Source organism: Brevibacterium marinum (assembly GCF_011927955.1).
In the GTDB taxonomy this organism is placed as follows: domain Bacteria; phylum Actinomycetota; class Actinomycetes; order Actinomycetales; family Brevibacteriaceae; genus Brevibacterium; species Brevibacterium marinum.
In genome coordinates this window covers 3,281,123-3,742,495 of sequence record NZ_JAATJN010000001.1, presented here as the reverse complement: position 1 = coordinate 3,742,495, position 461,373 = coordinate 3,281,123, and the positions used below count along the sequence as shown (strand labels likewise).

Genomic DNA, 461,373 nt, shown 5'->3' with positions numbered 1-461,373 from the left:
ACTCGATCATGTACATCTTCGCCGTCGCCATGGAGGACCAGGGGTGGCACCACGAGCACTCCTACTCTCCCGAGCGTGCCGGACGCCGGGAGACCGTGGAGCTGTGGCACAAGATCGAGACCACAGAGGACAAGGAGTGGACTCGCCGCTACCACTCGAGTGATCCCAACGAGAAGGCCTTCGGCGGACGCGTGGAGATCGAATTCGACGACGGTTCGACCCTGGTCGACGAGATCGCCGTGGCCGATGCGCATCCCTTCGGTGCCCGCCCCTTCGCACGTGCGAACTACATCGAGAAGTTCAAGACCCTGTCCGAGGGCATCCTCACCGGTGCCGAGCAGACTCGCTTCATCGATCTGGCCGAGAACCTCGAGAACCTCGACGCGGAGGGTGTGGCCGAACTCAGCTTCACCGTCGAGGGACTCGAGCACACCGGTTCGAAGGGAATCTTCTGATGTTGGGTGCAACCGCGACGCCGGCCGAACGCCGCGCGAAGTTCCGCGAAATCCTCGCCGGTGACCGGATCGCCGCGTTCCCCGGTGCGATCAACCCGATCAACGCCCAGATCATCGAGCAGACCGGGTTCGAGGGCGTCTACATCTCCGGTGGTGCGTTCTCCGCGGCCATGGGTCTGCCCGACATCGGGTTGACCACACTCACCGAGGTGGCCGACCACGGACGCAACATCGCCCGGGTGACGAACCTGCCGACCTTCATCGACGCCGACACAGGCTGGGGCGAGGCCATGAACGTGGCCCGCACCGTCCAGGAATTCGAGGACGCCGGAATCTCGGGGATGCACCTCGAAGACCAGGTCAATCCGAAGCGCTGCGGCCACCTCGAGGGCAAGGAGGTCGTCTCCGCCGCCGAGATGAGCAAGCGCATCAAAGCTGCTGTCAAGGGCCGCCGTGACGAGAACTTCGTGATCAGCGCCCGCACCGATTCCCGTGCGGGCGAGGGCCTGGACGCGGCGATCGACCGCGCCAAGGCCTACGTCGACGCCGGAGCGGACCTGATCTTCCCCGAAGCCATGCGGGACCTGAGCGAATTCGAGAAATTCGCCAGCAGCGTGGATGTGCCGATTCTGGCGAACATGACAGAATTCGGTAAGAGCGAACTGTTCACGACCGAGCAGTTGGCGAACGTCGGAGTCAAAGTCGTGATCTATCCGGTCACTACTCTGCGTCTCGCCATGGGTGCGATCAAATCGGGCCTGCAGACCATTCGCGACCAGGGCACCCAGGTGGACCTGCTCGAGGGAATGCAGACCCGTGCGGACCTGTACGACACGATCGACTACGCTGCGTACAACGATTTTGACGCTGCCGTATTCAACTTTTCACAGGAGGGTCACCAGTGACCGAAGAAATCAAGAAGGGCCTCGCCGGCGTCGTCGTCGACACCACGGCCGTTTCGAAGGTAGTCCAGGAAACGAACTCGCTCACCTACCGCGGTTACCCCGTGCAGGAGCTTGCTGCCAAGTGCAGCTCCGAGGAAGTCTCCTACCTGATCTGGAACGGCGAACTGCCGACCGCGGCTCAGCTCGAGGAGTTCACGGCCCGCGAGCGCGCTCAGCGCACTATCGACGACAAGCTCGTCCAGCTCATCCTCGACCTGCCCACGGATTGCCACCCGATGCATGTCGTGCAGACCGCGGTGGCCTACCTCGGCGCCGTCGATCCCGATGCGGACGTCGAAGGCGAGGAAGCCAACATCGCGAAGGCCGAGCGTCTCTACGCCCAGCTGCCGACGATCGTGGCCATCGACCACCGCCGCCGCAACGGCCTCGACCCGATCGCACCGACGAAGGACCTCGGCTACGCCGCGAACTTCTTCAAGATGGTCTTCGACGAGGTTCCCGCCGAGGAGGTCGTGCGCTGCTTCGACATCTCGATGATCCTCTACGCGGAGCACTCGTTCAACGCCTCGACGTTCACCTCCCGCGTGATCACCTCGACGACCTCCGACCTCTACTCGGCAGTCGCCGGTGGCATCGGCGCCCTCAAGGGCCCTCTGCACGGCGGGGCCAATGAAGCGGTCATGGCGATGCTCGAAGAGGTCGGGACCGCCGACAAGGTTTCGGCCTGGATCGACGATGCCCTGGCCAACAAGGCCAAGATCATGGGCTTCGGACACCGTGTCTACAAGAACGGCGACTCGCGTGTGCCGACCATGCGCAAGGCCTTCGAAGACATGGTCGCGGCCAAGGGTGCGACCGATCTCCTCGACCTCTACAACGCCTTCGAGGAAGACTTCGTCGCCCGCAAGGGGATCTACCCGAACCTCGACTACCCCTCGGGTCCGGCGTACCACCTCATGGGCTTCGACACCGACCAGTTCACGCCGATCTTCGTCATGGCCCGCATCACCGGCTGGACCGCTCACATCATGGAGCAGCAGGCCGACAACGCACTGATCCGTCCGCTCAGCGCCTATGACGGCCACGACCAGCGCGAAGTCCCCGACGACCGGGGTTGAAGTGCCGCCGCTGAAAGGCTATGGACATGACCGTTGACGGAGCCTACCGTCCGGTCGATCTCGAGGGTTTCGACTTCACCGTCACCGGTGGAGTCGGAACCCTCGTCATTGATCGGCCCGAGAAGCGCAACGCCATATCCCGTCCGATGTGGCGGTCGCTGCCGGAGATCATCGCCGGAGTCGACGCCGATGACTCGATCGGCGCACTCGTGATCACCGGTGCGGCCGGACACTTCTCCGCCGGCTCCGATATCGCAGACCTGAACGTGCCCCTTGGCGACTTCTGGGAGCTCAACTCCACCGCCGAGGCGGCCGTGGCCGATGCGCGCACCACCACCATCGCGGCCATCACCGGCAACTGTGTCGGTGGCGGCACCGAGATCGCCGCCGCCTGCGACATCCGCATCGGTGCCCCCGGTTCGATCTTCGGGGTCACGGCCGCAAAGCTCGGCCTCGTCTATCCCCCGGGGCCGACCCGCAGGCTGTCGACCGTCCTCGGCGACGCGTGGGCCAGATATCTGCTGGTCACAGCTTCGATCGTGAAGTTCGACCAGATGCGTGAGCTCGGCTTCTTCCACGAGGTGACCGAGACGCCTCTGGCCGCGGCACAGGCGCTGGGGGAGAGGGTCGTCGGACTCTCGCGGCTGTCCCAGATCGGGTCGAAGGCGGTCCTCGCCGGAGAGCTGGGGGAGAACCGCGGCGGTGGCGACGGTGCCGTCCTCACCCCGCCGCAGTGGCTCGACGAGGCCTACCAGGACGAAATCGCGCGCGGTCAGGAGGCGTTCTTCGCCAAACGTCCGCCCGAGTTCGGCTTCACAGGAACGGACTGGGCAGGCGAGTGAAATCTGTGGTTAGACTGTTCGAATGCGCTTAGCAGTCCTCGACGTCGGGTCCAACAGCGTCCACCTCCTCGTGGTCGACGCCCATGTCGGTGCCCCGCCCCTGCCCGCCACCTCGCACAAGGAAGTCCTGCGCCTGGCCGAGTACCTCGGCGATGACGGCCTCATCTCAGCGGCCGGGCAGGAGCGACTGCGCACCTTCATCGCCGAGGCGGTCGAGGTCGCCGAGGATCAGGGATCGGAGCAGATCCTCGCCTTCGCCACCTCGGCGCTCAGGGACGCACCGAACGGCGTCGAAGTCATCGAATCGATCAACTCCCAGCTGGGCGTGACCCTCAACGTGATGACGGGCAAGGACGAGGCCCGAGTGACGTTCCTCGCGGTCAGGCGCTGGTTCGGGTGGTCCGCCGGAAAGATCCTGCTGTTCGACATCGGCGGCGGCTCCCTCGAGATCGCGGCCGGGCAGGACGAGTACCCGCAGGCTGCCGTGTCCCTGCCGCTGGGCGCCGGGCGCACCTATTCCGATTTCATTCCCGACCCCCTCCCCAGCGCCGAGGACATCCACCGACTGCAGAAATACGCGCGATCGCAGATCGGTCGCATCGCCGGCAAGATCAACCGCGTCGGCACCGCCGACCAGGTGGTGGGCTCGTCGAAGACGTTCAGGTCCCTGGCCCGGATCGCAGGAGCGGCACCGAGCGGAGACGGGATCTACGCTCCACGCAAACTCTTCCGCCGTGACCTCGCCGGAATCATCGAGACTCTGGCCTCCCGGACCCCTGAAGAGCGAGCGGCGCTTCCCGGGGTCTCCGAAGCACGGGCCAATCAGGTCCTCGCCGGGGCCATCGTCGCTGACGCCGCGTTTGCGATCTTCGACGTCAATGTCATGAACATCTCACCATGGGCACTGCGCGAAGGCATCATCATGCGCAAACTCGACCTGCTCGATTCCGCAGAGACCTCCTCGGCGATGCGCGTGGAACTCGTCTGAGCCCTTTCGCTTCTGGCCGATATGTTTCACTTCTGCGCACTGGCTGTTAGATTCTTCATATCTGCCGCGCACGGAGCTCGGATATCGACGCCGAGCGCGATAATGGTGGGAACGCACACGCTCTGAGAAGGAAATGAACTGTCAATGCGAAATGGCGAGTTGTCCCCATCGTTCCGCGATGAAGCCCTGCACACCCTCGAGAACACCACCCCAGACGACCCGCTCGACGTGTTCGTCGTCGGCGGCGGCGTCACCGGAGCCGGCTCCGCGTTCGACGCGGCCACCCGCGGGCTGAAGGTCGGGGTCGTCGATGCCAAGGACTGGGCCTCGGGCACCTCGTCCCGCTCCTCGAAGCTCATGCACGGAGGCCTGCGCTACCTCGAGATGCTCGACTTCAAGCTGGTCGCCGAAGCGCTCAAGGAACGCGACCTCCTCCTCCAGCACACGGCTCCCCACCTGGTCGAGCCCGTCGCCTTCGTCTTCCCCTTCGAACACCGCCTCATCGACCGCGCATTCATCGGCTCCGGCGTTCTGCTCTACGACACGATGGCCACCCGCCCAGGGCGCAAACGCGCCGTGCCGATGCACCGCCACCTGGGCAAGAAGGCCCTGAGCGCCCATTTCCCCGGCCTGGCCGACGACGCCGCGGTCGGCGCCCTCGAATACTACGACGCGAAGGTCGATGACGCCCGCTTCGTCATGACCCTCATCCGCTCGGCCGCAGGCTACGGAGCCGCCGCGGCCAACCACGTGTCCGTCATCGGCTACCTCCACGACGGCGACCGTGTCTCCGGCGTCCGTGCCCGCGACGAGATGACCGGTCGCGAGTTCGACATCCACGCCCGGCACACGATCCTCGCCGGGGGAGTCTGGACAGAGGAGCAGCAGGACCTGGCCAAAGCCGACGCCGGACTCAAAGTGCTCGCCTCCAAGGGCGTGCACATCACCGTCGACCAGGACAAGATCAAGGCCGACCCGAACACCGGCATCATCTCGAAGACCGAGAAGTCCGTGCTCTTCGTCATCCCCTGGGAGGGCTACTGGGTGATCGGCACCACGGACACCCCATGGGACCAGGACGTCGACGCTCCGGTGGCCAACTCCGACGACATCGACTATCTGCTCAAACATGCGAACGCGATCCTGACGGACAAACTCACCCGCGACGACGTCATCGGCGTCTACTCCGGACTCCGCCCCCTGCTCCAGCCGGTGGTCAAGGAGGGGCAGGCCTCGACGAAGGTCTCCCGCGAACACACGGTGATGGAGGTCGAGCCCGCCCTCGCCGCGATCGCCGGCGGCAAATTCACCACCTACAGGGTGATGGCCGAGGACGCCGTCGACTTCGTGCTCGGCGACGATGCGAAGGACCGTCGGTCGCTGACGGAATCGGTGCCGCTGCTCGGCGCCCAGGGCGTCGGCGCGGTGCGTCGAGGACAGTCGGGCATCGCGGAGAAGTACGGCTGGGACACAGACCGCGTCGAGCGACTCATCCGTCGCTACGGCACTCTCGTCGAGGACATCTTCGACCTCGTCGACGAGGACCCGGAGCTCGGTCGCCCGCTGCCGGGAGCGCAGCGCTACCTGCGCGCCGAAGCACACTACGCGGCGACCTCGGAAGGTGCCGTCCACCTCGGCGATGTACTGGAGCGCCGGATGCGGCTCAACTACGAGGTCAGGGACCGTGGCAAGGCCGCCGCCGAGGCGGTTGCCGGCATCATCGCCCCGATCCTCGGATGGGACGAGGAGCGGGAAGCCTGTGAAATCGCGGACTTCAAGGCCCACGTCGATGCGCAGATCGCTGCGGAATCCACCCACGACGATGTCACCGCCGCAGCAATCGTCGAAGAGAGCACGAAACCGTAATACCCGCACATGGAACGGAAAAACAAACAATAGGAGTTTGTGAGATATGGGTACCATCTTCCTCTACGAGATCGGCGGCACGGCGATGCTCACGCTGCTCGGCGTCGGCGTCGTCGCCAATGTGGTCCTGGGCAAAACGAAGGGCAACGGGGGAGGCTGGCTCCTCATCTCGTTCGGCTGGGGCCTGGCCGTCTTCGCCGGTGTCTTCGTCGCCTTCAAGACCGGCGCGCACATCAACCCGGCAGTGACCTTCGGCATCCTCGCCAGCGGGGCCGGCGAATACGCCGACGGCATCCCGGTGACCTTCGCCAACACTGTCGCCTACCTCTCGGCCGAGATGATCGGCGCCGTGATCGGTGCCTTCCTCGCCTGGGCCGTGTACAAGAAGCACTACGACGAGGAGAAGGACGCCGGCAGCATCCTCGGCACCTTCTCCACCGGTCCCGAGATCCGCAGCTACGGGTGGAACTTCCTCACCGAGGTCATCGCCACCTTCGTCCTCGTCTTCGTCATCCTGCTCTTCGGAGGCACTCCGGACAAACTCGGCCCGCTGGCCGTCGCCCTGCTCGTCGTCGCCATCGGCGCATCGCTGGGCGGACCCACCGGCTACGCGATCAACCCCGCCCGTGACCTCGGGCCCCGCATCGTCCACGCTCTGCTGCCGATCCCGAACAAGGGCGGTTCCGACTGGGCGTATTCGTGGGTGCCGATCGCCGGACCTCTCGTGGGCGCCGTCATCGCCGGCCTGGCCTCCCGGGCCTTCGTCTGAGCCGACCGGGCCTTCGCCTGAACCACCAGTACCATCGAGACACAGCATCACCTCGACACAGGAGTCAAGAATGAGTCAGGAAAAGTACATCCTCGCCATCGACCAGGGCACCACCTCGTCGCGGGCCATCGTCTTCGACCACGACGGGCAGATCGTGTCCTCGGGCCAGCTCGAGCACGAGCAGATCTTCCCCCGCGCCGGTTGGGTCGAACACGACCCGATGGAGATCATCAGGAACACCAACGAGGCGATCGGTCAGGCACTGGCCCGGGCTGACATCAACCGGCATCAGCTCGAGGGCGTGGGCATCACGAACCAGCGTGAGACCACGGTCATCTGGAACAAGAACACGGGCAAGCCCGTCTACAACGCGATCGTCTGGCAGGACACCAGAACGCAGAGGATCTGCGACGAGCTGGCAGGGGACGAGGGCGCAGACAAGTACAAGGACCGGGTCGGTCTGCCGCTGGCCACCTACTTCGCAGGGCCGAAGGCGAAATGGGTCTTCGACAACGTCGACGGAGTCAGGGAATCGGCAGAGGCCGGTGAGCTGCTCTTCGGCACCATGGACACCTGGGTCATCTGGAACCTCACGGGTGGCGTCAACGGCGGCATCCACGTCACCGACGTGACGAACGCCTCCCGCACGATGCTCATGAACATAGGGAGCCTCGACTGGAACGCCGACATCGCCGACGACATGGGCATCCCCGTCTCGATGCTGCCGGAGATCAAGTCCTGTTCGGAGGTCTACGGCTACGGAGCCAAGAACGGCCTCATCATCGATACCCCGATCTGCGGCATCCTCGGTGACCAGCAGGCGGCGACCTTCGGCCAGGCATGCTTCGAGAGGGGCCAGGCCAAGAACACCTACGGCACCGGCAACTTCATGCTCATCAACACCGGAACCGAGCCTGTGGCCAGCAAGAACGGTCTGCTGACGACGGTGGCATACAAGATCGGCGACGCCGAGGCGGTCTACGCCCTCGAAGGCTCCATCGCCGTGACGGGTTCGCTCGTGCAGTGGCTGCGTGACAATCTCGGCATCATCTCCGAGGCGCCGGAGGTCGAGACGCTGGCGAAGCAGGTCGATGACAACGGCGGCTGCTATATCGTTCCGGCGTTCTCGGGACTCTTCGCCCCGCATTGGGCATCCGATGCACGCGGAGTGATCGTGGGCCTGACACGCTACGTCAACAAGAACCACATCGCCCGCGCGTCCCTCGAGTCGGTGGCGTTCCAGTCCCGTGAGGTCCTCGACGCAATGGACCTCGACTCAGGCGTCGAACTCACCGAGCTCAAGGTCGACGGCGGCATGGTCGCCAACGAAACGCTCATGCAGTTCCAGGCCGACCTCCTCGGCGTGCCCGTCATCCGTCCCGAGGTCGTCGAGACCACGGCACTGGGCGCGGCCTACGCGGCGGGCATCGCGGTGAAGTTCTGGAACGGCGAGGAGGACGTGAAGGCCAACTGGCATGAGGGCGAGCGTTGGAACCCGTCGATGGAGCAGGCCGAGGTCGACCGTGTCTACCGACTCTGGAACAAGGCCGTCGACAAGTCGAAAGGCTGGGTCGACGAGGACGTCGAAGATCTCTACGGCTGATCACGGGCGAGCACCTTCGGCCAGTCCCGCCGAGGTGGGCCTCAGCCGAGGTCTATCGTGAACAAGCGCTCTGGCACCGCCGGGGTCACCCCATCGAAGACGTGGGTGATCTCCGTGCGGTGCCAGCCGTGTTTGGCATAGAAGCGCATCGCGCGCTCATTGCCCTCGGCGACCATGAGATAGGCGCGAGTGAATCCCAGCTCGCGCAGCTCGTCCTCGAGGGCGTGGAGGAGAACCGCCCCGGCACCGGTGCCGAAGACATCGGGGTGGAGGTTGATCGACGCGAGCTGCCCCAGGCCCGAGGTGTCGGGCAGCCGGTCGAGCACCTCGGCGACATCCCGTGGCGGGCACACCCCACCGAAGCCGATGATGCGAGGGTCGGCGGTCGCCTCGTCGGTGCCGGCGGTCGCCTCGTGGGTGTCGGCGGTCGCCTCGTGGGGGCCGGCTCGCACCGCCACAAGCGACGACATCGGGCTCTGCTCGTCGCCGAGGTTCGTCGACCAGGCGGCTGACTGCCGTTCGAGGTCGAGGGAATCGAGGACATCGTCGGTCATGATGCCTCGGTAGGCGGCCCGCCATGCGGCGATGTGGACCTCGGCGATCCGGGCGGCATCGCAGACGCGGGCCGGACGGACGCGAAATTCAGTCATCGATCCAGTCTAGTCTTCGCCGGTCTTATGGTTTCTGAGGGAACGTGTAATCTCGGAGGACTAAACTGGGTGAGATGAGCAGGGCGAAACGGTCGAAGTCAACGCGCAAGGTGTACACCGCCAAGAATTCCGCGCGGTCCAATTCGCGACGCCACCGCGAATACTTCGACAGCCACGAGGTCTACGACCACGAGACCCAGCACAGTTCGGAGCACCCCATCCGGATCGGGCTCTCCAGTTCCTCGGTTTCCCCGATGACCGTCGCCGAGACCTTCTCTCAGGCGGCCAAGCACGGCTACGACGGGGTCGAGATCATGGTCACCCACAACGCCGAGACACGCGACGTCGACCTGATCAACCGACTCTCCGCGCAGACCGGTCTCGACGTCATGTCCCTGCATGCGCCCACCCTGCTGTTCATGCCCCGCGTGCTGCACAAGGACCACTGGGAGAAGCTGCGGATCACCGCGAACCTCGCGAAGGACGTCGGAGCCAAAACCGTGGTCCTGCACCCGCCCTTCCGGTGGCAGGGGGAGTACGCCCTGGGCTTCGTCGACGGCGTGCGTCAGGTCTCTCAGGAGACGGGAGTCGTCCTCGCGGTGGAGAACATGTACCCCTGGCGCGCCGGGGTCCGCGAGATCCTCGTCTACTATCCCGACTGGAATCCACTCGACGAGGACTACGACGCACTCACCTTCGACTTCTCCCATGCGTCGACGGCCGGGATGAATGCAGTCGAAACCGTAGCGGAGATCTTCGACAAACTCCGCCACGTCCACCTCACAGACGGCTCGGGATCGCTCAAAGACGAGCACCTCGTTCCGGGCACAGGCACCATGCCCGTGGCCGAGACCCTCCAGCACCTGGCCAAACACGATTGGGCAGGAGACGTCGTGGTCGAGGTCAACACACGCTTCGTGGCGAAGAAGTCCACCAGGGAGCAGATGCTCGCCGACTCCCTCGCGTTCGCAAGGAACCACCTCGGCCTCGAATCCTCGAACCCGCGGCCCAGCGCATCCAGCCACATTCGCACGAGCGACCGATCCGCGGACGGCTGAGCGCACCGAACCCGCGAGCACCCACAGACAACGATCCAGACAGACGGCAACCACCACAGAAAGGCAGGTCTGATTTGACCTCCATCGCCTCCATCGGCACGGGAAACATGGGCACGGCGCTGATCAAGGGGATCCTGGGCGCCGACGAGAAGCTCGACGTTCGAGCGACGACGAACTCGGCCGCCTCGGCGAAACGACTCGCCGCCGAACTCCCGAACGCCACAGTCACCTCGGTGGAGGACGACGCCGAAGCCAACCGGACGGCCGCCGAGGGCGCCGACTTCGTCCTCCTCGGCGTCAAACCGTGGATGATGGCCGAGACCGTGCGGGACCTGGCCCCGAGCCTGAGCCCGCACACCGTACTCGTGTCGATGGCCGCGGGGGTTGCCATGGCCGACCTGATGGCGCTGGCACCGGCCAACCCGATCGTGCGCATCATGCCCAACACCCCCAGCGCGATCGGACACGGCGTCATCGCCCTGGCCCCGTCCGCCGAGGTGGGCGAGACCACCGTGGACACGCTGCGGAATCTGCTGTCCGGGGCCGGGCTCGTCGTCGAGCTCGAAGAAGACCAGATTCCCGCTATGACGGGCATCTCCGGTTCCGGTGTCGCCTACTTCTTCCTCCTGGCGGAGTCGATGATCGCCGCCGGGGTGAAGATGGGACTGAGCGAGGAGACCGCCAAGCAGATGGTCGTGGCCACCGCGGACGGGGCCGGACGGCTGCTGACCGAGAAACCAGACCCGAGCGCTCAGCGTCAGGCCGTCAGCAGCAAGGGCGGGACGACGCTGGCCGGGCTGGAGACCTTCATCGATGCCGGAATCTTCGACATCGCCGAGGCGGCTGCTCAGGCTGCAGGCGACCGCTCCCTCGAAATGGAGAAGGAGAACTCGGAGGCCATCAACGGCTGAGATATCGGACTGCTCGTCGGGCCGGCCTGTTCGTCGGACTGGCCTGTTCGTCGGGGCGGCCTGTTCGTCGGGGTGGGGGAGAACCCCGGCCCGTTCGACTGGTCAGGCTCTGGCCTCCTCGACTGGTCAGGGGAGGACCCCGGCCGACCTGGCGATGGACACAGCCTCATGCCGGGTGCCGGCGGAGAGCTTGACCATGGCCGTATTGAGATAGGACTTCACGGTCGACTCGCGCAGGCCCAGCCCCTCGGCGATCCGCGCGTTCGACCAGCCGAGAGCCACATGCGAGAGGATGTCGGTCTCCCTGGGGGAGAGGCTCACGGTGGGCGTCGGACTCGGAAACAGATCCGGGTTGTGCCCGGAGAGGATGTCCGCCAGGCGATTCTCCACGACACCCAGGCGGTGGCGCATCTCGTTCTCATCGACGCCTGAACGGATGGCGCGAAGCTCCGCATAGGTCCGGCGCAGCGCCTCACGACTCGAGGACTCGAGATCCGAGTACGGACGCTCCGGCTCGACCTGCTCCGGCGTCGATCGGCTGTGGTCCAGCCGGCCCAGGTCCACCGACAGCTGCCGGACGCGTTTGACCAGGTCACTCGTCTGCGGGGCCGCGGCATTGAAGTTGTCGCGGTGGCCGCAGTAGATCATGCCGGTGACCTCACCGCCGCGCAGGGTCGGCACGGCGACGAGCACCTGGATCCCTTCGCCGAGGATCTCCTCATCGTAGTGATGGGTGATGTAGGGGTCGACTCCATAGTTCTTGGTCAGCTGTGGGGTGCCCTCCATGAGTGCGCGCCCGCCGAGTCCACGTCCGGTGGTGACGATGAGCGAGGAGAGGCGTCCCCTGCCTCCTCCGGCGACCGCCTCGACGGAGACCTCACCCTCCTTGACCATGCCGCCGAAGATGACGTCCCCGGTTCCGCTGCGATGCAGGGAGTCGACGGCCTCGACGAAGAGTCGGCGCGTCTCGGCCTTCAGCGCCCGAGATTCCTTGGCTTTGACATTCATGTGAACAAGCTACCAACTTTCGGTGGTATTCCCCAGCGCGAGCTGACAGTTAGTTTGATGGGGTGTGATGCAGACCACCGACGCTCGACGCACATCCGAATGGAGAAGCAATGACCGACCCTGTCAGCACTCAGGTGGATTTCCTCGCGGAAGAGGACAATCCCGAGTTCAAAGCACTCAAACGAAAACGATTCTCGGTGGTGATACCGCTGTCGATCGCGTTCATGGCGTGGTATTTCCTCTACGTCGTCCTGAGCACCTACGCTCACGACTTCATGTCGACGAAGGTCGTCGGGGAGATCAACATCGGGCTCATCCTCGGACTTCTGCAGTTCGTGACGACCTTCGCGATCACGATGTTCTATGTCTCGTTCGCGAACAACAAGCTCGACCCGCCGGCCTCGGCGATCCGTGAACGCCTTCAGCAGCAGTCGGAAGGAACCACCCCATGAGCACCGTCGCCATCGGAGACCTGTTCGCTTCGGGACTCGACGCCGTCTCCCAAGGCGTGACCAAGGTCGAGAACAACCCTGTCCTCAACATCACCATCTTCGCCGCCTTCGTCGCCGTGACGATGTTCATCGTCCTGCGCGCCAGCAGGAACAATAAGTCGGCCTCCGACTACTACGCAGGCGGGCGTTCCTTCACCGGCTCGCAGAACGGATTCGCGATCTCGGGTGACTACCTGTCCGCGGCTTCGTTCCTGGGCATCTGCGGTGCCATCGCCGTCAACGGCTACGACGGTTTCCTGTACTCGATCGGCTTCCTCGTCGCCTGGCTCGTCGCCCTGCTCATCGTCGCAGAGCTGATGCGCAACACCGGCAAGTTCACGATGGCCGACGTGCTGTCATTCCGTCTCAAGCAGCGTCCGGTGCGGATGGCGGCGGCACTGTCGACGTTGACGGTCTGCTTCTTCTACCTCCTGGCTCAGATGGCAGGAGCCGGCGGCCTCGTGTCGCTGCTCATGGGCATCGACGGCCAGGTCGGCCAGTCCCTGGTCATCGCCGTCGTCGGTGCGCTCATGATCATCTACGTCCTTGTCGGAGGCATGAAGGGCACGACCTGGGTGCAGATCGTCAAGGCGGTCCTGCTCATCCTCGGTGCCTTCGCCATGACCATCTGGGTCCTCGCCCTCAACGGGTTCAACCTCTCTGCCCTGCTGTCCTCTGCGGTCGAGAGCGCGGGTGCAGGTGTCGGCGAGGCCATTCTCGAACCGGGTCAGAAATACGGTGAGAATCCGCTCGACTTCATCTCTCTGGCGCTGGCTCTGGTGCTCGGCACCGCCGGCCTGCCGCACGTTCTGATGCGCTTCTACACGGTGCCTTCGGCGAAAGAAGCTCGTCGCTCGGTTGTCTGGGCGATCTGGCTCATCGGCGGGTTCTACCTGTTCACCCTCGTCCTCGGATACGGTGCGGCAGCACTCGTCGGCCCGGACGCGATCGAGAACGCTCCCGGCGGGGTGAACTCGGCAGCACCGCTGCTGGCGCTTCACCTCGGCGGGCCCATCCTCATGGGATTCATCTCCGCAGTCGCATTCGCCACGATCCTCGCGGTTGTCGCGGGCCTGGCGATCACTGCGGCCGCCTCCTTCGCCCACGACATCTACGCCAATGTCATCAAGAAGGGCAAGGTCGAGGACTCCGAGGCTGAGGTCAAGATCGCCCGCCGCACGGTCATCGTGATCGGCGTCGTCGCCATCGTCGGCGGCATCGGCGTGCAGGGCCAGAACATCGCGTTCCTCGTCGCCCTCGCCTTCGCCGTCGCGGCCAGTGCGAACCTGCCGACGATCGTCTACTCGCTGTTCTGGAAGCGCTTCACCACTCGCGGTGCGGTGTTCTCGATCTACGGCGGTCTGGGATCGGCGATCGTGCTGATCGCGTTCTCCCCGGTCGTCTCCGGTTCTGAGACCGCGATGATCTCGGGGGCCGACTTCGCGATCTTCCCACTGTCGAATCCCGGAATCATCTCGATCCCGCTCGGCTTCCTCCTCGGGTGGATCGCGTCGGTCACCGACAAGACCGTCGAGAATCCCGAGCTGGCGGCGGAGATGGACGTCCGGGCCCACACCGGATTCGGTGCCGAGGAAGCCGTCGAGCACTGATCGTCCGACGTGATGCATAGGTGCCGCACATCATGAACAGGCAGTGCGGCGCGGTGCATCCGGTATACGCCCGAGGGGGTGGCTTCGGCCGCCCCCTCGGTCGTGTCCTGGGACTTTCCGGGAGTCTGTCGGGGCTTTCGGCGCGCGTACTTCGGCATCCTCGTTGGGCGGGTGACCCGGGCGTAGGTACTTTCCGTCGGGCGGGTGACCCGGGCGCGTGTCTCGGGAAGGTGGCACCGGGCGTCGGAGCCCATTGTCGGGCGCGTGCGTCGCGTGTGTTTCGGCACTTTCGTCGCGCGTGTCTCGGGTGTTGACGCCGACTCCGGTGGGAAAGTGATATCGGGGCCGACCACCTTGCACAGATCTTCGCGCTGAGAAGATACACTGGAAACGAGTCGTCAGTGGCGGCCCACAGCAGAGGACGGTGATCCGCACTGGAGGGCCGGGTTCAGACGGCAAGCGCGGGCGTAGCTTAATGGTAGAGCCTCGGCTTCCCAAGCCGATGACGCGGGTTCGATTCCCGTCGCCCGCTCTCACCAGCGGTGGTACACGTTGCCGCTTGTTCATGCTGGCGGGTGAGTGCCCGACAACTGGGTGAGCACTCGAGTGGCTGAGCGTCCGTTTTTCCTCGCAGGCCGCAACTCCAACCGCGTTCTTTCCGCGCCTTTACTGCGCCTTTACTGCCGAAAGTCGGCTCCGCTTGCCAGAGGTGCAAGGGTGCGTCGCTAGTGCTCCACCTAGGCACTTATGCCCAGCGGTTGTGGATACGGTCACCAAGAATCGGCACTGTGAAGACGAGGCTGAAGCGAGTGCTCGAGCAAGCGAGTGCGCGTGGAGCTGTCCTTGCACCTCTTCGTCCCTTCTCTGGCAATGCAAAGTCCGTCGCGGCCACCGCCGAATTCGTCAGCAACTCGAGTTCGCTTCGTTGTGGACGATGCCGTGACTCGAGTGCATGAATCCTGTGGGCGAAGAGCATGTCTCCACAGGGCCGCGTGAGCCTATTGAACGGTGCCGCAGCCGCTCTCGAATATTGGTCCATGTACAATATCGTGCGAAATCGGGAATTGGCTGCCAACAACATCTTCAGTCGCACTATCAGCAGTGCCATCGGCTGTTGCCTGCTCAAGCTCACGTATGGGATGTATACGATCGTTGCCAGATGCCAAAACCCTCGTCACACCAAAATCATGGATCTCATCACCGACGAGTCGTGGATCAGGAAGGTCGACGAACAGACGGACACTACGGGACGGAGGAGCTTCGCCCTGCTGGACACAATCGAGAAAGTCAGAGTGGCGTCGTATCCGCTGTACCGGTCCGACGATACAGTGTGCGGAGTCTCGGCGGCCTACATCCATGATCTGCCGTTGTACCGGCCACCACGCGGACTGATCCATGTGGCGAATCCCTCCCGTCGCTGGAAGAGCAATGACGTGTCCCGGACGACCAGATCGATACCGGCAGAAGATTCTGTGCACATCGGCAAAATGGTGCTCACCTCACCCGCGAGAACTGCCCTTGACCTCATCGGACAGTTGGGGGAGCCGGAGGCGTTCGCGGCGCTGGAGCAGGTCCTGCGCAGAGCTGTATTCGGCTCGGATGCCAATGCAGACAATGCGGCACGATTCGGATATCCGAACAACCTCGGACGGCTCGCACGAGCGAATATCGATGAGAGCTTTGTCCCGGTCCTCGAAAGGCTTTCGAAAGGGCACCGCAGGGCAGAGCGACTTCTTGCCTTCATCAGTCCACTGTCGGAGAGCTATGCCGAAAGCCGTTGCGCCTACAACCTCGCACTCCTCAAGATCACGGGTTTTGACCAGCAGGTCGATGTGTTCGATGAGAACCGGCGCATCGCACGAGTCGATTTCATGCACAGGGACTCAAAGACGATCATTCTTGTGGACGGTCTGACGAAGTACGTCGATAACGGTTTCACCCTGATGCGGAAGGAATCCGGGCAATACAACCGCCTCGTCGCAATGGGGTACCGGATCGTCCGGCTCAGTTTCGCTGAGTCCGTCGATCTGGAAGCTTTCGCGACCAAACTTTACGGCCAGGCACCTTGGTTGCGTACTGCAACGCGGCGCTGAACCGAGGCATCGCGGCGGCATTGCGAAGCCACCGCTTGGTGTGCGTGCCCACGTACCGCACAAGTGCTGCACCAGTGCACGATTAGCAAGCTGATGCTGATTTGCCGCCGCACCCAGCGCACCGCCGCACCCAGCGCGCCCCCCGCGCCGCACCCAGCGCACCGCCGCAGCCAGCGCGCCCCCGCGCCGCACCGCACCACCGCACCGTACCCCGCGCCGCCACCCACCGCACCGTACCCCGCGCCGCCACCCAGCGCACCACCGCTCACCGCACCACCGCGCCGCGGCGTCCCGCGTCGCAGCTGCGCTGCAGCGGCTAGGGGCGGCCGGCGAAGCGCCCGAGCAGCTCAACGTGGCCGGCGACGATGAGGAGGTCCTGCTTGCCCACACGCGTCGTGGGCTCGGCGTAGGTGAAGTCGCGGCCGGGACTCTTGATGCCCACGATCGTGACACCGTACTTGTCGCGCACTCCCGACTCGCCGAGCGTGAAGCCCTGGATCTCGCGTGGAGGCCGCATCTTCACGACCGCGAAGTGACCCTCGTCGAATTCGATGTACTCCATCATCCGCGAACTCACCAGGTGCGCCACCCGCCTGCCGGCATCCGATTCGGGGTAGAGGACGTGGTGGGCGCCGATGCGATGCAGGATCTTGCCGTGCGAGGGGGAGATGGCCTTCGCCCACACCTGCCCCACGCCCAGATCGACGAGATTGGCCGTCGTCAGCACGCTGTCCTCGATCGAGGTCCCGATGCCGACGACCGCGGTGGAGAAGTCACCGGCGCCCACCTGCCGCAGCGCATCGATGTTCGTGGCATCGGCTTCGACGACGTGTGTGAGCTTCCCGCTCCAGTCCTTGACCAGTTCGGCACTGTGCTCGATCGCCATCACCTCGCGGCCCAATCGGGCCAGGGTGGCTGCCGTCGAAGAACCGAAGCGTCCGAGGCCGATGACCAGGATTGAGGAGTGTTCGTTAGCCAACGACCGGCCTTTCTTCGGGATAGCGGTACAGGCGAGCGGAGTCCTGCATGGACAGGGCTGCCGCCAGTGTAATCGTACCGAGGCGGCCGATGAGCATGATCACGGACAGGCAGTACAGGCCCGCTTCGCTCACAGTGGCGGAGACCCCAGAGCTCAAGCCCACGGTGCCGAATGCGGAGATCACCTCGAACAGCACCTTGTCGAGGGGGTCTGCGCTGATCTGGAGCATTGCCAGGGTCCCGACGAAGACGATGATCGCGCCGGTCAGCAGCACCGAGATCGAGAGTTTGATCGTCGAGGAGGTCAGTCGACGGCCGAAGATGTGTACGTCCTGCAGCCCGCGGGCCTCGGCGATAGCGGCCAGGATCAGCACGGCGACGGTCGTGACCTTGATGCCGCCGGCCGTCGACGAGGACCCTCCGCCGATGAACATCATGAGATCCATGAGCAGGTGCGAGGACTGGCTCATATCGGCGATGTCCATGGTCGCGAAACCGCCCGAACGCGGCATCACCGCCATGAACAGGACTTCGACGAACGTGTGGCCTGCGCCCTTGTCGCCCAGAGTCGCCGGATTGGCGGATTCGAAGATGAGCAGGAACAGGAGTCCGACGGCCAGGACCGCGGTCGTCGTCGTCAGCGTCAGTTTCGTGTGCAGATCCCACCGTTTGGGGTGGTTCCACTGCAACGCGATCATGAGCACGACCGGGAACCCCAGCGCCCCGACGAAGACGCCGAGCATGAGCAGTGAGAGGATCCACGGATCGGAGGCGAAATACGCGCCGCCGCCCGGGTGGATCGTGAACCCCGCGTTGTTGAACGACGAGATCGAGTAGAACACCGAGTACCAGAGGGCATCGCCGAGGTTCTCGCCGCGGATGAGGAACCGCGGGAACAGCAGCACGGCGAGGATCGCCTCGGCGGTGACGATGGTGATGACCACGGTTTTGAGCAGAGTGCCGACCTGACCCAGATTGAGCGCCGAGGTGGCCTGCTGGGCGATGAGGCGCTGCCGCACTCCCAACCGTCGGGAGACCGCCATGCCCAGCACCGAGGCGAGGGTGAGGATGCCGAGTCCGCCGACCTGGATGCCGGCGGTGATGACCGAGATCCCGAAATCCGACCAGTAGCTCTCCGTCACCACGGGTGTCAGGCCGGTGACGCAGACAGAGGACACGGCCACGAAGACCGCATTCGCGATGTGCTCGGCCTGCGGCACGGAGCCGGGGTCGCGCATGCTGGCCGGCAGCATCAAAAGGATCGCGAAGAGTGCCACGACAGCGACGAAGGAGCCGATCGCGAGGCGTGCCGGTGAGGCGACGGCGAGGTCGTCGACGAAATCGCGGATCCACCGGCCCGGTCGCAGGAACCGGTCGAGGCGCTGCGTGGAATTCTTGGACACAAGCTCTATGGTAGATCCCGCCGGGCCGGAATCTCCGTAGGTGAGCTGTGCCATATAGCATGGTCTGCATGGCCGATAGCGATGTGTATGTCGTCTGGGACGATGCGGTGACCGGGTACAACTTCGGTCCCAGCCATCCCATGCATCCCCTCAGACTCGATCTGACCGCGAAGCTGGCCATGGACTTCGGCCTCTTCGACGCCGACAACGTCCATGTCCAGGGTGTCGGCGAGGTCGAAGAGGACACGCTGGCCCACCTCCACGACACCGACTTCATCGCGGCGGTGAAGAGGACCGGAGACGGTGTCGGCCTCAGCGACGCGGAAGCGAAGAAGTACGGCATCGGCACCGAGGACGTCCCCGGGTTCGAGAACATGCATTCCGCCTCGGCGATGCTGTTCCAAGGCTCGGTCGACTCGGCCCGGGCCATCATCTCCGGCGGCTACTCCCACGCCGTGAATTTCACCGGCGGGATGCACCACGCGATGCCTGACCATGCGAGCGGCTTCTGCGTCTACAACGACATCGCAGGAGCCATCACCGAGTTCTTGGGGGCCGGCTACGAACGCATCGCCTACATCGACCTCGACGCCCACCACGGCGACGGAGTGGAGAAGTTCTTCTGGGACGATCCTCGGGTGCTCACGGTCTCGATGCACGAATCCGGGAAGTTCCTGTTTCCGGGCTCCGGCTACCCCGCGGACATCGGGGGACTGCGCGCGGCCGCCTCGGCGTCGAACATCGCGCTGCCGCCGCGAACCCTCGACGCGGACTGGCTGCGGGCCTTCGACGCCACGATCCCCGCGCTCGTCGACGGATTCGAACCGCAGATCATCGTCTCCCAGCACGGCTGCGACGGCCACCGCAGCGACCCTCTGACGCACATGAGGCTGAGCGTGGACGCGATGCGGGTGGCCACCGAATGGGTTCGCGACCTCGCGGCCGAACACACGGGTGGCAAGTGGCTGGCCGTCGGGGGAGGCGGCTACTCCATCATCGACGTGGTGCCGCGCGCATGGACCAATGTGCTGGCGATCTCCGCGGGACTCGACATCGATCCCGGTGCCCGCATCCCCGGCCGCTGGGCCGACTATGCGCAGACGAAGACGGGCCGCGAAGCGCCGCTGTCGATGACCGACGGCTTCGACGGTGCCTTCACCCGGTGGGCGAACGGCTTCGACCCCGAATCCGAACTCGACCGGGCCGTGATGGGCACGCGCAAGAACCTGTTCCCGTTCTTCGGTCTCGACCCGTACTTCGACTGATGCCCGCGTCCTCGGCTAGGGTGCCGGAGTGCGATCCGTCGATCAGGAGAGAGCCTCTGTGCATCTCGACACAGTTTTGGGAAAGCAGAGGCCCAAGCGATAGAATTGCACGGTTAGTTCAATGGGTGGGCACCCGATGTTCACCTCCACCGACGATCACAAGGGGTACCCGCGTGGGCTCAGTCATCAAGAAGCGTCGCAAGCGTATGTCGAAGAAGAAGCACCGTAAGCAGCTTCGCAAGACACGTCACCAGCGTCGCAACAAGTAGTAAGACCAGGTACGGTCCTACGCCCCCGCTCGAATCCGATTTCGGCGGGGTTTGTTGTCACCCGATGAGGAGTGTGCAGTGGTCGCATTGACCTTCCTGACACGCGTCGACTGCCATCTGTGCGAAACAGCCAGGGAGGCCGTCGCCGAGGCTGTGGCCGGCAGGGACGTGAAAGTGACGGAGATCGACATCGACACCGATGACGATCTGTCCGGACAGTACGGCTGGGACGTCCCGGTCGTCCTGCTCGACGGGCGTCAGCACAGTTTCCATCGGGTGGATGCGGACCGGCTGTCGAGGGCCATCGAGGCTCTGGGCGCATGAGATCGATTGAAGGAGTGACGCGTTTTCGTGGGCGAGATTCTGTCCGCCAACAGTCTTGAGGGTGTCGTTCGCAAGGACGTGCCCGAACGCGTCATCGCCCGACTCCCGATCTACCTGCAGACGGTCGAGACGATCGCCGCGACGGGCCAGTCGACCATCTCCTCGGAGGCGTTGGCTGCCCGCAGCGGCGTGTCGTCGTCGGTTCTGCGCAAGGACCTGTCCCAGTTGGGGCGTTCGGGTCGGCGCGGAGTCGGCTACACCTGTGAGGACCTGGCCTCGAGTCTGCGCAGCTTCCTCGGTCTCGACCGGGCGCGCACCGTGGCCATCATCGGAGCCGGACGGCTCGGCTCGGCCCTGGCCGACTACGCGGGCTTCCGGCGCCGTGGTCTCTCACTCACCGCGATCTTCGACACCGATGAGTCCAAGATCGGAACCGTGATCGGCACCCTGCCGGTCTCGCACCTCAGTGAGCTGCCCACCTGGCCCGAGGACATCGACCTCGTCGTCATGGCAGTACCCGCATCCGCGGCACCAGCGGCGGCGCACATCGCCGCCGATGCAGGCGTGCGCGGAATCCTGAACTTCGCACCCACCGTGCTCGACGCCCCGGACTCGGTCCGCGTGCACCAAGTCGATCTGGCCAGTGAGCTGCAAGTACTCGCATACTATTCGGCGCTTGATTCGGCACCGGTCAATCCAGGTTTTGAGGAGCACAGGAATTGACTCTCTTGGTTCTCGGCATTTCCCATCAGTCGGCCCCGATCGACATGTTGGACGCTCTCGCATTCGGAGCCGGTGAGGTCGGCGCGCTGCGCGCCGACGCCCTGGCCGGTGACAACGTCGAAGGAATCGCCGTCCTCTCGACGTGCAACCGCCTCGAGCTCATCGCCGATGTCACCGCATTCCACGGTGGGCTCGCCGACCTCGGCAACGCCCTCGTGTCCTCGATCGACAAAGAGTGGCAGGACATCGCGGGCCACTTCTACGCACACTACGACACCCAGGCTCTGGAGCACCTGCTCAAGGTCGCCTGCGGTCTCGACTCGATGGCGATCGGCGAAGCCCAGATCCTGGGACAGCTGCGTGCGACGTTCACCGACTCGCTGCAGGCGGAGGCGCTGACCTCCGACCTCTCCCACGCCCTGCAGCAGAGCCTGCGTGTGGGCAAGAGGGCCCACTCCGAGACCGGTCTCGACGAGGTCGCCCGTTCGCTCTTCTCCGCCGCACTCGAAGCCTCACAGGCCCACGTCGGTTCGCTGCGGGCCGCGAACGCGCTGGTCATCGGTGCCGGCGCCATGTCAGGCCTAGTCGTTTCGGGTCTGCACAAGGAAGGCGTGGCCCAGACCACTGTGCTCAATCGGACCGTGGACAAGGCCGAGCGCCTCGTCGCCGAGGTGGGCGGACGCGCCCGGGAACTGAGCTCGAGGATCCTGGCCGAGGAGATCGCCGACGCGGACCTCATCATCTCCTGCACCGGAGCCAGGGGCGTCGTCGTCACCCGCGAGGACATCCAGGCCGGACTGTCCCAGAACCCCAAGGGCGCAGCGAACAAGGCCTTCGTCGACCTCGCCCTGCCTCACGACATCGATCCCACCGTCCGCGAGTTCGAACACGTCGCGCTCTTCGGCCTCGGCGAGATCCGGACCATGCTCACCAACTCCGCGAAGGATCGAGATGCCGCGGTCGTCGAGACCGTCGAAGCGGTGCGTGCGATCATTCAGGAGGAGTTGGGCAAGCTCGCCTCCGGCGCCAAGGAACGATCCGTGGCACCCACGGTCACGGCCCTGCGCAGCCACGCGAAGGACGTGCTCGCCGCGGAGACACAGCGCCTGGAGAAGAAGATCGGCGCCGAGATCGACGACAAGGCCTTCGGCGAGATCCGCAAGTCGCTGCACCGCGTCGCCGAGAAGCTCATCCACACACCGACGGTCAAGGTCAAGGAACTGGCCGTGACCGATTCCGAGATCGACTACGCGCAGGCGCTCATGCAGCTCTTCGACCTGCCGACGAACAAAGTCGCCCACGCCATCACGCAGCCCGAGACCAAGGTAGCCACGGCCTCGAGCGCTAGCCACGTCGAAGCCGACGGCGTGCGTCCCGTCGCCGACCACACCCTCGACATCGTCGAGCCCGAGCACTTCTCCGGCCGCACGATCCGCCTGGGCACCCGCCGGTCGAAGCTCGCGCGCTCCCAGTCCACCGCGATCGCCCATCAGCTGGCCGCACTGACCGGCTGGCGCGTCGAGATAGTCGAGGTCGTGACCGAAGGCGACGTCAACATGTCGCCCTTGACCGGATTCGGCGGCACGGGAGTCTTCGTCTCCGCCGTCCGTCAGGCACTCCACCAGGGCAAGATCGACATCGCCGTGCACTCGCTCAAGGATCTGCCCACCACTCCCGAGGCGGGCATCCAGATGGCGGCCATCCCGCCGCGTGTCGACCCTGCCGATGTCCTCATCGGTCGTGACGGTCTCAGCTTCGCGCAGCTGCCCGCAGGCAGCGTCGTCGGCACCGGATCACCACGGCGTGCCGTGCAGCTGCGTTCCGCCCGCCCCGACATCGAGGTTCGCGGGGTGCGCGGAAACGTCGACACCCGCATCGCCCACGTCCGCGACGGACGCCTCGACGCCGTGGTGCTCGCGTCTGCCGGTGTGCGACGCATCGGCCGCTTGGCCGAAGCCACCGACCTGCTCGACTTCACCACGATGCTTCCCGCCCCCGGGCAGGGAGCCCTGGCCGTCGAGACCCGCGGTGCGGACAGCCCTTACGCCGTCGACGACGAGGTGATGGCCGCCGACGCCGAGGTGCGCGAGAAGCTCAAACGCCTCCACGACGAGACCACCGACCTGTCCGTGACCTGCGAAAGGGCGATCCTCTCCCGCGCGGAGGCCGGATGTTCGGCACCCATCGGCGCCCTGGCGAAGATCGAGGGCTCGGACTTCGTCGTCGACGCGGTCATGGCCGATGACGACGGCAACCTCGCCCGGACTCGCAAGAGCACACCGATGCCCCTCACCCCCGACGTGGATCTGGACTCGGGCGCTGCGAGCCAGCTCTCGATCACCGCGAAGGAGCTCGCCCGCGTGGCCGATGAGCTCGGCACCGCGGCGGCAGAGGACCTGCTGGACCAGCTCGGCATCGATCCCGCGCAGTCCGGCGACCATCTCACCCCTGTCAAAGTCCAGGAGCAGGTATGACAACCGGTCAGGTCCAGCCCCGTCGCCTTCTGCCCGTCTCACCTCGCGTCGTGTTCATCGGCAGCGGTCCGGGTGAGTCGGGTCTGATGACGATCCGCGGTGCGGACATCCTCGCAAGCGCCGAGATCGTCGTCTACGACACCGATGTGCACTCCGAGATCGTCACGGCCTACGTTCCTCAGGCCACCGAGATCATCGAGGCCGCGCAGCTCGGCGCCACCGCCTCCACACGGGGACGCAAACTCGCCGAACTGGCCCGACCCGACAAGACCGTCGTGCGTCTGAGCTCCGACGACGGAATCATCTTCACTCCGACGACAGCGGAGGCAGCCGTGTGCCGCAAGGCCGAGGTCGAGGTCGAGATCGTGCCCGGAGTCGGGCTCTCCGCAGCGACCTCCGCATACACTGGCACTGCACTGACGACGAACCGCGTCCGCTCGGTCCGCTTCATCGAGGCCGGACCGCAGACCCATGTCGACGTCTCCCGCCACCGCAACACGACCCACGTGCTCACGGGCACTACGGCCGATCACGAGCAGGCGATCCGCTCCCTGCTCGACGACGGCTGGGCCGAGGACACGAAGGTGCTGCTGGGCTGGGGCATCTCCACCACCGATCAGACGAGTGTGGAGACCAGCCTGGGACAGGCGCTGACGATGGCACAGGGCGGAGGAGATCGAATGGTGGTCATCATGGGACAGGGCGTGGAGTCCCGGGGCGCACTCAGCTGGTTCGAGACCAAACCGCTCTTCGGGTGGCAGGTCCTCATCCCCAGAACGAAGGAACAGGGCACCTCCACCGCCGAGGCGCTCGGTGAGCTGGGTGCCGTCGGCACGGTCGTGCCGACGATCGCCGTTCAGCCCCCGCGCACGCCGACCCAGATGGAGAAGGCCATCCGCGGACTCGTCGACGGTTCCTACGAATGGGTCGGCTTCACCTCTGTCAACGCCGTCCGTGCCGTGCGCATGTGGTTCGAGGACTTCGGCCTCGACTCCCGTTCCCTCTCCGGCGTCAAGGTCGCGGCCGTCGGCGGGCGCACCGCCGCCTCACTCATCGACTGGGGAATCACCCCCGACCTCGTTCCAGACGGCGAGCATTCGGCCCGCGGTCTGGCCGCGGCCTGGCCGGACTACGTCGACGACATCGACCCCATGAACACGGTGCTGCTGCCGCGCGCAGACATCGCCACGGAGGTGCTCGTGGCAGGTCTGCTCGAGAAGGGCTGGGATCCGGACGACGTCACCGCCTACCGGACCGTGCGCGCCTCACCGCCGCCGGCCCCCATCCGCGAGGCGATCAAGGCCGGCGACTTCGACGCGTTCCTCTTCACCTCCTCATCCACCGTGCGCAACCTCGTCGGCATCGCCGGCAAACCCTCACCCACCTCGGTGATCTGCTGCATCGGGCCGGCCACGGCGAACACTGCGGCCGAACACGGCCTGCGTGTCGACGTCCTCGCCGAAGAAGCCAATCTCACCTCCCTCATCGACGGACTGGTCGAATTCGCGCTGTCCGCACGCGAGGACGACCTGGCGGCGGGGATCACCCCGACGCGTCCCAGCCAGAAGCGCCGCAGAAAGAAGGCCTGACATGACATTGGTCCCCGGAACCGTACGGCCCCGCCGCCTGCGGACGACACCGGCCCTGCGCCGACTCGTCTCCGAGGTGCGTGTGCACCCGGCCGATCTCATCCTGCCCATGTTCGTTAAGGAGACGCTGAACGAGCCCGCGCCGCTGGACAGCATGCCCGGCGTCGTCCAGCACACCCTCGACTCGCTGCTCGACGCGGCCCGCGAAGCCGTCGAGGCCGGAGTCGGCGGACTCATGCTGTTCGGCATCCCCGAGCACAAGGACGACGACGGATCCCAGGCCGATGACCCCGAGGGAATCCTCAATCGCGCGCTGACGCTGCTGCGGGACGACCTCGGCGACTCGACGGTCATCATGGCCGACCTCTGCCTCGATGAATTCACCTCCCACGGACACTGCGGAGTCCTCGACGCGCACGGCGGCGTCGACAACGACGCGACGTTGGACCGGTACGCCTCGATGGCCCTCGCCCAGGCGCAAGCCGGTGCACAGGTTCTGGGACTGTCGGGCATGATGGACGGCCAGGTCGCGGCCTGCCGGGAGGCGCTCGACCTCGAAGGCTTCACCGACGTCGTCGTCATGGCCTACTCCGCGAAGTACGCCTCTGCGTTCTTCGGTCCCTTCCGTGAGGCCGTGGACTCGGAGCTTCAGGGCGACCGCAAAACCTACCAGCAGGATCCCGCGAACGGCCGTGAGGCCATGCGCGAACTCGAGCTCGACCTGGCCGAAGGCGCCGATGTCGTCATGGTCAAGCCCGGCACGCCCTACCTCGACGTGCTCGCCGAGGTCGCCTGTGAGTCGCCGGTGCCCGTGTGGGCTTACCAGGTGTCGGGGGAGTACGCGATGGTCGAATTCGCGGCCGCCGCCGGAGCCATCGACCGTGAACGGGCGATCGAAGAATCACTCATCGGCTTCAAACGAGCCGGTGCCGACGCGATCCTCACCTACTGGGCCACGGAGGTAGCACAGGGACTCAAGGGTGGGGCATCGGGAGCACGCTCATGAGCGAACCGCGTTGGCTGAGCACCCTCGACCAGAAAGCCTGGAGGAGCTACCTCACAGGCTCTCAGCTTTTGACCGTGCAGCTGGACAAGGAGCTGCGCGAGAACCACGGCATCGGCATGCCCGAATACGAGATCCTCGTGCGCCTGAGCGAGCACGAGAACCGGACAATGCGCATGGCGCTGCTGGCCACGGATACGACGATGTCGCGTTCGCGTCTGACCCACAGCGTGGCTCGGATGGAGAAGAGGGGACTGCTCGAACGCTTCTCGATCCCCGAGGACGGGCGCGGCGTCAACTGCCAGATGACTGAGGCCGGCTGGGAGCTCCTCGTCGCGGTCGCACCCTCGCATGTGGTCGGCGTCCGCGAGCACCTGGTGGACCTGCTCGACCCGGAGGAGATGGAGACTCTGGGCCGCGTCTTCGGCAAGGTCACCGCGCATATGCGCGAGATCGGCAAGGGGCCCGTCGACAGGATTCCCTCCGAAGGCGAGCCACCGGTTCCCGGCGGCTGAGTCCACGAGAACCACCAGCTGACATCATCTGATCCGACCATCGATCCGACGACTTCTTCAGGAGGACCCATGAAATACGAGACCGCGAACTCGGCGGCGCTGTTCGAGCGCGCCGAACACGTCATCCCCGGTGGTGTGAACTCGCCGGTGCGGGCCTTCAAAGCCGTCGGCGGCACCCCCCGCTTCATCACCTCGGCAACCGGAGCCTGGCTGCGCGACGCCGATGGCAACGACTACATCGACCTCATCGGCTCGTGGGGGCCCATGATCATGGGCCACTCCCGTCCCGAGGTGCTCGACGCCGTGCAGCAGGCCGCGGTCAAGGGCTTCTCCTTCGGCACCCCCTCGACCGGTGAGGTCGAGCTCGCCGAGGAGATCGTCGCCCGCGTCGATCCCGTCGATGAGGTCAGGCTCGTGTCCTCGGGCACCGAGGCGACCATGAGCGCGATCCGCCTGGCCCGTGGATACACCGGGCGGGCGAAGATCGTGAAGTTCGCCGGCTGCTACCACGGTCACGTCGACTCTCTCCTGGCCCAGGCCGGATCCGGTCTGGCCACCTTCTCCCTGCCGGACACCCCGGGCGTGACCGGAGCCCAGGCTTCGGACACCATCGTCGTCGACTACAACGATGCGGCCGGGCTGGAAGCCGTCTTCGCCGAACACGGCGAGGAGATCGCCTGCGTCATCACCGAGGCCAGCCCCGGAAACATGGGCGTGGTGCCACCGCGCGACGGCTTCACCAACACCATCCGGCGCTTGACGAAGGCCCACGGTGCGTTGATGATCAGCGACGAGGTGATGACCGGTTTTCGCGTCTCCGCCGCAGGCTGGTACGGATATGAGGCCGACACGCTCGGCTACCCGGAAGGACCCGCGGACCTGTTCACCTTCGGCAAGGTCATGGGCGGCGGCTTCCCCGCCGCGGCCTTCGGGGGCCGCGCCGAGGTGATGGAGCATCTGGCGCCGACCGGCCCCGTCTACCAGGCCGGAACCCTGTCCGGGAACCCCGTCGCCACGGCCGCGGGCCTGACCACGCTGAAGCTGACGACCGAACTCGACGTGTATTCCCACATCTCACGCGCCGCCGACGTCCTCCGGCCCGCGGTCGCCGCGAGCCTGGACGCCGAAGGCGTGGAGCACACGATCCAGTCGGCGAACTCGATGTTCTCCGTCTTCTTCACCGACCGCGAGGTCGTCGACTACGAGGACGCACGCAGCCAGAACGTCGAACAGTACTCGGCCTTCTTCAATGCGATGCTCGACCAGGGGATCCACATGCCGCCGAGTGCCTTCGAAGCCTGGTTCCTCTCCTACGCACACACCGACGAGATCCTCGAGCGGATCATCGCGGCCCTGCCCGCCGCTGCGAAGGCCGCCGCCCGGGTGCCGAACCCGAACGGCTCGGCGCAGGCTCGATCATGACCACGATCCACCTGGTCCGGCACGGAGAGGTCGACAATCCCGAGGGCATCCTCTACGGTCGACTGCCGAACTTCGGCCTCACCGACCGAGGCCACGAGATGGCCCGCCGGGTCGGCGAACACTTCGCAGCCGCCTCGGCGCACCCTGCCGAACTCGTGTGCTCCCCGCTGCTGCGAGCACAGCAGACGATCGCACCGCTGCGTGAACAGCTCGATCTGCCCGTGTTCACCGACGATCGTGTGATCGAAGCGGCGAACTCCTTCGAGGGACAGAAGCTCAACGGTCGGAAACTGGCCGAGCCGCGCAATCTGCTGCGTCTGTACAACCCGCTGACACCGTCCTGGGGTGAGCCGTACAAGCAGATCGCCCTGCGCATGCAGGCGGCCATGGCCAGCCTGCGCGCGAAGCTGGCCAAGCACGGGCCCGACGCCGAAGGCGTCATCGTCTCCCACCAGCTGCCGATCTGGATGACACGCCTGGCCGGCGAGCAGCGCTCGCTCGTCCACGACCCCCGGAGACGGGAATGCGACCTGGCATCTATCACGAGTTTCACATTCGAATCATCCACACTGGTGACCGTGAATTACGAGAGTATCTGTGCCGACCTGCAGCCCGGCCAAGCGGTGGCGGGAGCATGACCTCGCGCCACAATCCCTTTGACCGAAACGACCACCGCAAACCGAATGACCACCGCAAACCGAACGACGGCCGCAAGCGGCTGGACCCTCGGGGTCCGAAGAGCCGCCGCACCGTCCTGACCGGACTCATCGCCGGTGCCGCTGTTGTGCTCAGCGCGTGCAGCGAGAACGACGAACTGGCCGATCAGGCCGGATCCGACCAGGGGTATGTGTCCGGTTCCGGTGTCGTGTCGCAGGTGCCGAAGGACGACCGCGGCCAGCCGCTGGACCTGAAGTTCGAGACCCTCGACGGGAAATCGATGTCCCTGTCCGGCATCAGACCGACCCCCGTCGTCATCAACCTCTGGTACGCGGCCTGCCCGCCGTGTCGGAAGGAGGCCCCGGCGCTGAAGTCTCTGGCCGAGGAGTTCGACGATGAGGTCCAGTTCCTCGGCGTCAACGTCCGTGACCAGGAAGCCGCCGCCGACGCCTTCATCTCGAACTACCAGGTTCCCTATGCGAACATGCTCGACACCGACGGCGACATGGTGGCACTGCTCTCCGGTGTCCTCCCGCCGCAGGCGACTCCGTCGACGGTCGTCCTCGATGCGAAGGGTCGTGCCGCGGCCCGCGTCGTCGGAGAGGTCGACGAATCGACGCTCAAGGGACTCATCGAGGACGTGCAGGCGGAGTGAGTGGGATCGGGGCGGAGTTCGCCCAAACGGTTCTCAGCGGGCCGCTGATCCTGGCCGCCGGTGCGGCCGCACTGGCCGGACTCGTCTCCTTCGTCTCACCCTGCGTGCTGCCGTTGGTCCCCGGTTACGTCGGTTATGTCACGGGGCTGAGCGGGTCCTCCCTCAAAGACAAGGAAACCTGGCGTGTCGTCGTCGGGATCGCGTTGTTCGTACTCGGGTTCACCGTCGTCTTCGTCGTCCTGGGAACCGGCTTCTCGGCCCTGGGCGCGCTGTTCTCACAGTGGCAGGGCGTGCTCATCAGGATCCTCGGCATCGTCGTCGTCATCGCCGGCTTCGTCTTCATGGGTGGTTTCGGCCTTCTCCAGAGCGAGCACCGGATCCAGGCGCGGCCCAAAGCCGGGCTCTGGGGTGCGCCGGTGCTCGGCGCCACCTTCGCCCTCGGCTGGGCACCCTGCGTGGGCCCGACGCTGTCGGCGGTTCTGTCGATGTCGGTGAGCTTCGGCGGTGACGGCACGATCTGGCGCGGCGCACTGCTGGCGTTCGTCTACTGCCTGGGACTGGGCATTCCCTTCATCATCCTGGCGGTGGCGATCCACAAGGGCGCCGGACGTCTGACCTGGGTGCGCAGGCACCAGACGACGATCGTGCGCGTCGGCGGCATCATGCTCATCGTATTGGGCGTCTTCATGGCCTCGGGTCTGTGGAACGCGTGGATGACCTCCCTGCAGGGTCTGATCTATGATTTCGAAGTGGTGATCTAGTGGCGAAGAAGACCGCCGACAGGACGGGTGGCAAGGCCGCCGCGAACGGATCTGCTGTGACTCAGCCCCAGTTGGGATTCATCGGCATGTGCCGATGGGCCTGGCGCCAGCTGACCACCATGCGAGTGGCCCTGATCCTCCTCCTCATCCTCGCCCTCGCAGCGATCCCGGGCTCACTGCTGCCCCAGCGCATCCAGGACCCGGGGCGGGTCAACACATTCCTCGAGCAGAATGGCGGCTGGGGCCGGTTCCTCGACACCATCCAGATGTTCGACGTCTACTCCTCGATCTGGTTCTCCGCCATCTACCTGCTCCTGATGGTCTCGCTCATCGGCTGTGTGATCCCACGGTCGGCCCAGCACTGGAAGGCGATGCGCTCGGCCCCGCCCAAGGCGCCGAGGCGGTTGGGGCGGATGCCCGGATACGAAACGTTCACCTCGGCGGGCGATCCGAGCGAATCCCGGGAGACCGCGGACCGGGAGTTCCTCGACACCGCCGAAGCCCGATTGAAGAAGCTCGGCTACCGCACGTCGCGACACGACGATCATGTCGCGGCCGAACGCGGCTACCTGCGCGAGACGGGCAATCTGCTCTTCCACATCGCTCTGCTGGTCGCGACGCTGACCATGGCGATCGGATCGCTGTTCGGATACGAGGGACAGAGGATCCTCGTCGAGGACGACACCTTCACGAACTCCCTGGTCGCCTACGACTCCTTCGAACCCGGGTCCTACTACGACGCGGACAACCTGCCGGACTTCCGACTCAAACTCGACGACTTCGACGCCAGCTTCGACGATCAGGCGCCGGGCAGTCAGTTCGGCCAGCCCCGGACCTTCGACGCGAAGGTCACGACCACCGCCGACGGGCAGAGCGAGAAGCACACCCTGCGGGTCAACGAGCCCGTGCGTGTGGGCGGGACAGGTGTCTATCTGACCGGCAACGGCTATGCCCCGGAGGTCACGGTCAAGGACGCCAAGGGACAGGTCGTGCAGTCGGGACCGCAGGTGTTCATCCCCGACGGCGGCGACCCCGGCTACACGTCCGAGGGGGTCATCAAGGTCCCCGACTCCGCCGGCACCCAGATGGGCTTCGTCGGCGTCTTCCTGCCGACAGCGACGCAGAACGAGAACGGCGAACTGGTCTCGAGCTTCGCGGACCTGCGCAATCCCTACCTCGTGATGAGCGGATACACGGGCGACCTGGGGCTCGACACGGGAAGCCCGCAGTCCGTGTACACGCTCGACGCGGACAACATGACGGAGATGACCGACGCCTCGGGCAATCCTCTGCTCATCCAGCTCGCCCAGGGAGAGACTCAGCAGCTGCCCGACGGCGGTTCTGTGACCTTCGATGGGGTCAAACGCTACATCGCCGTCGACATCTCTCAAGATCCGACACAGGGCCTCATGCTCGCCAGCGCGATCGCCGTGCTGCTGGGACTCGGCCTGTCTCTGTTCATTCCCCGCCGACGCATGTGGGTCCGTATCAGGGACGGACACGCCGAGGTTGCGGCTCTGGCCCGCGGTGAGGACCCGATGGTCGAACGGGCGGCGAAGGACGTGGCGAAGGACCTCGCGGACGACCCCGACGACGATGCGGACGACGACCCTGACGGCCGGGCCCCCGGTCGACGGGGCGCAGGCGGTCGCACGGCAGGGGGAGACGGATGATTCGCATTAGGTACTACGCGGAGTAGAATTGTCGCGGGCTCGCCGACGACACGGCTGCCCCGACACGCAGTCACAGCCACAACGCAATGGAAGAGCACCGTTGGTGCGGAGGATGTATGGACGTCAACACTGACCTCGCAATGTGGTCGAACCAGCTCATCATCTCGGCGATGATCGTCTACGCCGTTGCCATGATCTTCTATGCCTTCGACCTGTTCGGCGGGCGAGAACTCAAGCAGGCAGAGGCGGGGGCGAACCGCACCGCCAAGGCCTCGACGGTGCGGCGGACGAACAGAAAGACGACCACGGCGCTCCTCGACCCGCCCGAGACGGAGACCTCGGCCGAGGTCACGACCGGATCGGGCAAGGACAGGCCTCGGCGCGGGGCGCGCATCGGCACATCTCTGCTCGTCCTCGCAGCCGTCCTGCACGTGGCGGCTGTGCTGACTCGAGCGCTGTCAGTGATGCGTGTGCCGTGGGGCAACATGATGGAGTACGTCCTCACCGCCACCGCGATCACCGTCATCGTCTTCCTCACCGTGAACGTCAAGAAGGACATCCGCTATCTGGGAACGATCGTGGCCGGAGGAGTCCTCCTGTGCCTGGGACTGGCCATCACCGTGTTCTACACGCCTGCCGCGCAGCTCATCCCGGCACTCGATTCGTACTGGATCGCCATCCACGTGCCCATCGCGATCCTGTCGACCTCGCTGCTCTACATCTCCGCGCTCCTCGCGGTCTTCCAGATCCTCAAGAGCGTGCACGAGAGCAAGGATCCGAAGTGGCTGAGGTTCATGCGCCGCATGCCCTCGAGCGTCGACCTGGAACGGTTCTCCTACACGATCGCCGCGGTCGGATTCATCACCTGGACATTCACCCTCATCGCAGGCGCCATCTGGGCCGAGGTGGCCTGGAGCCGCTACTGGGGCTGGGACTCGAAGGAGATCTGGACATTCGTCGTCTGGGTCATCTACGCCGCATACCTGCACGCCCGCGCCACACGCGGGTGGGGGCCGACGAAGGTCGCCGTGCTCAACCTCATCGGCATCGCCACAGTGATCTTCAACTTCACCGTCGTGAACATGTACTTCAACGGACTGCATTCGTACTCGGGCTTGGACTGATCGGCACGCCGACCCGGCCTCGGGCCGACGCTGGGCCGGTTCGGTGTCGTGGGCCGGCTCGGTGTGGGCAGGGAGTCAGTTCGAGTGGCCGCGGCCGTCGCCCTTGGAGCCACCGGAATCATGCTCGTCGGTGTCGGAGGATCGTGAGTCCGTGTCGGCTGAGTCGCCGTCGGCCTCGTCGGTGTCGGGTGTCGTCTCCTCGGGCTCCTCCGCCTCGGGCGCGTGCTTGCCGAGTTTGACGTCGCGATCGATCTTCCGCAGGTAGTCGTCGTCATCGTCGGGAGCGCTGGGGCCGCGCCGGCGGGGAGCCACAGTCGGCTTGTCCTCGTTGCCGCGGCCGAAGGCATACCACAGGACGAAGCCGATCACGGGGATGAACAGGATGATGATCGCCCACACGGGTTTGGGCAGGACTCGGATCAGACCCCGATCGCGCAAGAGGCAATCGAAGAGTCCGTACAGTGTGACCGCTGCCGCGAGGACGATCGCGGCAATGAGAAATCGAGCCATGCTCCCAGGATAGTCCACCAACCTGAACACCTGCCCATACGGCCGGTGGTGAATCGCTGCCGGCGACGGTCTAAAATGGGTGCAATGCGCAACTTCTGGATCTATACGTTGGCCCGACTCGGCATCATCGTCGCCGTCGGGCTGGTTCTGCAGCCGTTCCTCGGGCTCAATCTCGTCATGGCCGTGGTGGCGATCTTCGGCGGTGCCCTCATCAGCTATCTCGTCCTGGGCGGGATGCGCGCCAAGGTCGCAGAGGACATCGAGAAGCGTGTGGCCAAACGCGCCAAGACGCCCAAACGCAAGGGTGCCGATGAGGACGTCGAAGACCGCATCGTCGACGACGAAGACTGAGAACTGTCCTAGAGCGCCAGTCCCAGGCCCGTCAGGGAGGCGAAGGCCAGGGCGGTCAGCCCCGTTGACTTGATCGGCGGAATGAGACCGCGCCCCGTCGTCCCGCGCAGCACAGTCTGCAGTGGGTTGAGAGCGGGCACGAGGGCGAGGATCGCCAGCGCCACCGCAGGATGTCCGTCGAGGATCGCCAGCGCCAGCAGTGCGAAGGGCACGAGCACGAGAGCCGCATAGGCGATGCGTGACCGATGGTCGCCCAGCTTCACGGCCAGAGTGATCTTGCCGGCTTCGATGTCGGTCGGGATGTCGCGCAGATTGTTGACCATGAGCACCGCCGAGGCGAGCGAGCCGATGGCGATGGCGCCGGCCCAGCCGCTGATGCTGAGTCCTCCGACCTGCATCCACATCGTGCCCAGAGTTGCGACGAGGCCGAAGAAGACGAAGACGAACACCTCGCCCAGACCCATGTACCCGTAGGGCTTCTTCCCGCCCGTGTAGAACCAGGCCGCGGCCACCGCTGCGGCACCGGCGATGAGGAACCACCACGCCTGGGAGATGAGGACGAGGGCGATTCCGACGACTCCGGCGATGCCGAAGAACATGAACGCCGCACGTCTGACCGTACTCGGCTCGGCTGCGCCGGTCGCCGTCAGGCGGACGGGGCCCACACGCTCATCGTCGGTGCCGCGGATGCCGTCCGAGTAGTCGTTGGCGAAGTTCGACCCGATCTGCAGGCTGAGTGAGACGATGAGCGCCAGCACACCTCGGAGGAAGATCTGACCCAGCGAATGGTCATGACCGTTCTGCGTGTAGTCACCGATGATGAACGAGGTGAACCCGCCGACCGAACCGATTGCGGCACCGGTGCCGATGAGAACCGGTGCCAAGGCCAGTGGCAGCGTTCGTAACCGGGCTCCGGAGATCCACTGCGCGGCAGTTGCCATTGGGTGGGATACCTTTCCTCACGTAGATTCGAACCGTCTCATATTACCGATTGTTCACGTCATAGGGTATTCGTGCGTTCGCGTCGGTCAGGTCGCCGCAGCCATCAGTTCGGCGGCGAGAGCGGCAGCGGCCGATCGGTCGGGTTTGCCGATCGAGCGGCTCGGAATCTCCGTGACGGGAAACACCAGGCGCGGAAGCAGCTGCCCGTGCATGCCGGTCACGAGTGCATTCAGCGTCCCCGCCAACTGTCGAGGCGAGGCCAAGTCCTTCGCGAGCGTGCTGGAGGCCCGTCCGTCGATTCGGACGAGGGCCACCAACAGTCTGCCCCATTCCTCGTCGGGAACCCAGGTCACGAGCACCTCGGCGATTCCATGGCGCTGCCAGGTCGGCAGCAGTCCGGTCTCGAGCGCATGCGGCGAGACGTTCGTGCCGCCGGAGACGATGATGTCGTCGCTGCGGCCGAGCACCGTGAGCACACCGTCGTCGAGGCGCCCGAGGTCGCTCGTGTGCATGGTCGCCGAACCATCGTGGTCAAGGGTCAGGTTCGGGCTGTCGATGGGCATGATGTGGCCCGTCTCGGCGATCTCGACGTAGGAGTCGGCGACGACCGGTCCGCGCAGATCGATCGTCGAGGACTCGGAGATGGTGATCTCGACACCGTCGAAGGGGACCCCGTCGTAGACGCATCCACCTGCGGTCTCGCTCATCCCGTAGGTGCGCACGACCTGCAGGCCGTGGGCGACGGCACCCTCGAGCAGCGCGGGGGAGACCGCGGACCCGCCGAGGAGGATCGCATCGAAGCCGGCCGCCGCGTGTGCGGCCCGTTCGTGGGCGAGGATCCGGTGCAGTTGGGTGGGCACCAGCGAGGTGTATCTCGGTCTCCGGCCGGAGCGGGCGAACAGTGCGTCGACCTCGTCGGCGAAGCCTCCGGCGGTGAAAGCCGGCGAGGCGGTCCTGATCGGCTCCCGTCCCGCGAGGCGGGCACGCAGCTCCACTTGAAACCCTGCGATGTGGTTGACCGGCAGCGTCAGATGCCACTCGCCGGGGCCCGCGAGGAGGCGTTCGGTCGCCCTCGCCGAGGTGGTCAGGGCCTCGGCGGACAGAGCCACACCCTTGGCCGCGCCGGTCGACCCCGAGGTGAAGAGGACCAGCGCCGGGGCCCGGCCGGCACCCGTCCACAGGCTCGGCGACACCTCGGCGATGGATCCTTCACGGGTCTGCGGCAGGATCAGGATCGACTCGCCGGCGAGGGCGCGGTCGATCGCACGGGGCAATTGATGTGCGTGCATCGGGCCGCGGCGCTCAGTAGTACCAGGGGTAGGGGGACCAGTCGGGTTCGCGTTTCTCGAGGAAGGAGTCGCGGCCTTCGACGGCTTCGTCGGTCATATATCCCAGGCGAGTGGCCTCACCTGCGAAGATCTGCTGACCCATGAGGCCGTCGTCGACGAGGTTAAACGCGAACTTCAGCATCCGCTGGGCGTTGGGAGACTTGCCGAGGATCTCCTCGACCATGGTCATGGCGGCAGTCTCGAGGTCCTCATGGTCGACGACCTCGTTGACGGCACCTATGTCGGCCATGTCCTGGGCCGAGTAGGTGCGGCCGAGGAAGAAGATCTCACGGGCCTTCTTCTGCCCGACCATCTTCGCCAGGTAGGCGGAGCCGTAGCCGGCGTCGTAGGATCCGACATCGGCATCGGTCTGCTTGAACTTCGCATGCTGGCGAGAGGCGATTGTGATGTCGCAGACGACGTGGAGGCTGTGTCCGCCGCCGGCCGCCCATCCGGGTACGACGGCGATGACGACCTTGGGCATGGTCCGGATGAGGCGCTGGACCTCGAGGATGTGGAGGCGACCCGCACGGGCAGGATCCACCGACTCCCGGGTCTGACCGGAGGCGTACTGATAGCCCGAACGGCCCCGGATGCGTTGGTCGCCTCCGGAGCAGAAGGCCCAACCGCCGTCCTTGGAGCTCGGTCCGTTGCCCGTGAGGAGGACGGCTCCGACGTCCGAGGTCTGGCGGGCGTGATCGAGGGCGCGATAGAGTTCGTCGACGGTGTGGGGGCGGAAGGCATTGCGGATATCGGGACGATCGAAGGCGATGCGCACGCAGCCCAGGTCGGCGCCGTCGGGGTTGACCGCGCGGTGGTAGGTGATGTCGGTGAAGTCGAATCCGGAGACTTCGCGCCACTGGGAAGGATCAAAGATGTCAGAAACCGTCATGGCCCCAACTCTATCCTCTGTTGTGTCAGCGATATGGTGGCTCTATGGCTGATGCAGAGCAGGTTCCCGAGTCCATCGCCGATCTCCTGCCGAGCTTTCACGTCCTCAGACTGCCCATGGTCACGCGATTCCGGGGGATCACCGAGCGCGAGATCATGGTCTTCGAAGGGCCGCACGGGTGGGCGGAGTTCTCGCCGTTCACCGAATACGGTGTTCCCGAATCCTCCCGCTGGCTGCGTGCCGCCCTCGAATTCGCGGGCGTGCTGCCCGGTTCGGCACGGCCGTCCGGGTCGGCACAGCCGCCGGAAACGCAGCCGCTGGAAACGCAGGCGCCGGGAACTCAGCCGCCGGGGCCCTCGGGTGCCGCACGCGCCGACACTGACGCTCCTGAGCAGTCCATCGCCGTCAATGCGACCCTGCCCTCCTGCGCAACCTCGGATGTCGAGGGGATCCTCGCCCGCTACGGTCGGGTCGGAACCGTCAAGGCGAAGGTGGCCGAGCACGGGATCGACTCCCTGCCCGATGATCTGGAGCGGCTGCAGGAATTCCGGCGGCTGTTTCCCGACACGAGACTGCGTCTGGACGCGAACGCCGGGTACTCGCCGACCGACGCCCTGACCGCGTGCGCCGAGTTCGCGTCCTTCGACCTGCAGTACTTCGAGCAACCGGTCGCCGGCGTCGAGGACCTGGCTCACCTGCGGGAACAGCTTTCGGACCGGGGGCTGCCCGTGGTGCTGGCCGCGGACGAATCGATCCGGAAGGCCGAGGACCCTCTGCGAGTCGCAGAGCTGGGAGCCGCCGAGGTCGTCATCGTCAAGGTCCAACCGCTGGGCGGCATCGCTGCCGCACGATCGGTCCTCGAAGCCTGCGGCCTGCCCGCTGTCGTGTCCTCCGCACTGGAATCCTCCGTCGGATTGGCCGCCGGGGCCGAGCTGGCAGCGAGTCTGCCGCGCACCCGGCACAGTCGGGAGATCCTCGGGGAGCATCCGGCATGCGGACTGGGGACGGTGCGACTGTTCGCCGAAGACGTCGTGAGTCCGGATCTGAGCCTGAAACCCGTCGACGGTGAGATCCCGGTGAGGCGAGTCGTCCCGGACCCACGGAGTCTGGAGAGGCTGGCGGTGGATTCGGGACGTCTCGACTGGTGGTCGACGCGACTGCAGGCGTGCTGGTCCGCCCTGCGCCCGACGCTGAACTCACGTTGCTGAGGCTGCTCAGCCGGCGGTCTTGACCGCCTCGACGAACGCCTCGGCGGTCTGCGGCACTGTCGTCTCGTCATCGGTGTCGGCGACGTTGGCGGCGGTGACGATGTTGTTGCCGATTCGGCCGGTGACAGTGTCGGCGTTGAGGACCGTCTGACCACCGGCGCTGATCTCGGCGCGGACGCCGACGGTCTCGTCGGCACTGGGAACCTCGGCATCGAAGGTTTCGTAGGACATCTTCATCTCGATGCCCTGAGATCTGACCGTGACGTCGTTGCACACCTCGGTGACGGTGCTGGAGCTCTTCAGCTGTGAACCGGCGTCGGCGACGTCGGAGAAGCTCGTGAGCGCCACACTCAGAGTCTTGTCGGACGAGATCCCGCCGACGGTGTTTCCCTTGCTCTGCTGGGCGACGTTGAGGGCGGCCATCGAGAGGTCCTTGCATTCAGCGGGTTCGAACTCGGAGGTTTGGAGCACTTTGACCGCGTCGCTGCCCGAAGCCGCGGACATGTCGAAGGTTGTGTACGACTGTCCGTCGACCTCCGTTGACTCGATGACCTCAGTGAGCTGATCCTCGTCGAGCACAGTGGCCTCGGGCGCCTCGTCCGAAGCGGGCTGGGCCGTGGAATCCTCCTCTGCCCCGTCATCCTGGGAATCATTTCCCGTACAGCCCGTCAGGCTCAGTCCGGCAATGAGAGCGATGGCTGGGAATGCGCGTTTCATGGATGACCTCTCGACGTCAGCGTTCAATCGGTGGGAGGGGTGACGGACACCCGTCATCACCATAATCTGTGTCGGTCCCACCATAAGCCGTATCGGCGGCTTCGAGTGTGTTTTCGGCCGCACCGGCCGGCTCTTCGCGGGCCTGCGTCCGACCGGACGGCGCTGTGGCAACGTGAGCGGTCTCAACGTGCGGGGCCGAGTCCTCCGGCGTCGAGGCGATGCGCACAGTCGTGACCTCGGCCTGGCCCACCGTCGTGAAGTGCTGGGTGCGCTTGCCGGGGATGATCGGGTCGTGCATGGCCGCCGCGAGTCTCCCGGTGAACGTCAGGCGGCCCTTCTTATCGGCCCGCTGGGTATAGTCGTTGTCGCCGGTCGGTGCACTGACGCAGACGTCGTATCGGCGCCCGGGTTCGTACAGGCCGGGAGTGCGCACCCGGAAGCTGCCGGTGCCGGTGAGCGAGAATCCGGCGGCGCTGACGGAGCCGAAGCGGACGATCTGAGCTCTGCGCCGCGAGATCTCGACCCGCCACCCGTGGATGTCGAAGAGGGCATGGCCGGTCAGGTACGAGAACTCACCGCCATCGGCCACGCGAGGCCCGCCTCGGCGGTCAACGGCGCTGCCGCCTCGGCGTTCGAGGCTGCGGTGCCCGGAGCTGGCGTAGTCGCGTTGCCGTCGCAGAGTCTTCAGCCAGGCTCCCAACTCCCGCTCCCAGCTCGTCCAATTGTGCAGACCAGTGGTTCGGGGAAACCAGGAATGGCGGATGCCCAGCGCATTCAGGCGCGCGGAGAACCGCTCTCCCTGCTGATTGACCATCGTCTCGAGCACGTCACGGTCCTTCGACTCTTCGAGGCTGCCGGAGCCGGCGCTGAGCCACAGGTCCAGCCCGTACAGATTCTCCGCGAGACCATAGGGCGAATTGGCGATCCATTCGCTGCGGTCGGCGACGGTATCACCGAACAGGGTCATCGATTTCGCGCCTTCGCGCATGGCGATGATGTCGAAGGCCGCGACGGCGGCCAGCGGGTCGAGCGGGGAGGAGAAGGCGGCCGCGCTGGTGTAGCGGTCGGGATGCCAGGCGGCGTACTTCATCGCCCCGTACCCGCCCATGGACAGCCCCGCGAGCAGCTGGTTCTCGGGGGCGAAGTCGACGGAGAAGGTCTTGCGCAGGAACTCCGGGATCTCGACGGTGTGGAAGGTCGGCCAGTCGTGGACCTCGCTGCCGACAGCCACCCGGGAGTACGTTCCGGCCCCGCCGTCGGGCATGACCACAAGATACGGGGAGTCGAGGGTGAGCTCCTCGGCCGAACCGAAGTCCGTCCATGATCGGAAATCGTCCCCTCCGCCGTGATAGAGGTGGATGACCGGGCTGACCTCGGCCGGGATGCCCGGCAGCAGCACACGCACGCCGACGGTGCAACCGAGCGCGGGGGAGTAGACGAAGAACTCCCGCAGCCGGTTCGAGAGCTTGCGCTTGTCCCGGATGTGCCACTTCCTCGCGTCCTTGCCGCGAGGTTCGGGTCCGAGGAAGGAACTGTTCTGATCACGTGTGGGGAAGCGTCCTCTGTGGGAGCGGGCGGCGGTCAGAGAACGGAGAGCACGCGCCCCAACCGCAGCGAGAATCGATCGGCGCATGAGTCAACCGTAGGGAGTCGAGATGAACCGCAGGTGGGTTAGTGGTTGAATATCAGGTGATGTTGAATTCGAGCGCAGTGGCGCACCAGATTGCCCGTGAACTGGCGTTGGTCTCAGTCACCGAGGTCGTCATCGCCCCCGGGTCCCGATCCGCACCGTTGATTTATGCGCTGGCTCCCCTCGCCGAGGCGGGAGTCATCCGCACCCACGTGCGCATCGATGAGCGTGATGCCGGGTTCCTGGCGTTGGGGCTTGCCCGAGGGCTGCGCACCCGACAGGCGGGCCCAGTCGGCGCCGTTGCTGTGGTGACGACGTCCGGCTCGGCCGTGGCGAACCTGCATCCGGCGGTGCTCGAAGCCTCCTACGGTCGGCTGCCTCTCATTGCGATCACCGCGGATCGTCCCGCTCGCCTGCGGGGCACCGGGGCGAATCAGACGATCGATGACCAATCACGGGTGCTCAGCGATGTGCGTGGCCGCGTCGACGTGCCCGCCGGCAGTCCGGATGCAGACCGTCTGCTCGCCGAGGCGGCCGCTCAGGCGGTGGGTGAGGGCAAGGGTGAGCCCGGCCCAGTCCAGTTCAACGTGCAGTTCGATGTCCCGCTCGTGCCGACGGCGGAGGAGCTGGCCGAGTGGAAGACCGAGGTGCAGACGCTGGGCAAGATCATGATGACGGGCACGAAGCCGCCGGTCGTACCCGCGGATGGGCCCGCATCGGCGGACGAATCGGCGTCCGGGACGAGCGCGGCTGTCCGCATTCTTCCAGGCACCGTCATCGTCGCCGGCGATGCCGGGGGGCATGCGGCCGAGTCGCTGAGGTCGCTGGTCGAGGCGAAGGCGATCCCGGTGCTGGCCGAACCTTCGAGCCCGCTCACGTCCGCTCTGCGCGACTCGGGCGCTATCGTTGCCGCCCATGCCGAAGTGCTGGCCGGCCGAGATGACCTGCGTCGGGCGATCCGCACGGTGATCGTGCACGGAAAGCCCACACTGACCAGACCGGTCGCGGCGCTGCTCGCCGACCCCGAGGTGCTGGTTCAGCGGGTGCCCGATGACGTCGACGCGGTGTCGCTGTCCGTCGAAGGCGCCGAGGACGGTGCGGTGTGGTGCCGGGAGTGGGTGAGCGCCGGAGACGCGATCGTCGCCGAATCCCGGCGGAGTCGCGAGGCCTCGGCACAGGGGCAGAAGGCGCAGCCGCAGCAATCATCGGCGCGAGCGATCACCGAGTTCCTGGCCGGCTCGGCGATCGAGCTCTTCGCTGCGAGTTCGAACACGATCCGCTACCTCAGCGAGGGCACCGACGTTCGGGCCCGCATCCATGCTTCTCGGGGCCTGGCCGGCATCGACGGTCTGGTCTCGACCGCCACCGGGCTCTCGCTCGCCCTCGGGGAACAGGTCGTACTGGTCATCGGCGATGTCGCGATGCTCCATGACGCCGGCGGTCTGCTGACTCCGAGCGCCGAAGAGGAGGGGGATGTGCTCATCGTCGTGCTCAACGATGACGGCGGTGCGATCTTCTCCGGCCTCGAGCACTCACAGGACCACGTGGCCCCGTACCTGAAGCGGTACTTCACCGTTCCCCACGGCCGAGACTTCGAAGACCTGGCCGCCGCCTACGGCTGGGGATACGCACTGGTGAGCGAGCTCGACGAGTTCATCGCAGAGTTCGGCAACACCCAGGTCGGGTTCGACAGCGCTGCCAGTGGTGCAGGCGCAGGTCGGAGCATGAGACGGCTGGGCCGTCGGATCATCGAAGTCGATCTCACCTGACCGGAGAGCCGGCCGGGTTCGGCGCCGCAGGAATGGACCTACTCCAACCCCAGCGCGCGGCGCATCGGCGCGAATTTGGCCTCGGTCTCGGCAACCTCGGCGAGGGGATCCGAATCGGGCATGATGCCGGCACCGGCGAACAGGCGGATCCGGTTGCGGTCCTCGAGCTGTCCGCAGCGCAGGGCGATGCCGAACTGGCCGTTGCCGCGGTCGTCCATCCAGCCGACCGGACCCGAGTACCGTCCGCGATCGAGCGGCTCGAGCTCGTCGACGTGTGCGACCGCGCTGGCCTGCGGATATCCGCCGACGGCAGCGGTGGGATGGACGGCGGCCGCGACGTCGAGGGCGTTGAGGCACGAGGCCTCCGGCAGGTGGGCCGAAGCATCCGAGGCCGAGTGGATGACATTGGCCAGGGGCAGCAGGTGCGGACGTTCGTCGACGGAGACGTCATCGGCGACGAGTCCGAGACTGCGCTGCAGCGAGGCGATCGCGAAGGCGTGTTCGGTGCTGTCCTTGTGCGCGCTCAGCAGCTTCCTGGCCTCCGGCATCTCCGCGGCCGGGTCCTTCTCCACCCGATACGTGCCCGCGAGCACGCGTGAGATGACCCGATCGTTCTCGACGCCGATGAGCAGCTCGGGGGTCGAGCCGATGAGTCCGGCGACATCGAAGGTCCAGCAGCTGGGATAGCTGCGATTGAGCGCACCCAGCACGGACCGTACGTCGATGTCATCGTCCGTGGTCACAACCTCGTCGCGGGCCAGGACGACCTTCCTCAGCGTGGAATCCTCGGTGAAGGCGTCCACCTCGGCGGAGCCACCGACCGGCGTGAGCATGCGCGCGACGTTCGCGACGAGATCCGCCCACTCCCCGCTGTCGAGATCACCGGGCGAGGACCGTGCGGAGGTGACCCTGCGCAGCGGTTCGGCCTTGAGGGCCGGCGGGGTGGGGGAGGTGCCCTCGGCGATGATCGAGGTCATCCAGACGCGACCGTCGCGCCGTCCGAGGACGAACTCGGGGACGTGGATGAGGGAGTCGACCTCCGACTCTCCCGAGTAGGCGACGGTGGCGAAGCACATCAGTCCCGAGCCGAGCATGTCGACCTCGTCCTCGATGTCTGCGGCCGCCGTGATGGCCTTCCAGGCCTCGGAGAGTTCGGTGAAGCGTTCGGGTCCGCGAGCCCGGATGCGCAGGGTGCGGCCGAACCCGATGAGTCCCGAGGTGTCCCGGACCCAGCAGGAGAACGCCGAGGTGGGCAGGAGCTCCAGCGTCTGTTCGACGGTCGTGGGCAGTCCGGATTCGAAGGGGAACCCGGGGCCGGGGTCGACGTCGTCGACGAAGCGCGAGCGCACGTGCAGGCGAGGGAGCGCGGCTGAGATGTCGGAGGTGGTGAAGGTGGTAGTCATTTCAGCCCCACTCTAGTCGAGAGATCGGGGGAGCCCACTTCGACTGTGGCCAGTTCGACACGACGACGGGCACGGAAAGGCTCCGATCGATTCGCCCCGGGGTTCAGGTGTTGAGACAATGGTGGCATGAACCGTGCTCAGCTGGACAAGCAGCCCGATGACGTTGCGTCGATGTTCGATGACGTCGCCTCTCGCTACGACCTCACCAACGATGTGCTCACCTTCGGCCTGGCGCGGACATGGCGTCGGACGGTCGCATATTCGGTGGCTGCCGGACCGGGAGAGCGCGTCCTCGATCTCGCGGCCGGAACGGGCACCTCGTCGATGACGTTCACCCATCACGGTGCCGAGGTGGTCGCCGGTGACATTTCGCAGGGCATGCTCGCCGAGGGTCGTCGCCGTCACCCCGGGATCGACTTCATCTACGCCGACGCGATGGACCTGCCGTTCTCCGATGCCGGCTTCGACGTCGTCACCGTCTCCTTCGGCATCCGCAACGTCAATGACGTGGATGTCGCGCTGGCGGAGATGCTGCGTGTGCTCAAGCCCGGCGGGCGCCTCATCATCTGTGAGTTCTCGACGCCGACGTTCGCGCCCTTCAGCCTCGCCTACAAGGAATACCTGATGCGGGCCCTGCCGGCCGTGGCGACGGCCGTGTCCTCGAACCCGGACGCTTACGTCTACCTGGCCGAATCGATCCGCGCATGGCCCGACCAGGACGAATTCGCCCACCAGATCCTCGACGCCGGATTCGACCAGGTCAAGCATCGCAACCTCACCGGCGGAATCGTCGCCGTCCACCACGCCCTCAAGCCGGGCGCCGGACGCTGACCATGAACAGCTTCGAGGCCGAGGTCATCGTCGTCGGCGCCGGCCCCGCAGGATCGGCGATCGCCGCCTATCTGGCTCAGGCCGGCCACGAGGTCATCATCGTCGAGAAGTCGGGATTCCCGCGGGACAAGATCTGCGGCGACGCCCTGACGCCTCGCGCGGTCAAAGAGCTCGGCTTCTTGGGGATGGAGACCCCGGAGTCCGAGGGGTGGCACCCGAACCGGGGCCTGCGCCTCATCGGCGGCGGGCATCGCCTGGAGATCGACTGGCCGGACATCGACGGCACCCCGAACTTCGGGCTGACGAAGCCGCGGATGACGATGGACGAGGCCTTCGCCCGCCACGCCCAGCGCAGCGGTGCCCGGCTGTTCGAGCAGGTCAAAGTCATGTCTCCGGACATCGGGGACGACGGCTGGATCCGTGGCGTCCACGCCTCCGGCACCGACCATCGCGGCCGCAGGGTCGGACCCGACGCTCACTTCACCGCCCCGATCGTCATCGCCGCCGACGGGGTCTCCTCGCGTTTGGCCGTGGCCATGGGCCTGGAGAAGCGCGATGACCGTCCCATGGGTGTGGCCGTGCGTGCCTACCATTCCTCGCCGAGGCATGCCGACGACTACATCGAGAGCTGGGTCGAGATGCGCTCGGGCACTGCGGCGGGCGAGTCCGAGGCGCTGCCCGGCTACGGCTGGCTCTTCCCCCTCGGCGACGGCACCATCAACATCGGAGCCGGCCTGCTGGACTCCTCGCCCGAATTCGGCTCCATCGACTTCCGCGCGATGATGGGGAAGTGGATCGCCGATATGGGACACGAATGGGGCATCGACGAGACCACCTCCCTAGGGCCGATCAAGTCCGCGGCCCTGCCGATGGCCTTCAACCGCACCCCGCACTTCCACAAGGGACTCCTCCTCGTCGGCGATTCGGGCGGGATGGTCAACCCGTTCAACGGGGAGGGCATCGACTACGCCCTCGAATCGGCTCGACTGGCCGCCGAGGTGATCTCGACCTACTCCCGTTTCCCACAGCACGTGATGCGACGGAAGCTGCAGGAGTATCCCAGTCTCCTCGGGGACTCCCTGGGCGGCTATTTCTCCCTGGGGCGCGTTTTTTTCCGCCATTATCGGCCACCCCTCCCTCATGCACTTCGGAATCAAGTACGGTATGGGTGTTGATGTTGTGATGGAGTTCGTCGTGAAATTGTTGGCGAACCTCTACCGCGACCCGAAGGTTTCCGAGGCCGATCTCATCGACCGGGTGATCTCAGCTCTCACCCGAATCGTTCCGGCCACCAGCAATGCCTGAGTGCACCAGCGACTACACCACTGACTACGATGAATGACGAGGACATGAGCCACCTAGCCTCTCCGGCGACTTTTATCGGTGCCGATGCCCAGCTTGCGGCAGACATTTCGACTCAGCTGGAAGCCGTCGAGCGCAGGCTCTACGACGTGACCGAGCAGACACGGAAACTGCCCGACACCGCCTCCAAACATCTTCTCGCCGCGGGTGGGAAACGCGCCCGTCCGAACCTCCTCCTGCTCACCGCACGCCTCGGCGAACCCGAGCGCGAGGACATCATCGACGCGGCCGTGGCCGTGGAGCTCATCCATCTGGCCTCGCTCTATCACGACGACGTGATGGACGATGCTCCGGTACGCCGAGGTGCTCCGGCCGCGCACGAGGTGTGGGGCAATTCCGTGGCCATCCTCACGGGCGATCTCCTGTTCTCGAAGGCCTCAGGGGTGACGGCGAAGCTCGGTCCCGATGCTGTGACGGTTCAGGCAGAGACCTTCGAACGCCTCGTCCTCGGACAGCTCGACGAATTCGCCGGCCCGCCCCAGGACGCGGACGCGATCGAACACTACATCCAGGTGCTCGCGGACAAGACCGGATCCCTCATCGCCACCTCGGCGCAGTTCGGGGTGATGTTCTCGGGCGCAGACCGGTCGCTGGCCGAGCCCGTGCGCGTCTTCGGCGAACGCGTCGGCATCGCCTTCCAGCTCGCCGACGACATCATCGACCTGACGACCACCTCATCGGTGTCGGGCAAGACTCCCGGCACCGACCTGCGGGAGCGGGTCCCGACCCTCCCGGTGCTCTACGTCCGTGCCGCCGCGGCCGACGGGGACGCAACCGCCGCCGAGGTGGTCGAGCTCCTCGACGCCGACCTGAGCTCGGACGAAGCGCTCGAGTCCGCTCGTGCCGCTCTGGCCGCTCACCCGGTGACGGCCCGCGCCCGCGCCGAGGCGGTTCGCTGGGCCGATGAGGCGAAGGCAGCGCTCGCCCCACTGCCCGAGGGATTGGTCAAGGAATCACTGTTCACGTTCGCCGATTCCGTGGTCTCGCGCAGCGCCTGAGATGAAGGGCGGGAATCGTGTCGGGTGTCGCAGAGACAGAGCCGGGTGCGGCTCGTACTGAAGACCAGCCGAGCGTTCGGCGACGGCTGACCCCGGTCGATTGGATCGGTTTGGGCGTGCTCCTGCTGTTCCTCCTGGTAGGGCTGAGCTGGTCGAAGTGGATGCCGTATTGGGACAAGGCGTGGACGATGAGCCAGACCTCTGTCTGGGACGGCGGTCCGCTCTTCGACGATGCTGGGGAGACGATCTCCTTGGCCGGAGCCTGGGACTTCACTCTCGTGTACTTCACGGCTGTGTGGAAGGCGCTCCTGGTGGCTCTGGTGGTGGCTGCGGCCGTCGATGCCTTGGTGCCTCGGGACTGGCTGCTGCGCGTGATGAATCGTCGCGCCCACACCGGCCAGGCGCTCGTCGGGGCGGCGATGTCTCTGCCGTCGATGATGTGCACGTGTTGCGCGGCTCCGGTCACGGTGGGCCTGCGCAGCTCGGGCGTCAGACGCAGCGCCGCCTTGGCCTACTGGGTGGGCAACCCCCTCCTCAACCCGGCTGTGCTCGTCTTCCTCGCACTTGTCCTGCCCTGGCAATACGCGGTGACGCGCCTGGTGTTCGGAGCCCTGGTCGCCATCGGGGCCAGCGCTCTCATCGGTCGCTGGGTCAAGGGGAAGGCCGAGGCGGTTCCGGAGCCGAGTCCCGAGCCGCCGAGGCCATCGTCCCTTCCCTTGCGCTATCTGCGGTCGCTGTCCCGTTTCGCGCTGATCCTCGTGCCCGAGCATCTCGTGCTCGTCTTCGTCATCGGACTCATCAGTCCCTGGCTGATCGGCGTCTACGGGCTCGAAGCCCAGGTGGGTGCGATCGCGGTCCTCATCGTCGCGGTTGTGGGCACCCTCTTGGTGATCCCCACCGGGGGCGAGATCCCCGTCATCGTCGCCCTGCTCGCCGTCGGCGTGGGTACGGGAATCACAGGAGCTCTGCTCCTCGCACTTCCGGCTCTGAGCCTTCCGTCCATGGTCATGGTCGGAAAGTCACTCGGGTGGCGCATCACCACCGCCATGGGTGCCGCAGTCGCACTGAGCGGGGTGCTCTCCGCGGCGGTGCTGCGGCTCGTGGTCTGAGGCTCCCGTTCAGGAGGTCAGCCGGCGCAAGGTGAGATAGGAACCGACGGCGAGGACCGCGCAGAACCCGAGTGCCCAGAGCGTGAGCCCCAGACTCTGAGTGTCGACGAACCACATCCAGACCTCCGGCCAGAGGCCGTTGAGGCTGATGAGTGCGGCCCCACCGAGTAGGAGGAGCGCAATCGCGATCAGCACCGTGGTGAGGATGAGAGGTCCGAAGCGCTGCTTGACGATGGCGAACCAGAACCCGAGGATGAACGCGAGCATGGTCAGAGCGAAGTAGGTCAGGCCTGCGGCGAAGGCCCCTTCGACCCATATCCAGGGAAGATAGGCGAAGTATCCGTTGATGCCGTAGCCGTCGGTGGCCTGTTCGAACAGCCCGAGGAGGACGAAGACCGTCGAGATCCCCACGGCGCTGATCGCCGCGGCGGCCAGCGATCCCAGGTAGAACTCGCGGCGCGTGAGACTCATCGCCTGAGAGAAGTAGTACGTCAGATTCATCGCCTGCGCGCCGACCACCGCGAAGTACCACAGAGGTGCCTGTGATCCTCCGCTGAACATCGGTCCCTCGACCCCGGAGGCGGAGATGATCCAATGGATCAGGAGCGTGACCAGCCAGGCACCGCCGAGGACGAGGACCGGTACCCAGACGAAGGTCTGGGTGTTCATGAACTGGAGCCTGACGACCCCGAGGGTTCGACTCCTCGACCGGTCGGTGGGCCGGGTGCTGAAGGTTTCGGCTGCTGCGGTCATGATTGCGGGCTCCTGACTGCGGTGTCGTTGAGTGACGTGCCCTCCTGCGTAGCGCGCACGATGAGCTGCTGAAGGGAGACCGGGGTGAGGTCGAGGTTCGCTGCGGCGACGAATTCACGGTCGGCATCTGTCAGCTGACCGAGGATCGTCGTCGAAGTGACGCGGCCGAGGGATTCGCTGTGGATGACCTCCCGGTCGGCGACGAAGCGTTCGATGGCATCGGCATCGCCGACGACGTTGACTGCACGTGTCCGCGCCGTCTCGGTGGATTCGTCCATGATGATCCGACCTCGGTCGATGACGATGACATTCTCGATGAGGTCGGCCACCTCGTCGATGAGATGACTCGAGAGAATGATCGTTCGCGGGTGTTCGGCGTAGTCGGCGATGAGATGGTCGTAGAGCATCTGCCGGGCGACGGCGTCGAAGCCGAGATACGGCTCATCGAAGAACGTGATCTCCGCTCGGGACGCGAGACCGATGATGACTCCGATGGCCGACTGCTGTCCGCGTGAGAGCTTCTTGATGGGGGTCTTCAGCGGCAGGTGGAAGTCACTGATGAGTTCACCGGCGAAGTCCTGGTCCCATCGTGGGAAGAACAGCGGAGCAGTGGACAGGGCGTGCTTGGCAGTCGCATCGTCAGGATACTTCTGGCTCTCCCTGACGAAGCACATTCGATTGAGCACGCGGGCATTCTCATATGGCTGCTCGCCGAATACTTCGACGATTCCGTCGGTGGCGAAGTTCTGCGCTGTGAGGATCGACATCAGTGTGGTCTTTCCCGCGCCGTTGCGACCGAGGAGTCCGTAGATCGAACCCTCTTCGATCGACAGATTGACGTTGTCGAGAGCGGCGGTGTGCTTGTACGTCTTCGTGAGGTCGCGCACGTCGATGACGGAGGTCATCCTTCATCCCTTCGTAGTGGTCGGGTCGAGGCCGTGGGAGCTGCCGAACTCCTTGGAGCGTTCGGCGATGAGTGTGATGACATCATCGCGTTCGAGTCCGAGCCTGTTCGCTTCGGTGAGGAGTGGTGCGATGAAGTTGTCGGAGAAGGCGGTCCTGTATTCGTTGATGAGCAATGTTCGGGCTCCTTCCTTCACGAACATTCCGATGCCGCGTCGTTTCTCGAGGACGCCCTTGGCCACGAGCTGGTTCACTCCCTTGGCCGCAGTTGCAGGGTTGATCGAGTAGAAGCTGGAGAGTTCGTTGGTCGATGGTGCTCGAGACATCTCCGGCAGAGTTCCATTGATGATCGAATCTTCGACCTGCTCGGCGATCTGAGCGAACAGTGGTTTGGCTTCGTCGATCACATCGGCTCCATGCATGTTGGTTAATTACTTAACTAATTAACCATGGAGCCGATAGAGCTGTCAATGGTTTACGGGGTCGCGAATCGGACAATGATTCAGGGTCGCGAATCGGACGGTGATGAAAAAGCGAAATGCCGTGTGAGCGTCGACCCCGACTACAGTCTGCGCCTGCTCCGGCGGACGATGTCGGTGCAGAGCAGGACCACGGCGACCCAGATGACGAAGAAGCCGATCCACCGCGTGGTCGACATCGACTCACCGAGGATGAACACACCGGTGATGAATTGCATCGTCGGCGTGATGTACTGCAGCATGCCCACCCAGGACAGCGGAATCCTCCGCGCGGCGGCACTGAAGAGGATCAACGGTATCGCCGTGGCCGGTCCCGTGACGAGGATGATGATGACGTGGCCGACGCCGAAGCCTGTGAACGTGGACAGCCCTTGGGAGGCGAGGACAAGGAGATAGATGGCGCTGGGGATCGCCAGCACGGCGGACTCGACGGTCATTCCCTCCAATGCGCCGACTCGACCGCCCACCTTGTTCTTGACCAGTCCGTAGAGGCCGAAGGACAGTGCGACCGTGAACGCGAGGTAGGGCATCCGCCCGATGCCGAGGCCGACGATGATGACGGCGGTGAGACCGAACCCGGCGGCGAGCCACTGCAGGGGCCGCAGCTTCTCGCCGAGGAAGACGACGCCCAGACCGATGGAGATGAGGGGGTTGAGATAGTAACCCAGCGACACCTCGACGAGGCGACCGGTCTCGACCCCGTAGACGAATCCCGTCCAGTTGACGGCGATGAGCACGGAGGCCAAGGCGAGCAGCCAGAACGTGCGACCCGACCGGACGATCTTCCAGGTGCGCTTGAATCCGCCGGTGAAGGCCAGGAGGATGGCGCAGAAGAGCAGTGACCAGATGACGCGGTGGGACACGAGCTCGAGCGCACCGGTCGGCGCCGCGGCCGCGAACAGGAGTGGGATGAGCCCCCACAGCAGGTAGGCGGCCAGACCATTGGCCAACCCGGTTCGGCGAAGAGCATTCGAATCTGGAGACGGATCTGGGTTCACATGGCGAGTCTAATGATACGGGGGAGAAGCGCCGACCGATTCTGTCAGATGGGACGAGAATGCGAGTTTCGTCACGTGTTTGTTAGGAGTACCTTCGTTGCCGATACAATCGGAACTGACTGACTAGAGAGGTGTGAGAATGACGCGTCCCTTCCGAGTGGCTATCGTGGGTGCCGGCCCTGCCGGGATCTATGCGGCCGATCTGCTGACCAAGGCCGAGCGTGATTTCGAGATCAGTATTGATCTCTTCGAGCGTCTGCCGACTCCGTTCGGACTTGTCCGCTATGGGGTGGCTCCGGACCATCCGCGGATCAAGGGTATCGTCAATGCGTTGATCAAGGTCCTCGATCGGGGTGACATCCGTCTGTTTTCGAATGTGGAGTACGGTGTTGACATCGCCTTGGAGGAGTTGACCGATCGGTATGATGCGGTGGTCTTCTCGACCGGTTGCTTCGTCGATGCTTCGTTGAGTCTTCCTGGTGTGGATCTGCCTGGTTCGTATGGGGCTGCGGAGTTCGTCAATTGGTATGACTCGCATCCGGATGTGGCCCAGACGTGGCCTTTGGAGGCGGAGAAGGTTGCTGTCATCGGCAATGGCAATGTGGCCCTCGATGTGGCGCGGGTGTTGTCGAAGCAGCCCGATGATCTCCATACGACGGAGATTCCCGATCATGTCTATGAGGGGTTGAAGTCATCGCGGGTGACCGATGTGCATGTGTTCGGCAGGCGCGGGCCGGCTCAGGCGAAGTTCACTCCCTTGGAGCTGCGCGAGTTGGGGCATGTCAAGGATGTCGACCTCATCGTCTATCCGGAGGATTTTGAGTTCGATGACGGGTCGTTGGAGGCGATCGAAGCCAGCAATCAGACTAAGCAGGTTGCGAAGACGCTGACTGACTTCACGATGCGTGAACCTGTCGGGGCTAAGCGTCGTCTGCATCTGCACTTCCTTCATGCGCCGGTGGCCGTTCTCGGGGAGGATCGTGTGATGGGTCTGCGCACGGAAAGGATGGAGCTGGACGGTTCGGGTGGGGTCCTCGGTACCGGCACGTTCCACGACTGGGAGTTCGAGGCTGTGTACCGGGCGGTGGGGTATGCGGGTACCGCGTTGCCGCAGTTGCCCTTCGACGCGGGTAAGGGTGTGATTCCGAATCATGAGGGTCGTGTCGTCGATTCCGACGATCAGGTGTCCTCTGCCGAGGCGGATGTGGTTCAGGGCGTGTATGCGACTGGGTGGATCAAGCGTGGTCCGGTGGGGTTGATCGGGCATACGAAGGGCGATGCTTTGGAGACGATCGGGCATATTCTTGATGATCGTGCCGCGGGTGTGTTGACTGAGCCTGTGTATCCGGATGAGGGCTCGATCGTCGATCTCCTTGAGTCCAAGGGCGTTGACTACGCGGATTGGGAGGGTTATCACCGGGTCGAGGTGGCGGAGAAGGTTCTTGGTGAGGCGCAGGGTCGTGAGCGTGTGAAGATCGCCACTCGTGAGGGCATGTTGGCCGAGGCCCGCAACCACCTGCAGCCGGAGCCGGTCGCGTCGCCCGCATCGGGGCACTGACCCAGAGGTCACCGAGCACAGCTGGAAACGACGATCAGCGAGCGCGTCACCGCATCGGTGGCGCGCTCGTGGTTTGATGGGAGTGGTGCGAAATGACGACGGGACCCCTGAGGCCAAGGAGGAACGGTGAGCGCGGATTCGGCGATGAGGCAAGTGGTCACAGACGCCTATGCGCAGCGTCGGGACGTGTGGGAGGCAGCCGCCGTGCGGATCAAGGCTTGGCTCAAACAGCAGCAGAAGGGCCTGCTCAAGGACAAGGACATCTCCCGCCTGGACGTCGATGGGCACCGGATCAAAGACCCAGCCCGGACTCTGGCGAAGCTGGTCGAGAAGGCAGCCGAGGATCCGGGGCTGGAGATCACGACGCCTCGCGAGGTGGAGAATCACATCCGCGACATCGTCGGAGTGAAGGTGCTGTGCAAGTCCCCGCGTGATCAGACGATGATGTTCGACGCTCTGCGGGACCCGCAGCAGCTGGGTTCCTTCGTTCTCATCGATCAGAAGAACTACGTCGACCCGCCCAAGCCCAGCGGATACCGGGCCTGTCACGTGACCTTGCGGATCCCTGCCGACCAGGGAGAATCGGTCTTCGCCGAGATCCAGGTCAAGACCAGGCTCCAGGACGCTTGGGGCGAGCTGACCCACGAGGACATGTACAAGCCCGGCGCCGCCATGAAGCCCAGCGAGCTGCACGGAGAGTTCGCCCGGGCTATGGCGAACATGCTCGCCACGGTCGATGATATGGCCGACACGCTCGCCGTCGAGCTCTCCGCACTGACGAATCCCGATCTCGACACCGAATTGCCGAGCGAGGTCGAGGACACCATCGAGGTCAAGGTTCGGGCCACGGGACCCAAGTACGCTCTTGCGGTCGACGGTGACGGCCGTCAGGGGCTCATCCCCGCCTTCGCGGTCCGCAAGCTCTCCGATTCCAAAGGCACGATCAAGGTCAGCGACTTCGTCAGCGTCGATGACCGCCTCCGAGTCACGGTCGAAGAGGATTCGAAGGGTCTCTACTACATCCCGGTGACCCTGGGGCCAACGCCGTCCCCGCGCTGACCCGAGACTCGCGCAGCACATTCGGTCATCTTCGCGCTGTGGCCTCGGGTGGATTCGGCACGGGCCCGCTCGGCCCGGTCGGCACGTGCGAAGGCCTCCGCCCGTGCTTTCGGGCCGTCGACGAGTGCCATCGCCAGGGCCTCGACCTCGGTGACCTTCTCCTCGGCGAAGGACAGCCATGAGGCGACGTCGACCGGCAGGTTCGCCTCCGCGGCCACGGTGTGGGGGACGTGGAGCAGCGAGGTCGAGGTGGAGACGCTGAGCGGCTCACGGCCGAGATCGTACAAGACTGTGAGGCTGGAGCGCAGATCGTCGGCCCAGACATTGCGTCCGTCGATGACACCCGCAACGAGACGGACCGAGGCGGGGATCTCGGCCGCGATGCGGTCCGCGTAGCCCGGGTCGATCGCGCGAGTCGCGGCCGAGACGTCGACGCCGAGTGCGTCGATGCCCGAGTTCGCCAGTGCGGGCAGTCCGGCTCGCAGACTCCCGTAGGGGGCGGTGACGAAGATCTGCGGGTGGATGCCCGATCCGGTCAGGGTGGCGTAAGCGCGGGAGGCCGCCTCGGCGAGCTGGTGATCGGTGTGGTCCGCGAAGTCGGTGGCGAGTGCCGGCTCATCCAGCTGGACCCAGTCGACTCCGGCGGCGGCGAGGACGCCGATGACGTCGCGATAGGCGGCGGTGAGTTCCTCAAGACGGTCGAACGCCGAGGTGGTGCCCCCGGGCGCTGTCTTCGCCAGTGCCAGCAGCGTCACGGGTCCGACGAGGACGGGCCGGATCCTGTGACCGGCTGCCCGGGCCTCCGACACGAGAGAGAGCAGGTGCTGCGGGTGGGCTCTGAACCTCGTGGAGTCGTCGAGTTCGGGAGCCAGATAGTGGTAGTTCGTGTCGAACCACTTGGTCAACTCCAGCGGTGACCGCTGCGCCGTGCCCCGAGCCAGGGCGAAGTATTCGTCGAGGTCGAAGTCGGTCCCGCTCGTCTCCGAATCGACGAGCCCGACGGTCAGTGCGGTGTCGAAGACATGATCGTAGTGGCTGTAGGAGGCGGGAATCGCGTAGTCCTCGTTCAGGCCCAGCTCCCGCAGCCGGTGATAGGTGCTCAGCCGCAGGGTATGCACGGACTGGGAGAAGACCTCGGAGTCGATGCGGCCGGCCCAATAGCTCTCGAGCGCCGTCTTCAGTTCGCGCGCGGGCCCGGTACGGGGATAGCCGGTGATGGTGGCTTTGGGAAATGTGCAGGTCATAACCGTGTGTCCGTTCGCTGAGCTCTCTGTCCGGGGGAGTATGTGATGGACATGCCGCCATCCTGACGGCGAACGCAGCCACGTGCGCGGCAGATCGTCGATCTGCGTCGCGCACCGTCATCTTCCGGTCAAAGGACGACCGGGGCGGTCAGAAGTGGTCTTGCTGCGTCATCAGGGTCGCCGAGCCGCCGTTATGAGGTATGCGGGGTCGGAGGGCGCAGGGGAGGGGAACGTCGGTGAATGCAGAGGACCTGCCTGCACAGCGTCCGCAGACACGGTGCAGGCAGGTCCGAGAACACTTCTTGCAGGTAGAGTGTCCGGCTCAGCGGTAGTTGATGAACTGCAGGTCGACTTCGAGATCCTTGCCCTTGAGCAGGGAGATGACCTCCTGCAGGTCATCGCGCTTCTTCGAGCTCACACGCAGCTCATCGCCCTGGATCTGAGCCTTGACGCCCTTGGGTCCCTCGTCGCGGATGGTCTTCGAGATCTTCTTCGCGTTCTCCTTGTCGATGCCTTCCTTCAGGCTCGCATCGATGCGGTACTCCTTGCCCGAGGGGTAGGGCTCGCCGTCCTCGAGGGACTTCAGGGAGATGCCGCGCTTGACGAGTTTCGACTGGAACACATCGAGGATCGCCTTGACGCGGTCCTCACTGACGGCTCTGATCTGAATGGACTCTCCGGACCAGGCGATCGAGGCGTCGGTGCCGCGGAAGTCATAGCGGGAATGGATCTCCTTGGCCGCTTGATTCAGCGCATTGTCGGCTTCTTGCCGGTCGACCTTGCTGACGACGTCGAATGAGGATTCGCTGGCCATGAATGCTCCTTTGTGATGAGTGGCTGGTCGAGTGTCTGGTCATCGAGTCTAGTCGAGACCCGCATCTGTGACCTGCGTCAATCGAGTTGGTGAAACCGGGTGCGTGCTTGTAGTATTTTCACGTGCTCATCGAGCACACGCTGCGGCAGATTGCCCGAGCGGCCAAAGGGAGCTGACTGTAAATCAGCCGGCATTGCCTTCGAAGGTTCGAATCCTTCATCTGCCACGCAGAATGCGGGAGCCCTGTGATCGTCACCTGGTCACAGGGCTTCTTCGCATTCATCTCATTGCGCGTTCCCCGCCACTTCTATAACGTGTGAAAAAGTGCGCAGGACAGTGCAATGGAGGCACCGCGATGAATGAGGATGAAGCCCCACGCCGGATGAACTCGCTCGAGGATCGCAATGCGATCGTCGAATCCGCGCTCGACGCCGCCATCAGACGTGGCGATTTCGACGATCTCCCCGGCCTCGGAAAGCCCCTGACTGGTCTCCACAACTCCGAGGACCCCGACTGGTGGATCAAGCAGAAGATGGACCGCGAGGAGCTCAACGGCGTCGCACCTGCGGCCTTCCAGCTGCGCAAGGAGAACGCCGTCCTCGAAGACACCCTCGATGCCTTCACAACAGAGACTCAGGTCCGTGAGTATCTCGCCGGTTTCAACGACCGCGTCCGCGCCGCGATCATGGATCTGCGGGAGGGACCGCCCGTATTCACCCCGCCCCGCAAGGTCGAGGACGAGGTCATCGCCTGGCGTCGGCGCCGAGCGGCCACACGCGAGCAGACGACGAACCCGACCCCGACCCCCAACGATGGTCAGAGGGAGAGCCGGGAACAGCCTCGGCGGTGGTGGCAGAGGAAGCGGCGTCAGAGCTCCTGACTCAGCCGTTCGATGGCCAGGTGTGCCAACAGAGCCGCCTGCTCGCCGAGGACGGAATCGTCGAAGACGACGAAGGGGGAGTGATTGTCGCCCTGCCGTTCTTCTGGGACATCGGTGCGTCTGGCGCCGAGCATCATGTAGGTGCCCGGCACCTCCTGCAGCACGAAGGAGAAGTCCTCGCTGGGCATGATCGGGTACGGCGCGACCTCCACCCGATCCTCACCGAGCAGGCCGCGGACCTGATCGATCGCCCATGCGGTCTCGGCCTCATCGTTGACGGTCACGGGGTATTGGACCTCGAAGTCCACCTCGGCGGTGCATCCGTGGGCCTCCGCGATGCCCCGGGCCAGCTGCTTCGATCGGGCCCGGACGATGTCCAGTGACTCCTGGGACAGGGTGCGGACCGTGGCCCCCAAGCTCGCCGAGGCGGGGATGACGTTGACCGCCTCGCCCGCCTTCAGCTGTGTCACGGACAGGGCGATCGGGTCGAAGGTGCGGATGCGCCGGCTGACCATGTTCTGCAGGGCGGTGACGAGTTCGGCCAGGGCAGGGACCGGGTCGACGGCCGACTGCGGCTGGGACCCGTGGCCCCCACGTCCGTGGAGGGTGATGTTCAGGACGTTGGACCCGGCCTGCAGCGTCCCGGGCTTGGTCGTGACGACGCCCCTGGGACCCATGTGGACGTGAGCGCCGAATGCGGCGACCGCCCGTGTACCCGTGGCGTCGAGAACGCCCTCGCCGATCATGACCGACGCGCCGTTATACCCCTCCTCACCGGGTTGGAACATGAACACCACATCACCGGTCAGCTCGTCGCGGTGGGCGTGCAGCAGCTTCGCGGCACCGACGAGTCCTGCGGTGTGGAGGTCGTGGCCGCAGGCGTGCATGTTTCCGTTCGTCGCTCTGAACGGCTCGTCGGTCAGCTCCTCGATGGGCAGAGCATCCATGTCCCCGCGCAGGAGCACCGCGGGAGGCTCTGTGGGCCTGTCGGGGTGCCTGCCACGCAGGACCGCCACCACTGAAGTGGTTTCGACTCCCGTGCTCATTTCCAGGTCGAGGCCCTCGAGCGCGGTGAGGACCTCGGCCTGTGTGCGTGGAAGGTCCAAGCCGACCTCCGGGTGGGCGTGCAGGCGGCGACGGAGATCCTGAAGCTGGGGGAGGAGGGCGCTCGCCTGGGCGAGAAGTTCCGGCATATGACCACGTCTCCTGACGGGGGTTTGATGGGAGTGAGGCGGGTGCCTCAGAGCAGGCTGACAAGGACGCTGGCGATGACCACGGAGCCGGCGGATACCGAGGTGAAGCCGCCGACGAGCATCGGTGGGAGCATGACGTTGAGAAGAGCTTCCTTCTCATCGTCGTCGCGTGCGATGGAGCGGGCCACCTCATTGGTCAGCAGGTAGTCGGCGGGGAACCCGTACATCGCGGTCAGTGCCACCGACATTCCCAGCGGGGCCTTCCACTTGAGAAGCTTCGTGGCGATGTAGCCGCCGCCGATGATGCCGATGCCGCCGACGATGAGGATCGTCACGGTCGGCACGAAGGCGTTGATGACGTCCTGGACCGAGGCCGCGACGAGTGGGGCCATGACGATCGCGATCACGCCCGACATGGCGACGCCGAATGAGTTCGACCGTTCCATCGCCTTGTCGGGTGAGAGTCCGAGCCAGGTGGCGAGGATGCCGAGGATGAGGGCGACGATCGAGGAGGGGATGTGGGTCGGAATCTCGATGAGCGTTGCCAGAGATCCGCCGACGAGGATGAGGAAGAGCATGAACAGCTGGTTGTCGACGAGGAACTGAGGCAGGGTCACGAGCTTCTTCTTCGCAGCTGCCTCCTCCTCCTCCTCTTGGTGGGCTTGGGCGAGTTCGTGGAGTTCGCCGCTGTCGCGCAGCTTGGTGGCGTAGCGGCGCAGAAAGAAGTTCGTCATCGGCATCGATGGCAGCGATTGCAGCATGAGTACGAGTGCCGGAAGGACGATGATCGCCGAGGCCGCCCCATGGGCCGTCAGTCCTTCGGTGGTGAGGCCGGTGGCGACGATGCCGCCGGCCAGCGGACCGGACCCGGCGACGAAGGTCTCGAAGCCGAAGAGCGGAGCGACGACCGCGAGGATGAGCAGAACGGCGACGATCATGCCGGAGACGGCAATGATCACCGAGCGCCACTGCTTGAGCATCACGCGAAGCGGGATCAGTGTACCCATATGGAAGAGCAGGGGCGCCACCAGAATCGTGTAGATCTGGACGAGCATGGAATCGTCGACCACGGAGTCCGGGACGATTCCGATCTTCGCGAAGATGAAGATGCCGAGCATCGCCACGAGCAGGCTGGGCACGCGGGCCTTGGACCAGATCGAGACGAGTTCGCCGACGGCGATGAAGGCGAGGACGATCGCGGCCGCAAATATTGCTTCCATGGCGATCCTTTCAACGGTGAGATGTCATGACGGTGAGTTCGGGGTCAAGGCTTCGGAGGCGGTCAAGACTTCAGAGGCCAGGATATGAAGTAACTCACAGAACAGTACGCTATTGCCTGTTCCCGTCATCGCCCCAAGTGCTTCTCAACATTCAAGATAGTGAAACCTCTTCATGGCAGGGTCGCTTGATCGTTCCTCGGGTCGTCAGCGGTGGCGGAACGGGTTCGGATTGAGGCGAGCCCTTCGGCAGGGCATAGTCTGGGCGTATGAGTTTTCTGCAGTTCCTGCACGAGCGGGGGATCCCCGAACGCCCCGGTACGTCGAAGCGCCCCCTGGTGATCGCCCATCGCGGCTACTCTGCGGTAGCTCCGGAGAACAGTTTGGCGGCGGTGGACGCCGCTCGTGCCCTCGACGTGGACTTCATCGAGGTCGACACCTCGACGAGCGCCGACGGGGTCCCGGTCATCCTCCACGATCCCGACCTCGACCGGACCACGAACAGGAAGGGTCCCGTCGCGAACCTGACGGCGGAGGAGCTCTCCTTCGTCGATGCGGGGTCCTGGATGGGGCCGGGGTTCACCGGCGTCCGGGTTCCCACGCTGTCGGCAGTGATGCGCGATATCGAGCACCGTGGCGGTGAGCTCCTGCTCGAGCTCAAGGGGGAGTGGACCTCGGGAGCGGTGGCCCGGATCTCCGAGCTCGTCGTCGAGACCGGCACCGCCGACCGGATGGTCGTCCAGTCGTTCAACACCGAGACGCTGGCCGCGTGTCGTGACATGCTGCCGATGGTCTCGCGGTTCCTTCTGCGCATGGTCCCGCGCCCCGAGGACATCGAGCTCGCCCGGGCGCTGGGGGCGGTGGCGATCAACCCCTCGTTCAAGGGGTTCTCCATGCGTCGGTCCGTCGTCACCGAGATCCGCGACAACGACCTCGGTGTCTTCGTCTGGACGGCGAACACCATGGACGAGTGGCGCGAACTCCTCGACGCCGAAGTCGATGGCATCATCACCAATCAGCCCGGTCGCCTGCAGGGGTTCCTGGCGGGTCGTTTCGATCCGGTCAAGTGAGCTCGGGCGGCTTGTGAGTGACGTCACCGAAACGCGATTTGCCCCGGTCGCTCGAACCCGTGTAAATTCTTACCTGTTGCCCCGATAGCTCAGTCGGTAGAGCATCTCCATGGTAAGGAGAAGGTCAAGGGTTCGAATCCCTTTCGGGGCTCTCGTGCCGCTTAAAATGCGGTGCTGGGGCGGGGTAGCTCAGCTGGTTAGAGCGCACGACTCATAATCGTGAGGTCGGGGGATCGAGTCCCCCTCCCGCTACGGTTTCACTCCCTCACCAGGGCATATGGTCCGGTGGGGGAGTTTTCGTATCTTCTGCCGGCGGGCGATCACGGCTCGCTCTTCGCCGGTGAGGTGAAGTCATCCTCGGCAAAGTTCCGAAACGAGTTGGCCAAGGCCCAGTAGATCGCCGCGGAGACCGGAGCGACCAGGACGACCTGCCACCACGACTGCTCCTGTGAGGCCCAGCCGAGCAGTTTGAATCCGCAGTGGATGCACAAGACGACGACCAGGACGGTGATGGCTTCTCTGCGACTGCGCTGTCGCGGGGATCGTGCTTTCTTCATAATTTGACAAGATTACCTGTCAAACTGCTGCTGTGCGCCGGTGAACCCCACGAAATCGGAACAATTCATCTTCACGTTCCTCGCCGGACATATAATTGAGCCAATCTCAAGGTGGGGAATCAACGATGATTGACACACGGCTCAGTGACTGGCTTCTGGACTCCGACCCTGCCCTGCGCTGGCAGGTCGAGCGCGACCTCTTGGGCATCGGGGAAGACACCTGGCAGGAGACCCGGAGACGGGTCGTCGCAGAGGGCTTCGGCCATGAGCTTCTCAGCCACCAGGACGCAGACGGGCAGTGGGCCGGAGGTGCGTACTTCCCATCCGACTTCCGGGGCGAGGGTCCGCAGCCGTGGACGGCCACCACCTGGGCGCTCAACGAGCTTCGCGACTGGGGAGTTCCCGCCTCGGCGCTGGAAGGAACAGCCGAGAAGCTGGCGCCGGTGAAGTGGGAATACGAGGACATGCCCTATTGGGGAGGGGAAGTCGACGTGTGCATCAATGCGATGACTCTCTCGAACGGCCTCTGGCTCGGGGCCGACGTCGACGGGATCGTCGACTGGTTCCTCGACCACCAGCTCGACGACGGCGGCTGGAACTGCGAGTGGGTGGACGGGTCGACGGTGGCCTCCTACCATTCCACGCTCAATGCCCTGATCGGGCTCCTCGACTACCAGGTTCGCACCGGTGACTGGGAGCGGGTCGCGGCTGCTCGTGCCCGAGGAGAGGAATACCTGCTGCGTCGAGAACTCTTCCGTCGGCTGTCGACGGGGAACCCCTTCTGCTCTCGCGTATTCAGCCTCGCCCATCCTCGGCGGGCGTATTACCACGTGCTTGCCGCGGCCGGCTACTTTCGGGCGGCGGCAGCCGCAGACGAAACCTCGCCCGACTCACGCATGAACGAGGCCATCGAAGCCATCAGGTCCCAGCGTCAATCCGATGGGGCCTGGCTCCAAGGGCACAGGGTGGACGGCGACGTCTGGTTTCACGTTGATGCTCCCACCGGCGAGCCGTCGAAGTGGGTGACTTTTCAAGCCGCCCGAGTCCTGGACTGGTGGGATTCGGCATAGGTTCCGCCTTTGTCTGTGAAGTAATTCAGAAGTCGACTTCGCTCTTGTCCACACCGGGGAACTTGACCTCGTATTTGATCATCTCTTCCTTGTGGTCAACGAGTGTCATCGACCCGAAGTAGGTCTTCTTCTTCGTGTGGACCTCGCAGCTCGTCAGGCCCCACCAATCCATGACTTTCATATCGTCACGGCATTTGACCTTCTTGACCTTCATATCGAACTTGTTCGTGAACAGATCGTCGAGGTCGGCCTCAAGAGATGCCGTCGGGATCACTCCATCGCCTTCCTCGTCGACTTTGATCCCGTCGTCGCTGGCCCACGAGGTGGCCTTCGCGGCATCGGCAAACGGGTCCTCGGATGTGGTTTCGCTCGGTTCGGATGCTGCTTCGCTCGGATCGGCCGCCGGCGCGCTCGCGGACTCGCTCGGCGCAGCTTCGCCCTGCATGCCGCCCGAGTCTCCGAACTCCTCGCTCTGCGCAGCCTCATCGGTCTTCTGCGACGGCTCGTCCGGCTGCCCGCCGCCGCAGCCGGTCAAGGCCAGGGCGAGTGCGATACCGGCACCGGCAATGATCGTACGGGGTGAGATTGCGGCCTTGGGCATCGGTTTCATCGTCATGCTCCTCAGGGAAGGTCGGTGATGGGATCACGGGCGTTGTTCGTTCACAGTCGATTCTGCCATCACTGCACCGACTGCGAAGGATGGCGCTGTTCGGATCCGGAGACACATGTGTCCATCCAGGCACATCCGTCATCGCCCACACTCGACTACGATGACCGGATGATCCCCACGACGACATCGGCAGACGGCACGATCCTTCCGCTCCTCGGTCAGGGCACATGGCACCTCGGCGACGACCCCGCTCGGGCAGCCACCGAGATCGCGGCATTGCGCGAAGGCATCGAACTTGGCATGAGCCTCATCGACACCGCGGAGATGTACGGTTCCGGCCGGTCCGAGAACCTCGTCGGGGAGGCGATCGCACCTGTCCGCGACGAGGTGTACCTCGTCGACAAGGTGCTGCCCGCGAATGCCTCGGAAGCCGGGACCATCGAGGCCTGCGAACGGTCCCTGGATGCCCTCGGAACCGAGCACATCGACCTCTACCTCCTCCACTGGCCCGGCGCCCACCCCGTGGACGCGACGATCGCCGCCTTCGAGCGTCTCCGCGATCGGGGACTGATCGGCACCTGGGGTGTGAGCAACTTCGACTCGGACGAGATCGCGGCTCTGCCCGAGGTGCCGCAGGTCAACCAGGTTCTGTTCAATCCGTCCCGCCGCGGACCGGAGTTCGACCTTCTGCCCGCCCACCGCAGCAGCCGCCCGCACATCACGACGATGGCGTACTCGCCCGTCGAACAGGGACGTCTGCTGAAGGACCCCACCCTCGCCGAGGTGGCCCGTCGTCACGGCGTCACCAGCGCCCACGTCCTGCTGGCGTGGGCGATGCGGTCCGGAGACGTCATCGCCATACCGAAGGCCTCGAGCCCCGAGCATGTCCGTGCCAACGCCGCGGCAGTCGACATCGAGCTGACGAGTGATGATCTTGCAGACATCGATCGCGACTTCCCCGCGCCGACTTCGCCGACACCACTGGAAGTGATCTGAATGCCCCTGCCGACGATCGGTCTCATCTCCCACGGCACATCCTCGGCAGAAGGACGTAGGGTCATCGAGGCGCTCGCCGCCGCCGTCACCGAGGACCTGATCTCCCGCGGGCTGGCCGAGGAGGTCATGCTCGGCCATGTTGATGTCCAGCACCCCGACGTCGCCGAGGTGCTCGCGGCCCTGCCGCACGAATCCCCGGTGGTCCTCGTGCCTCTGCTGCTCTCCCCGGGGTATCACGTGCACGTCGACCTGACCGAAGCCGTGAGGCAAGCGCGAGGCGCTCACGGATCCGAGGCGCGAGGTGCTTGTTCACCCGAGGCGGGGGGAGCTGGTCGGCCCGAGGCGGGAGGGCGCGACGGGCTCGAGACGGGAGGAGCCGACGTGCTCGACGCGGGAGGGGGCGACGAGAGCCGCGATATCCGACTGACGCCGACCCTGGGGCCGGATCCACGCCTGGCCCGGATTCTGGCCGCGCGTCTGCCGGAGCTCGATGACGAGGACCAGGTGGTGCTCGCGGCCGCAGGATCGAGTGACGACAGGGCCAACGAAGCCTGCCTGGAGATGGCCGATTCCCTGTCTCGCGAGCTCTCGAGGCCCGTCATCGCAGGGTTCCACGCCGGCGGGGGCGACCGCCTGACCGACATTGTTGAGCAGAAACGGCGGACGGGAGGGCGAGTGGTGCTCGCGAGCTACCTCCTGGCCCCGGGGTTCTTCCAGGACCTGACCGAGACGCTCATCGCCGGGTCACACGACCTCCTTGCCCCACCACTTCTCCATGACGGCGCGGAAACCCCGTCCCTGCTGGTCGACATCGTTCGCGACCGGGTCGTCTCTGCGCTCTGACTCGACGCCGGTCTCCTCGACTCGGTTCGTCATCGTCTGACTTATGACGTCGTGCGTCATGAAACGACACGATTGGGAAGCTCGATTTGTTGAGCAATCTGTATCTCTTGTAGCGTGACACACCACAGGTTCACCGCAGCGTTTGGAGGCGATCGTGTCCGCACAGGTAGATGAAGTCAGGCAAAGCCCGGGGTCCAGGGGTTCTGCGAGGCCGTCACGCTCGAAGAAGTCCAACGGACAGTGGAAGGTCGACGGATCAGAACCGTTGAACAAAAACGAAGTCGACAAGGCTGAGGACAACGGCCTCAACGTGCGTACCCGAATCGAAGAGGTGTACTCGAAGCACGGTTTCGCCTCGATCGATCCGGACGATCTTCATGGTCGTTTTCGTTGGTGGGGGCTGTACACCCAGCGCAAGCCCGGCATCGACGGAGGACGCACGGCCAAGCTCGAGCCTCACGAGCTCGAGGACGAATACTTCATGATGCGCATCCGCACCGACGGCGGACGGCTCAACCTCGAGCAGCTGCGCACGATCGCCCAGATCGCCGACGACTTCGCCAATGGATCCGCGGACCTCACCGACCGTCAGAACATCCAGCTGCACTGGGTCGAGATCGAGAACGTGCCCGAGATCTGGCGCCGTCTCGAAGCCGTGGGAATGCAGACGACGGAGGCCTGCGGCGATGTGCCCCGCGGTTTCCTCGGTTCGCCCGTGGCCGGCATCGCCGCCGATGAGCTCATCGATCCCACTCCCGCGATCGAGGAGATCACCCGTCGATACATCGGCGATCCGAGCCTGTCGAACCTGCCGCGGAAGTACAAGACCGCGATCACCGGCCATCCCAGCCAGGACGTCGTCCACGAGATCAACGACTGCTCCTTGGTCGCCGTCGAACATCCCGACCACGGCGTCGGCTACGACCTGTGGGTGGGCGGGGCACTGTCCGTCGTCCCGCGTTTTGCGGAACGCCTCGGTGCTTGGGTGGCCCCCGACCAGGTCGTCGATGTCTGGCTCGGCGTTACGGAGATCTTCCGTGACTACGGCTACCGGCGTCTGCGCAACAAGGCGCGGATGAAGTTCCTCCTCGCCGACTGGGGGCCCGAGAAGCTGAGAGACGTCCTCGAAACCGAGTACCTCGGCTACCGACTCGCGGACGGCCCGGCCCCGCCGAAGCCCATGGTCGCCGGCGACCATGTGGGCGTCCACCGGCAGAAGGACGGAAAGCACTTCATCGGCACGACTCTGGTTGCCGGGCGTGCTTCCGGCAGTCTGTTCCACCAGATTGCCGACCTGGTCGAAGAGTACGGGCTCGACCGCATCCGGCTGACCCCGCACCAGAAGATCCTCGTCCTCGACGTCGACGAGTCCGATCTCGATGATGTCGTCGCTCGGCTCGACGGCCTGGGGCTGTCCAGCCGCAAGGACCTGTTCCGGCGATCGGTCATGGCATGCACGGGCATCGAATACTGCAAGCTGGCCATCGTCGAGACGAAGCAGACGGCCATCGACGCGGTCAACCGACTCGAAGAACGTCTGGCCGACATCGACCTGCCCCACCCCATCAGCCTGCATCTCAATGGCTGCCCGAACTCCTGCGCCCGCATCCAGACGGCCGACATCGGTCTCAAGGGCCAGATCGTGACCACCGACGACGGCGAACAGGTCCCCGGCTTCCAAGTCCACGTCGGCGGGGGACTGGCATCCAAGGATCGTGACGAAGCCGGTCTGGGACGCACCGTGCGCGGGCTCAAGGTCACCGTCGACGGTCTCGAGGAGTACGTCGAGAAGCTTGTCCGTCGCTTCCTCGACGGACGATCCGAGACCGAGACGTTCTCCCAATGGGCCCACCGCGTCGAGGACGAGGAGCTGGTATGACCACCACAGACTCGCACGCAGCAGAGAGCCCGCGGGCCGGCAAGCGCAGCGTCGACGAGCTCAAGGTCCTCGCCGAGGCAGGCGCGAAGGAACTCGGCGGCGATGCCGACAGCGGTGTGGCCGAGGCCAACCCAGCCGACGTCATCCGCTGGGTCTCGCGCAACTTCGACACCTCCGCCTGCGCTGTGGCCTGCTCGATGGCCGACGCCGCGCTGCCGCACTACGTGGCCCAGTACCAGCCAGGCGTGGACGTCCTCTTCCTCGACACCGGCTACCACTTCTCGGAGACCTACTCCACCCGCGACGAGGTGGCCAGGAAGGTCGACGTCACCATCGTCGACGTCCTGCCCGAACAGACCGTGGCCGAGCAGGACGCCGAATTCGGTGCCGAGCTGTTCGATCGCGACCCCGGTCTGTGCTGCGCCCGCCGCAAGGTCGCACCCCTGAAGAAATCGTTGGAAGGCTACGAACTCTGGTTCACCGGAGTCCGCCGCGAGGAAGCGCCGACGCGGGCGAACACCCCTCTGGTGACCTTCGATGACAAGAACGGACTGGTCAAGGTCAACCCCGTCGCCGCCTGGTCCTTCGACGACCTCCTCGACTACGCACGAGCCTTCGACGTGCCGGTCAATCCACTGCTGTCGCAGGGCTACCCGTCCATCGGCTGCCAGCCCTGCACCCGGCCCGTGGCCGAAGGGGAGGATCCCCGAGCCGGCCGCTGGGCGGGAACCTCGAAAACAGAATGCGGGCTGCACGTATGAGCATCGATCACGCACCCCTGTCCACCCTCGACGTCCTCGAATCCGAAGCGATCCACATCATCCGCGAGGTCGCCGCCGAATTCGAGAAGCCCGTGCTGCTGTTCTCCGGCGGCAAGGACTCCGTCACGGTTCTGCACCTCGCGGCGAAGGCCTTCTGGCCGGCGAAGATCCCCTTCGGGCTCCTCCACGTCGACACCGGCCACAACTTCCCCGAGATCCTCAAGTTCCGCGACGAGACGGCCGCCCGCTACGGCATCGACCTGAGCGTGGCCAAGGTCCAGGACTACATCGACGACGGACGCCTGCGCGAACGTGCCGACGGCACCCGCAACACCCTGCAGACGGGGCCGCTCATCGACGCGATCGCCGCAGGCGGCTACGACGCAGTGTTCGGCGGAGCCCGCCGGGATGAGGACAAGGCTCGCGCCAAGGAGCGCATCCTGTCCCTGCGCGACGAATTCGGGCAGTGGGATCCGAGCAATCAGCGCCCCGAACTGTGGAACATCTACAACGGCCGACATGTGAACGGCCAACACGTCCGCGTGTTCCCGATCTCGAACTTCACCGAACTCGACGTGTGGAGCTACATCGAACGGGAGGACATCGCACTTCCCGACCTCTACTACGCCCGCGAACGCGAAGTCTTCAACCGGGACGGAATGTGGTGGGCCACAGGCGAGTTCTCGGTCCCGCGGCCCGAGGAACCCGTGGTCAGCAAGTCCGTGCGCTACCGCACTGTCGGCGACATGAGCTGCACGGGCGCCGTGGAATCGGAGGCGGGCGACATCGCCTCCGTCCTCGCCGAGGTGGCAGTGACCACCGTGACAGAACGCGGAGCCACCCGCGCCGACGACCGGATCTCGGCAGCGGCGATGGAGGACCGAAAGAAGGACGGATACTTCTGATGACGACGACACCCGACACCACCGCCGCGACAGCCACGAAGACCCTGCTGCGCTTCGCCACCGCCGGATCCGTCGATGACGGCAAATCCACCCTCGTGGGCCGCCTGCTCCACGATTCCAAGGCGATCCTCGCCGACCAGCTCGAAGCCGTGACGCGCACCAGTGCGGAACGCGGATTCGTCGGGGGAGAGTTCGACTTCGCCCTGCTCACCGACGGCCTGCGGGCCGAACGCGAACAGGGCATCACGATCGACGTCGCCTACCGCTATTTCGCGACCGACAAGAGGTCGTTCATCCTCGCCGACTGCCCCGGACACGTCCAGTACACACGCAACATGGTCACCGGGGCCACGACCGCCGACGCAGTGGTCGTCCTCATCGACGCCCGCGCCGGAGCCACCGAGCAGACCCGCCGCCATCTCACGGTCGTCCAACGCCTGGGCATCCAGCACGTCATCCTCGCGATCAACAAGATCGATCTCCTCGACTACGACCACCTCGCCTACGCCGAGGTCGAGGCGGAGATCGAAGCGCTGAGCGGAGAGATCGGACTCGACACACCTCACCTCATACCGGTCTCCGCACTGTCCGGCGACAACGTCGCGGCCACCTCGGCGAACACCCCCTGGTACACCGGCCCGGCCCTGCTCGAACTCCTCGAGACCCTGCCCAGCAAGGAGGAGGACACGGCCGACCTTGAGCCCTTCCGCCTCGACGTGCAGTCGGTCCTGCGCCCGCAGGGCGGCCTGGCACCGGGCCTCGAACCCGACGAGTACCGGGACTACCGGGCGGTGACCGGTCAGGTGACGTCCGGGAGGATCCACCTCGGCGACGAGATCGATGTGCACCCGGCCGGGGTGAGGACCACGGTCGTGGGAATCGACACCGCGGACGGGCCCTTGGACAGCGCGGGTGCGCCGCTGTCGGTGGCGCTGCGGCTCGCCGATGACATCGACACCGCACGCGGCACCGTCCTGGCCGCGGCGGGCTCACTGCCCCAGCCGCGCAAGACGGTGTGCGCCGAGGTCTTCCCGTTCACCGCGGAGGGACTGCGCAGCCGCGATCGGGTGCTCGTCAAGGCCGGAACGATGACGGTCAAGGGGATCGTCACGATCAGATCCAAGCAGAACCTGCAGACCTCGCAGACCGAGGACGCCGAGGTGCTGGCCGGCAATGACATCGGGTTCGCCGAGTTCAAGCTGGCCTCCCCGCTTCCGCTCGCGGACTTTCGTGAGCACGGTCGATCCGGGGGCTTCCTCATCATCGATGCTCAGTCGGGGGCGACCGTGGCTGCCGGGATCCACACTCCGGAAGCAGGTCGGACATGAGTCTCTTCACGCCCCAGGCACCTGGCAGTGTGCTGCTGATCGGCGCGGGCCCCGGCGATCTGGGACTGCTCACCGTCAAGGGTCTGCGTGCACTGGAGACGGCCGATGTCATCGTCGCCGATCGCCTCGGCGCGCGCAGCATCGTCGACCAGCTCGAAGCCGAACGCGGCGAAGCCCTCGACGCCCAGATCATCGACGTCGGCAAACATCCCGGACACCATCCGGTGCCGCAGTCGCGCATCAACGAGATCCTCGTCGAACAGGCACGGCTGGGCCGTCGTGTCGTTCGGCTCAAGGGCGGAGATCCCTTCGTCTTCGGCCGCGGGGGAGAAGAGGTCGCCCACTGCGATGACGCCGGCATCGAGGTTCACGTCGTGCCGGGTGTCACCAGCGCGAACTCGGTGCCGGCGGTTGCCGGCATCCCGCTCACCCATCGAGGCTCGGCCACCGCCTATACCGTCATCACCGGCCACGATCAGCTCAGCGAACTCGGCGGCGGACGCGATCACACGGTCGTCGTGCTCATGGGCATCGGCACTCTGGCCCACTCGGCGATGATCCTGGCCCGAGGTGCTCGCGGAGGCGACTGCCCCGTCGCGATCATCGAGGACGGATTCGGCGAGGGACAGCGGGTGACGATCGGGACGCTGCACACGATCGCCTCCCAGGCCGCCCGTCGAGGAGTCCGCTCCCCGGCCATCGTCGTCGCCGGCGACGTCGTGACCCACAGCCCCTACGCCATCGCAGCCTTCGGTGAGGCCTCGGAGGCCGAGCCGCAGCTCATGAGGAATCCATGACATACATCATCGCTCAGCCCTGTGTCGACCTGAAGGACCGGGCCTGCATCGACGAATGCCCCGTCGACTGCATCTACGAGGGCAACCGCTCGCTCTACATCCACCCCGAGGAGTGCATCGACTGCGGTGCCTGCGAACCGGTGTGCCCCGTCGAGGCGATCTTCTACGAAGACGATGTCCCCGACGAATGGGAGGCCTACTACTCCGCGAACGTCGACTTCTTCGACGACATCGGGTCCCCGGGCGGAGCCGCGGCCCACGGCGTCATCGCCGGAGACCATCCCTACATCGCGGCACTGCCACCGCAGAACACCGACGACGGCTGACCCACCTGCCAACGGCTGAATTACCGACAACAGCTTCCCCGCCCACAACTGAGGAGAACCATGACGACGAACCCCTTCCGAGTGGCTATCGTGGGTGCCGGCCCTGCCGGGATCTATGCGGCCGATCTGCTGACCAAGGCCGAGCGTGATTTCGAGATCAGTATTGATCTCTTCGAGCGTCTGCCGACTCCGTTCGGACTTGTCCGCTATGGGGTGGCTCCGGACCATCCGCGGATCAAGGGTATCGTCAATGCGTTGATCAAGGTCCTCGATCGGGGTGACATCCGTCTGTTTTCGAATGTGGAGTACGGTGTTGACATCGCCTTGGAGGAGTTGACCGATCGGTATGATGCGGTGGTCTTCTCGACCGGTTGCTTCGTCGATGCTTCGTTGAGTCTTCCTGGTGTGGATCTGCCTGGTTCGTATGGGGCTGCGGAGTTCGTCAATTGGTATGACTCGCATCCGGATGTGGCCCAGACGTGGCCTTTGGAGGCGGAGAAGGTTGCTGTCATCGGCAATGGCAATGTGGCCCTCGATGTGGCGCGGGTGTTGTCGAAGCAGCCCGATGATCTCCATACGACGGAGATTCCCGATCATGTCTATGAGGGGTTGAAGTCATCGCGGGTGACCGATGTGCATGTGTTCGGCAGGCGCGGGCCGGCTCAGGCGAAGTTCACTCCCTTGGAGCTGCGCGAGTTGGGGCATGTCAAGGATGTCGACCTCATCGTCTATCCGGAGGATTTTGAGTTCGATGACGGGTCGTTGGAGGCGATCGAAGCCAGCAATCAGACTAAGCAGGTTGCGAAGACGCTGACTGACTTCACGATGCGTGAACCTGTCGGGGCTAAGCGTCGTCTGCATCTGCACTTCCTTCATGCGCCGGTGGCCGTTCTCGGGGAGGATCGTGTGATGGGTCTGCGCACGGAAAGGATGGAGCTGGACGGTTCGGGTGGGGTCCTCGGTACCGGCACGTTCCACGACTGGGAGTTCGAGGCTGTGTACCGGGCGGTGGGGTATGCGGGTACCGCGTTGCCGCAGTTGCCCTTCGACGCGGGTAAGGGTGTGATTCCGAATCATGAGGGTCGTGTCGTCGATTCCGACGATCAGGTGTCCTCTGCCGAGGCGGATGTGGTTCAGGGCGTGTATGCGACTGGGTGGATCAAGCGTGGTCCGGTGGGGTTGATCGGGCATACGAAGGGCGATGCTTTGGAGACGATCGGGCATATTCTTGATGATCGTGCCGCGGGTGTGTTGACTGAGCCTGTGTATCCGGATGAGGGCTCGATCGTCGATCTCCTTGAGTCCAAGGGCGTTGACTACGCGGATTGGGAGGGTTATCACCGGGTCGAGGTGGCGGAGAAGGTTCTTGGTGAGGCGCAGGGTCGTGAGCGTGTGAAGATCGCCACTCGTGAGGGCATGTTGGCCGAGGCCCGCAACCAGGTCCGGAGCGAATCCCATTCCGGGATCTGATACGGACCGGGTGAGCACCACGCCCCTTGAGTCTCTGTTCCTCCCGCTGCAGGTGTAGGAAGTACGGTCGGCGGGGCGTAGTGTCGGTTGGGACCCACCGGCTTCGACAGGGAGCGACTCTGTGATCGACACATCTGCTCGGGTTGCCGTCATCGGCAGCGGAATCGCCGGGGCCGGCGTTGCCTTCGGCCTGGCCTCACGTGACGTCGACGTCACCGTCTTCGATGACGCCATGGCCGGTCAGGCGACCGCCGCCAGCGCCGGGATCATCGCGCCCTGGGTCTCGACGAGCACCGGAGCCTACTACGAGACCTACGCCGCCGGCGGCAGCTTCTACCCCGATTTCCTCGCCCGACTGAGCGGACTCGGGATCCCCGAACTCGGATACCGCAGATCCGGGGCCCTCGTCGTCAACCGCGACCCCGATGCCCTGGCCGAGGCGGCCGGGCACGTCCGTGGTCGGGTTGCGGCCGCCGGGAGCGTGGCCGGCGAGGTCTACGACATCGACTCCGCGAACCTCGCTGAGCTCTTCCCGCCGATCGGTCCGGACATGACCGGGCTCTTCGTCACGGGTGGCGGCAGAGTCGACGGGCGCACCCTGCGCGATGCCGTCCTGACAGGGGCGAAGGCCTATGGTGCTTCACTCGTGAGCGACTCCGCCAGAAGCATCGCACCGGCCGGGAGCACGAGCGAGGGCACATGGACGGTGGGAACCACCTCGGCGACGGAGGACTTCGACGCCATCGTCATCGCCGGTGGGGCGCGCAGCACCGAGATCCTCGACCGGCTCGGTCACACCGTCTCGATCACGCCACAGCGTGGGCAGCTCGTGCACCTGAGCCTGCGCGGGACCAACACCTCACCATGGCCGACGGTGCATCCGCTCGACCACCACTACATCACTCCTTTCGACGGGGGCAGAGTCGTCATCGGCGCCACCCGCGAGGACGGCGTCGGATTCGACGTGCGCACCACGGCGGCGGGCCAGAAGAAGGTGCTAGACGACGCTCTGAGGATCGCCCCAGGACTCGCCGACGCGACGATCCTGGAGACGAGAGTCGGCGTCAGGCCCATGTCGACCCGTCCGGGCGGGCTGCCGTTCGCAGGAGCGGTCCCCGGCTCCCAGGGACTGTGGCTGGCCTCGGGCTTCGGTGCGGGTGGCCTGACGATGGGCCCGCTCATCGGTGACGGGCTGGCCAGAGCGATCCTCGGCGAAGACGCCTCCGACATCGCACATCTGCGTCTGTGACCTCGCAGGACGAAGGCTTGCTAGCCTGGGTGCATGAGAGCGCAGCTGCCCCGAGCCTTTCGGTGGTTCTGGGCGGGCGAAACCGTGTCGGGTTTCGGCAGCTGGATCACCCTCCTGGCCCTGCAGGTCATCGTCGTCGACTACCTGCACGCGGGAACCGTTGGCTTGGGCTGGATGAATGCCGCGAGATGGCTCCCCTATCTGCTCTTCGGGCTCGTCCTCGGTGCGCTCATCGATCGCGTCCGCCGCCGACCTGTCATGATCGCAAGCGACCTCGTCCGTGCGTTGCTGCTGAGTGCGATTCCGGTGCTGTGGATCGGCGACCTGCTCAACCTGGTCACACTGCTGCTGCTCGCAGCACTCCTGGGGACCGCGACTCTCGTCAACGACAGTGCCTCGCAGGCCTTCGTGCCCCGACTCATTCCGTCACGGAGCCTGCAGTCCGCCCATGCCCGGATCGACGGGACCAATGCCGCAGCGGAGACGGCGGGACCGGCCCTCGGTGGTGCGCTGCTGGCGGTCATAGCGGCACCGCTGGCCATGCTCGTCAACGTGGGCACGTTTCTGTTCTCAGCGGTCGTCGTCTCCGCACTGCGCGTCGAGGAGCCTGCACGCGCTCGCGTCGATGATTCCGCACGTCCGAGCCTGCGCAGAGAGATAGGAGCCGGACTGAAATGGGTGTATTCGACTCCGAGCCTCCGCGACCTCGCCGTATGGACCCATGTGTGGTTCGCCGCCCAGGCCGTTTTCGTCGCCGTCACCGCAGACTATTTCCTCAACGACATCGGCATTGACGCCTTCTGGTTCGGGATTGTCATGGCCGGCAGCGGTTTCGGCGGGATCATCGGTGCCCTGAGCTCACGTGGGGCAGGTGAGAAGCTGGGCAACGGGCGGGCGGTCATCCTTGCGCATGTGTGTTCGGCGAGCGGAGCTCTCGTCCTGCTGGCAGCACCGGCCATCGCAGGGCCGGTGCCCGTCCTCTTCCTCGGAGTCTTCCTGCACGGGTTCGGCATCGGTCTGAGCAATTCGCACGAAATGGCCTACCGACAGTCGATCACACCCGACGGTTTTCAAGCGCGAACGAACACGACGATGCGGTCGACGAACCGCGCCGTCGTCGTCATCGTGTCACCGCTGGCCGGAAGCCTCGCTGCCGCCACGAGCTCAGAACTCGCACTGACCATCGCCGCGGGGATCTTCGCACTGGCAGCGGCCGGTCTGTGGTTCTCACCGTTCCGCACGGTGCGCATCGACACCTGAATCGCAGCGCGAACCGACACCTGAATCGCGGCGCGCACCGACACTCGAGGCGGAGCGCACCGACACCCGAATCACGGCGCGCACCGACACCTCGAGCGGGGCGCACCGATACCTCGAGCGGGGCGCCCACGCGGTGAACGGCTAGCGTCGGCAGGGTCGAGGACAGCCACACCCGCGGTCAATCGATCGTGACCGCCTTCGCCAGGGCGTCGAAGGCCCGGATGGTCGGGAACAGCTTGCCCGCATCCTGGGGCAGGCCCCAGCTGGAGAGCTTGACGCCGACGAAGTTGGCCCCCGGATTCATGTAGATCATCTGACCATGGATGCCCAGTGCGAGAAAGGCATGCGAGTCCGGAAACGGGAACCAGAATTGGTTGCGATACATCCCGCCGGGCATGCGATTGTCGTCGGGACCGTCCGCGAAGGCCTGCCTCGAGTCGGTGTCGCCGGTGAGAGTGTCGCCGATCCAGGATGTCGGTGCCACCTGCTCACCGGTGAGCGAGACTCCTCGGTTCGAATAGAGGTAGCCGAATCGTGCGAGGTCGCGCAGGGTGGTGTTGATGCCGCCGTCGAACATGCCAACGCCGTACTGGTCCGCGGCGATGAGCGCATCGCGTTCGGCACCGATGCGCGACCACAGCACACGAGACATGAGGGTCTGCATGCTCTCGCCCGCGATCTTCTCGCACACCCAACCGAGGACATCGGACTCGCACGAGCGGTACTCGTAGACGCCGCCGTGCGCGGACTTCGCCTCAAGCGTGGTGAGGAACTCATACATCCCCGTCGCCCGGCCCGCGGGTTTCGTCTCCGACCAGCCGATCGCCTCCTCGATCTGCCGGACTTCGGACTCGGGGTCGAGGTAGTTCTCGGAGAACCTGATTCCCGAGCGCATATCGAGGATGTGGCGAACCGTGGCTCCGGCATAGCCCGAGGAGGCGAGCTCGGGGACGTAGTCGGTGACCAGTCGGCTCGGATCGAGGTCTCCCGCTCCGACGAGCACACCGGCGACCGTGCCGACCAGGGATTTGCTGACCGACATCAGCAGGTGCTCGGTCTCCGGCCGCATCGTGGAGAAGTACTCCTCGGTGAGCACCGTTCCGTTGTGCATGACCATCCACGCATCGGTGCTGCTGGCCTCGATGACGCTGCGGACGCTGCGGGCCCCGGAGAACTCGGTCTTCGGAACCTCGACCGAGCCGAGGTCCTGCAGGTCGACAGGAAGTTCGGCCACAGGTCCGGTCCCACGGGAGATCGGAGTCGTGGGCAGCACCTGATCGACGTGCTGGAACGACCAGCGGACATTGTCGGCATCCTGCCAGTTGTCTCGGTCGATGCTCGCCGCATCGGCGGCGACGGGCACGTTCTGGTCCGGCGACGTCTCGGTCACTCTCCACCTCTTCGAATTCGTCTCGTGCAGTCGGTCTCGTGCAGTCAGCGGACTGGTGACAGACTGGGCCAATCGGGTCAGCCCGTGTGGATTATGCCGATTTCGGCATAATGACGAGATTACCACCGCGGCGCTCAGTCTCCCTTGGCGCCGGGACCGCCCAGCGCGGGCGAAGGATCCTCGGCGGTGACGGGCACACCGGCGTACATCGCACGGATCGAATCGATGAAGTGCTTGGCCCTGATGCTCAGCGCGTTCGGACCACCGGCCTTGGTCTGCAGCGGGTTCTTCGTCACGAGCACACCCAGGTCGGCACCCTTCCACCGGTACTCCCCGGCACCGAAGATGCGCAGGAAGAAGACCTCATTGCCGTTCTGCAGAGGGTGCCAGTCCAGAGCCGCGCGCTTATAGGTCAGAGTCCCGTACTGTTCGAGGTAGTACTGACCGGTCAGCGGTGAGTGCGTGATGTACTCGACGATGTCGGCGGTCTCCTTGATCACCATCTGGCTCCACTCGTCGGCACCGGAGAGCTCCTCCCACCGTTCGTTGATCTCATCGACGTCGAGATCCAACTCGACGTCGAGGTATTCCAGCAGATGGAACAGGAACAGCGGCACGTCGGCGTAGGCGCCGGCGGTGACATTGGTGATCGCCGAGGCGCCGGAGATGCGGGGGTTGAGCTCGCCGAGGTACACATCGTCGGAGTCGAGGTCGACGAGCACGTCGACTTCGAAGAAGCCGCGGTAGCCGCGCTTGCGCAATCCCTCACCCATGCGCCGAACCAGTTCCCTGGCGCGGGTGCGCTGATCGGTCGTGAGCACGTCGGGTGTCATCTCATTGCCGCACCAACCGCCCTTGTACGGAGTCAGCTCGGCGAAGCCGGCCAGCTCGGTGAGGAACGGTCCGACGACGACTCCGCTGTTGGTGATGACGGCCTCCACCGCCACCGGGGTGTTGTTGATGCGCTTCATGATCTTCAGCTGCTCGCCGATGATGTCGTGCTTGTGCCGATCCCAGTCCGCCTCCGCGGCGATGAAGAACGTCGTCTTCCCCGAATCGCCGTACGGAGTCTGGACGACGAGGTCGGTGCCCAGGTACTCCTTCTGCGCTTCGGCGCTCAGCTGCGCGTACGTGTCGGCCGTGGCGAGCACATTGGGTACGGAGAAGGCGCCGGCCTCATTGCCGAGCTTCGTCGTCTCGATCTTCGAGTCGAGCTGATTTCGCAGCGCCGCCGAGGGCAGGATGAGATCGTAGCCGAGCTCACGGCAGATCCGCTCCGTCTCCTCGTCGAAGAAGACCATCGCGACCTTGGGTCGCTCACCGTGGGGCAGGTTGGTGGTCATATGGGCGCGGACCTCGGCGTTGAGCAGCAGCCAGTTGTTGATCGCCTCACCGCTGTCGAACTCGACGAAGGGTTTGTACCTCGGGGAGAAGACGCGCGGATGTCCGCCGTCCCACCCGTCGTAGTAGGTGATGTAGGAGAAGTTGCGCACCCACCGGTCGAGGCCGAGCAGGTTGAACGGGGTCGCCCCGAAGAAGTAGATGGGGGTGATGTTGGTGCGGAAGAAATGACGCACCTCCGAGACGTTGCGCAGGGGGCGCCGGAGCTGGACCCGTTCGGCCTCCTCGCCTGTGTAGGCGGCATCGGTGCCGACATGGACCTCCACATCGGCCGGAGCCGGTCCCGGAGCGGTCGGTGGTCCCGGGGCGGCTGCCGCTTCCCTTCCCGGTGCGGATGCCGGCGCCGAGGCAGGAGTGGGCGTGCGGGGCTCTCCGCTGGGCCGACCGGCGCCGGGAACCGCCACCGCGTCCTTGACCGCACGCGGTTCTGCGGCAGAATCCGAGGTGCTTGGGTCTGTAGGAACGTTCGTCATCGCGCTACTCCTTGTGAACAAATGTGGCGTTGCTGGCCGCAATCGCGTGAGCCGTCCGTCATCGACCGCTCCGGAGGAGACCGCCGTCCGCAAGGTTGCCAAGTGCCGAACGTCAAACGTGATGAGGGCAACATATACCAGTTTTCTGCGGCTGGGGACGATGGTGCACCAATTGGGTGAACCCCATGCGAATTCGCGGTCAAATCCGCGCTCGACGGCGGCGGACGGGTGAATTCCCGCCCGTGGCGGCGGGCCGCTAGGCTGGGGTGCGAAGTCTTTTCGAAAGAGAGCCACTATGCAGGTGAATACCGATCGGCAGGGAGCCAGCTATTCCCTGCCACGCCCCTATGAGGTGTCGCGGGAGGCGGTCGCGGAGTTCGCGCTGGCCACCAACGCGCGGGCCGACTACCACTTCGAGACCGAAGCGGCGACCGCCCTGGGATATCGCGACGTCGTCGCTCCCACCACCTTCGCCGTCATCATCGCGCAGAAGTGCGAAGCGACCTACATCGGCGATCCCGAATCCGGCATCGATTTCTCCAAGGTCGTCCACGGCTCCGAGCAGTTCAGCATCACCCGGCCCATCGTCGCCGGTGACAGTCTGTCAGCGACCACTCACATCGACGGCGTGCGGGTCGCCGGCAGCAATGCGATGATCACCACCCGCACCGAGATCACCGACGCCGCCGAACAGCCGGTCGTCACCGTGACCTCGACCATCGTCGTGAGAGGAGACGGAGAATGAGCGTCACCGACTTCTCCCAGCTGACCATCGGAGACACCGTCGTCGAAGCCGAGATCCCCCTTTCTCGGGCCTCGCTCATCGACTACGCCGGAGCCTCGGGCGACCACAACCCGATCCACTGGTCCGAGCGCTTCGCCACCGAGGTCGGCCTCGACGGCGTCATCGCCCACGGCATGCTCTCAATGGCCGTGGTCGTCGCTCCGGTCGTGGAGTGGATCGGGGACCCGGGCGCGATCGTCGACTATCGCACGCGGTTCTCCGCACCGGTGCTCGTTCCCGACGCCGAATCCGGAACACCGGCCGAACCCACCGCGACCCTGTCGATGACCGCCGTCGTCGGAGCGGTCGACGGGGCCGTGGGCACCGCCCGCATCGACGTCACGGTGAAGTCCGAAGATCAGGATGTGCTCAGCCGCACCCAGATCAGGGTCGCACGGTGACCTCGGACCTGCTGGCGGAGTACACCACGTTCCACCTCGGCGGCCCTGCGGGGAATCTGCTGAACGCCGCGACTCGGGACGAGCTCATCGAATTCTGTCGTCAGCATCCCCTGAGCCTGTCGTCGCGTCCCGAGACCGATGTTCTCTTCGTCGGGGGCGGGTCGAATCTGCTCGTCGCCGACGAGGGCTTCGACGCCGATGTGTGCGTGGTCGCGACCACGGGGGTGACGATGACCGAGACTTCCGATGTCGAGACTAGGGTCACCGCCGAGGCGGGGGAGAACTGGGACGAATTCGTCGCCTTCACCCTCGGCTGCGGTCTCTCCGGACTCGAAGCGCTGTCCGGGATTCCCGGGTCGGTGGGAGCGACCCCGATCCAGAACGTGGGCGCCTACGGCACCGAAGTCGCCGAGCTCATTTCCTCGGTCGAGGTCTTCGACCGACTTGCCGGCCAGATCCGCCACCTCAGCCCCGCCGAACTCGAATTCGGCTACCGGACCTCGACGCTCAAACGCGCACAGCAGAGGACCGGCACAGCCCAGTACCTGGTGCTGTCGGTGACCTTCGACCTCCGGCGCAGTCCGGAGTCATTGCCGGTCCGCTACGCACAACTCGCCTCGGCCCTGGACGTCGAGATCGGGGAGAGCGTGCCCGCCTCGCTGGTGCGCACCGTCGTGATCGGCCTGCGCAGGTCTAAGGGCATGGTCGTCGACCTCGACGACCACGACACCTGGTCGGCGGGATCGTTCTTCACGAATCCGATCGTCGACGACCCCGACAGCCTTCCGGCCGAGGCTCCCCGCTTCCCGGTCACCGACCCACTGAGCGGCGCGACGATCGAGGCGCGGACGAAGACCTCGGCCGCCTGGCTGATCGAACACGCCGGTTTCAGCAAGGGCTTCAGCATCGGTCGGGGTCGGGCGAGCCTGTCGACGAAACACACTCTGGCCCTGACGAACCGCGGGCAGGCTGCGACGAGCGATGTCCTCGAGCTCGCCCGCACCATCGTGGACGGGGTGCATGAACGGTTCGGCATCGTCCTCGAACCCGAGCCCACATTCATCGCCTGCTCACTCTGAGCCCGTTCCTTAGAATGGAGCCTGTGTCGGCCCGCCGTAGATTCTCAGCGCTGATCGTCCTTCTGGCGGTCGTGGCAGTCGTGACTCTGCCCTGGGCCGTCTTCTCCGCCCGAGCCGACCTCAGCTTCGGCCCGCACGAGGCCCGTTATCAGATCACGGCCGACTCGCGCCTGACCATCGACTTCGGGCCCTTGGGCAAACTGCTCGTTCCTGCCGAGGAGTATCTGCCGCTGGGGCTGGGGCTCACCGTCGACATCGGGCAGATCCCGGTCTCTGGCGAGACGGAGGACGAGACTCACACCGGAGCCTCCGAACGGCGATCCGAACGAGATGACCCCGCCGACTCCGGCGGCGGCGTCGGGGGAGGCGCGGTCGATGCCCTCGGCGGCGACGTCGCCTCCTACGCGTCGCTGTTCTCGGCCCCGCAGGCCCAGATCGATGAGGTCGTCGACGGGCTGAGCAGAGAGATCCTGAGTCGGTGGGCACTGGCCGTGAGCATCGTCAGCGGGGTGTCCGTGGCCACGGCATTCATCCTCGGCCCTTCTCGAGTGGCCGGCATCGGCAGGGCCTTCGTCGGCAAGGAACTCATCGCCATCGGCCTGGTCGCGGTCCTCGTGCTCACGAGTGTGGGGACCGCGGTTCTCACCCGTCCCAAACCCCTGGCCGCCGACCCGGCCTTCGCCGGGACCCCGCTCGAGGGAGCGCAGGTCACCGGCCGCCTCGGCGGGGTCATCGATGCGGCATTCAAGGCGGTCAAGGACTTCTCCGACGATAACGACGCCTTCTACGATCAGGTGCTGGCGAACCTGCGCGATCAGTGGAGGACCCGACCGATGACGGGCAACTGGTCGGATCAGGGCATAGTGCCGCCCGCCGGTGCCGATGAGCCGGCGCACGCCGATGTCTCGACATTCGTGTTCGGTTCGGACCTGCACTGTAACATCGGCATGGCCCGCGTCGTCGGTTCGGTGGCCCGGATGAGCGACGCCGACGCGTACATCGACGGGGGAGACGTGACGATGACGGGCACCTCGGCGGAGAACTACTGCCTCGATGTTCTCGACGATGAGCTGCCGGAGAAGCTGCCGCGGATGATCGTCAAGGGCAACCACGACTCCACCGAGACTACGAACCATGCCGGAAGCCGGGGCTGGAAGGTCCTCGACGACTCGAGTGCTCAGATGTCCGGGGTGACGTTCTTCGGCGGCCCCGATCCCAGACGAACCGTGTTCGGATCCGGGCCCCAGCTCGAAACCGACCTCACAGCCGATCAGTACGCGCACAAGCTGAGCACCGAGGCCTGCACGACCGACTTCGACATCATGCTCATCCACGACCCCCGTATCGGCGCACCGTCCCTGCGCGCCGGATGCGCGGAATACAGCCTCAGCGGGCACTGGCACCGACGAGTCGGGCCCGAGGCGCTGGGCGGCGGTGTGAGGTATGTCAGCTCGACGACGGGCGGTGCCCTGGCGAACGCGCTGACTCCGGGTCCGCTGAAGATGGATGCGCAGGTGAGCATCCTGCGGGTCGACAATCGGACGAAGCGGCCCATCGACGTCCAGGTGATCACGGTCAGCCCGGACCAGAAGGTCACCATCGGCGACTGGATGACCTTCCCTCGGCCCCTGCCGCTCATCGCCCAGCCGCCGCAGGCCGAGCCCGCGACCGGAGGCGGCTGAGAGTCGAGAAATCGAAATCGGGTCGAGCCACGGTTCCGGTTCGACTAACTGCGGTTTGAGACGGTATGCTCGTTTCTCGTGGTTGGGCACGATTCGGGGAACACGAACCGAGGGTGTCGGATCGAAGGGGTGTGGCGCAATTGGTAGCGCAACGGTCTCCAAAACCGTAGGTTGCAGGTTCGAGTCCTGTCACCCCTGCGCAGTTGATATCTGCTTGAGTCATATCGGCGAAACGCCGTCCTCGACGGGCTTGAACAATTGTGCTGTCCCAATGGAAACCGATCGAGTGAGGATGTGTGAGCGACACACCGGCAAAGAAGACTGGAGACGCCCGCAAAGGCACCAGTCGCAAGCAGCTCGGGTTCTTCGGACGAATCCTGCAGTTCTTCCGCGAAGTCGTGGCGGAGCTGAAGAAGGTCGTCACCCCGACACGTAAGCAGCTGATCAACTACACCTTGGTCGTGCTGGGCTTCATCATGTTCATGATGCTTCTCGTGGTGGTTCTCGACCTCGTGTTCGGCAAGCTTGTCGGGTTCGTCTTCGGCGGAACTCCCCTGTGGCCATTGTGGTGAATCACCCCCAGCGGTGATCACTTGGATTTCAATCACGTTGCAGACCCTTCACTCCCATATGGGAATCACTACACGCGAAGCGAGGAATTGATCGGTGTCGGATACCAGTTCACCTGAGCAGGAAACCCATGAGCCACAGGACGCCACTCCAGAGGAGTCGAACGTCGCACCAGTGGTGGAAGATGCGGAGAACGACGCCTCCGCTGTGAGCGCCGAGGCCGCCCCGGTCGACGACGCCCCTGCCGATGAGGTGCCGGCTGACGAAACGTCGATCGACGACGCGTCCGACGAAGCCGCAGCCGCGGACGAAACCGGCTCGGACGAAACTCCGGACGCCGAGGAAGTCGGTTCGGACGAAGCGACCTCTGACGAGACCGAATCGGACGAGACCGCGGCTGAGGATGAAGTCGACCCGGCCGAAGAATTCAAGTCCGAATTGCGCATGCTGGAGGGTGACTGGTACGTCATCCACTCCTATGCAGGCTACGAGAACCGCGTCAAGCAGAATCTTGAGAATCGTTCCATCAGCCTCAACCTCGAAGAGTTCATCTTCGAGTCGCAGGTGCCGATGGAAGACGTCGTCGAGGTCAAGAACGGCCAGCGCAAACAAGTTCGCCGTGTGCGGATCCCAGGCTATGTGCTCGTGCGCATGGAGCTGACGGATGAGTCATGGGGCGCGGTCCGCCACACCCCGGGTGTGACCGGGTTCGTCGGCAATGCCTACGACCCGACTCCGCTGTCCATCGACGAGGTCTTCACGATGCTGGCTCCGATCTTCGAGGAGCGTCAGGCCGAAGCCGCTGCGGCCGAAGGCGTGCAGGCCGAGCAGGCGGCGAAGTCCGCTCCCGTCACCGAGGTGGAATACGAAGTCGGCGAGTCCGTGCTCGTCAAGGAGGGTTCCTTCGAGGGGCACCCCGCAACGATTCAGGAAATCCGTCCGGAATCGCAGAAGCTCACCGTGCTGCTGTCGATCTTCGAACGCGATGTTCCCGTCGAACTCAGCTTCGACCAGGTCTCCAAGATCTGAGCGGACAAGCATCTGCAGAAAGGGCCCGGCGGACTCCGGGCCCTTTCGCGATTCACAGGGCCTGTCGGCCCGGTGATGGCGCTCACTGCCATTTGCCCGAGGGTCAGCAGGCATGGAATACTGGTGTGGTTTGATCACGGCCCTCATCGGAGGTCGTCATCGAACGATGCGCCGTATTCGTCCGGCGCGTCGAAACTTCAAGATTAAGGACCGAATATGCCTCCCAAGAAAAAGGTAGCCGGCCTCGTCAAGCTCCAGATTCAGGCAGGTGCCGCCAACCCGGCGCCTCCGATCGGTCCGGCGCTTGCCCAGCACGGCGTCAACATCATGGAATTCTGCAAGGCCTACAACGCCGCCACGGAATCCCAGCGCGGGAACGTCATTCCCGTTGAGATCACCGTGTACGAAGACCGTTCGTTCACGTTCGTCCTCAAGACCCCGCCGGCTGCCGAGCTGATCAAGAAGGCCGCAGGCGTGAAGTCAGGGTCGGCTACGCCGCACACCGACAAGGTCGCTCACCTGAGCGCCGACCAGGTTCGCGAGATTGCGAACGTGAAGATGCCCGACCTCAATGCCAACACTTTGGATCAGGCCGACCACATCGTCGCCGGCACCGCTCGCTCCATGGGTGTGACAACCGACATCGTCGGCTGAGACCAGACAATTCACTGTGGTGGGGCTGGCGCAGCCCGGACCACGACTGCAAGGAGAGAAGCAGATGAAAAAGCGTTCCAAGGCCTATGAGGCCGCGGCAGAGAAGATCGCCGCAGATGTGAAGTACGATCCGGCCGAGGCGATCGCCTTGGCCAAGGAGACCACGGTGGCGAAGTACGATGCCACCGTCGAGGTCGCCCTCCGCCTGGGTGTCGATCCCCGCAAGGCGGACCAGATGGTGCGTGGCACCGTCAACCTTCCGCATGGTACCGGTAAGACCGCTCGGGTCCTGGTGTTCGCTGCCGGCGACCGTGCAGAAGCCGCCCGCGAAGCAGGTGCTGACTACGTCGGCTCCGATGACCTGCTGGAGAAGGTGGCCGATGGCTTCACCGACTTCGATTCGGCTGTTGCGACCCCTGACATGATGGGTAAGGTCGGACGTCTGGGTAAGGTGCTGGGTCCTCGTGGCCTGATGCCGAACCCCAAGACCGGCACCGTGACCATGGACGTCGCCAAGGCCGTGAACGACATCAAGGGCGGAAAGATCGAATTCCGCGTCGACAAGCACTCGAACATGCACTTCATCATCGGAAAGGTCTCCTTCTCCGACGAAGCGTTGCACGCCAACTTCGACGCCGCCATCGACGAGCTCATCCGTCTGAAGCCGAGCTCCTCGAAGGGTCGCTACATCTCGAAGGCAACCGTGACCACGTCGAACGGTCCTGGCGTTCCGATCGACGGTTCGTCGATGCGCGTGATCTGATCCACCTGATGGATTGAATCGCATACAGCAGTTCGGGGCGGGAAGTGAGACTCTCACTTCCCGCCCTTTCTGTTGCCCTGCAGCTGCACTGTGGTCTTGCCCGGATGCGGTATCGCGGATAGATTGTGAGCACCGAAGACAACTGTGTGATTAGCGCCGATGGAGGTGGACGGCTCCGCCATGCATTCGACTCCGCTGCTTCGCGATGACTATCAGCGCCTCGTCCGTCGGGCTCACGACAATCTCGCGTCGCTCGACGATCCGGCCGGGCCGAGGAGGACCGGACCGACGGGGCCCGGCGTCCGTCCCGACGTCCTCGAATCCTGGAATCGGTCCCTCAGCCGACTGCGTGACCCGGCCGGCGTGCGGATCCGCATGGCCTATGAGGCCGATCAGCTCGCCGAGGTGAGGCGCCGACATCCGTTCCACTCCATCATGGGGCTGCTGCAGTCGCATCTGATCGAACCCGCGAAGGAGGCGGGCCTGCTCGTTGCGCTCGGTGACGAGCAGGGACGCCTGCTGTGGATCGAAGGCGAGCGAGCCGTCCGCAATCGTGCGGAGTCCATGGGCTTCGTGCCGGGAACCGACTGGTCTGAGGACGTCATGGGCACCTCGGCGCCCGGCCTCGCTCTGCGCTCCGGCAGCGCCGTGCAAGTCAGTCGGGCCGAGCACTTCTCGACCGAGGTGCACTCGTGGAGCTGCAGCGCGGTTCCAGTGACCCATCCTCTGACTGGACAGGTCCTGGGGATCATCGACGTCACCGGCGGCGACGACGCGGTCTCCTCAATCGTTCTGCCGCTGCTGAATTCGACGGCGCAGGCGGCGGGCGTCGGCCTGTCGAAGCTCTATACGCCCGAGGCAGGAGGGATCTCGCCCTTCGGCCCCGGACGAGGCGCCTATCTCGAAGTCACCGGTCAGCGCCCACAGCTCTGCGCTCCTGACGGTGCCCGGCGCACTCTCTCGGGCCGTCATGCAGAGATCCTCCTGCTGCTCCAGCGGAATCCGGGTGGGATCAGCAGCGCCGGACTCGTCGATCGCCTCTGGACTCTCGGCGGCAGCGAGGTCACGGTCCGAGCGGAGATGGCGCGTCTGCGAAGAGCCATCGACCACCTCGGCGATCTTCACGTCGATGCCCGGCCGTACCGTCTGCGTGGCGAGATCGACAGCGATGTCGAGCGCACCCATTCGGCACTGGGCCGAAGCGACGTGGAGACCGCTATGAATCTCTATCAGGGCCCGGTGCTGCCGGACTCGGATGCCCCGGGTGTCCGCGAGATCGGTGCGGAGCTCGAGGCGCTGATGCGAGAGAACCTGCTGCAGAACGGGACCTGGCAGCAGCTCTGGCGCTATGCGGGACTTCACGAGTCGCGGGAGGATTTCGAGGTGCTGATGTCGGTTCTGCGGCTGGCTCCGCCCGAGGCACCCGAACGCAATGCCGCGGTCGTGCGCCTCGAAGCCCTCGGCCACTAGAGCTGCCGCACCCGTTCGGCCACCGCCCCTCGTGTGATGCAACCCACATGCAACGTTGCTCTCTGTAGCGTGTGAAGCAATCGGAGACAGACATCCGATCGACGCACACGCATCAAAGGAGTTGCAATGACTGTTTACGCTCAGCCAGGTCAGGACGGATCCCTGCTCACGTTCAAACCTCGCTATGAGAACTTCATCGGCGGGCAGTGGGTGGCCCCGAAGAACGGCAGCTATTTCGAGAACCCCACCCCGATCACCGGCAGGACCTTCTGCGAGGTCCCGGCCAGCACCGCTGAGGACATCGAGACCGCCATCGATGCCGCCGAGGCCGCCGCGCCGGCATGGGGCAAGACTCCTGTGGCGGAGCGGGCTGTGATCCTCAACCGGATCGCCGATCGGATCGAGGAGAACCTCGAGATGCTCGCGGTCGCAGAGACCTGGGACAACGGCAAGGCCGTGCGCGAGTGCCTGGGTGCCGACCTGCCGTTGGCCGCCGATCATTTCCGCTACTTCGCCTCGGCGATCCGGGCCCAGGAGGGCGGCCTGTCGCAGATCGACGATGACACTGTGGCGTATCACTATCACGAGCCGCTCGGCGTCGTCGGCCAGATCATCCCGTGGAACTTCCCGATCCTCATGGGCGTATGGAAGATCGCCCCGGCGCTTGCGGCAGGAAACGCCATCGTCCTCAAGCCCGCCGAGCAGACCCCGACCTCGATCCTCGTCCTGGCGGAGCTCATTGCAGACCTGCTGCCAGACGGCGTGCTCAACATCGTCAACGGCTTCGGCCTCGAAGCGGGCAAACCCCTGGCTTCGAACAAGCGGATACGCAAGATCGCGTTCACCGGCGAGACGACGACCGGTCGACTCATCATGCAGTACGCCTCGCAGAACATCATCCCGGTGACGCTGGAGCTGGGCGGCAAATCGCCGAACATCTTCTTCGGCGACGTCAACGCCCATGACGACGCCTACTGGGACAAGGCCCAGGAAGGCTTCACGATGTTCGCTCTCAACCAGGGTGAGGTCTGCACCTGCCCGTCGCGGGCACTGATCCAGCAGTCGATCGCGGATCCGTTCCTCGACGCGGTCACCGAGCGGACGAAGAAGATCGTCCAGGGCAACCCACTCGACACGGACACCATGATGGGAGCCCAGGCATCGAACGACCAGTTCGAGAAGATCATGTCCTACCTCGACATCGGACGGCAGGAAGGCGCCGAGGTGCTCACAGGTGGAGGTCGGGCCGACCTCGGCGGGGATCTGTCTGGCGGATACTACGTCCAACCGACGATCTTCAAGGGCTCCAACAAGATGCGCGTCTTCCAGGAGGAGATCTTCGGTCCCGTCGTCTCGGTGGCGACATTCGACGACTACGACGACGCCATCACCACGGCCAACGACACGCTCTACGGCCTCGGCGCGGGAGTCTGGTCGCGCAACGGCAACATCGCCTACCGTGCCGGACGTGACATCCAGGCCGGGCGCGTGTGGGTCAACAACTACCACGCCTACCCGGCACACGCCGCCTTCGGCGGATACAAGGCCTCGGGCATCGGACGTGAGAACCATCTGATGATGCTCGACCACTACCAGCAGACGAAGAACCTTCTGGTCAGCTACTCCGAAGACAAGCAGGGCTTCTTCTGAGGCGAAGCCGTACGGAAGCACAATCCACGTCATCACAAAGGAGTAAATGATGTCAGGAATGAAAGCAGCAGTCGTCGAAGGATTCGGCCAGGATCTCGTGGTCGGCGACAACAAGATCCCCGAGCCCGGTCCTGGGCAGGCATTGGTCAAACTCATTGCCTCGGGAGTCTGTCACACAGACCTGCACGCGGCCCACGGAGATTGGCCGGTCAAACCCAAGGTTCCCCTCATTCCGGGCCACGAGGGTGTCGGGACCGTGGAGAAGGTCGGGCCCGACGTCACCGATGTCAAGGTCGGGCAGATGATCGGAAACGCCTGGCTGTGGGGTGCCTGCGGAACTTGCGAGCACTGCCGCCAAGGGTGGGAGACGCTCTGCGAGCAGCAGGTCAACGGCGGCTACGGCATCGACGGCTCGTTCGGTGAGTACATGCTCGTTGACACGAAGTTCGCCGCCATCATCCCAGAGGGGTCCGACCCCTACGAGATCGCGCCGGTGCTGTGTGCCGGGGTCACTGTCTACAAGGGGCTCAAGCGCACCGAGGTCAAGCCCGGCCAATGGGTCGTAATCTCCGGCATCGGCGGACTCGGCCATATCGCCGTGCAGTATGCGGTGGCGATGGGGATGCGCGTCATCGCCGTCGACGTTGCCGACGACAAGCTGGCCTTAGCCAAGAAACATGGAGCGGAGATCACTGTCAACGCCTTCGCCGACGAGCCGTCCGAGATCATCCAGGAGAAGGTCGGAGGGTCCCACGGCGTGCTCGTCACAGCAGTGCATCCAAAGGCGTTCGGACAGGCGATCTCGATGACTCGCCGAGGCGGCACTATCGTCTTCAACGGTCTGCCTCCAGGAGAGTTCCCGGCCCCGATCTTCGACATCGTCCTCAAGGGACTGACGATCCGCGGTTCGATCGTCGGAACGCGCCAGGATATGGTCGAAGCGCTCGAGTTCTATGCGGCGGGCAAGATCCACCCGACGTTCTCGAAGCGTCCGCTCGAGGACATCAACGGGATCTTCGACGAGATGATCCACGGCAAGATCGACGGTCGAGTCGTCATCGAATACTGATCCCCTCATCCGTCACAGCAACCCCAATGGCGCTGGGCAACCCGCAGAAGGGTTGCTCAGCGCCATTCGGGTTGCCAGGGGTGGCGATCCGGGTTGCCAGGGGTGGCGAAGTGTCTGCCGTCGAGAGGATCGCTGGGCCGGCGTATGGTCGAGGTCTCCGATCCGATGCCGAGCGATTGGACTTGGTGCCGTGGCCTTCGATAGACTCATACCACCCAAGACCGTCGGTCTTTCCGGAATCAGCAGAATTCGCAATCGGATGATGTTGCCCGGAAACGAAAACTCCAGCGGAGTGACCTGCGCAGGTGAGCACGAGATACTTCCATGAGTTCTTGACGAACTCATCGGCGAAGCGTTTCACGCATGCCTGCGTGGAGCGCTTTTTTGGTGTTGGGACACGATCGGCGCCTGTACGAAAGGAATACCATGGCGAGGCCAGACAAGGCAGCCGCAGTAGAGGAGATCAAACAGCAGTTTGAGAACTCCGATGCTGTGTTGCTGACCGAGTACCGCGGTCTCACCGTTGCGCAGATGCAAGACCTGCGCGTTTCACTCGGTGAGAACGTCAGCTACGCCGTGGTAAAGAATACGCTCACTGCCATTGCAGCCAAAGAAGCCGGAATCAACGATCTCGATGAGTTCCTCAACGGACCCACCGCGATCGCGTTCATCACCGGTGAACCACCTGAGGCTGCCAAGGCACTGCGTAACTTTGCCAAGGCGAATTCTCAGCTCGTATTGAAGGGCGGCTACTGGGATGGTGCCGTCCTCAGTGCTGAGAATGTCAATAAGCTCGCCGACCTCGAACCACGCGAAGTGCTGCTTGCGAAGGCAGCCGGTGCGATGAAGGCAAGCCTCCACCAGGCGGCTTACCTGTTCACCGCTCCGATGGTCAAGGCCGTGCGCACTGTCGATGCTCTCCGCGAGGAGCAGGACAACACTCCTGCCTCTTGATGCCTGAGCATCACCCCATCAACCCGGTCGCTCAACGTGACCACCAAAGGAAGGACTGGCCACAATGGCTAAGCTCACCCCAGAAGAGCTCATCGAAGGTTTCAAAGAGCTCACCCTGATCGAACTCTCGGACTTCGTCAAGCAGTTCGAAGAGGTCTTCGACGTGGAAGCCGCCGCACCGGCTGCCGCCGTTGCCGCTGCCCCTGCCGCCGGCGCAGAAGAGCCTGCTGAAGAGCAGACCGAATTCGACGTCATCCTCGAATCGGCCGGCGATAAGAAGGTTCCCGTCATCAAGGAAGTTCGTGGGCTCACCTCCCTCGGACTGAAGGAAGCCAAGGACCTCGTCGACGGAGCCCCCAAGCCCGTCGTCGAAGGCGTGTCCCAGGACGTCGCCGAAAAGGCCAAGGAAACTCTCGAGGGCGCAGGCGCAACCGTCACCCTCAAGTGATTTCACCGGCAGCACACTGACTGCCGTCGTATCGAAGAGCCCCACAGCTGATGCTGTGGGGCTCTTCGCATCCGGGCAGGCGCCCGGGCACCAGGGCGAGAGTGTTGCAGAACCGAAATGTGACAGTGCCGGAGTCTGAGTATGGGCCTCAATACCCTTGTCAAGTGACTGAGACGAATGGCGCGCGCCCGAAGGACAGGCTGCGATCGCGGTTCCTGAGTGAGTGGGAGTACGCCGCCGATGAGACCGCACGCTCGGGTCTTCTCTTCTTCATCGCTGTCGTGCCGGAGATGCCGATAGCGGACGGTCTGGGAGAGCCCTGGCCGCAGTTCACCGCCGCACTGGCCTACTCGGTCCACAGGGACCAGGGAACAGAGCAGACGATCGTCCTCTTCACCGAGGCCGACTCCGGCGCCAAGTCTCAGGCGTACCTGGTCGATGACAACGGACCGGTCACGCCGAAGCAGTCGGGTGAGCTAATGCACTCGAAGAGCGACGACTTCTGTGCGCGATCAACCCGCTGCACGGCGAAGCTCAGGAGTAGGCCCGGATCGATGCGAACTCGCCCAGCGTGCGGGTGCCGGTGTGCCACGGCTGCCAACCGGATCTGCAGGCCGACGGTCAGCTGCAGTGGATCTTCGACGGAGACAGCCCTATGTCGAAGGTTCGAGCGTCTGGGCCGAGACCCTCTTCGGCTCGATCGGCTCCGACCTCGTCACCGCTTTGAAGCGGCGGGACAGATGACCTCTTCGCGCGGGATCGCCCGGTCGCAGTCGCCGGGCATGACACGGGCGGGCAGAGCCACCTCGGCGTCGGCCTGATTCATCCGCATACCATCGATGTCGGCAAGCTGACGCTCGACGAAGGCGCGGTCGACGGGCACACCGTGGCCGGGTACGAACACTGTGGCTTCGGAAAACGACAGCAGCATGCGCAGGCCGGCCGCCCATTCGCTCAACGAGGCATCGCTGCCCGCCTGCGGGGGATCGCCCTCCTCGACGAGGTCACCGGTGAAGACGATGCCATGGTCGACCAGACGCACGACGACGTCGGCGGTCGAGTGCCCGCTCAGGACATGGAATTCGATTCGGCAGTCGCCGAGGTCGATCGTCGCACCCGACCCCGGGCCGGCGTCGATGGGAGTCGTCGCGACGATGAGAGCGGTGGGATCGGTGGGCAGCTCCTCTGCGATATCGGCGGTCTCGGGCGCATTGAGGACAGCATCGAGGGCGATCCATGCGCTCGCCTCCTGGTCCCGGGCGAACGACTCGGAGACGTAGAAGGTCTCCACACCGGCTGCGGCCAAGGTGCCGTTGCCGAAGAAGTGATCCCAATGGTCGTGTGTGGTGACGGCATCGATGGGGTGGGGACGACCGGTCGCCTCGAGATTGAGCTGTTCGGCCCTGCGGACCAGCCGGGTCGCGGTGCTGGGGCCGGGACCCGAATCGACGATGAGGCTGCGGTGGGCTCCCGTGATGATTCCGCAGTTGACTGTGGCCGGATTCTGACTGAGGACGCTGACATTGACCATGAGTGAAGTCTAGAATGTCAGCTCATGGAGATCACTCACATCCCCGCCGGGTCTCGCGCCGCCGATGACATCGATGAGATCCTCGCCGAGGTGGTCGATTTCGACATGCTCGTCAACAGAGCTTCGGGTCTCGGCGCCGATTTCGATCCACGATTCGACGAAGTGCGACTCCAGCTGCTGTCACCGAACGACTATTTCACGCATCAGACCTGGATCGGTCGTGTCGATGGGGCCATCGTGGCCAAGGGGATCGCGTACCTGACGCTTCGGGACAACCTCGACGTCGCCGACGTGTGGTGCTCGGTCCATCCCGAGAGGCGCGGATAGGGGGTGGGGGCGAAGCTGCTTGCCGCGATGGAGGCGAGTCTGGCCGGGCAGGGGCGGACCCGGCTGAGCAGTTGGTGCGAAATTCCGTCCTCGACTCGTGATGCCGATCTGCGCCGTGCCCACATCGCAGCCGAATCCGGAGCGGGGAGCCTGCCCATCGGGCAGTCGGACGTCGCCTTTCTGCACCGGCACGGGTACGTATTCAAACAGCTGGAACGATGCTCCGTGGCGCAGACCATGACTGCCGTCGGGCTGCCCGGTGTCGTCTCGACACCGGGTACACGATCGAAACCTGGAATGGCTCGACACCCGCGCATCGTCTCGAGCAGATCGCACGGCTGCATCAGAGGATGTCGACGGAGATACCCCCCGGAGCCCAGGAATTCGGCGAGGAAGAGAGCTGGGACGCTGCGCGCGTGCGCGCCCTCGACACGAAGCGGGCAGATGCCCGAGAGCTCGTGAGCACTGCCCTCGCGCTCAAGGGGGGGGGAGGAGGCCGCTGGATTCAGCGAGATCGCACACTTCGACGAACGCCCCGAGGTGGGCTGGCAAGGGTCTACCCTCGTGACACGGCAACATCGCGGGCACGGTCTCGGAGCGGCACTCAAGATCGCCAACCATGTGGCACTGGCCGAGCACACGAACGTGGAGCGGATCTATACGTGGAACGCGGTGGAGAACTCGTGGATGCTGGCCATCAACGACCGGGCGGGGTTCGCAACGTGGGCATGGGTGGGACTGTGGAAGAAGTGCCTTGCATGACTTGACCGATTGCTATAAGCTTGATATTTGCGTTGCTCTGCCTGTGGCGTGCCTTCATATAGCGGGGGGCACTCATTTCCACTCAAGTGAACCACGCCATCGCCCAGTGTCGAAACCTGACACTCCTGCGATCGACGATGTGACTTCGGGTGGGCAGTCAACCTATCAATTGGTGAAGCACTCGGAAGGACCCCATTGGCCGACGCCAACGATAATACCAGGACCGCTAACCCCCCTAAGAGAATCTCCTTCGCGAAGATTCGCGAGCCGCTCGAGGTTCCCGATCTGCTCGGTCTGCAGACGGACAGCTTCGACTGGCTCATCGGCTCAGAGACGTGGCAGGACCGCGTCGCCGAAGCCATCGAGATCGGAGACGATTCCGTCGCGACCACCTCCGGGCTGGAAGACATCTTCGAAGAGATCTCACCGATCGAGGACTTCGGTGGATCGATGTCGCTGTCGTTCCGGGAGCACCGGTTCGAAGCCGCGAAGTACTCCATCGATGAGTGCAAGGAACGCGACATGACGTACTCGGCGCCACTGTATGTGACCGCCGAATTCATGAACAACAACACCGGCGAGATCAAGAGTCAGACGGTCTTCATGGGCGATTTCCCCCTGATGACCGACAAGGGCACGTTCATCGTCAACGGCACCGAGCGCGTCGTCGTCTCGCAGCTCGTGCGTTCGCCCGGCGCCTACTTCGAATCCAGCGTCGACAAGACCACGGACAAGGACATCTTCACCGCGAAGATCATCCCCTCCCGCGGTGCCTGGCTGGAGTTCGAGGTCGACAAGCGCGACCAGGTCGGCGTGCGACTCGACCGCAAGCGCAAGCAGTCCGTGACCGTTCTGCTCAAGGCCCTCGGCTGGTCCGAGGCCAAGATCCTCGAGGAGTTCGGCGAGTTCGAGTCGATCCGCGAGACCATGGCCAAGGATACGGTCAACACCCAGGACGAGGCGCTGCTCGACATCTACAAGAAGCTGCGCCCGGCAGAGCCCGCGACCGCCGAGGCGGCACGCAACCTGCTCAACAACCTGTACTTCAACCCCAAGCGCTACGACCTGGCCAAGGTCGGGCGCTACAAGGTCAACCGCAAGCTGGGAGTCGAAGCACCGCTGTCCGACTCGGTCCTCTCGACCGATGACGTCGTGGCGACCATCCGCTACCTCGTGTCCCTGCACGCCGGGGTCGACACCGCCAAGGGTGTCCGCGACGGTGAGGACGTCGAGCTCAGCGTCAAGCTCGACGACATCGACCACTTCGGCAACCGCCGCATCCGTGCGGTCGGCGAGCTCATCGAGAACCAGGTCCGCACGGGCCTGTCCCGCATGGAGCGCGTCGTCCGTGAGCGCATGACGACCCAGGACGTCGAAGCGATCACGCCTCAGACCCTGATCAACATCCGCCCCGTGGTGGCTGCGATCAAGGAGTTCTTCGGCACCTCGCAGCTCTCGCAATTCATGGATCAGAACAACCCGCTCGCGGGACTGACACACAAGCGCCGCCTGTCCGCGCTGGGACCCGGTGGTCTCTCGCGTGACCGTGCCGCCATGGAAGTCCGCGACGTCCACCCCTCGCACTACGGACGCATGTGCCCGATCGAGACTCCTGAGGGTCCGAACATCGGCCTCATCGGCTCGCTGGCGTCGTACGCCCGCATCAACCCGTTCGGCTTCATCGAGACGCCTTACCGCAAGGTTGTCGACGGTGTCGTCACCGATGACACCCAGTACCTGACGGCCGACGACGAGCTCGAATTCAACATCGCGCAGGCCAATGCGCCGTTGACGGAAGAGCAGCGCTTCGCCGAGGTGGAAGTCCTCGCACGTCCTAAGGGCGGCGGCGGCGAGGCCGAGCTGGTCCAGTACGACACGATCGACTTCATGGACGTCTCCGCACGTCAGATGGTGTCTGTCGCCTCCGCGCTGATTCCGTTCCTCGAACACGATGACGCCAACCGCGCCCTCATGGGTGCGAACATGCAGCGTCAGGCCGTGCCGCTGGTGATGGCCGAGTCCCCGGTCGTCGGCACCGGCATGGAATACCGTGCCGCAGTCGACGCCGGCGATGTCATCGCCGCCGATCGGCCCGGTGTGGTCACCGAGGTGTCCGCCGACTTCGTCACCGTCCTCGCCGACGACGGCACGATGCAGACCTACCGTGCCTCGAAGTTCAAGCGCTCCAACCACGGAACCTCGTACAACCAGCGCATCCTCGCCGACGAGGGCGATCGCGTCGAGACGGGCACTGTCCTGGCCGACGGACCGTCCACGGAGAACGGTGAGATGGCGCTGGGCAAGAACCTCCTCGTGGCATTCATGTCCTGGGAGGGCTACAACTTCGAGGACGCGATCATCCTCTCCCAGCGTCTCGTCCAGGACGACGTCCTGTCCTCGATCCACATCGAGGAGCACGAGGTCGACGCTCGCGACACCAAACTCGGTGCCGAGGAGATCACGCGCGACATCCCGAACATCTCGCCGGATGCCCTGGCCGACCTCGACGACCGCGGCATCATCCGCATCGGCGCCGAAGTCACCGACGGCGACATCCTCGTCGGCAAGGTCACCCCGAAGGGCGAGACCGAGCTGACTCCGGAGGAGCGCCTGCTTCGCGCGATCTTCGGAGAGAAGTCCCGCGAAGTCCGCGACACCTCTCTACGCGTTCCCCACGGTGAGATCGGAACCGTCATCGGCGTCCGTGTCTTCGACCGTGAGGAGGACGACGAGCTCTCGCCGGGCGTCAACCAGATGGTCCGCGTCTACGTCGCCCAGCGCCGTAAGATCACCATCGGTGACAAGATGGCCGGTCGTCACGGCAACAAGGGCGTCATCTCGACCATCCTGCCCGTTGAGGACATGCCGTTCCTGGCCGACGGAACTCCCGTCGACATCATCCTCAACCCCCACGGTGTTCCCCGTCGTATGAACATCGGCCAGGTCTTCGAAGTCCACCTCGGGTGGATCTCGAAGCAGGGATGGAAGATCGAAGGCAACCCCGAATGGGCCGCAGAGCTGCCGGACGCGGCCCGCGAAGCCGAAGCCGGAACCAATCTGGCGACCCCTGTCTTCGACGGTGCCCACGAGCAGGAGCTGCGCGGACTGCTGGATTCGACGACTCCGAACCGCGATGGGGATCGACTCATCGATTCCTCGGGCAAGGCCCAGCTGTTCGACGGTCGCTCCGGTGAGCCGTTCCCGTACCCGATCGCCGTCGGCTACATGTACATGCTCAAGCTCCACCACCTCGTCGACGACAAGATCCACGCGCGTTCGACAGGACCGTACTCGATGATCACCCAGCAGCCGCTCGGTGGTAAGGCGCAGTTCGGCGGTCAGCGCTTCGGTGAGATGGAAGTCTGGGCCCTCGAGGCCTATGGCGCGGCATACACGCTGCAGGAGCTGCTGACGATCAAGTCGGATGACATTCCCGGCCGTGTGAAGGTCTACGAGGCCATCGTCAAGGGTGATAACCTGCCCGACCCGGGAATCCCCGAGTCGTTCAAGGTCCTCATCAAGGAGATGCAGTCCCTGTGCCTCAACGTCGAAGTTCTGTCTTCGGACGGCGATGAGGTCGAGATGCGCGACTCGGAGGACGAAGTCTACCGGGCGGCTGAAGAGCTCGGCATCGACCTGTCGTACCGCGAAGCTCAGACCGTGGAAGAAGTCTGAGGACTTCCACTTCAACCGACACAACTTCGCGATGAACCGGACGTTCATCGCCAGGAAAGAGGATTTACGTGCCTGACGTCAATTTCTTTGATGAGCTGCGTATCGGTCTTGCCACTGCGGAATCCATCCGCAGCTGGTCACACGGTGAGGTGAAAAAGCCTGAGACCATCAACTACCGCACACTCAAGCCCGAGAAGGACGGACTCTTCTGCGAGAAGATCTTCGGACCCACTCGCGATTGGGAGTGCGCCTGCGGCAAATACAAGCGTGTCCGCTTCAAGGGCATCATCTGCGAACGCTGCGGTGTCGAGGTGACCCGGGCCAAGGTGCGTCGTGAGCGTATGGGACACATCGAGCTGGCCGCATCGGTCACTCACATCTGGTACTTCAAGGGCGTCCCCTCGCGCTTGGGCTACCTGCTGGACCTGGCTCCGAAGGATCTCGAGAAGATCATCTACTTCGCGGCCTACATGATCACCTCGGTGGATGAGGATTCCCGCCACCGGGATCTGCCCAGCCTGCAGAACAAGATCGACATCGAGAAGCAGCAGATCGGCACTCGTCGTGACGCGGACATCGATCGTCGCGCCAAGAAGCTCGAAGAGGACTTGGCAGCACTCGAGGCCGACGGCGGGTCCGCTCCGGCCAAGAAGAAGCTGCGCGAGACGGCAGAGAAGGAAATGGAGAAGCTGCGCAAGAACGCCGACCGTGAGGTCGACCGTATTGAGCAGGTGTGGGACAGGTTCAAGAACCTCAAGGTCAACGACCTCGAAGGCGACGAGGGCCTGTACCGCGATATGTTCCACCGCTTCGGTCTGTACTTCACCGGTGCGATGGGTGCCGAGGCGATCCAGAAGCGTCTGCTCGACTTCGATCTCGAAGCCGAAGCCGAGAAGCTGCGTGAGCTGATCAACACGGGCAAGGGACAGCGCAAGACAAGGGCGCTGAAGCGCCTCAAGGTCGTCAACGCGTTCCTGACCACCGACAACAATCCCGAGGGCATGGTCCTCGACGTCGTCCCGGTGATCCCGCCCGAGCTGCGTCCGATGGTCCAGCTCGACGGCGGACGCTTCGCGACCTCCGACCTCAACGACCTCTACCGTCGCGTGATCAACCGCAACAATCGCCTCAAGCGTCTGTTGGACCTCGGCGCTCCCGAGATCATCGTCAACAACGAGAAGCGGATGCTGCAGGAGGCCGTCGACTCGCTGTTCGACAACGGACGTCGCGGGCGTCCCGTGACCGGACCGGGCAACCGTCCGCTCAAGTCGCTGTCCGACATGCTCAAGGGCAAGCAGGGCCGCTTCCGTCAGAACCTGCTGGGCAAGCGTGTGGACTACTCGGGCCGTTCGGTCATCGTGGTGGGCCCGCAGCTGCACCTCCACCAGGCCGGTCTGCCCAAGACCATGGCTCTGGAGCTGTTCAAACCCTTCGTGATGAAGCGCCTGGTCGATCTCAACCACGCGCAGAACATCAAGTCGGCCAAGCGGATGGTCGAACGTCAGCACCCTCAGGTGTGGGACGTGCTCGAAGAGGTCATCACCGATCACCCGGTGCTGCTCAACCGTGCGCCGACCCTGCACCGTCTGGGCATCCAGGCGTTCGAGCCGCAGCTCATCGAGGGCAAAGCCATCCAGCTGCACCCGCTCGTGTGTTCGGCGTTCAACGCTGACTTCGACGGTGACCAGATGGCTGTGCACCTGCCGTTGAGCCCGGAGGCTCAGGCAGAGGCACGCGTGCTCATGCTCTCTGCCAACAACATCCTCAAGCCCTCGGACGGCAAGCCCGTGACCATGCCCTCGCAGGATATGATCATCGGTCTCTACCACCTGACCTCCGTGCGCAAGGGACTGCCCGGCGAGGGACGCTCCTTCTCCGGCCTCGGCGAGGCCATCATGGCATTCGACCGCGGTGAGCTGGACTTGGGTTCGGAGATCACGATCCGCCTTGAGAACGTCGTCCCCGGTGATGACATCGAGGTGCCCGAAGGTTGGGAGGCCGGCGATCCGCTCGACGTGCAGACCACCCTGGGACGCGCCCAGTTCAACGACTACCTGCCCGCCGACTACTCGTTCGTGAACTCCACGATCGACAAGAAGGCGCTCAGCCGCATCGTGAACTATCTGGCCGAGGAGTACCCGAAGCTCGACGTCGCCCAGACCCTGGACAACTTCAAGGCCGGCGGCTTCCACTGGGCGACCCGTTCGGGCATCACCATCTCGATGTCCGATGTGGTCTCCCCGGAGGCCAAGACGGAGATCCTCGACAACGCCGAGGCCTTCGACACGAAGGTTCAGCAGCAGTACGAACTCGGTGCCCTCACCGACGACGAACGCCGCAACGAACTCGTCAAGCTGTGGACCGAGACCACCGAGAAGGTCGACGAGGTCATGCGGACGAACTTCCCGGAGGAGAACTCGGTGATGCGTCTGGTGGAGTCCGGCGCATCGGGCAACTGGATGCAGGTCCGTCAGCTGGCCGGTATGCGCGGCCTGGTGACGAACCCGAAGGGTGAGATCATCCCCCGACCGATCGTGTCGAACTATCGCGAGGGCCTGTCGGTGCTCGAGTACTTCATCGCCTCGCACGGTGCTCGTAAGGGGCTGGCCGATACGGCTCTGCGCACCGCGGACTCCGGCTACCTGACCCGCCGTCTCGTCGACGTGTCCCAGGACGTCATCATCCGCACCGCGGACGTCGGCTCGAACAAGGGCATCACGCTGCCGGTGGCCGAACGCGACCACGAGGGCAAGCTGGTTGCGCACGAGTTCGCAGAGACCAGCCTCTACGGCCGGCTCACGGTCTCCGATGTCTCCGACGCCGATGGCAATGTCATCGTCCCGGCGAAGACCGACATCACTGCGGACACGGTCGATACGCTCGTGGCCGCCGGGGTCGAGGAACTCAAGGTGCATTCGGTGCTCACCGCCGATTCCGACACGGAGATCTCGTCCATGCATTACGGACGTTCGATGGCGACCGGCAAGCTCGTCGACATCGGCGAGGCCATCGGCACCGTCGCTGCACAGTCGATCGGTGAGCCGGGAACCCAGCTCACGATGCGCACCTTCCACACCGGTGGTGCGGCGGCATCCTCGGGTGACATCACCCAGGGTCTGCCGCGTGTGACCGAGCTCTTCGAAGCTCGCACACCGAAGGGCTTCGCCCCCATCGCCGAGGCGAGCGGACGGGCCAAGGTGGACGACAGCCGCAAGACCCGCTTCGTCATCGTCACTCCCGATGACGGCAGCGAAGAGATCGAGCACGCCGTGTCCAAGCGTGCACGTCTCATGGTCGAGGACGGAGAGAACGTCAAGGCCGGCCAGCAGCTGGTCGTCGGCGCCGTCGATCCTAAGCAGGTGCTGCGCATCCGCGGTCGTCGTGAGGCCGAGCGCTTCCTCGTCGATCAGGTGCAGAAGGTGTACCGCTCGCAGGGTGTGGGAATCCACGACAAGCACATCGAGGTCATCGTGCGGCAGATGCTGCGCCGTGTCACCGTGATCGAGTCGGGCGGCACCAACCTGCTGCCCGGCGAGCTGGTCGACCGGGGCCGTTACCAGGCCGAGAACCGTCGAGTGGTCGCCGAAGGCGGCCAGCCGGCCTCGGCTCGTGATGAGCTCATGGGCATCACGAAGGCTTCCTTGGCCACCGAGTCGTGGCTGTCTGCCGCATCCTTCCAGGAGACGACGCGCGTTCTCACCGAGGCCGCCATGGAAGGCAAGTCGGACAGCCTGATGGGTCTCAAGGAGAACGTCATCCTCGGTAAGCTCATCCCTGCCGGCACCGGCCTGCAGACTCACCGCGACATCGTGGTGGAGCCGACCGAAGAGGCGAAGGCCGAAATGTTCACAAACAGCTATGGCGACTTCTACGCGGGCATCGGCTCCGATTCGGGGTCGGCCATTCCGCTGGAGGACTACGACTACGGCGCCTTCAGCTGAAGAGCGTCGTTCGCAGCTGATCGTCTGAGGCGTTCGCAGCTGTGAGGCTGAGTCGGGTTCGGCTGTGAGAGCGAGTCGGATTCAGCCTCGCGGTCGGAGCGGATTCGGCTGTGGGGCGGATTCGGCCCTACGGCTGGGTCACCAGGCACAGGACGAGGGGCACCCACCATCTGGTGGGTGCCCCTCTGTGTCATTCATCCGCCGCCGCACCCGCACGGTCTGGGAGCCGAAACAACGGCGGAGGCCCGACACTCCTGCGCGCTCTGGAAGCCGAGACAACGACCGAGCGCCGACACTCCTGCGCAGGCACAGTGGTTTGGGGGCTCGGCCGTTGTCTCGGTCTCCAGCGCCTGTTCAGCCTCTCCAGCGCCTGTTCAGCCGAAGAGGACCTGGGCCTCTTCCCAACGCTGCGCCGGCACCGACTTGAGGCTGTCGACGGCAGATGCCATGTCGACCGAGACGATCTCGGTGGCCTTGAGGCTGGCCATCTTGCCCCAGTCTTCGTTGCGTGCCAGATCGGCTGCGGCCATCCCCAGCCGGGTGGACAGGACCCGGTCGTAGGCTGTGGGGGAGCCCCCGCGCTGCAGGTGTCCGAGGATCGTGGCACGAGATTCGATGCCGGTGATCTCTTCGATCTTCGGGGCCAGGAAATCCGCAATCCCGCCGAGGCGGGTCCGCCCCTTGTTGTCGACGCCGCGGTCGGCGACCTGTTCGTCGAGTCCCTCGGGAATGAACCCTTCGGCCACGACGACGATAGGAGCACGGCCGCGGTCCCTGGCCGATGTCACCCATTCTTCGATCTGGTCGAAGGAGACGGGGAATTCGGGCATGAGGATCGCGTGGGCACCGCCGGCCATTCCGGCATGCAGAGCGATCCATCCGACGTTGCGTCCCATGACTTCGATGACCATGCAGCGGTGGTGGGACTCGGCGGTGGTGCGGAGGCGATCGATGGCTTCGGTGGCGATGGCCTGGGCGGAGTCGAAGCCGAACGTGTAGTCGGTGCCGCCGAGATCGTTGTCGATGGTCTTCGGGACACCGATGATGTTGAGTCCCTCTTCGGCCACGAGCCGGGACGCACCGGCAAGAGTGCCCTCACCGCCGATCGCGATGATCGCGTCGATGCCGTGGGCCGCCATGACTTCGCGCATCCGTTCCGGTCCGCCGCCTTCATACGGGTGGGTGCGGGAGGTGCCGAGGATGGTGCCGCCTCGGCCGGAGAGGCCACGGACGTCGAGCATCGACATGTCGAACATATCGTCCTCGAGCAGCCCCCGCCAGCCGTCGCGGATGCCGACGAACGACGCGTTGTGGCTGCGGATGCCCTTGCGGACGATCCCGCGGATGACCGCGTTGAGTCCCGGGCAGTCTCCGCCCGAGGTCAGTACACCGATTCTCATTCCAGTTGCCCCTGATCCTTTGCTCGGTAGCCTTTGGCCAAATGCACCTCGTGGCCGGCCATCAGGGAGACACCCTTGAGGATGAGAGTCCCGTTCGATCCGTCGCCCTTGGCGGACCCGCGGATCTCGTTGCCGGCCATGATGTTGAGAGTGTCGTCGCGGACGCGCACGCCCGGAGGGACATAGATGTCGTGACCTGCCCACATCGAGTAGGAGGTGAGCGAGATCGTCACTCCCGGTCCCATCACATCGCACAGGTCGATGTTGTCGCCGCCCATGAGCGAATAGGTCGTCACCTCGGCGGTGCCGGCGGGAACATCGAGCTCACGGCCGGACATGATCGCCACGGAATTCATCGGCGTGCCCGACCCGGGTTCGGCGATCGGGGCCAGCGGCGTGGGCCCACTGCTGCGGGCGATCGATGTGCCTGCGGTCGTTCCCCCGCCCGTTTGGCGTTGCAGAGAGCTGTAGAGCTCACGTCCCTCGGGGAGATCGACGATGAGCAGCAGGAGGTCATCGAGGAACTTCGCCGAGATCGCCTCGTCCTGACGTTCGGCCGTCTCATCCGGGTCGAGCCGCCCATTGGTGACCGCATCGGTGATGACTCCGAGAACGGCGTCCCGGTCCTTGTCAGAGGCACGTATGCGTGGCGCGGGCGGTTGCGCGGATTCTTCTTGGGCCATGACGTCCAGTGTAGCGGGGAGCACACCTCCGCAGGCTGTCTGAGCGAATCGAGCCGATGTAGCGCAGTCGGTCCTCGCGAAACGAGCCGACGTAACCGCAGGCTGTCCCTGCGAGTCGAGTCGACGTAACCGCAGGCGCGCCGCAACCCGGGCCTCATGCATGAGACACCCGGATACGAGTGTGCCCCCACCATATGGTGGGGGCACACTCGCGATTCGTCGGATCACTCAGCGGTGAAGATCGAAGCGGTCGGCTTCGACGAGCTTGCTCCATGCCTTGACGAAGTCGTTGACGAACTTCTCCTGAGCGTCATCGGAGGCGTACACCTCGGCGAGGGCACGCAGCTCGGAGTTGGCACCGAGGAGCAGATCGATCCTGCTTCCGGTCCACAGCTTCTCTCCGGCAGGGGAGAAGCACTCGTAGACGTTGGCGGATTCGGATGGCCCGATCGGCTTCCAGACGTTGCCCAGTTCGAGCAGATTGACGAAGAAGTCATTCGTCAGTTCGCCCGGGCGATCGGTGAACACACCGAGTTCGGAGTCTTCGTAATTCGCGCCGAGGACGCGGAGTCCGCCGATGAGCACCACCAGTTCCGAAGGGGTCAGCCCCAGCAGGCTCGCCCGGTCCAGGAGGAGGTACTCGGCCGACAGCGGGAGGCCCTCGGTGAGGTAGTTGCGGAACCCGTCGTGAGTCGGTTCCAGGTAGGAGAACGAGTCGACGTCCGTCTGCTCCTGGGAGGCGTCTCCGCGGCCGGTCGAGACCGGGACGCTGACGTCATGACCGGCCGCCTTCGCCGCGGTCTCGATGCCGACGCCGCCGGCGATCGCCAGGACATCGGCGAACGAAGCACCGGTGTCGGCGGCGATGCCTTCGAGGACAGCGATGACCTCGGCCAGCTTCGCGGGCTCATTGACTTCCCAGCTCTTCTGCGGTTCGAGGCGCAGACGTCCGCCGTTGACGCCGCCGCGGAAGTCGGAGACACGGTGGGTCGATGCCGCGGCCCAGGTGGTCGAGATCAGCTGGGAGACGCTGAGACCGGAATCGCGTACCGCGGCCTTGACCGCTTCGAGCCCCGCGTTGTCGAGTGGGTTGCCGGCCGGAACCGGATCCTGCCAGATGAGGTCTTCGCTGGGGACCTCGGGTCCGAGGTAGCGGGTGGCCGGGCCCATGTCACGGTGGGTCAGCTTGAACCACGCACGGGCGAAGGCTTCTTCGAATGCCTTCTGGTCGTCCTTGAAGCGGCGGGAGATCTCGCCGTAGATGGGATCGAACCGCAGGGAGAGATCGGTCGTGAGCATGCGCGGCTCACGGCGTCCGTCACCCTGCGCCATCGGAACCATGTCATCGCCGCCGCCGTCGATCGGACGCCATTGCAGGTGTCCGCCTTCGTTCTCGAACACCTCCCACTCGTAGGCGAAGAGGATGTGGAAGAACTCGTTGTCCCAGCGGGTCGGGTGGTAGGTCCAGGTGACCTCGATGCCGCTGCCGACGGTGTCATTGCCCTGTCCGGTGCCGAAATCGCTCTTCCAGCCCAGACCCTGCTCTTCGATCGGTGCGGCTTCCGGGTCCCCGCCCTTGTGGGATTCCGGTGCGGCGCCGTGGGTCTTTCCGAATGTGTGTCCGCCGGCGATGAGGGCGACGGTCTCCTCGTCATCCATTGCCATCCGGGCGAAGGTCTCGCGGATGTCGATCGCTGCGGCCAGCGGGTCCGGCTTGCCCTCCGGGCCCTCCGGGTTGACGTAGATGAGGCCCATGGTGGTCGCGGCCAGCGGCTTCTGCAGCTCCCGGTTGCCCACATAGCGTTTGTCGGTGCCCAGCCATTCGGTCTCGGAGCCCCAGTAGACGTCGTTGTCGGGTTCCCACACGTCCCTGCGTCCACCGGCGAAGCCGAAGGTCTTGAAGCCCATGGACTCCAGCCCGACGTTTCCGGCGAGGATGAACAGGTCGGCCCAGGAGATCTTCTTGCCGTACTTCTTCTTCACCGGCCACAGCAGTCGGCGCGCCTTGTCGAGGCCGACGTTGTCGGGCCATGAGTTCAGGGGAGCGAAGCGCTGCTGTCCCTCTCCGCCGCCGCCGCGACCGTCCTGGACACGGTAGGTGCCTGCGGAGTGCCAGGCCATGCGGATCATGAACGGGCCGTAATGCCCGAAGTCGGCCGACCACCAGTCGGCATTGGTCTTCTGGAGCTCTTCGATATCGGCCTTGAGGGCGTAGTAGTCGAGGGTGGCGAATTCGGCATCGTAGTCGAAGCCCTCGTCCATGGGGTCGCGTGCAGGCTGGTTCTTGGCCAGGATCTTGAGATTGAGGCGGTTGGGCCACCAATGGGAATTGGCATCCCCCTGGCTGGGATCGACCAGCGAGTCGGCGTCGGGCTCCGCTGCCGATGCCGGGGTCGTGTGGACGACGGGACAGCCGCCGGTGGTGGTTTCGGACATAGATGTTCCTTTCACAGTCGGGACCTGTGAGGGCCCCGGTCGAAGACGGAGGTGTGGTTTCGTCGAAGGACAGGTGATCAGACCGCCGAGGCGGATTCGCGGCCGTGTGAATCCGCTGCCGACCCAGCGCAGTCGGGGCACAGGCCCCAGAAGGTCACCTCGGCCTGCTCGATGATGAATCCCGCATCGTGCGACGGCGTCAGACAAGGGGCCTGTCCGACCGTGCAGTCGACATCGACGATGAGGTTGCACGAACGGCACACCATGTGGTGATGGTTGTCGCCGATGCGCCTCTCATAGCGGGCGACGGACCCGGACGGCTGAATGCACCGTACGAGGCCGACCTCGGTGAGTGTGTGCAGAGAGTCGTAGACCGCCTGATGGGACACCTCGGGGAGGTGGTCCCGGACAGCCAGGATCACGGTCTCGGTGTCTGCATGCTGGTGGTTGCAGACGGCCTGGAGGACCGCGACCCTCTGCTTGGTCACGCGCAGGGAACTGTCTCGCAGTGCTGCGGAGGCTTCCCACTCGTGCTCTTGCTTCTTCTCAGCCACAGAAACAGCATGCCGTGTTCTCTTGAATGAGTCAAGGAAGCGGAAAGTGATCGCGATGTGTCCGATGAGGTCTGAACGCGGCATGTCGAATACGGGAAGCGGGGCTGCCTCCGAACAGCGCACAGACCCCGATTTTGACCTGATGTGCAGGCCCGCGATATTCTGAGATGCGACTGATTGTGTTATCTGTGTCGTCGAACGATCATGCCGGGTGTTTTGTGAGGCCCGGGACCACTGTGAGAATTCGTCCGGCGCAGGCCGCCGACGTGTCACCCCGCACCGGAGCGTGTCTCTGCGACACACCCGAGTGCAGGGTCCGCTGCGTCGCGCGAATACTGGCATCGGGAGTCGAGCTTCACCCGGTGTCCAGTCGGATATGTCCCACGGTTCACAATCATGGCTCCTGCCATGGCCAACGTTGGGAATTAGGTCTATCGAGAAGCAAATGGAGAACGCTTAGTGCCGACAATCCAGCAGCTCGTCCGCAAGGGACGACATGTCAATCCAGCAGGATCCGACGCTCCTGCCCTGAAGGGCAGCCCGCAGCGTCGTGGAGTGTGCACCCGTGTGTACACCACTACCCCCAAGAAGCCGAACTCGGCTCTTCGCAAGGTCGCTCGTGTCAAGCTTTCGAGCCAGATCGAAGTGACTGCCTACATCCCGGGCGAAGGACACAACCTGCAGGAGCACTCGATCGTGCTCGTGCGCGGTGGTCGTGTCAAGGATCTGCCGGGTGTGCGCTACCGCATCGTTCGCGGTTCGCTCGACACCCAGGGCGTCAAAGGCCGCCAGCAGGCACGCAGCAAGTACGGTGCGAAGAGGGAGAAGAAGTAATGCCACGTAAAGGTCCTGCACCAAAACGACCGATCGTCGTTGACCCGGTCTTCAGTTCGCCGCTCGTCACGCAGCTGATCAACAAGATCCTGCTCGACGGAAAGCGTTCGACCGCAGAGCGCATCGTCTACGGTGCCCTCGAAGGCACTCGTGAGAAGAACGGCAATGAGCCGGTCGTCAACCTGAAGAAGGCTCTCGACAACATCCGCCCGTCCCTCGAGGTTCGCTCCCGCCGCGTCGGCGGCGCAACCTACCAGGTTCCGGTCGATGTCCGTCCGACTCGTTCAACGACCCTGGCGCTGCGCTGGCTCGTGGGATACTCCCGCCAGCGCCGTGAGAAGACGATGACCGAGCGTCTCATGAACGAGATTCTCGACGCGAGCAACGGCCTCGGCGCTGCTGTCAAGCGTCGTGAGGACACCCACAAGATGGCCGAGTCCAACAAGGCCTTCGCCCACTACCGCTGGTAATCGTTCCCTCCCAGGAACCCGGGTCGGCCGCCTCCGTTCGGAGTCAGTCGGCCGGGCAGCGGGGGAGTCGATCAAATCATCGATTGAGAGAGAGACACCGTGGCACTTGACGTGCTCACCGACCTGAACAAGGTCCGTAACATCGGCATCATGGCGCACATCGATGCCGGTAAGACAACCACGACCGAACGCATCCTCTACTACACCGGTGTGAACTACAAGATCGGCGAGACCCACGACGGCGCCTCGACGATGGACTGGATGGACCAGGAGCAGGAACGCGGCATCACGATCACCTCGGCTGCCACCACCTGCTACTGGCACGACAACCAGATCAACATCATCGACACTCCGGGTCACGTCGACTTCACCGTCGAGGTGGAGCGCTCACTGCGCGTCCTCGACGGCGCCGTCGCAGTCTTCGACGGCAAGGAAGGCGTTGAGCCGCAGTCCGAGACCGTCTGGCGTCAGGCCGACAAGTACGACGTGCCACGTGTGTGCTTCGTCAACAAGATGGACAAGCTCGGCGCGGACTTCTACTTCACCGTCCAGACGATCCGCGAGCGTCTGGGTGCCAAGCCTCTGGTCATCCAGTTGCCGATCGGCGCCGAATCCGATTTCGCCGGCATCGTCGACCTGCTTGAGATGAAGGCCTTCATCTGGCCTGACGAGTCCAAGAAGGGTCAGGACATGACCGAGATCGAGATCCCGGACGATCTCAAGGATCGTGCAGTGGAGTACCGGGCTCAGCTCATCGAGGATGTCGCTGAGAGCACGGAAGAGCTCATGGAGAAGTACCTCGAGGGCGACGAGCTCTCGATCGACGAGATCAAGTCGGGAATCCGTGCCCTCGTCGTCCAGTCGGCGGCCTTCCCGGTGATGTGCGGTTCCGCGTACAAGAACAAGGGCGTCCAGCCCATGCTCAACGCGGTCATCGACTACCTTCCCTCTCCGCTCGACGTGCCTCCGATGGTCGGACACAACCCGAGCAACGAAGATGAGGACCTCACCCGCCGGCCGGCCAAGGACGAACCGTTCTCGGCTCTCGCGTTCAAGGTCTCCACCCACCCGTTCTTCGGCGCGCTGACCTATGTGCGCGTGTACTCCGGGCACGTCAAGTCCGGCGAGCAGGTGCTGAACACGACCTCGGGCAAGAAAGAACGCGTCGGCAAGCTCTTCCAGATGCACTCCAACAAGGAGAATCCTGTGGAAGAGGCCTTCGCGGGTCACATCTACGCCTTCATCGGTCTCAAGGAGACGACGACCGGCGACACGCTCAGCGATTCGGCGAACCCGATCGCCCTCGAGTCGATGACCTTCCCCGAACCGGTCATCTCCGTGGCGATCGAGCCGAAGACGAAGAGCGACCAGGAGAAGCTGTCGGCAGCGATCCAGAAGTTCGTCAAGGAAGACCCGACCTACCAGGTCGAACTCGATGCGGAGACCGGTCAGACCGTCATCCGCGGCATGGGCGAGCTCCACCTCGACATCCTCGTCGACCGCATGAAGCGTGAGTTCAAGGTCGAGGCGAATGTCGGCAAGCCCCAGGTCGCCTACCGTGAGACGATTCGCCGCACCGTCGAGAAGTACGACTTCACCCACAAGAAGCAGACGGGTGGTTCGGGACAGTTCGCCAAGGTCCAGGTCACCTTCGAACCCCTCGAGGTCGAAGGCGATACGATCTACGAGTTCGAGAATGCCATCACGGGCGGACGCATTCCGCGTGAGTACATTCCGAGCGTCGACGCCGGGATCCAGGACGCCATGGAGCTTGGCGCTCTGGCCGGCTACCCGATGGTCGGCGTCAAGGCCACACTGGTCGACGGCGCTTACCACGATGTCGACTCCTCGGAGATGGCATTCAAGATCGCCGGTTCGATGGTCTTCAAGGAGGCCGTTCAGAAGGCGAAGCCGGTTCTGCTGGAACCGGTCATGGACGTCGAGGTGCGCACCCCCGAGGAATACATGGGGGACGTCATCGGCGACCTCAATTCCAGACGTGGCCAGATCCAGTCCATGGACGATGCTTCCGGTGTGAAGGTCGTCAAGGCTGTGGTCCCGTTGTCGGAGATGTTCGGTTACATCGGTGATCTGCGGTCGAAGACCCAGGGCCGTGCGGTGTACACGATGACCTTCTCCAGCTATGCGGAGGTCCCCAAGGCAGTAGCCGAGGAGATCGTCCAGAAGATGCGTGGCGGAGAGTAATCTCCGGTCCCCGGTCGCCCCGGTGATCAAGAACATGTTCACCGGAATGAAAGTTAACCAACAAAGGACTTAAGATATGAACCGCATATCTTTTGCCAACCACGAGGAGGAACCCAGTGGCAAAGGCTAATTTCGACAGGAATAAGCCGCACGTCAACATTGGTACCATTGGCCACGTTGACCACGGAAAGACCACCTTGACCGCCGCGATCACCAAGGTCCTGGCGGACAAGTACCCAGAACTCAACCAGGCTCAGGCCTTCGACCAGGTGGACAACGCACCTGAGGAGAAGGAGCGCGGCATCACTATCAACGTCTCGCACGTTGAGTATCAGACCGAGAAGCGCCACTACGCGCACGTCGATGCCCCTGGTCACGCCGACTACATCAAGAACATGATCACCGGTGCTGCTCAGATGGACGGCGCGATCCTCGTGGTCGCCGCCACTGACGGTCCGATGCCGCAGACCCGTGAGCACGTTCTGCTGGCTCGCCAGGTGGGCGTCCCCTACATCGTCGTCGCACTGAACAAGTCCGATATGGTCGATGACGAGGAGCTCCTCGAGCTCGTCGACTTCGAAGTTCGCGATCTGCTCTCGAGCCAGGACTTCGACGGAGACAACGCCCCGGTCATCCCGGTGTCCGCTCTTAAGGCGCTGGAAGGCGACGAGAAGTGGGTCAAGAGCGTTGAGGACCTCATGGAGGCCGTCGACGACAACGTTCCCGAGCCGGAGCGCGACGTCGACAAGCCCTTCCTGATGCCCGTCGAGGACGTCTTCACGATCACCGGTCGTGGAACCGTCGTCACCGGTCGTGTCGAGCGCGGTGTCCTGCTGCCCAACGACGACATCGAAATCGTCGGCATCAAGGAGAAGTCGTCCAAGACGGCCGTCACCGCAATCGAGATGTTCCGCAAGACTCTGCCTGACGCACGTGCAGGCGAGAACGTCGGTCTCCTCCTGCGTGGCACCAAGCGCGAAGATGTCGAGCGCGGACAGGTCATCGTGAAGCCGGGGTCGATCACTCCGCACACCAAGTTCGAAGGTCAGGTCTACATCCTGAGCAAGGACGAGGGCGGACGTCACAACCCGTTCTACTCGAACTACCGTCCTCAGTTCTACTTCCGGACGACGGACGTCACCGGCGTCATCCAGCTGCCCGAGGGCACCGAGATGGTCATGCCCGGAGACAACACCGACATGTCGGTCGAGCTGATCCAGCCGATCGCCATGGAGGAGGGCCTCCGCTTCGCCATCCGCGAGGGTGGACGTACGGTCGGCGCTGGTCGTGTGACGAAGATCAACGCCTGATACACCGTCGATCGCTGAGGCTCAGGCCTTGACGTCGGGGCGCATGTCCTGACCGATCGATTCGGAACCCCGGTCCCGTGAGGGCCGGGGTTCCGTGCATTCATCGGTGGGTGCCACGCTGCTCGGCGAAGGGAACGTGCGCACTGCCATGAAATGCCTCACAGAGAAGATGTCCGGAATTGCGCGGACGAAGTGGTATATGACAAGATAGTGAGGTTGCGTTCTGGGCGTTGGCCCCTGCACTGCGGTAGCGATACCGCGAACAGCCCGGAACACTATCGGATCGATGAATCTGCCTGAGAGCGGGTTCGGACCGAGCAGCCAATGAGTAGAAGCGCCGTCGGCCCCGGGTGAGAGTTGGAAGATTCTCCGCAAGGTATAGCCGACACGCCCGACCTCGGGGGTCGGTCATGGTCAGTCGGCACAGACCACAGGCGAGGAATTCGCCTGTCGGTTGATGGCCGGAAGCAACTAAAGAAAGAGACGACGCCATGGCGGGACAGAAGATCCGCATTCGGCTCAAGTCGTACGACCACGCAGTGATTGACAGTGCCGCACGCAAGATCGTGGACACCGTCACTCGCGCAGGTGCGACTGTTGTGGGCCCCGTGCCGTTGCCAACGGAGAAGAACGTGTACTGCGTCATCCGTTCGCCACACAAGTACAAGGACAGCCGTGAGCATTTCGAAATGCGCACGCACAAGCGTCTGATCGACATCGTCGATCCGACGCCGAAGGCCGTCGATTCGCTCATGCGTCTCGACCTCGCCGACGACGTCAACATCGAGATCAAGCTCTGAGGGAGGCAACTATGACGAACAATCGTTCATCAGCTCTCCCGACGACCCGCAAGGTCAAGGGCCTTCTGGGAACCAAGCTGGGCATGACCCAGGTCTGGGATGAGCAGAACAATCTCGTACCGGTGACCGTAGTGGCCGCCGGCAGCAATGTCGTGACTCAGATCCGCAACCAGGAAACCGATGGTTACCCGGCAGTGCAGATCGCGTTCGGCGAGATCGATCCGCGCAAGGTCAACAAGCCGAACGCAGGCCACTTCGAGAAGGCCGGCGTGACCCCACGTCGTCACCTCGTCGAGCTGCGCACTGCAGACGCTGACGACTACGCGCTGGGTCAGGAGCTCGGAGTCGATACGTTCGATGCCGGGATCAAGGTCGACGTGACCGCAAAGACCAAGGGTAAGGGAACCGCCGGTGTCATGAAGCTTCATGGCTTCCAGGGCGTCGGCGCCTCCCACGGACAGCACCGCAACCACCGCAAGCCGGGTGCGATCGGCGGAGCCGCGACCCCGGGTCGCGTGTTCAAGGGTACGCGCATGGCCGGCCGTATGGGTGCAGTCAAGCACACCACCCAGAACCTCACGATCCACGCCGTGGATGCCGAGAACAACTTCCTGCTCATCAAGGGTGCCGTTCCCGGCCCCAAGGGTGCAGTCGTTCTCGTTCGCTCGGCCGCGAAGGAGGCCTGAACGTAATGACTGATGTCAAGACAGTCGACGTTGTCGATGCCACTGGTGCGAAGACCGGATCCGTTGACCTGCCGGCCGAGATCTTCGGCGTGCAGACCAATGTGCCGCTGATCCACCAGGTTGTCGTCGCGCAGCTGGCAGCAGCCCGGCAGGGTACACATAAGACAAAGACCCGCTCCGAAGTTCGCGGTGGCGGTCGCAAGCCCTACCGCCAGAAGGGAACCGGCAATGCCCGTCAGGGCTCGATCCGCGCCCCTCAGTACAACGGCGGTGGAATCGTGCACGGGCCGGTTCCTCGCGATTACTCGCAGCGGACCCCCAAGAAGATGAAGACCGCGGCTCTGCGCGGTGCTCTCTCGGATCGTGCACGTCTCGATCAGGTCTTCGTCGTGAAGAACCTGGTCACAGGCGAAGCGCCGTCGACCAAGCAGGCGAAGCTGGCCCTGGCCGGCCTGTCCGATCGCAAGAACACCCTCGTGGTGCTCGACCGTGACGATGAGCTGTCCTACCGCAGCGTTCGCAACCTGCCTCACGTCCACGTGCTCACCTCGGACCAGCTCAACACATACGATGTGTTGGTCGCCGATGACATCGTGTTCACCGAGTCAGCGCTGGAGACGTTCCTGGGCGGATACCGCAAATCGGAGGACGCATCATGAGTCTGAACTTCAAGGACCCACGCGACATCATCGTCGCACCGGTCGTCTCGGAAAAGACCTACAGCCTGATGGACGAAGGAAAGTACACCTTCCTCGTCGATCAGGGGTCGAACAAGACCGAGATCAAGCAAGCCATTGAATCGATCTTCAATGTGCAGGTCGACAAGGTCAACACCCTGAATCGTCAGGGCAAGCGCCGTCGCACCCGCACAGGCTGGGGCAAGCGCAAGGATACCAAGCGTGCCATTGTCGCCCTCAAGGACGGATCGATCGACATCTTCGGTGGATCGCTCTAAGCGATCCTTCGTAAAAGAAGGACAAGACTCATGGGAATCCGTAAGCACAAGCCGACGACCCCGGGCCGTCGTGGCTCATCGGTCGCCGACTTCGTCGAAGTGACCCGGTCTACACCGGAGAAGTCACTTCTGCGCCCACTGCCCAAGCGCGGTGGCCGCAACAGCCAGGGACGCGTGACCACTCGCCATCAGGGCGGCGGCCACAAGCGTCAGTACCGTGTCATCGACTTCCGCCGCCATGACAAAGATGGCGTTCCGGCGAAGGTCGCTCACATCGAATACGACCCCAACCGCACCGCGCGGATCGCTCTTCTGCACTATGCAGATGGTGAGAAGCGCTACATCCTCGCCCCGCAGAACCTCAAGCCGGGTGCGCAGGTGGAAGCCGGAGTGGGCGCAGACATCAAGCCGGGCAACAACCTCGCCCTGCGCAACACCCCAGTCGGCACCGTGCTGCACGCAGTTGAGATGCGTCCCGGTGGCGGTGCCAAGATCGCACGCTCTGCCGGATCTTCCGTGCAGCTCGTGGCGAAGTACGGACGGTTCGCTCAGCTGCGGATGCCTTCGGGCGAAATCCGCAATGTGGACGCGCGCTGCCGTGGCACGATCGGCGCAGTCGGCAATGCCGAGCAGTCGAACATCAGCTGGGGCAAAGCAGGTCGCATGCGTTGGAAGGGCAAGCGCCCAACCGTGCGCGGTGTCGTCATGAACCCGATCGATCACCCGCATGGTGGTGGCGAGGGCCGTACCTCGGGTGGTCGTCACCCAGTCAGCCCGTGGGGTCAGCTAGAGGGCCGCACTCGTCGGCCGAACAAAGAGAGCGACAAGTACATCGTGCGCCGTCGCCGGACCGGCAAGAAGCGCTGATTGGAGTACTGACTTATGCCTCGTAGCCTCAAAAAGGGTCCTTTCGTCGACGAACACCTGTACCAGAAGGTGGCCGTTCAGAACGAGAAGAACACGAAAAACGTAATCAAGACATGGTCTCGTCGCTCGATGATCATCCCGGACTTCCTGGGACACACCATCGCGGTACATGACGGACGCAAGCATGTTCCAGTCTTCATCACTGAAGCCATGGTCGGACATAAGCTTGGCGAGTTCGCACCGACACGGACGTTCCGTGGCCACGAAAAGGACGATCGCAAGGGTCGCCGCCGCTGAGGCGGGGCACTCCTACGATCCTAAACAAGAGAGAAGGAAGCGATGGAAGCCAAGGCTAAGGCGCGTTACCTGCGCGTTACGCCTCGCAAGGCTCGGCGCGTCATCGACCTCATTCGTGGTCAGCAGGCGACCGAAGCACTTGCGGTGTTGAAGTTTGCAGAACAATCGGCATCCGATCCGATTTACAAGCTCGTTGCCTCCGGCATCGCCAATGCGCGTGTCCGGGCCGACGAGGAAGGCGTTGCGTTCGACGAGAACGAACTGGTCATCTCCGAAGCCTTCGTGGACGAGGGACCAACCATGAAGCGGTTCCGTCCGCGTGCCCAGGGTCGCGCTTTTCGCATCGAGAAGCGCACGAGCCACGTATCAGTGGTCCTGGCCAGCGGTGACGACCTGCCTCAGCGCAAGAGCCGGAAGGGGAACCGTTAATGGGCCAGAAAATCAATCCGAACGGATTCCGACTCGGAATCACCACGGATCACAAGTCGAAGTGGTTTGCTGACTCGACCAAACCGGGTCAGCGCTACAGCGACTACGTGCTCGAAGATGTGAAGATCCGACAGATGATGTCCAAGGGCCTTGAGCGCGCCGGCATCTCCAAGGTCAACATCGAGCGCACACGTGACCGTGTCCGGGTGGACATCCACACTGCCCGACCGGGCATTGTCATTGGACGTCGTGGAGCCGAAGCCGATCGCATCCGCGGTCAGCTCGAGAAGCTCACCGGCAAGCAGATTCAGCTCAATATCCTTGAGGTGAAGAATGCGGAGATCGACGCGCAGCTCGTTGCTCAGGGAGTTGCCGAGCAGCTCGCCAGCCGTGTGGCATTCCGCCGCGCGATGCGCAAGTCGATCCAGAGCGCTCAGCGTGCAGGTGCCAAGGGCATCCGCGTTCAGTGCTCGGGCCGCCTCGGCGGTGCTGAGATGAGCCGCAGCGAGTTCTACCGCGAAGGTCGTGTGCCTCTGCACACCCTGCGTGCGAACATCGACTTCGGAGTTCACGAAGCACACACCACCTTTGGCCGCATCGGTGTCAAGGTGTGGATCTACAAGGGCGATATGACCGACAAGGAGCTTGCCGCCGAGCAGGCGAAGGCTCCTGCTGCTCGCGGCCCGCGTGGCCGGGGGCGCGGTCGTGGAGGCCGCGGTCGTGGTCAGGAAGGCGCATCGCGCCGGAACGACCAGGGCCGCAGCACAGACAACAATGCCGAGGCCCCCGCGGCTGAGGCCGGATCGGAGGGCTGACACATGTTGATCCCTCGTCGGGTTAAATACCGCAAGCAGCATCACCCCAAGCGGGGCGGCGCAGCCAAGGGCGGCACCAAGGTGTCGTTCGGTGACTACGGCATCCAGGCCATCGAGCCCGCCTACATCACCAACCGGCAGATCGAGGCCGCACGTATTGCCATGACCCGCTATATCAAGCGCGGCGGCAAGGTGTGGATCAACATCTACCCTGATCAGCCGCTGACGAAGAAGCCTGCCGAGACCCGCATGGGTTCCGGTAAGGGTTCGCCGGAGTGGTGGGTCGCCAATGTCAAGCCGGGCCGGGTTCTGTTCGAGCTCGCCGGTGTGTCCGAGGAAGTTGCTCGCGAGGCCCTGCGCCTGGCGATCCACAAGCTTCCGCTCAAGGCCCGTATCGTGGCCCGCGAAGGTGGTGAGTGAGTATGGCAATCGGTTCGAAGAGCCTTTCCATGGACGCACTTGACGGTTATGACAACGAGCGTCTGCTCGAGGAGCTCAAGAAGGCCAAGGCCGAGCTGTTCAACCTGCGCTTCCAGTCGGCCACCGGCCAGCTGGAGAGCCATGGCCGTCTGAAGGCCGTGCGTCGCGACATCGCTCGTATCTACACCGTGCTCAATGAGCGGGAACTGGACATTCGTCCGAACCCTGCTGACGCTAAGGAAGAGGACAAGTGATGGCGGAGACCACCAATCCCGAGGCAACGCCTGAGGAGCGCAACACCCGCAAGACTGCGCGCGGCTACGTTGTTTCCGACAAGATGCAGAAGACGATCGTCGTCGAGGTGGAGGAGCGCAAGACGCACCGCCTCTACGGCAAGGTCCTGCGCCAGTCGGTGAAGTACAAGGTTCACGATGAGGAGGACACCGCCGGTGTCGGTGACCTCGTCCTCGTAGCCGAAACGCGTCCGATCTCGGCCGCGAAGCGTTGGCGGCTCGTCGAGATCCTCGAACGCGCCAAGTAAGCCGACGCCACCCCTCCCACCCGGTCCCGCCCACGACCTCGATGAGGTCGTGGGCGGCTACCGGGAATGGGGTGGAATGTCATTAATCCGTTCCGCAAGGCTCATGCATTCGCGTGAGAACCAGCGCGACGACAGGAGAAAATAGTGATTCAGCAAGAGTCGCGACTCAAGGTCGCCGACAACACTGGTGCCAAGCAGATCCTGGCAATCAGGATTCTGGGCGGCTCCGGTCGGCGCTATGCCTCGATCGGGGACACCATCGTGGCAACCGTCAAAGACGCAATTCCTGGTGGAAACGTGAAGAGGGGTGACGTCGTCAAGGCAGTCATCGTTCGGACCGCCAAGGAACGCCGTCGTCCCGATGGTTCGTACATCAAGTTCGACGAGAATGCAGCAGTCATCCTCAAGACAGATGGCGAACCACGCGGAACCCGTATCTTCGGTCCCGTGGGACGCGAATTGCGCGACAAGAAGTTCATGAAGATCGTCTCCCTGGCACCGGAGGTGTTGTGAGCATGGCGAACAAGCTCAAGATCAAGAAGGGCGACCTCGTCCAGGTGATTGCAGGCGCCCGTCAGTCACGGGGTGGCGATCGTGGGAAGCAGGGCAAGGTTCTTGCCGTGTACCCGGAACGCAACCGCGTCCTCGTTGAGGGCATCAACCGCGTGATCAAGCACAAGAAGGCAACGCAGACTCAGGCCGGCGGCGCCGCCGGCGGCCGTGAGACCCACGAAGCCCCAATCCACGTGTCCAACGTGGCGCTCGTTGATCCCAAGGACAACAAGCCCACCCGCGTCGGATACCGCGAGGAGACCGTTGAACGCGATGGTCGCAGCAAGACCGTTCGGGTTCGCATCTCGCGTCGCACCGGGGAGGAGATCTGATGACGGAAACAACAACGAGCCGTCCAGCGCCACGCCTCAAGCAGGTTTACCGCGATGACATCGTGGCGAAGCTGCAGGACGAGTTCAACTATGCCAACCCCATGCAGATTCCGGGACTGACCAAGGTCGTCGTGAATATGGGTGTGGGTGACGCAGCACGCGATTCGAAGCTGATCGAAGGCGCAATCAACGATCTGACTCTGATCACCGGTCAGAAGCCGGTCGTGACACGGGCGAGGAAGTCGGTCGCCCAGTTCAAGTTGCGCGAAGGTCAGCCCATCGGTGCCCACGTGACCATGCGTGGAGCCCGGATGTGGGAATTCATCGATCGTGTGATCACTCTGGCTCTTCCGCGTATCCGCGATTTCCGCGGCCTCTCGGATCGTCAGTTCGACGGGAACGGTAACTACACTTTCGGTCTCACGGAGCAGTCGATGTTCCACGAGATCGATCAGGACCGGATCGACCGTGTCCGTGGTATGGATATCACAGTCGTGACTACAGCGAACACCGACGACGAGGGACGTGCACTTCTGCGTCACCTCGGGTTCCCGTTCAAGACAAAATAATCGCTACGTTGCAGGTCCAAGCGCGCGCCGCGTGGGCGGAAACCGTAACGAGGAAGGGCTAGAGCCCAAATGACAATGACTGATCCAGTCGCAGACATGTTGACACGTCTGCGCAACGCCAACTCGGCTTATCACGAGGACGTCAGCATGCCGTTCTCGAAGCTGAAATCCAACATCGCCGAGATCCTGAAGATCGAGGGTTACATCACCGGCTGGAGCGTCGAGGACGCTCAGGTCGGAAAGACCCTCTTCATGGACCTCAAGTTCGGTCCCAACCGCGAGCGTTCGATCGCCGGCCTGCGCCGCGTGTCGAAGCCCGGGCTGCGCGTCTACGCGAAGTCGACCAACCTGCCCAAGGTCCTCGGTGGACTCGGCATCGCCATTCTGTCGACGTCGTCAGGTCTCCTGACGGACCGACAGGCCGCCAAGAAGGGTGTGGGTGGGGAAGTCCTCGCCTACGTCTGGTAAGGAAGGAGAGAAGAACATGTCACGTATTGGCAAGCGCCCGATCTCCGTCCCGACTGGCGTAGAGGTCAAGATCGACGGCCAGGATGTCGCCGTCACGGGACCCAAGGGCGATCTGTCCGCCACCATCTCCGAGCCGATCAGCGTATCGCTCGACGATGGGGTCGTGACAGTGACCCGTCCGGACGAGGAGCGCGAATCGCGTTCGCTGCACGGACTGTCCCGCACGATGATCAACAACATGATCGTCGGCGTGACCGACGGCTATTCCAAGTCGCTCGAGATCGTCGGCACCGGTTACCGCGTGCTGGCCAAGGGATCGAACCTCGAGTTCGCCCTGGGCTACAGCCACTCGATCACCGTCGAACCGCCCGAGGGAATCTCCTTCACGGTCGACGGACAGACCAAGCTGGCAGTGCACGGCATCGACAAGCAGCTGGTCGGAGAGACCGCTGCCAACATCCGGAAGCTGCGCAAGCCCGAACCCTACAAGGGCAAGGGTGTCCGCTATGCCGGAGAAAATGTCCGTCGCAAGGTCGGAAAGGCTGGTAAGTAGAGATGGCCTTTGGCAAAAAGGAAAGCTACGGCAAGGGCAGGGCTGCGGCCCGCAAACGTCGTCACGCTCGTCTGCGCAAGCATGTCAGCGGTACGACGGACCGTCCTCGCCTTTCAGTGACTCGCTCCACGCGCCACGTCTTTGTCCAGGTCATCGACGATACCGTCGGCAAGACCTTGGCATCGGCCTCCACCATGGAAGCCGATCTGCGCACGCTTGAGGCTGACAAGACCGGCAAGGCCCACAAGGTCGGCGCACTGGTTGCCCAGCGCGCCAAGGACGCCGGTATCGAAGCCGTCGTGTTCGACCGTGGCGGCAACGCCTACCACGGTCGTGTGCAGGCAATCGCCGAAGGTGCCCGTGAAGGAGGATTGGCCCTATGAGCACTGAAGAGAACCAGGAACAGCAGCCAGCTGCTGAGACCCGTAACGATAACAACAGTGATCGCTCCTCACGAGGTCGCGGCCAGGGTGGTCAAGGCGGCCAGGGTCGCGGACGCGGCGAAGGCCGTGGACGCGGCGGCCGTGGAGACCGCGAGGAGAAGAACCAGTTCATCGAGCATGTGGTGACCATCAACCGTGTGTCGAAGGTCGTCAAGGGTGGACGTCGGTTCTCCTTCACCGCCCTCGTCGTCGTCGGTGACGGAGACGGCATGGTCGGAATGGGCTACGGCAAGGCGAAGGAAGTTCCCGCAGCCATTGCCAAGGGTGTCGAGGAGGCGAAGAAGAACTTCTTCCGCGTCCCACGCATCCAGAAGACCATTCCGCACCCCATCCAGGGTGAATCGGCCGCAGGCGTCGTCATGCTTCGCCCGGCCGCTCCCGGTACCGGCGTCATCGCCGGTGGCCCCGTCCGTGCGGTCCTCGATGCTGCCGGTGTTCAGGACATCCTGTCCAAGTCGCTGGGATCATCCAACGCAATCAACATCGTTCACGCGGCGATCACGGCCCTGCAGGGCCTCGAACGCCCTGAGCAGGTCGCGGCTCGCCGCGGTCTGCCCGTCGACGAGGTCGCCCCTCACGCATTGCTGCGGGCGGCTGCTGAAAGCGGGGCGAAGGCCTGATGGCACAGCTCAAGGTAACTCAGCGCAAATCCGAAATCGGTGGCAAGCAGAGGCAGCGTGACACGTTGCGTTCGCTTGGACTGAAGCGGATCGACGATGTGGTGGTGTGCGAAGATCGTCCGGAACTCCGGGGAATGATCAATGCCGTGCGTCACCTCGTGACCGTGGAAGAGGTGGATTGATATGTCGAACGACGACTCACTCAAGGTCCACGATCTCCGTCCTGCCCCAGGAGCCAAGACCTCCAAGACCCGTGTGGGTCGCGGTGAAGCTTCGAAGGGCAAGACAGCCGGTCGCGGAACCAAGGGCACACACGCCCGTTACCAGGTTCCGCACGGCTTCGAGGGTGGACAGACTCCGATGCACATGCGTCTGCCGAAACTGCGCGGGTTCAAGAACCCCGCTAAGGTGACGTTCCAGGTTGTCAATCTCGACAAGCTGTCGGCCCTGTTCCCCGAGGGCGGCGACGTCACAGTCGCCGATCTCGTGGCCAAGGGCGCCGTGCGTCCGAAGCAGCCCGTGAAGGTTCTGGGCACCGGTGAGATCACCGTGGCTCTGAACATCACTGCAGACAAGTTCTCGGGTTCAGCACTCGAGAAGATCAAGGCTGCAGGCGGAAACGCCAGCGAAGCCTGAACAGCACCCGCACAGCGGGTCTGAGGTTTCTCACGAAGGGGGCGGTCACCCAGTGACCGCCCCCTTCGTCATACCCTGGCGCCTGCACTCTCGATCGGCGCCGAGGTGCCGGGAGGTAACGTTCCCCACGCCCCAGATGACAGCCGTCGTCAGGCACGGCCGAACCGCCGTCTCGGTTTCAGCCTGACGGTCATACCCTGGTAGTCTTTTGCAGGTATTTGTCTCATTCGCCAGGTCGTATCAGCGACCCTGACTTTTTCATCCCCCAATGAGGAGGACGCTTGATCGGCGCAATTCGGAGGGCCTTCAGAACGCCCGACCTGAGGAACAAACTCCTCTTCACCCTGGGCATTCTCGTGATCTTCCGCCTCGGTTCCTTCATTCCCTCGCCGGGAATCGACTACACCCAGGTTCAGGAATGTGTGGCCTCCCCGCAGCTGAACGAGGGCGGCTTCGCCATGCTCAACCTCTTCAGCGGTGGTGCACTGCTGCAGCTGTCGATCTTCGCATTGGGCATCATGCCCTACATCACCGCTAGCATCATCACTCAGCTTCTGCGCGTGGTCATCCCGCGCTTCGAGTCGCTTCACAAAGAGGGTGCCTCGGGACAGGCGAAGCTGACTCAGTACACGCGCTACCTGACCATCGGACTGGCCATCCTCAACTCGACGACGCTCGTAGCCACCGTCCGGTCGGGCGCTCTGTTCGGCAAAGTCGAGGGCTGCAACGACCTCATCACCAATGACACCTGGTGGGGGATCGGTGTCCTCGTGCTGACCCTGACCGCAGGCACCGGACTGATCATGTGGTTGGGCGAGCAGATCACCGAGCGCGGAGTCGGCAACGGAATGTCGCTGCTCATCTTCACCTCGGTGGCCTCGGCCTTCCCCTCATCGCTGGGGGCGATCTTCCGCGAGCAGGGCGTCGACATCTTCCTCATCGTCATGGCCATCGGGCTCGTGCTCGTTGCCCTCGTCGTGTTCGTCGAACAGTCCCAGCGGCGCATTCCGGTCCAGTATGCCAAGCGGATGGTGGGGCGTCGCATGTTCGGCGGCACCTCGACCTACATCCCGATCAAGGTCAACATGGCCGGCGTGATCCCCGTGATCTTCGCGTCCTCGGTCCTCTACCTGCCCAGCCTGGTCTCCCAGTTCGGTGACCCGGAAAGCCAGTGGGTGGAGTGGATCAACACCTACTTCACTCGCGGAGACCACCCGCTCTACATCACGGTGTACGCGTTGCTGACGATCTTCTTCGCCTACTTCTACGTCGCCATCACCTTCAACCCGGAGGAAGTCGCCGACAACATGAAGAAGTACGGCGGCTTCATCCCCGGTATCCGGGCCGGACGGCCTACAGCCGACTATCTGAGCTTCGTGCTCAGCCGCATCAACTTCCCGGGCTCGCTCTACCTGGCCTTCGTCGCACTGATTCCGCTGATCGCGCTGGTGCTCATCAACGCGAACCAGAACTTCCCGTTCGGCGGCACCTCGCTGCTGATCGTGGTGGGTGTGGGTCTCGAGACTGTCAAGCAGATCGATGCACAGATGCAGCAGCGCCACTACGAGGGCCTGCTGCGCTGACCTACCCCGACCGCGGACATCCATCGGAAGGAAACACCTCATGAGCACACGCATCATCCTCATCGGCCCACCCGGTGCCGGCAAAGGCACTCAGGCGGCACGACTGTCCGAGGCGCTGAACATCCCTGCGATTTCGACCGGCGACATCTTCCGCGCCAACGTGAAGGCGGAGACCGAACTGGGCAAGTTGGCCAAACGCTATATGGACGCCGGCGAGTACGTGCCAGACGAGGTGACCAACTCGATGGTCGCGGATCGTCTCAGCCAGGATGACGCAGCCGAGGGCTTCCTCCTCGACGGGTACCCTCGCACCAGCGCCCAGGTCGAGGAGCTCGACCGCATCCTCGCCGCCGAAGGCAAAGAGGTCGAGCAGGTCGTCGAGCTCACCGCAGATATGGATGAGGTCGTCGCCCGACTGCTGGCACGTGCACAGACCGAGGGACGCAGCGATGACAGCGAAGAGGTCATCCGACACCGTCTCGACGTGTATGCCGAACAGACGCAGCCACTGACCGACATCTACCGTGAGCGCGGTCTGCTGCGCCAGGTCGACGGGCTCGGCGAGGTCGAAGAGATCACCCAGCGCATCCTCGACTCCATCAGATGATCTTCGGTCCTCGGATCGAGCTCAAATCGGCCGAGCAGCTGGTCGTGATGCGTCGTGCCGGGGTGCTCACCGCTGAGGTGCTCAAGGCCGCCCGTACGGCTGCCGTTCCCGGTGCCACCACCGCCGAGGTGGATGCAGCGGCGGCGTCCGTCATCGCCGAGGCGGGCGCGCAGTCGAATTTCAAGGGCTACCAGGGTTTTCCCGCCGTGGTGTGCATCTCCGTGAACGAGGAGATTGTGCACGGCATTCCCGGTGACAGAGTGCTCGAGGCCGGAGACCTGGTGTCCATCGACGGCGGGGCCATCGTCGAGGGCTTCCACGGCGATTCGGCGATCACGATGATCGTCGGCGGCGAAGGGGCCGGGTCCGAAGCCGACCTCTCACTGTCCCGGGCGACCGAGAAGGCGATGTGGGTCGGCATCGCCGCATTCGCTGCAGGCACCAGAGTCAGCGACATCGGCGACGCGATCGATGACCATGTCTCCCGCGAGGTCCCGGAACTGGGCCTGGTGGAGGAATTCACCGGTCACGGAATCGGCACGGCCATGCACATGCCACCCGAGGTCCTCAACTATCGCGCCCGGTCGAACGGGCCGAAGATCAAACCCGGAATGTGTCTGGCGATCGAACCCATGCTCACCGTCGGCAGCAGCGAGACGATCACGTTGGCCGACGACTGGACCGTCGTCACCGAAGACGGATCACGCGCCAGCCACTGGGAGCACAGCATCGCCAGGCATGATGGGGGAGTCTGGGTGCTCACCGCCGAGGATGGGGGAGCGGCCGGACTGGCGCCCTTCGGAATCACCCCCGTGCCCCCGAAGTCCGGCTGAGTCGCCGATTCAGCCGAGCCGGGTCGCCCGGTCGACCTCGCCGGATCGGCCCCGGCGCGAGTGTCATCAGAGCACGGAGGCGATGCGCTCGAGAGCCTGCCTGAGCAGGGGGCGGGGGAGCGCGAAGTTCAGCCGGATGTGACCGGCCCCCACGGCACCGCACAGGCGTCCGTCGGTGATGGCGACCTGAGCACGATCGTTGAAGTGGTCGAACAGCCCGGTCTCGAGACCGTATCCGCGCAGGTCCAACCACGCCAGGTAGGTTCCCTCGGGCGGAATGAACGTCGCGTTGGGCAGATGCGTGGTGACGAAGTCCGTGAGGAGCTCGCGATTGCCCTTGAGGTACGCGGTGATGTCGGACAGCCAGTCAGCGGACTGGGCGTAGGCCGCCGTCGTGGCGAGGATGCCCGGGTTCGAAGCGGCACCCGAGGCGAAGCTGCCCTTCTTCGCCCAGACCGCTCGGTCGTCGGCACCGGAGAGAATGAGCTGTGCGCATTTGAGGCCCGGAATGTTGAATGCTTTTGATGCGGCGGTCGCCGTGGCCGTGTGCGACGCAGTCGTCTCGTTCAAGTTCGCATAGGGAACGTGGCGGGCCGGTTCGTAGACGAGTGGCGCGTGGATCTCATCGGAGAAGACGCGGGCACCGTTGCGTTCGACGACCTCGGCGAGCTTGAGCAGCTCTGCCTCGGTGTACACCTTCCCGATCGGGTTATGAGGATTGCACAGGACCAGCGTGGCACCGGGCGTGAGCGCGGCGTCCACGGCATCGAGGTCGACCGCCCAACCCGTTTCGGATCGGACCATCGGCACCTCGATGAGTTCGCGGTCGGTGACCCGGGCGACGTCGAAGAAGGGCATGTAGGCAGGGGTGGGGAGGACGATCGGCGTGCCGACCGGCGTCAGATGTTGGAGGACGCCGAGGAAGCCGGCGATCACATCGCTGGCGAGTTCGACGTGACCGGTCGGGACCTGCCAGCCGTAACGCTGTGCGTAGAACGCCGAGGTGGCCGACTTGAGTTCGGCGACGATGGCTTGGGGAGCGTAGCCGAACAGATCCCGTTCATCGATCTCACGCAGCGCTTGGCGCACTGCGGGAGCGACACCGAAGTCCATCTCCGCGATGAACGCGCCGAGGCTGCCGGGGAAACTCGACCATTTTCGGCCGCCTTTGGCGACGAGAGAGTCTTGTGTGATCGAATCCAGGTCCTGCACGTGATTGCTCCTTCGGTTGCCATTGCTCGACAGTGTTTCGATTCACGCTAGCAGGACGGGCGTCGACCTCGGGGGCCGGTTCGACATCCGAGGTCACCGCCGCGGCGTACGGCTCGCCTCGGCGAGTTGAGGGGGTAAAGTGTAATCGGAGTCAGGTGCCGGAAGCGTGTATGCGCAACCACGGAGAGGTGGATTGGTGGGGATGACCGCAGACTCCCATACGGTCTTCCGTCGGAACCAATGGGCTCTGAGCCTGGCTCAGCTGTTCTCCGGCATCGGCATCGCCACCGGATTCGCCGTCGGCGGGATCCTCGCCGAGCGCCTGACGGGGCGTACCGAACTCGCCGGTTTCGCCCAGACCGCTTCCATCCTCGGCGCCGGGCTGCTCGCGGTGCCCCTGGCGAAACTGGCCGAGCGCAGGAGCCGTCGGCTGGCGTTGGCCAGCGCCTATGCGATCGCCCTGTGCGGTGCCGGTCTCGTCGTCCTGGCGATACTGTTCGGCATCGATGCGGCCTTCTTCGTCGGAATGGGCTGCTTCGGCGCTGCCACAGCCGCCGGCCTGCAGGGTCGCTATGCCGCCACGGACGCCGCCCCCGACCATCTCAAGGCCTCTGCGATGTCCGTCGTGGTGTGGGCGACGACGATCGGCTCCGTGATCGGTCCCAACCTGTCCGAACCCGGTGCCGACCTCGGCCGAAGCCTGGGTCTCAGCCCGCTGTCCGGGCCGTTCGTCATCGCGGTCGCCGGCTTCGCCTGTGCCCTGATCAGCGTCCTTTTCCTGCGGCGGCTGACGACTGCCACGCCGGATGTCTCAGCACAGGTCCCACGCCGAGGCGGCACCTGGCCGGCCATTCGCCGGTCCCCGAGTGCGATCATGGGTCTGCTCTCCGTGATCACCGGACACATGATCATGGTCGCGACCATGGTGATGACACCCCTGCACATGGACCATCACGGGCTCGGGCTCGATCTGATCGGCATCACGATCGGCGGGCACATCCTCGGCATGTACGGGCTTTCCCCGCTCTTCGGCTTCCTCACCGACAGATACTCAGCCGGCAGGGTGATCCTGCTCGGACACGGTCTGTTCGCCGCATCATTGGTCCTCGGCCTCATCGACGGCTTCGGTGAGTCTTCGTTCCTCCGCCTCTCGGCAGCGCTGTTCGCGCTGGGCCTGGGGTGGAGCGCCTGCCTGATCGCGGGATCGACTCTCCTGACGAAGGAGATCGACCCGGAGCATCGGATGTCGGTCCAGGGTCTCTCCGATGCGGGGATGAACCTCGGGGCAGCCGCTCTGGCAGCGTTGTCGGGTCCGCTGCTGGCCCTCGGCGGGTTCTCCGCAATCACCTTGATGGGCTTCATCGTGCTCGCGATCGCGGTGCTTGCGAGCATCCGGGCACACTACGGAGGTCGACACCGGTCCTGAACGCCGGGCCGCCTCGGCGAGGGAACGGACGATTGTAAGGGAGTTCACCCGCGTATGCCAGCACCGTGTGGAAGAATCTTCGACCATAGTGTAAGGTTGATGATTGGTCTGTTCTCACCCAACTCACCCTTTTTCCGTTGTGGGCGGCTTCTGCCATCCGCAACTTTTCATGTGGTGGGAAGGATTGCAGACCATGGGGTCGTCGGTGCCAATCGACGATACACGATTACGTCGAACGCGAGGTGCTCGCGGGAATACGAGGTTAGCGAACGATATGGCCAAAAAAGAAGGGGTCATTGAGATCGAAGGCGCCGTTATCGAGGCTCTGCCGAACGCATCGTTCAGGGTTGAGCTGAGCAATGGGCACAAGGTGCTTGCGCATATCTCAGGAAAGATGCGACAGCACTACATTCGAATCCTGCCCGAGGACCGGGTCATCGTGGAGCTGTCTCCATACGATCTCTCGCGTGGACGAATCGTTTACCGCTACAAGTAAGGATCTTCGATCATTCGCGTCCGCCTCGGCACAGGGGTAAGGGCCGGAAGAAGGAATAACGATGAAGGTTAAGCCAAGCGTCAAGAAGATCTGCGAGAATTGCCAGATTACCCGCCGTCACGGCCGGGTCATCGTGATCTGCTCCAACCCGCGTCACAAACAGCGTCAGGGTTGAGCAGCTCTTCGAGCAGATGGAGGCACCCGTAAGGGGCTTCAGCAGCACCACACCCGCGCAGACCTCACCTTTCGCACCGCCTTCGAGGCGTTGCCAGGACGATACCCTCGGTCGGGGGCCGAGGACTTTGGGAGACCAAGGACAGGTCTGCATCAGCACCTCCGAAACGACAACAGGAGACAGTACCTATGGCACGACTTGCCGGAGTCGACATCCCGCGCGAAAAGCGCGTGGAGGTCGCCTTGACTTACATCTATGGTGTGGGCCGCACCCGTGCGCGCCAGACCCTGACGGAAACGGGAATCAGCCCTGATACCCGTGTGAAGGACCTGAGCGATGCCGAGCTCGTCCAGCTGCGTGACTATATCGAGGGCACATTCCAGGTTGAGGGTGATCTCCGTCGTGAGGTCACGGCCGATATTCGCCGCAAGGTTGAGATCGGAAGCTACAAAGGCCTGCGTCACCGCCGCGGTCTGCCGGTTCGCGGACAGCGGACCAAGACGAATGCGCGTACCCGCAAGGGACCGAAGCGCACCGTGGCCGGTAAGAAGAAGTAATATGCTCACCCGGTTGACCAGCTTCAACCACCTCGATCAGGAGTAAAACACATGCCTCCCAAGACACGCGCAGCAACAGTGCGCAAGCCTCGCCGCAAGCTCAAGAAGAATATCGTCGCCGGCCAGGCACACATCAAATCAACTTTCAACAACACCATCGTGTCGATCACGGACCCGACCGGTGGAGTCATCTCCTGGGCCTCCTCAGGTGAGGTCGGCTTCAAGGGTTCGCGCAAGTCGACTCCCTACGCCGCACAGATGGCCGCGGAATCCGCCGCACGTCGCGCGCAGGAGCATGGCCTGAAGAAGGTCGACGTCTTCGTCAAGGGACCGGGCTCGGGACGCGAGACCGCGATCCGCTCCCTGCAGGCCGCCGGTCTGGAACTGGGCACCATTCAGGATGTCACGCCGGTTCCATTCAACGGCTGCCGTCCCACCAAGCGCCGCCGCGGCTGATCCTTCCGTGGATCTGCAACCGATGGCGGGCCTGCGCCCGGCATCAGTCGCAGAACGGATTCCAAGATAAACCGAACCGTTCTTCATGGCTTTCAGGCCATGACGTGCAGTGCGAACGTCATATAGCGGATGTTCGCTGAAAGGAAGCCCACGTGCTCATTGCACAGCGCCCAACGCTCACGGAAGAAGTCGTCTCCGAGAATCGCTCACGGTTCGCCATCGAACCACTCGAGCCAGGATTCGGCTACACCCTCGGCAACTCGCTTCGTCGCACCTTACTGTCGTCGATTCCAGGAGCCGCCGTCACCTCCATCCGGATCGACGGAGTGCTCCACGAATTCAGCACCGTGCCAGGAGTCAAGGAGGATGTCACCGAGTTCATCCTCAACCTGAAGTCCCTGGTCGTGTCCTCGGAATTCGACGAGCCGGTCGTTGCCTACCTGCGCAAGCAGGGGCCCGGCACCGTAACCGCTGCCGATGTCTCTGCTCCTGCCGGAGTCGAGATCCATAACCCGGATCTGCACATCGCCACGTTGAATGGTGAGGGTCGTCTCGACATGGAGCTGACCATCGAACGTGGACGCGGTTACGTCTCGAGCGCTCAGAACAAGAACGCGGATGCTGAGATCGGCCGAGTCCCCGTCGACTCGATCTATTCGCCGGTCCTCAAGGTCACCTACAAGGTCGAGGCCACTCGTGTTGAGCAGCGCACCGACTTCGACCGCCTGGTGCTCGACATTGAGACCAAGCCGTCGATGACCCCTCGCGATGCGATCGCATCGGCGGGCAAGACGCTGGTCGAACTCTTCGGCCTGGCCCGGGAACTCAACGTCGAAGCCGAAGGCATCGAGATCGGACCCTCGCCGGTAGACGCAGCCCTGGCTGCCGATCTGGCGCTGGCCATCGAAGATCTGGACCTGACCGTGCGCTCCTACAACTGCCTCAAGCGCGAAGGCATCCACACGGTCGGCGAACTCGTTGCTCGCAGCGAAGCCGACCTCATGGATATCCGCAACTTTGGTTCGAAGTCGATCGACGAAGTGAAGGCCAAGCTCAACGAGCTGGGTCTGAGCCTCAAGGACAGTCCCGCCGGGTTCGAACCCGGTCTCGTTGATGAGGACCAGTCCTACGTCGAAGACGAACAGTACTGATTAAGACCAAGGAGTAAGACACTATGCCAACCCCAACCAAGGGTCCTCGTCTAGGAGGATCCCCAACACACGAGCGCATGATGCTCAACAACATGGCCGCGGCCCTGTTCGAGCACAAGAAGATCACCACGACCGTGACCAAGGCCAAGCGCCTGCGTCCGGTGGCGGAGCGCATGATCACCGCTGCGAAGAAGGGCGACCTCGCCGCCCGTCGTCGCGTGCTCAGCAAGATCGGCGACAAGTCGATCGTGCACGAGCTGTTCACCTCGATCGCCGAAACGATGGCCGAGCGTCCCGGTGGATACACCCGTATCACCAAGATCGGTCCCCGTCCCGGTGACAACGCGCCCATGGCCGTCGTCGAACTGGTCCTCGAGCCCTACTCGCCGAAGCAGGCAACTGTGATGGAAGCCGAGCAGGCCACCGAGTCCGCTGCAGCCAAGAATCAGACCGATGAGGCTGAAGCACAGGTTGCCGAGGAAGCAACCGACGAGGCTGCGACCGACGAGGCTGCGACCGACGAGGCTGCGACCGAGAATATCGCAGCCGACGAGGCTGCAAGCGAAGAGGTCGCTGAGGACTCAGCCGACGAAAGCACCGAAGAGACCAAGTAGAGTCTCTGCGCGGCGCGACTCCTGATCGGGAGTGGTGTCGTACGGCAGCAGCATCTCAGGCGGGCACCCACGGGTGTCCGCCTGAAGTGCGTCTGCGGACCGCTTACTTGAGCGCGTCCTGCCAGGTGGTGTTTCCTGCCTGAGGGCAGCGCCGACTGCCCAACCACAGCGCGGGTTTCTTCCCGACAACCGCGGGCTTCTGCCCATACCCGCGGGTTTCTTCCCAACTCCTACAGTTGGCAACTGTTCGCACCGAGAGCGCCAATGAATCTACTTAGCGGCTATTCCACCCTCTGCAATGGGTGGAATAGCCGCTAAGTGTATAAAGCAAGCGCTGCCCAGCCTGGATGGCAGAGCGTGGCTCGACCATCGCCGGCCCGATCTTGCCGGCGCCGACAACTGCTGGACCGTCGGCGCCGGCGTAGGCGAAGCCTCTATCCCACGCGTGAGAGCTCGACAGATTCGTCGAACTCGCGGTCGGTGTCCGCGTTGGGCTTGTACGTGAACTTGCTGACCACGACGGCCACGATGAGATTGACCGCAAAACCGGGAATGATCTCGTAGACCTGATCGGTCACGGGTGTGCTGATCTGCCCCCAGATGAAGGCGACAGCCGCACCGGAGATGAGACCACAGAGCGCACCCCAGTTGCTGAGCTTCTTCCAGAACAGGGTGAGCAGGACGATCGGCCCGAAGGAAGCACCGAACCCTGCCCACGCGAACGCCACGAGATCGAGGATGCTGTTCGAGGGTGAGATGGCCAGCAGAACGGCGATGATCGCGATGACGAGAATGCCGAGACGCCCGAGCAGGACATAGGTCTTGTCCTGCAGTGTGCGCTTCGAACCGGTCCGCAGCGCCACGATCTTGTACAGGTCCTCGATGAGTGCAGAGGACGTGACGACCAGCTGTGACGAGATCGTCGACATGATCGCCGCCAGCACCGCAGCCAGGACCAGGCCGGCGATGAACGGGTGGAACAGAATCTGAGAAAGATCCAGGAACACGGTTTCGGCATCGGCGGGTTCCATATCGGCGTGATCGGAGAAGTAGGAGAGGCCGACGATCGCGGTGGCGATCGCGCCGAGGGCGGAGATGCCCATCCAGCCCACGCCGATCCGACGAGCCACCTTTGCATCTGCCGGTTTCCGCAGCGCCATGAACCGCACGATGATGTGGGGCTGACCGAAGTAGCCCAGACCCCAGGCCAGGGCGGAGATCACGGCCAGATAGGTGCCTCCGGCCCAGAAGGAACCGCTGCCGAAGAGGTTGAGCAGGCTGGGATCGATCTCATTGACGTTCGAGATGACGGTTGCCGGGCCGCCGGCATTGAAGACGGCGACGATCGGCACAGCGATGAGTGCTGCGAACATCAGCAGACCCTGGGCGACGTCGGTGAGTGTGGCGCCGAGGAATCCGCCGAACAGGGTGTAGACCATGGTGATGGCCGCGACGATGAGCATCCCGGCCAGATAATTCAGTCCGAAGCTCGATTCGAAGAACTTGCCGGCGGCGACCATGCCCGATGAGACGTAGAAGGTGAAGAACACCAGGATGATGACACCGCAGACGATGCGCAGCAGACGGGTGTTGTCCTTGAGCCGCTGTTCGAAGAAGCTGGGAATCGTGATCGAGTCGCCGGCCTTCTCCGTGAATGCCCGCAGGCGGGGTGCCACGAACTTCCAGTTGACCCAGGCTCCGACCGTCAGTCCCACCGCGATCCAGGCTTCGATGAGTCCGGACATGTAGATGGCTCCGGGCAGTCCCATGAGCAGCCAGCCCGACATGTCCGATGCCCCGGCGCTCAGTGCCGCGACGCTCGGGCGCAGTCCGCGACCGGCGAGCATGTATTCGTCGAGGCTGTTCTTGGTCCTGCGGTAAGCGAACCAGCCGATGGCCAGCATTCCTGCGAAGTACAGGACGATTGCAATTGTGCGGAAAGTGGTTTCCGTCATTTCTAGTCGTCTCCTTAGGTAAGCCTGGGAGACTCTACAACATATTGCGCATCGGGTGTGAATTGCCTCTGAGAAAGCTAATGCAGAATTCAATACGCTATTGGTCTGATATCGTCCCGGCTCCGATAATGCAGAATAACATCACTTCAGCTCACGTTAGCCGCAGTCGAAGATTCGGATTCGCCCTCGATTCGGACCCAGGCGTGGGGGTTTCGAGTCGTCCCCGGCAGTCAGTGCAAGCCCCTCGCAGGCGGCAGCACGGGGCGCAGACCGCCGCTGAGACACGGAGGCCGGCGAACCGGTTGTCTCCAGTTCAGTCGCCTCTAATTGAAGACCACCGTGCGGTGACCGTCCATGAGGACTCGCCCCTCGGCGTGCCAGGCCACGGCCCGGGCGAGCACCGCGGCTTCGACATCCTGACCGCGCTGGACGAAGTCGGCGATATTGCGGTTGTGATCGACGCGGGCCACATCCTGCTCGATGATCGGGCCCTCATCGAGGTCGGGGGTGACGTAGTGGGCGGTGGCGCCGATGATCTTCACGCCGCGGGCATGCGCCTGGTGGTAGGGCTTGGCACCCTTGAAGCTGGGCAGGAACGAGTGGTGGATGTTGATGACGCGACCTTCCAGCCGGGCACACAGGTCGGGGGAGAGGATCTGCATGTACCGGGCGAGGACGATGAGCTCGACATCGAGAGACTCGACGAGGCGGCTCAGCGTCGCCTCGGCGGCCTCCTTGGTGTCCCGCGTGATCGGAATGTGGTGGAAGTCGTGGCCGTGGAATTCGGCCAGTGACCGCAGGGAGTCATGATTGCCGGCGACCCCGACGATGTCGATGGGCAGCTGACCGGAGCTCTGCTGGAACAGCAGTGTGTTGAGGCAGTGGGCGGCCTTGGATACGAGGATGAGGGTCCGCGTCCTCTTCTCCACGGGCTGGAGGCTGACGGTCATGTCGAAACGGTGGGCAGCCTCGGCGAGGGCGGTCTCCAGGGGTTCGGCGGCCGAGTCATCATCTGTGACGAATTGGACCCGCAGGAAGAACTGCAGCGAATCGGGGGAGGAGAACTGCTGGGACTCGGTGATATTGGCCCCGAGCGAGGCCAGCGCCCCAGTCACGGCGTGGACGATGCCCGTCGCATCCGGACAGGTGACTCGCAGGATCCATTCTCGACTCATGCGCTCGAGTCTAATGCTCGCCTGTGCCCAGCCCCGAACCCGGCCCACCATCCGGATGGCGGTGGGCCCGACGGTGTGATCTGGTTCGCTGTTAGCATTGATTGCGGGTGTTCGCGGAGCCGATCGCGCCGTCCCAATCATCACTTTGGATGCCACAGGAGTGTATACATGACCGACAATTCGATGCAGGCCCCGCTTGCAGACATCGATCCACAGATCGCAGAAGTCCTCGACCAGGAATTGGGCCGTCAGCGTTCGACTCTCGAGATGATCGCCTCGGAGAACTTCGTGCCGCGGGCAGTGCTGCAGGCTCAGGGATCCGTGCTGACGAACAAATACGCCGAGGGCTACCCCGGCAAGCGCTACTACGGTGGCTGCGAGTACGTCGATGTCGCCGAGAACCTCGCCCTCGACCGAGCCAAGAGCCTCTTCGGCGCCGAATACGCGAACGTGCAGTCGCATTCCGGTGCCTCCGCCAACGCCGCGGTCATGCACGCACTGGCTCGCCAGGGCGATAAGATGCTCGGTCTCTCGCTGGCCCACGGCGGTCACCTCACCCACGGCATGAAGATCAACTTCTCGGGACGCCTCTACGACGTGGCCTCCTACGAAGTCGATCCCGACACGTACCGCATCGACATGGACAAGGTGCGTGAGCGCGCCCTCGAGCACCGACCGGAGGTCATCGTCGCCGGCTGGTCCGCCTACCCGCGCCAACTCGACTTCCAGGCATTCCGCGACATCGCCGACGAGGTCGGAGCGAAGCTCTGGGTCGACATGGCTCACTTCGCCGGACTCGTCGCCGCGGGTCTGCACCCCAATCCCGTGCCCTTCGCCGATGTCGTCTCCTCCACCGTGCACAAGACCATCGGCGGCCCACGCTCGGGCTTCATCCTCGGCAAGGAGGAGTACGCGAAGAAACTCAACTCCGCAGTCTTCCCGGGACAGCAGGGCGGACCTCTCATGCACGTCATCGCGGCCAAGGCCGTGGCGTTCAAGCTCGCGGCCTCCGCCGAGTTCAAGGCCCGTCAGGAGCGGACCGTGCGCGGAGCCCAGATCCTCGCCGAGCGCCTCCTCGCCGATGACGTCGCCAACGCGGGAGCGACAGTGCTCACCGGCGGCACCGACGTCCACCTGGTCCTCGTCGACCTGCGCAACTCCGCCCTGGACGGACAGCAGGCGGAGGACCTGCTCCACGAGGTCGGCATCACAGTCAACCGCAACGCAGTTCCCTTCGACCCCCGACCGCCCATGGTGACCTCGGGCCTGCGCATCGGCACCCCGGCCTTGGCCACCCGCGGTTTCGGCGACGCCGAGTTCACCGAGGTCGCCGACGTCATCGCCGAAGCGCTCAAGCCCGGAGCCGACGTCGAGACGCTCAGCGCTCGGGTCAAGAAGCTCAGTGACGATTTCCCCCTCTACGAAGATCTGGAGCAGTACTGATGAGTGCGCAGATTCTTGACGGCAAGGCCTGCGCGAAGCAGATCAAGGATGAGCTGAAGACTGCCGTCGCGAACCTCGCCGAACGCGGGATCGTCCCCGGGCTGGGCACCGTCTTGGTCGGTGAGGATCCCGGGTCGAAATGGTATGTGGCCGGCAAGCACCGTGACTGCGCCGAGGTGGGCATCCATTCCATCCGACGTGATCTCCCGGACTCGGTCAGTCAGGACGAGCTCCTGACCGTCATCGACGAGCTCAATGCCGATGACGAGTGCACCGGATACATCGTGCAGCTGCCGCTGCCGTCCCACATCGACACGGACACGGTCCTCGAACGCATCGACCCGTCCAAGGACGCGGACGGACTGCACCCGACCAACCTCGGCCGTCTCATGCTCAACGTCAACCGGGAGATCACGACGCCGCTTCCATGCACCCCGCGCGGAGTCATCGAACTGATGCTGCGCAACGGCGTCGAACTCGGCGGCAAGCACGTGGTGGTCGTCGGGCGCGGAGTCACGGTGGGCCGGTCGATCGGCGCGCTGCTGACCCGGCGTGAGCACAACGCCACGGTGACGCTGACCCACACGGGAACGACGAACCTGCCCGAGCTGCTCGCTCAGGCCGACATCATCGTCGCCGCCGCAGGCTCCGCCCGGATCGTGACCGCCGATGCGGTCAAGCCCGGAGCGGTCGTCCTCGACGTCGGGGTCTCACGCGAAGAGGATCCGGAGACCGGGAAGTCCAAGATCGTCGGCGATGTCGATCCCGCAGTCGCCGAGGTGGCGGCCCAGGTTTCGCCCAACCCCGGCGGAGTCGGACCCATGACCCGGGCCCTGCTGCTCAAGAACGTCGTCGACGTGGCCGAACGCGCGGCAGCGGAATCGTGAACGACCCGCTCGAGAGCCTGTAGCCGGGCATCCCGGCTCTGGGCGACCGACGGCCTCCCGCACAAACTGTGCGAGAGGCCGTCGGTCTCTGTGTACCCGTGGGGTTATCCGTGTGCGCGTGGACTCATCCGTTTGCGCGTAAACTCACTCCGCGGCGAGCTTGAGCTCGAAGAACACGCGAGGATTTCCTGCCCCTGCGTAGTCTTCGATGAGCTCACCGGCGAACCCGAGCGAGGAATGGAAGGAGATCGCACCGGACGAGTCCGGCAAGGTCGTAGCCTGCACCGATGAGACGCCCAGTTGCCGCGAGTGCTCGATGAAGTGCTGGTAGAGGCGCCGGCCGATGCCGTTGTGGCGGAAGTCCATGCGCGCGGCGACCAGATGGATGTAGGCGGGACCGTCGTGGGGAATGACGCCGAGCAGGTAACCGACGATCTCCGCACGGTACCGGGCGACGAGCCCCGAGGTTACGAACTGATGGAACCAGTAGGCGTCGTGATCGCCGCTCAGGTCCCGATCTCCCCAGAAGTTCTCCTGCGCACCGAGCAGGAACTCGCGCATCTCACGGGCGTCCACTTCGTCGAGCGGGCTGATGCTCAGCTGCTCAGAATCGAAAGTCTCATCAACAGCCATTACGCCTCCTGAAATATGCTTCTTTCCATCACTGTATAACGCCCATGCCCGGATGAGTAGTGCGCTCATGCCATGATAGAACACATGATTCGGATTGCATCAGTCAACGTCAACGGAGTTCGCGCAGCATGGAGAAAGGGGATGCCCACCTGGGTGGACACTGCGAAACCCGACTTCATCACGCTGCAGGAAGTCAGGGCCGCCAACGACATCGCCCACAAAGTCCTCGAGGACACCGGGTACACCACGATCAGCCACGACGCCGAGGCGAAGGGACGTGCGGGAGTCGCAGTCATGGCCCGCACACAGCCGGTCGAGACCCGCGAAGGACTCGGATCCGATGACTACTTCGACCGGGCCGGTCGGTGGCTGGAGACGGACTACCGCCTCGGCGACGGATCGCTGCTGACCCTCGTGTCGGCCTATGTGCACTCCGGTGAGGTCGACACCCCCAAGCAGGAGGACAAGTACCGCTTCCTCGACCGGATGACCGTGCGTCTGCCCGAGCTGGCCTCGCACGCCGATCATGTGCTGATCACCGGTGACCTCAACGTCTGCCACACCGAACGTGACCTCAAGAACTGGAAGGCCAACCGCAAGAAGGCGGGATTCCTGCCCGAGGAGCGCGCCTACTTCGACGGCTTCTTCGGTGAGGTGGGCTTCGTCGACGTCCACCGTGAACTCAGCGGCGACGTCGACGGGCCCTACACCTGGTGGTCCATGCGCGGCCAGGCCTTCGACAACAACGCCGGATGGCGCATCGACTATCACATGGCGACACCGGCACTCGCCGAGGCGGCGGCCAAGGCCACGGTCGACAAAGCCGACAGCTGGGCCGAGCGCTGGTCCGACCACGCCCCGCTCGTCATCGACTACGATCTGCCTGCCCCGAAGTAGGGGCGCGGGCCGGCCCTGTCTGACTCAGAAGCCGTTTCAACAACCCTCCGGGCGCTGGGCAACCCCTCTGACGGTTGCAAGACGCCCGAAGGGTTGCTCGGAGTCGACTGGGATGAGCGTCTAAGCGTGCGAGGAGCCGAGCTCGATGAGCAGCACGCCGACGAGGATGAGACCGATGCCGAGCAGCATCTTGCGCGTCAGCTTCTCCTTGAACAGCGCGCGACCGGCCAGCGCGGTCAGAGCCACCCCGGTCGCGGCCCATATCCCGTAGGCCACACCCAAGGGGATGCCGGTGCGCAGGGTCAGGCTGAGCAGACTGAATGAGACGAAATAGCCGCCGGCGACACCCGCGTACCACCACTTGCTCCCGCCCACGGAAGCCATCCGCAGCGAGATCGTCGCCGCGACCTCGAGGGCGATGGCGACGGCAAGCAGAATCCAGCCGATGATCATGACTCACCTCCCCGCTCGGTCGGGCTTGTGCCATCCTCGGTCGGGGCTGTGCCGTGCTCGGTCGGGGTTGCGTCCTGCTCAGTCGGGTGCGCGTCTTCGTCGCGATTGCCGACCTCGACGAGGATGACGCCGGCCATGATGAACACGATTCCAGTGATCATGACCGGGGTCAGCGGTTCCGCGAAGAGGACGAGCGAGAGGACAGCAGTCAGCGCGACACCGGAGGCACCCCAGATTCCGTAGGCGATGCCCAGCGGCATGCCGACCCTGAGGGTGAGGCTCAAGAAGACGAAGGCCGTGACGTAGCCCAGCCCCACAACGATGTAGAGGGCAGGGGAGTCGAGTGCCCCTTTTAGCGCCAAGGTGCCGGTCACCTCGGCGATGACGGCACCGGAGAGAAAGAACCATTTGCGCACAGGACAATTATCGAGGACGGAAGTCAGGGCGCGAAATCCTCGCCAGTCGTGAGTACGGTCACAACGAAGCAAGGGCCGGCTCCCGAGATAGCGGCGAAATGATGGTCGAGGCCACCGGAACGGACCGACCTGTCCTGACTGCAGAGCCCCGACTTGTCCCGGCTGCAGGGTCAACGGGGGATGTGGAGCGCGGCCGATGCCGGGGTGGTCTGCGAAGACACGGCGATGAAGTGGCATCATGGTCCTATGACGACTTCTTCTCTGCCACGCACTGTTTCGGGCATTCAGGCCACTTCGGACTCCCTGCACCTGGGCAACTACATCGGAGCCCTGCAGCAGTTCGTGGCACATCAGGAGTCGCACGACGCCTTCTACTTCATCGCGAACATGCACGCGATCACCGTGGAGCAGGATCCGACGGATCTGCGCGAACGGACGCTGCGCACCGCTGCGCAGTTCATCGCAGCCGGCCTCGACCCGGAGAAGTCGACGATCTTCGTCCAGTCGCAGGTGCCTGCGCACCCGAAGCTGTCATGGGTCCTGGAGTGCACCACCTCGATGGGCGAGGCCGGCCGGATGACGCAGTTCAAGGACAAGTCGGCCAAGCAGGAGCACGTGTCCCTGGGCCTGCTCACCTACCCTGCGCTGATGGCCGCCGACATTCTCCTCTACAATCCGCAGATGGTGCCCGTCGGGGAGGACCAGCGCCAGCATCTCGAGCTGACCCGGAACCTGGCGGAGCGCTTCAACTACCGTTTCGGTGAGACCTTCGTCGTCCCCGACGCCCAGATCATGAAGACCACAGCGAAGATCTACGACCTGCAGAACCCTGGTGCGAAGATGTCGAAGTCGCTGCCGAGCCCACTGGGTCGCATCGACCTCCTCGACGATGCGAAGTCGCTCACGAAGAAGATCAAGTCCGCCGTCACCGATGACGGCAAGGAGATCGCCTTCGACCCGGAGGCGAAGCCCGGAGTCTCGAACCTGCTGACGATCTACTCCTCCCTGACAGGGCGATCGGTCGACGACATCGTCGCCGAGTACGAAGGGAAGATGTACGGCCACCTCAAGTTCGACCTCGCAGAGATCGCAGTCGGCGCGCTCGCCCCCGTGCGTGAGCGGACGAACGAGCTCCTCCAAGACCGGGCGCAGCTCCAGCGCATCCTCGACGCCGGCGCTGCCAAGGCCGATGAGATCGCCGAGGTGACTCTGCGAGACGTGTACGACAAGGTCGGCTTCATCTGAGCCACTTCCTGTCCGATCCGATCCATTCCAGCCGGATCCAACCAGATCCGACCCGACGTGCGCCGAGTGTGAAGGACGAACCGTGGCGAAGAAGAAACCCGACGACGGACCGCTGAACCTCACTCCGGATATGCTGCACACCGCGGCACGGATGGAGGACCGATTCAACGGATGGCTGCAGAACTGCGCCACGGACCACACCTACCAGCGCACCGTCATCGCCTATGACACCTATGGGGGAACCGGATGGGTGCGTGTCCTCGGGCGCCTGGTGCTGACCCCGACCGGTCAGCCGGCGGCCGATCTGCAGGCGAGCATCCGCGGGTGGAAGTCCTTCGTCAGCGTCCCCTTGCCCAACGACACCGCTTGGGTCCGGGTCAACGATGAAGAGCACATGGTCACCGCCGATCGCGGCGGCATCATCGACACGGTCATTCCCGGGGACTTCCAGCCCGGCGAGACCGAGATCGAACTGTGGACGGACGGCTCACTCGTCGACTCCGCGGCCGTACGGATCATCGGTGAGGACTCGACGTTCGGCATCATCTCCGACATCGACGACACGGTCATGGTCACCTCGCTGCCGCGGCCGTTCCTTGCCGCCTGGAACACCTTCGTCCTCAGCGAGCACGCCAGGTCGCCGGTGGCGGGCATGGCGGTCCTCTACGACCGGATCACCTATATGCGTCCCAACACTCCGATGGTCTACCTGTCGACGGGCGCATGGAACTCGGCGCTGACGATCAAACGCTTCCTCTCCCGCAACCTCTACCCGATGGGTCCGTTGCTGCTGACCGACTGGGGGCCGACGACGACTCGGGTCTTCCGCTCCGGCAAGGAGCACAAACGCAATACGCTCGAGCGCATGTCGCGGGAGTTCCCATGGATGAAATGGCTGCTCATCGGGGACGACGGGCAGAAGGACGAAGAGGTCTACGGCGAGTTCGTGGAGAACCACCCGGGCAATGTTGCCGCCGTCGCCATTCGACAGCTCACCGTCGGTGAAGCAGTGTGGGCCGGTGGCCGCTCGAAGCGCCACGGACGCGGCCAGGGAGTGCCGTGGATCTATGCCCCGGACGGTGCAGGACTCTCTTCGCGCCTGACCGAACGGGGCATCATCTCCACGATCTGAGTTCGATTCGACTCAGGCGAATCCTCTCAGCCGACGCCTCGATGAGATCTGAAGTTCTCAGACGACGCTGGCGACATCGTTCATGCGAGCGTCGAGTTCCTTCTTCGCGGCATCGAACTCCTCTGCCAGACCGTCGACGAGCTCTGCAGTCGTCGACTTGCTCGTGAGAACGCCGATTCCCTGACCTGAACCCCAGATGTCCTTCCACGCCTTCGAATCCGACTTCGGATCCGTGCCGAAGTCCATCTTCGTCGGGTCTGCGTCGGGGAGGTTGTCGGGATCGAGGCCGGATGCGGCAATGGACCCGCGCAGGTAGTTGCCCTTGACTCCGGTGAAATAGCTCGAGTACACGACGTCTTCGGCAGCGGAGTCGACGACCATCTGCCTGTAGTCATCGGTGACGTTGGCTTCGGCCGTCGACAGGAACGCCGAGCCCACGTAGGCGCAGTCCGCGCCGGCGGCCAGCGCTGCGAGGATCGAACGGCCGTGGGCGATCGCACCGGAGAGCAGCAGCGGACCGTCGAACCAGGACCGGATCTCCTGGACCAGGGCGAAGGGCGAAAGCGCTCCGGCATGTCCGCCGGCACCGGCGGCGACGGCGATGACGCCGTCGGCGCCCTTCTCCACCGCCTTGTGCGCGAACTTGTTGTTGATGACGTCGTGGAGGACGATGCCGCCGTAGGAGTGCACGGCCTCATTGACCTCTTCTCGGGCACCCAGCGAGGTGATCACGATGGGCACCTGATGGCGGACCACCTCGGCGAGGTCGGCCTCCAAGCGGTTGTTCGAGCGGTGGACGATGAGGTTGACCGCAAACGGTGCGGCTGGCCGGGCAGGGTTCGCGGCGGTGAACGCATCGTTGGACTCACGGATCTCGTCGAGCCAATCGGTGAGCATGGATGCCGGGCGCGCGTTGAGAGTGGGGAAGGACCCGATTACGCCTGCTTGGCACTGGGCCTTGACCAGTTCGGGGCCCGATGCGATGAACATGGGGGAGCCGAGCACGGGCAGTCGCAGCTGGGGGAGAAGTGTGGCGAATGAATTCATTGTGCCTCCTTTGGGTGGATGAACGATTCCACTCTAACTGAACGATTGTTAAAAGCGGTCATGGGGTGGCGACGACGATGGCGCAGACGAGTTCGACTCATCTGCGCCATCGTTCGTGCACCGGACCGCTGTGCCCGCGGCCCCGGGACGCGGATCAGGAATCCGTGAAGTTCGCGTCTCGCTTCTCGACGAATGCGGCCATGCCTTCGGACTGGTCGTTGGTGGCCAGCGTGGAGTGGAAGAGGCGGCGTTCGTAGCGCAGACCCTGTTCGAGGGTCGTTTCGAAGGCCGTGTTGACCGCTTCCTTGACCATCGCCGAGGCGATGCGGGACTTGGATGCGATCGTTGCGGCGATCTCGTTGGCCGTCGACAGCAGCTCCTCCGGCTCGACGATGCGCGCGACGAGACCGGAGCGTTCGGCCTCTTCGGCGCCCATCATGCGTCCGGTCAGACACATGTCCATGGACTTGGCCTTGCCGATCGCGCGCGTCAGGCGCTGTGATCCGCCCATGCCGGGGAGGACGCCGAGATTGATCTCGGGCTGACCGAACTTCGCCTTCGTCGAGGCGACGAGGATGTCGCCCATCATCGCCAATTCGCAGCCGCCGCCGAGGGCGAAGCCGTTGACAGCGGTGATGACGGGTTTGCGGACATCGGTGAGACGGGTCCAGCCGGCGAACCAGTCGGCCTTGAAAGCGGTGGAGAAGTCGAGGTCGGACATCTCCTTGATGTCGGCGCCCGCGGCGAATGCCTTGTCGCTTCCGGTGATGATGATCGCCTTGATGTCATCGTCGGCGTCGAATGCGGTGGCGGCATCGGTGATGTCGGTCAGCACCTGCAGGTTCAGCGCGTTGAGGGCCTTCGGGCGATTGATCGTGATGGTGGCGACGCCCTGATCGGCGTCTGTGAGGATGGTTTCGAAGTCGCTCATGAGAACACCTTCTCTTCGTGGTCGGTGGTGAGGATGTCGCGGACTGCCTCGTCGCTGACGCCGTCGAGGGTGGCCGGCGACCACTGTGGGCTGCGGTCCTTGTCGATGACCTGGGCGCGGATGCCCTCCTTGAGGTCCGGACGCCGGGTCAGTGCGACGGCGGCGCGGTAGTCCTGTTCGAGGACCTCGGCCAAGGTCATGGTGCCGGCGTTGCGGACGGCGGCCAGGGTCACCTTCACCGAGGTGGGTGCCTTGGTCCCGATCAGCTTCCCCGCGGCATTGGCATCGGGATTCGCATGCGCAGCCAGCGCTGCGACGATGTCTTCGGCTCGGTTGCCGCCGTAGCATTCGTTGATCCAGGCTTGGGCCTCTGCCAGTTCATCGGCGGGGGCCTCGGCGGCGTATTCGTCGATCACGGTCTCGATGTCGCCGCCTGCTTCGAGGTCGGCGATGAGTCCGGGGACGTCAGCGTCGGGGACGAAGTGGTCGGCCAAGCCCATGGCCAGGGCGGCGCCCGGGCCGACCGGGAGTCCGGTCAGCGCCAGGTGGGTGCCGAGCTCGCCGGGGGCATGGGCCAGCAGGTGTGTGCCTCCGACGTCGGGGAACAGGCCGATCCCGGTCTCCGGCATTCCGATCTTCGTGGACTCGGTGACGATGCGGTGCGAGCCGTGCCCCGAGATCCCGACGCCGCCGCCCATCGTGATGCCGTTCATGATCACGACGTAGGGCTTGGGGAATGCGGAGATCGCGTGATTCATCTTGTATTCCCGATTCCAGAATCGGGCGTTCTCATCGGTCCCGGCCACGATGTCGTTGTAGACGGCCTTGATGTCGCCCCCGGCGCACAGGCCGCGTTCTCCTCGACCGGTGACCAGGACGGCCGTGATCGAGTCGTCGTCGCTCCAGGACTGCAGGGCGTCATCGATGGCACCGACCATGTCCTGGCTCAATGCGTTGATCAGTTTCGGTCTGTTGAGTTCGATCCGTCCCACCCCGTTGTGACTCGAGGTGATGACGGAGGTTTCGCTCGGCGGTGCCGCAGCTTCTGTCGTCATATCAGCCCACTCCTGTGCTCTTGCGCGAAATGATCACGCGCATGATTTCGTTGGTGCCTTCCAGAATCTGGTGGACCCGCAGGTCACGGACCAGTTTCTCAATTCCATACTCTGTCAGATAGCCGTAGCCGCCGTGCAACTGGAGTGCCTTGTTGGCGACGTCGAAGCCCGAATCCGTGGCTGTCAGCTTGGCCATGGCAGACAGCAGCGAGGTGTTCGGATCGCCGGTGTCGTAGGCGCTGGCGGCTCGCCACAGGAGGGAACGGGCGGCTTCGAGTTTCGTCTGCATCTCTGCGACGTCGAAGCGCAGGGCCTGGAACGCGGAGAGTTCGGTGCCGAAGGCCTGTCGTTCGCCCATATAGGCGATGGTCTTCTCCAAGGCCGACTGTCCGCCGCCCAGAGAGCACGCACCGATGTTGAGCCGACCGCCGTCGAGCCCCGACATGGCGATCTTGAAGCCCTGCCCCGGTTCGCCGATGAGGTTCTCCTTGGGCACACGCACGTTCTCCATGATGACCTGGCGGGTCGGCTGTGCGCGCCATCCCATCTTCCCCTCGTTGGGGCCGAAGGAGAGTCCGTCCATGCCCTTTTCGAGGATGAACGCGGAGATGCCGCGCGACCCGTCCTGACCGGAACGGGCCATCACCAGATAGGTCTCGGAGGTCCCGGCACCGGAGATGAATTGCTTGACGCCGTTGAGGACGTAGGAGTCTCCGTCCTCTCTCGCCGAGGTGCGCAGAGCCGCAGCATCGGATCCGGCGTTGGGTTCGGTGAGGCAGTAGCTGCCGAGGTGCTCCATCGAGGTGAGCGGACCGAGGTACTTCTCCTTCTGCTGAGCATTTCCGTATTTGTCGATCATCCACGCGACCATGTTGTGGATCGAGATGTACGCGGCGACCGAAGGGCAGGCCGTCGACATCGCCTCGAAGATGAGGGCGGCGTCCATGCGACCCATGCCCGTACCGCCGGCTTCCTCGCTGACATAGATTCCGCCCATGCCCAGATCGGCCGACTTCTTGATCACATCAACAGGGAAATGATGGTCGGCGTCCCATTCCAATGCGTGCGGAGCGATCTCGGAATCGGCGAATTCGCGCACCATGCCGGAGACGGTCTGTTGTTCTTCGGTGAGACCGAACGGCAGGGCAGCTGCTGTGCTGCGGGACATTGTTCCTCCACGATTGGGGCTGGACGCATGACGTTCACCACGATACGGAGAAATTACTTGGACGTCCAACTAATTCTGGAGTCGGTCTCGAAGGCGGGATTCGATGGTCGGGGCCCGGAACCGAGCAGCCGCAGGCTATGCCCGGAAGAGGAAGTTCGAGTCAGGTTTTGCCTTCGAGTTCGGACCGCAGCGATTCGAGATGGGGGAGGAGTCGGGTCAGGTCGGCTCCGGCCAGCGCCGGCGAACTGAAGACATCCTCATTGAGTGCTGCCGTGGCACGTGAGGAGAGTTCGCGCCCTGACTCGGTGAGTTCGACGAGCGTGGTGCGGCGGTCGTCGGGGTGGCTGCGCCTCTTCACCAGCCCCGCTTTCTCGAGCCGATCGACAGAATTGGTCGTCGACGTGGCATGAACCTGGAGGCGGGCCGAGATCTTCGACATCGGAAGAGTTCCCGACTTGGTGAATGACAGGAGAGTGAGGACTTCGTAGCGTGAGAAGGTCAGACTGAATGGTTTGAGTGCAGCATCGACCTTGGCGAGAAAGAGCTGATGGACTCTCATCACCGAGATCACGGTCGTCATGCCATCGGCCGAGTTGTCCCAGCCGTGGGCGAGCCACTGTTTTCTGGATTCCTCGATCGGGTCGAGCCTGCTCGCTGCTGTCTTTTCCGCCGCCATTGTCGACAGTGTAGTGAAGTGAGAAGATAAGCGCATGTGCGGTCGACTCAATATGTCCCTCGATCCGGCAGATCTCGCCGATGAGCTTCGTCTTGACGTCGTGTCATACGACCACACGCCCAGATACAACGTGCCTCCGGGGTCGTTCGTGCCGATCGTCGTCGAGCGTCTGGACGATGAGGCGCAGTTGACTCGCCGCTTGGAGACCGCTTCCTGGGGCTTGGTCCCCGGTTGGGCGAAGGACGCGAAGATCGGGTTCAAAGCCTTCAATGCGCGTTCGGAGACCGTTCTCGAGAAGCCGATGTTCAGGCAGTCCATCAAGAGACGCCGCTGCGCGCTGCCGATCCCCGGCTACTACGAGTGGGAGACGACCGAAGACGCGAAGCAGCCATGGATGATGTCAGCGGCAGGAGAGGACCCCCTGTTCATGGCGGGTCTCTTCGAGTTCTGGAAGCAGCCGGACCAGTCCTGGCTCGTGTCGACGACGATCATGACGATGGAATCGACGGGGCATCTGCATGATGTCCATCATCGGATGCCGGTGTTCCTCAACCGGGGAGCCATCGATGAGTGGATCGACCCTGCGGTGCCCGGCAGTGGCATCCCTTCGCTGCTGGAATCGACTCTCGCGCAGGTCGATCCCGCAACTGTGACCCGCCACAAGGTCGGACGGAGTGTGGGCAACGTCCGCAACGACGGGCCGGAGCTCACGGCACCCGTGGCCTGACCGTTCCTGACGCGTGGGTGCTCGCCGGTGATCGCGGAACACCCACGGCGATCCTGCGACGTCAGTCGCAGGCGCACGGACCGGTCCATTTTGCACACCCCTTCAGGTGTGTGTAGTGTGTACCAGGTTGCCAACCCGCTAGGGACGGCGACGGTCGCTCTGATCAGGTCTGATCCCAGCAAAATGAAGATGAACTTCAAGTTGCGAAGGTCCGAACAACACTGTAGAGTAGATATCCGCCGGCACGGCGGGCCGCAAGGCAGAAAGTGCAGAAAATGTGAGACTGACACCTCCGGTGTACACGCGGTTTTTCGTGTGGTGATGGGTGTGTGTTTGTGGTTTGAGAATCCAATAGCGTATTTGTTTGAACAGATAGTGATGCCAGAATGATTTGTTTTCTGGTGAGACAATCACACGGTTCAACTTGGTGAGCCTGGTCCCCTGCTTTTGTGGTGGGGGTGGTTCGTGGGTTGGGTCGTGGTTTGTGGTCAGCTGGGTCACCCCGTGGCTTGGTTGGCTGTCTTGCTGGGATTAGTACTGGAACATAATTTTTTTATGGAGAGTTTGATCCTGGCTCAGGACGAACGCTGGCTGCGTGCTTAACACATGCAAGTCGAACGCTGAAGCCCTGGTGCTTGCACCGGGGTGGATGAGTGGCGAACGGGTGAGTAACACGTGAGTAACCTGCCCCTGACTTCGGGATAAGCCCGGGAAACTGGGTCTAATACCGGATATGAGCATGGCCCGCATGGGTGGTGCTGGAAAGTTTTTTCGGTTGGGGATGGGCTCGCGGCCTATCAGCTTGATGGTGGGGTAATGGCCTACCATGGCGACGACGGGTAGCCGGCCTGAGAGGGCGACCGGCCACACTGGGACTGAGACACGGCCCAGACTCCTACGGGAGGCAGCAGTGGGGAATATTGCACAATGGGGGAAACCCTGATGCAGCGACGCAGCGTGCGGGATGACGGCCTTCGGGTTGTAAACCGCTTTCAGCAGGGAAGAAGCCTGACGGTGACGGTACCTGCAGAAGAAGTACCGGCTAACTACGTGCCAGCAGCCGCGGTAATACGTAGGGTACAAGCGTTGTCCGGAATTATTGGGCGTAAAGAGCTCGTAGGTGGTTGGTCGCGTCTGCTGTGGAAACGCAACGCTTAACGTTGCGCGTGCAGTGGGTACGGGCTGACTAGAGTGCAGTAGGGGAGTCTGGAATTCCTGGTGTAGCGGTGAAATGCGCAGATATCAGGAGGAACACCGGTGGCGAAGGCGGGACTCTGGGCTGTAACTGACACTGAGGAGCGAAAGCATGGGGAGCGAACAGGATTAGATACCCTGGTAGTCCATGCCGTAAACGTTGGGCACTAGGTGTGGGGGACATTCCACGTTCTCCGCGCCGTAGCTAACGCATTAAGTGCCCCGCCTGGGGAGTACGGTCGCAAGGCTAAAACTCAAAGGAATTGACGGGGGCCCGCACAAGCGGCGGAGCATGCGGATTAATTCGATGCAACGCGAAGAACCTTACCAAGGCTTGACATACACCGGATTGGGCTGGAAACAGTCTTTCCCTTTTGGGGCTGGTGTACAGGTGGTGCATGGTTGTCGTCAGCTCGTGTCGTGAGATGTTGGGTTAAGTCCCGCAACGAGCGCAACCCTCGTTCTATGTTGCCAGCACGTGATGGTGGGAACTCATAGGAGACTGCCGGGGTCAACTCGGAGGAAGGTGGGGATGACGTCAAATCATCATGCCCTTTATGTCTTGGGCTTCACGCATGCTACAATGGCTGGTACAGAGAGATGCGAGACCGTGAGGTTTGAGCGAATCCCTTAAAGCCAGTCTCAGTTCGGATCGTAGTCTGCAATTCGACTACGTGAAGTCGGAGTCGCTAGTAATCGCAGATCAGCAACGCTGCGGTGAATACGTTCCCGGGCCTTGTACACACCGCCCGTCAAGTCACGAAAGTCGGTAACACCCGAAGCCGGTGGCCCAACCCTTGTGGAGGGGGCCGTCTAAGGTGGGACTGGCAATTGGGACTAAGTCGTAACAAGGTAGCCGTACCGGAAGGTGCGGCTGGATCACCTCCTTTCTAAGGAGCGCACATTTAGAACCCCACCGAGACAGCCGTTCGTGTTGCCTGGTGGGAGCTCATGGGTGGAACATCACTATTATCGCTCACACCTACCAGCGTCGTTGGGGTACCTGCCCTGTCGACGAGGTTTCGGGGGTGGGCTAGAGCAGATACGTTATTGGGTCCTGGAATCACAAGCCCCGCACTGTGTGTGTGGGTGTGGTTTCTTCCAACAGGACCGACCCGTCCTGGTCCGGCAGCCGATGGTTGTGTGGTCTGGGGTGGTGTTTGGTAGTGGTTTGAGAATCGTATAGTGGACGCGAGCATCCACAACCCATTCGTGGGTTGTGATGTAATGTGATTTTTCTTGTGAAATCTTAGAGTGTTTTTTCGCGCATACGCATACAACCCTCTAGAGGGGGTGTGTGAGTGTGTAAGAGCGCATGGTGGATGCCTTGGCATCAGGAGCCGATGAAGGACGTGGAAATCTGCGATAAGCCTCGGGGAGCCGATAAACGGGCTGTGATCCGAGGGTGTCCGAATGGGGAAACCCCGCCACTCGTGAGGGTGGTGACCCGCATCTGAATGTATAGGATGTGTGGAGGGAACGCGGGGAAGTGAAACATCTCAGTACCCGTAGGAAGAGAAAATAAGAATGATTCCGGTAGTAGTGGCGAGCGAAACCGGATGAGCCTAAACCTTGTCAGTGTCAAGCGTGCTGGTGTTGCTGGCTGGGTGTTGTAGGGGTGTGCGTGGTTCGGTCCAGCATGGCCGAGACGTTGAGTGTGGTGCGTGTAGTCGAATCTGGTGGGATCCAGGACCGGAGTGGGTGAGAGTCCCGTAGGCGAAACATGTGGCGCCGGCGTTGCGTGCGTGCCCGAGTAGCACGGTACTCGTGGAATGTCGTGTGAATCTGCCAGGACCACCTGGTAAGGCTAAATACTTCCTGATGACCGATAGCGGATAGTACCGTGAGGGAATGGTGAAAAGTACCCCGGGAGGGGAGTGAAAGAGTACCTGAAACCATGTGCTTACAATCCGTCAGAGCCCCCGTTGTTGGGGTGATGGCGTGCCTTTTGAAGAATGAGCCTGCGAGTTAGCGGTGCGTGGCGAGATTAACCCGTTGTGGGGTAGTCGTAGCGAAAGCGAGTCCGAACAGGGCGGTATAGTCGCGTGTCCTAGACCCGAAGCGGAGTGATCTAGCCATGGGCAGGGTGAAGCGTGTGTAAGAGCGCGTGGAGGCCCGTACCCACTTCAGTTGAAAATGGAGGGGATGACCTGTGGTTAGGGGTGAAAGGCCAATCAAACTCTGTGATAGCTGGTTCTCCCCGAAATGCATTTAGGTGCAGCGTTGCGTGGTTCTTGCCGGAGGTAGAGCTACTGGATGGCTGATGGGCCCCACCGGGTTACTGACGTCAACTAAACTCCGAATGCCGGTAAGGTTCAGCGTGGCAGTGAGACAGTGGGGGATAAGCTTCATTGTCGAGAGGGAAACAGCCCAGACCATCAACTAAGGCCCCTAAGCGTGTGCTGAGTGGGAAAGGATGTTCAGTTGCGAAGACAACCAGGAGGTTGGCTTAGAAGCAGCCATCCTTGAAAGAGTGCGTAATAGCTCACTGGTCAAGTGATTGAGCGCCGATAATGTAGCGGGGCTAAGTACACCGCCGAAGTTGTGGCAGCATCCCGAATAAGCCGTAATGGTGGGGTGTTGGGTAGGGGAGCGTCGTGCTGGCTGTGAAGTTGCCGTGTGAACGAGTGGTGGAGCCGGTACGAGTGAGAATGCAGGCATGAGTAGCGAAAGACGGGTGAGAAACCCGTCCACCGGATGACCAAGGGTTCCAGGGCTAGGCTAATCCGCCCTGGGTAAGTCGGGACCTAAGGCGAGGCCGACAGGCGTAGTCGATGGACAACCAGTTGATATTCTGGTACCGACACACAACCGACAATACCAAAACACGCGATACTAACCATGAGAGTTCCCCTCCTGGTCTTCGGACTGGGGGTGGGGGTGATTGTGGGACCTGAGTGTGGAGTCGGTAAGCGCGAGGTGTGACGCAGGAAGGTAGCCAGGCCACGCGATGGTAGTCGTGGTCTAAGGTTGTAGCACGTGGGGGTAGGCAAATCCGTCCCCGCATGTGGTGTGAGAGCTGATGGGCGCCCCACAGTGGTGGGGTGATCTGGTGATCCTATGCTGCCGAGAAAAGCATCGGCGTGAGGGTGTGTGTTGCCCGTACCCTATAACCGACACAGGTGGTCAGGTAGAGAATACTAAGGTGATCGAGAGAATCGTGGTTAAGGAACTCGGCAAAATGCCCCCGTAACTTCGGGAGAAGGGGGACCATCCCGGTGAACCACCCTGAGCGGTGGGATGTGCTGGTGGTGGTCGCAGAGGCCAGAGAGAAGCGACTGTTTATTAAAAACACAGGTCCGTGCGAAGATGTAAGTCGATGTATACGGACTGACGCCTGCCCGGTGCTGGAAGGTTAAGAGGACCCGTTAACAGGTTTCCTGTGAAGCGGAGAATTTAAGCCCCAGTAAACGGCGGTGGTAACTATAACCATCCTAAGGTAGCGAAATTCCTTGTCGGGTAAGTTCCGACCTGCACGAATGGCGTAACGACTTCTCTGCTGTCTCAACCACGAACTCGGCGAAATTGCATTACGAGTAAAGATGCTCGTTACGCGCAGCAGGACGGAAAGACCCCGAGACCTTCACTATAGTTTGGTATTGGGCTTCGGTGTGGTTTGTGTAGGATAGGTGGAAGACTATGAGGCTCCGACGCTAGTTGGGGTGGAGTCGATCGGTGAAATACCACTCTGACCATTCTGGATTCCTTAACTTCGGACCCTGATCGGGTTCAGGGACAGTGCCTGATGGGTAGTTTAACTGGGGCGGTTGCCTCCTAAAGAGTAACGGAGGCGCCCAAAGGTTCCCTCAGCCTGGTTGGCAATCAGGTGTCGAGTGTAAGTGCACAAGGGAGCTTGACTGTGAGACGGACGTGTCGAGCAGGAGCGAAAGCTGGGACTAGTGACCCGGCCATGGCTTGTGGAAGCGTGGTCGCTCAACGGATAAAAGGTACCTCGGGGATAACAGGCTGATCTTGCCCAAGAGTCCATATCGACGGCATGGTTTGGCACCTCGATGTCGGCTCGTCGCATCCTGGGGCTGTAGTCGGTCCCAAGGGTTGGGCTGTTCGCCCATTAAAGCGGTACGCGAGCTGGGTTTAGAACGTCGTGAGACAGTTCGGTCCCTATCCGCTGCGTGCGTAGGAAATTTGTGGAGGCCTGTCCTTAGTACGAGAGGACCGGGACGGACGAACCTCTGGTGTGCCAGTTGTACCGCCAGGTGCATGGCTGGTTGGCTACGTTCGGGATGGATAACCGCTGAAAGCATCTAAGCGGGAAGCCTGCTTCGAGATGAGATTTCCAGCCCTTTGTTGGGGTGAGGTGTCCCATAGATGATGGGGTTGATAGGCCGGGTATGGAAGCACTGTGAGGTGTGGAGTTGACTGGTACTAATACGCCGATCACTCACATAACCCTTTTCTTTTGTGGGGGTGGTGTGTGCGGGTAATGCTTTGAGGTTTGTACGAGAGTCATGTGTGACGGTCATGTTGCATGGTGGTGTTCGCGTTCGCTGTGCGGTTCTTGGACTGCTACTTTCATTCTTTGAGCATGTGGTTGTTCGGATGAGTGGTGGTCTGGTGGTTTTGCGGTGGTGATAGTGGTGGGGAAACGCCCGGTTAACCGTTCCGATCCCGGTAGCTAAGCCCATGCGCGCTGATGGTACTGCAACTTGGTGGTTGTGGGAGAGTAGGTTGCCGCCGCAATAAATTTGTGAAGGAGGGGCTCTGTCCGTATGGACGGGGCCCCTTCTTCTTTTTTGTGTGTGGGGTGGTGTTTCGTCTTCGGGCCACTGATATCAGTGGGTGGCGCCCAGGCCGAGGGCAGGGCCGCTCCGTTCGGGGGCAGGCCGAGGAACCGGCGGACCGTCTCGGCACCGGCGACGTCGATCCTGCACCCGTCGGCCCCGCGGTCGAGATCCTCCGCCGCGAGGACAAGCTGATGTTCGACACGAGCCTGCCCATCCGCCCCGAGAATGGTCTTGACCCCATTGGGGGAGTACCCGAGCTTCTCGGAGACTCTCCGGCTGGAATCATTGCCTTCGAAGTGGGCCGAATGGAACATCTCGGCATCGAAGTGGTCGGCAAATGCGGCCACGACGGCCGAACGCATCCGTGTTCCGTACCCTTGGCCCTGCTCATGCAATGCCAGCCAGGAGCCCGTTGTGATCGAATGTGTGCGGGTGAAGCCCAGTGCGCTCACACCCTGCACGCCGACAGCGCGACCGCCGACGCGGACAGTGAATTCGATCGTCCAGTCATCAACGTGGAAACGAGCACGAGTGCCCCATTGATACTGCGCGATGGACCGTCCTATCTCCTCCGCAGTCCCCGTATCCCAATTGACGAGGAACGCCTGGACGTTGTCACGGCGAACACCGCCGGCGGCGATCCCGGCCAGTTCCGGGTAGTCGGATTCGCGCACCGGCGACAACTCCATATCGCCTGCCCGAGTCCTCAATGCAAACGGGGGCAAGAGGCTTTCCAAATCCATGTGGCGATACTATCCGTCGCCGATGTTCCAAGAAAGAACTCGACAAAAGTCGCATTATACTAAATGTGCGTTACAACACTGTACTGTCCAGTATTCGGGCATAACCGCTCATGTTATCCGGGTCACGGTATGTTGATCCCATGAGCTTACATCCATCACTGCAACCAATCTTCGACACTGTGCTCCATCGCAATCCCGGAGAGTCGGAGTTTCACCAAGCGGTACAGGAAGTTCTCCACTCCTTGGGACCCGTCGTCGACAAGCATCCCGAATACCTGGAACTCTCCGCGTTCGAGCGGCTGTGCGAACCCGAACGCCAGATCATCTTCCGGGTGCCCTGGATCGACGATCAGGGGGTCGTCCAGATCAATCGTGCATTCCGCGTGCAGTTCAACTCCGCGCTGGGCCCCTATAAGGGCGGTCTGCGGTTCCACCCCTCGGTGAACCTGGGGATCGTCAAGTTCCTCGGATTCGAACAGATCTTCAAGAACGCGATCACCGGTCTGCCCATCGGCGGCGGCAAGGGCGGTTCGGACTTCGACCCCAAGGGCCGCAGCGATCTCGAAGTCATGCGCTTCTGCCAGTCCTTTATGACCGAACTCTCCCGCCACATCGGCGAATACCGTGATGTCCCGGCCGGTGACATCGGTGTCGGCGGCCGAGAAATCGGCTACCTGTTCGGACAGTACAAGCGGATGCAGAACGAATATGAGGCTGGGGTCCTCACCGGCAAGGGTCTGTCGTACGGCGGCTCCATGGTTCGGACCGAAGCCACCGGCTTCGGCGTGGTGTACTTCCTCAAGGACATGCTGGCCGCTGCGAAGAAGAACATCGACGGCCGCACGATCTCCATCTCGGGGTCGGGAAATGTGGCCGTCTTCGCAGCCGAGAAGGTGGAAGCCTTCGGCGGTACCGTCATCACCTTGTCCGACTCGAGTGGTTTCATCCACGACCCGGACGGAATCGACACCGAAATCGTCAAGCGCATCAAGTTCGAAGAACGCGGCCGCATCTCCGAATACGTCGACCAGCGCGGCGGGCGCGCAAGCTATCACGAGGGCGGCAACGTCTGGGACATGGAAGTCGACGTCGCCCTTCCCTGCGCGACACAGAACGAACTGGACGCCGACTCGGCACGCACCTTGGTCCGCAACGGCGTCATCGCCTTGGCCGAAGGCGCGAACATGCCCTGCACCCCTGAAGCCGTGAAGACCTTCTCCGACGCCGGCGTGCTCTTCGCCCCCGGCAAGGCAGCCAACGCCGGCGGCGTGGCCACCAGCGCCCTGGAGATGCAGCAGAACGCGAGCCGTGACACCTGGGACTTCGACTTCACCGAAGCCCGACTGGCCGAGATCATGGGCGATGTCCACGACAGCTGTGCCGCAGCATCCGCTGAGTTCGGCTCACCAGGCGATTACGTGGCCGGCGCCAACATCGCCGGATTCATCCGTGTCTCCGAGGCGATGCTCGCTCAAGGCGTCGTCTGACTCGCAGCCTCGTCGGCCCGATCGTCTGGCCTGCAGCCTCGTCGGCCCGGCCGTTTCGACTGTCCCCCGGCCCGACCGCCTCGGCAGTCGCTGAGGCCAGCACTCGTCACCTGACAGACCGTGTCGGCTGACGACATATCCAGCGGCCCTCCGATCGTGCGGCAGCTTCTTCGCAAGCCTGCGCACGAGCGGAGGGCAGCTGACATTCACCCGCGGCCGGCGGTCAGCGGCGTCCGATCGTCCCGTATGCCTTGCGCCAGCGAAGCAGCGGCGTGGACCTGCTGCTGTCGGTTCCTGCCCCCATCGCCACCACCTCACCGACGACCAGGCTGTGAGTGGCCACCTGGAGGATCTCTGTCGTCCGCAGCTCGAACCACGCGACGGCATCTGCGATCAGAGGCTGACCGGAATGAGGTGCCGGGAACGTGTCGATGCCTTTGAGTGCACCGTAGAGGGGCTGGCCGGGCGTACCCAGCCGTTCGGAGATGTCACGTTGGGACGAATTGAGCACAGAGATTGCAAAATGCTCGGTCATCTCCAGAGTCTCCATCATCCGGGATCCGCCGTAGATGCTCACGGCCATCGTCGGCGGATCGTAGGACACGTCGAGGAACGAGTCCACGGTGATCGCATGCAGGGCGTTCCTGCGCTTGGCTGAGACCACGGCCACGGCGGCAGCGATATCGTCGCTGAGTTCGCGATAGCGTTCTATGAGGGAATCCTCGTGAGTTCTGTCCATGGCACTCATTCTAGGGAACTACAATGGAGCCATGACCTATCCAGCATCAGGCGGTTCAGCAACAATCGAACGTGAGCAGTCCGAGCAGTTCGCTGAACCCGGCGACCACGAACGGTTCAGCCACTACGCCCCCAAAGACAAGATCATGGAATCCATGGTCACCGGCACTCCGCTGATTGCTCTGTGCGGAAAGGTGTGGGTGCCCACGCGAGACCCCGAGCGGTTCCCTGTGTGCCCACGATGCAAAGAGATCTACGCCTCGATGTCTGAAGGACCCAAGGAGTAAATGGCAGCGGAACGTCTCCCCGGGACCTCCGCTGCCGAACAACTGCCACCGGCCTTCCCCGAGCGTGCCGCTTGGGGAACGGCCGGAAAGTTGCGCGCGTGGCAGGCCGAGGCCCTGGAACAGTATTTTCAGGAGCAGCCGAAAGACTTCCTCGCAGTCGCGACCCCGGGCGCGGGAAAGACGACCTTCGCTCTGAGACTCGCAGCCGAACTGCTCTCACAGCGGGTCGTCAACAGGATCACCGTCGTCGCACCCACGGAGCATCTCAAGGTGCAGTGGGCCGATTCGGCCTCCCGCGTCGGAATCAAACTGGACCCCCACTTCAAGAATGCCCAGGGCAAACACGCCCCCGGCTACCACGGAGTGGCCATCACATACGCACAGGTAGCCGCCAAACCGGTTCTTCACCACAACCGCACCGCGGCCGGGCGCACCCTCGTCATCCTCGATGAGGTCCACCACGGGGGAGACGCACTGTCCTGGGGCGATGCCGTCCGCGAGGCCTTCGAACCTGCCGTGCGCCGACTCTCCCTGACGGGAACGCCCTTCCGCTCCGACACCTCACCGATCCCGTTCGTCACCTATGCACCCGACGAGAACGGCATCCGCACCTCGGTGGCGGACTACTCCTACGGGTACGGACGGGCGCTCAAGGACTCCGTCGTCCGCCCCGTCATGTTCCTCACCTATGCCGGAACCATGTCATGGCGGACCAAGTCCGGCGATGAGATGTCGCACGTCCTCGGCGAAGAGACGACGAAGGACATCAACGCTCAGGCATGGAGGACTGCTCTTGATCCCGGGGGCGACTGGATCCCTGCCGTGCTCAAGGCCGCGGACCTGCGCCTGACCGAAGTCCGGAGGACGGTCCACGACGCCGGTGGCCTCGTCATCGCCACAGACCAGGACAACGCCCGCGCCTACGCCAAGGTGCTGCGTGAGGTCACCGGAGAGGCTCCCACGGTCGTCCTCTCCGACGAGGCGGGGGCCTCGGAGAGGATCGAGAAGTTCCAGAACTCCACCGATCGGTGGATGGTCGCCGTCCGCATGGTCTCCGAAGGCGTCGACGTCCCGCGACTGTGCGTCGGGGTCTACGCCACCTCGTCGGCGACTCCGCTGTTCTTCGCCCAGGCCATCGGACGCTTCGTCCGTGCCCGCAAGCGCGGTGAGACCGCCTCGGTGTTCCTGCCCTCCGTTCCGATCCTCCTGGCCTTGGCCAATACGATGGAAGTCGAACGCGACCATGCCCTCGATCGACCTAAGAGCGAGGACGAGAACGATGTCGTCGTCTTCGACGAACAGGCCATGGAACAGGCCAACCGCAGCGAGGGAGCCTCCTCCGAGGAGTTGGGCTCATTCGAGGCACTGGGTGCCGAAGCCCTGTTCGACCGAGTCCTCTTCGACGGCGGAGAGTTCGGCACAGGCGGAGCGGTCGGCTCCGAGGACGAACTCGACTTCATCGGCATCCCCGGACTGCTCGAACCCGACCAGGTCCACGAACTGCTGCGGACCCAGCAGGCTCGCCAGGCGAAGCGGAAGACCTCCGCGGCACCGCCGGCGCCGGAGACCGAGCCGAGCGAACTCGACCACAGGGCGATGAAAGAGGAGCGCAATCAGCTCCAGAGCCTCGTCGGTGCGTGGTCGCGTCGGACCGGGACACCTCACAAGACCGTCCACGTCGAGCTGCGCAAGGCCTGCGGAGGTCCGGCCGTGGCCCAGGCGACCAGAGAGCAGATCCAGGCACGGATCACGAAGCTCCAGGGATGGTTCGTCGGCAAGAAGTGATCTCGCCCGCCGTCTGCAGCATGCGGTCGCTCACCGCATCCGGGATCAGATCACCGCCGTCCGCAGACCACAGCGGATCACCGCAGATCCGGTCATTTCGGATAGAACACCGTGGGGATCGCCGGCTCACCGTCCTGCATGCGCCGAGCCGAACGTGGCAGCTCGGCCAGGGACTCGTCGTGCCTGGCGCAGGCCCTCGTGACGCCCTCGGCGCCGATGTGCGATTCGTCGATCTCGCCGTCGACCACGAGGTCGACGGTCAGCGACCGGCCATCGCCGAGGTCGCCCGGCAGCGTCGGGATCCCCACAGCTTCTTCGACCGCGATGGCCCCGTCGATGAGACGCAGCGCCTCCTTGTTCCCACCGCGTGAGGGCTTGCCGGTGGAGTTCTTCGCCACCGAGGTCCATGCCCCCGATTCGTCGGCGCGGGCCACGAGCTTGTACACGAGACCCGCTGCCGGAGCCCCCGAACCGGTGACCACCCGGGTCCCGACGCCGTACGAGTCCACCGGGGAGGCCGCGAGTGCGGCGATCGCGAATTCGTCGAGATCGCTGGTGACCGTGATCGTCGTGTCATGAGCGCCGAGGCGGTCGAGTCCTGCTCGGACCTCACTGGCCTGTTCGATGAGGTCGCCCGAATCGATGCGCACCCCGCCCAGGTGCTCTCCGGCCAGACGGACGGCCGTCTGCAGGGCCTCTTCGACGTCGTAGGTGTCCAGGAGCAGGGTCGTGTCGGTGCCCAGAGACTTCAGCTGGGCGGCGAAGGCCTCCTGCTCCGAATCGTGGAGCAGGGTGAAGGAATGGGCCGATGTGCCGATCGTGGGCAGGCCGTAGCGAAGACCTGCGGCGAGGTTCGACGTCGAGGCGAATCCCCCGATGACCGCGGCCCTGGCCGCTGCGACAGCGGCATGCTCGTTCGTGCGGCGCCCGCCCATCTCCGCACAGGGACGATCGCCCGCGGCCTGGGCCATGCGAGACGCCGCCGAGGCGACCGCACAGTCGTAGTTCATCGCAGACAGGATGAGCGTTTCGAGGATGACGCCCTCCGCGAAGGTGGATTCGATCGTCATCAGCGGAGAACCGGGGAAGTAGATCTCGCCCTCCGCATAACCGCGGATGGTGCCGGAGAACGAATAGTTCGCCAACCAGTCGATGGTGCGCGAATCGACGATCTGCTCCCGGCTGAGGAACGCCAGCTCCTCGTCGCCGAAGCGGAAATCCCTCAGCATCTCGAGGATCCGGCCGGTGCCGGCGACGACTCCGTAGCGACGACCGGCAGGCAGACCGCGACCGAAGACCTCGAACAGGCTCCTGCGGTCAGCGGCACCCGATTCCAGGGCCGCCTGGACCATCGTCAATTCATACTGATCGGTGTAGAAAGCCGTCGATCCGGTCCGTGTGAGATCACTCATAGGCGCGATCCTACGTCACGACAGCGTCAGTGTTCTGCCGTAAGGTGGAAACGTGAGCAATCCAACGACTCCAGTTCTGGAACCGGAGGTCGACGTCCGACCGATGACAGAACAGGCGAAGCCATGGAAGACCGTCGTCTTCAACGACCCCGTCAATCTCATGAGCTATGTCAGCTACGTCTTCCAGAGCTATTTCGGATATTCGACCGAGAAGGCTCAGTCTCTGATGCTCGAAGTCCATGAGAAAGGACGTTCCGTCGTAGCCACAGGCGGGCGCGAAGCCATGGAGAGGGACACTCAAGCCATGCACGAATACGGTCTGTGGGCCGCGTGCCAACCTGGAACAGGATCCGACTGAGACATGGCAGCCATTGACGCTCGTGGGGACGATGTCGTCCTCGGACTCGAAGACAATGAACGGTCTCTCATGCTCACCGTCTTCACCGACTTGGCCGCCTTGCTGGCCGAAGAGGAGGACGAAGACGGCCGACCCGATTCGGAGAACTGGGAGGCCCGCCTCGGCCTGGTCGAGCGACCCCGCCCGCAGGATCCGGCGCTGTTGCGTCTGCTCCCAGATGTCGATCCGCTCGACGAGGAGCGCTCACAGGAGTTCCGTCGCCTGACCGAGTTCGACCTGAAGCAGGCGAAGGCGCACAATGTTCGGATCGTCCTCAACGGACTGGCCAAGGGCCCATCGATCACCTTGAACCACGACGAGGTGCTCGCCTGGATGAAGGGGCTCAACGACCTGCGTCTCGTCCTGTCCGTGCGTCTGGGCATCGACACCGAGGAAGCGCAGGAAGAGAAGTACGCACGCCGGGAGGAACTCGAGGAGTCCGAGGAGCTGACACTGACCCTGTACGACTTCCTGACCTGGATTCAGGACCGCCTCACCACGACCTTGCTCAGCGACCTGCCGGGGGACGACGAATGAAACTCACTGCCATCGGCACCGCCGGGTCCTTCCCCGGCCCCAACTCCGCTGCGAGCTGCTACCTCATCGAGACCGACGAGGAATCGCCGACGCGCCTCGTGCTCGACCTCGGGTCCGGTGCGCTGAGTCCGCTCCAGGGAGCCGTGGACACGGACTCGCTGAGCGCGATCGTGCTCAGTCACCTCCACCCCGATCACTGCATGGACATGACCGGGCTCTACGTCAAGCACTGCTACGACCCGAAGTTCTTCAACGGCAACGTCTCCGACACCGGGTCGATCCGGACCAGAACCTCCGTCCTCGCTCCTGCCGGCGCCGAGGAGAGGCTGACCCGCGCCTACTTCACCGATCCCGGAAAATCCCCGGTCGCCGCCAGCGGTCACGACACGGACCTCAGCCACGCCTTCGACTTCGCCGATCTCGACCACGGCACCCGCCACCGGATCGGAAGCCTGCAGATCGAGGCGTTCCTCGTCGACCATCCGGTCGAGGCCTACGCTCTGCGGATCACGGATGCCCAGGGAGCGGTGATCACCTACTCCGGTGACAGCGACGAATGCGACAATCTCGTCGAGGCGGCCCGCGGGGCGGACCTGTTCCTCTGCGAAGCCGCCTTCCAGGAAGATCGCGACACCGCTCGCGGCATCCACCTCACCGGCAAGCGCGCCGGACGTGTGGCCCAGGCAGCGGACTCGAAGTCCCTCGTCCTCACCCACATCCCCTCATGGACGGACTGCTCCATCGTCCGCGGAGAAGCGGCCCGCGAATACCGCGGACCCATCGAACTGGCCAAACCGGGCAACAGCTGGAGCGTGTGAGCCCCGGCCGTGCCCGGCACCGCCCGGTCCGCCGAGATCTCACACCCCGAACGGGCAGGCCGGCCCGAATGGGCTGACCATCCAGAACGGGCAGACCCGTCCGAACGGACAGGCCGGTCCGAACAGACAGAACCGAATATCACCGACAAACGAAAGAGGCCCACAGTGCGCGCAGACGGACGCAACGCCGATGAACTCCGCGAAGTGACGATCACCCGCAATTGGATCAACACCGCCGAAGGTTCCGTCCTCGTGGAATTCGGCAACACCCGAGTCCTAGTCGCGGCCTCACTGACCGCGGGCGTGCCGCGATGGCTCAAGGGGCAGGGACGCGGATGGGTCACGGCCGAATATGCGATGCTGCCGCGTGCGACCGGCTCCCGCAACACCCGCGAATCGGTCAAGGGCAAACTCGGTGGACGCACACACGAGATCTCCCGCCTCATCGGCCGCTGCCTGCGCGCCGTCATCGACCTCGACAAACTCGGCGAGAACACCCTCGTCCTCGACTGCGACGTCCTCCAGGCCGACGGCGGCACCCGAACCGCATCCATCACCGGCGCCTACGTGGCTCTGGCCGACGCCATCGACAAGGGCCGCTCGACCGGCATCATCCCCGCCGCGAACAACCCGCTCACGGACTCGATCTCGGCCATCAGCGTCGGCATCATCGACGGCGAGCCCGTCCTCGACCTGCCTTATGTCGAAGACTCGCGCGCCGAGACCGACATGAACGTCGTCATGACCGGATCCGGAAAGTTCGTCGAGGTCCAGGGCACGGCCGAAGGCGCACCGTTCGACCGTGGGGAGCTGAGCGATCTGCTCGACCTCGCGGCCAAGGGCTGCACCGACCTCACCAGCATCCAGACCAAGGTGCTGGGCGAATGACCACCTTCGTGCTGGCCACCCACAACGAGGGGAAGAGGCGCGAACTCCTGGAGATCCTCCTCCCCGCACTGGGGGAGGACACTCAGGTCATCACCGCCGCCGAGGCGGGCCTGGGAGAGACCCCGGAGACCGGCGTCACCTTCGCGGAGAACGCCCTGATCAAGGCCCGTGCGGCAGCGCAGGCCACCGGCCGCACCGCCATCGCCGATGACTCGGGCATCGCCGTCGACGTGCTCGGCGGCTCGCCCGGGATCTTCTCCGCCCGGTGGGCGGGACGGCACGGAGACGATCGGGCCAACCTCGAGCTCCTCCTCGCACAGCTGGGTGACATCTCGGCCGAGAATCGTGGGGCGCAGTTCCGCTGCGCCGCAGCCGCAGCGACCGCAGACGGCCGCGAATTCTCCGCCGAGGGAGTCATGCCCGGCCGTCTGGCGACGAGTGCGTCGGGCGAGCACGGCTTCGGCTATGACCCGATCTTCATCCCCGAGGGCGGAAACATCAGCGCCGCCGAGATGACACCCGAGGAGAAGAACGCACGATCGCATCGCAGGCTCGCCTTCGACAAGCTGGCGGCGATTCTCGCGGACCAGGCAGGGCTCTGAGCCCTCGACGAACGCGTCCTCTCCACACATCGAACACCGGCGGCTCGTCGAGTGAGAACTTCGGCTAAACTGACCATGTCGGTCAGTGTCTGAGCGTGTCCGGTCAGACAAGTCGAATGAACCGGTGTGGGTTCGTGAAATGGGGAGAGCGATGAAGACTCCGAGCATGGGAACGTGGGTGGCGGCAGCGGCCGCCTCGAGCCTGTTGCTCGCCGGGTGTTCGGCAGGAGCCTCGGACCCCGGCGATGAGGCGAAGAAGGACTCGATGACGATCGCGTTCACGGCCGAACCGGCCAACCTCGACTTCACCACCACCTCGGGGATCGCCATTCCCGAGGCACTGATGGAAAACGTCTACGAATCGCTCGTCCGCGTCGACGGCGAGGGGGAGATCCAACCCGCACTTGCCGAGGACTGGGATGTGTCCGAGGATCGCAAAACCTACACCTTCCACCTGCAGGAAGGCGTGAAGTTCTCCAACGGTGCCGACCTGACCAGCGAGGACGTGAAATTCTCCTATGAGCGGGTCCAGGACGAGTGGAAGAACGCACTGAAGTCCAAAATGGACATCGTCGACTCGATCGAGACCCCGGACGACCTCACCGTCGAGATCTCACTGAAGAAGCCCTCGAACACGTGGCTGTTCAACCTGACCAGCCTCGTCGGAGCGGTCTTCGACACCGAAGGCACCGAGGACCTGGCCAACAAGGCCATCGGCACCGGACCCTTCTCCATCGAGGAGTTCACTCGCGGACAGTCGATCGACTTCGTCGCCAGGGACGACTACTGGGGTGAGACACCGGCGGTGAAGAATGTGACATTCAAATACTTCCAGGACGCTGTCTCGGCATCGAACGCTCTCAAATCGGGAGAGATCGACGTCGTCTCCAACCTGCAGGCCCCGGAGCTGGCCGGCGAATTCCAGAGCAGCGACTACCAGATCATCTCCGGCACCACGAACGGTGAGGTCGTGCTGTCGATGAACAACGCAGAGGGCATATTCGAGGACAAGACGGCACGCGCAGCGGTCATGCACGCCATCGACCGCAAGGCCGTCCTCGACACCGCATGGGCCGGCTACGGCGAGCTCATCGGTTCGATGGTCCCGCCGACCGACCCCTACTACGAGGATCTGACGGGAGTCTGGGACTACGATCCGCAGAAGGCCAAGGACCTCGTCAGGGAAGCGGGGATCGACGGGGAGGAGTTCGCCTTCACCGTCCCGAACCTGCCCTACGCGAAGGCGATTTCGGAGATCGTGTCCGCTCAGCTCAAAGAGGTCGGACTCAAGGCGAACATCGAGACACAGGAGTTCCCCGCCGTCTGGTTGGACAAGACCTTCACGAAGCACAACTTCGATATGTCCGTGATCAACCATGCCGAACCCCGTGACATCCTCACCGTGTTCTCCAACGACTACTACATCGGCTACGACGACTCGAGCATCAAGAAGATCGCCGAGAAGGCCGACACCGGCACAGAGGAGGAGTACATCTCGGGCATGAAGGAGATCGCGAGGACGATCACCGAGGACGCCGCCGCTGACTTCCTGTTCCTGTTCCCCAACCTCGTCATCGCGAAATCCGACGTCGCCGGAGTCCCCGCCAACCGGGTCTCCGACGCCTTCAGGATCGCGGATCTGAGCTGGAACTGAAGCCCCCGCATCCATGATCAGCTACGTGGCCAACCGAGCGCTCCAGTTCGCGCTGGCACTGCTCGTCGCCTCGGTGCTGGTCTTCGCGCTCATGAGCATCCTGCCCGGCAACGCCGCGCAGGTCGCACTGGGAACGAACGCCACCCCTGAGGCGGTGGCGGCGCTCGAAGCCCGGTACGGGCTCAACCAGCCCCCGCTGATCCGCTACGTCAGCTGGGTCGGCGGCATGCTCACGGGCAACTTCGGAACCTCCTACGTCACCGGGGCCGCGATCACCCCGGTCATCGTCGGCAGCGTTCAGGTCACCGGCATCCTCGTCATCACCGCGATCGTCCTGGCCATCGTCATCGCCGTGCCCTTGGGGACATTCGCCGCCCTCGAGCAGCGCAACTGGATCGGAGTCACGATCTCCGCACTGAGCCAGATCGGCATCGCCGTGCCCAACTTCCTCGCCGCCATCATCCTCGTCATCGTCTTCTCGCTGACCCTCGGCTGGTTCCCCTCCCAAGGGTGGATGGCTCCGGTCGAGGGCCTGGGCGGGTTCCTCAGCCGCCTCGTCCTGCCCGTCGTCTCCCTGGCCCTCGTCCAGGCGGCGATCCTCACTCGCTACATGAGGTCGGCCGTCCTCGACGTCATGCGCGAAGACTACATCCGCACCGCCCGCGCCAAGGGGCTGACCCGGACGAAGGCGCTGTTCGTCCATGGTCTGCGCAACGCCGCAATCCCCGTCATCACCGTCGCCGGAGTCCAGCTCGCGACCCTGCTCGTCGGGGCCGTCATCATCGAACAGATCTTCGTCATCCCCGGCATCGGATCCGAACTCGTCCGCGCAGTGGCCAACCGCGACCTCGTCACCGTCCAGGGCATCGTCATGGTCCTCGTCCTCCTCGTGCTCATCATCAACTTCATCGTCGACGTCCTCTATCCGATCGTCGACCCACGGATCAGGAACGCATCATGAGCGCGGACCCGAGCACCACCTCGGCGGGGGAAGCCTCAGCGGATCGGCGCAGACGCACGAAGCTGAGGCTCAACGCCTCGATGGTCATCGGTGCCGTCCTCGTCGTCCTCATCCTCGTCCTCGCCCTCGTGTCCTTCGTCTGGACCCCGTACGAGCCCAGCGCCGTCGACCCGGTCGCGCGGCTGCAGTCAGCGAGCCCCGAGCACCTGTTCGGCACGGACAAGTTCGGCCGTGACACCCTGACCTGGATCATGTACGGAGCGCGGATCACCCTCCTGGTGGGCATCGTGGCCGTCGGCATCGCCGTGCTCATCGGCACACCCATCGGCATCATCGCCGCGGTCTTCGCACAGTACCCGTGGGGCGTGTGGCTGTCATCGGTGATCATGCGCGCCAACGACATCCTGCTCGCCTTCCCTGCGCTGCTGCTCGCGATCATCTTCGCCGCCGTCTACCAGCCGGGGACCGGACAGGCCATGGTGGCCGTCGGCATCGCCGCGATCCCCGGATTCGCCCGCGTCGCCCGTTCGGGCACCATGCAGGTCCTCGACTCCGAGTATGTGCGCGCCGCCAGGGCCTCGAACCGCAGCGCACCGGCGATCGCCGTCGTCCACGTCCTGCCGAACATCGCCGGCATGGTCATCGTGCAGGCCTCCGTGGCATTCGCGATCTCCGTCCTCGCCGAGGCGGGGCTGTCCTTCCTGGGACTGGGCACACAGGCTCCCGTGCCCTCCTGGGGCCGGATGCTGCAGGAGTCCCAGCAGTTCCTGTCCACCCAGCCCGAGCTCGCCCTGTGGCCGGGCCTGTTCATCGCCCTCGCCGTGCTCGGATTCAACCTCTTGGGCGACGGTCTCCGCGACCGATTCGACCCGAAGATGGAGGCCCGCGACAATGGCTGAGAACCTGCTCGAGGTCCGTGACCTCACCATCACCCCCACCGGCGCGACAGTCCCCGTTCTCAGCGATGTATCACTGAGTCTGGCCGCCGGCGAACGGGTCGGGCTCATCGGCGAATCGGGGTCGGGCAAGTCCCTGACCGCGCAGTCGGTGATGGGTCTGCTACCCGATGAGCTGCGAGCCGAGGGCAGCGTGTCGCTGCAGGGTTTCGACGGCGACATCCTCAGCGCGAAGGAGAAGTCACTGGCGCGGATGCGCTCGGACCTCGTCTCGATGGTGTTCCAGGAGCCGATGAGCGCACTCAACCCGCTCATGCGCATCGGTGAGCAGATCGCCGAGGTGCTGCGCATCCATGGCAGTGTGCCCCGCGGGGACATCCCCGGCAGGGTCCTCGAACTGCTCACAAGCGTGCACATGCCCGATCCGGGCAGTGCCCGCTACGCGTACCCGCACCAGATGTCGGGCGGCCAACGGCAGCGCGTGATGTTGGCCATCGCCCTGGCGAACTCACCGCGGCTGCTCATCTGCGACGAACCGACCACAGCGCTGGACGTGACGGTGCAGAAGCACATGCTCGATCTCATCGCTGAACGTGTCGCCGCAGTTCAGGCAGGCCTGCTGTTCATCACCCATGACCTGGCCGTCGTCGCAGGCGTCTGTGACCGCGTCGTCGTCATGTACGCGGGCCGCATCGTCGAGACCGGCAGGGTGGAAGAGATCTTCACCGACCCTCAGCACGAATACACCCGCGGTCTGTTGGCCTCCTCGGACCTCGAGGCCACCGACGCGCACGGAAAGCTCTTCACTCTCAAGACCGCGCTGGCCTACTCCGGACCGACGGAGGAGGCCGATCGCCCGACGGAGGAGACCAACCACCCGACGGAGGAGGCCTATCGTCCGGTCGAAGAATCCGTTGACGGGCGGGAACCGGCTGACGTGGTGGCGACGGAACTGTCGGGCGCCTCAGCGGAGGCAGATGCGGCAGCTTCACCGGGGGAGCTGCCGGTTGCATCGGGTGGAGGGTCGCGGGGCGACGGGCAGCCGTCACCGCTCATCGAGGTCACGGGGGTCTCGAAGCACTTCGGCTCACGCGGACTCCTGCTGCGCCGCAGGTCCCCGGTCCGCGCGCTCGACGACATCGGCTTCAGCGTCGCGTCCGGGCAGCGCCTGGGCATCGTGGGGGAGTCGGGCTCGGGGAAATCGACGCTGCTCAACATCCTCTCCGGACTCGACCGGCCCACCTCCGGTCACGTCAGGGTCGGAGACATCCGGGTGGAAGCAGCGAGCTCCGCGGCACTGCGATCCCTGCGCGAGAACCTGCAGATCGTCTTCCAGGATCCCTTCGCTTCCCTCGACCCTCGCATGCGGGTCGAAGACATCGTCTCCGAACCACTCGTCGCCCGGGGGCTGGGACCAGACGAACGACTCGCAGCCGTCGAGGAGATGCTGTTGGCCGTCGACCTCGACACGACGGCGATGCGACGCTACCCGCATCAGTTCTCCGGCGGGCAGCGGCAGCGGATCTCGATCGCCCGGGCCCTGGTCACCCGACCGCAGATCCTCGTCGCCGATGAACCGGTCTCGGCCCTCGACGTGTCCGTGCGGGCCCAGGTCCTCAATCTGCTCACCGACCTCGTCGACGACTATGCGTTGACCCTCATCTTCGTCTCCCACGACCTGGGAGTGGTCAAGCACCTGTGCTCCGACGTCATCGTCATGAAGGACGGCCGCATCGTCGAATCCGGCACGACCGAGGACATCTACGCGAATCCGCACGATGATTACACCCGCAGCCTCATCGAGGCCACCCCGAACCTGGCAGGAGCGCTCGCCTCAGCCACCTGAGTCCCGCGCCGACCTGTACGAAGAAGCAACAGCAGAAAGGACGGCAATTGAGCCAGAACACGCTCGCCGACCACACAGCGGACACGATGACCCGGGGTTACGCCTCGGGAGACTTTGATCCGCTCGCGACCCTCACGGCAGTCACGAATAGGATGGACGAATACGAGCCCGTCATCAACGCCCTCCATCACCGTGACGACGAGCGCTCACAAGCCGCGGCCGAGGCCAGCGCCGCCCGCTGGCGCGAAGGCCGGTCATTGGGCCCTCTGGACGGGGTCCCGGTCACGATCAAGGAGAACATCGCCCGCACGGGTGTGCCGATGCCCAGCGGCCACGCCTGGGCCGAAGTCCCGGTGGCGGACCACGACGCCCCGATCACCGAGCGCCTCGAGGAGGCCGGCGCGGTCATCGTGGGATCGACGACGATGCCGGACTGGGGCATGCTCTCCTCCGGGGTGTCCTCGCTGCACGGCGTCACTCGCTCGCCTCTGGATCCGAGCCTGACGACCGGCGGGTCGAGTGCGGGTGCCGGTGCCGGTGCCGCGGCCGGCTACGGACCGATCCACATCGGGTCCGACATCGGCGGATCGATCCGTCTGCCCTGCACCTGGTTGGGACTGGCCGGCCTCAAACCCAGCTTCGGCCGGGTTCCCCTCGACGCACCGTACATGGGCCGCTGCGCGGGGCCCATGGCGCGGACAATGGCCGACGTCAATGCGGCAATGGACATCATCTGTGCCCCGGATGACCGCGACTACTCACGTCTGCCCCGGATCACCGGAGACGAACCGGAGACGGTCTCGGGGTCCAGGTCGCCCGGTGACTTCGACCCGAAGGGCCTGAAGATCGGGATCCAGCTCGATGCCGGATGCGGAGAACCGGTCGATCCGCAGATCACATCCACCATCACCGGCGCGGCCGAACGCTTCGCCCGCGCCGGGGCCGAGATCGAGACCGTTGCACCCTTCATCGACGACGGGCTGCTGACCGACATGGATCTGTTCTGGCGGGTCCGTTCGTGGAGCGACCTGCGGGCACTGCCCGTGGCAGAGCAGGCCCTCATCCTGCCCTACATCCAGGCGTGGGCCCAGGACGGTGCCGACGTGACGGGTCTGAGGCTCATGGAGTGCTACCACAGCGTCCAAGAGATCCGACGCCGGACGGTCGCGGCCACTGCGGCCTTCGACCTGGTGATCTCTCCCGTCTCACCCGACGCGGCATTCCCCGCCGAACAGCCCATGCCCTACCCGAAGGTCCACGAACCGATGGGGCACATCGGCTTCACGATGCCCTACAACATGTCCGAGCAGCCGGCAGGAACAGTCCTGGCAGGCTACACGAAGGACGGCCGGACCATCGGTGCCCAGATCTCGGGGCGTCGCTTCGCCGATGAGCTCGTGATGGCTGCCGGCTCCTGGTTCGAACAGGACGCTGACATCGCTGTGCCCGTGCGTGCCTCGCTGGGTTGAGGTCCAGCGTGCCAAGTGACGCAGAAGTGGCGGGGTTCAATTGAACCCCGCCACTTGCCGTCCGCGGTCTCACGCAGAGGTGGGAGCCACCTCGGCGAGATCAGAAGTCGAAGAACTCGACCGAGAGTTTGTCCCCGTCGATCTTCACACTGCCGGAGACCGACAGTGTATTGCCGTTGGAGAAGTACGACGAGCCCTGCTTCTTGCCCTCGACGGTGAAGTCGAACTTGCCCGGCTCGTCCGTGAAGAACGAACCGGTGTTCGTATCACCCGAGCTGAAGTCCGCCTTGACCTTCGGCATGTCCTTGACCTCCCACTTGGCGGTGTCCTTCTTCGCCAGATCGGAGAGCTTCTTATCCGAGCCGCCGACGGGGATCTCGGTGGGGTCGAACTTGATGAACTTGCATTTGGGTTTGATGTCCTTGTTGTCGAAACACTTCTTGAGCTCTGCCTCGACCTGCTTCTGCACTTCCTTCTGGAATGCGCTCGTGGGGGAGAGATCGAGGTTGAGCGTCGTCGGGGCGACCTCGTCATTGCTCGGCTCATCGCCCGGAGCGAAGGCCTGAGGGAAATTCACCGCCGCCGTGTCCGAGGCTTCGCTGACCCATTTGCTCTTGGGGATCTCGAAATCGTAACTGCCCGGATACACGGCGAATGAGGTGGTGCCCGCTTTCGCCTTGTAGTCCTTGCCGTTGATGCTCAGCCCGTCAGAGGCCGGGACGTCGAGTGAGATCACGTTGAGGGCAGGACCGGTCAGCGACCACTTGTCGAAGAACAGGTCCTGTCTTCCCTCCTTCTTTGCGGACAGCTCGACGTTGTACTCGGTTCCGTCGAGCTCATAGGAGACCACGACAGTTCCCTTGTCGCCATCGATCTCCGAGGACTCCACCTTCGCATTCTCGACCTTCGCAGAGGACGCATCGGTGAACTCCTTGGACAGGAGGTCAAGATTGGTCCCCTCCGGCCGAGGCGAGGGCGCGATCTTCTCGGCGGCCGCGAAGTCACCCTTGCTCAGGGCCGCCACGTAGTCTTCGGCGACCTTGTCGGGTCCGTAGTTGTTCTTGTTCACCGTGTTGACGACGAGGAATCCTACGACGACGAGCACGATGACCAGGGCCACCGCACCCAGCGCGATGTAGAGAGGCGTCCTGCGCTTCTTCCGCTCTGGGCGTGCATCGGCGCGGGTCGCTGTTGTGGCGGGGCCGGCGAATCCGGGTGCCGGCGCCGGCTGCGGGATCGCCTGGGACTGACCGGGGCCCGATCCCGTCCGGTTCGCTTCGGGGCCGGAACCGGTCTGGTACGGCCCGCTCTGGGCAGATCCCGACTGGTACTGCGAGCCCGGCTGTTGCGGACCGCCCGGCTGTTGAGGACTGCCCGGGTACGGCGAAGCGCCCGGATATGGTCCGGGCTGCTGCCCCTGAGAACCGGGCTGCTGCTGGGGCCCGGGCTGCTGATTCTGTGACCCGGGGGACCGGCTGTCGTTGTAGTGAGGCGCCGGGGTCGAGCTGGCCTGCTGCACTTCGGGACGCGGCGGCTGGTTGGGACTGCTGGCAGGGGCCTGCGGGCCGGAGCTGCCCGTGTCCACCGAATCATCAGTGCTGTCATCCGCCGACGTCTCCGAACCGGATCCCGTTCTGTCATTCTCGGGAGGGTTACTCGGAGGTGGCGGGAAATTCGATTCGTCGTTCCCGTTGCTCATCGCTGGATGCATCCTTCGTGTCTACAAGCCTGTCCTGGCGCAATTGTACTTCCCACTGCAGAGAATCGCGTGGTCAATACCGGGAAGCGAGCCCGGCGTCAGCGAAAATGGAAGAGATGCACACTCCTTCCCACCCTCGCACGCACCGCCATCCAGTTCTGTTGGGGCTGATGGAAGCCCTGCGGATCGATCTCATCGTCGTCCCCGCGGCGTTCGTCATCGCCACCGTGTTCTGGCTCATCGCCCTGGGTTCCCAGCTGCCGTACTCGATCATCCCCGAGTGGGCGTTCTCACTCTGGGGAGTCGTCCACGGCCTGAACGTGACGACGATGGGCTTCGACTTCTCGCTGGCGCCGAGCCTGATCACGCTGGGTGTGTGGCTCTTCTTCGCCTCCGGCGCGAAACGTCTCGTCGCGGGAATGACCGAGGAGGAGGCCGGACTCACAGACAGCGACGAAGAAGGATGGTGGAAGTCCATCGCCATTGCGCTGGCGACCTTCGTCGTCGCCTATGCCGGCCCGCTCGTCACCTTGACCCTCCTGCTGGGTGAGGCGGCCATGACCCCGTACGGTCTCGTGCGGCTTCTCCTCATGCTGCTGTCCGCCTCGGCGGCGGGCTATCTCTGGGTTCGCGGTGTCGACGACATCCCCCGATTGCGTGATGTGGACCCCGAGGTCTGGGAGGCCGGCGACCACCTGGTGAAGAGGCTCCTGTGGGGATCGGCGATCCTTTCCATCCTGATCATCGCCACCGGCGTCGGACTCAGATGGAATGAGCTGGCCGAATCGCTGCAGGCCTACAGTTCACCGCTGTCGGCCGGCGTGGGCCTGCTCGTGATTCAGATTCTGTTCGCCCCCGGAATCCTGTTCGCTTCGCTGGCCTGGATCGCGGGAATCGGAGTGGATGTGGGAGCCGAAGGGCCCAGTTCGGTGTTCCATTCGATGCCGGGTCCCGTTCCGCACGTGCCCGTGCTCCAGCTCCTCGTCGGAGACTACCCGGCCTGGACGACTGCCGTGCCCGCGCTTCTCGTCCTGCTCGGAATCCTCAGTGTCATCGTCGGTCGTGCCCATGCCCGTCAGATCATGCTGGGCTCATGGGCCGGGCTCGGGGTCGCCGCGGTCAAAGTCTTCGTCGTGCTCCAGATCCTCGCGTTATTCGCTCGCGGAGCCATGGGCCCGGTCGGCCTCTCCGACTTCGGTCCTTCGGCGCTGACGGCCGCGGCGGCCGTCACCGCTTGGCTGGGGCTGGGGCTGCTCGTGGGCCTGGTGCTGACCCGACTCTCCGACATGCAGTACGGGGCGACGGAAGTGGCCGACGAGGACGGACTCGAAGACGACGAGCGGTCCTTCGGCTGGACAGCGGACGAACGAGGCGCGGGCGCGCCGGAGGATTGAGCCGGAACCGCTGCGTCGAACCTGGGGCAGCGCCTCAGCTGGTGCCCGGCAGATCCAGATCCTGGCCGGTCAGCTGCTTGAACCAGTCACCGAGGCCGGTCTGGTACTCGGTCGTGCAGGAAAGCTGCGCCTGCTGGGTGATGGCATCGCGGACGCATTCCTCATACTTGGACTGGACAGGCCAGAGGACGACTGATGACAGCGTCGAGAAGATGAGGTAGATGCTGAGCAGACCGCCCAATATGCCCAACGACATGTTGCGCTTCTGCTTCGTCCTGACCACGGCGATGATGTATCGGATCGACCACACGACAGCGGCGACGGCGAAGGCGATCGCCGCAAGTTTGAATGGCAGCGGATACGTGAACGTCAGGACAGAGGCGAGGATCAGCAGAATCAGGATCAGGCCATGGCGGGCGGGTGCAGCCTGCCTCTCCTCTTCGGGAGTCGGCGGGCTCTTCTCTTCGGTGTTGTTTGGTGACGTCACACCGATAGTTTGTCACAGTCCACTGACAAAATCCTTGACGGGACTCGGAATCCGCATTCTCGACGGCCGTGACCGCAGCAGATGAATCAAACGTTAGAATGGAACCGTGCGCATCGTTCTTCTGGCATCCGGCTCGGGTACTCTCACACAGGCAGTCATCGACGCATTCGCCGATGCAGATCGCGGAGTCGAGATCGTGGGAGTCGGCTCAGACTCACAGACGGCGGGCGTCATCGCCCGGGCGGAGGAGCGTTCGATTCCCACCTTCGTCGTGCGGCCCAAGGACTGCCCGAGCCGTGAGGACTGGAACATGCGGCTGCGCGACGCGGTCGCCGCACTGTCTCCCGACTGGGTGATCTCGGCCGGATTCATGCGGATCCTCGGACCCGCTTTCGTCGCAGCCTTCGACGATCGCATCATCAACACTCACCCTGCCCTGCTGCCGGCCTTCCCCGGAGCTCACGGGGTCCGTGACGCGCTGGCCCACGGCGTGCGCGTCACCGGAGGCACCATCCACATCGTCGATGCGGGAGTCGACACCGGCCCGATCATCGCCCAGTTCGCGATCCCCATCGGAGACGAGGACACCGAGGACACCGTGCATGAACGCATCAAGGTCCAGGAACGGATCGAACTCGTCCGCCTCCTCGACCACCTCGCCCACCATGACCTGGTCATCGACGGTCGGCATGTCAGCGGATATGCCACCTCGGCGGCGTCGAGCTGAGAACCTGCCCACTGACCAACCCACGAATCGGCAACCGAACCTTCAAGGAGCACCTGTGACAGGAACCCGCGCGATCAAGAGAGCGCTCATCAGCGTCTACGACAAAACCGGATTGGAGGATCTGGCTCGCGGACTGCAAGCTGCCGGCGTCCAGATCGTGTCCACCGGTTCGACAGCGGCGAAGATCGCCGAGGCGGGCGCTGAAGTCACCAAGGTCGAAGAGCTGACCGGGTTCCCCGAATGCCTCGAAGGTCGAGTCAAGACCCTGCACCCGCGGGTCCACGCCGGTATCCTTGCCGATTCGCGCAAGCCGGATCACATGAGTCAGCTCGACGAACTCGAGATCGCGCCGTTCGACCTCGTCATCGTCAACCTCTACCCCTTCGCCGACACCGTGGCCGGCGGGGCGAGCTTCGACGACTGTGTCGAGCAGATCGACATCGGCGGGCCCTCCATGGTGCGGGCAGCGGCGAAGAACCACCCGACGGTCTCCGTCATCACCGACCCCCACGACTACTCGGCCGTCATCGAGGCTGCTCAGGGTCAGGGCTTCGACATCGACGCCAGGCGAGGCTTCGCCGCCCGCGCCTTCGCCCACACCGCCGCATACGACACGGCCGTGGCATCCTGGTTCGCCGCAGAGCTGACCGCCGGGACCGCCGACTCCGGGGTCGACGAGGCGTCGGTGACCATGCAGCCCGCATTCGCCGGAGTGAGCGGGGAGAAGCTGACCGATCTGCGCTACGGCGAGAACCCGCACCAGGCGGCAGCGGTCTACTCCGACGGCACCCGCGGCATCGCCGGTGCGAAGCTGCTGGGCGGCAAGGCGATGTCGTACAACAACTACACCGACACCGATGCCGCGATCCGTGCGGCCTTCGACTTCGACCGTCCTGCGGTCGCGATCGTCAAACACGCCAATCCGTGCGGCATCGCCGTCGCCGACACCGCCGCCGCTGCGCACAGGGCCGCGCACGAATGCGACTCTCTGTCCGCCTACGGCGGTGTCATCGCGACGAATCGTGAGGTCGATGTCGAACTGGCCGCCTCGATCAAACCGATCTTCACCGAGTGCCTGGCCGCACCGTCGTTCTCTGCCGAGGCGCTCGAGCTTCTGTCGGGCAAGAAGAACCTGCGTCTGCTCGAACTCGGCGAAGTCGACTTCGCCGACTCAGAGATCAAACCGATCACCGGTGGCTTCCTCGTCCAGGACCGCGACGTGTTCCAGGCCGACGGCGACGTCTCCGAGAACTGGACCCTGGCCGCAGGCCCGGCAGTATCGGCCGAGACTCTCGCGGACCTGGAATTCGCGTGGAAGGCATGCCGTGCGGTGAAGTCCAACGCCATCCTCCTGGCCAAGGACGGTGCCTCCGTCGGTGTGGGAATGGGCCAGGTCAACCGTGTCGACTCCGCGAAACTGGCCGTCGAACGTGCCGGCGAGCAGAGAGCCCCTGGTTCCGTGGCCGCCTCTGACGCGTTCTTCCCCTTCGCCGACGGGCTCCAGATCCTCCTCGACGCGGGAGTCAGCGCGGTTGTGCAGCCGGGGGGTTCCATCCGGGACGAGGAGGTCGCCGCGGCGGCAGAGGAAGCTGGGATCACCATGTATCTGACGGGGAGCCGCCATTTCTTCCACTGAGAAGCGGAAGGTCTATCCACGCCATGCCAGGCGCGGGAGAGGACCGATCGCCAAGCGCTGGATCTACTGGAAACGGCGCTACTCGAACCCCGTCCCGCGCGACTGGGGGCTCTTGGGGTGTCTGCTGGGCGTCATCATCGGCGGAGCCTGCTCCATCGTCGACTTCCGACTCGGCGCCATCGTCCTGGCGGTCGTTCCGGCCGGACTGGCGATGGTGCGTGCGATGCCGCCGCCATGGGACGAGGTCTGGACGAACCGGTCGAAGACCGTCGACATCGCCACCGGACTGATTTTTGCTCTGGTTCTCGTGGCATCGGCGTTCGTCGTTCCGCAATCCCGCTGAAGTTACCGACTGGATGGTAACCGTCAGTTTGTGCATTCCCTGAGAAACGAATGGCTTCGGTTTCACCAGAGTGGAATGAGTGGCAGGGTGGATGGTGTCAGAAGGTTCGGAAGAACCTTTTCCAGCGAAAGGAGACAGCATGGGACTCGACGATCTTACAAACAAAGCCAAGGACGCCATGAATAGCGAAAAGGGTGAAGAGGTCAGCGATCAGGGTCTGGACAAGGCTGCTGACTTTGCCAACGACAAGACCGGCGGCAAGTTCGAAGACCAGATCAACCAGGGTCGCGACGGAGCCGACGACAAGCTTGGCAACGAATGATCTTTAGCCCATAGCCGCGTCCGGCATGGGAAAGCGCCGAGGTGATTTACGTTCACCTCGGCGCTTCTTCTATGCCCGTGCGCCGGTTCTTGCCCGTGCACCGGTGCGGATGGGCAGGTACGCGCGCCCGCGCAGTGGCCGGTACACGTGGAGGAGGCGATGCAGCTACACCCGGAGGAGGCGATGCAGCCATTACATGCGACAGTCGAACCTCAGCCGAGCTTCTCGATGGGGGCATAGCGGAGCAGGAGGCGCTTCGTGCCCAGAGACCCGAAGTCGACGACGGCGACGGTCTTGTCCCCGACACCATTGACCTCGGTCACGGTTCCGAGACCGAAGGACTCATGCGAGACCTTCTCACCCACCGACACGCTGATGACCTCACGGTTGGGTCGAATCCGGTTCGGGAACCCGGCCACCGGTGACGAGGAATTCGCCGACCCGGAGCGTGAGCGAGACGAGCCTCCGGAAGTCCGCCCGCCGCGCGCGTCCGCGGAACTGCCGCTATAGCCGCCGCCGAAGCCTCCGCCACCGAAGCCGGACGAGGAATATCCGCCGCTCATGCTCGATGAGAACGTGCCGGTGTTCTCCCAGTCGATGAGGTTCTCGGGGATCTCGGACAGGAATCTGCTCGGCGGGTTGTACTGCGGCTGTCCCCACATGCTGCGGGTCTCTGCCCGCGAGACGATCAGGCGCTGCCGGGCGCGAGTCAGTCCGACGTAGGCCAGGCGGCGCTCCTCGGAGAGCTCATGGGGATTCTCGAAGGAGCGGGCATGGGGGAAGCCTCCGTCCTCGAGCCCGGTGAGGAAGACAACGGGGAACTCCAAACCCTTCGCCGTGTGCAGAGTCATGAGGGTGACCTGGCCGAGCTCGGCATCGGGAATCTGGTCCGTGTCGGACGCCAGCGCCACCTGCTCGAGGAACGCCGCGATCGACGCCTGTCCGGACGCGGACGACTCCGGATTCTCCTCATCGGCAGCGCCTTCAGCAGTGCCTTCCGGAGCGCTTACGGCCGTGCCTGCTGCAGCGCCTTTGGCAGAGTTTTCACCTGCGCTGTCCGGATTCGCAATTGCATCGGGGGAGTGGGGGACAGCGTCTGCACCGACGGTGTCTTTATCATCGCCGGTCACTGCGTCGCCGACTGCTGCATCGTCGGTGCCCGCATCGTCGGTGTCTTCGTCGTCGGCGACAGCCAATGCCTGAGTGGCGACGAAATCTTCGGCAACGGCCACCAGCTCGGCGAGATTGTCGACACGCGATTCGTCCTGGGGGTCGGTGCTCTTCTGCAGTGACTCGAGATATCCGCTCTGCTCGAGGATCGCCTCGATGACCCGTGACAGCGGTGCCGCCTCGGCGGTGGCCGCCAGATCGCGCATGAGGTCGTAGAACTTGGACACGGCAGTCAGCGCCCGCGATGACAGATGGTCGATCTCATCGAGACGTCCCAGCGCTGTGTAGAAGCTGACTCCTTCACGATCGGCGAAGTCCGCGATGATGCCCTCGGTGCGATCACCGATGGACCGTTTGGGGACGTTGAGGATGCGACGCAGATTCACATCGTCGTCGGGGTTGGCCACCACACGCAGGTAGGCGAGGGCGTCCTTGATCTCCTTGCGTTCGTAGAAGCGGGTGCCCCCGACGACCTTGTACGGGATGCCCGAGCGCACGAGCGCATCCTCGATTGCACGGGACTGCGCATTGGTGCGGTAGAAGACGGCGAAGTCGCCATATGTGAATTCTTCATTGTCGATGAGCTCATCGACACGGTCGACGATGAAGCGGGCCTCCGACTGTTCGTTCTCGGCCACCCACCCGACGATGGGTTCGCCGCTGCCCTCGGACGTCCACAGCTTCTTGTCCCTGCGGTCCTGGTTGTTCGCGATCACCGAATTGGCAGCATCGAGGATGTTCTGCGTCGAGCGATAGTTCTGCTCCAGCAGAATCGTCTCCGCATCGGGGAAGTCCTTCTCGAACTCGACGATGTTGCGCACCGTCGCCCCGCGGAAGGCGTAGATCGACTGGTCAGCGTCGCCGACGACGGTCAGCTCGGCCCCCGTGGCACCGCCCGCACCATCTCCGGCCAGGGATTTGATCAGTGCATACTGCGCTGGGTTCGTATCCTGGTACTCGTCGACGAGGATATGCCGGAAGCGCCGGCGGTAGGAATCGGCCACCTCGGGGAAGGCCCCGAAGAGGTGAACGGTCTCAGCGATGAGGTCGTCGAAATCGAAGGCATTGGCCAGGCGCAGGCGCGTGGTGTAGCGCTGGAACACGTCGGCGAGAACCTCATCGGCGGGATTGTTCGGCCGTGGGGAGAAGTCATCGGGGGTCTGGAGGTCGTTCTTGAGGCTGGAGATCCGATGCAGCACCGACCGCGGTGTGTACTTCTTCGTGTCGAAGCCGAGTTCTTTGAGGATCTGGGACACGAGCCGTTGAGCATCCTGGGCGTCATAGATGGTGAAGTTCGACTTCATGCCCAGCACCTTCGCCTCGCGACGGAGGATCCTCACACACGAGGAGTGGAACGTCGAGACCCACATAGAACGCGAGGCCGGGCCGACGATGGAGCTGACACGCTCGGCCATCTCCTTGGCCGCCTTGTTCGTGAACGTGATCGCCAGGACCTCACCGGGGTGGGCGCGACCGGTGGCCAACGCATATGCGATGCGCCTGGTCAGGACAGTCGTCTTCCCAGAACCGGCACCTGCCACGATCAGCAGCGGTGAGCCCGTGTGGGCCACCGCCTCTCGCTGTCGCGGATTGAGTCCGGTGAGGAGTTCGGCCGTCCGTGAGTCGGCTCCCTGAGTGGCTTCTTCGATGTTTTCAGCTGCAGCAGTCATGTCCGGATCAACGATACCGTCAGGCACTGACGCAGGGAAAAGGAGAGCACTTGGGGTAGAGAAAGGGCTCCGCAACCGCCGGTATGAGCGGGACGGACCCGCCTCAGCAACCTTCCGGGCGCTGAGCAACCCCTCTAAAGGTTGCCCAGCGCCCGGAAGGTTGCTGAGGGTCTCAGTCAATGCTGAGAGGTGAAGATCAGTGGACGAAGACGGCCACCAGCACGTTGATGATTGCGCCGGCGAAGACCAGATGCGCCATCGTCGCCGAGGGGCTCTTGACCTTCGTGGCCACACCGCCGTCGCCGACAGCTCGAGCGGCCACACCGCCGTCGCCGGCAGCTCGAGCGGCCACACCGCCGTCGCCGACAGCTCGAGCGGCCACACCGCCGTCGCCGGCAGCTCGAGCGGCCACACCGCCGTCGCCGACAGCCCCGCCGGCGGTCGACGCGGCGAAAGCCTTCTGCTTCTTGTTGCCGAGGAAAGCGAATATGGTGACGAGAATCGCAATGACCAGTTTGATGCCCATCTTCATATGGTTGACTTCGCCGTCACCCAACTCGGCGATGGCGAGCAGGAGAAGCCCGGTGATGAGCTGGAGATAGGAGCCGTGCAGCATGCCGGGAGCGACCTTGGGAGTGCGGATGAGAGAGAAGTATCCGCCGACGATGATCGCCATTCCGATAAGATGCAGTGCCACCAGAATCTCGCGAAGAATTTCCATACGGTTCATCCTAGTGGCATGATGGTGTCTCGTGAGCGCGGGCCCACTACAGGCGCACGCTGTTCCGCCCTGGTGTAATGGCAGCACGCCGGCCTTTGGAGCCGTGTGGTATAGGTTCGAATCCTATGGGCGGAGCTGGCCCAATCCGACTTGCGAAGGATTCAACAGATGTCGCAGACCCGACCAACCGCCGTCATCGTTCTGGCCGCTGGCCAGGGAACCCGAATGAAATCGACGCTTCCGAAGGTTCTGCATCCGATCGGCGGCCGGTCCCTGCTCCACCACTCGATCACGGCGGCGGCAGGCACTACCCCCGAACACCTCGTCGTCGTTGTCCGACATGAGCGTGATCAGCTCGTCGCCCACCTCGACTCGCTGCCGATCGACTCGGCGCAGACGGTGCTCATCGCCGATCAGGACGAGGTCCCCGGCACCGGCCGTGCCACCGAATGCGCACTCACCCAGCTGCCCGAGGACCTGACCGGCACAGTGGTCGTGACCTACGGCGATGTGCCGCTGCTGACCGCTGAGACCATCAACAGTCTCGTCGAGGTCCACGAGTCCTCACACAATGCCGTCACGGTCCTGTCCGCCGAGGTGGACGATCCCGCCGGGTACGGTCGCATCGTCCGCGACGCCTCCGGTGCCCTGCTGCGCATCGTCGAGCAGAAGGATGCGAGCGACGATCAGCGCAGCATCCGGGAGATCAACTCCGGCATCTACGCCTTCGACGCCTCGGCGCTCAAGACCGGTCTGGCCGCGCTGACGACCGACAATTCTCAGGGCGAGAAGTACCTGACCGATGTGATCGGGTCCTCCCGCGAGGCCGGAGGGTCCGTTGCGGCCACCGCCACCCACGACCTGTGGCAGGTCGAGGGCGCCAACGATCGTGTGCAGCTGGCGAACCTCGGCAAGGAGCTCAACCGCCGCCTCTGCGAGAAGTGGATGCGCTCTGGGGTGAGCATCATCGATCCCGACACCACCTGGATCGACGTCGACGTCGCCCTGGGCGAGGACGTCACGATCCTCCCCGGCGTCCAGCTGCTCGGCGCCACCGACATCCACACCGGTGCCGTCGTCGGTCCCGACTCGACCCTGAAGGACACCGTCGTCGGTGCCGAGGCACAGGTCGTGCGCACCCATTCGGAACTCGCCGTCGTCGGAGCCGCGGCCACGGTCGGACCGTTCGCCTACCTGCGACCCGGGACCCACCTCGGCGAGGACGGGAAGATCGGCACCTTCGTGGAGACGAAGAACGCGGACATCGGTCAGGGTGCGAAGGTTCCGCATCTGTCCTACGTCGGCGATGCCGAGATCGGTGAAGGCTCCAACATCGGTGCCGCATCGGTCTTCGTCAACTACGACGGTGTCAGCAAGCACCGCACCGTCGTCGGAAAGCACGCACGCATGGGCTCGGACAATATGTACGTCGCCCCTGTCACGGTAGGCGACGGCGCTTACTCCGGTGCGAGCACAACGGTGCGCAAAGATGTCCCTGCGGGAGCGCTTGCCATGACCGTGGCGCCACAGCGTAACCTGGAGGGCTGGGTCGTCAGCAACCGCCCCGGCACGTCTGCAGCGCAGGCGGCCGAGGCCGCATCTGAAGGGGAACCGGCAAGTGAATGAAATTACGACGGCGAGCGAGAAGAAGCTCGTCCTGGTCAGCGGGCGCGCGAACAATGAGCTTGCTGAGCAAGTCGCTGAGAACCTGGGGACGGAACTTCTCCCCACCGACATTTACAACTTTGCCAATGGAGAGATCTACGTCCGGTTCTCCGAATCGGTCCGCGGCTGTGACGTCTTCGTCCTGCAGTCCCACAGTGCACCCATCAACGAATGGCTGATGGAACAGCTCATCATGGTCGACGCGCTCAAGCGTGCATCGGCCAAGCGGATCACGGTCATCGCACCGTTCTTCCCCTACGCCCGACAGGACAAGAAGCACCGCGGGCGCGAACCCATCTCGGCCCGCCTCATGGCCGATCTGTACAAGACCGCCGGTGCCGACCGCATCATCACCGTGGACCTGCACACCGCGCAGATCCAGGGCTACTTCGACGGGCCGGTCGATCACCTCCTCGCGATGCCGATCCTCGCCGGCTACGTCAAGGACAAGTACCCCGGTGACCTCGCCGTGGTCTCACCCGACGCGGGCCGGATCAAGGTCGCCGAGAACTGGTCCAACTCCCTGGGCGGAGTGCCGCTGGCATTCATCCACAAGACTCGCGACATCACACGTCCGAACGAGACCAAGGCCAACCGCGTCGTCGGTGAGGTCGAGGGGCGGACCTGCGTCCTGGTCGACGACATGATCGACACCGGCGGGACCATCGTCCAGGCCGCCGACGCCTGCATGGCCGCCGGCGCCACCGGCGTCATCGTCGTCTCGACGCACGCAGTCTTCTCCGGACCGGCTGTCGAGCGCCTGTCGAATTCCGTGGCACAGGAAGTCATCGTGACGAACACGCTGCCGCTGACCGAGGACAAGATGTTCGACAAGCTCACCGTGCTCTCGATCGCGCCGCTCATCGCCCGCGCCGTGCACGAAGTCTTCGAGGACGGATCGGTCACCAGCCTCTTCGAGGTCTGAGGCCGCTGCCTGAGCGTTTGCGAACCCCGAGCCGATCCTTCGGCCCGGGGTTCGTTCTGGTCCGGCTGCAGCAGGGGATGCCATCGACGCTCTACACTGGAGACAATCGAGTGAAGGGAACCGTGACGATGTCGTCCCACGATTACAACCGGTACCGGGTCAGCGTCTCCGGTGGCGAACTGTCCGTCGGTGTCTGGGAGCCCGTAGCCTACGGGCCGGGTCGCGTCCCCACGGTGTGCGTCATCCACGGCATCACCTCGAACCATCTGTTCTTCGCCGGCTTGGTGTCCGCTCTGCCGGGGGTGCGCATCATCGGCCCCGACTTGCGAGGACGGGCTGACTCGCGTCTGCTGGGACCGCCGTTCGGGATGAGGGCCCATGCCGAAGACGTCCTCACCGCCATCAACGCCTTCGCCGAGCCGGGGCCTGTGACCCTGGTCGGCCATTCCATGGGCGGATTCGTCGCCATGACCCTGGCCGGCCTCGGTGCGGGAGCGGAGCCCGGCGCCGAGGTGGCCGATCGTTTCCGTGGCCCCGTCCTCATCGACGGGGGACTCCCGCTGCCTGTGCCCGACACCGAGGGCGAGGATGACGCCGAGGCACCCGATGACCTCAACGACCGCGATCTCGACACCGACGACCTCATCGCCGCGGTGCTCGGGCCCGCGGCTGATCGACTCTCGATGTCCTTCGGCTCGGTCGAGGAATACCTCGCGTTCTTCGCCGCACACCCGGCCTTCGTCGACGGACTCGACACGGTGGCCGCGGAGAGCTTCGTCTATGACCTCGCGGCCAAGGACGACCACAGCTTCCAGCCCTCGACCTCCATCGAGGCGATGCAGGCCGATGCCGCGGACATGTACACCGGGGACGCCTATCAGAGCTCTCTCGCCCAGGTCATGGGCAGCCGGCGACGTCAGTCCGAGGTGACGTTCCTCGTCGCCGAACGCGACCTCGTCGCCTCAGAGCCCGGGCTCTACCCGCCGGACCTCGTGGACTCCTACCGTCAGCGCTGGGAGGCGATGGACGTCGTCGACGTGCCTGGGACCAACCACTTCGACATCGTGCTCTCCGAGGCCGGCATCGACGCCTGTGCCGAAGCGGTGATGGTCCGACTTGGTGTCGCAGACGACGGTGCTTTAAACTGAACGGGTTGCCTCGGCGAGGGAAACATGATGTTTCCGTTATCGACGCGGTCCTGACCCACAGCGCTGACCGGCCCGTCCGGGCGGGTGTCAGCAGTGCGGTCTCAGGCTGTTTCGCCGTGGTGCTTGAAGATTGGGACACCACGAAGGAGAGAAAATGGCTGACTTCAAACTCATCGCCGAACCTCGCAATGAATTCGGCAAGGGCGCTGCCCGCCGCACCCGCCGCGCGGGACGCATTCCCGCCGTCGTCTACGGACACGGGGGAGACCCGGTCCACATCTCGCTCGAAGGCCACGCCACCATGATGGCCCTCAAGCACGCCAACGCGCTCTTCGAGATCGAAAGCACCGACGGTGCCAAGAACGTTCTCGCGATCGCCCGCGACGTGCAGACCGACGTCGTCACCCGTGAAATCGAGCACCTCGACCTCATCATCGTCAAGCGCGGTGAGAAGATCGAGGTCGACGTGCCCGTCCACATCATCGGCGAATCCGCTCCCGGCACCATGGTGCAGCAGGAGGAGTCGACCATCCTCATCAGCGCCGACGCCACCAAGCTGCCGGAGCTCATTGAGGTCACGGTCGACGGGCGACCCGCGGGCGAGCACGTCCTGGCCGGACAGGTCGAACTGCCCTCGGGCGTCGAACTCGCCGCGGATCCGGAACTCCTCATCGTCAACGTCTCGGAAGAGGCCGAGATGGACACCGAGTCGGACGCCGAGGAGACCGAGGAGACCGAAGCCGAGTCGACCGAGGCCGCAGAAGAGGAGAAGTCCGAGGACGAGTGACCTCACCTGCGCCCTGCTGCAGGGCGCAGACTGAAGTCTGAATTCGGTGGGTCGTCGGACAGGCGACCCACCGAATTCGTTCCGGATCGGGCACGAAGAGACACGAGAGGGACGACGATGACGAACGAAGCGTGGCTGGTCTTCGGCCTGGGCAATCCGGGTCCCAAATACGAATCGACCCGCCACAACATCGGGCAGATGGTCATCGACGAACTCACACAGCGCATCGGGGTGAAGCTCACCCGCACGAAGCTGCGCTGCAATGTCGGCACCGCCCGGCTGCCGACGGGTGCGACCCCCGGCCTGCCGGGCCCTCGAGTGGTGCTCGCGACCTCTACCGGATACATGAACGAATCCGGCGGACCGGTCCGGCAGCTCGCTGACTTCTACTCTATCGACACCGCACGGATCGTCGCCGTCCACGACGATGTCGACATTCCCTTCGACACGATCAAGGCGAAGATCGGCGGCGGCGAAGGCGGGCACAACGGACTGCGGTCGATGACCTCGGTCCTGGGGACGAAGGACTACACTCGCATCCGTGCGGGTGTGGGCAGACCCCCGGGACCTCAGGACACCGCCGACTACGTCCTCAAACCCTTCTCCAAGGTCGAACGGGCGGCCCTGCCGATGTTCATCTCCGACATCGCGGATGCAGTTGAGATGCGCATCATCGAAGGACTCGAACGCGTGCAGCTGACCTACCACTCGAGGTGAGAGCGGCAGTCACTTCTTATCGGCGCGGCCCTGACGGCGGCGGTGGATGAGCCAGGCGGCGAAGACGCCGCCGGCGAAGCCGAACAGGTGCCCCTGCCAGGAGATCCCATTGGCCTGGGGCAGCATCCCGAACACCATCGAAGCACCATAGATGACGAAGACGACGAGTCCGATGGCGAAGTAGAGGATCTTGCGGAGCACATCGTCGGTGAACCAGGTCCGCACGGCCAGGTAGCCGAAGAAGCCGAACACGATGCCGGACGCACCGACGACGTGCTGACCGACCGGCAACGTCGTCAGCCAGGCACCGAGCCCCGACACCACGGCAGTGATGGCGGTGACCAGCCAGAATCGGCGAGCTCCCTCGACGGCGATGAAGAGGCCGAGGATGAGGAACGGGAATGTGTTGGCGGTGAGATGGCCGAAGCCGGAATGCAGCAAGGGCGACGTGATCAGCCCGTAGAGCGAGGCCGGATTCCACGACTGCAGACTGAACGCGTCGAGATCGGCCGGCAGGACCGCATCGACGATCTCGACGACCCACATGATCGCCAGCAGCACGATGACGGGGACGAATCGCGAGAGCCGATGCTCACGGCTGACGGTGGTGCGCAAATTGGCCACCTTCGGCGCTCCTGCGGTTGGGTGGCCGCCTGACCTGGACGAATCGGAAGTGGAAGATTCGGTGCCGAACAGGAACTGGGACTCTTCGGCGGAGAAACGAGGGGACTGGTCGGAATTCATGTCTCAATTGTCGGTGATGAAGCTTGGAGAACGCCGAAAAACCGGGCCTGTCGGGCAATCGTGACTGTTCCGTTAATCCCGTTACAGTCCCGATACCTGCGAACGGTCAGCTCACTCTGGTGCTGCCGATCCTGTGTCCGGACTCGTCGAGGGCTTCGACGATGATCTGGGACCCGGCCGGCTCGATGTCGGCCGAGGTCTCGAATCCCGTGCGATCGACGACGGCGGTCTCCTCGAGCTGCTCTTCACTGTCTCCGCTGAGGATCCGCCAGGACGCGACCTCGGTGGCACCGTTCCAGCTCATGTGCACACGGGTGACGCCCTCACCGGGTTCGGACTTCGTCGCCGTCGGAGGCGCCGAAGGGGTCGCTTCCCAGTCGAATCGGTACGCCCGGTAGTTCGAACCGCCCGTGAACGTCGCGTCGTAGAGGAGGTCGCCGTTCTTGGCGAACTCAGAATAGTAGGGCTCCGATCCCCAGCCGATGAACACATTGCCGTTGTCGAGCTCCTGCATATTGCCCTGGCTGCCCGAGGAACGATCGTCGGGGGCCGGATACTCGGTGACCACCTCGGCGGTCATCGTCTTCTCATCGAGGTCGAGTCGCAGCCCACGGGAGTCGCCGAGGCGGGGTGCGGCATGATTGTCGAAGAGCGTGAGCGTACCGTCGTCACTGCGCAGAGCATCATGCTGCCAGGCGAAGGCTGCGCCTTCGCCCATCTCGAAGTCACTGGCCGAACCGCCGAGCACCCAGTTGAGATCGGTGCTCTCGCGATCGAGCTGATAGACGGCGTGCGTGTTGCGGGCCGAGACGAGGAGAGAATCGCCGTCATCGTCCTCGGACACGGAATTGAGGTGGATGTAGTCGAACGGAACGTCCTCGGTGCCCTCACCGTCCTTGATCGTCGACTCCGTCTGATCGACGGGCACGTCCTCCAGCGTGCGCCATTCGAAGACCGGCTCACCGGAGTCGATGTCGACCTCCTGGACCACTCCCTCCCAGACCCAGCCGTCCTTCGGGCCTCCGACCGAGGTGAGGTCCGTCGGGGACTTGATGTAGGAGAGGAGGAACATCGTGCCGTCATCGGTGATCGTCGTCTCGTGCAGGTCGGCGGTCTTGTGGGCCAGATCCCCGCCCATGCCGACCCGCGCGATCTCGTTGTAGCTGTCGTCGAGCATCACGACCTCACCGGCCGTGTGCGGCGTCTCGGCCAGCCCCTCCCACCAGGTGAGGACCGGCTCGTTCTGGTACTCCTGGACGCGCAGGTCCCACACCTGGCCCGCGCCCTGGCGGATCCAGACCGGTTCCCCCGCCGAATCGAGGATGAGCCCGCCGACCCAGGATTCGTCGTCATCGGCGGTCTGCCCCTTCGGACCGAGGAACGTCTTGAGATCCTTCTCCTCCTCGGGCGGCTGCGTGGTGACGTCGATGTCGATCCTCGGCGGGTCCAGTTCCGGCCTGCTGTGGAAATCCCAGCGCTCGGCTTGGGGGACTTCTTCGCCGGCGGTGCATCCGGACAGGAGCAGCGCTGCGACCGCAGCGGAAGCGATGAGGGTGCGGTAGGACATGTACTTATCTTCACACGATCGTGCGGGGATTGCGGAGGAAGGAGGATCACAATCGCCGCCGTTTCCCGTGTCGGGTGCGTGGCCTAGAATTGCATGGTGCTCAACGGACTCGATCTCACACGCCAGAACTCGACCATCACCGACCTCGTCGAAGCGTTCAACGACTCGGCGACAACGGGTGGGACGATCGATGCGATCCGAGGTCTGTGGCCGTCGATCCTGCGACGGACGCTCGTGTCCGCCGGTCAGGACACATCCACCTCGGCGCCGCAATTGATCGTCACGGCCACCACGCGTGAGGCCGAAGACCTGGCACGGTCACTTGCGGACTGGGTTCCCGAGGACTCGATTGCGATCTTCCCCAGCTGGGAGACCCTCCCTCACGAAAAGCTCTCACCCCGGTCCGACACGGTCGGACAGCGTCTGCAGGTTCTGCACCGCCTGGCCCACCCGAGCCCCGAGCGGCACCTGACCTTCATCATCACGCCGGTCCGAGCCTTCCTCCAGCCGTTGGTCAAAGGCCTCGGCGACATCCGGCCCGTGGAATTGGGCGTCGGTGACGAGTACGAGATCGAGCAGCTGTCCCAGAGATTGACGGAGCTCGCGTACTCACGTGTGGACATGGTCTCCCACCGAGGTGAGTTCGCCGTCCGCGGCGGCATCGTCGACATCTTCCCGCCGACCGCAGAGCGAGCCCTGCGCATCGAGTTCTTCGGCGACGAGGTCGACGAGATCCGCGAGTTCTCCGTCAGCGACCAGAGATCCATCCCCACCGAGGCCGACGCCGCGCCCCTGCGCCTGACGGCCCCGCCCTGCCGCGAACTCCTCCTCACCGACTCCGTCCGGGAACGGGCCGCAGCACTGTCACAGACTCTGCCGGACGCATCCGACATGCTCGACAAGATCGCCGGGGGAGTCGCCGTCGAAGGAATGGAGTCGCTGTCGGCCGTGCTGGCCGAAGGCATGGAGCCGATCATCGCGCTGCTGCCGGAGTCCACGAAGATCATCATCACCGAACCCGAGCGTGTGCAGGCCCGAGCCGCCGATCTCGTGGTGACGACGAACGAGTTCCTCGAAGCCGCATGGGCCGGGGCTGCCGGCGGCGGCGAGGCACCGATCGATCTGTCGGCAGCCACCTTCCGGACCATGGAGGAGATGGAAGAGGGCGCTCGCCTCATCGGGCTGGCCTGGTGGGAGCTCGGCGGCTTCTCCACGGACGAGGAGCTCGTCTCTCCCGCGGACAATCTCTTCTCCGTTCCGGCCCGCGCACCTCGGGGATATGCCGGTGATGTGGAGGCGATCCTCGCCGACGTCAAGGGGCTCATCCACGACAAGTGGCGCATTCTCGTGCTCACCGAGGGCCAGGGCCCGGGGCAGCGCATGGTTGAGGTGTTCTCCGAGGCCGGAGTCCCCGCGACGTTCATCGACGACCCGAGTGACCTCGCCGAGGCGGTGGTGACGGTGACCACGGCCGCACCCTTCGGAGGCTTCGTCTTCGACGACCTCAGACTGGCCGTGCTCACCGAGGCCGATGTGCTCGGACGGGCCGCGGCCACCTCGACGCGGGACATGCGCCGTCTGCCCACCCGACGCAGACGCAACCAGGTGGATCCGCTCAACCTGACCCCCGGGGACTTCGTCGTCCACGATCAGCACGGTGTGGGCAAGTTCGTCGAAATGACGCAGCGGACCACGGGCAAGGGCCCGAACAAGCACACACGCGAATACCTCATCGTCGAATACGCCCCGGCCAAACGCGGCCAGCCCGGCGATCGCCTGTACGTGCCCAGCGACGCCCTCGACCAGGTCAGCCGCTACGTCGGCGGGGAGGCCCCGAGCCTGAACAAGATGGGCGGGGCCGATTGGCAGACGACGAAGGCCAAGGCCAGGAAGGCGGTCAAGGAGATCGCAGGCGAACTCGTCCGCCTCTACTCCGCGCGTCAGGCCACGGTCGGCCACACCTACGGCCCCGACACTCCATGGCAGCGCGAACTCGAAGACGCCTTCCACTACGTGGAGACGGCAGATCAGCTCACGACCATCGACGAGGTCAAGGGCGATATGGAGAAATCGGTCCCGATGGACCGACTCATCTGCGGCGACGTCGGCTACGGCAAGACCGAGATCGCGGTCCGCGCCGCGTTCAAGGCGATCCAGGAGGGCAAGCAGGTCGCCGTGCTCGTACCCACGACGCTGCTCGTCCAACAACACTTCGAGACCTTCGCCGAACGCTACTCCGGCTTCCCCGTCACGGTCGGTGCGCTCTCACGCTTCCAGACGAAGCAGGAATCGGACAAGGTCGCCGAGGATCTGGCCGCGGGCAAGCTCGACCTCGTCATCGGCACACACAGGCTGCTCAGCGGCGAGGTGCGCTTCAAGAGTCTGGGCCTGGTCATCATCGACGAGGAGCAGCGCTTCGGCGTCGAGCACAAGGAGACGCTCAAGGCGATGCGCACGAACGTCGACGTGCTCGCGATGTCGGCGACCCCGATCCCGCGAACCCTGGAGATGGCCGTGACCGGCATCCGCGAGATGTCGACGCTGGCCACCCCGCCCGAGGAACGGCATCCGGTGCTGACCTACGTGGGCAAACGGGAGGACAAGCAGATCAAGGCCGCTGTCCGTCGTGAGCTCATGCGCGAAGGCCAGGTCTTCTACATCCACAATCGGGTCAAGGACATCGAAGCCGTGGCAGGCCACATTGCCGAGCTCGTGCCCGAGGCCAGGATCGCGATTGCGCACGGGAAGATGAACGAGCACCGTCTGGAGCAGGTCATCGTCGACTTCTGGGAGAAGAAGTACGACGTGCTCGTGTGCACGACGATCGTCGAGACCGGCATCGACATCGCCAACGCGAACACGCTGATCATCGACCACGCCGACCGGTTCGGACTCTCCCAGCTGCACCAGCTGCGGGGCCGAGTGGGGCGGGGCCGCGAACGCGCCTACGCCTACTTCCTCTACCCGCCGGACACCACGTTGACGGAGACCGCCCATGACCGGCTGACCACCCTGGCCGCGCACACCGAGCTCGGTGCAGGCATGCAGGTGGCGATGAAGGACCTCGAGATCCGCGGTGCCGGCAACCTCCTCGGCGGCCAGCAGTCCGGGCACATCGAAGGGGTCGGGTTCGACCTCTACGTGCGCCTCGTGGGCGAGGCCGTCGCAAACTTCCGGGGCGAGGACACCGAGCCCGAAGCGGATATGCGCATCGAGCTGCCCGTCGATGCGCACCTGCCGGCAGAATACGTCGACCATGAGCGTCTCCGCCTCGAGGCCTACCGGAAGCTTGCGGCAGCGGCGAACGAGGAAGAGCTGCAGGAGGTCCTCGACGAGCTCGTCGACCGCTACGGTCCCTACCCGGAGGCGGTGGGCGTGCTCGCCGATGTCGCCAGGCTGCGGATCAGGGCCAAGGCCTCTGGCGTCAATGACATCGTCCTCCAAGGCAACTTCGTCCGCTTCGGTCCGCTCGAACTCGAGGAGTCGCAAGTGGTGCGGCTCAAGCGCCTGTATCCGAAGTCCCTGATCAAACCGGCGATCAGGTCGGTGCTCGTGCCCAAACCGATGGACGGCGACGGGTTCGGTGCGAAGGAGATGACGGATTCCGACATTCTGCGGTGGGCCCATCAGTTCCTCGACGCAATCGTCCCGGTCGTCGTCTCCGACGTTGTCGAGGCCGGAGTCTGACGACGATCGGCCTCGGACTCTCGCACACACTTCAACGAAGTCTGCGCGTATTCTGAGAGTTCACTTGCGGTACCGGTTCGTAGCGTAGAGTGCGAATACGGCTACAGACGTGCCGTGAGACGAAGGAGGGCCACCATGGGTTTTGACGACAAGTTCGACAACAAGGCTGAGGAATTCTCCGGTAAGGCCAAAGAGACCGTCGGCGATGCCACCGGCGACGACGAGCTCAAAGCAGAGGGCTCGGCGGATCAGCTCAAGGGCAAGGCCAAGCAGGTCGGCGAGCAGGTCAAGGACCTCGGCGAAGACGTCAAGGACAAGTTCAAGAAGTAATGAGGACCTCGGCCCCCATCGCGTTTGCGGTGGGGGTCGTTCCTGTTTGCGCAACCGAACACAATTGCCGGCGGCTGAGCGTACTGGCCGGAGGGGATGCCGGGTGACTGAGCGTCGGATATTCGCGTGAAAACCGACGTTCGGTCACCTGGCAATATGACGACAGCGGCACTGTCAGGTGCATATGCGCGTGGAACGGAACCCAGGTGGAAGAACAGAGAGCAGATGTTATGGGCGAGGTGCGGACAACCGGGGCGATCGAGGCGATGGCGACGCTGCGTCGTCGGTGCCCCTGGTCGAGCCGACAGGACCACGGCAGTCTTGAGAAGTACGCCCGCGAAGAGACCGAAGAGCTCATCGAAGCGCTCGGGGACTATCGCGAAGATCCGAGTCCGGACCACCGCTCGTCCGTGGTCGAGGAGCTCGGCGACGTCTTCTACCAGGTCCTGTTCCACTCCGCGCTGCTGGACGAAAGCGCCTCCGAACCCTACGGTCACACCTTGGAAAGCGTCATCGACGGGCTCGAGGCCAAACTCGTCCGTCGGCATCCTCTGGCCTTCGGGGAGGACGGCCGCGATGGACAGATGGCCTCCCTCGAGGACGTCGAGCGAGAGTACCGGCGGATCAAAGCAGAAGAGAAACAGCAGAAGGACACTCCGCAGTGAGCTTGGATCGCATCGACATCGAGGGCACATTCAACTTCCGTGACATCGGAGGGTCCCCCACCTCGGCGGGGGAATCCACCGTCGAGGTGGGGAAGGTCTACCGTTCCGACGGTCTGGCCCAGCTCACTGACAAAGCGCGCGCCGACATCCGAGCCCTCGGCATCCGCACCGTCATCGACCTGCGCGACATCGGGGAACGGTCGAAGCTGCCGGACGCCCTCGACGGACTCGACGTGAATCACATCGAACTGCCCATCTTCGACGATCGTTTCTTCCCCGCGAAGCAGCTCAGCATCGAAGAGATGAAGCGGGTCGCGGAAGAGACGGGGATGGACCTCTCCGACCGCTCGCTGAGCAGGATCTACGACCTCATGATCGACCATTTCGGCCCCCGTCTGGCCAAAGCCGTCGACATCATCGCTGACAGCTGCGAGGGCGGCGTGATCTTCCACTGCTCGGCCGGCAAGGACAGAACCGGGGTGATCGCGGCGTTCGTCCTCACCCTCCTCGGAGTCGGACGCCACGAGATCCTCGACGAATACTCGATCACCTCCCGACACCTCTCCGGCGGCTTCCTGGAGAACATCGTGAAGAACTTCGCCGATGCCGGCATCTCCGGCAACCTCGCCGAGACCGCCACCGCGGCACCACCGGAACTGATGGCGAAGGTTCTCGACTCGATCGACGCGAAATACGGCGACAACGGCGTCGAGGACTATCTGCTCGAGCATGGGATGGACCCGATGAGCCCTGCAACGTTGCGTCGACTCCTGCTGGCCCCCGCTGATCTCGACTGAGTCGGCGCGGATCCTGCTGACGGGGACCGAGCCGGCTGCTCCGGTGCATTAAGCTGTCCTGCAGGCACATGTTCCCCATGTGAAACCAATTGCGAAGGAGTAATCAGTGGCTGAGATCGTTGCCGCAAACGCCCGTGAAATCCTGGATTCCCGGGGAAATCCCACCGTCGAGGTGGAAGTGCTGTTGGCCGATGAGTCCGTCGGGCGTGCCGGTGTCCCGTCCGGGGCCTCCACCGGCGAGTTCGAAGCGGTCGAACTGCGTGACGGTGACCCCGAGCGCTACCTGGGCAAAGGCGTCACCAATGCAGTTGACGCCGTCGTCGACGAGGTCCATGAAGTCATCGTCGGTCTCGAGAGTGACGATCAGCGTCTGGTCGACCAGGCTCTGATCGAACTCGACGGAACCGAGAACAAGTCCCGTTTGGGTGCCAACGCCATCCTGGGCACCTCGCTGGCGGTGGCTCGCGCGGCCGCCGTGTCCGCGGACTTGCCGCTCTACCGCTATCTGGGTGGACCGAACGCCCACGTCATGCCCGTGCCGATGATGAATATCCTCAACGGCGGCTCACATGCCGATTCCAACGTCGACATCCAGGAATTCATGATCGCCCCGATCGGAGCCGCGAGCTTCCACGAGGGGCTGCAGTGGAGCGTCGAGGTCTACCATGCCCTCAAGGGCGTGCTCAAGGAACGCGGACTGTCCACCGGGCTCGGCGACGAGGGCGGATTTGCGCCCAACCTCGACTCCAACGCCGCCGCTCTCGACCTCATCGTTGAGGCGATCGACCTCGCCGGGCACCGTCCCGGTCGTGACATTGCCGTGGCCCTCGACGTGGCGTCCTCGGAGTTCTACTCCGATGGAGCCTACGAGTTCGAGGGTGGGAAGAAGTCGGCCGAGGACATGGCCGCCTACTACGAGGATCTGCTCGCCAGATACCCGCTGGTGTCCATCGAAGATCCGCTCGACGAGAACGACTGGGAGGGGTGGGCAACCCTGACCGCGTCCATCGGTTCGAAGGTTCAGCTCGTCGGCGACGACCTGTTCGTGACGAACCCCGAACGGCTCCAGCGCGGCATCGACAGCAGCACCGCGAACTCGCTGCTCGTCAAGGTCAACCAGATCGGCACGCTGACAGAGACCCTCGAGGCTGTGTCGTTGGCGCAGACCCACGGCTACACGACGATGATCTCGCACCGTTCGGGTGAGACCGAGGATACGACGATCGCCGATCTGGCCGTGGCTACGAACGCAGGCCAGATCAAGGCCGGGGCTCCGGCACGGTCCGAGCGTGTGGCCAAGTACAACCAGCTGCTGCGCATCGAAGAGCAGCTCGGCGATGCCGCCCGCTACGCCGGACGCGGAGCCTTCCCGCGCTTCAACGGCTGAGAAGCTGGGGCGCCGGTGGGCTGGAACGCCGGTGCGCTGGAGCGCTGAACGGCTTCATTCGCCGAGGCGGGGTCGGGTGATCTTCCACGATCGCCGGGCCCCGCCTCGGCGCGTTTCATCGTCTGTTCCTACAGCTGCGTGCAATTCTTCCCATCGCTGACGAATCCACCTCGGCGTTCAACAGCTCCTACATTCCCTCGCAATTCGTCCATCTGCAGGGGTCGTCCAAGCTGGCGCGAGTGAGGGGTTGCCCCGGGACTTGAGTGGAGAATCCCGAGACATCACCTGGTGGACATGACGACTCGTCTGATCTCGTCGAACTTGGACGCTTTGAACAGCTCCTTCCAACTGATTCGGATGACCCGCCAGTTCCGATCGCGCAGCCACTGCTCCCGACGTCGCTCCCGTTCGAGTTCGTCTCGCGGCACTCCCGACCCGAGATACAGTTTGCCGATGCCGTCGATCTCGACGACCAGCCGAGCCGCTTTGTGGAAGAAGTCGACACGGATCCGCGATCGCAACGAGGCCGCTTCGAACTCGACTTGGGGGATGAAGCCATCGATTCCGTGCTGGAAGAATCTCACTGCAGCGATCGATTCGGCCGGGGATTCTCGTCGTGCGTCGGCGAGGTCGAGAGCGAGATGAACCTTCTTGGTGTTTCGGACCTCCAGGCACTGGGACAGTGTCGTGAGAATCTTCTCTCTCGTGGTGAGGCCGCGGCGCAGGGCGCTGTCGAGCATGGAGACCGCGATGTCCGGATTGTAGGCCCGTGCCACGTCGATGAGCGTGCGCTCGAGCGTGGTCACTTCTGTTCCGAGTACTCGTTGTCGATGGTGCTTCGGGATCGTTGCGCCCCTGACGTGGATGCTCTTGAATCTGCGGTTGATTCGAGGACGGACCACTTCGACCTGGTGGGTCACCGGGTAGGCGACCGGAAGCCCGTGGATGAGAGCCGCGGAAATGTGGGAGAACACCTCGGCGGTTGGTTGGTTCGTCGGCGATTGTGCCTGCTCGTTTGGGTCAGCGTCGGCATCTGACGTCGCCTTCTTCTGTATCCTCGCCTTTTCGAACCGAACTTCGCAGCGTGCCATGACCGCGGCATCGAGTTCCACGATCTCGTCTCGGATGTCCCCGTACTGTTTGAACTCGGAGTGTGTGCCCTCCTCGATGCTTGCCCACAGCCGCCGATGCTTCTCGAGAGTGCAGACATAACGCACCGAGTAGACGCCCCGCGAGAGACGACGGAGGCAACAGCTGCGCGCAAAGCGGATGTCTTCGTGAGAGAAACCGAGCTTGATGATCGCCTGGGTCGTCAGAGTTTTGTACATATACTTAAATTGCATCAAATGCCATCAATACGCAATAAGTAACTTCGTATCTGTGGATAAGTCTGTGCATAAATTCCCGTGCTGGTGGAGGCGGTCTGGGCGTGGACACTCTGACCCTGCACCGTTAGTCGCGAATCAACCCCATGCACAGAGAGGTTTTGGTGCTCACGGTGCCCTGAGCGAAACCAGTTGTGTGAGATGCGCGTAACTCTATGAGAGGTGCGCAACTGTAGGAGGAGGGGAGGTGAGGTGGTGCGCGCGATGCGGCAGCAGTTGGCGGCGGAACCATCCCTCGGCCCGTCCCTCGGAGCCGTTCCTCGGGGTGGAGTTCCTGCGGGGAGGAGCTTCGAAGAATAGAACACGCCACGACTGTGAAATCCTCGCGCTCCGGTTGCGGACACGGCACACTTGGAGGTGTTGCGGCTACCTTCCCCATCCCCGGTCGCAGAGGAAAGAGACATGGTTCCGAGTAAGCCCAGAAACAGCGCTCCGAAATCGGCTCCGGGCAGAGCCGCTCCCCGCAGACGCCCCAAACCGGTCGTCGAGGCCCAGCCCACCGACGACACCCGGAGGCGGAAGCTGTCCTGGCGCACGGGCATCTTCCTCCTCGTCATCGCCATCGTGCTCGTCACATTCCTGCCCTCGATCAACTCCGCGCTCAAACAGGCCCAGCAGATCGCGGCGCTCAACAACGAGATCGAATCGACGAAGTCCGAGGTCGAAGGGCTGCAGGAGAAGAACGAGAACCTCAAAGACCCCGCGTACATCAAGCGCAAGGCCCGCAAGGATCAGTACTACGTCGAAGAGGGGAAGAACGCGGTCATCGTCACCAACCAGGAGGCGATCGACGGTGACGATTCGGATACGGACCGCCCGCAACGCAAACAAGCCTGGTACCTTGAGTTGCTGGAGTCGATTCAAGAGGTCGGCAATACCGTGGAGAAGGGCTGATGATCACAGAGTGCACCGAGGCGGACTTCGCAGTCCTGAAGGACCAACTCGGGCGGATTCCGCGCGGCGTCGTCGGGATTGCGGCTCGGAGCACCTCCGGTGAACCCCTGGTCGTGGCGACAGCACCACGCTTGGAGGACGGGACTCCGTTCCCCACCACGTTCTACCTCACCCACCCCGCCTTCGTCGCCGAATGCTCGCGCCTCGAAGCCTCGGGGATCATGGCCGAATGGACCGCGGAGCTCTCCGACGATGACGAGCTCGCGGCCGCTTATGCCAAGGCCCATTCCGCCTATCTGGCGACCCGCTCCGAGATCGGCGAGACAGCCGGAATCACCGAGGTGGCCGAGATCAAGGACTTCTCCGCCGGTGGCATGCCCACCCGTGTGAAATGCCTGCACGCCCTCGTCGGGCATACGCTGGCCGCCGGGCCGGGAATCAACCCGATCGGTGACCGCGCGATCTCCTTCATGACCGATGTACCTGCGATTTCCGACGGCACAGCAGCATCGGCCGAGCCGAGCGAATAGGAGAGTCACATGCGAGTTGCCGCCTTCGACTGCGGAACCAATTCCCTGCGCCTGCTCATCGCCGACGTCGACGAACAGGGGAGAATGACCGAGCTTCGTCGTGAGACCCGGATCGTCCGCCTCGGGCAGGGGGTGGACGCGACGGGTGAGTTCGCCCCCGAGGCCCTCGAACGCACGTTCGCCGTGGCCCGGGAGTTCGCCGAGGTGGCCGCCGAGTTCTCGCCGGAGAAGCTGAGGTTCATCGCGACCTCCGCCAGCCGTGATGTGAAGAATCGGGACGAATTCTTCGCCGGGATCTTCAACATCCTCGGCGTCGTGCCCGATGTCATCACCGGTGACGAAGAGGCCCACCTGTCATTCCTCGGGGCCACCGCCGGTCATGGGCTCGACAGCGGGCCGTTCATCGTCATGGACCTCGGCGGCGGTTCCACCGAGCTGGTCCTCGGCACCCGGGACGTCACCTCGGCGGTGAGCATGGACATCGGATCCGTGCGTCTGACCGAACGCCATATGTCCGCCGACGTCCCGGACCAGGGGCAGATCCAAGCGGCCATCGCCGACATCGACGGTCACCTCGACAAGGCGGCAGAGGCTGTCGACCTCGCCGCGCCCCGGACGATGATCGGAGTCGCTGGCACCGTCACCACGCTCACCGCAGGCATCCTCGATCTGGCCAGCTACCAACGTGACCGCATCCATGGCACCCATCTGCGCGTCGAGGACATCGACGGCCAGGCGGACAAGCTGTTGAGCATGACCAGGGACGCTCGTGCGGCGCTGCCGTACATGCATCCCGGTCGCGTCGATGTGATCGCGGCGGGGGGACTGCTGTTCGCCCGCATCGCCGCCCGTATGGACGCAGCAGTCAAGGCAGCGGGAGCTGAACTCGACATCATGGTCTCGGAGACGGACATCCTCGACGGCACCGCGCTCGATCTCGCGCGCCGACAGTCGTGACGTCCGAGCCCGCCCGCGCATCGACAGCAGCCGAGCGCCCACGTGTCCGAAAGCGCACCGCGAGATTCGCCGTCGTCGGCTCACTCGTGCTGGGTCTGGTCCTGGGCACGACTCAGCCGGCCTTGGCGGCGCCGGAGCCCGGCCCGGGGCAGTGGTACATCAAGAAGTACGGCATCGACGATATGTGGAAGAAGTCCACGGGCGAAGGTGCGAAGGTCGCCGTCATCGACTCCGGCGTCAACACCGAACACGAGGACCTCAAAGGCGTGGTCAGCAAGTCCAAGGACTTCAGCGGACTCGACAAGGACGGCAAGACCCCCATCGGCGGGAAGACCACGATCCATCACGGCACTGCCGTCTCGGGAGTCATCGCCGGCCAGGGCAAGGGCGCCGGGCCCACAGGAGTCGCCCCCGACGCCGACATCCTCTCCGCTTCGATGTGGCTGGGGCCCGACCGGCCGGAGGAGTCGGGTTCGACCCGTGAACAGGCCGACCAGGCGATCCGGTGGGCTGTCGACTCCGGAGCCGAGGTCATCAACATGTCGCTGGGCTGGGACGACCCTGCCTGGCCGCAGAGCTGGGATGAGTCCTTCGCCTACGCCTATGAGAAGGACGTCGTCGTCGTGGCCTGCGTCGGCAATGCCTCGCAGGGGGCGACACAGGCGTGGTCGCCGTCGACGGTTCCCGGTGTCATCGGCGTCGGCGGTCTGGGCAAGGACAACAAGGTGCTCGAAGAATCCACCGCCCCCGGCACGGCCGTGGACCTCATGGGACCCGCCGAGGACATCCCGATCCCGTACTACTCGGGCGGCTATGCCGAAGGGCAGGGGTGCTCCTTCGCCTCACCCATCGTCTCGGGAGTCGCGGCGCTGATACGCGCGGAGGACCCGGACCTCAGCGCCGACGAGGTCACCGCCCAACTGACGTCGACGGCCAAGCCCGTGCCCGGCCACAAAGGTCAGAGTGAGAAGGGCGAGCCGGATCCGATCGTCGGGTGGGGCCGGATCGATCCGAAGGCGGCGATGTCGGCCGAGGTGCCGAAGACGGTGCCCAGCGCGGCCGGCGACCTCGAGGACTGGGTGACGATGCACAGGCGCGCGAAGGCAGACCCGGCCGAGACCGGAACAGCCGCACCGGCAGAGGAGAACAACCCGAAGGCGGTCGCGCCCAAGGACGTCGTCTCATCGCAGTCGACACCTATGTTCGGGTTCTCGGTTCTGGGCGCCGGAGGCGTCATCGCGGTGATCCTGTTCGTGATCTCGACGGTGGTTTTCGTTCGTCGACGGCGGTGACCGGACCTGGTGCCGAAGCTCTGATCTGGAGCGTCGATGCAATTAGTGAAAGTTTTCACAAGGGCCTAAGATGGGGATATGGCACTCATCAGAAACTCAAAACTGCGTCCTCGAATCCTCGTCGTCGGTGGCGGCTACCTCGGTCTCGTTACCGCTCAGAATCTGTTGAAGAACCTTGGTCGTGGCGAAGCCACAGTGACCGTGGTCGATCCCAATCCGTACATGACCTACCTGCCGTTCCTCCCCGAGGTGGCGGCCGGTTCCGTCGAACCGCGTCACGCCGTCGTGCCTCTGCGTCGCAACCTCTCCGGTGCTGAGGTCATCACCGCGAAGGTCACCTCGATCAACCACGGCGACAAGTTCGTCACGGTCGAGCCCGAGAACGACGAAGCATTCGAACTCGACTACGACCACATCGTCATGGCCGCCGGTTCGGTGGCGCGTGCTCTGCCGATCCCCGGCCTCAAGGAGAACGCCATCGCCCTCAAGCGCATCGAGGAAGCCGTCGCACTGCGCGATCACCTCCTCAGCCGCTTGGCCGATGCCTCCCTGATGGAAGACGATGACGAGCGTCGCAAGGCGCTGACCTTCGTCTTCGTCGGCGGCGGATTCGCCGGCATCGAGCTCATCGCGGAACTCGAAGACGTCATCCGCTCCGCTGTGGCGCAGTACGAGACGCTGACCGAAGCCGATGTCCGCTTCGTCCTCGTCGAGGCCCTCGAGCGTGTCATGCCCGAGGTCGGCGAAGCTCAGGCTCGCTGGGTCGTCGAGCACCTGCGTGAGCGCGGCATCGACGTCTACCTCGAGACCTTCCTCGAGGACTGCACCGACAAGCACATCAAGCTCTCCAGCGGTGAAGAATTCGACGCCGACACGATCGTGTGGTCGGCCGGTGTCAAGGCCAACCCGATCCTCGTCGACTCCGACCTGCCTCTCGACGAGCGCGGCCGGGTGACCGTGCGCGCCGATCTGCGGGTCGAGGGCGACAACGGTGTGGTCGAAGGCGCATGGGCTGCCGGCGACAACGCCGCCGTGCCTGATCTCTCCGGTGGCGGTGTGGGTGGTTACTGCGTGCCCAACGCCCAGCACGCTGTGCGTCAGGCTCCCGTGCTGGCTGCCAACGTTCTCGCCGCACTGCGCGGAGAGACCGAGTTTAAGCAGTACTTCCACAAGACCATCGGAACCGTTGCCGGCCTCGGGCTGTACAAGGGCGTCTCGCAGATGGGCGACTTCGAAGCCCGTGGCACTCTGGCCTGGCTGATGCACCGCGCCTACCACGGCTACGCGATCCCCACCGTGGATCGCAAGGTCAGGGTCTTCGGCAACTGGATCCTCAACGCCGTCCTCGGACGCGACACCATGCCGCTGGCAGACCTCGATGTTCCGCGCAAGAACTTCGTCGAGGCGGCTAACTCGAAGCCGGCTCCCAAGAAGGAATCGGCCAAGGCCTGATGCCTGAGTGCAGGATTCGCATCCGGGGCCGACCGTGATGTGAACCCTGATGAGTTCTGAAGAACGCCGAGAGTGCAATTGATGCGCTCTCGGCGTTCTTCGCATTCACCGGTGAGGGTGGGGTGGCACGCTCCTGCCGATCGCGACCGGCGACATCACCCCGAAGGTGCTGATGTTGACGCTGCGTTTGCTGGTCATCGATGGGCTCGTGACCAGAGAGGCAGTCGCCGATGTTCCGCCGCGGGTGGAATACGCCCGGACCGAGCTCGGCCGGTCCCTGCAGGAGCCCGTGGCCGCCTTGCGGCGGTGGGCGGTAACTAAATGTCTCAGCCATCGAGGGCAACCGGGGCCATCAAACGCGGAGCCGGTAGGCGTGAGAGACCCTGACTGCGAAGGGAAGAGCGGTTCGCCACAAAAGGACATCAGCTGGTCAAGATCTCCGCGAGCACCTCGGTCAGTTCACGCAGCTCACCTGCGACGCGGTACATGCGCGGCGAGCCCGAGTGAACCCAATTGTTCGTGATCATCGACGCACTCGCGCCGTTGGTCGTGGCGGAGTACTCGGCCACGCTGAGTGGGGCCGTTCGGTCGGCGATCAGCCGTTCGCGCAGCTCAGTGGAGAGGCCCTGCCAATGATCGGCTGCTTCATAGCCGAGCTGATGCCAGGGACCCTCGGACTCGCGGTAGGCGACGGGACGCACGGCCAGGGCCGACTCTGTGTCGTGGCGTCGGGGTGCCTCGCGGTGCTCGGTCCCGGAGACGTCGGCGTCAGTAGGGGAGGAGAAGACGACGGCAGGTCCGGGGGTGGAGGCGGCGTCGTCCAGACCGCCGACGGGCAGAGGCGGACGTTGCGGTGTGAGCAGCACATTCGTCATGTCACCATCTTGCCCGGGCCGGCCCCGGGACGCGAACCCGCGCGTCTGCTATCGGCGCTCGTGTGCTGTGCTCAGACGTCTGTTGGCACGCCTTCACCGGAACAGGGCCGAAGAAGACTGGAACAATCACTATTCGGATTTTTCACTGTGGGGTAACGTCGCTTGTGTCGATCGCTCTCCGGCGCTCGGCAGGCTGTAGATATCAACGACGATGGGACAGCACGGTGAGCGGAAAATTCACGTTTGAAGTCGACCGGCGGTACCGACAGGCGAACAAGGAAGCACTCGTCGCGTTTCTGTACTGGGTCGTCTACCTCGTACTCACCTCTGTGGTGGCACTCGGCTTGGGGCTGAACAAGCCTGCCGAAGATATAGATTTCATCCTCGGGTTCCCAGCCTGGTTCTTCTATTCTGCCGGGGTCGTCCTCGTCATCCTCTGCATCCTTCCGTACTTCCTCGTTCGTTTCTTCTACCGCGACTATTCTCTTGATGCCGAAGAACCAGGTGCAGACAACGTGGGTGAGTCACAGGGCGGTCGAGGATGAACCTCTCGCAGCTGTTGCCGATCATCCTCTATCTGCTCTTGATCGCTGGTATCGGTGTTTGGGCGGCTCTTGATCAGAAGCGTTCGGCCACGGGCAAGAAGACCGAAAACTACTTTGTCGGCGGCCGCCGCCTCGGTCCATTTGTTCTCATCTTCACCATCCTTGCTTCGGCGGCCAGCGCCGGAACCTTCATCGGAGGCCCCGGGCTCGGTTATGACAGTGGGCTCAGTTGGGTTCTCATGGGACTGTTTCAGACCCCGACGGCTCTGCTGACGGTCGGCCTGCTCGGAAAGAAATACGCGATCCTGGCGCGGAAGCTGAACTTTTATACGTTCATCGACTTCTTCAAAGAGCGATACACCAACAAGTTCGTCGTCATTGTTGCGGCTGTCGGCATCATCATCTTCTTAACGGCTTATATGGTCGCGCAATATGCGGGTGGCGCACATATTCTCAACTCAGTGACCGGCGTTTCGTATTCCACCCTCGTCTGGGTCTTCGCCGCGATAGTGGCCCTGTACACGGCTTTCGGTGGTTTCATGGGGGCTTCGATCAATGACACCGCTCAGGGCATCATCATGTTCGTCGGCAGCATCGTGCTCTGGTTCGGGGTCTTCATGTATCTGGGCACACCGACTCCCCTGGATCACGAGTTCGCGGTTCGCTTTCCTGACCTTGTCACGTTGCCAGGTGGCATTGACGCCACACCGGCGAATTTCGTGTCCTACTCAGTCATCTTCGGTCTGCTCATCGTGGCGATGCCGCATACGGCTGTCCGCGCGATGTCGTATCGAGATTCCGTCACGGCGCACCGGACTATGATCTGGAGTCCTCTGGTCATGGCCGTATTCTCTCTGGGGTTCGCTGTCATGGGTGTCGTTGCTCGCCTCATCGACGCCAGTCTGGACAATCCAGATCTGGCGATCCCGACTCTCATCTCGACGACCATGCCCGGTCCGCTCGGGGGCGCACTGTTCGCTGCTCCGCTGGCGGCGATCATGTCGACGGTGTCCTCAATGCTGCTCATCGTCTCCGGTGCCGTCGTCCGCGACGTCTACAACAACTTCTTCAACACCAAGCTCGGAGACTCATCGCGGGCACGATTGAGCATGGTCGTCAGCCTCATCATCGGATTCATCGTCTTGCTCATTGCACTCAAACCTCCGCCGGCGTTGGAGCTCATCGTCATCTTTGCGATTTCTGGACTGGGCGCTACGTTCTTCGTCCCGTTGATCGGCGGACTGTACTGGTCGCGCGGGAATGGCTCCGGAGCTGCGGTCTCAATGGTCAGCGGACTTGTGTGGTACATCATCGGAGAGCAATGGCTTCCTGGGCTGGGCTTCGGATTCCAGCCGGTAGTCACGGCGATCCTCGTCGCAGCCGTGACCTACGTCGTCGTCAGCCTGGTCACGCCACCGCCCGCGCGAGAGACGCTGATCAAGTTCTGGGGCACCTACAGGGAGATTCAGAACCTCGAAGCCAATCACGAAGGAGAATGATGGTAGCGGGACGAGACTGCGATGTGGTGTTGACTGGCGGTCGTGTCATCGATCCAGAAACTGGATTCGATGAGATCGCCGATGTCGGCATACGTGACGGAAGCATCGTGTCCATCGGCAACGACGCCCCCAATTCCCGTGAGATCGTCGATGTCTCCGGGCTGGTCGTCGCACCTGGCTTCATCGACCTGCACAGTCATGCCCAGAATCTTCCCGGGCATCGACTCCAGGCACTCGACGGGGTGACGTCCACGCTCGAGCTTGAAGCCGGTGCGATGCCCGTTGCTGACTATTACGAGGCTGCAGCGGCTGAAGGCAGACCTCTGAACTTCGGGTATTCTGCAGGCTGGGTCCACGCCCGAATGAGCGTGCTCGATGACGTTCCCGCTGCCGATCCCCTCAACGACCCAACCGACCGACTGGGAATGAGCACGTTCGAGAAGTGTCAAGATGGGCCTCGTTGGCGTGACGCCGCCGACGACTCAGAAGTCGACCGAATCCTGACGCTGGTGCGTGAGCAGATCGAAGCAGGTGCGATCGGCGTCGGTGTGCTGGCCGGCTACGCACCCGGATTCACGCAATCAGAACTTGACGGCCTCGCTCAGCTTGCCGCCGAATTCAGGCAACCGCTCTTCGTCCATTCGCGCTCGATGGCCGATGTTGATCATGGAGGAGCGTTCGACGCGGTGAGGGAGCTGATCGATGTCGCAGAGCGTTTCGATGCTCCAATCCATCTGTGTCATATGAACTCGACCTCGGGCCAAAGGATTGGATCGGTCGTTGAGGAGATGCGAGAAGCCCAAGCCAGGGGAGTGGCGATCACCACGGAAGCCTATCCCTACGGGGCGGGATCGACGGTGATCGGCGCGTCGTTCTTAGACCCGCAACAACTGGCGGCGAACAACATGTCGCCACAATCGATCATCTACCTGGCCACCGGTGAGCGGGTGGCCTCTGCCGAGCGTCTTGATGAAATTCGTGCTGTGGATCCTGGCGGAATCTGCATCCTCGAAAGCTTCGACCTGACAGACGCCCACCAGAAGGATCTTCTGTTCGAAGCGCTGACTTACCCGGACGCTGCTATGGCATCCGATGCGATCGCGGTGACGTCCAACGGTGACGAAGAGCATCGAAAAGCGGCAGAGGAGGCTATCGCAGGAGATGTCTGGCCGTTGCCGAATGGGTTGATCGCCCACCCGCGTAGTTCTGGTTGCTTCGCCACTGTCTTCAGTTGGCTGGTCCGGGATGCTCAGGTTCTCACTCTGACCGAGGCGATTCGCCGGTGTACGCTGATCCCTGCGAATATCCTCGCCGAGGCTGCGCCGGGAATGCGTCGAAAGGGGAGGTTGCAAGTGGGAGCAGACGCCGACATCTGTGTGTTCGACCCCGAGACCATTGCTCCCGGCGGCGACTACCAGCACCTGCACCCTTCGGCTGGCGTCGAATATCTCTATGTAGCAGGTAGGTCGGTAGTCGCCGAACGACGGCTTCTGCCGGAGTCTCTGCCGGGTCGACCGGTATACGGGGGCGAAGCAGAGAAATGACCAGATCGACCACGCTGGCAAATCATCTGGCTGTGCCTGCCGGAAGTATCTGTGGTGGTCTCGTGTACGCGACTACATTGGGCTTGTCCCACGGCGAAGAATTCTGCTTCGAGCCAGCAAGAGCTTGCAACTGATGCAAGCCGAACCCCTCGGCTGCAGTCTCATCTACGCCCCTTCCACCGGCAATTTCCACGGTCCCCCGACATGGATATCAGCCTCCTCTGCTCTTAGGCCAGAACTTGTTCGATCGGGCCATCGCCGTCTAATTGCAAGTCCTGATGACCGCCGCTGTCTGTCATCAGTGCGGATCACAGTGGGTGAAAGGCATTCAAGACTGAACAGGGTAGTAACTCATCAGCCTGGTGTGACTGTCAATTACCCGACTTCTCACGGCCTGTTAGAAGTTCCAGACGTCGAGGCCGCTATCACCGATCACGGATCGTGTGATCGCTACCACTTCTTCAATATGTGGCCTCATGCGAACATTCGGTCCGCCGACCGTGATAGCAGCTGCCAGCGATGAGGCTATCTTGAGTCCGACAGCAAACGCAGATACATCAGCGACCGTTTCGCCGAGGTTGAGTCCGTAACCATTGCGTCGTACTGATTCGATCTCGGCGTCAAAGAACGCCTCTTCCAAATCTTCCGAATTCATGACACGTGACTTGAGATCGGGATCGTCGTTAGCGGCCAGCAGAATTTTGCCAGCGCTTGTGGGCCACAATGGTCGGCGAGTGTGCATCTCCGGGTTGTAGCCAATGCGCTGGTTCGACGGAACCGAGTGGACATACGTCAGCTCGTGGTCGAGGAATACAGCAAGGGTGACGGTCTCGCCTAGCTTCTGTCCAAGGGTGTTCATCACTGGTGCTGCGAGTTCGACAAGGGATGTCGCCTGAGAAGCCAACAGTGTATGAGCGCCCAGGCCGAAGACGAAGCGACCTGCTTCGCCCTCTTTCAAATACCCCTCGGCCTCGAGGCCGCGGACGAAACCGTAGACGGACGATTTGGGTGCGTCCAGATAGCCAGCGATTTCAGCAAGAGTAGCCCCGTTCGGGGAGTGCACGACGTATTCGAGGATGCCGACGATGCGGCTGACCGTCCGGTGCTTTTCAACCATGCCGCTAGCCTAGATGACGCGACGTGATGCACATCGTCGGTTCCTGCTTATTCTATGGTGTCGTCGGCTGCGAGAGCTGGGTAGTACACGTTGATCAGTTCGAGCGGTTCAGTCGAGAGGACCTCGACGTGATGGACGACATCCGTGGGAATCAAGACTGAATCGCCCCCGCCCAATTCGAGGATGTCGGCACCGAGCTCGACGGAACATCGGCCCGAGAGGATGTGCAGGAATTGAGTGCTCTTCATATGTCGGTGGGGAAGTGCTGAGCCTCCGTGTTCGATGATTCCGCGTACGACCGAAACTGCTCCGTCTGCGTCGGCCCCGGGCAACAGCCTCAGGTTTGACGTGAGCGTATGTCGCGGCGGCGTGTAGGGCTCGAGCTCCGACTCGACGTAGTGCTTGAATGGTTTGGTGTTCAACCTATTCTCCTTTGTTCGATGAGGGCCATAATGTCTTCCCGGTCGCCGTCGGCTGGAGACGCGGGATTAAGCGGTACCATCGGCGATTCCGAAAATCCGACGTTTGGTGTGGTGCGCCAATAGTGGCCTTCGGTGGGGTGGTCGACCAGTTCCACCGTTCCGCGATCTTTCAGGTATTCATCGTTGACGAGGTCTTCGATTCTAGTAACTGCTTGGGCCGGAATTCCGTGTTCGTGGCAGAGCTCGACCACTTCAGCCGTCGACCGTTGAGCCGCGAACTCGGCGATGAGAGCTTGGGTCTCTTCGACATGGGTATTGCGGTCGCGATTCGTGGCGAAGGGGACGCCAGCGTCAATGGCGGAAGGGTTGTCGATGGTAAAGAAGTCACGCCACTGCTTGTCGTTATAGGGCAGAATGCAGACCCAACCGTCGGTGGTGGGGTGCGGCCGTCGCGCTGGGTTAATCGTCCGGTGCCAGCCAGCATCGCCCAGCGGTGGGTCGAAGGAATAGTCGTTGAGCTGTTCGACCATGTTGAAGTCCGACATCACGTCGAACATAGGGACATCGACCCATTGACCAAGACCCGTAACGTGGCGTCGATGAATGGCGGCGAGACCGGAGTAAACCATGGACAGCGCGCAGACTTTGTCGGCGACGACGTAGGGAGCGTACTGGGGCCGGCCCAATGATTTCCGGTAGACATCGCTTAGCCCACTCGCCGCTTGGATGATGTCGTCATACGCCGGCCGGTCGCCTTCGGTGCTGTTCGAGGCGAATCCTTGGCCCGTGATGAGAACGCATTGCGAGTTAATCGCCGTTACTGCGTCCCAATCGAAGCCGAACTTCTGTCTCTGTCGTGGAAGGTAGTTCGTGACGATGATGTCGGCAATGCCGATGAGCTCATTGAGCGTGTTCTGGTCCGTCGCATCAGAGAAATCGAGAGTGATGTTCTTCTTCCCGTCTCCGAGGCTGAGTGCTGCTCCCGACATTCCGGGGTTTCGGGACTGACCAGAGCGTCGAATGACGTCGCCGCCGGGCGATTCTACGTGGATGACTTTTGCGCCGAGCTTCGCGAAAAGTCGTCCGGCCAACGGTCCCATGATAACGGTGGCGATCTCGACGACGATCAATCCGTCGAGTGGTCCATTCACTTGAGTATCCGGTTCTGGTTCTGACTGTGTCATAGTCTTCCCATCATTTCTGGCAGTATGAGGACGATCTGGGGAAAGGCGAAGAGCAGGACGGCGACGGCCAGAATCGCGATGACGAATGGAACGCTGCCGCGGAAGACGTCTTCGACTGGCATCTTCGACGCCTGGGCGACGACGAAAACGTTGAGCCCGAGCGGGGGAGTGATGAGTCCGATCTCAGCAAGCAGTATGACGACGATGCCGAACCAGATGGGGTCGAATCCGAGTGCAGTGACGACAGGCAATGTCACCGGCACAGTCAGCGCGATGATCGCCATTTGGTCCATGAAGAACCCGAGAATGAGGTAGCCGACGGCGATAATCGCAACGATGATGATCGGTGCCACAGGCAGCCCCGAGAGCGCGTCGACCAGCCGAGGGGTCACCTGGGATTCAGTGATGAAGTGACCGAAGACATGGGCTGCCATGATGATTGTGAGGATCATGATGGAAGAGCTGAGTGCCTCAGCAAATGACTTCGTGATGGTCGCCCAGGTGATTTTCTTCTTGCCGAGCATGAGCCCAAGAGCTCCCAGGCAACCGACTGCGGCAGCTTCGGTGGCGGTCGTGACTCCCAAAAAAACGAGGCCGACGACGAGGACGAAGAGCCCAGCAACCGGGAGGAGCCCAGTAAGGCTACGTAGTTTTTCTTGTCCGGAACTGGCTTCGCCGCGAGGTGCTGTTGATGCGTTGAAAGTGATCAGCACGGTGATCGTGATGATGAGCGCCAGCGCGACGAGGATGCCCGGGATGATTCCGGCAATGAGTGTCGGTCCTACTCCGGCTTCTGCGGTGATGGCGTAGAAGATGAGGAGCACGCTGGGAGGGATCATGGCCGCTAATGTTCCTGCTGCGGCCACGACTCCTGCGCTGAGCTTCTTGTCGTAGCCCTGCCGAATGAGTTCGCCGGTGGACGTGTGGGCAAGGGTTGCGGCCGCGGCGGTTGATGATCCTGAAACTGCGGCGAAGATCGCTCCGGCTCCGACAGCAGCGTGTGCTGTCCCGCCGCGCAGTCGGCCGACCAGAACTCGTGCCGAGTCGAACAGACTGGACAGCGCGCCGCTGTGGAGGACAAATTGTGCCATGAGAATGAAGAGTGGGATTGCAGCCAGCGAGTTGTTCCCGACGGCGCTTTGCGGAATGGTCACCAAGACGCCGATCATGTCGGACGGCCCGCCAAGGCAGAGAAGTCCGATGATTCCGCTGATGAGAATCGCGAAAGCGATCGGGACACGCAGCAGGATGAGGACTAGCAGTAGGACTGTAACGGTGAGTACTAGCATCAGGCGACACCGCCTTTGAGGAAGGTCCTGGATTCCAGGACGATGATGATCGCGGTGAACAGACTTCCGACAGGGAGGAACAAGCGCCAAATCCAGCTATAGATCGGCAACTGAGACGACAAGGGAGGGGGGATGTCTCCGTGCTTGAATGCCTCGAGCATCGTGATCAGTCCTCCGATGAACAATGCGGCGACTCCCACGAGCACTATGATGAAGCTCAGCCATCGAGCTGCCGCCCGCATCCCGGTAGGAAGTTTGTCGTACACCATGTCTGCTGCGACGTGAGCGCCAGCAGCGTATCCCCACGGCATCCCGAGGAAGACGACACCGGGGAGAAGTACTTTTTCGATGAACGAGACGTTCCAACCCAGGGGACTGCCAGCGAAGTAGCGGAGGACGACTTCTGCGAGCATGAGCACCGTGATGAGCGCCAAGGCGATCATGGCACACCACTTCGATGTGGAAACGACTGCGCCGTGGACACGGCCATAATTCTGAGTGGTCGCCTCAGGAGACGGTTCGATTGCGTTCATTCTTCGTCACCGCCTTCTCGAAATCTGTGAGGACTTCGGTGCCGGGCAGCCCGGCGGAGTCGAGACTGGTTGCCCAATCGGATTTCGCACGGCTGAGTTCACGTGCCCACTTCTGCTTGGCGTTACCGTCGATCGGCGTGAAAGTCACTCCCGCGTCTTTCATCAGCGCTTCGGCCTCTGACTTCTCCTTGTTGAGACCATCGCATAGCGATTGCTGGGCCTTCGCAGCTGCGTCTGTGACCTTCTGCTGCTCTTGCGGAGAGAGACCGTCCCAGGCTCGTTCGCTGATGACATATGGGATTCCAACAGATCCAAGGTTGAGCCCCTTAGTTGAATAGATGGCGACTTGTTCGAGGTTGTACGAGGGGACGCTGACGAATGGCATCGCTGTCCCATCGACGGTGCTTCTCGCCATCGCCTCGTATGTATCGGCAGCGGACATGCTGACTGCCGAAGCTCCAATGGTCTCCATCGTGACGTCGAATGCCCCGCCTGAAGAGCGTAGGAGCAAGCCGTTCACATCAGAGGGTTCTTCGACGTTTGCGTTACTCGTCATCACTTCGTATCCGGGAATGATCGAAACCCACAGTGGCCTCAGCCCTCGGTCCTCATATTCCTCCTGGTACAGGATTCCGTCCTCGGCTAGGAGGTCCATCATCGATTCGGAAGCAACGCAGGCATCCGTTGTCATCATCGGCAAGTCACCAACACTTGATAGCGGCAGCTTGTCTTCCAGGTACGCCGCTGACGCCGGACCAATGTCGACATTGTCAGTCGAAATGAGCGACGCAAGATCCTCTGCGTTTCCCATTTGTCCAGACGGGTAGTACTCGGTAGCGATACCGCCATCATCGAGCTCGTCAAGGAAGACGCTGACTCCGTACTTACCGAAGGGGTGCTTGGGGGAGTAGGAATCGGCCAAGCTCAATGTTGTGTGGCCGGAGCTGTCGGTGGATGCGCAACCAGCGATTGCGGATAGCGCCACTATGAGAGTGCTGACCAGGGGTAGTAATGAGCGTTTGTGCTTTGGGCGAGTACCCAGGTTTTCGAGTAGCGACATGACCTCACTGTCTTTCGCATATAGAATCCATCGTTCGTATATCCGATGGATAGCCTATGTGGGAATTGTTTGCAGAGTCAATTCGCCGACAAGACTCAGATAAGCAGCCCGGATGCCATCCTCGGTGCCTCATATACTTTTGCCCGCGAAATGGTGGATCCTCGGAAGCTATGGGGAGTGAACTGTCGATGGCGACTCGTACAGAGATCACCACGAAATACGCCAGGCAATACAAGAAGGCTTCGAAGAAGAACAAGGGCGCCGTGCTCGACGAAGTCGTGGCAGTCACGGGGTGGACCCGCGACAACGCTCGACGGCGTCTGACTCAGGCATCTAAACATCCGCCAGGGCCCGGCCGGCAGGTCGCCAAACAGCCTCGGAAGCCGCGTGCGAGGAAATACTCCTACGACGCGGTCAAGGTTCTCCAGCGCGTGTGGGCGATCTCGGGCGGCCAGTGCGGCAAATACCTTCACGCCACGATGCGCATCCTCCTTGACCTCCTCGAAGCCCACAACGAGCTCACCACCGGCCAGGACCGCTACACCACAGACCGTTGATGAGGTCGGTGCACTGCGTGAGGGATTACGCAAGTGGCAGGAGGGCACCGGTTACCGAGGACCGCGGCGGGGGAGTGAGCTGCTCGATGTGGTCGACCTCATGTTCGGAACCGGGTTGCGGATTTCCGAAGTGCTCGCTTTGCGTTGGACTGATGTTGACCTTGGCGAGCAGCCGACTGTGAGGGTCTCGGGCACGCTGGTCTATCTCAAGAAGAAGGGGATGCAGAGACAGGAGCGCACAAAGACGTCGAGCGGGTTCCGTATCCTCACCCTGCCAGTATTTGCGGTGGACGTGCTGCTTCGTCGTAGCGTCGAGGCGATCCCGACCGAGACCAACGCAGTGTTTCCGTCCGGCAAGGGTACGTGGAAGTGGCCAAATAACTATCGGCGGTCCGTGCGCGACGCTCTCAAGATGATGAATGACCATGGCGGGATCTCGTCTCATGTTTTCCGGAAATCCGTGGCCACTCTCATCGACGCTGAGGCGACTCTCGAGGCGGCTGCGGCAGTCCTCGGTCATTCGGGTACAGCGGTCACATCGAAGCACTACGTGAAGAAAGCAACCGCGGCTCCAGACATGTCGGCGATCCTCGACCAGTTCGGCGGAATCCGAAACGAAAAAGATGGGTAAGCGTGAGGAACTCGACTCCCCACTAGAATCGACTCAGCCTCTCACTTTGCATCGTTGCAGGTGAGAGGCTGTTTTAGTGGTCCCCCCAGTGGGACTCGAACCCACACTGAATCGATTTTAAGTCGACTGCCTCTGCCGATTGGGCTATAGGGGGATGAACGGGCCCGTGCGCCGACGATGCTGTCGCATCGCCAGCACTCACTGTATAGCGTAACGGCGCCTGCCGCGATCTGAGACACGACGACGGTGCGTACATGGGACGGCTAGTCTCAAGGCCATGACCGAGAATCCGCCCAGCAGACAGGCCTGGGTGATCCTCGTCGTCGGAGTGCTGTCCCAGATGGCGGCCACTGTCGCGATCACCGGCCCGGCCTTCCTGATCCCCTATATGCACACGGACCTCGGCTACACCCTCACCCAGGCGGGCACGGTCGCCACCGCTCCGAGCTTCGGTCTCATCCTCACTCTCATCGCGTGGGGCGCCTTCGCCGACAGATTCGGCGAGCGACTCGCCATGACCCTGGGCATCGGGCTGACGGCCCTTGCCTCCGGCCTGGCGGTGGCGGTGGTCGGCTCGCCCGTGTGGATGGTCATCGTCATCGCGGCCTCGGGCGCTGCCGCGGCGTCGGTGAACTCGGCCAGCGGCCGCGTGGTCATGGGGTGGTTCCCCCGGCACCGACGCGGTCTGGCCATGGGCATCAGACAGATGTCCCAACCGCTGGGCACCAGCGTCGCGGCGCTGGCCGTCCCGCCGATCGCCGCCGGCGGCGGCTTCGTCGGTTACCTGTGGTTCATCGTCATCGTCACCGGCGTCATGGCCCTCGTCTGCTTCGGCTTCGTGCGTGACCCACCCCGCGCCGAGGCGGCACCCACCCCCGTACGCACCTCCACGGCAGATGCCCAGCCGAGAACCACCTCGGCGGGGGACGCAGACCCGAGGACCACCTCGGCGAGGGAAGGAGAGCCGACACCCGCCTCGGCGGTCAATCCGTATCTCAACGATTCATTCCTGTGGCGCATCCATGCCGTGTCCGCGCTGCTGGTGGTCCCACAGTTCGCGTTCTCCACCTATGGCCTGATCTGGCTCATCGCGAATCAGCACATCGGCGCAGGCATCGCCGGCGGAATCGTCGCGGCCTCCCAGATCGTTGGGGCGATCGGGCGCATGATCGTCGGGGGACTGTCCGACCGATTCGGCTCCCGGGTCGGGCTGATGCGGGTCGTGGCCATCGGCGCCGTGGTCCTGGTCGCGGCGATCGGGCTGATCTCGCTGACTCCGATGCCTGTTGTGGCGACCGTGGTGTTCATCCTCGCGTCGACGGTGTCGGTGGCCGACAATGGGCTTGCCTTCGCCTCTGTCGCCGAAGCGGCAGGACCGAAATGGTCGGGCAAGGCCCTGGGGACGCAGAACACCGGACAGTTCGTCATGTCCGCGGCCATGGGCCCCGGATTCGGTGCGCTCGTGACCGTGTTCGGCTACCCGCTGTCCTTCGCCATCATCGCCATCGCGCCCCTGATCGGTCTGGGCGTCATTCCGAAGAAGGACCTCGATCGGATAACCTGATGTTCATCTTTCCTCAGTATTCTGCCTGGGGACCGGCGACGACAGCGATCCCGTCGGAGCAGACCGATGCCGCCGATGTGAAGGAGCGCTTGTGAATCACCTGCTCAATGAGAATCTGCGTGAGTACATCGACAAGCTGCGACTCGAAGGCTATGCGGTCGAGGACTCCCATACGACCGACCCGCACCTCATCGACCCGATGGGACGTGCGGTGGCGACGTGGCGTGAAGGGTACCCGTACCCGGAGCTCATGGATCGGGAAGAATACGAGATCGAGAAGTACCGGCTGCAGGTGGAACTGCTGAAGTTCCAGTACTGGGGGCAGGACACAGACAGCAGGCACGTCATCGTCTTCGAAGGCCGTGATGCCGCCGGCAAGGGCGGGACGATCAAACGATTCACCGAGCACCTCAATCCGCGTGCCGCACGTGTCGTGGCTCTGAACAAGCCCTCGGACAAGGAATCGGGGCAGTGGTACTTCCAGCGCTACATCAGCCACCTGCCCACCAACGGCGAGATCGTCATGTTCGACCGGTCCTGGTACAACCGGGCCAATGTCGAACGGGTGATGGGATTCTGCACCGACGAGGAATACGAGATATTCATGCAGCAGGCGCCCGTGCTGGAGAAGATGCTCATCGACTCGGGCATCCACGTCACGAAACTGTGGTTCTCCGTGACTCAGCGGGAGCAGCGGACTCGGTTCGCGATCCGGCAGATCGACCCGGTCCGACAATGGAAGCTCTCACCCATGGATCTCGAGTCCCTGGACCGCTGGGACGATTACACCGCGGCGAAGGAGGAGATGTTCCGCCGCACGGACACCGACCACGCACCGTGGATCACCATCAAGAGCAATGACAAGAGGCGCGCACGGCTCAACGCCATCCGCTGCTTCCTCAACCAGTTCGACTACGAGGACAAGGACACCTCCGTCGTCTACGCACCCGACCCGCTCATCGTCCGCCGCGGACGCGACGCCGTCGACGACTGAGCGGCTTCACACTGGTTGAGTGCCCCTCAGTCCGGCGGTTCTGAGGCGGAGTCCTCTTCCTCCTTCGTGTCGCCGCCGCGAATGTCGCGGTCGCTGTCGTCGGTCGCGGAGTCCTCTGCGTCGGCCTGAACGTCTTTCGGGTTCTTATCGATCGATACGTCGTGTTCGGCGGCGATGCGCTCGAGCCTGTCCTCGGGCGTCTCAGAATTCTGTTCTGCCTCGGTGTCGGCGCTGACTCCGACGTAGTCGTCGGCCGCTTCCTGATCAGAGGGATCCTCGAAGCTGGGCGCACCGTCCGGCAGGTTCCTGTTCTCGTCACTCATGGTTCTCTGCTCCTCTCGTTGTCCTCAGCGAGCCGGTCGCTCGATCATCGACCGGGTGCCCGAGGGCGGGACATCACGAGCCGTGTCTTCGACGCTAGTCATGCCTGTGCCTCGGAGCAAGGCCGTGACCTGCGATCGGTGCGAATCTGCAGGTGCCACGGAGGCGGCGTCCAAGCTCTGCCGTGTCCGCCGAGCGACCACGATGCCCGGGGCGTGCGACGTCTCCCGAGGATTGTTGGGGAACCGCGCAAGGCGTGCCGGGCGAGGATTGTTGGGGAACCGCGCAAGGCGTGCCGGGGAACCGCGCAAGGCGTGCCGGGCAACCGCACGCGGTAAGGCATATTCGGCCGGGTGGAAGGGGAAAGACCACCCGGCCGGAATCGTGGAGCGGACACGGGCGTCCGCTGTGGTGGGGTGGGCATGCGACCCGCGGAGTTCAGGCCTCTCGGCGTGCCTTCTTGAGTGCGCGGCGCTTCTTGTGACCGGCGAAGCTGAGCCAGAAGAGGATGATTGCGAGGAGGACGAAGAGTCCGCCTCCGGCAATGCCCGCGTCGACCCAGAACTGGGGTGGGAACAGTCGGATGAGGGAATCGTCGGCGTAGAACTCCCACGTTCCGTCGCTGAAGAAGACCTTGTGGAATCCACGGAAGAAGGTCTCCCAGCCCAGGAAGGCCAACACTGCCGCGGCGGCCATGATGACGATGCTGATGATGGAACCTAGGCGGAGTCCGATGTGGATGCCCATGCCATTGCGACGCGACATGTAGAGGCCGAAGAGGATCGCGCCGATGAGCCCGATCACCGCAATCAGGTACAGCAGGGAGATGAGGCCCTTCACATCGGCCATGTGGTTGAGCTCTTCGGAGATGAAGATGGGCTCACCGTTGGGCATGATCACATCGGCGAGATAGCGCCGGGAGTCGAGGTTCGACAGGTAGTCGATGACGTATGTGGCGTAGTGCTCGCGGTCGGCGCTGCCGAAGCCGAACTGGTCGGCGGGGAATCCGGGCCGGAAGTATTCGAACTTGACGAACAGACCCGAGGCGACGAACCGCACAGCCAGGGCAAGCAGAATGAATGGGGCCGCGAGCGTGATCCAGATGGTGCCGATGACGTCGAGGACGCTGCGGCGCCTCTCCGGCACTTCGGGGTCGTGGGGCTCGGTCGAGGTCGCCGCCTGTGTCACGGCGGCCCAGTCGGCTTCGCTCATCACCGAGGTGCGTGAGTTGGCAGGAACTTCCCGGGCCCTGGCGGTCTCGGGAGGGTTCGCCGAGTGAGCAGGGGCGACGTGCACCGGCCCGGTCGTGGGCTTGGGTTCGTCCCTGGTGATGGGGTCCTTGATCGGGTCGAACGCCTCGGTGTCGGTCGAAGGGTCGTTCGCCGCCTCCAGAGGAGGCTCCGTCTGCTTTTCGACAGGACTACTGAATCCTGAACTCATCCGCCTGCTCAGGAGGTCTTCGGTCTCGTTCTTCTCGTCACCAGCCACGCTCCCATTGTCGATGACCCGTGCGGGCCAACCGGGTCCGACACGCCACGGACCCTCGAGATCGCCGAGGCGGTCAGCCGAGCAGCGCAGCGATGACGACGAGGGTCGGCACAGCGAGCACAGTGGTGATGAAGACGGCGTCGCGCATGAGCGCCTCGGACTGCCTGTACTGCATCGAGTAGATGTAGACGTTCTGCGCCGTCGGCAGCGCGGAGGTGACGACGATGGCGAACAGCGCGATTCCCGAGTAGCCGAGCAGGGGGCCGCCGATGACCCAGGCCAGGAGGGGCTGGATGACGAGCTTGGCGACCGTGATGAACGTCAGCTGCTTCCGGGTCCCGGGCACTGGCAGCGCCCAGCCGTCCTTGAGGGAGATGCCGAAGGCCAGCAGAGCACCGGGGACCGCAGTGGCCCCGATCATGTCGATGGGTTCGAAGATGAAGCGCGGCAGTTCGAATCCCGTCGCCGAGGCGGCCACTCCGGCTGCGGCGCCGACGACGATGGGATTCCTGATGATCTGGAACAGACCCGAGTACCAGTGCTGATCGACCTTCGTCTTCCCCGCTGCGTCGAGGACGGCCATGCCGATGGGGGCGAGGATGAGCAGCTGGAACAGCAGGACGGGCGCCACGTATCCGATGTCGTGGAGCACATAGGCGGCGATCGGGATGCCGAGGTTGCCGATGTTGACGTAGCTGACGGCCCAGGCAGAGAACATCGCCTCACCGGTGTCGCGCCTGCGGATGTATTTGGTGAGGACGAACAGCAGAACGCCGACGATGAGCGCGGAACCGCCGGTGGCCAGCAGGGCCGTGTTGAAGATCAGCCCCAGATCGGTGTCCGCGACCGTGACGTAGAGCAGGGCCGGGGTGCCGGCATAGAAGACGAGCTTCGCGATGACCTGCTGACCGTGGGGTCCGAGCACCTCGGACCGACCCAGCACGAATCCGACCAGGATGACACCTGCGATGACGGCGAAGCCTTCGAAAACAGCCAGCATGGGTGACCGGTGGTCCTCGCTTTCTGAGTCTGTCGGCTCCCGCCGATTCGGGTGGCTTCGGTGGGGTCAGGCGGTTTCTGCCGAGTCGACGGCCATGTAGGCGGCGGCCGCATTGACGGCGCTGACGCTCAGGACTGCGGGCCACGAACCGATCTTCTTCGCCAGCGGGTGTGAGAGGCCGAATCCGCCGAGGTAGCCCAGAGTCAGCGCTGTGCCGACCGGCCAGCCCTTCTTCACGAACCAAGTCCGGGCGGCGTAGGCGCCGGCGGCTGCGAGTACGACTCCGCCGAGGGGGCGGATCCCCGTCTCGCGCGCGCTCAGGTATCCGCCGACGAGTCCGACGGCGACAAGCGGGGCTGTGGAAACTTCATGTGCGTCCTTCATAGGCTCCAGTTTAGCGATCCTGCGAACGGTGACCGGACGGCGGTCTCACGACGAGGAACGTCGGTCGACGGTGACCGCGGGTCAGCCGAAGGTGATCTTGAGGACCGAGGCGATACTGAGGACAGCGATGAGGCAGACCGAACTCGTGAGGAAGATGACCGCCCAGGGGGTCGGCCGGCCCCGACCGGCGCGGATGGACACAGCACCGAGTCGATAGCGTCTGACTTGGAGCGCGATCGCGGCGATCGCCAAAGCGATGCAGACGACGAAGACGACGACCGATAAGGTCTGGAACACGTTGATCCAGCGGATGAACAGCAGGCTGACGACCGTCATCGTCAGACTGGTGCGCAGCCATGACTGGGTCGTCCGCTCGGGCTGCAGGCCCGGATCGGCGTGGGGCTGCCGCCGGCCGGGACGCGGGGTGTTCACAGGACTCCGGCGAAGACCAGGACGAGGAGGCCGGCACCCAGTGCGGAGGCCAGGCTGACAATGGGGATGATGAGCGGCAGCGGCAGCGAGGTCTTGTGCCGCATGGCCGATTCGATGCGATACCACCGGAATGCCGCCCCGGAGGCGAGGATGAATCCGATGGCCATGAGGACGATCGACAGGGTGGCCCGCAGGCCGGGGGTGAAGACTTCCGAGGTGAACGCCTCGACCGCGATCCCGCCGCCGATGAATGCCAGAGCCGTGCGAATCCAGGACAGGAACGTGCGCTCATTGGCGAGGGTGAAACGGGGGTCGGGATCCTCGCCGTCGGGAAACATCCGTCGGGCGATCCTGCTGCGTGAATCGTCGTGGGCCACGTATCGAGGATAACTGCATTCGTCCTCCCACGTGTGAGGCCGACCCGCAGGCCGACCAGTCGGCCACAGGGACCGGTCCGTCACAGGGACCGGGAAGTGTGGAGGATCACCGTCGAGGTCGAATAGCATGTCAGGGTAAGACGAATTCAGCTGCAGCGCCTCTGCGTGCGCGAACTCGCCTGTGGTGCACATCGATCGCGACGGTGAGCTCGGGGTCGATGAAGCGAGCGGGCGCGGCCGACGACGAAGGTGAAGTAGCGACATGAGTGACAATGAGAACGGTCTCCAGAACTCAGGTGACGGACCCGGCGCCGGTGCAGGTTCGGGAGTGGACGAGGCCGAGGGGCCGCCCAAATGGAAGGTGGTCGGACCGGGCCTGGTCGTTGCTGCGACCGGTGTCGGCGCCGCCGACATGGTGGCAACCCTCGTCGCCGGCAGCCAATTCGGATACGGACTGCTGTGGGCGGTGATCGTCGGTGTGATCCTCAAGATCGTCCTCGTCGAAGGCGCGGGACGATTCACCCTGGCGACGGGGAAGACGATCTTCGAAGGCTGGACGTCTCTGGGGCGGTGGACGACCTGGTATTTCGGGCCGTACATCATCATCTGGGGATTCGTCTACGGTGCCACCGCGATGAGTTCCGCCGCGCTGCCGCTGGCCGCACTGTTTCCCGGACTCAACCTCACTGTGTGGGCGATCGCCATGGGCCTGGCAGGCTTCGCGATGGTGTGGTTCGGCCGGTACTCCGTCTTCGAGAAGATCACCGCGGCCCTCGTCGGAGTCATGTTCGTCACCGTCGTCGGCCTGGCCATCATCGCCGTCCCCAACGTTCCGAACATGCTCACCGGGTTCATCCCGCTGATCCCCGAAGGCGGCGTCATCTACACCTTGGCTCTGGCCGGCGGGGTCGGCGGCACCATCACCCTCGCCGCCTACGGGTACTGGCTGCGCGAGAAGGGCTGGCACACGCCCAAATGGATGCGCGTGATGCGCATCGACAACTCCATGGCCTATGTGCTGACGGGAATCTTCGTCATCGCCATGCTCATCGTCGGAGCCGAGGTCGTGCGCGCGGCCGGAGTCTCGATCTCCGCCGAAGACAAGGGGCTGCTTGAGCTCGCGGACGTCCTCAAAGCGGAATACGGCGAGGTCGTCGGCACCGGCTTCCTCGTCGGATTCTGGGCGGCGTCGTTCTCCTCGATCATCGGGGTGTGGAACGGCGTGTCACTCATGTTCGCCGACTTCTGGGGACACCTGCGCAAGAAGCCCGCCGGGCACCCCGACACACTGACCGGCGGAAAGTACTTCAAGTTCTACGTGCTGTGGCTGACCTTCCCGCCGATGCTGCTGTTCGTCCTCGGCAAGCCGATCGGTCTGATCCTCGCCTACGGTGTGCTGGGATCGCTCTTCATGCCGTTCCTGGCGATCACGCTTCTCGGGCTGCTCAACGGCAAGAAGATACCGAAGAAATGGGCCAACAAGCTGCATACCAACATTGCATTGGCCATCACCGCTCTGCTCTTCATCGCCCTCGGCATTCAGAAGCTCTACTCGAGCCTCGCGCCGTTGTGGGGCGGATGAGCGGAAATCCGAGGCGGAGGAGCGGAATACCGGTCGGATGAGGGGAAAACCGAGGCGGAGGAGCGGACAGCTGTATCCTTCTTCCCACGGATGCGGCAGACTGGGCACATGGGCCGCAACGATGCGATGAAGACGATCCTCAAGAACCATCTGCAGGCATGCCGAAACGATCTGGTATGGAAACTCTCGGGGCTGAGCGAACGAGACCTGCGGATGCCGCAGACGCCTACGGGCCTCAACCTCGCAGGCATCGTCAAGCACATGGCGACCGTGGAGATCGGGTACTTCGGCGACACTTTCGGCAGGCCCTGGCCGCACCCCGATGAGGTCATCTCAGATGAGCAGTTCGAGACCGACCCGCAAGCCGACTGGTACGCCACTGAGGAGGAGACGGCGGAGTCCGTCCTCGACTTCTACCGACGTGTGTGGATCTTCGCTGACGAGACGATCGACACTCACGCACTCGACGCGCAGGGCACGGTCCCCCATTGGCGGGCTGAGAAGGCTGCGGTGTCGCTGCAGCAGATCATGGTGCATGTCATTGTGGACCTTTCGCGACATGTCGGACAGGCCGACATCGTTCGCGAGGGCATCGACGGTCAGGTCGGTCTCAACACCCGCAATCCCAACATCCCAGAGGACCAGGACTGGGAGTCGTACCTCGCCAAACTGCGCTCACTGGCGAACAACACCTGAGCACACACCCGCACACCCCCGCAGAGCGAGTCCCCGCACACCGGGGGACGCCCGCACGTCGGCGGGCACCAGTGGACGCCCGCACGTCGGGGGACACCGGGGGACGACCACACACTGGGCGACGTCCGCCCCGGCGGGGCAGACGTTAAGCTGGGACTGCAATGGCACATGAGAACTCAGCATCGTCGGCCCCGGGCACGAACGCGCGACCCCGAAAGCACTCGCCTCGGCGGAAGAACCCACGACGCAAGAACACGGGTGCTTCGCATCGTGAGCGTCGTGCGCGGTTGGCCGCTGCGCGGAAGGACCGGCCCGTCGACGTCACCTACCCGACGAACCTGCCGGTCTCCGCGGCGAAGGACGAGATCGCCGAGGTCATCCGCGACAACCAGGTCGTCATCGTCGCCGGTGAGACCGGATCGGGAAAGACCACCCAGCTGCCCAAGATCTGCCTCGAACTGGGGCTGGGAGTCAACGGACTGATCGGACACACCCAGCCTCGGCGAATCGCTGCCAGGACCGTGGCCGAGCGCATCGCCGACGAACTCGGAGAGGACCTCGGCTCGACCATCGGCTACCAGGTGCGGTTCACCGCGCAGGTTGCGGACTCGACCCGCGTCAAGGTCATGACCGACGGCATCCTGCTCTCCGAACTCTCCCGCGACAAACTGCTGCGCGACTACGAAGTCATCATCATCGACGAGGCCCACGAACGCAGCCTCAACATCGACTTCCTGCTGGGCTACCTCAGAGAAGTGATGGGCAAGCGCCCCGAGCTCAAGGTCATCATCACCTCGGCGACGATCGATCCTCAGTCCTTCGCCGCACATTTCGACGATGCCCCGATCATCGAGGTCGCGGGCAGAACCTATCCGGTCGAGGTGCGCTACCGACCGCTCGGCGATGAGGCAGGCGATGACGATGTCGACGGGCCGGGGGAGTCCGGGAACTACGAGACCGGCGCCGAGGAGCAGACCGAGGGCATCATCGCTGCCTTCGACGAACTCAGCGGTGAGGACCCCGGCGACATCCTCGTCTTCCTCTCCGGCGAGCGCGAGATCCGCGACACCGCCGATGCCCTCGAGGCTCACCTGCGCCGACGGCCCCGACTGAGCAGCTGGGAAGTCGTCCCGCTCTTCGCCCGCCTCTCCGCCGGCGAACAGCAGAAGGTGTTCAAGCCTCATACTCGGCCGCGCATCGTGCTGGCGACGAACGTCGCCGAGACCTCGCTGACCGTGCCCGGCATCAAATACGTCATCGACGTCGGCACCGCCCGCATCTCGCGGTATTCGAACCGCACCCGCGTCCAACGACTGCCGATCGAACGCATCTCCCAAGCGAGCGCGAATCAGCGCAAGGGCCGGTCCGGACGCACCAGCGACGGCATCTGCATCCGCTTGTATTCGCAAGACGACTTCGACTCGCGGCAGGAGTTCACCGATCCGGAGATCCTGCGCACCAACCTCGCCAGCGTCATCCTGCAGATGACCGACCTCGGGTTCGCGGCGAGCGACAAGGAGATCCTCGAGTTCCCGTTCCTGACTCCACCCGAGGCCAAAGCGGTCCGCGACGGACGCACCATGCTCTCCGAGTTGGGCGCCCTGACCAGCGACAAGGCCGGTGCGATCACCCTCACTCCGATCGGTCGGCAGCTGTCCCTGCTTCCGATCGACCCGCGGCTGGCACGCATGGTCATCGCCGGCTCGCAAGCCGGATGCGGGGGAGAGGTCACCGTCATCGTGGCCGCACTGTCCATCCAGGACCCACGTGAGCGGCCCACCGAAGTGCGCGCCGCCGCCGATGAGAAGCACGCCCGCTTCACCCACCCGGGCAGCGATTTCCTGTCCTACCTCAACCTGTGGAACTATCTCGACGAGCAGCAGTCGGCGCTGACGAGTTCGAAGTTCCGCCGCCAATGCAAGGCCGAGTTCCTCAACTTCGTGCGCATCCGTGAATGGCAGGACCTCGTCGGACAGCTGCGGTCCCTGCTCGGATCCGCCGGAATCCGCATCGACAAGTCCGTGTGGCGTCCGACCGACGGTGATGTGTCGTCGGGCGGGGCATCGTCGGGCGGGGCATCGTCGGACAGTGCGTCGTCGGGCGGGACGTCGTCCTCGACGTCGAAGGGTTCCGCCGAGGCGGGGCACGGGTCCGCGTCGAACGCGAACGGATCGAAAGCGTCCGCGTCGAACGCCGCCGCTGCGAAGGCGGGGCCGAAGAGCGCCACCGGCAAGATCGGGTTCGCCGAGCTCAGCGCGCACAAGCGCAGTGCGAAGAAGAACGGCGGACACGAGACCGAGAATGGCTCCGGGCAGAGTGCCGCCAGCGCGAGACTCGACCCGCATGCCGCGGCCATCCACCGGGCACTGCTGACCGGTCTGCTGTCGATGATCGGCGCCCGTTCGGAGAAGAACAGGGACTACCAAGGAGCTCGCGGCACCCGCTTCTCGATCTTCCCCGGCTCCGGCCTGTTCAAGAAGAAGCCCGATTTCGTCATGACCGCCGAACTCGTCGAAACCTCGAGACTGTGGGCGCGCACGGTCTCGGCGATCGAACCCGAGTGGGTCGTGGAAGCCGCCGGTGACCTGGTGACCCGGCAGCATTCCGACCCCCACTGGTCGAAGAAGGCCGGTGGATCGATGGTCTACGAGAAGATCTCGCTCTACGGAGTCACACTCGTCACCGACCGTCGCGTGGGTTATGGCACCTTCGACCAGGAGGCGGCCCGTGACATGTTCATCCGCAAGGGTCTCATCGACGGCGACTGGAACGAACGCTTCGCCTTCCTCGACCACAACGCGGCGATCATGGAGGAAGCGGAGGAGCTGGCCTCTCGCACACGCAACCGCAGGGTTCTCGACCAGGACGATGCACTCTTCGAGTTCTACGATGAGCGGATTCCGGCCACCACCACCTCGGCGGCGGACTTCCGCGCTTGGTGGAAGAAGCAGAAACGACGCGACTCGCACATCCTGGACCTGAGCACATCGGTGCTGCTCAGCGACGACAGCGAGGAACTGACCGCCTCGGTGGCCGATGACTTCCCGATGGAATGGGAGCTGGCCGACGGCACCATGGCCAAGCTGCGGTACTCCTTCGACCCCGGCAGCACCGAGGACGGGGTGACCGTGGAGCTGCCCGCAGCCGCCGTGCCCCTGGTGGATTCCGATGAATTCTCCTGGCAGGTCCCCGGCCTGCGCGAGGAACTCGTCGGGGCTTACATTCGGTCGCTGCCGAAGAGCAAACGCCGCTACTTCGTGCCCGCACCGGACGTCGCCCGCGACATCCTGCCTGTGCTCACCCCCTACCGCGGCTCCCTGCCCGAGGTGCTCGCCGCGCATCTGAGCGAACGTGCCGGCGGGGGAGGCCTCAACGATCTCGTCCCCATCACCGTGACTGCCGAGGACTTCGATCGCGAGCGGATCCCACCGCATCTGCAGATCCGCTTCCGCGTCATCGACGGCACCACCACCGTTGGCATCGGCGAGGACCTGGGCAAGCTGACTGCGACGGCCAAACCGCAGGTGCGCAGGGCCCGGGCCGAACAGGTGTCGTTCACCCCGAGGACCGGACTGACCTCCTGGTCGTTCGGGACACTGAACGACCCGGACGAGGCCGAAGCCGGCGTCGTGCCGGGCCTGGCCGACCGCGGCTCGAGCGTCGACCTCATCGCCTTCGACACCGCCGCCCAGGCGCGACTGGCCACCCGCGAGGGCCTCATCACGCTGCTGAGCCTGCGCACGAACGAGGCACTGAAATACCTGCGCGACGGTCTGACGAGCGACGAGAAACTCGTGCTCGCCGGTCACCAGACGACCTCGGACGAGTTGCTCCACGCACTCATCAGAGCCGGTGTCCGCGATATCGTCGAAACCGAACTGGGACCGGCAGAGAGCGGCTGGGCGGCTCGGGCCGAGGAATTCGCACGACTCGAGACAGCCATGCACGCGTCGCTGACGGAGGTGTGCACGGGTCTGCTGCCTCACCTGATGAAGGCGCTGCGATCGGCGACGGAACTCGACAGACTCGTGTCGAAAGCCTCATCCCTGGCGATCTTGTCCAACCTCGCCGATGTGCAGGCCTGGCGCGGATCGCGGGTGACCGGGCAGTCTGTGGCGGCGATGAATGCGCAGATGGTCCGGGACCTGCCGCGGTGGGTGCAAGCCGAAGTCGCCCGCATCGACGGAATGCAGAAATCGCCGACTCGCGACAAACAGCTCATGGACCGCGTCACCGGCAGCAGCGACGCGGTGATGAAGAAGGTCGGCGGCCGTTTCCCCGAATCGGCGAAGGCCGACTGGTCGCAGGTCCTCGTCTCGGTGCCCAGCGACTGGCGGGACGTGATCATCATGCTCGAGGAGCTGCGCGTCAGCCTCTACGCGAACTCATTGGGAACGGCCCACCCCGTGTCCGAGAAGCGGATCGCCAAGGCCCTCGCTCAGTTGTGATGTGCCGAACCTACGCGGGGCCGGAGCTGAAGTAGCCCGCGAACAGCCACCAGGTGGGCAGGGCTGCGGCGGCGGCGAACGCAGCGACGGCCCACCAGATGCGCCACTTCCACGTGCGCCTGCGGGTGCCGATGAACAGGAAGACGAGATAGAAGATGAGGCAGAACGCACCCGAGAGGCTCAGCATCACCAGACCGGTGGCCTCCCACGCGGTGGTGCCGAGGTCGAAGAGGTAACTGGTGGTCTGCCCGATCGAGAGCGAGAACTTGATCGCGAGCACCAGGAACGGGATGCCGAGCACCGCCGCGAGAATCAGCGGCAGAGCTTGGAGCCAGCGTTCCTTCGGTTCCGAGCGACCGGCGTATTCAACAAATTCCTCAGTCATCGCCACCCAGCATAAATGCGGAATCCGACAGGACGCTGGACGCCTCCCGTCGCTCTGCAGGCGCCCCGAGGGCAACTGTGACCGATCGGACACCCGGTCACGCACAGAAGGGCGATAGGATATTTCGGTGACTTCTGGCCATTATTCTGACAAGGACATGCGAACCGAGGCGGCTCGCCGCCGGACGTTCGCCGTCATTTCGCACCCCGATGCCGGCAAATCGACGACCACCGAGGCGCTCGCCCTGCATGCCCGAGCCATCGGCAAGGCCGGAGCCACTCACGGGAAAGCCGGCCGCCGCGCCACCGTCTCCGACTGGATGAAGATGGAGCAGGACCGCGGAATCTCGATCTCCTCGGCGGCGCTGCAGTTCGAGTACCGGGACGCGGTCTTCAACCTCGTCGACACCCCGGGCCACGCGGACTTCTCCGAGGACACCTACCGTGTGCTCTCGGCCGTCGACTGCGCCGTCATGCTCATCGACGCGGCCAAGGGCCTCGAAGCACAGACGATGAAGCTGTTCGAAGTCTGCGCCCACCGCAACATTCCGATCATCACCGTGATCAACAAATGGGATCGCGCCGGTCTCGACGCCCTCGAGCTCATGGACGAGGTTCAGGAACGCACCGGTCTCCTGCCCACCCCGCTGACCTGGCCCGTCGGCCAGTCCGGCGACTTCAGGGGAGTCCTCGACCGGTTGACCGGTGACTACACGAAGTACGACCGCGCGAATTCCGGCGCCACCATCGCCGGGGAAGTGACCTACCCGGCGGGCCAGGCCACTGAGCTCGAAGGCGACGCCTGGACCACCGCTGTCGACGAATCCGAGCTGCTGGACATGGAGGACCAGAACCACGACCAGGAGACCTTCCTCGCCGGGAAGTCGACTCCCGTGATGTTCGCCTCGGCGGTGCTGAATTTCGGGATTCACAAACTCCTCGACATGCTCGTCGACCTCGCTCCGGCCGCCGAGGCCCGCGAGGACAAGAACGGTGAGCCCCGCGATGTGGCCGCCCCGTTCTCCGGCTTCGTGTTCAAGGTTCAGGCCGGAATGGACTCCAACCACCGCGACCGGTTGGCCTACATCCGCGTGTGTTCGGGCGTGTTCGAACGCGGGGTCGTGCTCACCCATGCTGCGACGGGCAGACCCTTCGCCACGAAGTACGCTCAGCAGGTATTCGGCCGTGACCGAGATGTCGTCGACGAAGCCTTCCCCGGAGACGTCGTGGGCCTGGTCAATGCCAGTGCACTGCGTGTCGGCGACTCACTGTACCTGGACAAGAAGGTCGAGTTCCCCGGAATCCCGACGTTCTCCCCCGAGCACTTCATGGTCATCCGGGCCAAGGATTCTTCAAAGTACAAGCAGTTCCGCCGAGGCATCGAACAGCTCGACCACGAAGGCGTCATCCAGGTGCTGCGCTCCGATCTGCGCGGTGACCAGGCTCCTGTGCTCGGAGCGGTCGGTCCGATGCAGTTCGAGGTCGCCGAAGACAGGATGAACAACGAATTCCATGCCCCCTGTTCGCTGGAGCGTCTCAACTTCTCTCTGGCCAGACGCACCACGCCCGAGTGCATTCCGACTCTGGCGCGAGAACGTTCGGTCGAAGTCCTCCATCGCTCCGACGGTGAGCTCCTCGCCCTGTTCTCGGACAGGTGGCGCCTCCAGGGTGTCCAGAAGAATCACCCGGATATGGTCCTGGAACCGCTCGTCGTCAGTTGAGGTACAACGGAGTGATCGGCATCGGGTGCCACGCGTGACCGATCACATGCCTCGCCGTTTTGACGAGGAGATTAAGATGAACTGTTGGGGTCATTTCAAGGTGGCCCCGGTCGGGGAGACCCGACGCTCGGGGTCACCCGAAATGACAAAGGAGAGATCACAGACGTGGGAACGAAATCGATTCGAGTTGCGATTGCCGGACTGGGCAACTGCGCCTCTTCCCTGATCCAAGGTGTTGAGTATTACCGGGATGCGGCCCCAGGAAGCAAAGTTCCGGGACTCATGCACGTTGAATTCGGGGACTATCACGTCGGTGATATCGAATTCGTCGCCGCCTTCGACGTGGACGGCAAGAAGGTCGGTGCCGATATCGCCGAGGCGATGACGGCCAGCGAGAACAATACGCTCAAGCTCACCGACGTCGAACCGACAGGTGTCGAGGTCCAGCGCGGGCCGACCCTGGACGGACTGGGCGAATACTATCGCGAGACCATCGTCGAATCCGACATCCAACCGGTCGACGTCGCCCAGGCGCTGCGCGACGCGAAGGCCGATGTCCTCGTCTGCTACCTGCCCGTGGGCTCGCAGGAGGCTGTGGAGTTCTACGCGCAGGCCGCCATCGATGCGAAGGTCGCCTTCGTCAACGCTCTGCCCGTGTTCATCGCCGGCACCAAGGAATGGGACGAGAAGTTCCGTGCCGCCGGTGTCCCGATCGTCGGCGACGACATCAAGAGCCAGATCGGTGCGACCATCACCCACCGCGTCATGGCCAAACTCTTCGAAGACCGCGGAGTCGTCCTCGACCGCACGTACCAGCTCAACGTCGGCGGCAACATGGACTTCAAGAACATGCTCGAGCGCAAGCGCCTCGAGTCGAAGAAGATCTCGAAGACCCAGGCCGTGACGTCGAACACCTCGGCCGAGCTCTCCGACCGCAATGTCCACATCGGGCCCAGCGACTACGTCGAATGGCTCGACGACCGCAAATGGGCCTTCGTCCGCCTCGAGGGCCGCAACTTCGGCGACGCCCCCGTGTCGCTGGAATACAAGCTCGAGGTCTGGGACTCACCGAACTCGGCCGGAGTCATCATCGACGCCGTCCGTGCGGCGAAGATCGGACTCGACCGCGGGGTCGGCGGTGCGCTGATCTCCGCGTCGTCCTATTTCATGAAATCGCCCCCGGAGCAGAGGGGCGACGACGCCGCCCATGAGGCCGTCGAAGCCTTCATCCAGGGAAACCTCGAGCGCTGAGGTTCGCTTTCATCTCAGCCCCGCGTTGAGCTCAACTGAGATCACTACTGGCAATGCCGGTCGCACACATTGTGCGGCCGGCATTGCCCTTTACAGGACCGGTTCATTCCTGTGACGAAGCCTCCGAACCCAGCCGACGGCCTCGCCGGCGGAGACCCAGGCTGAGGAGCCACGTCACCAGGCCTGACACCGCACCGACGACGGCTCCCGTGATGATGCTTGAGAAGACCGCGAAGACACGGATGACGGTGCTCGAGACTCCGGGGTCCAGATCCGAGAGCCGACCGCCGAGGCGGGGCGGCTGATCATCGAACTGTGCCGTCCAAAAGATCTGATGGCCCGCAGCCAGAAAGATTCCGTAGACGATGCCGACCACCAATAGGGTGATGAACGCATTCGGCACTCGTGCCCAGAGCACAACGACGATCCAGATCAGAATCGGACCGAAGACGAAGAGCGCATTGACGATTGTGCCTTCGGAGATGATGCCGAGGTCGTGGAGGACGACACGGGGGACGGCCAACAGGGCCAGACCGATCACTCCCCATAGTGGGAGACCGAGTGGTCGGTGATCAGCTGCTGTGCGGGGTTTCATGGTGTGGGGTCTCATGATTCGATTGTGATCGATCCAGAAGAGGCACACGACCCTCACGAATCGACACTTGCCTACGTCGGGCGGCGACAATCGGGTGCCGACGCTTCGGCCGGCGGCGCCGATCCAGGATATGAGATCCCCTCGCTGCAATCGGAATCGTCTATAAGACTGAGGCGTGGACACAGCGGTCCCTGCCGCACGCGGTCGTGTCTCGACGACTGTGATCGACGACTCGGGCCGACTCATCCGCAAGGCCCTTCCGAACCACCGAGGAGCATCGATGCCGCGCAATGCCGCTGTCACCGAGGACGACAAATCGACCAGGCCGGGCGATCTCAACTGGCTCATGCGCCTGCTGGTCATCATCGAGAAGGTCGGGAACAAACTTCCGCATCCCTTCTGGCTGTTCCTGTCACTGGCCGTCGTGGTCATGGTGCTCTCGGCGATCTTCTCCGCCGTCGGACTGCAGGCCGTCAACCCGGCCACCGACGAGACGGTGACGGTCACCAATCTCTTCAGCACCGAATCTCTGCGGGAGATCGTCGCCGGAGCCACGAACAACTTCGTCACATTTCCACCACTGGGTTTGGTCCTCATCGTCCTCATCGGTGTGGCCGTGGCCGAGCAGGCCGGTCTCATCCCCGCGATGTTGCGCGGCACGATCGCCGGTGCCTCACCGAAGTGGATCACCTTCATCGTCGCACTCGCCGGCACTGCCGCGTCGATTGCCTCCGATGCCTCATACATGATCATGATCCCCCTCGGCGGGCTCGCGTTCAAAGCTGTCGGCCGCAATCCCCTGCTGGGCTGCATCGTCGCCTACGCCGCCACCTCGGGTGGGTATTCGGCCGCGCCCATGGTCAACTCCATGGATACGATCCTCGGCGGTCTCTCCACCTCGGCGGCTCAGATCATCGACCCCGACTACGTGGTCAGCCCGGTCGCGAACTTCTACTTCAACTTCGTGTCGATGTTCGTCGTCGCGGGTGCCGTCACCCTCGTCACCGAGCTTCTGCTGACCAAGCGCGCCGATCAGATGGAACTCGACGAACCGGATGAGAACGACCCGGACAACTTCGACGTGAAGATGGCTCTCGACTCCAACGAGAAGCGCGGCATGGTCATCGCCGTGCTCTCGATCGTCGCCTGCGCAGCCCTCCTGTTCTTCCTTGCCTGGCCCGACGATTCCTTCCTCCGCGATGAGGCGGGCGGCTTCGGCCCCGATTCGGGGCTCATGTCGGGCATTGCAGCGATCATCGGCTTCGGGTTCTTCATCGTCGGCATCGTCTACGGTTATGCCACCGGCTCGATCAAGAAGACGTCCGACATTCCCGAGATGATGGGCAAGGGGCTCCTGCCGTTCGTGCCCGTCATCGTCCTGTTCTTCGCCGCCAGCCAGTTCCTGGCGCTGTTCAAGATGTCCAGCCTCGGCGAGATCCTCGCGATCAGGGGAGCGGAGTTCTTCGGCTCGCTCGACACCGGGTCCTTCGTCATCCTCATCGGCGGTTGGCTGCTCGTGGCCCTCGGCGCACTGTTCCTGACCTCGGGATCGGGGCTGTGGACGCTCATGGCGCCGGTGCTCGTGCCGATGTTCATGCTCCTGTCGATCGCCCCCGAGACCACTCAGGCCCTTTACCGCATCGGTGATTCGACGACGAACATCGTCTCGCCGATGAGCCCGTACTTCGTCGTCGTCCTCGGCTTCATCCAGCGGTACAAGAAGGACGCAGGCATCGGCACGCTGCTCTCGTTCACCATTCCGCTGTCGTTCACGATGTTCATCTTCTGGGGACTGCTGTTCTTCATCTGGTGGTCCACGGGAATCCCCTGGGGACCGGGTTCGGCCACGATGTACCACATGGGCTGAGGCCGGGAGCTGCCTCAGCGCGTCGAGCGGCGGCGCCGAATGGCGGCACCGCCAAGCGGCGGCGTCGCCGAGCGGCTGGGCTGCCGAGCGGCGGCGTCGCCGAGCGCATATCGTATCGTCGAAAGCAGAGGCCCTGTAGTCCGCTTTCGACGATACGGTCCACTCTCGATTCTTGGCTGTGCGTTTGCTGCAGGAACCGCTGGGATCATTTCTGACGTGAGTGCGGGAATAGCGGGATCCTGCGCAGCGTTACGATCGTGCAACGCTCGCTGTATCGAGCACGGGATCTTCAGTGACTGTCCAGGTCATGTGACTAAACTGAGACCACGCTCCAACTCTCGTGCGGCACCTCGTCGACGCGAGCAATCTACTCAGATCGAAAGGATCTCGACCGTGAGTAACCCCATGATGAACCGGGCTCTCAATCAGGGAGTTCAGGCCGGACGCAATGAGCCGGTCATGTCCGACCAGGAACTCAACGACCTGTTCGACAAGCCGGCCGCGCAGAACCGCAACGCCGGTCCGCAGGCCGCCGAACGTGCCATGACCTACGACGACGTCATGATGAAGACCGGTGTCCTCTTCGCCATACTCCTCGCCGGTGCAGTCGTGGGCTGGTTCGTTCCGCCCCTCGCTCTCCCCGCGGCCATCATCGGTCTGGTCCTCGGCCTCGTCAACGCCTTCAAAAAGGAGCCGAACAGGGGCCTGATCATCGGCTACGCCGCCTTCCAGGGAGTCTTCCTCGGCGGCATCTCCGCGATGTTCGAGACGACGTTCCCCGGCATCGTCATCCAGGCCGTGCTCGCCACGCTCTGCGTCTTCGGCGTGATGCTCGCCCTGTTCAAGTTCAAGGGTGTGCGCTACGGCTCGAAGATGAAGAAGTTCATGCTCATCGCCGTCGGCGGTTACGCGATCTTCTCGATCATCAACTTCGGCATCGCCATGATCACCGGCACCGGTGGCGCACGCAGCAGCGACATCACGATCATGGGCATCCCGCTGGGCGTCATCATCGGAATCGTCGGAACCGTCCTCGCGGCCATGACGCTGATCATGGACTTCCAGATGATCGAACAGGGTGTGAAGCAGCGGATCCCGGAGAAGTACTCCTGGATGTGCGCCTTCTCCCTCATGGTCACCCTCGTGTGGCTCTACATCGAAATCCTGCGCCTCCTCTCCTACTTCAGAAACTAGACGAGACTCGGGAACCAGACGAACCGGACCGGAGGCCGCAGCAACTGTCAGCCGCTCCGGAATCGGCGTCTATGATTGAGATATGGATAACGTGACGGCGGACCTCGAGACTGAGGTCCGCCGTCTGCGTATGCGCATCATCGGTCTGAACTCCCGTCAGCTCTCCGAGGTGGGCCCGAATTCCCCCGAGACCGCCGCTGGGACGGACGAGACCACCGCTGGGGCGCTGTCCCGTCGCGACACCATCGCCGAGGCGCTCGCACAGTTCTCGTCCATCGGCTCCGGAGGCCGCCCGGTCCCGGACTTGGGCGAGCAGAGCCTGGCCGACCAGGTCGTCGTCCTCATCGAAGAGGGGGTGGCTACGACAGCGGACCTGCCGGAACCACAGCGGCAGGAACGGCTGGAGCTGCTGCTCGACGCCGCAGTTCGACTGCGCCGAGGCCTTGCTTAGCAGGCGTCATCATTCTGTAAGGTTTTCGCCGCGCTCGACCACCGGCGACCGCGGATAATCGAGGGCACCATCCGCCGCCCCAAGAAGGTCACATTCCGATGATCGATCGCCGTCCACTGCTCTTCACCCTCTCCGGCATTGTCGCGACCCTCGTGTACTTCGGTGCCGCTGAGTTCATCGCCGGCGCCTTCTCCGCTGCCTCGGCGCCCCTGCTGATTCTGGGGCAGACGATCATCCCACTTGTGCCCACCGCTATGATCAAGGCCGCCATCAGCGTCTTCGGCACGAACGACAAACTCGCACTCGTCATCACCCTCGTCCTTGTCGGAGCCGTCCTCGGGGGTGTGATCGGACGAATCGGGCTGCACCGGCGAACCCTGTCGTTCGTCCTCCTCATCGGTCTCGGCATCCTGCCCGTGGTTCTGTTGCTGAGCACGGGCGGAACGATCCTCGACTCGATCCCGGCACTTGGGGGAGTGGCCTTGGGTTGCGGGGCCTACATAGGGCTGATCCGCCTCGGCGAGGGTGTCGCGCCAGCCGGTGACCTCGCTGGTCGGCCCGGTGAGGCCGCCGACCCGATCACCCCACCGCGCGGTACAGACCGGCGTACCTTCTTCGGGCTGGCCGGAGGCCTGAGCGCGGTCGGCGTCGCCGCCATCGCGGCGGGACAGTCCGCATCGATCCTCGCCCGGAACGCGGCAGGAGCGGTGACGAAACTCGTGTTGCCACCCCCGGCCACCTCGGCGCCGGAGATCCCAGCGGGAGCCGACCTGGGCATCGATGGACTCGCCACGATCATGACCCCCAACGAGGACTTCTATCGCATCGACACCGCACTTATCCCTCCTGCTGTCGACGCATCCTCCTGGTCGCTGCGAATCCACGGAATGGTCGAACAGGACGTCACCATCACGATGGCCGAGCTGCTCGACCTGCCACTGGAGGAACACCGTGTGAGCCTGGCGTGCGTGTCGAATGAAGTCGGTGGTGATCTCGTCGGCAACGCCACCTGGCTGGGCTACCCGGTGCGCGAGCTGCTCAAACGGGCCCGACCGAGCGCGGACGCGGACATGGTGCTGTCAACATCCGATGACGGCTTCACGGCCTCGACCCCGCTCGAGGTGCTCACCGACGACCGTGCCTCCCTCCTCGCCGTCGGCATGAACGGCGAACCTCTGCCCCGCGACCACGGCTTCCCCGCCCGACTTGTCGTCCCCGGCCTCTACGGCTTCGTCTCGGCAACGAAATGGGTCACCGAGTTGGAAGTCACCCGCTTCGCCGACGAAGAGGCCTATTGGACGAAACGCGGCTGGTCGACCCACGGGCCCATTCTGGTGGCCTCTCGTGTCGACGTTCCGCGCGCGGGTGTCCATGTCAGCCCGAACCAGGACGGCCAGGTCGTCACCGCGGGAATGGCCTGGGCCCAGCACGTCGGCATCGCCGAGGTGAGAGTGCGCATCGATACCGGCGAGTGGCACACAGCCCAGCTGAGCGAAGAGCTCAACACCGACACCTGGCGGCAGTGGCGCTGTGCCTTCGACGACCTCGACCCGGGCACCCACACGGTGACGGTCAGAGCAGTCGACGAGGATGGCAACGTCCAGATCTCCGAACGCCGTCCCGCGATTCCCGGCAGCGCCACCGGACTCCACGAGCGCCAATTCGTCGTCGACTGAGCGGACCGGACCGCAACGTACGAGCGCATCGGCGCAGCGATGGCATCGTGCAACCACGGCATCGGCGCAACGATGGCATCGGCGCGGTGAACCTGCAACAGCTCCCCGTGTGCACAGTGCTTTTGCAGGTTCACCGCGCCGATAGTGGCCCGCTGGCCCGCTGGCCCGCTGGCCCGCTGGCCCGCAGGCCCGCAGGCCCGCTGGCATGGTCCGGCCGAGCGGCGGTCACTGTCGAGGCCGTGCTCGGAGAAGCATGTGAGCGAACTGTCGAAACGATGTATGGTCGCTCGTAGCACGGTGTCGGATCCGGTCGTACTCCTCAACTGCTGCACGCACCCAGCTGTTGCACACAGCCAACTGCTGCACAACAGCCTCGAGTCGTCGCATACGCACCCGTCAGTCCAGTTCAGCTACACAACGAGGTGGTTCCAGTGTTCGGTCTCCCGGCGGCAACCGTCGCCATCATCTTCGGCATCCCCGCGATATGGGTGATCTACACGCTCGTCTTCGTTGTCCTCTCTCGCGGCTGGAAGGCCGAAGACGTCGCCGAGGACCAGCTCACCGCCCGGAATTCCGACGGCGGGAACACCCCCGACGGGCCGTCCGCCTCGGCGCAGGGAAACGGGGGAACGGCATGAACATCGAAACCTGGTTCCTCGTCATCTACTTCGTGGCGATGGCCGGCATCGGCGTGTGGACGCTCAAGATCGGCTCGAAGGGCAGTGAGGGATACCTGCTGGGCGGACGCAGCATCGGTCCGGCCGTGACGGCACTGCGCCTGCAGTCCTCGTCGATGTCCGGGTACATGTTCCTCGGCGCCGGCTCCCTGGCCTACACCAAGGGCTACTTCTCTCTCTGGTACGCGATGGGTGACATCGGCGGCGGTGTGCTCAACCTGTCGATCCTGGGACGGCGCATGCGCAAGCTCTCGCAGATTCTGGGCTCCCTGACCTCCATCGAATACCTCGAGCACCGCTACCCGTCCAGGTGGATCCGCGCAATCGCCGCTCCCGTGGCGGTATTCTGCATCTTCTTCTACGTAATGAGCCAGTTCATCGCCGGTGGTCGCGGCCTCGAGATGGTCACCGGCATCCCCTACGCCTGGGCACTGCTCATCGCCGTGGGCGTCATCGTCTTCTACACCTTCCTCGGCGGCTACCTGGCCGTTGCCTACACGGACTTCGTCCAGGCGATCATCATGCTCATCGGCATGGTCTGGATCCTCATCGGCACACTCCAGGCCGTGGGTGGATGGACCGCGGGCAACGAGGCGGTCGGCCAGATCAACCCCAACCTGCTGACCATGTGGGGCCCCGAGGGCATCGATTCCGTGCAGTGGGGAGTCATCATCGGTGCGGTGCTCGTGTTCTCCATCGGCTATATGGGGTGGCCGCACGTCAACGTCAGCCATATGGCCATGAAGCGGCCCTCGGTCGCACGCACGGCGAGCATGTACGCCACAGGCTTCAACCTTCTGTTCATCCCGGCGCCCTACATCGTCGGCATCATGGCGCTCATCCTCCTGCCCAACCTCGACAACCCTGAGCTCGCGGTCTTCCAGGTCGCCGACACCGTTCTGCCGAACTTCGCCGTGGGCATCGTCATGGCCGGCATCATGGCAGCTATCATGTCCACAGCCGACGCGCTGCTGCTGCAGTCGGGCACGATCGCCAGCCAGGACCTGTTCCAGCGCTTCGTCAAGAAGGACATGTCCGATCAGCAGTCGGTATGGGTCTCGCGGTTCACGGTGCTCATCCTCGCCGTCATCGGCTACATCGTCGCCGTCAACGATCCGCCGGCCGTCGCCGAGGTGGTCATCTTCTCCACGACCGTGCTCGGTGCCGCATTCGTCCCCGTCTACGTGGCCGCTGCCTGGTGGAAGAAGGCGAACGTGCCCGGTGCGATCTCATCGATGCTCCTCGGCACCGTCTCCTCGGTCGTATGGCAGCTGACGGGGCTCGTCGACGTCACCGGCGTCGATCCGATGGGCGTGGGCATCGTGTGCTCGACCCTGGCCCTCATCGTCGTGTCCCTGGCCACACAGAAGTCACACCCGGTTCCGGCACATGTCGTCGCCGCAATGAAGGAGACCGACAAGATCGGTGCCATCCCGGCACACATGCTCACCGGTCAGAACGATGCCCTGGCAGGCCAGGTGCCCAAAGATGCGTGAGCATCCGGAGTCCGGCTTCCCCGGAGCGGACGAAACGGAGGTCCCCTCTCGTCCGTTCGCGTCGGAGACGGCGCTGAGGATGGCACCGAACATCACCGACGCCGAGGCGCTCGCCGTGTTCCGGCGCAAGCTTCCCGGTGCCGACGCCGAGGTCCGGTCCGCGTTCCATCCCTTCTGGTGGACGGTGCTGGGCGCTCGGACGAGCAGCATCTTCCGGCGGAGGGCATCGCCGATGCCGGCCGAAGCGTCGCTCTCGGCAGGACAGATGTCGGGGCAGCGGATGAACGTGTTGGTCAACGCCTATTCGGGCAAGGGGTTCATCGCCGACTTCGAACCGCAGGGGGAGACCGTTCCCTTCGAGGAGTGGCTCGAAGCGGTCGAATCCTCGGACCAGGCGGGCGCCCGGCCCGAGGCCTCCGAGGTCAGCCGAACGGCTCACTCACTGGTGCGCACGAAGGTTCTCAGGACAGTGAAACTGGGCATGGGCGTGACCATCGACGAGTCGCTCGCACCCACGGGGATCCTCAAACCCAACTGGGTGGTCACCGGAGCCAACGACAGGTTCTCGGCCACCATCCTCGTCGATGGTCTCGATTCCTCCCACTACATCGTGCGAGTGGCGAAGCTCTAGGCTCGGCTGGGCCTCATCCCCAGTTCTTCGCGTCGCTGATGCAGAACGGGTGGCCGGCCGGATCGAGGAGCACCACCCAGGTCTCGCCCGGCTGGGGATCGGCCCGTTCGGCGCCCAGCTCCACGCATCTGGCGGCCGCGTCCGCGACGTCGTCGGCGGCGAGGTCCAGATGGAACTGCTTGTGTCCGTCATCGGTCCAGTCGGGGCGCTTGTAGTCCGGAATCGTGCCGATGCCCAGGGCATGGCTGGGACCGGTCAGCATGGCATAGTTCTCGTCCGAATACGCTACAGGCCAGTCCAGCACTTTGGACCAGAAGTCGCCGAGCCCGGCGGCATCCGGGGCATCGAGGGTGACCATCGCGAGCTGCGCGACCGGCACCGCCTCGCGGGAGAGGGCGTTCGTGGGGTCGGCGGCAGCTCGAGGGGCAGGGGCTTCATTCATTCGTGTGTCAGTCATGTCTGCCATTCTTGTTCCATGGACGATGTCGTCGATAGGAAGAAACCGCCATCGGGGGAGGTGCCTCCCGACCATTTCTACGGGCGTGTGCTCAAACCTGCGCAGATGCTCGAGCACGCCCGGTATTCGGTTCCGGCAGCGGTAGCCGAGGAGCTGCGCCCCTGGGTGAAGCGCTTGTGGTCGGTGACCTGGGATCTGTCCGAAGGTGAGCGCTATCAGACGGCGACCGTATCGGAACCGGGGATCAACCTCACCGTGGAGTTCGGCGACATCCATCGAGCGAATACGAGCGGGGCGGGGACGTGGCTGACGGGGCCGGTGACCACTCGTCGATTCGATGTGGGCCTCTACGGTCGGGGTGGTGTCATCGGTGTCAATTTTCGCCTCGGCGGCACTCTGGCGTTTGCGAACGAGTCACCGGCATCGATTCGGGACACGACGGTGCCGGCCGCTGACTGGTTTCCGGTCATTGAGGCCCAACTGGGCCTCGAGGAGCACCTTGTCCTCGACCAGGTTCGTGATTCCGACCTGCGCTTTGCCGCTGAGACGCTTCAGACGTGGCTGCTGTCTCGGCACCCGACGATGACCGAGGGCTATGCCCGGTTCACACGGATGCTGGATCTTCTCGACGACCCGAGCGTCATCAGCCTCGGCGAACTGTCAGCGCGCTGCGACATGAGCGAACGGTCGCTGCAGCGGATGTTCCAAAGGCATTGCGGTGTCGGGGTCAAGAGAATCCTCACTCGGGCTCGTGTCCGTGATGCGGTGGCCGCGATCGATCACGGGTGGGATCGTTCATCTGCCGAACTCGCGGTGATGTTCGGATGGTTCGACCAATCCCACTTCACGACCGATTTTCATCGCGTCACCGGATACACACCCCGCGAGTACCTCAGAGCCCGCGAATTGAGATGACACACGAACGGAAGACACACAGCGTTGCGCCCTGCCCCGCCGCCCGCAACACCCGCTAGGCGAACATACCCTGGTGCGCCACTTGTGCTCGACGCCCGCACGTACGGCTAGCGGGTGTGCGGTGGGGCGGCCGGTGACGTGGACCGGGTTCAACGTCGTTTGGCGATGCCGAATCCGGTGTACCCGAGCAGGATCGCGAAGGCGAAGCCGACATAGCAGAACACCGCCCACGGGGCATAGTCGAGGACGGAGACCCCCAGAACGCCGGCCATGTACACACCTGCCGAGGACCACGGAACGAGCGGAACGACGACGGTCCCGGAGTCCTCGAGCGTGCGTGAGAGGTTCTTGGCGTCCAGCCCCCGGTCCGCGTAGGCCTGCTTGAACAGTTCGCCCGGGACGATGATCGAGAGATAGGAATTGCCGGTCACGACGGCCATCGTGACGCATGAGACCACCGTGGAGAGGACAAGATCGCCTGTGCGCTTCACGAACTTCAGCAGCGACCGGATGATTGTCTCGAGGGCACCGGAGCTCGACATGATGCCGGCGAAGGCGAAGGCACTGAACGCGATGAGGATGACACCGGTCATCGACGCCATCCCGCCCTGGGTCACCAGCTCGACGACCTGAGGATCCAGATTGTTCAGAGTCGAGGACCCGACCTCGAGCATGTCCGGTGAGAAGCCGTCGACGGTGGACGCGAAGATCGACTCCATGCTGACCTTCTGGAAGATCGCGGCGAGAATGCCGGCGACCAGCGAGGAACCGATGATCGTCGGCAGCGTGGGCAGTTTGAGAATCGCTCCGCCGAGGACGATGAGCATCGGCAGGAGCAGGAGGACGTTGAAGGAGAACAATCCGTCCAAGGTTGTGGTGACCGCACTGATCTGATCCGAATCGGTCCCACCCGAGCGCTGATTGATGCCGACGAACAGGTAGAGCGCCAGCGCCACGATCGTGGCCGGGATCGTGGTGTAGAGCATGTGCCGGATGTGCTCCCACAGGGTGGTGCCGGCAGCGATCGGCGCGAGGTTCGTCGTGTCCGAGAGCGGTGAGAGCTTGTCGCCGAAGTACGCACCGGCGACGATGGCACCGGCCGTCGCCGCCAGCGGTGCGTCGAGACCCGTGGCGATGCCCATGAGGGCGACTCCCACTGTTCCTGCCGAACCCCAGGAGGTTCCGGTGATGACCGAGACGATCGCCGAGATGACGAAGGCGATGAGGACGATGAACTGTGCGCTGATGAGCCCGAGGCCGTAGTAGATCATCATCGGAATGGTGCCCGAGATCATCCACGTGCCGATGAGGATGCCGATGGAGATGAGCACGAGCAGCGCCGGCATCGCAGTGTCGAGTTTCTCTCGGATGCCCAGGAGCATCTCTTCCCAGGTCAGGCCCATCCGCAGGGCCACGAGGCCGGCGATGATCGCGGACAGGATCAGCAGCGGTTCGGGTGCGAGGCCGAAGACGCCGTAGCCGACTGCCAGAAGCACGAGCATTGCTCCCAGCGGGACGAGCGACCAGCCCAGGGGCGGACGCTTCCGGTCGACATCGTCAGTGACAGTCGTCGTGTCGTGCTCGTGGCTCATTCGAAGGTGCCTCGGATCTGTGGTTCGCCATCACGGATGACCTCTCGTCCTCGGGCGAAGGCTATCTGGATGGCATGCTGGTCGTCGGTGAGGAGGATGTCGGCATCGCAGCCTGCGCGAATGCGGCCCTTGTGACCGAGTCCGAGGGCGTCTGCGGTGTTTGAGGTGACAAGGGAGACGGCTTGGGACAGATCGATGTCGAGCGCCTCCGCGCATGCCCACACCTGCTCGTACAGGGTCGTCTGCGTGGCCACCTCCATGCCGATGAGCCGCCCGCGATCGTCGAACTCCGGCAGGCTTCCGTTGGCATCGGAGGACAGCGTGAGACGACTGAGATCCCCGCCGAGGTCGACATAGCGTCTGACCGATTCCGCCGTCGTCGACCCGGCCGTCATATCGACCGTGGCTCCCTTGGCCGCCAGATCCACCGCATCGGCGAGAAGCTCGGGACTTCTGGTCACGTGGGTGGCGTAGACAGACTGCGGGGCGATCGGATATTCGTCGAGTAGCCGGTGCAGCGGGGCAAGACGGGCCGAGTGAGGACCGACATGGAAGTGGGTGATGCCGGCCTTGCCGGACAGCAGCCCGCCGACATGGCTCTGGCTGACGAGATCGGCCAGAGCCTCGACGGTGGGCTGGAACGATCGGCGGTCGGAGATCGCGACCTCTCCGACGCCGATGACCTTGTCGATGAGGACGAGATCATCGACGACGCTTCCGGTCAGGGTCCGTGCCGGGACCTGGTAGCTGCCCGTATAGATGAAGGTGGAGACGCCCTCGGCCTCGAGCCCTCTCGCCTTGGCGAGGAGATCGGCATGGCTGCGGGTCACACCGTCGGTTCCCAGGCAGCCGATGACCGTGGTCACCCCGGCAGCCACGATATCGCCGACCCGGATCTCCGGGGTGCGGTTGGCATACCCGCCTTCGCCGCCTCCACCGGCGATGTGGACATGCGGGTCGATGAATCCGGGGGTGGCGGTCAGTCCTCGAGCATCGACGACGTGGGCGTCGGGAAGGTTCCGCACCGCCTCGGCGGATATGTCGCCGATATGGGCGATCTGCTGACCTTCGATGAGGATGTCCTGCTGTCCGAGCCGTTCGGGGGCGCAGATCTCGGCCCCGCGCACCAATGTCACCATGGTCTGTCTCCTCCTTGCAGCTCTTACCCCGGGATGATCCCCTTGCCGTCGACCCGGGGGATGGCGCTGAGCAGCTTCTTCGTGTACGGGTGCTGGGGATCGTTCCAGATCTGTTCGGTCGGGCCTATTTCGACGACCCCACCGGATTCCATGACCGCCACTCGGTCGGCGATCTCATGGACGACGGAGAGGTCGTGGCTGATGAAGATCATCGATGCGCCCGAGTCGATGGCCAGGTCCCTCATCATCGTGGCGATTCTAGCTTGGAGGAAGGCATCGAGCGAGGCGATCGGCTCGTCTCCGACGAGCACTTTGGGCCCGGCGGCGAGCGCGCGGGCGATGGCGATGCGCTGTCGTTGGCCGCCGGAGAACGAATGGGAGAACCTCTGGGCGGCGTCGATGGGCAGGTCGACCGCCTCGAGGAGGGTCTCCACCGTCCACCTCCGATCCGGATCGAGGGCGAGGGCATCGGTGAGCTGATCTCTGATGCGTCTGCGTGGGTTCAGGGATGCGTAGGGGTTCTGGAACACCATCTGGATCCCCAGCAGCTGTTTGGGGCGGCGGCCCAGGCCGAGTGGTTTCACCGGGTGCGAGTCGAAGGTGATGCGTCCGTCGGCGGGTTTCTCGAGTCCGCAGATGAGCTTGGCCAGCGTCGACTTCCCGCAACCTGATTCGCCGACGAGTCCGAGGACTTCTGATCGGCCCAGCTGCAGTGAGACGTCGCTGACGGCGCGGAATCGTCCGCCTCCGTCGAGCTTGTACTCGCAGGCGATGTCGTCGAGTTCGAGCAGCGGCTGCTCGGGCGTTCGGGTGTCGGCCTTCGTTGTGGTCGTCATCGGGGTGAGACCTCCGCTCCGGGCAGTGATTCGATGAGCGATCGGGTGTATTCGTGCCGGGGTGCCGTGATCAGCGGTTCCCGATCGCCGGTCTCGACAACCAGCCCGTTCTCCATCACGACGATGGTGTCGGCCACCGAGGACAGAACGCCGAAGTCGTGAGTGACCAGCAGGACGGCGAGGTTGAGATCATCGCAGAGCTCACGCAGCAGGCGCAGGATTCCCGCCTGAACGGTGACGTCGAGGGCCGTGGTCGGTTCGTCGGCGATGAGGACCTTCGGTTCGCAGATGATCGCCGAGGCGAAGGCGATGCGCTGCAGCTGCCCGCCCGAGAATTGGTGAGGGTATTTCGAGATCGCCTCCTCCGGACTGGGCACCTTCGTCTGTCCGAGGATCCTGATCGCGTGCCGGAGGGCCTCCTTCTTCGAGACCTTTCTGTGGTGCCGGAGATGGTCGGTGATCTGGTCGCCGACCGAGAGCATGGGGTGGAACGCCGAGGACGGGTCCTGGAACACCATCGACAGCTGCCTTCCGCGCAGGCGATTGTGCTTCTTCGACGGCAGCCCGACGAGTTCGGTGCCGGCGAAGTCGATGCTGCCCGACAGCGTCGACCGATCCGGTGACAGGCCCATGATGGCCATCCCGGTCTGGGTCTTGCCAGATCCCGATGCCCCGGCGACACCGGTGATCTTCCCGGCTTCGAGTTCGAAGGACACATCGCGAAGGATGTGCTTCTCCTGAGCGCCCGTCGTCACTGTCAGGTTGAGATCGCGAATGCTGATGACGCTCATTTCGTTGTCTCTCCCACTTCCTGCGCGGTGTGCGGATCGAGGGTGTCCCGCAGGCTGTCTCCGATGAAATTGAAGGCCACGACGATGGTGAGGATGCACAGGCCGGGGAAGAAGGCGATCCACCATGCGGAGAACTGGGAGACGCCTTCACTGATCATCGCTCCCCAATCGGGCGTCGGGGGAACGACGCCCAGGGCGAGGAACGACAGCCCCGCCATCGTCAGGATCGCGGTGCCCACGTCCAAGGTGGCCAGGACGACAATGGGCGAGACCACATTGGGAGCGATCTCGCGCAGCAGCGACTTGCCGGCGCTGAAGCCGAGCAGTCGACCGGCGATGACGTATTCGCTGCTGCGGGCCGTCATCACCAGCGACCTGGTGACGCGCGCATAGGATGGCCACGACACGAGGAGGATGGCGATGATCGCATTCTTCAGCCCGGGGCCGAGCGCCGCTGCGATCACCATGGCGAGGATGATCGTGGGGAAGGCGAAGACGAGATCGGCGATGCGCATGATGATCTCATCGACGAACCGGCCGAAGTAGCCGGCGATGGCGCCCAGCACGGACCCCATCACGGCTGAGCACAAAACGACGAAGACCGCTGCCGGAAGAGTCGTGCGCGCGGCCACGACGATGCGGGAGAAGACATCGCGTCCGAGGGTGTCGGTGCCGAGTGGGTTCTCCGAGCCGGGGGCGAGCAGGCGTCCGAAGTTCTGGGCGAGCGGGTCGAAGGGCGCCAGCAGCGGGGCGAAGAGCGCCACGAGCAGCCAGATGAGCAGGATGGCGGCCCCGACGAAGCCGAGCGGCGTGCGCAGCGCCTTCGGGAATCTCGGTCTCCACCGTTTGATTCCGGGGTCGAGGGGATTGCGGTCGAGAGCCTCGGCGCCGGTGGAATCGGCATTCGTCGGTGGCTGTTTGGGTGAACCGATGCTCATCGCACCCTCACTCTCGGGTCGACGAAGCCGTAGATCAGGTCGACGACGAAATTGACGATGATGTAGACGATTCCGATGACGAGGCCGACACCCATGATCACGGGCAGGTCGAGAGTCGTCGCTCCGCGGTAGGCATACTGCCCGAGGCCGTTCCAGGCGAAGACGGTCTCCGTGAGCACCGCCCCGGACAGCAGTGACCCGAAGGCCAGACCGACGACCGTGATGACCGGGACCAGAGCGCCGCGGAAGATGTACTTGAATACGACCGTCCGAGGGGCCAGCCCCTTCGCCCTGGCTGCCGTGACGTAGTCGAGTTTGATGATGTCGAGCACGCTCGAGCGGCTGAACCGTGTCAACAGTCCGATCGTGAACAGCGCAAGGACGCACGAGGGGAGGATCAGATGCCCGAGCGCATTGGTGAATGTGGCCATCTGACCGGCCAGGAGGGAATCGACCGTGTACAGGCCCGTCACGCGGGGAGGCGGTGTGAGCCAGGGGTCGAGTCGGCCGGCCCCGCCGACGACTCTGAGTTTGAAGAAGAAGACGAAGTAGCCGACCGCCGCGATCCAGAACGTCGGGGCCGAGATGCCGATCAGGCTCAGTGTGCGGATGGCGTGGTCGACGATCGTGTTCTGTTTGAGCGCGCTGAGCAGCCCCAGCAGCAGACCGATGATCACGGACAGGAGGATCGCTCCGATGCCGAGTTCGATCGACGCGGGGAATACCTGCCCGATCGACTCCAGCACCGGAACCCGCGTCTGATTGGACACTCCCAGATCACCGTGGAGCAGATTGCCCAGGTAGGTGATGTACTGGACGATCAGGGGCTGATCCAAACCGAGTCGATCACGCGTCTGGGCCACGATCTCAGGGTCCGCAGCGGCACGATCTCCCAGGATGGCGGCCACCGGGTCCGTCGGAACCAGGTTCGTCATCAGGAACGTCACGACGGTCACGCCCCAGATCAGGAGGATGCTGATTCCGATCCGGACCAGGATGAAGCGCAGGAGCGGGTGGATCTTCGGTGGGCTGAGGTTCTTCTGCTGATCGGTGGCCGAAACCGACATTCTCACTCAGCTTTCGCGAAGTCGAATGTGACGTCGGCGTTGGAGACGTAGGATTCGATGCGATTGCTGACGACCACCGTGCTCACCGGCTGGACCAAGGGCACCCAGATGCCGGTCTCCGTGGTCGCTTGGAACAGCTTGGCGTAGGCGGGTCCGCGGTCCTCGCCTTCGGTCTCGGTGGCGGCCGCGGCCAGTTCGTCGATCTCGGGGTTGTCTCCCTCTGCCCAATTGACACGCTCGGCGACGCTGCCTCCGGGGACGAAGACGTTGTAGTTCGATGGGTCGGGGTAGTCGGCACCCCAGGTGCCGATTCCCATGGGCTGCTCTGCGGCACGGAAGCCGTCGAGCTGTGTGGCGCTCGGTGCCGGTTTCAGTGAGAGCTTGATGCCTGCCTCTTTGAGCTGGGCCTGAATCGTCTGTGCCAGCTGGGCGATGTCCATGCCGTTGACCGCCTCGTCGCTGGCGTAGTGGAAGGGGACGGCCTCGCCTTCGTAGCCGGCCTCGTCCAGCAGCTTCTTCGCCTTGTCCAGGTCACGGTCCGGTGCCTGGTCCTTGGGTACGGCCCCGTTGAATTCGTTCGGCACCGGGCTGGCCATGCGCTGGCCGTTCTCACCGGCCAGATCGAGGATCTTGTCGTAGTCCAGAGCCGAGGCGACGGCCTTTCTGAAGTTGGGATCGGCCGTGGGACCACCGATCTCCTCATCGGTGTTGTTGAAGATGTAGATGCTGCGCGTCGACGGCAGGGACGAGATCTGGACCGCGTTCTTGTCGAGGGTCTCCACCTGGTCCGAGCTGAGGTCGAAGGACACATCAGCCTGACCCGATTGGATGTCAGTGACCTGAGTTTCGGCGGAGACATTGCGCAGGACGACCTTGGAGAACTTCGGCGCCGGTCCGTTGTAGTGCTCGTTGGCCGTGAGCACAACTTTGCTGTCGGCGTCGTATGTCTCGACCTTGTACGGGCCCGATCCTTGCGAGTTCTGGTTGAGGAACTGCTCGGCGCCGTCGTTCTTATCGGTGGTGCCCTCGTTCTCCTTGACGACCTTCGAGTTCACGATGCCGATCGAGGAGTTGGGGAGAATGTAGGGAAGCGCGGGATTGGGCTTCTTGCTGATCAGCTCGACGGTCTCATCGTCGACCTTCTTGACCGTGACGCCGTCGAGGAAGAAGGACGGGTTGCCTTCGATGCCCTGCAGACGTTTGAAGGAGAAGACGATGTCGTCGACCGTGACGGGATCTCCGTTGGAGAACTTCGCATCCTTCTGCTCAAGCGTCAGGGTCATCTTCTTGTCGTTGTCCGACATCTCGTATGAGCACAGGCTGTCGGTCGGCTTGGTCAGGTCGCCGTCCTCGAATTCGAGAGCCGTCTGATAGATCGCATTGTCGATCGTCGAACCGGTGAACTCGAACTGGCGGTGGGGATCGATCGTCTTGAGGTTGAAGGCGGTCTCAGCGACGATCGCGTCACCCGCCGCTCCGCCTTCGGAGTCTCCTCCGCTGCATGCGGCCAGACCGAATGTGAGAGCAAGGGCTGAACCGATCGCGAGCGCTCGGCGGGGGAGACGGACCTTCATGTGAGATTCCTTACGTTAGGTGTTGTAGCTCACACTAAGTCTCAACCAGTCCCCGTTCAATCAGGCATGCCACAATGCTGAGTGTTTTCCGCTGTGGCATTCTGCCAATGCCCCGACTTGCGGGTTCGAGCCAGGGGTGGAACACCCACTGCGCCCATGTGGCAGCCGCGCAGCGGGACCACACGTGGCGCCCGCACGGTGGGGCGACGCCTACACGGGGGGCGGCCCGTGCAGTGGGCCGCAACACCCGCTGGGCGCACGTACGCAGGTGCACCACTTGTAATGGACGCCTGCACCTTCGGCAAGCGGTTGTGTGCTGGGCGTCTACACGCTGGGTGGCTGCACGCTGGGGCGGGTGCTCGCTGGGGCAGCTGCCGACTTCTCAGGCCCGCGAGCGTGCCAGCAGGTACACGAAGTAGGGGGCGCCGATGAGGGCGACGATGAGACCCGCGGGAATCTGGGCGGGGGCGATAACCGTACGGCCCAGGGCATCGGCGCCGACAAGGCCCAGCGCGCCGAGGAGCATGGCAGTCGGGACCACTCGGGCATGCCGGCTGCCAACGAGGGCACGGGCGGCGTGCGGAGCGACGAGCCCGATGAATCCGACCACGCCGACGGCCGAGACGCTGACGGCGGCAAGCACCGCGGCGGTGATGAGCACGGCCAGACGGACGGGTTCACGTGGGACGCCGACCAGCCTCGGCGTATCGTCGTCGAGGGCCAGCAGATCGAGCTCGCGAGTCCAGACGAAGGCCAACGGAATCGCGATGAGGATGACGAGTGACACGGGTGCGACATCGACCCAGGCACGACCGTAGGTCGACCCGGAGAGCCAGGTGAACAGTGCCGGTGTGTCCCACGGATTCGCCCGGACGAGGAACAGCGTGGTCAGAGCGGTGAAGCCGAACCACATGCCGATGCCGATGAGTACGAGCCTGTCGGTGTTCATCCCACCGCGCCATGAGAGCCCGTAGACGATGGCGAAGGCCACGAGTGCACCGACGACTCCCACGCTCGAAATCAGCACAACGGTGGCGCCCGGAACCAGTGTGACGACGATGACGGCCCCCAGCCCGGCGCCGCCGGTGATGCCGAGCAGACCCGGCTCGGCCAACGGGTTGCGGGCGCCGGCCTGGACGAACGTGCCCGACAGTCCGAGAGCGGCACCGGCGGCCAGGGCACCTGCCACACGTGGGGCGCGGGAGTCGAAGGCGAAGGAGATCCCCGGTGCCGCCTGGTCCTGGATCCACAGCATCACATCGCCGAGGAGGTAGAACCGTTCTCCCGTGAGCAGGGCGAGGATCGCAACAACGACCAGCAGCACGACCGCCATACCGATGACCAGTGCGGCACGACGTGGACCGTGTGCACGTGACTTGGCCGCAGAGGTCGCCGGTGCAGGACCCGAGGAACGCGTCGAGCGGGCCAGCAGCACGAGGACGATCGCGCCGAGCACCGTCGTCGTCACTCCCGACGGCAGGGTGATCGCCTCGGTGGCTCCGACGATCGCGCGCAGCAGCGCATCGGCGAGGATGACGGTGATCGCACCGATGAGCGCCGTGGCCGGAATCATCACCGCATGCTTGCCCAGCACCGGCAGCAGGCGAGCGAGCAGTCGGGCGATGACCGGAGCGCAGAGTCCGACGAACCCGATCGGTCCGGCCAGGGTCACGGCCGTGGCCGTGAGGATGACGGCGAGCAGAATCCCGATCGCCCGGGTCGAACGGATCGGCACGCCCAGGACAGAGGCGGCGTCATCGCCGAGGCTGAGCAGGTCCAGCCGTCGTGAGAGCACGATGGCGGCGACGATGATGAGACCGATGACGGGAATGCTGCGCACTGCCGCGGTGCCGTCGAGCTGATTGAGGGTGCCAGAACCCCACGAGAACAGGCTCGTCGTCTCCTCGGCGAACAGGATGAGCAGGGTCGACGTGCCCGCCTGCAGCGCCAGGGCGGTCGCGGTCCCGGCAAGCACCAATCGAGTCGTCGACGACGCCGCCCCGCCGGCCAGCCCGAGCACCAGAGCCGCGGCGAGCAAGCCACCGATGAAGGCGACACCTCCGGAGGCCCACACGGGGATCGAGAGACCGAAGGCCGTGACCACGGTGACGGCGAAGTATGCGCCGCCCGTGACGGCCAGCGTGTCCGGTGAGGCCAGCGGGTTGCGGGCCAGGGACTGGAACAGCGCACCGGCCACTCCGAGTGCGACACCGACGAGTATTCCTGCACCCACGCGCGGAAGCCGGGATCCGATGAGGATGTCATGGGCACTGGGGCCCGCCTCGGCGGGGGAGCCCGATGCTCCGGTCAGGGCCGCAAGCAGGTCCCGGAAACCGATCCCCGAGGTGCCCTGAGTGATGTGCCAGAACGAGATCAGGGCGAGGACGAGGAGCAGCCCGAGGAGGACGCCGGTGGCCGAGAGTGCTCCGATGGCTCCGGGCCTGCGCATGGGTGCAGCGGTCGTCGAGTCCCTCGATTCGTTCGCCGAGGCGGTCGTGGTCATCGTCGTGGGTGCGGGAGCGGTCATGGACTACTGGGTCAGCGCGTCGACGTAGGCGTCGAGTGCCTGTTCGGCGGACTTGGGGCCTCCGAAGGTCCAGATGCCGGCCGGGAACGCATAGGTGCGCTCGTCCTTGACGGCCGGGATGTCGGACCAGAGGTCGTTCTTCTCCAGCAGCTCGACGTAGTCCTCGGACTCGGGGTCGTCGGTGCCGGTGTAGAGGAAGTTCGCGTCGCCGACCTTCGAAATGCCCTCGATGTCGGTCTGGCCCAGCCCGTATGCCGGATCGACCTCGCCGGTCCACACGTTGTTCAGGCCCAGTTCTTCGCCAAGCTCGCCGAAGAGCGATCCCTGGCCGAAGGGGCGCAGAGCCACGTTCGACCCGTTGACCCAGCCGTCGAAGTAGACGAAGTCCTTCGTCTCCGGATCGGCCGCCGCGATGGCCTGCTTCGACTTCGCGACCTTCTCGTCGAAGTCGTCGAGGACGCTGTTCGCGCGCTCGCTGCGGCCGGTCACCTCGGCGAGCGTGCTGAAGGTGTCTTTCATATAGGCGATCGGGTCCTCGCCATCGGCACCGGCCATTGCCATCACGGCGATGCCCTGGTCCTCGAGCTGGCCGACGATCTTGTCGTCGCGGGCGGTCGTTTCGATGATGACGAGGTTCGGGTCTGCCGCGAGGATCGACTCGACGTTGGGCTCCTGGCGGGTGCCGACATCGGCGGTGTCCTCGGGCAGCTCCTCCGCTGTGTCCCAGGTGGTGAAGCCCTTCGCGTCGGCGACGGCGGTCGGGTTGACGCACAGGGAGAGCAGGTCTTCGGTGTACTGCCATTCGAGGGAGACGACCTTCGCCGCGGGTTCATCGAGTGCGATCTCATGACCTGTGTCGTCCTTGACGGAGACCGGTTCCGCCGAGGTGGTGCTCGAGTCGTCGGCACACGATCCTGAAATCGATGTCGAGTCTCCACCGTCGGTCGAAGCCTCGGTCGATGTGGTGCCGCAGGCCGACAGTGTGAGGGCGCACGCCGCGGTGAGGGAGGCGAGGGCGAATGTCGTCGTGCGCGGACGTGTTCGGGGCAGGGGTGTCAGGGTCATGGCTTCTCTCTGATGATGGATTCGACGGTGCTGCTGACGGTGGCGGTGCTGATGGTGCTGCTGGGATGTGAGCTCAGACCGCGCTTGCGAGTCGCGCGGGTGCGCGGGCCGAGCGACGGCGGCGGGGCAGGGCCTCGATGCGCACCATTCCGGTGTCCTCGTCGAGGCGTGTGGTGATCGGGAGACCGTAGACCTCGGTGAGCACCTCGGCGGTGAAGACCTCTTCGCAGCTGCCGGCAGCCCGGATTCGTCCTTCGCTGAGCAGCACGATGTCGTCGGCGACGGCTGCCGCATGGTTGAGGTCGTGGAGGACGACGCCGATCGCGGTCCTGTGGTCGTCGGCGAGGTCGCGCATGAGGTCGAGGATCTCTGCCTGGTAGCGCAGGTCGAGGTGATTCGTGGGTTCGTCGAGCAGCAGGACTCCCGTCTCCTGGGCCAGGCAGGTGGCCAGCCACACCCTTTGGAGTTCGCCGCCGGAGAGCCGGTCGACCGAGCGATCGGCCATCCGGGCGGTCCCGGTCAGTTCGAGCGCCTTGTCGATCGCCGTCTTGTCGGCCTCGGTGAGTGAGGAGAAGCGGCGACGATGCGGATGTCGGCCATAGGCGACGATCTCGCGCACGCTCAGCCCGGAGGGATGTGGCCGAGACTGAGAGAGCAGTGTGACCGTGCGGGCGAATTCACGCGCCGACAGTGCGGTCGCGGAAGTGGTCGCTCCCGCGGACCGGGTCGTCACCTCCCCGGAACTGACCGGGTGCAGCTGCGCCAAGGACCGAAGCACAGTCGATTTTCCGCTGCCGTTGGGACCGATGAGTGCCGTCACACGGCCGGGGGCGATCGAGAGGGAAACACCATGGACGACCGGCGTGCGGTCGTAGCCCAGTGTGAGGTCAGAGGCATGCAGGCTGGTTGTGGTCACAGTGTCCTTGGAGTTCACGGTGTATAGCCTAACCTAAGTTAGGGTCGGCTGGGTGATTGGATCGGTTACGGTCCGCCGATCAGCCAGCTCTGGTCGGCTCAGCCACTGCTCTCCCGCGCGTTGTCCATGACCTGCATCACAGCCTGTGTCGGTGCCGATCCGTAGGCTGGGTCTGCATACATAGGATGGGGAAGAACCGAGGAGGAACAGATGAGATTCGTCGCCACAGGAGACTGGCAGCTGGGCATGACGGCGCACTATCTCAGCGCCGAGGCCCGCCCGCGTTTCCACCGTGCCCGCCTTGACGCGGTCAAGCGCATCGGTGAGATCGCCGCCGAACGATCCTGTGAGTTCGTCATCGTCTGCGGTGACGTATTCGAGTCCAATCAGCTCGACCGCGCCATCATCTCCCGCACCTTCGAGGCTCTCAGCGCGTTCACGGTGCCCGTCGTCCTCCTGCCGGGCAACCACGATCCCCTCGACGCCGCCTCGATCTACGACTCTCCGGCCTTCGCCTCCCGGCAGCCGGACCAAGTCCATGTGCTGCGGGACGGCGAACCGTTCGAGGTCGTTCCCGGCGTCGAGATCGTCGGCGCCCCGTGGTTCTCGAAACGTCCCCAAGGTGACCTGGTGGCCCACGCAACCCATGACCTCGCCGAGGTGGCTCCGGGATCGGTGCGCATCGTCGCCGGTCACGGTGCCGTGAGCACCCTGGACCCCGATCGGGAATCCTTGGCGACGATCGACGCCGACAGCCTCAAGACCGTGCTGCGGGGCAATCGTGCCCAGTTCATCGCCCTCGGCGACCGTCACGCCACCTTCTCCGTGGACGAACGCATCTGGTATCCCGGCGCTCCGGAGGTGACGTCTCGGCGGGAGGACGATCCCGGAAACATCCTCCTCGTCGACATCGATCCGCAGACGCATGCGAGCTCGGTGGAGAAGGTGCACATCGGCCGGTGGACATATCTCATCGTCGAAGAGGACGTGAACTCGGAGGAGGACGTCGGCCACCTCGAGCGACGGCTGGCAGACCTGCCCGACAAAGACTCGACGGCTGTCTGGCTCATCCTCAGAGGAACCCTGTCGACGGCGGCGAAGTCGAGGCTCGACGAGGTCCTCGACCATGCCACCGACCTGTTCGCGCTGGTGGCACTGTGGGAGCGGCACACGGACATCGCCGTGATCGCCGCCGACGAGGACTTCGCCGACCTCGGGCTGAGCGGATACCTGCAGGAGACCCTCGACGAACTTGCGGTCACGGCGGCAGGAGACGCCCCCTCGGCTTCAGCGGCGCAGGACGCGCTGGGGCTCCTCTACCGATTTGCGAGGAGCGGATCATGAGATTCCATTCCATCCACCTGCGAAACTATCGCGGCATCGCGGACTCCCGAGTCGAGTTCGGTGATGGAGTCACGGTCGTCGAAGGTCCCAACGAGGCCGGCAAATCCTCGATCCATGAAGCCATCACCCATCTGCGTGAGGACAAATCGAGTTCGCGTAAGGCCAGCGTCAAACAGACCCAACCGGTCGGTGTCGATGCGGGGCCGGACGTGGAACTGCATCTGAGCACCGGTGACTACGAGCTCAGATACCGCAAGCGCTGGATCAGACAGTCCTTCACCGAACTCAACATCATCGGCCCCAGACCTGAGCAGCTGAGCAGCGACGACGCCCACGACCGGTTCCTCGCTATTCTCGCCGACACCATCGATGTCGACCTCCTCGTCGCCCTCGACGTGGCGCAGGGAGAGAGCCTGGCACAGGCTCCGCTGGCTCAGATCAAAGCTCTGCACAGTGCACTCGACGAATCGGGCGTCGATGTCGCCGATCACGATGACTTCCTCGACCAGGTCGAAGCCGAGTACCTGAAATACTTCACCAAGAACGGCAACGCGACCGGAGACTACAAGGCGGCCAATGCTCAGGTCTCTGCCGCCGAAGTCGCCTTCGACGAGCTGAAAGAACGCAGCCGCGGCATGGACGAACTCGTCGACAGCCATGCTCGATCAGCGACCCGTTTGGAGGAGGTGCGCACCGACCTGACACGGGCCTTTGCGGAGCGAGACGAGACCGAACAGTCCGCGAAGGACGTCGCCGAACTCAAGGCAGTCCTCGACCAGGCGGTCGAACACTCGCAATCGTCGCAGCGCGATGAGCAGATCGCGGCCGAAGCACTGGAAAGGCGCAAGAAGCTCATCGCGGACGTCGACTCCGGTCAGGCGACTGTGACGGAGACCCGGAGGACGGTCGCCGACCTGGAATCGGCGCAGAGCGACAAGGACGCCGAGTTCGAGCGCGCACAGCAGGGACTCAAAGAGAAACAGGCGGTCCTCGACTCCGCTCGAACACGAGTGAAAGCCGCCGCGAAGGCTGTGTCCAGGGCTCGTGCTCGCACGGAGCTGTCCGATCTCTCACGCCGACTCGAAACCATCCGCGACCACGATGAGAAGAAGAGCCGTGCCCAGGCGACGATCGGATCGATCCCGATCACGTCCGCGGACGTCGACACGGTGAGCTCACTCGAGACCGAACTGCGGATCGCGGAGAACGCGAAGACCGCTGCCGCGGCGCAGATCGACGCGAGGCAGCTCGGTGCACAGGGCGTCAGCGTCGACGGAACAGAACTCGGCGAGGGCTCAGCAGGCGAATTCGCCGTCGTCAGGGATATTCGGATCACGATCGACGGCATCACCGATATCACCGTGCGACCAGGTGTCTCACCCGTTGAACTCGACAAGGCGGTGACCTCTGCGAAGCGGGCATTCGAGGCGGAGCTCGAACGCCTCGACGTCGACTCCGTGGCTCAGGCCCGGGAGAGAGCCGATGCCCGCGCGGACGCGGAAGCAGTCAGAGCGGAGGCCGAGTCGACGCTCGCAGTCCTCCTCGGGCAGGACAGGCGCGAAGACCTCGAAGCCGCGTTCGCTCGTGCTCAGCAGATTGTGGGCACCGAGGACGACGAGCAACCGGACAGCGCCAGACTCGGCGATCTCGAAGCGGCAGCCACGAAAGCCGAACAGACAGCAGACGATGCGCAGGCCGAGGTCGAAGCCGCCCGCGTCGAGCTCGAACGGACAAGAACGAGCAGAGACGATGCGCGAGTCGAAACGGTCCGTGCGCAGACCAGTCTGCAGGAAGCCGAGACTCAGCACGAACGGCTGACGAACAGTTTGGCGCACGCGCGAGAAGCCGATTCCGACGCCGATCTGGCGGAAGCGGTGGACGTGGCCGGGGCTCGGGTGTCGAAGGTGAAATCGCAGGTGGACGAGGCGCGAGTCGTCTATCAGGCCGCCGACCCGGACACCCTGGACCTGAAGCTGCAGAATGCCCGCAACCTGGTCGGCAGCAAAGAGACCCAGCGGGAAGAGGTGCGACAAGAAGTCGACCGTCTCTCGGCCCTCATCGATGACCGCGCCAGCGAAGGCATCTACGAGAAGCTTGCCGATGCCGAAGAGACGATGGAATCCGCTCGGCGGAAACAGGCTCGCCTGGAACGTCAGGCGCAGGCGATCGCATTGCTGCGCACGACCGTGTTCAAGTACAAGGAAGAGGCACAGCGACAGTATGTGGCCCCATTCAAGGAACAGATCGAAAGACTGGGTCGACTCGTCTTCGGGGCCGGACTGTCCGTGGAGGTCTCGGAAGACCTCGAGATCGTCTCACGCACACTGAACCAACGCACCGTGCCCTTCGAATCGCTCTCGGGCGGGACGAGGGAGCAGCTGGCACTCATCGGCCGACTCGCGGTGGCCACGCTCGTCGACAGTGATTCGGGGGCACCCGTGGTCCTCGACGATGCCTTCGGCTTCGCCGACGCCGAGCGGCTGAACGCGCTCAACGTCATCCTCGGCACTGTCGGCCAGAACGCCCAAGTCATCCTGCTCACCTGCCAGCCCGACCGCTTCGCCCGCCTCGGCGGAGCCAAGACGGTCAGCCTGGTGTGAGCATCGACCGACGGCTGTCCGAGCCTGCTCAATCCACGTACTTCAACCCGGCCTGCTCCAGCGGGCCGCGCATGTTGTAGACGTCGAGCCCCAGGTGGCCCTCGGCGAACTGCCGACGTTTGGCTTCCTCATTGTCCTCCCGCTTCTGAGCGGCGTCGGCAACGTCGGATACCCGGTCGCGCGGAACAACTACTACGCCGTCGTGATCGGCAACGACAACGTCTCCCGGATGGACGAGGGCATTGGCGCAGACCACTGGAACATTCACTGAGCCCAGGGTTACCTTCACAGTGCCCTTGGCGTTGATGGCGCGAGAGAAGACGGGAAAGTCGAGAGCTTCGAGGTCGGCAGTGTCGCGGCAGCCACCGTCGATGACAAGTCCGCGACCACCTCGAGCTCGAATCGAGGAAGCGAGGAGCTCACCGAAGAAGCCGTCTTCGCTCTCGGTTGTGCAGCCTGCGACGACCACATCGCCGTCCTGCACCTGCTCGGCAGCTACATGCAGCATCCAGTTGTCACCTGGTTGCAGGAGCACCGTGACCACTGGGCCGCACAGCTTGGCTGTCGGATAGATCGGCCGAATGTATGGTCGCATCAAGCCGACACGGCCGAGAGCCTCGTGGACTGTGGCGACTCCGAAGACACTCAATCGCTCGACCTGTTCCGGGTGCGGGCGATCGATCTGCGTATGCACTACACCGAGGTCGAACATTGTGATTTCCTTTGCTGTTGGCGATTCTTGACTGCTGGTGGAACCGAGTCGAGTGTTCCGACTTCGCTGAGATGAGGTCGGGTTCACACTCGGTGAGAGGAGATTCGCGAATCAAGGCGCGGGTAGACCCGTCTGGCGTTGTGCTCGAAGATGTCCTGACGTTCCTCAGCGCTCAGATCAGCATCGGTGATATAGCGGACGGTGTCGTCGAAGTTGAAGCCTGTCGTCGGATCCACGGTGCGCACGGCTCCGATCATCTCCGAAGCGAAGAGGACATTCTGCGAGGGAATCACGGAGAGCAGCTCATCGATTCCCGGCTGGTGATAGACGCAGGTGTCGAAATACAGATTTCCGAGGATGTGCTGTTCGAGGTCGGGCTTCCCCAGAGCCTGCGCGAGGCCGCGGAAACGCCCCCAATGATAGGGCGCAGCACCCCCGCCGTGTGGAACGATCAGTTTGAGCTCGGGATATCGGCCGAAGAGATCTCCCTCGATGAGCTGCATGACGGCGGTGGTGTCGGCATTGAGATAGTGGGCGCCGGTTGTGTGGAATGCCGGGTTGACCGAAGTCGACACGTGGACCATCGCCGGCAGCCCGTGCTCGATCATCTTCTCGTAGATCGGAAACCACGACTCGTCCGTCAGCGGAGGAGAGGTCCAGTGTCCGCCCGAGGGATCGGGGTTGATGTTGAGCGCCACCACGTCATGCTCATCGACACAGCGATCGATTTCGTCGACACTGGTCGCAAGGTCCGCACCGGGCGACTGCGGGAGCATGATCGCTGGAGCAAAACGGTCAGGATACAGTCGGGACACTCTGGCGCAGAGATCATTGCAGATTCGGGCCCATTTCGCGGATGTGGCGAAGTCGCCGAGATGGTGGGCCATGAACGATGCTCGGGGCGAGAAGATGGTGAGGTCGATTCCACGATCGTCCATCAGCCTCAGCTGGTTGCCTTCGAGGGACTCTCGGATCTCATCATCGCTGATCGTGGGTCCGCCGCCATCCGGTGCCGGACCGCTGTCGAGAGCAGCTATCTGGGCGTCTCGCCACGCTCTGAGAGAGGCTGGGGCGGTCGTGTAATGTCCGTGACAGTCGATGATCAATTCTGTGTACCTTCTTTGTGGGTGGCTGATTCAGCGGATACCGGGGCCCATACAGACTTGGGGACGAAGACTTGACCGTCCATGATCAGGCGAGCCGTTCTCGTCAGACCCGAACGGCAGACGCGGTTGTCGAGGATCTGGAGATCGACCGGAAATGCTCCGGTGGGGTGTTCGATCTCAAGGGTTCGGCTCTCGCCGTCTCCTGGGTCGGCCAGCGAAAAGGCAACGGTTCCTGCCATGCAGGATGCAGTGGCGACCGTCAGCGCCGCCAGAACTCCGATTGATCGGTGAACTGTGTGCGGGATGAAACTCCTCGTCGCTATCGCTCCCCCCTGGGCAGGGGGAGCGAGCAGGGTCATCTTCGGGTAGTTCTTGTCTGTCACATCGCCGAGGCCCATCATGTGTGCCGATGAGAGACGCAGATGTTCGAGCGTGTCGGCGAGAGCGGAATCAGCGGTCAGGTCTGAGAGGTCCTCCGCTCCGGTGAGGCCGAGGTCATGGGCTCGCAGCAGGACGAGGGGCTGACCGTTGTCGATCATTGTGGCGCCTATGCGGTCGCCGTTGGGGAGACTCAGGGAATCGAGACGATTGCCGGTCGGAAGCAGGCCGGGGGCGATCGAACCAGCCGTGTTGACGAACAAGATGGAGACCGGACTCGATGATCCGCTGACTCCGTCAATCGTCGTACAGCCGTCATAGCTGACGGTCCGAGGGCCGTCGGCGCTGAGCTTCGGCGTCTGAACGGTGATAGTGGCAATGAGGCCCGTGTTGGTGGTTCTCACTGTGACTTCGGTGGAATCGGAATCGGGAACGATCAGCCCTGCCTCCACCGCGAATGGGACGACCGCAGCAAGCATGTTCCCACAGTTGGCTGTTGTCTGCACCGTCGAGGCATCGGGCTGCAGCTGGGCGAATTCGAAATCGAGATCGACCTCCGGCGCCGGCGAGCAGGAGACGATGCCGGCCTTGCTCGTCAGCGAATGCCCGCCCCCGACTCCATCCACCTGCAGCGGATGAGGGCTGCCCATGACGGATAGGAGGACGCGATCGCGGATCTCAGGGTCAGACGGCAGATCGGATCCCCGGAAGAACGGTCCACGAGACGTGCCCCCGCGCATCAGGCACATCCTGATCGAAGTCTGGTCACCGCGTGGTCCGAACGACGTATGCGTGTCATCCGTGTCATCGACAACCCTCACTGTTCGCCCCCAACCGGCGACGCCGCAGCTGTGCACATTCCGTCGCCCTGCTGGACGGGTCTGACCTTGGTGTTCCGACCGAACAGCGCAAGCACGATCGCCCCAACCACCCATGTGGCTGCAATGAACACGAAGACGGAGGCATAGCCCGTTGATGTATACAGCGATGCGATGACCAAGGGCCCGACTGCATTGGACAGGCGACCGATTCCGTAGGCGATACCCGTTCCCAATGATCTGGTGCGGGTGTCGAACAGCTCAGGAGAGTAGGCGTAGGCCAGCGAGGTATAGCCCCGCTCGAACATGTTCACCAAGAACCCGAACACGACGATCATAATGGGGCTGAAGGTCAGGCCGTAGAGCAGTCCCGAGATGCCGATCGTGGTTCCGAAGATGACAAGTAGCCATTTGCGCTCGAACTTGTCGGTGACGAATGCTGCCAGAAGGGACCCCAATGGTGCTCCGATCGTGGCCAGCGCGACGTAGAGGATTGAGTCCTCGACACTGATGCCCTGCTTCGACAGCAGCGTCGGCGCCCAACTGGAGTAACCGAAGAAGCCGACAGTCTGAGTCACCCACAGGACTATGAGCACGAGCAGGGGGACAAGATAGCGTCGCTGCATGAGAGTCCGCAGTCCGGACTTCTTCTGTTCGCGGACCTCTGCCACAGGAGCAAGCGGCTGAGGGAGGTCACCCGCGAAGCCGGAGACCTTGGCCTCCATCTCTCGCAGCACGTCCTCGGCACGGGAGAAGCGGCGTTTGCTTTCGAGCCACATGGGAGATTCCGGCAGATGCCGAATCATGAATAGGATGACGACGCCGAGAGTGCCCCACAGGAAGACCAGTCGCCAGGACCAATCGCTGATCGGCACGACCGCACTGGCAATGAGATTGGTCACCGGAGTTCCGCAGATGCCGATCACTATGGCATACGCCAGGTACTTGCCGCGGACCTTGGCAGGAAAGATCTCGTTGACGTAGATGACTGCGACCACCGTCATCGCCGACAGTCCGGCGCAGGTGAGGAAGCGCAGGATCCCCAGCGAATAGATGTTCCACGCGAGCACCGTGGCTGCTGAGAAGACGGAGAACCACAGAGTTGTGTACAGGAATGCAGCTTTCCGGCCCGCCCGATCGGCCAACCAGCCTCCGGCAAGGGAGCCGATGAACATGCCGACGAATGATATCGAGGTGATGTAGGCGATGTGGTTGACGTCCAGGCCCCAGACTTGGGCTATTTTGGGGGCGGTCGTCGAAAAGGTGTTGATGTCGGCGAACTCAAAGAAGTAGGCCACCGCCACCACGACGATGATGATTTTGTGGAATCGAGTGATGGGCAGTCGATTGATTCTATTGGCAGAATTTGTGGTTTCCATGGTTTCGTCTGTTCGTTTCCGAAGGTTCAGGCCCAATAGAGGGCGGTGGGATTGTCGACCAGGACACGGCGCAGCTGTGCATCCGAATCCGTGATCTGTGCGAGATAGTTGAGAAGAACGGCGTCGTCGGGCATATGGGATTTGAGATTCGGATGCGGCCAGTCGGTGCCCCACAGCACGTGGTCGGGAAATTCGGAGATGACGCGACGAGCAAATGGAACGACGTCGTCATAGATGTCCGTGTTGCCCTTTCGCGCAAAGGGCCCCGAGTGCGAGAGCCGCTCGGGGCAGCTGACCTTGACCCACGCGGATGTCTTGTCGACGAAGGAGATGAAACGGGAGAACTCGGCACCGGTCGACGATTCTGATACATCGGGACGACCCATGTGGTCGACGACGAGGGGAACGGGCAGATCAGCGAGGAAGCTCTCCAGATCGGGTAGGTCAGCGGCTTCGAAGTAGATGACGATATGCCACCCGAATGCTCTGATCTTCTCGGAGATGAGCATGAGCTCGGCGACGGGGGAGTGATCGACCAGTCGTTTGACGAAATTGAATCGGACTCCGCGTACTCCCTGCTCGTGCATCCGGGCCAGCTCTTCGTCGGTGATGTCCGACGAGACGGAGACGACGCCTCGCGATGCAGCGGGATCGGCTGCCAACACGTCGAGCAGAGCCGCATTGTCAGTGCCGTGGCATGTCGCTTGGACCATCACTCGACGAGCGATCCCGAGATCCTCATGCAGTCGGAATAGATCCTGCTTGGACGCATCGCAGGGCGTGTATTTGCGTGTCGGAGCGTAGGGAAAGACATCGCCGGGTCCGAAGACGTGACAATGAGCATCAACACTTCCCGTGGGAAGCTCGACTGCCGGGTGTGCTCGGTCGCGTTCCCAGTTCAACCAACCTGGGGTAGGAGCAAAGGGCATCGTTGTCGCCTTTCTGGCGTCTCTATCGTCGCTGATAGAGCGACTCTACATGTTAACAATATTGTTGACAATATAAACTCGGTTCAACTTCCGCCCTCGCCACCAGATAGTCTGTTGAGGACGAGCTCACCAAGTTTTCGGAGTGGATAGGAATGGGCGTCTCACCAGAGGCATCGCAGGAAGAATCGAATCCCGAGTCGACGACTGCGGCTCGAATGACCGCCGCGGATGTGGGACATCGACTCCGAGACGCCATCGTGACCGGAAAGCTCGTGCCCAACCAGCGGTTGGTCGAAGCAGACCTTGCGAACGAATACGGAGCTTCGCGCGGCAATGTGAGAATTGCTTTGACTGAGCTCAGTTCGGAAGGACTCATCGAACGTGTGGCGCACCGCGGCGCGCGGGTGCGGGCAGTATCGCCTGCTGAGGCAGTCGAGATAACGGAGGTCAGAGGCGCGCTGGAGTCTTTGTGTGCTCGAAAGGCTGCCGAGCGTGTCTCTGAAGCGGAGATCGGTCAGCTGCGCGAAATCGGTCGACGCATGAGCCGGGCCGTCGAACTCAACGACCGTGAGGCGTACTCGTCCGGGAACAAGGAACTGCACGCACTGATCATCGAGATCAGCGGACAGCAGGTGGCCGCAGACACGATTCAGCGCCTTCGTGGCCAAGCTGTGCGTTATCAGTACAGGCTGGCGCAGAAGCCGGGTCGGCCCGCAGAATCATTGCCCCAGCATCTGGCTATCATCGAGGGCATCTGCACCCGAGATGCGAATGGGGCTGCCGATGCTATGCAGGCGCATCTGAGCAATGTTGCGGTTGAGATCAAGTCCACTGAGGACTCCGCCTGAACGGTCTGTTCCGATACGTGAACGCGGCCGCCGCGGCGGAGGGACGCGACGGCCGCGACAGGCTGACGTCATCGGCAGCCCGGACGGCAGCGACGGCAGTTCACTCGTCCGTAACCGTCCCGGACTTCGCCTCCTCCGCCGCGGCGACCGCATCGGCGCGGATCGTGCGCCGCAGGATCTTGCCTGAGCTCGTCTTCGGCAGCTCGTCGATGAAGGACACCCGGTGCGGAGCCTTGTAGGAGGCCAATCTCTCTCGGCAGAACTCGACGACCTGCGCCTCGGTGACTCCATCGGCCTCGGGTCCCGACTGCAGAGTCACGAACGCGGCGACGCTCTCACCGCGGTATTCGTCGGGGACGCCGACGACCGCCGCTTCCTGGATCGTGGGGTGGGTGTAGAGGACGTCCTCGACCTCTCGCGGCCAGACCTTGAACCCGGAGGCATTGATCATGTCCTTCTTGCGGTCGACGATGAACAGCCAACCGTCCTCGTTCATATACCCGACATCACCTGTGCGCAGCTCCCCATCCGGGATCTGCTCGGCCGTCGCCTGCTCATTGTTGATGTACTTCGAGACCACCTCGGGTCCCGAGATGGCGACCTCACCGATCTCATCGGGCCCCAGCGGCTGTCCTGAGTCGTCGAGGACGCGGATCATCGTGTCCGGCTGGGGCAGACCGCAGGAGAGGTTGCCGCTGTCGGGATCCACCGGGGCCTCCAGCTCGGGCGGTACCGTGGCCACCTGGGCGCAGGTCTCGGTCAGACCGTAGCCCTGGCCGATGTAGATGCCGGTCTTCTGTCGGAACTTGTCCACGAGCCCCTCGGGCAGGGGAGCGCCGCCGGACATGATGCGTTTGAAAGACGCGAAGTGCTCCGCTGTCGCAGAGGGGTGGGCCAGCATCGCGGTGTAGACCGTGGCAGGGCCTGCCATGTATGTCGGCTTCTCGCGCAGGAAGAGTTCGAGGAGCGAGCCCGGGTCGAACCGATAGTTGGGGATCAGCCGTGCGCCACCGCTGACGCCGGCGATGAACTGGCAGACGAACCCGGTGATGTGGAAGACCGGGGCCAGGGTGAGGAAACCGTCGCCGGGTTCGAACGTCGGCGTCCGCACGCAGTAGCGGGAGTTGCTCGACACCGAGGCGTGCGTTCCGGAGGCACCCTTGGCCTTGCCCGAGGTTCCTGAGGTGTAGACGACGATCGCCTCATCCTCGGGTGAGGGGATGAGCGGGGTGAAGCCGGTGTCCAGATGCGATTCGACGACGGCCTGGAAATCGGGGAGGTTCGGCACCTGGTCTGCGCCCGGATTCTCGCCGGGGGCTCCGGGCAGATCGTCGAACATGGAGAATATCGCCTCGGGGCCGTCGACCTGGAAACTCCTGTCGTCGCTGAGCACGACGAGCGGCAGAGCCGCGGCGTAGGGTGCCACTCGATTGAGGAATGCCGCCTTCGAGACCACGAGCCCCTTCACCTCGGCGTCGGCGAAGATGTGCTCGAGCTCCCCGCGATACATGGGATTGAGGGGGACGACGACACCTCCGACCTTCCAGATGCCGTAGGTGGCGATCATGAAGGCGGGAGTGTTCTGCTCGTAGATGGCGACCCGATCGCCGACAGCGATGCCGTGTTCGACGAGATAGGCCGCGAACGCCGTGGAGTACCGATCGAACTGCGACCAAGTCAGTTTGAACCCGTAATAGCTGATGGCCTCTTCACCGCCGTGCGTGGCCACCGTCGACGCCAGGTCCTGCAACGTCGTGGACTTCTCCAGAATGTACGGCTTGCTCGCGAGGTCTCCCCAGGTCTTCAGCCAGGGACGAGTGTCTGCCCATGTGCTCATCGCTTCACTTCCTTCATCATCGAATGGTGTGTCGAACGGCCTCGATCGACCGGTGGGTCCGGCTACCCGCGATACTTCCTGATCTCGTTCCGAGCGATGCTGCGTCTGTGCACTTCATCGGGCCCATCGGCAAGACGCAGGGTGCGCATGTGCGCCCACATGCTCGCCAGCGGGAAGTCCCCGGTGACACCGGCGCCGCCGTGGACCTGAATCGCGCGGTCGATGATCTTCAGCGCCATGGCAGGTGCGACGACCTTGATCTCGGCGATCTCGTTCTTCGCAACCTTGTTGCCGTGCTTGTCCATCATGTCCGCCGCGTGCAGTGTCAGCAGCCTGGCCTGATCGATCTCGATGCGGGCCTCGGCGATCCAGTCCTGGATGTTCGACCGATCCGAGAGCTTCTCGCCGAAGGTCACGCGGGCCTCGGCGCGGCGGACCATGAGCTCGAGGGCACGCTCGGCGGCACCGATCGCGCGCATGCAGTGGTGGATGCGGCCCGGCCCCAGCCGGGCCTGACTGATCGCGAAGCCCTCGCCCTCTCCCTTGAGGATGTCCTTGGACGGAACATGGACATCGTCGAAGGTGATCTCCGCGTGGCCCTCCCGATCGTGGTAGCCGAAGACGGGAAGATTGCGCTCCACCCTCACACCGGGGGCATCGATGTCGACGACGAGCATCGACTGCTGGCGGTGCACCTCGGCGTCGGGGGAGGTCTTGCCCATGACGATGAGGACACGGCAATTGGGGTGCATGCCGTTGGAGGCGAACCATTTGCGGCCGTTGAGGACGAACCCGTCGTCCGTGGGCTCCATGCGCATCTCCACGTTCGTGGCGTCGGAGCTGGCGACGGCGGGTTCGGTCATCGCGAACGCCGAGGCGATCGTGCCCTCGAGCAGCGGGCGCAGATACTTCTCCTGGTGCTCGTCGGTGCCGAACCGGGTGAAGACCTCCATATTGCCGGTGTCGGGGGCATTGCAGTTGATGGCCTCGGGTGCGATCTCGATGCTGCGACCGGTGATCTCGGCCAGGGGAGCGTATTCCAGGTTCGTCAGTCCCGGGCCCCATTCGGGATCCGGATGGAAGAGGTTCCACAGTCCCTGGCGCTTCGCCTCGGCCTTGAGGTCCTCGAGGATCTGCGGCTGGGTGTGCGGGCTGGACGCTGCCGCCATCTGCTCGGCGTAGACGGGCTCGGCCGGATAGACGAAGTCGTCCATGAACGTCGTCAGGCGCTCCTGATAGTCGCGGCCGCGTTCAGTCGTTTCCAGCATGTGTGGTCTCCTCGTTCGCTCGGTTCTGTTCGTTGAGTCTGGCCTGATAGCGGCTCATGCCCGCGAGCCAGCGGTCGTAGTCGCTGCCTTTCATGCGGTACATGTCGAGCACCTCGGGGTGGGGGAGGATGAGGAACTCTCCGGCCTGCACCGCGTCGAGCGCGATCGTCGCGACATCGCCGGGGGACAGGACCTGACCGGCGTCGGTCACGGCTCGTTGGGCGGTCCCGGACGTTCCCGCTGCTCGCAGCAGGTCGGTGTCGACCCCCATCGGGCAGATGACCGAGGCCCGGATGCCGTCGTCGCGGTAGGTCAGCGCCAACCATTCGGCGAAGCCGACGGAAGCGTGCTTGGTCACGCTGTAGGCCGCCGATCCGATCTGGGTGAGCAGTCCCGCCGCCGAGGCGGTGGCGACGAAATATCCGTCACCGGCCTCCTGCCAGCGTGGGATCAGGACTTGGGCGGCGCGGATGTGGGCGCGCAGGTTGACGTCGATGATGGTGTCCCAATCGGCATCGGAGTCTCCGAGATCGCCGGGTCCGATGATGCCGGCATTGGCGAAGTACATGTCCACACCGTCGATGGCCTCGTCGGCGAAGGCGATGAGATCGTCGATGTCCGCCACCGAGGACACGTCCCCGACCCACGCATGAGCGCGGGAATCCGGCGTGGCACCGGAATCGAGCCCAGCGGCGACGTTGCGCCCGTCGGCAGCGTCGGCGTTCAGCGCTGAGGCGGTGTCGGTGACCGAGGGCGACAGATCGGCGAGGACGACGGCGGCACCGCGGGAGATCAGCTCGGCGGCGAGGGCTGCGCCGATCCCACCGGCGGCTCCGGTGACGATGGCTCGTCTGCCGGCGAAATCGGCGGTGGTCATGCCGTCTCCAGCAGCGTCATCGCCTGTCGCGCCAGGTCCTCGACGCCATCTCCCGCAGTGGCGGGATCCAGGTCGAGATCACCCATCTTTCCCGTCATCAGCCGGGTGTAGACACCCTCGCGGATGCAGGCGAGTTTCCACATGGCGAAGGCCTCGTAGTAGCCGACATCATGGACCTCATGGCCGCTGACCTCCTGATAGCGGTCGATGAGCTCCTCCGGTTCAGGGAAGCCGAGGTCCGGGGTCGGCACCCAGATGCTCGTGTACTCCTCGGGCACCGTGAGCATGGCGATGAAGTAGCCGAGGTCGGTGAGCACCTCGCCGACGGCGGTCAGCTCCCAGTCGACGACGGCGTTGACCGTGCCCGTCGGGGCGAAGATCATGTTGTTGGGTTTGAAGTCGCCGTGGGCGAGACCGACGGGGCTGCCCGCCGGGTCGGGCATGGTTTCGAGCAGGGCGTCATGGACCTCGCGGATGATCGGGATCTCGCGCAGTGCGACGTCCTCGACCTGGCCGAGCCAGCGGCGCAGCTGCCGTTCGATGAGTCCGCCGGGTCTGCGCAGATCGCCGAGACCCACCTCGTCGATGTCCACGGCGTGGATGGCGGCGAGCGTGTCGACCATCCCGAACGCACACGAGCGTCTGTCACCGGGACCCGGGCCGCGCGGGATCCGTGCCCAATCTGCGGGCTCATTCATCGCGAACCCGGGGCAGTGGTCCATGAACACGAAAGGGACATCGAGAACCTCGGGGTCGTCGACGATGTCGATGATGGTGGGGACGGGTACCCTGTCCTCGGCGAGGGCTGCCATGATCCGGCCTTCGCGTGCGACGTTGTGGGCGCTTCCCCCGGAGTGGCCGAGCGGGGGACGCCGAAGCACCCAGCGCGGGAGGCCGCCGACGGTGATGGTGAAGGTGAGATTCGAGCGTCCGATGGACATCACTTCGACGTCGAAGTCCGTGACTCCGAACCGATCTTCGATCCATCGCCCGATGGTTCCGGTGTCGAATCCTGCAGGTGCTGTGGTCAACGTCGACCCTCCCGAGTGAACAATCGTTCAGTTTCATTTACAGTATTCAAACCGGGCGTGCGAGTCAAGCTGAAATCGTGATGCCCGTCACGATCGGATGTGATAGTGATGATGGGATCATCCCAAGCACTTTTCATCCACAGTGAGGAAATCATGAGAGCCATTCGCGTTGCCGCCCTGACCGGACCAGACGATGTGGAGATCGCCGAGGTGGATCGCCCGGCTCCCGGGCCCGGAGAGGTGCTCGTCGAGGTCGCCTATGCCGGTGTGACATTCCCCGAACTGCTCCAGACCCGTGGCATGTACCAGACCAAGCATGAGCTGCCCTTCGTCCTCGGCTCGGAGGCCGCAGGGACCGTCGTCGAGGTCGGGGAGGGCTCGCGGTTCTCCGTCGGTGATCGGGTCGCAGCGATCCCCGGCAAGGGCTCATTCGCCGATCAGATGGTCGTCAGCGACGAGCAGACGGTGCCCGTGCCCGACGGCGTCAGTCTCGCGCACGCCGCGGGGATGCCGATGAACGTGCTCACCGCTGACTTCGCCCTCCGCCTGAGGGCGCGGGCGCAGGCCGGCCAGTCCATCCTCGTCCACGGAGCCGCAGGGGGTCTGGGCTCGGCCGCGGTGCAGATGGCTTTGGCCATGGGCCTCGAGGTCATCGGAGTGGTCTCGACCGAAGCCAAGGCCCAGACCGTGCGCGACCTCGGCGCGGGGCATGTGGTCATGGCCGAGGGATTCAAAGATGGGGCGAAGGAGATTTTTCCGAACGGAGTCGACTACGTCTTCGATCCGGTCGGGGGCGAGCGCTTCACGGACTCGACCCGGGTCCTGGCTCCCTACGGGCGACTCCTCGTCCTCGGATTCACCGCGGGTGAGATCCCCTCGGTCAGGGTCAACCGCCTGCTGCTGAAGAACATCTCCGTCGACGGGGTCGCATGGGGCGCGGCGACTCGCGAACGTCCCGGCTACATCGCCGAGCAGTGGGACGCGGTCGCCGGATTCGTCGCCGCGGGCAAGCTCAATCCCGCGATCCACGCCACCTACCCCCTCGGTGAGGCCGCGAAGGCCATCGGCGAGCTCGACTCCCGCAGCGTGCAGGGCAAGGTCCTCCTCGAAGTCAAGGGCGAGTAGGTCGAGACCGGGGACGGACTATCTCTTCGCCTGGCGCTTGGCGATGTCGCGGCCGATGAGCTCCTTCATCACCTCGTTGGCACCGCCGAAGATGGCCTGGATCCGAGTGTCCTTGAATGCTCGGGCGATCGGATATTCGAGCATGTACCCATAGCCGCCGAAGAGCTGGAGGCAGCGGTTGACGACCTCGATCTCCAGATCCGAGCCCAGATACTTCGCCTTCGCGGCGTCGACGGCGCTGAGCTCACCGGCGTTGAGTGCGAGGGCACAGCGGTCGACGAAGGCCTCGAGGGCATCGACCCGGGTTTCGAGCTCGGCGAGTTCGAAGCGGGTGTTCTGGAAGTCGCCGATCGTCTGGCCGAAGGCGGGGCGGTCGAAGACGTACTCGCTCGTCCACGCCAGTGCCGCACGTGCACCGGCCAGGGTTCCCGAGCCGATGAGCATCCTCTCGGTGGGCAGATTGACCATGAGGTGGATGAAGCCCATGTTGAGTTCCCCGAGGACGGCGTCGGCGGGCACGCGGACATCGGAGAACGAGAGTTCGGCGGTGTCCTGGGCGTCCATGCCGAGTTTCTTGAGTTTGCGTCCGCGTTCGAACCCGGGTGTGCCGTCCTCGACGATGAACAGTGAGGTGCCCTGGGAGGGTTTCGCCTCGTGGTCGGTGCGGGCGACGACGATGACGAAGTCGGAGTGGATGCCGTTGGTGATGAAGGTCTTGGCCCCGTTGATCACCCAGTCGTCGCCGTCGCGGACCGCCTTGGTGGTGATCGCCTGCAGATCGGAGCCGGCGTTCGGCTCCGTCATCGCGATCGCACCGATCATCTCGCCCGAGGCGAGCCCGGTCAGGTACTTCTCCTTCTGGGCCCGGGTGCCCAGCGCCGTGAGGTAGCCGGGGACGATGCCGTCGGACACGCCCCATCCGCTCGTGGCTCCACCCACACCTCGGCGGGCGATCTCTTCGCTGCGGACCATCTCGAAGCGGAAGTCCTCGACCCCGCCGCCCCCGAACTCCTCGGGGATGGCCATGCCGGTGATGCCGGACTTGGCGGCCTTCTTCCACATCGACCGGTCGACGAGGTGGTCTTCCTCCCACTGGTCGACATACGGCACGACCTCGCGGTCGAGGAAGGCGGCGACGGTGCCGCGGAACGCCTCGTGGTCTTCGGTGTACAGGTTCCTCTTCACAGGTGCTGTCCTCTTCTGGTCGGTTTCCGTGGTGCGGCCCGTTCGTTGGCCGGTGCGGGTCGTGTAGCGATGATGACTCCTGTGCTCGTCGATGTGGCCGGTCGTGGCCTGGGGCTGTCGAAATCCGCTGTCCGGCGATAGCGAAATCCACCGGCGAAAGTGTGTCCCAAGTAACTGAGCGTGCGTTAAGATTTTCACGAAGCGAAGAAACAGTCAAGGCAGACCGGAAGTGTGCTTCGGTTGTGCGCCCTGCCCGTCAAGGAGGCATCGATGGAGAACGATCCGGAGGGATTCCAGATGACGGCAGCCACCGATGCCGATCGGATGGTCCAGGCGGATCGGACCGCGCGCTCGCGGGAGCTCATCCTCGACGCGACGATCGACTGTCTGCTCGCCGAAGGGTACGCGGCCACGACCACGACGAAGGTGCAGGCCATGGCCGGAGTGACGCGGGGCAGACTTCTCCACCATTTCCCGTCGAAGCGGGAACTGCTCACGGCTGCGGTGGCCCGCCTCGGCGAGCAGCGCCTCGGTCGGCAGCTGGATGATCGGACCGATGAGCACAGCCGGACCCTTGCCCGCGAGCAGCCGCCCGACGCCGAGGTGGGACCACGATCCGACTGGGCGATCACGACGCTGTGGGCTGGTCTCATGCATTCGAGCTTCTTCACGGCGCTCGAGCTGTGGGGCGCCTCCCGCACCGACGAGCTGCTGGCTCAGAAGGTCCGCATGCATGAGAAGACGGTGCTCGAGAGGGTCAGGGACAACGCACGGGAGCTCTTCGGACCGGTGATCTCCTCACATGAGCACTACGATCACATGTTCGCCATCGTGTTTTCGAGCATGCGCGGAATGGCCGTGACCTACACGTTCTCCCACCTCGACCCCAGAACCGAACCGATGGTCGCTCAGTGGCAGACGATCGCACGAACCCTCTTGGCGGACGCGGCCGCCACCTGAGGGCCTCAGGTGTTGACAATCACAGGGAAGTGACATGTATCCAGGAAAATGGGCGGCAGAGAACCCCGACAAGCCGGCGGTCATCATGGCTGACACCGATGCCGTGCTCACCTACGGCCAACTCGAGGACCGATCGCTGCGACTGGCCAACCACATGCGCGCGGCGGGGTTCGAGAAGGGCGACCATATAGCCGTCATGGCCGAGAACCGATTCGAGATCGTCGAGGCCCTCTGGGCCGCACTGCGCACCGGTGGCATCATCACCGTGGTCAACTCGCACCTGACGGCGGCGGAGTCGGCCTACATCGTCGACGACTGCGACGCGAAGGTGTTCCTCCTCTCGACGAGGTTGGACACAGCCGCCGAGGTGGCCGCTGAGTGCCCGCACGTCGCCGACAGGATTCGCATCGACGCCGCGCCCGAAGGGCGTGCGAGCGAGGTCTTCGCGGGCTGGGGCGAGTATGAGGCCGTGCTCACGGCCGCCTCGGCGCAGAAGCCGGAGATCGAACCACGCGGTGACGACATGCTCTACTCCTCGGGCACGACCGGGCGGCCAAAGGGCATCCTGCCCGGCGCCACTGACCTGCGGATCGAGGACGAAGGTGTTCCCCTCATCCGGATGTTCACCGATCTCTACGGCTTCGCCGAAGACACCGTCTACCTGTCCCCGGCACCTCTCTACCACGCGGCTCCGCTGCGGTTCGTGATGACGACTCACGCACGGGGCGGGACCGCGGTCGTCATGTCCCGCTTCGATGCCGAGGACTCCCTGGCCCAGATCGAGAAGCATCGGGCCACGCATTCCCAATGGGTGCCGACGATGTTCATCAGGATGCTCAAACTCCCTGAGGAGGTGCGAGGCGCCTATGACCTGAGCAGCCTGCGAGTGGCCATCCACGCGGCCGCACCCTGCCCGCCCGAGGTCAAGCGGGCGATGATCGACTGGTGGGGTCCGGTCATCGAGGAATACTACGGTGCGACCGAGGGCATCGGGCTGACGGTCATCAGCAGTGCGCAGGCGCTGGAGAAACCCGGCTCGGTCGGTCGCGAAGGCCCCAAGGGCATCGTCCACATCTGCGGTCCCGACGGTGAGGAGCTGCCGGCCGGTGAGGTCGGAGTCATCTACTTCGAATCCGAGCGGACCCTGTTCGAGTACTACAAGGACGAGACGAAGACCGGGAACTCGAGGCATCCCGATCATCCCGACAGCTGGGCGACGATCGGGGACATGGGCTGGCTCGACGAGGATCGGTTCCTCTACATCGCCGAACGCACCACGGGTCTCATCATTGCCGGTGGGGTCAACATCTATCCGCAGGAGATCGAGAACGAATTGGTGCTGCGCGATTCGATCGTCGATGTGGCCGTCGTCGGCAGGCCAGATGACGAGCTGGGGCAGGTGCCCGTCGCCTATGTGCAGCTGGCCGAGGGAGTCGGTCCTGACGGGGAGGCGGAGGAGATCCGCGCCTGGCTGGGAGAAAGTTTGGCCAGGTTCAAGATCCCTCGGGATATCCACTTCGTCGCGAAGCTGCCGCGGACCCCGACCGGAAAGCTGGTCAAGCGGAAGCTGCCCGACCCCGGACCGGTTGCCGCGAGGAGGTGAGCGCACCGTGAGAGGCTGAGCTCACCGCAGCAAGCTGAGCTCACTGCGGTGAGTTGGGCCGCCCGCGGCGACCACTCACTTCGCGTCGTCGACGAGTTCGTCTTCGTCGAAGACGACTTCGGCGCCTTCTTCCGGCAGACCACAGCCACGCAGTGACGCGCCCTTGGTCTCCTTCATGAATATCGTCGCGATGAAGCCGATCACGCATGCTCCCATGACGAAGTAGGCAGGCACGATCGTGTTCCCCGTCGCAGCGATGATCGCTTCATTGACCGACGGGGCAGTCCCTCCGAAGAGGGCGGTCGAGACGTTGTAGGAGATGGCGAAGCCCGCGAAGCGAACCGGTCCGGGGAACATCGCAGGGAAGGTCGCTGAGATCGTCGAGATCTGCGGAATGTAGAGGATCCCGAGAACAGCGAGCCCGATGAGGGCCCAGACGAATCCGTTGGCCATGAGCATGAACATCGGTATGGAGGCGACGAAGAGCCCGATGAGGGAGAAATACCAGACCGGTTTGCGTCCGACCTTGTCCGAGAACATGCCGCCGAACGGGATGAGGACCATCATGAATGCCTGAGCCAGGAACATCACCGTCAGCGAGGAATTGGCGCCCATGCCGACCGGGCCCTGCAGGTAGGCGGGCATATAGGACAGCAGCGTGTAGTTGACGACGTTGACCGCCACGACCATGCCGCCGAGAATGAGCAGCTGCTTCCAGTAGCCGGTGAAGAGTATCCGGAAGACTTCCTTGACGGTCTTTCCCTGATCATTCTCGTCCAGCTCCTCGTAGACAGGGGACTCGTCGAGCTTCGTCCTCATATAGAGGCCGACGACACCGAGGACACCGGCGAGGACGAAGGGCAGCCTCCACCCCCACGTCATCATCGTCTCCTCGCCGAGGCCAAGCTGGAGCAGCAGGACGATCAGCGAACCGGCGGCCATGCCGGCCAAGGTGCCGAATTCGAGGAAGCTGCCGAAGAAGCCGCGCCGATTGTCCGGTGCGTACTCCGCCATGAAGGTCGCGGCACCGCCGTACTCACCCCCGGAGGAGAATCCCTGGATGACTCGGAGCAGCACCAGGATGATCGGAGCGGCGACGCCGATCGTCGCGTAGCTCGGCAGCAGTGCGATGCAGAAGGTCGAGCCGGCCATGAGCAGGATCGTCAGTGCCAGCACTCGTTTGCGGCCGAGTCGGTCGCCCATCGGGCCCCAGACGATTCCACCGAGCGGTCGGAAGATGAAGGATACGGCGAAGGTGGCCAGTGCAAGCAGCTGTCCATGACTTCCGGGGAAGAAGTGCTGGGTGATGTAGGTGATCGACACGGCGTAGAGACCGTAGTCGAACCACTCGGTGGCATTGCCGATCGCGGAGGCGGCAACAGCCTTGCGGACGGTCTTCAGCTCTGGTTCCGGAGGGGATGCGTGGGGTGTCGAATCCGGATGCGTGTTTGGATTGCTCATTAGATCCTCCGATCGTGCGGGACCATCATCGAGGTGGCCCTCAAGAGAGAAGCAACCATCGACGCTACGAGCATCTCCTCCACGAATCAACGTGGAAATGCTGTCAACTCGGCGGCGTGTCTGGGAGCGTTTTCAGGCCCAGTAGGTGCCTGACCTGCGCAAATGGGAAAGTCAGCGAAAATCTGACGGCAAGGCGAGTTTCACAGAATGTTCACTGGAAATCGTTATGTCCTACCGGTTGACAGAAGTCCGGATGAGTGGCTGAGTTCGTCTGGAGCCGGACCAGGAGTAGGGTACGCGGTCCGGGGCTCGGTTCGTTTCCCAGACCCTCTGGTGCCGATGGGTGAAAACCACGAGGATGGGGCCATGACGGAAACGAATGCGGAGACATCAGCAACTTCTGACCGACCGACGATGCGGGCCATCAGCCAGGACGAACTCGGCGGCCCCGAGGTCCTCCATGAGATCCAGCTGCCTGTTCCGACGCCCGGCCCATCCCAGATCCTCATCCGGGTCCATGCCGCCGGTATGAACCCGACCGACTGGAAGCACCGAGGCCATCGTGCTTTCCTGCCGTCACCGCCGTTCGTCCTCGGCTGGGACGTCTCCGGCGTCGTCGAGACAGTGGGGGTCGGAGTCACCCTGTTCAAACCCGGCGATGAGGTCTTCGGCATGCTGCCCTATCCCTTCGGGGTGGGGGCACATGCCGAGTATGTGCTGGCACCGACCCGTGCCTTCGCCCCGAAGCCGGGCGGCATCGATCATGTGCAGGCCGGGGCGATTCCGCTGGCGGCGCTGACCGCCTGGCAGTCCCTCGTCGACACCGCCGAGGTGGGTCAAGGCGACCGCGTCCTCATCCATGCCGCTGCTGGGGGAGTCGGCCATCTGGCCGTGCAGATCGCGAAGGCCCGCGGTGCGTACGTGATCGGAACCGCGAGCGAACCGAAGCACGACTTCGTCCGTGGCATGGGCGCCGACGAGATGATCGACTACCGCGAGGTCGACTTCGCCGAGGCGGTCCATGACATCGACATCGTCCTCGACACGATCGGCGGTGAATACCAGTCGAGGTCGCTGCAGACCATGACGACCGGCGGAATCCTCGTCTCGACCATTCCGATCCCAGTGGAGGGAATGTCGGAGCGGGCCGCCGCGCAGGGGATGCGAATCGAGAACCTCCTCGTCGAGTCCGACCAAGCCGGGATGCTCGCCATCGCCGGCCTCGTCCGATCGGGACAGCTGCATGCCTCGATCGCCGGCACCTTCGGCTTGGACGAGGCGGCCAGGGCACATGAGGAGCTGCAGACCAATCGCACCGCAGGCAAGCTCGTCCTGACAGTGGTCTGAGGAGCGAGCATGACTGATGCGTCCCGACCACCGCAGGCTCTTCCCGGAGATCGTCACGGCCCTCGCAGCACAGACCGCTCGTCGACCGGAAGAGCATGCTCTTCTGCCTCATCGACTGGACCGACGACGAACTCGACCGACTGCACGAGATGCTGAGCGCGATGGAGATTCCCGAGTCCGCATGTACGACGGGCAGCCTTCCTCGCGACGGCCATTGGGTGAAGCCGGAATACGTCGCCGAGGTGGCCTTCACCGAATGGACGGCGGCGAACCAGCTCCGCCACCCCAGATACCTCGGACTGAGAAATGACAAGGCGGCCGAAGACGTCGTGAAGGAGGCGTGATGAGTTCTTCAGCGGAAGTCTCAGGAGTGTCGATCGACAAGGCCGACAAGGAGATGTTCGGCTCCGATGACGGCGGTCCGATCACCAAGGCGGATCTGGCGAAGTACTACGCGGACGTCGCCGAGGTGATGCTTCCCCACATCAGGGACCGTCCGATCTCGATGCAGCGATTCCCCGATGGAGTCGGGTCGGAGTGGTTCTACGAGAAGAAGTACCCCGAGCACTTCCCGGAGTTCGTCGAGTCGGTGCGGGTGGCGACGATGGACGGGGAGCAGAACCAGGTGATGATCGACAATGCCCGGACCCTGGTCTACCTCGTCGACCAAGCCTGCATCACACCACATACCTGGTTGGCGACCTCGGCCGACCTCGACCATCCGGATCAGCTCATCGTCGACCTCGACCCTTCGGTGCCGGGGATCGCCGCGGTGCGAAGGGCGACGGTGATGGTGGGTGAGCTGATGGATGAACTGGGGCTGAACGCATTCGTCAAGACGACCGGCTCCCGGGGGTACCACGTACAGGTTCCGCTGATCGTCGAACACGACTTCGACGAGGTGCGGGACTTTGCGCGAAACTGCGCCAGGGTGCTCGTCGACCGGGATCCGGAGCTGCTGACGATCGAGGCGAGGAAGAACAAGCGCGGGGACCGGGTCCTTGTCGACATCGCACGCATTGCCTATGCCCAGACGGCGGTGCCGCCCTACGCCGTGAGGTCACGCCCGGGAGCTCCGGTGGCGACGCCGATCACCTGGGACGAACTGTCATCGATCGATCCCCAGGACTACACGATGAAGTCGGTGCGCAACCGTCTGGCCCAACGTGCCGATCCGTGGAATGCCATGGCACGGCATCGCCAGGGCATCGCGAAGCCGATGGAGATTGTGGGAAAGCTCTAGGCGCTCGCCCCGAATGGGCGCAGGCGTTCCCGCATCAGTGTTCGTCGGCAGCGATGTCCTGGTTGCGTCTGCCGCTGAGCACTGATTCGTTCTGTGTCGAGGTGGGCCTGCGTCGTCGATCTGCACCGGAGTCATCGACCTTGACGAGCAGCCAGTTGGCCTCGTCGCCATTCATTTTCGTCTGAGTCAGCGCGAATGCGCCGGCCAGCTTCTGCCCGTGGAGCACCACGACGAGGTGGCCGTTGTCGAGGCCTTGGGACGCGCTCACCTCGTCTCCATCGATCTCGGTGGCGTTCTCGAATGTGCCCGTGTCCCAGACGATCACCGTGCCGGCACCGTAGCCTTCCTCGATGCGGCCCTCGAAGTCCGCGTAGTCATACGGGTGGTCCTCGGTGCGATGGGCCAACCGCTTCGTCGAGGGATCAAGTGAGGGCCCTTTCGGAACGGCCCATGAGACCAAGACTCCATCGATCTCGAGTCGGAAGTCGAAGTGCAGATTCGTGGCGTCGTGGCGGTGGATGACGAAGACCGGTGTCACGGCCCCGACTCCCTCCGCGGATGTGGACGTTTCACCCGACGGTTCGGAAGTCGTCGAGTTCCGTCGCTTGTCCCGGTACTCCTTGAGATCGTGCTCGGCCATCGTGGTCCTCTTGAAGGCGAAGGTGATATCGCATTCTCGCACGAGCGGGGTCGCAGGAACAGGGTCGTTCTCCGATCAGCCGAGCAGGGCCGCAACGGCCCATGATGGCAATGAGTGTCAGATCACGGTGACTTCGCCACCGGAACTGATCCGAATGGGTTCCTCAGGTCCTAGACTGGGCCGCTGCGAATCCTGACAGAACGATCGATGGCAACATGCGGCCCACCTCGAGCATTCGGTGCGGTGGGCTCCGGAAGGCAACACAGACATGGACGAGACCACGGACCGGTCAGGTTCGAACGGACACGACACACGATCCCCGACGGCAACCGTCGACAAGGCACCTGAGACGAGGCCGAGCGGCCGCATCGACCGTGCCGTAGCAGGCGCCAGCGTCGGAATCCTCGGGCTGTTCGTCGTCCTCGCCCTCATCCTTCCGGCCGAGATGTCGTCCTGGGTGGGCGCCGCCTTCACCGCCTGTGCGAACATCTTCGGCATGTACTGGCAGGTTCTCCTGCTGGCGACCTTCCTCATCGCCCTTGTCCTGATCTTCACCCCGTGGGCCAAGGCACGGCTGGGCAACCAGGCGCACCCGGACTTCAACCGCTTCAGCTGGATCGCCATGATCATGACGACTCTGCTGGCCGCCGGGGGAGTGTTCTGGGCCGCGGCCGAACCGATGTACCACTACGCAACGGCACCGCCGTACTTCACCAATGACGGTCACAGCGGCTTCGATGCAGTGGCCGCCGCGCTGGCCACGAGCTTCATCGACTGGGGCTTCCTCGCCTGGGCGATCCTGGGATCATTGGGGACGATCGTGATGATGCGCGCGGCAGAGAAGGGGATGCCGCTGCGTCCTCGCAGCCTCCTCTACCCGATCCTGGGTGCGCGTGCGGCCAAGGGGCCCGTCGCGGGTATCGTCGATGTCGTCTGTGTCATCGCCGTGGCCGCGGGAACGATCGGGCCGGTCGGGTTCCTCGGACTGCAGGTCTCCTACGGATTGAACTCTCTGTTCGGCATCCCCGATGTCTATCCGGTGCAGCTGCTCGTGATCGCCGTGCTCACTGCTGTCGCAGGTGTCAGCGTATTCTCCGGTGTCAGCCGCGGTATCAGATTCCTCAGCAGCGCCAACATCTGGATGGCTCTGGCCCTCATGGCCGCAGTGCTCGTGCTCGGCTCGGCCTGGTTCGTCATCAAAAGCTACTTCAGCGGTTTCGCCCTGTACATGACCGACTTCTTCAGCATGACGCTCTACCGCGGCGACACCGAATGGCTCTCGGGCTGGACGGTGTTCTTCTTCGGCTGGTTCCTCGGCTACGCACCGCTGATGGCGATCTTCATCGCCAGAATCTCAAAGGGTCGCACCGTCCGGGACCTGCTCATCAGCACCACGGTCCTGCCTCCCATCGCCACGACGTTCTGGTTCTCCGTCCTCGGCGGCACCGGAATCTTCCTCGAGCAGCAGACCGAAGGCTCCATCTCAGGACCGCTGATGGACGGGGGGCTGCCTGCCGCGGTCATGGCGATCAGCGACAACCTGCCGCTGTCGACGATCATCAGCATCGGTTTCCTGATTCTGACCATGACGTTCGTCGCGACGACCACCGATTCCATGTCGTTCGCGATGTCGCAGTCATGCATGACCAGCGGCGAACCCTCCCCAAAGCTGCGGGCCACCTGGGCGCTGCTCATCGGCATCACGGCGGCCGTGCTCATCAGCCTCGGCGATGGCGGGGTCGAGGCACTGCAGTCGGCGATCGTCATCACCGCGGTTCCGGTTGCCTTCGTCATGCTGCCCTCACTGTTCGCGGCACCGATCTACGTCCGACAGATGGCGAAGGAGCAGAACCTGGCCTGAGCTTCACCTCTGGGGATGCACCCCGTCCTCGTCGATCCACACCCAGCCCTCAGACAGCGGAGCCCACGCAGAGACTTCGCGTCCTGCCTTGGAGCTGTCGGCGAGGACGACCACGGTGCGGGCACGTTCGGAGATGACCTCCTTGGTCCGAGCCTCGTCCAAGGTCGGCTCGCCCAAGCCCTTGGCGGCATCCACGGCGTCGGCGCCCAGCAGCGCCAGGTCGACGCGGATGCGGCCCAGAGCATGGTCGCTGAAGGCGCCCGTCGTCCCATGCGACTTGGCCGAGACCCGGCCGCCGACCATGACGACCTCGGGCCCGTTGGGCTGCGCCAGAGCCATGGCGACCTCGAGGCCGCGCGTGTAGACGGTGAGGTCCTCGCGATCGCGGATGCGTTGGGCCACCCGGACCGTGGTCGACCCGGCATCGAGGAAGACCGTGCGCACGCTCCCGTCGCCGAGGTAATCCATCGCGGCCGCGGCAATCGCGTCCTTGGCCTCGGCGTTGGCCTCCATCCGCTGGCCCAAGGGAGGTTCGACGTACCCGGCGGCGGTGGCGCCCCCGATCGTGCGGATGACCTCACCGGTCGCCGACATCTCACGCAGGTCCCGACGGATCGTCGACTCCGAGGTCTCCAGCTCCACGGCGAGTCGCGAGATCGTCCACGAACCGGTCGCGAGCAGCGACTGGATGTCATCCCGACGCTTCTGTGTGCCCGTGCGAATCGCCATCGTTCGTTCCTTACTCCGGCCGGTGCGTCACAGCCCCGACGAGGCGCCAGCGCTTCGGCAGGTATCGCTCACTTCGGCAGGTATTCCGCGCGGATGCCGTCGACGAACGGCGCGTAGCCGATCGCGGCCCGGTACGCCGAGCGCATGGTGCCGGCATCGGCGATGCCCTGACCGGCGATGTCGAAGGCCGTGCCGTGATCGACCGAGGTGCGCAGGATCGGCAGCCCGACGGTCACGGAGATCGTGCCGTCGAAGTCGAAGGTCTTCGACGCGATGTGGCCCTGATCGTGGTACTGGGAGAGGACACCGTCGAAGCGGCCGGACAGTCCCTGGTGGAAGACCGAGTCCGCGGGGATCGGTCCGGTCACCTCGAGGCCGGACTCGCCCACGCGCTCGACGGCGGGGCGCAGGATCTCGATCTCCTCGTCACCGAAGGCACCGTTCTCTCCACCGTGCGGGTTGAGCGCGGCGACGGCCAACCTCGGCGAGTCCACACCGTAGAGCTGCAGGGCACGGTGGGCGCGTTCGATGGAGTCGACCTGGGTGTCGACGGTGAGTGCGTCGATGGCCTTGCGCAGTGACATGTGTCGGGTGGCGAAGAAGATCTGGAGTTTGTGCTCGGGGGTCTTCGTGTTCTCGACGACGAACATCGTGTCCTGTTTGCTCACGCCGGTGAGCTCGCCGAGCATCTCCGTGTGGCCCAGGTGCTTGGATCCGGACTTCCACACGGCTTCCTTGTTGATGGGGCCGGTGACGATGCCGGCGATCTCCTGATCCATTGCCGCCTTCGTGGCGACCTCGATCGCGGTCACGGCGGCCTGGCCGGCGCGGGCATCGACGACGCCCCATCCGGGAAGGTCGTGTCCGAGCACGCCGATGTCGAAGACGTCGATGACTCCCTGTCCGGCAGACGGCGTCGACCAGTCGGTGATCGCCCGCAGCTCGACGTCGAGTCCCAGCACGTCAACGGCACGTTTCATCACTGCCAGGTCAGCCACGGCGACACCGTGCTGGTCGTCGCGTCCGGCGAATTCGGCGAGCACTGTCGCGGTGATCTCGGGGCCGATACCCACCGGGTCGCCCACGGTCATGGCGAGTACGGGTGCGGTCATGTCAATCTCCTCAACGTTGTGTTCTCATGTGTGCTGCGCGCGTCGACAGGGTCGAGATGCGTGAAATTGTGGGCGGTCATGCGCGACCCATTCCTGCGGTGGCCATGAGGTGGTCCAGGCACAGGACTCCCGTGCCTGCGTCTCCGATGAGCCCGCCCTTCGTGACGATCGGCAATCCGGCGCCGACTCCGCCGACGATGCGCCCGCCCACGGCCAATGGCACGATCTCGGAGTGGATCTCCATGCCGATCGCGTCCAGTTCGCCGAGCACGGCTGCCGTGACGTCCCCACCGGTGGTGTAGAGGCCGGTGAGCGCCGTCGTGGACATCAGCTCGGCGGTGATCCGGGCGAGCCGACGGGGAATGAGCTCCGACTGTTCGTCGGTGAGCTCGAGCAGATCGGTGGCATCGACGACGGTGGCGAGAATGATCGCCCTCACCGCGCCGCTGCGTGCCGAGGTGGCTGCCTCCGCCGGTGCAGCTCCGTCCGCCGAGGCGGCCGTGCGAACCAGTTCGACCGTCGCCTGCACATCGGGCAGGTCGTCCGCGTCGAGGGCGGGCCGCAGCACCGTGATCGTCGGGTCCTCGTCGAGTTCGGCCAGCTGGGAGCGAGTGACCTCGGTCGCCGAGCCGGAGACTCCGAGGATGACCCCGGACCCACGTTTCGGCAACAGTGCTCGGGCCAGGGCCAGACTGCCCGGTCCGGGATCGATGGACACCCATTCCAGGTTCTCGTCCTGGTTGAGGCCGGCGAGGGTCCGGGCGACGAGGTCGATGTGCTCGTCGGTCATCGCGTCGGCGACGATGACCTCGGCGCCCGCGGCTAGAGCCCCGAGCACTTCGGAGCAGATCGCCGCGCTGCCGGCGAGGATGGTCGAGAGCTCGACGGTGTGGCACTCGAGTGCGGTGTTCTCCCGCAGGACATCGGCGACGACCGAGGTGCGCATGGGGGAGCGGACATCGTTGCGCAGCTCGGTGTCCTCCAGCAGCCTCCCGTGCAGCAGCTGCTGACCGCCCACGGTGACGCGGCCGGAGGCAGGGAAGGCGGGAATGCACAGACCCATCACACGCTCCGGTCCCGGTGCGGAGGCCAGATCCCGTCGGGCCCGCAGAGCCGCCTCGGCGGTGGGTCCGACATTGCCGCGCAGGGTCGTGTCGATGCGGCAGGCAACGAGGTCGACCGGACCGGCACCCCGGACTGCGGCATCGGTCGAGGCTGCGGCCTCGGTCGGCGACAGGTGCCGGGAGTTCGTGTTGACGACGACAGCGTCATAGTCATCGAGCGCTTTCGCGATCTGGGCGCTGTCTCGGCAGGCACCGTCATCGGCACTGCCGCCGCTCGGGGAACCGCCGCGGCTGGTGCCGGGGATCGTCATCGTCGACAGGCCCGCCTCGGCGAAGAGAGCTCCGCAGGCGTTGCCGCCGGTGAGGTCGTCGGCGACGATGAGGATGCGCGGACTCGCCTGAGGCGACCCTGCGCTACGGTTCTGCTGACTCATACGATCAGGTCGAGGACGAACAGCAGCGGAATGGAACCGGCCCACACGGCGGTCGTGATGCCCGACCAGCCCTTGATGGCGTTGATGCCATCGAGGCCGGTGAAGCGGGTGACGACCCAGAAGTACGAGTCGTTGAAGTAGGAGAAGACCATGGAGCCGGCGGTGCACGCCATGACCGCGACCACTGGGCTCAGGCCAAGGGGCGCAACGAGCGGGGCGGTGACCGAGGCCGCGGTGATCATCGCGACCGTGCCCGATCCCTGCGCCACGCGGACCAGGGAGGCGATGAGGAAGGGCACGAGGAACGCCGGCAGCCTGATCGAGGCGATGGCTTCGGCCAGGGCGTCGCCGACTCCCGATTCGGTGAGCACCATGCCGAAGGCTCCACCGGCACCGGTGATGAGCAGGATGAGACCCGCCGAGGCGGCACCGTCGGCCAACCAGTTCTGCACCTTGCTGCGCGGGGTCACGCGGGGCAGCAGGGTGTAGACGGCGAGGATGAGGCCGATCATGAGTGCAATGACGGGGTTGCCGAGGAACGCCAGCGGGGCGACCCAGGACGAGGGTTCGTAGGCATCGCCGGAGAGCTCGCCCTGAGCGTTCCTGTCGATCGCCGTCGACACGGTGTTGGCGACGATGAGCAGCAGGGGAACGATGAGGGGGAGGAAACCGAGGACGGCTCCGGGCTTCTTCGTCGAACCGGTTTCGCTGTCGGTGGCGTCGGTGTCGTCACCGGAGCCCGAGCTGGTCGCAGCGTCTGCATCGGCTGCAGCGGTCGCGGACCCTGAAGCGTCTGCAGTGGTCGCGGCATCTGTGTCTTCGCCGGTTATGGTGGCGATGTTGCCGTGCTCGCCGTCCTCGCTGCCGCCTTCGACGGCATGTGAGCTCGTCGAGGTGGCCGTGACCGAGCCGTACACATCGTGCTTGACGGCAGTGTTGAGGACGGGCTCGAGCTTCGGGCCGATCCACCGGGCGTAGATGACGACGACCGGCAGGAGCACGATCGTGAAGACGACGCCGGTGAGGATGACCGAGCCGATGTCGGCGCCGAGGATGCCTGTCGCGGCCAGCGGGCCGGGAGTCGGCGGCACCATGTGGTGGGTCAGGGTCATGCCGCACCCCAGCGCCAGTGCGATGGTGACGTAGCCGCCGCGCTTGACGCGGGCGATGGACCTAGCGAGCGGGTTCATGATGACGTAGCCGGAGTCGCAGAAGACCGGGATGGATACGAGCGAACCGACGGTGCCCATGGCCCAGGGTTCGCGACCTTCTCCGAAGGCGCGCAGGAACGCACGGGCCAGCGAGTCCGCTGCACCGGAGACCTCGAGGATCTTGCCGATTCCGACGCCCAGGCCGATGACGATGCCGATGCTGGCGAGTGTGTCGCCGAAGCCGGTGGTGATGGCGTCGACGATAGAGAGCAGGTCCTGACCGGCGACGATGCCGGTGACGACCGCTGCCGTCAGCAGAGCGATGAACGCGTCGAGTCGGGTCGCCAAGACGATGACGACGATCGTCGCGATCCCGGCGATGAGCGCCGCGATGAGTTGCAGATCCATGAGATCCTCCGCAGTGAGGTCGACTCAGTCGTGAGCCGGGGTTGACCCGCGTCGGGTTTCAGCGAAGTCGATGAACCAGACACGAAGTTGAACAGCATGAGCAAGTATTGCGTATAGATGCGCAACTATGCAATGTGCGACTTTCGTCGCGAGGTGGCCTGGCGCTCGTGAAGCGCGGTTCTGGGATTGCGAGGGAGAAGAATGCCGGAAATCGCTGCCGATTCCGACACTCTTCTCCCTCGGAATCGTCCTCAGGGGCGACTGGACTGGGGGCGATGCCCCTTGACGGCTATGATCGGCACCGTTGTCTTATACCCCTAAGGGGTATACGGTGGCGGTATGGAAGCACGGCACGAACACGAGAATCACGCAGACCGCTCGGAAGTCGACGAGCACATGAGTCATGCTCATAGCAGTCACACTGATCGCGAAGCGCAGAACGAGCACGCAGGGCATGGTGACCGCACCAGCCACGGCACGCACACCGACCACACGGGGCACAGTAACCACGCGGGGCACAGTGACCACGCGGGACACGGCAGCCACGCGGGACACGGCGACCACGTCGCTCAGTTCCGGCGACTGTTCTGGATCATGCTCGTCATCGCGATCCCCGTCATCGCCTTCAGCCCGATGTTCGGTCACCTCGTCGGCTACGACGTCCCGGAGACCGGCGTCCTCGGCTGGCTGCGTTGGCTCTCCCCGATCCTGGGCACGCTCATGTACTTCTGGGGCGGACGACCGTTCCTGACCGGTGGGCTGAGCGAGATGAAGCAGCGCAATCCGGGCATGATGCTCCTCATCGCCCTGGCCCTCACCGTCGCCTTCCTCTCCTCCTGGGGCTCCTCACTCGACATCCTCGACGCCGAACTCGACTTCTGGTGGGAGCTGGCGCTGCTCGTTGTCATCATGCTCGCCGGGCACTGGCTCGAGATGCGCTCCTTGGCACAGACCTCCTCCGCGCTCGACAGTCTCGCGGCCCTGCTGCCCGATGAGGCGGAGGCGATCGTCGACGGAGAGACCGTGATGGTCGACCCGGCCGAGCTCCACCTCGGCGATACCGTCGTCGTCCGCCCCGGTGCCGCCGTCCCCGCCGATGGTCGAGTCATCGACGGTTCGGCCAGTATGGACGAGTCCATGGTTACAGGAGAATCGACCACCGTCCGCCGTTCGATCGGCGACACCGTCGTGGCCGGCACCGTCGCCACCGATTCCGGACTGCGCATCGAGATCACCGCCACCGGCGACGACACCGCTCTGGCGGGCATCCAGAAGCTCGTCGCCGAAGCTCAGAACTCGACCTCGCGCGCCCAGCGCATCGCCGACAGGGCATCCGCGTGGCTGTTCTGGTTCGCCCTCGGTGCGGCCGTCATCACCGCACTCGTCTGGTCGCTGGTGGGCATGCCGGACTCGGCGGTCGTGCGCACCATCACTGTCCTCGTCATCGCCTGCCCCCATGCGCTCGGCCTGGCCATCCCGCTGGTCGTGTCGATCGCGACCGAACGTGCGGCGCGCACCGGCGTCCTCATCAAGGATCGGCTGGCGCTCGAGACGATGCGCACCGTGGATTCGGTGCTTTTCGACAAGACCGGCACTCTGACCATGGGTGAGCCGACCGTCACCGCCGTTTCGGCCACGACCGCAGGCGGCACCGAGGACCGGATCCTCGCACTCGCCGCGGCCGCAGAGGTCGACAGTGAGCACCCTCTGGCCCGCGCCATCGTCAAAGCCGCACAGGGCCGAGACCTCGAGGTCCCGAACGCGACGGACTTCTCCTCCTCACCTGCGGTCGGTGTCACGGCCGCGGTCAACGGCGCCGAGGTGGCCGTGGGCGGGCCGCAGCTGCTCAGCCAGCACGGAGTTGACGAGGCCCCGATCGCCGAGCAGTGGCGTGGAGAGGGAGCCATCATCCTCCACGTGCTCGCCGACGGCGACGTCATCGGGGCGCTGAAGTTGGCCGACGAGATCAGAGCCGAGTCCCGCGAGGCCGTTGATGCGCTGCACCGGCGCGGTGCGCAGGTGGTCATGATCACCGGTGACGCCGAGGCGGTGGCTCAGACCGTGGCCACGGAACTGGGCATCGACCGAGTCTTCGCCGGAGTCCACCCTGCCGACAAAGCAGCGAAGGTCGCCGAGCTCCAAGGGGAGGGCCGCAAGGTCGCCATGGTCGGCGACGGTGTCAACGATGCGCCCGCTCTGGCGGCAGCCGATGTCGGCATCGCCATCGGCGCAGGCACGGATGTGGCGATCGGCTCGGCCGGAGTGATTCTCGCCTCCGACGATCCGCGGTCGGTGCTCTCGGTCATCGAACTCTCGCGCGCCACATTCAGGAAGATGAAGCAAAACCTGTGGTGGGCCGCCGGTTACAACCTCATCTCCGTGCCGCTGGCTGCCGGTGTCCTGGCGCCCATCGGATTCGTGCTGCCGATGAGCGTGGGCGCGATTCTCATGTCGATCTCAACGATCGTCGTCGCACTCAACGCGCAGCTGCTGCGTCGCCTGGATCTGCGTCCGGACGTCTCAGCCTCTCGGCCCGAGTGAGGAGCTCTGGGCGATACCGGCGGCCAGAGGCGGTGATTACCGCGCCAGCGCCTCGTCGACGGAGCTGATGCCCGTTGCGACTGTGACCTGGGTGTTCCAGGGGTCGCTCAGGCGCACCGAACGTCCGTCATCGGCGAACTGCATGTTCCGTGCGGTGAGTCGAGCGACGAGCGCGTCGAGGTCCTCGCGACCGGGGACGGTGATCGCAACATCGCCGAGCCCGAGGCCGGCCGCACGAGGGCCTGCACCCTGGCTGTTCCAGGTGTTCATCGCTACGTGGTGGTGGTAGCCGCCCGCCGAGGCGAAGAGCACACCCGGCATCGAAGCGAAGGTCGGTTCGAAGCCGAGGGCGTCGACATAGAAGGCGCGTGCCGTGGGAACGTCGCCGACCTGCAGGTGCACGTGCCCGACCTTGCCGGGCTGCGCCGAAGTGTTCGCGACGATGTGATCGTCGAGGTGCTCGGCGAGGAAGGCGTTGGGGTCGAGGTAGATGGTATCCATGCGGACCTCGCCCTCGTCGGTGTGCAGCCACTGTGAGCGATCGCGGTCGACATAGAGTTCGATGCCGTTGCCCTCGGGGTCGGTGAAGTAGAAGGCCTCGCTGACGAGGTGATCACTCGATCCGACGAAGCGCGAGTTCGTGTTCTGTGCGGCGTGGGCGACCGTGGCCGCCAGTGAGGCCCGGTCCTCGAACAGGAAGGCGGTGTGGAAGAGGCCCGCCTGGCGCGGATCCACCGCGGGCAATCCCGGTGTCGAGACGAGTTTGACCATCGGAGTGGTACCGCGACCGAGCACGCGGTGAACCTCGCTGCCGCGGGAAGCCTCTTCGATGGGCTCCATGGCCAGAGCGTTCGAGTAGTACGTCGACATGGTCTCGAGGTCTCCGACGCGGAGCGTGACGGCATCCATGCCGGTGGCGACGTTGAGGGTGGTGTCGTTGACAGCGGCGTGCTGCTGGGAGGGAGTGGAGGTGCTGCCGGCGGAGGTCATGTCATCGTCCTTACAGTGGTGAGGTGACTGATGTAGATAATTGAACATTCAACTACCAGTGTACAGTCACATGACCACCACGACAAGAAGGTTATTCCCCCGCGTCGGAATGAGCGCGCAAGCAGCGCCGAGCAGCGGCATCGATTCAGACGGTCCGGCACCGGAGCCTTCGGGTGTGATACCACGGAGTCAACTGCTGTCCATGGAGGAGAACTCCATGACCGACTTCGAAGGAGATGAAGGCATGAACGGTGCGGAGAGCCTGCTGGAGACGCTCGGGCACAACGGAATCGAGGTCTGCTTCGCCAACCCCGGTACCTCGGAGATGCATTTCGTGGCGGCACTGGACCGGCAGCCTCACGTGCGAGGTGTCCTCGGACTCTTCGAAGGAGTCGTCACCGGAGCCGCCGACGGCTACTCGCGGATGCTCGACAAACCCGCGGCCACACTGCTGCATCTGGGCCCCGGTGCCGCCAACGGTCTGTCCAGCCTGCACAACGCTCTGCGCGCCCGAGTCTCGATGGTCAACATCATCGGTGATCACGCCGGCTACCATCGCGGGCTCGACGCGCCGCTGACCTCCGACATCGAAGGTGCGCTGCGACCATTCAGCGACTGGGTGCGCACCTCACCATCGGCGAATTCGATCGCCGAGGACGCCGCCGATGCCATCGGCTACAGCCTCTCGGGGCAGATCAGCTCCCTCATCCTTCCCGCCGACACCGCGTGGAACACGGCAGATCAGTACACACGGCCGGCAGAAGCGATCGCGCCCACCCCGCTGGCCGGCGATGCGGCCGAGATCGACGCTGCTGCCGCACGACTGAGAGATGCGGGCCCGCGCACTGCCATCCTCCTCGGCGGGCGTGCCCTGCGCTCGGCGCAGCTCGAGGCAGCCGCGCAGATCGCTGAGGCAACGGGTGCGACCTTGCTGGCCGAGACGTTCGCCGCCCGGACCGAACGCGGCGCCGGTCGGCCGACGGTGACGAAGATTCCCTATCCGGTCGAGCCATCCGTCGAACTGCTGAAGAACTTCGACGCCGTGATCTTCGTCGACGCGAAACCGCCCGTGGCCTTCTTCGCCTACCCGGACAAGCCCAGCGTCCTGACCGCCCCCGGCACCACATTCTTCACGCTCAGTCCCATCGGTGCAGACTCATTGCGGGCGCTCGAGGCTCTGCAGGATGCGGTCGGGTCGAGCCCGACAGGAAATTCCCTCGCCGAGGCGGCCGGCGGTTCACGTGACCGGTCCTCCCTGCGTGCGGAGCTGGCTACTGCTCCCGTGCCCAGCGGCGCCATCACCGCAGCAAAGCTTGCGGCTTGGCTGTCCGGTTCGATTCCGGAGAACGCCATCGTCGTCGACGAGTCCATCACCACGGGCCGCGACTTCTACGCACAGACGGCGCATTCGCAACCCCACGACTACCTCGGCGGCACAGGCGGGTCGATCGGGTGGGCGCTGCCGGTCGGTGCCGGGTCGGCGATCTCGAGCCCCGATCGGAAGGTCATCGTCTTGGAATCCGACGGATCGGGAATGTACAACCCGCAGTCTCTGTGGACTTACGCCCGCGAGCAGCTCGACATCGTCGTCCTCATCTTCGCCAACCGGAAATATCAGATTCTTCGTAATGAGATGTCCAATGTCGGCGTTCCCGACTTCGGTCCGAAGGCCGAATCTCTGCTCGACATCGGCAACCCTGCCATCGACTGGGTCTCCCTCTCCCGCGGCATGGGCGTGCCGGCGACCCGGGTGGAGACGATCGAAGACTTGGATCGTGATTTCCGTGCGGGTGTGGCTGATACCGGTCCGCGACTCATCGAGGTGCTGCTCTGATGCCGTAGAGCCCTTCATGAGTGGGTCTTGAGTCGTTCTGCTCGGGCCGATGCAGTCCGGAGACACCCGGGGCACGAAGAGCTGGCCCGGAATCGATAGGGTGGGTTTATGATGTCTGTTCCTCGGGGCGCCTCCGCTCTGATCGTGGCCTTCGCCCTTGCGCTCGGCGGCTGCAGTTCACCCGAGTCGGAGACAAGTGACATAGAGGCCGGACAGGCCGCCGAGGTGCCCAGCAGTGACTTCGACAGCACCGATGAAGTCGGTGATTTCCTCAACAACACCATCGACGACGCCCATGTCCACCGAGAATCCGAGAGCAACCCGGACTTCGCGCATGAGACGGACGCCGATCGCCTGCACGTCGAATTCCCGTCCGAGGGGATGCTGAACACCGATAAGAAGGCCACTGCCGATGCGGTCCAGGCCGCCGGCAGTGCGACGTTCGACTATGACGTGCTCATGGTCACCGGCAGCACGGACACCGGTACCTGGTCATACATCTACAGTGCCGAGACCGTGGAAGCGATGACCAAGGACGATTCCCCCGTTGAGGCGGATACGGTGTGGGAGTCGGCCGATCAGGACTTTGACTCCGTGCATCGCTGAGATGAGCAGGCGGCTCGGTTGACAGCGCTGCCTCCCTTCAGAGAACCGTGGGTCCGCGAAGCCTACCTGCAGCGGTCGATGTCGAGGTGTGCATCTGTGCCGAGGAGGCCTTCGGTCCCGTCATCTCGATTCTGCAATACGACGACTCGGCCGGGTTCGAGGAAGCCATCGACCTGGCCAACAACACAGAATTCGGGTTGGGTGGCATCGTCTTCGGCGCCGACGCTGACCGTGCCCAGGCAGTTGCCGAGCAGGTCGATTCGGTGTCGGTGGGAGTGAACTTCTTCGGCTCGAACCACAACGCGCCCTTCGGTGGCCGTCATCACTCCGGTCTCGGCGTCGAATACGGCGTCGAGGGCCTGAGCCAGTACGTCAGCTACCAGTCGATCCACCGGAAAGGCTGGTGCAAAGACCTTCGGAAGGAGGCCCTACTGTCGTCTGCTCAGCCGATGACGGCTTGTGCGATGAGATTGTCGAGGCGTCGGACGTCCAGTCCTTTGCCGATCTTGATCTTCAGATGACCTGCGCGGGTCCACAGTTCCAGCTCGGCATTGAAATCAAGCTTTCCGCTGTTCTCGCTCGACCACATGGTGATCGACGAATACGGAATCGAGTACATCTCGACCTTCTTCCCGGTCAGCCCCTGGGCATCTCGAATGATCAGCCTCTTGTTGGTGAAGACGGCCGAGTCGCGGATGGTCTTGAACGCGGTGATCGGTGTTTCACCGTTCACAAGAACGGGACCGAGGTCATCGGGAATGGGGCATTCGGCTGTGAAGGTCCATGCTGCAAGCGCCTGAAGATCTGATGTCATGACCAGATCATACTGCGAATATAGTTTAGGTTTGAATTGGAGTGTGTGCGCTCGACGACGAGTGGCGGGCACCAGTCGCATTAGGGTTGTTGTCACCGTAATGATCGACAGTCGCTTGTAGCGCCGTTGGCCGAGAACGATGGCGATGTCGTCGACTTCTGAGCGCAGCAGGTCGAGGACGCGGTCGCCCTCTTCCCAGCAGCACTGTCAGTCGGGAAAGAAGCAGATCTGCCGCAGTGGGGCGGGCATGGCTACTTCTCCACGACGACACCATCGGGATCCGCGAACACCATGGCACCGGGGCGGATCGTGGCCCCGCCGATCTCGACCGTGACGTCGAGTTCGCCCGCCCCGGTCTTGGAACTCTTGCGCGGATTGCTCGCCAGCGCTTTGATGCCGAGGCCCATTGAGGACAGCGCCACGCGGTCGCGGACCGCTCCGTTGATGACGACTCCGGCCCAGCCGTTGCTCACGGCGAGCTCGGCGATCATGTCGCCCATGAGCGCCGTCCCGATCGACCCTCCGCCGTCGATGATGAGCACGGCACCGTCACCGGGCTGGGACAGTGTCGACTTCGCCAGGGCATTGTCCTCGAAGCAGCGAACGGTGCGGGCGGGTCCGGAGAATGAGTCCTTGGCCCCGAAGTCGCCGAAGTTCAGGGCGATCGAGTTGAGTTCTGGTCCGCGTTCGTCCCAGAGATCAGCGGTCGAGACTGTCATGGTGTTTCCCTCCGTCGGATGACATTGTCAGGTGCATCGTTGTGTACTGGTCAAGGGACCCCAGACTAGGCGAACGCTCCCGCGCGGGCATAGAGTCCGGGCACTCCACCGGAGTGGATGAAGACGACGGTGTCCTCGGGGCCGAAGCGCCCCTGTCTGATCAGATCGATGAGACCGGCGGCCGCCTTGCCGGTGTAGACGGGATCGAGTAGGATTCCCTCGGTCTTCGCGAAGAGGCGCACGGCCTCGACCATCCCGGGAGTCGGCAGTGCGTACCCGGTGCCGAAGTAGTCGCCCAGACCGACGCTGCATTCACGGGGGACGGGCGGGAGCTCGAGGAGAGCCGCCACCTCGTCGACGAGGTTGACGATCTTCGGTTCCTGGTCCTTCTGCGTCCGACTGACGTTGATGCCGATCACCGGGAGCTGACTGTCGGCACCGTGGAAACCTGCGACGAGTCCTGCCTGCGTCCCTGCGGAACCGCTCGGGGCCACGATCGATGTGACGTCGAGGTCCGCCTCGGCGAATTGGGTGAGCAGCTCCTGGGCACAGTCGACATAACCCAGCGCGCCGGTGACGTTCGAACCGCCCACCGGGATGACATAGGGCTTCTTCCCCTGCGCCCTGAGGTCGTCGGCGAGCTCGTGCACCCGCGACACCAGGTCGCTGCCGTGGGGAAGGACCTCGGTCGAATCCGCGCCGAGGAGGTCGAAGAGCAGGAAATTGCCTGTGTGATCCGGGGGATTGCCACCGGCCTCCGCAGGCACCGGATTCCCATCGGCGCCGAGGTCCTCCTCGAGCACGAGATGGCATTCGAGTCCTTCGTGACGAGCCGCTGAGAGTGTGAGCCTGCAGTGATTGGACTGCACCCCGCCCACCGTGACGAGCGTATCGGCTCCCTGTGCCAGGGCTTCGGCGATGAGGAACTCGAGTTTGCGGGTCTTGTTCCCGCCCTGAGTCAGGCCCAGCTGGTCATCGCGTTTGATCCAGATCTGCGGCCCGCCCAGCTCGGCGCTCAAGGCTCCGAGATGCTCGAGCGGGGTGGGCCCCTCGGTGTAGTGGCGGCGGGGCAGTGTGTTCAGGTCGACCATATCTCCCGAGTCTACTTGCCAACTGCTGGTGCCAGGCTCAGTGAGACGGCTGCGAGCGGTCCTTGAACTGGACATGGTGAACCGCCGGGTGGTCGCCATGTGTGGCGGCTTCGTTGTCGACGTCGAAGGTCAGCAATTCACCGGTGGCCGTGTTCTTATAGACCACGGATGACGATTCCGCGGCCCCGTCTGCGGCGACGCGATCCCACTGAGTCGCATGCTCGTCACCATGCTCGGACAAGGCTTCGACGACGTCGGGTGTGGCGTACTCACCGACTGCGGCGTCGGAACCGACAGCCCACGCCCTCACGAGCTCATCCGCGTAGCCGGACGCATTCGCCGGATAGCCATCACTGTGCGCAGCGACGGCACCACTGACCTCGGCGCTGGACCCAGAATCTGTCGGAGAGTTCGTTGATGCCAGCGCGGATCCGCCAGTGATCGCGACTCCCGCGACGCCGACGACCGCAGCGACTGACAGTGCTGCTGCGCGATTGCGAATGGTGGTGTTCATAGCGTCATTGCCTCCTGCTGTGACAGTAAGTGTGAGTGACTGTCAGTGATACGTCATCGATCTCGTCGATTATCGTCGCTGCAGGTGAGCACCAACGGATAGTTGTTGAGGGAATCCACAGAGACTGTTGAGAGTCTGTGGACCTATCATTGCAGTGATGTCGCAGAATCGACATAGACGCAGAGTTTTCGTCATATAGATCGATTATGGAACGCACAAGGATGCTTTTGACTTCACGTTCGAAATGCGATCGTGATCAAGAATTTTCGTCGGACAGCCGCCTCGGCGGGGGTGTCGGCTCATTCGGGCCTGATCGATCCGGACCTGAACTCTTCGGCGTCATTCGGATCGATGTCATCATTGTCGACCTCCTCCGAATCATCGGGCTTGTCCATCCAGTCCTTCCCGTCGAGGATGCGCGCGACCATCATGGAACTGGTCTGGTCGCCGACCGAGTTGACGGTGGTGGCCGGGGGATCGATGACTGTGCCGATGATCTGGATGATCGGCAGGGCCGCGGCGGGGAAGCCGTAGAGCGTAATGATCATCAGCTCGCCGATGAACCCGCCGGCGGGGATGCCGGCCATGACCATCCCGGCCAGCAGCGCCACGGCGATGCCGATGAGGATGTTGCCGGGGGTGAAGAAGTCGCGGCCGAACACGGCGAAGAGGAACGCGATCTTGAGGATCGCGGACAGGCTCGAGCCCTCCATGTGGATCGTCGCTCCGATGGGGACGATCGTCTCCCGGATGTCGCGGGGCACGCCTATGCGCCTGCCCGCACGGAGATTGGCCGGGATCGCCGCGACCGAGGAGGACGTGCCCAGCGAGATCGCCGTCGGTTCGATGATGTTGGACCAGAACGCTCGGATCCCGCGCCTGCCGCCGGCGAGGAAGGAATAGAGCGTGAAGGCGACGACGAAGTACACGATCGCCACGGGGTAGTAGACGAGGAAGGCGCGCACATAGTCGCCGACCAGCTGTGCCCCGAGCTCACCGATCAGCGCCGCGAAGTAGGCGCCCAGGCCGATCGGAGCGTAGTACATGATGATCGACGTGAACTTCAGGAACACCTCGGTGCCGGAGGTCAGGAACGCGGCGAAGGGTTTGCCCTTCTCGCCGATGCCGCTGGTCGCGATGCCGACGATGACGGCGAAGACGATGAGGGCGAGCATGTGCTCGGCAGAGAGGATCTTCGAGAAGTCATCGACGACGAAGGTCTGGACGAGCTGATCGCCGATCGACCCGACCTCCTCGACGTCCTCCGGCTGTGTCATCTCGACCTGGACGCCCTCGGTGGCACCGGTGAACCACAGGGCGACGATCATGACCAGTGAGGAGATGATGCCGGTGATCGCGAAGACGCCGAGCATGCTGCCCATGATCTTTCCCAGGCGCTTGGCCGAGGACATGCCCGCGACCGCCGAGGAGATGGAGAAGAACACGAGCGGGACGACGAGGGTGAACATCATGTTGATGAACAGCGTTCCGAAGGGTTTGATGACCGTTGCCCGCTCGCCGAAGATCAGCCCGATGATCGCGCCGATGACGACGCCGGTGAGAATGAACAGCGGAAACCGGTAGTTGCGCAGAACGCCGCCGAACTTCGACAAGGGCCCGGGCGGATTCGGAGACTGCAGATCGGAGTCAGCGAGGGACGACATCAGTCCTGCCTTTCAGTTCGAGGGACACAGCACGATTCATTTGGAGGGGCACAGCACGGGGTCACGACAACACCGTGCACGAGCCACGAGATCGCCGTGGTGCCAGTCTCGGCACCACCGTGCGAACGCCGTGGCTACGGCGATGCTAATGCACGTGAGAGGGGGAGGTGCGCCTGTCTCAAGGACGGGCCGATCGCACGATCTGCAGGTCCCCGGCCAGGGGTTTCACCGAATGAATCCCCCTGCTACGGTGACGATACAAGCGGAATGTCCTTGTCGTTCCCCTCAAAATCGGTTTCGGAGCGACGAGGCATTCGCATTCATCCGAGGAAGGGAGAACGATGACAGTAATTTCACCGTCGACAACCACGGATCGCTACCCCACCCGCTCCGGCGAGACCACAGAAGTCCTCGACCGCCGGGGACCGATCGCATACGGCTCGGCCGACCAGGGACCGCTGGATGCGGCGACGTTGCAGCATTATGACGACAAGGGGTATATCGCCATCGACGAGCTCATCACACCTGAGGAGCTCGAACTGTTCAAGGCCGAGCTGCACCGGCTGGCCAACGATCCGAAGACCAAGGACGACGAGGCGACCATCGTCGAGGCGAAGTCGAACGAGGTCAGGTCGATCTTCGACATTCACCGCACGAACGAGATCTTCCGCAAGATCGCCAACGATCCTCGAGTCGTGGCCCGTGCCCAGCAGCTGCTGGGTTCCGAGGTCTACATCCACCAGAGCCGCATCAACTACAAGCCCGGTTTCGTCGGCAAGGAATTCTCCTGGCACTCCGACTTCGAAACCTGGCACGCCGAGGACGGCATGCCCGAACCGCGTGCCGTGAGCCTGTCGCTGTCGCTGACCGACAACTACTCGTTCAACGGGCCGCTGATGATCATGCCCGGCTCGCACCAGCGCTACATCAGCTGCGTCGGTGGAACACCCGAGGACAATTACAAGAAGTCGCTGGTCATGCAGGGGGCGGGCACGCCCGATCCGCAGACTCTGACCGACTTCGCCGATGAGTACGGCATCGATGTTCTCGAAGGCCCCGCCGGTGGTGCGGTGATGTTCGACTCGAACTGCATGCACGCCTCGAACGGCAATGTGACACCGTACTCGCGGTCGAACATCTTCATCGTCTACAACTCGGTGGAGAACGCGTGCGTCGAGCCCTTCGCCGCACCGAAGCCGCGCCCCGAGTTCGCCGGCAGCACGGATTTCACGCCTGCCGGTTCCTGACGAGGGACCGTTCCTGACGAGGGGCTGCCCTTGATGAGGGGTTGCCCTGACGAGGACGACGTCTCCTGGTACTGACCGCTGAAGCGAGAAGTCCGGCGTCCGGTGATCAGATATCACCGGACGCCGGACTTCTTCTCTGCTGCCTCATCGTGTCAGTCGTCTGAGCCGATCTCCGGAGCCATCTTCGACTCGTCGACAGCCTCATGTGAGCCATCGGGGTTGCGGTAGAGCTTCACGCCTTCATGATCGGCGGCTTCTTGGGCATCCTCCTCGACGTCTGCCTCGACGTATCCAGGAGTCGATCCGTACGAGACGTCCGGTCCGCTCGCCTTCGAAGCCACCTCGTCGAGTTTGTCGTTGATCTTCTCCGATGCCTTTCGCTGATCCTGCTTGCTCGGCCGCTCGTGTTCATCAGTCATGTCTCAACACCTCGCTCTGCTCGGCTCGTCTGTGGACTCCATGGTACTCCGGAGCCGACCGGACCGAGCTGAGATCTCCGATGCCGGAGCGGTGTCAGACGGGAATGCAACACGGGTTGTTGAAATGGGGCGTGTGCCTGGTACCGTCGGCGATCATGACCGCTTCATCCTCTGCCGAGACCTCTCTTCACCGGCCCGATTCCTCCCGACCGACGGATCGCATCGTCTCGATCGACGTCATCCGCGGCATCGCCATCGCGGGGATCCTGCTCATCAACATCACCTACTTCCTCAACAGGGCCGGCCAGGACGAGGCGGTTCACGGCGTCGATGCCGTGATTTGGCAGGTTATCGACGTCCTCGCTCTGGGGAAGTTCCACTTCGTCTTCGCCTTCCTCTTCGGCACAGGAGTCTTCATCTTCTTGTCCCGACTGACGGCGAAGGGACGCTCGACCTGGGTCTACATCCGACGCATGCTCATCCTCATCGTCGCCGGCGCGGTCAACTCCGCACTGGGAGGCATCGACGTGCTCGCCTCGTACGGCTGCCTCGCACTCGTTCTTCTCCTGCTGACGCTTGTGCCGAGGTCGGTCCTCGTCACGGTCGGCATCGCTGCGGCGATCATTCCTGACGCGTTGCACATGCTCTCGACGCTGTCATCGGTGGGCATCGAGATTCCCGGGGCACTGCTCCTGGTCTTGGAGTTCGGTCGTACGTTGGGCCATATGGTTCTCGGGTTCTGGCTGGCCGAGCGCGGGCTGTTCGCCGCGGGTACTCGCGTGCCGGTCGGTTGGATCTTCGGGATCGGCTTGGTATTGTCCCTGCCTGTCTGGATCTGGTCGTTCACTGCCGGGACCGGGACGGAAGCGGCACATGAGGTCGCTTTCCGCACGGCGATGATCCCCGGTCTCATGTACATCACCGGTCTGATTCTGCTGCTGCGCCTGCCGTTGGCGCAGAGAGGGCTGTCCTTCCTGCGTTTCTACGGGCGGATGGCCTTCAGCAACTATCTGGGCCAGACCGTCATCTGTGTGACGATCCTTCCGCTTCTCGTCGGTCCCGGCCGGCTGTCGGCCCTCGCCGCGTTGGGCTTCTGGCTCGGTGTCGTCGTCGTCCAGTGCGTGATCTCCATGCTGTGGCTGCGTTGGCTGCGCTTCGGCCCCTTGGAATGGGTGTGGCGCTGCGGAACCTATCTGGAGATCACCCCGCTTCGGGCCGACGGCGACGGTCGGAGTCTGTGAGTCGCTGCGGGACCGTATCGCTCGAGGTGGTCGCGGGTGCATGATGGACGTATGCACCGACAGCCGAGAGGAGGTGCAGCCATGTCTGAGAATCCTCAGTCCGAGGGTGGGCAGGACCAGTCCTCAACCACGCCCGCCGAGGCGAGCAGCGGTTTCGCAGGAATGTCCGAATCCGAACAGAGCCGCCACGAGCACGACGACAGGATCGTCGACGAATGGGAGGACGAGTCGTTCCCCGCCAGCGACCCGCCAGGACACTACTGATCGGCTGCCGAGCTGAGCCGCCCGCCGCTGCAGCAGACCGCGACGAACGGTCTGTCGGTGACGGTGTGGGATACGCGGTGGAGTTGGAGTCGCTCGACCGGGCACGCGAAGGCTGTGCCGACTTCGATGCGTGAGCGCACGTGACAAGACCGAGACCCCTGCCAGCGTGGGAACTCCTGCCGATGAGAATGAGGAGGCACGTCTATGACAGCGACGCCTGAGGATCCGATCGACCCGGGCCCTGATGAGGTAGCGCCACCGGGTCTGTCGTACCTGGCGACCATCGACGTCGACGTGGACGCACCGATCACGATCGGCAGCACCGTCGATGGTCTGCGCAAGGTCGTCCCCATCCGCGGCGGACGGGTCAGCGGCCCGGGGCTCAGCGGAGACGTCCTCGACGCCGGTGCCGACTTCCAGCAGTACCCCACCGATACCGTTGCCCATCTCGCCGCCGACTATGTTCTCAGGACCGATGACGGGCACCATGTCCTCGTCGAAAACCGAGCGCTGCGCACAGGCAGCAGCAGCGACCTCAGCAAGCTCATGAGCGGCGAGCATGTCGATCCGGGGAGGATCTACTTTCGGTGCGTACCCAGGTTGAGCGCCGATCGGTCGGGCCCCTACGCCTGGATGAGCGACGTTCTGTTCATCGGCAGCGGAGTGCGCAGTCCCAACGGCGTGAGGATCGACATCTTCCAGGTCCTCTGAAGCCCGTCATCTGAATCGGAGCCGACCCGCGCCCGCGAACCTCACGCCGCAGTCGTGTGTCTGACCTCCGGCCGCCGGTTCGCCTCGACGTCGACTCCGCGCATGCCCAGCAGGACCACTGCCGCCGACAGAAGCACGACACCGACGAAGACGTAGATCGCCTGCGGACTCCACCCGCCATCGAGCATCGCACCCGTGGCGGTCGGGGCGATGATCGCACCGAAGCGACCGATGCCGATTCCCCAGCCCACGCCGGTCGACCGCAGTGAAGCCGAGTAGGACTGAGGCGTGAGGACGTAGAGGCCGGCGATGCACCCATTGCTGAACATGCCCACCAGCACACCGACGACGATGACAAGAACGATCCACTGCGCCGTGAAGATGAACACGGCCATGAGGATCGCCGCGACGATGGAGAAGCACATCAGCACCGACCGGGTCGACCACCGTCCGGTGAAGAGACCGAAGACCACGGAGCCGATGGCCCCGCCCAAGGTCAGCCCGACGGTGACGATCATCGACAGGGTGTCGGTCAGCCCTGTTTCGTGCATGAGCCGCGGCGTCCACGAGTTGACGAAGTAGAAGCCGAACATGACGATGAAGAACGTTGCCCAGACGACGAAGGTGGCCCGTCGGTTGCGTGCGTTGAACAGTGACAGGAGACCCGAGTCGGCCGTCTCGTCCTGCTGGGCCGCCGAGGAGCCGGAGAGGTCGACGGGGGCGGGATGGCCCAGTCTGCGGGCGATCGTCTCGAGCTTGGGCATCGCGTTCTTCGGCTGTCGGTTATAGAGGTAGGACGGGGACTCGGGGACCAGCAGCAGCACGAGGACGAGCGATACCGCCGCCAGGCAGCCTCCGAGGACGAAGACCGAACGCCACCCATAGGTGGCGATGAGCGTGACCATCACGGACCCGCCGACGGCCGCGCCGATTCCGTACCCGGCCGTGTAGATGCTGATGACGAGACCACGTCGCTTCCGAGAGGCGTATTCTGCACAGATGACATTGGTCCCGACGAGGATGCCGCCGATCCCCAGTCCCGTGACGACGCGCCAGATGCCCAGCTGAGTCGCCGAGGTGGCGGTGGCGGAGAGGAACAGCCCGCAGGTATTGACGATGAGAGCGATCACGGTCATGTTCCGTCGCCCGATTCGATCCGCGACGGGTCCCAGGACGAGCGCGCCGATGGCCATCCCCAGCAGCGCCGCGCTCATGACGAGGCCGAGAACCGTTCCCGAGAGAGCGAACTCTTCGCTGACTTGGTTCGAGGAGAAGGAGATGGCCAGCACGTCGTAGCCGTCCAGGGCGTTGAGGAAGGTGCAGATGCCGACGATCAGCCATTGATAGCCAGACATTCGAGAGGCGTCGAGTCGTTCGCGCAGGTCCACCGCGTGCTCCGATTCTGTGATGGGGCGGCATCCGCGACGGTGCGGATACCTATGATGAGTCCAGATACCTATGACGATAGGTAAAGCGTGATGTCAGGCACATTATCAGCGCCAGGAGGCTCGGGCAATGGTTCTGCGCATTCAAGTGTCCCGAGTGACGGTGACCGAAGACTTCTTTTGCCTATGGACATAGGTAAACGGATGTGCGTAGAGTGATCTCACACACCGACCCGAGTGCTGACCCCACCGCAGCGTCGAACCCACCGCAGTGTTCACGAAAGGAACCGCCCCGTGGTCGCAAATTCTGCAACAGACGTACTCCACGACTTCTCACTTGAGATGACCGGAAAAGACGTCTCCAACCTTCAGCAGGCCGCCTCCGCCATTCCGCCGGGGACACGCGTCAACGTGACCTTCCTCGGCAATGAGAACCTGGAGATGCGCGTCGAAGCAGCCAAGGAAGTGCTCGAACTCGGGTTCGTTCCCGTCGCCCACGTCTCCGCCCGCAGACTGGCTTCGGAGGCCGATCTGAGGGAATTCCTCGACGCCTTGCAGCAGGCGGGAGCCAGCGAACACGTCTTCATCGTCGGAGGGGACCCCGCAACGCCCGAAGGGCCGTACCCCGATTCGCTCACCGTCATCCGCACGGGCATCCTTCAGGAGTACGGCGTCCGAGAGGTCGGGCTCGCCGGTTACCCCGAAGGCCACCCCGACATCAGCAGCGACACCCTCTGGGAGCACATGGCGGCCAAGAACTCGTCCTTGGCTGAGCAGGGCCTCGATCAAGTGGTGCTCACCCAATTCGGCTTCGACGCAGAGCAGGTTGCCGACTGGGTCCACGAGGTGCGCGCCCGCGGTATCGACTCCGAGATCCGCATCGGCACCCCGGGGCCGGCGGGCATCAAACGCCTCCTCGGATACGCCCGTCGATTCGGTGTGGGAACCAGTGCCGGAATCGCGAAGAAGTACGGGTTCTCGCTGACGAACCTCCTCGGCACCGCCGGTCCCGACAGATTCCTCACCGACCTGTCGGCCTACGACTCCATCATAGGAGAATCCTCGGGGGTGAAGGCGCACTTCTACACATTCGGCGGACTCACGACCACCGCCGAATGGATCCGCGACTTCAGAGTGAAGACCTGAGGAATCAGAGCCGACGAGCGCTCTCCACCTCACCATCCGACAGTCAGAGAAACGACACGAACAGAGAGGTTCCACCACCATGAGCGACAATCTCCAGCAGATCCTCGATGCCACCAACCCTGTCGAGCATCTGCGCAATTCGCAGATCGGGTCCTACATCTATCCGGTCGTACCCGCCGACTTCACCAATTGGATCAAGGAACAGAAGGCATGGCGTGAGACCGCCGTCCTCTACGACCAGTCACATCACATGGACAACGTGTTCCTCAAAGGCTCTGACGCCATCAGGCTGATATCCGACACCGCGATCAACTCGGTGGCCAACTTCGCGGTGAACAAGGCCAAGCAGTACGTGCCCACCACCTCCTCCGGCCATGTCATCGGCGACGGCATCCTCTTCCACGAGGCCGAGGATGAATACGTGTACGTGGGGCGCTCGCCCGCATCGAACTGGCTGCTCTACCACGCAGAGACCGGTGGCTACCCGAACCTCGACATCGAGGTCGACCGCCGCTCACCCTCACGGCCCTACGGCCACGCGGTCAGCCGCCGCTACTACCGCTTCCAGATCCAGGGCCCCAACGCCTGGTCGATCATCGAGAAGCTCAACGGCGGCGAACTCGAGAAGCTGCGCTTCTTCAACATGTCAACCATGACCATCGCCGGCAAGCAGGTCCGCACACTGCGCCACGGCATGGCCGGAGCCCCAGGTCTCGAAGTCTGGGGGCCCTATGAGGACCATGATCAGATCCGCGACGCCATCGTCGAGGCCGGCGCTGAGTTCGGTCTGCTGCCCGTCGGATCCCGGGCCTACCCGTCGAATACCCTGGAATCCGGTTGGATCCCCTCACCTCTGCCGGCGATCTACACCGGAGAGGCCGAGCGTGGGTACCGCGAATGGCTCGGCGCCGACAGCTACGAAGCCACGGGCACCCTGGCCGGCTCGTTCGTCTCCGACGACATCGAGGACTACTACCTGACCCCGTGGGAACTCGGCTACGGGTCGTTCGTGAAGTTCGATCACGACTTCATCGGCCGCAGCGCCCTGGAAGCCATGGACCCGGACAAGCAGCGCAGGAAGGTGACTCTGGCCTGGGATGCCGAGGACCTGGGCTCGGTGCTGACCTCACCGCTGAACGTCGATGGGCCGAATTACAAGTACTTCGACCTGCCCTTGGCGAACTACGGGTCGGCGAACTACGACTCGGTCGTCGACGCCGACGGCAATGTCGTCGGGTTCTCGATGTTCACGGGCTATTCGGCCAACGAGCGCCGAGGCCTGTCTTTGGCCACGGTCGACCCCGATGTGCCGGAGGGTGCCGAGCTCAAGGTCGTCTGGGGCGAGCCCGACGGCGGCACGTCGAAGGCTTCGGTCGAGAAGCACGAGCAGACCGAGGTCGGCGTTGTCGTCAGCCCCGTGCCGTACTCGACCGTTGCGCGTCAGACCTACCGCGGTGGGTGGCGCACCGGCCGAAACGCTTGAGAGCTGTAGTCTGAGGGGGCCCGGGCAGCAGGCCCGGGCCCCTCGCTGATTCGCATGATAGGGAACCACGATGAGTCTCCGAAGTGCTCTGCTCGCGCTGCTGCGCATCGGGCCGATGTCCGGTTACGAGCTGGCCAAGCAATTCTCCCAGTCCGTCGGCCATGTCTGGCATGCGCCGGATTCGCAGATCTATCCGGAACTGCGGAAGATGGCGACAGAAGGACTCGTCGTCGCCGAGGAGCAGACCCGTGGGACCGCCGGCAGGCGCCGTGTCTACCATGCCACCGAGGCGGGGGAGCGGGCCTTCCTCGACTGGATGAACTCTCCGCTGAAGTACCAACGCACGCGTGATGCCGCACACCTGAGGGCGGCCTATCTGGAGTCGGCGGACCAGGAGGCGATCTGCGATTTCCTTCGCGGGCACATCGAGCACTGGCAGGGCGAACTCAAGGTGTGGGAAGACGAGATCGCCACGATCGAGGCCCTCGAGTCCCCGATGCTCAACCGTCGTCTGGCGGTCACGGCCGAGGAGGACCGTGAAGTCACCATCGAGTACAAAAAGTTCGCCTATGAGGGTCTGGCCGCGCGGGCACGGAGTGAGATCGACTGGGCCCAGCGGGGTCTCAAACTCAGCAGGAGGCTTGAGCGCACAGCTGAGACAGCCTCGAGCCGGCACACCGATTAGGACACGCGAGGAATCATGGTGAAGCTGCCACCGTATTCGCCCGGCGTTGCAGCCGGCGGCGCGCACGGGTGTCGTACTGCACCAGGATGCGCAGGAACAGACCACCGGCGAGGAGCCCACCGATGAGGTCGGTGATCCAATGCCAGCCCAGGAGGAACGAGACCACCACGGAGTTCGCGGTGATCGCGACCACCACCCAGCACAGAACTCGTACGAGCTGCCTCGACGCGCCGCTGTAGTTGGCGATGAGATAGACAACCGCCCCGTAGACGAGCACCGCCTCGGAGGTGTGGCCCGAAGGGTAGCTGATCCCGCGGTCGCCGAACTCGAGCAGCCCTCCTTGGAAGAACCTCGGGTCGTGCAGAGTCGTTGCGGGCCGCGCGAGCAGGAATTTCAGGCCGCCGACTCCGATGAAGAAAGCCGCCTCGGTGGCCAAGGCGAATCCGATCGGACGCCAGGACTGGGTGCGGCGTGAGAGCACGATGGCCACGATCGCCAAAACGGGCAGACAAACCGCTTGACCTGCGATACTGTCGAGAACATTCTGGGCGAACCACACCAGATCAGGGTTGAAGAGGTAGAGCCAGCGCCGATTGAGCGTGTAGTCGAAGACCCGCATGGGGCCGGCGGCGATGATGGTCACCGCGATGAATCCGATCGCCAATGCCCAAATCGAGGTTGCCCGATACAGCCATCCCCTGCCCTCAGCCTGTGTTCGGTCACGACCGGAGGGATCACCGGTCGGAGCATCAGGCGTCCTATGCGTATCGACAGCCATCAGAGTTGATTCTAGTCGTTAAGACGTCTCGACGTGGACCCAGCTGCGTCGCGGCGCCCGCTGCGGCGTATCCTGCCGAATGATCCGAACCGTTGGCCTTGTGTCGCAGATCACGTAGAATCAAGTATGGACGTCCTCGACTTTGCTCCTGAGCGCGATCAGTTCGTTTACACCTTCGGCGGTTCGCAACCGGTCGCCACCATCCGACCGGGAACTGCCCTGCGACTGTGGTCAGAGGACGCATTCAACAATGCGATCACCTCGGCGATGGATGTGCCGAGCAGCAGACTCGACCCGAGGTTCCTCAATCCGCAGACGGGCCCGTTCTTCGTCGACGGCGCCGAACCCGGTGACACGCTCGCGATCCACATCGTCGATCTCAGCCCGGCCCGGAGCTGGGGAGCCTCGGCCACGATCCCGTTCTTCGGCGGACTGACGATGACGGACAGGACGAGCCTCCTCCACGATGCTCTGCCGGAAGCCGCGTGGATCTACGAGATCGATTCGGCAGCGCAGACTGTGGGGTTCCAGGCACGGCATGGAGATTTCGAGCTGGCGCTGCCGCTCGAACCCATGCTCGGCACCGTTGGTGTGGCCCCGGCCGGTGGAGAGGTTCATTCCTCGCTGACTCCCGAACGGTTCGGCGGAAACATGGACACGCCCGAGATGAAGGTCGGCGCCACGGCGTATTTCAGGGTCAACGTCGACGGTGCGCTGTTCTCACTCGGAGACGGGCACTACAGGCAAGGCGAAGGCGAAGCTTGTGGGACCGCCGTCGAGGGTGCCATGAACTCCACCGTGATCGTCGACCTCATCAAGGGCGGTGGCCCCGCCTGGCCCCGGCTGGAAACCGACGACCATTGGATGATCGTGGGGTCCTCGCGGCCGATGGAGGATTCGTGGAGGATCTCGCAGGTGCAGATGATCGGCTGGCTCGGCGAACTCTTCGAGCTGGAGACGATGGACGCCTATCAGCTGCTGACGCAGATTTCCCTGGTGCCGGTCGCCAACGTGGTCGACACCAACTACAGCGTCGTGACGAAGATCGCGAAATCCCTGCTTCCCGAGCGCAGTGCCTTCGGAGGTCTCCACGCGGACCTGCGCGATCGCGCCCGGTCGATGATGTAGCAGCTGGACGCTGAGAAGAAGGGGAATGCCGTGGACTTGAAGATCAGCGGGAAGACCGCGATGGTCACCGGAGGCACGCGAGGCATCGGACGCGCCATCGTCGAGGCGTTCCTTGCCGAAGGGGCCAATGCTGCCTTCTGCGCACGGAATGCGGCGGAAGTCGCCGAGGCGGAGGAGACGCTGTCCGCGAATGCGCCGGTCACCGGCACGGTCCTCGACGTTCAGGACGGTGACGCGCTGACGGCATGGGTCGAAGCCACGGTGGCGGAGTTCGGCGGCATCGACATGGTCGTCAACAGTGTCAGTGCGCTGGCGATCCCGGACACCGAGGAGAACTGGCACGAGTCATTCAACGTCGACATGATGGGGACGGTGCACCTGTCGAAGGCGACGATCCCGTACCTGGAGAGCAGCGATGTGGCCTCGCTGATCTCCATCTCCAGCGTTTCGGGTCGGGAAGCGGACTTCGCCTCCGGGCCCTACGGGACGATGAAGACCGCGATCATCGGGTACATGGCTGGACTGGCTCTCAGTCTGGCTGACAAGGGCGTCAGGGTGAATACGGTGTCGCCGGGCAACACCTATCACGAGAACGGTGTCTGGCCGGGGATCGAAACGAGTGATCCGGAACTGTTCTCGTTCGCGATGGGGCTCAACCCCACGGGAAGGATGGGAACTCCGGAGGAGACGGCCGCGAGCGTCGTCTTCCTCTCGAGTCCGCTGTCGAGTCGAACCTCGGGAGCGAACCTCCTGATCGATGGTGCACTCACCCGCGGCATCCAGTTCTGAGACCTCGGTGGAGACCTCAGCCCTCGGAATCGTCGTCCGGTTCTTCGGTCTCGCGATCCTGGTCGTCACTGCGTGTGCGTTCGTCGGCGTCTTCCCGCTTCTTCTCATGGTCGGTGGCATGTTCGACGTGGGAGGTCGGCGCCGCTTCGGCAGCCTTGTCGAGGTTCTTGGTGGCGTTGCGCATACCGTCTTCGATCGGCACGATGATCACCCTTCGCGATGGAGTGGGAAGTCATGTTGAGTCTACGCCTGGCTCGTCGCGCGCGAACAGACATGGAACGGAATACGAGCCTGATCGCAGAGATTTCAGAGGATCTCCCAACCGAGTGCGTGAGCCGACCTCCGGGCGGAATCGATGCTCATGGCTGATTTCACGCGTTGATACGACGTATCAGAATGACCTTCTCACAACCCCAGCACTCGTACAGCATTCTCCTTCATGATCAGCGGCACGGCTTCTTCCTTGATGCCCAGGGCTTCGAAGTCGTTGATCCAGCGTTCGGGGGTGATGAGTGGGAAGTCGGAGCCGAAGAGCGTCTTGGTCTTCAGCATTGACCCGATCGCCCGGGTCAGTTGTGGTGGGAAGTACTTCGGGGACCAGCCGGAGAGGTCGATGTAGACGTTGGCCTTGTGCGTGGCGATCGAGATCGAGGCATCGGCCCAGGGCACCGAGGGGTGGGCGAAGATCATCGTCAGCTCCGGCAAATCCGCGGCCACATCGTCGAGCAGCATCGGGTCTGAGTAGCGCAGCTTGATGCCGCGACCTCCGGGCAGTCCGGCGCCGATTCCCGTCTGCCCCGTGTGGAACAGTGCGACGAGCCCGTGCTGTGCGCAGGCCTCGTAGATCGGGTAGTACCTGCGTTCGCTGGGGTCGAAGTCCTGCAGGCTCGGGTGGAATTTCATGCCCCTGACCCCGTAGTTGACGGCGAGGTCCTGGATCCGGGCGACCGCCTCGGCGACGTTGTGGGGATCGACGGAGCCGAAGGGGATGAGGACGTCATTGTGCTCGGCGGCCTTCTGCGCGATCATCTCCGACGACACAGGGGGATGCCCGCCCAGCGCGGTCGTGGCGTCGACGGTGAAGATCACCGCGGCCATGTTGCGCTCCCTGTAGTAGGCGGCGAGGTCGTCGACCGTGGGTGTGCGCGGCACCGGTGCCCGGAAGTACCCCGCCGAGGCGTCGAGGAGCTCGGAATCGAGCGACGTGTGCTGGTGGTCATCGGCCTCGACATGGGTGTGCACGTCGATCGCGGTGATCGTCGAGAGGTCGATGTTGGGCTGGTAGATCATGGGTGTCCTTCTTCGATGGTGACGAGCGCAGTTCCCGGGTGCGGGCGAGGGGATGGTGTCGGGATTACGGCAGTTCGCCGTACTTGCGTTTGAGGGCGATGATTTCGAGGAGCATGTCGTCGCGCTGCTTGGCCAGCACCGCCGGGTCACGCCCGTCGAGTTCCTCGTCGACTCCGGAGATGAGCTTCTCCTTGAGATCCTCGCCGAGGTGGACCTGCTCGAGGTCGTGCATCCACACCTCCTGCGGTGGCCCCAGATGGTCGAGCACGTGCCGCATACCGCCGGCACCACCGGACAGGGACTGTTGGGCCAGCGGTCCGAGGATCGCCCACCGCAGGCCCGGCCCGGAGGAGATCGCCGTGTCGATGTCGGTCACGGACACGACTCCACGATCGACGAGCGAATACGCTTCCTGCCACATCGCGGCCTGGAGTCGGTTGGCCACATGGCCGGGCAGCTCGGCGCGCACGAGGATCGGCTTCTTCCCGATCGCCCGGTAGACCTCCAGTGCACGATCGACGACCGTCGCCGAGGTGCCCGTTGAGGGTACGACCTCGACCAGGGGGACCAGGTGGGCCGGGTTGAAGGGATGACCGACGATGATGCGTCCCGGAGCCTTCGTCGCATGTGCGTTCAATTGGCTGGGGGAGAATCCGGAGGTCGAGGAGGCGATGACCGCGGATGCAGGTGCCGCGGCGTCGATCTCTGCGAGCATCGCCTGTTTGACCTCGAGGCGTTCCGGCCCGTTCTCCTGCACGAAATCAGCATCGGCGACCGCCTCGGCGAGGCTGGGTGCGAAGGTGAGTTCGTCCGATGAAGGGGTGGTGGCCGCAGCGGCAGTCGACGAATCGCCACCCGCTGATGCGGCCGCCGCGCCCGCCTCGCCGACGAAGGTCGACACCTGCTCACGAAGTCGGGCTTCGGCGCCAGGCGCCGGATCGAAGGCCGTGACTGTGTGCCCAGCGGCGAGGAACCCGGTGGCCCAGGCGGCACCGATGACTCCGGTGCCGATGATCGCGATGGTGCTCATGCGTTCACCGTCGACTGCCGCGTCCGCGCATACTCCACATACTCATCGAGGGAACGAGGGTCCTGCAGGGCTCCGGCGCTCGCCACCGAATCGGCGGTGGCACCTTGGACGATGCGTTTGACCGGGACCTCGAGCTTCTTGCCCGTCCGCCCCAGCGGAATCCGGGTCACTGGGACCACCTCGTCGGGGGTGTGCCGGGGCGATAGCCGCTTCTTCAAAGCAGCGCGGATCCGAGTGGACAGCTCGGGTGTGAAAGTCACTCCGGGTTCGCACTGGACGAAGAGGACGAGTTCGCCCATCCCGCCGTCGGGATCCTCGAGGTGGATGACCAGGGCATCGGTCACCTCGGGGAGAGCGTCGAGGACGGTATAGAAGTCTGCGGTGCCCAGTCGGACTCCGCCGCGGTTGAGGGTGGCGTCGGAGCGGCCGGTGACGACGACCCCGCCGCCGGTGGTGAACTTCGCCCAGTCGCCGTGGCGCCAGATGCCGGGGTATTTGTCGAAGTACGCCGCCTCATACCGGGCATCACCGTTCTCGCCCCAGAAGGTCACGGGCATGGACGGTGTCGGCTGGATGATGACGAGTTCGCCCAGATCATCGAGCACCTCGTTGCCCTCCGAGTCGAAGGCGGTGGCGGCGAAGCCGAGGGAGGCTCCCGACATTTCGCCCGAATACACGGGTGACAGTGGTGAGGCTTGGAGGATGCCGGTGCATACATCGGTGCCCCCACACCCCACATTCAGCAGCACCTCGGGTCCGAACTGGTCGATCACCCATTCGTAGCCCTCGGCCGGAAGGGGTGCGCCGGCGGCGCCGAACTGGGAGATCGTCGAGAGGTCGAATTCCTCGGTGGGATTGAACCCGGCCTTGCGGGCGGACATGATCGCACCGGGTGCGACACCCATGAGTGTGGCCTCGGTGTTCGCGGCGATGCGCCAGAGTTCCTTGGGATCGGGAAAGTTGGGGTTGCCGTCGATCATGACGATCGATGATCCGACGACCAGCCCGCCGACGAGGGCGTTCCACATCATCCATGCGGTGGTGGAGAACCAGCAGAACTGGCTGCCCGGTCCCAGGTCGAAGTGGAAGCTGTGGTTCTTCAGCGTCTCGAGCAGGATGCCGCCGTGGCTGTGGACGATGGCCTTGGGCTTGCCGGTGGTGCCGGAGGAGAAGAGGATGAACAGCGGATGGTCGAAGTCGACCGGTTCGAACTCGAGGTCTTCCCCCGTCGAGGTGGCCGTGTCCGTCGCGTCCGCCGAGGTGGCCCCGAGGTCCGCATAATCCACGACGTCGACCGGGTGGTCGAGTCCAACCCCAGACGTGAACCGTTCGCGCAGCCCCTCGCCGAGGGTGAAGTCCCCGTAGTCGACGGACACGAGGTGGGTGAGACTCGGCAACGCGGCGACGACCTCGGCGAGTTCGGCACCGCGGTCGACGGTTTTGTCACCGTACATGTATCCGCCGATCGCGAGCAGCACCGTGGGTTCGACCTGGCTGAAGCGGTCGATGACGGACTGGGTGCCGAACTCAGGTGCGCAGCTGGCCCATATCGCGCCGAGACTGGCGGCGGCGAGGAACGCGACGAGCGCCTCGGGCTGGTTGGGCAGATACCCGACGACCCGGTCGCCCTTGCCGACGCCCAAGGACTTGAGTCCGGCACGAACGCGTGCGACCTCGGCACGCAGCTCGGCGAAGGTGAGTGTGAAGTCCTCTCGTGTCTGGGACACCGCGGTCACAGCCGCATCATCGGCCTGTGACTCGGCACCGAGCGAGTGCTCGGTGTAGTTCAGCGTTGCTCCGGTGAACCACTGGGCGTGAGGCATCACGCGCTCCTCGAGCACCGAGGTATACGGGCTGTGGGACTTCACCTCGAAGTACTCCCACACGGATTCCCAGAAGTCCTCGATGTCGGTGATCGACCAGGTGTAGAGATCCTCCCAGCAAGCAAACGAGCACCCGAACTTGGCATTGACCCAGGTGAGGAAGGCACCGATGCGGCTGGTCTTGATGGCGTCGGAGGGGACTTCGCGGATGACTTTTGGCATGTCGGAGTTCCTCACTTGTTGACCTTGGGGCCGGAGCCGTCGAGGAAGGACCGCATGAGGTCCTTGGCCTCGGTGCTCGACTGGGCGACGGAGGCCATGAGGGATTCCATCATGTAGCCCTCGTCGCGGCCGGATTCGACGATGCGCGGCAGGGTCTGGGTGATCGCATAGTTCGTCACCGGGGAGTTCGACGCGATCGAGGCGGCGAGCTCCTTGGCCTTGGCCAGGCCGTCGCCGACGGGCACCCGGTAGTTGACGAGGCCGATCGCCTCTGCCTCGGCGGCGTCGAACTTTCGGCCGGTGAGCATCATGTCCTGGACACGACTGAGACCGATCAGCCGGGGCACTCGCACCGAGGCGCCGCCGCCGACGAAGAGTCCGCGCTTGCCTTCGGGCAGAGCGAAATAGGCGGAGTCTTCGGCCACCCGCAGGTGGGCGGCAGTGGCGAGTTCGAGGCCACCGCCGATGACCCCGCCCTGAAGCACGGCGACGACGGGAATCTCGGATTCGGTGATCATGCCCATCGTCTTGTGCCAGCCGCGGGAATGGTGGAGGCCCGCCACGGCGTCTCGTTCGGCCATCTCGGACAGGTCGAGACCGGCGCAGAAGTGATCGCCGACGGTCGTCAGCACGATCGCCGAGACCTCGGGCGGGGTGCGGAAGAACTCGCCCAGGGCCGCCACCGTCGCGTCGTCGAGGGCATTGCGTTTGGCCGGACGGTCGAGTGTGAGGATGCCGATGTTGCCCTCGGTGGTGAAGCGCAGGGTCTCGGAGATATCGGTCGTGGACGGCTGCGAAGAGACGTCCGTGAGGTGAGAAGAGGTGGCGTTGGTCATGCGTTGTCCTTCGATGGTGCTGGTGCTGTGTTGGTCGAGTGTGCGCCGAGGCCTCCGGTGGTGCGCAGGGAGACTTTGTGGACCTTGCCTGAACCGGTGCGCGGGAGTTCGTCGACGAGGTCGAAGTACTTCGGCACCTTGTACTTGGCCAGACGAGTGAGCAGGAACTCGCGCAGCTCTTCACTCGTCGGTGGAGACGCCGCAGCGTCAGCCCCGGCCTCAGAGGCTGCAAGGATGACGAAGGCGTGCCCGACTTCGCCCCACCGGTCGTCGTTGGCTGCGACGACGGCGGCCTCGGCCACGGCGGGGTGGTCGAAGAGGGCGGATTCCACCTCGGCGGGGTAGACGTTTTCCCCACCGGAGATGAACATGTCCTTGAGCCGGTCGACGATGAAGAGGAACCCGTCGTCGTCGAGGTAGCCGATGTCACCGGTGTGGAACCAGCCGCCGGGGGAGAACGCCGCATCGGTCGCGGCCTGGTTGTTCCAGTAGCCGTTGGTGACATTGGGTCCGCGGACGACGATCTCACCCTTGACTCCGGCCGAGCACACATTGTCCGAGGCATCGCGGACCTCGACCTCGGTGAAGGGCACGGCCCGTCCCGCCGACCCTGGTTTGTCCAGGGCGTTCGCGGCAGGCAGGAAGGTGCACCCAGGGGAGGTCTCGGTGAGTCCGTAACCCTGGCAGAACATGATGTCCTTGGCCTGAAATGCTTCGATGAGGGAGACCGGAATCGGGGCGCCACCGGAGTTGACGAACCGCAGTGAGGACAGGTCGGCCGTGTTCCACCTCGGCGATTGGAGCATGTCGGCGAACATGGTCGTCACCCCGGCCATCCAGGTCAGACCTTCGTGCTCGATGGCGTCGAAGGCCCGATCCACATCCCATTTGGACTCGATGAGCATGTGGCCACCGCGCAGGTAGCTGGTCATCACCTGCTGGTCGAGGCCGATGACGTGGAACAGGGGAGCGGTGACCAGGGTGACGTCGGCGGCGGTGAGGTCCGAGTTGAGGAGGAGGTTGAAGGAGTTCCACAGCAGGTTGGCGTGTGAGAGCACCGCCCCCTTGGGCCTCCCGGTCGTTCCGGAGGTGAAGAGCAGGAACGCCGGCTCGTCACCGTCGACCTCGGCCGCAGGCACAATCGATACCGGCGCCGAGGTGGTCGTTTCCTCCCAGCGAACCGTTTCCTGGCCCGCGTCGGCCGTGAGTCCTGCCGCGGTCTCGGACATCTCGGGGGCGACGTAGAGGCGGGTCACCTCGGCGAGGGTCAGCTGGTAGTCGAGCTCGGCCGGGGCCAGGCGCCAGTTGAGCGGAATGAAGATCGCCCCCAGCCGCAGGCAGGCCAGCAGGACGACGATCGTCGCCGGGTGGTTGGGCCCGAGGTAGGCGATGCGGTCACCTCGGCGAACACCGCGAGCGCGAAGGTCAGCGGCGCAGGCCAGGGTGCGTGCGTGCATTTGGGCGTAGGAATACCGGATGCCGGCGAAGGTGATGGCGGTCTTCTCGCCGTAGTCGGTGGCCTGGCGTTCGGAGAGCCGGGCCAGGCTGGGGTGGGTGAAGGTCACTGATTGGGTCCTTCCATGGCTGCCGGTGGGGTGTCGGTCGAGGTGCCTGCCGGAGCACCGGTGGCGGGCGGAGTCTCGGCGAAGCGCTGTTCGGACAGGTTGCGTGACTTCGTCTCACCGAGTCGCCAGATGCACAGGATGCTGATGGCGGCGATGACGAGGAGGACCAGGGACAGCGGGATCGTCGACGGTGATCCGGTGGAGCTCATGATCGCGGCGAAGAGAACGGGAGAGATGCCCGCGCCGATGCCGGCGATCTGGTAGCCCAGGGAGGCACCGGTGTAGCGGTGCTCGGTGTCGAAGAGTTCCGAGTAGAGGCCGGCCAAGGGTCCGTAGATCATCGGATGGATGATGCCTTGGCCGACGACCATGCCGATGGTGATGATGACGCCGTTCTTCGTGTCGAGCATCGGGAAGAGGGCGAAGCCCCAGATGGCGATGAACACGGCTCCGGCGATGACGAGTGGGCGGCGACCGATGGTGTCGGAGAGGCGGGACCAGCCGATGATGCCGAAGATCGCGAAGAACGAGGAGAAGGACAGAGCGTTGAGGATCGTCTGCCGTTCGATGCCGATCTGGACGCCGTAGGCCACCGAGTAGGTGGTGAGCAGACCCTGGAACATGAACGCCGACAGGCCGACACCGACGGAGAACAGCAGGGTCAGCGGCTGCTTGCGCAGGGTCGCGAGGATCGGAAGCCCCTTCTTGGGTGTGCGTGACTTCGCCGCTATGAACTCTGGGGACTCGTCGACGGCGGAGCGGACGATCACGCCGATGATCAGCAGCAGGATCGAGGCGAGGAAGGGCAGTCGCCAGCCCCAGGCGATGAAGGTCTCGGGGCCCATGGCGGCCAGGGTACCGGCGATGACGAGAGCGGAGACGAGCTGGCCGGTGGGTGCGCCGGCGCTGGTGAAGCTGGCCCAGAAGCCGCGGTTCTTGGTGGCATGCTCGGCGGACATGAGCATGGCGCCTCCCCATTCGCCGCCGATGGCCACGCCCTGGATGACGCGGATGAGGATGAGGAGAACGGGAGCGATGAGACCAGCTTGGTCGTAGGTCGGCAGCAGCCCGATCGCGGTCGATGCGATGCCGATGGTGAACATGCTGACGACGAGCATGCGTTTGCGGCCGAGCTTGTCGCCGAAGTGACCGAAGATGATGCCGCCCAGTGGGCGAGCCAGGTAGCCGGTGGCGAAGGTGGCCAGGCTGGCCAGTGTGCCGATGGCCGGGGTGAGGTTCGAGAAGAAGACGTCTTTGAAGACGAGTGCCGCGCAGACGGAGTAGACGAAGAAGTCGTAATACTCGATGACGCTGCCCAGGTACGCCGAGGCGGCTGCGCGTTTGAGCATCGGTGTCGATTTCTCTGGCGATTTCGTGGAAGCCATGTGATCCTCGCTGATTGTGTGGCTCGTGTGGTCGAGTTTGCTGGTTGTTCTGTGCGATGTTCTGTGCTGGGAAGGAGCCCGATCGCCGCTGACGGGGCCGCTCTCAATACTATGCAGGAGTTTGTTGTAACGTCAACGAAATGCGATTAATTGATGTTTCGGAGTGATCCTGGGACCGTAAAGTAGGGGCATGACGGTTCACCCACAGTCACTCTTCTTTGCGCTCGCCGGCCTGCACATGCTCGATGACCCCAGGCCGCTCAGCGGTGCCTCGATCGTGTTCGTCATGGGCAAGCTCGGCGTGGGGGAGTCGGCAGCGAGGTCCGTGTTGCAGCGGATGACGGCAAAGAACTTCATCGTGCGGCACAAGGAAGGTCGGAAGACCTTCTACACTCTGTCCGATCGTGGCCGGGTGGTCCTGCGTGAGGGCCAGGAGAAGATGTTCGCCGGCTGGCAGCCGCAGGACTGGGATGGCCGGTGGACGTTTGTGCGCATCCAGGTGCCCGAGTCGAAGCGGACTCTGCGCCATCAGATGGCGTCGCGGCTGTCCTGGGCCGGCTTCGGGCAGGTCGACGGCGGGCCGTGGGTGGCTCCTGGGGAGCATGATGTCGCCACGATTCTCGGCCCGGAGCAGGCGGAGATCTCGCCGATCGTCGTCTATGGAACGCCTCAGCCGCCGACGACGGAGGCCATGCTCGTCGATGCTTTTGAGCTAAAGGATTTGGCAGAAGACTATGCGGAGTTCGGTGCGAAGTGGCGGAAGGTCAGTGCTGAGTCGTTGACGCCGGTGGATGCGCTGGTCAAGCGCGTGGAACTGCACTTCGATTGGCTGACTTTGAGCCGCACGGATCCACAGTTACCCGCAGAGCTATTGCCCGATGGGTGGCCGGGAACTGTGCAGGGCGAGCTGTTTCGAAGCATGGATGCTGGATTGCGGAAGCAGGAAAGCACCGCAATTTCAGGGTTCTTTACGGGGGAGTCGACGGAATTCTGGTGATTCCTGTGACGCCCACCTGCTGCGCCAGCCCCTCCGGCCATCACTCGATAACGGCATCGCGCATCGCAATGATGTCTGCCCGCGCCAGTGATGTCAGCAGCGCAGGATCACCCAGATCGAGCTCCTGGTCCTCCAGCGAGTAGGACACGTTCTTGAGCATCGACTTCGCACGTGCAGTCGGCTGTGTCGTGGCCCCAGCGGCAAAGGTCATCGTCTGAATCGTGCGCTGGCGAACCTCGGCGATGAACCACCGGTTGTTCTTTCCTGCGATCCAACACAGTGCGGCAATCGCCGGCGGGTGGGCGAAGCCCCGACGGAATGCTCCGGGGTTCGTCCGAGCCGTGAGATTCAGGATCCGCAGCACAGCGGTCGTCATCTCCGGGTCTCGGAAATGGGCGTCGGCGAAGCGGGCCAGGTCGGCGGCCAGTGCCTGTACTTGGGGGAGCACCTTCGGGCTGATGCCATCGGTGTTCAAGTCCTCGGCGGGCAGTGGCTCCTCATCGAGGGCGGCGAGATCGTCCTCACCGCCTGCCCGCAAACGAAGCTCTTCTCTCAGGAACTCGGCGCCTTCCGGACTGATCGTCAGCGGATCGAACCCCCGTCCAGAGTTCGGGCCGAGGCCCATGGCACCGAGCTGTTCGACAAGGTCCTGTGGAATTTCGATGTCCGGTGGCAGACCCAGAAGTTCTGCGAGTCCGGAAGCAGGCGACTCGGAAACGCTTGACCCTTGGGCCACTCGTCGGCGGTACTCGGGGAGTGCTTCATCAATCGCTTCGAGCGCCGAGGTTGTGAATTCCGGCGAGGTGCCTGAGAGTTCATTGGCGAATTGCACCAGTGCGGCAAGGACTGTGGGCATGCTGAGCATGAACTCGTCATCAGCGAGGACCTTGCGCGGGTAGAGATCGCCCATGACCATATTGACAGCGGTCGCGCCCCATCTCAGCGGTTCACCGGACCCATGGGTGAGCTGAAAGTCGAAGAGACGTTCAGCGTGCATCCCGGCATCGGACTGGATCTCTCGAGCCCAGGGCGAAGCAAGAAAATCAGCGACCAGACCGTCGAGCTCTTCTTCGGTCCACTCGTGTGGCTGTTCAAGATCACCGCCCTCAGGCAGGAGCCGCAGCATCCAGGCCAGGAGCAGTCTTACCGAGGGCCAGGTGTCGGTTTCCGTGGGCGGCATTATGTGGTCGCCGTGCTCGACGAACTCCTCGATCCGGGCGCGTGCATCCGCCAGCGTCAGTTCGATGTGCTCAGACGGTATCTCTGGATTGCCGGCGGACAGTTGCTGGATCGAGTCGATTGTGTCGTCGATCGGATAGCAGTCTTCGAGGTAGGGAACGCCCAGTCGTGTCACTGCGACGGCCATCGTGACTGGCTGCCCCGTCAGCGAGAATTCGACGAACAGCGTCTCTTCGTGGCCGAGCTCGTGGCGCAGTGAGGCGGCAGCGACAGGTGATATCGAGTCGAGACTGCGGACCCACTCGGGCAATGATGCCGATCTGGGCTTGACGGTGCGGTGGATGCGTCGTCGCAGCAGGGAATCGTCGAACATGGCGGCCCAGACGAGCAGGAGTGCGTCGGTCTCCGGAGCGGCAGAGTCCACCATCGCCGAGGTGAGAGCGAGGAACGGCTCCGAGGCCGGGTTCGACTCGACCTTGGTTGGCATCGAGAACGGGGCAGAACCATCGTCTTCGTCGACATTGGCGGTGAAGCCCATGGCACTCGCTGCCATCAGCAGGGGCACAGGACTCGGATCGGCGAGGAGCTCGGAAAGTTCGGCAAGGAACTCGGCCTCATCGCTCGGCGACTGCGGGGGCTGTGATGGCATGGTTCCACGTTAGTCCATGGGCGGTGGGGGTGCACTCGTTCTGATGGGCTGGCCGTGGATGTCGATGGGTCTGCCGCGCATGCGATTGCTACTCTGAACGGGTGGTGGCCAAGAAATTCGATCGTAGTCAGTTCTTCCGCACAACCTCAGGCTTCGACCGTGATGACCTGGAGAGGATGCTGTGGACCCTCTACTGGCGCGGCGACGCTCGGATGCGAGAACGGGTCGAAGACCTCATCGATCCGGCACAGGTGACCGTCACGGCACCTGCGCCGCCATCGCCCAAAGAAGTACGGAGGGACGTCAAGGAATTCGCTGCCCTGGCTCGTGCCGGAGCCTATCTTGCACGCGACCGTCGGGTCTCGCCCAAGGAGCGCACGCGGTGGAGGTTCACCTACAAGGACCACTTCACACAATCGTTCGCGGCTCTGACCGCCGGCTCCGGTGAGGAGATTCGCCCTGCCGTTGAGGCCGTGAGCACACTCATCACTCTCGCCTGCGAAACCGAAGGTTTCGACTACTTCCGCTCAGAGGACCCTATCGAAGCATCGAAGGTCGTGATCTCAGAGAAGGTCGACCAACTGTGGACTGGTATAGGCCGGGCCCTGGGTCCGGAAGAGCTGTGCCGACTCGCGGCTGTTCAGATCGTCCATTGGGAACGCAGATTCGGGTGGACTCGTGTCGGATTCGGTCGAACGTCAGAAAAGGAATCGACGCTCACCGAGGTGCTGCCTCATCACCTGCTGACCCCTGACATGTGGAGCAGCTTCACCGAGCACTACGTTCAGGAACTCGCCGAGGTGGGAGATAAGAATTCAGCGAGCTACGGCACGGTCTCCGCACGGACCGATGCCCTGGAGCCGCTCAACAAGTCGCTCATCGACCGTCTAAACGAGTCAGGGGAAGATGATCGCATTGATGCGCTGCTGGACAATCGGGGTCTGACCGCGAACGGCAGGAAGAGATTACGAGGCTATCAGCGGGCGCTCAACCCCAAGTGAATCTGCCGTCTGCAAAGGTCTTCGGCCGACGGGTTTGTTCGGTGAGGCGAACCGGTCTTCAGGCGTACTCGGTGTTTGAGTGGGTTGCCCAACGGGTTGTCTCCGCGAAGTTGATGATCGCCTGGACTCTTGGTGCCACCCGAGCGCTCGACGACCAGATCATCTCAACCCCGACCGGCTCGACCGCCGGCTCGATCTCCTTCACCACCAGCGGGTACCCCTCGTAGCTTGCGGTGTTCTTGAGCCTCTGCACCAGCACTCCATACCCGAGGCCACGCCCGACCAGCGTGCGCACCACCTCGTAGCTCGTCGTGGCGTGCCGGATCGTCGGCTGCAGTCCGCGATCATGGAACATGCCGAGGGTGTGCTGACTCGATGGGGGAGAGTCGAGGAGGATCATGTCGCGATCGACCAGATCCTCCAGGCGAACCGTCTCGCGTGAGACAAAGGGATCATCGGCCGCCAGAATGACATGAGCCGGCTGTGCGAAGAGCTGCGCGTGATTCGGAGCCCCCGGAATGAGCGTCTCGTAGACGAAAGCGACGTCGATCTCACCCGATTCCAGTTTCCCGGCCAGCTTGTCCTGTGTCGTCTCGACGATCTCGAGGCTCACCCGCGGATGCTGCTCACCGAATTCGGCGAGGAGCACCGGCAGGATCATCGGAGCCAGGGTCGGGTAGCAGCCGATCGTGATCGGTCCGGCCAGCTCACCATCCGTGGTCTTCAGGTCACGCTCCAGGTCGTTGGCCTCGTTGATGAGGTTCGTCGCCCGTGCTGCGATCTGTTTTCCCGCTGCGGTGAGGATCAGCCCCTGTGCCTTCTTGCGGATGCAGAGCTGCGCGCCCACCTGGTGCTCGAGCGTCGTGATCGAATCGGAGATCGCCGAGGACGAGACGTGCAACTCGGCAGCCGCGGCTGAGATCGTACCCAATCTGGCCGCGGTGACGAGATACGAGAGTTGGCGCAAGGAGAAGTTCGGGACCTGGTCAATGTGCATATTCGCGTTTCCGGACTAGTTGTCAGATTAATTCCGCTTTTCCTTTGATCGTACCCGTCGCAGACTGGACTGTGAACGCGATCACAGCATCGAGTGATCGCACAGACAGCACAGTCTCAAGGATGAGGGGAGACGACGATGACTTCTCAACTGCACGGGGACACCCACCAAGGGGCCGCCTCGGCGCCGGTGGCGGACTGGGTGACGATCCCGGAACTCTACGAAGATCCGTTCCCGATCTACGAACGCCTCCGCGCCGAAGGCGGCGTCCACTGGGTGCCCGCGGTCAACCGCTACCTCATCACCAGCTACGACGCCGTCAGCGCCACCGAACACGACCAGGAAGTGTTCTCCGCGAACGAAGAGGGCTCCCTCCAGATCCGCGCCATGGGTCACTCGATGCTCCGCCGCGACGACCCCGAGCACTACGAGCAGCGCCGGGCCTGGCAGCCCGTCCTCAAGCCCGGCTACGTCAAACGTGTGTGGACTCGCATGTACCGGGAGGTCGCCGAAGACCTGCTGACCGGGCTCATCGACAAAGGCTCCGACGTCGACCTCATCTGGGACTTCGCCGCACCCTATGCCGCAGAGACCCTCCGGCGTATGCTCGGCCTCTACAACGTCGACCAATCCGACCTGCAGCGCTGGTCGCAGACCATGATCGACGCGACCGGCAACTACGCCGACGACCCGGACGTCTGGGCCAAGGGGGAGAGGTCGTTCAATGAAGTCGACACGGCACTCGACGAGATGCTCGAATACCACCTCACCCACCGCGACGACTCACTCATCTCCGGACTGCTGTCCATGCCCGGCGAGACAATGCCGATCGAACAGATCCGCGCGAACATCAAGATGACCATCGGCGGGGGACTCAACGAACCTCGCGACGCCCTGGGCGTGGCAGCCATGGCCATGTTCAACCATCCCGAACAGCGCACCGCCGCCATGGCCAACCCCGCGCTGTGGCCCACCGTGTTCGAGGAGACCATCCGCTGGATCGCCCCCATCGGCATGTACTCCCGCCAGACCACCCAGGACACCGTGCTCGCCGGCACCCACCTGCCCGCCGGGGCGAAGCTGGGCATCTGTGTGCTCTCGGCCAACCGCGATGAGAACGTGTGGGACAACGCCGACCAGTTCAATATTCACCGCGAAGCCAAACCCCACCTCGCCTTCAGCAAAGGCGTGCACGTGTGCCTGGGCAACTGGGCCGCCCGTGCCGAAATCGCCGAGGTGGCTTTGCCACTCCTCTTCAACAGCCTTGAGGGACTGCGCATCGACGATTCCCGCGAGTCGAAGGTCGGCGGGTGGGTCTTCCGCGGCATGCTCAAACTCCCCGTCACCTGGTCGAAAGCCAGCGAGGCACCCGACTACGGGGCTGCGGCCACCGGAGGAGCCACCTCGGCGGAGGACTCCGTGGCTTCTGAAGGTATGGGACCCAAGGTTGCGGTCATCGGTGCGGGACCGTCCGGCTGCTACAGCGCCAAGGAGATCCTGCGCCAGGTGCCCGGAGCCTCCGTCGATGTCTACGACAAACTCCCCGTGCCCTATGGTCTGCTGCGCTATGGCATCGCCGCCGACCACCAGGGCACCAAATCCGTAACCACCCAGTTCGACCGCCTCTTCACCGATCCCCAGGCGAGGTTCATCGGCAACACCGAGCTGGGCACCGACGTCACCATGGACGAACTCAAATCCCACTACGACACCGTGGTCCTCGCCAGCGGACTCTCCCTCGACCGGCCACTGGACATCCCCGGCACCGACCTGCCCCAGGTCTACCGGGCAGGCACGATCACCCGACTGCTCAATGGGCATCCGGACGAAGTGGCGTCTTCCGAAGACGCCGGTGCGGGGCCCGTGCTTGGTCGCAACGTCGCCGTCGTGGGACAGGGGAACGTTGCCATCGACATCCTTCGGCTGCTCACCTGTTCGTCAGCATCTCTGGACGGCAGCGACATCGACGACAACTTGCACGGATCCCTGCAGTCCGAGATCACTCGCATCGACGTCATCGGCCGGTCCGAACCACGGGCCGCCAAGTTCGATCCCGTCATGATCCGCGAACTCGCCCGCGTACCCGGACTGTCCCACGTTCTCCACGGCGTCGACCTGTCCGCAGTCCCGGTCGGCAAGGACGCGAAACTCGACGCACTGCGTGACCTCATCGATCCCACGAACAGGGCGGAGGCCGCTGACAGGGGCACCGCCTCGGCGAAGGAACTCGAGGTGCACTGGTGGTTCACCAGCACACCCGAGGCGATCACCGGGACTGGTTCGCCGGCGGCAACCCCTTCCGGAACCGAAGCCGTCGCCGGCATAGACCTCACCCATGACGGTGAAGCCGTCCACCTCGAAGTGGACTCCGTCATCACCGCCATCGGCTTCGTCCGTGACCCGAGACAGGTTGCGAAGCAGGGCATCTGCCCCGTCTCGCCGATCCCCGCTGACGGGAAGATCAGCGACGGGCTCTTCGCCATCGGCTGGCTCAAGGGCAACGGTCGAGGCACCATTCCCGACCAGCGCACCGACGCCCGAGCCCTGGCGACCACCATCGCAGCCGAGGTGACCGCAGGGTCGATCTCGACCGGTGCACCCGGTCTCGAGCCTGATGCCAAGGCCACCGACTTCGACGGATGGCGCCGAATCGATCTCAGGGAGCGCCTCGGCGCCGGTGTCGAGCGTTGCCGGGCGAAGATCACCACACGCTCGGAGATGATGGAGGCCGCACGGGACTCGAGTCTCGACGAACAGCTCACGACCGCCTCGGCGAGTGCCGCACATGATCTGGCCCCCGGGGTGCCGGTGACGATCCTCTTCGGCACCGAATCCGGCAATGCCGAACTCGTCGCCGAGGAGCTCGGAACATACTTGGGGGAGCGTGACGACCTGAAGATCGCGGACCTCGCGTCTGCATCCACGGCCGACCTGGATCCCTCGCGGTTCTACCTGCTCGTGTGCTCGACGTATGGGGACGGTGACGTCCCGAGCTCGGCCACACGGTTCTACACACAACTGCGCGAGCAGAACACCGAACTCGACGGACTGCGCTTCGCGGTCTTCGGAATGGGCGACGCCAGCTACACCAAGACGTACTCGCGCGGGAGCGAACTGCTCACCGAAGCACTCGAGGCACGCGGGGCCACCCGGGTGGGCGAATACGGCCGCCACGACGCAGGGGGACCGGTGCCTGCGTCAGAAGCGGCGAGCGAATGGGCGGAAGGAGTGCTGACGAACCTGTCGGCCGAACTCGTCCCGGCCTGATCAACTGCACTGCTGCCCAAGCGACTGTACTGACATCGCCTCATCACGACCGGCCGAAGCACACGACAACTCGTCACATCACGACTGAACAAGGACGTTCTCATGACCGCCACACACGAAGCCACGCCACCCGCACAGAAGGCGAACCAGAGGAGGGTCGCGTTCGCCTCCCTCATCGGGACGACGATCGAATGGTACGACTACTTCACCTACTCGACCGCGGCCGCACTGGTCTTCGCCCACCTGTACTTCGCACCCGCCGGCGACGGCGTCGGACAGCTGCTGGCGTTCGCGACGATCGGAATCTCGTTCCTGTTCCGGCCGGTCGGGGCGTTCCTGTCGGGACACTTCGGGGACAAGCTCGGGCGGCGGTTCATCCTCGTCGTCACACTGGTGACGATGGGTGTCGCGACGGCACTCATCGGCCTCATCCCCACCTACGAGACCATCGGCGTGACCGCACCGATCCTCCTCATCCTGCTCCGTATCATCCAGGGACTCTCCGCCGGCGGCGAATGGGGCGGTGCCGCACTGCTGGCCGTCGAACATGCCGACGATTCCCATCGAGGCAGGGCCGGATCGTACCCGCAATTGGGTGTGCCACTGGGCATGCTGCTGTCCTCGGGTGTCATCGCGCTGATGACCGGCGTCATCTCACCCGGTGAGGCGTTCATGGAGTGGGGTTGGAGGGTGCCATTCCTGCTCTCGGTCGTGCTCATCGGAGTCGGCTACTGGGTGCGCAGATCGGTCGAGGACACCCCGGTGTTCAAGGAGATCCAGGTCGAGTCGGCCAAGCGCAAGGCCCCGATCCTCGTGCTGTTCAAGAAGCACCTGCCGCTGGTGATCGTCGCTGCCCTCATCTTCGCCGGCAACAACGCCAGCGGGTACATGACCACCGGCGGTTTCGTCACGAAGTACGCGACGACCGATGGCGTGGGCTTCTCGCAGACCGATGTGCTGCTGGCGATCACCTTCGGATCGTTCGTGTGGCTGGTCTCGACGGCCGTCTCGGGCTATTTGGCCGACCGCATCGGGCGGGTGCGCACATACGTGTGCGGCTTCGTCATCCTCATTGCCACAGCGTTCCCCCTATTCTGGCTCATCGACACCGGGTCCCTGGGGCTGATGTACCTGGCACTGGGCACCTTCTCTGTCGGACTCGGTCTGTCCTACGGTCCGCAGGCGGCCCTCTACGTCGAGCTGTTCCCCGCCTCGATCCGGTTCAGCGGTGTCGCGATCTCCTATGCGCTGGGTGCCGTGATCGGCGGCGCGTTCGCTCCCACGATTGCGCAGGCGCTGCTGCAGGCAACCGGGACCACAGCGTCGGTGTCGTTCTACCTCGTGGGGATGTCCGTGATCTCGCTGGTGGCAGTGTCGCTCGTTCGCGACCGACGCGGAATCGACCTGTCTGTGGGGAATGAGGCGGAGCAGAACGCTGGGGTCTGGCGGGTTGGGTGGGAGGAGCACCGCATTGTCGATTGACATCGGGTGGGCCTTGAGGGCTGGTCGTTGAAGGCCCGGTCATCGCGTCGTTGAGCTCGGCTACCGATCGAAACCGTACCGACGGCATTGCCCAGAGGCCGAGGCTCGCTTGCTCGAGTGAAGGAAAACACGTTGGAATCAATGAGCAGAGGACGGGCCTCGGCCCTAATTTCTTTACTGGCTCGAGCCAGAGCGCTTCCAATCGAACCGCGCTGTGAATTCTCGTCGTAACAGTGCTGGAGATGAATGCGAGTGCAAATCGGTGATCTCATGAGCGGGCGGGCCTCATGCGGGTGGGACCTCCTCGTTTATGACGGGACCATTCCCTTGGCAGTGTCGAACAGTGCGCGACGAAGTGCGATCTCCGCCGAGGACCCAACTCGTTCGTCTCGCTGGCCCACCAGGATTCGTCTCACTGGAGCCTCGTCGCCCAGCGACAAGGACCGCACCCCAGGATGTCGAAGGGTCACAGCTCCCGTCGGTGCCATGGCTACACCGATGCCGGCGCTCACCATTGCCTGTGCTTCCTGGTAGTCGTTAGCGTACATCGCTATAGAAGGACGAAAGCCTGCAGAGGTAGCGGCCCTGTCCAAGACTTCCACGACAGGATGGGCGTCGGCCCGAACGACCCAGGTCTCGTCAGCAAGGTCTTTCATCTGGACCTCAGATGCTCGTGCCAGCCGATGATTCTTCGATACGAGAATTACAAACGGTTCGCGGAACAGCTCGTCGATCGTGATGCCCTCGACAGAGATCGGGCGCCAAGGATGGTCCCACAGCAAGCTCATCTGTGTAGAGCCGCGCTCGAGTTCGGCAATCAACGTATCGATGCGAGCACTGCGAATCGACAGGTCCACTGAAGGATATTGGGACGTGAATGTCTCGATGACCAGGGGGAGGAACGATGCTGCGACCGTCGGAAACGCCCCAACTACCAATGACCCGCTCTTACCCGCCGCAAGGTCATCAAGGTCTGCCCGGGTCGCATCCATCTGCCGCAGAATCTTGCGAGCGTGATTTGCCAACATCATGCCGGCTTCGGTGGGAATGACACCCCTTGACTGTCGTTGAAGCAGCGAATGGCCCAGCTCGAGCTCAAGCCGGTGGAGCTGCTGCGACACAGCCGAGACTGTGTACGACAGTTCGTCAGCGGCGGCGGTGACTGATCCGGCCTCAACAGTTCTGACAAAAATCTCAAGTCGTTTCGCATCCAAGAGTCTCATATCTTAAGTGTAGCTACATGAGTTCTAAGAGGTTGCGCGGATAGGTGGGGAGTGTGCGTATCCTGCACCCGGCGTGTCGTAACAGACTGACACGGAGAAGCGTCAGCTTCGATGGAAGTGCAAACATCACAATCGAAGACATAAGGACAGCTTCCCCGTGCCAGCACTTCCATCTTCAGTCATCGACCCTCTCTGGAGCCAATTCAAAACTCTTCTGCCCACGATCAACGACGACCACCCCCTCGGATGCCACCGGCGACGAGTTGCCGATCGGATCGTCTTCGACAAGCTCGTCACCCGACTCGTCCTCGGCGGTGCCTACACCAAACATGCTGACGGCTTGGTCTCAGCTACAACGTTGCGATGCCGCCGCGATGAATGGATCGCCCACGGTGTGTTCGCTCGCCTGGAGCAGATCGTGCTCGAGGCCTTCGATCAAGTCATCGGCCTGGACCTGACTCACCTGAGCGTTGATGGCTGCTGTGTGAAGGCTCCCTGCGGTGGTGACAACACCGGACCGAACCCGACCGATCGTGGCAAGTCCGGACAGAAACGGTCCGTGCTCGTCGAAGGCCACGGCCTGCCGATCGGAGTTGTTCTGGCGGGTGCGAATCGCCACGATTCCCCGTTGCTGCGGCCGACCGTGGAGTGTCTGTCCCGGTTCGGGTTCTTCCTGCCCGAGCGCATTCGGATCGATCTTGATTCCGGATACGATTCGCAGGTCACCCGGAACCTGTTGTCGGAGTTCGGATGCGAATGGAGGATCTCTCCCAAGGGGGCTTTTATCGAGATCAACCACACCCGGCGGTGGACGATCGAGCGGACGAATTCCTGGCATACTCGCGGGTTCAGGCTCTTGCACGTGGTGCTCGATCGTGTTGATCGAGTCCAACACGCGTGGGCGAGTCTGGCGAATGCCGTCATTGTCCTCAAGCGGTTGCTGCAGATGTCATGGACTCAGTGTCGGTGGACTACCAGGCCCGTCAAGCGCTATGACTGGAGATGACTCCCTATCCGCGCAACCTCTAAGTCACGACGATTCGAATCCAAGAGGGCGATGGCTGATGAACCCGGTGCACTCTGCAATATGCCGATCCATGCGGGTTAAGTAGTTGTTAACTTGAATGAATAACTGGAACATTGTGCTTAAATTGCCCGATTCCTAGGCTGTCACCAAGCGACTCAGAGTGACGGGAGCAACACACAATGGATCTGCGAGCACATTGGATGCGAGGCGGGACGAGCAAATGCTGGGTTTTTGAGCACGCCGCCATACAGAAGACCGGATTTTCCGCAGATACACTCCTTCCCCGCATCTTTGGCAGCCCAGATGTTCGCCAACTGGATGGAGTGGGGGGCGCCACCTCCACCACGAGTAAGGCGATGATTCTACGCCGTAGCGAAAGTGAAGATATCGATGTGGAGTTCACATTCGCTCAAGTGGGTATTGAAGAGGCAAAGGTCGACTGGGGGAGCAACTGCGGAAACTGCTCGTCAGTTGTGGGGCTGTATGCCATTGAGCAAGGATGGGTGGCCCGGCGAAACGACGTCACTGAAGTGCGAACATTCAACACCAACACCAAGCAGACAATCATTCAATCCATTCCGACGCCAGATCGACAGTTGCCGGACCATCTGACTTCAATTGTTCCCGGAACCGTATTCCCTGGACACAGTGTGCAGCTCGGATTCCTATCGCCGGAAGGTCGTACGACGGGCAAGCTGCTTCCGACTGGTCAGGCGATTTCGCGGATAGCTACCGGCGACACCATCGCGGAGGTCAGTCTGATCGATGCCGGAGCCCCGTTGGCGCTGATTGACGCGGAGAAGTTCGGCTTTCCAGCCGAATCGTATGATGACTGGGTCGACCAAGTCAGCGCACAGCTTGAGACCATCGAGACCATCCGCCGCCAAGCCGCAGTTGAGATGGGGCTGGCGCACGATCCGCAAGATGCGGAACGCGCAATTCCGAAGATTGGTCTGGTCAGCAGATCCACGGACGAGTCCGCCGATCTCCAAATCCTGATGCTGTCCATGGGCCGGCCGCATCCGGCGATGCCGATAACCGGGAGTGTCGGGGTAAGCGTCGCGGCTCAAACTCAGGGAACCGTAGTCGCCAACAGCCTCGGGTCGCCGAGTGGTCACGAACTGAGAATCCGCATCCCCGGCGGAGTTCTTTCGACCTTCATCGACGATTCTTCACTGGGACGGACCATCGGCGTCCATCGAACGGCTCGAACACTGGCAGAAGCAAGCCTGCCGTTCGCAACTGATCAGCTCCAGGAAGCAGCACTGTCACAGAGCGAGGAGGCTTTGGAATGTCGAACGTAGTGTCAAGGCGAACAGTTTTGGGGGCCGGCTTTCTCGCGGGCCTCAGCACGATGGCTGGCTGTGCGCCAGAGCAGACAGCCTATGATCCTTCCGGCCCCGGCATCGTCGACGTCGTCATCCCTTACAGCACGGGTGGAGGCACAGATACGTGGGGTCGCTTCATCACACCCTATTTTGCCGAGCGGCAGAAAGACGTCGATCGCTACCAAATAGAGAATGTGCCGGGCGGTGAATCCATCACGGGAACAAATGCATACGTCGAGACAGGTGTCACCAATGGAAAGCAGGTGATGGTTGCCTCAGCCACCACCTATTTCCAGAGTATGCTCGGGCAGAGCACCGTGGAATTCGACTTCGCGAAAATGGACCCACTGGCCCTCAACGGTACGGGGGCTGCTGTGTGGACCAGTACCGAAAGTGGAATCAAGTCGGTTGCTGACCTCGTCAACAATCCTCGGGAACTTCGTTATGGCGGGATGTCGGCGTCTGGACTGGACTTGGTCGCTCTCCTGGCATTCGAGGCGCTCGGCTCAAACATACGTGGAGTCTTCGGGATGGAGGGGCGGGGGCCAACACGTCTGGCGGTCCAACGCGGTGAGTCAGATCTAGACATGCAGACGACGTCGTCGTTCTTGTCTCAGGTCCAGCCACTGATCGACTCTGGCGAAGCCATTCCCCTCTTTGCCATCGGGGCTCTGGAACGGGGCAAAGTCGTCAGAGATCCCAACCTCCCGGACATACCGACATTTTCCGAGATGTACGAAAGCCTCGACTCCCACAGTGAGCATCAGCGTCTCGCCTATGAAGCATTTCAGTCGTTCGTCGTGCCGGGATTCTTCTATCAAAAGGGCTTGTGGTCGAACCAAGGCACTGACGAAGACGTCATCAATACCTACGATCACCTGGTGAGCGAACTCAACAGTGACAAGGCGTTCCTCGAAGAAGCGAAAGACGCCCTCGGCGGCTACGAACTGGTGTCGGGATCAGACGCAAGAGAAGCGTTTCATAACGCTCTTCAGATCGACGATGACGTCCTTGCATATACCAAACAGATACTTGAACAGAAGTACGATGCCGTACTCAATTGATTGAAGGAGATCGCTATGCTTGAAGCTGCCGGAGCAGCCCTCGCATCCTTTGCAGATCCAATGATGCTTCTCTTCCTGGGCGTTGGCGTGGTCGTAGGCATTGTCATCGGAGTCATCCCGGGCCTTGGCGGGACCGGTGCAGTAGCAGTGCTGGTGCCATTCGTCTTCGTGCTCGAACCGAATCAGGCGATTGCCATGATCATCGGTGCTGTGGCAGTTGTACACACATCGGACGTCGTGACTTCCGTGGCGCTCGGCATTCCCGGTTCAGCAGCAGCATCCGTGTTCTTGCTTGACGGACACGAGATGGCGAAGAAGGGCCAAGGCGGGCGCGCGCTGTCTATGAGTTTCCTTTCATCGATGATCGGAGGCCTGGTCGGAATCGTTGCTTTGACATTGGTCGTGCCGATCGCCGGGCCGATCGTTCGTACGTTCGGCTCACCGGAGATCTTCGCGCTGATCGTCATGGGCGTGTTCCTGACAGCGATGTTGTCAAAAGGAAACATGATCAAAGGGCTGCTGATCTCAGCGTTCGGCCTAGCTTTGGGCCAGATCGGTGTCTCGCCGGTCTCAGCAGAATACCGCTACACGTTCGGCTCGGACTTCCTGACTGACGGCATCGGCCTTGTCGCAGCGGCCCTGGGAATCTTCGGCCTCGCAGAGATCATCGATCTGGTGGCAAAACGCGGCGCAGTCTCTGACGAGAAGATTGCTCTGGGCGGAGGCTGGGCCCAAGGAATCAAAGACATCGTCAGGTACAAAGGCGACGTGCTGCGCGGTTCTGCTGTAGGAGTCGGAGTCGGCACCCTACCGGGTGTGGGGTCGACGGCCGGGTCTTGGCTTGCCTACGGTCAAGCGCAGGCCTTCGCCAGCCGCCGCAAGAACTCACGGTTCGGCTCAGGCGATCCGCGCGGCGTCATCGCACCGTCAGCGGCCAGCAACGGAATCGAATCGGGAGCTCTCATCCCGACTCTGCTGTTCGGCGTGCCGGGCGCTGCTCCGTTCGCCCTGCTCCTGGGCGTTCTGCTCATCTTCGGCATCCAGCCCGGGCCACGAATGATCACCACTGACCTTGACGTCGTATACTTCATCGTATGGGCGTTCGCCATCGCTGGCGTCGTCGGGGCAGCGATTGCATTTGGCGTGGCTCGACCCTTGGCGAAGTTGAGTTTCATCTCCTTCCCGATTCTCGCTGCAGCCTTGATACCGATCCTGTTCATGAGTGGCTTCCAGGAACCGCTGGATCTCAACGTGTTCTATCTGATGCTCGTTCTCGGGATCATCGGTTGGGTCTGCAAGATCACCGATATTCCCCGTGCGCCGTTTCTCATCGCATTCGTGCTGGCCGAACCGCTTGAACGATATTATTTCCTGACGGTCAATGCATTTCCTTCCGGAGATTGGCTTGCTCGCCCATTTGTTCTTGTCATCCTCCTGATCATCGTCGGCGCGATTGCTATTCCGATGCTGCGCCGACTGCGCAGGAAGAAGGGCAGCAGCGATGATGCCGTGAGACTTTCGGAGCAATCCGATATGCAGGCGCCTCCGTTTGTCGACATGTTCGTATCGGTCTGCGCCCTTGCTGTGTTCATCACTTCAACGGTGATGTCTCAGGGATTCTCTGAAAGCGGCAGGCTGTTTCCGTTGTCGGTCGGCTGCGTAGGAATTCTGTTGTCGCTGTTGAGTCTGTTCCGGGACATTCAAAGGGTGAGGAACAACAGCGGGTTCGGGCGCTTCGACGATGCGTGGGTCAAGCGCCTGAAGGTCGTCGGCGTATCTGTGGCCTGGGTGCTCGTCTATATCTGGTTGGTGTTCGTTCTGGGACTGCTGGTGGGAACCGGCATCTTCTCGTTGGTCTTCCTCATCTGGGTGGCGCAGATGAAGGTATGGAAATCGATCGTCTATACAGCCTGTATCGTCGGAGCCCTATTCGCATTGACCGAATTCGCGCAGTTGGTTGCTCCTGTTGGGTATCTGCTGTAGGTCGAGTCCGGTGCGTCACATTCAACCTCACCGTCAACCTCTACCCAAACCCGCCCGCTCCACAGCCACCGCAATATGCACCCGATTGCTCGTGTCCAACTTGATGTTGATGCGGTTGAGGTGGGTCTTCACGGTGGCGGTGCTCATGAAGGTCGCGTCGGCGATCTCCTGGTTCGACAGACCTTGAGCCACGAGGACCGCGATCTCGAGCTCGCGCTCGGTGAGGTCGGCCATCAGCTCCTCGGCCTCACGCTGCCGACGTCGGTCCTGACCGGTCTTCACCTTCGTGATCAGCTGTCGCATCGACCTCGGCGAGAGGATCGGTTCGCCGACGTGCACCTTGCGGATCGCCTCGGCGAGGGCGACCGGAGCGATGTCCTTGAGCAGGTAACCCGCGGCACCGGCCTCGAGGGCACGGAAGAGGTAGTCGTCGGTGTCGAAGCTCGTCAACGCCACGACCTGGGGCGGGCGGACGCTGTTGACGAGGCGCTCGATCGCGTCGATTCCGCCGATGCCGGGCATGCGAATGTCCGTGAGCACGACATCGGGAAAATGAAGAGCCGCCTTGTCGAGGGCCTCTTCGCCGCTCGCGGCAGACCCCACAACCTCGATGTCTTCAGCGGGTTGGAGGATTCCTGCGATTCCGGTGACGACCATCGGGTCGTCATCGACGACGATGACACGGATCGGGGCGGCAGTCTGGGTCATGGTCGACACATTACCCGAGGGGTATGACATCGATAGTTCAGCGGGTTCAGCCTCGACGCTCGAACGGCGGAAGGCTCACATCGACCAGGAATGAGCCGTCACGGGAACCGATGAAGACCTCGCCGCCGAGCATCGCCACCCGTTCCCGAATGCCGACGAGCCCGGCACCCGACCCTGTCGATGACAGATGTTGCTGAGTGACCGGGGTGGAGGAACCCACGACGGGCGCCGAGGTGGGGTAGGGCGGAATTCCAGGACCCACCTCGGCGGAGGTGCTGTGGGGTGGGTGCAGACGCTGGGTCGACGGTGGAACGGGATTGGCGATGACGACCCGGGCGCCGAGATCGGCCGAGACCGTGACCCCGAGGGTCACGGGGGCACCCGGCGCATGTTTCATCGCATTCGTCAGCGACTCCTGGACGATTCGATACACTGCGCGGTCGAGGACCGTGGGCGCACTCTCGACATCCTGGATGACGATCGACGGCCGAATGATCGTGCCGGTGGCCTGCACCGAGGCGACCAGCTGCGGGATCGAACGCATCGAGGTCAGGCTCGGGGGAGTCGACTGCTCCTTCCGCGGGCCGGCATTGGCCAATGTCCCCTCACGGACTCCGCCGACAAGATGCCGCAGGTCCTCCAGGGAGGCATGGGCTTCCTTGCGAAGCGCCGAGGCGGTCGAGGCGACACCGGGGTCGTCCTTGCCGCCGACCTCGAGGGCCCCGCTGTGCAAGGAGATGACCGACAGGCGGTGGGAGAGCGTGTCGTGGAGTTCGCGGGCGAGGAGTTCGCGTTCGGAGGTGCGGGCGAGTTCGGCGGAAAGGTTCTCACTTCGCTGAGACTGCTGCTCGGCGAAGGACTCGACGGCACGCATGCGACGTGTGCGGCGCAGCAGGAACCCGAACCCGAGGCTGATCGCCAGCCCCAGGAGCCCGGCGATGACCGTGAGCATATTCATCCCGAACACGGATTCGTCGGCAGGCAGTGAGCCGTCGACCCCTGGAATCTGGTCCGGGTCCGAGAGGAAGAGAATGCCGAAGGGATTGTGCGCCGGGCTCTGCAGGCACAGGCGCACCACCCCGACCGTGATGAGAAAAGCCCCGATGGTCGTGGCGGTCATCGCCTGCCGGCGCGGCGTGCGGACGATGAGATGGAACAGGCCGATGAGCATGAGGGTTCCGTCGCCCCAGGCCGTGGCAAGCACTGCGCCGATGACGAAGGGGATCCACGGCCATCGGTGCCGCGCGAAGACGGAGAACCAGAGGAACGCGGCGAGCAGGCCGAGCAGCACGCCGAGGGTGCTGAGCATGCCGGTGTCGTCGAAGGCCGGCGGGAACGCGAGGAGTGCGAAGAACGACAGCGGAACGCCGAGGACCCACGCGACGGATCCGACGAGGATGCCGACAATGATGCGCATCGTTCGGCGCGGCCGCGAATCGCGGCGACGCTGCTGGCCCTGTGGCGGAAGAGGTTGGTCTGACACGAGAGCATCGTATCCTTCGGTGCTGACATACGTAGTCCATCGTTCGGTCAGACCGGGTCCACCGATCGGCTGGGAGAGTCTGGCCGACGGGCGGATTCGCGAAACGGCGGACTTCGACAGGCTGGGAGAGTCGAAATCCACGGCTCCGCTTGGTCCTGCAGCGATGCATCGACCGCAGTCCTCCTCGGGCTCGGAGCCCTCACCTCAAGGAGTGAAATGTCGAATTCTCAGGATCCACAGCAGTCAGGTCCGAGCTACCGTATGCCGCAGGTACCCACCGAAAACCAGGAGCCCAGGGCTCCCCAGTACTTTCCGCAGGTGCCCCAGGGACAGAAGCCGATGAAGGCGAAGAAGTCGCTGCTCAAACGGTGGTGGTTCTGGGTGATCATGATCGTCGTGCTCATCATCATCGTCTCCGCCCTCAACAGTGGCGGCGACGATGACGCAGCGACGACCTCGGCGTCACAGGAACAGTCGGACACGGCCTCGACCAGCGACGACGGTGCGGAGGAGCCGGCGGAGGAGGCCGCTCCAGTGGCCGAAGAACCAGCGGATGACGCCCCGGCGGAGGAAGCTCCTGTCGAAGAGGAGCCGGCCGAAGAGCAGGAACCCGAAGTCCCCGCTGAACACGCCTCGGCGCTCAGCCAGGCCGAGACCTACTCGAACACGATGCACATGAGCAAGGCGGGCGTCTTCGACCAGCTGACGAGCGACTACGGGGGCCAATTCTCCGAAGATGCCGCACAGTACGCCGTGGACAACGTCGACGCTGATTGGAAGGAGAACGCACTGGAATCGGCCAAGACCTATCAGGACGACATGTCGATGTCGCCCGATGCCATCCACGACCAACTGACCAGCGAATATGGTGGGCAGTTCACACAGGAGGAGGCGGACTACGCGATCGAAAACCTGAACGGCTGAAGCGCTTTCGATCTCGGGCTCGGAACATGGTGACAGTGTTCCGAGCCCGAGGTGTGTGCGGGGACGGTCAGGCGAATCGAACGTCAGTAGAGCTTCTGGGTGCCTCCGTCGGCCATGAGCGTCTGCCCGGTCATGTACCGGGCATCGGAGGACAGGAGGAAAGCGACGACTGGTGCGACGTCGACCTCCGGGTCGCCGAAGCGTGCCAGGGGGACATTGGCCACCGTCTGGGCATACTGGTCCGGTTGAGCCTGGCTCCAGGCTTCGACCCCGGGTGTCATGGCCAGGGGAGAGACGACATTGACGCGGATGCCTTCGGGTGACCACTCGTTCGCGGCCACTCTGCTGAGGCCGCGGATGGCTTCCTTCGCTGCGGCGTAGGCAGCCTGATTGCTCTGACCGCTCATGGCCGCGCCGGAACCGAAGTTGACCACTGATCCGGCGGTCGTGGCCAGTTCGTCGTGGGCTGCCTTCATGAAGTTCAGGGTCGCCTCGAACCCGGTGGAGAACGACAGCTGCCAATCTGCCTTTTCGAGTTCGAGGAGCGGCTTCTGCCGCGAGGCATGGGCATTGTTGACGAGCCCGTTGAGTCTGCCGAAGACCCTCAGCGCTTCGGACACGGCGGCTGTGGCAACCTGAGCATCGGAGACATCGCCCCTGAGGAAGTGAATCTTGTCGCCCAACTCCGACGTCAGACGGTCTCCAGCGTCTTCGTCGATATCAACGGCCACGACACGACCGCCTTCGGAGATCAGGCGTCGCGTGATTCCCAGTCCGATGCCCGATGCCCCGCCGGTGACGATGAATGCTTCGTTGTCGAGTCTCATTTCTGCCTCCCAGCTCGAATGGTCGACTCTCTGCTTATCAGGTGATGTCGCAAGAGCACCTAAAGCCACGGAGTCAACTCCCTGCTTCAGTCCCCGCGGAGCCGAACCCCAGTGTCTCGGCGCGGTCGCTGATCGCCCGTGCCGCACTGAGCGTCTGGCCGAGGAATCCTGCGCCGAACAGCTTGACGTGTGCGAGCAGAGCGAAGAAGTTGTGCACGGGAAGATCGTCGCGCCAGCCGGCGGGCATCGGATGGACCGCCTCGTAGCCGGCGAAGATGTCATCGAGGAACGGTGTCCCGAACAGTGCGAGCATAGCGAGGTCCTCGAGGCGGTGCCCACCATGGGCGGCAGGGTCGATGAGGGTGCAGCCGTCGGGCGTCCACATGAGGTTGCCGGACCAGAGGTCGCCGTGGACACGGGCCGGAGCCTCTGTGCCTGCGCCGGAGATCCCGTCGAACGCTCCGCCGGCGATGGCATTGATCGCCGAGGTGATGACTGCCTTTTCGTCCTTCGACAGCTGATCGTCGATGTCGGTCGCCATCGGCTCCAATCGAGTCTCCACCCAGAATTCGGTGAACGTGGCACACGATGCGACCTCTACCTCGAATGGAGCCTCGAGCGGACCGAACCATGCCGGTTCCGCAGGAGCCCACCCGAACGCCGGAGCACCGGAGTCGTGCAGCAGGGCGAGCCGGCGCCCGAATCCGAAGGCCGAATGCGCATCCGGGGCGACCTCGTCGACGCGATCGAGTCGCAGACTTCTCTTATCGTGACCGATGACGCCGACCACGGGCACGACATCCGGTTCGGCCAGCCATTCGAGGCCGGCAGCCTCGGCGGCGAAGAATCCGTGTGGGGCACCGGCGCGTTCTTTGATGAAATCAGCCATGGCACCAGGGTAATGGGCATGTTGCGCGGCAACTGTCGGGTTCGAGCATTGCCCCTCATCCGCTATCGTGGATCTCGTTGGAGTACCTCCGGCAGTTGGATTCCGTCGGACCTATGAGCGTGGATGGAAGGAAGCTGATCGGCAATGTCAATGGTCACGGGCGGTTCAACTGTTGACGGAACTTGCCGCCCATCCCGATCCATCCCGACATTCGGGTAATAGACTTCGAGTGCGCGAACTTTGTGCCCTTAAGCGAAAGCCTGAGACGACGGTTCGGTCTGCCAATCTTCGACTACCACACCGCGATTACGACCGCTTACAACGCTGTTGTCGGCTCTTCGTTCTATCCCACGGTCTGAGGACACTCACCATGGCAGTACGTACGCATGCAGACCCTTCAACGCTCAACTTCCTTCATGTACGCGCTCTCAAAACTGTCGTTAAGCATGATTCGTTCAGTGGTGTGACGAAAGAACTCGGCTACACCACCTCGGTGATCTCACGGCAGATCTTGAAAGTGATGGTCCTGGCGCTGCCGAATTCGATGTACTTCATCGTCTTGGGACTCCTGTTCCTACTCCTTGGTTGATTGTTCCTCCGTGCCAGGTGAACTTGCCGAGTCAAAGGTAAAAAAATATTTACTCAGAGTACATTTGCATATAGTCTGGGTGATATGAGTAACCACACCGAAGACAGCACTTCAATCGGAGAACGTCTTCGGCGCAGGAGAAAAGCCCTGCAGCTGACGCTTCAGCAAGTTTCCGATTCTGCGGGAATTACCACCGGCTACTTGTCGCAGGTCGAGCGCGGTTTGTCTTTTGGAAGCGTAAGCACTTTGCAAAATCTCTGTGAGGTGCTCAAGCTCAATGTCGGAGACCTCTTCGAGACCAGTGCGGATAGTGCTCGGCCAGTATTGCGTTTCGCGGACGCGAGCAGCCGTTCATTCGGCAACGGTGCGTCAAAGTTCAAACTCACGCCGGCAGCATTCGACCATTTGGAAGTGTTGCTCGGTGTCTTCGGGCCAGGCGGAAACACTGGTAACGCTGCATATACGCACGGAGACTCAGAAGAGCTGCTTCTGGTGATTGACGGCCATGTAGAAGTAGAGGTCGATGGCGATGTACATCGTCTCGCCCCATTGGACTCGATGACGTACAAAAGCAGTCAGCCGCACAAGGTGTCCGAGAGTACAGGCACTGCTGCAGCCACGGTCACATGGACAATGGCACCTCCAACTTACTGACTGATGCAGTCGATCACCGTCAGCATATGCACGAACTCAATGAGGAGAAATTTTGGAATCAACTCTGGGCCAGCGAGTCCCAACCAAGAAGAAGGAGATTCGTGGTGTCGGCGGAATGGCGTTCACCGAGCTATGGGAAAGGTTCTCGTTCTATGGCCTACAGAGCATCCTCGCCTTCTATCTTCTCTATGAACTGTCCGAGGGAGGGCTAGCCTTACCAGCTGCTGCTGCCGCCGGGATCACCGGCGCGTATGGTGGATCCGTCTATCTTGGACAGCTTTTGGGCGCCTGGGCGGGTGAGCGGCTGATCAGCCCTCGTTCGATGGTCCTCGGTGGCGGCATCGTCATTGCCCTTGGCCACATCACACTCGCCGTTGCACCCGGCTTCTTAGGGCTGAGCATCGGTCTGGTCATGATCATTTTCGGCACAGGTGCTTTGAAAACCAACATCACCTCGATCGTCGGCTTCATCCTTGACGCTGAACCGGCGGCAAAGAAGGACGCAGGGTTCTCGTACTTCTACATGGCCATCAACACGGGCGCGGTCCTGGGTCCACTGACGACTGGTTTCGCACAGAATCAATGGGGGTTCCACTTCGGATTCGGACTTGCCGCCTTAGGCATGATCATCGCTCTCATCCAGTACGTCTATTCATCACGATTCCTGCCAGTCCGAGCGAGCCAGGTGACTCGTCCCCTGTCCGCTAGCTCGAGGCGCAAAGCGACAGCGATCGCTCTTGTTTCACTCGCCATCGTTGCTGCTGCGTCGGCAACCGGCCTGCTCAAAGCAGAAAGACTGTCAACGATAGTCACAATTGCCTGCCTGATTGCAGCGGCCACATACTTCACAGCTATTCTGAGATCCACCAAGGTCAACGCGTTCGAACGTCAGAGGATCAGGTCCTACCTTCCACTGTTCTTGGCTTCGAGCCTGTACTTCGGGCTTCTCTTCGCAAAATTCACGGCCATCTCGCTGCTCGTCAATGACCGAGTCGATCTGACCGTCGGAAACTGGTCCTTCCCAGTCGGTTGGATCACCATGATCTCATCGGCCTCTGGAGTTGCAATGCTGCCAGTCGCAGCAGCCATCTGGAAGCGAATGGGACCACGCCAACCCAAAGCCGGTACCAAATTCGCAATCGGGCTCGTGCACATCGGATTGGGATTTGCGTATATCCTCTTGATCTCAGTAGCCCATCATGGAAGCTCGATTCCGTTCGTCTACATTGTCATCTTCATGTTCATCATGGGCAGCTCAGAGATCTTCGTCGGCCCGATCGGACTCTCATTGGCAACACAGATTGCGCCCAAGGCATTCACCGCACAGATGGTGGCAATCAATTTCCTCACCCTCGCACTGGGTTCCTCCCTGTCGGGCCTATTGGGGCAGTACTTCACCGCCGTGTCCAACGACGCCTACTTTCTCACCATCGCACTTGGCGCAGTAATCGCAGGACTGTCGCTATTCGCCGTGCGCAAACCCATCCATCAAGGACTCTATGCGGGAATTGAGGAGTGATCTCATTGCCAGGTCAGAAAATTGCGGTCATCGGTACAGGAACGATCGGGGCACAGGCCCTATGGCAATTGGCAAAGAAGAATGTCGATGTCACTGGTTATGAGCTCTACAGCCCAGGTCACTCACGTGGGGCCGCCGGAGGCGAGAGTCGTCTATTCCGCCACATGGAGGCCGAGCACATCGAGTATCTGCCTGTCACGGAGAGGGCTGACACGATATGGAATGAGCTTGAGATGGAATCGGGGCGCCGACTGCGCAATCTCACCGGAGCATTGATGATCGGTTCTGAAGCTTCGCCGTCAACAGACAACGCATTGTCAGCTGCGAACAGTCTCGGCTCCACCACCGAGATCCTAACTCGCGGGGAAGCGCAGAAACGGTACCCGCAATATGCCTTGAACGAAGATGAAATCGCAATCCTTGACAAGGGTGCAGGCACGATCTTCCCAGAGCGCACTGTGAAAGCTGCCGCGGACGCCGCCATAGGGCGAGGCGCGCGAATCGTGCGAGAGCGTCGTGTCGAAGACATTCGGCAGGAGGGTGACAAAGTCTCGATCGCGACTGACGAGGAGACAACGCTTTATGATCACGCGATTGTTGCGGCTGGTGCCTGGACGGCGACGCTGCTTCCGGAAATGGCGCAGTACCTCGCTACCCGTCGCCTTTTGTCGGGCTGGTTCCTTCCTGCCGCAGGAAGGTCGATTGATGGACTCCTGCCCTATATGCGTCTCGATCCGAACTACTCGTACGGTCTGCCGACTGCGGACGGACTTGCGATGAAGCTTGGAGTCGGATTTCCCCACCATCTGCCAGTGACATCCCCGGACTCAGCTCCGATGCGCATTGAGGACGCCGAGATCGAACCGGTGAGAGCAGTAGCCAGAGATCTGTTCCCAGATTTGGACGACTATCCGATGAGGGCTCAGGCCTACTTTGAGGCCTACACGAACACCCGCAGGGAATACATGAATTTCCACCCGACCATGCCAAGCGTGTTCGTCTGTGCCGGCTTCTCCGGAAAGGGATTCAAGAACGCACCATTCTTCGGCGAGTTGGCGGCAGACACGATTCTGGGCCGAAAGCCGTCAATTGCCGAAGCGCAGTTCATTCTTGATGTTGAACACGTTGCCAAATTGCCGGAGTCGCGAGCTGAGTGAAGATCCTGGCATAGATCTCCCTGACATATTGAGCTGCACAGTTTCGTCGTCCGTTATCTAGCAGTTTCGCTGAGTCGTGTTCATGTCGATCAGTCCAATCAGCTGCGCTCAATGAGATGAGCGAAAACGATTGAGCTGATCGCAATCGTCACTTGAACCGCAATCAACGGCAGCATCCAGCGCATCCATTTGATCCAGGGAACGCGGGCCAAGGCCAGGGCTGCCATGAAGAAGCCACTGGTGGGAAAGGCGAGGTCGCCAAGGCCGTCGGCGAGTTGGAAAGCCCGCAGTCTGCTGAGTCACGCCGATCATTTCTGCCAGCGGTGAGACGATGGGTGTTGGCGGGGCGGCCCGCCCACTGCCCGGTGGAACGATGAAGCTGACAACCCCCTGGAAGAAGAACGTCCCGACAGCCGACAGCCAAGACGGCAGATGGCCGGTCAGATCGGCGAGGCTGACGATGATCGTGTCGAGGATCTGACCGTCTTGAAAGATGACGAGGATTCCGTAGGCGACCCCGATGACTAGCGCTCCAGTGACAAGGCATCGGGCACCATTGATGAACGCCTCGGCGGTCCCATTCATCCCGTCCCGGAGACCGGCGTCGTCACGCGCCGCGAGCCAGCCGCAGCCTCCGAGGCAGCCCCTCCAACAGCGGCAGCCACAGTTCCGATGACGAGGGGAAGCTCGGGACCGCGTGGCGCAGGACGTCGACGGGCAGGCTCCCGACGATCGCGACCGTCGCCGGATGGATCAGCTCGCCGGCCTCCGGGCCGACGAACGTGGCTCCGAGGAGCAGACCGGAACGAGCGTCGACCACGATCTGTGCCGTGCCCTCGGCGTCATCGCGCAGGAGCGACGTTCCGGCGCTGCTGTTGAACGGCAACTGGGAGACCTCCACCGCGTGGCCATCCTCGCGGGCCTCGGCCTCCGTCAATCCCACGGCCGCGACCTGAGGATCGCTGTAGACGACCTGCGGTGTCGGTACGTTCTCCGGGACGGATTCGGACGGCTCGCCGGTGGCGCCGGCTCGGATCTGCGCCCCGATGACTCGGGCACGATACTTGCCCCAGTGCGTCAGCGGCACCTCGCCGCTGGCATCGCCGACGGCATGCAGCCAATCGGGCAGGCCTCCCGCGGCGATGTCCGTCTCGGTGAGACCCAGGTTCTCGAGTCCGAGATCGTTGAGCCGAGACGTTCGTCCTGTCGCCACGAGGATCTCATCGGCAGTGACAGTGGACTCGCCATCGCGACCGAGCGTCTGCACCGTGACTTGTCCGCCGTGGATCCTGCCGAGCCCAGTGTCCTTGGCTCCCGGACGGTAACAGGCTTCCACCGAGGTCTCGAGATCGACTCGGACTCCCGCGTTCTCGAGCGCCTCGGCAACATGCCGACCCGCGAACGGCTCCTGACCGGCCAGAAGACCGTCCCCGCGCACGAGCATCCGCACGCGCGTACCGAGCGCCGCCATCCAGGTCGCTGCCTCCACCGCGACCACACCGCCACCGACGATCACCAAGGTCTCGGGCACATCCCGCACGCCGGTGACGTCGCGGGACAGCCAGGGTGCGACGTCGACGAACGTCGACGGTACGACCGGCTGAGATCCCGTGGCAATGACGACGGCATGCCGAGCTTCGACGATCACTGGCTTCGGTTCGCTGATCAGGACCCGACGTTCGCCGACCAGCTGCGCATGCCCGCGTTCGACTCGCAGTCCGGCTCCTTGCGCCCAGTCGACTTGGCCCGTGTCATCGTAATGGGAAACCCACTCATCACGTCTGTTCAGAAGCGCTTCGGTCTCGATCCGTGCCCCGTCGAGGCCGTCCAGGTGCTGTGTAGCGTGCGCGGTCTCGACGGGTCGCAGCATCGTCTTGGACGGGATGCACGCATAATACGAGCATTCACCACCCAGCAGCTCCTCCTCGATGATGACCGCTTCGAGCTGCGAGTCTTCGGTTGCGTATTGGGCCGCATTCTCACCGACGGGGCCGCCGCCGATGACGATGACATCGGTCGTCACGACCTCAGGGGTGTCGTAGTTGTCGGTACTCATATCAAACCTGCGCTTCCTTCAATCGTTGGGATTGAGCTGTGCCCTCGCCGCGTCCAGGTGCTCGTCATCGCCGGTCTGCAGCGCGTAGAGCCCCAATTCCACCGGCGAGGTGGAGAAGAGTTCACCGCAGTGCTCGGCGAATTTCGGCCAGACTCTGCCGCCCTTGTCCACATAGCGTCTGATCGTTGCGTCGAAGGCCTGCGCAGAGACGCTGGAGTGGTGGAACATGAAATCGCGTGCCGGATCGCCGATGGCAGCCGTCGTCCAGTCGAGGATGCTGAGATTCTTGGCACCGTCCATGAGCTGATGTGCTGGATACACCTCACCATGGGTGACCGTCGTGAAGGTGGGCCAGAAGGTGTCGTCATCGAGCCACGCAGCCCACCGCTCACGCAGGCTCCGGGCCACATCGAACTCGGCCACGACGCGTGCGATGTCATCGCGCTTGCGCTGTCTCACCTCGGCGGGGGAGTGCTCAGCAATGCCCGAGTGGCGAACGGCAGCAGGGTCGACGGTGTGGAGCTCGGCGAGGAAATCTCCGAGCGACCGGGCATACTCGGCAGACTCGACGTCGAAGTGCCACTGCGGCCGACCCTGATCGTCGATGGTCAGGCCCGGCTCACCGGGCAGAAGCGGGTAGGCGATGAGGTCCTCGGCGTGGATGCGCCAATCGGGGACCTCAACACTCAGATGCGGGGCGATCGCGTGTAGAAAACGTCCCTCGACGGCGGCGCGGTCGGTGACATCCGGGCGACGGAGGATCCTCAGCACCCAGGACCGACCGTCGACCGCCTCGGCGATGGCGACTTGGAAATCGAGGCCGAGTTCATTGACTCGGATGGTCTCGGGAACGACGTCGAGACCATGGGACTGCGCAAGCTCGCGGATGGTCGTGGTCACCGAACTGTCGATCTGCATCTGGCCAGCCTTCCTCACGTTCACGGCAATGCGGGGTCGGTCGGTCCATCCCCATGCCACGAACGGCAGGCATGTGGTCGACCTTGTGTTCGACTCCGAACCGTCATTGCCGGTGTGCCTCAGTCTAAGGCCGCAGCCGGACTCTTCGACAGGGCCTTCCGAGAGCGCCGAGCAAGCAGAAAGGCGCCGAAGAGCAACTCCCACGCCACGACCGCGTACATGCCGATGCGCTCCCAGACACCATCGGGCAAGAGCATCCCCGGGATGGCTCGGACGTCGACTTGGAGCATGACGATGCCGAGGACGCCGATGAGACCGATCGCGATGCTGATGGCTGCGATCGGCTGCCCGGACCGCTGCATCAGGAGCGAGATGCCGATGCAGATCGCGGTGGCGTGCCCACCGAAGAACGCGAAGAGCGCGCCGAGGAGGTGGACCCAGCCGAGGCCGAGCTCATTGTTGTGCTGGCCGCCGTTGACCACGGCGATGATCACCATTCCCAGCGCATGGACAAGGCCGACGACGATGATCGGCAACCGCAGAGGCAGTGCCGGACACCGCGTGAAGCACACGGCTGCGGCGGCGAACAGCAGTCCCTGGGCGACGAAGGCGATGTTGATGACCATGTGCAGCGGTGAGTCGACGGGGCGATTGCCGAGCATCTCGACATCGGGCACACCGAGGTCGCTGATGTAATTCATCGCATAGGAATAGCCCGGGAATGCAGACGCAGTGAGAGTCTCGGCCAGGAGATAGACCACGGCGGCCACGATCCAACAGATCGCTGCCGCGGCGGTCGAGCGTGTCGCCGCGGACGCTGCAGGGTCTGTCTCGCGCATGCCGCCAATGATAGAGGGGCGCAAGCAACAACAAAAGACGACGAAAGGCCCCAACCAGTTCGACACGCCGAAACCGCTGCTCTGCAGACGCTTGTCAGGCGGGAAACGCCGTGCAACTATGAAGTCACCCTGTTGATCGGATCCAAATGATCAATGAGAACCGAACAGACAGCAAGGAGAGAACACATGAATACAACAACTATCATCTGGATAGTCGTAGCAATCGTCGTAGTTCTGATTGTCGTCGGCATCATCATCGCAGTCAGTCGCAAGGCTGCCGCCAAGAAGCGCGAACACCAGCGCCAGGAAGCAGCCCGGATCCGTCAGGAAACCGCCGAGTCCGAACCTGAGGTCCATGCTCGGGAAGCGGACGCCGAGCGTCGCAAGGCCGAAGCGAAGAAGGCCGACGCCGACGCCGAGGTGCAGGCCGCAGAGGCCAAGCGCAGGACCGCCGAGGCGGAGAAGCTGGACGCCGACGCCGCCGAGCGTGATCGTCTGGCGCAGGAAGAGCGCGCCGAGCACGAGCGCAAGATGAAGCACGCCGAAGAACTCGATCCCGATGTGGACGCACACGGAAATCGTCGTCCGGTCGCCGAAGACGCGGACGCAGGTGCCGGAACGGCAGCCGGTGCAGGAGCGGGCGCAGGAGCCGGAACGGCAGCTGGTGCGGGAGCCGGAACGGCTGCCGGCGCGGGAGCCGGTGCAGGCCCAGAGGCCGATCGGGTTGCCGACGGACGTCACGATGCCAACGGGCGCCCCGTCGACGATGGCCGGCCGGTCGAGGATGGCCGGCCGGTCGCGAATGACGGGCGGCCCGTTTCGAACGACCCTCGTGCGGTAGCGAATGATGGGCAGCCCGTGGCCGGCGACGGACGGGTCGCGAATGACGATCGCCCCGTTGCGGACGAACGCCGGGACGGACACGATCCTCGGGTCGCGGACCAACCTCCGGTCGACGACGGTCGCCCTGCAGCCGAGGGGCGTCCGGCCGCGGACGACCCACGGGTTTCCGAGCAGCGCCCAGTTTCCGAGCAGCGTCGTGTTGGCGAGCAGCCTTCGGTTTCCGAGCAGCGTCCTGTCGGCGACGGCCAGCCTGTCTCCGATCAGGGTCCGGCCGCCGACCGAGAGCCGCGAACCGCGGATGACGGAGGGCGTCGTGAGCCCGCCGATCAGCGCGATCGTCCGGTCGTCGATGATCGTGGTGCCCCTCAGGCACAGGAAGGCGACCCCCGCCTCACCGATCGCAGCTACGACCCACGGGCCGCCGGGGACCAGCGCTTCGACGACCCGAACCCACCGCGGCACTGAGGACATCTCCACACGTCGGCAGGCTCATCACCCTGTCGGCGAATCACCATCCCGAATGAAACAATCAACGAAAGGTGAGGATAATGGCTGTCATCCTCTGGATCATCGCAGCTCTGCTCGTCATTTCGGGCATCTTCACCATCTTCCGCAAGCAGATCCTCTGGGGCGTCGTGCTCATCGTCGTCGGCTGCCTGGTCGGACCGGGTGGAGTGAGCATCTTCACCTGACTGTGTGGCTCCGATCGACCATCGGAGCATAAGAGCTTGCGGCGCCCCAACCCTTCGTGGGTTGGGGCGCCGCAGTGCTGTGTTCTCCGACCGAAGTGCCGGACGAGGCGATCAGCCGTTGAGGTGTTCGATCGCGTAGTCGGCCTGTGACGATGTGAACTGCTCGCCGTACTCACTGGTCAACTGGTCATGGATCGCATCCGGCGACATCGCCATGGTGTCTTGGTACGACCGTGCCTTCTCCAGCGCGTTCTGATTCCAGTCGGCGTCGACATTGTCGATTCCGTATTGTGCCGCCTCGGCGGAGAACTGCTCCCCGTATTCGCTCGTCAGCTGGTCGTACAGGCCGGCCTTGCTCATGTGCATCATGTCCGAGTACGACTGCGCCTTAGTCAGCGCGGACGAGTACTCTGCCGGAACGCTGGGCTCCTCCTCGACGACGGGAGCTTCTTCCTCGGCGGGGGCCTCGACGGGCTCCTCTTCAACAGGCTCCTCTTCGACCGGCTCCACGGCCGCGGGCTCTTCCGTCGGCTCATCGGCGACTGGAGCTTCCTTCGCCGGCTCCTCCTCCGGAGTCTGTTCGGCAACGGCCTCTTCGATGGGCTCCTCGACAGCCGCGGGTTCGGCCTCGACGCTCGGAGCAGGATCGGCGATCTGGGTGCCTGCCGTCGGCTTCGGCGAGAACGCGCCGACGAGGATGCCCAAGGCGATCACGGCGCCGGTGACGATCCACGCAAGCTTCTTGTGCTGCTGGTAACCGGCCAGCGGCATGCCCCGCTTGTCCTTCTGCGCTCCGGACAGGGTGAGGATGAGGTCCACGAGGGTCCAGATGCCGAAACCGCCGAGGGTGATGAGCTTGAGGAATCCAGTGCCGATCTTGCCCAGGTAGAAGCGGTCGATTCCCAGACCGCCCAAGAGCCACGAGAGGAGCCATGTTGCGATGAACGATTTCTGCCCGGCGTGCTGCTGCGTCGGAACCCATGGGCCCCCGTAGGTCGTCTGAGGCATCTGCTGCTGTGTCATTATCACTTCCAGTTGTTCAGGGAGGTTTCAAGTACAGCTATAGTCTATCGTGTAATTGAAGAGTAAACTACAAATTTGAAGTGATGTCGGACACTGCCTGGCATTCGCCTCGACCGGGCATATGCTGATGTCCACCGCAACTGCCAGCATGAGAGGACTCGCCATGCCAGAGACCCGTCCACCCGTCCCTCCCTTCACCGCCGAGACCGCAGCTCAGAAGGTCCAGGGCGCCGAGGATGCGTGGAACACGCGCGACCCGCAGAAGGTCGCACTCGCATACACCCCGGATTCCGTGTGGCGCAATCGCGACGAGTTCCTCACCGGACGGGAGGCGATCGTCGAATTCCTGACCCGCAAGTGGGAGCGCGAACTCGACTACGCCCTGCGCAAGAGCCTGTGGTCGTTCACGGATGACCGGATCGCCGTTCGCTTCCAATACGAATGGCACGACGCTGACGATCAGTGGTGGCGCAGCTTTGGCAACGAGCTGTGGGAGTTCACGCCCGAAGGGCTGATGGCGCGCCGGGAGGCGAGCATCAACGATGTCCCCATCGCCGAGGCGGACCGCCGGATCTTCGGTGCCCGCCCGGTCGAGGACCGTGGAGTCGAGATCGACCTGCGCTGAGGCATCCCCAGCGGGTACTGGGGGATTGACCAGCGCCCATGTCAGTCGATGCCGATACACTGAACCGTTATGGGAGCTACTCCACGAAATATTCGACAGGGCCTCGACCGTCTTCGTGCTATAGCCCCGTGGGCGGCCGCCGGGGTCGCGGGCGCGGTCCCGCTCACGGTGGGCGTATCGCTGGCGATCGACCTGGTGCAGAAGCGCGGTCGCAAACAGCGCAAGGCTCCACGGCCCGGCACGTTCCATACCGATGTCGAAGACTCCCAGCTGAGCATCTACACCGACGGATCGACGCTCTACGACGATATGCTCGCCGAGATCGATGCCGCGACGGAGTCGATTCAGATGGAGACCTTCATCTGGAAGAACGACGAGGTGGGCCAGCAGTTCATCGACGCCTTCAATGCGGCGGCGGCCCGGGGTGTCGCCATCCACCTGATCTACGACGGCTTCGCCAATCTGAGCATCTCCCGATCCTTCTACGGCCAGCTCGACGAGCGCATCAACGTCCTGCGCGTGCCCACCGTGGCCAGGAAGTTCTGGAGGGGTCCGCTGCGCTACTCGGGCTTCAACCACTCGAAGATCCTCGTCATCGACAATGATGTCGCGTTCGTCGGCGGCTTCAACATCGGCTCGCTCTACGCGCGTCATTGGAGAGACACCCACCTCAAGGCAGCCGGACCCGGTACCTGGGGTCTGCGTCAATCGGTGGCCCAGGTGTGGAACCAATTCCACGATTCGGAGGACCAGATCCCGTGGGTGGCGCCGACGGCCTGGGAGTCCAAGCTGCGGGTCTCACCGAACCTTCCGATCCAGCTGGTCTATCCGATTCGAGCCATGTACATCAACGCCTTCGAACGAGCACAGGACCGCATCTGGCTCACGACACCGTACTTCATCCCCGATCAACAGTTGCTCAAGGCACTTATCGACGCGGCAGCCCGCGGCGTGGATGTACGGGTCATGGTGCCTCAAGAGTCCAACCACATCCTCGGCGACTATCTCTCACGGGGATTCTTCGAACAGATGCTGCGCTCCGACATCACCGTACTGCTCTACACCGCAGCGATGATCCACTCGAAGATCGCCACGGTCGACGGCACATGGTCAACGGTCGGCACTGCGAACATCGACCGGCTCTCCCTCTCGTTCAACTATGAGACCAATGTCGAGGTCATCGACCCCGACTTCGCTGAAGAGATGGAGAAGGCTTTCCTCAGCGACGCCGAGCACTGCAGAGTCCTCGAGCATGACTGGCTGGACCGTCACCCCGTGGCGCAGATCGCCGAATTCGCGCTGCGACCCATGCGCTCGTTCCTGTGAGTCGACGGTCTCGGGCCAATGAGTGGACGGCCTGGGGTCAATGAGTGGGCGGCCTAGGGTCAATGATCGGACGGCCTGGGACCAAGCGAACGACTGGCCCTGGGCCGCGAGCATCGACCGCGCTCAGGGGCGCGCCCTGTTCCGCGGCTTCGCGCCGGTCTACGGAACATCGCCCAGACCCTTGCCGAGCTGTTCCATGACGATCTGGGTCTCACGGGTCAGGAGGTCGAGGGCGAAGCGGATCGTGCGCCTGTCCTGGGCTCCGGCCCGCGTGACTGCGGCGATGTGGCGGGTCGGGGCGTGTTCGCCTGTCAGCGGAATGCGCCGCACCGGGTGCAGGTCCTGTGAACGGGAGAGGCGGGAGGCGACGCAGATGCCGAATCCGTCGTGGACGAGGGCGGTGCCGGTGTTCCAGTCGTTGGCGTAGTGGCCGATGCGGGGAGTGAAGCCGGCGCTCGCGCAGTTGGCGACGACCAGCTGGTGGTATGTGGTTCCGGGGCGGCCGAGGATCCACGTCTCATCCCTGGCGTCGGCGATGGAGACCGAGGAGCGGTCGGCCAGGTGGTGGTCGAGGGGGACCATGAGGTCGAGCGGGTCGTCGATGAGGAACTGCTGGGCGAAGCGATCGTCGGGCCCGGCCGGCGTATCCGTGGTGACGGCGACGATGCCGAGGTCGACGTCGCCGGCCAGCAGGAGGTCGTAGCACTCGCTGGGCTCGGCCTCGATGGTCTGCGTGGCCAGGTTGGGGAACTCCTCATTGAGCGCTCGCATCGTCTGCGGCAGCAGAATGCTCGCCGCAGTGGAGAACGCGCTGAGCGTGATCGAGCCGGTCACCGTCGTCGAATAGGCGTCGAGGTCGGCCAACGCCCGCTCCCATTCGGCGGACATGACATCGACATGGCCCAGCAGCGAATGCGCGGCGGGAGTCAGCCGGATATTGCGTCCGTGCTGCTCGAGGACGGCGACACCGAGCTCCGTGGCCAGCTGTTTGACCTGGTGGGAGACCGTTGAGGGCGAATAGTGCAGAGCCTCGGCGGCGGCCGTGACCGTGCTGTGTCTGGCGATCATGCTCAGCATCGTGAGTCGATTGTCAATCATGCGAGTCCATCGAACGGTAGCGTTTATTATCTTACGATAGACAACAATACTTCAAAAGTCGCATGATGGGGTCATCAGGCCATGGGCACTCAGCCGACAGCGCCGATCTGAACAGAAGGAGGTTTCTGCTTGCCCGAATACGCACGCATCAGAGGATCGAGGCGCCAGCTGTGGATCGGTGCCGCCGTGCTGTTCACCCTCTCGGCCGCGGCCAACCTCGCCAGCCCCTTGTACCCGCTCTTCCAGCAGTCCTATTCCATGTCGGATTGGACGATGACGGCGCTGTACGCGACCTACGTCATCAGCTGTCTGCCTTCGCTGCTGCTGTTCGGATCCGCGGCGGATGCCTTCGGCCGCAAGCCCGTGCTTCTGGCCTCCATCGTCTGCGTCGGCGTGGGCACCTCGCTGTTCGTCGTCGGATCGATCGGGGTCGCCGGGCTCTTCGCCGGTCGCGTGCTCACCGGAATCGGCCTGGGTCTGGGCACCGGTGCCGGCATCGCCCTCATGGTCGAGGCCTCACCGGCTTCTCGTCCGTGGCTCGGTTCGACCGTGGCCACGATGTCCTTCGTCCTCGGCACCGGTGCCGGCCCGATCATCGCCGGTGTGGTCGCCGAGGCGGCCCCCGGTTCGGTCGGCACCGACGCTTCTTCCGGCGGTGCCGGGGCTCTCACTCTGCCGTTCTGGGTGATGCTCGCACTCCTCCTCGCCACCGCTGGACTCGTGGTCACGCTGCGTCTGCACAAACCCATCACCCGGCAGCGCTGGCGGCCGACCTGGCCATCGGTGCCCGGTCCGATGCGCTCGAACTTCAACATCGCGGCCGTCACCGGACTGCTCGGCTGGGGCGCACTCGGTCTCTTCCTCGCCCTGCTGCCGTCGATGACCGAATCCGTGCTGCCCGAATCGGGCACGCTGGCCTCGGGCCTCATCGTCGGTTCTGTGCTCGTCATCTCCGCCGGCAGCCAACTTGTGGCGCCGAAGCTGCAGCCGCGCGCAGCGCAGACGATCGGCCTGACGTTCATGGGACTCGGGGCAGCACTCCTGCTCAGCTCCAATCTGCCGAGTCTGGGTGCCGCGACCGCGCTCATCCTCATGGCCGCTGCCGCCGTCGCCACGGGCGCTGGTCACGGACTCAGCTATTGGGGCGCGAACCGGGAGATCGACGTCCTCACCCCGTCTCGTCAGCGGGCCGGAATCACCGCGGCCCTCTATCTCGCGTTCTATGCCGGTGCGGGGCTGCCTGCCATCGTCGTCGGCGCGATCGCCATCGGCACCTCGCTCATCGATGCGATCATGATCTTCACCCTCGTCCTGCTGCTGGCCGTCATCGTCTTCATCCCGGTGCCCAGCCTCGCGTTGACGACGATTCGCCGGTCCCGCGCGGAGGCGGCCGCGGCCCTCGATTCGAGAGCCCGGGAGAACGCTGCACGCGCAGATGCGGCTACACGCGCAGGTGCGGAAGAGAGTTCTGCCGAGGTGGCCGAGCACTCCACCTGGGACGCACCGTCCACTTGGGACGCACCGTCCACCTGGGGGCCGCAGTCCACGTGGGAGATGCCGAACCGATTGGCCTCGAGCGGGGACTACCATTCGTACTGACGACTTCTGACCCGCGACCGAGGACCACACCGTGACACTCACACCGGAACTGACCACCCAGCTCACCGCCTGGCGACGGGACTTCCATCGGTTCGCCGAACCGGGATGGACGGAGTTCCGGACCACCTCGGCGATCATTGCAGTGCTGCGCGATCTGGGATGGGACACGGTGTACGGTCCCGAACTCCACGACGCCGAGGCCCGACTGGGTGTGCCCGACGCCGAGGTCCTGGCGGGTGAACGTGAGCGTGCCGTTGCACAGGGAGCCGATCCCGAGCTGGTGGCGGCGATGGGGGACGGGTTCACGGGTGTCTTGGGAGTGTTGGAGACCGGCAGGCCCGGCCCCGTCGTGTGCTTCCGCTTCGACATCGACTCGAACGACCTCGTCGAACTGGCCGACGACAGTCACCGCCCCCATGCCGAGGGCTTCGCGTCGGTCAACGACGGTGCCATGCACGGCTGCGGCCATGACGGTCATGCCGCCATCGGCCTGGGACTGGCCACGACGCTCGCGCGGGTCCGTGAGGAGCTGACCGGCACCGTCAAGATCATCTTCCAACCCGCCGAGGAGGGGGTGCGCGGCGCTCATTCGATCGTGGCCGCCGGCTGGTTCGACGACGTCGACCTGTTCGTCGCCACCCACCTGAAGTCCGATGACGGAAAGGGCAACGTGCTCACCGGCTCAGACGGATACCTGGCAAGCACGAAGCTCGACGTCACCTTCACGGGGCTCGGGGCTCATGCCGGGGGAGACCCGGAGAAGGGTAAGAACGCTCTGCTCGCCGCCGCCTCGGCGACGGTGAATCTGCATGCGATACCCCGGCACTCCGAGGGGGCAAGCCGGATCAACGTCGGCACGTTCCATGCCGGAGAGGGGCGCAACGTCGTGCCCAAGGCGGCGTCGCTGCGGTTGGAGACGCGCGGTGAGACGAGTTCGATCAACTCCTACGTCGAGGAACGGGCGCGCGAGGTCATCGTAGGGGCGGCCCGGATGTATGACGTCGATGCTTGCGTGACCGTGGTCGGCAAGGCGGACCAGGAGTCGCCGAGCCCGGAGCTGCTGCCCTATGTCCGCGCGTGCTTCGAGGGCGTCGACGGGGTCGCCGAGATCCGCGACACCGGTGGACTGGGCGGATCCGAGGATGCCACCGCGATGATGAAGAGGGTAAAGGAGTGCGGAGGGCTGGCCACCTATGTCCAGATCGGGATGGACACCTCGTGGGGCCACCACACCGAACGCTTCGACGTCGACGAGGACATGCTCGCGCTCGGTGTGGAGGCCGAGACGACGATTGCGCTGGGAGCGGGGCGGTTCCTGGACGGGGTGGGACGTAGGTGAGGCCGACGACAACGAATGCGCGGGCGGATGCGGCGGAGATGACGGAAACCTCATCCGATGAACTCATGTGAATGTCGAGAATCACGTGCCCCCGACCTGGTGTCGAAGGTCGTCACTTCTGCTGACGCGGCTGCCCATATCAATCACAGCAATGGCGTTGCCATGAGCGGATTCACCGGCTCGGGATAACCGAAGGCGGCGGCCGGAGGTCGTCGCTGCGCACGCTCGTGACGAGCATGACGCCGGCCGCGACTTCGGCATCGAAGTCTGGACCGGAGCCTCTACTGGACCAGAACTCGACGGTGTCCTCGCCGAGGCGGGAGCCGTGAGCAAGCGTCTGCCCTTCCAGTCCGATCCTGCAATGCGGAAGTCGATCAACGTCGGCGATACCGAATACGTCGACCCCCACCTCAGTCAATCGGCCGAACGCGGTGGCCGAGGCGATCTCCGCGGTCGTGCCCTTTGCGAGCTACATCGACCACACCGAACACGACACCCAGATCATCGTCACCGAACATGGACTGGCCGACCTGCGCGGACTCTCCCCGGTGTCACAGGCACGCACCATCATCGCCAACTGTGCGCATGCGAGCTGCCGGGACCGCCTCGGCGACTATCTGGATCGGGCGATCCCAGAGAACCCGCACGGACGCCACATCACGTCCTGGCAAGGGCCTGACGAGGTTCAGCCTTCGTCGATGCCGCACCATTCGGCGATGAAGAGCGCCATGGATTTCGTGCACTTGCGCACTGATTCGATGCTCACGCGTTCGTCGAATCCGTGGATGTCCTCGGAAACGGGACCGTAGACCAGGGTCGGTATACCGCCGTAGTTGACGAAGACTCGACCATCGAGATAGCCGGGAGTGGTGAAGCTTGTGAGTTCCGCGCCGAAGGCATCGTGGTGGGTTCGTTCGAGCAGCTCCTCGGCATCGCTGCCGGGCTCGAGGACATAGCCGTCGGCGTAGAAGCCGTTCGGTGTCAGGACCGTGTCGAAGGTCGGGCGGGATGGGGAGCCGCCGTCCGCTGACCGTCTGGCACCGGCGTCGGTCACGCATTCTTCGATCTCGGTCCAGGCTTCATCGGCGTTGGTGCCGGGATAGGTGGCGACGCGGACCTGGAGCTCGCACCAGGCCGGCACGCTCGAGGGCCAGTCGCCGCCGCGGATCTCGCCGAAGTTGACGTTGATGGGGTGATCGAGGTCCTCGAAGTACGGGTGCTCACCCTTTCTGTCGTTCCACGTCTGTTCGAGGCTGCGCAGGGCCTGCATCACGTCGAACGCGGCATCGATGGCGTTGAAGCCGCTGGCCATCTCGCGTGGATGGGTCGGGTTGCCGCTGACCCTGACGGTGAACCACAGGACGCCCACATTGGCTCTGACCAGGGCATCCTCTTCGGGTTCCGAGATGATGACGGCGTCGGCGCTGTATCCGCGCAGCAGTGCTGCCAAGGAGCCGTTTCCGGTGCATTCCTCCTCGACGACGGATTGGAGGTGGACACGGCCGGTGAGGTCGTATCCGGCCCGACGGACGGCTTCGAAAGCGAACAGGTTCGCGATGAGCCCGGCCTTCATGTCACCGGCGCCGCGGCCGTACATCCACCCCTCGCACACCTCGGCATCCCAGGGTGAGCGTGACCATTTGTCCTCCGGCCCCTGCGGCACGACGTCGATGTGGCCGTTGAGGATGAGCGACCTCCCATTGTCTCTGCTGGGGTGGTGCGTGCCGACGAGGTTGGTCATCCCGGTGTAGTCGACGGTGGAGGGGCCGTACCCGGGGTGAGCCTTGAGCCCATCGGAGTCGATGGCCCATCGGTCTACGCGGAGTCCGAGATCCTGCAGGCGGGACTCGATGAGATCCTGTGCCGGTTCCTCGTGTTCCCGTCGCGACGGTGTGCCCACGAGCGCGGCAGTTGCCGCAAGCTGCTCGTCGAATCGGGCATCGACCGCCTGAATGATTCGCTGTTTCGCATCGTCCGTGATCATGACTTCTCCTCTGCGCCACACTCGTTCTTGGTACCTGCCGCGCTCGTCTGTGATGCCCGTTGCGTTCGTCTGCGAGACCTGCCGCGCTCGTCTGCGAGAACGCGGACCGATCCCGCGTTCAATTGTTGCACCGGTCTGCTTATCGGTCAGTGCTCACTTCGTGAGCACCGTCGGCACGGCTGCGACCACCCAAGCCAGCCCCGGGCCGACGAGGCACATGAGCCCGGCATATCCGATCATCTGCTTGTAGTAGCGGTCGCGGATCGTCGAGTGCACATTGGCCAGCAGCATCGCGCCATTGGTCGAGAAGGGGCTGATGTCGACGATGGTCGCAGCGATCGCCAGCGCCGCAACGAACCCGCCCACGTGTACGTCACCGGATTCGAGGAATGGTACAGCCAAGGCGATGACGACGCCGATGATCGCCAACGACGAGGCCAGCGCCGAGACGAGTCCCGACATGTAGAAGAGCAGGAGCGCGGCCAGCAGCGGAATGCCGATCGCCGAGATCCCCGCCGAGACCCATTCTACGGTTCCGGCCTCTTGGAGCACGGCGATATAAGTGAGCACACCAGTGATGAGTATGACGACCGACCACGACACTTTGGTCATGGCGGCCTTGCCCGCCGTCGGATCGATGAACGCGAGAACGACGGAGATCGTGATCGTCACGATTCCGACGTCCCACCCGAAGATGAGCACGGACAGAGCCATGGCGATCAGCCCGACCAGAGTCGGAACCTGACTCCTGACCACCCGGTTGCCCTCGACACCCCGGGTGGGAGACTTCGTCGTCAGGAGGCCCGACCGAGGTGCTGTCGGCGAGGTAGGGGAGTCAACGGAGCCGGGTACGGAACTCTCGGACTCGGCGGACAGCCGGTCGTCCGCCTCGGCGCGCAATCCGGGTCGACGGTGGAGGACGAGGTAGACGACGAGCGCGAATATGAGGTTGAAGACCAGCGGCGCGAGGAACAGGGACACCGGGGTGGGGGTCAGCCCGTTCTTGGCCAGATAGTCGTTGATGAAGATGCCGTAGACGCTGATGGGGGAGAAGGCCCCGGCCAGTGCACCGTGGACGACGAGGAGGCCCACCATGAACTGATTGATCCGATGCTTCCGTGCGAACGACAGAGCCAGAGGCGCGATGATCGCCACAGCGAAGAGCGCACCCAGAGCGATGAGTACCGCAGTGAGTCCGAAGAAGATCCATGGCATCAGTGCTATTCGGCCGCCGACGAGTTTCACGCACCAATTGACGATGACCTCGATCACCCCGTTGTTCTGTGCGAAACCGAACAGATAGGTCAGGCCCACCAGCGTGAGGAAGAGGTCAACGGGAAAGCCGGCGAAGAACTCCTCGGGTGCCTGATGGAGGACCAGACCGCCGACGCCGGCGGCGGCGATGAAGCCGAGCAGGCCCATGTTGATGTCACGCCACGTGCCGATGACGAACATCAGCCCGAGGACGATCACACAGATCAGTTCCGCACTCATTTGGACGGTGTCTCCTTCATCCTCTGCTTGCTCACAATTGCCGTCGTCTTCGCGGCTGGGGGAGCGGATTGCGGGATGACCCACATGGTGGGTGTGCCCGCTTGTCGCGCGATGCTCAATCTAAGCCAAATTCCAATTGCTGACCGTCCCATCTCGCGATGCAGGCAGTGTTCTGAGGTGTGAAGGCGAATCTCGCGTCAGTGTCGAATGGGAGGATCGACTTATGAAAGGGGCTGGGCGGACGATGAACAGGGCGCTGATCAAGGACTGGGTCGCGCAGATGTGAGCATTGCCGACGCGACTAAAACATTAAAAGACATTCGAAAGTCTATTCAAAAGCATATGTACAATTAAGATTCGAATCATGTATAGTTGGATTATCAGTTGATCTGAATAACGCTCCACTCACTCTTCCCGACAAAGACGTACGAGGCAGGTGAACCGCAATGAAGGCCACAGGCACAGCTCATGATGCGCAGTGCGGCGATGGCGGGGGCCAGCGCCTCCGGGCCTCGAGCACGAATGCTCGCGCGGATGACGCTGAAGGCGCCTCACCTCGTTACAGTGTCCGGTTCGAATCCAGTGTCACGAAGCTCGCAAGCACGTCCGCCGAATCCGACCAGACGCAGCTGAAGGTCCTCGAGCTCAGTGCTGGAGTCATCCTCGAACATGTCATCCAGAACCACGGCTCCGATGTTCCCGAGGGCGATGACCCTTACAGATTCTCGACGATCGCCGGCACGGTCGCTCGACGTGACTACCCGTCCGACGAAGAGAGCGCCAGCGGCGTCAAACAACGGGCCACCTTTTCTGACATCGCGTGGAACTCCGGTCCTCTTGATGAATCCGACTTGGACCTGACGTGCACAGATCTCGTCAGGGTCCCCAAAACGTCAACGGCCGTGATGAGCTACGACCCGAAATTTGCCGCGAGCGTCCGGTCGCCACAAACTGAGTCAGAGCCTGAAGTCGCCGAACCTCCAGACTTCCCGGGCTTCGAACCGGGCACGGACTTCTCCCTGTGGGTTCATGACAATGTGCTTACCGAAGACATCGCTGAGATCTCGACAGCCTTCGGAACGTCCACTCCTCGCACATATCGCCGCCTGACCTCGGCGATGACGGTGATACATGGACTCCCGCGGTTCGCCGAACGCGTTCGCGACGGCGAATTCACGTATGCACATGTAGAGGTCGCCGCAGATCTGTGCCAAACGGTGGCATTGCGGTATCTTCCCACGCTCGACGACTACTTGGCTGTTCGCAGGGCAGACGTGACCAGCGAAACACTTCGGACTGCCCTGCGGAAGAAGATTCAACTCTTCGAGCCGAAGGAGGACCGGGCCGAAGTGGCCGCGCGCCGCCGCCGTGTCGACGTCGACACGTTCAAGGACGGCAGCGCATGTATGTCAATGACAGGCCCAGCGGCAGAGGTCAACGCCAGCTTTCAGCGGATCCAGGCAATGGCCAGGGCGATCCATTCAGGACAAACGAGCACCTTCAACCTGGCACCCGGCGTTGAGATCATCGACGATCGCACCATCAACAACCTCATGTTCGACATCGCGACGCGTCCCCAACCTAAGCTGGACATCAAAGTCAAGCAGATCGACCCGGTGACCGGAGTCCAGAGCACCTCTGAAGCGCCGCTTCTGGACAACGATGGGAACCCTCTCTTTGACTTCGACGACCACAGCATCGGCAGCCTCACCGACTGCGTAAGGAGAAATGCACCTGCTTCCGCGGTGGGAACGGCTTTTGCTTCTGAGTCGCTGCCGCAAGCTGAAGCCGCTGAATACTCTGTGACGGTTGGGATGCCTACAGACCAGTGGTGGCTGGCCAACCAAGCCGCAGTCGTGGTTACAGTTCCGTTCCTCACGGTCACGGCTGATTCGGAGCTTCCAGGATCTCTCGCCGATGGTTCGCCTGTGCCGGCAGAGACCGCACGGCGCATCGCCTCCCGTTCAAAGACTCTGACGAGGATACTGACGGATCCTGCCACTGGCACTCCGGTCGATGCGAAGGCCACCACGTATCGAATCCCGAACGATGTACGGAAGACGCTCATCGCACAATGGGCGATGTGCACGGCACCCGGATGTAGTCGAAGAGCAGAGAAATCAGAGATCGATCACGTCATTCCTTTTGACCATGACCACCCTGACCAGGGCGGGCTTACCCGATTCATGAATTTGCATCCACTATGTAAGAGACACCATGCGGTGAAGACTGCCCGGAACTACTCGGTGCGAATGCCGAAATCGGGTGTTGTGGAGTATGAATTCACTCATGGCGTGACAGCGACCGTCGCCGCTCCCGATCAACCGGTCGACGTTTCTCATGCGCTCGAATTCCATGCACTGAGCGGGATGCGCCCCAGGCGGTGGCGAATCCCGAAGGACAAAGTGCCTCCACCGGTATATGTTCTGGAACTGATGCCCGGTGAGTCGACCATTCGTGAACGAGAGGAAGCGAGAAGGCGTGACCAGGAGCGTGCTGAGCACGACCGACGTTTGAAGGACGGTTATGACCGGGCGAGGACAGAACGTCGACAGTTGATGCTCGAACGGGCGCGAGACTGGGAAAAGGCAGCCTTCCAGCTCTGCCTACCACCGGGGTCGAACCCGGTGACGATGAAGAGGCTTCCGAAAGGGCGACGTCGGAATCACTCGCGCTACAGGGCGAAGAAGACTGGCGACGGTCGCATCTCGCGGTTCGAAGACAGGGGCATCAAGGACGCCTGGAGAGTTCCGCGAGCACAGTGGGAACACGATCTCGCGAAGGATCCGCCACCATTCTGAAACGACGCACGCTCCAATCTGAAACGACGCACGCTCCAATCTGGATTGGCGCATAAACCAAGGCGCACACTCCGATTCTGAAGTGGCACAATCTGTCACTGACCTGGAGTGGTTCAGGTGAGATCGCGGGCTTTCAAGGGATGCATAGCTGAGTTTGCTACGGTCTCACTCATGAAGCGTGCCAGGTGACTCGATCTCTCGGGTTGTTCGGGTCCGCAGAAGGAGAATCGGAATCCGTGCTGTTCAGCAAGCTGTTCGACAGATTTCTGCCACCGGGTCGCAGACTCAACCCTGAGGCTCTGGCCTGGGTGGCAGTGATCCTCGCCGCCATCGGAATGCTCGCCGTCGAGTCCTCGATCGCGGTGGGAGTGCACGAAGCTCCTGTCGCTCTGGCATTCACCATCGCGGTCTTCCACGCCGGATCGATGCCGTTGTCGATGCTGCGTCCGCTCTTCGGCGCAATCGTCTCCGTCATCGCCTGCGGCGCCCTGCCGTTGCTCGGGCCCTATATAGCGGGGGCGCCGTGGCCGTGGATGGTGCCGATGATGATCACGCAGATCCTCATCATCCTCATCATCGGCCTCCGCGCGCATTGGGGCGTGGCTTTGGCTGCGCTGCTCGCGAGCATCGCGATCTCTGCGGCCGTTGCCGTCATCGGGTACATGCAGCATCCCGAGAGTCGGGCCGATCCTTCGATCGTCAACATCGTCGTCTTCGCCTGCATCGCCGGTGGCTTCTACGTGGCCGCGGTGATCGTCCAGCAATGGCATCTGATTCGATCGCAGCTGGTGCAGGAGAAGGAGAACACAGCCGAAGAGCATTCGAAACGCGTCGTGGTGGAAGAGAAGACCCGCATCGCCCGGGAGCTGCACGACATCGTCGCCCACAGCATGTCGATCATCAACATCCAGGCCTCGAGCGCACCATTCCGCCACCCCAACATCGATTCCGACGTGGAAAAGGAGTTCGAAGACATCTCCGTCTCCGCTCGTCACGCGCTGACAGAGATGCGTGGCCTGCTGGGCGTGCTGCGAAACGACGATTCGAGCCAAGAGCTCGCACCGCAGCCGAAATTCTCCGAGATCGAAGGCCTCGTGAAGAAGGCGCAGGCGGCCGGAGTCAACGTCACGATGGAACGCAGCGGGGAACCGCTCGACCGCAGTCTGCGCGACAGTACCGGGCTGGCCGGCTATCGGATCGTGCAGGAAGCGCTGAGCAACGCCATCCGCCACGCGACCGAATCACACATTCACATCAAGGTGGACAGCGGCGGCGCCGCCGTGTGGATCAGCGTCGTCAACAGTGCCGGAAAGGGCCCCTCGGAGGCTGCGAAGAACGAGGTCCATCGCCATCAGGGCCTCATCGGAATGAGGGAACGGGCCGCCTCTGTCGGTGGCGAGCTGCGCACCGGATGGACCAGTGACGGAGGTTTCGAAGTCGAAGCTGTGCTGCCGCTGGCGGTGGCGGATTCGCACACGTCCGATATCCGGGATACCGGGGACAACAACTCGGGGAGCCAGAACACCGGTGACTCCGAATCCGGGAGCCGGAGCGCCGTTCAAAGTGGGGCCAGAGACCATGACAGGGGCGAACACGCGCCACGCGGAGATGCCGCAAATGGTCATGACAGTACCGTCAACGCCGAGGAGGTCAACGCCGAGGAGTCCAACGCCGAGGAGGTCGGTGCCGAAGCTGGAACCTCGCACCCTGCGAAGTCGACCCCGAACCTAGACCAGTCGAATCCGAACTCAGACCAATCGAATCCAAGATCGGACCGGGCCGGCCAGAACGCTGAGAACACCGCAAACCGCGACAATACGCCGGCCCAATCACACGGTGGCGAAAGGAGCAACGCGTGATTCGGATCGTGATTGCCGATGATCAGGCGATGGTACGGGCAGGTTTCGCCGCTCTGCTGGACGCGCACCCCGATATCGAGGTGGTCGGTCAGGCACAGGACGGAGTCGAATGTGTGAGCCTCGTCGCCGAGGTGAAACCAGATATCGTCCTCATGGATGTGCGGATGCCTGAAATGGACGGCATTGAGGCCACTCGAGAAATCCTCTCGGCGGGTACCGGAGCCGGTTCCTCGAACGGATCCGAGGAACAGGATCCGTCGTTCCATGATCTGCGAGCACAGGAACTGCCGACGTCCGCTCTCCATTCACCTGACCTCCAAGAACCTGGCTTCCAATCCGCTGATCTGCAGCCATCCCCACTGCATGACCAGTATCAGCAGACCGACCGCGATCACGATCAGCAAACGCAGCGGTCGACGTTGAGCACCCTGGGCACGAACACCATCGACGGGGGCGTCCCGCGGATCATCATGCTCACGACTTTCGACATCGACGACTACGTCTTCGATGCGATCCGGGCCGGTGCCAGCGGCTTCCTCCTCAAGGATGCTCCGCCCAAGGAGCTCGCCGAGGCGGTGCGTGTGGTGGCATCGGGCGATGGGCTCCTGGCCCCGAGCGTCACCCGCCGGGTCATCGAGCACTTCGCCGCGGGACCGCAGAGTTCGAACGCCGCTGCCCTGCCGGATCTCACCGATCGGGAACGCGAGATTCTGGTGCTCGTGGCACGCGGTGAAACGAATACGGAGATCGCAGCCTCGCTGTTCATCGCCGTGCAGACGGTCAAGACTCATGTCTCGAGGATCCTTTACAAGCTCGACGCCAGAGACCGTGCGCAGGCGGTGATTGCGGCCTATGAGTCCGGACTCGTCGTGCCCCGGACACAAGTCTGAACGCTTCACCCCTACCCGAGTAGGGGGTGGAATACGGTGCTCTGGGGTGACGCCAAACAGCTGGTGGGACCTATACCGTCAGTAATATGGAATCAGTAGATGTCGTGAATAGGCCCCTGTCGACACCCGCCCTCGGGAAAGAATCCAGGGCTGAGGTGTTGCAGCGAAGGCGCGCCAATCGCGGCACCGCGCAGCAGGAATTCGCCAGCGACTTCAGTGCGCTCATGGCTCAGGTCAAAGAAGCCGGCCTGCTGGCACGGCGACCAGGCTGGAACACCCTGCGCTTCGTCCTTCTCGGGCTCTCCTACGTCGTCGCCTTTGCGATGCTCTTCCTCATCGGTGAAAGCTGGTGGCAGATGGCCACCGCGGTCGTCTTCGGGATCATCTTCACCCAGACAGCGTATGTCGCCCACGACGCGGCGCACCGTCAGATCTTCACCAGCGGCAAGGTCGGCGAGTGGGTCTCGACCATCATCGGCAATCTCTTCATCGGCCTCAGCTACGGCTGGTGGCTGAAGAAGCACAATGCTCTCCACCACGCGAATCCGAACAAGGCAGGTGTCGACGGCGACATCGCGCCGGGTGCACTGGTCTTCACCGCCGAAGACGCGCAGCAGCGCTCGGGTCTGGCGAAATGGTTCGCGGCACGGCAGGGCTGGTTCTTCTTCCCCCTGCTGACACTGGCCGGTCTGCAGCTGCACGTGAATTCGGTCAAGGCGATCATCAAGGGACAGTCATCGATCAAACGTCGTTGGATCGAAGGCGTCTTCATCACCATCCGACTCATCGGGTTCCCCCTCATCGCCATCTGGGCAGCCGGGCCACTCATCGGCATCGTCTTCACCATCGTCCAGGTCATGGTCTTCGGTGTGCACATGGGCGGTTCGTTTGCTCCCAATCACAAGGGGCAGCCGATCGTTCCCAAGGACGTCAAGATCGACTTCCTGCGCCGCCAGACTCTGATGTCACGCAATATCTCGGGCGGGCGTCCGATGGGCTTCCTCATGGGTGGCCTGAATTATCAGATCGAACACCACCTCTTCCCCAGCATGCCCAGCGTCAATCTGCACAAGGTCCAGCCGATGGTCCGCGAATACTGCCGCCAGAAGGACATCGAATATACGGAGACGACGCTCTTCGAATCTTTCGGCATCATCGTCCGCTACCTCAACCGGGTCGGCCTGGGACAGTCAGACCCCTTCGACTGCCCGGTCACCGCGCAGTTCCGCTCGCGCTGAGCCAATGCTCCAACCGGACGAGCGCGCAACCCGACGACTGTGCAAGCCGACAACTGAGCAATCCAGAGACTGAGCAACCCGGCGAGCGTGCTATCCGTAAAACTGAGCAACCCAGCGAACGGGCGACCTTACGGCCGATGATCGGAGAACCGGAGCACAACCTCGGCGGCCCGGCTTTGGGTGTCTTCCCGGGCCAGGGCCGAGTTCCTCAGGTGAGGTCGTCGTGAACGCCTGAGACCCACTCGGCATAGCGTTCGGCCGAGCTCGCAACAGCTTCACCGGCCCCTGACGCGATCGTCTGCCCGAAGTTGCCGTACATCCGGTCGAAATCGAGATCGGCCACCGAGGCGGCAATGCGCCTGACGACTCTCGCCGACAGCGGCAGGTAGTTGGGGAAGCTGCGCATGAACGTGACCCAGCCGGAGCGGGCCACCGGTCCGATCGTGTCACCGCTGAGCATGACGCCTTCACCATCATGTCCGGTCCACAGAGCCACGGCGCTTCCGGCGAAATGGCCGCCAGTGCGCTGCAGTCGAACACCGGGAACCGGCTCGGACTGCTGGTAATAGAACCAAATGTTCAGACCCTCGCGCTGGACCCATTCCGCATCGGCTCGGCAGACGAAGATCGGTGCGTCGTCGAAGGCCGCACTCCATTCGAGCTGCAGGCCGAACATGTGGGGATGACTCGCGGCGATCGCTTGGATGCCGCCGAGCTCCGCGATCGCGGCAACCACTTTGTCATCGATGTAGGGAGGGACGTCGAAGAGCACATTGCCGTGCTCGGTCTGAGCCAGATAACACGTCTGCCCGATGCCCAGCTTCGGTTCCACGCGCAGTGCGAAAAGGCCCGGTTCGCGTTCGGCGATCGAGACACTGTGCTGCTCGGACTCGAGATCTTCACGCGTCGTCCACACCTGACCCGTCGAAGGCAGCCACTGTCGTTCGTCAGCACAGATCGGGCACACATTGGGCGGAGGCGTGGACGTCTCGACACCGCACGTCCGGCAGATAGTCACATTCGTCAGGGCTGTCATCGGTGTGGACCTCCTGCACCCGAGGATAGTCCCCGAGCGCAGGTGGGGCCAGCTGCCTGCTTACAGACGTCGCGTGAAAGGTGCAATATCACTAGCCGAAACAACTGAACGGCGATGCAGTAGCCCCTGTTAGCGTCCATCACTATGGCAACAGAATCTTCGCATCAGCACACACATACACAGCTGCCCACCGATGCTGTGGGCAAAGCCGGTGTCGGCAGCGAGAACGAGCCCGCGGACCGCTACCGGACGAATCCGCGCGGCGTCGACGTGATCGAGCACACCCGCATCCCGCTCGCAGACGGTGTCGAACTTGCGGCCCGAATCTGGCTCCCGGATAACCTTGGAGACAGCGCGGTTCCAGCCGTTCTCGAATACATCCCTTACCGTAAGAACGATATGACCGCTGGCCGCGACCAGACGATCCATCCCGAGTTCGCGCGCGCTGGCTATGCCAGCATTCGCGTTGACCTGCGCGGATGTGGAGATTCAACTGGCGTCATGACCGACGAATACTCCGCAACCGAGCTCGACGACGGGCTGCAGGTCCTCAGCTGGATCGCAGCACAGTCGTGGTCGAACGGCAAGGTCGGGGTGATCGGAAAGTCCTGGGGCGGTTTCAACGGCCTGCAGCTTGCTGCGCTCCAGCCACCAGAACTGGCCGCAATCATCACTATCTGTTCCACCGACGACCGTTATGCCGACGACGTTCACTACAACGGCGGCGCAATCGTTGCGGACCAGATGCTGTCTTGGGCCTCCACGATGTGGGGGTACAACGCGCGCCCGCAGGATCCGGCGATCATGGGTGAGGGTTGGGACGAGGACTGGAAACGTCGCATCGACGAAGCCCCTGTCAACATCAACGATTGGCTCGGCCACCAACGCCGCGACGAGTACTGGAAGCACGCCTCGGTGTGCGAGACACCTGAAGCCATCCAGGTTCCGATCCTTGCAGTCGGCGGCCTCCTCGACGAATATCGCACGACCCTGTTCCGTCTCATGGAGAATGCGAACGAGCAGAGAGAGTCGAACCCGGAGTACCCACCCGTCCACGCGCTGCTGGGTCCGTGGGCACACAATTACCCACACCAGGCAGCACCGGGGCCAGGGATCGACTTCATCTCCGAAGCCGTGCGCTGGTGGGACCAGTGGATGAGCGGAATCGACAACGGAGTCAAGGAGCAGCCTCAGCTGCGGGCCTATGTCCCCGACAGCACACCTGTCCACTCGGACCGTGAGAACCGACCCGGACGGTGGATCGCAGAGAACACCTGGCCCTCACCACAGGTCGAGGACACGACTTGGAAAGCCGAGGTCTCGGCAGTGGCTGGCCCCCGACAGCTGCGAAGCACGGAGCTCATCGGCTACAACGCCGGTAACTGGCTGCAGTTCGGAGAAGCCGCAGGCATGGCCGGGGATCAGGCTGCAGACGATGCACATTCCTATACTGCGGACTGGCAGCTGCCTGACGGACTGGAGATCATCGGCACTCCGGGCATGAAGGTCACTGTCAGCTCAAACGCCGATCGTGGCGTCATTGCCGCCCGGATCTGCGATGTAGCTCCTGATGGTTCCTCAAGGCTCGTCACCATGGGTCTGTTCAACCTGACTCACCACTCAACGCACGAACATCCCGAAGCGCTGACACCGGGGGAGTGCGTCGTACTCGACTTCTCGCTCCTGTCTGTTGCCCATCGGTTCCTGCCGGGCCACCGTCTGCGGCTGAGCGTCTCATCGAGCTTTTGGCCGATTCTCTGGCCGTCACCGGAAGAGACGCTCGTCACTGTCATCGAAGACCCTCAACTCGATTTGCCGATCAGACGAGTCGTCTCGCCTGACGAGGATGCGCGTACTTCAGAGGCACTCACCGCGCACCTCGGCACACCTCCGAGCCCTCCTTTGTCGACCATTGACGCGTCCGGTGTGCCGATGACCCGCCGTCTGCAGTCAGATCTGGTGAATCGGAGCGCTACCGTGACCACAGAAGCAGAGGGCTGGCAGACGAACACGAGCGATGGTCTCTACTACTACACTCTCGAACGAGACTCCTATGAGCGGAACGAAACTGATCCGCTCTCGCCGACGGCCATCTGTGAGCGAGTGATTAGGTATCGGAGACCTGCGCTCGCTGATCCTGTCGGCGACCAGGCCCGGCTGAAACAGATGGACGCAAGCGCGCTCACCAGCGACGATCAGGGCTGGGATGTCGAGTTGCGGACGCGGAGCACGATGAGCGGCGACGCAGTCAATTTCCTCGTCACAAACGAGCTTGTCGCATACAAGGATGGAAAGCAGTTCCACTCACGAACGACCACGAAGAGCATTCCTCGCGAGCTGAACTGAGTTCTCATGCACAAACTGATTGGTCATACACTCAATCGGCGCCGAGCGCTGGGAACGCTCGGCGCCGTCGGAGCAGGAATGGCTGCGGCCGCCCTGAGCGGCTGTACTGCCACCACCGCGAATCTAGGCGGAACCAAATCCGGTGCCGCCGGCCGGAGGATCACAGTCGGGTCCAAGGGATTCGCCGAGAGCTGGATCATGGGCGAACTCTACGCTCAAGGTCTGCGAGCCCGCGGATACCAGGTGGATCTGAAGACGAACGTCGGCTCCAGTGACATCATCAACACAGCCCTGCAATCGGGTCAGATCGATATCTACCCCGAATACACCGGAGTCATTGTGGTGAATTGGGCCGGCACGGACACAGCATTGGGCACGGCTGAGGAAACCTTTGACATCGCCACGAAGTGGGAAAACGAACATGGAGTGACCACACTTCAGGCAACTCCGTTCGAGAATAAGAACGCGATCGCCGTGCGCAAAGAATTCGCCGACGAGCATGGACTCAAGAAGGTTTCCGACCTCAAAGGAATCGGCAACTTCATCTATTCGACTTACCCCGACAATGTCTCCGGGGCGATCGGGTATGAGGGAATCGTCGAAACCTACGGTCTGGACAATATGGAACTCAAGACCTTGAGCATCGGGTTGAATTATCAGGCGATCGAGCGGGGCGAGATCCAAGCGGCCGACGTGTTCACCACAGACCCGCAGCTGCTGAGGTCTGATCTTGTCGTCCTCGAGGATGACAAGAAGCTCTTCGGATTCCAAAATGTGGTGCCCCTGATCCGGGACGACGTGTTCCACGACCTTGAAGGGGATGCTCCCGAATTTCTCAATGCTCTTCATTCGCTCCTGACGATCGACGCTATCCAGGCTCTCAACGAGGCCTCTGCCATCAACAGGATCGACCCCGCCCAAGTGGCGAAGGTCTTCCTGCAAGAGAACGGACTGATGTGAGACCACAATGACACTTTCTTCCACCAATACGTCGCCGAGTCAGACTGCGAACTCGGCCATTGTCTTCGAACAGGTCACCAAGCTCTACTCTGGTCAGGCCGCTCCTGCCCTCGACTCGCTCGATATCGAAGTGAAGTCCGGTGAACTCGTGTGCCTCGTCGGGCCATCCGGCGGCGGTAAGACGACTGCCCTGCAGCTGGTCAATCGCATAGTCGACCTCACCAGCGGGGACATCCGCATCGGCGATCGCAGCATCATGGACATTCCCGCCATCGAGCTGCGCCGGACCATTGGCTACGCGATACAGCAGTCCGGATTGTTCCCGCACTACACGGTTGCGGAGAACATCGCGACCGTGCCGAATATCCTCAAATGGGACAAGGCACAGGTCAAGAAGCGGACCACCGAACTGCTGGAGCTGGTCGGATTCACCCCAGTCGACACTTGGCTCGGCAGATATCCCTCCCAGCTCTCCGGCGGTCAGCAGCAGCGAGTCGGAATTGCACGTGCGCTCGCTGCCGACCCTCCTGTCATGCTCATGGATGAACCCTTCGGGGCGCTCGACCCGATCACACGTATGGCCGTTCAGGACGAATTCCTCGAGATCCACAGAGCAGTCGGAAAGACGACTCTCTTCGTCACCCACGACATCGACGAGGCCATCAAAATGGCCGACCGCATTGCAATTCTCAAACCTGGGGGAATGCTCGCTCAGTACGGAACCCCGACCGAGGTGCTCACTCAGCCGGCGGACGATTTCGTCGCCGAATTCCTCGGGGCGGAACGCGGACTCAAACGCCTCGCCCTGACCACCGTCGGTGAGGTGCTTGCTGCCAAATCCGATTCCGAGGCGGGGTTGCAGGGTATCGACAGCCCGCGGGTCGAATCGGATATGACCCTGCGAGAAGCCCTCTCAGCGGTCTCCGCAGCCGGGGCACAAGGTGCACTTGTGATGGAACGGCGGAGCCACCTCGGCGAGGTCACCCTGCACGATCTGGTGAACCCACCTGCCAAAGCCATGAGGGCACTACCTGTGGAAGGCGCCGGATCATGAGCGGTATCGCACCTGCAGGTGACCCGGTCATCCCCGACTACGGGCAAGCCTCGGAATGCGTGATCGACAACGGTGTCTTCTGTGGTGACTGGTTCGTCGATCAATGGTCAACGGCCTTCTGGCCGCCTCTGATCGACCACATCTACATGGTCGTCATCGCAGTGGCGATCGGATTCATCATTGCCTTTGCTGCAGCATTGGTCGCCTACCGCAAGAAGTGGCTTGCGGGCCCGACCGGGATCGTTGCTACGTTCCTCTACACGCTGCCTCCGCTCGCTCTGTTCCAATTGCTCGTGCCTTTCACCGGGCTGACGCTGCTCACCGTCGAGATCGCTCTGGTGTGCTTCACCCTCGTGATCATCTTCCAAGCTGTGCTCGCCGGCCTGGCAGCTGTGCCAGATGACGTCAAGAAGTCCGCCATCGGCATGGGACTGGACCAGCGGCAGCTCATGGTCAACGTCGAACTGCCTCTCGCCCTGCCGTCGATCATCTCCGGTCTGCGCATTGCAACAGTCCTGACCGTGAGTGTGGCGACGATCGCCGCATTCGTCGTCGACAGCGGGCTGGGGTCACCGATCCTCAAAGCCGTGTCCTCGCCGTTCAATACGCAATTCATCGCGGCTGGAGCGCTTGCGATTCTCTTGGCGTTCGTCTTCGACGGGCTCCTGGTGATCGTCGGCAAAATTCTCACACCGTGGACGAGAGTGAGGGTCTGATGAATGACATTTTCGGGGCATTCCCATTCATGGCCGCCAATTTCGGAATGCTCATGGAGAAGACGGGTGAGCATCTGATCATCAGCCTCATCCCGTTGCTTGCGGCGATCCTCGTCGGCGTGCCGATCGGCATTTGGCTCGGTCATATCCACAAGGGCGAGTTCCTGGCGGTGAGCATCACCAATATCGGTCGTGCGCTGCCGAGCCTGGCGCTGATAGCGATTCTCATCGGATTCGTCGGCATCGGAATGCTCAACGCCATGATCGCTTTGTTCGTCCTCGCGTTCCCACCGATACTCAGCTACGCGTTCCAAGCGGTCAACTCTGCGGATCGTGATCTGACGAAAGCAGCGAGAGGTATGGGAATGACGCCTCTGCAGGTGCTGAACAAGGTAGAACTCCCGCTGGGTCTGCCGATGATCATCAGCGGTATTCGCACTGCGGCCGTGTTGACGGTGAGCTCCGCTACGATCGCCACCATCGCCGGCAGCGGTGGACTTGGTGACGTCATCCTCAACCAGGTGGCATACGGGATAGAGGGAGTCCTCGCCGGTGCGCTATGGGTCGCGGTTCTGGCGATACTTGTCGATCAGGCTTTCGCCCTGCTGCTGCGAATGGCGGCACCGACAGGAGTCAAGCGGCTGCGAGTGGCTGCAGTCTGAACGGCTGCAGAGGGTGAGGGTCGTCCGGTGGTGCTGCCCTCGCCCTCTGGACTTCGGCATCTGAAAAGAGCGAAGGAACTATGCGGAGTCGACGGCGTGCATTCGGATCGGCTTCACGTTCTTGGGGCGACCCTGCACCTCAGCTCACGGTTGCGCTCTTCGTCGAATGGGCTTTGAGATGACCGATGAGGATGAGAACGATGCCTAGGGCGAGCCAGCCGATGAGCACCCACCACTGCATCGCCATGGCAGCATCGGGGAAGTACGAGAGGTCGCGCAGCAGTGTCCCCGATGCTCCCGGGACGAAGAACTGTCCGATATCTCCCCACGCGCCTGGGAGGAACTCCTTCGGTGCTTGAAGCGAGGCGATCGGGTTGCCGATGAACATCGTCAGCACTGCACCGATGGCAATCCCGGCCGGTCCGATCAAGGATACGAAGCCGTTGATGAGTCCCGCAGTCGCAGCCACGGCGAGTCCCGCTGCGAGAACGTTGAGTCCGAAGTTGCCCTGCAGAATGCCGAACCACGACTGCAGGATCAAGGTGAGGGACAGTCCGCCGATCGCACCGTATGCCACGACCGCGACGGCACGCATGCGACGCGATTGGACGAGCATGCTGGTGAGCACACCACCGACGATTCCGCCGATGGTCAACGGCAACCCGGCGATTGCGAGGCCGGCACCGGTGGAGTCGTCATCGTTCAACGGCACGACGTCCGTGACCGTGACCTGGGGAACCTCCATCGCCGAGGTGTCCGGGCCTTGGGACTGTTCGCCCGGGTTGGTCTGGGCCTGGTCACCGGGATTGCCTCCGGACGCTGCCGGGGCCTGAGACGCGGACTTCAGCGCGTCCTGCATCTTCTTCATGCCGTCCTGCATGCCCGACATCGCCTGCTTGTCGATCCTCTGCTGCATCTGGGTACCGATCCCGTTGAGCTGCTGGGCGACGGCGGGGGAGGCCGCGGTCGAGGTGAGGATCTCGGGTTCGTCACCGAGGACGAAGGCGCCGTAGACCTCGCGTTCACGGATCAGCTGTTTCGCCTCGTCGCGGGAATCGACTTCCTTGAGGTCGAGCATGCCGTCGGGGGCGTTGTCAGCGATCTGATCGATCTGTTTCTGATCGCCGACTGCGGCGATCGGGAGATCTTTGGGATCGGACGTGACGGTCGGCCAGCTGAAGGCCAGCAGGATCACGCTGACGATGGCCGCGGCGAAGACTGCCGCGAGCAGGGCCTGTCCGATGCTGGGCCTACGGGCGGAGTTCTTGTCGTCGATCGATGCGTCGGCGTCCGTGGGTGCGTCTACGGCACCCTCGCCGGCCGAGTCCGAGCTGCTGAGGATTCGGGTCGTCATGACTGTCCAATCGTTGAAAACGAATACTTGTTCTTTTTACTCCTTCGAGTACGATATATTAAGAATGATCATTCGTTTTTGGGGGATTGGTGCCGAAGGTCACGGAAGAGCACAGGCAGGTCATGCGCACGCGCATTCAGGACGCTGCGCTCGCATGCTTCGCTCGCAAGGGATTCACCGGTGCGTCCATGGCCGACATCATCAAGGAAGCCGACCTGTCCGCCGGCGCAGTCTACGTCTACTATTCGTCGAAGGCTGAGCTCACGCTCGACGCCGGCAGGAGGATCATGGACCAGCGAGTGGGGCGCCTCGACGACTTCGTCCAGAGGAGGGAGGTCCCGCCGCCGAGGCAGGTCTTCTCTGAGCTCCTGAACTCGATTCTCGATGACAATCCCTTCGCCCCACTGGTGCTGCAGGTGTGGGGCGAGGCGTCGCATGCGCCTGGCTTCGCCACGATCGCTGAGAAGATCTTCGACGATCTCCTCGGGTACTTCGAGGCCTATCTGCAGGAGTACTTTCGTCGCACGGTGGGCCTCGACGAGGACCGCGCGCGGGAGCGTGCGCACACGATCTCACCGGCGATCCTCGCGATGATTCAGGGGGCGATCGTCCAGGCCGCGATATTGGGTGACGAGTCGCGGACCAAGGTGGGCGACGCCATTGCCTCTCTGCTCGCCGGTGTCGAAGGCTGAGGTCGGCGGCCTTCGAAGGCTGAGGCTGGTCGCTCTCGAGGGCTGAGGTCGGTTACCCGCGAAAGGTGAGTCCGTTTACTCGCAGGCTCCGTCCGGCGCCACGCGTTGTGGGGTTGGTCCTATGGGGTGGGCCGGTGGGATCTGTGGGCTGCGCCTGGTTGGCTTCGTGGGCTGCGCCCCGTCGGCTTCGTGGGTGAAGTTCGGTGACGGGGCGACCTTTCGGCTTGTTTGTCTGTAGATGCGAAACGGAACGTTCTGTTGCGTTTCGCTGGACGCGTGTGAAACTATTCGGATATGACACAAACCACATCGAAGGGGCGGCCGCTCGACGACGAGTTGACCGGGCGCGTACTCGACGAGGTGCGGGACGCGCTGGATGACAGTGGTTTCGTCCATCTCCGGATCGAAAGGGTCGCCGCTGCCGTTGGCTGCGGCAAGACCGCGATCTATCGCCGCTGGCCGAGCAAGGCGGAACTCGTTGCGGCGGCCATCCTCGACGGGATCGATTCGACACCGCTGCCGGACAGCGGTGACATCGTCGAAGACCTGGTCGAACACGCCTGGCAGCATCTGTCGAACTTCCGTCCGGACGGCCCACGCGGCAGCAGCAGAAACGGCGTTCTCCTGTCGCTGTTCGACGTCGAAGTCATTCCGCTGATCTCGGAACGCTATATGAAGCAGAGACACGCCAACGGCCGCGAGATCCTGGACAGGGGCATCGCACGAGGGCAGATCGGCAGCGAGCTCGACCAGGACCTCACCCTCGACGCCATCGCCGGATTCACGCTGTTCCGACTGTCCATCAAGCCCGATGCGAAGGCAGACAGCGATGCCGAGCTCAAGGACTCCTACCGCCGACTTGTGCGGTCACTGCTGCACCTCCCGAGGTGACACGACGGACGCGTCATCACAGACCGCATTCCGAACCGGACCGCGCCACCGCACACGCCGCATCATGACTGCCCGCTCCGTCGTCCGTCGATGAAAGGACCTCACTCATGTCCACCGCCTACCTGCCAGCTGCGAACACCGAATCTGAGCACTTCGTTCTGCGCGGGGCGACCCTCATCGACGGAAACGGCGGTGATCCGGTCACCGAAGCCGAGATCGAGGTCAAGGACGGTCGCATCGTCCACGTCGGTCCACAGCGGACCGCATCGGCCACCTCGGCGATGGAGGGTGTCCCGGCCGGGGACGGCGCTTCGACGGGGGACGGTACGACGGGGGAGGGGCCTCGGGTCGTCGACCTGAGGGGCAAGACGGTGATGCCCGGGTTCATCGACTCGCATGTGCACTTCGGTCTCTCGGTCGAGAACCAGGCGGCCAACCTCGCCCGCTTCGCCTCTGAGAGAATCGTCCGCAGCGCCGTCAACGCCCGGAACACGCTCATGGCCGGGGCGACCACGGCTCGCGATCTCGGGGGCACCGACCGAGGTGTTCGCGACAGCATCGAGCAGGGACTGATCCTCGGACCGCGAATCCACCTGGCCATCTCTCCGCTGTCGCCGACCGGCGGGCACACCGACTTCACGATGCCCAACGGTCTGGCCACCATGCCGCCCATGCCCGTCGACCCGATCATCGACACCGATGACGACGTCCGTCGCACCGTGCGCACCCTCATCCGATCCGGCGCCGACGTGATCAAAGTCTGTACGACCGGCGGTGTCTCGAGCCCATCGGATACCCCCGATGACATCGGCGTCCCCGAGGAGCACGTGCGGCTCATCGTCGAAGAGGCCGACAAACGAGCACACCAGCCCGTCGCGGCGCACGCACAGGGTGCCGAAGGCATCAAAGCCGCCATCCGCGGCGGTGTCCGCTCCGTCGAGCACGGGTACGGAATCGACGACGAGGGCATCGAGCTCATGCTCGGCCACGGCACCTTTCTCGTGCCGACGCTCAGCAGTGCGCTGCGTGTGCCGGATCCGCGGGACGTCCCCGGCTACCTGTACGAGAAGAAGGTCAAGTGGTCGGCGATCGCTCGGGAGCGAGTCGCCGTGGCCACGTCCGCCGGCGTCAAGGTCGCGTTGGGCACCGACTCGGGGGTGTGCCCGCACGGAGTCAACCTGCGCGAGGCGATGCATGCCGTCGAGCTCGGACTGACTCCGATGCAGGCGATCGTGTCGGGAACGAGGAACGCGGCCGAGCTGCTGCGCCTGTCCGGTGATCTGGGCACACTCGAGGAAGGCAAACTCGCCGACCTCCTCGTCGTCGACTTCGACCCGCTGGCCGACATCACGGCGTTGGCCGAACCCGACAACGTCAAGGCCGTCGTCCAGGGCGGGCACCTGGTCAAGGACTCCGCAGGCTGGTTCCAGACCGCGATCCTCGGCTCGGCGCTCGGGTGAGACGATGACCGAGCACGACCCGGCGCACCCGACAGCAACCTCGGCCGGGCGGCGTTGGGGCATTGCCACCCCGGCCGCGCGGCGTACCGGTACACCGATGCCGGCGCTGACAGAATCGAACCCAGAACAGACCATCTCCAGCACAGAAGAGGAACCACGATGACGACTGACTTCCGGACAGAGGCTCTGTCCCTGACCACCGAGCTGCGTGACCTGCGCCGCGAACTCCACCGCAATCCTGAGCTGGGGCTGGAGCTGCCCTTCACTCAGCAGAAGATCCTCGACGCTCTCGACGGTCTGCCGCTGGAGATCACGACGGGCACCGGTCTCAGCTCGGTCATCGCTGTGCTCCGCGGCGACAAACCCGGCCCCACGGTGCTGCTGCGCGGAGACATGGACGCCCTGCCCGTCACCGAGGCCACGGGACTCGACTTCGCATCGGTCAACGGGACCATGCACGCCTGCGGCCATGACCTGCACGTGACGGGTCTCGTCGGTGCTGCGAAGCTGCTGTCCGCACACCGGGCCGAACTCGCCGGAACCGTCGCCTTCATGTTCCAGCCCGGTGAAGAGGGTCAGGGCGGAGCGAAGATCATGCTCGAAGAGGGAATGTTCGAAACCATCGGTGCGACTCCGGACTCCGCCTACGCCGTCCATGTCGCGCCGGGGCCTCCCGGCACATTCGTCAGCCGCCCGGGCACTGTCATGGCCGGAGCCAACACCCTCCACGTGACCATGCACGGAAAAGGCGGGCACAGCTCACGCCCCGAGGACGCCACGGATCCCATCCGTCCGCTCATGGAATTCGGCCAGGCACTGTATTCGATGATCTCCGGATCGTTCAGCGTCTTCGACCCCATCGTCGCCGAGGTGACTCAGCTGGAGGCCGGCAACGCCGTCAACATCATCCCCGCGACAGCGAAGCTCGGTGCCTCCGTGCGCACACTCTCGGCAGAGACGACGGAGAGGTTCCCCGAAGCCGCAGTCCGACTGGCGGAGTCGATCGCAGCCGCGCACGGGTGCACCGCCGAGGTGGTGTGGACCGAACAGTACCCCGTGACCATCAATGACGACCGCGAGGCCCAGTTCGTCGCCACGACCCTGACCGAGGTTTTCGGCGCTGAGCGCTATGTGCAGGCTCCCGATCCGGTCATGGGCTCCGAGGACTTCTCCTTCGTGCTCAACGAGGTGCCTGGAACGTTCCTATTCCTGTTTGTCTCCCCGCAGGACGTCGATCCTGCCACCGCTGCGACGAACCATTCACCCGAGGTCCTCTTCGATGATGCGCACCTGCCGGACCAGGCCGCGGCGCTCGCCACCCTCGCATGGCAGCGCACCCTCAGAGGCTGAACGGGTTGAGGCTCAGTGGCGCGGGACTGATGCTTCGCGGGACTGATGCTGTTCGGGACTGAGCATTTCGGGACTGATGCCGCGCGGGGCTCTGGCTGTGCGGGGCCCGATCAGACGGTGTCGCCGTCCTCGTCGACCGAGTGGACCCGGTCCTCGCGCATGCTCACCTTGTCCACGCCGGAGAGTTCCATCAGGGGAGGGATGAGCATGTGCAGGGACGGCTTGCCCTCGAACTTCACGTCGATCTGGACCATCCGCACTCCGTCGTCGGATTCGAAGCGCTTCGAGTCGAGTATCGTGTTCGAGAAGCCCATGTTCCCGGCCACGGCGAGGATATCGCGGAGGACTCCCGATCCGTCCTTATAGGCGATGCGCAGCAGTTTGCGGTGATCGCTGTCGGGGATCCGGCGGATCAGGGGAGCGATGACGAACAGAGTCAGCAGATGCAGTGCGGTGAGCATCATGGCCAGAGTCAGCATGCCCGCTCCGCAGGCCATGCCCACCGCGGCCGTCACCCATACGGTGGCGGCGGTCGTGAGTCCGCGCACCATGTTTCGGCCCTTGAAGATCACGCCCGCACCCAGGAAGCCGATCCCCGAGACGATCTGTGCGGCGATCCGCGATGGGTCCAGGCGAGCATCGTCGCCGAGCACCTCGGCGAATCCGTACGCGGAGACCAGCGTGAATGCACAAGTGCCGATGCCCACGAGGACATGGGTGCGGTAGCCGGCGCTCTTCTGTCGGAACTGTCGTTCGAAGCCGATCAGTGAGCACAGGACGAAGCTGGCCAGGAGCAACTGGGCTTCGACAAGACCGGTCGGTGAGAAGATATCGATGTGTGAACCCATAGTCCGTCTGACTCTAACCCCGTGGCCCTCCGACCGGTAGACAGGAGGGCCACGGGGCAATGAGGATGCTCACACTGTGGAGGGGATCCACTCCCGCCGGTCCGCCGACTCAGGGCCCACAGGGCTCGGACTCTCGTCGTACGGATTCTCAGCGGCCGCCTCGGCGAACCGATGGCTCAGTCCCTCACCTGCGGTGGGTGCGGCAGTGTAGGCGGCCGAATCCTGCTGCCCTGCTGATTCCGTGGTCTCGAACGCTTCGTCCTCGACGGTGGCGGACGCCACCGCCTGTGCGGAGGACGAGCCCTCGAGAGCCTTCGCCTGCTTTCGGAGCTGCTTGCTGCGTTCCCGCTCCCGTTCGAGGTGGAGGTTGCCGAAGTCGTGCTCGGTCCGCGGCGGCTTCACGCTGTCGATGAGGAAGACCAGTGCCAGCGACACGAGACCCCAGAGCGCGAGGACCTGCAGGTGCTCGGTGACGACGTCGCCGTCGAAGTAGACGATCGAACGGATCGTCTCAACGGCCGCCGGCATCGGCAGGAACTCGTGCAGAGTGGAGAAGAACGTCGGCGTCATGTACTCGGAGATCGAGCCGTTCGAGGCGGGCATGCCGGCGAACATGAGCGTGCCGATGACAGGAATGATCGCAAGCATGCCGAGGAGTCTCTCGAAGACCATCGCGAACATGGCGATGCAGAAGATCGCGATGGTCCCGGCGCCCCACAGCTGAGCGAAATGTCCCTCGACGGCGCCGGTGATCGGACCCGCGATGAGGGCCACCACCAGGGACATGAACGGTGCGTAGACCACGGTCAGCGGCACCATCCGCTTCAGTGGACGGCTCCACGGATTGGCGTTGGCAGCGACGACGACGACCATGAAGCCGGCGAGGATCCAGCCCATCGCCACATACATGACACTCACGCCGTTCTTGTCCCGATCGGGAAGCGGGGTGAGGTTGTCGACCTCGAGATCCATGTCCTGGGCCGAGGCGACCTGGTCGAAGACCTGGGTGACGACACGATACGCTGCGCTGTTGCCCGCCTCATTGGCGATCAGCCCGAACTCCGGGTTCTTCTCAGTCGGCAGGACGAGTGCGGCGACCGCATCCCGATCCTCGACGAGGGCGCGGGCCTCGTCTTCGTTCGCCGTGGCGGTGAAGTCGAACATGTCCTCGCCCATGCTCTTCTCGAGGTCGGCGATCGTGTCCTGCGCCTGCTCGGTCGACGAGCCGACCACCGTGACCGGCATATCCTTGGGCGTGGGCGAGCCCATCGCGCCGAGCATGAACGAGATCATCATCGTCACCATCGCCAACGGGAAGATCACGAGTGAGATGTAGCGCAGCACCTTCGAGTCCGGACGGCGACCACCGTGCAGCGAGGGGATGTTGACCGACAGCGGTTCGGGGTCCGGGTTGCGCCTGTGTGAGAGGTGGTCGTAGGCCTTCGTCAGCAGCAGACCGACGACGGCTCCGATGGCCAGGACCAGGAGGTGCCCGGTGACACCGGTGCCGTTGAAGTAGAGCACCGAACGCAATGACTCACCGATGGCGGGCATCGGGAGGAATTCGTGGGTGAACCGGAAGAACGGCGGCATCGTGTAGACGGGCATGGCCATGTTCGACGACGGCATGCCGAGGACCATGAGGAAGAGGATGCCGAAGAGAACGCCCAGGGCCCCGAAGAGTCGGGTGATGAACAGCTGCACGCAGGAGATCGCGAACACACCCAACCAGGCGATGCCGAGGACGGCGACCGTGTCCTTGACGTCGACGATGTCGAGGATCGGGCAGGTCACGGTCCAGACGAGTCCGGCGATGACGGCTGCCCACGCACCGAGGATGGGGACGATGCGCTTGAACTTCAGCAGCTCGGGCGAGTTCGACCGCAGCACGCTGAAGGGCAGATAGCCGGCCATGACGATCGCCGTCATGAGGAACATCGCACCCAGGCCGGTGGGATCGTCGTCGGGCAGCGGAGCCAGATCCTGCGCGTCGACGTCGAGCCCCTCATCCTGCAGGGCCGGCATCACGAGACCGGTGACGGTCGTGGCCTGCTGTGTGCCCGCACCGCCAGCGGTGTAGAGCGTGGCCTTGCTGCCGTCGACGACGACCGCCGCCGAGGCATCCCGTTCGTAGACCATCTCACGTGCGGTGTGCCCGTCTCCGACGGTCTCGACGTCGAGAGCGTCCGGTTCGGAGCCGTCGAGTGAGAACTTCGTGTCCGTGGCGTTCGAATCCGATCCGGCCACAACGACGGGCATGTCGTTGGCGGTCGGGGAGTGCATGGTGCCGAGGTAGCCCGTGATCATCATGCCCACGAACAGGAGCGGCATGATGAAGATCGCGAGCGTGCGGCCGATCATCTCGGCCTTGGCCCGCTTGGCGGCAGCGGCGTCGTTCGTGTCCGAATCCGTGCCTGCTCCGGTGTCGGATTCCGGAGCGTCATGAGGGTCGAGCTCGCGTGCCTCTCGGCGGGTGGGTGGTGTTGGGGTGGTCACTGTCGTCCTCCTGGCAGTTCGGAAGTCGCGTGATCGCCGCTGACCACCTTGAACTCGACTACTTTAAGACACGTGACTTAGAATTGTGAAATCGAGATCGATTTGCCAAGGTGATTGCAGTGTGCGCCGAGGCGGCGTCGGAAATGAAAGACAGGGACATGGGAATCCAGAGCGACCGAGCGCGCGAGGTGCTGCTCAACGCTGCGGAGGAGCTCTTCGCCATCCACGGCATCGATGCGGTGTCCAATCGTCGCATCGTCGACCATGCCGGGGCGGCGAATCACTCCGCGATCTCGTACCACTTCGGTGGGAAGGAGGGCCTGCTGCGGGCGCTCGTCGAGCGTCATGTCGCCGAGGTGGCCCTCCGCAGGGACGGTTACGTCGCTGGTCTGGGCGAGACGCCGAGCATTCATGATTTCGTCCGCTGCAGAATGGGCCCGCTGTTCGACGTGTTCGCCGACCTGCCGCGGCCGAGCTGGCGTGCGCAGTTCCTGGCGCAGGTGGGAATCGTGCCCTCGGCGGTCGAGATCATGAAGTCCGTGATCAGCGAGTCGGCATTGCCTGACGGGCTGAGATTCATTCACGGCGAGGTCCAGGGCATCCCCGAAGGCGTCCTGCGCGGAAGAGCGTACCTGCTTGCTCACATGGTCATCGGTGTCAGCGCCGACCAGGAGAGGAAGATGAACGACGGTACGCACCAAGGCAGCTGGGATCAGGTCGGTCGGTTCCTCGTCGATGCAGCATCGGGCATGCTCGCCGGGCCTGTCACATCACCCGACGGCGCCATCCGCTATCCCTCGATGCCGTTCCTCTGAGCGGTGAGGTCGAATTCTCTGGGCGGTGAGGTCGAATTCTCTGGGCGGTGAGGTCGAAGTGACCGGCGTGTTCTGGTCGCCCGGTTCCGACGGCCGGGCGGGTGTCCGCGCGGGCGCGAGTCAGTCGCAGCCTTCCGGGCCGCAGACTGCGCCATCGCGAACGGCCTCGTCGCCACCTGTGCCTGAGGTGGCGCTGTCTGTTCCTGATCCCGGGCCGGCAAGCACCGGGAGCCTCTGGCTTTCGCCCCACGCTGTCTCGAGCGCCTGAGCGAAGGCTTCGGGCGGCTGAGCACCGGAGATTCCGTACTTGCGGTCGATGACGAAGAACGGGACACCATTGGCACCCAGGGCCTGAGCCTCGGCGATGTCGGACTTCACCTCGGCGGTGAATTCCTCGGTCGAAAGGATCCGGCGGGCTTCTGCGGCGTCGATGCCGACTCTCTGGGCCACCTCGGCGAGATAATCGACATCACCGATGTCGCGGCCCTGCTCGAAATGACCGGACAGCAGCTCTTCCTGGGCCTGGTTCAAGACCCCCTGGGTCTTGGCCAGGTGGAGGAGGCGGTGGGCGGTGAAGCTGTTGGCCACGAGTATGGAATCGAAATCGTAGTTCAGACCCTCACCGGCGGCCTGCTGAGTGACGTGATCGAACATCTGCCGAACCTGATCGGCAGGCATTCCCTTGACCTGGCTGAGGTACTCGGTCTCCGTGCCCGCATAGTGGTCGGGCAGACTCGGATCGAGTTGGTAGCTGCGCCATTCGACCTCGACGTCATCCTTGTGCTCGAAGTCGTTCAGAGCGGTCTCGAAGCGACGTTTTCCGATGAAGCACCAGGGGCAGGCGATGTCCGACCAGATTTCAATCCTCATGATCGGGCAACCCCGGGGTCGGTGCGGGTTATTCCCGGGGCTAACCGAACCGAAAGCCGTTGCCACTGGCCTCGGTGATGGCGAGGTAGAAGAAGCCGAGAAGTCCCAAGGGGATGGACGCGACCCAGACAATCAGATAGAGCCATATCTTCACACAGAACACGAGGATGACAAGAGGCAAACCAATCACTCCGAGTCCGGCGAGCGCCTCGGCCATCGGCTGAGTCGTCCTGAAGTAGATTTCTCTTGGGAGTGGATAGAGGACGAAGAGTGCGATGCCAACGAGGATGCCGACGAGATTGAGATCGTCCACGAAGCGGTTGAAGCCTGCGGCAGGGTTGAACCCGGCGGACCAATCTTCGAAGTCCACGATTGAGTAGAAGCCCACGATCGGAATCACCGCAAGAATGAGACTTGAGGCCAGCCGAGTGTATTTGCGATTCAGCCAGGCCCCGACTATGAAGCCGAGAATGCTGGCCTGTCGTGTTGTCGTACCTCGACCTTCATCTGCGCCCACGGTCGACATCATATCGGGCAACATGCCTTGATAATGTGTTTGCCGCGGTTCAAGTTGGCGAGGCGCTCGAATCCGATCAGAACAGTGCTTCCTGGGGTGGCGGTGTGAGACTCGCGGCCGGCGTCTCGTTGAGTGCAGGGCTGTTCGTCCGGTCTCCGCGCTTGGTCTTCGGGTAGTCGTCGTCGGCGGAGCCGCGGAGGTCGTACTTGTCGATGAGTGGGTTGATGCGACGGCTCAGCCAGGCTCGGTACTCCTTCGAGGCGTACGAGGACGCGGAGTACATGCGACGGTAGCGGGGGAGCAGGTCGGGACGTTCGCGTTCGAGCCATTCGAAGAACCATTCGCGGGCACCCGGGCGCAGGTGCAGTGCCCCGTAGACCACTCTGCTCGCACCTGCCTCCTTGATCGACCTGAGTGCGGCGTCGAGATGCTCCACCGAGTCGGTGAGCTTCGGCATCACCGGCATGAGGAAGACAGAGACCTTGAAGCCGAGGTTCGCGGCCGCTCTGACTGTGGCCAGCCGTGCCTTCGTCGTCGGCGTGCCGGGCTCGATCGTCTGCTGCATGGCGTCATCGTGGACGGCGATCGACATGCTGATCTCCACATCGACGTCCTCGGCGGCGCGGGCGAGCAGCGGCAGGTCGCGGCGGAGCAGGGTGCCCTTGGTCAGGACCGACATCGGAGTCCCGTGCTCGGCGAGGGCGTTGATGATGCCCGGCATGAGTGCGTAGCGGCCCTCGGCGCGCTGATAGGGATCGGTGTTCGTGCCCAGAGCAACCAGCTCGCGTGACCACTTCGGCTTCGCCACTTCAGCCGCGAGGACCTCGGGGGTGTTGACCTTGACGATGACCTTTCGGTCGAAATCCTGCCCGGTGTCGAGGTCGAGGTAGCGGTGGGTGCTGCGGGCGAAGCAGTACACGCAGGCATGAGAGCAGCCGCGGTAGGGGTTGAGCGTCCAGGTGAATGGCATCGAACTCCCCGCAGGCACCTTATTCAGTGCCGACTTCGCCAGCACCTCGTGGAAGGTGACCCCGGCGAACTCCGGCGTTCGCACACTGCGCACCAGCCCCTTGAGCCCGAAGAGCTCGGCGGGCGGCGCATCCGTGCCTGCGCCCCTTGTGTCTGCTGCGCTCGTGTCTGCTTCTCCTGTGGCTGCTTCTTCCGTGGCCGATGCCGTCGTGGCCGGATTCAGGTCGAAGACGCTCTGCTGATCCCACCTCATGATTACATTCGAACACGTGTTCTAGTTCGAGTCAAGGGTGCATCGTGAAGCCCGAGGGTGCATCGTAAAGCCGGGGGAGGCCTAGGAGGCTGTCATCGCCTTGAACTCGCTGCGGTGGAAGACGAGCGCGTCGGTGTCGGCTTCGCTGCTGGCGTCGAGGATCTCCAGCAGCGCCACGGTGTGATCGCCGGCTTCGACCTCGTTGTAGAGGCGGGTCCACAGGTGGGCAGGGCTGTCGGGAATGGTCAGTGCGCCATCGGCGGCGATCGTGGGCTCGATTCCCGCGAAGCGCTGTGCGCGGTCCTTCGATGCCAACTGCCTGGTCAGTGATGACTGCTGTGTGCCGAGGAGGGAGACTCCCAGTGCAGGGGCACTGCGCAGCAGAGGCCACGTGCTCGAACTCGCCTGCACCGCAACGCTGATCAACGGTGGGTCGAGCGAGACGCCTGCGGTCACCGTCGAGGCGACGAGACCGAGGGGGTTCCCGTCGACCTGGGCTCCGATGAGCGCGACCCCCTGCGGGAAGTGGGAGAAGGTTTCGCGGAGAGCCTCCGGTGACACTGCCGTCGCGCGCGTGATCGTCGTCATGAACTTGCCTCCGGTGGTGATCGGCTGCTGAGGGGGTGCGGCTTGTGAAATGTGCCGCTCAACGAATTTCCGCTCAACAATGCCTTGCTGGTCTCATTCGATCATCACAGATATCTCGCAAGGCCGCATCTCAATATGACAGTTCAGAGTCGCCATGAGTCTTCGTGTGACGATCAAAGTCGAACAGTGACGGGCGCTCGTCAGCAACAGCCCCACGGGCCCTAGATTGCTCAACGAAACTATGACAGCGCTGGCCATGTTCGCCAGCTCCGATCACGCAGATTCCGATCACCCAGATGAGGGAGACCCATGACGCAGTCCTCCGTAGCGGAGACGAACACCCAGGACCCACCTCGGCGGCTCCTGGACGGGAAGAAGAGGGTCCTTGCATCGGCCTTCGCCGGCACCACCATCGAGTGGTACGACTTCTACCTCTACGGCACCGCGGCGGCACTGATCTTCAACGTCCAGTTCTTCCCCAGCCACAGCGAACTCGGCAGCAGCCTGGCCGCGTTCGCGAGCCTCGCGGTCGGGTTCTTCGCCCGTCCGCTGGGTGGCATCATCGCCGGCCACCTGGGCGACCGAGTCGGACGCAAGGCGCTGCTCGTCGTCTCTCTGCTGTCCATGGGCATCGCTTCGACTCTCATCGGCCTGGTGCCGAACTTCGAGTCCATCGGCTGGTGGGCCGCGGCTGCACTTGTCGTCCTGCGGATCGTACAGGGGCTGTCGGCCGGGGCGGAGTGGGGAGGATCCGCACTGCTGTCTGTCGAACACGCTCCCGCCCGCAAACGCGGACTGTTCGGATCCTTCACCCAGATCGGATCCGCCGCCGGAATGCTGCTGGCCACCAGCGCCTTCTTCGCCGTTCAGAGCCTGCTCACCTCGGAACAGTTCGAGGCATTCGGCTGGCGCATCCCCTTCCTCGCCTCGGCACTGCTCGTGGCACTGGGACTCTGGATCCGCCTCGGCGTCTCCGATGCACCCGAATTTCAGGAGCTCAAGGCTTCCGGCAACGTTGCCAAGGCGCCTCTGCGTGATGTCCTGATCAGACACCCGCGGGTCCTCCTCGTCACGATCGGACTTCGCCTCGCGCAGAACAGCGTCTTCTATCTCATCACCGTGTACATGCTCAGCTACCTGGCAGAGAACAGAGGCGACTCGACCTCCGGAGTCACTGCCGTCATGATCGCCTCCGCCATCGGACTGTTCACCGGACCGCTGTGGGGCTGGGTCTCCGACCGGATCGGACGCAAGCGCGTGACCATCGGAGGCCTCATCGGCGTAGCCGCCTTCGGGTGGATCTTCTTCGCTTTCCTCGATGCCGGTCCGCTGGCCTTCCTGCCCATCGTCGTCATCCTGGGCATGAACCTCGCCCACGACGCCGTCTACGGACCCCAGGCGGCCTGGTTCGCCGAACAGTTCCCCATCGAGGTCCGCTACTCGGGGGTGAACATGGGGTACCAGCTGGGCACCGTCATCGGCGGCGGGATCATGCCGATGATCGCGGCTCTGCTCTACGTCGCCGGGGGCCACTCACCGTGGTTGATCTGCGGCTACCTCACGCTGCTGTGCCTGCTCTCACTCATCGCGGCAGTCGGGGCGAAGGACCCCGCGCGAGACCTGGCCGTCGACGATCGAACCGGTGAACGCCCTGCGAAGTGAACGCCCGGCCGGGTGAACGCACGGACCGACCGGCCTTGCTGCCCGACCGGCCGCAATGTCCGACCGGCCACGCTGCCCAACCGAACTCATCGCCCACCGATCACCCTGCCCGACCGATCACCCTGCCCGACCGCGAACACGCGGCCCCGCTTTTGATATCTGCACCGACAAGGAAAGAGACACCCCATGACGAAACCGATCATTCTCAACGCCTTCGACATGATGACCCCGGTCCACCAGTCACCAGGACTGTGGCGGCACCCCGAATCCCGGGTCGAGGAATTCACCCAGCTGAATTTCTGGACCGACCTCGCCAAGACACTCGAAGAGGGCGGGTTCTCCTCCCTGTTCCTCGCCGACATCCTCGGCGTGTACGACGTCTACGGAGGCAACGCCGACGTCACCAACCGCGGGGGAGTCCAGTTCCCGCTCCTCGACCCCCTCGTTGCAGTGCCCGCCATGGCCGCGGCGACGAGCACGCTGGGCTTCGGTGTGACCGCCTCGGTGACCTACGAGAAGCCTTACCTGCTGGCGAGGACGCTGACGACCCTCGACCACTTCACCGATGGGCGCGTGGCCTGGAACATCGTGACCAGCTACGTGGACTCCGCGGCCCGCAACCTGGGACTCAAGGGCCAGATCCCGCACGATGAGCGCTACGACCGGGCCGACGAGTTCATGGACGTCATGTACAAACTCCTCGAAGGCTCCATCAGCCCCGAAGCCCTGCGCGCCGACGCCGAGGCAAACACCTTCGTCGACCCCGAGCAGGTCCACGACATCAACCACGAGGGCAAGTTCTTCACCGTGCCCGGTCAGGCGCTCGCCGTTCCCGGACCGCAGGGAACCCCTCTGCTGTTCCAAGCCGGTGCCTCCAAGCGGGGGCAGGAATTCGCCCTCGACCACGCCGAGGCGATCTTCTTCTCCGGCCCCATCCCGCAGATCCTGCGCGACTGGGTCGACAAGGTCCGCGACGGCCTCGAAGAACGCGGACGGGCCCGCGACAGCGTGAAGATCTTCGCGCTCGCCACCGTCGTCGTCGACGACACCGACGAAGCCGCCGAGGCCAGGCTGGCCGACTACACGCGCTACGTCGACACCGAATCGGCCCTTTCCCTCTTCGGAGGCTGGACCGGCGTCGACCTCTCCGGCGCCAAGCCCGAAGACTCGCTGGAATACGTCGCCACCGACGCAAACCAATCCGCGCTCGCCTCCTTCACCACCATGGCGGGTGACAAGACCTGGACCATACGTGACCTCGCAGAGTTCGTCGCCATCGGCGGACGCGGACCCGTCATCACCGGTTCACCCGCCACGATCGCCGACGAATTCGAGCGCTGGATGGACGAGGCCGACATCGACGGTTTCAACATCGCCGCAGCCGTCCGCCCAGCCGACGCCGAACGCTTCGCGAAGTACGTCTCGCCCGAACTGCGCCGCCGCGGACTGCTGCCCGAGCCGGTCGAGGGCGCCACTGTCCGGGAGCAGCTCACCGGGCAGGGGCCTCGCCTGGCCGATGACCACAAGGGAGCCGGATTCCGTTTGGGTGCCGACGCCCTGGTGTGAAGTGATGCCCCGGCCGCGGGGCGGCAGCATTCTACTCGGCGTGGTTGTGGGCAGATGGTCGAAGATTCCGATTCTTTCAACCGTCTGCCCACAATCACCGGCAGAGTATCGCCCCGTCGGAGGCGTTGGGCGGCGCGAGGTCACCCGGATGCGAGGTGGCTTCTGAGCAATCGTCCGAATTGCGTCATATTGGTTCTCTTCGACACTCTCAGCACCGTCCACCCCTCGGCAGTCAACGCCTCGAGTCGTTGATTGTCTGCAGCGAACTGATCGTCGGATCGTCTGTGGTGGTCGCCCTCGTATTCGATCGCCACCTTGGACTCGGGATATCCGAGATCCGGGTGAAGAACAGCGGGGATGACCGGGCAGTCGATTTCCGGATGGATGACAGGCTCCGGGAAACCGTGACGGATCAGCCAGAGTCTCAACCAGGTCTCCCGCGGAGAATCGACGTCCTCGCGAATCAGGTCAAGGGCCTGCTCTGCAGTCCGTCTGTCCCGAATGCGGTCACGGGCAGCGACTTCACCCCTCAGCGCCGAGAGCGAGGTGAGCGGTCCGTTGGTCCACCGGCCTATGGCCGCGTCGCCGATCGCCGTGAGCTGGTCAACCGTCACGATCGGTGCAAGTTCGATGAACAGCTGTGGGACGGAGATCAGAGGCAGCTCGAAGAAGCTTGAGACTCTCAAGCCACCATAGCGGTGGACCACCACGCCACGGCGCGACTTCGAAGCGTTGAGCGACGAGGTGGTCACGTGGATACGGCCCTCGTCCATACCGGGTGGAAGCGGGAGTCCGTAGAGGCGAGCGGCGGTGACATTGCAGGCCGCGACGTCGTCGTAGAGTCGGAGCAGGGCCCGCAGATGCATCTGCTTCAGCGCCCACTCATGATCGGCCCACAGCGGAGCGATGACCTCGGTCGCGGGCTGCGTGTCGACCCACACTCCATGGTAGAGCTTGCGGTAGCGAGGATCGGTCTTCAGCCGATAGAGAGTGAGACCCAGACTCGGCGCCTGATGGCGGGTGAAAGGTACGGGGGCGGTGATGAATTGCACCGGCCGATTCCCCGTGAGCCGGTGCTGGCTCGGCGTCGCCGAGGTCGTGGATCGTCTGGAATTGCGAGTCGTCGTCATAGCCCAAGACAGTGACACTGTTCAGACGCCAACAGAACAGCTGCGCAACTTCCTGTGGACGGTGCTCTGGCATCCACAGGCCGTATGCACTCCAGTGGTGCCGCTCGCCAAGCGGCCTGTGCACCCAGGTCGAGGATCTCCTTAACCAGCCCACCGGGCGCGAAGCTCGTTCAGTGGACCGCAGCTGGCTCATCGCCGGCTCGTGGTCGTGGGCAGATGGTCGAAATATCCCCAAGAATCGACCGTAAGTGGACTATGACGGATCGTGCGGCAGCAGTGCAGCGGAAACAACGTCGGCAGCGGCGGAACCAGAGTCGCTGCCGTTCCTCTGCTGCCTGCGCTGCCTGGTGGGTGCCTGCGGTGGAGGGGGAGAAGGTTGCCTCGGCTGGAGGGGAAAGGCCGCCTGAGCTGGAAAGGGGGAAAGGCCGCCGGAGGATATGCTCAGCGCACCTGTCCATCGCATCGAGAACTTAATGGTATGCCAAATACTTCAAAGCCTCGAATGTGTTGTGAGGCACGTGACCAGCGGCGGAACACCTCGAACGATCACTGTAGCTAAGCCGAATATCGGCAGACCTCGCCATGGTGCCATTGCGCATCACATGTGACTCAAGTTACGCTGATATCGACAGAACTCGCCGCCACAGCGCTGTGATCCGAGATTTGGTATCCCAGCGATGTGCATGTCAGATTAGAGCGAACCACATGGCAACGACTGAGACCGCACACGAATCCGCGCCCAACTGGATGGGCCCCAGCCCCGAACAGTTGGCAGCGCACCGCATCAGTCCCCGGTTCTACAACGCGGACCTGGCGCCCAGCAAGAAGGAAGGCCGAAGCTGGACCGCGTACAGCGTCTTCACCCTTTGGGCCAACGACGTCCACTCCCTGGGCAACTACGGCTTCGCCCTCGGTCTCTTCGCGCTCGGCCTCGGTGCCTGGCAGATCCTCGTCGCGCTTCTCGTCGGCGCCGCTCTGCTCTTCTTCCTGCTGACCCTCTCGGGCTTCATGGGGCACAAGACGGGAGTGCCCTACCCGGTGATGAGTCGCATCGCCTTCGGCATCCACGGTGCCCAACTCGCGGCTTCCGTGCGCGGCGTCGTCGCGATCGCCTGGTTCGGCATCCAGACCTACCTGGCCTCGAGCGTGCTCAACGTCCTGCTCATCACGCTCATCCCGGGCCTGCAGACCTGGGCCGACACCGAATTCCTCGGACTCTCCGGCCTCGGCTGGTTCTCCTTCAGCCTCCTGTGGGTCATCCAGGTCGTCATCGTCAGCTACGGCATGGAGATGATCCGCAAATACGAGGCGATCGCCGGACCGATCATCCTCGTCACCTTCCTCGCACTGGCCGTCTGGATGCTCTCCCGCGTCGGCTTCTCCATCTCCTGGGCCCGCGACGGCGCCCTCTCCGGGTGGCCGATGTGGATGCACATCCTCGGCGGGGGATCTCTGTGGGTCTCGATCTACGGCACGTTCGTGCTCAACTTCTCCGACTTCACCCGCGCCGCGAAGAAGAAGGGCTCCATCGTCGTCGGCAACTTCTGGGGCATCCCGATCAATATGCTCGTCTTCGGCCTCGTCGTGATCTCGCTGGCCGGCGCCCAGTACAAGATCGACGGCACCGTCATCACCTCACCGGCAGACATCGTCCAGACGATCGGCAGCCCGATCCTGCTGGCCCTGGCGTCACTGGCGCTGCTCATCCTCACGGTCGCGGTCAACCTCATGGCGAACTTCGTCGCACCGACCTATGCGCTGACGAACCTGTTCCCGCGCCACCTCAACTTCCGCAGCGCCGCTCTCATCAGCGCGATCATCGGATTCGTCATCCTGCCGTGGAACCTCTACGACTCACCCGTCGTCATCGTCTACTTCCTCGGCGGACTCGGCGCACTGCTGGGACCCCTGTTCGGCATCATCATGGTCGACTACTGGGTGGTCCGGAAGACGAAGGTCAACGTGCCCCAGCTCTACACCGAGGCGGGCGACGGCGAGTACTTCTACCACCGGGGAGTGAACTGGCGTGCGATCGGCGCGTTCATCCCTGCCTCGGTCATCTCGCTCGTCTTCGCCCTGGTTCCCGCGTTCGCCGGTCTCTCGGAGTTCTCCTGGTTCAGCGGTGCCGGACTCGCGGCGATCATCTACTTCGTCATCGCCCGCCGGAACTTCACCTTCCGCGAGGTCGACGGCGAGGAGATCGCCGTGCCGACCACTCACTGATCGAGCGCACACACTGATCGAGACCACACCATTCTGATTGAGAGCGCACCATGAGAATTCTCGTCGTCAACGTCAACACCACGGAATCGATGACCGAGGGCATCGCCGGCGCGGCGCGGGAAGTCGCCGCGGCGGACACCGAGATCATCGGACTCACTCCCAGCTTCGGAGCGGAGTCCTGCGAAGGGAACGTCGAAAGCTATCTCGCGGCCCTGGGCGTCATGGATGCGGTGATGAAGCATCCCGGCGAGTTCGACGCCGTCATCCAGGCCGGGTACGGCGAACACGGGCGCGAGGGACTGCAGGAGCTCCTCGACGTGCCCGTCATCGACATCACGGAGGCGGGTGCTGCCCTGGCGATGTTCCTCGGCCACCGGTACTCCGTGGTGACCACCCTCGATCGCACCGTTCCGCTCATCGAGGACAGGCTGCTGCTGGCCGGGCTGAGTGCGCGCTGCGCCTCGGTGAGGGCCTCGGGAATGGCCGTGCTCGAACTCGAGAACCACCCGGATCGTGCCGTGGCCGCTATCGCGGATCAGGCCGCCGAGGCGGTCGATCGTGACCGTGCCGAAGCGATCGTCCTCGGGTGCGGGGGTATGGCGGATCTCAAGCAGATCATCGTCGATCGGTGCGAGGTGCCCGTCGTCGACGGGGTCACCGCCGCGGTGAAGCTGGCCGAATCGCTCGTGGGGCTGGGACTGAGAACCTCGAAGGTCCGCACCTATGCACCGGCTCGGCCGAAGCAGCTGAGCGGGTGGCCGTTCAACGCAGCGTGATGCAGCCGGCTGCCCAGCTAGCTCGGCGCGTCGTGATCGTCTGTGCCCGCGCCATCGACTGAATCGTCGCCGGTGCCCGAGCTCGCGTCCTCGCCGACGCCCCGCGCCAGGCGCTCCTTGTGCTTGTCGTGCTGTTCCTGACTCGTGCCGAGATGACGGGCGGCGAGATCTTTGACCTTCGCCTGATCTCGATGGGCGATCGCGTCGTAGAGCTGGGCGTGCTCGGTCGCGACGAAGTCGAGGTCGTCGTGCTGGCTCAGCTGCCAGCGCATGCGGGAGTCGAGGAGTTCACCGATCTCGACGAGGAGCCGGTTGCCCGAGAGCTCGGTGACGATGGCATGGAAATCCGCGGCAGAGCGATGGGCACCGACCGCGTCGCCTGCCTTCGACAGTTCCCTGCCTTGGGCCATCGTGGCCTCGAGCCTGGCAAGCCCCTCCCGATTGTGTCGCTGCGCGGCGAGCTCGAAGGACAGGACGTCGAAGACTGCCCGCACCTCATTGAGGTCGGCGATGTCACTGGGGGAGAATTCGCGCACGGTCGACCAAGTGTTCGGCCGATTGACCACGAGTCCTTCGGAGGCGAGCTGCTTGAGCGCCTCGCGGACGGGCACTCGGCTGACGCCCAGTTCGGTCGCGAGATTCCTCTCGACCAGCCTGCTTCCCGGCAGCCTGTCGCCGTCGATGATCTCGTCGCGCAGCACCTCGGTGACGCGCACGGTCTCGGAGCGCTTGCTGTCGCTGTCCGGGCTGTCGTTGTTCTTCACGCGGTCATTCTCCCACCAGTGTTCGTCAACGCTTCAGCCGAGCTCGCCGACACAGAGGCCGGCGGCCGGCGCATCGACGTTCAGCGCTTCATCGCCCGGCCGAGGGTGTCGAGGCCGACCGATCCCAGATTGAGGGCCTTGGTATGGAAGGCCTTGAGGTCGAAGTCGGCTCCGGCTTCGGTCTTGGCCTCGTCGCGGAACTGCTCCCACAGCCGCTGGCCGATCTTGTAGCTCGGTGCCTGTCCCGGCCAGCCGAGGTAGCGGTCGAGCTCGAACGCGAGGAAGGACCGGTCCATGGCGACATTGTCCGTGAGGAACTGCCAGGCCTTCTCCCGGTCCCAGATCCCACCGCCGAGGCTGGCCGGGGCTTCGAGTCCGAGGTGGAAGCCGATGTCGAGGACCACCCGAGCCGCACGCAGGCGTTGGGAGTCGAGCATGCCCAGATAGTCCCCCGGGTCGTCGAGGAATCCGAGGTCGGCCATGAGCTTCTCCGCGTAGAGGGCCCAGCCTTCACCGTGGCCGGAGACCCAGCACATGAGGCGACGCCAGCGGTTGAGGGTGTCGGAGACGTATGTGGCCTGGCCGACCTGCAGGTGATGGCCGGGCACGCCTTCGTGATAGACGGTGGTCTTCTCCTGCCAGGTGGCGAACTCGGTGACGCCGTCGGGCACCGACCACCACATGCGGCCCGGACGGGAGAAGTCGTCGGTGGGTCCCGTGTAGTAGATGCCGCCGGTGGCGGAGGGAGCGATCATGCATTCGATCGTGCGCACGGGCTCGGGAATGTCGAAGTGGGACTGGCCGAGCTCGGTGATCGCCTCGTCGGCGACCTTCTGCATCCACTCACGCAGCCCTTCGGCCCCGTGCAGCGTCCGCTCGGGATCCGCATTCAGTGTCTCCATGACCTCGAAGAGGTCGGCGCCGGGCTGAATCCGCTCGGCGACGCGTCGCTGCTCGGCATCGATGCGCGCGAGCTCCTCGAGTCCCCACGCATAGGTCTCGTCGAAGTCGACCTCGGCGCCGAGGAAGTTTCGGGAGTGCAGGGCGTAGGACTCGCGACCGCAGGCCTCGTTCTCGGGTGCGGCCGGCAGGATCTCCGAACCCAAGAAATCGGCGAGGCCGGAGAACGACGCACGGGCCGCCTCGGCGTGGGTGTCGAGGTCGTCGCGCAGCGCCGATGGCACTTCGGTGGCACCGGCGACGAGCAGGTCGAAGCTGCTTCCCGACTCGGCCAGCGTCCGGGCCTGCTCGATGACCTTCTCGACCTGGATGCGGGCGGAGACCTGGCCGCGGCTCTTGGCCAGTGACAGGGACTCCTGGTAGCCGGCGACGGAGTCGGGCACGGCGGCCATCGTCGTGTCGATCGTCTCCCAGTCCTCGGCGGTCTCGGTGGGCATGAGGTCGAAGACGTCGCGAATGGACTGCAGCGGGGACTCGATGACGTTGAGGCTCGAGTGATCCAGACCGGCCTCATAGTAGTCGCGGTCGACCGACAGGCGCTCGCGCATCGCATCGATGGTCACGAGATCGACGTCGTCGAGCTCGGCCGACTTCTCGGCTTCGGCGAGCTTGGCCAGGGTCTCGACGGTGAGATCGTTGGCAGCTGCCAGGCCGGCGGGGGAGAAGTCGTCGAAGCCCTTCGCCCCGTCCAATCCGAGGTAGAGGGCGAGCGAGGGGGAGAGGGCGAGTGATCTGTCGACGTATTCTTCGGCAACGGCATCGATGGCCGAGGGCGTTCTCTTCTGGGTCATGTACCTCACCCTATATGACTGAGAACACAGCCGTCGTTGACGAATCGATCGCCGATGGCCGGCCGTCCCGGCGGTGGGAGGCCCGGAGGGGCGGAGCGAGATCACAGACCGGCCTGCCTGACCCGCACGGGTCACCGTATAGCATGGACAGGTTCCCGCCCTGATCACAGCGGACCAGTCCGGGGGCTCATCATTCGACAGGAAGAGAGACTGATCTTCAGTGGCACGGGCACAGCTATGGACCAAGGACTTCATCGTCGGCATCGGTCTCAACCTGGCGATGTCGATGGTGTTCTACCTCCTCATGACGTCCATGGCCGGATATGCCGTCGCCCGGTTCGCCGCCGGAGAGGCCGCAGCCGGATTCGCGTCCTCGTCCTTCGTCGTGGGCGCGGTCGTCGCCCGTGTGCTGACCGGGAAGTACCTCGACTTCATCGGCCGCCGCAAACTGCTCATCATCACGATGGCGATCTCGATCCTCGCCTCCGTCGCCTATATGTTAGCCGACACCCTGGTGTGGCTCTTCGCCATCCGCATCATCCACGGCATCGCCTTCGGGGCCGGCAACACGGCGATCATGACGGCGATCCAGAGCGTCATCCCCTCCTCCCGCCGAGGCGAGGGCACCGGATACTTCGGTACGGCGACCACCCTGTCCACCGCCCTGGGCCCGTATCTGGGCGTGGTGCTTCCCCGTGCCTACGACTTTCCCATGCTCTTCGCGGCCTCGGCGATCATGTCGATCGTCGCCTTCAGCCTGTGCTTGATCATCAGGCTGCCCAAGCAGGAGCTCAGCGACTATCAGCGGCGCAGCAAATGGCACCTCAAGCTGTCCACCCTCGTCGACCCTGCGGGTCTGCGCATCGGCGCGATCATGCTCATCGTCGGAATCGCCTACGCCGCTGCGCTCGTGTTCCTCGCGGGCTATGCGGCCGACAGCGGGGTTCCGGCGGCAGCGTCACTGTTCTTCGTCGCCTTCGCCGTCGCCTCCCTGGTCGCACGACTGTTCGTCGGCCGCCTCCAGGACGTCCTCGGCGACAACTTCGTCATCTATCCGGTGTTCGCATTCAACCTCGTGGGCAATGTCCTGCTGGCCATGTGGCCGACCATGCCCGGGATCATCCTCGCCGGAATCTTCGTCGGCCTCGGCTTCGGCTCGCTCATGCCGTGCATGCAGGCGATCGCGGTGAAGTCCGTGGCGATGGCGCGAGTGCCGGTGGCCACCTCTTCCTTCTTCCTCCTCCTCGATGCGGGCTCGGGGATCGGGCCGATCATCCTCGGTGCCATCAAGCCGCTGACCGGCGGCAGCGGAATGTTCATGCTCTGCGCCGGGCTCGTCGTCCTCGGCGCTGTGGTCTACACATTCGTCCACGGCCGTTACCGAGGCGGCCGCCCCGGACGCGAGTTCCTCGGCTGAGGGCGTCCCGACCGGTTCCTCGTGTCGGGCGGGCACGGTAGCCTGAGCACAACGTTCCCATCACCGGCTGGTAAGGACCGACCATGAAATTCGCACTCGCGCAGATCAACTCGACCACCACGGTTGCGGACAACCTCGACAAGGTCAGGGACTACGCCCACAGGGCCGCCGAGGCGGGTGCCGAGTTCGTCGTGTTCCCCGAGGCCACGATGTCGGCCTTCGGTCCCGGACTGCGCCGGGTCGCCGAGGAGCAGGTTCAGTCGTGGAGGACCGAGATGGCGCAGGTGGCCACCGCGGCCGGCCTGAGCGTGATCGTCGGTGAGTTCGCGATCTCGGGTGAGAAGGTGATCAATCTGCTCGCCGTCTACTCGCCGAACGGTGAGCGTCGGGACTATGCGAAGATCCACCTCTATGACGCCTTCGGATTCAAGGAGTCCGACACCGTCGTCGCCGGTGAGGATCCCGTCGTCATCGATCTGGGTGGCGAAGACGTGGGGCTGACCCTGTGTTACGACATCCGGTTCCCGAAGCTGTTCGCCGAGCTCAGTCGCCGAGGTGCCAGGCTCGCCATCGTCTCCGCCGCCTGGGGAGCGGGGAAGGGCAAGGTCGAGCAGTGGCAGACCCTCGCCCGGGCACGTGCGCTCGACAGCAATATGTTCGTCGCCGCCCTCGGCCAGGCCGATCCCGAGGTCAGCGGTGTCGAGGTGCCGAAGAAGGGGCCCACTGGTGTCGGCCACAGCCTCGTCTCCGACCCATTCGGCCACGTCATCTCCTCACTCGAGGGCGACGAGGCCCTCGAGATCGTCGAGGTGGACCTGGGCGGGGCAGACAAGGCCGCCGAGGCGATTCCCGTGCTGACGAACGCGAAGCTCGGGTACTGACGAACGCGCGGCTCGGGGTGCTGAGGAAGAGTCGAGGAGATCCAGGCCCCCGGCTGGGAATGTGCCGCAGAACACGATAGTTGCACTTGAGGCAAAAATGCACCGAGTGCAATAATGTGATTATGCATTTCACATCTTCCGGCGAACCCACGCGCGCAGACTCTGCTCCGGCCGAGTCTGCCGACGCCGGCGGCGACGCCGAACAATCCGAAGGGCTGCGGGAGCGGAAGAAACGCGAACGCGGTCAGGCTCTGCGCCAGGCCACCCTCGACCTCGCGCTCGAGAACGGCTACACCAATGTCACCGTCGAAGACATCTGCGAACGCTGCGGAGTCTCACGACGCACCTTCTTCAACTACTTCTCAAGCAAAGAGGAAGCCCTGCTCGGTCGCGCCGACACCGTCTTCGACGAGGAGGATCAGCCCGATATCGCAGCCTTCGAGGCAGGTGGTCCGAACGGACGGCTCCTGGCCGATCTCCAACATCTGCTGGCCTCGGTGATTCGGACTCGCCTGGGCAAGCGCGACGAGATGCACCAGTATCACCAGCTGATGAAGCAGGACCCCTCGCTCATGCAGGCTCAGATGTCGCGCATGGGCAACAACGAGCGTCTGTTCCGGGAGATGATCCAACGTCGCCTCGATGGGGGAGCGCTGAACACCGGGACTCGAGCTGTCGATGAGAAGCCCACGGACGAGGAAGGGGTGCCGGTCTCGACCCGCGCCGAGGCTCTGGCCGCGCTGGCGATGATGTCGATCAAGGCGACGTTCATACGTCTGCGCAAGGTCGAGGGCGATCCCGCCCCGATCATCGACGAGCTGTTCGGGGAACTGCGAAACATCTTCGAGGAGGAATCCGCATGAGCTCAGCCACCGCAGCACCTGCGAAGGAACCGATCGTCCTGACCAAGAAGACGATCGTCCTCATCTTCTCGGCTCTCATGTCCGCCATGTTCCTGGCGACGCTCGACCAGACGATCGTGTCGACGGCCATGCCGACGATCGTGGGCGAACTCGACGGCGTCGAGCACCAGGCCTGGCTCGTCACCATCTATCTGCTGGCGATGACCATCGTCATGCCGCTGTACGGAAAGTTCGGCGATATGTGGGGCAGGAAGATCATCTTCCTCGTCGCGATCGCGATCTTCGTCGTCGGCTCGTTCGGATCCGGCATGTCACAGAACTTCTGGGAGCTCATCGCCTGGCGCGGCTTCCAGGGCCTGGGCGGCGGCGGTCTGATGATCCTGTCACAGGCCATCATCGCCGACATCATCCCCGCCAGCGAGCGCGGCAAGTACATGGGACCACTGGGCGGACTGTTCGCGATCTCGAGCGTGCTCGGCCCGGTCCTGGGCGGATTCTTCACCCAGCACATGGACTGGCGCTGGTGCTTCTGGATCAATGTCCCGATCGGCATCATCGCCTTCTGCATCGCCCTCTTCGCGTTGAAGCTGCCCAGCCACAGGTCGGACAAGAAGGTCGACTTCCTCGGCATCGTCTTCATGGTCATGGCCACCTCACAGCTGATCCTCGTGACCAGCTGGGGCGGGCACGACTACGACTGGAGCTCGCCGACCATCATCGGCCTCATCATCGGCACCGTGGTCTCTGCGCTCATCTTCGTCTTCGTCGAGTCCAAGGTCAGCAACCCGATCATCCCGATCGGCCTGTTCAAGAACCCGACCTTCGTCCTCTCCACCAGCATCGGTCTGCTGCTGGGACTGGGCATGTTCTCCGCCATGGCGTTCCTCCCGACGTTCATGCAGATGGCAACCGGCACAGACGTCACCGGATCCGGACTGCTCATGCTCCCGATGATGGCAGGCGTCATGCTGACCTCGATCGTCTCGGGCATCATCGTGTCGAAGACGGGCAAGTACAAGATCTATCCGCTGTTCGGCACTCTCATCGCCGGTCTGGCCCTGGCGTGGATGACGACAATGACGGCGGACACCTCGATGGTCCTCATCGGATGCATGATCTTCACGATGGGCTTCGGCCTGGGCCTGGTCATGCAGATCATCGTCCTGGTCATCCAGAACTCCGTGGCTCCGGAGATGGTGGGCACCGCGACCTCGACGAACAACTACTTCCGCGAGATCGGCGCCTCCGTGGGCACGGCGCTGTTCGGCTCGATCTTCACCTCCCGACTGGCCGACAAGGTCGGCGAGGCGATGTCGCAGGTCCCGGGCGGTGCCGGGTCGGGTGGGCCGACCACCGACTCGCTGACCCCGGAGTCCGTTTCCTCGCTGCCCGGTCCCATCCACGATCTGGTCGTCAGCGCCTATGCCGATGCCCTGGCGCCGTCGTTCTGGTACATGGTGCCGGTGTTCCTCATCGCGTTCGTCCTCGCCTGGTTCCTGCCTCAGCTCAAGCTCTCCGACGTCGCCGGAATGGTGGCTCGCGGTGAGGCCGTGTACGGCGATGACATGGGCGGGGCCGAACGCGGCGTCGTCAGCGCCTCGAGTGAGGATGCGACCACCGCAGGACACACGACCACGGCGACCGGACATTCGGCCACGGCGGATGCGGCGGTGGAATCGGAGGGATCGTCCGCCTCGGCGGTGGCCGGCAGACGAGGTTCGCAGCGATTGAGCACGGTCAGCGTCGAGGACGGGCACGGTCCGCTGACCACCCCTCATACGGGGCCGGGCGCCGACCTGGACAAGGACCAATACCGTCTGAAGTGAGGCGACGAGGAGCGGGGAAGCTCAGCGTCCCAGCGTCTGAGTCCAGGAGTGGGGGAGGGGTCTGCGGACATTGCGACGTGGGGCATTGAACCCGGCGCGATCGCGTTTGTCCGTCTCCATCTGGTCGAGCGCCGCCACCTGATCGGCTGCGTAGGCGAGTGCCACCTGGCGGATCGCCACGACTGCGGCCACGGCGGCGGCGCTGGCCATCTCATCGCTGACGGGCTGACCGTCGTGTGCTCGCACCTGCGATCGGTCTTCGACCGATGCGGTGGTGTCCGCTTCGGCACCGAACGCCTCCGCCGACACCGCATCAGCGACCGATTCGGTGTCGGCCTCCTGCACATCCTCGCTCATAGTGGGATGTTACCGTGCTTGCGCGCGGGAGCGTCAACATGCTTGTTCTTCAGCGCCCGCAGACTGCGCACGATGCGGCTGCGCGTCTCGCTCGGTTTGATGACCGCGTCGATGTAGCCCTCCTCGGCCGCCCGATACGGGTTGAGAAGCGCATCCTCGTACTCCTGGATCAGCTCCTCGCGCAGCCCCTCGACGTCTTCACCGGCCTCCTCTGCGGTCTTGAGCCTGCGCCGGTAGACGATGTTCGCAGCACCCTGGGCGCCCATCACCGCGATCTGCGCGCTGGGCCAGGCGAGGTTGATGTCGGCGCCGAGCTGCTTCGAACCCATCACGCAGTACGCGCCGCCGTAGGCCTTGCGTGTGATGAGCGTGACGAGCGGGACCGTGGCCTCTCCATAGGCGTAGATGAGCTTCGCTCCACGGCGGATGATTCCGCCGAATTCCTGGTCCGTTCCGGGCAGGAAGCCGGGCACGTCGACGAAGGTGAGGATCGGAATGTTGAAGGCATCGGCCAGGCGCACGAAGCGAGCGGCCTTCTCCGAAGCATCGATGTCCAGGGTCCCCGCCAGCTGCATCGGCTGGTTGGCGATGACGGCGACGCTGACTCCCTCGACGCGTCCGAATCCCGTGACGACGTTGGGTGCGAAGAGTTCGGAGACCTGCAGGAACTCCGCGTCGTCGAGCACGGTGGTCACGACGTCGAGGATGTCGTAGGGCTGGGACGGCGAGTCCGGCACGAGTGCGTCCAGGGCCTCGTCCTCGGCACCGGTCGACAGATCCGATTCGAACTCGTCGGCATCGGCGGGATCGAGGTTGTTCTGCGGCAGGAACGACAGCAGGTCGCGTGTGTAGTTCAGCGCGTCCTCCTCGTCGCTGGCCAGGTAGTGGGCGTTGCCGGAGACGGTGTTGTTCGTCCGTCCGCCGCCGAGCTCCTCGTGGCCGACCTCCTCGCCGGTGACGGTCTTGATGACATCGGGACCGGTGATGTACATGTGGCTGATCTGATCGACCATGACCGTGACGTCGGTCAATGCGGGAGAGTAGACGGCGCCGCCGGCCGAGGGCCCCATGATCAGCGAGATCTGCGGGATCACACCGGAGGAGGCCACGTTGAGGCGGAAGATCTCGGCGAACAGGGCGATCGAGCCCACGGCCTCCTGGATCCTGGCACCACCGGAGTCGTTGATGCCGATGATCGGGCAGCCCAACTTGAGCGCGAGCTTCTGGACCTTGACGATCTTCCGGCCGTTCGCCTCGGCCAGCGATCCGCCCAGGACGGTGAAGTCGTGGGCGAAGACGGCCACGGTCTTGCCCTCGATCGTGCCCAGACCGCAGACGACGCCGTCACCGTCGGGCCGGTTGTTCTCCATCCCGAACTGGTGGTTGTGGTGGCGCGCGAACTCATCGATCTCCTGAAACGAATCCTCGTCGAGGAGCGCTTCGATGCGTTCGCGAGCGGTCTGTTTGCCGCGCTTGTGCTGGTTCTCCACCGACTTCACATTGCCGGTGTGGGCCGCATCCCGGCGCTGGACGAAAGCGTCGATGCGCTCATCTGTTGTACGTGGGGTATCCGTCATGCCTCCACACTAACGACGGTCGGTGCGATCATTGTGCACTCCTGCCAAAAGAACCTAAAGTGGACTGGTGAACAGCCAACACAGTCCCTTCCTCATCGATGTTGATTACCTTCGCCGCAAGGCCGCGGATCGAGGCTTCGATCTCCCCACCGTCGTCTGGGACGATGTGTGCCCGTCGACGAACGACGAGTTGGCTTCGCTGGTTCGCGGACAGTCCACGCTCACCGGACCACCCGCGGATCGCTTTCGCCGTATCGCTGCTTCGGAGAGCACAGACCTCGCCGAGGTGCCTGCCGAGTTCTGCATCTGCGGCACCGATCATCAGAATGCCGGTCACGGCCGTCTGGGACGGACCTGGACGGTCCCCGCCCGACGGTCGCTGACGTTCTCGATCCTGCTCTCGCCCGGGGCCGTCTTCGACTCGTGGGGCTGGATTCCGCTGATCGCCGGTGAGGCAGTGAGGTCGGCCATCGCCGAGGCGGGTGTGCCCGCCGTACTCAAGTGGCCCAACGATGTCCTGACCGAGGACGGGAAGAAGCTGTGTGGGATCCTCGCCCGCGTCGAGGCTGTGCCGACAGGTCCGCGAATCGTCCTGGGAATGGGGATCAACACTCGGCTCCAAAGGGGTGATCTGCCTCGTGAGAGCGCCAGCTCGATCGCTGTGGAAAAGGACACGGACGGTTCAGAAGTTGCTCATGAAGACTTGTTAATCTCGGTTCTGAGCACACTGATTCCTGCCTACAGGGAGCTTGTCGGGTATGACGAAGACGATTTCAGCCGCAGCGCAGTCGGCGATGAGGTGCGTGCGAACATGGTGACGCTCGGAACTCAGGTCCGGGTGGAGCGACCCGATGGAAGCCGACTCTTCGGACGAGCCACAGGGCTCGACGCCGGCGGCGACCTCATCATCGACGATGACATCTGTGTCAGCGCCGGCGACGTCCATCACCTGCGACAGGCCGAGGAGGGCGCATCGACCGAAGCCGGAGGTCGCCGATGACAGGGATTTCGGACTTCACCGCCGAGTTCGACGTCGTCCCCGACCGGTCGCAGGCAGCCGGAGACGACAACGACAGCGCCGAGGTGCGACCCGACGGGCATCGCGCCGAGGGGAATCGTACCGAGGGCGAGCACAATGCCTCGATTGCGGCCGACACATCGGAGGAGCACAGCTCCTCTGCTGCGCGGGAATCGACGGACTCGGCCGAAGATGCCGATTCGACCGACGATCCGGACACCGCCGAGTACGTGGCGGACGCGGACGACGCACCGGCCGCGGATCACGCACAGGACGCAGGTCAAGGACACGATACCGAACGCAGACGGGATGCCGAGAACCGAGCGGACTCGGGACTCGGACCGAATTCGATTCCGATGATCACCGAGGACCGCATCGATGCCTCACCGAATGCCGCCGAGCCCCCGGCCGCCTCGGCGCCGCCCTCCGTTCCGGGGATCGAACACGGGGACGAGGATCTGCCTGCCACCTCGGCGATGAACCTCCCACGGGCCGAGGAACTGGGGACGGACGAGGCGACGTCCGCGCAGACGGCGGGAGGCGACTTCTCCGACGGACTCCACGAAGATCCGCGCACCGCGGCACTGCAGATGCTCGACGATGACGATGACGACGAGGATGAAACCGTCTACGAGACACGCAGCGCCGCCGAACGCCTCGAGGAGATACTCCTCGACGGCAAACGGGTGCTCGATCGACGTGAAGCGGCGAAGCTCGGTGGCATCTCCACGGTCTCGGCGCGCAAGATGTGGCGGGCATTGGGGATGTCGCAGACCGACGAGGCGGAGAAGGCCTACACGGTCAGCGACGCCCATGCCCTGCGAATGTGGGCGAAGCCCGTCGCCGACGGCCTCATCGATCAGAGCACCGCGCTGTCCCTGGCCCGCGCGATCGGTCAGACCACCGACCGCCTGGTCGTGTGGCAGATGGAGACCCTCGTCGACTTCCTCACCGAGGAGAAGGGTCTGACCGACCCCGAGGCCCGGCGCGATGCGCTGCGGGTCGTCGAGGACATGGTCGACCCGCTGCAGATGATGCTGACGTACTCCTGGCGGCGCAACCTCGCCGAAGTGATGGGTCGGCTCAATGTCAATGTCTCCGATGGTCTGGCAATCGACAACAGGCAGGGGTGGTACGACTCCTCGATGCCGTTGGCACGTGCGGTCGGCTTCATCGACCTCGTCTCCTACACGCGTCTGTCGCAGAAGATGGAGCCGCGGCAGCTGGCGAACCTCGTCCAGGAATTCCAGGGCATGGCCTACAACATCGTCGCGACCGGGGGCGGCCGGGTCATCAAGACCGTCGGCGATGAGGTGTTCTTCGCCGCCGAGACTCCGCTGGGCGGTGCGGAGATCGCCATGACCCTGATGGAGAAGGTGAGTGCGGCCGAGAACCTTCCGCAGGCGAGGGTCGGATTCGTCTGGGGCAGGGTCCTGTCACGTCTGGGCGACATCTTCGGCTCGAGCGTCAACCTGGCCGCCAGACTCACCGCCGTCGCCGACCCCGGAACGATCTTCACCGATGAGGACACTGCCCGTGTCCTCTCCGCTTCGGACGCCTACGTGTTCGAGCGGAGAGAATCCCTGTCTCTGCAGGGACTGGGGGAGACCGGCATCGGTGAGATGAGGCGCGGCACAGCGGCGCGGATGCAGCTCGACCTCGACGACGACGAGAGCTGAGCGAGCGGCCACACGGTCGGGGCACGTGGCACGATGACGTGGCTTGAGCAGTCCGGGCGGATGGTGTCGGGAGGCACCGGCGCTCTCACTCGGAACAGTCGGTCGAGGATTAGACACCTGCAGTGCGAGCTATTCCCAGCGAAGATATGACATGTGAAGTGGCCCGGAAGTGCGATCACCGGATTCCGGCAGGACAGCTTTTACCCCCGGTCACCCAGCGACCCGGCTACCCAGCGACCCCGTTACATGGTTACCGAGCTACCGGTTGCTCGGTCACCCGTCTGGTCAGAACAGCGCGGTGTCGTCGTCATCGTCATCATCGTGGGAAACGATGACGGCGTCGTCGGAGTCCATCTTCGACCGAGAGATCTCTTCCTTCGCCTCATCGAGCCCGTGTCCACCATCGAGATCGAGACCGTCGAGGCTCGTCGCCAGTCCCTGAGACCGCGACTCCTCGGCCTTCCCCGACGACACGGCACCTCCAGTTCCGGCACCGCTGCCGGTCCCGGTACCACCGGATGCGCCACCTTCGGTCCCGGTACCACCGGATGCGCCGTCGATCGCGGTCTCGGCCTCGCCGAGGCGCGGGAGAGCTCCGATGACGTCGATCTTCGATTCGAGGGGTGAGCCCGTGGCATCGCGTTTGGACGACTCGGCCGGCAGAGTCCTGGCACCACCGGCATGAGCCGCCGCCTGCGGAGAGTCGCCGACCCAGGCCAGGGACAGCTCGGTCTCGCCCTTGAGGAACTTATGAGCCCGCACGCCGGAGGTTGCACGACCCTTGGTCGGGAACTCGGAGAAGTCGCTGACCTTGATCGACGACGAGGGAGCACCATAGAAGTTCTCACCGCTGGCGACGGTGACCACGGCGAACGAGCCGATGCTGGTGTCGGCGTCGCCGTCCTCATCGGTCTTGGCATCCTTGGGCGTCATGCCGAAGAAGAGAGCCCGCGCATCGGCGGCGACCTTCATCCCTGCCACACCCGAGGCAGTCCAGCCCTGAGCGCGCAGGCCCGAGGCGTCGAAGGCCAGCAGCTGGGCGTTCGAAGTCACGAACACGGCCAGGGAGTCATCGATGTTCTCCGGCTGAGCAAGACCGACGACCTTGTCCTTGCCTTTGAGGGTGATCGCCTCCCATTCGCTCTTGTTCGGACGGCCGGCCACGGATACCCGCTTGACGACGCCGCCTGCGGTTCCGAGGGCGAATTCACGGTCGAGGTCGACGAGCCCCAGCACGGACTCGTTCTTCTCCAACGCCACGTAGTCGGCGATCTTGACTCCGCCCGCGACGTTCGGTCTGGTCGCGGCCGGCGGCAGGGCCGGCAGATCGACGACATCGACCACATGCAGGCGGCCCAGCGAAGTCACCGCTCCGATGTTCCCCTGAGTCGTCGACACGAGTTCGGAGCGCAGGGCGTCATGGCTCGAGCGCTTGCCGATTCGCTGCAGCGCGGTGGCGTCCGCGGTGCGCGCGATCCGCCCCGATGTCGACAGCAGGACCCGGCACGGGGAATCGGCTATCTTGAGGTCCGTCTGAGCCTTCCTGCCCTTGGCGCTCAGTTCCTTCATCGATCCTTCGATGAGGACCGTACGCCGAGGCGAGCCGATGACCTCCGCGGTCGCCTCGAGCTCGGTGGCGACGAGTTCGCGCAGTTCGGCCTCATCGGCGAGCAGGGACTCGAGGTAGTCGATCTTCTTCCGCAGTTCGTCGCGCTCGGCCTCGAGTTCGAGACGCGAGAACTTCGTCAGCCGACGCAGCTGCAGGTCGAGGATGTAGGTGGCCTGCAGCTCCGAGAGCTCGAAGACGTCCATCAGTCGAGTGCGGGCCGTGGGCGCATCATCGGAGGAGCGGATGAGCTGGATGACCTCGTCGATGTCGAGGATCGCAATGAGCAGTCCCTCGACGAGGTGGAGGCGGTCCTTGGCCTTGCGCAGCTGGAAGACGGTGCGACGTCGGACGACGTCGATGCGGTGGGCGAGGTAGACGGTGAGCAGCTCGCGCAGCCCCAGCGTTCGCGGCTGACCCTCGACGAGGCAGACGTTGTTGATGCTGAAGGACTCTTCGAGCGGGGTCTGCCGGTAGAGTTCGGCGAGCACAGCCTCCGGGTTGAACCCGTTCTTGATGCCGATGACCAGGCGCATCCCGTTCTTGCGGTCCGAATAGTCGTCGATCGAGGCGATGCCGGTGAGTTTCTTCGCTCCGACCGCGTCCTTGACCTTCGCCACGACCTTCTCCGGCCCCACGAGGTAGGGCAGTTCGGTGACGACGATGCCCTTTCGGCGGGCGCTGATGTTCTCGATCGAGACCGTGGCGCGGGTGCGGAACGTCCCGCGCCCCGACTCATAGGCATCACGGACCCCATCGAGCCCGATGATCCGCCCGCCGGTGGGCAGGTCCGGTCCTGGGACGAAGCGCATGAGCTCGGACAGGCCGGCCTCGGGATTGCGGATCAGGTGGCAGCAGGCGGCGATGACCTCACCGGGGTTGTGCGGGGCCATGTTCGTGGCCATGCCGACGGCGATGCCGGAGGTGCCGTTGATGAGCAGGTTCGGGAACGCGCTGGGCAGCACTTCGGGCTGGGTCAGGGTGTTGTCGTAGTTGCCGACGAAATCGACGACGTCCTCATCGAGGCCGGCGATCATCTGCATTGAGGCCTGGGTCAGTCTGGCCTCTGTGTAACGTGGGGCGGCAGGTCCGTCGTCGAGGGATCCGAAGTTGCCGTGGCCGTCCACGAGCGGCAGGCGCATGATGAAGCCCTGGCTCAGGCGGACCAGCGCGTCGTAGATCGCGGTGTCGCCGTGCGGGTGGAGCTTGCCCATGACATCGCCGACGATGCGGGAGGACTTCACATGTCCGCGCTCGGGGCGCAGACCCATGTCGCCCATCTGGTAGACGATGCGTCGCTGGACGGGCTTCAGTCCGTCGCGTGCATCGGGCAGTGCGCGGGAGTGGATGACCGAGACCGCATATTCGAGGAACGAACTCTCCATCTCGGATGAGACGTCGACATCGATGACTCTGCCTTCGGTCATGGAACTCCTTTTGACGCACGAATTTTCCGCTCCGGATGCTCTCTCACGCACCGAGGCGGCGCACGCGAAACGGAGAGCACCTGTCGATTCTAGCGTTCGATTTGAGTTCTACGGCTCAAGCCGGGATTTCGGGGGCGTCCGTGTCGGCTGGGGGAGTGCTGACGAACGCGTTCAGGCGCTTACGGCGGCGCTCCTGTGCCACTTGAGGAAATGAGCGATGAATACTTCGACGCTGGGCCGATCGGCGGTGCCCGCGATCAGTTCGGAGACCATCATTCCCATGATGGAGCTGTTGATCGTGCGCGCCATCTCGGCGTCGACATCGGCCAGTCGCATGACGAACTCGTCGATCTTGCGCATGTTCTTCTGCTTCGCATCCACTGCTTCGTCGGGCAGTGCGGGGTCGAGGCTGAGCATGATCATCGTGTAGAACCGGTTGCGGTCGGCAGTCAGCCAGTTCATGCAGAAGTCGACGGTGATGACGTCGACGGGCTTGCCGCTGTCGCGCAGCAGATCCGGCAGACGCTCGAGCTGCTGGGAGTTGAGTTCGCCGATGCGCTCCATGATCCCGGTGACCAGGGCGTCGCGGGTGCGGTAGACGTTCGATGTCGAGCCGACCGGCAGCTCGGCCAGGGCGTCGACGGCCCTGTGGGTGAGTCCGCGAACTCCTTGTTCGGCGACGACGGCGATCGCGGAGTCGGTGACGACGTCTCTTCGTGAAATCATTTCTTTCAGGCCTCACTCTCATGGGGCACCCGCAACGCAGGTGTCGTGGAACGGTGGATGGCCAGCGGCTGGCCACAGACTATGGCCGATGTTGTCGACCACGCACTTAAACACGAATTCATAACGTTTCGTGCCGAACGGATACAGACACTACCTGGAATGGAGAACAATTGGTATAAGACTCGCCAAACTGCCAGTCGGTTCTCACTAAACGGGCACATCTTCGTCTCCCGCTTGTCATTTCATGCGCATACGCTCACCGGAATTCACCGTCCTCGAGCTCGGTCGCCGAAGACCTCGTGCGCCGTCGGCGAGCATGTCGTATGCGGTCGGCGATCACGTCGTCCGACGGCCGCCGGCCCCTTCGCTGATCACGTCGTGCAACGGTCGCCGGGGCATCCGCTTCGCCGGTCGCACGGTCTCAGCTGAGCAGTCTGCGCGTCGTGTCGATGCGCGCGGAATCCGTGAGCAGATCTATTCGCACGCTCAGCAGGTGACCCTGTGTCACTGTGGCGACCATCGGGTGGATTTCGAGCTCGAGGATCTGCGGATGCCTCTCGACGAGCACGGAGAGACGTTCGAGCACGTCCTTGAGCGGATCGATGTTCACCGGAGGCAACCCCCGATAGCCGAACAGCCTCGGCGAGGACTTGACCGATCGGATCATGTCCTCAGCGTCCTTGTCCGTCAGCGGCGCCACACGATGTTCGACATCGCCGAGCAGCTCGGTCGTGTCACCGGCCAGAGAGAAGGACAGCAGCGGTCCCAGCAGCCGATCCTCGCCGGCACGGATGACGCAGGGGACTCCCGGAGGCGCCATGGCCTGGACGTCGACGAGGGGCTCCTCGTCATCGAGCAGGGAGCTGATGGTCTCCTGGATGGCGTGGAAGTCCTCGCGCAGCTCCTCCGGTGAGTCGATGTTCAGACGCACACCGCCCAACTCCATCCGGTGGCGCAGGGTAGAGGACACCGCCTTGAGCGCGACCGGATAGCCGATCTCCTCGGCAGCGGCCAGCCCCTCGTCCACCGAGGCGGCCGTGATGTGGGGCAGAACCTCGATCCCGTAGCACGAGAGCAGGGCACCGGCCTGATCCCGTTCGAGTCGGACCGGCTTGCCGGGCCGGGCATCGGCGAGCGCCGACTCGACGATGGTGCGCACACCCTTGTCGTCGAGGTCCTCGACATCGAGGAAATGACCATGGTCGGCCGCGCGCCAACGCGCATAGTCGGTGGCCCTGGCCAGTGACCAGACGGCGTCTTCGGGGCCGACGTAGCTGGGCACCGTGTGCGAGATCCGGGCACCTTCACCCTCGCTGAGATGCGTGGTCAGCTCGTCCTGGACGCCCTTGATGCCGAGGAAGCAGGCCACGGTCGTCTTCTGCGAACGGGCGGCCGCCTCGGCGAGGTGGGAGGCGATCTCGGTCTCCTCGGCCCCGGCCGAGGGGGTGAAGGTGACGACGACGGAGTCGATGTCCTCGCGAGCGTACATCGCCTCGACCTCGACTCGGAAGGTCTCCGCCTCGACCTCGGGATGCAGCGACATCGGCTCGGCCTCGACGTGCAGACCTTCGGCGCGGGCGCGCTGGACGACGAGGGTCGCCATCGCCGCCGAATTGCCGATGACGCCCAGGCGCCTGCCCGCCGGGAGGGGCTGGGTCGAGAACACCTGCGTGAGGTCGAAGAGCTGGTGGATCGTATCGGCCCTGATCACCCCGGCCTGCCCGAGCACCTGATCGAGGGTGTTCGGTGCCAGGGACGAGGTGCGCACGATGTGCCCGGGCGGCAGCTCCCTGCCGGTGAGGTCGGACTTGATCACGACGACCGGTTTCACACGGGAGACCCGGCGGGCGATGCGGGCGAACTTGCGCGGGTTGCCGATCGACTCGAGGTAGAGGCCGACGGTCTTCGTCGCAGGATCCTCCTCCCAGTACTGGAGGACGTCGTTGCCGGACAGGTCCGCGCGGTTGCCGGCGGAGACGAACGTGGAGATCCCGAGTCCGCGCTTCTTCGCCGCCGCCAGCAGGGCGGTGCCCAGCGCGCCCGATTGGCTGAACAGCCCGAGGGTGCCCGAGGCGGGCAGGAAAGGCGCCAGTGAGGCATTGAGCGCGATGTCCTCGGATTCGTTGACGAGGCCGAAGGAGTTCGGTCCGACCACGCGCATGCCGTAGGCACGTGCCGTCGAGACCATCTGCCGCTGCAGCTCGGCTCCGGCCTCTCCCGTCTCTGCGAATCCCGAGGAGATGACGAGGACGGCCTTGACCCCGTGCGCCGCGCACTCCTGGACGACCTCGGTGGCCGATTCAGCGGGCACCGCGATGACGGCGAGGTCGGCCGTGCCCGGCAGATCGTCGAGGCTCGGGTACGCCCGCACACCGGCGATCTGGTCCGCCTCGGGGTGGACGACCCACAGGTCGCCGGTGAACTTCGCCGAGGTGATGTTGCGGATGAGGAGATGACCGGTGGAATTGCGTTTGCGGCTGGCGCCGATGACCACCACCGAGGCGGGGTGGAGGACCGTGCGCACGCTCAGGGCCTCGGCACGGTGCTCCCGTGAGGCCTGGACCTCGATCGACCGTGCCGTCGGGTCGATGTCGAAGTTCACGGCCACGACGCCGTCGTCGAATCCACGCGAGACCTCGTAGCCGGCGGCCTGGAAGACCTGCAGCATCGAACGGTTCTGAGGCAGCACCTCGGCGGTGAATCTGGCGATGCCCAGGTCCCGGGCCGCGGCGGCCAGGTGCTCGAGGAGGATCGAGCCGATCCCTCGCCCCTGGTGGGCGTCGGCGATGTTGAAGGCGACCTCGGCGGTCGTCGAGGAGATCTTGTCGAATCTGCCGACGCCGATGATGTCCGACCCCACCAGCATGATCATGGCCACACGGTCACGGTGATCGACGGTGACGAACCGGTCGAGATCGCGTTTTGGCAGCCGTGGCAGCGGGGCGAAGAAGCGCAGATAGACGGACTCCGGCGACTGTGCCTCGTGCATCTTCGACAGCGCCTCGGCGTCGTCGGGAACGATGGGACGCAGATGGGCGGTGCCGCCGTCGCGAAGGACGACATCGGCTTCCCATTCGGCTGGATAGTTTTCCATGCTCCCAGCATAAGCGCCACGATTCGCACGCGGGGTCGAACTGGGAAGAGGCGGGCGAGTACGGCACAATGGGAGTCATGGCTCTACCCGAAGTTCTCGTACACGATCTGCAGTCGGCCGGATACTACCCACAGCTCACTCAGGGGATTCTGGCTGATTCTCTGTTCGACGAACCGGTCCTCGCTCACTTCGTCCACATCGACACCCACGTCGACATCGAATCCATCCACCGTCACGTCACGGCCTTCGTGCTCACCGAGACGCGGCTCCTGCTCGCCCACGTCGACGACGACCCCAATGTTCTGCCCGGGTCCAAGCCGCGGGCCGTGACCAGCAGCGAAGACATCGAACTCGAACGCCTCGGCACCGTCATGGTCGGACGGACCTTCGCAGACCCCGCCGCGTTCCAGCCCGGCGACAAGCCCGTCGAGGTGTCTCTGACCCTGTCATGGGGTGCCTCCCGGAGGATCGAGGCCTTCCCCGAGAGCTGCGGTGACCCGGACTGCACCGCCGATCACGGCTACGGCGGATCCATGTTCTCCGAGGACGTCATGCTGCGTGTGTCGGCCGAGGCCGAGGGCCAACCCGCGGTCGACCGCATGGCGGAGTTCGCCGGAAGGCTGCGCGCGGCCGTGTTCCAGGCCAGGCTGCGGTCGCGGCGCTGATGGCGGCCGAGCACGCCTCGCCCCTGACGGGGCCGCCCGACTACTCCGGTCCCATCCTCTCCGACGTCGTCCCGGCTGCGGCGCTCAGCCTCGGCGCGGGGGAGATCTTCGACGACACGGCACGAGAGCGTGCGCGGGCACTGGGTCTCGACCGTGACTCGCGGACCACGATCGTCGTCCTCGTCGACGGTCTGGGGGAGAGTCAGCTCAAGCAGTACAGCGGTTACACTCCCTTCTTCCGGTCCCTGGCGGCATCGCGGAGATCCCTGTCCACCGGGTTCCCCTCGACGACGGCCAACTCCCTGTCCTCCCTGGCCACGGGACGCCTGCCCGGCGGGCACGGCGTCGTCGGATACCGTGTGCTCGATCCGGCCAAGGACGCCGTGTTCAACCAGCTGACCTGGGACCTCGACGTCGATCCCGTCTCGTGGGTGCCCGATGCGACCCTGTTCGAACGTCTCAGCGACGCCGAGGTCGACGTCGTCAGCCTCGGCGAGGCGAAGTTCGCCGGGCGCGGACTCAACCGGGCCTCCCTGCGCGGCGGCCGGTTCCGGGCCTCGAAGACGCTCGAACAGCGCTGCGCCCAGGCCATCGAAGAGGCGAAGGCCCCCGGCCGGCGGCTCGTCTACCTCTACTGGGGCAACCTCGACAAGACCGGGCACGTTCACGGTTCGAACTCATCGCAGTGGACCGAAGAGCTCGAACACGTCGACCTGGCACTGTCGCGGCTGGCCGACGACCTGCCAAGCGATTCGACGATGATCGTCACCGCCGACCACGGGATGGTCGACATCGACCACAGCCTGCGCCTCGACCTCGCCGATCACCCTGCACTGCGGACGGGTGTGCGCCACGTCGGCGGCGAACCGCGGGCACTGCATGTCTATGCCGCTGAGGGCGCCGAGGCGGACGTCCGCTCGGCCTGGACCGAGACCGTGGGCGAGCGGGCACTGGTCCTCAGCCGCAGCGAAGCCATCACACGCGGGTACTTCGGCCCCGTCGACCCGCGGTTCCGGGACCGCATCGGCGATCTCATGGTCATCTGCCGCGACGGATTCGCCGTCGTCGATTCGGACAACGAATCGCCCTCGGCGATCGCGCTCATCGGACACCACGGGTCGACGACGGAGCGCGAGCTGCAGATTCCCCTGCTGGTGGTGTGAGCCGGCCGGCGGTCACCGCACTTGCGCAACGACGACATCTCAGGAGAATCCGATGACCGTGATCGACTGGACCGAGGGCGGTGCTCGGCGATCGGCGATCTGGCATTCGGAGAACCGGACACCGGCACCGACACAGGTGGCGGTGGTCAGCGACGACATCACCGCCGATGCCGCGTTCCGCCTGGCACGCTCGGGCACGGCACTGCTGTGGCGTGGTGACTACCACAACGGACGCCAGCTGCTGCAGGCGATGGATCGCCGTCTCAAACGGCAGGGGACCCGTGGCCGCAGGAGCCGACGAGGCGGATCCGGGCGCGACGGGTCCAAACGCGGATCCGGGCGCGACGGGTCCGGACCCGACAGTGCCGCGGGGACGTTCGAGGCGCAGCGTCGCTTCAACGCCGAACGCTCACGCGTGCTCGGCTGCCTGATCGTCGAACTCGGCGACGACTACCGGCTCGACCTGCGTCGCGCTCCCGCTGTCGGGCCGGCCTGCGAAGCCGCCTACGGTCCGTCCTCGGGGCCGATGTGCGTGTCGCTGACGGAGCTGAGCGGGGTGCTCAGCGCCTACCAGTGGCAGCTGAAGGGCGTGGCCGTTCCCGCGCTGGGCGAGGACATCCACCCGCGCTACGGCGTGTTCTCTCCGATTCGCGGCGAATACGTCGACCTCGTCGCACGGGCGCCCCTTGGAGGGAATGTCCCCGAAACGGCTTTCGACCTCGGTACGGGCACCGGAGTTCTCGCGGCCGTGCTCCTGCGCCGCGGCATCGGACACGTCGTGGCCACCGACATCAATCCGCGAGCTCTCACGTGCGCACGTGAGAACCTCGACAGGCTCGGTCACGGCACCGCCGCCGAGGTGCTCGAGGCCGATCTGTTCCCTCCGACCGGGCGCGCCGAGCTCATCGTGTGCAACCCGCCATGGCTGCCTGCGCGCCCGAACTCGGCACTCGAGGCCGGCATCTACGACCCCGAATCCGATGTCCTCCACCGTTTCATCGACGGACTGTCCGAGCGCTTCACCCCCTCCGGGGAGGGCTGGCTGATCCTGTCCGACCTGGCCGAACACCTGGGCCTGAGGACGCGCGAGGGGCTGATGGAGCGCATCGCGGACGCCGGTCTTCGCGTCCACGACCGCCACGAGACGACACCGCGCCATCCCCGCGCCTCGGACGCCGCCGACGAGCTCCATCGGGCCCGTGGCGCCGAAGTGACCACGCTGTGGCGTCTGCGCCTCGCCGACTGAACATGGGACTCGCCTGCCCAGACGTCAGCGGCGGGAGATAGGATGGCGAACGTGACTTTTCCTCGTATCGGTGTCATTGGCGGAGGCCAACTGGCACGTATGCTTGCCCCTGCCGCAGAAGCCCTCGGCATCAGGTTCTCGGTCCTCGCCGAGACCGCGGATGCCCCGGCCACCCAGGTCATCAGTGAGGTGACCGTCGGTGACTACACGGACTTCGCCACCCTCAAGGCCTTCGCCGAGACGGTGGACGTGGTGACCTTCGACCATGAGCACGTTCCCCCTGAACATCTTCGAGCCCTCGCCGAGGCGGGCCACGCGATCCGTCCGGGACCGCAGGCCCTCATCTTCGCCCAGGACAAGATCCTCATGCGCCGACGGATGGACGACCTCGGACTGCCGAACCCCGCGTGGGCGGAGATCACCTCCCGCAGTGACATCGAGGGCTTCGCCGAGCGAGTCGGGTATCCCTTCATCCTCAAGACACCGCGCGGCGGCTACGACGGCAAGGGCGTGCGCGTGATCGACGACGTCGACGAGGCCGCCGCCTGGCTCGACGAGGTCGGGCAGCTGCTCGCCGAGGAGAAGGTCGACTTCACCCGCGAACTCGCCGTCATGGTCGGCCGGTCACCGATGGGCCAGACCGCTGTGTGGCCCGTCGTCGAGACCTGGCAGCAGGACGGGGTGTGCAAGGAAGCCATCGCACCGGCCCCGGGACTGGCCGCGGAGAAGGCCACCGAGATCACCGAAGCGATCCTCAAGGTCGCCGGCGCTCTCGAGGTCACCGGGGTCATGGCGATGGAGCTGTTCGAGACTCCCGAGGGCTTCCTCATCAACGAATTCGCCATGCGCCCCCACAACACCGGGCACTGGACCCAGGACGGTGCCGTGACCAGCCAGTTCGAACAGCACCTGCGCGCGGTCCTCGACCTTCCCCTGGGCAGCCCCGCCGCCCGTGAGGACGTGTCCGCGATGGTCAACGTCCTCGGCGCCGAGCACGAAGACCTCTACCACCCCTATCTGCACGTGATGGCCCACGATCCCGCAGTCAAGGTCCATCTCTACGGCAAGGGCGTGCGGCCGGGCCGGAAGGTCGGCCACGTCAACGCCTACGGCCAGGATGTCGACCTCGTGCTCGCCCGCGCGCGTCACGCCGCTGACTACATCGCCGGTGTCGATCCCGACCCACATCCGAAGCTGCCGTCTCCGGCCGATCTCGACGCGAACGCGAATTCAGCCACCGATCCCGCCTGAGGGCGAACCCATCGACGAAAGGGCAGGATATGCCCCCGACATCCGACGACACCCCAACGAACAGGGACGACCCGAGGACCGCCTCGGCGAACGACTCCGGTCACGATCGGGCGGCGACATCGACGAAACCGGTCGGCATCGTCATGGGCTCGGACTCGGACTGGCCGACCATGAGGGCCGCGGCCGAGGCCCTGGCGGAGCTGGGCATCGACTCCACCGCCGAGGTCGTCTCCGCCCATCGCATGCCCGAGGACATGGTCGATTGGGCCAAGACCGCCGCAGATCGTGGTCTGCGCGTGATCATCGCCGGCGCAGGGGGAGCGGCCCATCTGCCCGGGATGATCGCGTCGATGACGTCGCTTCCCGTCATCGGCGTGCCGGTTCCGCTGAAGTACCTCGACGGCATGGACTCGCTGCTGTCGATCGTGCAGATGCCCGGAGGGGTTCCCGTGGCCACGGTCTCGATCGGCGGAGCCAAGAACGCGGGGCTGCTCGCCGCCCGGATCCTCGGGGCCGGTGACACCGATGCGGCGGCGGCGATCCGCGGTCGGCTCGACGAGCATCGGAAGGGGCTGCGGCAGGTCGCTCTCGACAAAGGGCAGGCTCTCCAGCGATAATGGATCGACTTAACGATTGATCAGTTTAGGAGAATGATGTTCGACCTCTACCAGCCCAGCGAAGAGCACGAAGAGATCCGCGCCGCCGTGCGCAACGTCGTCGAGAAGAAGATCACCCCCTTCGCCGCCGAGGTCGACGCCGATTCCCGCTACCCGCAGGAAGCCCACGACGCCCTGGTCGAAACCGACTTCTTCGCCGCCCACATCCCCGAAGAGCACGGAGGCATGGGCGCTGATGCGCTGGCAGTGGCGATCATCATCGAAGAGGTCGCCCGCGGATGCGCATCCTCCTCGCTCATCCCGGCCGTGAACAAGCTCGGCAGCATGCCGGTCCAGCTCGGCGGCAGCGAAGAGATCAAGGCGAAGTACTTCCCCTCCGTCGCCCGCGGAGAGGCGGGGTTCTCCTACGGACTCTCGGAACGCGAAGCCGGCTCCGACACGGCGGCGATGAAGACTCGCGCCGTGGCCGACGGCGACGATTGGATCCTCAACGGCGTCAAGACCTGGATCACGAACGCCGGCGTCTCCGACTACTACACGGTCATGGCCGTGACGAACCCCGAGGGCGCCCGCGGACGCAACATCTCCGCGTTCGTCGTCGAGAAGTCCGATGAGGGCTTCACCTTCGGAGAGAAGGAGCGCAAGCTCGGCATCAAGGGCTCACCGACGCGCGAGCTCCTCTTCGACAATGTCCGCCTGTCGGGCGATCGCATCATCGGCAGCCCCGGTGAGGGCCTGAAGATCGCGCTGCGGACCCTCGACCACACCCGAGTCACGATCGCGGCTCAGGCCGTCGGCATCGCCCAAGGCGCGCTCGACTACGCACTCGGCTACGTCAAGGAGCGCGAGCAGTTCGGCAAGAGCATCGCCGAGAACCAGGCCATCCAATTCATGCTCGCCGATATGGGCATGAAACTCGAAGCCGCACGTCAGCTGACCTACACCGCCGCTGCCAAGAGCGAACGCTTCGACGACGACCTCACGTACTTCGGTGCCGCGGCGAAGGCCTATGCCTCGGACGCGGCCATGGAGATCACGACCGACGCCGTGCAGCTGCTCGGCGGAGCCGGTTATGTCGTCGATCATCCTGTTGAGCGGATGATGCGTGATGCCAAGATCACGCAGATCTACGAGGGCACCAACCAGATCCAGCGCATGGTGATGGGCCGCAAGCTCATCGGCTGAGGCCTTCGTCGCGGCGGTGAAGGGTTCCTGCCCTGGTGCGGGAGCCGATGACCGCTGAGACGGAAACGGGCCGAAGGCCGTCTCCTGCGGGCGGCGGCTTCTTCCTGCGCCGGGTTCTCTGCGCCGGGGCCCCGGCGCAGGGGGCCACCTCGGCGGGGACATGCCCGACACCCCGCGCGGGGTCTGTGATCGAGCGATGCGACATGCGCAGTTCGAATGTGCCGGGATCCCGGGTCCGCACGCGCCACAATGGATGAACACAGTGGACTCTCCAGAAGGTTTGGCACAGTGGACTGTGTCGCCGCAGGCTTCACGGGCCAGCGGGTGGCCCGAACAGCAACGAGCGCGAGGTAAAGGTAAGTCAGTGGCCGAAACGAGATACGTCGACCCCATTCATCACCCGTCGTATGCTTCACAGCCGACGCGGGATGTGCGGGCGTGGGTTCTCCTCCTGGTCACCGTGTTCATTCCCGGTGCCGTGCAGCTGCTGTTCCGCGCCCGGCGCTGGGCCAAGGTCTCACTGTCGATCACGGCCTTCACCTGGATCCTCGCGATCGTCGCCGCGATCATGATCCTCATCGACAGGCAGTTCCTCTTCACGATCGGGACGAACCCGTTCCTGCTGACCTTCCTCACGATCTGGCTGCCGGTCATCGGCGTCAACTGGATCGTGTGCCTGTTCGACTCGCTGCGGCGGATCAAGCTCGTCACACTCTCCTCAAGGGCCCGCAAGCGCTTCGTCGCCGCCTTCAGTGTACTTGTGCTCGTCGTCGTGGGGCCGCTGGCCTGGGGGACGACGCTGCTCGACTCCCAGCGCGGCCTGATGAGCGATCTCTTCGCCTCCGGGAAGGCAGCACAGCCCGTCGACGGCCGCTACAACATCCTGCTCATGGGCTCCGACGCCGGCAAAGGACGCACCGGCATCCGTCCCGATTCGCTGTCTTTGGTCTCGATCGACGCGGACACCGGTAAGCCAGTCATCGTCGGCCTCCCGCGCAATATGCAGAACGTCCCGTTCCCCGACGACTCCCCGCTGCACAAGCACTATCCGCAGGGGTTCAACTGCGGCAACGAATGCCTGCTCAATGCCGTCTTCCAACAGGGCGAGAGGCACAAGGACGAGTTCGAGAACCCGAAGCGTGCGGGCGAACAGGCGACGATGGATGCCGTCTCGGCCATCACCGGTGTGGAGGTCCAGTACTTCGCCATGATCAATCTCAAGGGGTTCGAGAAGCTCATCGATTCCCTCGGGGGGATTACTCTGGTCTCGGGCAAGCGAGTCCCGATCTCCTCGAAGGTCGACCCCACGACCGGTGAGCATGGACCGGTCAAGGGCTGGATCGAACCGGGCGAGCAGACGCTCGACGGCTATCACGCCCTGTGGTTCGCCCGCTCCCGCGAGTTCTCCAGCGATTATGAGCGCATGGTCCGGCAGCGCTGCGTGCAGACCGCGATGGTCAAACAGCTGGATCCTGCCACCGTCCTCACCCGGTATCAGAGCATCGCCAAGGCCACGCCCGGGGCGGTTTCGACCGACATTCCCTCCTCCGAAGTGGATATGTTCGTCGACCTGGCTCTGAAGGTGAAATCGCAGAAGATCGTGTCGCTTGACCTGACTCCGCCGAACGTGACACCATCACATCCTGACTTCGACGCCGCCAGAAGCCTGGTTGCGGACAAGATCGAAGAATCATCCCAGGCCTCTGAGTCGGACACGACCTCCCAATCTGCCGCAGGCGGGGTGTCCGGTGCCGGTGTCGATGCGGGTCTCGATCTCGGAAGCGATTCCACCACGGACCTCAGCGCCCAAGGCGGCACCGGAGGCGGGGACGATGACAGCCGACCGAGTGAAGAGAAGGCGATCTGCTACGTGCCCTGAGTCGGCCAGCACGGACTGCGCCGTCTTCCCGGACCGTGCGAAACGGAGATCGACGATGATTTTCGCGAAAAAGTTTCCCTCGGTGTGTCCCTTGCCAACACTGGGAACCACACCGGTGTAATTCGTTTATTTTCTGATTTGGCTAGTCTGACACGCCGAATATGTGTAACAATTTTGAGATGTTGGGGTTACCCACCGTTCTGCCAACGGTGCAGCTGACCCCAGGGCCTGAACTTCCCTGTCTTCCTCGAAAAGGCTGTAACGATGAAACACTTATTGCCCACAGTCGCGGGCTGCGCTTCTGTCGCACTCGCCGGCTCCCTAGCGGTCACGGCACCGACTGCCTTCGCGGCATCGACTGATCCGGAAGTGACCCAGAAGGAGCTGAGCGTGAGCGAGGAGGGACTCAATGTCCCCGGCGCGCGCGAATCCAGTGAGTCCAACGCCAATGCCGTCAACCAGAGCGCGACGAGCAATCTGCCGAACGTCTTCAAGTCGCAGACCGCACTCGCCGCAACACAGGTGCCGGATACGATCAACGTGAGTACGGGCGCAGACGCGGCAGGAGCCGCCTCAGGGGCGATCAATCCCGTCTCTGCGGACCTGTCCTCATCTGCGGGTGGAAACGGCGCCTCCGCCGCACAGAGCTCGACCCCTTCGGCTGATGCTTCGGCGCCGGCAGACGCATCATCGGAGGAGAAGGACTCTTCTTCTCAGGAGGAGTCGTCGACCGGTGACGAGAAGTCCGAGGAGAAGTCCCAGGACTCGGAATCGTCGAAGGGCGACGATGACATCTCCGGCTCGGTCCGCCAGAAGACCGAGGATGGCGTCAACATCGCCCTCATCTCCGATGTCCTCGACGTTCCGACGAAGAACCCGAGCCTGATCGGCTTCACGTTCTCCCAATCGAAGTCGAACATGCGGATCCAGGTCCGCGTCAAGAGCGACTCGGATTGGGGAAACTGGCAGACTCTCGATGAGGAGAAGCCGGACAAGGGGACGAACGAAGGTTCTGAACCGTTCACGGTCAACCAGGCCTCGGGTGTGCAGATGCGCATTCTGGGCGACAAGGCGCCCAGCGACGCCGAACTCGTCCTCGTCGATCCGAAGCAGAACCCCGAGGACGCCGCCGCTGTGGCCGACAACGACCCGGTCGAGATCGAGCCGCAGAGTTCCACTGCCTCTGACGGCGCCGCGGACGAGGCCGACTCGAGCACCTCCACGGCGAGCACCGAGACCGCGGCCGCCGCCGGCCAGGCCGAGATCAGCAATCAGAACTACGTTCCGGGATCGTCCTCGGTGAACAACGTCGCGAAGTACAAGGACGTGCCCAAGCCGAAGATCGGCTCACGCTCCTCCTGGGGTGCCAAGGCCTACAACGGCAGCCCGGACTACGCCAGCAGCGTGAAGAAGGCGGTCGTGCACCACACCGCCGGTTCGAACAGCTACTCGGCCGAAGACGTCCCGTCGATCCTGCGCGGCATCCAGTCGTACCACCAATCGGGCCGCGGCTGGGACGACATCGGCTACAACGTCATCGCCGATAAGTACGGCCGTCTCTGGCACGCTCGCGGCGGCGATATCAAAAAGGCCGTCATCGGCGCCCACGTGGCCGGCCACAACACCGGAACGTTCGGAATCTCGGTCATCGGCTCCTACGATTCGAAGGCACCGCCGAAGAAGACTCGTGACGCGGTAGCCTCAGCCATCGCCTGGAAGCTGTCGCTGGACAACGTCAAGCCCAGCAAGTCGACCGTCGTCGCCCACCGCGACCTGGCGAGCACGAGCTGCCCCGGTGATGCCTTCTACGCCAAGATGGGTGAGATCCGCTCGACTGTCACCGACATCATGAAGTCCGGCGATCTGCCGTCCGACAAGAAGAAGGACGACGACAAGAAGGACGACAAGAAGAAGGACGACGACAAGAAGGACAAGCCGAAGCCGAAGACCGCGATCGAGAAGTACGCCGCCGATCACAAAAAGGAACTCGGCAAGGCCACCGGCAAGGAACACGATGTGAAGGGCGTCGAAGGCGCACGGGCCCAGGCTTATGAGAAGGGCAACGTCTACTGGTCCAAGAAGACCGGGGCGTACCACCTGACAGGAGCGATCAAGAACTCGTACAAGGGTGACGTCGTCACTCAGCTGGGTCTGCCCACCGCCCAGGCGAAGGACGGTCTGAAGGACGGGGGAGCGGCGCAGTCGTTCCAGAAGGGCAAGATCTACTGGTCGAAGGACACCGGTGCTCACTACACCACCGGCACGCTCCTGGACTACTGGGGTGACAAGGGGACCATCGGCGGGCACCTCGGCTATCCCGAGTCCGACCCGGTCTACAAGGACGGACGGGGTGAGCAGCGGTTCGAAGGTGCCCGCCTCGTCTGGGCCGAGGGCTACGGAACCACGGAGTTCTCGCCCGAGGGCACCATCTCCGGGAGCGTTGTCGACGACAACGCCCCGGGGGGCTCCGGCGGCGGCAACGACTCCGATGACGCCGAGGACTCCGGTGGGGCCGACGGTTCGGCCCCACCGGGGGACAGCGCCACCGACGGTGGGTCGGCTGCAGACTCCGGGGAAGGTTCTGCAGACGACGAGAAATCCAAGGGTGACGACGAAGAGTCCACGGATGATGACAAGTCGAAGGACGACGATAAGTCGAAGAGCGACAAGGACAAGTCCGAAGACGACAAGAAGGACGAGGACAAGTCCAAGGATGACAAGTCGAAGGGCGACGATAAGTCGAAGAGCGATGAGGACAAGTCCAAAGACGATAAGAAGGACGACAAGAAGGACGAGCCGTCCAAGGCCGAGAAGATCCAAGCTCAGCGTGACTCCATCATCAAGGAGGCGAAGTCCCACCTCGGCGTGAAGTACGTCTGGGGCGGCACCTCACCGACGAAGGGCTGGGACTGCTCCGGCTACACCCAGTACGTCTACGCCAAGAACGGCATCGAGCTGCCCCGCACAACCAGCCAGCAGCGCAATGCCGGTACGGTCATCCCGGTCGAGGACGCCAAGCCAGGCGACTTGATCTGGATTCCCGGCCACATCGGCATCATTTCCGAGACAGAGGGCAAGATGTACGACGCCGGATCGAGTCGGACGAACACGACGGAGCGCAGCTACAGCTGGATGCTCGATCGTGGAGCGAAGGTGATTCGCGTCGTCGGCTGACGACAGCCACGGTGACAGCGCCGCCGGTGATGCCCGGTGGACAGGCCCAGTGCCTCGCGATCGGTTCTGATCAGGACCGACCGCGAGGCATTTTCTGATCTCGGCTCATCCACCTGCCGATTCGAACGGCCGGGCGATTGGCAGTGAACAACAGGTGTCCTGGCCTGAACAGTCGGTGAAGCCGATCGTGCAGAGCCTGTCTCGCCACGCTGATCGCGCTAATGTGGAAGAACACGCACGGCCACCGCGCGTGATCATCCGAAGAGTCCAGCAGAAGGGGACCACGACAGTGCGCAGATTGCACAACACGGTCAAGAACTTTGCTTGGGGCAGCACGGACGCGATCCCGGCGATCCTCGGCACCGTACCCGACGGCACCCCGTGCGCCGAACTCTGGCTCGGGGCTCACCCGCTCAGCCCCTCTCACCTGGACTCCGGGCAGTTCGAAGCGGCGCAGTCGGCTCACCGCGTTGAACGGCGGGGAGCAGCGTCATCGCTGAATGTGAAGACGGACAGCAGCTCGACCACCGGTCCGAACCTCATCGAATACATCTCCGGTGATCCCACCGGTCTGCTGGGCCCCGATTCCGTGGCAGAATTCGGGCCCCGCCTGCCGTTCCTCCTCAAGGTCCTCTCCGCGCAGAGAGCGCTCTCGATCCAGGTCCATCCCGACCCGGAGCAGGCCGCCGCCGGCTTCGCACACGAAGAATCTGCGGGCCCGGACCTCGACGCACCGACACGCAACTACAAGGATCCCTCGGCCAAACCCGAGCTGATCTACGCTCTCACACAGTTCCATGCGTTGACCGGATTTCGACCCCGCAAGGCCGTGAGAGCAACCTTCGAACGTCTCCTGTCGCTGTCGCTGTCACCGGCGTCCTTGGATTTCCTTGGTGGAGTGATCTCTGCTCTGAAGCCACTGTCCGAGTCGAAGGCCTTCTCACGCGTCGTCGAGCTCGTCCTCAGCGATCCACGAGCGTCGGGATTCGTCGACGAGGCCGCGGCCCAGGCCCTGGCAGAGCTGCCCGAAGGTCATGTCAGCCGCGTGGGATCCGCGGTCGACCCGGCGGAGACCTTCCAGGAACTCGCCGCCGACTACCCGTCGGATCCGGGCGTGCTCGTGGCCTTGATGCTCAATCGCGTCCACCTGCAGCCAGGTGAGGCGCTGGCGATGGAGTCCGGCGTTCTGCACGCTTACCTCTACGGCACCGGAATCGAGGTCATGGCCTCGAGCGACAACGTCTTGCGCGGGGGCCTGACGGACAAGCACATCGACATTCCCGAACTCGGCAAGGTCGCGAAGTTCACTTCCGCAAAACCTCGTATGGTTGAGCCCGACCAGGACGGGGTCCTGCTCGGAGCAACCGAGGACTTCGCGCTGCAGTCTCTGCGCTGTCCACGGCTGCAACAGGTCGAGCGCCGAGGCGCGAGCATCGCCCTGTGCACCTCCGGCACCATCACGCTGACGTCGTTGGGTTCAACGGTCACGCTCACACGTGGGCAGAGCGTGTTCATCGCGGCAAACGAGCCGACGGTGACTGCAGACGGCCATGGCGACCTGTTCGTGGCCACCACCGGGCTGGAAAGATCGCTGCCCCTCGCCTGAGCATCGGGACGCAACGGCTACTTGCTCCGCACCGTCGGCAGCACTTTAGATTGCTGCTGGGGTGCTTTTCGCAGCCGACTGTAGGGATGCTGAGCTGTGTGGTTCAAGTGGCTTGCGATGTGTTGTGGGATCATCAGTGTCAGCTGCGTTGGCCGACGAAGCATTCCTGCCTGCGAGACCGCGCCTGACTGCGAGTACCCGCCTGCACAGTCGAGTACCCGCCTGCACAGTCCTACACACGAGTGAGGCCGCTCCGGGCTGAACCCCTCGACGGGGATCGGCCCGGAACGGCCTCATTCGAAACTCTGCCCGCCCGGCGACGCTCTCAGGAACGACGTCGAAGCGCTCGGGCCCGCAGGCGGTTCAGACGTCGGCGACGCTATCGGGAACGTCGGCGAAGCGCTCATGCCACCGGTGACGCGCTCAGGCCCGCAGGTGACTCGGACCCGCCGGCTATTCAGGCGCGGCGGTTCAGGCGGCGTCGACGGCGATGGTGGGGACGTCGTCGGGGACGTTGACCTCGGCGCCGGTCTTGTCCTTGACTTCGTCGACGGTGACACCGGGAGCCAACTCGACGAGGGTGAAGGAGTCTCCGGTGACGTCGAGCACGGCGATGTCGGTGACGACGCGGCTGACGACGGCCTTGCCGGTCAGCGGCAGATCACAGCTGGAGAGCAGCTTGTGCGATCCGTCCTTGGCGACATGGTCCATGATGACGATGACGCGCTGGGCACCGTGGACCAGGTCCATGGCACCGCCCATGCCCTTGACCATCTTGCCGGGGATCATCCAGTTCGCGATGTCGCCGTTCGTGGCGACCTGCATCGCGCCGAGGATCGCGGCATTGATCTTGCCGCCGCGGATCATGCCGAAGCTCGCCGCGGAGTCGAAGTAGGAGGCGCCGGGGTTCATCGTGACGATCTCTTTGCCGGCGTTGATGAGATCGGGGTCGATCTCGTCCTCGGTGGGGTAGGGGCCGACGCCCAGCAGCCCGTTCTCCGACTGCAGGACGAGGTGGACTCCCTTGGGCAGGTAGTTCGGCACGAGTGTCGGCATGCCGATGCCCAGGTTGACGTAGCTGCCGTCCTCGAGCTCCTGGGCTGCGCGGGCCGCCATCTGGTTTCTTGTCAATGACATATTCGGCTCTCCTCAGGCTTCGCGAACGGTGCGTTTTTCGATGGGCTTGTCGGCGACCTGCTCGGCGGTCAGCGGGACGACGCGGTGGACGAAGATGCCCGGGATGTGGACGTCGTCGGGGTCGATCTCACCGGGTTCGACGAGCTTCTCCACCTCGGCGATGGTGGTCCGTGCCGACTGCGCTGCCGGAGGGTTGAAGTTCCTGGCCGAGGAGTTGAATACGAGGTTGCCGTGACGGTCTCCGACGGCCGCGCGCACGAGCGCGTAGTCGGGCGCCAGCGACTTCTCGAGGACGTACTCCTCCTCTTCGCCGAAGGTGTCGAAGACCTTGGTCTCCTTGGCCGGGGATTCCTTGACCACATTGCCCTCGGTGTCGTACTTCCACGGCATGCCGCCCTCGGCGATCTGGGTGCCGGCACCGGTGATGGTGTAGAACGCAGGGATTCCGGCTCCACCGGCGCGCAGCTTCTCCGCCAGGGTGCCCTGCGGCGTCAGTTCGACCTCGAGTTCGCCGGACAGGTACTGCCGTGCGAATTCCTTGTTCTCGCCGACGTAGGAGGCGATGATGCGACGCAGCCGGTTGTCCGCAAGCAGGAGTCCCAGGCCGCGCCCGTCGACTCCGGCGTTGTTCGAGATCACCTCGAGGTCCTTGGCGCCCTGTTCCTGGATCGCTCGGATGAGGAACTCAGGCACGCCGACGACACCGAAGCCGCCGACGGCGATCGATGATCCATCTGCAATATCGGCTACCGCCGCAGCGGGGGTATCAACTACTTTGTCCATGAGCCCAGTCTGCCACGGACCTCGCCGAGGCTGCTCGCCAGGTCCGCAATACGGGCCTCGTCCATCCCGTTGGCCAGCAGAACCTCGCCCCCGCCGAGGAGGTGGCACAGGAACGCCGACCACTGGTCCGACCGCGGAGTGGAGTTCGAGACGAGGATGCCCGAGTTCGCACCGGATCCCGGCTGCGTCCACGCGATCTCCGCATCGCCGACGAGGAGCGTGCCGGTCGACTGCAGCCGCCGAGGCGTCACGTCCGGATAGGCGCGGATCGCCGAGTTGACGTCGATGAAGTCCTCATCGACGGGCGTGCTCAGGGCCAGAGCGGGCGGGTTGTAGACGAAGACCTCTTCGGCCGCGGCCAGCCGCTCATCGTCTTCATGCCCCAGCGGCACGAGGGCATGGAAATCGCCCTCCGGAGCTTGGGCCTCGGCACCGGCTCCGCCGTCGTGACCGGACCCTGCGCCGTCGGCTGCCTCGACTTCGTGACGGGACCCTGCGCCGCCGGTGCCGAGGACGACGCGGCCGTCGGCGAGGAGGACGCTGAGGATCGCGACGAGTTCGCGCCAGTGCAACCCGGACGGCATCGGCACGAAGAGAGTGAAGTCGGGCCCCAGATCGTAGTCGCCGAAGAGGCCGACGCCCTTGTTGACCCAGTTGGCCACGACGGGTCCGGTGAGATCGAGGCTGTCGTAGTCGGGACCACGCCAGAAGAGGACGGGGCCCGCGGTGTGGCTGATGGTGGAGAGATCCACGTGATGACCTGCTTTCTCGAGGGTGGGAAGTGGTTCGACATCGGTGCGCCGACCGGGTGTCAGTGGCTGAGGAGACCGATGCTGATGCGGACTCCGCGGGGGAAGGCGCCGAGCTCCCCGTCGGCCCACTCCCACTCCGTCGTGGCGCTGAGATCCTCGGCGAAGAGTGCGGTGTGCAGGCGTTCGACGAGTGAGCCGAGACCGACCATCGCCTCGAGCAGGGGCGGGCCGTCGGACTGGGCGGTGGCCGGTGAGTCCGAGGGGCTGAGGGTGATTCGAGAGCCCGCACCCTCGATGCGCATCCGCCAGGCGACCTGCCCGGGCGTGCGCGAGCGCCCCGCGCGGACGACGCGGATGGCGCGGGAGACGCGTTCGAGGATGTCATCGCTGTTGTCCCCGGCCGCGGCCCGACCCGGCAGTTCGGTGACGCCGAGTCCTCTGTGGATCGCCTCGGCGTGCCCGTAGCGGAACCAGTCCTCGCCGAGGTCGCGGCTGAGTGCCTTGGCACCTGACCGGCCGTTGTCCAGATACCCGCCGGCACCCCGCACGAGGGCCATCGGCAGCCCGCGTGCCGCGCCCTTGACGAGGTCGGCTGCCGCCGCGATCTCATCGGCGATCGCGCGTACGGTCACCGACTGCACCCGCCCGTCGTCATCGGGTCGGCCGCGTTGGTCGTCGAGGCCGGAGAAGCCGGAGACGCCGAGGGCGAAATCACCGACGCCCACCCTCCACGGACGCGAGATCGTATCGGAGACGACGAGTCCGATGCGCACCGCGAACGCCTCTTCGACCCTGGCCCGCAGCCGATCGGCCGAGCGGTCGCTGTCCAGGGGATGGAGGACGACGGCCCCGCTCGAATTCGACTGGTCGAGACCGGCCGCCGCCTGCACGGTCCCGGCGTGGGTGCGGACGACCTGAACCGTCTTTCCCGAGGCATAGGTCCGCTCCGCCACGAGGTGGGTCGAAGAGTCTTTGACCAGATTCTCGAATTCGATCCGGTCCTGGACTCTGCGCAGGCGTCCGTCGGCCTTCGACACCACCTTCGAGGCGATGACGAGGATGTCGCCGTCCTTGAGGTCGATGCGATTCCGGCGCAGAGCATTGACAAGGATCGCTGCCAGGTCGGAGCCGGCCGAGATGTCCTCCTCCACGGGAGGCGCGTAGACGGTGAGGAGTCGATCGTTCATGATCGATGCCGCATCGGACTCGAGCACCCGCGGCGCCCGAGATCAGGCCGGCGGTGGGGCGAACGGGCAGCGATCGTGAGTGATTCGACTCTCATGCCTCCATAATCCCACCGACGGCGAATGATTTCGAAATTCTCCAGAAATGCTCAGCTGCCTACCACAGGTTGTGTCCGTCCCAAATAGTGGTCGCTACATGTGGTGTTCTCGGCGCGTGTGTATGTGAAGGTGTGTTCGAATAACCCTCAGGCACCTTCTGCGGTACTCCACAAGGGCTTGACGGGGCGGTAATGACACGCGTGTAATTTATACTTATAGGGGAACGCACTCAGCGCGAATCCACGGATTCGAGCATCCGCCACGCTGATACCGTCAGCACGAGCTTCGGCGCCGGGACCACCCCGAGGAGCCGGTCTCATCGAGACCGGGACACTCCTCGAACGGTACCGGAAGACGAGCTCGCAGTGGTAGATGGGCTGAGCGTGAGAAAGGGGGAAACCGTGCAAAGCGCACAGAGCAAAAGGCAGGAGAGGGAAGACTTCTCCACAGCGCCCGGAGTCACTTCTCGAAGTGCCGAGGACTGGTTCGTCGAACCAGGGGCGCGAACACCGGACACTCTGCCGGATCCATTGGCGATCGATCCGAGTGATCTGACACCGCTTCCCACGGACAACTCCGCAGTCTCGCCGCTCTCGCTGCTCCTCGGGGCCGCAGAGGACGGCGAACTGTCCTGGCAGGACCAAGCGCTGTGCGCTCAGACCGACCCGGAGGCGTTCTTCCCTGAGAAGGGCGGATCGACTCGCGAGGCCAAACGGGTCTGCGCATCGTGCGACGTGCGCTCGGACTGCCTCGAATACGCATTGGCGAACGACGAGCGCTTCGGAATCTGGGGCGGCATGTCTGAACGTGAACGCCGTCGACTCAAGAAACGGGTCGTGTGAAGCCTGCCGTCACCGTTGTCGTCGCCTCGGGCGACGACAGCAGCAGGGTCGAGCTCGAAACAGCTCTGAACAGGACCTACCCCGAGATCCCGGTCGTGGATCTCGGGGGTCTTGCCGTCACGGAGGCACTCGCCCTTCCCGCGGTGGCCGGCAGCACCCATCTGTGGTTCCTCACCCCCGATTCGCGTCCCGGACCCGAATGCCTCGAGGAACTGCTCGACGCTATCGGCGCGACCGAATCGATCGCCGCAGTCGGACCCAAGATCATGCATTCGGACCGCATCGTCTCCGCCGGTGTCACCACAACCTCGGCGGGGGCCAGGCTCAACCCGGTCGCGGACGGGGAGATCGACCAGGGTCAGCGCGACGGTCAGTCGGAGACGCTGGGACTCGACCTGCCCGGCATGCTCATCGCCACCGCCGAACTCGAGAAGATCGGGGCACCGTCCCGCGTCCTCGGCGTCGCCTACCGTGGTCTCGAATACTCCCGCAGGCTGCGTGACCTGGGCCGGCGAGTCGTCCTCGCCCCAGGTGCCGAACTCACGATCTCCGCCGCCTCGGCGACGCAGCTGGGTTCGTCGCCGCTGCCACCGCGATCGAAGTCACAGATCCGGACCGAACAGCGCTACCGGCTCAGCCTCGCCCGCCCGAGATTCGCCGGCCTCTTCTGCCTGCTCCTGCTCACCCAGCTGAAGAACACCCTGGCCGGGCTGCTGTCGAACAACGTCCGCTCCGCCTCCTGGTACTTCACGGCTCTGCTCGGCCTGGCCTCCGACGCCCGGACCACCTCACGACTGAGGCGGGCCAACGCCCGGCGCAGCCGCCGGGCCAAGCGAAGCACGGACTCCCATGTGGCCGCGCTCTACGCCGACCCCGAAGAACTCGCCATCCAGCGCCGGAGCATGAACTCCGCCGAGGAGGCCCGCCGTGCCCACTCCGAAGGCGCCTCAGCGGCGGAGCACAACGGCGAAACCGAACTCAATCCGGTCGGTGACACGGAAGAGGCCATCGACTCCTTCTCCCGGCTCGAGGTCACCGGCGGCTCCGGAGTCTTCCACAACCCCCTGACCTACCTCCTCGTCGCGGCCGCCGCACTCAGCGGCTTCGTCTCCTTCCGCCTCTTCGGCCCCGGCCACCTCGTCGGCGGGGCCCTGGGATCGACGGACGTCTCGGCCGGCGAACTCTTCGCACGACTGCTCAGCCAGAACCTCGACGTCTCCACCGGCGCCGCGGTCCCCGCCGACCCCTATCAGCTGGTCCTCGCGATCCTCAGCCTGCCGTTCCTGGGTCACGTCGACATCATGGTCCGGGCGCTGATCCTGGGCGCACCGATCCTCGCCATCATCTCCGCCTATGCCGCAGCCGGCACGCTCGTGAGGCGCAGATGGGTCCGCGGTCTGGCAGGACTGCTGTGGATCGCCGCCCCGCTCTTCGTCACCGCACTGGCGACCGGTCGCCTCGGCGTCATCCTCGTCTGGATCGCCGCTCCGCTCTTCGTGCTCGCGCTGCGTCGCAGCCTGCGCACCGGATCGATTGCGGCGGCGGCGACCGCAGGACTGCTGCTGTTCGTCCTGATCTCGGGCACACCGCTGCTGCTGCCGCTGGGCATCATCCTGACAATCGTGCTCGTGATGACCGGCCGCGGCCCGCGCCATCTGTGGCTGCTGGCCCCAACGCTCTTCCTGGCCTGGCCGTGGCTGGCCGGACTCGTGACCGAGCCGGGAGCGATCTTCGTCATGCCCGGCCAGACACTGACCCCGCCCGCGCCCGAGACCTACCTCCTGGCGGTCGGATTCCCCGCACCGATCGACATGAGCTGGCTGGCCGAGCTGCTGTCCGGCCTCGGCGTCACCGGAATCAGCCCCGGACTGCTGCAGCTGTGGGCACCGATCCTCGTCCTGCCGATGCTCGTCCTCGCGTTCCTCACACTCATCGAAGCCCGCCTGGGACTGGCCCGCCTGACATGGGCCGTCGGCCTCTACCTGGCCGGACTCCTGCTCGCCACCGCACAGGTCCTCACCCCGGCCCAGACCGGGCCCTTCCACCTCATCGGCTCCTACCCCGCCGCGGGCCTGACCCTGCTCAGCCTCGGCGCGATCATGCTGCTCACGCTCGGCGCCGACACCACCACGAGGCGAACGGGGAGGTCCCGGAGGCTGCCCATGCGCGTCCTGATCGGGCTCGTCACCGTCGCCGCCATCGGACTCATCGTCGTCTCGGCAGGACCGAGCACCACCTCGGCCGACACCGTGAAGACGCAGGAACACGGCAGCGTTCCGGCTCTGGCCGCCGACCGCGCCGCCGGAGACGCCCAGGCACGCACACTGCGCCTCGACGTCGTCGACGGCGAAGTCCGGGCCCGACTCGTCTCCTCCGCCGACGGGACGATCATCGGCACCTCGACGATCAGGTCCGCCGAGGCCGTGGGCGGCTGGCCATGGGAGCGGCGCCCGCTGCCCATCGGCGAGGACCAGACTCTCATCGCACAGGCCGCGGCGGCGCTGTCGGCCGACGACGCCGGTGACGTGCGGTCCATCCTCGGTGAGCTCGGCGCGGACTTCGTCCTCGTCGACGCGGACGCGAAGAATCTGACGAGCTCCGTGGCCGCCGCCGACGGAGTCGTCGAAGTCGGTCCGACCGAATCGGGTGGGCTGTGGCAGGTCGACACCCCCTACAGCGGGCGGTTCCTCGTCCGCGAGCCCGACGGCACGCTGAGCACCGCACCGATGCACGGCACCACCGCCGAGGTGGCCCCCGGCGCCGATGGCCGCACCCTGATCGTGGCCGACAGCGCCGACGACATCACCGCCGCCATCGACGGCGAGGACCTGCCCGAACCGAAGGAGCGCGCCTTCGGATGGGCGTCCGAATTCGACCTGCCCACAAACGGCGGACAGGTCGAGCTCACCTACGGTTCCGACCTGTACGCCCCGGGCGTCGTGACCGGCTGGATCCTCGGGCTCCTGGCCGTCATCGTCGCGATTCCCTTCGGATCCCAGCGCCAAGGCACACGGTCCGCGACAGCAACACGGTCAGAATCCGATCACACAGCACAGGACGCACCTGCGACGTCAGAGGAGTCGAAGCCATGAGACACCTGCGCAGCATCGTGACGTTCGCGGCGATAGCCGTGCCGGGCGTCCTCGTGGCCACGACGTCCTTCCTGACCCCGCTGACTCCGGGGACACTCGACCGCAGCCCCGAACAGATCCGGATGCCCACGGCGGACACCCGCGCGATCTGCCCCGGACCTCTCCTGACCGATGACGAGGCCGAGGGCACCGACGCGGAGTTCGTCGACGACTCGAACGTGTCCACCCGCGTCGTCTCCGCCTCCGCCCCGATCAGCGCCGCCGACGGTTCGGTCTCCGCCGCCAGGCTGCAGGTCGCCGATCTGGGCGGATCCGCGAACTTCGACAACTCCAGCTCCGACGGTTTCGTCTCCGGTGACGACCCGATCGACAAGACCAAACTCATCACCGGATTCGCCCGCCCCGGGGCACCTGCGCTGACGACCGGCGTCGAAACCGTCGAGGGCACATCCGGCGACCTCACCGGACTTGCGACCCTGACCTGCGGTTCCGCTGCCAGCAGCTTTCGCATCCTCGCGGGCTCAGGAGCCGCCGGATCGAACTCACAGCTGCTGCTGAGCAACCCCGGCGATGTCCCCGTCCAAGCCCAGGTCGCCGTCATGACCCCCTCCGGTGAACGCGGCGAGCCGACGGAGGTGAGCATCAAGGCCGGCCAGCAGCGGGCCATTCGCCTCGCGGGACTGGCCTCCGGAGCCGAGGCGCTGGCCGTCGACGTCAACGCCGAAGGGGGAGTCGTGGCCGGCTCCGTGCAGGAGACCGTGCTCGACGGTCTGACCCCCAAGGGCATCGACCTGGCTACCAGCGGGGCCGACGCCGATTCGCAGCAGGTCGTCACGGGACTCGACGGCAAGGACGCGCGCCTGCGTGTGGCCAACCCGGGCGACGACCTGGCCGAAGTCTCGCTCAAGGCCTACGGACCCGACGGCGAGATCGACATTCCCCGCTCATCGATGACCGTTGTCGCCCACGGAGTCGCCGAAGCCGAGCTCGGCGACCTCGATGCCACCAGCGTCGTCGTCGACTCGGACCAGAACATCCAAGCCAGCGCCTTCATCGGCCAAGACGGTGAGAAGGGCAGCGCGGACTTCGGCAGCATCAATGCCACCGACACCCTCGCCGACTCTCAGGTCATGGCTCTGCCGCGCACCGGGACCGGCAAGCTCTACCTCTCACCCGGGCAGGGACAGGTGCAGGTGAGAGGCATGCTCGACGACGGTTCGCTCACCGACCCGCAGGCGATCGATCTCAACCCCACCGGGACCACCGAATTCAGCCCGGCCGAGATCTCCCCGGACGCGGTCCGCGCGATCGTCATCAGCGGTGCCGACGCCTCGGGGTCCCAGTCCGACGGAGTCCACGCCAGCTATGTGGTGACCACCGACTCCGGGATCTCCGCGGTCCAGCCGACTCCGGCGCCGACCGGTGTGGCCTACCGCGACATCCGACTCGGCTGAGAGCCCGGTCAGGCGCCGCGGAGGATCTCGACCTGGTCGGCGACCACCTCGGCGATGAGGGAATCCCTCTGATCGCTGCTGCTGTGCGACTCGATGACGCGACGGTAGAGGACGATGTGCGTGAGCCTGTGCGCGGTCGCGGGGAAGACCCGACCGAAGGCGGGCTCCGTGGAACTCGCCGGCGGGACCGCGTCGATGGCGAGGACCACCTCGGCGAGCAGGGTCGGCTCCTGGGACCGGAAACGGGCGAACTCCTCGGCCGCGACACGGGCGAAGCTCTCCGAGCGTCGGCGGCGTGCCGGGACATCGGCCAGGAACAGCGGGGACCGCAGACCGCGGCCGTGCCGATCGCGATGACGCCTGGTTCTCATGAGTCAATATTGTACTGCCCGAACGGCCGTGGCTGCCGGGTTAGAACCCTCCTCGCGTGTACAGTGGAGGACTGTGTCAGCCGTGAGATTGTGTTCAAAAGTCAGCTGCCCGGGCAGTGCCGCAGCCACCATGACGTACGTGCACGCCGACGCCTGTGTCGTCATCGGACCGCTGTCGCAGCGCGCCGAGCCCGGCGCCCATGACCTGTGCGCCGACCATGCCGCGAAGCTGACCCCGCCTGTGGGGTGGCAGCTCATCCGCATCGAAGGCGAACAGGCACCGCCGGAACGCACCCACGACGACCTGTTGGCCATCGCCGACGCCGTCCGGGAAGCCGCCGGACGCCCCGGACAGGACGAAGGGACCGGCGCCGGAGAGTCATCGGGGGCGTCTCCGACCGAGACGCGACACGATGGGTCGATGCCGGGCCGCAAGCACGGGCATCTGCGCATCATCGGCGATTCATGACTGCCACCGGCCCCGAGGCGGATCCGGGCCCCGCCCTCGTCGCCGCCCGCACGACATCGCTCGCACCGGCGGTCGGCGCCTACGACATCCGCGGTCGCATTCCCGACCAGCTCCACGATGACGTCCTCTTCGCCCTCGGCTGGGCCACCGCCAGAACCATGTCTGAGCTCCATTCGACCGCCGAGGTGGTCGTCGGCCACGATATGCGCCCCAGTTCGCCGGGTTTCGCCAGGGCCTTCGCCGCCGGCATCGAGTCGGCCGGGTCGCACGCGATGCTCTTGGGCCTGTGCTCGACCGACCAGCTGTACTTCGCCTCGGGGATCTTCGAACTGCCCGGCGCAATGATCACCGCCAGCCACAACCCCGCCGACTACAACGGGATCAAGATCTGCGGCCCACGCGCCGCCGGAGTCAGCCTGGCCTCGGGCCTGGGGCGGATCAGGGACCTGGCACCGCGGGCGCCGAGTCACACCGATGACCCTGAGACCTCGCACGCTTCGGCAGCGGTGGTCGACATCGACTCGAGTGCCGCCGCGGACATGCGCGAACGCTACGTCGACCGCATCCGGACGCTGACGCACGTCGATGAGGTCACGGGCCTGAAGGTCGTCGTCGACTGCGGCAACGGCATGGCCGGCAAGCTCCTCGGTGAGGTCTTCGGCACCGCCGCCGGATTCTCGCAGGTGCCCTTCGACGTGATCGGGCTCTTCACCGAACTCGACGGCACGTTCCCCAACCATGAGGCGAACCCGCTCAAACCGGAGAACCTCCTCGACGTCTCCCGCGCGGTGGTCGAGAAGGGCGCGGACCTCGGGCTGGCCTTCGACGGCGATGCCGACCGGTGCTTCTTCATCGATGAGGCGGGCCGGACGCTGTCGCCCTCCGCGGTGGGCGCCCTCGTCGCCGAACGCGAGATCGCCCGCGCCAGGTCCGCCGGTGTCGCCGAACCCGTGGTCATCCACAACCTCATCACCTCGCGCAGCGTTGCGGCCGCGATCACTGCGGCCGGTGCACGCGCGGTGCGCTCGAAGGTCGGGCACTCGGGCATCAAGACCCTGATGCGCGAAGAAGGAGCGATCTTCGCCTGCGAACATTCGGCCCATTTCTACTTCGACGAATTCTACGGTGCGGACTCCGGCATGCTCGCCGCCTGCCATCTCATCGCCGCCCTGTCGACGACCGGGGCACCGGCCTCGCGTCTTGTCGCCGACTACGACCTCTACGTCCAATCGGGCGAGATCAACTTCACCGTCGCCGACCCCGACACGGTGCTCTCCGACTTCGTCGCCGCGGCCGGAGACTTCCCAGCCAACACCGTCGAACACCTCGACGGCATCGGGCTCCAGGGCGAAGACTGGTGGATCAACCTGCGCAAGTCGAACACGGAGCCCCTGGTGAGACTCAATGTCGAAGCCAGCGACCCGCAACGCCTGCGTGAACTGACCGCCCAGGCCAGTGACTTCGTCGAATCACGCAGGCAATAGACTCGACGCAGACGATGACAGTTTCCGTTTCCTATGGAGGTACCGTGCTCGAATCCACCGACTTCAAGGTCGCCGATCTGAGTCTGGCCGAGGCTGGCCGGCACCAGATCCGACTGGCCGAACGCGAGATGCCGGGACTCATGGCACTGCGCGAGGAATTCGGCCAGAGCAAGCCGCTGACCGGGGCCCGCATCGCCGGCAGTCTGCACATGACGGTGCAGACGGCCGTGCTCATCGAAACCCTCGTCGTGCTCGGTGCCCAGGTCCGGTGGGCCAGCTGCAACATCTTCTCCACCCAGGACGAGGCCGCTGCCGCAGTCGTCGTCGGCACCGGCAGCGTCGACGCCCCCGCCGGTGTCCCGGTCTTCGCTTGGAAGGGTGAGACCCTCGAAGAGTACTGGTGGGCCGCAGACAAGATCTTCGACTTCGACGAGGGCGCGAACCTCATCCTCGACGACGGCGGCGACGCCACGATGTATGTTCTCAAGGGCGCCCAGGCCGAACTCGACGGGGGAGTCCCCACAGCCGGCGAGGACGACCCGGAGGACTTCAAGGTCCTCCTCGCACAGGTGCACAGTTCGCTCGAGGCCTCGCCGGGCCGCTTCGCTCGCATGGCAGCCGGCATCAAGGGAGTGAGCGAGGAGACCACGACGGGAGTCAACCGTCTGTACCGTCTGGCTGAGGAGGGCAAGCTGCCGTTCCCCGCCATCAACGTCAACGACTCGGTGACGAAGTCGAAGTTCGACAATCGCTACGGCATCCGCCACTCCCTGCCCGACGGACTCAACCGCGCCACCGATGTCCTCATCGGCGGCAAGATCGCCGTTGTCGTCGGCTACGGCGACGTCGGAAAGGGCGCCGCCGAGGCGCTGCGTGGGCAGGGTGCCAGGGTCATCGTCACCGAGATCGACCCGATCTGCGCCCTGCAGGCGACGATGGACGGCTACCAGGTCGAACACCTCGCCGCTGTGGCACCGAGCGCCGACATCATCATCACGACCACGGGCAACACGCGCGTGGTCGGAGTCGAGGTGCTCCAGAGTCTCAAGCCCGGGGCGATCGTCGGCAACGTCGGACACTTCGACGATGAGATCGATCTGGCAGGTCTGGCCAAGCTCTCCGGCGTGACCAAGGTCGAGGTCAAGGCCCAGGTCCACGAATGGCGCGTGCCCGTACCAGCCGATCTCGGACTGGACCGTGACCGGACGGACTTCCTCGTCCTCTCAGAAGGCCGCCTGCTCAACCTCGGCAATGCGACCGGCCACCCGTCCTTCGTGATGAGCGCCTCGTTCGCCAATCAGGTGCTCGCGCAGATCGAGCTCTGGAACAGCCCCGATCGCTACGACGACGATGTGCACCGTCTGGCGAAGGAACTCGACGAGAAGGTCGCCCGCCTCCACCTGCCCGCGCTCGGGGCGAGGCTGTCCGACCTGTCGAAGGAACAGGCCGAATACATCGGCGTCGACGTCGCCGGGCCCTACAAGCCCGAGCACTACCGGTACTGAGCCTGCCGAACTCATTCGGGCCCGACTCCCATCCGCCGATGGGTTCGGGCCTGGTCTTCTCTTGGCCTGAGTGAGTGGCCCGAGTATGCGGCTGGGTCAGCGGCTCTGCAGGCTCAGCCCGTGCGGGAGAGTGTCGACCCCGGCCCGGAAGGCCCGTGACTGTTCACTGCGGCGCTGCTGTTTGGCGAATTCCGCGGATCGTCGGCGGTGGATGACCGCCGACAGGAACTGTTCGGGCATCGTCCCCTCCGGCGGGGCCGGCGCGACGTAGGGATTGAGTTCGGTGGCGAGCTCCTTCGCCCGCTCCCAGCGCGAATCGCGTCCCAGGTTCTCAGAGGTCGCCAGAAACTGCACGATCCGTCGATGCAGCCCGGCAGGAAGCGCAGCGATATCGGTCTCGGCCAGCCAATTGTGCAGGTGCGGGGAGACATGGGTGCGGACCGGCAGCGGCGGGGCGCTGCGTTCGCTGACGGCCATCGTCCCCGCCATGTAATCGCCGATACGTTTGGACTGTGGCGAGATCAGACCCGAAAGAGCGGCCAGGCCGCCCCCGGACGACAGGATCTCGAAGGGCCAGAGGATGGCCCGGATGAACGAATGTCGGGCCCGCACGGCACCACCGTCGTCACGCACGACCCGCAGGCCGAGGCTGAGCTTGCCGATCGACCTGCCGTGGGTGAGGACCTCGATGATCATCGGCAGCAGCACGAACACCGAAATGCTCATGATGGTCATGACCGAGGTCAGCAGGAGCGCGTTGACGTCGAGGATCTGGAGCAGGAACCAGAATGCGGCGATGAGCAGACCGATGTTGACGAGCGAGTAGACGACGAAGTCGATGAGACAGCTGAGCGCGCGGGCAGCCAGGGCCGCGGGTTGGATGCTCAGCTCGACGGCTTCACCTGTCACCAAAGTACTCACGGATCCATCCTGTCATAATCGGCCCCACCACTTCATGGCGGATCGCCCGGAGGCCGCAGAACGGTGGCCCCACCGGTCCGATAGGGTGGCACCATGGACCCGAATCTGCTGGCCGAACTGCACGGCGACAAGTGGCGCGAACTGTCCATGCTGGCCAAGAAGAACACCCTGGATCCGGGCCAGACCCAGAGGTTCCTCGACCTCTACCGTGACGCCTCGAAGGACCTGTCGCGGATCATGACGGTGGCCCCGGACTCTCTCGAAGCGGCCCGGCTGTCCGCAATCGTCCACCGCTCCCGCAACCACCTCTCCGCCGTGCCCAGCGGGGGCCTGAGCGGACTCTCCCGCTTCTTCGTCATCAGCCTGCCGCTGTCGATCTACCGGCTGCGCTGGGACTTCCTCATCGTGGCCGCAAGCTTTCTGGCAGTGGCGAGCCTGGCCGGGATCTGGGCGGGCATGCACCCGGAGGTCCTGGAGACCTTCGGCGACCACGCCTTCCGCAAACAGTTCGCCGAACACGACTTCGTCGATTACTACAAGGAGAACCCGAACGGCTTCTTCGCCGTGGGCGTGTGGACGAACAACGCCTGGATCGCCGTGCAGTTCGTCCTCTTGGGCATCACCGGAGTCTTCGTCGTCTCCGGACTGTTCTCCAACGCCGTCAACGTCGGATTCTCCGGGGCGATGATGTTCGAGTTCGACAAGGGCTCCGACTTCTTCCTCTACATCCTCCCGCACGGCATCCCCGAGATCAGCTGCATCATCCTCGCGGCCGCGGCGGGACTGCGACTCTTCTTCGCCTGGGTGGTGCCGGGCCCGCGGCTGCGCCGGAACAGACTCGCCTCGGAGGCCAGATCCCTGCTGACCGTGGCCGGTGGACTGGTCATCATGCTGTTCGTCTCGGGTCTCATCGAAGGCTTCGTCACCCCCAACCCGATCCCGCCGGCGCTCAAGATCGCCATCGGCGTCGCCTACACAGCGCTGGTCATCGCCTACGCCTGGTACTTTGGCAAGCGAGCAGCCCGAGCAGGACTCAGCGCCGACCTCGATGAACACCAGGCAGGATATTCGGTCCTCGCCACCGACCGGTAGGGGCACGAGCTCACGGAGGACGGAGCAGCGGCGCCGTCTTCAGAGTTTGCCGGTGGCCTTGAGGTCGATGTAGAGGTCGGCCAGAGCACCCGGAAGGTCATCGGGACCTGCCGCGACGGACTGGACGCCGGCACCGCGCAGGCGGGTCTGCAGAGACTTCGCCCTCAGCAGCTCCGCCTCTGCTGCGGCAGCGGTGAAGATCTCATCGGTTCCGTCACGGTCGGCCGCCAGCTCGGCCAGGCCGGGATCCTCGACAGAGGCCAGCACAACTCTGTGACGGGCCATGAGCGTCGGCAGCACGGGCAGGATCTCATCGGAGACGCTGCCCTCGTCCAGAGCGGTGACGAGGACGACGAGGGCGTGCTGACGCGAGGTGGACAGAACGGTCGACGAGATCTGCTCCCAATCGGCATCGTAGAGCTCGGGATGGACCGTCGTCAGCGCCACCGACAGATCATGGACCGGATCCTTCGACCGGTGGCTGGATGCGATCGCACGGATGCGCGCATCGGCGACGACGACATCGACCCGGTCGCCGGCCCCCGATGCCAGGGCCGTCAGCAGCAGCGCGGACTCCAGGGCCGCATCGAAGACGGTGCCGCCGCCGCACCTGCGGGCCGAGAGCCGTGAGGAGTCGACGACGATGACGACTCGCCGGTCACGTTCGGGCCGCCAGGTCTTGACGACGAGGTCTTGGGCCCGTGCGCTGGCCCGCCAGTCGATCGAACGCACATCATCGCCGTCGACATAGTCGCGCAGCGAATCGAACTCCGTGCCCATGCCCCGGATCATCACGGCCGAGCGCCCGTCGAGTTCACGCAGCTTCTGCGTCTTCGACGGCAGCTCCCGGCGCGAGACGAACGGCGGCAGGACCCGTACGACGGCGGGCACATCGACGCTCTTCTGCCGGGCGATGAGCCCGAGGGGGCTGCGCGAGCGGATGGTGACCTTGTCGGCCTCCAGGGCGCCTCGACGCACGGGCAGGAGTTCGGTGACCACTTGCGCATCGGCGCCGGCGGACAGGACGAACGAGGAGCGGGTGCTCTTCGCCCCGGCGCTCGGGGACCAGGCGTCACGGACGGCGATCCGCAGTCGTCTGGGGGAGTCGTTGACGAGCGTGAGGGTGCAGTCGGTCGGGTCACCCAGCCGGACCATGGGTCCGGGTGTGCGCTGCAGGGAGACCAGCCTCGGCGGGGGAACGAGGAAGAAGTCGACGACGGCGGCGATGGCGATGATGCCGGCCACGATCAGTGCGCTCGTCCACCCCGGGACGAGCATGACGGGGACGAGCCCGAGCAGGGCCAGCAGGAGCAGTCGCGTCGTCATTCAGCGTGGGACTTCGGTGGTCGCGATGATCGAGTCGAGGACCTGGTCGACGTTGAGGCCGTCCATCTGGGCTTCGGGGCGCAGGATCACACGGTGGCCGAGGGTCATGTGGGCCAGGGCCTTGACATCGTCGGGGGTGACGTAGCCGCGTCCCGACAGCCAAGCGTAGGCACGTGCGGCGCCGAGCATCCGGGTGGCGCCGCGGGGAGAGACGCCCAGGGCCAGGGACGGCGCCTGCCGGGTCGCTCGCGCGAGGTCGACGATGTAGGTGATGACCTGCGGGGCGATGTAGACCTCATTGATGGCCTCCCGGGCACGAGCGATCATCGCCGCATCGGCCACCGGCTCCAGTCCCGCCTCGGCGAGGTGGGAGGCGTCGAAACCGTGGGCATGACGGTTGAGGATCTCGAACTCGTGTTCGCGTTCGGGCAGTCCGAGCACGAGTTTGAAGAGGAAGCGGTCGAGCTGAGCCTCGGGCAGGGGATAGGTCCCCTCGTACTCGAGCGGATTCTGGGTGGCCGCGACGATGAACGGCTCGGGCAGGCGACGGGAGCCTCCGCCGACCGAGACCTGGTGCTCCTCCATGGCCTCGAGCAGAGCCGACTGGGTCTTGGGCGGGGTGCGGTTGATCTCATCGGCGATGAGGACATTGGTGAATACGGGGCCGGAGCGGAACTCGAAGTTCGACACCGACGCGTCGTAGACCAGTGAGCCGGTGACATCGCTGGGCATGAGGTCGGGCGTGAACTGGATGCGGGTGTTGTCGAGGCTGACCGATTTCGCGAAGCTGCGCACCAGGAGGGTCTTGGCGACACCGGGGACTCCCTCGAGCAGCACGTGCCCCTGGCACAGCAGGGCGATGAGCATGCCCGTGACGGCCTCGTCCTGGCCCACGACGGCCTTGGCGATCTGCGTGCGAACGCCGGCGAAGGCCTCCCGCAGCGGGTCGCGCTCCTGGTCCGCTTGCTGCTGCGGCTGTTGCTGAGGCTGCTCCGTCTGCTGGTACTGAGGCTGCTGGGGCTGCTGCGGTCCGGGGTTCTCGCCTGGAGCCTGTGTCATGGGATCTCGCTTTCGATGAGAGTGAGCTGATGGACGATGTTCTGCAGGTCCGAGTCTGTGCGCGCGACCGCGGAGGAGAAGACCCGGTCGACCTGTGCCGGGTCACGGCCGGTCGTGGCCGAGATGCCGGCGATGATGTCGCGTGGGCCGGCCTCGGGGCCCAGCGCGAGTCGTTTCGCGATGCGCAGCAGGGCTCCCGTGCGCAGGGTGTGCAGTGCCCCGGTCCGATCGTGGCTCCGTGCGGCCAGAGCCGCCCGACCGTGCACGGTCTCCACCGCGGGGACGATGACCGGCAGGCGTTCGACGGCCAGGGGGCCGAATCTGCGGCCGAGGATGAGCAGGAGGATGGCCAGGCAGGGAACCAGCCACAGAGCGCCGGCGATGAACCAGCTGGGCACGAAGTCGATGGTCGAAGGTGCCGGCTCGAGTTCGTCGGTGCCCGTGGGATAGTAGACGACCAGGTTGTCGGTCTGCGACAGCTGGGAGAGCACGAGTGCGGCGTGCCCCTCTTCGTCGATGCCCGAGTTCGTCGCCCAATCGGCGTTGCCGAGGACGGTGATCGGGAAGTCCTCCCTGCCTTCGCCGCCCTCATCGGTGATGAGCTGCCCATGGGCCGAACCCGGAGTGACCTGTCCGCCGTCGACGGGTGCGACGCCGGGGCCCGCGAGGGGGTAGCAGGCTTCCAGGCCGTCGATGCCCTTGCGCGCCTCCGCGTACTCCGTGTCGCCGGCCTCGACGGGACCGGCGGCCTGCGCGGCCGGCACGTCGCAATCAGGCTGCGAGACCTCGTCGGGGGTGGCCAGGGGGCTGATGCTGTCGTTGACCGTGATGCGCTCGGTGAAGCCCTGGAGCGCGTAGCCGGGATCGATGAGCGTCAGTCGGTTGTCGGACGCGGCGAGTTCGGATCGGATTCCGTCGATGTCGCCCTGCGTGAGCAGGTCGGCGTTCGTGGGAATCAGCAGGGTCGTGTCGGGCTGACCGGAGGCCTCGTGCGCCGTGTCGTAGTCCTCGGTGGTGGTGACGTCGACTCCGTGTGAGCGCAGGGTCTCGACCATGGCCTTCGTGCCGTCGCGAGCCGTGGAGTCGTAGTGGAGCGGGTCTTCGGCTTCGCGGTCGGAGGTCATGAGCATCGTCGCGATCACGGTGATGAGGATGACGACGGCCGCGACGATCCACACCCCGGCCGATCGCAGCCGGGCGGACAGCGGCACCGCCGGGCTCGAGCGAGTGCCCCGGGTGGCGACGTCGATGAGTGCGCTCATGCCGTCACCGCCGATCGATGACGAGCGGGCAGAGCGCTCAGGGTCTCATCGAGGGCGAGGAATTCGGTGTAGATCGCAGACAGCGCGTGCGGGGACGGCCCCGTAGAATCCGCCGACGACTTGCCCGCAGGAGCGGGCACGGACGAGCCCGAAGGATCCACGCCGAGGTGGCGCTGCGTGCCGTCGTCGCGGTCGCTCGCATCGTGGTCGTCGCCCTCGCCCTCGCAGTCGCCGCTCGGATTGTGCTCGTCGCGGTCGCCGAAGAGCAAGTCGTTGAAGATGCTCGCAACCCGTGTCAGCTGCCGCCGGTGCTCGGGCAGGCGGCCTCCGGCGGTGCGGCCGAGTTCGGTGGCCGTCGACGCGGAATCGAGTGTCACCATGTGCTTCTGGTCGAGCACCGCGAAGATGGCGCGTGCGGAATCGATGACCGCCGTCGCCATATCACCGCGCTCGGCGGCGGCCCGGGCGCTGTTTCGCCAGGGATCGGGGTCGGGGGAGGCGACGACGGGGTCGAAGGCCGAGAGCGGAACCGAGGCCCTCTTCAGCCCGACACGGCGGACCCGCCAGATGATGAGCGCGACGATGGCTGCCACGACCACCACGACGATGATGATCAGCCACGGCGAGTTGGCTCTCAGCGCCCCGGAGATGAGCGCGTTGAACACGTCATTCAGCCACTGGCCCAGCTGTTCGAGCGGAGTCAGATCGTTGTCCGAGTACTCCTGCTTCGACAGTTCCTCCTCGACCCATTCGCGGCCGGTGCCGCGGTCGACGACGGAATTGAGCAGCACGTTCATGCGGTCTTCTCCTCTCGGCGGATGAGAACCAGGTCGAACCCTTCGGTGCGCATGCGCCGGTCGAAGTAGCAGACGCAGACGAGGCAGGAGAAATAGGCGAAGAGGATCGCCGAGGACACCGTCGTCAGGACGAGCAGGATCGCCCCGGCGATGACGCCGATGATCGTCAGGGTCGCCGCGTCCGCGGTGTTGACGGCGACGGTGGCCACGACCGTGACGACCGTGACCAGTGGGGAGATGATCAGCTGAACGAGCTGATTGGACAGGAAGTAGCCGACGCCGAGCTGGCCGAGGGTCCGCCGGAAGCCTGTGCTCGTCAGCCGCCAGGATCTGCGCAGAGCCGCGCCCACACGAAGTCCCTCGACGGCGATCGTCGAACCGGTGAACGCGAAGCGCAGGTTCAGCCAGATCAGCGCGCAGACCCACAGCACCAGTGCGAGGAGCGCGGCGACGACGGCGAGGACGGTGTTGTCGAACAGCGCGAGCAGGAGAGCGGGAAGGCCGAACAGGACGAGCAGACCCAGGTTGATCGCTCCCAGCACGAGGGCGGCGAGGATGAGCGACCAGCGGCGTCCGCGCAGAGACGCCCAGGACTGGGACAGAGTGGTCTTGCGTGCACCGAACGAGTTCTCGGCACCGCCGGAGGCCAGCCCTGCCAGGAAATGGGCGGCGCCGAGGCTGAGCAGGCTGATCGCGAACGATCCCATCTGGGCGAGCAGGAAGAATCCGGACATCGCGTCGTCATTGCTGACGAGGGCGTCGAGGAACGGCAGGAACCTCAGGACCATGAAGGTCCCGACGGCCGTGAGCACCAGGGTCCAGAGGGTGAAGACGATAAGAGCCGCGCCGATGGTCAGTCCGGGGATGAAGCGCAGGAGCCGGAAGCCGGAATCGAGCACCTCGAAGAAGGTCAGCGGCCGTTTTGCGAGGATGCCACGCGGGGAAGGCGGGTGCCATTCGTGATGCGTCGGACCCTGACCTCGCTGCTGCCACTGACCGGTCTGCCAATCGACCTCGGAGGTCCACGCATTCGATCGTCCCATCACCGCACAATCCTGCCATGCCTGATGCCGGACTGCCGAGCCGAACCGCCCCCTGACACCCAGTTGACAACGGGTGCATTCACCGCTGGGGGTGTCGAGGTCGAAAGATTGGACCCCGATAAGCGACAATGGGAGGATGAACGCTCGTATCCTCGTAGTTGATGATGACACGGCTTTGGCCGAAATGATCGGAATTGTGCTCAAAAGTGAAGGCTTCGAGCCCTTTTTCTGTGCGACCGGAGATCAGGCCTTCGGCGAATTCGAGAAGGTCAACCCGGACCTCGTGCTCCTCGACCTGATGCTGCCGGGCAAGGACGGGCTCGAGGTCTGCCGGGAGATCCGCGAGATCTCCTCGGTGCCGATCATCATGCTCACGGCCAAATCGGACACCGTGGACGTCGTCCTCGGCCTCGAGTCCGGTGCCGACGACTACGTGCCGAAGCCGTTCAAGCCCAAGGAGCTCGTCGCCCGGGTGCGTGCCCGTCTGCGCATCTCCGAACCGCAGGCACCGGAGCTGCTGACCGTCGGGGACGTCGTCGTCGACGTGGCCGGGCACACGGTGACCAAGGGCGGTTCCCCGATCTCGCTGACGCCGCTCGAGTTCGATCTGCTCGTGGCCCTGGCCCGCAAACCGTGGCAGGTGTTCTCTCGCGAGACCCTGCTCGAAGAGGTGTGGGGCTACAGGCATGCGGCGGACACCCGATTGGTGAACGTGCACGTGCAGCGCCTGCGATCGAAGATCGAACGGGATCCGGAGAAGCCGGACATCATCGTCACCGTGCGCGGAGTCGGATATAAGGCAGGCAGAGCGGCGTGAGCCGCTCTTCGGCTGTGGGAGGGGCGATCCGGACCGCAGCCTCGGCGATTCTGACGTTCTGGAGATTCTTGCTCCGATCGTTCAGTCACTCTCTGCAATTGCGGATCGTCGTTCTCACCATCGTCCTCACCTCCGTGGCCATCTTCGGCGTGGGGACGTATATGTCACAGCAGATCTCGCGTGGCCTCTTCGACACCAGGCTGCAGTCCCTGTCATCACAGGCCGGGACCATCGTCTCCGAACTGCGCGGCTTGGCACCTGTCGACGGTCAGGCCGTGACCCAGGAGAACCTGAACTCCCAGCTGTCGTCGATCTACAACCGGTCGACGGGAGCGGTCTATTCGCTCACGCTCGAACCCAGCGACCCGAATTCCTCCTTTTCGCGGATCAGCGCGGGCGCCACCGACTCCGACGGCGGGGCCGCCGAGGTCCCCGTCACCGATGAGCTCAGAGACGCCATCGGCAAGGCCCCGACCGACGACATGCTCTACCAGTCCGTGGCCCTGCCCAACGGATCGGGGCCGGGTCTGCTGATCTCGCAGGAGCTGCAGATCCCCGGCGCCGGGCAGTTCCAGCTCTACTACCTCGGCGACCTGTCCGAACAGCAGGACACCCTCGACTTCGTGCAGAGGTCGATGCTCGTCGCCGCTCTGGTCCTCGTCGTGCTCGTGGGCGCAGTGGCCTGGATCGTCACCCGGCTCGTCGTCACGCCCGTGCGCACCGGCGCCGAGGTGGCTCGCCTCATCGCCGACGGTGACCTGGACGAGCGCATGCCGGTCCACGGCAACGACGAGATCGCGGTGCTCGGCGAGTCCTTCAACGATATGGCCGACACCCTTCAGCACCAGATCGAGCAGATGGAGAGACTGTCCGTGCTGCAGCGCCAGTTCGTCTCGGACGTCTCGCACGAGCTGCGCACTCCGCTGACCACGATCCGCGCCGCCGCCGATCTCATCTACGACTCCCGCGACGACCTCGACCCCGTGACCGCACGCAGCGCCGAACTGCTGAACTCGCAGGCGGAGAGGTTCGAGAGTCTGCTCGCGGACCTGCTCGAGATCTCCCGCTACGACGCCGGCGCCGCTGCCCTGGTGGCCAAGCCCGTCGACGTCGGGGCGGTCGTGACGTCGGTCATCGAGACCGTGTCGATGGTCGCCGATCAGATGTCGACGAACATCGTCGTCCACGCCCCGTCCTCGCCCGTGATGGCCGAGGTCGACCGTGTGCGGATCACTCGGATCGTGCGCAACCTCGTCGTCAATGCGATCGAGCATGGGGAGTCGAACCCGATCGACGTCTACGTCGCCTCCAACGCCGAGGCGGTGGCTGTGAGCGTGAGGGACCACGGCGTGGGCATGAGCGAAGAGCAGGTCGAGCACGTCTTCGACCGCTTCTGGCGAGCCGATCCCGCCCGCAAGCGGACCCTGGGCGGTTCCGGTCTGGGCCTGGCGATCTCGCTCGAGGACGCCCACCTGCACAACGGCTGGCTGCAGGTGTGGGGCAAACCGGGGGAGGGCTCATGCTTCCGCTTGACCATGCCACGTCGACCCGATCAGGAGATCACCTCCTCACCGCTGCCGCTGCCGCCGCGCGACGCGCGGATCCAGGGTGCCGCGCTCGTCGCGGGACCACTGTCGTCCGACGGCTCCGTGCGGATCCAGACGGGCTCGATTCCCATCGTGGTCGAAACCGGTCAGGCTCCTCCCACCCGCGACGAGTATGGTGACGGGGGCGAGATCGTTCGCGGCGATGATGCCATCATCGACGACGGGACCGACACGACCGGTGACACGGGCGACACCGGTGACACTGGTGAGACCGGTGACCCGGTCGACACTGACGCCACTGACGACGCTGACGGTGCCGACGCCACGGTCGGCAGCGGGGAATCCGAGACCGCCGGAGAATCAGAGACCGCCGAGGACTCCGGCTCCGATGGGGCCCCGGGCAACGGCCGGAGCGCTGAAGAGGTCGAGGCCACTCCGGCGGCCGACGATGCAGCACACGACGATGAAGCAGCACGCGAAGGAGGACCACAGTCATGACGACGCCTCGGAGCGGGAAGGGTCGGCACATGCTCATCCTCGCCGTCTGTGCCAGCCTGGCTCTGACGGCCTGTTCGTCGATCCCGACCAAATCACCCGTCGGCCACATCGAAGCCGGCTCCGGGGACCCGGGGGCCAGCAGCGCTCGGATCCCCGACGGGCCCGAACCCGGTGACAGCGTCGGTGAGATCGTGCGCGGCTTCTTGGCCGCGGGCGCCGGCACGGGCAACAACTTCTCCGTCGCGAAATCCTTCCTCACCGAGGCCGAGGCCCAGGAGTGGAACCCGCAGGAGTCGGTGTCGCTGCTGCCCAACGACACCGACCTGGATTCGCTCAACTACGAGGTGACCTCCGACCAGAAGACGCTGACCATGTCGGCGCCCGTCGTCGGACTCGTCAACTCCTCGGGCATCTTCAACTCCACCAAACCCGGAACCCAGTCGAACATGGAGTTCTCCCTGAGGCAGGAGAACGGGGAATGGCGGATCGCCTCGGCGCCGGATGGGCTGCTCATCTCCCAGACCGAGTTCCGGACGATCTTCCTCAACTATTCCCTCGAGTTCTTCACGTCCGACTACTCCTACCTGGTTCCCGATTCCCGCTGGTTCCTGCGTTCCTCCTCGACGCCGACCGCGATCATGAACGAACTCCTCAGCGGACCGGCGCCCTACCTCTCCGGTGCGGTCGTGACAGCGCTGCCGGACGGTGCGAAGCTCAGCGACTCGAAGGTCGTGACCATCGAGAACGGCGTCGCCCACGTATCCCTGGGCAACCAGAACCCTGCACCGACGGACCGGGAGAAGGGGCTGATCCGGCAGCAGATCGCATCGACGCTCAAGGTCATCCCCTCGATCTCGAGCATCGAACTGACCATCGGGGGACAGGTCGTCTCGGAGAGCCTGCAGCCCAAGACCGACACGTCCGTCCAGGTCGATGGTCCACCCGTCGTGCTGGCCAACGACCGGCTCTCGCGCATCTCGGGAACGACCGTCGCCAAGGTCGACAACAGCCCGGACCTGTCCGAGGCCAAGGCCAGCGATCCTGCCGTCTCCTTCGACGACTCGGTCTACGTCTACCTGCAGAACTCCGGCAAACAGCTCATGCGGCTCAAGGCCGACGACGCCGCCGATGCGACTCCGATCCTCAAGGGCAAGAGACTCGTTCGCCCCAGCATCGACCGCTTCAACACTGTCTGGACCGGAGAACGCGAGAACAAGGGCAAGCTCACGGCCATCGGCAAGGACAGCCAGGAGTACTCCGTGGCCACCGACTTCCTCTCGGGCCGCGAACTCATCGACCTGGAGGTCTCTCGTGACGGGACGCGAATCGCACTGCTGAGCAAGGACAAGGATGAACCGTCGCGCATCGACGTGGTCGGCATCCCCCGTGACAAGGCGGGCAATCCCGCCAACGGAGTCTCCGACGCACCGATCGAGGTCGGTTCGAACTTCGAGGAGGTCAAGGACATCTCCTGGGCCGGATCGACATCGCTGGTGGCCCTGGCGGCGACGGAGAACGAACGCATCCAGCCGTTCCGCATCGGCGTGACCGGCCCACCCGAGCAGCTGGGAGAGGTGCCCGACGGCAGCCGCATCGCTTCCGGCGAAGACGGACGGTCGATCCTGGTGACGAGCTCGTCCGGTGAGATCTACTCCTATAACTCCAACGCCTGGCAGAAGCTCATCGACATCTCGGCAAAGGACCCCTCCTACCCGGGCTGAGAAGCGGGGCCGACTCGGGCCGAGGAGCGGACGCCGACTCGGGGTGAGAAGCGGAAGCCGGACGGACGGAGTAGATTTCTCCCATGGGACTGCTGACCGAATTCGGCGAGCTCCTCCTGCCTCGCCGGTGCGCCGGCTGCGGGCGGGAGGGCGTGTCCCTGTGCACCGCGTGTCTCACCCAACTCGGCGGAATTCCACGTGCCATGGAACCGCGCTACGGCCAGATCCCCGTCGTCGGCGTCTCAGAATACAGCTCCCAGCTCTCTCACATGGTGGTCGATTTCAAAGACAACGGACGTCGGGACATCCTCGATCCGCTGGCCCTGGCACTGGCTCGATCGATCACCGCGGCCCTGGAGCTGGTTCGGCATTCGGGAGGCCGGGTCAGGCTGTTCCCGGCACCGAGTTCTCAGCGGGCTCGCCGCCGCCGCGGCGGCTCCCACACGGCGGCCTTGGCCGAACGCGCGGCCGAGCTCGCTCCCGAACTGTCCTTGCAGGTGGTCGACGTCCTTGTAGCGAAACGCCACCCCGATCAGGTCGGACTGGGAGCTCATGCGCGGCAGCGAAACGTGTCCCGATCGCAGTTCCTCAACCCGCGGATCCTGCCCTCGATCCTTCCCGCAGACGCCGCCGGAGCCGAGCCGACCCACGGCGCGGATCTTCTCATCGATGACTTCTCAACCACCGGAGCCACCTTGGCCGAAAGCGCACGAGTACTAGCATCGGTGCAGATCAGACCCGCTGCAGGAGCCGTTCTCGGTCTCGGCCGCGGGGGCACTCGATTTGTCTCTCCCTTTACTGTATAACGGGGTTTACCCATCCAAGGGAATGGGATCGGATGAATCCGAAGAACGAGTCGCTAAGGACGCATCATGGACATTGTTGTCAACGGACGTCAACTGACCATCTCCGACAGTTTTCGGGCCCACATCGAGGACAAGATCGCCAAGGTCGAGCAGCTCGCACCGCGGGCGCAACGAGTCGAGGTACACGTTGCTCATGAGAAGAACACCCGCCAGCCCGAGACCAGCGAACGAGTCGAACTCACCGTAGTGGCGAAGGGGCCGGCCATCCGTGCGGAGGCGATGGCAAGCGACAAGTATGCTGCACTGGACCTGGCCTGGGCGAAGCTCGTCGAGCGATTACGACGCGCCCGGGATCGCAACAAGGTTCCTCGAGCCGGACATCACCGGAAGGAATCCACCGCCGAGGCTCTGGCCAAGATGCCCATCGCCGATTCCCTGGTGCCCGAGCAGGGAGAGGCGATCGAGCCGAATGAGCCCACGAACGTCGACAAGACGAACGGTCGCATCAAAGCCGAGGGCGACTCACCCGTGGTGCTGCGCGAGAAGTCCTTCAATGCGGCTCCGATCGGCATCGAAGAAGCCCTCAATCGGATGGAGCTCGTCGGCCATGACTTCTACCTGTTCATCGATGAGGAATCGAGCAAACCCTCGGTCGTCTATCGCCGCAAGGGTTGGAGCTACGGTGTGATCACGCTCGACCACGAACTCCAGGGTGTCGCCGACTGAGCTGAACCCGAACACAGGCAAGAGCACGAACACGATCGCCGAGGTGGGAACTCCCACCTCGGCGATGTGCGCTTCGTCCCGGGCTCGTGAGATCGAGCGTCGGTCTCAGATTCGTGCGTCTTCGCGGCCACGGTCTCGTGCGTTCTCGCGGCTTCGGGTTCGTGCGTCTTCGCGGCCCCGGGCTCGTGTACCCTCGCGGCCCCAGGTGACCAGGCGCCAGAGCTTCTCGAGGGGGCCCTGGCCGACGAAGCGCAGCCAGAGTGCGGAGACGAGGATCTGGATGACCATGATGATGACGCAGACGATCACACCGGCAAGGTAGCCGCCATGGTCATCGAATCGGGACAGCTCGGGCTCGACGGCCTCGGCGGCGAGGATGAGCAGCGTGGCGCCGATGTAATTGCTCAGCGCCATCCGGCCCAGCGGTGCGAAGATCGGTCGGAGGATCGCCTCGGCGGGGGTGAGCATGAGCAGCATGGCGACGGTGACGAAGCACAGCGCCATGGTGATGCCCAGGCCGGCGCTGATCTCCATGTGCAGCGCTCGGGTGTGGTGGTCGGTGACGAGGAACCCGAGCACGGAGATGAGCGCACTCGCCCCTGCGATCAGCGCCAGCCGGCCGGGGTGGCGCAGCGCACGGCGGACCATGTCGGTGTGCCCGATCGCGAATCCCAGCAAGAACAGACCCGGGATGATCACCGGACCGCCCCCGAACCAGACACCGGCGGCCAGAAGCACGGCTCCGACGATCGCCGTGGTCACGGCCAGGACCCGCGCAGGGATGAACGTCGAGGGCAGGAGGATGACGATCGCCACGATCGCATATGGAAGCAGAGCCTCGCCGGGTTGGAGGAGCATGTGGCCGGTGCCGAGGACGCCGAGGAACAGGAATCGACGCAGCAGCGCCAGTCGGGGCCGGCGGCTGCGAGTTCTCGCGGAGTTCCACATGATGCCGAAGCCGATGCCGAAGAGGATGGAGAAGATCGGGAAGAACCGATTCTGCACGAAGTCCTGTTCGAGGGCGTAGAAGATCTCGACGTCACCGTTGTCATCGAGGGAGTCGAGGCCGAACATCGCCGGCAGGTTGACGATCATGATGCCGCACAGGGCGAGTCCGCGCAACACGTCGAGGGTGGCGATGCGGGTTCTGGGCGCCGGTGCGGTGGGCGGGCCGTCGGCGGCTGTCGGCCGGTGGGCGGATGACGGGCTGTCTGTGGTGTCTGAACTCATGTGTTCCATCCTGGTCGAGCAGACAATATGCCCACATCGGCACAATGGCCGTTCGTGGCGACGCGGGGTCAGCCGTTCGGCCGATTCATCATGCCCGACTCCCACATTCGGGCGGCGATCTCGACACGGTTGCGGGCCTCGAGTCGGGTCTGGATGTTGCCCAGGTGGGTCTTGACGGTGCCGAGGGAGATGAAGAGCTCCGCGCAGATCTCCTGATTGGTCCGCCCCGTGGCCACGAGCCGTGCGACGTCGTTCTCCCTGCCGCTGAGACCCGCCACACGGTCCAGGCCGGTCCCGCTGACCTGGGTGCGGCGGCTGAGCAGGTCCAGGGTCAGCGAGGGTGAGATCAGGGCGTCACCGTTCGCTGCTGCCCTGACGGCGGCCAACAGCAGGTCGGGGCCGGCGTCTTTGAGGAGGAATCCGCTGGCACCGCCGGTCAGAGCCGCATCGACATAGTCGTCATCGTCGAAGGTCGTGACCATGATGACCTGGGAGATCGGGGTCAGACGGGGAAGTGCGGCGAGTCCGTCGAGCTTGGGCATGCGGATATCGAGGAGGATGACATCGGGGCGTTCGCGTTTGGCCAACTCAATAGCGTCGACCCCGTCGGATGCCTGCCCGACCACTGTGATCGCGTCATCGGCGTCGAGGATGAGGGAGAACCCCATCCGCACCATCTCCTGGTCGTCGACCAATGCCACTCGAATCATGGTCGTCCTCCATCGATCGTCCTCGGAGTCATTCTCAGTCTGCCGGATCTATTCTCGGTCTGGTGGGTTCAAGGGTATCCGAGTCTCGAGCACCCAGCCGCCTTCCCCGTCCGGTCCGGCGACCAACTCCCCGCCGAGGTGGTCGACCCGTTCGCGCAGACCGCGCAGTCCGGATCCGCTGCCGGACCCGAGCCCGCCGGAACCGGGACCGTTGGCCACGGTGAGCACGACGTTCGATTCCGTGCGAGCATCGACCCGCGCCGAGGCGGCCGTGGCCACGCGGACCGTGACCGGTGCCCCGGCTCCCGCATGGCGACGGATGTTCGTCAGTGCTTCGGCGAGCACACGGTCGAGCACGGTCCACACGGGCGAGGGAACCGCCTCGGCGACGGTGCCGTCGATATCGAGGCTCATGTTCTCGGGATCGCCGAAGCCGTCGACCCGGTCGATGACCGCCTGGACTCCGGTGGCCACGGGGGAGCGGGCGGCGGAGGCGGACGAGGTGTTCGAGACCAGCGACCGGATCTCGACCAGAGCACGGTTGCCGGACTCCTCGATCCTGCTCAGAGCGGTCGTCAGGACCTGCATGTCCTGGCTGCGGGACGCTGCCTGGGAGAGGACGACGATTCCGGTGACCTCGTGTGCGACCAGATCGTGGAGCTCGGTGGCCATCCGATGACGTTCGGTCTCGACGGCGGTGGCATGGCGCTCGAGCAGGGACCGGTCGACCATGCGCAGGAGCAGGCCCAGGGCCAGACTGGCCACGATCACGGTGGAGGCGCCGAAGGCGAAGGTGAGCCCGTCGTTCATCAGTCCGGGAACGATGATGTTGCCCACCGCGAGCACGACGAGCATAAGCAGCTGTGTGCGGGTGACGAACCAGCGGGCGAGCATCACCGTCGCCACCATGCTCAACCACAGGACCGTCAGGCTCAGCGTCGAGGCCAGGGCGACCGGGGCGAGGGCGAGGACCAGACCGAGGGCGGCGAGCGTGAGCAGGCCGATGTTCGGGTCCTCACCCCGACCGACGCGACGTTGGTCGCGCATCAGGACGGGCAGTGCGACCGCCAGTGCGAACATATCGGCGAAGACGAGCAGCCAGCCGGTGCCGGTCACCAGCTCGAGCGCGAACGTCAGGGGCAGGGGGACGAGCCACAGCCACGTGATCACAGTCTTCATCGTCACTCAGTCTAGTCAGGCCCGAGATTCGGCGAGGCGAGTGCAGTCGCCGCCGGCCGCGGATCAGGCCGCAGTTCCGCAGTCGAGGGAGTCGTATTCGAGTTCGACGACCACACCGGTGTCCGTGACTGCGGTGCCTTTGACCGTGACGTCCTGTTCGACGTCGATCTCACCGGCTGGTCGTCCGTTGCCGGTGACCTGCAGACTGCGGTCGGCGACGGCTGCGGAGAAGGTGACCTTCGAGCCGTCGATCATCGCGGAGTCCGTGAACGATCCGTTCGCACGTTCGATCGGATCGACGTCTCCTGCCGGATGGTCGAAGGTGACGAAACGGGTCAACCGGTCGGCGTGGCCTCCGCTGAGGCGGTGGACGAGGAGCTGATCCTTGTTCGTCCCGTCCCGCAGTCCGAGATCGACATAGGTGAGATCGACGGAATCTCCCATGGCGTACAGGATGTAGGGGCGGCCGTGGACGTCGATGGCCGAGGCATCGGTGTCGCAGGCTTCGAGGTAGTCCGCGACCTGCGCCTCGAGCGCCAGTTTCGACTGATGCTCCCAGACGAAGAGCGCGCCGATGGCGGCCGCGATGATGCAGAGGACGGAGGTGAGGGCGATGATGGCCTTCTTCATGAGGTGTACGTGCTCCTTCGATGGGTTCGTTGATCGGTGGGGTTCGCTATGACGTCGTCCATCCTTCCGGGCAGGTGCCTGGGCGACTTCGGCCGATCGGCCGATTCGTCTCGGCCGGATGGACGGACTTCGATGCCCGCGTCAGGGGCGTGGCCTACTGTGGGGCCATGCAGAAGATGACTCTCTCGGCGGCGCGCAGAACGGCGATCGCGGCGACGGGGCTCGACAGGGCCCGTCCGTCACAGGTGACGGCGCGGCATCTGAAGTCGACGTTCGACAGAATGGGGCTGACTCAGATCGATTCGGTCTCCCGCGTGGTCCGCGCGCACTACCTGCCGTACTTCTCGCGGTTGGGGCCCTACCCGCGCGAGGCCCTCGATCGGCTCTTCTACTCGGCGCCCCGCATGGGCGTCGAGTACTGGGCCCATGCCGCGGCCTTCGTCCCACCCGAGACCTGGCGGCACTTCGAACGGAGCAGGGCCGAATGGTGGCGCAATGACTTCGGTCAGCGCCATCCCGAGACCGGTCCGGCCTTCCGCGCCCTGCAGGAGTCGGTCCTCGTCGTCCTGGGGTCGGGGCCCAAGTCGGCTCGGGCGGTCGCGGACCTCGTCGACCATGAGATCCCCGAACGCAATCGAGGCCATTGGGGATGGAACCCCAGCCAGGTCAAGATCGCCCTCGAATCGCTCTTCGCCGGCGGCATCATCAGCGCCGCGGGACGCAACGATCACTTCGAACGCATCTACGCCCTGCCGGGCGACGTCAGTCCGGACCTGCCGAGCACGGAGCTCTCCTACGGCACGGACTCCCATCCTGAGCTCGGACTCGATCCTGAGGCGCAGAGGCCGCGCGGCGTCTCTGGCACCGCCGACAATGTGCTCGAACTGACCCGGATCGCGGCGCGAGCGCTGGGCATCGCCCGACCCGACTGCCTGGCCGACTACTTCCGGCAGCGGCGGGCGCCGACCGATGAGGCGATCACCTCGCTGATCTCCTCGGGCGAGCTCATCGAAGTCGACGTCGACGGCACACGAGCACTGAAATGGCATGCGGCGAAGACCCCTCGAACGGTCGCGGCCAGGGCCCTCCTGGCACCGTTCGACCCATTGGTCTTCTACCGGCCCCGAATCGAGTGGCTCTTCGACTTCCGTTACCGGATCGAGATCTACACCCCGGCCAAGGACCGAGTGCACGGGTACTACGTGCTGCCCTTCCTCCTCGGCGAGCGTCTCGTCGGTCGAGTCGATCTGCATCGGGACCGGGCGGCGAACACCCTGCGCGCGCTCAAAGTGACGTGGGAACCCGGTCAAGAGCACGAGGAGGACCTGGCAGCTGAGCTGTGCGAAATGGCGAAATGGCTCTCATTGGACGCTGTGGATATGGCAGGTACTCACTTGCCATTAAGCTAGGGAATATAGAGTCGTCCGAGTCGTTGTCAGGCATTCCATGCCGATTAGGAGAAAAGTGGCTAATTTCCTCGAGAAGCTTCTGCGCACCGGTGAGGGGCGCACGCTGAAGAAGCTCCGCCAGTACACGGATGCGATCAACGCGCTGTCCGAGGAGTTCAGCGAGATGTCGGATGCTGAGCTTCGGGAGGAAACCGATCGGTTCAAGAAGCGCTACCAGGAGGGCGAGAGCCTCGACTCGCTGCTCGCGGAGGCATTCGCCGCCGTCCGTGAGGCGTCGAGTCGGACCCTCGGCATGCGCCACTTCGACGTTCAGCTCATGGGCGGAGCAGCTCTCCACACGGGCAACATCGCCGAGATGAAGACCGGTGAGGGCAAGACCCTCGTGGCGACGGCACCGGCGTATCTCAACGCGTTGACGGGCGACCCCGTCCACATCATCACGGTCAACGACTATCTGGCCACCTACCAGTCCGAGCTCATGGGTCGCGTATTCCGCTTCCTCGGCATGGAGACCGGCTGCATCCAGGCCAATATGTCCTCGGACAACCGGCGCAAGCAATACGCCGCCGACGTCACCTACGGCACGAACAACGAATTCGGCTTCGACTACCTGCGCGACAACATGGCCTGGTCGGCCGAGGAGCTCGTGCAGCGTGGACACGCGTTCGCCATCGTCGACGAGGTCGATTCGATCCTCATCGACGAAGCCCGCACCCCGCTCATCATCTCCGGACCGGCCGAAGGCGACGGGAACCGCTGGTACGACGAGTTCGCCAAGGTCGTCAAACGTCTCAAGACCGATCGCGACTACGAGGTCGACGAGAAGAAGCGCACCGTGGGCATCCTCGAGCCCGGCATCGAGCGGGTCGAGGACTACCTGGGCATCGGCAACCTCTACGACGCGGAGAACACCCCGCTGATCAGCTTCCTCAACAATGCGATCCGCGCCAAGGAGCTGTTCAAGAAGGACAAGGACTATGTGATCCTCGACGGAGAGGTCCTCATCGTCGACGAACACACCGGTCGCGTGCTCAAGGGGCGCCGCTACAACGAGGGCCTGCACCAGGCCATCGAGGCCAAGGAGAACGTCAAGGTCCAGGCCGAGAACCAGACCTTGGCCACGATCACCCTGCAGAACTTCTTCCGCCTCTACGAGAAGCTCTCCGGTATGACCGGCACCGCAGAGACCGAGGCCGCGGAATTCATGTCGACCTACAAGCTCGGCGTGGTTGCGATCCCGACGAACAAACCGATGCAGCGCATCGACCAGTCGGACCTCGTGTACAAGCATGAGGTCGCGAAATTCGAAGCCGTCGTCGACGACATCGCCGAACGCCACGAGAACGGGCAGCCGATCCTCGTCGGCACCACCAGCGTCGAGAAGAGCGAATACCTGTCCCAGCAGCTGAAGAAGCGCGGCATCCGCCACGAGGTGCTCAATGCGAAGAACCACGCGGGTGAGGCCTCCATCGTCGCGATGGCCGGCCGCAAGGGCGCAGTGACCGTGGCCACCAACATGGCCGGTCGCGGTACCGACATCATGCTCGGCGGCAATGCCGAGTTCATCGCGGTCGCCGAGATGGAGAATCGCGGTCTGGACCCGCAGGAGGACGCGGAGCAGTACGAAGCCGAGTGGCAGGACGTGCTCAAGGCAGCGGAGAAGCGGGTCAAGTCCGAGGCCGAGGAGGTCGTCGAGGCCGGGGGGCTGTACGTGCTCGGCACCGAACGGCACGAATCCAGGCGCATCGACAATCAGCTCAGGGGTCGTTCGGGGCGCCAGGGCGACCCGGGGGAGAGCCGCTTCTATCTGTCTCTGACCGATGATCTGATGCGCCTGTTCGGCTCCGGTGCCGCCGAGAGGATCATGGCCACCGCCAATGTTCCCGATGACGTTCCGCTGGAATCGAAGATGGTTTCCCGGGCCATCCTGTCGGCTCAGTCCCAGATCGAACAGCGCAACGCCGAACAGCGCAAGAACGTCCTCAAATACGATGACGTGCTCAACCGGCAGCGCACCGTCATCTACGATGAGCGGCGCAGCGTCCTCGACGGGGCCGATCTCGAGGAGCAGGTCGCGAAGTTCCGTGAGGAGGTCATCGACGCCTACGTTGCCGAAGCGACCACGGGACCGGTCGAAGACTGGAAGATCGATGAGCTGTTCGAGGCGTTGGGCAAGATCTACTCGCCCTCGATCACATCGGAGGATCTCGCCGAAGAGGTCGGCGGTCTGGGGAACCTCTCGAAGAACCGCCTCAACCAGGAGGTTCAGTCGGATATCGGGGTCTTCTACCAGCAGCGTGAAGAGACCCTGGGTGAAGAGGCCACGCGTGAGCTCGAACGCCGCGTCGTCCTCTCCGTCATCGACAAACGCTGGCGCGAACACCTCTATGAGATGGACTACCTGAAGAACGGCATCGGACTGCGCGCCATGGCCCAGAAGGACCCGCTGGTCGAATACCAGCGTGAGGGCTTCGACATGTTCAAGACCATGCAGGATGGGATCAGGGAGGACGTCGTCCGCCTGACCAACACCCTGGAGGTGACCGTGAACCGGTCCGAGGACAATGCCGAGGACGACTCCGAGGTCGAGGTCGATGCGGAGGAGCTGCGTCACACGACGCCCAAGATGCAGCTGTCCGCTCCTTCCGAGGACGGTTCGTCGTCAATGTCCGAGGACGAGGGCGACGACCCTCAGACCGCGCAGCCGGCCAATCGTGCCCAGCGCCGTGCGAAGAAGAAGGCGAAGAGCTGACTCTCGCAGCCTGAACAGACCTGGCCGAGTCGTCGAACGGTTTCAGATCGTCAATTCGCTCACATCGTCTGCAGCGCAGTCATCGTCCACCGGGTGGTGAGCAGTTCCAAGCGAATTGCCACCGCCCGGAAGCGGTTCCTGGTGCGGACGACGACAGTGACTTCGGCGACGGACTCGGTGACGCGACAGACTCGAGCATTGCCCGCCTGCAGGGTGCGCGATGTTCCGAGCTCGCCGATCGGTCTGGCCGGTGCGACTTCGGCTCGCAGCTGAGCGCGCTGATCGATCTTGTCCAACAGCGTCCGGTCGACCCACCGGGAGATCGAATCACTGCGCCGGATGCCGGAGAAGATCTCCAGGCAGGCCACCGCCAACGAAGTCGCGGTGGCGGCGATGCGTCCCTCGTCACGTCTGACAGGATCGTTGCTGTCTTCATCGGCCTTCTCCGCAGTGGCTCCACCGCCGTGGCCGCTGCTATGCCCGCCGTCGCCGGGCTGCCTGCTGTCGCTGCCATGCCCGTCGTTGCTGGGCTGCCTGCCGTCGGGCGGATCTGTGAGCCGGTGGTGCGGCGATCGGGATCGGTGCGGCGGCGCCGCCGGCTGTGGACGCGAGAGAACAAGTGGGGCGGTCATGGCTGAATCTCCAATCGTTGTCCGGGCATGATGAGGTTCGGATTCGCACCGATGACGTCCCGGTTGGCTGAGTAGATCTGTTCGACAGTGTCCTGAGTGTTCGCATCGGGAGAGGCTCGGCTCGCAGCGATCGACCACAGACTCTCGCCGGCACCGACGATGTGGACCGTCACGTCGTCGTGTCCCGGGCCGGGGGAACCGGGTCGTTCCTCCGTCGAATCGTCGGTATCGTCGGCACTTGACGAAGAATCATCGGCACCAGGGGAGGAACCGTCGGCATCAGACGAAGAATCGTCGGCTTCAGAGGAGGAACCGTCGGTCTCGGGAGCCGTGGCGTCGTCGGATGGGTTGTCGTGCTCGGGCGAGGAACCGTGGTCGGGCGGGGGTGTGGATTCCTCGACCGGCGGGACGGAGGGCCAGCCGGGATCCGGGGGCGAATCGTCCGGGACCGCCGTGGGCCATCCCGGGTCGGGCGCGGATTCGGCCCGTGCCGACGATGGTGCTGTCGCGACCTGCTCTGCCCCCGTGGATCCATCGGAGGGCAGGGGAGAGGCATGACCCGCGTGGACGGCGACGCTTGCCGATACGGCGGCGAGAACGCTCGATCGCAGAAGCGTGGGAACCGCGCGCAGCACCGACCTGATGATCACGGTCCGCAGGTGACCGCTGGGGAGGAGTCTGATCAGCAGCGTCAGCACAGATGTCAGACCGTGTCGGGAGAACAGCAGCGCAGAGGTGCCGACGACCATGATGACAGCGACGTCACTCGTGCTTCGTGGCGCGGGCAGCGCAGTCCACGTGGTGATGAATGCCCCGAGCAGACACAGCCATGAAATGGTGCAGGATATCAACAGATACATGAGAGACGCCCTTCATTGGAAACGTCACTCAATGATGCATTTGGATGCTATTTGTTGTCAATAGATGAATCTAAATACTGTCGTGTAGTTATGTTTACCGGTGCTGCGACTCTTGCGTGTGGCTGCCGACTCCGGCAGGCTTCTGAGCATGGACGATCGGATCGACGCTCTCCTGTCGGATGTGGAGGCGATGCACGCATCTCGCCAGACACATGCCCGGAGAGGCGAACTCGGCGAAGAAATCGCTGCCCACGCCGCAGAGCGAACCCTGCTCGAGCGGATGCGAGGCGCCATCGGCCAACCCGTGCAGATCGTCGTCGCCGGACGCGAGGTATCCGGCACGGCCGTATTTCTGGGCCGAGGCATCTTCGTGCTCTCCGGCACCGAAACGGCAGTGGTGGCGATCGAGCGCATCCGAGAGCTGCGCACTCGGTCCAGGCGGCACATGCACGAGGCCGGCCCGCTGGAGCGTCTGGGAATGGCGTCGGCGCTGCGGCGACTGGCCGCCGAACGCGAAGAGGTCGTGCTCGAACTGACCGGTGAGGGAGGAGCGATCCGGGGGCGCGCCGATATGGTCGCGTCCGACTACATTGAGATCGCGGGCAGAATCGTACCCCTCCAGTCGATCGCACTCGTGCAGACTCGAGTCAACCCATTCGACTCATAGACCACGGAGCCAGGTAGGTCGCGACGCCTCGAAGGGCGAACCGGAGCGAGAGAGCCTCTTCGCAGCTCGGTCGCGAGGGCCCTCGGGCGTCCGAGCCTCAGTCGTCGAGCGAGCCGGTCTTGATCTCGTGCTCGGTGCGTTCGTACATCCGCTGGATGTACGCCTCGATCTCGGTCTTCTCCACGCGCCACTGCCCGCGTCCGCCGACCTTGATGGCACGCAGGTCTCCGGTGCGGACCAGAGCGCGCGCCTGGGCGATCGAGACATTGAGCAGATCGGCCACGTCGGTGAGCGGCAGGAAGCGATTTTCGACGACCATGAGGGCCCTTTCTCATTCCAGGTGACTGATTGCTTGTTGACTATTTTTGCCAAAACCATTGCTTTGACCTCGTTTGGTGTTCAATACTATCACTCAGAAACAGTTCTTGTCATGGGAAATTTTCCGACGCTGGAGATGCAATGGAGCTCTCGAAACGAATACGCCGACCGAAGTGGACCGATGCCCGGCTGCTCGTCGGAGCGGTCCTGGTCGTCGCGGCGATGGTCGCGACCTATCTGCTCATCAATGCGGCGAACGCCACCACACGGGTGTGGGCGACCGCGACGCCGCTGGTCCCCGGGCAGGTGCTCACCGCTGAGGACCTCACGGTGGCCGAGGTCAATCTCGCCGACATCGGCGAGAAGTACCTGGCGGCCGGTTCCGGGGTGCCCGAAGGGACGAGCGTGCGGGCCGTCATCGCAGCGGGAGAACTGCTTCCCGCCTCCGCGCTGGCACCGGTCGCAGACCTCGAGGGAAGGATCGTCGCCATCGACGTCGCCGGTTCCGTTCCCTCCGTCGTCGACACCGGCAGCCTGGTCGACGTCTGGGCGCAGCCGGAGTCGCAGGGGCTCGACGACGAAGGCATCGATCCGAAGCAGATCGTGGCGTCTGCCCCGGTCTCGAACATCTCCCGCGAGGTGGGCAGCTTCGGCGTCGGCGATGGCGCCCGAATCGAGGTCTTCGTCGCAAGTTCTGAACTCTCCGACGTCCTCGGCGCCCTCGACGGCAGCAGCGTGCTCTCCGTCGTCGGTGCCCCCGCCCAGGTCGAAGCCGAGAGCGAACAGTCATGACCCAGGTTCTCCTCGCAGTCGACTTCGAGTTCGACCTCATTCTCTTCGAACTCCTCAGCGAGGTCGACGAGGTCACCATCGTCGCCCGACCCGCAGATGAGGTCGAACTCCTCGCGCTGTGCCGGACGGGCAGCGCCGACGTCGTCATCGTCGGCCAGTACTTCCCGGGACTGGACTTCGACGTCATCGCTGCGATCGGCTCCACGGGCACCTCGGTGCTCGGATTCGGCAACGACGCCGAGGCGTTGGCGGCCCTGGGCATCGACCGCACCGTCCCCTCGACCGCCGATGCTTCCACGGTCGCCCAATCCCTCGCCGACACCCGCGATTCCACCGTCGTGCCTCCCCGCCCGAGCACTCCGCCGGGGTCCGGCCGCGGACAGGGCCGCATCGTCACGGTGTGGGGCACAGGTTCCTCTCCCGGGCGAACGCTGACCGCGGTCAACCTCGGCGATCACGGGGCCAGACAGGGTCACCGCAGCGTCATCGTCGATGCCGACACGGTGGCCGCGATGGTGGCCACCACACTGGGACTGACGGAGGAATCGGCGCATCTGGCGAGTCTGTGTCGGCTCGAGACGGAGAAGACCCCGCCGTCGGACATCTCCGGCCTTCCCCACGCCACGATCCGCGAGGACTTCCATGCCGTGACCGGACTGACCCGACCCGATAGGTGGCCGGAGGTGCGCGCCTCCGTGCTCACTGCGGTGCTGGCTCGTCTGGCGAAGATGTTCGACTTCGTCATCGTCGACGTCTCCGACCGGATCGATCCCGACGACGACTTCGCCGATCCCTTCTACGACCGCCACTGTGCGACCCGGGCGGCTCTCGACGCCGCAGACACGGTCCTCGTCCTGGCGGCAGGGGACCCGATCGGACTGCAGAGGCTCGTCAAACTTCTCGGCACCGACCGGATCGAGTCGATCAGGTCGAAGATGCGCATCGGCATCACGAAGGTGCGGGCCGGTGCCGTCGGTCATCCTGCCGAAGCGCGCATCCGGGAGGTCCTGGCCAGGTTCGTCCGCACGGATCCGGACTTCATCTTCAGCGACGACCGGGTGACCGTCGATGCCGCGATGCTGGCTGGACACACCCTCCACGAAGCGAACCCGAAATCCGTGCTCAACCAGGAGATCTCCGCTGCGGTGACCGAACTTCTGCCGGCCCGGAAACGCTCACGGAAGTCCGGCCTGCGAACATCAGGTCCACGGACGTCGGGTGCCGGTCGGGCGGCGAAATCGCTTTAGGATTGGGGCATGTCCATTCGCTGCTACATCCCGACCACACTGACCGCACTCGGCGCGGGACTCGGAACCGCGCACGCGGTCGCGCCCGACGCCCGGGGGCGAGACGCAGGCGGTGACGAACTCGAAGCCCAAGAGTTCGACGCCCTGTGCATCGCGGCCGCCCTGGCCGCGACCCAGTCCTTCGAAGCCGCGTCGGCGGCGGGCTCCGACTCACCCTCGCCCCGTGCCGTCGTGGCCTACGACGCACCCGACTCCAGCCCTGCTGAGGAGCTGACCACGGGGTTCGAGGTGCTCGCACTCACCGGCGTCGACATGACATCGATTGCGAGCATCCACCTCGACGAGACCGAGGCCTGGGACGAAGCCGTCGACATCGTGGCCCGGCAGGGACACGAAGAGGCCGAGGACCACCTCGGCGATTCCGATCTCCTCTGGTACGACGTGAGCGAACTGCCCGAACTGCTGCGCACACGCGAGTGACCTCTCGGTCGGCTGACGTGTCGAATGACTGACGCTGCGATCGGCGGCTCGCAGGCTCAGTCCCGGTCGAGTTTCTCCAGGCGATCGCCCAGCCGCTTCTCCAACACGGGCACCACCGCCTGTTCGATCATCGCCCCGAAGAGGGGGATCGAGGAGCTGATCTCGGCGCGCACACACAGCGAGGTCCTCGCATCCTTCTCGGCGAGCGTGATGAGGGCATCGACCTCGACGGGGACGCCCGCAGCATGGGCCGACATCCGGATCTCCGCAGAGTCGCCGATGACATCGCCGGGGATCATGTACACCTCGACGAGCTCGGCATCCGCCGGCAGGCGCGAGGCCAGGGTCGAAGGCAGCTCGGACGTGGGCATCGGCGTCTTCACCGTCACCTCGGTATCGGGATCCATGTGCTCGGCATGAGCCTCGGAGCCGAGGGACTCCCAGATGGAGACGTCGGCAAGTCTGAGGAGGAAGGCTGACAGGGAGGCCGAGTATTCATGGTTGAGTGTCAGAGTTCGCATAGGTCCAGTTTGCCAGGCGGGACACACCTTGGTCCGGCAGGGCCGTCGGCGTGCCTTTCTCAGCATTTGAGCATAGTGTGGGTAGTGGCGGTTCGATGTCGAATCGCAGTAAATTTTGCGCGCTGATCATAGAGGTGACATGGTGTCTCAGGTCTCATATTCGGACATTGCAGAAGAGTGGAGGAAGCTGAGGGGACAGGGTGCCCCGGAGAATTTCATCGAAGCGTACTACCCGCGTTTCGAACCTGGCACTTCCGAAGCAGGAGCAGAGGCATTGGCCGCGGCGGCCGCCTCACACTACGCACTGGGACTTGAATACGACGGCAGATCACCGGCGATCTCCGTCTACAACCCTGACGTCGATTCGTCCGAGTTCCTTGACAACCACACGGTCATCGCGATGGTGCTCGCCGACATGCCGCACCTCGTGTCCTCGATCGTCAGTGACCTGGCCAGCAGCGGCCGGGCGATCCGTCTCGTCCACCATCCCATCATCGCCGTCGAAGGTCACGGCCCCGATCTGTCCGTTCTCTCGCCGGCCGAGGCACCGGCGGTCTCCGCCGATACCGCAGGCATTCCGCTGGTGGCAGAAACCGTCGAGGCGAGCGGTTCCGTCCTACCGCACCAGCAGTCCTGGATCCGCCTCGAGATCGACAGATTGCCCGAAGAGGACTTCGCCGACCTCGAGGACCAGCTGCGCAGCGTCCTCGACTACGTGTCGGCCGCGGCCAGCGACGCCAGCGCCATGGCGCTCCGGGCCAAGGACATCGCAGAGGAGCTGCTGGCACAGCCTCCGCGTGCGGAACTGGCGTCGGAAGCCGAAGCCGCCGCCGAGCTGCTCAACTGGCTCGACGGTCACTTCACCTTCCTCGGGTATCGGGAATACGACTATTCTCAGGACGAGCACCAGAGCAGCCTCGACCCGATCGAGCACACCTCCCTGGGCATCTCCACACTGCGGCCGCTGACGAAATCGCCGTTGAGCCGGGCCGTGGCCGACAAGGCCCTCGAACCGCACGTGCTCGTGCTGACGAAGGCGAACTCACGCTCGCGTGTGATCCGCCGATCGTTCATGGACTACATCGGGGTCAAGACCTTCGACTCGGCCGGTGAGATCGTCGGCGAACGTCGTTTCGTCGGCGTGTTCAAACCCGAGTTCTACAACGACAGCGTGCTCAACATCCCGGTCATCAACCGCAAGGTGCGCAAGATCCTTTCCGCCAGCGGATTCCCCGCCGGATCCCATTCGGCGAACGAGCTCCTCGGCATCCTCGAGACCTATCCTCGCGACGACCTCCTGCACGACGGAACCGAGACGATCTTCGAGATCGTCATGCAGATCGTCGACATGCAGGAACGGCGCCAGTCACGGGTCTTCGTCCGTCGGGACCCCTACCAGCGATTCGTCTCCGTCATCCTCTACATGCCCCGCGACCTCTACGACACGGCCGCGCGCATGCGCGTTCAGGAGGTCCTGCGGAAGTTCTACCGTGCCGAAAGTGTCGACTTCGACGTGCTGCTGACCGAATCCGCTTTGGCCCGCATCCACTTCGTGGCCCGCGTCGCCCGCGACGTCGAACTGCCGCAGATCGACCCCGAGACCGTGGAGAAGCGGATCGTCGGCGCCGTGCGCTCCTGGTCCGAAGACGTCCACGCCTTCCTCGCCCCCACGGAGCGCGGAGACAACGACAACTCCATTGCTCGTGCCAACCGCTGGTCGAAGGCCTTCCCACCCAGCTACGAAGAGCACCACACACCCGCCGATGCAGTGGAAGACGTCGCCCGCTTCGAAGCGCTCGAAGCCGGTCACGGAGCCGCTGTGCACCTCTACTGCCCCGAGGACGCCGCGGACGCGTCCGTCCGCCTGTCGCTCTACCGCGACGAGAGGGTCGGACTCTCAGAGGTATTGCCGTTCCTCACCGCCTTCGGAGCCACCGTCCTCGATGAGCGCCCCCACGAACTCGACCTCGTCGACGGCTCTCACCGCTACATCTACGACTTCGGGCTCACCTTCCCGGAGGAGCTCGACGATGCCGCCTATGAACGGATCTCCGATGCGTTCATCGCCGGCTGGGAGGGCAAGAAGGAAGCCGGAGTCTTCGACCGCCTCGTCGTCTCCGGTCTGCACTGGAAGCACGTGACGATCATCCGGGCACTGGGCAAATACCTGCGTCAGGCCGGTTTCACCTACTCCGACTCCTACCTCGGCGAAGTCTACAGCGACAATCCGGGGATCTCGCGGCAGCTCGTCGATTACTTCTTCGCGAAGTTCGACCCGGATGCCGACGCCGCCGGCCGCGAGGAGAGGATGGCCGAACTCAGCGAGGCGGTCGAGGCGGCGCTGGGCGACGTGGCCAGCCTCGACGCCGACCGTGTCCTGCGTTCCTCCCTCGAACTGCTGCGGGCCACGGTGAGGACGAACTACTTCCTCGACGAGACCGGCGAGCTGCCGACGGCCCTCGTGCTCAAGATCCGTCCCACCGAGCTCAGCTTCGTGCCGAAGCCGAAGCCGGCTCTGGAAATGTGGGTGTACTCGCCTCAGGTGGAGGGTGTGCACCTGCGCTTCGGTGCTGTGGCCCGCGGCGGTCTGCGCTGGTCCGATCGTCGTGATGATTTCCGCACAGAGGTGCTCGGCTTGGTCAAGGCCCAGATGGTCAAGAACGCGCTCATCGTTCCGACCGGAGCCAAGGGCGGCTTCTTCCCCAAGCAGCTTCCTCCGATGAGCGACCGCGATGCGTGGATGGCCGCCGGCCGTGCCGCCTACGAGGTCTTCATCGAAAGCCTCCTCGAGGTCGCCGACAACCTCGTCTACGGATCGGACGGCAATCAAGAGGTCGTCCACCCCGACCGAGTGGTCCGACACGACGGAGACGACTACTATCTCGTCGTCGCCGCTGACAAAGGCACCGCACGCTTCTCGGACGTGGCCAACGCCATCGCCGAACGTCGCGGCTTCTGGCTCGGCGACGCCTTCGCCTCCGGCGGATCGGTCGGCTACGACCACAAGAAGATGGCGATCACTTCCCGCGGAGCATGGAAGTCCGTCGAACGTCACTTCCGCGAACTCGGTCTCAACACCGCGGCCGAGGACTTCACCGTGGTGGGCATCGGCGACATGAGCGGCGACGTGTTCGGCAACGGGATGCTGCGCAGCGAACACATCAGGCTCGTCGCGGCCTTCGACCACCGCGACATCTTCCTCGACCCGAACCCCGACGCCGCACGCAGCTTCGTCGAACGCAAACGCCTCTTCGACCTGCCGCGCTCCAGCTGGCAGGACTACGACCGGGAGCTCATCTCCTCAGGAGGCGGCGTCTTCCCTCGGTCTGCTAAGTCGATCGATCTCAGCTCGGAGGCCGCTGCAGTACTCGGACTCGAACCCGGCAAGCGCAGTCCTGCCGAGCTGATGTCGCAGATCCTCAAGGCTCCGGTCGACCTCGTCTACAACGGCGGCATCGGCACCTACATCAAATCTTCCGACGAGAGTCAGGGCGATGTCGGCGACAAGGCCAACGACCCCATCCGCATCGACGGACGCGATGTCCGCAGTCGGGTCGTCGGAGAGGGCGGGAACCTCGGCGTGACCCAGTTGGGACGTGTCGAGGCGGCGCTGAAGGGTGTGGCCATCAACACCGATGCCGTCGACAACTCGGCCGGCGTCGACAGCTCCGACCATGAGGTCAACATCAAGCTGCTACTGCGCACTCTCCTGCACAAGGGAGCC

410 protein-coding genes, 7 tRNA genes, 3 rRNA genes and 4 pseudogenes (2 of these 424 only partly in view) are annotated in these 461,373 nt (G+C 64.1%); 265 read left to right on the top strand and 159 right to left on the bottom strand.

What is annotated here, in order from left to right:
• The 8 genes from BKA07_RS16810 to glpK all read left to right on the top strand — a co-directional run.
• A protein-coding gene (locus tag BKA07_RS16810) for an MmgE/PrpD family protein (RefSeq protein ID WP_167952043.1) crosses the window boundary here: on the top strand, nt 1-455 show its end. The gene continues 1,042 nt to the left of window position 1, outside the view; only the last 455 of its 1,497 coding nucleotides appear in the window; its start codon lies off the left edge, out of view; its stop codon occupies nt 453-455.
• Nucleotides 455-1,360: a methylisocitrate lyase gene (gene prpB / locus BKA07_RS16805; RefSeq protein ID WP_167952041.1), complete on the top strand. Its 906-nt coding sequence runs from the start codon at nt 455-457 to the stop codon at nt 1,358-1,360. Before BKA07_RS16810 ends, prpB begins: the two co-directional genes overlap by 1 nt.
• Nucleotides 1,357-2,478: a bifunctional 2-methylcitrate synthase/citrate synthase gene (locus BKA07_RS16800; protein WP_167952039.1), complete on the top strand. Its 1,122-nt coding sequence runs from the start codon at nt 1,357-1,359 to the stop codon at nt 2,476-2,478. Before prpB ends, BKA07_RS16800 begins: the two co-directional genes overlap by 4 nt.
• A gap of 26 nt (nt 2,479-2,504) precedes the next feature.
• Nucleotides 2,505-3,320 (top strand): enoyl-CoA hydratase/isomerase family protein, encoded by an 816-nt coding sequence (locus tag BKA07_RS16795; RefSeq protein ID WP_167952037.1) that lies wholly within the window; start codon nt 2,505-2,507, stop codon nt 3,318-3,320.
• A 22-nt stretch (nt 3,321-3,342) separates the two neighbouring features.
• Nucleotides 3,343-4,308 (top strand): Ppx/GppA phosphatase family protein, encoded by a 966-nt coding sequence (locus BKA07_RS16790; protein WP_167952035.1) that lies wholly within the window; start codon nt 3,343-3,345, stop codon nt 4,306-4,308.
• A gap of 144 nt (nt 4,309-4,452) precedes the next feature.
• Nucleotides 4,453-6,174 carry a glycerol-3-phosphate dehydrogenase/oxidase gene (locus tag BKA07_RS16785; protein WP_167952033.1) on the top strand — a complete coding sequence of 574 codons (1,722 nt, stop codon included), beginning with the start codon at nt 4,453-4,455 and terminating at the stop codon, nt 6,172-6,174.
• Nucleotides 6,175-6,220: 46 nt separating this feature from the next.
• Nucleotides 6,221-6,943, top strand: a complete 723-nt coding sequence (locus BKA07_RS16780) for an MIP/aquaporin family protein (RefSeq protein ID WP_167952031.1) — start codon at nt 6,221-6,223, stop codon at nt 6,941-6,943.
• Between the two features lie 70 nt (nt 6,944-7,013).
• Nucleotides 7,014-8,546: a glycerol kinase GlpK gene (glpK, locus tag BKA07_RS16775; protein WP_167952029.1), complete on the top strand. Its 1,533-nt coding sequence runs from the start codon at nt 7,014-7,016 to the stop codon at nt 8,544-8,546.
• Nucleotides 8,547-8,587: 41 nt separating this feature from the next.
• Here the strand turns inward: glpK and BKA07_RS16770 are convergent, their stop codons facing one another.
• Nucleotides 8,588-9,196 carry a GNAT family N-acetyltransferase gene (locus tag BKA07_RS16770; protein WP_167952027.1) on the bottom strand — a complete coding sequence of 203 codons (609 nt, stop codon included), beginning with the start codon at nt 9,194-9,196 and terminating at the stop codon, nt 8,588-8,590.
• Nucleotides 9,197-9,270: 74 nt separating this feature from the next.
• Between BKA07_RS16770 and BKA07_RS16765 the strand changes: the two genes are divergently transcribed.
• Complete coding sequence (locus BKA07_RS16765) at nt 9,271-10,254, top strand: sugar phosphate isomerase/epimerase family protein (protein ID WP_167952025.1); 984 nt, start codon at nt 9,271-9,273, stop codon at nt 10,252-10,254.
• A gap of 74 nt (nt 10,255-10,328) precedes the next feature.
• Nucleotides 10,329-11,165, top strand: a complete 837-nt coding sequence (proC, locus tag BKA07_RS16760) for a pyrroline-5-carboxylate reductase (RefSeq protein WP_245161993.1) — start codon at nt 10,329-10,331, stop codon at nt 11,163-11,165.
• A 126-nt stretch (nt 11,166-11,291) separates the two neighbouring features.
• On the opposite strand, the gene BKA07_RS16755 is transcribed toward proC, so the two are convergent.
• Nucleotides 11,292-12,173 carry a helix-turn-helix transcriptional regulator gene (locus tag BKA07_RS16755; protein WP_167952023.1) on the bottom strand — a complete coding sequence of 294 codons (882 nt, stop codon included), beginning with the start codon at nt 12,171-12,173 and terminating at the stop codon, nt 11,292-11,294.
• A gap of 110 nt (nt 12,174-12,283) precedes the next feature.
• Between BKA07_RS16755 and BKA07_RS16750 the strand changes: the two genes are divergently transcribed.
• From BKA07_RS16750 to BKA07_RS16735, 4 genes are all read left to right on the top strand, one after another.
• A complete protein-coding gene (locus tag BKA07_RS16750) occupies nt 12,284-12,625 on the top strand; it encodes a DUF485 domain-containing protein (protein WP_167952021.1) in 342 nt (113 codons plus the stop codon).
• Nucleotides 12,622-14,274, top strand: coding sequence for a solute symporter family protein (locus BKA07_RS16745; protein WP_245161992.1), 1,653 nt, complete (start codon nt 12,622-12,624; stop codon nt 14,272-14,274). Before BKA07_RS16750 ends, BKA07_RS16745 begins: the two co-directional genes overlap by 4 nt.
• A 461-nt stretch (nt 14,275-14,735) precedes the next feature.
• Nucleotides 14,736-14,806: transfer RNA gene (locus tag BKA07_RS16740), tRNA-Gly, on the top strand.
• Nucleotides 14,807-15,311: 505 nt separating this feature from the next.
• Nucleotides 15,312-16,367 (top strand): hypothetical protein, encoded by a 1,056-nt coding sequence (locus tag BKA07_RS16735; protein WP_167952019.1) that lies wholly within the window; start codon nt 15,312-15,314, stop codon nt 16,365-16,367.
• Nucleotides 16,368-16,683: 316 nt separating this feature from the next.
• On the opposite strand, the gene BKA07_RS16730 is transcribed toward BKA07_RS16735, so the two are convergent.
• Both BKA07_RS16730 and BKA07_RS16725 read right to left on the bottom strand, forming a co-directional pair.
• The gene (locus BKA07_RS16730; RefSeq protein WP_167952017.1) at nt 16,684-17,346 is read right to left on the bottom strand and encodes a potassium channel family protein; all 663 of its coding nucleotides are present in this window, start codon (nt 17,344-17,346) and stop codon (nt 16,684-16,686) included.
• Nucleotides 17,339-18,748, bottom strand: coding sequence for a TrkH family potassium uptake protein (locus BKA07_RS16725; RefSeq protein WP_342449109.1), 1,410 nt, complete (start codon nt 18,746-18,748; stop codon nt 17,339-17,341). The genes BKA07_RS16730 and BKA07_RS16725 overlap by 8 nt, the downstream gene beginning before the upstream one ends.
• Nucleotides 18,749-18,807: 59 nt before the next feature.
• Between BKA07_RS16725 and BKA07_RS16720 the strand changes: the two genes are divergently transcribed.
• From BKA07_RS16720 to ccsB, 14 genes are all read left to right on the top strand, one after another.
• The gene (locus tag BKA07_RS16720) at nt 18,808-20,013 is read left to right on the top strand and encodes an acetoin utilization protein AcuC (protein WP_167953341.1); all 1,206 of its coding nucleotides are present in this window, start codon (nt 18,808-18,810) and stop codon (nt 20,011-20,013) included.
• A gap of 173 nt (nt 20,014-20,186) precedes the next feature.
• Nucleotides 20,187-20,282: a 30S ribosomal protein bS22 gene (locus BKA07_RS16715; protein ID WP_167952014.1), complete on the top strand. Its 96-nt coding sequence runs from the start codon at nt 20,187-20,189 to the stop codon at nt 20,280-20,282.
• 78 nt (nt 20,283-20,360) lie between these two features.
• On the top strand, nt 20,361-20,606 hold the full coding sequence (locus BKA07_RS16710) for a glutaredoxin family protein (RefSeq protein WP_167952012.1): 246 nt from the start codon (nt 20,361-20,363) through the stop codon (nt 20,604-20,606).
• 27 nt (nt 20,607-20,633) lie between these two features.
• The gene (locus BKA07_RS16705; protein ID WP_167952010.1) at nt 20,634-21,329 is read left to right on the top strand and encodes a redox-sensing transcriptional repressor Rex; all 696 of its coding nucleotides are present in this window, start codon (nt 20,634-20,636) and stop codon (nt 21,327-21,329) included.
• Nucleotides 21,326-23,803: a glutamyl-tRNA reductase gene (gene hemA, locus BKA07_RS16700; protein WP_167952008.1), complete on the top strand. Its 2,478-nt coding sequence runs from the start codon at nt 21,326-21,328 to the stop codon at nt 23,801-23,803. The genes BKA07_RS16705 and hemA overlap by 4 nt, the downstream gene beginning before the upstream one ends.
• The gene (locus tag BKA07_RS16695; RefSeq protein ID WP_167952006.1) at nt 23,800-25,392 is read left to right on the top strand and encodes a bifunctional uroporphyrinogen-III C-methyltransferase/uroporphyrinogen-III synthase; all 1,593 of its coding nucleotides are present in this window, start codon (nt 23,800-23,802) and stop codon (nt 25,390-25,392) included. The genes hemA and BKA07_RS16695 overlap by 4 nt, the downstream gene beginning before the upstream one ends.
• A 1-nt stretch (nt 25,393) precedes the next feature.
• On the top strand, nt 25,394-26,398 hold the full coding sequence (hemB, locus tag BKA07_RS16690; protein WP_167952004.1) for a porphobilinogen synthase: 1,005 nt from the start codon (nt 25,394-25,396) through the stop codon (nt 26,396-26,398).
• Nucleotides 26,395-26,910 carry a MarR family winged helix-turn-helix transcriptional regulator gene (locus BKA07_RS16685; RefSeq protein WP_167952002.1) on the top strand — a complete coding sequence of 172 codons (516 nt, stop codon included), beginning with the start codon at nt 26,395-26,397 and terminating at the stop codon, nt 26,908-26,910. The genes hemB and BKA07_RS16685 overlap by 4 nt, the downstream gene beginning before the upstream one ends.
• Nucleotides 26,911-26,979: 69 nt before the next feature.
• A complete protein-coding gene (hemL, locus tag BKA07_RS16680) occupies nt 26,980-28,332 on the top strand; it encodes a glutamate-1-semialdehyde 2,1-aminomutase (protein ID WP_167952000.1) in 1,353 nt (450 codons plus the stop codon).
• A complete protein-coding gene (locus BKA07_RS16675; RefSeq protein ID WP_167951998.1) occupies nt 28,329-28,970 on the top strand; it encodes a histidine phosphatase family protein in 642 nt (213 codons plus the stop codon). The genes hemL and BKA07_RS16675 overlap by 4 nt, the downstream gene beginning before the upstream one ends.
• Nucleotides 28,967-29,644, top strand: a complete 678-nt coding sequence (locus BKA07_RS16670) for a TlpA family protein disulfide reductase (protein ID WP_167951996.1) — start codon at nt 28,967-28,969, stop codon at nt 29,642-29,644. The genes BKA07_RS16675 and BKA07_RS16670 overlap by 4 nt, the downstream gene beginning before the upstream one ends.
• 5 nt (nt 29,645-29,649) lie before the next feature.
• Nucleotides 29,650-30,405: a cytochrome c biogenesis protein CcdA gene (locus BKA07_RS16665; RefSeq protein WP_167953339.1), complete on the top strand. Its 756-nt coding sequence runs from the start codon at nt 29,650-29,652 to the stop codon at nt 30,403-30,405.
• The gene (gene resB / locus BKA07_RS16660; protein WP_167951994.1) at nt 30,405-32,078 is read left to right on the top strand and encodes a cytochrome c biogenesis ResB family protein; all 1,674 of its coding nucleotides are present in this window, start codon (nt 30,405-30,407) and stop codon (nt 32,076-32,078) included. Before BKA07_RS16665 ends, resB begins: the two co-directional genes overlap by 1 nt.
• Before the next feature lie 116 nt (nt 32,079-32,194).
• Nucleotides 32,195-33,202, top strand: a complete 1,008-nt coding sequence (ccsB, locus tag BKA07_RS16655) for a c-type cytochrome biogenesis protein CcsB (protein ID WP_167951992.1) — start codon at nt 32,195-32,197, stop codon at nt 33,200-33,202.
• A 75-nt stretch (nt 33,203-33,277) separates the two neighbouring features.
• On the opposite strand, the gene BKA07_RS16650 is transcribed toward ccsB, so the two are convergent.
• Nucleotides 33,278-33,712 (bottom strand): PLD nuclease N-terminal domain-containing protein, encoded by a 435-nt coding sequence (locus BKA07_RS16650; RefSeq protein WP_167951990.1) that lies wholly within the window; start codon nt 33,710-33,712, stop codon nt 33,278-33,280.
• A gap of 84 nt (nt 33,713-33,796) precedes the next feature.
• On the opposite strand from BKA07_RS16650, the gene BKA07_RS16645 reads away from it, so the two are divergent.
• On the top strand, nt 33,797-34,063 hold the full coding sequence (locus BKA07_RS16645) for a DUF4229 domain-containing protein (RefSeq protein WP_167951988.1): 267 nt from the start codon (nt 33,797-33,799) through the stop codon (nt 34,061-34,063).
• A gap of 8 nt (nt 34,064-34,071) precedes the next feature.
• On the opposite strand, the gene BKA07_RS16640 is transcribed toward BKA07_RS16645, so the two are convergent.
• From BKA07_RS16640 to BKA07_RS16630, 3 genes are all read right to left on the bottom strand, one after another.
• Entirely contained in the window at nt 34,072-35,004 is a 933-nt protein-coding gene (locus BKA07_RS16640) for a 1,4-dihydroxy-2-naphthoate polyprenyltransferase (RefSeq protein ID WP_167951986.1), read from the bottom strand.
• A gap of 87 nt (nt 35,005-35,091) precedes the next feature.
• Nucleotides 35,092-36,294 (bottom strand): AMP-binding protein, encoded by a 1,203-nt coding sequence (locus BKA07_RS16635; RefSeq protein WP_167951984.1) that lies wholly within the window; start codon nt 36,292-36,294, stop codon nt 35,092-35,094.
• A gap of 13 nt (nt 36,295-36,307) precedes the next feature.
• Nucleotides 36,308-37,225 (bottom strand): 1,4-dihydroxy-2-naphthoyl-CoA synthase, encoded by a 918-nt coding sequence (locus tag BKA07_RS16630; protein WP_167951982.1) that lies wholly within the window; start codon nt 37,223-37,225, stop codon nt 36,308-36,310.
• 44 nt (nt 37,226-37,269) lie between these two features.
• Between BKA07_RS16630 and BKA07_RS16625 the strand changes: the two genes are divergently transcribed.
• Nucleotides 37,270-38,433, top strand: coding sequence for an o-succinylbenzoate synthase (locus tag BKA07_RS16625; protein ID WP_167951980.1), 1,164 nt, complete (start codon nt 37,270-37,272; stop codon nt 38,431-38,433).
• A gap of 6 nt (nt 38,434-38,439) precedes the next feature.
• Here the strand turns inward: BKA07_RS16625 and BKA07_RS16620 are convergent, their stop codons facing one another.
• Complete coding sequence (locus BKA07_RS16620) at nt 38,440-39,150, bottom strand: hypothetical protein (RefSeq protein WP_167951978.1); 711 nt, start codon at nt 39,148-39,150, stop codon at nt 38,440-38,442.
• A gap of 16 nt (nt 39,151-39,166) precedes the next feature.
• Nucleotides 39,167-40,783, bottom strand: coding sequence for an alpha/beta hydrolase (locus BKA07_RS16615; RefSeq protein ID WP_245161990.1), 1,617 nt, complete (start codon nt 40,781-40,783; stop codon nt 39,167-39,169).
• A 59-nt stretch (nt 40,784-40,842) separates the two neighbouring features.
• On the opposite strand from BKA07_RS16615, the gene menD reads away from it, so the two are divergent.
• Nucleotides 40,843-42,549, top strand: coding sequence for a 2-succinyl-5-enolpyruvyl-6-hydroxy-3-cyclohexene-1-carboxylic-acid synthase (gene menD / locus BKA07_RS16610; RefSeq protein WP_209044008.1), 1,707 nt, complete (start codon nt 40,843-40,845; stop codon nt 42,547-42,549).
• Nucleotides 42,550-42,587: 38 nt separating this feature from the next.
• On the opposite strand, the gene BKA07_RS16605 is transcribed toward menD, so the two are convergent.
• Nucleotides 42,588-43,952 carry an isochorismate synthase gene (locus BKA07_RS16605; protein WP_167951974.1) on the bottom strand — a complete coding sequence of 455 codons (1,365 nt, stop codon included), beginning with the start codon at nt 43,950-43,952 and terminating at the stop codon, nt 42,588-42,590.
• A gap of 126 nt (nt 43,953-44,078) precedes the next feature.
• Between BKA07_RS16605 and BKA07_RS16600 the strand changes: the two genes are divergently transcribed.
• The 4 genes and pseudogenes from BKA07_RS16600 (at nt 44,079) to BKA07_RS16585 (ending at nt 48,252) form a co-directional block, all read left to right on the top strand.
• A complete protein-coding gene (locus tag BKA07_RS16600; RefSeq protein WP_167951972.1) occupies nt 44,079-44,783 on the top strand; it encodes a demethylmenaquinone methyltransferase in 705 nt (234 codons plus the stop codon).
• A 2-nt stretch (nt 44,784-44,785) separates the two neighbouring features.
• Nucleotides 44,786-46,088, top strand: a pseudogene (locus tag BKA07_RS16595) (geranylgeranyl reductase family protein).
• A 44-nt stretch (nt 46,089-46,132) separates the two neighbouring features.
• Nucleotides 46,133-47,143 carry a polyprenyl synthetase family protein gene (locus BKA07_RS16590; RefSeq protein WP_167951970.1) on the top strand — a complete coding sequence of 337 codons (1,011 nt, stop codon included), beginning with the start codon at nt 46,133-46,135 and terminating at the stop codon, nt 47,141-47,143.
• A 17-nt stretch (nt 47,144-47,160) separates the two neighbouring features.
• Nucleotides 47,161-48,252 (top strand): permease, encoded by a 1,092-nt coding sequence (locus tag BKA07_RS16585; protein WP_167951968.1) that lies wholly within the window; start codon nt 47,161-47,163, stop codon nt 48,250-48,252.
• 9 nt (nt 48,253-48,261) lie between these two features.
• Here the strand turns inward: BKA07_RS16585 and BKA07_RS16580 are convergent, their stop codons facing one another.
• From BKA07_RS16580 to rarD, 4 genes are all read right to left on the bottom strand, one after another.
• Nucleotides 48,262-49,005, bottom strand: a complete 744-nt coding sequence (locus BKA07_RS16580; RefSeq protein ID WP_167951966.1) for a hypothetical protein — start codon at nt 49,003-49,005, stop codon at nt 48,262-48,264.
• The gene (locus tag BKA07_RS16575; RefSeq protein WP_167951964.1) at nt 49,002-49,910 is read right to left on the bottom strand and encodes an ABC transporter ATP-binding protein; all 909 of its coding nucleotides are present in this window, start codon (nt 49,908-49,910) and stop codon (nt 49,002-49,004) included. The genes BKA07_RS16580 and BKA07_RS16575 overlap by 4 nt, the downstream gene beginning before the upstream one ends.
• 3 nt (nt 49,911-49,913) lie before the next feature.
• Nucleotides 49,914-50,315: a GntR family transcriptional regulator gene (locus BKA07_RS16570; RefSeq protein WP_342449108.1), complete on the bottom strand. Its 402-nt coding sequence runs from the start codon at nt 50,313-50,315 to the stop codon at nt 49,914-49,916.
• A gap of 155 nt (nt 50,316-50,470) precedes the next feature.
• Entirely contained in the window at nt 50,471-51,385 is a 915-nt protein-coding gene (gene rarD / locus BKA07_RS16565; RefSeq protein ID WP_167951962.1) for an EamA family transporter RarD, read from the bottom strand.
• A 139-nt stretch (nt 51,386-51,524) separates the two neighbouring features.
• Between rarD and BKA07_RS16560 the strand changes: the two genes are divergently transcribed.
• Both BKA07_RS16560 and BKA07_RS16555 read left to right on the top strand, forming a co-directional pair.
• Complete coding sequence (locus BKA07_RS16560) at nt 51,525-52,943, top strand: FAD-dependent oxidoreductase (protein WP_167951960.1); 1,419 nt, start codon at nt 51,525-51,527, stop codon at nt 52,941-52,943.
• A gap of 126 nt (nt 52,944-53,069) precedes the next feature.
• A complete protein-coding gene (locus BKA07_RS16555; protein WP_167951958.1) occupies nt 53,070-54,002 on the top strand; it encodes a RelA/SpoT domain-containing protein in 933 nt (310 codons plus the stop codon).
• On the opposite strand, the gene BKA07_RS16550 is transcribed toward BKA07_RS16555, so the two are convergent.
• Both BKA07_RS16550 and BKA07_RS16545 read right to left on the bottom strand, forming a co-directional pair.
• Nucleotides 53,960-55,246 carry a hypothetical protein gene (locus BKA07_RS16550; protein ID WP_167951956.1) on the bottom strand — a complete coding sequence of 429 codons (1,287 nt, stop codon included), beginning with the start codon at nt 55,244-55,246 and terminating at the stop codon, nt 53,960-53,962. The genes BKA07_RS16555 and BKA07_RS16550 overlap by 43 nt on opposite strands.
• 322 nt (nt 55,247-55,568) lie before the next feature.
• Complete coding sequence (locus BKA07_RS16545; RefSeq protein ID WP_167951954.1) at nt 55,569-56,060, bottom strand: YajQ family cyclic di-GMP-binding protein; 492 nt, start codon at nt 56,058-56,060, stop codon at nt 55,569-55,571.
• Nucleotides 56,061-56,204: 144 nt separating this feature from the next.
• Here BKA07_RS16545 and BKA07_RS16540 point away from each other — a divergent pair.
• Both BKA07_RS16540 and BKA07_RS16535 read left to right on the top strand, forming a co-directional pair.
• Nucleotides 56,205-56,286, top strand: a tRNA-Tyr gene (locus BKA07_RS16540).
• Between the two features lie 129 nt (nt 56,287-56,415).
• A complete protein-coding gene (locus BKA07_RS16535; protein WP_167951952.1) occupies nt 56,416-56,940 on the top strand; it encodes a DnaJ family domain-containing protein in 525 nt (174 codons plus the stop codon).
• Here the strand turns inward: BKA07_RS16535 and BKA07_RS16530 are convergent.
• Both BKA07_RS16530 and BKA07_RS16525 read right to left on the bottom strand, forming a co-directional pair.
• Nucleotides 56,928-58,133, bottom strand: a complete 1,206-nt coding sequence (locus tag BKA07_RS16530) for a M20 metallopeptidase family protein (RefSeq protein ID WP_167951950.1) — start codon at nt 58,131-58,133, stop codon at nt 56,928-56,930. The two genes, BKA07_RS16535 and BKA07_RS16530, sit on opposite strands and share 13 nt — an antisense overlap.
• A 47-nt stretch (nt 58,134-58,180) precedes the next feature.
• Nucleotides 58,181-59,353: a hypothetical protein gene (locus BKA07_RS16525; RefSeq protein ID WP_167951949.1), complete on the bottom strand. Its 1,173-nt coding sequence runs from the start codon at nt 59,351-59,353 to the stop codon at nt 58,181-58,183.
• Between the two features lie 266 nt (nt 59,354-59,619).
• On the opposite strand from BKA07_RS16525, the gene BKA07_RS16520 reads away from it, so the two are divergent.
• The 3 genes from BKA07_RS16520 to BKA07_RS16510 all read left to right on the top strand — a co-directional run bounded on the left by BKA07_RS16520 (nt 59,620) and on the right by BKA07_RS16510 (nt 60,672).
• Nucleotides 59,620-60,420 (top strand): glycerophosphodiester phosphodiesterase, encoded by an 801-nt coding sequence (locus tag BKA07_RS16520; RefSeq protein WP_167951948.1) that lies wholly within the window; start codon nt 59,620-59,622, stop codon nt 60,418-60,420.
• 78 nt (nt 60,421-60,498) lie between these two features.
• Nucleotides 60,499-60,571 (top strand) — tRNA-Thr (locus tag BKA07_RS16515).
• A gap of 27 nt (nt 60,572-60,598) precedes the next feature.
• Nucleotides 60,599-60,672 (top strand) — tRNA-Met (locus BKA07_RS16510).
• Nucleotides 60,673-60,740: 68 nt separating this feature from the next.
• Here BKA07_RS16510 and BKA07_RS16505 read toward each other — a convergent pair.
• Entirely contained in the window at nt 60,741-60,977 is a 237-nt protein-coding gene (locus BKA07_RS16505) for a hypothetical protein (protein ID WP_167951947.1), read from the bottom strand.
• A gap of 125 nt (nt 60,978-61,102) precedes the next feature.
• Here BKA07_RS16505 and BKA07_RS16500 point away from each other — a divergent pair, with 125 nt between their 5' ends.
• Nucleotides 61,103-62,047, top strand: a complete 945-nt coding sequence (locus tag BKA07_RS16500) for a squalene cyclase (protein WP_167951946.1) — start codon at nt 61,103-61,105, stop codon at nt 62,045-62,047.
• A 25-nt stretch (nt 62,048-62,072) separates the two neighbouring features.
• Here BKA07_RS16500 and BKA07_RS16495 read toward each other — a convergent pair whose 3' ends face one another.
• On the bottom strand, nt 62,073-62,663 hold the full coding sequence (locus BKA07_RS16495) for a hypothetical protein (protein ID WP_245161989.1): 591 nt from the start codon (nt 62,661-62,663) through the stop codon (nt 62,073-62,075).
• A gap of 111 nt (nt 62,664-62,774) precedes the next feature.
• Between BKA07_RS16495 and BKA07_RS16490 the strand changes: the two genes are divergently transcribed.
• From BKA07_RS16490 to BKA07_RS16440, 11 genes are all read left to right on the top strand, one after another.
• Nucleotides 62,775-63,653 carry an aldo/keto reductase gene (locus BKA07_RS16490; protein WP_342449107.1) on the top strand — a complete coding sequence of 293 codons (879 nt, stop codon included), beginning with the start codon at nt 62,775-62,777 and terminating at the stop codon, nt 63,651-63,653.
• A complete protein-coding gene (locus BKA07_RS16485) occupies nt 63,654-64,496 on the top strand; it encodes a sirohydrochlorin chelatase (RefSeq protein WP_167951945.1) in 843 nt (280 codons plus the stop codon).
• 142 nt (nt 64,497-64,638) lie between these two features.
• Entirely contained in the window at nt 64,639-66,375 is a 1,737-nt protein-coding gene (locus BKA07_RS16480; RefSeq protein ID WP_209044006.1) for a nitrite/sulfite reductase, read from the top strand.
• Nucleotides 66,372-67,136 (top strand): phosphoadenylyl-sulfate reductase, encoded by a 765-nt coding sequence (locus BKA07_RS16475; protein ID WP_167951943.1) that lies wholly within the window; start codon nt 66,372-66,374, stop codon nt 67,134-67,136. Before BKA07_RS16480 ends, BKA07_RS16475 begins: the two co-directional genes overlap by 4 nt.
• Nucleotides 67,133-68,041, top strand: coding sequence for a sulfate adenylyltransferase subunit CysD (cysD, locus tag BKA07_RS16470; protein WP_209044005.1), 909 nt, complete (start codon nt 67,133-67,135; stop codon nt 68,039-68,041). The genes BKA07_RS16475 and cysD overlap by 4 nt, the downstream gene beginning before the upstream one ends.
• Entirely contained in the window at nt 68,041-69,369 is a 1,329-nt protein-coding gene (locus BKA07_RS16465; RefSeq protein ID WP_167951940.1) for a sulfate adenylyltransferase subunit 1, read from the top strand. Before cysD ends, BKA07_RS16465 begins: the two co-directional genes overlap by 1 nt.
• The gene (gene cobA, locus BKA07_RS16460; RefSeq protein WP_167951939.1) at nt 69,366-70,166 is read left to right on the top strand and encodes a uroporphyrinogen-III C-methyltransferase; all 801 of its coding nucleotides are present in this window, start codon (nt 69,366-69,368) and stop codon (nt 70,164-70,166) included. Before BKA07_RS16465 ends, cobA begins: the two co-directional genes overlap by 4 nt.
• Nucleotides 70,163-70,492, top strand: coding sequence for a ferredoxin (gene fdxA / locus BKA07_RS16455; RefSeq protein ID WP_167951937.1), 330 nt, complete (start codon nt 70,163-70,165; stop codon nt 70,490-70,492). Before cobA ends, fdxA begins: the two co-directional genes overlap by 4 nt.
• Before the next feature lie 60 nt (nt 70,493-70,552).
• Complete coding sequence (locus BKA07_RS16450; protein ID WP_167951935.1) at nt 70,553-71,962, top strand: FAD-dependent oxidoreductase; 1,410 nt, start codon at nt 70,553-70,555, stop codon at nt 71,960-71,962.
• Between the two features lie 121 nt (nt 71,963-72,083).
• Nucleotides 72,084-73,211 (top strand): FAD-dependent oxidoreductase, encoded by a 1,128-nt coding sequence (locus tag BKA07_RS16445; protein ID WP_167951933.1) that lies wholly within the window; start codon nt 72,084-72,086, stop codon nt 73,209-73,211.
• Between the two features lie 33 nt (nt 73,212-73,244).
• Nucleotides 73,245-74,471 (top strand): MFS transporter, encoded by a 1,227-nt coding sequence (locus tag BKA07_RS16440; RefSeq protein ID WP_167951931.1) that lies wholly within the window; start codon nt 73,245-73,247, stop codon nt 74,469-74,471.
• Nucleotides 74,472-74,649: 178 nt separating this feature from the next.
• Here BKA07_RS16440 and BKA07_RS16435 read toward each other — a convergent pair whose 3' ends face one another.
• Together BKA07_RS16435 and BKA07_RS16430 are read right to left on the bottom strand one after the other, a co-directional pair.
• Nucleotides 74,650-75,861, bottom strand: a complete 1,212-nt coding sequence (locus BKA07_RS16435; protein WP_342449106.1) for a serine hydrolase domain-containing protein — start codon at nt 75,859-75,861, stop codon at nt 74,650-74,652.
• Nucleotides 75,862-75,995: 134 nt separating this feature from the next.
• Entirely contained in the window at nt 75,996-77,735 is a 1,740-nt protein-coding gene (locus BKA07_RS16430) for a biotin carboxylase (RefSeq protein ID WP_167951929.1), read from the bottom strand.
• A gap of 295 nt (nt 77,736-78,030) precedes the next feature.
• Here BKA07_RS16430 and BKA07_RS16425 point away from each other — a divergent pair, with 295 nt between their 5' ends.
• The 14 genes from BKA07_RS16425 to rplL all read left to right on the top strand — a co-directional run bounded on the left by BKA07_RS16425 (nt 78,031) and on the right by rplL (nt 90,288).
• The gene (locus BKA07_RS16425; RefSeq protein ID WP_167951927.1) at nt 78,031-78,480 is read left to right on the top strand and encodes an FAS1-like dehydratase domain-containing protein; all 450 of its coding nucleotides are present in this window, start codon (nt 78,031-78,033) and stop codon (nt 78,478-78,480) included.
• The gene (locus BKA07_RS16420) at nt 78,477-78,920 is read left to right on the top strand and encodes a MaoC/PaaZ C-terminal domain-containing protein (protein ID WP_167951925.1); all 444 of its coding nucleotides are present in this window, start codon (nt 78,477-78,479) and stop codon (nt 78,918-78,920) included. The genes BKA07_RS16425 and BKA07_RS16420 overlap by 4 nt, the downstream gene beginning before the upstream one ends.
• On the top strand, nt 78,917-79,999 hold the full coding sequence (locus BKA07_RS16415; protein ID WP_167951923.1) for a UDP-N-acetylmuramate dehydrogenase: 1,083 nt from the start codon (nt 78,917-78,919) through the stop codon (nt 79,997-79,999). Before BKA07_RS16420 ends, BKA07_RS16415 begins: the two co-directional genes overlap by 4 nt.
• A gap of 23 nt (nt 80,000-80,022) precedes the next feature.
• Nucleotides 80,023-81,681 carry a metallophosphoesterase family protein gene (locus BKA07_RS16410; RefSeq protein WP_342449105.1) on the top strand — a complete coding sequence of 553 codons (1,659 nt, stop codon included), beginning with the start codon at nt 80,023-80,025 and terminating at the stop codon, nt 81,679-81,681.
• A gap of 125 nt (nt 81,682-81,806) precedes the next feature.
• A tRNA-Trp gene (locus BKA07_RS16405) sits at nt 81,807-81,879 on the top strand.
• Nucleotides 81,880-81,977: 98 nt separating this feature from the next.
• Nucleotides 81,978-82,253, top strand: coding sequence for a preprotein translocase subunit SecE (secE, locus tag BKA07_RS16400; RefSeq protein ID WP_167951921.1), 276 nt, complete (start codon nt 81,978-81,980; stop codon nt 82,251-82,253).
• A 94-nt stretch (nt 82,254-82,347) separates the two neighbouring features.
• Nucleotides 82,348-83,280, top strand: coding sequence for a transcription termination/antitermination protein NusG (gene nusG / locus BKA07_RS16395; protein WP_167951919.1), 933 nt, complete (start codon nt 82,348-82,350; stop codon nt 83,278-83,280).
• 216 nt (nt 83,281-83,496) lie between these two features.
• Nucleotides 83,497-83,934, top strand: coding sequence for a 50S ribosomal protein L11 (gene rplK, locus BKA07_RS16390; protein ID WP_167951917.1), 438 nt, complete (start codon nt 83,497-83,499; stop codon nt 83,932-83,934).
• A gap of 64 nt (nt 83,935-83,998) precedes the next feature.
• Nucleotides 83,999-84,697 carry a 50S ribosomal protein L1 gene (rplA, locus tag BKA07_RS16385; RefSeq protein ID WP_167951915.1) on the top strand — a complete coding sequence of 233 codons (699 nt, stop codon included), beginning with the start codon at nt 83,999-84,001 and terminating at the stop codon, nt 84,695-84,697.
• 180 nt (nt 84,698-84,877) lie between these two features.
• A complete protein-coding gene (locus BKA07_RS16380) occupies nt 84,878-86,167 on the top strand; it encodes a GAF domain-containing protein (RefSeq protein WP_245161987.1) in 1,290 nt (429 codons plus the stop codon).
• Nucleotides 86,168-86,293: 126 nt separating this feature from the next.
• The gene (gene exaC, locus BKA07_RS16375; protein ID WP_167951913.1) at nt 86,294-87,817 is read left to right on the top strand and encodes an acetaldehyde dehydrogenase ExaC; all 1,524 of its coding nucleotides are present in this window, start codon (nt 86,294-86,296) and stop codon (nt 87,815-87,817) included.
• Between the two features lie 49 nt (nt 87,818-87,866).
• Nucleotides 87,867-88,886: an alcohol dehydrogenase AdhP gene (gene adhP, locus BKA07_RS16370; protein WP_167951912.1), complete on the top strand. Its 1,020-nt coding sequence runs from the start codon at nt 87,867-87,869 to the stop codon at nt 88,884-88,886.
• A gap of 426 nt (nt 88,887-89,312) precedes the next feature.
• Nucleotides 89,313-89,840, top strand: coding sequence for a 50S ribosomal protein L10 (gene rplJ / locus BKA07_RS16365; RefSeq protein ID WP_167953329.1), 528 nt, complete (start codon nt 89,313-89,315; stop codon nt 89,838-89,840).
• Between the two features lie 64 nt (nt 89,841-89,904).
• Nucleotides 89,905-90,288, top strand: coding sequence for a 50S ribosomal protein L7/L12 (gene rplL, locus BKA07_RS16360; protein ID WP_167951911.1), 384 nt, complete (start codon nt 89,905-89,907; stop codon nt 90,286-90,288).
• Between the two features lie 715 nt (nt 90,289-91,003).
• Here rplL and BKA07_RS16355 read toward each other — a convergent pair.
• Nucleotides 91,004-91,819 (bottom strand): MBL fold metallo-hydrolase, encoded by an 816-nt coding sequence (locus tag BKA07_RS16355; protein WP_167951910.1) that lies wholly within the window; start codon nt 91,817-91,819, stop codon nt 91,004-91,006.
• A gap of 24 nt (nt 91,820-91,843) precedes the next feature.
• Between BKA07_RS16355 and BKA07_RS19420 the strand changes: the two genes are divergently transcribed.
• The 4 genes from BKA07_RS19420 to BKA07_RS16340 all read left to right on the top strand — a co-directional run bounded on the left by BKA07_RS19420 (nt 91,844) and on the right by BKA07_RS16340 (nt 100,524).
• Nucleotides 91,844-92,146: a hypothetical protein gene (locus tag BKA07_RS19420; RefSeq protein ID WP_245161986.1), complete on the top strand. Its 303-nt coding sequence runs from the start codon at nt 91,844-91,846 to the stop codon at nt 92,144-92,146.
• A 564-nt stretch (nt 92,147-92,710) separates the two neighbouring features.
• Nucleotides 92,711-92,908 (top strand): hypothetical protein, encoded by a 198-nt coding sequence (locus BKA07_RS19415; RefSeq protein ID WP_245161985.1) that lies wholly within the window; start codon nt 92,711-92,713, stop codon nt 92,906-92,908.
• A 195-nt stretch (nt 92,909-93,103) separates the two neighbouring features.
• On the top strand, nt 93,104-96,583 hold the full coding sequence (rpoB, locus tag BKA07_RS16345; RefSeq protein ID WP_167951909.1) for a DNA-directed RNA polymerase subunit beta: 3,480 nt from the start codon (nt 93,104-93,106) through the stop codon (nt 96,581-96,583).
• Between the two features lie 68 nt (nt 96,584-96,651).
• Complete coding sequence (locus BKA07_RS16340; RefSeq protein WP_167951908.1) at nt 96,652-100,524, top strand: DNA-directed RNA polymerase subunit beta'; 3,873 nt, start codon at nt 96,652-96,654, stop codon at nt 100,522-100,524.
• A 374-nt stretch (nt 100,525-100,898) separates the two neighbouring features.
• Here BKA07_RS16340 and BKA07_RS16335 read toward each other — a convergent pair whose 3' ends face one another.
• The 4 genes from BKA07_RS16335 to BKA07_RS16320 form a co-directional block, all read right to left on the bottom strand.
• Nucleotides 100,899-101,924 carry a 6-phosphofructokinase gene (locus BKA07_RS16335; RefSeq protein ID WP_167951906.1) on the bottom strand — a complete coding sequence of 342 codons (1,026 nt, stop codon included), beginning with the start codon at nt 101,922-101,924 and terminating at the stop codon, nt 100,899-100,901.
• Nucleotides 101,921-102,607 carry a DUF1707 SHOCT-like domain-containing protein gene (locus tag BKA07_RS16330; protein ID WP_167951904.1) on the bottom strand — a complete coding sequence of 229 codons (687 nt, stop codon included), beginning with the start codon at nt 102,605-102,607 and terminating at the stop codon, nt 101,921-101,923. The genes BKA07_RS16335 and BKA07_RS16330 overlap by 4 nt, the downstream gene beginning before the upstream one ends.
• A gap of 228 nt (nt 102,608-102,835) precedes the next feature.
• Nucleotides 102,836-105,043 (bottom strand): catalase/peroxidase HPI, encoded by a 2,208-nt coding sequence (gene katG / locus BKA07_RS16325; RefSeq protein WP_167951902.1) that lies wholly within the window; start codon nt 105,041-105,043, stop codon nt 102,836-102,838.
• A 77-nt stretch (nt 105,044-105,120) separates the two neighbouring features.
• Nucleotides 105,121-105,597: a transcriptional repressor gene (locus tag BKA07_RS16320; protein WP_167951900.1), complete on the bottom strand. Its 477-nt coding sequence runs from the start codon at nt 105,595-105,597 to the stop codon at nt 105,121-105,123.
• A 459-nt stretch (nt 105,598-106,056) separates the two neighbouring features.
• On the opposite strand from BKA07_RS16320, the gene rpsL reads away from it, so the two are divergent.
• The 27 genes from rpsL to map all read left to right on the top strand — a co-directional run bounded on the left by rpsL (nt 106,057) and on the right by map (nt 123,422).
• Nucleotides 106,057-106,431: a 30S ribosomal protein S12 gene (gene rpsL, locus BKA07_RS16315; protein ID WP_167951898.1), complete on the top strand. Its 375-nt coding sequence runs from the start codon at nt 106,057-106,059 to the stop codon at nt 106,429-106,431.
• Nucleotides 106,431-106,901 (top strand): 30S ribosomal protein S7, encoded by a 471-nt coding sequence (gene rpsG, locus BKA07_RS16310; RefSeq protein WP_167951896.1) that lies wholly within the window; start codon nt 106,431-106,433, stop codon nt 106,899-106,901. The genes rpsL and rpsG overlap by 1 nt, the downstream gene beginning before the upstream one ends.
• Nucleotides 106,902-107,000: 99 nt before the next feature.
• A complete protein-coding gene (gene fusA, locus BKA07_RS16305; protein ID WP_167951894.1) occupies nt 107,001-109,106 on the top strand; it encodes an elongation factor G in 2,106 nt (701 codons plus the stop codon).
• 116 nt (nt 109,107-109,222) lie between these two features.
• Entirely contained in the window at nt 109,223-110,416 is a 1,194-nt protein-coding gene (tuf, locus tag BKA07_RS16300) for an elongation factor Tu (RefSeq protein ID WP_167951892.1), read from the top strand.
• A gap of 491 nt (nt 110,417-110,907) precedes the next feature.
• Nucleotides 110,908-111,216 (top strand): 30S ribosomal protein S10, encoded by a 309-nt coding sequence (gene rpsJ / locus BKA07_RS16295; protein ID WP_009379191.1) that lies wholly within the window; start codon nt 110,908-110,910, stop codon nt 111,214-111,216.
• Between the two features lie 11 nt (nt 111,217-111,227).
• Nucleotides 111,228-111,902: a 50S ribosomal protein L3 gene (gene rplC, locus BKA07_RS16290; protein ID WP_167951890.1), complete on the top strand. Its 675-nt coding sequence runs from the start codon at nt 111,228-111,230 to the stop codon at nt 111,900-111,902.
• A gap of 5 nt (nt 111,903-111,907) precedes the next feature.
• Nucleotides 111,908-112,561, top strand: coding sequence for a 50S ribosomal protein L4 (gene rplD, locus BKA07_RS16285; protein ID WP_167951888.1), 654 nt, complete (start codon nt 111,908-111,910; stop codon nt 112,559-112,561).
• Entirely contained in the window at nt 112,558-112,857 is a 300-nt protein-coding gene (gene rplW, locus BKA07_RS16280; protein WP_167951886.1) for a 50S ribosomal protein L23, read from the top strand. The genes rplD and rplW overlap by 4 nt, the downstream gene beginning before the upstream one ends.
• A gap of 30 nt (nt 112,858-112,887) precedes the next feature.
• On the top strand, nt 112,888-113,724 hold the full coding sequence (gene rplB / locus BKA07_RS16275) for a 50S ribosomal protein L2 (protein ID WP_167951884.1): 837 nt from the start codon (nt 112,888-112,890) through the stop codon (nt 113,722-113,724).
• Nucleotides 113,725-113,739: 15 nt separating this feature from the next.
• Nucleotides 113,740-114,021: a 30S ribosomal protein S19 gene (gene rpsS, locus BKA07_RS16270; protein WP_167951882.1), complete on the top strand. Its 282-nt coding sequence runs from the start codon at nt 113,740-113,742 to the stop codon at nt 114,019-114,021.
• 42 nt (nt 114,022-114,063) lie between these two features.
• Complete coding sequence (gene rplV / locus BKA07_RS16265; protein WP_167951880.1) at nt 114,064-114,450, top strand: 50S ribosomal protein L22; 387 nt, start codon at nt 114,064-114,066, stop codon at nt 114,448-114,450.
• Nucleotides 114,450-115,265, top strand: a complete 816-nt coding sequence (gene rpsC / locus BKA07_RS16260; RefSeq protein WP_167951878.1) for a 30S ribosomal protein S3 — start codon at nt 114,450-114,452, stop codon at nt 115,263-115,265. The genes rplV and rpsC overlap by 1 nt, the downstream gene beginning before the upstream one ends.
• Nucleotides 115,266-115,268: 3 nt before the next feature.
• Nucleotides 115,269-115,685, top strand: a complete 417-nt coding sequence (rplP, locus tag BKA07_RS16255) for a 50S ribosomal protein L16 (protein WP_167951876.1) — start codon at nt 115,269-115,271, stop codon at nt 115,683-115,685.
• Nucleotides 115,686-115,687: 2 nt separating this feature from the next.
• The gene (rpmC, locus tag BKA07_RS16250; RefSeq protein WP_167951875.1) at nt 115,688-115,939 is read left to right on the top strand and encodes a 50S ribosomal protein L29; all 252 of its coding nucleotides are present in this window, start codon (nt 115,688-115,690) and stop codon (nt 115,937-115,939) included.
• Nucleotides 115,939-116,226, top strand: coding sequence for a 30S ribosomal protein S17 (gene rpsQ / locus BKA07_RS16245; RefSeq protein WP_167951874.1), 288 nt, complete (start codon nt 115,939-115,941; stop codon nt 116,224-116,226). The genes rpmC and rpsQ overlap by 1 nt, the downstream gene beginning before the upstream one ends.
• A gap of 144 nt (nt 116,227-116,370) precedes the next feature.
• A complete protein-coding gene (gene rplN, locus BKA07_RS16240; RefSeq protein WP_167951872.1) occupies nt 116,371-116,739 on the top strand; it encodes a 50S ribosomal protein L14 in 369 nt (122 codons plus the stop codon).
• A 2-nt stretch (nt 116,740-116,741) separates the two neighbouring features.
• On the top strand, nt 116,742-117,110 hold the full coding sequence (rplX, locus tag BKA07_RS16235; protein WP_167951870.1) for a 50S ribosomal protein L24: 369 nt from the start codon (nt 116,742-116,744) through the stop codon (nt 117,108-117,110).
• Nucleotides 117,110-117,679: a 50S ribosomal protein L5 gene (gene rplE / locus BKA07_RS16230; RefSeq protein WP_167951868.1), complete on the top strand. Its 570-nt coding sequence runs from the start codon at nt 117,110-117,112 to the stop codon at nt 117,677-117,679. Before rplX ends, rplE begins: the two co-directional genes overlap by 1 nt.
• 69 nt (nt 117,680-117,748) lie before the next feature.
• Nucleotides 117,749-118,147, top strand: coding sequence for a 30S ribosomal protein S8 (gene rpsH / locus BKA07_RS16225; RefSeq protein ID WP_167951866.1), 399 nt, complete (start codon nt 117,749-117,751; stop codon nt 118,145-118,147).
• 16 nt (nt 118,148-118,163) lie between these two features.
• A complete protein-coding gene (gene rplF / locus BKA07_RS16220; protein ID WP_167951864.1) occupies nt 118,164-118,700 on the top strand; it encodes a 50S ribosomal protein L6 in 537 nt (178 codons plus the stop codon).
• 2 nt (nt 118,701-118,702) lie between these two features.
• Nucleotides 118,703-119,083 carry a 50S ribosomal protein L18 gene (gene rplR / locus BKA07_RS16215; protein ID WP_167951862.1) on the top strand — a complete coding sequence of 127 codons (381 nt, stop codon included), beginning with the start codon at nt 118,703-118,705 and terminating at the stop codon, nt 119,081-119,083.
• The gene (rpsE, locus tag BKA07_RS16210) at nt 119,080-119,763 is read left to right on the top strand and encodes a 30S ribosomal protein S5 (RefSeq protein WP_209044002.1); all 684 of its coding nucleotides are present in this window, start codon (nt 119,080-119,082) and stop codon (nt 119,761-119,763) included. Before rplR ends, rpsE begins: the two co-directional genes overlap by 4 nt.
• Entirely contained in the window at nt 119,763-119,945 is a 183-nt protein-coding gene (rpmD, locus tag BKA07_RS16205) for a 50S ribosomal protein L30 (protein WP_167951861.1), read from the top strand. The genes rpsE and rpmD overlap by 1 nt, the downstream gene beginning before the upstream one ends.
• A gap of 1 nt (nt 119,946) precedes the next feature.
• Entirely contained in the window at nt 119,947-120,399 is a 453-nt protein-coding gene (gene rplO, locus BKA07_RS16200) for a 50S ribosomal protein L15 (RefSeq protein WP_167951860.1), read from the top strand.
• 281 nt (nt 120,400-120,680) lie between these two features.
• Nucleotides 120,681-121,982 carry a preprotein translocase subunit SecY gene (gene secY, locus BKA07_RS16195; RefSeq protein ID WP_167951859.1) on the top strand — a complete coding sequence of 434 codons (1,302 nt, stop codon included), beginning with the start codon at nt 120,681-120,683 and terminating at the stop codon, nt 121,980-121,982.
• Nucleotides 121,983-122,022: 40 nt separating this feature from the next.
• Nucleotides 122,023-122,589, top strand: coding sequence for an adenylate kinase (locus tag BKA07_RS16190; protein ID WP_167951858.1), 567 nt, complete (start codon nt 122,023-122,025; stop codon nt 122,587-122,589).
• The gene (map, locus tag BKA07_RS16185; protein WP_167951857.1) at nt 122,586-123,422 is read left to right on the top strand and encodes a type I methionyl aminopeptidase; all 837 of its coding nucleotides are present in this window, start codon (nt 122,586-122,588) and stop codon (nt 123,420-123,422) included. The genes BKA07_RS16190 and map overlap by 4 nt, the downstream gene beginning before the upstream one ends.
• A 66-nt stretch (nt 123,423-123,488) precedes the next feature.
• Here map and BKA07_RS16180 read toward each other — a convergent pair whose 3' ends face one another.
• On the bottom strand, nt 123,489-124,634 hold the full coding sequence (locus BKA07_RS16180) for an aminotransferase class I/II-fold pyridoxal phosphate-dependent enzyme (protein ID WP_167951856.1): 1,146 nt from the start codon (nt 124,632-124,634) through the stop codon (nt 123,489-123,491).
• 202 nt (nt 124,635-124,836) lie between these two features.
• Between BKA07_RS16180 and BKA07_RS16175 the strand changes: the two genes are divergently transcribed.
• The 7 genes from BKA07_RS16175 (at nt 124,837) to rplQ (ending at nt 129,509) form a co-directional block, all read left to right on the top strand.
• Nucleotides 124,837-126,060: an MFS transporter gene (locus BKA07_RS16175; RefSeq protein ID WP_167951855.1), complete on the top strand. Its 1,224-nt coding sequence runs from the start codon at nt 124,837-124,839 to the stop codon at nt 126,058-126,060.
• Nucleotides 126,061-126,334: 274 nt separating this feature from the next.
• Entirely contained in the window at nt 126,335-126,556 is a 222-nt protein-coding gene (infA, locus tag BKA07_RS16170; RefSeq protein ID WP_167951854.1) for a translation initiation factor IF-1, read from the top strand.
• A gap of 61 nt (nt 126,557-126,617) precedes the next feature.
• Entirely contained in the window at nt 126,618-126,731 is a 114-nt protein-coding gene (gene rpmJ / locus BKA07_RS16165; RefSeq protein WP_009884960.1) for a 50S ribosomal protein L36, read from the top strand.
• Nucleotides 126,732-126,919: 188 nt separating this feature from the next.
• On the top strand, nt 126,920-127,288 hold the full coding sequence (gene rpsM, locus BKA07_RS16160; protein ID WP_167951852.1) for a 30S ribosomal protein S13: 369 nt from the start codon (nt 126,920-126,922) through the stop codon (nt 127,286-127,288).
• A 51-nt stretch (nt 127,289-127,339) separates the two neighbouring features.
• On the top strand, nt 127,340-127,744 hold the full coding sequence (gene rpsK / locus BKA07_RS16155; protein ID WP_167951850.1) for a 30S ribosomal protein S11: 405 nt from the start codon (nt 127,340-127,342) through the stop codon (nt 127,742-127,744).
• A gap of 152 nt (nt 127,745-127,896) precedes the next feature.
• Nucleotides 127,897-128,895: a DNA-directed RNA polymerase subunit alpha gene (locus BKA07_RS16150; RefSeq protein WP_143921942.1), complete on the top strand. Its 999-nt coding sequence runs from the start codon at nt 127,897-127,899 to the stop codon at nt 128,893-128,895.
• 23 nt (nt 128,896-128,918) lie between these two features.
• Nucleotides 128,919-129,509, top strand: a complete 591-nt coding sequence (gene rplQ / locus BKA07_RS16145; protein ID WP_167951848.1) for a 50S ribosomal protein L17 — start codon at nt 128,919-128,921, stop codon at nt 129,507-129,509.
• Between the two features lie 434 nt (nt 129,510-129,943).
• Here the strand turns inward: rplQ and putP are convergent, their stop codons facing one another.
• Together putP and purU are read right to left on the bottom strand one after the other, a co-directional pair.
• Complete coding sequence (gene putP / locus BKA07_RS16140; protein WP_167951846.1) at nt 129,944-131,464, bottom strand: sodium/proline symporter PutP; 1,521 nt, start codon at nt 131,462-131,464, stop codon at nt 129,944-129,946.
• Nucleotides 131,465-131,787: 323 nt separating this feature from the next.
• Nucleotides 131,788-132,639, bottom strand: coding sequence for a formyltetrahydrofolate deformylase (gene purU / locus BKA07_RS16135; protein ID WP_167951844.1), 852 nt, complete (start codon nt 132,637-132,639; stop codon nt 131,788-131,790).
• 168 nt (nt 132,640-132,807) lie between these two features.
• Between purU and glyA the strand changes: the two genes are divergently transcribed.
• Both glyA and BKA07_RS16125 read left to right on the top strand, forming a co-directional pair.
• Complete coding sequence (gene glyA, locus BKA07_RS16130; protein WP_167951842.1) at nt 132,808-134,082, top strand: serine hydroxymethyltransferase; 1,275 nt, start codon at nt 132,808-132,810, stop codon at nt 134,080-134,082.
• Nucleotides 134,082-134,969 (top strand): bifunctional methylenetetrahydrofolate dehydrogenase/methenyltetrahydrofolate cyclohydrolase, encoded by an 888-nt coding sequence (locus BKA07_RS16125; RefSeq protein WP_167951840.1) that lies wholly within the window; start codon nt 134,082-134,084, stop codon nt 134,967-134,969. The genes glyA and BKA07_RS16125 overlap by 1 nt, the downstream gene beginning before the upstream one ends.
• 144 nt (nt 134,970-135,113) lie before the next feature.
• On the opposite strand, the gene BKA07_RS16120 is transcribed toward BKA07_RS16125, so the two are convergent.
• A complete protein-coding gene (locus BKA07_RS16120) occupies nt 135,114-135,602 on the bottom strand; it encodes a GNAT family N-acetyltransferase (protein ID WP_167951838.1) in 489 nt (162 codons plus the stop codon).
• A gap of 84 nt (nt 135,603-135,686) precedes the next feature.
• Here BKA07_RS16120 and BKA07_RS16115 point away from each other — a divergent pair, with 84 nt between their 5' ends.
• Nucleotides 135,687-136,499: an exodeoxyribonuclease III gene (locus tag BKA07_RS16115; protein WP_167951836.1), complete on the top strand. Its 813-nt coding sequence runs from the start codon at nt 135,687-135,689 to the stop codon at nt 136,497-136,499.
• Between the two features lie 120 nt (nt 136,500-136,619).
• Here BKA07_RS16115 and BKA07_RS16110 read toward each other — a convergent pair whose 3' ends face one another.
• The gene (locus BKA07_RS16110) at nt 136,620-136,952 is read right to left on the bottom strand and encodes a DMT family transporter (RefSeq protein WP_209044001.1); all 333 of its coding nucleotides are present in this window, start codon (nt 136,950-136,952) and stop codon (nt 136,620-136,622) included.
• Nucleotides 136,949-137,368, bottom strand: a complete 420-nt coding sequence (locus BKA07_RS16105) for a DMT family transporter (RefSeq protein ID WP_342449102.1) — start codon at nt 137,366-137,368, stop codon at nt 136,949-136,951. Before BKA07_RS16105 ends, BKA07_RS16110 begins: the two co-directional genes overlap by 4 nt.
• A gap of 246 nt (nt 137,369-137,614) precedes the next feature.
• Here BKA07_RS16105 and trpS point away from each other — a divergent pair, with 246 nt between their 5' ends.
• Together trpS and BKA07_RS16095 are read left to right on the top strand one after the other, a co-directional pair.
• Nucleotides 137,615-138,613 carry a tryptophan--tRNA ligase gene (gene trpS / locus BKA07_RS16100; RefSeq protein ID WP_167951834.1) on the top strand — a complete coding sequence of 333 codons (999 nt, stop codon included), beginning with the start codon at nt 137,615-137,617 and terminating at the stop codon, nt 138,611-138,613.
• An 82-nt stretch (nt 138,614-138,695) separates the two neighbouring features.
• Complete coding sequence (locus BKA07_RS16095) at nt 138,696-139,745, top strand: phosphatase domain-containing protein (RefSeq protein ID WP_167951833.1); 1,050 nt, start codon at nt 138,696-138,698, stop codon at nt 139,743-139,745.
• A 57-nt stretch (nt 139,746-139,802) separates the two neighbouring features.
• Here BKA07_RS16095 and BKA07_RS16090 read toward each other — a convergent pair whose 3' ends face one another.
• From BKA07_RS16090 to BKA07_RS16070, 5 genes are all read right to left on the bottom strand, one after another.
• The gene (locus BKA07_RS16090) at nt 139,803-140,792 is read right to left on the bottom strand and encodes an NAD(P)H-dependent flavin oxidoreductase (protein ID WP_167951832.1); all 990 of its coding nucleotides are present in this window, start codon (nt 140,790-140,792) and stop codon (nt 139,803-139,805) included.
• 154 nt (nt 140,793-140,946) lie between these two features.
• Nucleotides 140,947-141,723 (bottom strand): enoyl-CoA hydratase, encoded by a 777-nt coding sequence (locus BKA07_RS16085; protein WP_167951831.1) that lies wholly within the window; start codon nt 141,721-141,723, stop codon nt 140,947-140,949.
• Nucleotides 141,720-142,778 carry an enoyl-CoA hydratase/isomerase family protein gene (locus tag BKA07_RS16080; RefSeq protein WP_167951830.1) on the bottom strand — a complete coding sequence of 353 codons (1,059 nt, stop codon included), beginning with the start codon at nt 142,776-142,778 and terminating at the stop codon, nt 141,720-141,722. The genes BKA07_RS16085 and BKA07_RS16080 overlap by 4 nt, the downstream gene beginning before the upstream one ends.
• Nucleotide 142,779: 1 nt before the next feature.
• Nucleotides 142,780-143,946: an acyl-CoA dehydrogenase family protein gene (locus BKA07_RS16075; RefSeq protein WP_167951829.1), complete on the bottom strand. Its 1,167-nt coding sequence runs from the start codon at nt 143,944-143,946 to the stop codon at nt 142,780-142,782.
• A gap of 160 nt (nt 143,947-144,106) precedes the next feature.
• Complete coding sequence (locus BKA07_RS16070) at nt 144,107-144,622, bottom strand: MarR family winged helix-turn-helix transcriptional regulator (protein WP_167951827.1); 516 nt, start codon at nt 144,620-144,622, stop codon at nt 144,107-144,109.
• Between the two features lie 52 nt (nt 144,623-144,674).
• Here BKA07_RS16070 and BKA07_RS16065 point away from each other — a divergent pair, with 52 nt between their 5' ends.
• The 4 genes from BKA07_RS16065 (at nt 144,675) to rrf (ending at nt 151,244) form a co-directional block, all read left to right on the top strand.
• Nucleotides 144,675-145,349 carry an SOS response-associated peptidase gene (locus BKA07_RS16065; RefSeq protein ID WP_245161984.1) on the top strand — a complete coding sequence of 225 codons (675 nt, stop codon included), beginning with the start codon at nt 144,675-144,677 and terminating at the stop codon, nt 145,347-145,349.
• A gap of 552 nt (nt 145,350-145,901) precedes the next feature.
• Nucleotides 145,902-147,433 (top strand): 16S ribosomal RNA (locus BKA07_RS16060).
• Between the two features lie 405 nt (nt 147,434-147,838).
• A 23S ribosomal RNA gene (locus BKA07_RS16055) occupies nt 147,839-150,953 on the top strand.
• 172 nt (nt 150,954-151,125) lie between these two features.
• Nucleotides 151,126-151,244, top strand: a 5S ribosomal RNA gene (gene rrf / locus BKA07_RS16050).
• The 16S, 23S and 5S rRNA genes sit together here, the layout of an rRNA operon.
• 304 nt (nt 151,245-151,548) lie before the next feature.
• Here the strand turns inward: rrf and BKA07_RS19410 are convergent.
• Nucleotides 151,549-151,977, bottom strand: a pseudogene (locus tag BKA07_RS19410) (GNAT family N-acetyltransferase); the annotation flags it as partial.
• A gap of 194 nt (nt 151,978-152,171) precedes the next feature.
• Here BKA07_RS19410 and gdhA point away from each other — a divergent pair.
• Nucleotides 152,172-153,518: an NADP-specific glutamate dehydrogenase gene (gene gdhA / locus BKA07_RS16040; protein ID WP_167951823.1), complete on the top strand. Its 1,347-nt coding sequence runs from the start codon at nt 152,172-152,174 to the stop codon at nt 153,516-153,518.
• Between the two features lie 223 nt (nt 153,519-153,741).
• Here gdhA and BKA07_RS16035 read toward each other — a convergent pair whose 3' ends face one another.
• Nucleotides 153,742-154,257 (bottom strand): flavin reductase family protein, encoded by a 516-nt coding sequence (locus tag BKA07_RS16035; RefSeq protein ID WP_167951821.1) that lies wholly within the window; start codon nt 154,255-154,257, stop codon nt 153,742-153,744.
• On the opposite strand from BKA07_RS16035, the gene BKA07_RS16030 reads away from it, so the two are divergent.
• Complete coding sequence (locus tag BKA07_RS16030) at nt 154,256-154,543, top strand: DUF3039 domain-containing protein (protein WP_245161983.1); 288 nt, start codon at nt 154,256-154,258, stop codon at nt 154,541-154,543. The genes BKA07_RS16035 and BKA07_RS16030 overlap by 2 nt on opposite strands.
• Nucleotides 154,544-156,328, top strand: a complete 1,785-nt coding sequence (locus tag BKA07_RS16025) for a DEAD/DEAH box helicase (RefSeq protein WP_167951817.1) — start codon at nt 154,544-154,546, stop codon at nt 156,326-156,328. It abuts the gene before it with no gap.
• 92 nt (nt 156,329-156,420) lie between these two features.
• Here BKA07_RS16025 and BKA07_RS16020 read toward each other — a convergent pair whose 3' ends face one another.
• On the bottom strand, nt 156,421-157,740 hold the full coding sequence (locus BKA07_RS16020; protein ID WP_167951815.1) for a nicotinate phosphoribosyltransferase: 1,320 nt from the start codon (nt 157,738-157,740) through the stop codon (nt 156,421-156,423).
• 52 nt (nt 157,741-157,792) lie between these two features.
• Between BKA07_RS16020 and clpS the strand changes: the two genes are divergently transcribed.
• The 10 genes from clpS to BKA07_RS15970 all read left to right on the top strand — a co-directional run bounded on the left by clpS (nt 157,793) and on the right by BKA07_RS15970 (nt 167,808).
• Nucleotides 157,793-158,098, top strand: coding sequence for an ATP-dependent Clp protease adapter ClpS (gene clpS, locus BKA07_RS16015; protein WP_167951813.1), 306 nt, complete (start codon nt 157,793-157,795; stop codon nt 158,096-158,098).
• A gap of 3 nt (nt 158,099-158,101) precedes the next feature.
• A complete protein-coding gene (locus BKA07_RS16010; RefSeq protein ID WP_167951812.1) occupies nt 158,102-158,674 on the top strand; it encodes a DUF2017 family protein in 573 nt (190 codons plus the stop codon).
• On the top strand, nt 158,671-159,492 hold the full coding sequence (locus tag BKA07_RS16005) for an MBL fold metallo-hydrolase (protein WP_167951811.1): 822 nt from the start codon (nt 158,671-158,673) through the stop codon (nt 159,490-159,492). The genes BKA07_RS16010 and BKA07_RS16005 overlap by 4 nt, the downstream gene beginning before the upstream one ends.
• 165 nt (nt 159,493-159,657) lie before the next feature.
• Nucleotides 159,658-160,380, top strand: a complete 723-nt coding sequence (gene rph, locus BKA07_RS16000; RefSeq protein WP_167951810.1) for a ribonuclease PH — start codon at nt 159,658-159,660, stop codon at nt 160,378-160,380.
• Nucleotides 160,377-160,982: an RdgB/HAM1 family non-canonical purine NTP pyrophosphatase gene (gene rdgB / locus BKA07_RS15995; RefSeq protein WP_167951809.1), complete on the top strand. Its 606-nt coding sequence runs from the start codon at nt 160,377-160,379 to the stop codon at nt 160,980-160,982. Before rph ends, rdgB begins: the two co-directional genes overlap by 4 nt.
• Nucleotides 160,983-161,148: 166 nt before the next feature.
• Nucleotides 161,149-162,636, top strand: a complete 1,488-nt coding sequence (locus BKA07_RS15990) for an ABC transporter substrate-binding protein (protein ID WP_245161982.1) — start codon at nt 161,149-161,151, stop codon at nt 162,634-162,636.
• Nucleotides 162,637-162,649: 13 nt separating this feature from the next.
• On the top strand, nt 162,650-163,597 hold the full coding sequence (locus BKA07_RS15985; protein ID WP_167951807.1) for an ABC transporter permease: 948 nt from the start codon (nt 162,650-162,652) through the stop codon (nt 163,595-163,597).
• On the top strand, nt 163,594-164,496 hold the full coding sequence (locus BKA07_RS15980) for an ABC transporter permease (protein WP_167951806.1): 903 nt from the start codon (nt 163,594-163,596) through the stop codon (nt 164,494-164,496). The genes BKA07_RS15985 and BKA07_RS15980 overlap by 4 nt, the downstream gene beginning before the upstream one ends.
• Nucleotides 164,489-166,339 (top strand): dipeptide ABC transporter ATP-binding protein, encoded by a 1,851-nt coding sequence (locus BKA07_RS15975; RefSeq protein WP_167951804.1) that lies wholly within the window; start codon nt 164,489-164,491, stop codon nt 166,337-166,339. Before BKA07_RS15980 ends, BKA07_RS15975 begins: the two co-directional genes overlap by 8 nt.
• A gap of 47 nt (nt 166,340-166,386) precedes the next feature.
• A complete protein-coding gene (locus BKA07_RS15970) occupies nt 166,387-167,808 on the top strand; it encodes an amidase (RefSeq protein ID WP_167951802.1) in 1,422 nt (473 codons plus the stop codon).
• Between the two features lie 100 nt (nt 167,809-167,908).
• Here the strand turns inward: BKA07_RS15970 and BKA07_RS15965 are convergent, their stop codons facing one another.
• Nucleotides 167,909-169,393: a zinc ribbon domain-containing protein gene (locus tag BKA07_RS15965; RefSeq protein WP_342449101.1), complete on the bottom strand. Its 1,485-nt coding sequence runs from the start codon at nt 169,391-169,393 to the stop codon at nt 167,909-167,911.
• Between the two features lie 230 nt (nt 169,394-169,623).
• Here BKA07_RS15965 and BKA07_RS15960 point away from each other — a divergent pair, with 230 nt between their 5' ends.
• The gene (locus BKA07_RS15960) at nt 169,624-170,901 is read left to right on the top strand and encodes a cell division protein PerM (protein WP_167951798.1); all 1,278 of its coding nucleotides are present in this window, start codon (nt 169,624-169,626) and stop codon (nt 170,899-170,901) included.
• 34 nt (nt 170,902-170,935) lie between these two features.
• Here BKA07_RS15960 and BKA07_RS15955 read toward each other — a convergent pair whose 3' ends face one another.
• Nucleotides 170,936-171,388 carry a hypothetical protein gene (locus BKA07_RS15955; RefSeq protein WP_167951796.1) on the bottom strand — a complete coding sequence of 151 codons (453 nt, stop codon included), beginning with the start codon at nt 171,386-171,388 and terminating at the stop codon, nt 170,936-170,938.
• A gap of 106 nt (nt 171,389-171,494) precedes the next feature.
• Between BKA07_RS15955 and purN the strand changes: the two genes are divergently transcribed.
• The 4 genes from purN to BKA07_RS15935 all read left to right on the top strand — a co-directional run bounded on the left by purN (nt 171,495) and on the right by BKA07_RS15935 (nt 174,416).
• A complete protein-coding gene (gene purN / locus BKA07_RS15950; RefSeq protein WP_167951795.1) occupies nt 171,495-172,115 on the top strand; it encodes a phosphoribosylglycinamide formyltransferase in 621 nt (206 codons plus the stop codon).
• A 55-nt stretch (nt 172,116-172,170) separates the two neighbouring features.
• Nucleotides 172,171-173,751: a bifunctional phosphoribosylaminoimidazolecarboxamide formyltransferase/IMP cyclohydrolase gene (purH, locus tag BKA07_RS15945; protein ID WP_167951794.1), complete on the top strand. Its 1,581-nt coding sequence runs from the start codon at nt 172,171-172,173 to the stop codon at nt 173,749-173,751.
• A gap of 112 nt (nt 173,752-173,863) precedes the next feature.
• Nucleotides 173,864-174,094: a hypothetical protein gene (locus BKA07_RS19055; RefSeq protein WP_209044000.1), complete on the top strand. Its 231-nt coding sequence runs from the start codon at nt 173,864-173,866 to the stop codon at nt 174,092-174,094.
• A gap of 139 nt (nt 174,095-174,233) precedes the next feature.
• Nucleotides 174,234-174,416, top strand: a complete 183-nt coding sequence (locus BKA07_RS15935; protein ID WP_167951793.1) for an antitoxin — start codon at nt 174,234-174,236, stop codon at nt 174,414-174,416.
• Nucleotides 174,417-174,628: 212 nt separating this feature from the next.
• On the opposite strand, the gene BKA07_RS15930 is transcribed toward BKA07_RS15935, so the two are convergent.
• A complete protein-coding gene (locus tag BKA07_RS15930) occupies nt 174,629-177,256 on the bottom strand; it encodes a UvrD-helicase domain-containing protein (RefSeq protein WP_167951792.1) in 2,628 nt (875 codons plus the stop codon).
• Between the two features lie 196 nt (nt 177,257-177,452).
• Complete coding sequence (locus BKA07_RS19405) at nt 177,453-177,977, bottom strand: hypothetical protein (protein WP_245161981.1); 525 nt, start codon at nt 177,975-177,977, stop codon at nt 177,453-177,455.
• Between the two features lie 63 nt (nt 177,978-178,040).
• On the opposite strand from BKA07_RS19405, the gene BKA07_RS15920 reads away from it, so the two are divergent.
• The 6 genes from BKA07_RS15920 to pth all read left to right on the top strand — a co-directional run bounded on the left by BKA07_RS15920 (nt 178,041) and on the right by pth (nt 183,219).
• Nucleotides 178,041-178,112, top strand: a tRNA-Gln gene (locus BKA07_RS15920).
• Nucleotides 178,113-178,145: 33 nt separating this feature from the next.
• Nucleotides 178,146-179,603, top strand: coding sequence for a bifunctional UDP-N-acetylglucosamine diphosphorylase/glucosamine-1-phosphate N-acetyltransferase GlmU (gene glmU / locus BKA07_RS15915; RefSeq protein WP_167951791.1), 1,458 nt, complete (start codon nt 178,146-178,148; stop codon nt 179,601-179,603).
• Nucleotides 179,596-180,567, top strand: a complete 972-nt coding sequence (locus tag BKA07_RS15910; protein ID WP_167951790.1) for a ribose-phosphate diphosphokinase — start codon at nt 179,596-179,598, stop codon at nt 180,565-180,567. The genes glmU and BKA07_RS15910 overlap by 8 nt, the downstream gene beginning before the upstream one ends.
• 128 nt (nt 180,568-180,695) lie before the next feature.
• Nucleotides 180,696-181,715: an alpha/beta fold hydrolase gene (locus tag BKA07_RS15905; protein ID WP_167951789.1), complete on the top strand. Its 1,020-nt coding sequence runs from the start codon at nt 180,696-180,698 to the stop codon at nt 181,713-181,715.
• Nucleotides 181,716-181,869: 154 nt separating this feature from the next.
• Complete coding sequence (locus BKA07_RS15900) at nt 181,870-182,502, top strand: 50S ribosomal protein L25/general stress protein Ctc (protein ID WP_167951788.1); 633 nt, start codon at nt 181,870-181,872, stop codon at nt 182,500-182,502.
• Nucleotides 182,503-182,619: 117 nt separating this feature from the next.
• Nucleotides 182,620-183,219, top strand: a complete 600-nt coding sequence (gene pth, locus BKA07_RS15895) for an aminoacyl-tRNA hydrolase (RefSeq protein WP_167951786.1) — start codon at nt 182,620-182,622, stop codon at nt 183,217-183,219.
• A gap of 9 nt (nt 183,220-183,228) precedes the next feature.
• Here pth and BKA07_RS15890 read toward each other — a convergent pair whose 3' ends face one another.
• The gene (locus tag BKA07_RS15890; protein WP_167951784.1) at nt 183,229-183,963 is read right to left on the bottom strand and encodes a rhomboid family intramembrane serine protease; all 735 of its coding nucleotides are present in this window, start codon (nt 183,961-183,963) and stop codon (nt 183,229-183,231) included.
• A 106-nt stretch (nt 183,964-184,069) separates the two neighbouring features.
• Complete coding sequence (locus BKA07_RS15885) at nt 184,070-185,530, bottom strand: arylsulfotransferase family protein (RefSeq protein ID WP_167951783.1); 1,461 nt, start codon at nt 185,528-185,530, stop codon at nt 184,070-184,072.
• A gap of 93 nt (nt 185,531-185,623) precedes the next feature.
• On the opposite strand from BKA07_RS15885, the gene mfd reads away from it, so the two are divergent.
• The 5 genes from mfd to eno all read left to right on the top strand — a co-directional run bounded on the left by mfd (nt 185,624) and on the right by eno (nt 192,396).
• A complete protein-coding gene (mfd, locus tag BKA07_RS15880; RefSeq protein ID WP_167951782.1) occupies nt 185,624-189,217 on the top strand; it encodes a transcription-repair coupling factor in 3,594 nt (1,197 codons plus the stop codon).
• Nucleotides 189,218-189,352: 135 nt separating this feature from the next.
• The gene (locus tag BKA07_RS15875) at nt 189,353-189,547 is read left to right on the top strand and encodes a CsbD family protein (RefSeq protein WP_167951781.1); all 195 of its coding nucleotides are present in this window, start codon (nt 189,353-189,355) and stop codon (nt 189,545-189,547) included.
• A gap of 206 nt (nt 189,548-189,753) precedes the next feature.
• Nucleotides 189,754-190,212 (top strand): MazG nucleotide pyrophosphohydrolase domain-containing protein, encoded by a 459-nt coding sequence (locus tag BKA07_RS15870; protein WP_342449100.1) that lies wholly within the window; start codon nt 189,754-189,756, stop codon nt 190,210-190,212.
• Entirely contained in the window at nt 190,209-191,009 is an 801-nt protein-coding gene (locus BKA07_RS15865; RefSeq protein WP_167951780.1) for a tyrosine-protein phosphatase, read from the top strand. The genes BKA07_RS15870 and BKA07_RS15865 overlap by 4 nt, the downstream gene beginning before the upstream one ends.
• A 106-nt stretch (nt 191,010-191,115) precedes the next feature.
• Nucleotides 191,116-192,396, top strand: a complete 1,281-nt coding sequence (gene eno / locus BKA07_RS15860; RefSeq protein ID WP_167951778.1) for a phosphopyruvate hydratase — start codon at nt 191,116-191,118, stop codon at nt 192,394-192,396.
• 281 nt (nt 192,397-192,677) lie between these two features.
• Here eno and BKA07_RS15855 read toward each other — a convergent pair whose 3' ends face one another.
• Nucleotides 192,678-193,724: a hypothetical protein gene (locus tag BKA07_RS15855; protein ID WP_167951776.1), complete on the bottom strand. Its 1,047-nt coding sequence runs from the start codon at nt 193,722-193,724 to the stop codon at nt 192,678-192,680.
• 459 nt (nt 193,725-194,183) lie between these two features.
• Between BKA07_RS15855 and BKA07_RS15850 the strand changes: the two genes are divergently transcribed.
• The 6 genes from BKA07_RS15850 (at nt 194,184) to BKA07_RS15825 (ending at nt 199,429) form a co-directional block, all read left to right on the top strand.
• Nucleotides 194,184-194,675, top strand: a complete 492-nt coding sequence (locus tag BKA07_RS15850; RefSeq protein ID WP_167951775.1) for a septum formation initiator family protein — start codon at nt 194,184-194,186, stop codon at nt 194,673-194,675.
• Nucleotides 194,675-195,205, top strand: coding sequence for a DUF501 domain-containing protein (locus BKA07_RS15845; protein ID WP_167951774.1), 531 nt, complete (start codon nt 194,675-194,677; stop codon nt 195,203-195,205). Before BKA07_RS15850 ends, BKA07_RS15845 begins: the two co-directional genes overlap by 1 nt.
• Nucleotides 195,206-195,214: 9 nt before the next feature.
• Nucleotides 195,215-196,162, top strand: coding sequence for a Ppx/GppA phosphatase family protein (locus BKA07_RS15840; protein ID WP_167951773.1), 948 nt, complete (start codon nt 195,215-195,217; stop codon nt 196,160-196,162).
• Complete coding sequence (locus BKA07_RS15835; protein ID WP_167951772.1) at nt 196,159-197,454, top strand: S8 family serine peptidase; 1,296 nt, start codon at nt 196,159-196,161, stop codon at nt 197,452-197,454. Before BKA07_RS15840 ends, BKA07_RS15835 begins: the two co-directional genes overlap by 4 nt.
• Before the next feature lie 78 nt (nt 197,455-197,532).
• On the top strand, nt 197,533-198,906 hold the full coding sequence (locus tag BKA07_RS15830; protein ID WP_167951771.1) for an NAD(P)/FAD-dependent oxidoreductase: 1,374 nt from the start codon (nt 197,533-197,535) through the stop codon (nt 198,904-198,906).
• A gap of 172 nt (nt 198,907-199,078) precedes the next feature.
• Nucleotides 199,079-199,429 carry a winged helix-turn-helix transcriptional regulator gene (locus tag BKA07_RS15825; protein ID WP_167951770.1) on the top strand — a complete coding sequence of 117 codons (351 nt, stop codon included), beginning with the start codon at nt 199,079-199,081 and terminating at the stop codon, nt 199,427-199,429.
• On the opposite strand, the gene BKA07_RS15820 is transcribed toward BKA07_RS15825, so the two are convergent.
• A complete protein-coding gene (locus tag BKA07_RS15820; RefSeq protein ID WP_167951769.1) occupies nt 199,329-199,781 on the bottom strand; it encodes a hypothetical protein in 453 nt (150 codons plus the stop codon). The genes BKA07_RS15825 and BKA07_RS15820 overlap by 101 nt on opposite strands.
• Nucleotides 199,782-200,005: 224 nt before the next feature.
• Between BKA07_RS15820 and BKA07_RS19605 the strand changes: the two genes are divergently transcribed.
• From BKA07_RS19605 to BKA07_RS15800, 3 genes are read left to right on the top strand one after another with little or no spacing between them, the layout of a single operon-like run.
• The gene (locus BKA07_RS19605) at nt 200,006-200,326 is read left to right on the top strand and encodes a DUF997 family protein (protein WP_167951768.1); all 321 of its coding nucleotides are present in this window, start codon (nt 200,006-200,008) and stop codon (nt 200,324-200,326) included.
• The gene (panF, locus tag BKA07_RS15810) at nt 200,323-201,825 is read left to right on the top strand and encodes a sodium/pantothenate symporter (protein ID WP_167951766.1); all 1,503 of its coding nucleotides are present in this window, start codon (nt 200,323-200,325) and stop codon (nt 201,823-201,825) included. The genes BKA07_RS19605 and panF overlap by 4 nt, the downstream gene beginning before the upstream one ends.
• Nucleotides 201,822-203,369, top strand: a complete 1,548-nt coding sequence (locus BKA07_RS15800; RefSeq protein WP_342449149.1) for an amidohydrolase family protein — start codon at nt 201,822-201,824, stop codon at nt 203,367-203,369. Before panF ends, BKA07_RS15800 begins: the two co-directional genes overlap by 4 nt.
• 397 nt (nt 203,370-203,766) lie before the next feature.
• Here BKA07_RS15800 and BKA07_RS15795 read toward each other — a convergent pair whose 3' ends face one another.
• From BKA07_RS15795 to dctP, 6 genes are read right to left on the bottom strand one after another with little or no spacing between them, the layout of a single operon-like run.
• Nucleotides 203,767-204,486, bottom strand: a complete 720-nt coding sequence (locus tag BKA07_RS15795; RefSeq protein WP_167951764.1) for an IclR family transcriptional regulator — start codon at nt 204,484-204,486, stop codon at nt 203,767-203,769.
• A gap of 47 nt (nt 204,487-204,533) precedes the next feature.
• Nucleotides 204,534-204,908, bottom strand: coding sequence for a cupin domain-containing protein (locus tag BKA07_RS15790; protein WP_167951762.1), 375 nt, complete (start codon nt 204,906-204,908; stop codon nt 204,534-204,536).
• Nucleotides 204,905-206,092, bottom strand: a complete 1,188-nt coding sequence (locus BKA07_RS15785; RefSeq protein ID WP_167951760.1) for a CaiB/BaiF CoA transferase family protein — start codon at nt 206,090-206,092, stop codon at nt 204,905-204,907. The genes BKA07_RS15790 and BKA07_RS15785 overlap by 4 nt, the downstream gene beginning before the upstream one ends.
• Nucleotides 206,089-207,381 (bottom strand): TRAP transporter large permease, encoded by a 1,293-nt coding sequence (locus tag BKA07_RS15780; protein ID WP_167951758.1) that lies wholly within the window; start codon nt 207,379-207,381, stop codon nt 206,089-206,091. The genes BKA07_RS15785 and BKA07_RS15780 overlap by 4 nt, the downstream gene beginning before the upstream one ends.
• Nucleotides 207,381-207,914 carry a TRAP transporter small permease gene (locus BKA07_RS15775; protein ID WP_167951757.1) on the bottom strand — a complete coding sequence of 178 codons (534 nt, stop codon included), beginning with the start codon at nt 207,912-207,914 and terminating at the stop codon, nt 207,381-207,383. Before BKA07_RS15775 ends, BKA07_RS15780 begins: the two co-directional genes overlap by 1 nt.
• Nucleotides 207,889-208,974, bottom strand: a complete 1,086-nt coding sequence (gene dctP / locus BKA07_RS15770) for a TRAP transporter substrate-binding protein DctP (RefSeq protein ID WP_167951755.1) — start codon at nt 208,972-208,974, stop codon at nt 207,889-207,891. The genes BKA07_RS15775 and dctP overlap by 26 nt, the downstream gene beginning before the upstream one ends.
• Nucleotides 208,975-209,162: 188 nt before the next feature.
• Between dctP and BKA07_RS15765 the strand changes: the two genes are divergently transcribed.
• Together BKA07_RS15765 and BKA07_RS15760 are read left to right on the top strand one after the other, a co-directional pair.
• Nucleotides 209,163-209,531: a hypothetical protein gene (locus BKA07_RS15765; RefSeq protein ID WP_167951753.1), complete on the top strand. Its 369-nt coding sequence runs from the start codon at nt 209,163-209,165 to the stop codon at nt 209,529-209,531.
• 88 nt (nt 209,532-209,619) lie between these two features.
• Complete coding sequence (locus tag BKA07_RS15760) at nt 209,620-210,162, top strand: tyrosine-type recombinase/integrase (RefSeq protein ID WP_167951751.1); 543 nt, start codon at nt 209,620-209,622, stop codon at nt 210,160-210,162.
• Nucleotides 210,163-210,239: 77 nt separating this feature from the next.
• Here BKA07_RS15760 and BKA07_RS15755 read toward each other — a convergent pair.
• A tRNA-Leu gene (locus BKA07_RS15755) sits at nt 210,240-210,316 on the bottom strand.
• 123 nt (nt 210,317-210,439) lie between these two features.
• Here BKA07_RS15755 and BKA07_RS15750 point away from each other — a divergent pair.
• Together BKA07_RS15750 and ppk2 are read left to right on the top strand one after the other, a co-directional pair.
• Nucleotides 210,440-211,726, top strand: a complete 1,287-nt coding sequence (locus BKA07_RS15750; RefSeq protein ID WP_167951750.1) for an MFS transporter — start codon at nt 210,440-210,442, stop codon at nt 211,724-211,726.
• Nucleotides 211,727-211,817: 91 nt separating this feature from the next.
• Nucleotides 211,818-212,720: a polyphosphate kinase 2 gene (gene ppk2, locus BKA07_RS15745; protein ID WP_167951748.1), complete on the top strand. Its 903-nt coding sequence runs from the start codon at nt 211,818-211,820 to the stop codon at nt 212,718-212,720.
• A 26-nt stretch (nt 212,721-212,746) separates the two neighbouring features.
• Here ppk2 and BKA07_RS15740 read toward each other — a convergent pair whose 3' ends face one another.
• The 6 genes from BKA07_RS15740 to BKA07_RS15715 all read right to left on the bottom strand — a co-directional run bounded on the left by BKA07_RS15740 (nt 212,747) and on the right by BKA07_RS15715 (nt 216,722).
• Nucleotides 212,747-213,043, bottom strand: coding sequence for a hypothetical protein (locus BKA07_RS15740; protein ID WP_167951746.1), 297 nt, complete (start codon nt 213,041-213,043; stop codon nt 212,747-212,749).
• A gap of 436 nt (nt 213,044-213,479) precedes the next feature.
• Entirely contained in the window at nt 213,480-214,529 is a 1,050-nt protein-coding gene (locus BKA07_RS15735) for a TIGR01906 family membrane protein (protein WP_342449099.1), read from the bottom strand.
• Nucleotides 214,530-214,602: 73 nt separating this feature from the next.
• Nucleotides 214,603-215,529 (bottom strand): AEC family transporter, encoded by a 927-nt coding sequence (locus BKA07_RS15730; protein WP_167951744.1) that lies wholly within the window; start codon nt 215,527-215,529, stop codon nt 214,603-214,605.
• Nucleotides 215,530-215,595: 66 nt separating this feature from the next.
• Nucleotides 215,596-215,913 carry a hypothetical protein gene (locus tag BKA07_RS15725; RefSeq protein WP_167951742.1) on the bottom strand — a complete coding sequence of 106 codons (318 nt, stop codon included), beginning with the start codon at nt 215,911-215,913 and terminating at the stop codon, nt 215,596-215,598.
• Nucleotides 215,914-215,994: 81 nt separating this feature from the next.
• Nucleotides 215,995-216,345, bottom strand: coding sequence for a DUF202 domain-containing protein (locus BKA07_RS15720; RefSeq protein WP_167951741.1), 351 nt, complete (start codon nt 216,343-216,345; stop codon nt 215,995-215,997).
• Nucleotides 216,342-216,722, bottom strand: coding sequence for a DUF202 domain-containing protein (locus tag BKA07_RS15715; RefSeq protein ID WP_167951739.1), 381 nt, complete (start codon nt 216,720-216,722; stop codon nt 216,342-216,344). Before BKA07_RS15715 ends, BKA07_RS15720 begins: the two co-directional genes overlap by 4 nt.
• Nucleotides 216,723-216,984: 262 nt before the next feature.
• Between BKA07_RS15715 and BKA07_RS15710 the strand changes: the two genes are divergently transcribed.
• The 3 genes from BKA07_RS15710 (at nt 216,985) to hrpA (ending at nt 223,448) form a co-directional block, all read left to right on the top strand.
• Nucleotides 216,985-218,304, top strand: coding sequence for an Nramp family divalent metal transporter (locus tag BKA07_RS15710; protein WP_167951737.1), 1,320 nt, complete (start codon nt 216,985-216,987; stop codon nt 218,302-218,304).
• Between the two features lie 108 nt (nt 218,305-218,412).
• Entirely contained in the window at nt 218,413-219,000 is a 588-nt protein-coding gene (locus BKA07_RS15705) for a DinB family protein (RefSeq protein ID WP_167951735.1), read from the top strand.
• Between the two features lie 161 nt (nt 219,001-219,161).
• Entirely contained in the window at nt 219,162-223,448 is a 4,287-nt protein-coding gene (gene hrpA / locus BKA07_RS15700) for an ATP-dependent RNA helicase HrpA (protein WP_167951733.1), read from the top strand.
• 10 nt (nt 223,449-223,458) lie between these two features.
• Here hrpA and BKA07_RS15695 read toward each other — a convergent pair whose 3' ends face one another.
• Nucleotides 223,459-223,833, bottom strand: coding sequence for a hypothetical protein (locus BKA07_RS15695; RefSeq protein WP_167951731.1), 375 nt, complete (start codon nt 223,831-223,833; stop codon nt 223,459-223,461).
• Between the two features lie 157 nt (nt 223,834-223,990).
• Between BKA07_RS15695 and BKA07_RS15690 the strand changes: the two genes are divergently transcribed.
• Both BKA07_RS15690 and BKA07_RS15685 read left to right on the top strand, forming a co-directional pair.
• Nucleotides 223,991-225,553, top strand: a complete 1,563-nt coding sequence (locus tag BKA07_RS15690; RefSeq protein WP_209044333.1) for a peptide chain release factor 3 — start codon at nt 223,991-223,993, stop codon at nt 225,551-225,553.
• Between the two features lie 165 nt (nt 225,554-225,718).
• On the top strand, nt 225,719-226,804 hold the full coding sequence (locus tag BKA07_RS15685; RefSeq protein WP_167951727.1) for an inositol-3-phosphate synthase: 1,086 nt from the start codon (nt 225,719-225,721) through the stop codon (nt 226,802-226,804).
• A gap of 103 nt (nt 226,805-226,907) precedes the next feature.
• Here BKA07_RS15685 and BKA07_RS15680 read toward each other — a convergent pair whose 3' ends face one another.
• Entirely contained in the window at nt 226,908-227,414 is a 507-nt protein-coding gene (locus BKA07_RS15680) for a hypothetical protein (RefSeq protein ID WP_245161980.1), read from the bottom strand.
• Between the two features lie 265 nt (nt 227,415-227,679).
• Between BKA07_RS15680 and BKA07_RS15675 the strand changes: the two genes are divergently transcribed.
• The 7 genes from BKA07_RS15675 (at nt 227,680) to BKA07_RS15645 (ending at nt 235,391) form a co-directional block, all read left to right on the top strand.
• Nucleotides 227,680-229,266: an AbgT family transporter gene (locus tag BKA07_RS15675; RefSeq protein ID WP_167953316.1), complete on the top strand. Its 1,587-nt coding sequence runs from the start codon at nt 227,680-227,682 to the stop codon at nt 229,264-229,266.
• Between the two features lie 405 nt (nt 229,267-229,671).
• A complete protein-coding gene (locus BKA07_RS15670) occupies nt 229,672-230,460 on the top strand; it encodes a Bax inhibitor-1/YccA family protein (protein ID WP_167953314.1) in 789 nt (262 codons plus the stop codon).
• 82 nt (nt 230,461-230,542) lie between these two features.
• Nucleotides 230,543-230,911 carry a hypothetical protein gene (locus BKA07_RS15665; RefSeq protein ID WP_167951725.1) on the top strand — a complete coding sequence of 123 codons (369 nt, stop codon included), beginning with the start codon at nt 230,543-230,545 and terminating at the stop codon, nt 230,909-230,911.
• 98 nt (nt 230,912-231,009) lie between these two features.
• On the top strand, nt 231,010-232,587 hold the full coding sequence (locus tag BKA07_RS15660; RefSeq protein WP_167951723.1) for a molybdopterin-dependent oxidoreductase: 1,578 nt from the start codon (nt 231,010-231,012) through the stop codon (nt 232,585-232,587).
• A 431-nt stretch (nt 232,588-233,018) separates the two neighbouring features.
• Entirely contained in the window at nt 233,019-233,225 is a 207-nt protein-coding gene (locus BKA07_RS15655) for a hypothetical protein (RefSeq protein WP_167951721.1), read from the top strand.
• Nucleotides 233,222-234,760, top strand: coding sequence for a sodium/proline symporter (locus tag BKA07_RS15650; RefSeq protein WP_167951719.1), 1,539 nt, complete (start codon nt 233,222-233,224; stop codon nt 234,758-234,760). The genes BKA07_RS15655 and BKA07_RS15650 overlap by 4 nt, the downstream gene beginning before the upstream one ends.
• The gene (locus tag BKA07_RS15645; RefSeq protein WP_167951717.1) at nt 234,753-235,391 is read left to right on the top strand and encodes a hypothetical protein; all 639 of its coding nucleotides are present in this window, start codon (nt 234,753-234,755) and stop codon (nt 235,389-235,391) included. Before BKA07_RS15650 ends, BKA07_RS15645 begins: the two co-directional genes overlap by 8 nt.
• Nucleotides 235,392-235,404: 13 nt before the next feature.
• Here BKA07_RS15645 and BKA07_RS15640 read toward each other — a convergent pair whose 3' ends face one another.
• On the bottom strand, nt 235,405-235,848 hold the full coding sequence (locus tag BKA07_RS15640; RefSeq protein WP_167951716.1) for a VOC family protein: 444 nt from the start codon (nt 235,846-235,848) through the stop codon (nt 235,405-235,407).
• A gap of 18 nt (nt 235,849-235,866) precedes the next feature.
• On the opposite strand from BKA07_RS15640, the gene BKA07_RS15635 reads away from it, so the two are divergent.
• Nucleotides 235,867-236,763, top strand: a complete 897-nt coding sequence (locus tag BKA07_RS15635) for a helix-turn-helix transcriptional regulator (RefSeq protein WP_167951715.1) — start codon at nt 235,867-235,869, stop codon at nt 236,761-236,763.
• Between the two features lie 149 nt (nt 236,764-236,912).
• On the opposite strand, the gene nhaC is transcribed toward BKA07_RS15635, so the two are convergent.
• From nhaC to BKA07_RS15585, 10 genes are all read right to left on the bottom strand, one after another.
• The gene (gene nhaC / locus BKA07_RS15630; protein WP_209043999.1) at nt 236,913-238,355 is read right to left on the bottom strand and encodes a Na+/H+ antiporter NhaC; all 1,443 of its coding nucleotides are present in this window, start codon (nt 238,353-238,355) and stop codon (nt 236,913-236,915) included.
• On the bottom strand, nt 238,352-239,494 hold the full coding sequence (gene iadA / locus BKA07_RS15625) for a beta-aspartyl-peptidase (RefSeq protein ID WP_167951714.1): 1,143 nt from the start codon (nt 239,492-239,494) through the stop codon (nt 238,352-238,354). Before iadA ends, nhaC begins: the two co-directional genes overlap by 4 nt.
• 23 nt (nt 239,495-239,517) lie before the next feature.
• Complete coding sequence (locus BKA07_RS15620; protein ID WP_167951713.1) at nt 239,518-240,330, bottom strand: ABC transporter ATP-binding protein; 813 nt, start codon at nt 240,328-240,330, stop codon at nt 239,518-239,520.
• Nucleotides 240,327-241,121, bottom strand: coding sequence for an ABC transporter ATP-binding protein (locus BKA07_RS15615; protein WP_167951712.1), 795 nt, complete (start codon nt 241,119-241,121; stop codon nt 240,327-240,329). The genes BKA07_RS15620 and BKA07_RS15615 overlap by 4 nt, the downstream gene beginning before the upstream one ends.
• Entirely contained in the window at nt 241,118-242,059 is a 942-nt protein-coding gene (locus BKA07_RS15610; RefSeq protein WP_167951711.1) for an ABC transporter permease, read from the bottom strand. Before BKA07_RS15610 ends, BKA07_RS15615 begins: the two co-directional genes overlap by 4 nt.
• A complete protein-coding gene (locus tag BKA07_RS15605) occupies nt 242,056-243,126 on the bottom strand; it encodes an ABC transporter permease (RefSeq protein ID WP_167951710.1) in 1,071 nt (356 codons plus the stop codon). The genes BKA07_RS15610 and BKA07_RS15605 overlap by 4 nt, the downstream gene beginning before the upstream one ends.
• Before the next feature lie 2 nt (nt 243,127-243,128).
• Nucleotides 243,129-244,700 (bottom strand): ABC transporter substrate-binding protein, encoded by a 1,572-nt coding sequence (locus tag BKA07_RS15600; RefSeq protein WP_167951708.1) that lies wholly within the window; start codon nt 244,698-244,700, stop codon nt 243,129-243,131.
• 382 nt (nt 244,701-245,082) lie between these two features.
• A complete protein-coding gene (locus tag BKA07_RS15595) occupies nt 245,083-247,227 on the bottom strand; it encodes an iron ABC transporter permease (RefSeq protein WP_245161979.1) in 2,145 nt (714 codons plus the stop codon).
• Between the two features lie 3 nt (nt 247,228-247,230).
• Entirely contained in the window at nt 247,231-248,292 is a 1,062-nt protein-coding gene (locus BKA07_RS15590) for an ABC transporter substrate-binding protein (protein ID WP_167951707.1), read from the bottom strand.
• A 73-nt stretch (nt 248,293-248,365) separates the two neighbouring features.
• Nucleotides 248,366-249,208, bottom strand: coding sequence for an ABC transporter ATP-binding protein (locus BKA07_RS15585; protein WP_342449096.1), 843 nt, complete (start codon nt 249,206-249,208; stop codon nt 248,366-248,368).
• A gap of 210 nt (nt 249,209-249,418) precedes the next feature.
• Between BKA07_RS15585 and BKA07_RS15580 the strand changes: the two genes are divergently transcribed.
• Complete coding sequence (locus tag BKA07_RS15580) at nt 249,419-250,552, top strand: metallophosphoesterase family protein (protein ID WP_167951705.1); 1,134 nt, start codon at nt 249,419-249,421, stop codon at nt 250,550-250,552.
• Nucleotides 250,549-253,152: an AAA family ATPase gene (locus BKA07_RS15575; protein WP_167951704.1), complete on the top strand. Its 2,604-nt coding sequence runs from the start codon at nt 250,549-250,551 to the stop codon at nt 253,150-253,152. The genes BKA07_RS15580 and BKA07_RS15575 overlap by 4 nt, the downstream gene beginning before the upstream one ends.
• A 28-nt stretch (nt 253,153-253,180) precedes the next feature.
• Here BKA07_RS15575 and ligK read toward each other — a convergent pair whose 3' ends face one another.
• The 5 genes from ligK to BKA07_RS15550 form a co-directional block, all read right to left on the bottom strand.
• Entirely contained in the window at nt 253,181-253,864 is a 684-nt protein-coding gene (gene ligK, locus BKA07_RS15570) for a 4-carboxy-4-hydroxy-2-oxoadipate aldolase/oxaloacetate decarboxylase (protein WP_167951703.1), read from the bottom strand.
• Nucleotides 253,865-253,947: 83 nt separating this feature from the next.
• Nucleotides 253,948-254,970: an amidohydrolase family protein gene (locus BKA07_RS15565; protein ID WP_167951702.1), complete on the bottom strand. Its 1,023-nt coding sequence runs from the start codon at nt 254,968-254,970 to the stop codon at nt 253,948-253,950.
• Nucleotides 254,967-256,169 carry a 4-oxalomesaconate tautomerase gene (locus BKA07_RS15560; RefSeq protein WP_342449095.1) on the bottom strand — a complete coding sequence of 401 codons (1,203 nt, stop codon included), beginning with the start codon at nt 256,167-256,169 and terminating at the stop codon, nt 254,967-254,969. The genes BKA07_RS15565 and BKA07_RS15560 overlap by 4 nt, the downstream gene beginning before the upstream one ends.
• Nucleotides 256,166-257,545 (bottom strand): MFS transporter, encoded by a 1,380-nt coding sequence (locus BKA07_RS15555; protein ID WP_167951700.1) that lies wholly within the window; start codon nt 257,543-257,545, stop codon nt 256,166-256,168. Before BKA07_RS15555 ends, BKA07_RS15560 begins: the two co-directional genes overlap by 4 nt.
• A 26-nt stretch (nt 257,546-257,571) precedes the next feature.
• A complete protein-coding gene (locus tag BKA07_RS15550) occupies nt 257,572-258,474 on the bottom strand; it encodes an amidohydrolase family protein (protein WP_167951698.1) in 903 nt (300 codons plus the stop codon).
• A 152-nt stretch (nt 258,475-258,626) separates the two neighbouring features.
• Here BKA07_RS15550 and BKA07_RS15545 point away from each other — a divergent pair, with 152 nt between their 5' ends.
• Nucleotides 258,627-259,322: a GntR family transcriptional regulator gene (locus tag BKA07_RS15545; RefSeq protein WP_342449094.1), complete on the top strand. Its 696-nt coding sequence runs from the start codon at nt 258,627-258,629 to the stop codon at nt 259,320-259,322.
• Nucleotides 259,323-259,422: 100 nt separating this feature from the next.
• Here BKA07_RS15545 and BKA07_RS15540 read toward each other — a convergent pair whose 3' ends face one another.
• The 4 genes from BKA07_RS15540 to BKA07_RS15525 form a co-directional block, all read right to left on the bottom strand.
• Nucleotides 259,423-261,159: a class I adenylate-forming enzyme family protein gene (locus BKA07_RS15540; protein ID WP_167951696.1), complete on the bottom strand. Its 1,737-nt coding sequence runs from the start codon at nt 261,157-261,159 to the stop codon at nt 259,423-259,425.
• Nucleotides 261,160-261,221: 62 nt separating this feature from the next.
• Nucleotides 261,222-262,427, bottom strand: coding sequence for an acyl-CoA dehydrogenase family protein (locus BKA07_RS15535; protein ID WP_167951694.1), 1,206 nt, complete (start codon nt 262,425-262,427; stop codon nt 261,222-261,224).
• Nucleotides 262,411-263,304: an SDR family oxidoreductase gene (locus BKA07_RS15530; RefSeq protein WP_167951692.1), complete on the bottom strand. Its 894-nt coding sequence runs from the start codon at nt 263,302-263,304 to the stop codon at nt 262,411-262,413. Before BKA07_RS15530 ends, BKA07_RS15535 begins: the two co-directional genes overlap by 17 nt.
• Nucleotides 263,301-264,335 carry a phosphotransferase family protein gene (locus BKA07_RS15525; protein ID WP_167951690.1) on the bottom strand — a complete coding sequence of 345 codons (1,035 nt, stop codon included), beginning with the start codon at nt 264,333-264,335 and terminating at the stop codon, nt 263,301-263,303. Before BKA07_RS15525 ends, BKA07_RS15530 begins: the two co-directional genes overlap by 4 nt.
• A 153-nt stretch (nt 264,336-264,488) precedes the next feature.
• Here BKA07_RS15525 and BKA07_RS15520 point away from each other — a divergent pair, with 153 nt between their 5' ends.
• Nucleotides 264,489-265,460 (top strand): NADPH:quinone oxidoreductase family protein, encoded by a 972-nt coding sequence (locus BKA07_RS15520; protein ID WP_167951688.1) that lies wholly within the window; start codon nt 264,489-264,491, stop codon nt 265,458-265,460.
• 18 nt (nt 265,461-265,478) lie between these two features.
• Here the strand turns inward: BKA07_RS15520 and BKA07_RS15515 are convergent, their stop codons facing one another.
• Nucleotides 265,479-266,645: an acyl-CoA dehydrogenase family protein gene (locus tag BKA07_RS15515; RefSeq protein ID WP_167951686.1), complete on the bottom strand. Its 1,167-nt coding sequence runs from the start codon at nt 266,643-266,645 to the stop codon at nt 265,479-265,481.
• Between the two features lie 270 nt (nt 266,646-266,915).
• Between BKA07_RS15515 and BKA07_RS15510 the strand changes: the two genes are divergently transcribed.
• Complete coding sequence (locus tag BKA07_RS15510; RefSeq protein ID WP_167951684.1) at nt 266,916-267,605, top strand: TetR/AcrR family transcriptional regulator; 690 nt, start codon at nt 266,916-266,918, stop codon at nt 267,603-267,605.
• A 34-nt stretch (nt 267,606-267,639) separates the two neighbouring features.
• Nucleotides 267,640-269,208 carry an AMP-binding protein gene (locus BKA07_RS15505; RefSeq protein WP_167951683.1) on the top strand — a complete coding sequence of 523 codons (1,569 nt, stop codon included), beginning with the start codon at nt 267,640-267,642 and terminating at the stop codon, nt 269,206-269,208.
• A 75-nt stretch (nt 269,209-269,283) separates the two neighbouring features.
• On the opposite strand, the gene BKA07_RS15500 is transcribed toward BKA07_RS15505, so the two are convergent.
• Nucleotides 269,284-270,669, bottom strand: coding sequence for an MFS transporter (locus BKA07_RS15500; protein WP_167951681.1), 1,386 nt, complete (start codon nt 270,667-270,669; stop codon nt 269,284-269,286).
• Nucleotides 270,670-271,035: 366 nt separating this feature from the next.
• Here BKA07_RS15500 and BKA07_RS15495 point away from each other — a divergent pair, with 366 nt between their 5' ends.
• The 3 genes from BKA07_RS15495 (at nt 271,036) to ligD (ending at nt 273,259) form a co-directional block, all read left to right on the top strand.
• On the top strand, nt 271,036-272,016 hold the full coding sequence (locus BKA07_RS15495; RefSeq protein WP_167951679.1) for an NADP-dependent oxidoreductase: 981 nt from the start codon (nt 271,036-271,038) through the stop codon (nt 272,014-272,016).
• Between the two features lie 95 nt (nt 272,017-272,111).
• Nucleotides 272,112-272,360, top strand: a complete 249-nt coding sequence (locus tag BKA07_RS15490) for an ATP dependent DNA ligase (protein WP_167951677.1) — start codon at nt 272,112-272,114, stop codon at nt 272,358-272,360.
• Nucleotides 272,360-273,259 carry a non-homologous end-joining DNA ligase gene (gene ligD, locus BKA07_RS15485; protein ID WP_167951675.1) on the top strand — a complete coding sequence of 300 codons (900 nt, stop codon included), beginning with the start codon at nt 272,360-272,362 and terminating at the stop codon, nt 273,257-273,259. Before BKA07_RS15490 ends, ligD begins: the two co-directional genes overlap by 1 nt.
• 34 nt (nt 273,260-273,293) lie before the next feature.
• On the opposite strand, the gene BKA07_RS15480 is transcribed toward ligD, so the two are convergent.
• Nucleotides 273,294-273,899 carry a DNA polymerase ligase N-terminal domain-containing protein gene (locus BKA07_RS15480; protein WP_167951673.1) on the bottom strand — a complete coding sequence of 202 codons (606 nt, stop codon included), beginning with the start codon at nt 273,897-273,899 and terminating at the stop codon, nt 273,294-273,296.
• Nucleotides 273,900-274,167: 268 nt separating this feature from the next.
• Between BKA07_RS15480 and BKA07_RS15475 the strand changes: the two genes are divergently transcribed.
• Nucleotides 274,168-275,760 (top strand): BCCT family transporter, encoded by a 1,593-nt coding sequence (locus BKA07_RS15475; RefSeq protein ID WP_167951671.1) that lies wholly within the window; start codon nt 274,168-274,170, stop codon nt 275,758-275,760.
• A 3-nt stretch (nt 275,761-275,763) separates the two neighbouring features.
• Here BKA07_RS15475 and BKA07_RS15470 read toward each other — a convergent pair whose 3' ends face one another.
• From BKA07_RS15470 to BKA07_RS15455, 4 genes are all read right to left on the bottom strand, one after another.
• Entirely contained in the window at nt 275,764-276,489 is a 726-nt protein-coding gene (locus BKA07_RS15470) for a DeoR/GlpR family DNA-binding transcription regulator (protein ID WP_167951669.1), read from the bottom strand.
• Between the two features lie 68 nt (nt 276,490-276,557).
• On the bottom strand, nt 276,558-277,601 hold the full coding sequence (gene pdxA / locus BKA07_RS15465; RefSeq protein WP_209043998.1) for a 4-hydroxythreonine-4-phosphate dehydrogenase PdxA: 1,044 nt from the start codon (nt 277,599-277,601) through the stop codon (nt 276,558-276,560).
• A gap of 76 nt (nt 277,602-277,677) precedes the next feature.
• Nucleotides 277,678-279,099, bottom strand: a complete 1,422-nt coding sequence (locus BKA07_RS15460; protein ID WP_167951668.1) for a four-carbon acid sugar kinase family protein — start codon at nt 279,097-279,099, stop codon at nt 277,678-277,680.
• A complete protein-coding gene (locus BKA07_RS15455) occupies nt 279,096-280,658 on the bottom strand; it encodes a GntP family permease (protein WP_209043997.1) in 1,563 nt (520 codons plus the stop codon). The genes BKA07_RS15460 and BKA07_RS15455 overlap by 4 nt, the downstream gene beginning before the upstream one ends.
• A 339-nt stretch (nt 280,659-280,997) precedes the next feature.
• Here BKA07_RS15455 and BKA07_RS15450 point away from each other — a divergent pair, with 339 nt between their 5' ends.
• Complete coding sequence (locus BKA07_RS15450; protein ID WP_167951667.1) at nt 280,998-283,199, top strand: heavy metal translocating P-type ATPase; 2,202 nt, start codon at nt 280,998-281,000, stop codon at nt 283,197-283,199.
• Nucleotides 283,200-283,235: 36 nt separating this feature from the next.
• On the opposite strand, the gene BKA07_RS15445 is transcribed toward BKA07_RS15450, so the two are convergent.
• The gene (locus BKA07_RS15445) at nt 283,236-284,189 is read right to left on the bottom strand and encodes a VOC family protein (RefSeq protein ID WP_167951666.1); all 954 of its coding nucleotides are present in this window, start codon (nt 284,187-284,189) and stop codon (nt 283,236-283,238) included.
• Nucleotides 284,190-284,406: 217 nt separating this feature from the next.
• Here BKA07_RS15445 and BKA07_RS15440 point away from each other — a divergent pair, with 217 nt between their 5' ends.
• The 3 genes from BKA07_RS15440 to BKA07_RS15430 all read left to right on the top strand — a co-directional run bounded on the left by BKA07_RS15440 (nt 284,407) and on the right by BKA07_RS15430 (nt 287,150).
• A complete protein-coding gene (locus BKA07_RS15440) occupies nt 284,407-286,023 on the top strand; it encodes an acetolactate synthase large subunit (RefSeq protein ID WP_209043996.1) in 1,617 nt (538 codons plus the stop codon).
• 108 nt (nt 286,024-286,131) lie between these two features.
• Nucleotides 286,132-286,629, top strand: coding sequence for a hypothetical protein (locus BKA07_RS15435; RefSeq protein WP_167951665.1), 498 nt, complete (start codon nt 286,132-286,134; stop codon nt 286,627-286,629).
• A gap of 47 nt (nt 286,630-286,676) precedes the next feature.
• Nucleotides 286,677-287,150, top strand: a complete 474-nt coding sequence (locus BKA07_RS15430) for an aldehyde dehydrogenase family protein (RefSeq protein ID WP_167951664.1) — start codon at nt 286,677-286,679, stop codon at nt 287,148-287,150.
• On the opposite strand, the gene BKA07_RS15425 is transcribed toward BKA07_RS15430, so the two are convergent.
• From BKA07_RS15425 to BKA07_RS15405, 5 genes are all read right to left on the bottom strand, one after another.
• On the bottom strand, nt 287,072-287,443 hold the full coding sequence (locus tag BKA07_RS15425; RefSeq protein WP_167951663.1) for a PH domain-containing protein: 372 nt from the start codon (nt 287,441-287,443) through the stop codon (nt 287,072-287,074). The genes BKA07_RS15430 and BKA07_RS15425 overlap by 79 nt on opposite strands.
• Before the next feature lie 251 nt (nt 287,444-287,694).
• Entirely contained in the window at nt 287,695-288,162 is a 468-nt protein-coding gene (gene rraA, locus BKA07_RS15420) for a ribonuclease E activity regulator RraA (RefSeq protein ID WP_167951662.1), read from the bottom strand.
• 65 nt (nt 288,163-288,227) lie between these two features.
• Nucleotides 288,228-289,253: a D-cysteine desulfhydrase family protein gene (locus BKA07_RS15415; RefSeq protein ID WP_167951661.1), complete on the bottom strand. Its 1,026-nt coding sequence runs from the start codon at nt 289,251-289,253 to the stop codon at nt 288,228-288,230.
• A gap of 37 nt (nt 289,254-289,290) precedes the next feature.
• Nucleotides 289,291-289,767 carry a hypothetical protein gene (locus BKA07_RS15410; RefSeq protein WP_167951660.1) on the bottom strand — a complete coding sequence of 159 codons (477 nt, stop codon included), beginning with the start codon at nt 289,765-289,767 and terminating at the stop codon, nt 289,291-289,293.
• A 299-nt stretch (nt 289,768-290,066) separates the two neighbouring features.
• Nucleotides 290,067-291,431, bottom strand: a complete 1,365-nt coding sequence (locus BKA07_RS15405; RefSeq protein WP_167951659.1) for a dicarboxylate/amino acid:cation symporter — start codon at nt 291,429-291,431, stop codon at nt 290,067-290,069.
• 341 nt (nt 291,432-291,772) lie between these two features.
• Between BKA07_RS15405 and thpD the strand changes: the two genes are divergently transcribed.
• Nucleotides 291,773-292,678 (top strand): ectoine hydroxylase, encoded by a 906-nt coding sequence (gene thpD, locus BKA07_RS15400; RefSeq protein WP_167951658.1) that lies wholly within the window; start codon nt 291,773-291,775, stop codon nt 292,676-292,678.
• A gap of 152 nt (nt 292,679-292,830) precedes the next feature.
• Here thpD and BKA07_RS15395 read toward each other — a convergent pair whose 3' ends face one another.
• Entirely contained in the window at nt 292,831-293,097 is a 267-nt protein-coding gene (locus BKA07_RS15395; protein WP_167951657.1) for a hypothetical protein, read from the bottom strand.
• A gap of 155 nt (nt 293,098-293,252) precedes the next feature.
• On the opposite strand from BKA07_RS15395, the gene BKA07_RS15390 reads away from it, so the two are divergent.
• The 3 genes from BKA07_RS15390 (at nt 293,253) to BKA07_RS15380 (ending at nt 295,313) form a co-directional block, all read left to right on the top strand.
• Nucleotides 293,253-294,338, top strand: a complete 1,086-nt coding sequence (locus BKA07_RS15390) for a DUF418 domain-containing protein (RefSeq protein WP_167951656.1) — start codon at nt 293,253-293,255, stop codon at nt 294,336-294,338.
• Nucleotides 294,339-294,419: 81 nt separating this feature from the next.
• Nucleotides 294,420-294,602: a hypothetical protein gene (locus tag BKA07_RS15385; protein ID WP_167951655.1), complete on the top strand. Its 183-nt coding sequence runs from the start codon at nt 294,420-294,422 to the stop codon at nt 294,600-294,602.
• 204 nt (nt 294,603-294,806) lie between these two features.
• On the top strand, nt 294,807-295,313 hold the full coding sequence (locus BKA07_RS15380) for a DUF3237 domain-containing protein (RefSeq protein ID WP_167951654.1): 507 nt from the start codon (nt 294,807-294,809) through the stop codon (nt 295,311-295,313).
• A 41-nt stretch (nt 295,314-295,354) separates the two neighbouring features.
• Here the strand turns inward: BKA07_RS15380 and BKA07_RS15375 are convergent, their stop codons facing one another.
• Nucleotides 295,355-296,701: an MFS transporter gene (locus BKA07_RS15375; RefSeq protein ID WP_167951653.1), complete on the bottom strand. Its 1,347-nt coding sequence runs from the start codon at nt 296,699-296,701 to the stop codon at nt 295,355-295,357.
• Nucleotides 296,702-296,992: 291 nt separating this feature from the next.
• Here BKA07_RS15375 and BKA07_RS15370 point away from each other — a divergent pair, with 291 nt between their 5' ends.
• The 3 genes from BKA07_RS15370 (at nt 296,993) to BKA07_RS15360 (ending at nt 300,012) form a co-directional block, all read left to right on the top strand.
• Entirely contained in the window at nt 296,993-297,844 is an 852-nt protein-coding gene (locus BKA07_RS15370) for a methylenetetrahydrofolate reductase (protein ID WP_342449093.1), read from the top strand.
• A gap of 79 nt (nt 297,845-297,923) precedes the next feature.
• Nucleotides 297,924-299,327, top strand: coding sequence for a vanillate/3-O-methylgallate O-demethylase (ligM, locus tag BKA07_RS15365; RefSeq protein WP_167951652.1), 1,404 nt, complete (start codon nt 297,924-297,926; stop codon nt 299,325-299,327).
• A gap of 70 nt (nt 299,328-299,397) precedes the next feature.
• Nucleotides 299,398-300,012, top strand: a complete 615-nt coding sequence (locus tag BKA07_RS15360) for a PadR family transcriptional regulator (RefSeq protein ID WP_167951651.1) — start codon at nt 299,398-299,400, stop codon at nt 300,010-300,012.
• Nucleotides 300,013-300,025: 13 nt separating this feature from the next.
• Here BKA07_RS15360 and BKA07_RS15355 read toward each other — a convergent pair whose 3' ends face one another.
• Nucleotides 300,026-300,790, bottom strand: coding sequence for a phosphatase PAP2 family protein (locus BKA07_RS15355; protein ID WP_245161977.1), 765 nt, complete (start codon nt 300,788-300,790; stop codon nt 300,026-300,028).
• Nucleotides 300,791-300,916: 126 nt separating this feature from the next.
• On the opposite strand from BKA07_RS15355, the gene BKA07_RS15350 reads away from it, so the two are divergent.
• Together BKA07_RS15350 and BKA07_RS15345 are read left to right on the top strand one after the other, a co-directional pair.
• Nucleotides 300,917-301,918, top strand: a complete 1,002-nt coding sequence (locus tag BKA07_RS15350) for an acetamidase/formamidase family protein (protein WP_167951650.1) — start codon at nt 300,917-300,919, stop codon at nt 301,916-301,918.
• A 30-nt stretch (nt 301,919-301,948) separates the two neighbouring features.
• Nucleotides 301,949-302,707 (top strand): SDR family oxidoreductase, encoded by a 759-nt coding sequence (locus BKA07_RS15345; RefSeq protein ID WP_167951649.1) that lies wholly within the window; start codon nt 301,949-301,951, stop codon nt 302,705-302,707.
• A 16-nt stretch (nt 302,708-302,723) separates the two neighbouring features.
• On the opposite strand, the gene BKA07_RS15340 is transcribed toward BKA07_RS15345, so the two are convergent.
• From BKA07_RS15340 to BKA07_RS15310, 7 genes are all read right to left on the bottom strand, one after another.
• Nucleotides 302,724-302,909, bottom strand: a complete 186-nt coding sequence (locus BKA07_RS15340; RefSeq protein WP_167951648.1) for a hypothetical protein — start codon at nt 302,907-302,909, stop codon at nt 302,724-302,726.
• A gap of 203 nt (nt 302,910-303,112) precedes the next feature.
• On the bottom strand, nt 303,113-303,997 hold the full coding sequence (locus tag BKA07_RS15335; protein WP_167951647.1) for an amidohydrolase family protein: 885 nt from the start codon (nt 303,995-303,997) through the stop codon (nt 303,113-303,115).
• 64 nt (nt 303,998-304,061) lie between these two features.
• Complete coding sequence (locus BKA07_RS15330) at nt 304,062-305,027, bottom strand: 3-hydroxyacyl-CoA dehydrogenase NAD-binding domain-containing protein (protein WP_167951646.1); 966 nt, start codon at nt 305,025-305,027, stop codon at nt 304,062-304,064.
• Nucleotides 305,024-307,072: an acetoacetate--CoA ligase gene (locus BKA07_RS15325; RefSeq protein ID WP_167951645.1), complete on the bottom strand. Its 2,049-nt coding sequence runs from the start codon at nt 307,070-307,072 to the stop codon at nt 305,024-305,026. Before BKA07_RS15325 ends, BKA07_RS15330 begins: the two co-directional genes overlap by 4 nt.
• Nucleotides 307,073-307,083: 11 nt before the next feature.
• On the bottom strand, nt 307,084-307,908 hold the full coding sequence (locus BKA07_RS15320; protein WP_209043995.1) for a crotonase/enoyl-CoA hydratase family protein: 825 nt from the start codon (nt 307,906-307,908) through the stop codon (nt 307,084-307,086).
• The gene (locus BKA07_RS15315) at nt 307,905-309,473 is read right to left on the bottom strand and encodes an AMP-binding protein (protein WP_209043994.1); all 1,569 of its coding nucleotides are present in this window, start codon (nt 309,471-309,473) and stop codon (nt 307,905-307,907) included. Before BKA07_RS15315 ends, BKA07_RS15320 begins: the two co-directional genes overlap by 4 nt.
• Nucleotides 309,470-310,858 (bottom strand): MFS transporter, encoded by a 1,389-nt coding sequence (locus tag BKA07_RS15310; RefSeq protein ID WP_167951644.1) that lies wholly within the window; start codon nt 310,856-310,858, stop codon nt 309,470-309,472. Before BKA07_RS15310 ends, BKA07_RS15315 begins: the two co-directional genes overlap by 4 nt.
• Before the next feature lie 190 nt (nt 310,859-311,048).
• Between BKA07_RS15310 and BKA07_RS15305 the strand changes: the two genes are divergently transcribed.
• The gene (locus tag BKA07_RS15305; RefSeq protein ID WP_280712850.1) at nt 311,049-311,855 is read left to right on the top strand and encodes a PaaX family transcriptional regulator; all 807 of its coding nucleotides are present in this window, start codon (nt 311,049-311,051) and stop codon (nt 311,853-311,855) included.
• A gap of 40 nt (nt 311,856-311,895) precedes the next feature.
• Here BKA07_RS15305 and BKA07_RS15300 read toward each other — a convergent pair whose 3' ends face one another.
• Nucleotides 311,896-313,683, bottom strand: a complete 1,788-nt coding sequence (locus BKA07_RS15300; RefSeq protein WP_167951642.1) for a hypothetical protein — start codon at nt 313,681-313,683, stop codon at nt 311,896-311,898.
• 101 nt (nt 313,684-313,784) lie between these two features.
• Here BKA07_RS15300 and BKA07_RS15295 point away from each other — a divergent pair, with 101 nt between their 5' ends.
• Nucleotides 313,785-314,684, top strand: coding sequence for a hypothetical protein (locus tag BKA07_RS15295; protein ID WP_167951641.1), 900 nt, complete (start codon nt 313,785-313,787; stop codon nt 314,682-314,684).
• A 58-nt stretch (nt 314,685-314,742) separates the two neighbouring features.
• Here the strand turns inward: BKA07_RS15295 and BKA07_RS15290 are convergent, their stop codons facing one another.
• Complete coding sequence (locus BKA07_RS15290) at nt 314,743-315,681, bottom strand: LysR family transcriptional regulator (protein WP_167951640.1); 939 nt, start codon at nt 315,679-315,681, stop codon at nt 314,743-314,745.
• A gap of 138 nt (nt 315,682-315,819) precedes the next feature.
• On the opposite strand from BKA07_RS15290, the gene BKA07_RS15285 reads away from it, so the two are divergent.
• Together BKA07_RS15285 and BKA07_RS15280 are read left to right on the top strand one after the other, a co-directional pair.
• Nucleotides 315,820-318,948, top strand: coding sequence for a cytochrome P450 (locus BKA07_RS15285; protein ID WP_167951639.1), 3,129 nt, complete (start codon nt 315,820-315,822; stop codon nt 318,946-318,948).
• A gap of 102 nt (nt 318,949-319,050) precedes the next feature.
• Nucleotides 319,051-320,430, top strand: coding sequence for an MFS transporter (locus tag BKA07_RS15280; RefSeq protein ID WP_167951638.1), 1,380 nt, complete (start codon nt 319,051-319,053; stop codon nt 320,428-320,430).
• Between the two features lie 308 nt (nt 320,431-320,738).
• Here the strand turns inward: BKA07_RS15280 and BKA07_RS15275 are convergent, their stop codons facing one another.
• The gene (locus BKA07_RS15275) at nt 320,739-321,653 is read right to left on the bottom strand and encodes a LysR family transcriptional regulator (RefSeq protein ID WP_167951637.1); all 915 of its coding nucleotides are present in this window, start codon (nt 321,651-321,653) and stop codon (nt 320,739-320,741) included.
• Between the two features lie 157 nt (nt 321,654-321,810).
• Between BKA07_RS15275 and BKA07_RS15270 the strand changes: the two genes are divergently transcribed.
• The 4 genes from BKA07_RS15270 to BKA07_RS15255 all read left to right on the top strand — a co-directional run bounded on the left by BKA07_RS15270 (nt 321,811) and on the right by BKA07_RS15255 (nt 327,055).
• Nucleotides 321,811-322,659, top strand: coding sequence for an IS5 family transposase (locus BKA07_RS15270; RefSeq protein ID WP_167950313.1), 849 nt, complete (start codon nt 321,811-321,813; stop codon nt 322,657-322,659).
• A gap of 200 nt (nt 322,660-322,859) precedes the next feature.
• Nucleotides 322,860-323,984 carry a PrpF domain-containing protein gene (locus tag BKA07_RS15265; RefSeq protein ID WP_167951636.1) on the top strand — a complete coding sequence of 375 codons (1,125 nt, stop codon included), beginning with the start codon at nt 322,860-322,862 and terminating at the stop codon, nt 323,982-323,984.
• Complete coding sequence (locus tag BKA07_RS15260; protein WP_167951635.1) at nt 323,972-325,072, top strand: Bug family tripartite tricarboxylate transporter substrate binding protein; 1,101 nt, start codon at nt 323,972-323,974, stop codon at nt 325,070-325,072. The genes BKA07_RS15265 and BKA07_RS15260 overlap by 13 nt, the downstream gene beginning before the upstream one ends.
• Before the next feature lie 15 nt (nt 325,073-325,087).
• Nucleotides 325,088-327,055 carry a tripartite tricarboxylate transporter permease gene (locus BKA07_RS15255; RefSeq protein ID WP_167951634.1) on the top strand — a complete coding sequence of 656 codons (1,968 nt, stop codon included), beginning with the start codon at nt 325,088-325,090 and terminating at the stop codon, nt 327,053-327,055.
• Nucleotides 327,056-327,088: 33 nt separating this feature from the next.
• Here BKA07_RS15255 and BKA07_RS15250 read toward each other — a convergent pair whose 3' ends face one another.
• A complete protein-coding gene (locus BKA07_RS15250; RefSeq protein WP_167951633.1) occupies nt 327,089-327,763 on the bottom strand; it encodes a response regulator transcription factor in 675 nt (224 codons plus the stop codon).
• A gap of 46 nt (nt 327,764-327,809) precedes the next feature.
• The gene (locus tag BKA07_RS15245) at nt 327,810-329,246 is read right to left on the bottom strand and encodes a sensor histidine kinase (RefSeq protein WP_342449092.1); all 1,437 of its coding nucleotides are present in this window, start codon (nt 329,244-329,246) and stop codon (nt 327,810-327,812) included.
• 216 nt (nt 329,247-329,462) lie between these two features.
• On the opposite strand from BKA07_RS15245, the gene BKA07_RS15240 reads away from it, so the two are divergent.
• On the top strand, nt 329,463-330,170 hold the full coding sequence (locus BKA07_RS15240; RefSeq protein ID WP_245161976.1) for an Ltp family lipoprotein: 708 nt from the start codon (nt 329,463-329,465) through the stop codon (nt 330,168-330,170).
• 83 nt (nt 330,171-330,253) lie between these two features.
• On the opposite strand, the gene BKA07_RS15235 is transcribed toward BKA07_RS15240, so the two are convergent.
• Entirely contained in the window at nt 330,254-330,997 is a 744-nt protein-coding gene (locus BKA07_RS15235) for an SDR family NAD(P)-dependent oxidoreductase (RefSeq protein WP_167951632.1), read from the bottom strand.
• Nucleotides 330,998-331,070: 73 nt separating this feature from the next.
• Nucleotides 331,071-331,886, bottom strand: coding sequence for a fructosamine kinase family protein (locus BKA07_RS15230; RefSeq protein ID WP_209043993.1), 816 nt, complete (start codon nt 331,884-331,886; stop codon nt 331,071-331,073).
• Nucleotides 331,887-332,256: 370 nt separating this feature from the next.
• Between BKA07_RS15230 and BKA07_RS15225 the strand changes: the two genes are divergently transcribed.
• The 4 genes from BKA07_RS15225 to BKA07_RS15210 all read left to right on the top strand — a co-directional run bounded on the left by BKA07_RS15225 (nt 332,257) and on the right by BKA07_RS15210 (nt 335,805).
• Nucleotides 332,257-332,475, top strand: a complete 219-nt coding sequence (locus BKA07_RS15225) for a helix-turn-helix domain-containing protein (protein ID WP_167951631.1) — start codon at nt 332,257-332,259, stop codon at nt 332,473-332,475.
• A gap of 84 nt (nt 332,476-332,559) precedes the next feature.
• Nucleotides 332,560-333,129: a helix-turn-helix domain-containing protein gene (locus BKA07_RS15220; RefSeq protein ID WP_167951630.1), complete on the top strand. Its 570-nt coding sequence runs from the start codon at nt 332,560-332,562 to the stop codon at nt 333,127-333,129.
• 52 nt (nt 333,130-333,181) lie between these two features.
• Nucleotides 333,182-334,648: a peptide MFS transporter gene (locus tag BKA07_RS15215; protein ID WP_245161975.1), complete on the top strand. Its 1,467-nt coding sequence runs from the start codon at nt 333,182-333,184 to the stop codon at nt 334,646-334,648.
• The gene (locus BKA07_RS15210; RefSeq protein ID WP_167951629.1) at nt 334,645-335,805 is read left to right on the top strand and encodes an FAD-dependent oxidoreductase; all 1,161 of its coding nucleotides are present in this window, start codon (nt 334,645-334,647) and stop codon (nt 335,803-335,805) included. The genes BKA07_RS15215 and BKA07_RS15210 overlap by 4 nt, the downstream gene beginning before the upstream one ends.
• A 98-nt stretch (nt 335,806-335,903) precedes the next feature.
• Here BKA07_RS15210 and BKA07_RS19970 read toward each other — a convergent pair whose 3' ends face one another.
• The 5 genes and pseudogenes from BKA07_RS19970 to BKA07_RS15190 all read right to left on the bottom strand — a co-directional run bounded on the left by BKA07_RS19970 (nt 335,904) and on the right by BKA07_RS15190 (nt 339,618).
• Entirely contained in the window at nt 335,904-336,032 is a 129-nt protein-coding gene (locus BKA07_RS19970) for a hypothetical protein (protein ID WP_425339342.1), read from the bottom strand.
• 70 nt (nt 336,033-336,102) lie between these two features.
• Nucleotides 336,103-336,390: pseudogene (locus tag BKA07_RS19965) on the bottom strand (YfcC family protein); the annotation flags it as partial.
• Between the two features lie 22 nt (nt 336,391-336,412).
• On the bottom strand, nt 336,413-337,861 hold the full coding sequence (locus tag BKA07_RS15200) for a dihydrolipoyl dehydrogenase family protein (protein ID WP_167951628.1): 1,449 nt from the start codon (nt 337,859-337,861) through the stop codon (nt 336,413-336,415).
• Nucleotides 337,862-337,879: 18 nt separating this feature from the next.
• Nucleotides 337,880-338,779 carry a macrolide 2'-phosphotransferase gene (locus BKA07_RS15195; RefSeq protein ID WP_167951627.1) on the bottom strand — a complete coding sequence of 300 codons (900 nt, stop codon included), beginning with the start codon at nt 338,777-338,779 and terminating at the stop codon, nt 337,880-337,882.
• 119 nt (nt 338,780-338,898) lie between these two features.
• Entirely contained in the window at nt 338,899-339,618 is a 720-nt protein-coding gene (locus tag BKA07_RS15190; RefSeq protein WP_167951626.1) for a DUF998 domain-containing protein, read from the bottom strand.
• 186 nt (nt 339,619-339,804) lie between these two features.
• Here BKA07_RS15190 and BKA07_RS15185 point away from each other — a divergent pair, with 186 nt between their 5' ends.
• Nucleotides 339,805-340,926, top strand: a complete 1,122-nt coding sequence (locus tag BKA07_RS15185) for a hypothetical protein (RefSeq protein ID WP_167951625.1) — start codon at nt 339,805-339,807, stop codon at nt 340,924-340,926.
• A gap of 83 nt (nt 340,927-341,009) precedes the next feature.
• Complete coding sequence (locus BKA07_RS15180) at nt 341,010-341,153, top strand: GPGG-motif small membrane protein (protein WP_167951624.1); 144 nt, start codon at nt 341,010-341,012, stop codon at nt 341,151-341,153.
• A 111-nt stretch (nt 341,154-341,264) separates the two neighbouring features.
• Here the strand turns inward: BKA07_RS15180 and BKA07_RS15175 are convergent, their stop codons facing one another.
• Nucleotides 341,265-342,176, bottom strand: coding sequence for an Ltp family lipoprotein (locus BKA07_RS15175; protein WP_245161974.1), 912 nt, complete (start codon nt 342,174-342,176; stop codon nt 341,265-341,267).
• Nucleotides 342,177-342,339: 163 nt separating this feature from the next.
• Here BKA07_RS15175 and BKA07_RS15170 point away from each other — a divergent pair, with 163 nt between their 5' ends.
• Complete coding sequence (locus tag BKA07_RS15170) at nt 342,340-342,801, top strand: nuclear transport factor 2 family protein (RefSeq protein WP_167951623.1); 462 nt, start codon at nt 342,340-342,342, stop codon at nt 342,799-342,801.
• A gap of 69 nt (nt 342,802-342,870) precedes the next feature.
• A complete protein-coding gene (locus BKA07_RS15165; protein WP_167951622.1) occupies nt 342,871-344,127 on the top strand; it encodes a phospholipase D-like domain-containing protein in 1,257 nt (418 codons plus the stop codon).
• A gap of 159 nt (nt 344,128-344,286) precedes the next feature.
• On the opposite strand, the gene BKA07_RS15160 is transcribed toward BKA07_RS15165, so the two are convergent.
• On the bottom strand, nt 344,287-345,225 hold the full coding sequence (locus tag BKA07_RS15160) for a LysR family transcriptional regulator (RefSeq protein WP_167951621.1): 939 nt from the start codon (nt 345,223-345,225) through the stop codon (nt 344,287-344,289).
• Nucleotides 345,226-345,354: 129 nt separating this feature from the next.
• Between BKA07_RS15160 and BKA07_RS15155 the strand changes: the two genes are divergently transcribed.
• The 3 genes and pseudogenes from BKA07_RS15155 to BKA07_RS19845 form a co-directional block, all read left to right on the top strand.
• A complete protein-coding gene (locus tag BKA07_RS15155; RefSeq protein ID WP_167951620.1) occupies nt 345,355-346,824 on the top strand; it encodes an MFS transporter in 1,470 nt (489 codons plus the stop codon).
• Nucleotides 346,825-346,855: 31 nt separating this feature from the next.
• Nucleotides 346,856-348,163 carry an amidohydrolase gene (locus BKA07_RS15150; protein ID WP_167951619.1) on the top strand — a complete coding sequence of 436 codons (1,308 nt, stop codon included), beginning with the start codon at nt 346,856-346,858 and terminating at the stop codon, nt 348,161-348,163.
• Between the two features lie 431 nt (nt 348,164-348,594).
• Nucleotides 348,595-348,717: pseudogene (locus tag BKA07_RS19845) on the top strand (acetyl-CoA hydrolase/transferase C-terminal domain-containing protein); the annotation flags it as partial.
• A gap of 131 nt (nt 348,718-348,848) precedes the next feature.
• Here BKA07_RS19845 and BKA07_RS15135 read toward each other — a convergent pair.
• The gene (locus BKA07_RS15135; RefSeq protein WP_167951618.1) at nt 348,849-350,147 is read right to left on the bottom strand and encodes an ArgE/DapE family deacylase; all 1,299 of its coding nucleotides are present in this window, start codon (nt 350,145-350,147) and stop codon (nt 348,849-348,851) included.
• Nucleotides 350,148-350,300: 153 nt separating this feature from the next.
• On the bottom strand, nt 350,301-351,641 hold the full coding sequence (locus BKA07_RS15130; protein ID WP_167951617.1) for an SLC13 family permease: 1,341 nt from the start codon (nt 351,639-351,641) through the stop codon (nt 350,301-350,303).
• 446 nt (nt 351,642-352,087) lie between these two features.
• Between BKA07_RS15130 and BKA07_RS15125 the strand changes: the two genes are divergently transcribed.
• From BKA07_RS15125 to BKA07_RS15110, 4 genes are all read left to right on the top strand, one after another.
• Nucleotides 352,088-354,442, top strand: a complete 2,355-nt coding sequence (locus BKA07_RS15125) for an HNH endonuclease signature motif containing protein (protein WP_167951616.1) — start codon at nt 352,088-352,090, stop codon at nt 354,440-354,442.
• A 236-nt stretch (nt 354,443-354,678) separates the two neighbouring features.
• A complete protein-coding gene (locus tag BKA07_RS15120) occupies nt 354,679-356,301 on the top strand; it encodes a histidine kinase (RefSeq protein ID WP_167951615.1) in 1,623 nt (540 codons plus the stop codon).
• The gene (locus tag BKA07_RS19840; protein WP_342449091.1) at nt 356,298-357,191 is read left to right on the top strand and encodes a response regulator transcription factor; all 894 of its coding nucleotides are present in this window, start codon (nt 356,298-356,300) and stop codon (nt 357,189-357,191) included. The genes BKA07_RS15120 and BKA07_RS19840 overlap by 4 nt, the downstream gene beginning before the upstream one ends.
• Nucleotides 357,192-357,277: 86 nt before the next feature.
• Nucleotides 357,278-358,429 (top strand): fatty acid desaturase family protein, encoded by a 1,152-nt coding sequence (locus tag BKA07_RS15110; protein WP_245161973.1) that lies wholly within the window; start codon nt 357,278-357,280, stop codon nt 358,427-358,429.
• A 208-nt stretch (nt 358,430-358,637) separates the two neighbouring features.
• Here BKA07_RS15110 and BKA07_RS15105 read toward each other — a convergent pair whose 3' ends face one another.
• Entirely contained in the window at nt 358,638-359,465 is an 828-nt protein-coding gene (locus tag BKA07_RS15105; protein ID WP_167951614.1) for a hydrolase, read from the bottom strand.
• A gap of 144 nt (nt 359,466-359,609) precedes the next feature.
• Here BKA07_RS15105 and BKA07_RS15100 point away from each other — a divergent pair, with 144 nt between their 5' ends.
• Genes BKA07_RS15100 through BKA07_RS15080 form a run of 5 tightly spaced genes read left to right on the top strand, consistent with a single transcriptional unit; the run spans nt 359,610 to nt 365,203 of the window.
• A complete protein-coding gene (locus tag BKA07_RS15100) occupies nt 359,610-361,811 on the top strand; it encodes a CocE/NonD family hydrolase (RefSeq protein ID WP_167951613.1) in 2,202 nt (733 codons plus the stop codon).
• A 6-nt stretch (nt 361,812-361,817) separates the two neighbouring features.
• On the top strand, nt 361,818-362,771 hold the full coding sequence (locus BKA07_RS15095; RefSeq protein ID WP_167951612.1) for an ABC transporter substrate-binding protein: 954 nt from the start codon (nt 361,818-361,820) through the stop codon (nt 362,769-362,771).
• Between the two features lie 7 nt (nt 362,772-362,778).
• Nucleotides 362,779-363,825 carry an ABC transporter ATP-binding protein gene (locus BKA07_RS15090; RefSeq protein ID WP_167951611.1) on the top strand — a complete coding sequence of 349 codons (1,047 nt, stop codon included), beginning with the start codon at nt 362,779-362,781 and terminating at the stop codon, nt 363,823-363,825.
• The gene (locus BKA07_RS15085; protein ID WP_167951610.1) at nt 363,822-364,541 is read left to right on the top strand and encodes an ABC transporter permease; all 720 of its coding nucleotides are present in this window, start codon (nt 363,822-363,824) and stop codon (nt 364,539-364,541) included. The genes BKA07_RS15090 and BKA07_RS15085 overlap by 4 nt, the downstream gene beginning before the upstream one ends.
• Nucleotides 364,541-365,203, top strand: a complete 663-nt coding sequence (locus BKA07_RS15080; protein WP_167951609.1) for an ABC transporter permease — start codon at nt 364,541-364,543, stop codon at nt 365,201-365,203. The genes BKA07_RS15085 and BKA07_RS15080 overlap by 1 nt, the downstream gene beginning before the upstream one ends.
• Before the next feature lie 139 nt (nt 365,204-365,342).
• Here the strand turns inward: BKA07_RS15080 and BKA07_RS15075 are convergent, their stop codons facing one another.
• A complete protein-coding gene (locus BKA07_RS15075; RefSeq protein WP_167951608.1) occupies nt 365,343-366,557 on the bottom strand; it encodes an ABC transporter permease in 1,215 nt (404 codons plus the stop codon).
• A gap of 122 nt (nt 366,558-366,679) precedes the next feature.
• On the opposite strand from BKA07_RS15075, the gene BKA07_RS15070 reads away from it, so the two are divergent.
• The 4 genes from BKA07_RS15070 (at nt 366,680) to BKA07_RS15055 (ending at nt 370,950) form a co-directional block, all read left to right on the top strand.
• Nucleotides 366,680-367,249, top strand: coding sequence for a TetR/AcrR family transcriptional regulator (locus tag BKA07_RS15070; protein ID WP_167951607.1), 570 nt, complete (start codon nt 366,680-366,682; stop codon nt 367,247-367,249).
• A gap of 294 nt (nt 367,250-367,543) precedes the next feature.
• Complete coding sequence (locus BKA07_RS15065) at nt 367,544-368,140, top strand: TetR/AcrR family transcriptional regulator (RefSeq protein ID WP_167951606.1); 597 nt, start codon at nt 367,544-367,546, stop codon at nt 368,138-368,140.
• Between the two features lie 107 nt (nt 368,141-368,247).
• Nucleotides 368,248-369,600, top strand: coding sequence for a metal-dependent hydrolase family protein (locus tag BKA07_RS15060; RefSeq protein WP_167951605.1), 1,353 nt, complete (start codon nt 368,248-368,250; stop codon nt 369,598-369,600).
• Between the two features lie 159 nt (nt 369,601-369,759).
• The gene (locus BKA07_RS15055; RefSeq protein WP_167951604.1) at nt 369,760-370,950 is read left to right on the top strand and encodes a M20 metallopeptidase family protein; all 1,191 of its coding nucleotides are present in this window, start codon (nt 369,760-369,762) and stop codon (nt 370,948-370,950) included.
• Nucleotides 370,951-371,060: 110 nt separating this feature from the next.
• Here the strand turns inward: BKA07_RS15055 and BKA07_RS15050 are convergent, their stop codons facing one another.
• Both BKA07_RS15050 and BKA07_RS15045 read right to left on the bottom strand, forming a co-directional pair.
• Nucleotides 371,061-371,798 (bottom strand): MgtC/SapB family protein, encoded by a 738-nt coding sequence (locus tag BKA07_RS15050; RefSeq protein WP_167951603.1) that lies wholly within the window; start codon nt 371,796-371,798, stop codon nt 371,061-371,063.
• A gap of 69 nt (nt 371,799-371,867) precedes the next feature.
• Complete coding sequence (locus BKA07_RS15045) at nt 371,868-374,294, bottom strand: ABC transporter permease (protein ID WP_167951602.1); 2,427 nt, start codon at nt 374,292-374,294, stop codon at nt 371,868-371,870.
• Between the two features lie 158 nt (nt 374,295-374,452).
• On the opposite strand from BKA07_RS15045, the gene BKA07_RS15040 reads away from it, so the two are divergent.
• Complete coding sequence (locus BKA07_RS15040) at nt 374,453-375,109, top strand: TetR/AcrR family transcriptional regulator (protein ID WP_167951601.1); 657 nt, start codon at nt 374,453-374,455, stop codon at nt 375,107-375,109.
• A 120-nt stretch (nt 375,110-375,229) separates the two neighbouring features.
• Here the strand turns inward: BKA07_RS15040 and BKA07_RS15035 are convergent, their stop codons facing one another.
• From BKA07_RS15035 to BKA07_RS15020, 4 genes are all read right to left on the bottom strand, one after another.
• A complete protein-coding gene (locus tag BKA07_RS15035; RefSeq protein WP_167951600.1) occupies nt 375,230-375,979 on the bottom strand; it encodes a DsbA family oxidoreductase in 750 nt (249 codons plus the stop codon).
• A 40-nt stretch (nt 375,980-376,019) separates the two neighbouring features.
• Entirely contained in the window at nt 376,020-376,520 is a 501-nt protein-coding gene (locus tag BKA07_RS15030) for a hypothetical protein (protein WP_167951599.1), read from the bottom strand.
• Between the two features lie 52 nt (nt 376,521-376,572).
• Entirely contained in the window at nt 376,573-377,718 is a 1,146-nt protein-coding gene (locus BKA07_RS15025; RefSeq protein WP_245161972.1) for an Rv2578c family radical SAM protein, read from the bottom strand.
• A gap of 81 nt (nt 377,719-377,799) precedes the next feature.
• Complete coding sequence (locus BKA07_RS15020; protein ID WP_167951598.1) at nt 377,800-378,306, bottom strand: flavin reductase family protein; 507 nt, start codon at nt 378,304-378,306, stop codon at nt 377,800-377,802.
• Nucleotides 378,307-378,615: 309 nt separating this feature from the next.
• Here BKA07_RS15020 and BKA07_RS15015 point away from each other — a divergent pair, with 309 nt between their 5' ends.
• Together BKA07_RS15015 and BKA07_RS15010 are read left to right on the top strand one after the other, a co-directional pair.
• Nucleotides 378,616-379,968, top strand: coding sequence for an MFS transporter (locus BKA07_RS15015; protein WP_167951597.1), 1,353 nt, complete (start codon nt 378,616-378,618; stop codon nt 379,966-379,968).
• Nucleotides 379,969-380,154: 186 nt separating this feature from the next.
• The gene (locus BKA07_RS15010) at nt 380,155-381,534 is read left to right on the top strand and encodes an LLM class flavin-dependent oxidoreductase (RefSeq protein ID WP_167951596.1); all 1,380 of its coding nucleotides are present in this window, start codon (nt 380,155-380,157) and stop codon (nt 381,532-381,534) included.
• 140 nt (nt 381,535-381,674) lie between these two features.
• On the opposite strand, the gene BKA07_RS19385 is transcribed toward BKA07_RS15010, so the two are convergent.
• Nucleotides 381,675-382,586 carry an endonuclease domain-containing protein gene (locus BKA07_RS19385; protein ID WP_245161971.1) on the bottom strand — a complete coding sequence of 304 codons (912 nt, stop codon included), beginning with the start codon at nt 382,584-382,586 and terminating at the stop codon, nt 381,675-381,677.
• A gap of 783 nt (nt 382,587-383,369) precedes the next feature.
• On the opposite strand from BKA07_RS19385, the gene BKA07_RS15000 reads away from it, so the two are divergent.
• Together BKA07_RS15000 and BKA07_RS14995 are read left to right on the top strand one after the other, a co-directional pair.
• The gene (locus BKA07_RS15000) at nt 383,370-384,887 is read left to right on the top strand and encodes an NCS1 family nucleobase:cation symporter-1 (RefSeq protein ID WP_167951595.1); all 1,518 of its coding nucleotides are present in this window, start codon (nt 383,370-383,372) and stop codon (nt 384,885-384,887) included.
• Between the two features lie 50 nt (nt 384,888-384,937).
• The gene (locus BKA07_RS14995) at nt 384,938-385,663 is read left to right on the top strand and encodes an aspartate/glutamate racemase family protein (protein ID WP_167951594.1); all 726 of its coding nucleotides are present in this window, start codon (nt 384,938-384,940) and stop codon (nt 385,661-385,663) included.
• Between the two features lie 17 nt (nt 385,664-385,680).
• On the opposite strand, the gene BKA07_RS14990 is transcribed toward BKA07_RS14995, so the two are convergent.
• Together BKA07_RS14990 and BKA07_RS14985 are read right to left on the bottom strand one after the other, a co-directional pair.
• Nucleotides 385,681-386,427, bottom strand: a complete 747-nt coding sequence (locus BKA07_RS14990; protein WP_167951593.1) for an FCD domain-containing protein — start codon at nt 386,425-386,427, stop codon at nt 385,681-385,683.
• An 80-nt stretch (nt 386,428-386,507) separates the two neighbouring features.
• A complete protein-coding gene (locus BKA07_RS14985; RefSeq protein WP_167951592.1) occupies nt 386,508-388,178 on the bottom strand; it encodes a DUF885 domain-containing protein in 1,671 nt (556 codons plus the stop codon).
• A 220-nt stretch (nt 388,179-388,398) separates the two neighbouring features.
• On the opposite strand from BKA07_RS14985, the gene BKA07_RS14980 reads away from it, so the two are divergent.
• The 4 genes from BKA07_RS14980 to BKA07_RS14965 all read left to right on the top strand — a co-directional run bounded on the left by BKA07_RS14980 (nt 388,399) and on the right by BKA07_RS14965 (nt 393,165).
• Complete coding sequence (locus BKA07_RS14980) at nt 388,399-389,595, top strand: MFS transporter (RefSeq protein WP_167951591.1); 1,197 nt, start codon at nt 388,399-388,401, stop codon at nt 389,593-389,595.
• An 83-nt stretch (nt 389,596-389,678) separates the two neighbouring features.
• Nucleotides 389,679-390,476, top strand: coding sequence for a carbon-nitrogen hydrolase family protein (locus tag BKA07_RS14975; protein WP_167951590.1), 798 nt, complete (start codon nt 389,679-389,681; stop codon nt 390,474-390,476).
• 122 nt (nt 390,477-390,598) lie between these two features.
• A complete protein-coding gene (locus tag BKA07_RS14970; RefSeq protein WP_167951589.1) occupies nt 390,599-391,339 on the top strand; it encodes a TetR/AcrR family transcriptional regulator in 741 nt (246 codons plus the stop codon).
• Nucleotides 391,336-393,165, top strand: coding sequence for an MDR family MFS transporter (locus BKA07_RS14965; RefSeq protein ID WP_167951588.1), 1,830 nt, complete (start codon nt 391,336-391,338; stop codon nt 393,163-393,165). The genes BKA07_RS14970 and BKA07_RS14965 overlap by 4 nt, the downstream gene beginning before the upstream one ends.
• A 21-nt stretch (nt 393,166-393,186) precedes the next feature.
• Here BKA07_RS14965 and BKA07_RS14960 read toward each other — a convergent pair whose 3' ends face one another.
• Complete coding sequence (locus BKA07_RS14960; protein WP_167951587.1) at nt 393,187-393,522, bottom strand: hypothetical protein; 336 nt, start codon at nt 393,520-393,522, stop codon at nt 393,187-393,189.
• Nucleotides 393,519-395,099 (bottom strand): acyl-CoA carboxylase subunit beta, encoded by a 1,581-nt coding sequence (locus BKA07_RS14955; RefSeq protein ID WP_167951586.1) that lies wholly within the window; start codon nt 395,097-395,099, stop codon nt 393,519-393,521. Before BKA07_RS14955 ends, BKA07_RS14960 begins: the two co-directional genes overlap by 4 nt.
• A 67-nt stretch (nt 395,100-395,166) precedes the next feature.
• Here BKA07_RS14955 and BKA07_RS14950 point away from each other — a divergent pair, with 67 nt between their 5' ends.
• Both BKA07_RS14950 and BKA07_RS19380 read left to right on the top strand, forming a co-directional pair.
• Nucleotides 395,167-396,099, top strand: a complete 933-nt coding sequence (locus BKA07_RS14950; protein ID WP_167951585.1) for a biotin--[acetyl-CoA-carboxylase] ligase — start codon at nt 395,167-395,169, stop codon at nt 396,097-396,099.
• Nucleotides 396,096-397,796, top strand: coding sequence for an adenylate/guanylate cyclase domain-containing protein (locus BKA07_RS19380; protein WP_245161970.1), 1,701 nt, complete (start codon nt 396,096-396,098; stop codon nt 397,794-397,796). Before BKA07_RS14950 ends, BKA07_RS19380 begins: the two co-directional genes overlap by 4 nt.
• A 285-nt stretch (nt 397,797-398,081) precedes the next feature.
• Here the strand turns inward: BKA07_RS19380 and BKA07_RS14940 are convergent, their stop codons facing one another.
• The 3 genes from BKA07_RS14940 to BKA07_RS14930 form a co-directional block, all read right to left on the bottom strand.
• The gene (locus BKA07_RS14940; protein ID WP_167951584.1) at nt 398,082-400,829 is read right to left on the bottom strand and encodes a DNA gyrase/topoisomerase IV subunit A; all 2,748 of its coding nucleotides are present in this window, start codon (nt 400,827-400,829) and stop codon (nt 398,082-398,084) included.
• 171 nt (nt 400,830-401,000) lie between these two features.
• Nucleotides 401,001-401,555, bottom strand: coding sequence for a TetR/AcrR family transcriptional regulator (locus BKA07_RS14935; RefSeq protein ID WP_167951583.1), 555 nt, complete (start codon nt 401,553-401,555; stop codon nt 401,001-401,003).
• A gap of 421 nt (nt 401,556-401,976) precedes the next feature.
• On the bottom strand, nt 401,977-404,649 hold the full coding sequence (locus BKA07_RS14930) for a bifunctional acetate--CoA ligase family protein/GNAT family N-acetyltransferase (protein WP_167951582.1): 2,673 nt from the start codon (nt 404,647-404,649) through the stop codon (nt 401,977-401,979).
• Nucleotides 404,650-404,726: 77 nt separating this feature from the next.
• Between BKA07_RS14930 and BKA07_RS14925 the strand changes: the two genes are divergently transcribed.
• From BKA07_RS14925 to manA, 9 genes are all read left to right on the top strand, one after another.
• Nucleotides 404,727-405,314, top strand: a complete 588-nt coding sequence (locus tag BKA07_RS14925) for a DUF5998 family protein (protein WP_167951581.1) — start codon at nt 404,727-404,729, stop codon at nt 405,312-405,314.
• Nucleotides 405,314-406,477 (top strand): alkaline phosphatase family protein, encoded by a 1,164-nt coding sequence (locus BKA07_RS14920; RefSeq protein WP_167951580.1) that lies wholly within the window; start codon nt 405,314-405,316, stop codon nt 406,475-406,477. The genes BKA07_RS14925 and BKA07_RS14920 overlap by 1 nt, the downstream gene beginning before the upstream one ends.
• Before the next feature lie 52 nt (nt 406,478-406,529).
• On the top strand, nt 406,530-407,723 hold the full coding sequence (locus BKA07_RS14915; RefSeq protein ID WP_167951579.1) for a methyltransferase: 1,194 nt from the start codon (nt 406,530-406,532) through the stop codon (nt 407,721-407,723).
• Nucleotides 407,724-407,765: 42 nt separating this feature from the next.
• Nucleotides 407,766-408,974, top strand: coding sequence for a 5-(carboxyamino)imidazole ribonucleotide synthase (locus BKA07_RS14910; protein ID WP_167951578.1), 1,209 nt, complete (start codon nt 407,766-407,768; stop codon nt 408,972-408,974).
• Nucleotides 408,975-409,117: 143 nt separating this feature from the next.
• The gene (gene purE, locus BKA07_RS14905) at nt 409,118-409,591 is read left to right on the top strand and encodes a 5-(carboxyamino)imidazole ribonucleotide mutase (protein WP_167953272.1); all 474 of its coding nucleotides are present in this window, start codon (nt 409,118-409,120) and stop codon (nt 409,589-409,591) included.
• Between the two features lie 33 nt (nt 409,592-409,624).
• Nucleotides 409,625-410,776: an acyl-CoA dehydrogenase family protein gene (locus tag BKA07_RS14900; protein ID WP_209043991.1), complete on the top strand. Its 1,152-nt coding sequence runs from the start codon at nt 409,625-409,627 to the stop codon at nt 410,774-410,776.
• Between the two features lie 364 nt (nt 410,777-411,140).
• Nucleotides 411,141-412,655, top strand: coding sequence for an LCP family glycopolymer transferase (locus BKA07_RS19375; RefSeq protein ID WP_167951576.1), 1,515 nt, complete (start codon nt 411,141-411,143; stop codon nt 412,653-412,655).
• Nucleotides 412,656-413,045: 390 nt separating this feature from the next.
• On the top strand, nt 413,046-415,829 hold the full coding sequence (locus BKA07_RS14890) for an NlpC/P60 family protein (RefSeq protein ID WP_342449090.1): 2,784 nt from the start codon (nt 413,046-413,048) through the stop codon (nt 415,827-415,829).
• 289 nt (nt 415,830-416,118) lie between these two features.
• Nucleotides 416,119-417,435: a mannose-6-phosphate isomerase, class I gene (manA, locus tag BKA07_RS14885; protein WP_167951575.1), complete on the top strand. Its 1,317-nt coding sequence runs from the start codon at nt 416,119-416,121 to the stop codon at nt 417,433-417,435.
• A gap of 471 nt (nt 417,436-417,906) precedes the next feature.
• Here the strand turns inward: manA and BKA07_RS14880 are convergent, their stop codons facing one another.
• From BKA07_RS14880 to BKA07_RS14865, 4 genes are read right to left on the bottom strand one after another with little or no spacing between them, the layout of a single operon-like run.
• Nucleotides 417,907-418,572 carry a 3-oxoacid CoA-transferase subunit B gene (locus tag BKA07_RS14880; RefSeq protein ID WP_167951574.1) on the bottom strand — a complete coding sequence of 222 codons (666 nt, stop codon included), beginning with the start codon at nt 418,570-418,572 and terminating at the stop codon, nt 417,907-417,909.
• Between the two features lie 12 nt (nt 418,573-418,584).
• Nucleotides 418,585-419,355: a CoA transferase subunit A gene (locus BKA07_RS14875; protein ID WP_167951573.1), complete on the bottom strand. Its 771-nt coding sequence runs from the start codon at nt 419,353-419,355 to the stop codon at nt 418,585-418,587.
• The gene (locus BKA07_RS14870) at nt 419,343-420,107 is read right to left on the bottom strand and encodes a hypothetical protein (protein WP_167951572.1); all 765 of its coding nucleotides are present in this window, start codon (nt 420,105-420,107) and stop codon (nt 419,343-419,345) included. The genes BKA07_RS14875 and BKA07_RS14870 overlap by 13 nt, the downstream gene beginning before the upstream one ends.
• 59 nt (nt 420,108-420,166) lie before the next feature.
• On the bottom strand, nt 420,167-421,294 hold the full coding sequence (locus BKA07_RS14865; protein WP_167951571.1) for a coenzyme F420-0:L-glutamate ligase: 1,128 nt from the start codon (nt 421,292-421,294) through the stop codon (nt 420,167-420,169).
• Nucleotides 421,295-421,791: 497 nt separating this feature from the next.
• Between BKA07_RS14865 and BKA07_RS14860 the strand changes: the two genes are divergently transcribed.
• Genes BKA07_RS14860 through BKA07_RS14850 form a run of 3 tightly spaced genes read left to right on the top strand, consistent with a single transcriptional unit; the run spans nt 421,792 to nt 426,778 of the window.
• Nucleotides 421,792-422,232, top strand: a complete 441-nt coding sequence (locus BKA07_RS14860) for a WhiB family transcriptional regulator (protein ID WP_342449089.1) — start codon at nt 421,792-421,794, stop codon at nt 422,230-422,232.
• Nucleotides 422,229-425,324: a glycosyltransferase family protein gene (locus tag BKA07_RS14855; protein WP_209043989.1), complete on the top strand. Its 3,096-nt coding sequence runs from the start codon at nt 422,229-422,231 to the stop codon at nt 425,322-425,324. Before BKA07_RS14860 ends, BKA07_RS14855 begins: the two co-directional genes overlap by 4 nt.
• On the top strand, nt 425,321-426,778 hold the full coding sequence (locus BKA07_RS14850; RefSeq protein WP_167951570.1) for a DUF5719 family protein: 1,458 nt from the start codon (nt 425,321-425,323) through the stop codon (nt 426,776-426,778). Before BKA07_RS14855 ends, BKA07_RS14850 begins: the two co-directional genes overlap by 4 nt.
• An 8-nt stretch (nt 426,779-426,786) precedes the next feature.
• Here the strand turns inward: BKA07_RS14850 and BKA07_RS14845 are convergent, their stop codons facing one another.
• On the bottom strand, nt 426,787-427,149 hold the full coding sequence (locus tag BKA07_RS14845) for a metallopeptidase family protein (protein WP_167951569.1): 363 nt from the start codon (nt 427,147-427,149) through the stop codon (nt 426,787-426,789).
• Nucleotides 427,150-427,177: 28 nt separating this feature from the next.
• Here BKA07_RS14845 and BKA07_RS14840 point away from each other — a divergent pair, with 28 nt between their 5' ends.
• Genes BKA07_RS14840 through ahcY form a run of 3 tightly spaced genes read left to right on the top strand, consistent with a single transcriptional unit; the run spans nt 427,178 to nt 430,607 of the window.
• Entirely contained in the window at nt 427,178-427,618 is a 441-nt protein-coding gene (locus BKA07_RS14840; protein ID WP_425339340.1) for a DUF3499 domain-containing protein, read from the top strand.
• The gene (locus tag BKA07_RS14835; RefSeq protein WP_167951567.1) at nt 427,615-429,102 is read left to right on the top strand and encodes a phosphohexomutase domain-containing protein; all 1,488 of its coding nucleotides are present in this window, start codon (nt 427,615-427,617) and stop codon (nt 429,100-429,102) included. Before BKA07_RS14840 ends, BKA07_RS14835 begins: the two co-directional genes overlap by 4 nt.
• A 14-nt stretch (nt 429,103-429,116) precedes the next feature.
• Entirely contained in the window at nt 429,117-430,607 is a 1,491-nt protein-coding gene (gene ahcY / locus BKA07_RS14830) for an adenosylhomocysteinase (RefSeq protein WP_167951566.1), read from the top strand.
• A 96-nt stretch (nt 430,608-430,703) separates the two neighbouring features.
• Here the strand turns inward: ahcY and BKA07_RS14825 are convergent, their stop codons facing one another.
• Nucleotides 430,704-431,528, bottom strand: coding sequence for an RDD family protein (locus tag BKA07_RS14825; RefSeq protein ID WP_342449087.1), 825 nt, complete (start codon nt 431,526-431,528; stop codon nt 430,704-430,706).
• Between the two features lie 93 nt (nt 431,529-431,621).
• On the opposite strand from BKA07_RS14825, the gene BKA07_RS14820 reads away from it, so the two are divergent.
• Nucleotides 431,622-432,620 (top strand): stage II sporulation protein M, encoded by a 999-nt coding sequence (locus BKA07_RS14820; protein ID WP_167951565.1) that lies wholly within the window; start codon nt 431,622-431,624, stop codon nt 432,618-432,620.
• 39 nt (nt 432,621-432,659) lie between these two features.
• On the opposite strand, the gene BKA07_RS14815 is transcribed toward BKA07_RS14820, so the two are convergent.
• Genes BKA07_RS14815 through BKA07_RS14795 form a run of 5 tightly spaced genes read right to left on the bottom strand, consistent with a single transcriptional unit; the run spans nt 432,660 to nt 438,107 of the window.
• Complete coding sequence (locus tag BKA07_RS14815; protein ID WP_167951564.1) at nt 432,660-433,946, bottom strand: DUF58 domain-containing protein; 1,287 nt, start codon at nt 433,944-433,946, stop codon at nt 432,660-432,662.
• The gene (locus tag BKA07_RS14810; protein WP_245161967.1) at nt 433,947-435,005 is read right to left on the bottom strand and encodes an AAA family ATPase; all 1,059 of its coding nucleotides are present in this window, start codon (nt 435,003-435,005) and stop codon (nt 433,947-433,949) included. It lies immediately after the preceding gene.
• Nucleotides 435,002-436,267 (bottom strand): DUF4350 domain-containing protein, encoded by a 1,266-nt coding sequence (locus BKA07_RS14805; protein WP_167951563.1) that lies wholly within the window; start codon nt 436,265-436,267, stop codon nt 435,002-435,004. The genes BKA07_RS14810 and BKA07_RS14805 overlap by 4 nt, the downstream gene beginning before the upstream one ends.
• Nucleotides 436,264-437,064: a hypothetical protein gene (locus BKA07_RS14800; RefSeq protein ID WP_209043988.1), complete on the bottom strand. Its 801-nt coding sequence runs from the start codon at nt 437,062-437,064 to the stop codon at nt 436,264-436,266. The genes BKA07_RS14805 and BKA07_RS14800 overlap by 4 nt, the downstream gene beginning before the upstream one ends.
• The gene (locus BKA07_RS14795; RefSeq protein ID WP_167951562.1) at nt 437,061-438,107 is read right to left on the bottom strand and encodes a hypothetical protein; all 1,047 of its coding nucleotides are present in this window, start codon (nt 438,105-438,107) and stop codon (nt 437,061-437,063) included. Before BKA07_RS14795 ends, BKA07_RS14800 begins: the two co-directional genes overlap by 4 nt.
• 136 nt (nt 438,108-438,243) lie before the next feature.
• Between BKA07_RS14795 and mtrA the strand changes: the two genes are divergently transcribed.
• From mtrA to hpf, 5 genes are all read left to right on the top strand, one after another.
• Nucleotides 438,244-438,924 (top strand): MtrAB system response regulator MtrA, encoded by a 681-nt coding sequence (gene mtrA / locus BKA07_RS14790; RefSeq protein WP_167951561.1) that lies wholly within the window; start codon nt 438,244-438,246, stop codon nt 438,922-438,924.
• Nucleotides 438,925-439,022: 98 nt separating this feature from the next.
• Nucleotides 439,023-440,969: an MtrAB system histidine kinase MtrB gene (mtrB, locus tag BKA07_RS14785; protein ID WP_245161966.1), complete on the top strand. Its 1,947-nt coding sequence runs from the start codon at nt 439,023-439,025 to the stop codon at nt 440,967-440,969.
• A complete protein-coding gene (locus BKA07_RS14780) occupies nt 440,966-442,690 on the top strand; it encodes an LpqB family beta-propeller domain-containing protein (protein ID WP_167951559.1) in 1,725 nt (574 codons plus the stop codon). The genes mtrB and BKA07_RS14780 overlap by 4 nt, the downstream gene beginning before the upstream one ends.
• Before the next feature lie 83 nt (nt 442,691-442,773).
• Complete coding sequence (locus BKA07_RS14775) at nt 442,774-443,496, top strand: ComF family protein (protein WP_167951558.1); 723 nt, start codon at nt 442,774-442,776, stop codon at nt 443,494-443,496.
• Between the two features lie 66 nt (nt 443,497-443,562).
• On the top strand, nt 443,563-444,222 hold the full coding sequence (hpf, locus tag BKA07_RS14770; RefSeq protein WP_167951557.1) for a ribosome hibernation-promoting factor, HPF/YfiA family: 660 nt from the start codon (nt 443,563-443,565) through the stop codon (nt 444,220-444,222).
• Nucleotides 444,223-444,327: 105 nt separating this feature from the next.
• On the opposite strand, the gene BKA07_RS14765 is transcribed toward hpf, so the two are convergent.
• The 4 genes from BKA07_RS14765 to BKA07_RS14750 form a co-directional block, all read right to left on the bottom strand.
• Nucleotides 444,328-445,452 (bottom strand): DUF418 domain-containing protein, encoded by a 1,125-nt coding sequence (locus tag BKA07_RS14765; protein ID WP_167951556.1) that lies wholly within the window; start codon nt 445,450-445,452, stop codon nt 444,328-444,330.
• 68 nt (nt 445,453-445,520) lie between these two features.
• Nucleotides 445,521-446,162: a response regulator gene (locus tag BKA07_RS14760; protein ID WP_167951555.1), complete on the bottom strand. Its 642-nt coding sequence runs from the start codon at nt 446,160-446,162 to the stop codon at nt 445,521-445,523.
• Nucleotides 446,163-446,210: 48 nt separating this feature from the next.
• Nucleotides 446,211-447,341, bottom strand: a complete 1,131-nt coding sequence (locus tag BKA07_RS14755; RefSeq protein WP_167951554.1) for a sensor histidine kinase — start codon at nt 447,339-447,341, stop codon at nt 446,211-446,213.
• Between the two features lie 63 nt (nt 447,342-447,404).
• Entirely contained in the window at nt 447,405-447,971 is a 567-nt protein-coding gene (locus BKA07_RS14750; RefSeq protein WP_167951553.1) for a hypothetical protein, read from the bottom strand.
• 20 nt (nt 447,972-447,991) lie between these two features.
• On the opposite strand from BKA07_RS14750, the gene BKA07_RS14745 reads away from it, so the two are divergent.
• Together BKA07_RS14745 and secA are read left to right on the top strand one after the other, a co-directional pair.
• Nucleotides 447,992-449,380, top strand: coding sequence for a winged helix-turn-helix domain-containing protein (locus tag BKA07_RS14745; RefSeq protein WP_342449086.1), 1,389 nt, complete (start codon nt 447,992-447,994; stop codon nt 449,378-449,380).
• Between the two features lie 55 nt (nt 449,381-449,435).
• Nucleotides 449,436-452,132, top strand: coding sequence for a preprotein translocase subunit SecA (secA, locus tag BKA07_RS14740; protein ID WP_167951551.1), 2,697 nt, complete (start codon nt 449,436-449,438; stop codon nt 452,130-452,132).
• Nucleotides 452,133-452,191: 59 nt separating this feature from the next.
• On the opposite strand, the gene BKA07_RS19370 is transcribed toward secA, so the two are convergent.
• Together BKA07_RS19370 and BKA07_RS14730 are read right to left on the bottom strand one after the other, a co-directional pair.
• The gene (locus BKA07_RS19370; RefSeq protein ID WP_245161965.1) at nt 452,192-452,764 is read right to left on the bottom strand and encodes an Rv3235 family protein; all 573 of its coding nucleotides are present in this window, start codon (nt 452,762-452,764) and stop codon (nt 452,192-452,194) included.
• Nucleotides 452,761-453,624 carry a LysM peptidoglycan-binding domain-containing protein gene (locus BKA07_RS14730; RefSeq protein ID WP_167951550.1) on the bottom strand — a complete coding sequence of 288 codons (864 nt, stop codon included), beginning with the start codon at nt 453,622-453,624 and terminating at the stop codon, nt 452,761-452,763. Before BKA07_RS14730 ends, BKA07_RS19370 begins: the two co-directional genes overlap by 4 nt.
• Nucleotides 453,625-453,772: 148 nt before the next feature.
• Between BKA07_RS14730 and BKA07_RS14725 the strand changes: the two genes are divergently transcribed.
• Nucleotides 453,773-454,291: a hypothetical protein gene (locus BKA07_RS14725; RefSeq protein ID WP_167951549.1), complete on the top strand. Its 519-nt coding sequence runs from the start codon at nt 453,773-453,775 to the stop codon at nt 454,289-454,291.
• Nucleotides 454,292-454,388: 97 nt separating this feature from the next.
• Here the strand turns inward: BKA07_RS14725 and BKA07_RS14720 are convergent, their stop codons facing one another.
• Nucleotides 454,389-454,610 carry a helix-turn-helix domain-containing protein gene (locus BKA07_RS14720; RefSeq protein WP_167951548.1) on the bottom strand — a complete coding sequence of 74 codons (222 nt, stop codon included), beginning with the start codon at nt 454,608-454,610 and terminating at the stop codon, nt 454,389-454,391.
• A 140-nt stretch (nt 454,611-454,750) separates the two neighbouring features.
• Here BKA07_RS14720 and BKA07_RS14715 point away from each other — a divergent pair, with 140 nt between their 5' ends.
• The 3 genes from BKA07_RS14715 to BKA07_RS14705 are packed head-to-tail and all read left to right on the top strand — an operon-like array spanning nt 454,751 to nt 457,128.
• A complete protein-coding gene (locus BKA07_RS14715; protein ID WP_167951547.1) occupies nt 454,751-455,401 on the top strand; it encodes an SAF domain-containing protein in 651 nt (216 codons plus the stop codon).
• Nucleotides 455,398-456,648 (top strand): CpaE/TadZ family protein, encoded by a 1,251-nt coding sequence (locus BKA07_RS14710; protein WP_167951546.1) that lies wholly within the window; start codon nt 455,398-455,400, stop codon nt 456,646-456,648. The genes BKA07_RS14715 and BKA07_RS14710 overlap by 4 nt, the downstream gene beginning before the upstream one ends.
• A gap of 9 nt (nt 456,649-456,657) precedes the next feature.
• A complete protein-coding gene (locus BKA07_RS14705) occupies nt 456,658-457,128 on the top strand; it encodes a DUF6912 family protein (RefSeq protein WP_167951545.1) in 471 nt (156 codons plus the stop codon).
• A gap of 56 nt (nt 457,129-457,184) precedes the next feature.
• On the opposite strand, the gene BKA07_RS14700 is transcribed toward BKA07_RS14705, so the two are convergent.
• The gene (locus BKA07_RS14700; protein WP_167951544.1) at nt 457,185-457,649 is read right to left on the bottom strand and encodes a DUF2505 domain-containing protein; all 465 of its coding nucleotides are present in this window, start codon (nt 457,647-457,649) and stop codon (nt 457,185-457,187) included.
• A 139-nt stretch (nt 457,650-457,788) separates the two neighbouring features.
• Between BKA07_RS14700 and BKA07_RS14695 the strand changes: the two genes are divergently transcribed.
• Nucleotides 457,789-461,373, top strand: partial view of an NAD-glutamate dehydrogenase gene (locus BKA07_RS14695; RefSeq protein ID WP_167951543.1) — the 5' portion only. Its footprint extends 1,305 nt past the window's final position; 3,585 of the gene's 4,890 nt are visible here — the first part of the coding sequence; the start codon lies at nt 457,789-457,791; its stop codon lies off the right edge, out of view.

Coding starts and splice junctions, on each gene's coding strand:
- prpB (WP_167952041.1), top strand. CDS start 455: ATGTTGGGTGCAACCGCGACGCCGGCCGAACGCCGCGCGAAGTTCCGC.
- BKA07_RS16795 (WP_167952037.1), top strand. CDS start 2,505: ATGACCGTTGACGGAGCCTACCGTCCGGTCGATCTCGAGGGTTTCGAC.
- BKA07_RS16790 (WP_167952035.1), top strand. CDS start 3,343: ATGCGCTTAGCAGTCCTCGACGTCGGGTCCAACAGCGTCCACCTCCTC.
- BKA07_RS16785 (WP_167952033.1), top strand. CDS start 4,453: ATGCGAAATGGCGAGTTGTCCCCATCGTTCCGCGATGAAGCCCTGCAC.
- BKA07_RS16780 (WP_167952031.1), top strand. CDS start 6,221: ATGGGTACCATCTTCCTCTACGAGATCGGCGGCACGGCGATGCTCACG.
- glpK (WP_167952029.1), top strand. CDS start 7,014: ATGAGTCAGGAAAAGTACATCCTCGCCATCGACCAGGGCACCACCTCG.
- BKA07_RS16770 (WP_167952027.1), bottom strand. CDS start 9,196: ATGACTGAATTTCGCGTCCGTCCGGCCCGCGTCTGCGATGCCGCCCGG.
- BKA07_RS16765 (WP_167952025.1), top strand. CDS start 9,271: ATGAGCAGGGCGAAACGGTCGAAGTCAACGCGCAAGGTGTACACCGCC.
- BKA07_RS16755 (WP_167952023.1), bottom strand. CDS start 12,173: ATGAATGTCAAAGCCAAGGAATCTCGGGCGCTGAAGGCCGAGACGCGC.
- BKA07_RS16750 (WP_167952021.1), top strand. CDS start 12,284: ATGACCGACCCTGTCAGCACTCAGGTGGATTTCCTCGCGGAAGAGGAC.
- BKA07_RS16745 (WP_245161992.1), top strand. CDS start 12,622: ATGAGCACCGTCGCCATCGGAGACCTGTTCGCTTCGGGACTCGACGCC.
- BKA07_RS16735 (WP_167952019.1), top strand. CDS start 15,312: ATGTACAATATCGTGCGAAATCGGGAATTGGCTGCCAACAACATCTTC.
- BKA07_RS16720 (WP_167953341.1), top strand. CDS start 18,808: ATGGTCTGCATGGCCGATAGCGATGTGTATGTCGTCTGGGACGATGCG.
- BKA07_RS16695 (WP_167952006.1), top strand. CDS start 23,800: ATGACAACCGGTCAGGTCCAGCCCCGTCGCCTTCTGCCCGTCTCACCT.
- hemB (WP_167952004.1), top strand. CDS start 25,394: ATGACATTGGTCCCCGGAACCGTACGGCCCCGCCGCCTGCGGACGACA.
- BKA07_RS16685 (WP_167952002.1), top strand. CDS start 26,395: ATGAGCGAACCGCGTTGGCTGAGCACCCTCGACCAGAAAGCCTGGAGG.
- hemL (WP_167952000.1), top strand. CDS start 26,980: ATGAAATACGAGACCGCGAACTCGGCGGCGCTGTTCGAGCGCGCCGAA.
- BKA07_RS16675 (WP_167951998.1), top strand. CDS start 28,329: ATGACCACGATCCACCTGGTCCGGCACGGAGAGGTCGACAATCCCGAG.
- BKA07_RS16670 (WP_167951996.1), top strand. CDS start 28,967: ATGACCTCGCGCCACAATCCCTTTGACCGAAACGACCACCGCAAACCG.
- ccsB (WP_167951992.1), top strand. CDS start 32,195: ATGGACGTCAACACTGACCTCGCAATGTGGTCGAACCAGCTCATCATC.
- BKA07_RS16650 (WP_167951990.1), bottom strand. CDS start 33,712: ATGGCTCGATTTCTCATTGCCGCGATCGTCCTCGCGGCAGCGGTCACA.
- BKA07_RS16645 (WP_167951988.1), top strand. CDS start 33,797: ATGCGCAACTTCTGGATCTATACGTTGGCCCGACTCGGCATCATCGTC.
- BKA07_RS16640 (WP_167951986.1), bottom strand. CDS start 35,004: ATGGCAACTGCCGCGCAGTGGATCTCCGGAGCCCGGTTACGAACGCTG.
- BKA07_RS16635 (WP_167951984.1), bottom strand. CDS start 36,294: ATGCACGCACATCAATTGCCCCGTGCGATCGACCGCGCCCTCGCCGGC.
- BKA07_RS16630 (WP_167951982.1), bottom strand. CDS start 37,225: ATGACGGTTTCTGACATCTTTGATCCTTCCCAGTGGCGCGAAGTCTCC.
- BKA07_RS16625 (WP_167951980.1), top strand. CDS start 37,270: ATGGCTGATGCAGAGCAGGTTCCCGAGTCCATCGCCGATCTCCTGCCG.
- BKA07_RS16620 (WP_167951978.1), bottom strand. CDS start 39,150: ATGAAACGCGCATTCCCAGCCATCGCTCTCATTGCCGGACTGAGCCTG.
- BKA07_RS16615 (WP_245161990.1), bottom strand. CDS start 40,783: ATGCGCCGATCGATTCTCGCTGCGGTTGGGGCGCGTGCTCTCCGTTCT.
- menD (WP_209044008.1), top strand. CDS start 40,843: ATGTTGAATTCGAGCGCAGTGGCGCACCAGATTGCCCGTGAACTGGCG.
- BKA07_RS16605 (WP_167951974.1), bottom strand. CDS start 43,952: ATGACTACCACCTTCACCACCTCCGACATCTCAGCCGCGCTCCCTCGC.
- BKA07_RS16600 (WP_167951972.1), top strand. CDS start 44,079: ATGAACCGTGCTCAGCTGGACAAGCAGCCCGATGACGTTGCGTCGATG.
- BKA07_RS16590 (WP_167951970.1), top strand. CDS start 46,133: ATGAGCCACCTAGCCTCTCCGGCGACTTTTATCGGTGCCGATGCCCAG.
- BKA07_RS16580 (WP_167951966.1), bottom strand. CDS start 49,005: ATGACCGCAGCAGCCGAAACCTTCAGCACCCGGCCCACCGACCGGTCG.
- BKA07_RS16575 (WP_167951964.1), bottom strand. CDS start 49,910: ATGACCTCCGTCATCGACGTGCGCGACCTCACGAAGACGTACAAGCAC.
- BKA07_RS16560 (WP_167951960.1), top strand. CDS start 51,525: ATGACGCGTCCCTTCCGAGTGGCTATCGTGGGTGCCGGCCCTGCCGGG.
- BKA07_RS16550 (WP_167951956.1), bottom strand. CDS start 55,246: ATGACCTGCACATTTCCCAAAGCCACCATCACCGGCTATCCCCGTACC.
- BKA07_RS16545 (WP_167951954.1), bottom strand. CDS start 56,060: ATGGCCAGCGAATCCTCATTCGACGTCGTCAGCAAGGTCGACCGGCAA.
- BKA07_RS16535 (WP_167951952.1), top strand. CDS start 56,416: ATGAATGAGGATGAAGCCCCACGCCGGATGAACTCGCTCGAGGATCGC.
- BKA07_RS16530 (WP_167951950.1), bottom strand. CDS start 58,133: ATGCCGGAACTTCTCGCCCAGGCGAGCGCCCTCCTCCCCCAGCTTCAG.
- BKA07_RS16525 (WP_167951949.1), bottom strand. CDS start 59,353: ATGGAAGCAATATTTGCGGCCGCGATCGTCCTCGCCTTCATCGCCGTC.
- BKA07_RS16520 (WP_167951948.1), top strand. CDS start 59,620: ATGAGTTTTCTGCAGTTCCTGCACGAGCGGGGGATCCCCGAACGCCCC.
- BKA07_RS16505 (WP_167951947.1), bottom strand. CDS start 60,977: ATGAAGAAAGCACGATCCCCGCGACAGCGCAGTCGCAGAGAAGCCATC.
- BKA07_RS16500 (WP_167951946.1), top strand. CDS start 61,103: ATGATTGACACACGGCTCAGTGACTGGCTTCTGGACTCCGACCCTGCC.
- BKA07_RS16495 (WP_245161989.1), bottom strand. CDS start 62,663: ATGACGATGAAACCGATGCCCAAGGCCGCAATCTCACCCCGTACGATC.
- BKA07_RS16485 (WP_167951945.1), top strand. CDS start 63,654: ATGCCCCTGCCGACGATCGGTCTCATCTCCCACGGCACATCCTCGGCA.
- BKA07_RS16475 (WP_167951943.1), top strand. CDS start 66,372: ATGACCACCACAGACTCGCACGCAGCAGAGAGCCCGCGGGCCGGCAAG.
- cysD (WP_209044005.1), top strand. CDS start 67,133: ATGAGCATCGATCACGCACCCCTGTCCACCCTCGACGTCCTCGAATCC.
- BKA07_RS16465 (WP_167951940.1), top strand. CDS start 68,041: ATGACGACGACACCCGACACCACCGCCGCGACAGCCACGAAGACCCTG.
- cobA (WP_167951939.1), top strand. CDS start 69,366: ATGAGTCTCTTCACGCCCCAGGCACCTGGCAGTGTGCTGCTGATCGGC.
- fdxA (WP_167951937.1), top strand. CDS start 70,163: ATGACATACATCATCGCTCAGCCCTGTGTCGACCTGAAGGACCGGGCC.
- BKA07_RS16450 (WP_167951935.1), top strand. CDS start 70,553: ATGACGACGAACCCCTTCCGAGTGGCTATCGTGGGTGCCGGCCCTGCC.
- BKA07_RS16440 (WP_167951931.1), top strand. CDS start 73,245: ATGAGAGCGCAGCTGCCCCGAGCCTTTCGGTGGTTCTGGGCGGGCGAA.
- BKA07_RS16430 (WP_167951929.1), bottom strand. CDS start 77,735: ATGACGAACGTTCCTACAGACCCAAGCACCTCGGATTCTGCCGCAGAA.
- BKA07_RS16425 (WP_167951927.1), top strand. CDS start 78,031: ATGCAGGTGAATACCGATCGGCAGGGAGCCAGCTATTCCCTGCCACGC.
- BKA07_RS16420 (WP_167951925.1), top strand. CDS start 78,477: ATGAGCGTCACCGACTTCTCCCAGCTGACCATCGGAGACACCGTCGTC.
- rplK (WP_167951917.1), top strand. CDS start 83,497: ATGCCTCCCAAGAAAAAGGTAGCCGGCCTCGTCAAGCTCCAGATTCAG.
- rplA (WP_167951915.1), top strand. CDS start 83,999: ATGAAAAAGCGTTCCAAGGCCTATGAGGCCGCGGCAGAGAAGATCGCC.
- BKA07_RS16380 (WP_245161987.1), top strand. CDS start 84,878: ATGCATTCGACTCCGCTGCTTCGCGATGACTATCAGCGCCTCGTCCGT.
- exaC (WP_167951913.1), top strand. CDS start 86,294: ATGACTGTTTACGCTCAGCCAGGTCAGGACGGATCCCTGCTCACGTTC.
- adhP (WP_167951912.1), top strand. CDS start 87,867: ATGTCAGGAATGAAAGCAGCAGTCGTCGAAGGATTCGGCCAGGATCTC.
- rplJ (WP_167953329.1), top strand. CDS start 89,313: ATGGCGAGGCCAGACAAGGCAGCCGCAGTAGAGGAGATCAAACAGCAG.
- rplL (WP_167951911.1), top strand. CDS start 89,905: ATGGCTAAGCTCACCCCAGAAGAGCTCATCGAAGGTTTCAAAGAGCTC.
- BKA07_RS16355 (WP_167951910.1), bottom strand. CDS start 91,819: ATGGTCAATGTCAGCGTCCTCAGTCAGAATCCGGCCACAGTCAACTGC.
- BKA07_RS19420 (WP_245161986.1), top strand. CDS start 91,844: ATGGAGATCACTCACATCCCCGCCGGGTCTCGCGCCGCCGATGACATC.
- BKA07_RS16335 (WP_167951906.1), bottom strand. CDS start 101,924: ATGAGAATCGGTGTACTGACCTCGGGCGGAGACTGCCCGGGACTCAAC.
- BKA07_RS16330 (WP_167951904.1), bottom strand. CDS start 102,607: ATGGCCCAAGAAGAATCCGCGCAACCGCCCGCGCCACGCATACGTGCC.
- katG (WP_167951902.1), bottom strand. CDS start 105,043: ATGTCCGAAACCACCACCGGCGGCTGTCCCGTCGTCCACACGACCCCG.
- rpsG (WP_167951896.1), top strand. CDS start 106,431: ATGCCACGTAAAGGTCCTGCACCAAAACGACCGATCGTCGTTGACCCG.
- rpsJ (WP_009379191.1), top strand. CDS start 110,908: ATGGCGGGACAGAAGATCCGCATTCGGCTCAAGTCGTACGACCACGCA.
- rplC (WP_167951890.1), top strand. CDS start 111,228: ATGACGAACAATCGTTCATCAGCTCTCCCGACGACCCGCAAGGTCAAG.
- rplD (WP_167951888.1), top strand. CDS start 111,908: ATGACTGATGTCAAGACAGTCGACGTTGTCGATGCCACTGGTGCGAAG.
- rplW (WP_167951886.1), top strand. CDS start 112,558: ATGAGTCTGAACTTCAAGGACCCACGCGACATCATCGTCGCACCGGTC.
- rplB (WP_167951884.1), top strand. CDS start 112,888: ATGGGAATCCGTAAGCACAAGCCGACGACCCCGGGCCGTCGTGGCTCA.
- rpsS (WP_167951882.1), top strand. CDS start 113,740: ATGCCTCGTAGCCTCAAAAAGGGTCCTTTCGTCGACGAACACCTGTAC.
- rplV (WP_167951880.1), top strand. CDS start 114,064: ATGGAAGCCAAGGCTAAGGCGCGTTACCTGCGCGTTACGCCTCGCAAG.
- rpsC (WP_167951878.1), top strand. CDS start 114,450: ATGGGCCAGAAAATCAATCCGAACGGATTCCGACTCGGAATCACCACG.
- rplP (WP_167951876.1), top strand. CDS start 115,269: ATGTTGATCCCTCGTCGGGTTAAATACCGCAAGCAGCATCACCCCAAG.
- rpmC (WP_167951875.1), top strand. CDS start 115,688: ATGGCAATCGGTTCGAAGAGCCTTTCCATGGACGCACTTGACGGTTAT.
- rpsQ (WP_167951874.1), top strand. CDS start 115,939: ATGGCGGAGACCACCAATCCCGAGGCAACGCCTGAGGAGCGCAACACC.
- rplX (WP_167951870.1), top strand. CDS start 116,742: ATGGCGAACAAGCTCAAGATCAAGAAGGGCGACCTCGTCCAGGTGATT.
- rplE (WP_167951868.1), top strand. CDS start 117,110: ATGACGGAAACAACAACGAGCCGTCCAGCGCCACGCCTCAAGCAGGTT.
- rpsH (WP_167951866.1), top strand. CDS start 117,749: ATGACAATGACTGATCCAGTCGCAGACATGTTGACACGTCTGCGCAAC.
- rplF (WP_167951864.1), top strand. CDS start 118,164: ATGTCACGTATTGGCAAGCGCCCGATCTCCGTCCCGACTGGCGTAGAG.
- rplR (WP_167951862.1), top strand. CDS start 118,703: ATGGCCTTTGGCAAAAAGGAAAGCTACGGCAAGGGCAGGGCTGCGGCC.
- rpsE (WP_209044002.1), top strand. CDS start 119,080: ATGAGCACTGAAGAGAACCAGGAACAGCAGCCAGCTGCTGAGACCCGT.
- rpmD (WP_167951861.1), top strand. CDS start 119,763: ATGGCACAGCTCAAGGTAACTCAGCGCAAATCCGAAATCGGTGGCAAG.
- rplO (WP_167951860.1), top strand. CDS start 119,947: ATGTCGAACGACGACTCACTCAAGGTCCACGATCTCCGTCCTGCCCCA.
- BKA07_RS16190 (WP_167951858.1), top strand. CDS start 122,023: ATGAGCACACGCATCATCCTCATCGGCCCACCCGGTGCCGGCAAAGGC.
- map (WP_167951857.1), top strand. CDS start 122,586: ATGATCTTCGGTCCTCGGATCGAGCTCAAATCGGCCGAGCAGCTGGTC.
- BKA07_RS16175 (WP_167951855.1), top strand. CDS start 124,837: ATGACCGCAGACTCCCATACGGTCTTCCGTCGGAACCAATGGGCTCTG.
- infA (WP_167951854.1), top strand. CDS start 126,335: ATGGCCAAAAAAGAAGGGGTCATTGAGATCGAAGGCGCCGTTATCGAG.
- rpmJ (WP_009884960.1), top strand. CDS start 126,618: ATGAAGGTTAAGCCAAGCGTCAAGAAGATCTGCGAGAATTGCCAGATT.
- rpsM (WP_167951852.1), top strand. CDS start 126,920: ATGGCACGACTTGCCGGAGTCGACATCCCGCGCGAAAAGCGCGTGGAG.
- rpsK (WP_167951850.1), top strand. CDS start 127,340: ATGCCTCCCAAGACACGCGCAGCAACAGTGCGCAAGCCTCGCCGCAAG.
- rplQ (WP_167951848.1), top strand. CDS start 128,919: ATGCCAACCCCAACCAAGGGTCCTCGTCTAGGAGGATCCCCAACACAC.
- putP (WP_167951846.1), bottom strand. CDS start 131,464: ATGACGGAAACCACTTTCCGCACAATTGCAATCGTCCTGTACTTCGCA.
- purU (WP_167951844.1), bottom strand. CDS start 132,639: ATGAGTCGAGAATGGATCCTGCGAGTCACCTGTCCGGATGCGACGGGC.
- glyA (WP_167951842.1), top strand. CDS start 132,808: ATGACCGACAATTCGATGCAGGCCCCGCTTGCAGACATCGATCCACAG.
- BKA07_RS16125 (WP_167951840.1), top strand. CDS start 134,082: ATGAGTGCGCAGATTCTTGACGGCAAGGCCTGCGCGAAGCAGATCAAG.
- BKA07_RS16120 (WP_167951838.1), bottom strand. CDS start 135,602: ATGGCTGTTGATGAGACTTTCGATTCTGAGCAGCTGAGCATCAGCCCG.
- BKA07_RS16115 (WP_167951836.1), top strand. CDS start 135,687: ATGATTCGGATTGCATCAGTCAACGTCAACGGAGTTCGCGCAGCATGG.
- BKA07_RS16110 (WP_209044001.1), bottom strand. CDS start 136,952: ATGATCATCGGCTGGATTCTGCTTGCCGTCGCCATCGCCCTCGAGGTC.
- trpS (WP_167951834.1), top strand. CDS start 137,615: ATGACGACTTCTTCTCTGCCACGCACTGTTTCGGGCATTCAGGCCACT.
- BKA07_RS16090 (WP_167951832.1), bottom strand. CDS start 140,792: ATGAATTCATTCGCCACACTTCTCCCCCAGCTGCGACTGCCCGTGCTC.
- BKA07_RS16085 (WP_167951831.1), bottom strand. CDS start 141,723: ATGAGCGACTTCGAAACCATCCTCACAGACGCCGATCAGGGCGTCGCC.
- BKA07_RS16080 (WP_167951830.1), bottom strand. CDS start 142,778: ATGACGACAGAAGCTGCGGCACCGCCGAGCGAAACCTCCGTCATCACC.
- BKA07_RS16075 (WP_167951829.1), bottom strand. CDS start 143,946: ATGTCCCGCAGCACAGCAGCTGCCCTGCCGTTCGGTCTCACCGAAGAA.
- BKA07_RS16070 (WP_167951827.1), bottom strand. CDS start 144,622: ATGGCGGCGGAAAAGACAGCAGCGAGCAGGCTCGACCCGATCGAGGAA.
- BKA07_RS16065 (WP_245161984.1), top strand. CDS start 144,675: ATGTCCCTCGATCCGGCAGATCTCGCCGATGAGCTTCGTCTTGACGTC.
- gdhA (WP_167951823.1), top strand. CDS start 152,172: ATGAGCTTACATCCATCACTGCAACCAATCTTCGACACTGTGCTCCAT.
- BKA07_RS16030 (WP_245161983.1), top strand. CDS start 154,256: ATGGCACTCATTCTAGGGAACTACAATGGAGCCATGACCTATCCAGCA.
- BKA07_RS16035 (WP_167951821.1), bottom strand. CDS start 154,257: ATGGACAGAACTCACGAGGATTCCCTCATAGAACGCTATCGCGAACTC.
- BKA07_RS16025 (WP_167951817.1), top strand. CDS start 154,544: ATGGCAGCGGAACGTCTCCCCGGGACCTCCGCTGCCGAACAACTGCCA.
- BKA07_RS16020 (WP_167951815.1), bottom strand. CDS start 157,740: ATGAGTGATCTCACACGGACCGGATCGACGGCTTTCTACACCGATCAG.
- BKA07_RS16010 (WP_167951812.1), top strand. CDS start 158,102: ATGGCAGCCATTGACGCTCGTGGGGACGATGTCGTCCTCGGACTCGAA.
- BKA07_RS16005 (WP_167951811.1), top strand. CDS start 158,671: ATGAAACTCACTGCCATCGGCACCGCCGGGTCCTTCCCCGGCCCCAAC.
- rdgB (WP_167951809.1), top strand. CDS start 160,377: ATGACCACCTTCGTGCTGGCCACCCACAACGAGGGGAAGAGGCGCGAA.
- BKA07_RS15990 (WP_245161982.1), top strand. CDS start 161,149: ATGGGAACGTGGGTGGCGGCAGCGGCCGCCTCGAGCCTGTTGCTCGCC.
- BKA07_RS15985 (WP_167951807.1), top strand. CDS start 162,650: ATGATCAGCTACGTGGCCAACCGAGCGCTCCAGTTCGCGCTGGCACTG.
- BKA07_RS15980 (WP_167951806.1), top strand. CDS start 163,594: ATGAGCGCGGACCCGAGCACCACCTCGGCGGGGGAAGCCTCAGCGGAT.
- BKA07_RS15975 (WP_167951804.1), top strand. CDS start 164,489: ATGGCTGAGAACCTGCTCGAGGTCCGTGACCTCACCATCACCCCCACC.
- BKA07_RS15960 (WP_167951798.1), top strand. CDS start 169,624: ATGCACACTCCTTCCCACCCTCGCACGCACCGCCATCCAGTTCTGTTG.
- BKA07_RS15935 (WP_167951793.1), top strand. CDS start 174,234: ATGGGACTCGACGATCTTACAAACAAAGCCAAGGACGCCATGAATAGC.
- BKA07_RS15930 (WP_167951792.1), bottom strand. CDS start 177,256: ATGACTGCTGCAGCTGAAAACATCGAAGAAGCCACTCAGGGAGCCGAC.
- BKA07_RS19405 (WP_245161981.1), bottom strand. CDS start 177,977: ATGGAAATTCTTCGCGAGATTCTGGTGGCACTGCATCTTATCGGAATG.
- glmU (WP_167951791.1), top strand. CDS start 178,146: ATGTCGCAGACCCGACCAACCGCCGTCATCGTTCTGGCCGCTGGCCAG.
- BKA07_RS15905 (WP_167951789.1), top strand. CDS start 180,696: ATGTCGTCCCACGATTACAACCGGTACCGGGTCAGCGTCTCCGGTGGC.
- BKA07_RS15900 (WP_167951788.1), top strand. CDS start 181,870: ATGGCTGACTTCAAACTCATCGCCGAACCTCGCAATGAATTCGGCAAG.
- pth (WP_167951786.1), top strand. CDS start 182,620: ATGACGAACGAAGCGTGGCTGGTCTTCGGCCTGGGCAATCCGGGTCCC.
- BKA07_RS15890 (WP_167951784.1), bottom strand. CDS start 183,963: ATGAATTCCGACCAGTCCCCTCGTTTCTCCGCCGAAGAGTCCCAGTTC.
- BKA07_RS15885 (WP_167951783.1), bottom strand. CDS start 185,530: ATGTCCTACCGCACCCTCATCGCTTCCGCTGCGGTCGCAGCGCTGCTC.
- mfd (WP_167951782.1), top strand. CDS start 185,624: ATGGTGCTCAACGGACTCGATCTCACACGCCAGAACTCGACCATCACC.
- BKA07_RS15875 (WP_167951781.1), top strand. CDS start 189,353: ATGGGTTTTGACGACAAGTTCGACAACAAGGCTGAGGAATTCTCCGGT.
- BKA07_RS15855 (WP_167951776.1), bottom strand. CDS start 193,724: ATGTACAAAACTCTGACGACCCAGGCGATCATCAAGCTCGGTTTCTCT.
- BKA07_RS15850 (WP_167951775.1), top strand. CDS start 194,184: ATGGTTCCGAGTAAGCCCAGAAACAGCGCTCCGAAATCGGCTCCGGGC.
- BKA07_RS15845 (WP_167951774.1), top strand. CDS start 194,675: ATGATCACAGAGTGCACCGAGGCGGACTTCGCAGTCCTGAAGGACCAA.
- BKA07_RS15840 (WP_167951773.1), top strand. CDS start 195,215: ATGCGAGTTGCCGCCTTCGACTGCGGAACCAATTCCCTGCGCCTGCTC.
- BKA07_RS15830 (WP_167951771.1), top strand. CDS start 197,533: ATGGCACTCATCAGAAACTCAAAACTGCGTCCTCGAATCCTCGTCGTC.
- BKA07_RS15825 (WP_167951770.1), top strand. CDS start 199,079: ATGTTGACGCTGCGTTTGCTGGTCATCGATGGGCTCGTGACCAGAGAG.
- BKA07_RS15820 (WP_167951769.1), bottom strand. CDS start 199,781: ATGACGAATGTGCTGCTCACACCGCAACGTCCGCCTCTGCCCGTCGGC.
- panF (WP_167951766.1), top strand. CDS start 200,323: ATGAACCTCTCGCAGCTGTTGCCGATCATCCTCTATCTGCTCTTGATC.
- BKA07_RS15800 (WP_342449149.1), top strand. CDS start 201,822: ATGATGGTAGCGGGACGAGACTGCGATGTGGTGTTGACTGGCGGTCGT.
- BKA07_RS15795 (WP_167951764.1), bottom strand. CDS start 204,486: ATGGTTGAAAAGCACCGGACGGTCAGCCGCATCGTCGGCATCCTCGAA.
- BKA07_RS15785 (WP_167951760.1), bottom strand. CDS start 206,092: ATGACACAGTCAGAACCAGAACCGGATACTCAAGTGAATGGACCACTC.
- BKA07_RS15780 (WP_167951758.1), bottom strand. CDS start 207,381: ATGCTAGTACTCACCGTTACAGTCCTACTGCTAGTCCTCATCCTGCTG.
- BKA07_RS15775 (WP_167951757.1), bottom strand. CDS start 207,914: ATGAACGCAATCGAACCGTCTCCTGAGGCGACCACTCAGAATTATGGC.
- dctP (WP_167951755.1), bottom strand. CDS start 208,974: ATGTCGCTACTCGAAAACCTGGGTACTCGCCCAAAGCACAAACGCTCA.
- BKA07_RS15765 (WP_167951753.1), top strand. CDS start 209,163: ATGGCGACTCGTACAGAGATCACCACGAAATACGCCAGGCAATACAAG.
- BKA07_RS15750 (WP_167951750.1), top strand. CDS start 210,440: ATGACCGAGAATCCGCCCAGCAGACAGGCCTGGGTGATCCTCGTCGTC.
- BKA07_RS15740 (WP_167951746.1), bottom strand. CDS start 213,043: ATGAGTGACGAGAACAGGAACCTGCCGGACGGTGCGCCCAGCTTCGAG.
- BKA07_RS15730 (WP_167951744.1), bottom strand. CDS start 215,529: ATGCTGGCTGTTTTCGAAGGCTTCGCCGTCATCGCAGGTGTCATCCTG.
- BKA07_RS15725 (WP_167951742.1), bottom strand. CDS start 215,913: ATGAAGGACGCACATGAAGTTTCCACAGCCCCGCTTGTCGCCGTCGGA.
- BKA07_RS15710 (WP_167951737.1), top strand. CDS start 216,985: ATGAGTGACAATGAGAACGGTCTCCAGAACTCAGGTGACGGACCCGGC.
- BKA07_RS15705 (WP_167951735.1), top strand. CDS start 218,413: ATGGGCCGCAACGATGCGATGAAGACGATCCTCAAGAACCATCTGCAG.
- hrpA (WP_167951733.1), top strand. CDS start 219,162: ATGGCACATGAGAACTCAGCATCGTCGGCCCCGGGCACGAACGCGCGA.
- BKA07_RS15695 (WP_167951731.1), bottom strand. CDS start 223,833: ATGACTGAGGAATTTGTTGAATACGCCGGTCGCTCGGAACCGAAGGAA.
- BKA07_RS15690 (WP_209044333.1), top strand. CDS start 223,991: ATGCGAACCGAGGCGGCTCGCCGCCGGACGTTCGCCGTCATTTCGCAC.
- BKA07_RS15680 (WP_245161980.1), bottom strand. CDS start 227,414: ATGAGACCCCACACCATGAAACCCCGCACAGCAGCTGATCACCGACCA.
- BKA07_RS15675 (WP_167953316.1), top strand. CDS start 227,680: ATGCCGCGCAATGCCGCTGTCACCGAGGACGACAAATCGACCAGGCCG.
- BKA07_RS15670 (WP_167953314.1), top strand. CDS start 229,672: ATGATGAACCGGGCTCTCAATCAGGGAGTTCAGGCCGGACGCAATGAG.
- BKA07_RS15665 (WP_167951725.1), top strand. CDS start 230,543: ATGGATAACGTGACGGCGGACCTCGAGACTGAGGTCCGCCGTCTGCGT.
- BKA07_RS15660 (WP_167951723.1), top strand. CDS start 231,010: ATGATCGATCGCCGTCCACTGCTCTTCACCCTCTCCGGCATTGTCGCG.
- BKA07_RS15650 (WP_167951719.1), top strand. CDS start 233,222: ATGAACATCGAAACCTGGTTCCTCGTCATCTACTTCGTGGCGATGGCC.
- BKA07_RS15645 (WP_167951717.1), top strand. CDS start 234,753: ATGCGTGAGCATCCGGAGTCCGGCTTCCCCGGAGCGGACGAAACGGAG.
- BKA07_RS15640 (WP_167951716.1), bottom strand. CDS start 235,848: ATGACTGACACACGAATGAATGAAGCCCCTGCCCCTCGAGCTGCCGCC.
- BKA07_RS15635 (WP_167951715.1), top strand. CDS start 235,867: ATGGACGATGTCGTCGATAGGAAGAAACCGCCATCGGGGGAGGTGCCT.
- nhaC (WP_209043999.1), bottom strand. CDS start 238,355: ATGAGCCACGAGCACGACACGACGACTGTCACTGACGATGTCGACCGG.
- iadA (WP_167951714.1), bottom strand. CDS start 239,494: ATGGTGACATTGGTGCGCGGGGCCGAGATCTGCGCCCCCGAACGGCTC.
- BKA07_RS15620 (WP_167951713.1), bottom strand. CDS start 240,330: ATGACGACCACAACGAAGGCCGACACCCGAACGCCCGAGCAGCCGCTG.
- BKA07_RS15615 (WP_167951712.1), bottom strand. CDS start 241,121: ATGAGCGTCATCAGCATTCGCGATCTCAACCTGACAGTGACGACGGGC.
- BKA07_RS15610 (WP_167951711.1), bottom strand. CDS start 242,059: ATGAGCATCGGTTCACCCAAACAGCCACCGACGAATGCCGATTCCACC.
- BKA07_RS15605 (WP_167951710.1), bottom strand. CDS start 243,126: ATGTCGGTTTCGGCCACCGATCAGCAGAAGAACCTCAGCCCACCGAAG.
- BKA07_RS15600 (WP_167951708.1), bottom strand. CDS start 244,700: ATGAAGGTCCGTCTCCCCCGCCGAGCGCTCGCGATCGGTTCAGCCCTT.
- BKA07_RS15595 (WP_245161979.1), bottom strand. CDS start 247,227: ATGACCGCTCCCGCACCCACGACGATGACCACGACCGCCTCGGCGAAC.
- BKA07_RS15590 (WP_167951707.1), bottom strand. CDS start 248,292: ATGACCCTGACACCCCTGCCCCGAACACGTCCGCGCACGACGACATTC.
- BKA07_RS15580 (WP_167951705.1), top strand. CDS start 249,419: ATGAGATTCGTCGCCACAGGAGACTGGCAGCTGGGCATGACGGCGCAC.
- BKA07_RS15575 (WP_167951704.1), top strand. CDS start 250,549: ATGAGATTCCATTCCATCCACCTGCGAAACTATCGCGGCATCGCGGAC.
- ligK (WP_167951703.1), bottom strand. CDS start 253,864: ATGTTCGACCTCGGTGTAGTGCATACGCAGATCGATCGCCCGCACCCG.
- BKA07_RS15555 (WP_167951700.1), bottom strand. CDS start 257,545: ATGGAAACCACAAATTCTGCCAATAGAATCAATCGACTGCCCATCACT.
- BKA07_RS15550 (WP_167951698.1), bottom strand. CDS start 258,474: ATGCCCTTTGCTCCTACCCCAGGTTGGTTGAACTGGGAACGCGACCGA.
- BKA07_RS15545 (WP_342449094.1), top strand. CDS start 258,627: ATGGGCGTCTCACCAGAGGCATCGCAGGAAGAATCGAATCCCGAGTCG.
- BKA07_RS15540 (WP_167951696.1), bottom strand. CDS start 261,159: ATGAGCACATGGGCAGACACTCGTCCCTGGCTGAAGACCTGGGGAGAC.
- BKA07_RS15535 (WP_167951694.1), bottom strand. CDS start 262,427: ATGCTGGAAACGACTGAACGCGGCCGCGACTATCAGGAGCGCCTGACG.
- BKA07_RS15530 (WP_167951692.1), bottom strand. CDS start 263,304: ATGACCACCGCCGATTTCGCCGGCAGACGAGCCATCGTCACCGGAGCC.
- BKA07_RS15520 (WP_167951688.1), top strand. CDS start 264,489: ATGAGAGCCATTCGCGTTGCCGCCCTGACCGGACCAGACGATGTGGAG.
- BKA07_RS15510 (WP_167951684.1), top strand. CDS start 266,916: ATGGAGAACGATCCGGAGGGATTCCAGATGACGGCAGCCACCGATGCC.
- BKA07_RS15505 (WP_167951683.1), top strand. CDS start 267,640: ATGTATCCAGGAAAATGGGCGGCAGAGAACCCCGACAAGCCGGCGGTC.
- BKA07_RS15500 (WP_167951681.1), bottom strand. CDS start 270,669: ATGAGCAATCCAAACACGCATCCGGATTCGACACCCCACGCATCCCCT.
- BKA07_RS15495 (WP_167951679.1), top strand. CDS start 271,036: ATGACGGAAACGAATGCGGAGACATCAGCAACTTCTGACCGACCGACG.
- BKA07_RS15490 (WP_167951677.1), top strand. CDS start 272,112: ATGCTCTTCTGCCTCATCGACTGGACCGACGACGAACTCGACCGACTG.
- ligD (WP_167951675.1), top strand. CDS start 272,360: ATGAGTTCTTCAGCGGAAGTCTCAGGAGTGTCGATCGACAAGGCCGAC.
- BKA07_RS15480 (WP_167951673.1), bottom strand. CDS start 273,899: ATGGCCGAGCACGATCTCAAGGAGTACCGGGACAAGCGACGGAACTCG.
- BKA07_RS15475 (WP_167951671.1), top strand. CDS start 274,168: ATGGACGAGACCACGGACCGGTCAGGTTCGAACGGACACGACACACGA.
- BKA07_RS15470 (WP_167951669.1), bottom strand. CDS start 276,489: ATGGCGATTCGCACGGGCACACAGAAGCGTCGGGATGACATCCAGTCG.
- pdxA (WP_209043998.1), bottom strand. CDS start 277,601: ATGACCGCACCCGTACTCGCCATGACCGTGGGCGACCCGGTGGGTATC.
- BKA07_RS15460 (WP_167951668.1), bottom strand. CDS start 279,099: ATGAGTCAGCAGAACCGTAGCGCAGGGTCGCCTCAGGCGAGTCCGCGC.
- BKA07_RS15455 (WP_209043997.1), bottom strand. CDS start 280,658: ATGGATCTGCAACTCATCGCGGCGCTCATCGCCGGGATCGCGACGATC.
- BKA07_RS15450 (WP_167951667.1), top strand. CDS start 280,998: ATGGAAGCACGGCACGAACACGAGAATCACGCAGACCGCTCGGAAGTC.
- BKA07_RS15445 (WP_167951666.1), bottom strand. CDS start 284,189: ATGACCTCCGCCGGCAGCACCTCCACTCCCTCCCAGCAGCACGCCGCT.
- BKA07_RS15440 (WP_209043996.1), top strand. CDS start 284,407: ATGACCGACTTCGAAGGAGATGAAGGCATGAACGGTGCGGAGAGCCTG.
- BKA07_RS15435 (WP_167951665.1), top strand. CDS start 286,132: ATGATGTCTGTTCCTCGGGGCGCCTCCGCTCTGATCGTGGCCTTCGCC.
- BKA07_RS15425 (WP_167951663.1), bottom strand. CDS start 287,443: ATGACATCAGATCTTCAGGCGCTTGCAGCATGGACCTTCACAGCCGAA.
- rraA (WP_167951662.1), bottom strand. CDS start 288,162: ATGACAGTCTCGACCGCTGATCTCTGGGACGAACGCGGACCAGAACTC.
- BKA07_RS15415 (WP_167951661.1), bottom strand. CDS start 289,253: ATGGTCGACCTGAACACACTGCCCCGCCGCCACTACACCGAGGGGCCC.
- BKA07_RS15410 (WP_167951660.1), bottom strand. CDS start 289,767: ATGAACACCACCATTCGCAATCGCGCAGCAGCACTGTCAGTCGCTGCG.
- BKA07_RS15405 (WP_167951659.1), bottom strand. CDS start 291,431: ATGTCGTCCCTCGCTGACTCCGATCTGCAGTCTCCGAATCCGCCCGGG.
- thpD (WP_167951658.1), top strand. CDS start 291,773: ATGACAGTAATTTCACCGTCGACAACCACGGATCGCTACCCCACCCGC.
- BKA07_RS15395 (WP_167951657.1), bottom strand. CDS start 293,097: ATGACTGATGAACACGAGCGGCCGAGCAAGCAGGATCAGCGAAAGGCA.
- BKA07_RS15390 (WP_167951656.1), top strand. CDS start 293,253: ATGACCGCTTCATCCTCTGCCGAGACCTCTCTTCACCGGCCCGATTCC.
- BKA07_RS15385 (WP_167951655.1), top strand. CDS start 294,420: ATGTCTGAGAATCCTCAGTCCGAGGGTGGGCAGGACCAGTCCTCAACC.
- BKA07_RS15380 (WP_167951654.1), top strand. CDS start 294,807: ATGACAGCGACGCCTGAGGATCCGATCGACCCGGGCCCTGATGAGGTA.
- ligM (WP_167951652.1), top strand. CDS start 297,924: ATGAGCGACAATCTCCAGCAGATCCTCGATGCCACCAACCCTGTCGAG.
- BKA07_RS15360 (WP_167951651.1), top strand. CDS start 299,398: ATGAGTCTCCGAAGTGCTCTGCTCGCGCTGCTGCGCATCGGGCCGATG.
- BKA07_RS15355 (WP_245161977.1), bottom strand. CDS start 300,790: ATGGCTGTCGATACGCATAGGACGCCTGATGCTCCGACCGGTGATCCC.
- BKA07_RS15350 (WP_167951650.1), top strand. CDS start 300,917: ATGGACGTCCTCGACTTTGCTCCTGAGCGCGATCAGTTCGTTTACACC.
- BKA07_RS15335 (WP_167951647.1), bottom strand. CDS start 303,997: ATGATCTACCAGCCCAACATCGACCTCTCGACGATCACCGCGATCGAC.
- BKA07_RS15330 (WP_167951646.1), bottom strand. CDS start 305,027: ATGAGCACCATCGCGATCATCGGCACCGGAGTCATCGGTGCCGCCTGG.
- BKA07_RS15325 (WP_167951645.1), bottom strand. CDS start 307,072: ATGCCAAAAGTCATCCGCGAAGTCCCCTCCGACGCCATCAAGACCAGC.
- BKA07_RS15320 (WP_209043995.1), bottom strand. CDS start 307,908: ATGACCAACGCCACCTCTTCTCACCTCACGGACGTCTCTTCGCAGCCG.
- BKA07_RS15310 (WP_167951644.1), bottom strand. CDS start 310,858: ATGGCTTCCACGAAATCGCCAGAGAAATCGACACCGATGCTCAAACGC.
- BKA07_RS15305 (WP_280712850.1), top strand. CDS start 311,049: ATGACGGTTCACCCACAGTCACTCTTCTTTGCGCTCGCCGGCCTGCAC.
- BKA07_RS15300 (WP_167951642.1), bottom strand. CDS start 313,683: ATGCCATCACAGCCCCCGCAGTCGCCGAGCGATGAGGCCGAGTTCCTT.
- BKA07_RS15290 (WP_167951640.1), bottom strand. CDS start 315,681: ATGCACATTGACCAGGTCCCGAACTTCTCCTTGCGCCAACTCTCGTAT.
- BKA07_RS15285 (WP_167951639.1), top strand. CDS start 315,820: ATGACTTCTCAACTGCACGGGGACACCCACCAAGGGGCCGCCTCGGCG.
- BKA07_RS15280 (WP_167951638.1), top strand. CDS start 319,051: ATGACCGCCACACACGAAGCCACGCCACCCGCACAGAAGGCGAACCAG.
- BKA07_RS15275 (WP_167951637.1), bottom strand. CDS start 321,653: ATGAGACTCTTGGATGCGAAACGACTTGAGATTTTTGTCAGAACTGTT.
- BKA07_RS15265 (WP_167951636.1), top strand. CDS start 322,860: ATGGATCTGCGAGCACATTGGATGCGAGGCGGGACGAGCAAATGCTGG.
- BKA07_RS15260 (WP_167951635.1), top strand. CDS start 323,972: ATGTCGAACGTAGTGTCAAGGCGAACAGTTTTGGGGGCCGGCTTTCTC.
- BKA07_RS15255 (WP_167951634.1), top strand. CDS start 325,088: ATGCTTGAAGCTGCCGGAGCAGCCCTCGCATCCTTTGCAGATCCAATG.
- BKA07_RS15250 (WP_167951633.1), bottom strand. CDS start 327,763: ATGACCCAGACTGCCGCCCCGATCCGTGTCATCGTCGTCGATGACGAC.
- BKA07_RS15240 (WP_245161976.1), top strand. CDS start 329,463: ATGTCGAATTCTCAGGATCCACAGCAGTCAGGTCCGAGCTACCGTATG.
- BKA07_RS15235 (WP_167951632.1), bottom strand. CDS start 330,997: ATGAGACTCGACAACGAAGCATTCATCGTCACCGGCGGGGCATCGGGC.
- BKA07_RS15230 (WP_209043993.1), bottom strand. CDS start 331,886: ATGGCTGATTTCATCAAAGAACGCGCCGGTGCCCCACACGGATTCTTC.
- BKA07_RS15225 (WP_167951631.1), top strand. CDS start 332,257: ATGGCAGTACGTACGCATGCAGACCCTTCAACGCTCAACTTCCTTCAT.
- BKA07_RS15220 (WP_167951630.1), top strand. CDS start 332,560: ATGAGTAACCACACCGAAGACAGCACTTCAATCGGAGAACGTCTTCGG.
- BKA07_RS19970 (WP_425339342.1), bottom strand. CDS start 336,032: ATGGCAGCCCTGGCCTTGGCCCGCGTTCCCTGGATCAAATGGATGCGC.
- BKA07_RS15200 (WP_167951628.1), bottom strand. CDS start 337,861: ATGAGTACCGACAACTACGACACCCCTGAGGTCGTGACGACCGATGTC.
- BKA07_RS15195 (WP_167951627.1), bottom strand. CDS start 338,779: ATGCAGATCGACAGTTCGGTGACCACGACCATCCGCGAGCTTGCGCAG.
- BKA07_RS15190 (WP_167951626.1), bottom strand. CDS start 339,618: ATGCGCGAGACAGACCCTGCAGCGTCCGCGGCGACACGCTCGACCGCC.
- BKA07_RS15185 (WP_167951625.1), top strand. CDS start 339,805: ATGAATACAACAACTATCATCTGGATAGTCGTAGCAATCGTCGTAGTT.
- BKA07_RS15180 (WP_167951624.1), top strand. CDS start 341,010: ATGGCTGTCATCCTCTGGATCATCGCAGCTCTGCTCGTCATTTCGGGC.
- BKA07_RS15175 (WP_245161974.1), bottom strand. CDS start 342,176: ATGACACAGCAGCAGATGCCTCAGACGACCTACGGGGGCCCATGGGTT.
- BKA07_RS15170 (WP_167951623.1), top strand. CDS start 342,340: ATGCCAGAGACCCGTCCACCCGTCCCTCCCTTCACCGCCGAGACCGCA.
- BKA07_RS15165 (WP_167951622.1), top strand. CDS start 342,871: ATGGGAGCTACTCCACGAAATATTCGACAGGGCCTCGACCGTCTTCGT.
- BKA07_RS15160 (WP_167951621.1), bottom strand. CDS start 345,225: ATGATTGACAATCGACTCACGATGCTGAGCATGATCGCCAGACACAGC.
- BKA07_RS15135 (WP_167951618.1), bottom strand. CDS start 350,147: ATGATCACGGACGATGCGAAACAGCGAATCATTCAGGCGGTCGATGCC.
- BKA07_RS15130 (WP_167951617.1), bottom strand. CDS start 351,641: ATGAGTGCGGAACTGATCTGTGTGATCGTCCTCGGGCTGATGTTCGTC.
- BKA07_RS15125 (WP_167951616.1), top strand. CDS start 352,088: ATGAAGGCCACAGGCACAGCTCATGATGCGCAGTGCGGCGATGGCGGG.
- BKA07_RS15110 (WP_245161973.1), top strand. CDS start 357,278: ATGGAATCAGTAGATGTCGTGAATAGGCCCCTGTCGACACCCGCCCTC.
- BKA07_RS15105 (WP_167951614.1), bottom strand. CDS start 359,465: ATGACAGCCCTGACGAATGTGACTATCTGCCGGACGTGCGGTGTCGAG.
- BKA07_RS15100 (WP_167951613.1), top strand. CDS start 359,610: ATGGCAACAGAATCTTCGCATCAGCACACACATACACAGCTGCCCACC.
- BKA07_RS15095 (WP_167951612.1), top strand. CDS start 361,818: ATGCACAAACTGATTGGTCATACACTCAATCGGCGCCGAGCGCTGGGA.
- BKA07_RS15090 (WP_167951611.1), top strand. CDS start 362,779: ATGACACTTTCTTCCACCAATACGTCGCCGAGTCAGACTGCGAACTCG.
- BKA07_RS15085 (WP_167951610.1), top strand. CDS start 363,822: ATGAGCGGTATCGCACCTGCAGGTGACCCGGTCATCCCCGACTACGGG.
- BKA07_RS15080 (WP_167951609.1), top strand. CDS start 364,541: ATGAATGACATTTTCGGGGCATTCCCATTCATGGCCGCCAATTTCGGA.
- BKA07_RS15075 (WP_167951608.1), bottom strand. CDS start 366,557: ATGACGACCCGAATCCTCAGCAGCTCGGACTCGGCCGGCGAGGGTGCC.
- BKA07_RS15070 (WP_167951607.1), top strand. CDS start 366,680: ATGCGCACGCGCATTCAGGACGCTGCGCTCGCATGCTTCGCTCGCAAG.
- BKA07_RS15065 (WP_167951606.1), top strand. CDS start 367,544: ATGACACAAACCACATCGAAGGGGCGGCCGCTCGACGACGAGTTGACC.
- BKA07_RS15060 (WP_167951605.1), top strand. CDS start 368,248: ATGTCCACCGCCTACCTGCCAGCTGCGAACACCGAATCTGAGCACTTC.
- BKA07_RS15055 (WP_167951604.1), top strand. CDS start 369,760: ATGACGACTGACTTCCGGACAGAGGCTCTGTCCCTGACCACCGAGCTG.
- BKA07_RS15050 (WP_167951603.1), bottom strand. CDS start 371,798: ATGGGTTCACACATCGATATCTTCTCACCGACCGGTCTTGTCGAAGCC.
- BKA07_RS15040 (WP_167951601.1), top strand. CDS start 374,453: ATGGGAATCCAGAGCGACCGAGCGCGCGAGGTGCTGCTCAACGCTGCG.
- BKA07_RS15035 (WP_167951600.1), bottom strand. CDS start 375,979: ATGAGGATTGAAATCTGGTCGGACATCGCCTGCCCCTGGTGCTTCATC.
- BKA07_RS15030 (WP_167951599.1), bottom strand. CDS start 376,520: ATGTTGCCCGATATGATGTCGACCGTGGGCGCAGATGAAGGTCGAGGT.
- BKA07_RS15025 (WP_245161972.1), bottom strand. CDS start 377,718: ATGAGGTGGGATCAGCAGAGCGTCTTCGACCTGAATCCGGCCACGACG.
- BKA07_RS15020 (WP_167951598.1), bottom strand. CDS start 378,306: ATGACGACGATCACGCGCGCGACGGCAGTGTCACCGGAGGCTCTCCGC.
- BKA07_RS15015 (WP_167951597.1), top strand. CDS start 378,616: ATGACGCAGTCCTCCGTAGCGGAGACGAACACCCAGGACCCACCTCGG.
- BKA07_RS15010 (WP_167951596.1), top strand. CDS start 380,155: ATGACGAAACCGATCATTCTCAACGCCTTCGACATGATGACCCCGGTC.
- BKA07_RS15000 (WP_167951595.1), top strand. CDS start 383,370: ATGGCAACGACTGAGACCGCACACGAATCCGCGCCCAACTGGATGGGC.
- BKA07_RS14995 (WP_167951594.1), top strand. CDS start 384,938: ATGAGAATTCTCGTCGTCAACGTCAACACCACGGAATCGATGACCGAG.
- BKA07_RS14985 (WP_167951592.1), bottom strand. CDS start 388,178: ATGACCCAGAAGAGAACGCCCTCGGCCATCGATGCCGTTGCCGAAGAA.
- BKA07_RS14975 (WP_167951590.1), top strand. CDS start 389,679: ATGAAATTCGCACTCGCGCAGATCAACTCGACCACCACGGTTGCGGAC.
- BKA07_RS14970 (WP_167951589.1), top strand. CDS start 390,599: ATGCATTTCACATCTTCCGGCGAACCCACGCGCGCAGACTCTGCTCCG.
- BKA07_RS14965 (WP_167951588.1), top strand. CDS start 391,336: ATGAGCTCAGCCACCGCAGCACCTGCGAAGGAACCGATCGTCCTGACC.
- BKA07_RS14960 (WP_167951587.1), bottom strand. CDS start 393,522: ATGAGCGAGGATGTGCAGGAGGCCGACACCGAATCGGTCGCTGATGCG.
- BKA07_RS14955 (WP_167951586.1), bottom strand. CDS start 395,099: ATGACGGATACCCCACGTACAACAGATGAGCGCATCGACGCTTTCGTC.
- BKA07_RS19380 (WP_245161970.1), top strand. CDS start 396,096: ATGACAGGGATTTCGGACTTCACCGCCGAGTTCGACGTCGTCCCCGAC.
- BKA07_RS14940 (WP_167951584.1), bottom strand. CDS start 400,829: ATGACCGAAGGCAGAGTCATCGATGTCGACGTCTCATCCGAGATGGAG.
- BKA07_RS14935 (WP_167951583.1), bottom strand. CDS start 401,555: ATGATTTCACGAAGAGACGTCGTCACCGACTCCGCGATCGCCGTCGTC.
- BKA07_RS14930 (WP_167951582.1), bottom strand. CDS start 404,649: ATGGAAAACTATCCAGCCGAATGGGAAGCCGATGTCGTCCTTCGCGAC.
- BKA07_RS14925 (WP_167951581.1), top strand. CDS start 404,727: ATGGCTCTACCCGAAGTTCTCGTACACGATCTGCAGTCGGCCGGATAC.
- BKA07_RS14920 (WP_167951580.1), top strand. CDS start 405,314: ATGGCGGCCGAGCACGCCTCGCCCCTGACGGGGCCGCCCGACTACTCC.
- BKA07_RS14915 (WP_167951579.1), top strand. CDS start 406,530: ATGACCGTGATCGACTGGACCGAGGGCGGTGCTCGGCGATCGGCGATC.
- BKA07_RS14910 (WP_167951578.1), top strand. CDS start 407,766: ATGGCGAACGTGACTTTTCCTCGTATCGGTGTCATTGGCGGAGGCCAA.
- purE (WP_167953272.1), top strand. CDS start 409,118: ATGGGCTCGGACTCGGACTGGCCGACCATGAGGGCCGCGGCCGAGGCC.
- BKA07_RS14900 (WP_209043991.1), top strand. CDS start 409,625: ATGATGTTCGACCTCTACCAGCCCAGCGAAGAGCACGAAGAGATCCGC.
- BKA07_RS14880 (WP_167951574.1), bottom strand. CDS start 418,572: ATGTCATTGACAAGAAACCAGATGGCGGCCCGCGCAGCCCAGGAGCTC.
- BKA07_RS14875 (WP_167951573.1), bottom strand. CDS start 419,355: ATGGACAAAGTAGTTGATACCCCCGCTGCGGCGGTAGCCGATATTGCA.
- BKA07_RS14865 (WP_167951571.1), bottom strand. CDS start 421,294: ATGAACGATCGACTCCTCACCGTCTACGCGCCTCCCGTGGAGGAGGAC.
- BKA07_RS14850 (WP_167951570.1), top strand. CDS start 425,321: ATGAGACACCTGCGCAGCATCGTGACGTTCGCGGCGATAGCCGTGCCG.
- BKA07_RS14845 (WP_167951569.1), bottom strand. CDS start 427,149: ATGAGAACCAGGCGTCATCGCGATCGGCACGGCCGCGGTCTGCGGTCC.
- BKA07_RS14835 (WP_167951567.1), top strand. CDS start 427,615: ATGACTGCCACCGGCCCCGAGGCGGATCCGGGCCCCGCCCTCGTCGCC.
- ahcY (WP_167951566.1), top strand. CDS start 429,117: ATGACAGTTTCCGTTTCCTATGGAGGTACCGTGCTCGAATCCACCGAC.
- BKA07_RS14820 (WP_167951565.1), top strand. CDS start 431,622: ATGGACCCGAATCTGCTGGCCGAACTGCACGGCGACAAGTGGCGCGAA.
- BKA07_RS14815 (WP_167951564.1), bottom strand. CDS start 433,946: ATGACGACGCGACTGCTCCTGCTGGCCCTGCTCGGGCTCGTCCCCGTC.
- BKA07_RS14810 (WP_245161967.1), bottom strand. CDS start 435,005: ATGACACAGGCTCCAGGCGAGAACCCCGGACCGCAGCAGCCCCAGCAG.
- BKA07_RS14805 (WP_167951563.1), bottom strand. CDS start 436,267: ATGAGCGCACTCATCGACGTCGCCACCCGGGGCACTCGCTCGAGCCCG.
- BKA07_RS14800 (WP_209043988.1), bottom strand. CDS start 437,064: ATGAACGTGCTGCTCAATTCCGTCGTCGACCGCGGCACCGGCCGCGAA.
- BKA07_RS14795 (WP_167951562.1), bottom strand. CDS start 438,107: ATGGGACGATCGAATGCGTGGACCTCCGAGGTCGATTGGCAGACCGGT.
- mtrA (WP_167951561.1), top strand. CDS start 438,244: ATGAACGCTCGTATCCTCGTAGTTGATGATGACACGGCTTTGGCCGAA.
- BKA07_RS14780 (WP_167951559.1), top strand. CDS start 440,966: ATGACGACGCCTCGGAGCGGGAAGGGTCGGCACATGCTCATCCTCGCC.
- BKA07_RS14775 (WP_167951558.1), top strand. CDS start 442,774: ATGGGACTGCTGACCGAATTCGGCGAGCTCCTCCTGCCTCGCCGGTGC.
- hpf (WP_167951557.1), top strand. CDS start 443,563: ATGGACATTGTTGTCAACGGACGTCAACTGACCATCTCCGACAGTTTT.
- BKA07_RS14765 (WP_167951556.1), bottom strand. CDS start 445,452: ATGAGTTCAGACACCACAGACAGCCCGTCATCCGCCCACCGGCCGACA.
- BKA07_RS14760 (WP_167951555.1), bottom strand. CDS start 446,162: ATGATTCGAGTGGCATTGGTCGACGACCAGGAGATGGTGCGGATGGGG.
- BKA07_RS14755 (WP_167951554.1), bottom strand. CDS start 447,341: ATGAAGACTGTGATCACGTGGCTGTGGCTCGTCCCCCTGCCCCTGACG.
- BKA07_RS14750 (WP_167951553.1), bottom strand. CDS start 447,971: ATGAAGAAGGCCATCATCGCCCTCACCTCCGTCCTCTGCATCATCGCG.
- BKA07_RS14745 (WP_342449086.1), top strand. CDS start 447,992: ATGGGTTCGTTGATCGGTGGGGTTCGCTATGACGTCGTCCATCCTTCC.
- BKA07_RS19370 (WP_245161965.1), bottom strand. CDS start 452,764: ATGACCGCCCCACTTGTTCTCTCGCGTCCACAGCCGGCGGCGCCGCCG.
- BKA07_RS14730 (WP_167951550.1), bottom strand. CDS start 453,624: ATGTATCTGTTGATATCCTGCACCATTTCATGGCTGTGTCTGCTCGGG.
- BKA07_RS14725 (WP_167951549.1), top strand. CDS start 453,773: ATGGACGATCGGATCGACGCTCTCCTGTCGGATGTGGAGGCGATGCAC.
- BKA07_RS14720 (WP_167951548.1), bottom strand. CDS start 454,610: ATGGTCGTCGAAAATCGCTTCCTGCCGCTCACCGACGTGGCCGATCTG.
- BKA07_RS14715 (WP_167951547.1), top strand. CDS start 454,751: ATGGAGCTCTCGAAACGAATACGCCGACCGAAGTGGACCGATGCCCGG.
- BKA07_RS14710 (WP_167951546.1), top strand. CDS start 455,398: ATGACCCAGGTTCTCCTCGCAGTCGACTTCGAGTTCGACCTCATTCTC.
- BKA07_RS14705 (WP_167951545.1), top strand. CDS start 456,658: ATGTCCATTCGCTGCTACATCCCGACCACACTGACCGCACTCGGCGCG.
- BKA07_RS14700 (WP_167951544.1), bottom strand. CDS start 457,649: ATGCGAACTCTGACACTCAACCATGAATACTCGGCCTCCCTGTCAGCC.